This is a genomic window from Actinoallomurus soli (assembly GCF_024055715.1).
Classification (GTDB): Bacteria; Actinomycetota; Actinomycetes; order Streptosporangiales; family Streptosporangiaceae; genus Actinoallomurus; species Actinoallomurus soli.
Genome location: NZ_JAMXMV010000002.1, coordinates 165,933 through 616,806, shown reverse-complemented (window position 1 = coordinate 616,806; position 450,874 = coordinate 165,933). Strand labels below are relative to the sequence as shown.

Sequence of the window (450,874 nt, the reverse complement as noted above, 5' to 3'; positions counted from 1 at the left end):
GTAGAGGGCGGTGTGCCCGTCCCCGTCATAGGTCAGCAGCCGGCTCCCGTCGATCCGCCGGGCCAGCGACCGCGCCCAGGCGTACGGGGTCGCCGGGTCGTACGTGTTGCCGACCACGAGGATCGCCGGCGCTCCGCTGATCCGCTCGGGCCGGGGCGGGTTCGCCGCCGGGACCGGCCAGCCGCTGCATCCGGACGTCATGTCCCACATCTCGGAGTACCGCCACAGGTGCGGTGCCGCCTTCTTGACCTTCGCCAGCCGGGTCCGCAGGTCGGCGAAGCCCCGCAGCTCCGGCGGGAAGTCCTGGCATCCGACGGCGCGGTACGCCGTGTAGGCCGGGTCGACGCCGGGCACCGCCTGGCCCAGCGCGGTGGGGTCCGAGGGCGTCTTCTCCGCGTCGGCCAGGGCCTGGGCGAGCTGCGGCCACAGGAAGGTCAGGGTCAGGTACGTGTAGGCGCCGCCGGTCACCTCGGCGGCGGTGAGGGGACGTCCGAGGTCCCGGTCGACGATCTCGCCCTTGTCCGCCCGCGCCGTCAGCGCGTCGAAGTCGGCGGCGATGTCTCGGCCGCGCAGCGGGCAGTCGGCCTGGTCCTGGCACCACTGCGCGAACCGGTGGAACTCCCGCTCCATCGCCGCGGACTCGTCCACGGCGTCACGGGCGACCGACCGCGTGTGGTCGACGGCGCCGTCCAGCACCATCGCCCGTACGTGCCCGGGGAACAACCGGGCGTACGCCGCCCCGAGCTCCGTGCCGTACGAGACGCCGAGCCAGGAGATCCGCCGCTCGCCCAGCGCGGCCCGGATCGCGTCGACGTCGCGGGCGGCGCTCACCGTGTCGACGTGCCCGAGCAGCGGACCGGTCGCCCGGAGACAGTCCAGCCCGTGGCGGCGGTCGCTCTCCGCCAGCCGCCGGTACTCCGCCGGAGTGGCGGGAAGAGTGGGGGCCGCCGGGTCGTACACCGGCGTCGAGCAGCGTACGGGCGTGCTGTCCCCGACCCCGCGCGGGTCGAACCCGACCAGGTCGAACCGCTCGCGCAGCGGCTTGAGGTCCGGTGTGCCGAGCAGCATGCCGCCCTGCGCGACCACCGCGGTGCCCGAGCCGCCCGGTCCGCCGGGGTTGAGCAGCAGCGAGCCGATGCGGTGCTGCGGGTCGGTGGCGGGCAGCCGGTTCAGCGCCAGGGTGATCCGCCGCCCGTCCGGCCGGGACCAGTCCAGCGGAACGCTGATCGTCGCGCATTCGAGCTGCTGCGGGGTGCTCTCCGTATGGCAGTCGTGCCAGGCCGGCGCCGAGGCCGGCCCGCTCGTGGCCGCGGCCGCGGCGGAGCCGGAGGCCAGCAGGGCCGTCGCGGCCATGACCACCGTCGTGACGGACGAACGCTTCAACCGAGACTCCAGATTCGTGGGGGATGGCGGCGATGCGGGGGAGCATGCCGTCCCGATGATCTCCCGGAAAGGCGGCTTGACGACGGCTTTTCGGAATGTCAGTCGAGAGTGGAATAACCCGGTGAGCGGCATTGTTGAGAGAGCGCAGAGAGTTGAACGGCTTCCGCAGAGTTGCCAGGCGGTGACATCGTGATGTCTCGCCTCGTGAGGTGTTTGCGTATCCGCAAAACGGGCATGGTGCTCCATTAACGCGCCGCGCCGTGCCTGGTATCCGTCACCCTCTTGGAAACGATCAGTAATCGCGCGATGCTGTGATGGTCACGGGTGCCCCACGGTGTTCCGGACTGGAGGTCCCATGGACGTTGCCCTGGACATGTTCGCGATGGAGTGCGAGGACTACACCCTCGCCATGCCGCGTGGCGAGGTCGACGCCTTCACCGGGCGTACGTTCCGGGGGCGTCTGATGGAGCTCGTCGCGTCGGCCGACCGGCCACTGCTGGTGGACATGAGCGGGGTGCCGTTCTTCTCCGCGGCCGGCCTGAACGCTGTTGTCGCGGCCGAGAAGCTCTCCCGCGAGCGGGGTGTCCCGGTCGCGTACTTCGACCTCATGCCCTGCGTCGAGCGTCCGTTCCGCATCACCGGCGTGGACAAGGTCGCGCTGATCTGCCCGACCCTTCAGGACGCCATCTGGTGCGTCATCCCGCTCAGCGACGACGAGATCGAGAGCTGGGAGCTGTCCTAGTTCCACGTCGGACGGTGTCTCACCTCGGACGGCCCGGCCGCGCGGTCGGCCCGGTCCTCGTCGGTGGCGAGGTTCTCGTCTTCGTCCCGCAGGATCGGGGCGAACCGGTGGTCGTCCCGCTCGTCCGCCGCTCCCCGCTCGGGTGCCGGCATGCCGGGTCTCCTCTCGACGCGCGTCCGTACGATTCGTTCCCGGCTTGGTACCCGCTGTCGGCGGCGAAAACAGCCGAAACCCGAAATTCGGCCGCCACAGCGAATAACCGGCACGTCAGGGGGAGGAAGGGCGGGTACGGCTTTTCGCCGAAGCAGCCTCAGGAGGGAGATCGGCGATGTCGAAACCACAGGAGCCCGAACTGCGCCGCTCGGAGCGCACATCCCCGACGGACACGAATCCGGAGAAGGAACGCAACGTCTCCGGGCAGCCGCACGGCACCGACAAGGGCGGCAAGGGCGGAGGACGCGGGTCCGGTAAGGGCGATCCCCGTCCGCCCGAGCAGCGCCCCCCGCACCCGTCATGACCAGACCGTCCCGGACCCGGCGGACACGGCGCTGACGTCGTGCCCGCCGGAACCGGCCGATGCCCCGTGCCCGCCGTGGCGGGGCACGCCGGGGCGCGGCGGCCTACCGGCGGCTGTGCTCGGTGTGCGGTACGAGTAGTTCGGCGGGCTCGGAGGAGATCGGCTCGGCGGCGATCGCCTTGGCGTGACTCGCGCTGCGCCGCATCAGCTGGGCGTCCTCCTTGAGCGTCTCGACGGTCCGGTGCGGCGGCGACACCCGCCGCATCCGCTGGCGGCCCAGGGCGGCCATGATGGCGCCCAGGATCGCCCAGATGCCCGCGATGATCAGAGCGGCCCAGGCGATGTCCACCACGTGGGCGAGGCCGAACATCGCGGCCAGCGATCCGATCACCACCGTCATGTAACCCGCGAATCCGGCCCCGCCGAACAGCCCGGCGGCCTCCCCGGCCTTCTTCGCCTCCTGGCGGATCTCCGCCTTCGCCAGCGCGACCTCCTGACGCATCAACTTCTGCAGGTCGGCGGTCGTGTCGCTGACGAGCCGGCCCAACGAGGAGTTCCCGGTGGTCCGCCGGGTGCCGGGGCCGTGCAGAGTGGCCGACATGTCAGCTCACCTCCGTTCGGTTCGCTGGGGATCGACTCGGCGTCTCCTCGTCGAGGTTCGCCGTCTTCGTCCTGTGAAGCGATCCCATACCCGTTGTGGGCCGTCCGACCCCTCCCGGCCGGTCACTCGGCCACGACCCGGAGGCTCTTCAGCTCGCTGTCGGCGACGTCGGGCACGACCATGCCGGCGGCGACCCCCGTCCGCAGGTAGTCGATGACGGCCTCGTTCATGCGCTCGCCGGGCAGGATGGCCGGGATGCCCGGCGGGTACGGCGTCATCATCTCGGCGGCGATCCGGCCCGCGGCCCGGTCGATCGGGACCTGCTCGACGCGGCCGAAGAACGCGTCGCGGGGCAGGATCACCTGGTCGAGCTCGAGGTCCTCCGGGTCGGGGACCGCCACGGTCGCCGAGGTGAGCAGCGCCTCGTCCCCGCGTTCGAGGTGGGCGACGAGATCGCGGATCGCCGTGACGAGCGTCCGCGCGGTCTCCTGATCGTCGGAGTAGGTGAACTGGGCGCTGATCCGCCGGTGGTCGGACAGGTGCAGGTTGACGCGGTGGTGCTCCCGCAGCCAGTCGGCCGCGCGGTACCCGGTCGTGCCGAGCCCGGCGATGTCGATGATCACCTGCAGCGGGTCGCGCTCGGCGGCGCGGTTCGGGCCGAGGAACTCGTCGGCGTGCACGTGCAGGCCGTCGATCTCCTCGAGCTCCGCCCGGACGCCCGTGACCAGGTCGATGGCGCCCTGCAGCAGCTCGTGGCCCTGCTCGACCATCTGCCGCCGCCAGCCGTCGAGGGCGGCGTAGATGAGGACGTTGGGGCTGGTGGTGCCGAGCAGGTCCTCGCGGGCCGACAGGACGTTCGGGTCGACCAGGTCGCCCTGGTGATGGAACACCGAGCTCTGCTCCAGGCCGCTGCCCATCTTGTGCACGCTGACCACGCAGACGTCGGCGCCCGCGTTCATCGCCCAGGTCGGCAGGTCGGGATGGAAGGGCAGGTGCGCGCCCCACGCCTCGTCGACGACGAGCGGCCGGCCGTGCCGGTGGCACACCTCCGTGATGGCCCGCAGGTCGCTCGACGTGCCGTACGGGGTCGGGCTGGTCACGATGGCGCCGCGCGCGTCCGGATGCTCGGCGAAGCGCCGGTCGAAGCCCTCCGCCGACGGCGGATGGGCCAGGTGCAGCTCCGGGTCCCACTGCGGCCAGACCCAGATCGGCCGGATCCCGGCCAGGATCAGGCCGGAGACCACGGCCTTGTGCGCGTCCCGGCCGACGAGGAGCTTCTCGTGCGGCCCGGCCACCGACAGCATGGCGCTCTTGACCGACAGGGAGCTGCCGCAGGTGGAGAAGAACGCGTGCTCGGCCCCGACCGCGTCCGCCATGAGCTCCTGGGCCCGCTGGATCACGCCGTTGGAGGACATCCGGTCGTCGAGCCCGGCGGTCGCCAGCACGTCCGAGCGGAAGACCGCGTCGCCGACGACCGCGCTCACCCTCGGGTCGGTCCCCCTTCCCTGTTTGTGGCCGGGCGGGGTGAAGGGGACGTATCCGTTTCGGTGATAGGCGGCGAGGGCGTCGAGTACGGGGGCCTCAGCATGGTTCATGACGCCGGGCTTCCCGCTGCGGACGGCCGGAAACACGGGATCTCTCCAGGTGAGGGGCCCTTCCAGGGACAGGGCTTCAGCGGCGTTTCGGGATCGAGGCGGCGAGCATCGGCAGCGAGATGTAGTCGGCGAGGGCCTGCTGCCCGGCCATGTTCGCGTGGATGCCGTCACCGTTGTCGTACGCGAGGTTGATGCTGTTGGGCTTCAGCGGATCCTTGAGCACCTGGTCGAAGTCGACCACTCCGTCGCACGTGCCCGCGCAGTTCCCCCATTGCTTGACGAACGTGCCGACGGTGTAACGATCGCGGTTGTTCTGGTCGCCGTACCCCGGACGCGGGGTGATCGGAGTGACGTACACCTTGATCCCGGCGGCGCGCAGGCGCTCGAAGACCTTGCGGTAGCTGTCCAGGATCGGTGCGGATGCGCACCCGTCGGCGAGGTCGTTCGTCCCGTAGTAGTAGATGACGCCGGTCACCCCGTGCAGGGCGAGCACGTCGCGGTCCAGGCGGGCGAGTGCGTCCAGGCCGACGTCCGCTGCGGGGATGTTCGGGCACGCCGCCGAACTCGTGGTGCCGCTGATGCCCGCGTTCGCGACCGCGAGCTGCCGATTCGACGGAAGCTCGTGGGTGATGCGCCGCGCCAGGTCGTCCGTCCAACGGCGGTTGTTGCCCGGTTGGCTGCAGCCCGGCCCGCAGTTGTCGCTGCCGACGCCATCGACGACCGAACTCCCGAACGGCACGATCGTCCCCTTCACCGCCGGGTTACGGACGTCGACCGCGCTGACGAGGTACGTGGAGGTCACGGTCTGCGTGTACGCGTCGCCGGAAAGGTCGGCGGTATGGTCGGCCGCGCCCGCGGGGGTCAGGTAGTTCTCGCGCATCCCGGTGACATGCTCCCCGGGCACGGCCGTGCCGGCGACGAACATGCTGACGGCGACGTCGTCCTGCGGCCCGGTCCTCAGACCGGCGGCGTCGCTCCACACCTCCCCGCCCGCCGGGATGGTGACCCTTCGTCGCCCCTGGAAGGTGACCGGCACGGTGGCACCGGTGATCGCCGCCCCGTTCCCGCTCCGCCCCACGGTCGTGGCGTCGATCGTGAGAGGGTCCTTGCCGAAGGTGTTCTGTACGCGAATGCGCAGGGCGCCCCCGCCCTGACTCACGTGAGTGATCATCCGTACGGACTGGTCGGCCAGCGTCTTCGCGGCGAGGTCCTGCTGGGACTGAGCCCAGGACGTGAACCACGGTGATGCGGCCGGCCGCCCGGCGGCGGACGCGGAACCGGCGGCACCGGCCGCCGCGACGGTGAGGGTTGCCGCAGCGGCCACGTGACGCATCCTGATCCTGCGACCTCTCGTCATCGGCGGACTCCCTTCCAACGGAACCGTCAGGACGGACGATGTCGCCGGCGGAGGCAAGCGCGGCGATCAGAATGCGATGATCACCCGGCTGTGATCCCCTGACGCAAGAGGGAGGCCGTTTGTGGCCTCCGACGGGCCCCCTCCGGAGGACTCATCGGGGAGCCGGCGTGCCCGGCTTCGCGTTCGTCCACTCGGCGACCGCGTACACCTCGTACGAGGAGACCTCACCGGGCCGGTGGAAACGGTCGGGCATGTCCTGGACGCGCAGGGTGCGGGGCCTGCCGTCGTCGCCCGGCGGAAGTCTCCGGCTGCCGTGCGGCGGCGTCGCCACGAGATCGCGTACGGCCAGGAGGGTGCCGGTGCCGGGATCGATGATCCACTGACGCCGGTACGTGCCGAGCTGTTTGGGCGCGGTGTAGATGCCGAGGGGGACCGTCGTCTCCAGCGGCAGGGAGATCACCGTTCCCGTGCGGCCCAGGGGATCGGCCGCGGTGCCGCCGGCCCGTACACCGGGCAGCGTGGCGAGCATCCGGAACGCCGCCGCCCGTACCTTCGGCGGGGTGGGGGCGTCGGCCAGCAGGTCTCCGGCCACGTCGCTCAGCGCACGGACGCGCTCCTCGCCCCGCAGGGCGCCGAGCCGTTCCGTGACCGCGGTCGAGGAGTACGCGTGCCAGTTGTCGCGCAGGGCGAGCAGCCTCTTCTCCAGCGCCTTCGGCTCGGTGGGCAGCTCGGCGATCTGCGCGGACGTCATGCCGTAGAACCGCCGGACCTGGCCCTTCACGGGTCGCGGATGCGGCGCCCCCACGGGGGACTTCGGGTTCAGGAACAGCGTCCCCACCACTCCGGGATCGCCGCTCGGAACGTCGACCGTCATCGGGGAGCCCGCCTTCCGCCATTTCGCCGTGTCCTGGGCGGTCCACGGGCGGGCGGGCAGGTCGGTGTATTTCCTGGTCTCCCTGCCGTCGCGTCCGACCCAGCTGTCGTACTGCTGCCGCGACTCGACCATGTAGTGGTCCGCCCTGGTCTTGCCGACCCCGTAGATCGTTCCGTCGATGCGCCTGGTGTGCCAGTACGCGCCGGTCTGCGCCGTCTTCTCCGCGCTGGTCGCGGCGGCGAGCAGGACGTTCCCGTCGCCGCCCGTACGGAGCGGGACCGAACGGCCCGGAGGGCGCGGATCCGAGTGGCCGGACAGGACGGCCACGGATCCCGCGGCGACCGTCCCGGCCGCGACCACGCCCATCAGCGGCACCGCGAGCCGGCGGCGGGCGCGCGGGCGGGGCGCGGGCGCGGAGCGCCAGTTGGTGCGCAGGGCGAGCCGGTCGGGGTTCTCCTCCCGGGCCAGCGTCGTCCGCATCTGCCGCAGTGCGTCGAGTTCATCCATCGTTCTTCGCCTCCGGGAGGGCCTTGCGCAGCTTCTTCCGAGCTCGGTGGATCTTGGCCTTGACGGTGCCGAGGGGCAGGTCCAGCGTCGCCGCGATCTCGGCGTACGACAGCTCGCCCCAGGCGAGCAGCAGGAGGGCGTTACGGTCCTGGGCGCTCAGCGTGGCGAGCGCCTTGGCCAGGTGCGGACCGAGCGCCGCGGCCGCCATGCGGTCGTCGGCCGACTCGGCCACGCCGTCCTCGGCGGGGTCCACCCCGGTCCGGGCGAACGCCCGGTACATGCGGGTCTCCTGCCGATGGTGGCGGGCGATGAGCTTGCTGGCGATGCCCCACAGCCACGCGCCGACCTCCGCGCGCCCGTCGAATCTCTCCCGGCGCCGGAACGCGACGGCGAACGTCTCCGACACGACGTCGTCGGCCAGGGTGGGCCCGAGACGCCGTTTGACGTAGGCGTGGAGTCGTGGCGCGTGCCGGCGGAACAGCTCGCCGAACGACTCGGGGTCCTCCAGGGAGGCCGCGACGAGCGCCGGATCGCCGGCCGCCTCCTGCGGCCGGCTCACCGGTCTCGGCGTGGCCATGGGCCGCCGTGTCCCTTCATTCGTCACTTCCCGTCTTCGATTCCGCTGACGTCCCCTCTCTCCCGAAGGGCGGGCCCGGGTTGCGTCCGGAAGCGCCGGATCATGATCTCCGCCATCGCGACCGGATCGTCATCTCTTCGCCCCGCCGGTGCCGTACCGCTCGGGTACGGTGCGCGGCATGGTCGATGCGTTCGAGGTACGTACGGAGCTGGCCGGAGCCGTGGACCGGGCGGGCGCCTGGCGGTTCATCCGGGGGTTCGCGGCGGCGTGGGCGACCCCGCTCACGGACGCGGACGGCTGGGACGACGCCGCCCTGGACGCGGTCGAGACCCGGCTCGGGATCACGCTGCCGGTCGCGGTGCGCGAGGCGTACGCGCTGTTCGGCCGGCGCACGGACCTGACCGCCAACCAGGACGAACTGCTCGAGCCGAAGCAGCTGTACGCCCACGACGGCCTGCTGGTGTTCCGCGAGGAGGACCAGGGCGCGGCGCGCTGGGGCGTCCGGCTCGACGGCCCGGACCCCGCCGTGTGCATCCGGCCCGACCTGGAGGACGAGGACACCGAGCGCTGGGAGCCGTGGCTCGACTCGTTCTCGCTGGCCTGCGCCGAGATCGTGCTGTCGGAGTCGCTGCACGCCGCCGAGGAGCTCGCCGACTACCGCGAGGCCGACGAGGACGACCTCGAGGTGCTGGAGCGCTACACCCGCCTCCCGTTGCCGGAGTACCCGTCGGGACAGCTGCCCGGCACGCGCTGGTTCGCGGGCCCGGACGTGCTCCTGCGGGAGGACGCGCGATCCTGGATCACGATCCGCGCCCGTACGGAGGAGGCCCTGGTGAACGCCTGCGAGGACTTCGGCGACGGCTGGCTCGCCTGAGAGACCCGGTTCGTCTGAGACGTCGACTCGCCTGAGACGCCCGTGCCCCCGGCCGGTCGGCCGGGGGCACGGAACATCACGGGATCAGGCCGGGGCGGTCTCCGGGCGGGCCGTCCTCGGAAGCAGGAAGCCGAGCCCGAACGCCAGCACGATCAGCCCGATCGTGACGAGTGCCGTGGTCTTCGCGGCGTCGAGCGAGTCCCGCCGGTGGGTGTCCAGGCCGGCCGTCGTGACGGCCCTGACGACCGCGGCCGAGGCGGAGCCGGTGGCGCGGCAGCTGGCGGGCACGACGTCCGGGTCCTTCTCGCTCTCCCGGTCGTGCACGCACGTCCGGACACCGGCGAGGATCCCGGCCCGGGCCGGGGCGGGCACTCCGGCCCGGGTGAGCTCCGCGCGCAGCCGGGGCGCGGCCGTCGCGTCGAAGTTGTGGTGCGCCTGCGCGCCGAGGAGCCCGAAGAACACCGTGCCGATCACCGCGACGCCGAGCGACATGCCGAGCTGCTGGATCGCCTGGAGGGTGCTGGACGCCGAGCCGACCTCGTGGTCGGCGACCTCGCCGAGGATGATGTCGAACATCGGCACGAAGATCATGCCCATCCCGGTCCCGCCGATGAGCAGCGGGGCGACGAAGTCGAGGCTGGTGAGACCGGGCCCGGCGTACTCGAACACGGCGTAGAGGACGGCCAGGCCCGCGCCCATGCCGGCCAGCCCGAGGTGCAGGAGCCGGCGGCCGAGCTTGATCATGAGCATGCCGCTGACCGCCGACCCGATCATCGCGCCGAACGCCCAGGGCGCCGTCGTGAGCCCGGCGCGCAGCGGGCTGTACCCGAGGCCGACCTGCATGAAGACGCCCAGCGTGAGCAGCGTGCCGCCCATGGCGCAGGTGAAGGCGATCGCGAACAGGACGCCGGAGGCGTACGAGCGCCGGGCGAACACGCCGGTCTCGACCAGCGGCGTCGCCCCGGCCCGCTTGCGGCGGACCTGGGAGGCCGCGAACAGCGCGAGCACGGGAACGGAGGCGACCAGGAGCGCGATCGCCCAGGACGGCCAGCCCAGCTCACGCCCCTGGACCAGCGGGAAGATGAGCATGAAGATGCCGGACGCGGCGAGCGCGACACCGGGCAGGTCGAGGCGGGCCGAGCGCACGGCGGGCGGCGTCGCCGGGAGGAACCGCGCCGCGACGGTCAGCGCGAACGCGCCGATCGGCACGTTGACCAGGAAGATCATCCGCCAGCCGGTGCCGAACAGGTCGGCGTGGATGAGCGTGCCGCCGATGATCGGGCCGAGCACCGCCGACAGCCCCATCACCGGGCCGAACGCGGTCCACGCCTTCTTCATCTCCGCGGGCGGGAACAGGTCCCGGATCAGCCCGAACCCCTGCGGCAGCATCACCGCCCCGAACGCGCCCTGCAGCACCCGCGAGACGATCAGCATGGTCGGCGTGATCGCGGCGGCGCAGGCCACCGACGCGACCGTGAAGCCGGCGACGCCGACCAGCAGCATCCGCTTCCGACCGAACATGTCGCCGAGCCGCCCGCCGATGAGCAGGACCACCGCGAGCGCCATGGTGTACCCGGCCGCCATCCACTGCAGCGTCGCGTACGAGCCGCCGAGGCTCGCACGGATCGCCGGCGCGGCCGTGTTGATCACCGTGCTGTCCAGCAGGTCCATCACGCTCGAGGCCAGGACGGCGGAGAAGGCGAGCCACCGCAGGCGGTACGGCGCGGCGGTCCGCTCACCGGCCGCGATGGGGGATTCGAGGATTTCGGTCAACACCATCTCCCGTGGAACGAGGTCGTTGGAACCGACGTTAGGCTCCATAACGGCCACTTCCTGACCTCAATGACCGGGACCCTGGAGACATGGCGAACACCAGCTCACGCATCCTCCGGCTGCTGTCCCTCCTGCAGACCCACCGCTACTGGCCCGGCCGCGAGCTCTCCGATCGCCTCGGCGTCTCGCCCCGGACGCTCCGCCGCGACGTCGACCGGCTGAGGGAGCTGGGCTATCCGGTCGTCGCGCACCGCGGCGTGGACGGCGGCTACCAGCTGGCGCCCGGCGCCGCGCTGCCCCCGCTCGTGGTCGACGACGAGGAGGCCGTCGCCCTCGCCATCGGCCTGCGGATGGCCGCGCAGGGCGCCGTCGCCGGGATCGAGGAGTCGGCCGTACGGGCGCTGACCAAGGTGATCCAGGTGATGCCGCCCCGCCTGCGCCGCCGCATCGACGCGCTCCGCACGGTCACGGTCCCCGCCGCCTGGGGCGCCGGCCCGACGATCGACGCGGACGTGCTGACCGCCGTCGCCCAGGCCTGCCGCGACGAGGAGCGGCTGCGGTTCTCCTACCGGGCGCGGGACGGCGAGCTGACCGCCCGCCACGTCGAGCCGCACCGGCTCGTCTCCCTCGGCCGCCGCTGGTACCTCGTCGCGTACGACCTGACCCGCCACGACTGGCGCAGCTTCCGGCTCGACCGCCTGGCCGACCCGGGCAGCACGGGCGAGCGCTTCCGCCCCCGCGACCTGCCCGCCGAGGACGCCGCCGACTTCGTACGGGCGGGCATCAGCAGCATGCCCGCGGCGTACGACGTGGAGGTGCTCGTCCACGCCCCGGCGGCGAGCGTCCGCCCTGTCGTCTCGCGCTGGGGGACGGTCGAGGAGGTCGACGACGAGCGGTGCCGGCTGCTGATGACCGTCGACGGCCTGGAGTGGCCGACGATGCTGCTCGGCGCGATCGGCGCCGACTTCGAGATCGTCGGCCCGCCCGAGCTGACCGCGTTCGTCCGCGAGTGGGGCACGCGCTTCCTCCGCGTCGTCGACGACCGGCGATGAGCGCCGAGGATCTCGTACGACACCGAGGTCCTCGGCGCTGTTCAGGCGGGCAGCGCGGTGGCGACCAGGCGGCGGATGGCGGTCAGGTCGACGTCGTCGGCGAGGTTCGCCTCGTCGGGCATGTCCTTGATCACGTCGTCGACGTTGAGCAGGGTGCGGAACAGCCGCGGTAGCACGGTGCGGCCGATCAGCTCCTCCGCGAGTGCGGAGCCGTCCGCGTCCCCCATTCCGAACCGCTGGACCAGGTACGCGGTCAGCCGCTCGTGGGTGCTGGCGAAGATGGCGTCGAAGTAGGCGTTCGAAGTGCCCGGCAGCCGCTCGGCCTCGGTGATGCTCAGCCGGCAGGTCCGTACCTGCGCCTCCCAGACCATCAGCTGCAGGAACCGGCCGCAGAACAGCGCCACCGCCTCGGCGGGGTCCTCGGCGTACGCGTCCGGGGTCTTCACCCTGCCCAGGTACAGCTCACGGATCAGGTCCAGGACCGCGAGGAACAGCTTGTCCTTGCTCTCGAAGTGCGCGTACAGCGACCGCTTCGACGTGCCGGCGCGCGCCGCGACGGCGTCCATCGACGCCCGTTCGTAGCCGGTCTCGAGGAACACGTCCTTGGCCACCAGCAGGATGTGGCGGCGCAGGGCCTCGCCGCGCCGCTGCGGTTCATTTGCTCGGCTCATCCGCCCTCAAAAAGTAAACGGTACGGTACAGTTTATTTAGCTCGTCACTCACCCCAGTGTGCTGGAGAGAAGCAATGATCGTCATTACCGCCCCCACCGGGCAGATCGGCGGCCAGGTCCTCGCGAACGTCCTCGGCGGTGACCAGCCGGTCCGCGTCATCGTGCGGGACCCCGCCAAGCTGTCCGCCGACGTCCGTGACCGGGCCGAGGTCGTCCAGGGTTCGCACGGCGATCCGGAGGTCCTCGCCCGCGGGTTCGACGGCGCCGACGCGGTGTTCTGGCTGCTGCCGACCGACCCCCGTGCCGCGAGCCCCGAGGACGCCTACGTCGGCTTCACCCGCCCCGCGGCCGAGGCCATGCGCGACCGGGGCGTCAAGCGCGTCGTCGACGTCAGCTCCGTGGGCCGCGGCACCCCGTACGCCGGCCGGGCCGGGCACGTGACCGCGTCCCTGGCCATGGACGACCTGATCGCCGGCACCGGCGTGGCGTTCCGTGCCCTGGCCGCGGCTCCGTTCATGGACAACGTGCTCCGGCAGGTCCGGGTGATCAAGGGGCAGGGCATGCTCTTCGACGCCGTCTCGCCCGGCCGCAGGATGCCGACCGTCGCCACCCGCGACATCGCCGCCGTCGCCGCCCGGCTGCTGCTCGACACCTCGTGGACCGGCAGCGAGGAGGTCCCGCTGCTCGGTCCCGAGGACCTGTCGTACGACGACATGACCGCCGTCATCTCCGAGGTGCTCGGAACCTCGGTGAAGTACCAGCAGGTCCCCGCCCAGTCGTTCAAGGACCAGCTCATCGGCTTCGGCATGTCCGACGCGATGGCCCAGAGCGCCATGGACATGGCGATCGCCATGGACGACGGCCTGGCGAACGGGGTCACCCGCACGCCGCGGCACGCGATCGACACCCCGACGACGTTCCGGCAGTGGTGCGAGGACGTCCTCAAGCCCGCCGTGCAGGCCGCCTGACCCCGAGACGACGCGACGGGCCGGCGCGTCCGGCCCGTCACCGGAGGTGTTCCGCATGACCGAACGGCCCGAGACCGCGCACGCCGTCGCCGATCGTCCCGACGAACGGCTCGACGCGTTGTTCACCCGAATCGCCGCCGGCTTCAGCACGTCACAGCGGTCGCCCGTCCTGGGCAGCCCGGCCGAGCACGGGCTGCGGTTCGAGGACGTCACCTTCCCCTCCGAGGACGGCACGCCGCTGGAGGGATGGTTCGTCCCGGCCGAGGGCTCGGACACCGTCGTGATCGTCAACCATCCCCGGTGGTTCAGCCGCTCCGGGCTTCCGTCCCACCGCGAACCCTGGCGCTCGATGTTCGCCGACACCGGCAACGACATCGAGGTCGACCTTGTCCCGGACATCGCGCTCCTGCACGCCGCCGGCCACCACGTCCTCGCCTACGACCTGCGCAACTTCGGCCGCAGCGGCGCCGCCGACGGCGGACTGACGACGGGCGGCATCTTCGAGTCCCGTGACGTCATCGGCTCCCTGCGGTACGTGCGCTCCCGCCCGGAGCTGCGGGACGCGAGGATCGCGCTGTTCAGCCGGTGCCTCGGGGCCAACGCCACCCTGTTCGCGATGGAGCGGGCGCCACGGGAGTTCGAGGACGTGCGGTGCCTCGTCGCCTGCCAGCCGCTGTCCGCCCGCGCGGTCCTCGAACGCGGACTGGAGCGGCAGGGCGTCCCCGTCGAGTGGATCGACGAGCTCGACCGGCGGATCAGGCTGCGCACCGGCTTCGCCATCGACGCCATGTCCCCCGCGAACGCCGCGCGCAGCGTCCGGACGCCGACGCTCGTCTACCAGGTCCACGACGACCCGAGGACCCGGCCGGCCGACGTGCAAGCGATCTTCGACGCCCTCCCCGACCGGGACGACCTGCCGAAGGAGCTGTTCTGGATCCACGGGACCACCCGGCGATGGGACGGCTACCTGCACTTCCAGCGCGAACCGGACCGGATCCTGGACTGGATCGCGCGGCACACGCGATGAGACGGGCCCCATCGGGGGACGGCGCCGGTACCGCCCGTACGGGGGGGTACCGGCGCCGGGAGTCAGTTGACGGGGGTCGGGGTCCAGTTCGACGGGTCGGCGCCGAGAACCTTCAGCCGGTGGAACAGGCCGGTGACTCCGCCGGTCTTGTTGAGCTTCGCCAGGATCGACCCGGACGCGTGAATCTGGACGTTGAAGCCGTTGACGCCGTAGGCGTACAGGACCGTCGGTGCCACGTACGCGGGGTACCCGTCCAGCTTCGTGTTGGGACGAGGCAGTCCGCGCCCGGGCTTGCCGGGCCCGCCGGGGACGCCGGTACCGACCGTGCCGTCCGACTTGTGGACGCCGATCTCCAGATCCGATGACGGCCCGTCCACGATGAAGCCCAGGCTCGCGCCGACCTCATCGAACGCGCCGTTGTTCAGCACCGTGCGCTTCGGCGTCAGCCCGGCGGGCACGCCGCCGACGTGCAGGGGCATCGCGATCGGCCGGGTGCCGCCGAACTTCGCGGACGCGGCGATCCGGTGGGCCGTCCTGGCCAGCTCGGCGGCGTTCCCGGGCAGGGCGTCGCCCTCCAGCTGGGCCCAGCGGTTCGGGGCCGGCTGCCAGCGCAGCGAGAACTGCGACTGCCCGGACGGGTCCGGCTTGAAGATCCAGTAGGCGGAGTGGCCGTTGACGGACGGGGCGGGGATCCGTTTGGCCGGGATTCCTCCCGGGAGGTACCCCAGGAAGGGCTCCTTGCCGCCCGCGTACGCGGTGAGGGTCACGATGCCCCCGCTCCTCCCGGTCTTCTGCGCGACGACCTGGAAGAAGTCGTCCGTCTGATGGTCGGCGACGTAACCGTTGGCGCGCATGCCGGAGGGCAGCCAGCCGAAGGCCGCGCGTTCCACCAGCGGGTTGTCGTACCTGGCCGACACGGCGGCGGGGGAGCCGTGCACCGTCACGGGGGAGCCGCCCGTCTGCGAGACCACCGTCACCCCGGCGGCGACGGCGGCCACTCCACCGGCGGCGAGGACCATGGTCCGTACACCCCTGGAACGCCGGCCCGCCCGTACGGGACGCCGGGCTCCGGGCGAGCCGTCGATGGCCTGGAGGAGCCGCTCCCGGCCGGCGTCCAGTCGCTGCTGGGAGGGGATCGGAGCGTCGGTGCGCATCGTGCGCATCAGGTCGAGCTCGTTCACGGTCGGTACCTCAGCCTTCATCCGAGACGAACATGGGGTTCCCGTCGCCGAGAGCGGCGCGGATCTTCTTTCGAGCCCGATGCAGCCGCGACCGCACCGTCCCCACGGAGACGCCCAGCGCCTGGGCGGTCTCCTCGTAGGACAGGTCGGCCCAGGCGATCAGCAGCAGGACCTCCCGGTGGGCCCGGCTGAGACCGGCCAGGGCCGCCGCGAGCGACTGGTGCATCCCGGTCGCCATGACCCGGTCGTCGGCGCCGTCCAGTTGGCCGCCGTAGGTCTGCGCCACGGGATCCGCGCCGCTGCGCGCGAACGCCCGCAGCATCCGCGTCTCCTTGCGGTGGTACTGCGCCATCACGTTCGCGGCGATCCCGTACAGCCAGGGTCTGGCGTCCGGCCGTCCGAGGTCGTAATGTCGGCGTTTCTCGAACGCCCGGTAGAACGTCTCGGCGGTGACGTCGTCCGCCATGCCGTCCCCCAGCCTGCGGGCGACGTACCGGCTGATGTGAGGGGCGTGCCGCTCGTAGAGCGCGGCGAACACCCCGGGCTCTTGCCAGGACTGCTCGATCACAGCGGCGTCGTTCACGCCCTGTCGGGTCGTCACAGTCATACGGCTCCTGTCTCTTGTGGCCGGTGTTCCGGCCGTGCGCGGAGTGCGCTGTCACCCGCTTTTCCCCGAACCCGTGAACCGGGTTCCGCAGGGAATCGACAGGCGCGCCGCGCGGAGCCGCCGACCACCCGAAGGCCGCTCCGGGAGGGGCGGAGCGGGCGCGTACGGAACGCTCGACGACCGCAGGACCGATCCGCCGCACCCGGCGGATCGCGGTCCTTCACGGAGCCTTCCGTACGGCGTCGGCCCCCGGGGCCGAGCTCAGGAGGACGGGGCCGCCCCGATCTGCCGCTTCAGGCGGTTCACGTCGACCACGGCCCAGATCTCGCCGACCCGGTCACCCTCGAAGCCGAAGATCACGTTGCCGCTGATCTCGATCTCCCGGCCGGTCGGCGGGATGCCGAAGAAGTCGCCGTCGTGCGTGCCGGTCATCGTCCAGCGCACGGCCGCCTTGCTCCCTTCGCTGATCACCTCCTCGACCTGGTAGTGCAGGTCCGAGAACCCCGCGCGCATGAACTCATCCACCCGCCGTACGGCCGCAGGCCCGCGAGGCGCGTCCGGATCGTGAGTGGTCATGTCCGGCGTGATGAGCTCCTCGGCCAGTTCCGGCCGCTGCTGGTTGAGCATGTCCTCGTAGAATCGGTGAACGATCTCTGCCTTCGATGTCATCGCGCTCCCTCTGGTCGGTCCGCTGGGCCGTGGACGCCAGTGGAGACAAGACAGAGGGGCGTTCTGTGACAACGATCGGGGATTTCTTCGGCGGCGAGCGGGGCCGGCTGTTCGGGCTCGCGTACCGGCTCCTGGGATCGGCGGCCGACGCGGAGGACATCGTCCAGGAGACGTTCCTGCGCTGGCACGCCGCCGACCAGCAGGCGATCGAAACTCCCGGCACCTGGCTGACCAAGGTCGTCACCAACCTCTGCCTGAATCACCTGGCCTCGGCCCGCGTCCGGCACGAACGAACCGGAGCATGGCTGCCGGAACCCGTGCTCACCGGACACGGCGCCCTCGGCCCCCTGGAAACCGCCGAACAGCGCGAATCCGTATCCCTCGCGCTGCTCGTCCTCCTCGAACGCCTGACCGCGGTCGAACGCGCCGTCTTCGTCCTGCGCGAGGCGTTCGGTTACCCGTACGAGGACATCGCCGCCCTCGTTTCGACGTCCGCGGGCAACTGCCGCCAGGTCCACAGCCGTGCCCGCCGCCGGATCGGCGACGGGCGCCCCCGCTTCGCCGCCCCGGACGACCAGGCCCGCCGCCTCGCCGAGCGGTTCATCGCCGCGGCCCGGTCCGGTGACCTGGTGGCGCTGGAGGACCTCCTGACCGCCGACGTCACCGCGTGGGTGGACGCCGGCCCGTCCGTCCGGCGGCGGGTACGCGGCCGGGACGAGGTCGGCCGGCTGGCCGGAACGGCACTCGCCCGCTTCGCGCCACGGACACTCGTCACCGAGGCCAACGCCGCCCCCGCCCTGCTCTTCGTACGGGCCGACGCGCTGCTCGGCGTCACCGTCCTGGACATCGACCAGACCCGCGTCCGCACCCTCCACACGGTGACCGATCCCCGCAAGCTCACGGCAACGCGACGCCACCTCCTCGCCGCGGCCCGCTGACCGGGCGGCCGTCCACAACGGAGGCACGGTGCGATGATCCACTCATGGGAATCGCGACCAAGCAGGCGGTGGCCGCCGCGGTCACCGCCGCCGTCGGGACGGCGCTGGCCTTCGCCGCGTACGGTGAGGGCGCGTTCAACACGCTGCTCCTGGTCGGTGCGCCGAGCCTGCTGGTCACGCTGTTCGCCGTGCAGGTGCGGTCGACGGCCCGCGCCGGTGCGCTGCGCCGGGCCGGATGGTGGGGGGCCGCCGTACTGGGTGGCGGGCTGCTGCTCCTGGCCGTGACCGCGCCGAAGTTCGTGCTGCTACCGGCCCTCATCGCCGCGCTCTCCCTGGCCATCGGATGGCCTCTGGCCACCTCCGCCGCCTGCCTGATGGCGGTCGCGGCCGTCAGATCGGGCCTGTCATCGGGACCGAGGGCGGCGCTGACGTGGGGCCGGTCGTCGTGGGCCGTGCTCCTGGCCGTGGTGGCGACCTACGGGTACGGGCTGAGCCACTTGGACGACGGGATGGCCGACGTCAAGGACCGAGTGTGCCGCTTCGAGCCGTCAGGTGAGGCGATGAGACACGGCGGCGGACGGAGCCTGCTGCCCCTGCACGACACCTCCTGCGGCACCGACACGGTCCCCGCCTTCGTCAACCCGCTCCTGGCCACCCTCACCGCGCTCCTGGCGGCCTCCGTAACGGCCCACCTCACGGCACGCTTCAAGGCCAGGCGAACGCGCGGCCTCGCGGTCAGGCTCGGGAGGTGACGACGGCGACTTCGACGCAATCGCCGCCGTTGGCTCCGGAGAGGCTGGACTTCCGCCAGTTTGCGGCGTCGAGGTTCATGATTCCTCCCGAATCCGCCGGATGAGCTCCAAGGAAGCGGAGACAGGCAAAGCGACGACGCGGAGTGCTTCGTACGTCTGCGAGAGGGCTTTGACTAGCTCCGGTTTTTCGTGGAGATGTCCGGTTGCTGGATCTTCACTGTAAGCGATGTCGGGAGCTTCGTCGAAGCTCAGTATTTTGAAGCTAGAGGTCAGCCCCGCGTGCGCGCCTGCGGAGTGGGGGATGACCTGGACGTTGATTCCAGGTCGCTGCGCCAGCTCGATCAGTCTGTCGAACTGTGCGCCCTGCGTTTCCTTGTCTCCGATCTCGCGATGGAGAACGGACTCGTCGATGATCGCCCACACCACGGGCGGCTTGTCTCTGGTCAGGATTTCCTGGCGTTCCATCCGGGCGGTGACCAGCTCGTCGATGACCTCTGGTCGGGCGGCGGGGCGTCCGGCGGTGAGCAGTGCGCGGGCGTACTCAGGGGTCTGGAAGATGCCCGGGATCACGACGACGTCCCACATGTGGATCCCGGAGGCTTCGCGCTCGGCTTCGATGTAGCGGGCGAACGATTGGACCGGGTGGGTCTCGTGTTTGAGGAGGCCGTGGAGGACCAGGAGGGCGCCGCCGGTCTTGAGGGCCTTGTCGCAGCGCTCGACGAAGTCGCGGCGCGGGACCTTCTGGGCGGTCTCGACGTTGCTGATCATCCCTTCCGAGTAGTTGATCAGCTTGGCGAGGTGGCCCTGGGTCATGTTGTCGGCGGCGAGGCGGTAACGGCGTAGTTCGGAACCGAGTGCGATCAGCGTTGGACTGCGCATCTATGTCCCTTTCTGTGCTGCTTTCCGGGGGGTTCACGGGCCCTCACTTCAGTGCGGGGTGAATTCACGAAGTGAAAGGCATTCCGTGCTGGGTATCCACGCCTGTACCCAGCGTAGTTGTTCATGGCCAGGATGGTGGCGAATCGGCGGAATCAAATGACCGAGAGGGGCGGTGCCGGTCATGCATCGCATAGCAGAAGAACGTCGTATCGCTTGGGAACGCGGGGAGATTCACGGCGTGCTGCTCGGGGAGATGCGGCTTCCAATACGACCTGAGTCGGCGACGCCGGCGCGCCGTTTTCTGACGGCGGTCTCTCTCGCGTGGGGGATCCCGGACGCCGCCGAGACGGCCGAGCTGCTCGGCTGCGAACTCGTCACCAACGCGGTCCGCTACGCCACGGCGATGCCGGGCTCGACGCTGCGGCTCGTCCTGATCCGGGACGAAGAACGGCTGCGGGTCGAGGTCCACGACCCGTCCGGCGAGCCGCCGGCCACCAGGGATCCCGGGCTCGACGCCACCACCGGGCGCGGCCTCCTCATCGTCGGCGCGCTCTCCACCGACGCCGGCTGGCATCCCACCGCCCACGGAAAGGCGGTCTGGTTCGAACTCCTGCCAAGGTGGCCGTGACCGTCCTCAAGCCGGGCCGCTCCGCGCGAGCGGGTCCGTGTCGCATCCAGGCGTGGATGAGCGCCGAGGATTTCGTGGGTCAGAGAGCCATCGAAATCCTCGGCAGAAGTCGCAGGTCGGCCGCCCACTCGCAGCAGTCGTGCCCACGCAGCCTCACATCCGGGCTTTCAGCACATCGACTTCACAACGGGTCAAAGCCATGCTCGACCAGCCAGCGAACCCCCAGCAGGCTCCGCAATGACCACCACGCGCGGATCGCGTCGAGGTCGACGTCGGTGCCATAGCCGGCGACGACATCGCCGAGGTGCTCCTCGTGTCCGAGCGTCATGCTCCAGGTCGGCCTACCGTGCCGGGCGGAACGGCTGCAGGATGCGGATCCCGTCCTCGATGCTGCCGTCCATCAGTTCCAGCAGTTGGGGCACCAGGTCCTGCATGCGGGGTGCCTGCAGGTGGCCTTCGAGGGCCTCGCGGCTCTCCCAGCGCTCGAAGATGACGAACACGCCCGGTTCTCCCTCGACCTGGTGAGCCTCGTAGTCGATGTTGCCCGCGTCGTAGCGCGATGCGGTGACGGCGGCTGTCATGAACGCCTTCATCGCGGCTTCCTTCCCCGGCTTGGCCCGGGCTTCCCACAGCACGGTGACGTACTGGTTCGACGTGGTGGTCATGCTCGCTCCTCCTGACTCCGAACAGCATCGTTGTGCGCCGTTCACGACTCGACACTGAGCCCTGGGGAGCGTCGGCGGGAGCTACGGGACTTCGTGGTACGGCGCGTACCACCCAGCGGGGCGGGGTGTGCGGGAGGATGGTGTTCATGGATCAACTCGGTGCCGCGCTGCGGGCGTGGCGGGACCGGCTGGACCCCGCGACGGTGGGCTTCGCACACGGCTCACCCCGTCGGGTCCCCGGTCTGCGACGCGCGGAGCTGGCGACGCTGGCCGGCATCTCGGTCGAGTACGTGGTCCGGCTGGAGCAGGGACGGGTGGCGACACCCTCGGCGCAGGTCTGCTCGGCTCTGGCTCGCGCCCTGCAGCTGTCCGACGACGAGCACGCTCACCTCTTGCGCATGGCCGGTCACGCATCGGACCTGCGTCGGGTTCCACGAATGATCCCAGGGAGCCTGTACCGGATCGTGGACCAGCTCGACGGCAACCCGCTGGCGATCTACGACGCCACCTGGCAGCTGCTGCACTGGAATCCGCTGTTCGCGGCCACGTTCGGCGATCCCACACTCCAGGGTGTGGGAGACCGCAACGTCCTGGTCTGGCAGTTCCTGGGTGAACTGCCCCGGGTCCGGCAGACGGCGGCCGAGCGGGCGGCGTTCGAGGAGTCCCTCGTCGCCGACCTGCGCGCGACGACGAGCCGGTACCCCGACGATCCCGACCTCGCGGCGTTGGTATCGAGGCTGAACCTCAGCCCACGGTTCTGCGAGTTGTGGAGCCGCCGAGCGGTGGGCGGTCACCAGAGTGCGCACAAGATCGCCCAGCACCCGGATGTCGGAGACATCGCCCTGAACTCCGACATCCTCAACACCCAGGACACGAACCTCCGCCTTGTGGTGTACACGCCGCAGCCAGGCACCGACGCCCGCAGCAAACTCGACCTGCTTGCGGCCATTGGGGTCCAGAGGATGTCCCCGCAGGGATGAAGGCCCGCGTTATGCCCCGTCCGGTGGACCGGGCTGCTGGGTGGTACGCGCGATACCACGAAGTCCCGTAGCTCCCGCCGACCCTCCCGCAGGCCCAGCATGGAGTGCGTGAACAGCCACGACCGTGCTGTTCGGACCAGGAGGAGCCGGCATGACCACCACATTCATCACCGGGGCCAACAAGTCCCTCGGTTTTGAGACCGCTCGTCGCCTCGTCGCGGCGGGGCACACCGTCATCCTCGGTGCCCGCGACCGTGAGCGCGGTCGGGCCGCGGCCGAGTCGCTCGGCGCCCGGTTCGTTCAGATCGACGTGACCGACGACGCCTCGGTCCAGGCCGCGGCCGCGGATGTCGCCGCGCATGAGGGAACGATCGACGTCCTGATCAACAACGCCGGCGTCCTCGGCAAGGTCGGCCCCGTCGAGGAGTACACCGCGGCCGACATGAGTGCCGTGCTCGACGTGAACGTCGTCGGGATCGTGCGTGTCACGCACGCCTTCCTCCCGTTGCTGCGCACATCGCCGAACCCCGTCATCGTCAACGTGTCCAGCGGGATGGGCTCCTTCGGTATGACCCAGGACCCTGCGCGGGTCGAGTCGCAGTACGCCCTGCCCCTCTACAGCGCCTCGAAGGCCGCGGTCACGATGCTCACGACGCAGTACGCCAAGGAGCTGAAGGACGTGAAGGTCAACGCCGCAGATCCCGGGCAGACCGCGACCGACTTCACCGGCGGTCTCGGACACAGCGTCGCCGACGGCGCAGAGTCCATCGTGACCCTCGCGACGATCGGCCCGGACGGGCCGACGGGACAGTTCATCGACCGATCCGGGAACCTCCCGTGGTGAACCTGTCCTGAGCCCAGCGTCGGTCGACCCGCCGCCCTGCGCGCCGGCTCGATAGCCGACCCACCAGCCGCCGCCTCAAGTGATCCATTCGCCGGTCGGTCTCAGGCGTGGATGAGCGCCGAGGATTTCGTAGGTCAGCGCCCACGGAAATCCTCGGCATACGTCACACGCCGACCGTCGCCGACCAGCAGCCGCCAACCGGCCGCCGGGGGCGGCCGGACTTCACCGGCGGCTGGTGACGACGGCCGTCGTTTCACCGTTGGCGCCAGGAGTGACTCGCCCGCCGCCACCACGCGTACGGCGTAGGCGAGGTCGTCACGGCGTACGTCCTTGAGCAGGAAGCCGCTGGCGTCCGCGTACGATCCATCCGTCCCGTCTGCGCGAGGGGGCGACGTCCCGCCTCTCCTCAGCCGCACACGTCTGACGTGAAGCCGAGCGGCGTTCAGGCGAGAACCGTGCGTTGACGGACGGCTATCGGCGGGCGGCCTTGTCGGCCGGGAGGCGGAGGCCGTCGAGCATGGTCTGGATCATCGGTTCGAGGTAGTCCGGGGAGCCGGGGATCTTGGCGATGGCGACGATCAGGTCGAAGATCTGCTCGAGCGTGAGGTCGTCGCGGATCTCGTGGGCGTCCTGCGCCGCGGTCAGCAGCGGCCGCCCGGCATCGAGTGCCTGCCCGCGCCGGCTCGGGAGGCCGTCCTGGTCGGCGTGCTCCAGCAGTTCGGAGACGATGAGGCGCTTGTTGGGGATGAAGTCGAACTGCAGCCGCAGCCAGGCGGTGAGCGCCTCGCCCGGCGTCTGACCGTCCTCGATGACCGCGGCCTCGCAGATGGCGTCGACCTCGTCGGCGTAGAGGGCTTCGAGGAGCTCCCGGCGTCCGGGGAAGTTGCGGTAGAGGGTGGCCATGCCGACGCCGGCGCGCCGAGCGACCTCGGCCATCGAGATGCCGGTGTCGCCGTCCGCGAAGGCGGCTCGGGCGGCCGCCAGGATCTTCTCGCGGTTCCGTTCGGCGGCTGCCCGCCTGGTGGGGAACGACGTCTTGCCCGTGGTCATTCATCTCCTCCCATCCCGTATCGCCTCGAACACGGCCTCCCCGGCCGACCGGCGCTCGACCGTCCGTGAGGCGTCCCGGCCCACAAGTGGACAGCCTATCCGACATTGACCTATCGTTGCCGGACAGCCTCTCCGGCATCGGGCCGCGCACTTGTCGGACAGGCTATCCGGTAACTTGCAGAGGAGCTTCCCGATGCCTCACGAACGTCCCAGCGGGGCGACGGCCACGCTGTCCGCCGAACACACCGCGCAGGAGGTCGCCAAGCCGGGCGTGGGCTTGGCCGCCGTCGCCGTCATCGCCTGCCTCGCGCAGTTCATGGTGGTGCTCGACTCCAGCATCGTGAACGTCGCCCTGCCCTCGATGAAGACCGGGCTCGGCCTGTCGGCCACCGCACAGCAGTGGGTGGTCAACGGCTACCTGATCACTTTCGGCGGCCTGCTGCTGCTCGCCTCGCGTGCGAGCGACCTGTTCGGCCGCCGCCGCGTCTTCCAGATCGGGCTGGTCGTCTTCACTGCGGCCAGCCTCGTCGGCGGACTCGCCCAGGACGGCTGGATGCTGCTGGCGGCACGCCTCGCCCAAGGCGCCGGCGCGGCCGCGCTCGCCCCATCGAGCCTGAGCCTGATCACCGCGAGCCACACCGAGCCCCGCCGGCGCACACTCGCGATGACATGGTGGGGCGTCGCCGCCTCCAGCGCCGGTGCGGCCGGAATCGTGCTCGGCGGTCTGCTGACCGCCTCGCTGAGCTGGCGCTGGGTGATGCTCGTCAACGTGCCGATCGGCATCGGCCTGCTCGCCGCGAGCCTGATCTGCCTGCGGCCCTCCACGCCCTCCGACGGGCGTTCCCGCATGGATGTTCCCGGCGCCGTCACCATCACCCTGGCCGCCGCCGCGATCGTCTATGGCGTCTCGATCGCCCCCGACCACGGCTGGGGCTCGGGCGAGGTCCTCGCGGTGCTGATCGGCGGAGTCGTTCTGCTCACCGCGTTCGCGGCGATCGAGCGTCGTGCCGACGAGCCACTGATCCCGTCGGCGGTGTTCGCGGTCCACAACGTACGCGTCGGCAACCTCCTGACCCTGTGCATGGGCGGGGTGCTCACGGCACCGCTGTTCTTCCTCTCGCTGTACCTGCAGCAGGTGCTCGGTGAGAGCGCGCTGCGCACCGGGCTGTCACTGCTGCCGATGGTCTCGGTGATCAGCGTCGGCGTCCTCGTCTCCCAGCGGCTGATCCCCAGGTTCGGCCCGCGCCGGCTGGTGGTGAGCGGCGGCTTGATCACCGCCGTGGGGCTGGCGTGGCTGGCGCAGCTGCCCGCCCACGCCGCGTACGTCGGTCACGTCCTGCTTCCCACGCTGGTCGTGGGCGCGGGGACGAGCGTGATGATGATGCCGGCGATCGTCGCGGCCACCACCGGCGTGGCCCCGCGCAACGCGGGAGTCGCGTCCGGTCTGCTCAACATGTGCCGCCAGCTCGGCGCGGCGCTCGGGCTGGCCGCACTGGTCACGATCGCCTCCAGCGTCACCCATGGCAGCCGGGCGACGGGCTCCGCGGCCGTCGTCGACGGCTATCGCGTCGCCTTCTACGTCATCGCCGCGATCAGCGTCGTCAGCGCGTTCCTCTCGCTCCTGCTGAAGGGCGCCGCGACGGCCTCCCGCCCCCCGGCAGCACGATGAGGAAGCCGCCCACGCCGCCTGAAATCCAGCGACGGCGCTCGACGCCGCCCGGCTCGACGCGAAGGAAGCAGACCATGATGGTGCACGCACGGTGCGGTCGGATCGAAGGACGGGTCCGTGACGGATGCGCGGAGTTCCTCGGGATCCCGTATGCGGCCGCCCCCTACCCCGACCACGCGTTCGCTCCGCCACGCCCCCTCCAGCCGTTCGACGGTGTGTTCCAGGCCGTGGCCTCCGGAGCCACGGCGGCACACCCGCACGTTGCCCAGAACCTCTTCCCGGACCCTGTCGTCGAGGGCCCGAACCCGCTGAACCTCAACGTGTACGCGCCCGCGGACACCGGCGGTCACCACCCCGTCGTGGTGTGGCTGCACGGCGGCGGATTCTTCAGCGGAGGCAACGCCGGCCCCTGGTACACCGGCGAGTCCTTCGCACGGGACGGCATCGTGCTCGTCGTTCCCAACTACCGCCTCGCCGCGGAGGGCTTCATGATCCTCGACGATGGCGTCGCGAACCGTGCCCTGCTCGACATCACCATGGCGCTGCGGTGGGTCCGGGACGACATCGAAGCCTTCGGCGGTGACCCCTCCAACGTCACGGTGGCCGGGCAGTCCGCAGGAGCCACGGCCACCCTCGCCCTCTCCGGCTGTCCGGCCGCGCGGGGACTGTTCCGCCGTCTGGCCGTGATGAGCGCGGGAACGCCACTGCTCGCCTCCCTCACCCGTACGGAGACGCTCTCGGAGGATTTCGCCGCGTTGCTCGGCACCCCGCGCACGCGCGTCGCCCTCACCGGCGTGCCCGTGCGAAAGCGCCTGGAGCTGGAGACCGCCTGGCTGCCCAGGGAGGTGCTGCCGCCTGCGGCCGAGGTGGACGAGCGGGCCCGGCGCGTCAGGCACGATTCCCTGCGCTGGCAGCCCACCCTGGACGGCGATGTCGTCACCACTTCGCCCTATGACGCTCTCGCCGAGCCGGGGGCCATCGACTCGCTCATGATCGGCACCACCGTCGAGGAGTGGAACTTCATCCTCGGCGCGGTGGAACCCGCCCCGTCGGTGCAGGCGTCCAGGCAGGGATTCGCCAACCTCGGCCTCACCGGCGAGGACCTGAAGGACTATCTGCGCGCCCTGGAGACGGACAATCCCGGTCACGCGCTCGCGCAAGCCCTATCGGACCGCACCTTCCGCACGCCCGCACGCGGTATCGCCGACGGTGCCGCGGCGGCGGGCATCCCCACCTACGCCTACCAGTTCGCATGGCCGACGCCTCTCTTCGGCGCCGCTCACTGCACGGACCTCCCCTTCGTCTTCGATCACCTCGACGCCCCCGGCGCAGCCGACCTGCTGGGCCCCGACGCGCCACGGCATCTGGCGACCGCCCTGCACGGCGCACTCGTGCGCTTCGCGCGGGACGGCGATCCCGGCTGGACCGCCTACGGCACCGAGACCCGTCAGGTCATGGTGTTCGACGACGAGATGCGCGAGGTGCCCGACGCTCTGAGCCGTACGCCCGGGGAGCTGCGGCGGGCGTAGCCGCGCCACGGCCCGATGCCGTTGCGACACCACGTGCGCCGCCCGGGGACTCGGGACTCCCAAGGCCGTCGGGCCGGAACGGCGGGCTCGATCCCCTCGGCTCCGGGTCAGAGCCAGTGGTTGTCGTGGCGGAGGAAGAACTCGACGCGCTCCTCGTCGGTCAGCTTGTCCAGGCCCTCCGCGAGGCCCTCGAAGTAGCCCTCGCGCGGGGCGCCCGGGGAGAAGTGCAGCAGCATCGAGGCGGGCTCTCCGGACTCGTTGCGGAAGGCGTGGATGCCGCCGGCCGGGACGTGGACGAAGTCGCCGGGGACCGTGTCGATCCAGCGTTCGCCGTTGAAGATGCGGACCGTTCCACTGAGGATGTAGAACGACTCGGCGATCGACCGGTGGAAGTGTTTGTCCGGGCCGCTGGGCTTCGGGCCCATCACCCAGCGGTACAGGCCGAACAGCCCGCCCGTCGCCTCGCCGGTCGCCAGGTAGTGCACCGTGTTGCCGGAGGAGTAGGTCAGCTCCGGCTCGTGGCCGGCCGGGCGGTAGGTGGCGCTGATCTCGCCGTTCTCGCCCTCGTAACGCGCCGGTGGGTAGCTCACGTCGTCTCCCTCGTGTACGGAACCCCGATCGCGCGGTCGAGCCGGTGTGCGGCTCTTCCGGCGTCCGCCGGGAACGGCCGGCGGCAGAGTGGCATTATCGCGCCGCCCGCCGCCGGAGATCCGTTCCGGTGGTCGTCGGGGGGATCCCCACCGCCCGGCCGGGGAGGTCAGGGCTGGGCCCGCCGGACCTTGGGGCGGGCGGACGACGGCAGGTGCTTCGCGGCGGCCGCCTGCGGGTACAGGCCGACCACGTGGTAGCCGAAGTCCACCGACGCCGGGGCGGGCGCGGAGAGGCTCAGCGTGAAGCCGGAGGCCGAGGCGTTCTGCACCCAGTAGGCGCCGCCGGGGTTGCCCTGCGGGGTCACCACGACGACGGGCCTGGCCGCCGTGTCGACGAAGGGGATGGTGAACGCGCAGTCGGCGGACGTCGCGCCGGAGGCGACGGTGCAGATCCCGCTCAGGCCGCCGTCGTCGTAGAGGTTGCCGCCGGTGAGCAGGCCGTCCCCCGCGGAGACGACGCCGTACGCGGTCCCCTGGCCGACGACGCCGGCCACGCCCTGCCCGGCCACGCCGGTGTCCTGCGCCGACTGCCCGTACACGCCCGCGCCCTGGGAGGAGGTCACGCCCTGGACGCCGAAGTGCACGCCGTCCGTCGGGTACGCCTTGGCGTACAGCGCGTTGGAGTCCTCGCCGGTCGAGTACTGGCGGAGGAACATCGCGGACCCGTTGCCGGTGCCCTGGGACGTGGAGCGGATCGCGGTCGTCTTGGAGGACGTCGCGTCGAGCGCGTAACCGCCGCCGGTGTTCGTGGCCGTCACCGCGGACGTGGTCGTGCTGCTGGAGAAGGACCCGGTCGCGGCGTACGCGGCCACCGGCGTGAGCACCGCTCCCGCGGCGAACGCCGCGACCGGGACGACGAACCTGCGGGTGCGAGTGAGCCGGCGGACGGATGAGGGCAGCCCGAGACGACGCATGATGACTCCTGAAGACGCGGGGGGTTGACGGGGATCTTCGAAGATCGCGGAGGAATTCGAACACCGCGTGACCCGCGTCTCCAGAGGAGTGGCGGGGAGTTCCCCGAATCGTCCTGCTCGGCTCCCTGCGGGTTGCCGGGCAATTCATCCGCGTTCGGTGATCCTGACGCCCGCTCCGGACGTCCGGCACGGGCCGGTGCTCAGGACGGCTTGCGCGGGGCGGCCGTGCTGGCGCGGAGGACGACCTCACCGGGGATGCGCTCGACGCGGCTGCGGCGGGCAGGGTCGCGGAGCGCGAGGTTCATGACGCGCTCGCCCATCTCCTCCAGGGGGAGGGCGACCGTCGTCAGGGGCGGGACGAGGTCGCGGACGATCGGGATGTCGTCGAAGCCGGCCAGGGACACGCGGCCCGGAACGTCCACGCCGTGGTAGCGGAAGGCGGACAGCGCGCCGATCGCCATGACGTCGGTGAGGGCGAACACGCAGGTCGCGCGCAGGCCCCGGCGGATCAGCTCGGTCGCGGCGGCGTATCCGCCGTCGCGGGTGAACGACTCCTCGACGATCTGGTCGTCGGGCAGCGGCACGCCGGCCTCGGCGAGGGCGTCGCGGAAGCCGCCGAGCCGGTCGACGACCGTGGTGAGCGTGCGCGGCCCGGTGAGCACCGCGAAGTCGCGGTGGCCGAGGGCGAGGAGCGTACGGGCGAGCGCGGCCGCGCCCTCGCGGTTCTCCGGCTGCACGGTGTCGACGCGCAGGCTGCGGTGGCGGCTGAGGACGGCGACCCGGCCCCCGGCCCGTACGTAGGGGTCGAGTTCGGCGCCCATCGAGCGCTCCCACGCGCGGTCCTCGAACCCGGATCCGATCAGCAGGATGGCGCGGGCCCGCTGGGCGCGGAGCATCGCGACGTAGTCGACCTCCCGCGCCGGATCGCGGAACGTGCTGGCCAGCATGACGAGCAGCCCGTGCTCGGCGGCCGCGCGGGTCACGCCGCGGGCGATGGCCGCGAAGTACGGGTCGCTGACGTCGTGGCAGATCAGGCCGATGGACTGGCTGGAGGCGCGGGCGAGCGCCTGGGCGTGCGCGTTCGGCGCGTAGGCCAGCTCGGACGCGGCGGCCAGCACGCGCTCCTTCAGGTCGGCGCGGACCTGGGTGGTGCCGTTGAGGACACGGGAGGCGGTCGCGAGGGAGACCTCGGCCCGCCGGGCGACATCCTGCAGCGTGACGTGCCCGCCGGTCGTGCCGCTCCCGCCGGTCTGCTTTTCCCCCATTTTGCGCCCTCCTGGCTCCAGCATGCCGCGTCCATGCGATCCAGGTGGGTGGAAAACGCCTCTTGACCGCACCGTACGCCGTCCCTACGGTAGCAGAAAGCGCTTTCAGAGAACGCTTTCTGAGAGCCGTACGACCTCGGGGTCCGAGCACGGAGGAGCTCATGGTGAGTCAGAGCACCACGCCCAGTGTTCCGGTGGCCGGAGTCGCCGAGCGCGACAGACCCGGGGCGGGCGAGCGGGTGCGCGAGGCGGTCGTGCGATCCTGGCGGCCCGTCGCGCTACTCGTCGCCTGCCTCCTCGCCTGGTGGGCGATCACCGCGGCGAAGCTGATCAAGGCGTACCTGGTGCCGTCGCCGGCCAAGACCCTGCAGGTCATGGGCGACAAGACGGGTTACCTCTGGCACCACACCTGGGTCACGACGTACGAGACGCTGCTGGGCTTCGTCATCGCGACGGTCGTCGGCGTCCTCGCCGCCGTCGTCATGGTGTACTCCTCGGCGGTCGAGCGGACCCTCTACCCGGTGCTGCTGTTCGCCCAGGTCATCCCCAAGGTCGCGATCGCGCCGCTGCTCGTCGTCTGGCTCGGTTTCGGCCTCGCGCCCAAGGTCGTCGTGGCCGTGCTCATCGCGTTCTTCCCCGTCGTCATCTCGATGGTCACCGGCCTGAAGGCGGTGGACCCCGAGATGATCCAGCTGTCGGCGACGATGGGCGCCGGACCGCTGCAGACCTTCGCCAAGATCCGATTCCCGGCCTCGCTGCCGCACCTGTTCTCCGGCCTGAAGGTCGCCGTGACGCTCGCCGTCACGGGCGCCGTCGTCGGCGAGTTCGTCGGGGCCAACGAGGGCCTCGGATACGTCATCCAGCAGGCCAACGGGAACCTCGACACCCCGATGCTCTTCGCCGGTCTCCTCGTGATGTCCCTGATCGGCGTCGTCCTGTTCGTGCTCGTGGAGTTCGCCGAGAAGCTGCTGCTGCCCTGGCACGCGAGCCGTCGCGGCACCGCCGTGACCACCACCTACTGACGCACGGCCCCCGCTCTCCGGCCGTACGCCGCTCCCCGTCCCGCCGACCTGACGCCTCCCCCCTGACCTACCGACGGAGACGACATGAAACTGCGCAGCCTCGTCCTGGCCCTGGTCCCCATCGTGGTGGTCGCCGCCGCGTGCGGGGGAGGAGGCGACAAGACCACCGGCGCCTCGGGCAAGAAGCTGGACAAGGTCACGCTGACCCTCAACTGGTACCCCTACGGCGAGCATGCGCCGTTCTACTACGGCAAGAAGCAGGGCATCTTCGAAAAGCACGGCATCGACCTGCAGATCAAGGCGGGGCAGGGCTCACAGAAGACGGTCCAGGCGACCGGCGCGGGCCAGACCGACTTCGGCTGGGCGGACACACCGGCGCTGCTCGCCGGCGTGAGCCAGGGCCTGCCGGTCAAGAGCATCGGCGTCTACCTGCAGACGACGCCGGCGGCCGTGCAGTTCTTCTCCGACAAGGCGATCAAGACGCCGGCCGACCTGAAGGGCAAGCGCATCGCCGCCACCGCGGGCGACGCGCCGTCCCGTACGTTCCCGGCGTTCCTCAAGAAGAACGGCCTCAGCGAGTCCGACGTCCACCTGCAGAACACCGACCCGGCGGGCAAGATGGCCGCGGTCATCTCCGGCCGGACCGACGGCCTCATCGGCTACGCGAACGACCAGGGCCCGACGATGGCCGCCAAGGCCGGCAGGCAGGTCGCGTACCTGAAGTTCGCCGACTTCGGGCTGAACTTCTACTCCAACGGCCTGCTCGTCGGCGACCGCAGGCTGAAGAGCGACACGGACCTGGTCAAGCGCATGTCCGCGGCCACGAGCGAGGCGTGGGCGGCGGCCGAGAAGGACCCCGCGAACGCCGTCACCGCCATGCGCGGCGCATCCCAGCAGCTCCCGTCGGAGACGGTGCTGGCCGACCAGTTCAAGACCACGCTGAGTCTCCTGCACACCGCGGCCACACAGGGCAGGGCCCCCGGCGTCAACACGGACGCCGACTGGCGGCAGACCATCGCCGTCTTCACACAGAGCGGCCTGATCAGCAAGGCACAGGCACCATCGGCGTACTGGGACCCCTCCGCCGCGCCGCAGGGCTGACCGACCGAGAGGAGCGCCGACGATGCCCGGCAGCACACGGGAACGAGGACAGGTGACCGAGCGAAGCGAGGGAGCCGATGAGCACAGCGCAGTTGATCACGGGGCCGACGAAGGAGGTCCCGTGGCAGAACAGGACGCGAGCCACGGCGGGAGTGTTCGGCTGGAGGACGTGGCCGTACGGTTCCGTACGCGGAAGAAGGACGTCACGGCGCTGCGGGACGTGTCGCTCGACGTGGCGGAGGGGGAGTTCGTCGCGATCGTCGGCCCGTCGGGCTGCGGCAAGTCGACGCTGCTCAAGCTGGTCGCCGGGCTGCTCAAGCCGTCCTCCGGCACCGTACGGCTCCGCGGCGAGCCGGTCACGGGGCCGCGCCACGACATCGGGTACGTCTTCCAGCGGGCCGCGCTGCTGGAGTGGCGCAGCGCCCGGCGCAACATTCTGCTGCAGGCGGAGATGCGCCGGATGCCCGCCGACCGGGCCCGGGAGCGCACCGCGGAGCTGATCGCGATGACCGGGCTGACCGGGTTCGAGGACGCGTACCCGCACGAGCTGTCCGGCGGCATGCAGCAGCGGGTGGCGCTGTGCCGGGCGCTGCTGCACGAGCCGCCGGTCCTGCTGATGGACGAGCCGTTCGGCGCGCTCGACGCGCTCACCCGCGAGCAGCTGAACGTCGAGCTGAACCGCATCTGGCGGGAGACCCGCACGACCGTCCTGCTGGTCACGCACTCGATCGCGGAGGCGGCCTACCTCGCCAACCGGATCATCGTGATGACCGACCGGCCCGGCACGATCGCCGAGGTCATCGACGTGGGGCTGCCGGACGAGCGGGACTACGCCACGACCATGGCCCGCCCGGAGTTCGCCGACGCCACCGGCCGGATCCGCGACCTGCTCGGCGCGGCCTCGGCCGCCGACTGAACCCGGGCCGACCGAACACCGCCGACCGAACACCGCCGACCGAACTCCGCCGGCTGAACCCCACGACCGAACACCGCCGACCGAACTCCTTCCGAACAGCCGACGCCCACCCGTCGAGCCGCCGACCGGAATCCGCAGAGAGGAACACACAGGGATGGCACGCAGGTCCATCGGGATCGTCATGAACGGCGTGACCGGCCGGATGGGGTACCGCCAGCACCTCGTCCGCTCCATTCTGGCGATCCGCGACCAGGGTGGGCTCACCACCGCCGACGGCACCGTGCTGTGGCCGGAGCCGATCCTGCTCGGCCGCAGCGAGGCCAAGCTGCGCGCCATCGCCGAGCGGCACGGGCTCACGGAGTGGTCGACCGACCTCGGCGAGGCCCTCGCCCGGCCCGGCGTCGAGATCTACTTCGACACCCAGATCACCGGTGCCCGTGCGCCGGCGGTACGGACGGCGATCGAGGCGGGCCGGCACGTCTACACCGAGAAGCCGCTCGCCGAGGACGTCGAGGAGGCGCTCGAACTCGCCCGGCTCGCCGACGAGGCGGGCGTACGGCACGGCGTCGTGCAGGACAAGCTGTTCCTGCCGGGCCTGCTGAAGCTCAAGCGCCTCGTGGACGGCGGCTTCTTCGGGCGCATCCTGTCGGTGCGCGGGGAGTTCGGCTACTGGGTGTTCGAGGGCGACTGGCAGGAGGCACAGCGGCCGAGCTGGAACTACCGGGTGGAGGACGGCGGCGGGATCATCGCCGACATGTTCTGCCACTGGCGGTACGTCCTCGACAACGTCATCGCGCCGGTCCGTTCGGTGCAGGCGCTCGGCGCGACCCACATCCCCGAACGGGTCGACGAGGCCGGCAAGCCGTACGCCGCGACGGCGGACGACGCCGCGTACGGGATCTTCGAGCTCGAGGGCGGCGTGATCGCGCAGATCAACTCCTCCTGGGCGACGCGGGTGTTCCGTGACGAGCTGGTGGAGTTCCAGGTGGACGGCACGGAGGGCAGCGCGGTCGCCGGTCTGCGCCGCTGCCGGGTCCAGCACCGGTCGATGACGCCGAAGCCCGTCTGGAACCCCGACCTGCCCGCCACCGAGGACTTCCGCGCCCAGTGGCAGGAGGTGCCGGACAACGCCGAGTTCGACAACGGGTTCAAGACGCAGTGGGAGCTGTTCCTGCGGCACGTCGCCGACGAGGGCGAGTTCCCGTGGGACTTCTACGCGGGCGCGCGGGGCGTCCAGCTCGCCGAGCTGGGCCTGCGCTCCTGGAAGGAGGGCCGCCGCATCGAGGTCCCGGAGATCACCAAGTGAAGATCGGCCTGCCGAGGGCGGACGGCTCGATCGTCCCGTACACGCTCGGCGAGCCGCGCGCCTACCCGCCGCCGGCGGCACCCGCCACGTCACGCGTCGCGTACGCCGCCGCGCACGTCGTCGTCGACCCGTTCGCCGACCCGGAGGCCGTCGACTGGGAGACGACCCTGGCCTTCCGCCGTTACCTGTGGTCGTACGGGCTGGGCGTTGCGGAGGCGATGGACACCGCGCAGCGCGGCATGGGCCTGGACTGGCCGTTGACGCGCGAGCTCATCCGGCGCAGCGGCGCGGAGGCGCGGGCCTGCGGCGGTCGCATCGTCTGCGGCGCGGGCACCGACCAGCTCCCGCCCGGGCCCGCGCCCCTGAAGCGGATCGCCGCGGCGTACGAGGAGCAGCTCGCCGTGATCGAGCCGGCCGGGGGGACGCCCGTCATCATGGCGAGCCGCCAGCTCGCCGCCTCGGCGACCGGCCCCGGCGACTACGCCGAGGTGTACGGGCGGCTGCTCGGCCAGGTCGCGCGGCCCGCCGTGCTGCACTGGCTGGGCCCGATGTTCGACCCGGCCCTGGAGGGCTACTGGGGGTCGGCCGACCTGGACGCGGCCGCCGAGAGCGTCCTGGCGATCATCGCGGAGAACGCCGCGAACGTGGACGGGATCAAGGTGTCGCTGCTGGACGCCGGACGGGAGGTCGCGCTGCGCCGCCGCCTGCCCGCGGGCGTACGGCTCTACACGGGCGACGACTTCAACTACCCGGAGCTGATCCGCGGCGACGAGCACGGCCACAGCGACGCGCTGCTGGGCGTCTTCGACCCGATCGCGCCCGCCGCGGCGGCGGCCCTCGGCGCGCTCGACGCCGGGGACGCGGAGGCGTACGAGCGGATCCTCGCGCCGACCGTGCCGCTGGCGCGGCACATCTTCGCCTCCCCGACGTACTACTACAAGACGGGCGTGGTGTTCCTCGCCTGGCTGGCCGGGCACCAGGCGCACTTCCGCATGGTCGGCGGCCTGGAGAGCGCCCGGTCCGTCCCGCACCTGGTCCGGCTGTTCGAGCTGGCCGACCGGGCCGGGCTGCTGCCCGATCCGGAGCTCGCGGTGGCCCGCATGCGCGCCTGGCTCACGGTCCAGGGCGTGAGCGAGCGCACCGGGAGCGCGGCCTCCCCGGTGAAGGGGGGCTCCTGACCATGGAACGCTTCAGCCTGAACCAGTGGACGACGCGGTACTGGCCGCTCCCGGACCTGGTCGCGGGGTGCGTCGCGGCCGGGGTCGCCGGGGTCGGGCTCTGGCGCGAACCGGTCGCCGAGCACGGCCTGGCCCGTACGGCCAAGCTGGTCCGCGACGCCGGGCTGACCGTCACGTCGCTGTGCCGGGGCGGGTTCTTCCAGCTCCCCGACGCGATCGCGGAGAACCGGCGGGCCATCGAGGAGGCCGCCGAGCTGGGCGCGCCGGCCCTGGCGCTGGTCAGCGGCGGGCTGCCCGAGGGCTCCCGCGACCTCGACGGCGCGCGGCGGCGGGTCGCCGACGCGCTCGGCGAGCTGGCCCCGTACGCGGGGGAGTGCGGCGTGCGCCTCGCCCTCGAACCGCTGCACCCGATGTACTGCTCCGACCGCTGCGTGGTCTCGACGCTCGACCAGGCCCTCGACCTGGCCGCGCCGCATCCCGCCGAGCTGGTCGGCGTCATGGTCGACACCTACCACCTGTGGTGGGACCCGAACGCGTACGCCGCCATCGCGCGCGCCGGGGCGGAGGAGCGGATCGCGCTGTTCCAGGTGGCCGACTGGACGACTCCGCTGCCCGAGGGCGTCCTGACCGGGCGCGGCATGCTCGGCGACGGCTGCGTGGAGCTGCGCCGGTTCCGTACGGCCGTGGACGAGGCGGGCTACACGGGACCGATCGAAGTCGAAATCTTCAACGACGACCTGTGGGCGATGCCGGGCGCCGAGGCGCTGTCGTTGTGCCTGGCCCGGTTCGCCGAGCACGTCACCTGACCCGACCGCACCCGACCCGACCTGGCCGGATCAGGCCCGATCCGGCCCGACCCGGACCGACCCGACCTGGCCGGATCAGGCCCGATCCGGCCCGACCCGGACCGCCCCGACCTGCACCGATCCGACTCGACCTGGACCGACCGGGAGGCCGCCGAATCTCTCTCTTGACGCTGTGATCCCCCTCACCTACGTTCGGGAAAGCGTTTGCAGAAAGCGCTTTCCGCCTATCGACCCCATGGGTGGCAGAATGACGAAGCTCAGATGGTGTCTTCTGACAACCGTCGCTCTCCTGGCGGCCCTCTTGCCGCAGACGGCCGCGCTGGCCGACGACCAGCCCGTCAAGGACCCGATCCCCGAACGACCGATCACCTCCGACCTGGGGCTCGTCCTCCAGGAGTACGCGCAGTTCCCCCAGTCGGAGCCCACTCCCGCGCCCGTCGACCCCCGCCTCATGCGCTGGGCGCGCATCAACTTCATCGGTGAGGTGCCGGACGGCTCCGGCCGGATGTACGTGCCGGACCTGAACGGCAACATGTACATCGTCCGGAACGGGCAGCCGCACGTCTACCTGGACGTCAAGGCGCAGTTCGACCCGTACTTCTTCTCCGGGCGTGGCCTCGGCCAGGGCTTCGGCATCGTCGCCTTCGACCCCGACTTCCGGACGAACGGGAAGTTCTACACCGTCCACACCGAGCTGGCCTCCAGCACCACGAAGGTCCCGGACCTGACGCCGCAGGCCGGCACCATCTACCACGGCGTCATCGACGAGTGGACCGCCGACGATCCGAAGGCGGACACCTTCCACGGCACGCACCGTGAGATCCTCCGGCTCGGCTTCGGCGGGCAGATCCACGGCATCCAGGAGATCGGGTTCAACCCGAACGCCAAGCGGGGCGACAGGGACTACGACAAGCTCTACATCGCCGCCGGTGACGGCGGGCAGGGCCAGGCCGCCGGCAACACCGACCCGCAGAACCTCGGGGTCCCGCAGGGCAAGCTCCTGCGCATCGACCCGCACGGGAACAACAGCGCCAACGGCAAGTACGGCATCCCCGCCGACAACCCGTTCGTCGGCAGGCCCGGCGCCCTCGGCGAGATCTACGCCCTCGGCTTCCGCGACCCGCACCGCTTCAGCTGGGACACCGGCGGAAGCCACCGGCTGTTCCTCGGCCACATCGGCGAGCACGCCATCGAGGGCGTCTGGGACATCCGCGCGGGCGACAACGCCGGCTGGCCGAACCGCGAGGGCCCGTTCACCTTCGTCAAGAACGACCGCTGCGACCTGTACCCGCTGCCCGCGGACGACGCGAAGTACGGCTACGACTACCCGGTGGCCGCCTACGACCACGACCCGCCGGCCGGCTGGAACTGCACCAGCGACATCGGCAAGGCGATCTCCGGCGGCTACGTCTACCGCGGCCACAAGCTGCCCGAGCTGTACGGCAAGTACATCTTCGGCGACCTCGTCGACGGCTCCGTCTACTACACCGAGGAGAGCCAGATGCGCCGCGGCGGACCGCGGGCGCCGATCCACCAGCTGCAGACGTTCGACACGAACGGCAACCGGCTGACGATGCAGCAGTTCGCCGGGGACAAGCGCGTCGACCTGCGATTCGGCCGCGACAGCCACGGCGAGCTGTACATGCTGTCCAAGGCCAACGGCAAGATCTGGAAGGTCGTCGGCACCCGCCACTTCGCGGGCGGGCCGGTCGGGCACACCCACGTGGACGGCACGGCGGGCGCGAAGAACTGGGCGCCGGTCACCCCGTCGAAGTGGGAGTTCAAGGGCGACCAGGTGATCCTGGCCGAGGCCGGCACCGAGCGGCCCGGCCCGCGCCGCCCGTTCGAGTACGCGGTGCTCACCAAGGGCCCGAAGTTCGGCACCGAGCGGATCGACGCGGACGTACGGATCGACACCCCGACGGACGTCACCAACCGCGATGTGATCATCGTGTTCGGCTATCAGTCGGACACGCAGTTCTACTACGCGCATCTGTCGCAGGACAATTCGATCTACCCCCACAACGGGATCTTCCTGGTGAACAACGCCGACCGGCTGCGGATCGAGGACCAGTGGGACGCCCTGCGGTCGCGCGGCGCGCCACCGTCGATCACGGACATGAAGTGGCATCACGTCACGGTGATCCGGCACGCCGACACCGGTGAGATAGCGGTCTACCTCGACCACTCCAAGGACCCGCGCATGACGGCGGTCGACAAGACCTTCACGTCCGGCCGGGTCGGGTTCGGGTCGTTCGACAACACCGGCCGGGTCCGCAACTTCAAGGTCACCGGCACGGCGGTCGGCGACTGATCGTGGGCCCGGGCCGTGACCCGGCCGGTCCGGCGGCGGACGCGGCCCGTGCCCCTCGACCCCGGCGGTCACCGTCCTCGACGGTGACCGCCGGGATCCCAGACGCACGTGGAGGGAAGATGACGGAAACCAGCGCCAAGGGTGCGGGCCGCCGCCGGTCCGCACGATCCCGGCGCCTCGCGGCGGTCGCGGTGGCCGCCCTGATGTGCGGGCCGCTCGCGGGCGTGAGCGCGGCCCAGGCGGGCACCGGCGGGGCCCGGGGGCACGGCCACGCCCTGTCGGCGGTGCTGCCGAGCCTGCGGCCGAACCTCGTCTCGTACTACGACTTCGAGCACCCCGTCCCGGGCGACCCCGCGCGGGAACGCGACCGCGGGCTCTCCGGCACGACCATCAACCTGATCAACGGCGGGGCCGCCATGCGCGTACGGGACAGCGCGTTCCCGGGCGGCGGCCACGCGATCCAGACGCGGCAGGTGAACCCGGACACCAAGGGCAACGACGACTGGAAGGCCGGGGTCTACTCGACCACCGGCGTGCCGACCCTGCGCGCCTTCAGCGGTGCGAAGGAGGCCTCGATCATGGGCTGGTTCAAGATGACCGGCCCGAACCCGGCCCCCAACTCCGAGACGGCCGACCCGTCGGACGTCTACAACGCGGTCGGGCTGGCGGGCCTGCTCAGCGGCGACTCGAACGGCCACGACGTGCGCGCACTGCTCGAGGTGATCGACGTGTCGGGGACGCTGCGCGTCGTCGCCCTCGGCCGCCGTATCGACGGGGGAAAGTCGCAGACGTTCGCCGCGAACGAGGACTGGCAGAGCATCCTGCCGATCGGGAAATGGGTGTTCCTCGCCGCGTCGTTCGACTACGACCACGGCACGATGCGGCTGTACAAGGACGGCAGGCCGCTGGACGGCTTCTACACGACGGCCGGCGACCCGTGGCAGGTCGGGACGCCGGGGACGCACGTCACCTCGGCGACCGACCCGCGCGGCATCAAGATCGGTGGGAGTTTTCCCCAGAACACCGCAGAGAAGAACGCGTGTGACTGCCGGCTCGACGGCCTGATGTTCCTGAACCGCGCCGTGACCGACAAGGAGGTCTGGCAGCAGTACCACCGGGCCGTGTCCGGCCGGCACTGATCACTCCGAGATGCGGACCGCGCGGTGAGCCGCCCCCAGGGGCCCACCGCGCGGTGACATCTCAGGGAACGCCGTCAGGGACGGCCGAAGCCGACGATCTGCCCCTGCCAGTAGCCGGCGATCGGGCTGACCATCACGTTCTCACCGGTGCGGGGCGCGTGGATGAAGTGGCCGCTGTCGACCATCATCCCGACGTGGCCCAGGCCGCTGAAGAAGACCAGGTCGCCGGGCTGGACGTCGCTCTGCGCGACGCGGCGGGTCGCGTTGTACTGGTCGGGGACGACGCGCGGGAGGCTGACCCCGGCCGCCCGCCAGGACATCATCGTCAACCCGGAGCAGTCATAGCCGTTCGGGCCGGTGCCGCCGTAGACGTACGGCTTGCCGAGCTGGGCGTAGGCGTAGCTCAGCGCGGCGCGCGCCGAGCCGGAGGCCGGGCCGTTGTACGTGCCGCCGATCTTTCCGCCGCTCGAGGAGGTCTTCTCCCCGGCCTCGCGCTCCAGCTTCCGCTGCTCGGCGATCTGCTTCTCGAGCGACGCCTTCTGCGACTTGAGCGACGCGGCCTTCTGCGAGACGTCCTGCACCGTGCTCTGGACCGCGGCCAGGTCACGCTGGAGCCGCTGCGTCGAGGCGAGGAACGCGGTCAGCTCCTGACCACGGTTGCTCGCTAGGTGCATGAACGTGGACATCTGGTCGAGGGCCTGGTCGGGGTTGTGCGAGGCCAGCACGGCGGTGGCCGGGTCGGACTGGCCGGTCTTGTACTCGTTCGCGACGAGCTGCACGACTCGCGCGTGCAGCTGGTCGTACGTGGCCTGTTCGCTCTTCTTCTGCGCCTGCAGGACCTTGAGGCGCTTCTTGGCCGCGTCGAGCTCGGTCTTGGTCTTGTTGTACTGATCGACCTTTTTGTCGAGCTGGGGGCTGAGCGTGGCCAGCTTCTTCTTCGCGGCGGCCGCCGACGGCTTCGGAGCGGCGTCGGCGATGCCGGCCGTCGTCAGCGAGACGGTGACCGCGAGCGAGGCCGCGGCGCAGATCCGGAGCGAGCGCCGGAACCGCGAGCGGCCGGTGGCGCGCGTGGGAGTCATCGGGTTGGAGGGCGCCACAGAGTCCTACTCCTCTCCTCGCCGCCTACCGGGGGCAGGGGTCGGGCTCGGGCCGGAGTCGCCCGGTCGGAGCCTCAACGGCTCCGGACGCGCCTCGACAACTGATGATTCCCGGGTCCCAGGGGGATTCGGCGGACGGCTGTGCTTCCTGTGAAGGCGGGGGCAGCCGGGGCTTTCCGTAGTTTAGGGGTGTTCAGGCCTGGTCTGCCAATCAACGTTTCGTTAACCTTTTGCGGCGTCGGGTCTTACTTTCCGCGTTGCGCCGCCGTGCATCACAAAACGGACATATCAGCGCAGGAACTGCTCACCTTCGGCCCGCCGCAGGGCAGGTCTCCGACGCCCCCGACGCGGGGGGACCGGACCGGCGCCCGCTCCGTACGAACGTCAGACGGACCAGCACGGGCGCGAGGGAGACGACGGCGAACAGCCGCAGGCTCTGCACGCTCGAGATCAGCCCGACGTCGGCATTGGTCGCGACCGAGGTCGCGAGGACCGCGTTGATGCCGCCGGGCGTCGTCGCGAGATAGGCGTCGGCGAACGACAGCCGGGTCAGCGCGGCGAGCAGCCACGCGAGCAGCGCCGAGGCGACGCTGACCACGACCGTGCTCGCCACGATCCACGGCAGGGCCCGGCGCGCGTGCCGGAGAGAGTCTCGGGTGAACCGCAGCCCGATCTCCAGCCCGATGCAGGCGAACACCAGCGTCTGCAGCAGGCCGACCGGCCGGAACCCGTGGGCCGCCCCGGAGAACGTCGCCACCACCGTCACCAGCATCGGGCCGAGCACGACCGGCGCCGGCAGCCGCAGGCGCCGCCCCACCCGCACGCCGAGCACCGCGACGGCGCACAGGACCAGGAGACCGGCCGGCTGGGCGGCCCCGTCGACAAGGTGCAGCATCCGCGGGCTGAGCGGCGAGTGCGGCTCGCCGGCTCCGGCCCCGGCGGGCGCCGTGGGCCCGAGCAGCGGAACGACCAGCGGGGCGGTCACCGCAATGATGCCGACCCGGGAGTACTGCGCGAGGGCCACGAGACGGGTGTCCGCCCCCAACTCGTCCGAGGCCGCGAGCATCGCCGCGGCCCCACCCGGCACCGTGGTCAGCGTCGCCGTCGGCCGGTCGAAGAGGCGGGACCGCTCCAGCAGCCGGGCCACCCCGACGCTGAGCAGGACCGTCGCGACGGTCACGACGAACAGCGGGACCATCGACGGCGCGGCCGCCCGCAGCGCCGCCGGGTGGATGTAGCCGCCCATCAGCACCCCGGCCAGGGCCTGCGACACGCGGTACGCCGGGCGCGGGAGGGCGGTGGCGACCAGGCCCGACAGCGCGAGCGCGACGCCGACGACCAGCCCGGCGAGCAGGTACGGCGCCGGCACGCCGGTCGCGTGCGCCGCCGCCCCGGCGAGGAAGGCGGCGAGGACGACGGCGCCCCAGCCCCAGGGCGGGAGCGGGCGCCTCCCCGGCGCGTCCGGCGAACCGCCCGTGGCCCGGGTGTCTGTTCTCCTCGTCGACGTCACACGTGGAATCTGTCCGCCGATGCGGTCGTCGATGGTTATGCGGGCGAATGCAGTGGCCCATGAATGCCGTCCCCGATGCGCGGTCGGGCCAACCGCGGGTCGCTCAGCCCGTGTTCCCGGCAAAGTCCCGATCGGCTGGTCGGCATTCCCCCATAAAGGGCCTGATTCCGGAATTGGTGTGCCGGGGTAACGGCTTCAGGAGCGGGTGAAGGTCACGTGCGTCACCCCGCTCGGCGTGGTGACCGACTCGACCTGGAACCGCTCCTCCAGTCCTTCGAGTCCGTCCCACAGCCGCTCGCCCCGGCCCAGCACGATCGGGACGATCGCGACGTGCAGGTGGTCGATCAGGTCGGCGGCCAGGAAGTCCCGTACCGTGCGCGGCCCGCCGCCGATGCGCACGTCGAGCCCGCCGGCCGCCTTTCGCGCCTCCTGCAGCGCCTCCTCGGGGCTCGCGTCGATGAAGTGGAACGTCGTGCCGCCCTCCATCTCGATCGACGGACGAGGGTGATGGGTCAGGACGAACACCGGCGTGTGGAACGGCGGGTTCGGTCCCCACCAGCCGGTCCAGTCGTGGTCCTCCCACGGCCCGCGCTGCGGGCCGAACTTGTTCCGGCCCATGATCTCCGCGCCGATCTCCGGCTCCCACGTACGGGCGAGGGCGTCGTCGACGCCCGTGTCGCCGCCGGATTCGCCGTGCATCGCGCGGAACGACCTGGTCTGGACGAACCAGCCGTGGAGCCGCGTGCCGGCGTGGCCGAACGCCGCGTCCAGGCTCTGTCCCTCGCCCGTTCCGAAGCCGTCGAGAGAGATCGAGAAGTTGTGGACTCGGACCTTGGACATGAGGCGGGCTCCTGCGACTGGAAGGGTGATTGCAATCTGCAATCACTTGTCTGACCCTAGACTAGGCGGTTGTGATTTGCAATCGGTTGGAGGCGGCATGCGCGAAGGGCCACGGTCGGGGTGCCCGATCAACGCGGCGGTGGAGGCGCTCGGCGACCGCTGGAGCCTCATCGTCCTGCGAGACGTGATCTTCGGAGGACGCCGCCACTTCCGCGAGCTGCTCGCGGGCTCCGAGGAGGGCATCGCCTCGAACATCCTGAGCAGCCGCCTGAAGTCCCTGGTGACGGGAGGCCTGCTCACCCAGGAGGACGCCGGGCCGGGCCGCCGGGCGACCTACAGCCTCACCGAGGCGGGGATCCAGACGGTCCCGCTGCTGGCAGCGCTCGGTTCCTGGGGGCTGCGGCACCGCCCGACGACCCCCCGGCTCGCCGTCCGGGCCCGGCTGCTCGAGGAGGGCGGCCCGCCGCTCTGGGAGGACCTGATGGACGAGCTGCGGGAGGCGCACCTGGGCGTCCCCCGCCCGCACCCGGAACGCCCCCGCGCCACCGACCTGCTGCGCGCCGCGTACGAACGCGCCGTCGCCGAGTCGTCCTAGTGGTGGTGCTGGTGCGCGTCGTGACCGGCGTGGTCGGTGTGCTCGGTCTCGGGGGAGCCGCCCATCATCTTCAGCATCGGGATTCCGCCCGTACGGACGAACCGGACCAGCAGGACGGCGGCGAGGGCGAGGAAGCCGAGGTTCAGCCAGGTGGTGTAGTTCCAGGAGATCCCGCGCTCCATCACCACCGCCCGCCGCTCGCCGGGGATCAGGCCGGTGACCCCGAAGAGCAGTTCGACGAGGTAGCCCGCGAGGACCATCGCCGCGTAGAACGTCCCGGTGACGAACAGCGCCATCCGGGTGCCGTAGTACTTCCGGTAGATCAGGATGATCGGCAGGATGATCAGGTCGGCGAAGATGAAGGCGACGACCCCGCCGAAGCTGATCCCGCCCTTCCACAGCACCGCGGCAAGCGGGACATTACCGATCGAGCAGACGAAGCTGATCACCGCGACGAGCGGGCCGACCAGCGGCCCCCACAGCTTCGCCGCGAGCGGATGGCCGACGAGGAAGAAGTGCCGCCAGAAGGAGTCGGGCACCCACGCCGCGATCCCTCCGGCGATCAGCAGGCCGATGACCAGGTCCCGCAGGATCGCCGCCCACTCCATGACGAACACGTGCGCGACCGACGTGAAGCCCTCACCGGACAGCAGCCGGCGCCAGAACGACCCCTGCCGCCGGACGGACATGTCCATCGCCGCGTGGCCCTCCATCGAGCCCGCGACGCCGCGCTCGGCCTGCTCACGGGCGTCGCGCAGCAGCCGCTCCCGCAGGACCAGCCGGAACAGCACCGCCAGGATCACGATCATGATCGGCCCGCCGACGAACTCCGCGGCGGTGAACCGCCAGCCCATCAGCAGCGCCAGGATGATGCCCAGTTCGATCACCAGGTTGGTCGAGGCGATCTCGAACGTCATCGCCGCGATGAAGCTCGCGCCCTTGACGAACAGCGAGCGCGCCAGCGCGACCGCCGCGTATGAGCACGATGATGACGCGACGCCCAGGCCGGTCGCGGTCGCGAGTGTACGAGGCCGCCCGTCGCCGAGCAGCCGTACGATCGTCGATCGCCGGACCACCGCCTGGACGATCGCGGACAGCAGGAATCCCAGGATCAGCGCCCAGAGGATCTCCCAGGTCATCGACCCGGTGATCGCCAGCGCGTGACCGATCGCGCCCATCTCGTTCCCTTCATCTGAATCCTCCGGGGAGACCCCGTCCTTCAGGGCGGCGAGGAATCGGACTCCTGCGGAGCAGGGAGAGGATCAGCCGGATCGCCGTCACGGCGATCCGGCGTCCAGTCGCGAAAAACCCGCACACGGTCACACACTGTCGTTATAGTCCACTGATTGTGTCGACCTCTCGTGTGAAGCGTGCTTTCAAGTACCGCTTCTATCCCACCGATGCGCAGGCAGTGGAGCTGTTGCGCACGTTCGGGTGCGTGCGGAAGGTCTACAACCTCGCGCTGGCGGCCCGGACCGAGGCGTGGCGGTCGCGGGGCGAGCGTGTTGGTTACAACGCTACTTCGGCGATGTTGACGGCGTGGAAGAAGACCGATGAACTTGCCTACCTCAACGAGGTGTCCTCGGTTCCACTGCAGCAGGTGCTGCGGCACCTGCAGACGGCGTTCGCGAACTTCTTCGCCAAGCGGGCGGGGTATCCGCGGTTCAAGGCGAAGAAGAAGTCCCGCACGTCCGCCGAATACACCCGCAGCGGATTCCGGTACCGGGACGGGAAGCTGACGCTGGCCAAGATGACCGAACCGCTGAACATCGTCTGGTCGCGGCCACTGCCCGAGGGCGCCGAGCCCTCGACGGTGACGGTGTCTCAGGATGCGGCGGGGCGCTGGTTCGTGTCCCTGCTGTGCGAAGACCCCGGCATCCAGCCGCTGCCCGCGAACGGTAACGCGGTCGGGATCGATGCCGGGCTGAAGCACCTTTTGACTTTGTCCACCGGGGAGAAGATCACCAACCCCCGGCACGAGCGCCGGGACCGGGCCCGCCTGGCCCGCGCGCAACGACAGTTGGCGCGCAAGGCCAAGCCGGATGGGGCCAACCGGGCCAAGGCCCGGCGTCGGGTCGCCCGGATCCACGCGCGGATCAGCGACCGGCGCCGTGATGTGCTGCATAAGCTCACCACTCGACTCGTCCGCGATAACCAAGTGGTCGTGATCGAGGACCTGACCGTCGGGACATGCTGAAGAACCACGCGTTGGCCCGTGCGATCTCTGATGCCGCGTGGAGTGAGTTCCGGCGCATGCTGGAATACAAAGCCAAGTGGTACGGCCGCGAGGTGATCGTGGTCGACAGATGGTTCCCCTCCTCCAAACGGTGCTCGGCCTGCGGCGTCGTGGCCGAGGCGATGTCTCTTGACGTCCGTACGTGGACGTGTGGCTGCGGCGCGATCCATGATCGGGACGTGAACGCGGCGAAGAATATTTTGGCCGCCGGGCTGGCGGTGTCGGCCTGTGGAGCCGGTGTAAGACCCCGGCCGGGACTTGTCCCGGCCGGGGCTGTCGGTGTTGAAGCAGGAAACCCTGCGGCGTGAGCCGCAGGAATCCCCCTCGTTCACGAGGGGGAGGAAGTCAACACCGAACGGTGGTGCCCCGTGAGGACACCCGGAACCCGGAGCGGGTGGCCGACCGTCCGTCGGCCACCCCGGGCGGTCACATCCGCTTCAGCAGGTTCCGCATGGTGGCGATCTCGGCGCTCTGGGAGCGGATGATCGAGGCGGCGAGGGCCTTCGCGTCGGAGTTCGAGCCCTTGGCCTGCTCGGTCCGAGCCATGGCGACGGCGCCCTGGTGATGCTCGATCATCAGTTCCAGGAACGCCTTGTCGAAGGCGCTGCCGGACAGCGAGTCGAGCTTCTTCATGTCCTGGTCGGACATCATCCCCTCGCCCATGTGCATGCCGCCGGGCGCGGGCGTGGACGCCCCCCAGTCCTTCAGCCAGCCGGTCATCTCGTCGATCTCCGGCTGCTGGGCGTTCTGGATCTGGGCGGCGAGCTTCTTGACCTCGGGTGAGGACGCCTTCGTGGCGGCCTGCCTCGCCATGGTGATCGCCTGCCGGTGGTGCGGGATCATCATCTGGGCGAACATCACGTCCTGGGCGTTGTGACCGGCGGTCGCCGGGGCCGAGCCCATGCTCATGCCGGGGCTCATGGAGTGACCGTTCATCGGGTGAGCCGAGTGGTCCGTCCCACCGCCGCAGGCGGCGAGGGTCAGTGCGGCGACCGGGACGACGACCAGGGAGAGAGCACGCTTCATCGTTCTTCGACCTTCCGTGTTCGGGCGTGCGGGATCAGGCGCGGACGGGTCATCGGTGGACCCGGGGCCTGTCACCGTCGGAGCACGCAGAGCCGGAAGATGGACGGCCGGGGTGGCGCCCGGCCTAGGGAGTCCCGTCCTCGCCCGATCGGACGGATCGTTCCGTCGGCGACGTCACGGCGGCCGGCGAAGGCGGCGGCCAAGAGCAACAACGTTGCCATCACGAGCAGTCCGAGGCACATCTGGCCGCCCGGATGCCGGTGACCGGCCGGGACGTGCGACGGCGGCGAGACCCGGTGACGACCGGCCCCGGCGTCCGCGTGGTGCATTCCGGCGTCCGTGTCCGCCATCCCTGACATGGCCACGATGGCGGACGCGTGGGTGTCGGTCGGGCCGGTCGTGGCCTGCAGCCCGTGCATCGCGAACAGGCCGAGCAGCGTCAGAGCCAGGAGCAGCAGCCCACCCGGCGACGGCGCCGGAGCGCCCGCCCGGTGGTGCCCGCTGCCCAGACCGTTCGGCGACATCTCAGCGCGCCGCCTCGAAGCGGCGCAGCCGCAGGCTGTTGCTGACCACGAACACACTGGAGAACGCCATCGCGGCACCGGCCAGCATCGGGTTGAGCAGGCCGGCGGCGGCCAGCGGCAGGGCGGCCACGTTGTAGGCGAACGCCCAGAACAGGTTGCCCTTGATCGTGCCGAGCGTCCGGCGGGACAGCCGGATGGCGTCCGCCGCGGCGCGCAGGTCGCCGCGGACGAGCGTGAGGTCGGCGGCCTCGATGGCCACGTCCGTACCGGTGCCCATGGCCAGCCCCAGGTCCGCCTGGGCCAGGGCGGCGGCGTCGTTGACGCCGTCGCCGACCATCGCCACGACCTTGCCCTCGCCCTGCAGCCGCTTGACGACGTCGACCTTGTCGGCGGGCAGCACCTCCGCGATGACCTCGTCGATGCCGGCCTCGGCGGCGATCGCGCGGGCCGCCGCCTCGTTGTCGCCGGTCAGCAGCACCGGCGTCAGGCCGAGCCCGCGGAACCGCGTGACGGCCTCGGCACTGGTGTCCTTGATCGTGTCCGCGACGACCAGGATCGCGCGGGCCTCGCCGTCCCAGCCGACCGCGACGGCCGTCCTGCCCTGGGCCTCCGCCGCCTCCTTGGCGCGTTCGAGCCCGGCGGGCAGGTGCTGGGACCACTCCGCCAGCAGCCGCGTACGGCCGACCAGGACCGCGTGGCCGTCCACGATGCCCTGCACGCCGAGGCCCTCGACGTTCGCGAAGTCCTCGGTGCGGGGGAGCGCGCCGACCCGCTGTACGGCGCCCTTGGCGATCGCCTGGGCGATCGGGTGCTCGGAGGCGTCCTCCAGCGCGCCGGCCAGCCGCAGCACCTCGGCGGCGTCCTGCCCCTCGGCGGTCACCACGTCGACGAGCGTCATCCGGCCGGTCGTGACCGTGCCGGTCTTGTCCAGCACGATCGTGTCGATCCGCCGGGTCGACTCCAGGACCTCGGGACCCTTGATGAGGATGCCGAGCTGCGCGCCGCGGCCCGTACCCACGAGGAGGGCGGTCGGCGTCGCGAGGCCCAGGGCGCACGGGCAGGCGATGATGAGGACCGCGACCGCGGCGGTGAAGGCGGCCGCGACGCTGCCGCCGGTGCCGAGCCAGAACCCCAGGGTCGCCACGGCGAGAGTGATGACGATCGGCACGAAGATCCCGGCGATCCGGTCGGCGAGGCGCTGGACCTGCGCCTTGCCGTTCTGCGCCTCCTCGACCAGCCGGGCCATCTGCGCCAGCTGCGTGTCGGCGCCGACCTTGGTCGCCTCGACGACCAGGCGGCCGCCCGCGTTCACGGTGGCGCCGACGACGGTGTCGCCGACCCCGACCTCGACGGGCACGGACTCGCCGGTGAGCATGCTCATGTCCACCGCCGAACCGCCCTCGACGACGACACCGTCCGTGGCGATCTTCTCGCCGGGCCGTACGACGAACCGGTCACCGGCCGTCAGCCGCTCGATCGGGACCCGCTCCTCGCGGCCGTCCCGGAGCACGGCGACGTCCTTGGCGCCCATCTCCAGCAGGGCCCGCAGCGCGGCCCCGGCGCGTCGCTTGGACCGCGCCTCGAAGTAGCGCCCGGCCAGGATGAACACCGTCACCCCGGCGGCCACCTCCAGGTACAGCTCGCCGGTCCCGGAGACGCGCTCGATGGTGAGGGCGAACGGGTGCCGCATGCCCGGCTCCCCGGCGGTGCCGAAGAACAGCGCGTACAGCGACCAGCCGAACGCCGCGATCGTGCCCAGCGACACGAGCGTGTCCATCGTCGCCGCGCCGAGCCGCAGGTTCTTGTACGCCGCGCGGTGGAACGGCAGCGCGCCCCACACCACGACCGGCGCGGCGAGGGTCAGCGAGGCCCACTGCCAGTACCGGAACTGCAGCGCCGGGACCATCGCCAGCAGGATCACCGGAACGGCCAGCACGGCGCTGACGATCAGCCGGTCGCGCAGCGCACGTACGGGGGCGTCCTCCGCGGGCTCCTCGGCTTCGGCCGGCTCGGACGGGGCGGGGAGGCTCGCGGTGTAGCCGGCCTTCTCGACCTGGGCGATCAGATCGTCGGTGCTGATCCCGGGTTCGAAGCTGACGCTCGCCTTCTCGGTGGCGTAGTTGACCGTCGCGGTCACGCCGTCGAGCTTGTTCAGGCGCTTCTCGACGCGATTGGCGCACGAGGCACAGGTCATCCCGCCGATCGTCAGCTCGACGCGTTCGGGTGCCGCGCTCGTGGTGCTGGTCATCGTCCCTCCTTCGCCACGGCCGTGAACTCGGCGGTGTGCACCGCGCCGTGGTGCTGGAAATCGAGGTAGAGGCGGTAGGCGCCCGCGGACGGCGCCTCGGCGTGGAAGGTCACCGTCGGCCCCGGCCTGGTCGTCCCGTCGCCCGGCTCGCCGTCCGGGTGGACATGGAGGTAGGCCAGGTCGCCCTGCCGCAGCGCGACGAGGTGCCCGTACGCCCCGAGGTAGGGCTGCAGGTCGGTGACCGGCCTGCCGTCCCGGCTGATCGCCAGGTCGAGCCGGCTCGAACGGCCCGCGACCAGTGTCCCCGTGAGCGTGACGGTGTAACCGTCGACGGTCGCGGTGGTGGCCGGCGCGGGCAGGGCCCGCGGCTCGGCGTCGCCCGCGACGGCGGTGTCGATCCCGAGGGTGAGGGGCTCACCGCCCGCGGGCTTGAAGTCGGCGAACGCGCGGTAGGTGCCCGGCCCGCTCAGCGGCGAGGCGACCCGCCAGGTGCCGTCGGCGTCCATCGTCGGATGCACGTGCCGGAACCCCGACAGGTCCCGGCGCACGACGATCAAATGCATCCGCTTGTCGTGCTGCGTGTCGAACGCCGTCACCGGCCGCCCGTCCGGCCCGGTGATCCGGAACGCGAACGTGCCCGTCGCGGCGGGGACGGTGGTGAGGGTGTAACCCCGGTCGGACACCAGCAATCCGCCCGGCAGCATGCTCGCGTGGCCGCCGTGGCGCGCGCCCTGGTGCTCCATGCCGCCGTGTGCGGCGCTCGGCTTCGTCTCGGCCCCGACGGGGCCGGTCAGGTGACCGGCCCCCATCGCCGCGCCGAACACCACCGCCAGCCCGAGCCCGAAGACCCCGAGCCTGGCCGGTGCGTTCATGCTGGTCTCCTTCGTTGCTCGTCGTTCAGGGTCAGGACGTCACGAGTTCGTAGCCGGCCTCGTCGACCGCGTCCCGCACCGCCTGCTCCTCGACCGGGGCGGCGCTGGAGACGGTGACGACACCGGAGGCCAGATCCACCTTGACGTCGGTGACGCCCTCGATGGCGCTGACCTCCTCCGTCACGGCCGACACGCAGTGCCCGCAGGTCATGCCCTTGACCTTGTACTCGGTCGTCGTCATCTCGTTCTCCTCACACGCTGTACGTCGTTCGTGACCGGATTTCCGGCCGGTCCTCAACCTATACCCACCCCCGGTAGGGCATGCGAGCGACCATAACATACCCCAGGGGGGTAGCCTCAAGAGGAGATCGATCGCGGAACGCCGAGGGTTTCGGTGGCCGGGACGACGAAGACCCTCGGCACAACGACGCCGCCGCCTGTCGGCGCGGCGTGGGGCGGGGCGGGGGGGCGTCAGAATTCGGTCATGCCCAAGAGCGCTACGTCCGTGACGCCGCCGTCCGCGGCCTCTCCCGCCGGAGAGACCAACCGCCACCTCGCCAAGGTCAAGACGTCGCTGGCCCGGCGGTGGTCGCACACCCGGATGAAGGAGCTGTACGACGAGGCCGACCTGGCGAGGTATCTCTGGGCGCTGGAGCGGGAGGCCGAGGCGCTGGACATCTTGCGGTCGGTGACCTCGACGGTGCCGGTGCCGGGCGCGTCGCCGAACTACAACATCTGGTCCCCGGTCGTCACGATGAACGCGCTGGAGGCCCGGATCCACCGGCTGGCCGGCGACGATGCGGCGGCCGCGGCGCCGGCCGCGCGGCTCCTCGCCGACCCGGGCCTCGCGCCGAACCGCGCCGCCATCACGGAGCAGATCGCCGACGCCCCGGCCATGTTGGCGGCGGCGAACGCGGAGACGTCGGTGAAATGGGCGTGCCACCGGCTGTCCCGGAGCGTGGGCTCGCTCATCCACCTCCACGAACTGGCCGTCGCCGGGCACCCGTACGGCGCGTGGTACGACGCCGGGGAGGTCGACCGGCTGATCGTCGAAGGACGCGCCCTCCTGGCCGCCCGCCTGTCAGCGGCCGCCTGAGCCGCCTCGGGCCGGCTCCCGCCGCGCGCCGGGCGGCTCCCGCCGAGCCGGCAGATCCGGCCGGGTGGTGGCGGCTGCGGTCAGGCGGGCAGATCGGGCAGGGCGGCTCGCTGAGCGGGCAGATCCGGCCGGGCGGTGGCGGCTGCGGTCAGGCGGTGGCGGCGTCGGGCCGGGGGCGGTCGGTGACGCCGAGGCGGCGGTGCTCGATGTGGCTGACCGCCTCGTCGAGCAGCGTGGCGACGTGGTTGTCGTACAGCTGGTACACGATGCTGCGGCCGTGGCGGTCGCCGGTGACCAGGCCGAGGTGGCGCAGGTAGCGCAGCTGGTGGGAGACGGCCGAGCGCTCCATGGCGATCGAGTCGGCGAGCTCGCCGACGGAGCACGGGCCCTGCCGGAGCCGGCTGAGGATGCGCAGCCGGCTGGGGGTGGCGAGCGCCTGCATCGTCTCGGCGACGCTCTTGGCCAGGTCGGCGTCGATCGGCCCGGTCGGGGTCCTTCGTCCGTCAACGCCGTGTCCCATGCCGCCATGGTAACCACGGTGAACGCGTGAACACCTCTTCACGCGATCACGTATCATGAGGGCACGCCACCGACCACGCCCCGTGAGAAGGAGAGTGCGCCGCCGTGACATCCGCCGTCGCCGTCGAGCGTGACGAGACCGCCGACCGGAGGGCGGCGAACCGTGCCATGGCCGTGTCGGCCGCCGGCCTGTCGGTGACCGCCCTGATCGAGATCGCCCTGGCCCTGGTCACCGGCTCGGTCGCGCTGCTCGGCGACGGCCTGCACAACCTGTCGGACGTGTCGACGTCGGCGGTGGTGTTCCTCGGGTTCTGGATCTCGCGGCGGCCCGCGACGGCCCGCTATCCGTACGGCTACGAGCGGGCGGAGGACCTGGCCGGGCTCGGAGTGGCGCTGGTCATCTGGGCCAGCGCGCTGTTCGCCGGATACGAGAGCTACCACAAGCTCGTCGGCGGCGCGCGGACGACGGACGCCGCGGTGGGCATGGTCGGTGCGGCGCTCGGCATCGTCGGCAACCAGCTCGTCGCCCGTTACAAGCTGCGGGTCGGCCGCCGGATCCGGTCGGCGACGATGATCGCCGACGCCAAGCACTCGTGGCTCGACGCCATCTCCTCGCTGGGCGCGCTGATCGGCCTCGCGCTCGTGGCCGCCGGGTACCGCTGGGGCGACCCGGTGGCCGGGCTGGCCGTCACGCTGTTCATCTGTCACGTCGGCGTGGAGGTCACGCGCGACCTCGTGCACCGTCTGATGGACGGCGTCGACCCCGATCATGTGGAGGCCGCGCGGACGGCCGCCGCCGGGGTTCCGGGCGTCGGCGCGGCGGAGGTCCGGGCGCGCTGGATGGGCCGCACCCTCGCCGTCGAGGTCGAGACGCGCCTCGACGACGGCCTCAGCCTCCTGGACGCCGACGGGATCAACGCCGAGGTGGAGCGCGTCGTACGCGCCGCCGTGCCCGACGCCGGTGACGTGCACGCCCACGCCCACGCCGCCCGGACGGCCTGACCGTCACCCGGTGTTTCCACCCGGTTCTCGCGGGTACACGCAGCGCCGCGAAGGGCCGCAGGTAAAGACCCAAGGAGGCGAGTGACCATGAGCGACACCGGCAGGGACCATCCGCCGGAGCGCGACCGTGGCGTGGGCGCCCACTCCGGCCACGAGAGCCGGCCCCAGGAGCGCGTGGTGCCCGGCACGATGAGCGCGGGGGAGGGGTACGAGACCGAGGCGGAGGGCACCCGGCAGGGCGACCCGCTGTCCGGCGTCGAGACCCGCCCCGGAACGGCCTCCCGCGAGGCCGGACTCACCGACGAACACGCACCGGACACCAACCCCGACGGCACCCCGCGCCCGCGGGACTGAGAAGACCGGCCGCCCCGCCGGCGAAACGCGAGCCCCGGGGGATCGGCCTCCCGGTCCAGGTGCCGGAACGGAAGCGCCGGGAGAGCCGCCTTCCGCCCCCGGTGCCGGAACGGAAGCGCCGGGAGAGCCGCCTTCCGCCCCCGGCGCCGGAGAGAGAGCCCCTGGGGTTTCCGTTCCGGCCGAGGTGCGGACGGAAATCCCAGAGTGCCCTCCGGGCGAACTTCGGGACGCCGGCGGACGTCTCTTTCGCAGAGGCGTCGGCGAGAGGCGGGTCCGATGGTGTCCAGACGTGCCTTCCTGCTCGGCGGGGCGGGGGTCGGTGCGGTCGCCGTCGCGGGAGGGCTCGGCGCCGCCCTCGTCGAGGAGGACGTGCTGCCGGGGAAGGTGGGGTTCGACCGCGCCCTCGGACGCTGCGGCTCCCTGCCGGACGCGCCCCGCACACCGGGCGTCGTCCAGCCGCAGACCTTCACCTCGCGCCGGCGCGGGACCGACGTCACGGCCGTCGTCGTCCTCCCCGCCGGCGTCCGGTCGCTCTGGCACCTCCCCGTCGTGGTCGCGCTGCACGGCAACGGCGGCTCGGCGGTGTCGGCCGCGAACGGCCTCCGGTTCGACCGGTACCTCACCGACGTGGTGCGTACGCGCGGGGTCGCGCCGTTCGCGGTCGTCACGGTGGACGGCGGCCCCGACGCGTACTGGCACCGGCGGGCGAGCGGCGAGGACCCGCTCGGCATGATCACCGAGGAGTTGCTGCCCCGGCTGCGCCGTCAGGGCGCGGCGACGGACCGGTTCGGCGTGTTCGGCTGGTCGATGGGCGGGTACGGCGCGCTCCTGCTGGCCGAGACGGCCGGCGCTCCGCGCGTGGCCGCCGCCGTCGCCTCCTCTCCGGCGCTGTTCCCCTCCTATGACAACGCCCGCCGGACCAACCATCGGGCCTTCGACGACGCGGCCGACTTCGCGCGCAACGACGTGTTCGCCGGGCTGGACCGGCTGAAGGGCGTGCCGGTCCGGGTGGACTGCGGCACCAGCGACCCGTTCGCGCCGATGACGCGCCGGCTCCGGAAGCGGCTGCGGCCCGAGGGGGCGATGAGCGGCGGATGCCACGACGGGGCGTTCTGGCAGCGGCAGCTGCCGGACCAGCTCACCTTCCTCGGCCGCCACCTCCGCTGACCGGCCGGCCCTCAGGACTCCAGGGTTCGGGCGACGGCGTAGGCCACCACCTCGGACAGGTCACCGGTCCGCTGGTGGACCTCCCACTGCTGCTCGGCGCCGTTGCCCCGTTTGAACACGCCGAGCAGGAGCCCTTCCACCGTGATCAGGTCGCCGGTCTCCGCCAGGACCGGCGCGGTGTGCTCGACCAGCGCCCGTACGACGGTCTCGGCGGGCGCCGGGCGGCCGGTGAGCGGGTGCACCAGGTCGTGCCGGAGCCCGGACCGGGCCGCCCGCCAGGTGGCGAGCCTCAGCTGGGACGCCCGCACCGGCGACGCCGGCTCACCGGCCCGCCAGGCGCGCGCGGCGGTCTCCACCAGCGCGCCGACCAGGGCGGCCACCAGCAGGGCGTCGTCCATCAGCAGGCAGACGTCGGCGACCCGGATCTCGACCGTGGGGTACCGGCGGGACAGTCGCGCGTCGAAGTAGACCATCCCCGCGTCGATGATCGCGCCGGTGTCGAGCATCTCCTGGACGGCCGCGCGGTAGGACGCCGCCGTGCCGAACAGTTCGGTCGGGCCGGATGACGGCCAGCGGCCCATGACCTGGCGGCGGTAGCTGGCGTAGCCGCTGTCCGTCCCCTGCCAGAATGGGGAGTTCGCGCTGAGCGCCAGCAGAGGCGGCAGCCAGGGGCGGATGCGGTCGAGCACGGCGACGCCCTCCTCGGCGGACTCGACCGCGACGTGGACGTGGCACCCGCAGATCAGGTGCTCGGCGGCGGTGAGGGCGTACTCCCCGGCCATCCGGACGTAGCGCTCCTCGGGCGTGATCGTCGGCCGTACCGGCAGGGGCGAGGTGCCGAGCGCGGCGATCGCGACGCCCTGGTTCCGGGCCGCCGCCGCCGCGAGGTGGCGCTGGGTGCGGATCTGGTCGGCGAGTTCGGTCATGGACGAGCACGGGCGGGTGCCCGTCTCGAGTTGTTCGCTCTGCAGTTCGCTCTGCAGCAGCACGTCACTGCCGCGCCGCCCGAACCGGAGCACGGCGTCGGCGGCGGCGCGAGGCCGCCCGCTGGTCGGGTCGATGAGGATGAATTCCTCTTCCACTCCCACTGTTCGCGTATCCACTACGACCTACTGTGCCGTTTTGTGGCGGCAGAAAAGTAAAGCCATGACATCTCCGTTTCCCGTGGTGCCAAAAGACGGCCCCCGTGATCGTTGACCAGCGCCTCCCGCTCACGTCAGCGTAAATCGTGGAACGCTTTCATTTACCGGATACAGGCGGATTCGTGAGTTCGGTGTGTGGATCAGGCAATGTCCGGTGAGCTCCGGGTCGACCCGGTTCAGGATCACGGCGTACGCGGCACGCCCGGCGGACCGGGACGATCGGCGGCATGTGGTTCGGCATCCTGGGCCCCCTGGAAGTGCGGTCGGCCGACGGCGCGCCGATCGCCGTCGGCGGGCCCCGGCTCCGCGCGCTGCTGGTGATGCTCCTCCTGCACGCGGGACGGGCGGTCGGCGTGGACCGGCTGGTCGACGGCCAGTACGGCGACGAGCCGCCGGCCGGCGCCGTCAACGCGGTCCAGGCGCAGGTGTCCCGGCTGCGCCGGCACCTGCCGCCGGGGGCGCTGGAGTTCGACGGGACCGGCTACCGGCTGGCGGTGGACCCCGACGACGTGGACGCGCACCGTTTCGAGCGGCTGGCCCGCGAGGGACGCCGGCTCCTGAGCGCGGACGCGCACGCGGACGCCGCCGCGGTCCTCCGCCGCGCGCTCGACCTGTGGCGCGGCCCGGCACTGGCCGACCTGCCCCACGCGGACGCGGACCGGGCCCGCCTGGAGGACCTGCGGCTCGCCACGGCCGAGGACCTCATCGAGGCCCAGCTGGCGCTGCCCGAACGCGCGCCGGTCGCCGAGCTGCGGCGGCTCGTCGCCGAGCACCCGCTGCGGGAACGGCTCCGCGGGCAGCTCATGCGCGCCCTGCACGCGGCGGGCCGTCCCGCCGAGGCCCTGGCGGTGTTCGAGGCGACCCGGCACCTGTTCGCCGAGCAGCTCGGCGTCGACCCCTCCCCGGAACTGTCGGCGCTCCAGCTCGCCGTCCTGCGCGCGCAGCGGCCGGACCCGGTGCCGCGCCGGCGGCCGACGGCGCAGCTGACGAGCTTCGTCGGCCGCGACCCCGAGCTCGCGCGGCTGGAGGCGCTGCGCGGCGCGCGGCTGGTCACGATCGTCGGGCCCGGCGGCGCCGGCAAGACCCGGCTGGCGATCGAGGCGGCGGCCCGCGACGGGGCCGAGGCCGCGTTCGCCGACCTGTCCCCGCTGGACGACGACGACCAGGTGCCGCACGCGGTCCTCGGCGCGCTCGGCCTGCGCGAGACGGGACTGCAGTCCCTGGAGACGCCGGACCCGGTCGGACGCCTGGCCGCGGCCGTCGCGGACCGGGAGCTGCTGCTCGTGCTCGACAACTGCGAGCACACCGTCACCGGCGCCGCCGCGCTGGCCCGCCGGGCCCTCGGCGAGTGCCCGCGCCTGCGGATCCTGGCCACGAGCCGCGAGCCCCTCGGCATCACCGGTGAGACGCTCGTGCCGCTCGCGCCGCTGGATGGTGGCGTTCCGCCGGTACGAGGAGGAGTTCCGCGGTTACGCCAGGATCGCGCGGAAGGGGAACGCCGGGCCGTTCCTCGCCCCACCGACCCAGGGCCGGATCGCGATGCGGAACCAGATGTTCAAGCGCAGGTTCCTGCTCACGTCGATGCTGTGGATGACCGACCGGTTCGCCACGCGCATCGACCTCAAGGACTACCCGGCGCCCGCCGACCGGCCGTACGGCCCGGCGTGCGGAATGCTCGGCTGACGGCCATACCGATCGCTGTCCTGGGTCGTTCGTCCCGGTTCGCGGCTGCGGTCACCGAGCGTTCGGCATCGTCGCCCACGGCGTCGCGCGAGACGTCCGCCACGACGGTCATGCGCGGTCGGCCGATGGGGACAGGAGACGGTCGACGAGCGTGTCGACGTAGGCGGGGGAGAGCGGGCCGGCTCCGAACAGGACGCGGACGTACATCGGGGCCAGGATGTGGTCGACCAGGTCGAGGACGTCCGGCGGGTCCTCGCCGCGTTCCCGGGCGCGGTCGAGCATCTCCTGGAGTTGGCGGGCGCGTGTGTCCAGGAACCGGTCCCGGGCCTGCGTGCCCGCCTCGCCCGCACCCGACAGGGCGACGACCAGGCGCAGCACCGCGGGTCCCTCGTCCCCGGTGATGTCGCGGGCGACATTGGCGGCCCAAGAGCGCAGGTCGCCCTTCAGAGTGCCGGTGTCGGGGATCGGGGAGCCGGCGGTGAGCCGGGTGATCACCACGTCGATCAGCAGGGACTCGAGGGTGCCCCAGCGGCGGTAGACGCTCGTGTCGGCCACGCCCGCGCGGGCCGCGACGTCACCCACGGTGAAGGCGCCGTATCCACGTTCGGTGACCAGATCGGTGACCGCCCGGTGCACCGCCGCGCGGACCCGGGCGCTGCGCCCGCCGGGCCTGCGGGCCCGCTGCCGTTCCGTCATGGCCCTCAGCTTAACGCAGTCCGGACTTGCGTTTGCGGCGAGCCGAGTCCTATGGTCGCACTAACGCAGCCGATTCCTGCTTTAGGAGCCGTCGTGGAACCACTGTTCTTCCCTGGGAACCCGCAGTTCTGGTACGAGACCCTGCGGAGTCTCGGGCACATCGCCTACGGGGGCGCCGACTTCGGCGAGGTCGTGACGACCGTCCGGCGGATCAGCGCCGGCGACTACGACGGGTGGCACGACGAGTGGCTGGCCACCGCCGACCGCGTGGCCGCCGAGGGCGCGACGGCCCTGGCCGGTGGCCACCGGGTCAGCGCCCGCGACGCCTTCCTGCGCGCGTCGAACTACTACCGCAACGCCGAGTTCTTCCTGCACGGCGACCCCGAAGACCCGCGGATCCGGCACGCCTACGACGCGTCGGTCTCCTGCTTCCGGCAGGCCGCGGCGTTGTTCACCCCGGCCGTCGAGCCGGTGGCGATCCCCTACGAGGACACCGTCCTGCCCGGCTACCTCTACCGGGCCGACGACTCCGGAACCGCCCGGCCGACCGTGGTGATGCACAACGGGTTCGACGGCACGGTCGAGGAGATGCACTTCTTCGGGGCCGCCGCGGCCGTCGAGCGCGGATACACGGTGCTGGCCTTCGACGGGCCGGGCCAGCCGGGCACCCGCCACCACCAGGGCCTGACGTTCCGCCCCGACTGGGAGAACGTCGTCGGCCCCGTCATCGACCACGCCGTCACGATCCCGGAGGTCGATCCGGCCCGGATCGCGCTGCTCGGCGCCAGCATGGGCGGCCTGCTCGCACCACGCGCCGCGGCGTTCGAGCACCGCGTCGCCGCCGTCATCGCCCTCGACGGCGTCTACGACCTCGGCGTCATCACCACCTCCCCTATCCCGGGCGACCGCGCCGAGGCCGAACGGCGGCTGCGCGCCGCCCACGACCCCGACCTGGACGCGATGCTGGAGGCGGCCATGGCCGGGAATCCCATGGTGCGATGGGCCATCGAGCACGGCATGTACGTGATGGGCGCCGACACCCCGCGCGCGTTCGGGGCGGCCTACCTCGACCACCATCTGCGCGAGGGCATCGCCGAGAAGATCACCTGCCCGACCCTGGTCTGCGCGGGCGCCGACGACGGGTTCTTCAAGGGCCAGCCCGAGCTGCTGTACGAGCACCTGACCTGTCCGAAGACGCTGCTGGAGTTCGGTGCCGACCAGGGCGCGGACGCCCACTGCCAGTCCGGCGCCCAGCGCCTGGCCTTCGCCCGCGTCTACGACTGGCTCGACGACGTCTTCGCCGCCTGATCGACATCCCGAGGAGACCGATGGCCGCGCTCATCCACCTCAACGAGGTCCTCGTCCACGGCGCCGGTCTGGCGATCGCCGGTGGCCGGGAGGCGCTCATCGACGAGCCCGCGTGCGAGGAACCGCTCACGACCATGCGCCGCATGGACTTCGGTGCCTTCCGCCGCCCCGGCATGTTCGGGCCCGAGGTCCCCGCACCCGCCGGCGCCCCCGCCCACGGGCGACTCCTCGCCTTCCTCGGCCGGGACCTTCGACCGCGTTGACCCCGCGCCGTGCCGGCACGGGGTCAGGTGTGCCGGCGCACCGAGGTCGTATCGCTCGTCAGCGGCGATCCGTTCGCCGCCACCGGCCGGAGGTCGGGCACGGGGACGCCGTCACCGTCGACCAGGACCGAGTGCGTCTCACCCGCTTCGAAGGCGTGGCGTTCGCCCCACTGTCGCAGCGTGACGATCACGGGGAAGAGGTCCTTGCCCGTCTCGGTGAGGGCGTACAGCCTGCGTCTGCCCGACGGGGCGTCGACCTGGGCGAGCACGCCATGGTCGGTGAGCCTGCGGAGCCGTTCGGTGAGGATGTTGCGGGCGATGCCGGTGCGCTGCTGGAAGTCGGTGAACGAGCGGGCGCCGTCCATCGCGTCGCGGATGATGAGCAGGCTCCACCGGTCGCCGACCAGATCGACCGTGCGGGCGACCGGGCAGCTCGGGTCCGTCCACGCGGGGCTCCGCCCGTCGGCGTCGCGTGCCATCACCCCTCCAAAGAGTTGCGTATTGAAACCATTCTGGCCTAGCCTCCGAAAAGTTGCAAAATGAAACTGATTGGAGCGTGCCGTGAACCGGAGGACCAGGCTGCTGCTCGCGGTCGTGTGCGGGGTCGCGGTGGCGAGCGTCTACGCCGGGCAGCCGGTGCTTGCCCCGATGGGACGCGACCTGGGAGTTCCGGCCGACTCGGTCGGCGGGTTCGTGGCCACCGGCCAGCTCGGCTACCTGGCCGGACTGGTGCTGCTGGTGCCGTTGGGCGACGTGCTCGACCGCAGGCGCCTGATCGCCGCGCACCTCGCCCTGGTGGCCGCGGGAACGGCCATCACCGCGGCCGCCCCGGTGGCCTGGGCGGCGTTCTCCGGGCTGGCCGCGGCGGGCGTGTTCGCGGTGGTCGTGCAGACCACCGTCGCGTACACGGCGTCGATCTCGCCGCCCGCCGAGCGCGGACGCAACCTCGGCATCGTGACCTCGGGCGTGGTCATCGGCATCCTCGGCGCCCGCGTCATCGCGGGAGTCCTCGCCGACCTGTGGGGATGGCGGAGCATCTACCTCACCCTGGCGATCCTCGCCGCCGTCCTCGCGGTGCTCACCCTCACCCTGCTGCCCGCCGACGCCCGCCCGGACCGGGCACGGTACGGGCAGGTCCTCCGGTCCTTCGGCGGGCTGTTCACCCGGCCGGTGTTCCTCCGCCGCGGGCTGATCGCGTTCTTCCTGTTCGCCTCGTTCGGCACCCTGTGGAGCGGCATGGCCCTGCCGCTGGCCGGGGCGCCGTGGCACCTCAGTGAAGCGCGGATCGGGCTCTTCGGCATCGCCGGGCTCGCCGGAGCCCTCGGTGCCGCCCGCTCCGGACGCTGGAGCGATGCCGGGCACGCGCGCCGGGTCACCGGCATCGCCCTCGCGCTCCTGCTCGCCTCCTGGGCCGCGATCGGACAGCTTCCGTGGTCGCTGCCGCTGCTGACCCTCGGCGTGCTCCTGCTCGACTTCGCCGTGCAGGCCGTGCACGTGAGCAACCAGCACACTCTCACCGCCGCCTACCCCGACCGCACCAGCACCACCATCGGCGCCTACATGGTCTTCTACTCCCTAGGCTCCGCCCTGGGAGCGGCCGCGACCACGGCCCTGTTCGACGCCGCCGGCTGGACCGGCCCCACCGTCCTCGGCGCGGCGCTCGCGCTCTGCGCCCTCGCCGCCTGGGCGGTCCCGGACCGCGCCGGCGGTCTCGATCAGCCGGGCCGGGTGGTCGGGGCCTCGCCGACGACGCGGTAGCCCACGCCCGGGGTGGTGACGATGACGGGCGGGTCGCCGAGCTTGCGGCGCAGCCGGCCGATCGTCACCGCGACGGTGTTGGTGAAGGGATCTGCGTGCTCGTCCCACACCTGGTCGAGCAGGTCCTCGGCGCTGAGGAACGCGGGCGCCGCGCGCAGCAGCGCCTCCAGGACGCCGAACTCCTTGACCGACAGGTCGAGGTGGCGGCCGTCGCGGGTCACGGTGCGCCGTGCCGGGTCCAGTTCGATCCCCGCCGCGCGCAGCGTACGGGCCCGCGCCGAGGGCCGGCGGCGCGCCAGGGCGCGCACGCGCAGGACGAGCTCGGGGAAGTGGAACGGTTTGGCCAGGTAGTCGTCGGCCCCCAGGCTCAGCCCGCTGACACGGTCGCCGGGCGCCCCGGCCGCGGTCAGCATCAGCACCAGGGGACGGTCGTCGTCCTCGGTGATCATCTGGCAGAGCGTGTCGCCGTGGACGCCGGGCAGGTCGCGGTCGAGGACGACGACGTCGTAGGCGTTGCGGTCGAGCTTGGCGGCGGCCTCCAGCCCGTCGTGGGCGGCGTCCACGGCCATGCCCTGGTCGCGGAGTCCCTCGACCAGGACCTCGGCGAGGGACCGGGCGTCCTCGACCACCAGGACCCTCATGCCGGAACCGCGGCGGCCAGCGGCAGCGAGACGGCGACGCGCAGGCCGCCCTCCGGGAGGGCGCGCAGGTCCAACCGGCCACCGTGCGCGGTGGCCACGGCCGCGACGATCGACAGGCCGAGCCCCGTGCCGTCGCCCGTACCGGTCCGGTCGGCGCCGAGCCGGCGGAACGGCCGGGCCAGCTCCGCGACCTGCCGTGGGTCGAGGACCTCGCCGCCCGTCTCGACGACCAGCCGGCCCGTCCCGCCGTCGTCCGTGGTGGCGACGCGGATCCAGCCGCGATCGTGGTTGTGGCGGATCGCGTTGTCGATGACGTTGTCGACCATGCGGCCCAGCAGCGCCCTGCTGCCCCGTACGGGCAGGTCGCCGCCGAGGGCCTCGTGCACGGTCAGCCCCCTGGCGGCGATGTCGGGAGCACGGGCGGCCACCGATGGGGACACCAGACCGGCGAGCGACACCGTCGTACGGTCGGGAAGCTCGCCGTGCTGCGCCCGGGCGAGCGCGAGAAGACCCTCCAGCAGCCGGTCGATCTCGTCGAGTCCGGTCCGCAGCCGGCCGGCGAGGGCGACGGTCTGCGGCGGGGCGGGCTCCGGCTTGGCCATCGCCACGTCCAGGGACGCGCGCATCGTCGTCAGCGGGGTGCGCAGCTCGTGGGACGCGTCCGCGACGAAGCGCCGCTGGGCCGCGAAGGCGTCCTCCAGGCGCTCCAGCAGGTCGTCGATGGTGTCGGCGAGATCCTTGACCTCGTCGGCGGGGCCGGGGACGGCCAGCCGCTCGTGCAGGCTGTCGGCGGTGATCCGCCGGGTCGCCGCGGTGATGGCCCGCAGCGGGCGCAGCACGCGGCCCGCGATGACACGCCCCAGCACGATCGACGCGACCCCCATGACGGCCAGCGCGACGGCCGCCCCCGCCAGCAGTTGCCGGGTGTGGACCGCCTGCTGCTCGGCCAGCTGCCGCCGCAGCCAGGCGATCTGCGTCTGCGCCTGGGTCAGGGCACTTCCGGGAGGGGCCGGCTCCGGGCCCGGCGCCACGCTGGAGACCCGCGTCGGGCTCAGGGCCACGCCCCCGGCGATCGCCAGGAGCACCACGCCGGACAGGAAGAAGACGACGCCGTAGAGGGCGGTGAACCGCGCCCGTACGGTGCGGATCCGCAGCCTCATGGTCCCCTCCCGACGTCCGTTCCCGCGCCGGGAACAGCATGCCGGGCCGCGCCTAACAGCGGAATAACGGCATCCGTTCGGCCCCCGTTACGGCGTCCCGTCCAGGGTCTGTCCCGACCGAGGGAAAGGACGGGACGATGCGCGGAGAAGCGACCATCGAGGTGAACGGGCTGCGCAAACGGTTCGGGCCGACTCTGGCGCTGGACGGGATGTCGTTCACGGTACGGCCGGGACGGGTCACCGGCTTCGTCGGACCCAACGGCGCGGGGAAGTCGACCACCATGCGGGTGGTCCTGGGCCTGGACGCGGCGGACGAGGGCACGGCGCTGGTCGGCGGCCGGCCGTACCGGAGCCTGCGCGAGCCCCTGCGCCACGTCGGGGCGCTGCTGGACGCCGCCGCGCTGCAACCGAGCCGGTCCGCCCGCGGCCACCTGCTGTGGCTGGCCCACTCCCAGGGGCTGGGTGCCCGGCGCGTCGACGAGGTGATCGAGCAGGTGGGCCTGCGGTCCGCGGCCCGGCGGAAGGCGGGTGGCTTCTCGCTGGGCATGCGCCAGCGGCTGGGGATCGCGGCCGCGCTGCTCGGCGACCCGCCGGTGCTCATGCTCGACGAGCCGGTCAACGGCCTCGATCCCGAGGGCGTGATCTGGATCCGCGGCCTCCTGCGGTCGCTGGCCGCCCAGGGCCGTGCCGTCCTGGTGTCCAGCCACCTGATGGGCGAGTTGCAGGGCACCGCCGACCACCTGATCGTGGTGGGCCGGGGCCGGGTCATCGCCGACACCGGTGTCACGGAACTCATCGCCGCCGTCTCGCGCGGCCGCGTCGCCGTGCGCACCCCGGAGCCGGAGCGGGCGATGCGGACGCTGGCGCGCGCGGGCGCCACCGTGACCGTCTCCGGAAGCGACGCGCTCGCCGTCTCCCGGAGCGAAACGTTCGCCGCCTCCGGGAACGGCCCGCTCACCGTCTCCGGGGGCGAGGCCTTCGCCGTCTCCGGGGGCGAGGCGTTCGCCGTCTCCGGGGGCGACCTGCTCACCGTCTCCGGGCTGCCGGGCGAGCGGATCGTCGCGCTGCTCACCGCCGACTCGGTGCCGTTCTCCGAGGTCGTGGCCCAGCGCGCGACGCTCGAAGAGGCGTACCTGGAGCTCACCCGCGACGCGGTCGAGTTCCACGCCGGCACGGGCCGGGAGGCGGTCCGATGACCTTCGCGTACGGCTGGCGGAGCCTCGCGCGGCTGTCGCGCGCGGAGTGGACCAAGTTCCGTACGGTCCGGGGCTGGGTGCTCGGCATGGCGGTCGCGGTGCTGGTCACCGTGGGCCTCGGGCTCTTCTCGGCGTCCGGCAGCCACTCCTCGTGCGGCGGTCCGAGCGACGTCTGCCCCGCCGTGCCGCTCGGCCCGGGCGGCGAGGCCGTCGACGACAAGTTCTTCTTCGTGCACCGGACGCTGGACGGAGACGGCTCCATCACCGTCCGCGTGACCTCCCTGACCGGCCGGATCCGGCTGCCGGACGCCACCCCCGGCGTCCGGCGGGTCGTTCCCGGGGTGGAGCCGTGGGCGAAGGCCGGCGTGATGATCAAGGATGGCACTCGTCAGGGCGCGGCCTACGCGGCGCTGATGGTGACCGGCCGGCACGGGGTGCGGATGCAGCACGACTTCGTCCACGACACGGCCGGCGGCCGGAGCGGTGTCTCGCAGGCGGCCCCGCGCTGGCTCCGGCTCACCCGCGCGGGCGACGAACTGACCGGCTACGAGTCGGCCGACGGCACCCGGTGGGCGAAGGTCGGCACGGCCCGCCCGGCCGGGCTGCCGGCCGCCGTACAGGTCGGGCTGTTCGCCGCCTGCCCCGGCGACCTGACGGTGCGGCAGGCCGATCTCGGCGGAGCCGTCGCCGCGTTGCGCTTCGCCGAGGCCACAGCGGCCTTCGACCACGTCGCAGTCCGAGGCGGGACGTCCGGCGGTTCGTGGCGCGACGACGACATCGGGGCCGAGAGGGAACCCGGCGGGGCCATCCACCATCCGGGCGGAGCCACCCGGGCCGGCGGCGTCTTCACCGTGACGGGGAACGGCGACATCGCGCCCCGCACGGACGGCCAGATGGTCGAGAAGACCCTCTCCGGGCTGCTCGCGGGCCTGATCGTCGTGATCGTGGTCGCGGTGGTGTTCGTCACCGCGGAGTACCGGCGGGGGCTGATCCGCACGACCCTGCTCGCCGGTCCCCGGCGTGGCCGGACGCTGACGGCGAAGGCCGTGGTGATCGCCGCGGTGACGTTCGCGGCCGGAGTGGCCGCCGCCGGCGTCACGGTCCCGCTCGGCGCGCACATCCTGCGCGCCAACGGCGACTACCTCCTGCCGGTCGGCCCGCTCACCGACCTGCGCGTCGTGGCGGGCACCGCCGCACTGCTCGCGGTCACGGCCGTCCTCGCCCTCGCGCTCGGTACCGTGTTCCGGCGCAGCGCCGTGGCGATCACCGGCGCGATCGCGCTGGTCGTCCTGCCCCGCATCCTCGCGACCACCTCGGTCCTGCCCGTCGATGCGTCGCGGTGGCTGCTGCGGGTGACGCCCGCCGCCGGGTTCGCGCTCCAGCAGAGCGTCCCGGCGTATCCGCAGGTGACCGCGTTCTACTCGCCGCAGGCCGGCTACTACCCGCTGGCACCGTGGGCCGGCTTCGCCGTCTCCTGCGGATACGCCGTACTCGCCCTCGCTCTGGCCGCCCTCGTACTGCGCCGGAGGGACGCGTGAGGGAACTGCGCGCGGAGTGGACCAAACTACGGACCCTGCCGAGCACCTTCTGGCTGCTGCTCGCCGCCGTGGCGCTGACCGTCACCGTGAGCGCCGCCGCGGCCGCGATCGTGTCCTGCCCCTCGGCGGGGTGCCGGTACGACGCGCCGAAGATCGGCCTGTCCGGCGTGCAGGCGGGCCAGGCGATCGTCGTCATCCTGGCCGTGCTCTCGGCCGGCGGGGAGTACGGCACCGGCATGATCCGCACCACCCTGACCGCGATGCCGCGCCGCACCGCCGTCCTGGCGGCCAAGGCGACGTTGCTCACCGCGCTCACCTCGGCCGCGGGAACGGCCGCCGTGCTCGGGTCCGTCCTGGCGGCGCGGCTCATCCTGCCGGGGAACGGCTTCGTCCCCGCGCACGGGTACCCGACCCTGTCCCTGGCCGACGGGCCGACGCTCCGGGCGGCGGCCGGTTCCGTCGTGTACCTCGCGCTGATCGCCCTGCTGGGCCTCGGCGTCGCGACCGCGGTGCGCGACTCGGCGACGGCCATCGGTCTGGTGTTCGGCCTGCTGTACGTCCTGTCGGTGCTGCCGTACCTGGTCACCGACCCGTACTGGGGCAGGTTCCTGTGGCGGATCTCGCCGATGAACGCCGGGCTCGCCGTCCAGTCGACCGCCCACCTGTCGAGCCTTCCCGTCGGACCATGGGCGGGTCTGTGCGTGCTCGCCGCCTGGGCCGGAGCCGGGCTGCTCACCGGCGGCCTGCTGTTCCGGCTGCGGGACGCGTGAGGCGGTGACCGCGCCGGTGAGGACGCCGCCGGCTACGGCGTCGCGGAGCGGTCCTGGTCGTCGGGCGTCGGTCCGAAGGGATCCATCACCCGGTCGTCGAGGAACCGGGTGATGGCGTGGACGCGGCCGCCGGCGAGCGTCAGCACGATCAGCCCGGCGGGTCGTTCGACGGCGCCGTCGAGGCGGCAGACGAACGCCGGCTGCCCGTTGGCCCGGGTGGAGTGCAGCCTCAGACGCCGGCCCGCGCGCCAGGCGGCGCTCGCCCGCAGGAACGAGCCGATCGCCGCGATGCCCTGGTACTCGTGCGGGGCGGGCGGCATCGCCAGCCACGCGTCATCGGTGAGCAGGCCGATCACCGTATCGACGTCGTCGGTGCTGAAGGCGTCGGCGAAGCGGCGGACCAGCTCCCGCTCCTGCGCCGAACCCGGGTCGGGCGGTGCGGCGTGGGCGTCGCCGCGACACCGGCCGAGTGCGGCCCGGGCCCGCTGACGGAGCCCCTTGACGGCGGTCGGTGTCGTGCCGAGCAGCGAGGCGGCCTCATCGAGCGGATGACCGAGCACGTCGCAGAGCACCAGCGCGGCCGCCTGCCGCGGCGGAAGCCGTTGCAGCGCGGCGACGAAAGCCAGCTCGATCGCCTCTCGCGCCGTGTACCGCGTCTCGGGACCGGGTTCGGTGCCGGGAAGCTGTTCCAGCAGCGCGTCCGGGTAAGGCTGCAGCCAGGGAACGTCACCGCGGCGGCTGGGTCGCGGCGGCTCGAACGGCGGCTCGGGCGCGGGCGGGATCCGCCGACGACGGTCGCGCAGCGCGTTGAGGCAGCGGTTGGTGGCGATGCGGTACAGCCACGAGCGGGGCGACGCGCGGTGCTCGAAGGAGTCGAGGCCGCGCCAGGCCGCCAGGAACGTCTCCTGCAGGACGTCCTCGGCGTCGGTCAGCGAGCCGAGCAGCCGGTAGCAGTGCAGCAGCAGCTCGGGCCGGTGAGCCGTCATCAGAGATTCCAGAGTCACGTCCGCCATGACCGTTCCGTTCCGCGGCTCGCCGGTGTCGTAAGAGGTGACACCGGAAGAAGGAGACATCATGACCAGCCCAGCATTGCAGACCGCACTGGCGTATCACCGGGCGTGGACCGGCAAGGACCTCGACACGGCGGTGGCCTACCTTGCCGACGACGTCGTGTGCGACGCGCCGGCGGGACGGCTCGAAGGCGTCGCGGCGTATCGGGAGTTCCTCGCGCCCTTCGCCGAGCGGTTCCTCATCAGGGCCGAGATGATCGCCGCGTTCGGGGATGACACCACGGCCCTGCTCATGTACGACGCCGAGACGGTTCCGGCCGAGAGCGCGCCGGCGGCCGAGTGCGTCACGGTCCGCGACGGGAGGATCGTCTACAACCGCTTCGTGTTCGACCGCACGCCGTTCGACGAGTTCCGCCGCAGGCAGGCGCCGGTCCGTCCGTGATGTGACGGGCGGCGGAGGCGCCTCGTCATCGAGCGGGGTGTTCAGGTGGGAGTCCTCAGCCGCTCGTCGGGTCCGCGCGGAAGACGACGGCGGCGATCGGCATGGCCGGGTTCTGCAGGCCGAGCAGGGACAGGGAGAAGCCGTGCTCGGGCACGCGGCCGCCGAGGACCTCCTGCTCGACCCGGACGCCGCGCGCCGCCAGGTCCGCGGTCACCTCCGCGTAGCCGCGACCGAGGAGCTGCACGTCCTCGAACCAGGCGGTGCCCGACACGCCGACGTAACCGATCACGAGGGTGGTGAGCCGGGAGTCCTCGTCGAAGGTGAGGATCAGTCCGTGGTCGAAGTACCAGTCCTGCGCGGTGCCGCCGTAGGGCGGGACGCTCTGCAGGGCGGGGCCGAGCAGGGCGCGGAGCTCCTGACGCGACTGCCCGAGCCGTACCGTCTCGGTGCCCCGGCCGGAGACCAGCCGGTGCTCCGTGATGGGCGCGACCTCGGGTTCGTCGGACATGGCGGGCTCGTCCCCGGGATCGGCGGCGAACACGCCCACCGAGCCGACCTCGCCGTCGCCGTTCCGCGTCAGGGCGAAGCCGGCCTCGGGCACCCGGTGCCCGTCGTCGCCGCCCGGCACCTCGAGGCCGTGGGCGGTCAGCTCCGCGATGACGTCGTCGTACGGGCGGCCGGTGAGCGCGATCCCGTCGAAGCCGACCGGCGCGCGGGAGCCCGGCTCGAGGTAGTAGAGCCGGTCCTGGTCGTCGAAGAAGGCGATGAGGTCGCCCGCGACGTAGTGGTCGCAGATTCCGACGTCCCAGGCGGCCTTGCGGAAGGGCCGGACCTCACCGAGGTCGTCGCCGAACCGCTTCGCGAAGTCGGCGGCGACCTCGTCGCGCCGTGCGCCGAACCGCACGTCCACCCCGAACCCGCTGATGCCCGCGAAGGGCCTGATCTCCCATTCCAGAGCGTCCATCCGGCCAGTAGTACCAGCGCCGTACGACTCTCACCCGCGCTGAGGCCGATCCCCGCGTGGTGGGGATCGGCCTCAGTGGTCGCGTGCCGCCCTATCGCCTGGTGACCTTGTGGATCCAGGCGAGCTGCTGGGCGATCTCGCCGGCCCCGGCCATCTTCTCCCGGTCGGAACCGTAGAAGACGCCGAGCAGGGTCTCCTTGCCGTGGGCGCCGATGCTCATCACCGGGGCTCCGGAGTCGCCGCCGGCGGGAATCCCGGACACCTTCTCCAGGCAGAAGTCCGTGCCGCCCGGTACGGCGAAGCCCTCGCAGCGGCGGGCGTCCGAGCGCACGACCCGGAGCGTCGACTGCTTGAGCACGGGCGACTGGCAGCTGTTCTCATCCGTGGTGCAGGTGGCGCCCCACCCGTACTGCCGCACGATCTCGCCGGGGTGGACATGGGCCGTGGCCAGGCGCGCCGGGCGGACCTTCATCGGCGAGACCTTGATGAGCATCATGTCGGCGTGCGCGTTTCCCGCCCGCTTGCCCACCGGGCGGACCGTGGTGCCCTTGCGCATGTCGAGGTTGCCGACCCGGAACGAGATCCGCTTGTCGGCGATCTCCTCGCCCTGCTCGAAGAAGCAGTGCGAGGCGGTGATGATCCACTGCTTGGTGACCGCCGTGCCGGTGCACGCCGGTTTGCCGTCGATGAGCATGCGCACCGCCCAGGGGCCGTAAGTGCTCTTCGACCCGCCGATGACGGCCGAGGCCGGCCCGGCCGCCACCACCAAGCCCGTCATCAGCACCAACGCGGACACCAACAGCGAACGAACGCGACGCACCATCCGGAACAGCTCCTCTCCTGGGGGCGGGGCCTTACCGGTGGTGTAGATACGCCGTCAGGTCGGAAAGTTCTCGATCCCGCGTAATTGACCCTCCACCGGCCGCCGCCGCTGCACCGTTGACGGCACGTAGTCCCTCATGTCACCTTTGTGCGGGAAAAGGTTTTCCTGGCCGCGTGAGGTGACGATGACCGGTCCCGCGAGACGAGACGTGCTCAGGATGGGCGCGCTGATGGCAGGCGGACTGCCGCTGCTCGGGGGCGTACGCCCCGCGGCCGCCGCCACGGAGGGCGTGGCCGCGCGGGTGCGGCCGCCGCGATTCCGCGACGCCTGGTTCCCGATCACCGACTTCGGCGCCTCGGGCGACGGCACCACCGACTGCACGCGGGCGATCGACGCGGCGATCAAGGCCTGCCACGCGGCGGGCGGCGGGCACGTCCTCGTGCCGGCGGGCCGGTGGGCGACCGGCGCGATCCACCTGCTCAGCGGGGTGGACCTGCACGTGGACAAGGACGCGACGGTGCTGTTCAGCACCGATCCGGCCGCGTACCTCCCGGTCGTGCTGACGCGCTGGCAGGGCGTCGAGGCGTACAACTACTCGCCGCTCATCTACGCGTACGGGCAGCGGGACATCGCCGTGACCGGCGGCGGGGTGCTCGACGCGCAGGGTGACAACGCGCACTGGTGGTCCTGGGTCGGCTCCGGCCAGTACGGCTGGAGGTCCGGCATGCCGAACCAGCGGGCGGACTGGGCGGCCCTCGAGAAGATGGGCGAGAACGGGACCCCGGTCGACCAGCGCGTCTTCGGCGCGGGCCACTACCTCCGGCCCAGCTTCATCCAGCCGTACGCCTGCGAGAACGTGTTGATCGAGGGCGTCACCCTGCGCCACTCCCCGATGTGGAACATCCACCCGGTGCTCTGCCGGAACGTCACGGTGAGCGGCGTGACGATCGACAGTCTCGGGCCCAACGGCGACGGATGCGACCCCGACTCCTGCCAGGACGTGGTGATCCGGAACACGACGTTCGCCACCCACGACGACTGCATCGCCATCAAGTCGGGGCGGGACCAGGACGGCCGGCGGGTCGGCGTGCCCTCGAAGAACATCCTCATCGAGGACTGCGTCTTCCTCAGCGGCGGCGGCGCGGTCGCGATCGGCAGCGAGATGAGCGCCGGGGTGTCGGACGTCGTCGCGCGGCGGCTCAGCCTGCCGTTCGACGCGTCCATCGACGAGGCCAGCGTCTCGTGGATCCTGTCGGTCAAGTCGACCTCGACGCGCGGCGGGTACATGCGGGACATCACCGTCACGGACGTCTCGTGCCCCGCGTGGACGTACGTGCCGTTCGAGGTGACCTACACCTACATGGGCGGCGGCGCGAGCGACCTGTACCCGGACACGTCGCACATCACCGTATGGAACTGGTCGGTCGGCGGCCCCTGCGACTACCCCTACCGGGTCCGCGGCGTCCCGGCCGCCCCCGTACGCGACGTGCGCCTGACGAACCTCACCTTCGAGCAGCCGAAGAACCCGCCGGTCGTCGAGAACGCCGACGTCACGACCCGTCACGTCACGACCTGACCGAACGCGAGGCGGCCGTCGCCGGCGATCCGAGCGGATCCTCTCGACGGGCCCCGACGCGCGGGCCGCTGCGGCCCGCCCGTCCGGGCCCGGGTCGGCGGTACGGGCTGGACCGCGCCGCCCGCGCCCGCCTACCTTGCTGGCGTAAGCCGACGTGAAGCGAGGGATGTCGTGCACATTGTCCGTTTCGTGTCGACCGGTGGGAACCACCCGCTGGCGGGGGTCTCCGACGGGTCGACCGTCACCGAGCTGGGCGCAAGCCTCGGCGAACTGCTCCGGCTCCCCCTGACGGAGCTGCGGGACCGTTGCCTCGCGGCGGACGGCCCCCGGCACGACGCCGCCGTCGTACGGACGCTGCCGCCGGCGGACGGGCGGATGGAGGTCTGGGCGGCCGGCGTCACCTACCGGCGTTCCCGCGAGGCCCGGATGACCGAGAGCGAGCGGTCCGCCGACGTGTACGAGCAGGTGTACGACGCCGAGCGCCCGGAGCTGTTCTTCAAGTCCGCGGCCTGGCGGGTGACCGGCGACGGCGAGACCGTCGCGATCCGGGCCGACTCCGCGGTCGACGTGCCCGAACCCGAGCTCGGGCTGGTGCTCAACCGCCACGCCGAGATCGTCGGCTACACCGTCGTCAACGACATGAGCTCCCGCACCATCGAGGGCGAGAACCCGCTGTACCTGCCCCAGGCCAAGATCTACCTGGGCGGCTGCGCGGCCGGTCCCGCCGTACGGCCGGCCTGGGAGATCCCCGACCCGTACGCCCTGGGCATCGAGCTCACGATCCGGCGCGACGGCGGCGTGGCGTGGACGGGGACGGCGAGCACCGGGCAACTGAACCGCAGGCTCGACGACCTGGCCGGATACCTCTTCCGCGCGGACGCGTTCCCGGACGGCGCCGTCCTCGCCACCGGCACCTGCCTGGTCCCGGAACTGCCGTTCACCCTCGCGGACGGCGACGAGATCACGATCACGATCGCCGAGGTCGGCACGCTCACGAGCACGGTCGTCGTGGGCAGGGACCCGATGGCGTGGCTCGCCGAGGACGCCGGACCGCGCTGAACCGGCGGCCCCCACGTTCCGCGGAGGTGAGCCGCGCGCGCACCGCCGCGGCGGCGCTCAGCCCGTCGGCGCCGGGCATGTCGATGTCAGGGACGGCGGACCGGATGCGCCTGCGCGCCTCTGCCCCGGCCGTGCACCGGCGCCCGGGAGTGGGACGGTCACGTGACGTACGGCCGATCTCAGCCGGTGAAGTGCCCGGACCCGAAGCGGCCCCACGCGATGAAGACCGCGAGCGCGAGGTAGGCAAGATTCAGCATCACGAGCCTGTGCTGACCGAGACGGCCATGGGTGATCATCGCGCCGACCATCAGCAGGACCCAGCAGACGGCGGTCACGGGCACCATGACCGGTGCGATGCCGAGGATGGCGGGCAGGACCAGGCCGACCGCGGCGAGGAGTTCGAGGGCCCCGAGGGTCCTGACGAAGCCGGCGCTCGCATGCCGGGTCCACTCCCCGCCGTGCTGCGCGGCCAGTCTCTCCTTGGGCACGAACGACTTCGTGACGCCACCGAGCAGGGCGACCGCGGCGAGCAGTCCGGCGGCGATCCACAAAGCGAGATTCATGGGGGACTCTCCGTTCTCGTTGTTCCGGCCTCAAGACACCGCGTCATCGGCTCCTGTGACGGCCTGTGAGGCGGATCACCGGAGTCCTCGTCACGGCGCGGACCATGACGAGGTCATGGTCGGCCGGTGATCAGGCGGTACCTCGCCGGCAAAGGCGTACGCGTCGGCGACACGGCCCGCATGACGCTCGGCGACGGCACGCCGTACGCGCCCCGGGTCGTCGCGGTGTACGGCCGCGGCCCCGGCTTCGGCGACCTCACCGTCGCCCACGATCTGCTCGCCGCGCACGTCGACGACCCCCGCGCCGACACGGTGCTGGTCGCCGGACCGGTCGGCGCGGACGCCCTGCGGTCGGCCGTCCGGCACTACCCGGGCGTCACCGTCCTCGACCAGACCACGCTGTCGGAGGACAGGGCCGCCGCCGGCGCCGAGGTCAACTACGTCGCGATGGGCCTGATCATCGCCTTCACCGCCATCGCGGTCGTGAACACCCTCGCCATGGCCACCGCCGACCACGCCCGCGAACTTGCCCTGCTCCGTCTGGTCGGCACCACCCGCCGGCAGGTCATGCGGATGCTCCGCTGGGAGACCCTCGTGATCGTGGCGACGGCCGTCGTCCTCGGCACGGCCGTCACGCTCCTCACCCTGGCGGCCTTCGCCACCGGGATGATCGGATCCGCCGCGCCGTAGGTCCCGCCGGTCACGTACCTGGCCGTCATCGGGACGGCCGCGGTGCTCGCGCTGGTCGCGACGCGCCCGCCTCGCGCCGGCCACCCGCCCCCGCCGACCTCATCGGCTCCCGCCCGTAGCCGCGAGCGTGCTTCGCCGACGCGCCGGACGCGGACCACCGGTCCCGCCCGGCGCGCCGGCGCGGCAAGCTGAGAGAGGCTATTGCTTCGTCGCGACCACTTGGGCTACCTCGACGCAGTTGCTTTCGCCTTCAGAGCGCTTCGTCTTCCGGAAGTTCTCGATGACTTCGAGAATCTTCATTCTTCGCTCAGTCCTTTCAGGATGCTGAAGAGCTTCTCTCGGGTTTCGTTGACCGGGAGTGCGAGGGATCGAATCCCATCCCATCGTCTAAGGAGCTTCCGGACGTCTTGTTCGTCCTGTACGAGCCTTCCGCCGAGCGGAGCCTCTACGAAGCCGATGTCGCCTTCCTCTGTCGTCAGGACGTTAAAGCCACCGTCCAGGCCGGCGTGAGAACCGGATCTCGCGGGAACCATCTGTAAGGTGACTGAGGATCGCTCCGCGAGTGCCAGCAGGTGCTCTATCTGATCGCGCATGACCTCAGGGCCTCCTACACCTTGGAGGAGAGCCTTCTCATCGATCAGAATCCATAGACGGGGCGGGTCGTCTCGATCAAGAATGCGCTGCCTCTGCAGGCGGGTCTCTACCCTGGCGTCGATGTCGTCTGCGTGGCCGCTTTCGAATGTCGCCTTGGCGTATGCCGGGGTCTGTAGCAGGCCAGGCAGCCACAGTGGCTGCCACGTCTTGATGTCTGATGCCTCGACCTCCAGCGCTGCGTACTGTTCCAGCCAGTCTCTGTGCTGTCGCTGGGCGTGGTAGTGAAGGTTCTCGAACCAGCCGGGCAAGTCGAAGATCTTGTCGGCTTCCTCGGCCTGTGTGATCGTGATCCGCCTGCGGCCCCGTTCGAGGTTGCCGAGGTGGCTGTCCCCGACGTGCAGCCTCCCGGCCAGCTCCAGCTGGGTCAGGCCGGCCGCCTCGCGGTATTTCCGTAGGTAGTAGGCCATTAGATGGGCCAGAGACTCTTTTGGATCTAGGTCACTCCCTCTGTTCATGCTCTTTGCCTATCACGGCTTGTGACGGTGCAGTAACTGTTCACTCTGAAAGAAGAGTTGAATCGCTTCCGAGGGTAACTCCGGCGCGCCACGCTGTCACGTACACGCAAGGAGGCAGTGATGGATCGGAGTGAAATAGCCGGAAACGGGATGTCTCGGCAACTTCAGCATGTTCGGTGCCGCCACGAATGGCGTCTTCCTCCTGTCAAGGCCGCTGCGGGGACGGCCCGTGACTTCGTGGAGTCCCGGCTGAGAGCCTGGGGTCGCGCCGATCAGATCGAGGACGCCACGGTGATCATCGGAGAGCTGTTCAACAACGCTCTCCTGCACACCGACTCGAAAGAGTTGGTCGTGGCCATCGACTGGAACGGGGGGCGGATCCGGCTGGAGATGTGGGACGACTCTCCTTGCCGTCCTCGAATCGCCCCCGCCGACTTCGAGCAGGAGTCCGGGCGCGGGATGCACATCATCGCGGCCCTCTCCGAAGTGTGGGGCTCCCGCCTGGCGGCCTCCGGCAAGTGCGTCTGGGCGGTTCTGCCGGAGTAAGACATCTATCGGAAGGAGGAAGAAGCGATGACCGGTCGAATCATCACGGGCGTCTCGTGGGCATGAGGGCTCGCTCCGCGCCGGCCATCACCGCCCCGGCGGCGAGGCCGCCCATCGCCCAGATCAACCCGCCGCGCGAGCCTGAGCCGAGGTAGCGGCTTCCGCCGCCTCTTGGAAGTCGGCGATGGCCCCGCCGTAATCCCTCGCCCAGTTCGTCAGGACCTCGATGGGCTCGACGAGGGTCCGGCCGAGGGCGGTGAGGCTGTACTCGATCTGCCGTGGCGTTTCGGCACGGCGTTCGACCAGACCGTACTGCTGGAGCCGGCGCAGCGTGTGGGTGAGGACCTTGCGCGAGACGCCGCCGATGAGGTCGACGAGTTCACCGTGCCTGCGAGGCTGACGGCTGAGCGCGAAGATCACGAGCACGGTCCACTTGTCGGAGAGGATCTCGACCACCAGGCGCGTGGGGCAGTCGGCGAGGAAGGCCGGTCCAGCCGCGTTCCGCATGGAAATCGAAGGTACCAAAAGGTAACCGACGGCTTCGTAGCGTCCTCCACGAGCAATGAGACCAGCAATGCGGAGGAGTCGCCATGTCACGAGTCGTCGTGTTCGACGAGTTCGGCGGGCCGGAGGTCATGCACGTCGTCGAGGAGCCGGTCGCCGAGCCGGCGGCCGGCGAGGTACGGGTCAGGATCGAAGCGTTCGCCGTCAACCCGCTCGACCTGATGATGCGTTCCGGCACCTCGCCCGTGACCGTCCCCCTGCCACACGCTCGCCTCGGCGTCGAAGGAACCGGCGTCGTCGACGCGCTGGGCCCCGAGACCACCGGGCTGGAGATCGGTGATCCGGTCATCCTCACGGCCATTCCGGACGCGAGCGCCAGAGGCAGTTATGCCGAATACACCACGCTCCCCGCGAGCCGGGTCATCGCCAGGCCGGCGGGGCTCGGGATCACGGAGGCGGCGGCGGTCTGGGTCGCGTACTCCACCGCCTACGGCGCGCTCGTCGAGAAGGCGGGGATGCGGCCCGGCGACCACGTCCTCATCACCGCCGCGTCCGGTGGCGTCGGCCGGGCGGCGATGCAGATCGCCAATCAGATCGGCGCCGTGCCCATCGCCGTCACCCGGCACACCACGAAGAAGGCCGGCCTGCTCGCCGCCGGCGCCGCCGCGGTCATCGCCACCGACGACGTGGACGTCGTCGAAGCCGCCCGCCACCACACCGGCGGGACCGGCGTCGACATCGTCCTCGACCTTGTCACAGGCCCCGGCCAGCAGGATCTTCTGAAGGCCGCCCGCACCGGCGGAACACTGGTCGCCGCGGGCTTCCTGGATCCTCGGCCCACACCTTCCCCGGAAAGCACGTCGCTCACGATCGTCGGCTACCGGAGCTTCGAGCACACCCTCGACCCCGTCGTGGTGAAGCGCATGGCGGCCTTCCTGTACGCCGGTGTACGCCTCGGTGCACTGCGGCCGGCCATCGACAAGGTGTTCGCCCTCGACGACGTCGTCGAAGCGCACCGCCGCCTCGAGGAGGGGCTCCACGCCGGGAAGGTCGTCGTCAAGATCTAGGCCGAGGATGTCCAACGGCTTTCCCGATGGACCATGCCGCGCAGGAACGCGTTGACGCGGTAGCGGGTGACGGCGGTCCCTCCACCACCGCCGTCACCCGTCGGTGTTCCTGTCGCGGTCAGAGCTTCACGAGGGCGTCGCGGCGCATCCAGCCGATGCCGTCCGCCGCGCTGTCGGTGGCCACCGCGAGGTAGGTGTGGCCCTCGGTGGTGTTGTCGTACGTCCAGTCGCAGTACCCGCCGACGACGTCACCGGCGCGCTTGTCCTTCAGGAGCGCCGAGGCGTTGGTCGGCTGCTCGTACACGCCGGCGACCGGCCAGGTCACCTTGTACTGGCAGCCGGCCGCGACCGCGCGGGACGCGGGCAGGACCGGCCCGGAGGCCACGGGGGCCGCCGGGGCCGTCGCCGCGGCCACGGCGGCGGGCGCCGCGGCGGCGGTGGGGCACGGCTTCGTGGACAGGTACTTCGCGTACACGCGCCCGGCCTTGTCGACCCGCCCGTAGGCGTACCCGACCGCGATCCGTCCGTTGTCCTTCTTCATCTTCCGCGTCTTGCCGTACTGGACGAACCGGTCGCCGTGGTACAGCCGGCCGATGACCCGTTGCTGGTGGTCTCGCACGTACAGGGTCTGCTGACCGCACATGTAGCGGGTGTGCTTGGCGACGCGCGAGGACAGGTGCTCGGTGAGCCGCCCGCCGACCGCGTGCTCGGGCTTGCCGAGGCAGGAGCGGTTCATGAAGCCCCAGACCGCGGGGGAGCCCCAGGTGGAGACGACCGCGTAGTGGGAGTCCCAGTTGTACCGATCGTTGACGGTCCGGCCGTTACCCGCTTTCACCGGTACGGAGTGGCCCGGTGCCTTGTCCATCGCCCGATGCGGCGTGTAGTTGTACCACAGGGTGCAACTCTTCTTGAGCTTCGCCGGATTGGTCGGGGCCTGCGCCGCCTCCGCGCCGGTGCCGCCGATGAGCAGCGCCGCGCTTGCCAGCGATGCGGCCGCCGCCACAACGGCACCACGGCGGAGTGTGTTCTTCGAAACCATTCCCGGTGTTCCTCCAAGGGGATGCGCTGTCCGCAAGCGGACGGCGGGTCTTCGGGTTTCCGCCCGGCTGCTCCGGACGCCGCGGGCAAGATCGATCCTGTGGTCCGGATGGACAGGGCCGCCACAGATCGGCCGATGACGGGACAGGCGGGATATCCCGCGCCGCTGACCAGGCCGATCGCCGAGGACGGGATCGACAACGGGACGGGAGACGACGTGGCGGAGCGCCGCAAGCCTCTTCAGCCACTGCCCCCGGATCTGGCCGAACCGGTCCGGCGGTTCACCGAGGAGGTCCGCCTCCTGTACGAACGCGTCGGATCGACACTCGCCCGGCTCGGGAGGGACCTCAACGTCTCGGACTCCTCCCTCTCGCGGTACCTGAACGCCCAGACCCCGGTGCCGGCGGATGTGCTCGACCGGCTCTGTGAACTCGCCGACGTGCCCTCGGAAGAACGGCAGCGCCTGCGGGACCTGCGTGAGGCGGCACTGGCCGCACGAGCGGCGGGCCCCGGTGAACGGCGTACCGGGGACGGCGACCGAAGCCCCCGGGATACGGGCGCGGCGGAACATGAGTCCGCCCCGGGCGGACCCGTCTCGCGCGGGCGTGGCCGGTGGATCGCGGTGGCCGTCCTCGCGGTGGCGGCCGTCGGCGCGGCGGCCGTCACCGTCATCGTGGCCGTCGCCGGGGACCACCGTCCACCGGCCGCCCACTCGGCGGTCCGGCGGAGCGGCTGCCGGCAGCGTCCGCAGTACAAGGTCGAGCACCGGGGCAACGTCGTGGACGCGAACGGTGTCATCGTCGGGACGGTATGGCCGGGCGACCTGTTCACGCGGGATGAGACGCCGGCGAACCCGGCCCGGCCGTACCGCTACTACGGCGTCGTGGTGGAGAAGGGCCTGGCCGGATACGTCCTGCAGGAGCGGCTGAAGTACTACCGCGCGGTCTGCGGCTGAGTCAGCAGTACGGGCCGAGGGCCTTCTTGACCGTGGCCGGGGCCGGCCCCATGCCCGGGGCGCCGCAGAGGCCGTCGGTGCCGTAGGTGACCAGGTGCCAGCGACCATTGGTGTTCCGGAGCACGGTCCAGGCGGGGTCGGTGAGCCCGGCAGGCTGCTTCAAGTACGCGGCCGCCCAGCCGTGGTCGCAGGTGACGGGGCCGGAGACCTGGAATTCCATCGAGCCCTCGGCGGCCCGGGCCGTGAGGAAGTCCGACGCCGACGCGCAGGGTTCGGACGGCGTGGTCGCCGGTGCGGCGGACGACGTGCTCGGCGTGGCGGAGGCGGCCGGGGACGACGAGGCCGCGCTCTGCGGCTTCGACTCGGCCTGGGACTTGCAGGCCGCCAGACCGAGGGCGCAGGCGAGCACGACGAGGGGGAGCACCGGCCGGAGCATCGTGCCTCCTGTACGGGGGTGGGGCGGGTCAGCCGACCGCGGGCACCCGGCGGCTCGGGACCAGCAGGTCGAGGTCGGCGCGGGTGACTCCGGCCCGATCGGCCAGCTCGTCGCGGCCGGTGCCGGAGCCGGCGACCAGTTCGACCGCCCGGGTGAGCATCGTGGGGGTCTCGAGGGGCCTGACCGGGCCGGGCTCGCTGCGCCGCCAGCCGCGGGTGCTCATCACGCTCATCGCGCCGCGGTACGTGCTCTCCTTCATGATCCCGAGGCTGCGGGCGCGGTAGAGCAGCGCGGCCATGCTGACCCCCCACGTCGACTTCAGCTCGGCGAGGTGGGCCCAGTCGGCGGTGCGGGGCAGCCGGTCGGCGATGGCCGCCTCCGGCATCAGGAACTCGGCGGCGAAGCGGTGCGCCTGGTCCTCGATGATCTTGCTGCCCGGCTCGGCGTCGGCGTGCATGACGAGGTGGCCGAGCTCGTGCGCGCCGTCGAAGCGGTTACGCCAGTAGTCGCCCTTGGCCGGATTGAACAGCACCATCGGGCGCGGGTGAGCGCCGATGCTGAACGCGTCGACGCGCTCCGTTGACGGGGGGAGGATCAGCACGATGACGCCGTGCTTCTCCAGCAGCCGTACGAGGTGCGGGATCGGGCCGGTGCCGCCGACCATGACCTGACGCGCCAGCCGGGCCGCCTCGACGGGACCGGACCCGGCGATCTCCTCCGGGGACACCGGCCGCTCGGGCAGCTCCGCGCGCGGCAGCTCGACGAGCGCCTCCAGCGCGGTGACGATGTCCGCAGCGATCCGGCCGTGGGCGAGGGCCTGGTCGCGCTCGATCTGCGTCGTTGACCGCAGCGACCGGAAGTGCGCGGTGTCCAGGGACACGTGGCCGCGCCCGGCGCGGAAGAACTCCACCGGCACGCCCAGCGCGAACGCGAGCCGCGACAGGGTCTTCTCCGACGGCCGGTGCACGCCGGCCTCGTACTGGCCGATGGCGGTCGGCGTGGTGCCGACGGCCTGGGCCAGCTGGTTCTTGCGCATGCCGCGCAGGCGCCGCGCCAGCGTGAGCCGGTCGGCGTCGAACAGCAGCCGCGCCTCGGCGAGCCGCCGCGCGGCGTGCTCGTTGGTGTGGTCGTTCACTGGGCCGTTTCGATACTCGTCTCTCCGCCGCCCGCACGCCGACCGTGGAGCCGCAGCGGAACATCGGCCTCGTCGTCGGCCCACAGGGGCAGGGTGGAGGGCACGAGCCTACGCCGTCGGTCGGCGCCGAGGGTGTCGTCGTTCAGCTGACGGAGCCAGTGCCAGGCCGGACCGCCGTCGGCGTTCAGCCGGGGACGGCCGAGGAACAGCTCCATCTCCAGCGGCTCCTCCGTCGCGCTGTGCGCGAGGACGAGCGTCACGACGTCGTCCGTCTCGCGTACGGGACCGAGCCCGAAGTCGAGGCTGAGCTGCGGGTCGTCGGGGAACTCCTGCCGCGCGACCACCTGCTTGGTGAAGCTCTCCCGGTCCCAGCGGATCGCCCGGACCGCGCCGAACCGGTGCCGCTTGAGCAGGATCCGGTAGCGGCCGTACCGCCAGCCGGGCGAGCCGTTGAGGTCGTGGCGGGTCACCATCGCCGCGAGCGGATCGTCGTCGGCCTCGTCCGGGTCCGGGGCGAACTCCCCCAGGTGGAACACCCGGTCGAGCTGGGTCTCCAGCACGTCGAAGGCACCGGTGCCGAAGGACCGCTCCTTGAACCCGGCCGCCCGGCTCATCGCGCCGAACACGGCCAGCGTCGCCTCCGTGTGCGCCTCGCGCAGCGCGTGCAGGAATCCGGCTTCGAGCAGGGTGCCCCAGGCTTCCCGATCCTCCGACATGCGTTGGACTATAGATGTTCCCAGCGCCCCACGCGCGAAAATGAAGTCCCCGGCGCGTCGGCCCATCCGACGGGGTCGGTCCCTGGACATGATCCACATCGCGGTTGCATGCTGAGGCGGGCGCCGAGGGGGGACCGCGATGACCGCTTCCGAGCACGACGAGTCCGCACCGCCGTCCTTTCCGATGGCGCGGACCTGCCCGTTCGCCCCGCCGCCCGAGTACCGGCGGATGCGGGACGGCGCGCCGCTCGTCCGCGCGACCCTGCCGAACGGCGCGCCGGTCTGGGCGGTCACCCGCCACGCCGAGGCACGGCAGATCCTCAGTCACCCGCGGATCAGCTCGAACACCGGACGCCCCGAACGGCCGCGCGGACCCGACGACGACCGGCCTGACGACGGGTTCTTCATCGACATGGACCCGCCGGAGCACACCCGGTACCGGCGGATGCTCCTCTCGGAGCTGGGGGCGCGCCCGGTGGCCGCCATGCGGCCGCGCATCCAGCGGATCGTCGACACGGCGATCGATGAGATCCTCGCGGCCGGATCACCGGCCGACCTCGTCGACTCGTTCGCGCGCCCGGTGCCGGCACGCGTCGTCTGTGAACTCCTCGGCGTCCCGGCCGGCGACCACGCGTTCTTCGAGTCACGGTTGCGGATGCTCAGCGTGCTGACCTTCGACCCCCGGGCGCCCCAGGCGTCCCGCGAGCTCCGCGACCATCTGCGCGACCTCATCGGCCGCGCCGAGCGTGAGCCGCAGGACGGCCTCATCGGGCGGCTGGCCGCGCGGTACCTGCCCACCGGAGAGCTGACCACCGACGCGCTGATCAACATGGCGTTCCTGCTGCTGCTCGCGGGCTACGAGTCGCCGGCGAACATGATCTCGCTGGGCATCGTGACGCTGCTGGAGCACCCGGCGCAGCTCGCGGCGCTGCGCGCCGACGCCGGTCTGCTGCCGGGGGCGGTCGACGAGCTGCTGCGGTTCCACTCGGTGCAGGACTGGGTCAGCTTCGACCGGAGAGCGGAGGACGACCTCGAGGTCGGCGGCGTGCGGATCCGCGCCGGCGACCGGCTGACGGTGCTGGCCGCGTCCGCCAACCGGGACGAGCGGGCGTTCGAGGATCCCGACGCGTTCGACGTCCGCCGGCCCGCGCACCACCACCTCGCCTTCGGCCACGGCGTGCACCAGTGCGTCGGCCACAACCTCGCCCGCGCCGAGCTGGAGATCGCCTACGGCGCCCTGCCGGCCCGGATCCCGACCCTGCGCCTGGCGACCGGACTCGACGAACTGCCCTTCGCCTACGACGCCGGGCTCTTCGGGCTGCACGCCCTGCCCGTCACCTGGTGATCCGTCCCTGACGGTCTGCGGGTGCGCTCGGGGATCCGGGACGAGTCCCGTGCCGGCTCTGAAACGTTCTCGCCCATCCAGCGGCTTTTCTCCGAACTCGAACGCGTTCCCGGGCATCTGATGGGCAGCGAGGCCGGGCACCGTCGTGTCCGACGCCGACCGCCGACCTACCTGCCGGATTCCGTAGTCCCTCCTGGAGCCCCCTCGAATGAAGCTCATCTTTCTGGCCGCGGCGGCCGCCCTCGCCGCCGTGACGGGTTGTTCGGCGGGCACGGCCGACACCACCGGCCGCGACGGCACCGCCGCGCCGGACGCGACGGTACGCATTAGCGCCGCGGGCAACGACGTCCGCCCGGACCAGGGCGTCACGGTCACCGTGTCCGGCGGCACGCTGGAGACGGTCACCGGCGTCGCCGGCGCCTTCAACGCCGACCGCACCTCCTGGAAGACCGACTGGACGCTCAAGCCCGGCGTGTCCTACAAGGTCACCGTCACGGCGAAGAACTCCAAGGGCAAGGTCACCACGGCCACCAGCGCGTTCCGTACGGCCACGGCGAAGCAGACCATCGGGATCGCGGACGTGACGCCGATGCCCGGGGAGAAGGTCGGCGTCGGGATGCCCATCATCGTCGACTTCACCGGTCCGGTCGCCAACCGGGCGAACGTCGAGAAGGCGTTGGAGGTCAAGAGCGACAAGGGCGACGAGGGTGCCTGGAGCTGGGTCACGGACCGGCGGGTCGTGTACCGGACGAGGAAGTACTGGCAGGCCCACCAGAAGATCTCCTTCACCGCGCACCTGGCCGGTGTGCGGGCCGCTCGCGACACGTACGGGGTCCGTGACGTCTCCCGGTCCTTCCGCATCGGCGACTCCAACGTCACCGTGGCGAACGCGAAGACCCACTACATGACGGTCGACCACGACGGCACGGTGCACAAATTCAAGATCAGCGCCGGGAAGGGCGACCTGCGCTCCACCATCACGACCAGCGGGATCCATGTCACGAGGGAGAAGGCCCAGGTCGTGACCATGACGGCGACCTGCCACGGGCAACCCGGCTGTGACGACTACCAGGAGAAGGTCAACCTGGCGGTGCGGATCACCATGGGCGGGGAGTACGTGCACCAGAGCGTCGGCGAGTACCAGTACCTGGGCGTGTCGAACGAGAGCCACGGCTGCGTCCGCACGACTCCGGAAGGCGCCAGGTACTTCTACGACATCTCTCAGCGTGGCGACATCGTGGACGTGACCGGGACGACGCGCCCGTTCGCCGATGAGCCGTACGCCGACGACTGGAAGTACTGGACGGTCTCCTGGAACCGGTGGCTCGCCGGCAGCGCCCTGCACTGACTCCGCTCCCACGTCGGCGCGCCGGCGGTGAAGACCGGGTAAGGCTGCTCGGTGAGCCCGAAGGTCGTCAACGCTGAGGCGGTACTCGGTCAGCCGACCGGCGTGGAACCGGGGGAGTGTCCGGACGCCCCAGCTCCGCCACGGTTCCCGCCGCGTGCAGGAACGCGGTCAAGATCCAGCGGACCCGATGCCAGCGCAGCACGGGCCACAGCAGCAGCGCGGGGACCAGCGGAATGAAGAACGCCACCAGCGCGGACATGCCGAGCATGACCGTCAGTCCCCGTACCAGAACCTCGGCGACCCGAGCCGCGCGCCGGCCCGGCGATACCCACAGGAACGGCATCACACCTCACACCTCTCCTTCTCCCGATCGGTCGATCGGGAGAAGGTCTCTTCCGCCGGCGAGTTGACAAGACGGGGCCAAGGTCATTTAACTCAATAACTATGGATGTAGATAAAGGTGGCCAGAGCGCGGACCGCCCGCCGTCGCCGATCGAGTTCCGCCTCGACCCGGGCTCGGGGGTGCCGACCTATCTCCAGCTGGTTCACCAGGTGGAGCAGGCGCTGCGGCTGGGCCATCTCCAACAGGGCGATCAGCTGCCGAGGGTCAAGGACGTCGTCGCCGGGCTGGCCATCAATCCGAACACGGTGCTGAAGGCCTACCGGGAGCTGGAGCACCGGGGCCTGGTGGCCGGACGGCGGGGACTCGGCACGTTCGTCGAGAGCACCCTGGACCGGGTGGGCCTGCGCGAACAGGCGGCCCTGCAGAAGAGCATGCTCGCGTGGATGCGGACCGCGAGCGAGGCCGGGCTCGACGAGGCCGGGATGAGCGCCCTGTTCACGGCCGCGTTGCACGAGCTGCGGCGGAGCGGTGCAGGCCGGACGGACGAGGACGGCGGCGGCCGCGCGGGGGTGGTCGCGTGAGCACCGCGATCGAGGCGTCCGGGCTCGGTAAGCGCTACGGCCGTACATGGGCGCTGCGGGACTGCTCGCTGGCCATCCCGGCCGGACACGTGGTCGGCCTGGTCGGCCCGAACGGTGCGGGCAAGACGACGCTGCTGAGCCTGGCGGTCGGGCTGGCCACGCCGACGACGGGCGAGGTGCGGGTGGCGGGCGGCAGGCTCGCGGGGTCGGCCGCCGCGCTGGACGCCGTCGCCTTCGTGGCGCAGGAGGCGGCGCTCTACCGCACCCTGCCGGTGGCCGACATGCTGCGGATCGGCCGCAGCCTGAACCGGCGCTGGGACGATGAGCGCGCTCGTGCCCGCCTGGCGGAGCTGGGCATTCCGCCGGAGAAGAAGGTCGGCGCGCTGTCGGGCGGTCAGCGGTCTCAGGTGGCGCTCACCCTCGCCCTCGCCAAACGCCCGGAGCTGCTGATCCTGGACGAGCCGCTGGCCGCGCTGGACCCGATGGCGCGGCATGACTTCATGGCGGCCTTGATGGCGGCGGTGGCGGAGGACGGCGTCTCGGTGGTGTTCTCCTCCCACGTGGTCGCGGAGCTGGAACGGGTCTGCGACTACGTGGTCGTCATGCACGGCGGCCGGATTCAGGTCTGTGGTGACGCCGAGGACCTGGTGGCGGGACATCACGTCCTGACCGGACCGGCCGATCGGGCCGATGCCGTCGCGGAACGCTTCCCGGTCGTCCGGGACCGGCGTGCCTTCGCGCAGGCGCACCTGCTGATCCGCAGCACCGATCCGGTCGCCGTGCCGCCGGGCTGGCAGCGGCAGCCGGTGGGGCTGGAGGAACTGGTGCTGGCCTACCTGCGCGAGCCCTCGGCCTCGGTGCTCGACGGCCCGCGACCCGTCCATGGCGAACAGGCGGCCTGCCGATGACGACCGCCTCCCCGCTTCCGGCCGGCCGTAAGCCACTGCCACGCCTCGGCGTCGCGTGGGTGACCTGGCGCCAGCACCGGTCCGCCTTCTACGGTCTGCTGGGCATGCTGGCCGGCTTCGCCGCGCTGATGGTGGCCGGTGGCCTGCGGGCCCGCTCGACCTACCACCGGCTCGGACTGGGCCGGTGCGCCTCCTTCACCGGCGACCACTGCCAGGCCCTCCGCATCCAACTGTTCGACTGGTATCCGCAGCAGCTCCCCTTCCTGTTCCTGCTGCTGCTTCCTGCGGCGTTCGGTGCGTTCTTCGGAGGGCCGCTGGTCGCACGGGAGCTGGAGACGGGCACCTACCGGTTCGCCTGGACCCAGGGAGTCGGGCGCACCCGCTGGATCCTGACGAAGCTGCTGCTGATCGCCGCCGTGCTGGCCGCGGTGGCGGAGGCCTACGGCGCCCTGTACACCTGGTACAACGCGCCCCTAGACCACGTCATGCGGTTCGGTTTCAACGACTACCTCGGCTTCGAGCTCGGTGGAGTCGTCTTTCCGGTCCAGACGCTGCTGGCGTTCTCGGCCGGGGTGTTCGCCGGCGTGCTGACCCGCCGCACCCTGGTGGCGGTCGGCACGGTCTTCCTCGCCTCCTCCGGCCTCATCCTGGCGCTCGTCTTCAAGCTCCGCCGGTACTACATGACACCCCTCGTCACGGCCGGCCGGACCGGCCCGCGTGACTGGGTGGTCGCCCAGGCGTACGTGGATCCGAACGGGCACCTGCTCGGCACCTCCGACGGCCACCTCCTGTACACGAAGTACCTGGCGCAGCTCCCGATGTCCGGCGACCCTGGTCCCTCGGTCTCGTACCGGGACTGGCTCCAGGCCCGGCACTACACCATCGTGACCAGCTACCACCCCGCCGGCCGGTTCTGGACCTTCCAGTTCATCGAGGCCGGCTGGATGAGCCTGCTCATCCTCCTGCTGGGCCTCGCCACCGTCTGGCTGGTCCACCGCCGGATCGGCTGATCCCCGCGCTCGTCGAGTGGTACCGGACTCCCGGTCCCACCGGTGACGCACGCCCTCGCTCCCTCCCGAGAGGAATCCCGATGAAGCCACGAACCACCGACTCGGCCCGGACGCCCCGCCGGACCCGCGTGCCCGGCCTGATCGCCGCCCTGCTGGGCCTCACGACGGCGACGGCGGCCTGCGCCGTTTCACCGGCCCGGCAGGTCGCGGTCGCGCGCGCCGCTCGCTCCGCGGCCCCGCCCGCGTCCGACGTGCCGGCACTGCCCCGCCCGACCGGCCCGTACGCGGTCGGCCGCGACATCCTGCACCTCGTCGACCGCCACCGCACCGACCCCTGGGTACCGACCGCAGGACCGCGGCAGCTGATGGTGTCGATGTACTACCCCGCCCGGTCCGGCACCGGGGGACCGGCCCCGTACATGACCGTCGACGAGGCACGGCTGTTCCTGCGGGAGAAGGCTCCCGGCGTCGACGTCCCACCCGCCCTGCTCAGCGGCACCCGCACCTGGGCGCACACCGGCGCGCGCCCGGCACACGGCCGGTTTCCCCTGGTGGTGCTGTCTCCCGGCCTCGGGTTCCCGCGCGCGACCCTCACCGGTCTCGCCGAGGACCTGGCCGGTCGCGGCTACGTCGTCGCCCTGGTCGACCACACCTATGAGAACTCCGGCACGACCTTCCCCGACGGACGCACCCTCGCCTGCGTCATCTGCGACGAGCCTCCGGCGGGCGGCCCTCCGGCCATCGCCCGGAGCCGGGCCGAGGACGTCTCCTTCGTGCTCGACCGGCTGACCGGCCACCACCCGGCATGGCGACACGCCGGCCTGATCGACCCCGGTCGCGTCGGCATGGCCGGGCACTCGATCGGCGGCGACGCCACCGCCACGACCATGGCCACCGACCACCGGGTGGACGCCGGGGTGAACATGGACGGCACCTTCTACGCGCGGATCCCGGCCGGCGGCCTGTCCCACCGCCCGTTCCTGATGTTCGGCGCCGAGCACGAGGCCCCGGGCATCGACGACACCTGGGAACAGGCGTGGCGCAACCTGGACGGCTGGAAACGCTGGCTGACCGTCACCGGCTCCGACCACGGCACCTTCACCGACCTGCCCATCCTCGCCGCGTGGGTGGGCAGGCCCGGGACCGGGATCTCTCCGCAGCGCGCGGAGGAGATCACCCGCGCGTACGTCGGCGCCTTCTTCGACCTGCACCTCAAAGGCGTCCGGCAGCCCCTGCTCGACGGCCCCTCACCGGCGAACCCGGAGGTCACCTTCCAGCATCCGTGATCGCGCCGGCGCGGGCGGCTCAGCGCAGGGGCGCGATGGGACCGCCGGGGGAGTCGTGGCGGGCGGCGACGACCGCCTCGGCGACCGAGCGGATCTCGTCCTCCGGCAGGCTCCGGTACCCGTCCTCGGTGACGACCGAGACGGTCGGGAAGATACGGCGGGTGAGGTCCGGGCCGCCGGTGGCCGAGTCGTCGTCCGCCGCGTCGTACAGCGCCTGGACGGCCGCGACGACGGCGTCCTCCTGGGACATTCCGCGCCGGTACAGCTTCTTCAGCGCGCCCCGCGCGTACGGCGAGCCGGACCCGTCGGCGTGGAAGTCCTTCATCTCGTACGGGCCGCCGGTGACGTCGAACGAGTAGATCCGGCCGGCCCCCTGGTCGAGGTCGTAGCCCGCGAACAACGGGACGACCACGAGCCCCTGCATGGCCGCGCCGAGGTTGCCCTGGACGAGCGCGGCCAGCCGGCGGGCCTTGCCGTCGAGTGACAGCCGCCGGCCCTCGATCTTCTCGTAGTGCGCCAGCTCGAACTGGAAGAGACGGACCATCTCGATCGCGATGCCCACGGTCCCGGCGAACGCGACAGCGGAGTACTCGTCGGCGTAGTTCACCTTCTCCAGGTCGCGCTGCGCGATGAGGTTGCCCATCGTGGCCCGGCGGTCGCCGGCCATCAGCACGCCGCCCTCGAAGGTGAGCGCCAGGATCGTGGTCCCGTGCGGGAGGTCGAGCCCGGCGGCCGACACACGGACGCGTTCCGCGGGCAGTGCCTCGGGCGCGACCTCGGCGAGCAACTGCCGGAACGACGTGTTGGTGGTGCTCAGGAACGCCGGAGGGAGACCCTGCGAGAAATCGACCATCTGCGCCCGCTTCCGATCAAGGACAAGTGCCTCGCTTATCGTACGATCTTCGCTTTCGCCCGCCATCTAGACTTGGGTCATGACGTGGCGTGGCCGGTACTACGAGGACTTCACGCTCGGGGACGTCTACTACCACCCGCTCGGCAGGACGGTCACGACGACCGACAACATGTGGTTCACCCTGCTCACGCAGAACACCGCGATGGTGCACGTGGACCACCACTACGCGGCGCGGACCGAGTTCGGGCGCCCGCTGGTCGACTCCACGTTCACCCTCGCCCTCATCACCGGCCAGTCCGTCACCGACGTCTCGCAGAACGTCATGGCGAACCTCGGCTGGGACGACGTACGGCTGCCGGCGCCCGTCTTCGAGGGTGACACGCTGTACTCGCGGTCGAAGGTCATCGCGCTCCGCGAGTCCCGCTCCCGGCCGAACGTCGGCGTCGTCACCGTGGCCACCGAGGGCTTCAACCAGAACGGCGTCATCGTCTGCTCGTTCAAGCGGACGCTGCTGGTCTACAAGCGCGACCACGCCCCGCACCCGCCGGTGCCGCGCCCGCCCGAGGACTCCCTCCCGCCGGTGCAGGAGTGAGCGAAGCGAGTGAACCGTGAGCGCAGCGCCTCTGGTCACCTCCCCGACGGAGGAGGGCGCATGACGGACGCGCTGCCGCTGGACGGCGTCACCGTCGTCGCGCTCGAACAGGCCGTCGCCGCGCCCTTCGCCACCCGGCAGCTCGCCGACCTCGGCGCGCGCGTCATCAAGATCGAACGCCCTGGCGGCGGGGACTTCGCCCGCGGGTACGACGAGACCGTACGCGGGATGTCCAGCCACTTCGTCTGGCTGAACCGCGGCAAGGAGTCGGTGGTCCTCGACGTCAAGGACCCGGCGGGGCGGGCGCTCCTGCACCGGATGGTCGACCGCGCGGACGTGCTCGTGCAGAACCTCGCCCCCGGCGCCGCCGAGCGCCTCGGCCTGGTCCCCGCCGACCTGCGCCGCCGCAACCCCCGGCTGATCACCTGCGGCATCTCCGGGTACGGCGACAGCGGCCCGTACCGCGACAAGAAGGCCTACGACCTGCTCGTCCAGTGCGAGGCGGGCGTCCTGTCCGTGACGGGGACCCCCGGCGAGCCGGTGAAGGCCGGCATCTCCGTCGCCGACATCGCCGCCGGAATGTACGCCTACAGCGGCATCCTCACCGCCCTGTACGAGCGGGAGCGCACCGGAGAGGGCACGGACCTGTCGGTCGCCATGCTGGAGGCGCTGGGCGAGTGGATGGGCTACCCCTACTACTACGCCGCGTACGGCGGCGCGGCCCCGGCCCGTACGGGCGCGGAGCACTCGACGATCGCGCCGTACGGACCGCACCGGACGGGGGACGGCGGGCAGGTCTTCGTCGGGGTGCAGAACGAACGCGAGTGGGCCGCGCTGTGCGAGCACGTCCTGCGCCGGCCCGGGCTCGCGACGGACGAGCGCTTCGCCCGCAACTCGCTGCGAGTCGAGCACCGCGAGGAGCTGACCGCCCTCATCGAGGAGGCGTTCGCCGACGCGACCGCCGAAGAGGCGGTCCGCCGGCTCGACGAGGCCGGCATCGCGAACGCCCGGCTGCGCACGATGGAGGAGTTCGCCGCGCATCCGCAGCTCGCCGCGCGGGACCGGTGGCGGCGGGTCGGGTCCCCGGTGGGACCGCTCGACGCCCTCCTCCCGCCGGTGACGGTGGCCGGCCGCGAGCCGCGCATGGGGGCCGTCCCGGCCCTCGGCGAGCACACCGCCGCCGTCCTCGCCGAGTTCGGCGAGCCCTGACGAACGCCCGCGGGGCGGCGAACGCCCTCCGTCAGAGCGCGTGGATGGTCGCGCCGATGGCGCTGAACGGCGTCTTCGTCCCCTTCTTGGCGGTCATCGTGATGAAGCAGACCTTCCCGCTGTCGCCGGTGATCTGGTACTGCACGCCGACCGTCATGATGGTGCCCACCTTGCGGTAGTAGGTCGTCTTGTGCCCGGACTGGCCGCCGACGGTGACGTTCTGGGAGACGATGTGCTGACCGCCGATCTGCTGCAGCTGCGCCTTCGACTGCGCCGCGGAGGGGGCGGTGCCCACCTGGCAGAACCCGTTGAGGTTGGCGGCGAACCGCACGGTCTGCGCCGACTTCGGGTCGATCGCGAGGACGGCGTTGTTCGCCTTCAGGGTCGTGATCGCCTGCTTGGCGGCGGCCGGCGAGGTGCCGCTCTTCTCGAGGGCCGCGCGGGCCTTGGACAGCTCGTTGAGGTTCAACGCCTTCCAGCTCTTCGGCACGCCGGCCGTGAAGCCGTTCTTCGTACCGCCGATCCTCCGGAAGCCGGCCGGCAGTTCCGGCGCCGCGGCGGCCTTGGTCTTGCGGGCCGTCGCCGACTTGGACCCCTTGTCGCCGGAGTTTCCGGAGCCTCCCGAACATCCGGCCAGCACGAGCCCGGAACACAGCACTCCGACCGTGAACGTACGCGTCCTCATATTTTCACCTGTCCAGTCCAATTTGCGCGGATTTGAGCGCATCGGGCGAGAGAACCTATCAGGACGGCCATTGCCGAGACACGGCGGTCGTTGGACAGTGAAAGGCCCGCCTGCCAGAAAGGGCCGCGCGCCATGCCCCGGGTGTCCTTCGCGTCGGTTCGTGCCGGAAAAACGCTCACCGTGGCGGCGGCCGTCGCCCTTCCCGCGGCGCAGGCCGGGGCGGCGGGGAGCCCCGCCGCTGGCTGACCGTCCCGTCCTCGCCGCCGACCATCGCCGCCCTCGTCAAGGACCGCCAGTACGGCGTGCTCGTCTGGCGCGGGACGTCGGGCGGCGCCGCCACCGAGCTGCACCTGCCCCGGTCGTTCGCCCCGGCGGGCACCACGGTCGTCAGCGACCTCGGCACCGTCACCGGCGTCCCTCCTCCGGGGCCGTCACGGCTGCCGACGAGACCGGCTCGACCACGGCCCACCGGCTCGTCCTCACCGCGCCCGCCGGCATCCACGTCGCCCTGGTCGTGAACACGGCGAGCGGCACCCCGGTCACCGCGGACCAGCGCGCCGCCGCCGTCACCGAACTGGCGTCCTGGCGCACCCGCCTGTTCCCCACCACCTGACCCACCCGCGAATCCCGTGACCATCGGTAGCTGGCCGATAGCGGTCGGCGACATTCGCGTACGGCGGCGGTAAGGGAAGGCTGTCGCGCTCGGGGGGTGTCCGGCCGAGAGAGACCGACCATACGATCCGTATCGGATCGATCACCTAAAGTGGTCGTCCGCGCGAGGTCAATTCTCCGTCTCAGCGCACTGTCGCGCGCGGAAAAGGGAGGTCTCGGTTTGACGTCATCCTCGTGGCAGGAGCCGGTGTCCACCGACGAGACTGCGGAAGAGCAGTACCAGCGGAGCCTCAGTACGGCGGCGGCGCGGAACCTTACGACGACGACCAAGACCCCGCCGCAGATGCAGGCGATCAGCTCGCGCTGGCTGCTGCGGGTCCTGCCGTGGGTCGAGGTGTCCGGCGGGCACTACCGGGTCAACCGGCGGCTGACCTACAAGGTGGGCGGCGGCCGGGTCGCCGTCACCGGCAGCGAGAACCGCGCCCAGATCCTTCCCCCCAGCCTGCGGGAGATCCCGTTGCTGGCCGGGTTCACCGACGAAGAGGTGCTGGCCGAGCTGGCCGGCCGGTTCATGCTGCGGGAGGCGGCGGCCGGAGAGACGCTCGTCGAGCGCGGCCAGCCCGGTGATCGGCTGTTCGTGGTCGCGCACGGGAAGGTGGACCGGCTGAGCGCGGGGCCGTTCGACACGCCGGCGGCGCACGCTCCGGTGGGCGACGGCGGCTACCTCTTCCCCGGAGCGCTGACGGATCCGGACTTCACCTGGGACCACACGGTCGTCGCCATGACGACCTGCTCGCTGCTGGTGCTCTCCCGCCAGGACTTCCAGGCCATGCTCGAGCGGTCCGAGGCGCTCGCCGCACACGTCGCGCGGTACCAGGCGGCGCTGCGGGCGCCGCAGAACCACAAGGGTGAGGCGGAGATCGCCCTGCTCTCCGGCCACGCGGGCGAGCTGGACCTGCCGACGACGTACGCCGACTACGAGCTCGCCCCGCGCGAGTACGAACTGGGCGTCGCGCAGACCGTGCTGAAGGTGCACACCCGGGTCACCGACCTGTTCAACGAGCCGATGAACCAGCTGGAGCAGCAGATCCGGCTGACCATCGAGGCCCTGCGCGAGCGGCAGGAGCACGAGATGGTGAACAACCCCGACTTCGGGCTGCTGCACAACGTCGACTACTCCCAGCGGATGCAGACCCGATCGGGTCCGCCGACCCCCGACGACCTGGACGAGCTGCTGTCCCGCCGTCGCAGCACCCGGCTGTTCCTCGCCCATCCGAAGGCGATCGCGGCGTTCCTGCGGGAGTGCAACCGGCGCGGTCTCTATCCGGACCCCATCGAGCGGGAGGGCGGCCGGATCCCCGCCTGGCGCGGCATTCCGATCTACCCGTGCAACAAGATCCCGGTCACCGACGGGCACACCTCCTCCATCCTCGCCATGCGCACGGGAGAGGACGACCAGGGCGTGGTCGGCCTGCGTCAGACGGGCATCCCGGACGAGTACGAGCCGGGGCTGAACGTCCGCTTCATGGGCATCGACGAGAAGGCCATCACGTCGTATCTGGTCAGCACCTACTTCTCGGCCGCCGTCCTGGTCCCGGACGCCCTCGGTGCGCTGGAGAACGTCGAGGTCGCGGCTCCGGGCTCGTGATCCCGACGGTCACCATCGCCGGCCCGTACGTCCGAGATCTCCCAGGAGCGCACGTGTCACACGACCTGCCGATCCGCCCGACCGGGCTGGGCACGTCCGCGGCCCACCTGATGGGCGCGCTCCGGCCGGCCGTCCGCGCGGAGCCACCCCTCCTCGCGGATGACCCGCCGAGTACCGCGGAGACGGGCGTGGCTCCGCCCGCCGATCCGCCGGCGCCGGAGCGGCCCACGCTCCCCTGCCCGGGCGAGGACGTCCGGGACGCCGTGCCGGGGTACGCCGAACGGCAGTGGGGCGACGGGTCGTACCCGCCGCTGTACTGCCCGGAGACGGTCCGCGACGACGAGGGGCTCGGGCACCTGGTCAACGAGGCCCTCGTCGCCTGGGCCGAGGAGACCGGCATCTACGCCGGTCGCCTGGAGGCGTTCCGCAGCACCGGGTTCGGCCGGCTCGCCATGCTCGCCCATCCCGACACCGACGACCCCGACCGGCTGCTCCTCGCCGCCCAGATGAACGCCGCGTGGTGGGCGAGTGACGACTACTACGCCGACGAGAGCGCCCTGGGGGCCACTCCGATCGAGCTTCCCCCGCGGCTGGCGCTGGTCATGTCGGCCATGGACCCGCCGCCGCCCGCGGCCGAGTTCACCGGGCCGCTGGAGGAGGCGGTCCAGGCCGATCCGGTGCTGGTGGCGCTGGCCTCGGCCACCGGCCACCTCCGGCGCCACGCCACTCCGGAGCAGGTCATGCGGGTCTGCAACACCACGTTCCAGATGTACGTGAGCTGGGCGGCGTACGCGGCCTGGCGCTTCAGCGGGGGGCTGCCTCCCGCCTGGCGCTATCTCGCCGCCCGGCAGCACGACAGTTTCTACACGTCGATGACGTTGATCGACGTGGTCGGCGGTTACCGCCTTCCGGGCGAGCTGTTCTACGCGCCGGAGGTGCACCGTGCCGTGATGCAGGCGGGCACCGCCGCCGTCATCGTCAACGACCTGCACTCGGCCGCCCGGGAGGCGGCGGACGGCCAGTCGGACAACCTCGTCCTGCTGGTCGCCGCCGAGCGTGACTGCTCACTGCGCGAGGCGATCGAGACCTGCGTCCGCCTGCACAACGGGTTGGTCCGGGACTTCCAGTCCGCGCAGGAGCGGCTCGCCGTCGTGCCGTCGGCCGAGCTGCAACGGTTCCTGCGCGGCGCGCAGGCCTGGATGGGCGGCGGCTTCCACTGGCACAGCACGAGTAGCCGCTACCGCTGATCCGTCCGCGTGACCCGGCGACCGCTGGTCCGGATCACGCGGTCACCACGGGCCGGCGTGCCCTCGGCGCGCCGGCCCGGTACCCCCCGAAGATGACGTACGAAGGAGGCCGGCATGACGTCCGTCCACGACTCCGCCCTCGACGACTCCGCAGTCGTCGCCAGCCCGTACCAGCGGGCGGTCGCCGACTACTGGAACACCGAACGCAACCCGGTCAACCTCCGCCTGGGTGAGGTGGACGGCATCTACCACCACCACTACGGGATCGGCGACGTCGACTGGTCGGTGCTGCAGAGCCCGCCCGAGGCTCGTGAGACACGGATCGTCGAGGAGCTGCACCGCCTGGAGTCCGCGCAGGCCGACTTCCTCCTCGACCACCTCGGCGCCGTCGAGCCGGAGGACCGGCTGCTGGACGCCGGCTGCGGGCGCGGCGGGTCCAGCCTCGTGGCCGCGGCCCGGTTCGGCTGCCGGGTCGACGGCGTCTCGATCTCCCAGTCGCAGGTCGACTTCGCGAACGAGCAGGCCAAGCGGCGCGGTGTCGACGGCTCGGTGCGCTTCCACCTGCGCAACATGCTCGACACCGGCTTCCCGACCGGCGCGTTCCGGGCGATCTGGAACAACGAGTCCACCATGTACGTCGAGCTCGGCCCCCTGTTCGCCGAGCACTCGCGGCTGCTCCGGCGCGGCGGCCGGTACGTCACCATCACCGGCTGCTACAACGACGCGTACGGGCTGCCGTCCCGCGCCGTCAGCCAGATCAACGCGCACTACATCTGCGACATCCACCCGCGCAGCACCTACTTCAAGGAGATGGCCGCGAACCGCCTCGTCCCGGTCAGCGTGGTCGACCTCACCGCCGCGACCATCCCGTACTGGCGGCTGCGTTCCCGGTCCGGCCTGGCCACCGGCATCGAGAGCGCCTTCCTCGACGCCTACACCGGCGGCAGCTTCCAGTACCTGCTGATCGCCGCCGACCGGGTCTGACCGGACGCGTCGCTCACCGGGCGACGAGGTCGCGGAGGGCCTTGGCGATGTCCGCCGGGGCCTCCTCGGCCATGAAGTGACCGCAGGTCACCGTGGCGTGGTGCAGGTCGGGCGCCCAGGCGCGCCAGACCGCGGCGGCGTCGTAGCCGAGGGCGGCGCCCCAGTCCTGCTGGAGCACGGCCACCGGCATCGTCAGGCGCCGCCCGGCGGCGCGGTCGGCCTCGTCGTGCTCGACGTCGACCCCGGCGGAGGCGCGGTAGTCGGCCACGATGGAGGGCACCGCACTGCGGCAGGCCGCCAGGTACTCCGCGCGGACCTCGGCGGGGATCGCCTCCGGGTCGTTGGCCCAGAGGTCCAGGAAGTGGCCGAAGAACGCGTCCGGGCTGCCCGCGATCAGCTTCTCGGGCAGCCTGGGCGGCTGGGCCATCAGGTACAGGTGGAAGCCGACGGCGGCCGTGACGCCGTGCATCACGTCCCACATGTCCAGGGTCGGCAGCACGTCCAGGCAGGCCAGGTGGGTCACCGTGTCCGGATGGTCCAGGCCGGCGCGGAAGGCGACCAGGGCCCCGCGGTCGTGCCCGGCCAGCGCGAACCGTTCGTGCCCCAGTGCGCGGGCCAGGGCGACGACGTCGGCGGCCATCGTCCGCTTGGAATACGCGTCGGCGTCGGTCTCGGCCGGCTTGTCGCTCGCGCCGTAGCCCCGCAGGTCGGGACAGATGACGGTGTGGTCGGCGGCGAGATCGGCGGCGACGTGCCGCCACATCAGGTGGGTCTCGGGGAACCCGTGCAGCAGCACGATCGCGGGGCCCGAGCCGGCGACGGCCGTGTGCAGGGACACGCCGTCCGCGACGGGCACGCGCTCGTAGTCGAATCCGGGAATGACGGACGTCATGGTCTTCTCCTTGGAGGTCGGGAACACGGTCAGCCTGCCGGGCCCGAATGAGCATCCGATGAGCGCGCTACCGTGACCGAAAGGGGGAAGGAGGCCGATCGGTGCGTGTCGTCTTCGGGGTGCTGGGACCCGTCACGGCGTGGGGTCCGGCCGGGGACGCGATCGATCTGAAGGGACCGCGGCATCGGGCGGTGCTGGCCCGGCTGATCATGGCCCGCGGCCGGGTCGTCCCCGTCACCCGCCTGGTCGACGACCTGTGGGCGGACGACCCGCCCTCGGACGCCGTCGGCGCGGTCCGTACGTTCGTGGCCGCCCTCCGCCGGGGCCTGGAGCCGGACCGGCCGCCGCGCGCCCCGGCCCGGTTGCTCGTCACCGAGGGCCCCGGCTACGCGCTGCGCGCCGAGCCGGACGCGGTGGACGCCCGGCGGTTCGAGCGGGCGGTCACCGCCGCCGCCACGCTCCCGCCCGAAGAGGCGCTCGCCCGGCTGGACGAGGCGCTGGGGTGGTGGCGCGGACCCGCGTACGCGGAGTTCGCCGACGAACCGTGGGCCCGCGCGGAGCGTTCCCGCCTCGCGGAGCTGCGGCTGCACGCGCTCGAACGCCGAGCCGAGGTCCGCCTGGAGCTGGGACGGGCCGCCGAGACGGTGCCGGACCTCGACGCGCACGTGGCCGAGCATCCCTGGCGGGAGCACGCCTGGCGACTGCTGGCCCTGGCGCTGTACCGCACCGGCCGGCAGGGCGACGCGCTCACCGTGCTGCGCCGGGCCCGCACCCTGCTCGTCGAGGAGCTGGGGCTGGATCCGGGCCCGGCCCTGCGCGGCCTGGAGGCGGACATCCTCGGCCACGCCGCCCATCTCGACCCGGCGCCGGGCGGCACGGCGGGGCGGGTCTGGGCGGAGACGGCCGCCGCGTACGACCGGGCGGTGCCGTCCGGAGCGCGGGCCCGGCTGGAGTCGACGGTGGGCCTGCTGCGCAACCTGGCGATGACCGGGGGCGGCGGCCTGGCGGAGTCCCGCCGGCACCGGGTCGCGGCCATCGAGGCGGCTGAGGAGCTCGGCGACGCGGAGCTGACCGCGCGGGTGATCGGCGCGTACGACGTCCCGGCCATCTGGACGCGCGTCGACGATCCGGAGCAGGCCGCCCGGGTGGTCGCGGCGGCCGAGCGCACCCTGGCCGCCCTGCCGTCGACCGGGCAGGACGCCGCCCGCGCCCGGCTGCTGGCCACGATCGCCATCGAGTCGCGCGGCACCCGCGAGGAACGCGGTCCGCGCGCCGCCCGGAAGGCTGAGGAGATCGCCCGGCGGCTGGACGATCCGACACTGCTGGCGTTCGCCCTGAACGCCGTGTTCATGCAGAGCTTCGAGCGCACCGGCCTGGCGCCGCGCCGTGACGCGATCGGCGCCGAGCTGGTGGCCCTGTCCGTCCGGCACGGCCTGTCGGCGTTCGAGATCCTCGGCCACCTCATCCGTCTTCAGGCCCGGAGCGCCCTGGCGGACTTCGCGGGCGCGGACGAGCACGCGGCGGCCGCCGACCGCCTGGCCGAACGCCACGAGCGCCCGCTGGTCGACGTGTTCACCCGGTGGTACACCGCACTGCGGATGGCCGAGACCGGTGCGGGGGCCGAATCCGGCACCGTGTCCGCAGCCGAGGCCGGAACCGTGTCCGCGACCGACGTTGCGACCGGGTCCGCGGCCGAGGCCGAGTCGGCGTATCGGGAGGCCGCGGCCCTCCTGCCCGACTCGGGCATGCCGGGACTGGAGCGCGGCCTGCTGCCGCTCGCGCTCTTGTGCCTGAGCGTGCGGCACGGCTTGCCCGTCCGGCCCGGCGACCCGGCCGGCTTCGGGCCGTACGAGCCATGGGTCCGTCCCTTGCTGCTCCTGGCCGGGGACCGCTGCGCGGAGGCCGCCGCCGCGCTGCGCGAGGTCCCGGACCCACCACGCGACCTGCTGCTGGAGGCCCTGTGGTGCCTGATCGCCCGCGCGGCCGTCGCCCTGGACGACCGGCCGGCGATGGAACGGGCGTACGCGGCGCTGCGCCCCGCCGCGGCGGAGCTGGCCGGGGCGGGTAGCGGCCTGCTCACGATCGGCCCGGTCGCCCGCCACCTGGACGACCTCGCCCGCGCCCTGCACCGGTGACGAGCCTGCGGCCCGTTTGCCGCCTGAAGATCAGCCGAAGACCTCGTCGGCGGAGCGCGCCACCACGGCGCGCTTGAGCCAGGCCTTGAGTTCTTCGACGTCCGTGCAGGTGGTGATGCGGGCTCGGGCGGTCTGGGGTACCTCGATGCCTCGGGTCTCCAGGACCGTCAGGAGGGCGTCGGCTTCCCCTTCCGCCTTGCCGCGGCCGAAGTGTTCGCGGGCGAAGGGGCTGTAGACGGGCCAGGTCTCGGACACGACTTCCTCCATGATCCGTTTGATCGCCGGCGCGGCCATCGCGTATGTGTATTCATAGTAATGCGGAGCGTAGCCAGGGGTGCCGGGTGTGGCGACCGCCGTGACGAACGTCTTCACCACCGCCTTGTGCATGCCGTGCATCATCACCGCCAGCGCGGCCAGCTCGGGATGGGCCGCCGCCTCCTGCTGGTCGGTGATGGCCGGGACCTGGTCCGGCCCCAGCACCAGGGCCTGGAAGGTATAGCCGGGCAGCGCGGTGGAGATCGGCTCGGCGTAGTAGGCGGCCGCCCCCGCGTCAGGGCAGACGCACAGGACCGTCACCGGGCACTCCAGGAAGAGCCACAGCGCCGCCGCGTAGCGCGCCAGTTGCCGGCGCTTGTTGGAGCTCTTTCCCTGCTGAACCTCCACGATGACGGCGTGCACCGGCTTGTGGGGTGGGCCGACGGTGATCACCGTGTCCGGCTGCAGATCCTTCGAGGGCCGGTCGTTGAAGTCGTTGCGTTCCACCTGTGCCGGCAGTGTGCCGGGGATGTCGAGATGCATCAGGTCACGCAGCACCTCCACCGCGAACGCCGGGCGTTCACGGAACAGGATGTTGATGGTGTCATGCAGGGCGGAGGGCATGTCGCGAGAAGTTACCGAACGATTTCTCTGAGTGACAAATCAATGACCGATCCGGTACGCCTTCGCCGTCGCTCTTGTCGTCCTATAACGGGGTGTTCCGGGCGGTCAGGGATTTGCGGCGACGGAGAGCGGCGGGCTTCTGGTCAGGGCGGGGTCGGTCGTGACGCGCGGCGGTAGCGGCCCGGGGTGATGCCGTACCAGCGGACGAACCAGCGGGTCAGGTGGCTCTGGTCGGCGAAGCCGGTGTGCGCCGCGACGTCGGCGAGGGGCCGGCCGAGGGCGATCAGCCGTCGTGCCTCCCGGAGCCGCAGCTGCCGCTGGTAGTCGCTGGGCGCCATCCCGTACGTCGCCCGGAACGCCCGGTAGACCCCGAACCGCGTGTGCCCGGCCGCGGCGGCCAGCTCCTCGGCGGTGAGGTCCTCCAGGTAGGCGTCGTGGATCAGCTCACGGGTGCGTGCGGCGACGAGCCTCGCCCCGGTCGGCGCGGGGGCGGGCCGGCCGCCGGACGCGGCCGCCCGCCGTACGACCGAGGCGACCGTCGCGACCAGCAGCTCGTCGCGCCGCAGGGTGCTCGCGCCGCCGAGCAGCGCGGAGTGCAGGGCCCGCAGGTTCCGCGCCAGGACGGCGTCGTCGACAACCGGCTCGCGGAACAGCGGCAGACCGGCCCGTCGCCCGGTGAGGTCGGCGAGCACGCCGGTGACCAGGTCGGGGCCGATGTGCAGCATCCGGTAGGTGAAGCCCAGCTCGTCGGCGGCCCGGCCGTCGTGCGGGTCCTCCGGGTTGAACGCCATCACCATTCCGGCCGCGCTGGTGTGCGCCCCTCCCCGGCAGGAGAACGCCTGGGCGCCCTCGTCGGTGACCCCGAAGGAGTATCCCTCGTGGCTGTGCCGGTGGTAGACGTGCCGCACGAAGTGGGCGTGCATCGCCTCCAGCGGCGCCTCGGCGGACTGCCAGTAACGGGACCAGTCGCGCGTCATGCCTCGATTCTCGCCTTCCGCACGAGCGTTCAAGACGGTGTGCGGGTCCGTACCCGAATCTGAACGCCATGCGTTTCGACACCAAGATCGGCATTGTCGTGCGGGACGACCTCGCGGCCTGGCAGCGGCTCAACGTGACCGCGTTCCTGGCGGGCGGGGTGGCCGCCGGCTTTCCCGAGTTGATCGGCGAGCCGTACGAGAACGGCTCCGGCAACACCTATCTGCCGACCTTCCGCCAGCCGGTGCTCGTCTACGTCGCGGACGCCGAGGGTCTGGCCCGTGTCCACGAGCGTGCGCTCGGCCGCGACCTCCGCGTCGGCGTGTACACCGAGGAGATGTTCAAGACGGGCCACGACGAGGACAACCGCGCCGTCGTACGGGCGAGGGCCGCCGACGACCTGCCTCTCGTGGGCCTGGCCCTGCACGGCCCGAAGAACGCCGTCGACAAGATCCTCAAGGGGCTCTCACTTCATCCCTGACCTGGGCTCACAATGCGACCGCGCGGTAGGACAGGGCCGCGTCGACGATGGCCTCCGCGGAGCCGCCGTCGAGGTGCGCCGGCGGGTTGAAGATCAGGTCGCTCGCCCCGGGGTGCGGTGTGTTGCATTCGAACAGCCGGAGGTAGAAGTCCGTTTCCGGGTCCGCGGCGAGGATCCTGTGGACGATCTCGACGAGCTCCGGCCGGGTGATGTCGGGGATCCGCGGCCGCGCCGGGCGGGCGGCCTCCCGCGCGAACTCCTCCAGGCTTCGCGAACCGTGGTACGCGACGAAGTCGTGGAGCACGTAGTCGTGCCCCGTCCTGGCGTTGAAGGCGGCGATCGCCTCGTCGGCCGCAGGCCGCCTGCCTCGACCCGCCAGGTCCGCGATCCGCTCGATCTCCTCGCCGATCTCCGCCAGGCGCTCCTGGTCGGTCGCCGGCGGAAGCAGTTCCGGGCGCAGGTTCATCCCCTGAGTATCGCGGGACCTGGCGGTCACGGTCGTGCGTCTCAGCGGCGGTCAGCCGCGGGCGAGCAGTTCGAGCGTGTCGACGACGCGGTTCGAGAAGCCCCACTCGTTGTCGTACCAGGCCACCACCTTGACGTGCCGGCCGTCGACGCGGGTGAGGGCGGCGTCGAAGACGGACGACGCCGGCCGGCCGACGATGTCGCTGGAGACCACCGGATCGTCCTCGTACTCCAGGATGCCCTTCAGCGCGCCGTCGGCGGCGGCGCGGTAGGCGGCGAGGACCTCGTCGCGGGTGACCTCGCGGGACACCGTGGTGTTCAGTTCCACGATGGACCCGACCGGGACCGGTACGCGGATCGAGTCGCCGGACAGCTTGCCGTCGAGGTTCGGCAGCACCTTGCCGATGGCCTTGGCGGCCCCGGTGGTGGTGGGCGCGATGTTCATGCCGGCGGCGCGGGCGCGGCGCAGGTCCCGGTGCGGGCCGTCCTGCAGGTTCTGCTCCTGGGTGTAGGCGTGCACCGTGGTCATGAAGCCGTGCTCGATGCCGGCCAGGTCGTCCAGCACGGAGGCCAGCGGGGCCAGCGCGTTCGTGGTGCACGAGGCGTTCGAGACGATCACGTGCTCGCCGGGGATGTAGGTGTCGGTGTTCACGCCGTAGGCGAGCGTGACGTCGGCGCCGTCGGCGGGGGCGCTCACCAGGACACGCCTGGCGCCGGCGTCGAGGTGCGCGCGGGCGGCACCTCCCTTGGTGAAGCGGCCGGTGGACTCGAGCACGATGTCGACGCCGAGCTCGGCCCACGGCAGCTTGGCGGGCTCGCGTTCGGCGAGGACCGTGATGCGGCGGCCGTCGACCACGAGGTCGGTCCCGTCGACCTCGACCGAGCGGTCGAGGCGGCCGAACGCGCTGTCGTACTTGAGCAGGTGCGCGAGGGTCTCGGGGGCGGTGAGGTCGTTGACGGCGACCACGTCCAGGTCGCTTCCCCGCTCCAGCAGGGCGCGGAGGGTGTTGCGTCCGATGCGGCCGAATCCGTTGACGGCGATGCGAGTCATGGAGGCTCCTCTCGTCTCGCCCTCCATGGTCGGCAGGCGAGTACGAGACCGACAGTGGCCTGCAGGACAACGTGAGCAAGGATCCCGCCACGCCTTTCGCCACCGGCCGCAAGGATCTCGCCAACTCCTGCCGGACCAGGGACGCCGGTACGGCTCACGTCGTCGCCACCGGCCACCTCGGCCGCTGTGCGTCCTATTCGGGGATGACCGCTACGGCGTCGATCTCCACGAGCGCGCCGGGGCGAGCGTGTCCCGCGGTGGAGACGACCGTGACGGCCGTGCGGTGATCGCCCCAGACCGAGCGCGACGCCGCGTAGCCCAGCTGGGCGTCGACCCCGTCGACGAGGTAGATGGTGAGCTTGACGACATGATCGGGTCCGGTGCCCGCGGCGGCGAGCACGGTCAGCACGTTCCGCATCGCCTGGGCGGTCTGCGCCTCGATGCCGTCGAGCAGTCGCCCGGCGCCGTCGGTGCCGAGTTGTCCACCGACATAGAGGGTCCGGCCGGCGGGCGCGATCACGCCCTGCGCGAAGGCGGGGCTGCGGTGGAGTTCTTCGGGGTCGAGGTGGGTCGTCTTCGTCGTCATGAGTCTCCCCTGGGAGGTTCGGGGTCCGTGTGAGGACCGAGGCCGCTCCGCGGGCCTCGGCATCACCCTGGGGTCCCAAGCGGACAGGATCGGTCCGCCATCTGGGAGGGTGGGCGCCGTGGACGGGTCGAGCGGCGGTGAGCGGGGGACGACGGAGCGGGTGCTCACCCTGCTCGGGCTGCTGCAGCAGCGCCAGGTGTGGACCGGCCCCGAGCTCGCCTCCCGGCTCGGGGTCACGCCGCGCACGGTACGGCGCGACGTCGAGCGGCTCCGCGCGCTCGGCTATCCGGTGCACGCCGGTCAGGGCGTCGGCGGCGGCTACCGGCTCGGCCCGGGGCGGGACCTGCCGCCGTTGCTCCTCGATGACGAGGAGGCGATCGCCACCGCGGTGTCCCTGCTCGCCGGGGCCGGTGGCGCGGTCGCCGGTGCCGGCGACGCCGCACTGCGGGCGCTGACCAAGCTCGACCGGGTGCTGCCCACCCGGCTGCGCCATGAGGTGCGAGCGCTCGCCGGATCCGTCGAGTCGTTCGGCGGCGGCCGCGCGCCCGTCGACTCCGAGGTGCTCATGACGCTGGCCAGGGCCTGCCGCGACGAGGTCGAGGCCGGCTTCCACTACCCGTCCGGGGGCGAGGTGCGCCGGCGTCGGGTCGAGCCCTACCGGCTGGTCGCGTCCGACCGGCGCTGGTACCTCCTCGCCTACGACCTCGACCGCGACGACTGGCGCAGCTTCCGCGTCGACCGCATGACCGACGTGTCGGCACGGACCTGGCGCTTCCGCCCGCGTACGGTGCCCGACGCCGCGACGTACGTGCAGGAGAGCGTGGCGAGCCGGGTCTACCCGCATCGGGCGCGGTTCCTCGTGCACGCGTCGGCCGACACGGTGCGCGCGCAGATTCCGGCGTCGGCGGCCGTCGTACGGCGGCGCGGGAGCGAGCGCTGCGAGGTGCTCAGCGGTGCCGGCAGCCTCGACTTCGTGCTCATGCACATGGTCCTGCTGGGGCACGACTTCGAGGTGCTCGACCCTCCGGAGCTCCGGCGGCGCTGTCGCGTACTGGCGGAGAGACTGCTGTCGGCCGGGGCGGCGCCGGATCCGGAGGAGCCGTGAGCGCCGGCCGGGCGAGCGTACGGGCCCGGGCTCAGGCCGAGAAGGTGTGGCGGTACTCCGTCGGTGAGGTGCCGAGGATGCGCTGGAAGTGCAGCCGCAGGTTCGCGCCGGTGCCGAGCCCGACGCGGTCGGCGATCTCCTCCACGCCCAGGTCGGTGCGTTCGAGCAGTTCGCGCGCCAGGTCCACCCGGGCCCGGAGCACCCACTGCATCGGCGTGTAGCCGGTGTCCTCCACGAACCGCCGCGAGAAGGTGCGCGTCGACACGCGCGCGTTCCGGGCCAGCGCTTCGAGGGTCAGCGGCTCGGCGATGTGGGCCAGGGCCCACTCGCGCGTGCTCGCGAACAGGTCGCCGAGCGGCTCGGGGACGCTCCGCGGCACGTACTGCGCCTGCCCGCCGCTGCGGTACGGCGCCGCCACCAGCCGCCTCGCCACCTGGTTGGAGAGCCCGACGCCGTGGTCGCGCCGTACGAGGTGCAGGCACAGGTCGATGCCGGACGCGGCGCCCGCCGAGGTGAGAACGTCGCCCTCGTCGACGAACAGGACGTTCTCGTCCACCCGTACGAGCGGATGCCTCTCGGCGAGGGCCCGCGTGTAGTGCCAGTGGGTCGTCGCCCGCTTGCCGTTGAGCAGCCCCGTCGCCGCGAGCGCGAACGCCCCGGTCGAGATGGCGGCGAGCCGGGTCCCGCGTTCGTGGGCGGACAGCAGCGCGCCGACGATCGCCGCCGGCGGTTCCGTGGTCGCCGGCTCCCGGTAGCCGGGGATGAAGACGGTGTCGGCGTGCTCCAGGGCGTCGAGGCCCTCGGCCACGTGGTAGGAGAGGCCGTCGCCGCCGGTCACCAGGCCGGGCGCGGCCCCGCAGACCCGCACCTCGTACGGCATGGTCGGCCGGCTGGCGAACACCTGCGCCGGAATGCCGACGTCGAGCGGCTTCGCGCCTTCGAGCACGAGCACGGCGACGTGGTGGTTCCTCCGGCTCATCGGGCCCTCCTCCGACCGCTCGGCCAGTGGCCTGGATGACGACTGTCGCAAGCATCCTGCCACTGGCCGAGCGGGGACCCGTCACCTCCCGGAGGCGTGTGCCGCGACGCGTTCCTTCAGGAGGCCGACGAGGATGTGGTTGACCGACAGCATCAGGTCCTCGAAGTGGAAGTTGTTGTCGTTCTTGCCGACCTGGCCGGGGAACCGGGACGTGCCGGGCACGACCAGGCACACCTCGGCCAGGTCCTTGCACCGGCCGCCGTCGCCCTTGGTCATGGCGAACGTCCCGGCCCCCGCGGCGGCGGCCACCTCCAGGGCCTTCGTCACGTTCGCGGAGTTGCCGCTGCCGGAATAGGCCATGACCAGATCCTTCGAGGTGACGACGGGGGCCAGGGCCGCCGCGAACATGTCCTCGAAGCCGATGTCGTTGACGAGCCCGGTCAGCTCGGCCGCCGACCCGCACAGGTTGACGAAGCTCAACCGAGGAACGTCCGCCGGGAGCGGCCGGGTCTTGTCCTCCGTCACGAACGGGTGGTGCTTGAAATCGCAGTAGAAGTGGTCGAGGGTGCCGGCGTTCCCGCCGTTGGCCATGGCGTAGACGGTGCCGCCCCGGTCGTAGGTCGCGAACAGCATCGCGGCGGCGCGCTCCAGCACCGCGACGGGGAAGTCGTCCAGGATCCGGCGCTTCTCGGCGAGGTACAGCCCGATCGTCTCGGCGAGGCTCACGACCGGCCGCCCACGTGCTCGGAGTCGATCCGGCCGTGTCCGCGCCCGGCGTCGTCCTGCCACCGGATGACGTCGTCGAGTTCGGGTGTGGAGATCTCGATGGAGGTGTAGTCCGTTCGCGCGATCACCCGGTGCAACTCGCCCGGCGGGTTGGTCCAGCCGGAGCGGGGCCGGTGGACGGTGGTGGTCAGGCTCCCCACGTCGATCACCGCGGTCAGGTCGTCCGGGGCCATGGCCCCGCTCAGCACCGTGGCCTCACCCTCGATGACGTAGTTGGTCTCCAGCTTCTGCCGGTGGGACTGCAGCGAGGACTGGTGCCCCTCGGTCATCCGGATGCGCTTCAGCGCGTACGGGACGTCGGGGAGGTTCTGGGTGTACCAGACCTCGCTGCCCCAGGGCTTGTGCACCGTGTAGTCCGAGACGTCCGGGCAGCGGCAGGCCACCGCGTCCGGGATGTCCGGCCCGGTCGCCTCCCTGGTCTCGCCGAGCACCGATCCGGCCTCGATGACGACCGCCGGTCCGGCGCCCGCGCCCACGATCCGGTAGACGCAGCCGGGGAGGGCGTGCCAGCCGCTCAGGTGGTCGTACACCGCCGACTCGGTCGCGCCGTCGTCGCGGGCGGTGTCCAGCCTGACCCGGCCCTGGATGACGACGAAGGTCCGGTGGTCGCGGGCATGGGTCCGGAAGGGGGTGGCCTGTCCGGGATCGATCGTGTGCTCGGCGAACAGATAGGCCCCGGCGGCGGCCTGGTCGGCCAGCCGGCTGATGCGTCCGTACCGCGTGGTGACCTCGGTCGTCCTCAACGTTCCGCCTCCATCATTCGGTTCAGCCAGTCGGTCGCGTCCTGGCCGCGCAGCAGGCGGCGTGCCGCCGCCCGCTCCGCCGGGGCCGTACCGCGGGTCATCGCGTCCCGCAGCGCCGAGGCGGTGGCCTCGACGTCGAACGGATGCACCGGCGTCACGTGCCCGGCGAGTCCTTCGTAGGCGCCCGCGTTGACGGACAGCAGCAGCGGTCCGCGTTCGCCGAGGTACAGGGCCTCCTTGGCGACCAGGTTCATCCCGTCGAAGGTCGGGTTCACCAGCGTGAGGTCGGCCCTCGACAGGGCGGCCACCACGCAGTTGCGCGTGGTCGCCAGGTCCGGATAGATCAGCGAGACGGCCGGCCGGCCCGGCGCGCCGAACCGCTCGTTCAGGTCGGCGACCGTCTCCTCGCACTCGCGCCGCAGGTCACGGGTGCGCTCGGTGGGACGGCCCGGCGGAGTGGCCACCGCGCAGAACCACCACTCCCCGGCCAGACCCGGGTCGCGGTCGAGCAGGCTCCGGTACGCGGCGAAGCCGCGCGGCAGGTTCTTCCACAGGTCGATGCGGTCGGCGCGGACGAGCATCCGCCGTCCGCCGGCGTCCCGGTCGAGCCGCGCCCGCCACTCCGCGGTGGCCGGCTCACCGCGCAGCCGTTCCACCATCGCGACGTCCAGCGGGAACGGCGCCACGGTCACGCGGGTCCGGTGCCCGTCGAACGTCGCGCCGTCCTCGTCGACCGCGCAGCCGGGCAGGTAGCGCGCGCAGCAGCCCAGGAAGGCCCGCGCCCACCGGGTGCAGTGGAAGCCGACCACGTCCGCGCACAGCAGGCTGGTCAGGACGCGGTCGCGGATGGAGGCGGGCAGCACCCCGAAGTACTCCGGCTCGCACCACGGCAGCCCCTGGAAGAACGCGACCCGGCCCCGGCGGTCCGCGCGCCGCCCCAGCATCTCCGGGACGAGGAACAGGTGATGGTCGTTGACCAGCACGAACTCGTCCGCCGACCCCGTCATCAGCGACGTCACCCGGTCGGCGTACGCCCGGTTGACCGCCTCGTACGCCGGCCACGCCTCCGCGAGGCCCTCGCCCGGCTGCCGTGCGGTGTCGAGCAGGTAGTGGAACAGCCACAGCAGCACCCGTACGCCGACCTGCTCGTAGTGCTGTTCCACGGTCGCCGGGGGCAGGCGCAGCCGGTGCAGGGTCACGTCACCGGGCAGCCGTGTCACCTCCACGGGCTCCGCGCCCCGCGGGCCGTCGGCGGGCATCGTGCACACCCAGTCGCCGCCGTGCTCGCCCAGGAGGGTGGCCAGCAGCGGGACCAGTCCGCCGGGGGAGCGGGGCAGCAGGCCGGCGCCGTCCTGCCACCGCGGCGCGCTGTTGCTGCAGACGATCAATCTCACTCCGGTCGCCGTCCTCGTCTCGAGTGCCGTCACCGGGGGGCGTCCTGGAGGAGCGCGGTGACGTGCGCCGCGATCCCCTCCGCGTCCAGCCGGTACCGGCGGTAGAGGTCCTCCGGTGGACCCGCCTGCCCGTAGTCGGGCACGGCCAGGACGTCGAACCGGGGCCGGTCGGGGAGGCCGAGCACGATCCGGCCCAGTTCGTCGGCGAGGCCGCCCACGGCGTAGTGGTCCTCGACCACCAGCACCCGCTGGTGCCCGGCGACGATGCGCTCGACCGTCTCGCGGTCCACCGGCAGCGAGGACACGTTCACGACGGTGGGCGCGATCCCACGCGCAGCCGGCCCGCCCGCGGCGACTCCGGCCGCTGAGACCCCACCCGCGGCGAGCCCGCCTGCGACCGGCCCGCCTGCGACGGACCCGTTCGCGGGGGCTCCGTGGGCGAGGGCTCCGTGAGCGGCGAGCCGGTCGGCGGCCTCGACCGCGACCGGCACCGTGCCGCCCATCGCGAACACCACCACGTCGGCGCCCGCGCGCAGCACGTGCGGGATCCCGGGCCGGAAGTGGTACCCGTCGGTGTGCACCTCCGGCAGCGGCTGCCGGCAGAGGCGCAGGTAGGCGGGGCGCCGGTCGGTCGCCAGGTGGGCCATCATCTGCCAGGTCTCGGTGCCGTCGGCGGGCTGGAACACCCCGACGTTCGGCAGGGTCCGCATCAGCGCCAGGTCCCGCAGCCCCATCTGGGTCGGCCCGTCCCGCCCGATCGCCAGCCCGGCGTGGGTCCCGACCAGGACCACCCCCGCGTCGTTGAGCCCGACCGTCTGGAAGATCTCCAGGAACTTCCCGGTCAGGAAGTGACCGAAGCTCGCGACGAACGGCCGGAATCCCTCCTGCGCCAGCCCGGCGGCCACGCCGATGGCGTTGGCCTCCGCGATGCCGCACTCGAAGAACCGGTCGGGGAACTCCTCCTTGAACGGCAGCGTCCGGGTGGCCTTGGCGAGGTCGCAGTTCACCACCACGATGTGGTCGTACTCGCGGGCGATCTCGACCAGCGCGGTGCCGAACCAGTCCCGCGTGGAAGTCATTCGTGCGCCTCCAGGAGGGTCTCCAGGTAGTCGACCGCGGCGGCGTACTCCGCCGCCGAGGGGAGGTCGCTGTGACTGCCGTTCAGCAGGACGCGGTCGGGGCCGAGATGTCCCTTGCGGGTGTGCGCGATGATCACCGAGGGCCCGTCGCGGTCGCGTCGCCGCAGCGCGTCGCGTACTTCGCCGTGGTCGTGGCCGTCCACCTCCGCGACGTGCCAGCCGAACGCGCGCAGCTTCTCCGGCAGCGGGCACAGCGGCAGGATGTCGGCGACCGCGCCGTCGCTCTGGCTGCCGTTGTGGTCGATGATCGCCACCAGGCCGGGCACCCGGTGCGCGCCGGCGTACAGGAACGCCTCCCACACCTGCCCCTCCTGGCATTCGCCGTCGCCGAGCAGGCAGTAGACCGTGGAGTTCCGGCCGTGCAGCCGCCGGGCGAGGGCCCGCCCGACGGCCACCGACAGGCCCTGCCCGAGCGCGCCGGTGCTGACGTCGACCAGCCCCAGCCGCGTACGGTCCGGGTGCCCCTGCAGGCGGCTGTCCAGGGCCCGCAGCGTGCCGACCTCCTCGGCGGGCAGGTCGCCGCCGACGATCAGTGCGGCGTACCAGGCCGGCGCCGCGTGGCCCTTGGACAGGACGAACACGTCGCCGGTGGACCGGTCCGGGCCCGGGTCCAGCTGGTCGAACTTCAGCACGCTGACGATGTCCGCGCAGGACAGCGACGAGCCGGCGTGCCCGGACCCCGCCCGGTGGATCATCTCCAGCAGGACGAGCCGGCATCGGGTCGCGAGCCGCGCGATCCGCGCGACGTCGGCCCGCTGAGCGGCGACCGTCGGCTCACCCCGCATCGGCGCTCCCGTTCGGCGCGGACACCAGCCCGGCGATGTAGTCGGAGACCGCGACGATGGTCGGCTGCCGCCACAGGAGCGTGGTCGGCAGCGAGCACCGGAACCGTTTCTCCAGCCGGCGGCGCACGACCACGGTCAGCACCGAGTCCAGGCCCTGCTCGACCAGCGGGCGGTGCGGCGACAGGTCGGCGGGATCGAGCCGCATCTCCCGGGCGATCTGCGCGCCGACCTCCCGGAGCAGGAAGGCGCGCAGCTCCTCCGGCCCGAGCTCGGCGAACGACTCGGTGGCGCCTGCGCCGGCGGTGCCGTTCTCCCGCGCGGCCGGCGCGTCGATCACCGGGTACCGCAGCCCGTCGAGCCGGCCGACGACCGTCTCGGCGGGATCGGTCATCCGGACCTGGACGGTGTCGGCACGGTCGGGGTCGAGCCACACCTCGATGTCCACCGTGTCCGGTGGCTCCCCGGCCACGACGAGCCGGTCGATGTTCGTGACCATCCGCAGCAGCGGGTCCCCGGGGAACGCGCTCGGCGCCACCGACATCGCCGCGTCGAGGATCGGCGCCCAGGTGCCCGACGGCCCGCACCGTACGCGGGCGCGCAGCAGTCCGTGGCCGGACAGGAGCTCCTCGACGGTCCAGTCGAAGCCGGTCCCGGGCACGCCGACGGCGGCGAGCCGCCGCGTGACCGAGCCCGGATCCGCCGGCGCGAGCGGCAGCACGGGCGGAACCGGCCCGTTCCCCGGATCTGTCACGGCGGCGGCGGCCTCGGCGGCGATGGCGGCCATGGCCATGGCCTCGGCGGCGGTGGCCGTGGCGGCCTGAACGGCCTGAACGGCCTGAACGGCCTGGGGGGTCTGGGTGGCCTGGGCGGTCGTGGCCGTCGTGGCGGCGACCACCGTGGCGTCGGCGGCCGTGGCGGTGGCCGGCTCGGCGAGGGCGGTCGCGGTGGCGATCATCTGCCAGGCGGCGTCCGGGTCGCCGGCCGTGCGGGCGGCCAGCCGCAGCTCGGCTCCCTGCCGTACGACCTGGACCTCGCGGCGGTCGGCGGTCAGCAGCGGCGCCGACATCGTCACCGCGCCGAGCGCCCGGCCGCCCGAGGCGGCGAGGAACGTCACCGCCAGCACTGCGGCCGGCACGATCTCCACTCCTTCGATGGCGTGGCTGCCGGGGTAGGGCCGGGTCTGGTCGTCCAGCGCGGTGCGCCAGAGCCGTACGTCGGTTCCCGCGAGCTCGACGCCGTCGCCGAGCAGCGTGTGCGCGTCCGGGTCGTGGCCGCGCCCGCCGGCGTCCGGGGCGGAGGGCGCGCGCCAGTGCCTGCGGCGCTGCCACGGGTAGGTGGGCAGCGCGACCGGCCCGCCGGCCGGCTGCAGCCGCCGCCAGTCGACGTCCAGTCCGGCGCAGTGCGCGGCGGCCACGCTCGCCAGGAGGGTGTCCCGCGCGGGACGGTTCCGGCGCAGCGACGGACCGACGAAGACGTCCTCGTGGCCGTGCACGCTCAGGGTCTCCAGCACCGAGTGGGTGACGACCGGGTGCGGGGAGACCTCGACGAAGGCGCGGTACCCGTCGGCCGCCGCCGCGGTCACCGCGTCGGCCAGGCGCACCGGCCGGCGCAGGTTGGCCGCCCAGTACGCGCCGTCGAAGCCGGGCGCCGCCCGCGGGTCGTCCAGCGCCGTCGAGTAGACCCGCAGGTGCGGGGCGCCGGGCGTCAGGCCGGCCGCGGCGGCGGTCAGCTCGGCCAGCAGCGGGTCCATCTGCGGCCCGTGGAACGCCACGTCCGAGGCGACCCGGCGCGCCGGGACGCCCTCCTCCAGCCAGCCGGACAGGACCTCGGCGACGGCGTCCGGTTCGCCGGAGACGACCGTCGAGCCGGGCGAGGAGGCGATCGCGGCGACCACGTCGGTACGGCCCGCCAGCCGCGCGGCCGCGTCGGCGAACGGCAGCTGCACCATGGCCATCGCGCCGCGCCCGGCGACGCGCCGCAGCAGCCGGGACCGCCGGCAGATCAGCCGGGCGCCGTCCAGGCGGCTGAGCGCCCCGGCCGTCACGGCGGCGGCGATCTCACCGACCGAGTGGCCGATCACCGCGTGCGGGCGGACGCCGTACGCGCGCCACAGCTCGACCAGGCCGAGCTGCATCGCGAAGATCATGGTCTGGACCCGGTCGACCTCGGTCAGTTCACCGCCGCCGAGCGCCTCCCGGGGCGAGAAACCGATCTCGGCGGCGAACACCGGCTCCAGCTCGTCGATCACGGCGGCGAACGCGGGTTCGGCCGCCAGCAGGTCCCGGCCCATCCCGGCCCACTGCGAGCCGTGGCCGGAGAACACGAACACCGGCCCGGGGCCGGGGTCGCCCAGCACCCGCCCGGTGGTCACCGACGCGTGCGGGGTGCCGGCGGCCAGGGCGCGCAGCCCGGCGGTCAGCGCGGCCGGGTCGTCCGCCGCGACGACGGCGCGTTCGGCCAGGTGCGCCCGGCGCAGCGCGAGCGTGTGCCCGACGCCGGCGGCCGGCAGGTCGCCGGCGACGCCGGCCAGGTTCCCCGCGGCCTGTCGCAGGGCGGCCCGTGACGCGGCGGACACCGGGAACAGCCGTCCCGCCGTCCCCTCACCGGCACGCCGCGCGGGCGGCGCCTCTTCGAGGACCACGTGGGCGACGGTCCCGCCGTAGCCGAAGGCGGAGACGGCGGCCCGGCGCGGGTGCCCGGCGTCCGGCCACGGCGTCGGCGCGTCCACCACGCGCAGCCCCGCGCCCGCCCAGTCGACGGCCGGGGTGGGTGTGTCGAGCCGGCTCGGCGGGAGCTCGCCGTGGTGCAGCGCCAGGACGGCCTTGACCAGCCCGGCGATGCCCGCGGCGCCCTCCAGGTGGCCGATGTTCGACTTGGCCGAGCCGATCAGGCACGGCCGGTCCGCCGGGCGGCCGGCCCCGTACACGTCGCCGAGCGCGGCGGCCTCGAGCGGGTCGCCCACGGCGGTGCCGGTGCCGTGCGCCTCGACGTACCCGACCGTGCCCGGCTCGATGCCCGCCTGCCGCAGCGCGCGGCGCATGACGTGCTCCTGCGCCTGGCCGCACGGCGCCATGATGCCCACGGTGCGGCCGTCCTGGTTGACGGCGCTGCCGCGGACGACGGCGAGGACCGGGTCCCCGTCCCGTACGGCGTCGGAGAGCCGCTTGAGCACGACCACGGCCGCGCCTTCGCCGCGCCCGTAGCCGTCGGCGGCGGCGTCGAACGACTTGCTGCGCCCGTCCGGCGCCAGCGTGCCCGCGGCGTCCAGGGTCAGCGTCTCGCCGGGGGACAGGATGAGGTTCACGCCGCCGGCCAGCGCCACGTCCGTCTCCCCGGCCCGCAGCGCCTGCACGGCCAGGTGAACCGCGACCAGCGACGCCGAGCACGCGGTGTCCACCGCCAGGCTCGGGCCGCGCAGGTCCAGGGAGTACGACACGCGGTTGGCGACCGCGCAGGTCGCCGCGCCGATCCCGGTCCACGCCTCGATGCCGGGCAGGTCCTCCAGCAGCCGGTGGCCGTAGTCGCCGGTGCAGACGCCGACGTACACGCCCGCGTCCGTGCCGGCCAGCGCGTCCGGGGACACGCCCGCGCGTTCGAGGGCCTCCCACGCGGTCTCCATCACGAGCCGCTGCTGCGGGTCCATCAGCTCCGCCTCGCGCGGCGTCAGCCCGAAGAACTCCGCGTCGAAGCCCGCGACGTCGTCCAGGAAACTCCCGCGCGGGACGGTGCGGCGCACCGCCGCGGCGTACGAGGGGCCGCGGTCGGCGTAGTCCCGCCAGCGGTCCGCGGGCGCGGGCCCACTGGCGTCCCGCCCCTCGCGCAGCAGGTCCCAGTACGCGTCCGGCGAGCCGGCGCCACCCGGCAGGCGGCAGCCGATCCCCGTCACCGCGATGGCCTCGGCCGGTCGGTCCATCACGCATCCCCTCCCCGTGCCCGCGCCCAGACGGGCGTCTCGAGTACCTCCACGACCGCGGCGGAGATCGTCACGCCGGGTCCGAAGCCGAACATCAGCAGGTGGTCGCCGGGGCCCAGGCCGCCGGTGCGGACCAGGTGCTCCAGCGCGAGGATCTGGTCGCTCGCCCCGCAGTGGCCGATCGTCCGGCCGAACTCCCAGGCCGACCGGGACGCCGGAACACCCAGCCGCATCTCGCAGATCTGGTCGGCGATCTCCCGTGAGGTGTTCATGCACGCCACCCGCGTCACGTCCCCCGGCTTGATCCCCGCCTCCGACAGCGCCTGGTCGATCGCCTCGGCCATCCGCTCGTCGAGCGTGACGAGCACCTTCGTGCCGTCGCCCTCGACGACGGCGCGCCGGCGGAACTCGTCGTTGTGCGCGGCGAAGTCGACCGCGCGGCCCTCGAGGATGCCGGGCGGGAACAGCGGCTCGGCGCAGCGGTGCATCTCCTCGGCCTGCGACACCGACAGCGTGCACACCGACGCCAGCCGCGCGAACCCCGGCTCGGTGTCGAGCACGACCGCGCTGCCCGCGTCCCCGGCGACCGCCCCCGGCAGCATCCGCCACCGGTCGACGAGCGGAGTCCCGTAGTTGTCGGCGGTGACGAGCAGCGCGGCCCGGCGGCCGGGCACGGCCCGCAGGTGGCAGGCGGCCAGTTCGAGGGCGGTGAGCATGCCGTTGCAGCCCTGCTTGAGCTGGGTGGACAGGACCCCGTCGCCGACGAGACGGCGTTGCACGTACGACTGCGGCGGCCAGCCCTCCGGGCCCTGGTGCCACGTCGAGGTGTACAGGAGCAGGTCGAGCTCGGCGGGGGACCGCCCGCTGCGGGCCACCGCGCCGCGCGCCGCGCGCAGCGCCATCTCCGGAGCCGGGACGTCACCGGCCACCGCGACCGAGGCGAGCCCGTGCAGCTCGACCTCCTCGGCGGTGTACCGGCCCGCCGCCACGGCGTCGCCGACGCTCACCCGGGCGGGGACGTACGACCCGACCCCGCTGATGTACATGTCCGCCGTCTCCATGCCGCCTCCCCGTCGCCGCCCTGCCGTCGTCGCTCACCGGTACTCCGGCGGGATGCCGAGGATCCGCAGCACGGCGCAGGCCATGGTGGTGCCGGCGCCGAGCCCGACGAGCAGCACGTGGTCGCCGGCGGCCAGCGCGCCGGTGGCCAGGAGGTGGTCGAGGGCCACGAACTGGTCGCCGACCCCGAGGTGCCCGATCCGCGCCCCGTAGTCCCAGGTGGTGTCGGCCATCGTCAGGCCGAGCCAGTTGACGCCCCGGTGCTCCAGGTCGTCCCAGCGCCCGTGCGGGAACGCCACGCGCGCCACGTCGTCGAGGGTGACGTCCGCCTCGCCGAGGGTCCGGTCGACCAGCTCCAGCAGCGTCTTCTGGATCGCGAGCATGACGTCCGCGCCGTTGCCGTTGATCAGCCGCTTGCGGAACTCCCGGTTGCGCGCGGCGAAGTCCAGCGGGCGCCCGACGGTCGCGTCCGGCGGGAACATGGGGACGCCCCCGTCGTTGACCGCCTCGGCCTCCGGCAGCACGACCACGTTGACCGAGCGCAGCTCGGCGAACCCGCCCTCCGTCGTGACCAGCAGCGCGCACCCGCCGTCGCCCATCACGGCGCCCTCGATCATCCGCCATCGGTCGACCAGCGGGGTGCCGTGGTTGTCGGCGCCGACGAGCAGCGCGGTGCCGCCGTCGGGCCGCAGGTACCCGGCGGTCAGCTGCAGCGCGCTGAACATCCCGCAGCAGCCGTGCCGCATCTCGACGGCGAGGACGTCGCCGCCGACCAGGTGCTGCTGCAGGTAGTACTGCGGCTCCCAGCCCTCCGGCCCCTGGTGCCAGACGTCGGAGTACAGCATGAGGTCCAGGTCGCGCGGGGACAGCCCGCCGGAACGCTCGAACGCCTGCCGGGCGGCGCGCAGCGCCAGCTCCGGGGCGGGCACGTCGCCGGCCACCGCCGCGCCGCCGAGCCGGAAGTACTCCACCTCGTCGGCCGGGTAGCGGCCCTCCGCGACGGCCGTCTCGATGGTGACCACCGGGGGCAGATGGACGCCGATGCTGCGCAGGTACATGTGGGGGGTGCGCATCCGTCCCTCCTCTCAGCGTCGGAGCAGGAGCATCGGGTCGCTCAGCTCGTGGAGCCCGCACATCGGCGGGCACGCCTCGTAGCCGAGGAGCCGCTGGATGTCCTCGGGATAGCCGCGGACCACGTCCAGCGGCACGGACAGGTACTGGTTCTCCTCCTGGCGGAGGTTGCCGAGGTCGTAGGCGTACGACAGGCCGGTGCGGGGCCCGTCGGAGGAGTTGACGCCGGCGCCGTGGTACGTGCTGCCGAGCCACAGCAGCGCGGAGCCGGTCCGCATCGCGGCGGGCACCGCCTCCTCGTCGCGGGGCGCCCGCTCGTCGTCCCACCGGTGGCTGCCGGGGATCACGCGGGTCGCGCCCGTCCGCGCGCTGAAGTCGCTCGCGGCGACCATGACCTGGACCCGGCTCTCCGGGCCCGGGTGCGTACGCAGGTGGGCGGTGTCGTCCCGGTGCAGGGCCTGGATCGGGACGCCCGGCCAGGTCTGGATCGCCCGGGAGATGCCGAGCTGGATCGTCGGGACGAACTCCACGCGCTGCTCGCCGAGCCACGCCTTGACCGGGCGCTGCAGGAAGTGCCGCGCGAGGCCGAGGAAGTGCGGCTGCCGCATGATCGTCATCGAGTGCGCGGACCGGCGGACCAGGCCGGGGAGGATCCGGGTCTTCTCGCCGACCAGGCGTCCGTCGCCGTCCGCCTGGCGTTGGAGGTCCGGGCCGAGGTCGGCCCACAGCCCGCGGAGCGTCTCGGCGTCGAGGAAGTCCTCGACGATCACTGCTCCGTCGCGGTCGACCACCTCGACCACGGCGTCGACCGGGGTCGACGCGGGCAGCGTGGTCAGCCTGGATTCACTCACTACGGCCTCCGATGGCGCGGTGGCGGTCGTCGTTCTCAGGGGATTCCGGCTCAGGCGGTCGCGGGGGGCGGGCCGAACCACCGGGCGAGGGCGCCGGCCAGCGAGACCGGGTCGGCGGGCGTGCTCCAGGCGACGAAGCCGTCCGGCCGGATCAGCAGGGCGTCCGCCGGGGCGTCGTCGCACTCGGCGGTCACCACATCCACCTGGTCGGACCAGGGGGCGGCGAGGGCGCGCAGTTCCGGGTCGGCGCGCAGGTCGAGCAGCAGGGCGCGGCCGTTCCGCTGCAGCTCCGCGACCCGTACGGTGCCGTCGGCGCGCCGCAGGTGCAGGTCCGGGCTGTACCGGCCGACCAGGGGGCTCCTCAGGGCCGGGTCGCCCATGTCGTAGGAGATGTGCAGGTCGTCGACGAGGGCGGTGAGCTGGCGGTTCGCCTCGTCGCGGAGCAGGAGCTCCCGGAGCAGCCGGCGCAGCGCGTCGACGTGCGGGCCGGGCCGCATCAGCGCGATCGAGGCACGCTGGATCTCCAGGGTCTGCTCGCCGATCGGGTGCCGCTCGGAGGTGTAGGTGTCGAGCAGGCTCTCGTCGCACCGGCCGCGGGCGACGGCGGCGAGCTTCCAGCCGACGTTGACGGCGTCGCCCAGCCCGAGCCGCAGCCCTGGACCGCTCCAATGCGAATGGACGTGCGCGGCGTCGCCCACGAGCAGGACCCGGCCGCTGCGGTAGGTCTCCGCCTGCCGCGCGTTGTCGGTGAACCGGGTGATCTTCGAGATCCCGGTGACCGTCACCTTGGTGCCGCTGAGCCGGCGCAGCGAGCCCTGGAACTCCTCCAGCGTGATCGGCGCGTCCCGGTTCACCGGCGGCCCGTCGAACTCCAGCGTGATGAACCGGGGCGGCCCCTCTTCGTACACCAGCAGCCCGGCGTCCTTGCGGAACCATCCGGGCAGGTGGAAGTCGGGGTCGTCGATGTCGGCGAAGGCGCGGTACCCGGTCGTGACGCCGTCCGTGCCCGGGAACGCGATGCCGGACAGCTTCCGGATCGTGCTGCGGCCGCCGTCGCAGCCGGCCAGCCACTCCGCCTCCAGCGCGTACGGCCCGTCGGGCCCCTCGACGTCGAGGCGTACGCCGTCGTCGTCCTGGGCGAACCCGGTGACCGTGTGGCCGCGGCGCACCTCGACGCCCAGCTCCGCCGCGCGCCGGGCCAGGTCCTCCTCCAGCAGCTGCTGGGGCACCAGCAGGTCCGGCGACTCGGGGCGGAGCAGGAACATGCTGGCGAAGTGCCGCGCGCCGGGGAACTCCTTGGGCAGCAGGCTGTCCGGCCGCCGCTCACCGGCCGCGACGCGGGCGCGTTGCTCGGGCGTCGGCGGCGTGATGGGGGTCTCGGTCACCCCGAGCATCAGGCCGCGACGGTCCATGATGTCGACGGCCCGGCCGGTGATCCCCTCGGCCTTCGGGCGCCATTCGATCGCGGGCAGCCGTTCGAGGACGACCACCGGTACGTCGTGCAGGGCCACCTCGCAGGCGAGCATGAGCCCCACCGGTCCACCGCCGACAACCGCCACCTGAGCATGCCGAACCGCCATTAACACCTCTATACGGGATAGCAGTGAGCCTGATGGAGGAGACGCGGGGTCGCCGATCACGGACCGGCGACATTCGCGACGGTCCGTTCGCCCAGCGTGTTTGACAGATGTGTCCGTTCGGTCAGCGCCGATGCTAATCGGACGGTCCAGAAATGACTAGTGGTGTGTTTTTTGGGACTTGTCATGCATAATCGGCGGCGCATGATGATCATGCACCGGGCCGGTCGCGGTCCGGGACCGGGCGGGAGGTGATCGGATGACCGACGGCCGGGCGGCTCGTCCGCTGGAGACCGATCGGCCCACCCCCTTCGACCCGCCCGTCGAGCTGCGGCGGCGTCCCCCGCTCAGCCGGCTGGCCTACCCGGACGGGCACCTCGGCTGGGTCGCCACCGGGTACGCCGTGACCCGGACCATCCTCGCCGATCCGCGCTTCAGCACCCGGCGTGAGCTGCTGCACCAGCCGGTCGGCCGCGAACGAGCGCACGAGCGGCCGACCCCGGCGGAACCGGGCATCTTCCCGCACATGGACCCGCCCGAGCACACCCGCTACCGCCGCCTGCTGAGCGCCCACTTCGGGCCCCGGCGCGTCGCGGAGCTGACGCCGGCGATCCGGGCGCACACCGACCAGGCCCTCGACGCGATGGCGGACGGCGGGTCGCCCGCCGACCTCGTCACCGCGTTCGCCGTGCCGATCCCGGCCCTGGTCATCTGCGAACTCCTGGGCGTCCCCCCGGAGGACCGGCACGCGATCCAAGCGGCCACCGCGGTGATGAACGACCTGGACTCCGCCCCGGAGCGGGCGGTCGAGGCGGTCATGTCGATCACCGGGACGGTGCGCGGCCTCATCGCGCGACTGCGCGCCGGCGCGGGCCCGGCGGCCGGCGACGGCCTGCTGGCGCACGCCGTGGTCACCGGCGACCTGACCGACGATGAGCTCACCAACCTCGGCATGGTGCTGCTGGCCACCGGCCACCTGCCGACGTCGAGCATGCTCTCCCTGGGCGCGTTCCTGCTGCTCACGGACGCGACCGAGCGGGCGCGCCCGCTCGCGGACGCCGTCACCGCCGAGCGCGCGGTCGAGGAGTTGCTGCGGTACCTGTCGATCCTGCAGTTCGACGTACGGCGGACCGCGCTCGCCGACGTCGAGATCGACGGCCAGGTCATCGCGGCCGGTGAGACGGTCGTGCTCGCGCTGCCGGTCGCCAACCGCGACCCCGCGCGGTTCGCCGACCCGGACGCCCTCGACCTGGGCCGCTCCGCCACCGGGCACCTCGCCTTCGGCCACGGGGCCCACCAGTGTCTCGGGCAGCACCTCGCGCGGGCCGAGCTGCGCATCGCGCTGACCGCGCTGTTCGGCCGCTTCCCGGACCTGCGCCTGGCCGTCCCGGCGGCCGAGGTGCCGACCCGCGAGCGCTCGGCGGTGTACGGCGTCGACCGCCTGCCCGTCGCCTGGAACTCTTCTTCGGCCGGACAATCGGACGGTACGGGAAATAGATGAGCCATCAACCACTCATGTGAGTAATGCAACACACGCCAATTACCAAGCGTGTGAATAGCGCCACTCTTGGCTCCTTTACCGGGCGCGGATAACCGAATGACGGACACTCCTTCAGGCCGTCCGGCGGTCACCGGTGACGTGCGGGGTACTTCTCGTCAGGGGAGGTACGCCATGAGGGGACACCGGCGCCGGGACGCCGTCGCGGTGGCGGCCGCGCTGGCCGGTCCGCTGCTGGTCGCGCTCGTCCTGCTGCCGTTCCGGAGCAGCCTGTCGAGCACGAACCTGGCGCTGATCCTCGTCGTGGTCGTCGTGGCGGTCGCGGCTCTCGGCAACCGGCCCGCCGGCGCGCTCGCGGCCCTGTCGGCCGCCGCGTGGTTCGACTTCTTCCTCACCCGGCCGTATCAGAGCCTCCTCATCCACCGGGCCGCCGACGTCCAGACCGCCGTGCTGCTGCTCGCGGTCGGCCTCGCGGTCTCCCAGCTGGCCGCCCGCGCCCGGCGGCTCAAGGTGATCGCCGTCACCGACGCCGCGTACCTCGCCCGCATCCACGACACCGCCCGGCTGGCGCAGGGCGCGACCTCCGCCGACGCGGTCGTCGACCACGTGCGGGAGGAGCTCGGCGACCTGCTGCACCTGCGGGCCTGCCGGTTCGAGTACGGCTCGCTGCTCGGCCATCCGCCGCGGATGGAGCAGGACGGCAGCCTGACCGTCGGCCGCCGCCGATGGGAGGTGGAGCGGCGCGGCTGGCCGGAGGAGGACGTCGAGCTGCGGGCCTTCGGCAACGGCCGGTTCCAGGGCCGGTTCATGCTCAGCCCCGTGCCGGGGGAGCGGCCGTCACTTCAGGCGCGTCTGGTCGCCGTCACCCTCGCCGACCAGGCCGGCGCCGCCCTGGACACGGCGGCGCCGGAGGAACGGGAGCAGTAGGCCCGATCACCGCGGATCCGGGCCGTCCAGCCGGGGGAACATGACCGTGTACTCCGCGTCCGGCGTCCCGTACGGCGGGCCGTCGAGGCCGTCGACGCCGCCCCCGCCGTCGAACGGCGGGCGGGCGGCGGGCACGGGCTGCTGGCGCATCCCCGCGAACGGATTGCGCCAGACGTATGCGCGCGGCGTGTGCCAGCCGAAGTACATGGAGATCAGCCGCAGCCCGATGGCGCAGACGGCGGCGGCCATGGCGGTCCCTCCGTTCAGGATGCCGGCGAACCGGAAGAGGGCCACCAGCACCGCGCCCGTCAGAGCGGGCAGGAGGTAGAGGTCGCGCGTCCACTGGAACAGCGCCGGGACCTCGATCGCCAGCACGCTGCTGAGCACGCCACCGCCCACGGCGCTGGCGAGGCCGAGCGTGACGGCCGGGACGGTGCCGAAGCCGTGGCTGAGGGACTTGACCGTGCCGGTGACGCCGAACAGAGCGAGGGCCGCCATGTCACACCTGTCGAAGACTTCCGACAGCCGCGCGTGCCGGTGGATCCGGGAGCTGAAGAAGACGATCAGCGCCGCGACGACGGGAGCCGAGTAGTAGCCGGGGTCGGTGAAGGCGACGGGCTTGACCCCCAGGACGAGGTCGCGGAACAGTCCGCCGCCCAGGCCAGCCACCTCGGCGAGGATGATCGTCCCGAAGACGTCGAAGTCCTTGCGCACCGCGAGGAAGGCACCGGACAGGGCGAAGGCGAAGATGCCGATCAGGTCCATCGCGTACTGGACCGCACCGGTGAACGTCATGAGCGACATGCCCTTCTTCTGAAAAATCCCGCGGCGCGGCCGTGGCCGGCCGGGGCCCTTCACCGAGACCGCGCGTCAAGCCGCTTGTCAGAAGCGGCCGTACATCAAGGATCGTCCTTGGGGAGGGGCGTGTCGCGCCGGTCGCCGCAAGATAGGCAACGTTGCCTACACGGCTGCGGTGAACGCCCCTCCGCGACGGGCGTGGGGGAGCGGTCAGCGGCAGAGGGCGGTGTCGAGGGCCGAGGTGACGTGGCCGAGCTGGGTCTCGTTGGAGAGCAGTTCGGTGACCGCGATGGTCGCGGCGCGGCCGTCGTCGGTGGCGCCGTTGGTCGTCGAGAATCCGTCGATGTCGCCGCCGTGGCCCCAGACGAGGCCGCCGCAGCTCAGTGGGGTGCTCGTCAGGCCGAGGCCGTACCGCACCCCCGTGCCGAGGCTGGGTGCGGGGACGGTCGTGCGCATCTCCTTCAGCTGCGCCGGGGCGAGCAGCCGTCCGGCGAGGAGCGCGGTGAAGAAACGGTCGACGTCGCTCGGTGTGGAGATCAGCTCACCGGCCGCCCAGCCGAAGGACGGGTCCATCACGGTGACGTCGGTCAGTGGCGCCTTCGGGTCGTCGTGGTGGTAGCCGTGGGGATGCGGTTCGCGGATCGTCTGGTCGCCGACGCCGGGGAAGTAGGTGTGCCGCAGCCCGATGCGGTCGATCACCCGACGGGTGATCTCCTCGCTGATCGGGCGGCCGGTGACCTTCTCGACGAGTAGCCCGGCGACGGCGTAGTTGGTGTTGCTGTACTCCCACTTCGTGCCGGGCGCGAAGTCGGCCTTCTGGGCGAGGGCGAGGTCGAGCAGTTCACGCGGCTCGAAGTACCGGTGCAGGTACGGCAGGAGGCCGTTCGCCAGCATGCTCGTGTAGTTGGGCAGGCCGCTGGTGTGCTGGAGCAACTGCCGCACGGTGATGTGGCGGCCGTCGATGCCGTCGCCGCGGATGAGGTTCGGCAGGTAGGTCTCGATCGGCGCGTCGAGGCGGATCTTGCCCTCGCCGACCAGCTGCAGGACGACGACGGCGGTGAAGGTCTTGGTGTTGCTGCCGATGCGGACGTACCCGTCGGCCGGCACCCTGGTCCCGGTCTTCAGGTCGCCGACGCCCGCGGTGTAGTCGTGGAAGCGCCCGTCCCGGTCCCGTACGGTGGCCAGGGCGGCGGGGAATTCGTCGTCGCGCACGAGCTGGTTCAGGTGCTGCTGGACGGCGTCGCCGGTCCGGGTGGTGCGGGCCGCGAGCGCGCTGCTCGGTGCGAGGAGGGCGCCGAGGCAGCCCAGCGCGACGATGGCGGTGAGACGCCGGCCCTTGCGGAAACGTTGATCGCTCATGGCGATGACGTTACGTACGGGCGGGGTGACGGATCGATACCGCAGGCGGTAGTCCCGGAGTAGTGCTGGCTGTACCTCCGCTCGGGGGCCGTCCGCCGGAGACCCGCCCCGGAGGTCCGGGGCGGGTCGTCAGGACGAGACCGGTGGGTTCGGCGGTCCGCCGCTCAGGACGTCAGAACCAGCCGCATCCGCCGCAGCCGCCGTACCAGTAGTACCAGCTCGTGTCCGAGGTCCGCTTGTAGTAGGAGTAGGAGAAATTCCCGGTCCGCAGGTGCTTGCGTACGAGCGAACGCCGGTGCGCGTAACCGCCACCACCGCCGTACGTGGCGATGGACTGCGGTGCCGCGATCGTGGCCGTCTGCGCGCTCGCCGATCCGGCCGTGCCGAGCGTGGCCATGGTCGCTCCTGCGAAGGCCAGGCCTGCGACCGTTACTCCCATCCGGCGCGAAATACCCATGGAAGATACCTCCTTCGGTTCGGCTCGCGCGCGACGATGCCGGAGTCGCACGCGTCATTTGGGACGTTCATGGCGCTATGTCCCATTTAAGGGCACATCACGGCACTCGCGAAGTCAACCGATATCTGTCGAGATGAGCGATATTTGAATGACGCTTAGCTTTTCCTTGCCGAGATCGGATCGCGGCCCCCGGTCCGCCATCGGGCAGGGCGCCGACCAGGCGTAGCCCGGAAGGCGCGGGGAAGGCTCTCGGTGCCCGGGGTCGGCAACGGCATGGTCGTTGACAAGCGCGGGTAATCTTCCGGTCGCATCGGCACCGGAGGACAGGATCAAGCCGGAAGCGGGGTATGCACGCGGACGTCCCGAAAAGTTCGCGGAGCCGCGGGCGAAGAAACGCCGCAATAAGGGGTTCGGATATGCCGCCAACGATGCGCCGCCGGAATGGCGGTTCGGGTGAGGACGCGGTCGGCAAGGGGCGAGCGCTCGTTTTCGCCGCCCTGATGAGTGGGGTTCTGGTGGTCGTCGCGTCCCCGAGCGCTCTCGCCGTGAAGGCCCCGGCCATCGGGCGCGGCGGCCCGTTCGGCGGCGGAGGCGGCGACGGCAAGATCAAGCGTTTCGCCATCCGCGCCGGGAACGGAAGGTTCAACCGGACCTCCGTCGTGCTCAGCCCTTCGGTCAACCGCGGCTTCCAGCAGATCGGCAACACCACCGTGGGTGGCCGGGCCAACACCCAGTCGGCCATCTGCGTCAAGAGGTGGAGAGCCTGCGTCGTCCGCCAGTCCATGGGCGGCTGGTGACGGCGACGACCGTGACGTCCGGAATCACCAGGCCCCGGCCCTCGGTCGCTGCCGCTCAGGTACCACGCGATCGTTGCCCGATCGGCGCGAGGTGGTCGAGGAACCACTCCCGTGCCAGCTGAGCGACCGTCTCCAGGGTCCCCGGTTCCTCGAACAGGTGCGTGGCGCCGGGGACGATGGTGAGCCGGCTCTCGCAGCGCATGAGGGCCTGGGCCTGGCGGTTCAGCTCGATGACGACCTCGTCCCGGCTCCCGACGATCAGCAGCGTGGGCGCGGTCACGTGGCGGAGGCGGGACGCGGCGAGGTCCGGCCGGCCGCCACGGGAGACGACCGCGGCGACGTCCGCCTCGGGCTCGGCGGCGGCGCACAGTGCGGCGGCGGCCCCGGTGCTGGCACCGAAGTAGCCGACGCGCAGTCCGCTCGCCTCGGGGCGCTCGCGCAGCCAGGCGGTGGTGTCGACCAGGCGCCGGGCCAGCAGCTCGATGTCGAAGACGTTGGCGCGGTCGGCCTCCTCCGCCGGGGTGAGCAGGTCGAACAGCAGAGTTCCGAGCCCCACCTGGTTGAGCGCGGTGGCCACGAACCGGTTGCGCGGGCTCGCGCGGCTGCTGCCGCTGCCGTGGGCGAACATGACGAGCCCGAGACCCTCGTCGGGGACGGCCAGGTCGCCGGCCAGCCGGACCGGTCCGGCCTGGATCTCGACCTTCTCCTCCCGTGGACAGTCGTCGGTCCGATGGTCGAAGCCCATGACTCCACCCCCCCTCGCTCCCACGCTCCCTCCGAATGCGGAACCGGGCCAGAGGCGATGGTCCTCACATGGCGGCGATCGGCCGTCGTCACATCAGTAACTGCAGTAACAAAAGACTCATAATTGCTCGGTAGTCGACTCCTGTAATGGCGATCCCTTGCCTCGCATGCGCCGAGTGACCCACATCACGTAAACTCGCTGTTTAAGCGGGCGTTTTGTCCTGCTAAGTTCCAATCACTCTTTCGGCGCCCCCCACGCGTCACCCCATACCCGTCGGCCATGGCCGGCCCGCCCGACCCAGGCGATAGCGCGTTCACAAGACGCCTGCCCGAGCCCGAGCCCGCGTCCGACCAGCCGGTTCACCAGCGAGCTGCGTCGCTTTCGCCGAGCATCCACCGGGTGCGCACGCGAGAACGGCAAGGGAGTGGAACCATGATCATGCCCTTCCGCTGATCCACCGTCGCCGCGGCGACTGCGACCAATCGGAAGTCTCTCAAAAATCGCCCATATACGGGCGACCGCTTAATCCGCATCACGCGGAGCCGGGGACCCAACGCATTCCCGGGGTGAATCGGCATCCCCCATGCCGTAGGGCAGCTTCCACGCCCGAACCCGTCAGCTAACCCGGTAAGCGGCATGGAAGCAAGGAGTACCCCGTGTCCGCTGTTCCTCGACCCCAACGTTCCGGAGCACGCTTCGCCGCGGTCCTGTCGGGCCTCACGGCGGCCGGCGCGGCCGCGGTCCTCGTGGCCGCCGCCGGGCCCGCCGAGGCGTCCTCCCTGCCCGCGCGCGCCGCCAGGCCGGCCGCGCAGGCGCACCAGGTGACGCAGGTGCCCATCCCCGGCAGGGGACTGGACGCCAAGCCCAAGCCCAAGGGCGATCCCAAGCCCAAGGCCGATCCCAAGCCCAAGGCCGATCCCAAGTCGAAGGTCATGGCCGAGCGCCGGCTGCCGGTCACCGCCACCGACGCGCTGAAGATCGCCCTCGCCCAGGTCGGCACCAGCGAGGACGACGACGGCAGCACGAAGTACAGCCGGTGGTTCGCCGCCTCCCCGTGGGCCCAGCGGGGCGTGCAGCGCGACGGCGGATCGGTCGGCGACTACGCCGATGCGAACTGGTGCGACATGTTCGTCACCTGGGTCGGTGTCCAGGCCGGCGTCCAGGGCATCGGCGGCGACGCCTTCGCCCCCGCGCATGCCGCGTGGTTCCAGGCGCAGGGCCGCTGGGGCACGACCCCCAAGCCGGGCGCGGTGGTGTTCTTCTCCTGGAGCGGCGGCAAGGACATCGACAGCATCGATCACGTCGGTCTGGTCATCAAGGACAACGGCGACGGCACGATCCAGACCGTGGAGGGCAACACCGACGACGCCGTGAAGGTCCGGACCCGGGACACCAGCGAGGTCGTCGGCTACGGCTACCCCGACTACGGCCAGTAGGCGCGCCTCACTCCGGCCGGGCTTCGCCGTGCGGCGAGGACCCGGCCGGAACCCTGTTCGGTGGGCCGAGGCGAATGGTTTACTGACGCGATCATCCCGGTTCCTGGGTCAGGAGGGTCGATGGTCCGGTTCGCGCCGTTGGCCCGGCTGCCGCGAACGGCCCGCTGGGCGGTGCGCGTCCTGGCCGTTCTGGTGGCGCTGACGCTCGTGCTCGGGCTGTACGGGTGGTGGACCGTACGGCGCTCGTACCCGCAGGTCGACGGGCGGATCACGGTCCCCGGGCTCGGCGCGGACGTCACCGTGCTCCGCGACCGGTGGGGCGTCCCGCAGATCTACGCCGACAGCGCCGAGGACCTGATGCGGGCGCAGGGCTACGTTCACGCGCAGGACCGGTTCTGGGAGATGGACTTCCGGCGGCACATCACGGCCGGGCGGCTGTCGGAGCTGTTCGGCACGACCACCCTCGACACCGACAAGGTCGTCCGCACGCTCGGCTGGCGGCGCGTCGCCGAGCAGGAGCTGCCGCTGCTGCGCCCCGAGACCCGCCGCTACCTCGACGCGTACGCCCAGGGCGTGAACGCCTGGCTGGCCCGGCACCGGAACACCGCCACGCAGAGCCTGGAGTACTCCGTGCTGGGCCTGCAGCGGACCGGCTACCGGCCCGAGCCGTGGACGGCCGTGGACTCGCTGTCCTGGCTGAAGGCGATGGCGTGGGACCTGCGCAGCAACATGGACGAGGAACTGGGCCGCGCGATCGCCGCCACCAAGGTCTCCCCGGCCCGCGTCGACCAGCTCTACCCCGGCTACCCGTACGACCGGAACCCGGTGATCGTCCCCGGCGACGGGCATTCCGGCGGCCGTACGGGCACGGCGCCGCGCGCCCGCGCGCTGTCGCCCGCGCTGACCCGCGTGGCCGCCGCCGTCCACGCGATGCCGACGATGATGGGCAACGGCGCCCCGGGCCTGGGCTCCAACTCCTGGGTCGTGTCCGGCGCGCGGACGAACACCGGCAAGCCGCTGCTCGCCAACGACCCGCACCTCGCGCCGCAGATGCCGTCGCTGTGGTATCAGGCCGGCCTGCACTGCCGGAGCGTGTCCGCGGCCTGCCCGTTCGACGTCACCGGGTTCACCTTCTCCGGCGTCCCCGGCGTGATCATCGGGCACAACGCCCGGATCGCCTGGGGGTTCACGAACCTCGGCCCGGACGTCACCGACCTGTACCTGGAGCGGGTCACCGGCTCGACGTACGAGTACAAAGGCCGCCGGGAGCCGCTCCAGGTCCGCACCGAGCAGATCAAGGTGGCCGGCGGCAGAGCCGTGACCCTGACCGTACGGGCGACGCGGCACGGTCCGCTGCTGTCCGACGTGATGGACACGGTCCGCACGGCGGGGAACGGCACCGCGGTCGCGCTGCGCTGGACCGCGCTGGACCCGGGCCGGACCGCCGACGCGATCGTGTCGCTGGACACCGCCGGGAACTGGGCGCAGTTCCGTGCCGCCGCCCGGTCCTTCGAGGTCCCCGCGCAGAACCTCGTCTACGCCGACGTCGACGGGCACATCGGCTACCAGGCGCCCGGCCGCATCCCGATCCGGTCGAGCGGCGACGGGCGCTGGCCCGCCCAGGGCTGGACCGGCAGGGAGGAGTGGACGGGCTACATCCCGTTCGACGAGCTGCCCAGCGCGTACGACCCGCCGCAGGGCTACCTCGTCACGGCCAACAACGCCGCCGTCGGGCCCGGCTATCCGCGGATGCTGACCCGCGACTGGACCTACGGCTACCGCGCCGCGCGCATCGCCGAACTGGTCGCGCGGACGCCGAGGATGGACGCGGCGACGATGGCGCGCATCCAGATGGACGACCGCAACGGGTTCGCGCCGACGCTCGTGCCGCACCTGCTGCGCGTCGGCTCCGGTCCCGCCGTCGCACTGCTGCGCGGCTGGGACTTCACCCAGCCCGCAGGCTCGGCGCCGGCGGCCTTCTACAACGCCGTCTACCGGCACCTGCTGCTGCGGACGTTCGACGACGAACTGCCCGACGGGGCGCGCCCCGACGGCGGCGACCGCTGGTTCGAGGTCCTGCGGAACCTCCTGAACCGCCCGGACGACCCCTGGTGGGACGACGTCCGCACGCCCGCGAAGGAGACCCGCGACGACATCCTCCGGCTCGCGGTCAAGGACGCCGAGCGGGAACTGCGCAAGCGGCTCGGCGGCGACCCGAAGAAGTGGCGCTGGGGCGACCTGCACACCCTCACGATCACCAACCAGACGTTCGGCACGTCCGGGATCGGCCCGGTCGAGTGGCTGTTCAACCGCGGGCCGCTGAATCTGTCCGGCGGTGACTCGCTCGTCGACGCGACCGGCTGGAACCCGCAGGAGGGGTACCAGGTGGACTGGGTGCCGTCGATGCGGATGATCGCCGACCTCGCCGACCTGGACCGCTCCCGCTGGATCAACCTCACCGGCGCCTCGGGCCACGCGTTCGCGGGCCACTACTGGGACCAGGCGCCGCTGTGGGCGCGCGGCGACACGATCCCGATGCGGTCCGACCCGGCGGTGATCCGCCGCGAGGCCGCTCACACCCTGACCCTGGCGCCTCAGCGCAGGTAGCGGCCGGCGACCGCGGCGCACGCGACGGCCGGCGCTCCGCGGGGGCGCACGGACATGGGACCTCCTCGTGGCGGCGGTCGTCACCCGTCATTTGCCTGCTTCACGGGCGAAAAACCACCTTGGCCTGATTCGGCCGAATTTGGCCGTTTCGAGGGCGCCGCTTCCGGGGGCGCCGACATTCTCCTGGTCAGCGGTCGCGGCGGGCGGCTCCCGGCATGGCCCCGCGGAGAGCGGGTATCGCGGACCGCGGTTACCAATCTGACTTTCCCCCTCATTCCAGTCACGTAGGAGGTAGCCATGTCCGATACGTCGCTTCCGCCGCCTGCCGGCGAGCCGATTCCCCAACCGGGTCCGAGCGACGCCGCCGCCCCTCGCCTTCCCGACCCGCCGGACGACGGCAGGATCTACGTCGATCCGGTGACGCCCCCGTCGGCCGAACCCACGCACCACGCCGCCACCGCGCCCACGGGTGAGCAACTGGTCGCGTACGCGATGACCCTGCGGGGCACCGCACGGGGCCGCGTCCGGGAGAACGTCAACGACTTCACGCAGTGGTACTACGGCGACAACACCGCCGCGTCCTGGTGCCTGATCTTCGTCTGCTGGTGCCTGAACCACTTCGGCGCGCTCGGCCTGATCGGCGGAAAGATCGCCTATGTGCCCGACCTGAAGAAGCGCGTCGGATCGAAATGGCACACCGACCGAAAGCTGATCTCCCGAGGCGACCCGGTCACCTTCGACTTCAACCACAGCGGCGAGCCCGAGCACGTCGGCTTCTTCGTCAAGTGGCTCAACTCGGGCCACACCACGTTCGAGTCGATCGAGGGCAACACCGGGAACGACCAGGTCGCCACGCGCACGAGGTACTGGAGCGACGTGTACGGCTTCGTGAAGCCGGGCCTGGCCGCCTCCGACCCGAGCCGGTACCCCGGCGTGGTCTACCGGTACGTCGCGGGCGCGCTGATGCACGACGCGCACGTCACCTGGATCCAGCAGCGGCTCGGCGCGCACCGGCACCCGGTGAACGTCGACTCCTACTACGGCCCGGTGACGGCCGCCGCGGTCACCGCGTTCCAGAAGGACGCGCACCTGCCCGCCGACGGAGAGGTGGGCCCCAAGACCTGGGCCGCACTCGCGAACTGACCCCGCGCGCCCGCCGATCCCCCGCGCGACCCCCCTCAGGCCGCCGTGCCCCGGCTCCACCGATGCCGGGGCGTGGCGGCCGTTTCACGGCGTTCGCCCAGGAGCTGATTCCCAGCCTGCTGACCCTGTCGGACGTCATGGGCACCGGCTGGTACGCCGCCGTCGCCGAGGCGTACCGCGCCATGGACGAACGCCGCGCCATCAAGGCCCTCCTGCGCCCCTGAGCGGCCCCGCGCGCCGGCTCGTGGAGTATCCGGCGACGAGGATCGCCTGCGCCACCGTCACGTCGAGGTGCTCCAGGAGTGCGAGGAGCAGCGGGGCGGAACCCGGGCGGGTCAGGTCGGGGGAACGGGGCGTACGGCGAGGAGGGCGATGTCGTCGGCGCTGTGGGCGCCGAGTCCGATGAGCAGTTCGTCGCAGAAGACGTCGAGGGGCGCGCGCGCCAGGGTTGCGGTGTGCCGGCGGAGCCGGTTCAGGGAGTCGTCGAGGGATTCGCCGCGGCGTTCGATCAGGCCGTCGGTGAACAGCAGCAGGGTCGAGTGGGCCGGCAGCCGATCGCACGCGGTCGGGCGCGGTACGTCGGAGTCCATGCCGATCAGGAGACCGGCGCCCTCTTCGAGATAGCGGGTGTCTCCTCCGGTGGTGGTCAGGAGGGGCGGCAGGTGCCCGGCGGAGGCGTGGTGCAGCTGCCACGGGCCGTGCTCGGGCCCCTTGAGCAGGGCGTAGAGGCAGGTGGCGGTGGCGTGCCGGTACAGGGTCTGGCACGCCACGTCCAGACGGCGCAGGACGTCTCCGGGCGGTTGCTGGCGGTCGAGGGCGATGCCGCGGAGCATGTTCCGCAGCGCGCTCATGGCGACGGCCGCCTGGAGGTCGTGGCCGGTGACGTCACCGATCACCAGTACGGTGTCACCGCTCGGGAGGACGAACGCGTCGTACCAGTCTCCGCCGACCTGAGCGGTGGTGCTCGAGGGGGCGTAGCGGGCGGCCAGCTGAAGGTGCTCGATCTGCGGCAGGTGGGGCAGCAGGGAGCGCTGCAGGCGTTCGGCGGTATGCCGGGTCTTCTGGTACAGGCGGGCGCTGTCCACACCCAGGGCGATGCCGCGGACCAGGTCGGACATCAGGGGCAGGTCCTGTTCGGTGAACGGTGGTCCCGCGCCGGTGCGGACCACGGTCAGGGCGCCGAGGACCTCCCGGCGGGCCCGCAACGGGGCGATCATGGCGCTGCTCGCGCCCAGTTGGGCGAACAGCTCCAGTTGGCGGGCGTCCAGGGGACTCGGCGCCCGGCCCGGCGGGGAGATGTTGGTGAGCAACAGGGGGCCGGCGCCGCGCAGTACCCGGGCCAGCGACCCGTGCGCGGACTCCGACACCGGCGGGAGGCGGCCCAGGTAGACCCCAGCGGTCAGGGCCTTGGGATCGTGGTGGACGACGCTGGTCCGCTCAACGTGGCCGTGCTCGCCCAGCAGGTCCACCACGCACCAGTCGGCCAACCGCTGGGTCAGGACCTTGCAGGCCCGGTTCAGCCCTTCTTCGAGGTCCAGGGTGCTGCTCAGCGCGCTCCCGGTGTCGGCCAGCAGGGACAGCCGCTGCAACGCGCCCTTGTACGTCTCCTCGCCGATCGTCCTGTCCGGAGCGGCCGGCGCCTGTCCGCCGCCGGACCTCGGGCGCGCCGCGTACCGGCCCTCCCTGGGAACGCGTGGCGTGGCGGACCCGGCCGCCATGGGGGTGAGCTGGGCGACGAACACGGTACGGCCGTCGGCCGACTCCTGGATCTGGATGTTGAGGCGGACGCGGACCAGCCGGCCGTCGCGGCACAGTGCCGGAAGCGGTATGGAGTGGCCGAGGATGCGGGGCTGGCCCGTGAGCAGCAGGGAGGTGAACGCGACCGTGTGGCGCTCCCGGAGGTGCTCGGGGATCAGCATGCTGACCCGCTGCCCGACGAGATCGTCCGGGTGCCAGCCCAGCAGGTCGGCCACGGGCTCGTTCACGGCGATGATCCGGTCTTCTTCGTCGGCCGCGATCGTCGGCACCGGACTGGCCTGCAGATCATCGGCGTCCCACGCCGCCAGTTCCACGGGCCTGGTACTGGGCGTGCCGGGGGCCAGGGTCCACGAGGCGGGGTGCTCGCCGGCGATCTGGCGGGCGATCTCATCGCAGATCCACTGCCAGAAGGCGCGGATCTGCGGAAGGGCGGGGAGTGTGAGCAGGCTCTCCTGCTGGGCCGCCGTGTCGGCGTCCTCGAGCACGTCGCAGAACGTGCCGAGATCCTCGGCGGAGTCCGCCGGGATCGCCACGGAGACGGAGATCGTGTCCGCCTCGGCGATCTCCTTCACCGCGGAGGCCATGGACCCGCCGAACACGTTGCTCAGGTCCTGCGCGATGATGACATCCTCCGCCCGCACCGGCACACCGCTCCGGTCCGGGCCGTACAGGACGAAGAACAGTTCGCGCAGGAGCGCCTCCCAGTGCTGCCGCGCCGCCGAGTACAGCGCGTACGGCAGGTCGACCAGCGTCACGGTCACCGCCGGGCCGGGGTGCGGCGTGACCCCCCACGCGGATGCCCGCGGTGGCGGGACGCCGGGCACCAGCTCGAACCAGACCGCCTTGCGGTCCCCCTCGATCCGCACGCCGTAGCCGGCGGCCAGGGCCTCGACCAGGACCAGGCCCCAGCCCGTGGTCGCGTACGGGTGGAGCTGGCGCTGTACGAGCCCGCGGCATGGCCGCTCGTCACTGATGCTCACATGGACCCGGCCGTCAGCGGCCCAGGCCCGCACCTCGATCTCGGTCCGCGCGTGTATCACCGCGTTGGTCACCAGCTCGCTGGTCAGCAGCTGCGCGGTTTCCACGAGATCGGGTGGGACGCCTTCGAGGGCCGACCGCACGAATTCTCGGGCCGGCGCGGCACTCTCCGGCCGAGGGGGGAGCCGCCGCGACGGCACCCCCGGCGGACTGGGGCTGCCCATACCGACACCATTCCCACAAACGAGGCGCGTAGGCGAGGCGGCGGTCGATGTACTACGGCTTGTAGTTATTGTGAAGTCGTGCGCCCTCCAGCATGGTTCCGCCTGATGCGCGCCGGGGTCTTCGCCGCGGTGTGCGTCGTGCTGTCCGTGACGGCGCACGGCCTGATGCACCCGCGGCCGGTGCCCGCGTACGCCGCTCCGAGCGCGTTCGCCGCGCTGACCGGCGTCGGGTTCTGCCTGGCCGACCGGCGGCGATCGGTGTGGTGGCTCCTGCTCGCGGTCGAGGTCGTCCAGGGCGGCCTGCACCTGTGGTTCAGCGCGGTCTCGGCCGGCCCGGCGCCGGGGTTGGCCACTTCGCGGACGTCCATGCCGGGCATGCACCACCTCGTCCCCGGCGTCGGGCATCCGGACCACCTCGTCCCCGGCCTCGAACATCCGGGCCCGCCCCACGCCGGCACGTCCGGCTGGGGAATGCTGATCGCGCATCTCCTCGCCGGCGTGCTGGTCGCCGTCTGGCTGTCGGCCGGTGAACGGGCCGCGTGGCGCGCGCTCACCGCGATGACCCGGCTGCTGCTCGCCCGCGCCCTGCGGGTGCTCGCGCTGCTCAGAGGCGTCTCGATCGCCACCACGCCCCGGGGAGCGAAGACCGGCCGCGGCCGCCGGAAGCGTCCCCGGCCGCAGATCGGCGCGCTGCGCCACACCGTGGTCCGCCGGGGCCCGCCCGCGTACGAGCGTCGTGCATCCATCCGTCTCGCCGTGACCGCGGCGGGTTGACGCCGGCCCGGAGATCGCTCCGGCGCGGAACGCGCGGCCGACATCGGCCGAGGCCGGGGATCGACCCCGCCCGTCCGGCCCGCCCGAGCGGCGGACCGGATCCGTCGTGGTCACGAGTCGATCCCACCTGCCGTCCGAGGACCTGCCATGCCCTTCTTCCCCTTCGCGCGCCGCCGCGCGCGGTCGCGCCGCCCAGCCCGCGCCCGTACCCGTCCCGTCACCGTGATCCGGGCATCCCGCCTGATCGCCGCGTCCCTCGTCCTGGCCGCGGCGGCCACCGGGTGCGCCGGGGCGTCGAACGCCCATTCGTCGCCTCCCGTCCGGATCTCCACACCCCCCTCCGACCTGCACGCCGCGACCCTGGGCACCGCGCTGCACGAGCCCGACCTGACCCTCACCGGCGTCTCCGGCAAGCCCGTGAACCTGCGGCGGGCCACCGCGGGCAAGCTGACCCTGGTGTACTTCGGCTACACGCACTGCCCGGACGTGTGCCCGACCACGATGGCCGACCTCGCCGGCGCGCTCCGGCTGATGACCCCGGCGCAGCGCGCCCGCATCGCCGTCGTGTTCATCACCACCGATCCCTGGCGCGACACCCCGAAGGTCATCCGCTCCTGGCTGGCCTCCTTCAACCCGTCCTTCATCGGCCTGACCGGCGACTACTCCACGATCGAGGCGGCGGCGAAGTCGGTGGGCGTCCCCCTGGAGCAGCCCAAGCGGACCGGTGCGGACTACGAGGTCGACCACGGCGCGGAGGTGATGCCGTTCGGGACCGACCATCTCGCCCACGTCCTCTGGACGGCGGGCGTGTCCTCCCGCGACTACGCCTCCGACCTGACCAAGCTGCTGGCCCGCATGCCGGCCGCGACCGCCAAGGGAGGCGGCGCGTGACCGCCGGTTCCCCGGCCACGCCGGTCTCGCGGGCCCCAAGGAGCCTTCGGGCCGCGGCGGGACTGCTGGCGCTGACGGCCGTCACGGCGGCCGCCTGCTCGTCCGGCTCCACCGGCCCCCGGCTGAAGGTCACCGGCGCGTACGTGCCCCGGCCGGCCTCCCCGGACGTCGCGGCCGCGTACTTCACCATCAGCGACTCCGGGGACAAGGGTGACGAGCTCACCGGGGTCACCGCGGACGTCTCCGCCCAGGCGATGATGCACCAGAGCACCGGACGGACGATGCGGATGGTCGACCGGGTCCCCGTCCCCGCCCACGGACGGCTGACGTTCGCGCCCGGCGGGTACCACGTGATGCTCGAACATCCGACGCGGTCGCTGCGGGAGGGTGACCACGTCCGGCTCACGCTGCGCTTCCGCCGGTCCGCCTCGATCACCGTCGACGCGCCGGTCGAGCCGGTGGGCTACCGGCCGGGGGCCTCGCCGTGACGGGTTCCGCCGAGCGGCAGGGGAACGGCGGCGCGGACCGTACGGTGAGCCGTCGCGGGCTGCTCGCGATGTCCTCGCTCGTCGGCGCCGCCGCCGCGGCCACCGTGGGCGCGGGCGCCGCCACGGCCGCGGCGGGGGAGTCCGCACGGGACCGCGGCGAGCGCAGGATCCCGTTCGACGGCGCACGCCAGGCCGGGATCCTGGCCCCGTACGCCGCGCACGGCTGGTTCGCCGCCTTCGACGTCGAGCCGGGGCTGCGCGCGGCCGGCCTGACCTCCCTGCTGCGGGCGTGGACGGACGCGGCGAGGCGGCTGACCGCCGGCCGCCCCGCGCCCGGCGACGACGCGATGGCGACCGGCTACGGACCCGCGTCGCTGACCGTCACCGTCGGGTTCGGGGCGTCCCTGCTGCGCCACCTCGGCGCGCCGGTCCCCGCCGCGCTCGCCCCGCTGCCGTCCTTCCCCCGCGACGAGATCGACCAGGCGCGCAGCGGCGGTGACCTCGGCGTGCTGTTCACCGCCGACGACGCGATCGTCGTCGCGCACGCCCTGCGGACCTTCACCCGGCTGGCCCGGGGCGCCGCGCGCGTCCGCTGGCAGATGAGCGGGTTCAGTACCAGTGACGGCGTGGTGACCGGCCGCGACGCCACGCCCCGCAACCTCATGGGCCAGCTCGACGGCAGTGGGAACCCGCGTCCGGGCGACACCGGGTTCGACCAGAAGATCTTCGTGGGGCCGTCCGGTGATCCGGCGTGGATGCGCGGCGGCAGCTACCTGGTCTTCCGCCGCATCCGCATGCTGCTCGACGAGTGGGACACCCTCACCCGGAGCCGTCAGGAGCAGATCGTCGGGCGGCGCAAGGACACCGGGGCGCCCCTGTCGGGCGGAACGGAGTTCACCCCGCTCGACCTGGGGAGACAGAACGCCGACGGCAGCCTCGCCATCGGCGCGAGCGCGCACGTACGGCAGGCGGCCCCGGAGACGAACGACGGGGCCGTCATCCTGCGCAAGGGGTTCTCCTACTTCGACGGCGTGCTGCCCGACGGGAGCCCGGACGCGGGCCTGCTGTTCCTGGCCTTCCAGGCCGACCCGGCGGCCGGCTTCACCCGGATCCAGCAGCGCCTCGCGCTCGCCGACGACCTCAGCCGGTTCATCCGGCACACCTCCAGCGCGCTGTTCGCGGTCCCGCGCGGCTGCCGGCCGGGGCGCCACCTCGGCCAGGACCTCTTGGAGTCACTGTGAAGCACGACATGCCCGGTATGCACGACATGCTGGCGCCGCTCACCTGGGCGCGCGCGCTGACCACCTGGCGGTTCGCGCCGATCACCGCGGTCCTGGTGGCCCTGGCCCTGGGGCTCTACCTCGCCGGGGTGCTCGCGGCACGGCGGAACGGCCGGGCGTGGCCCGTCGCCCGCACCGCGGCGTTCGTCGCCGGCCTGGCCGTGATCGTCGCGGCCGTCATGGGCTCTCCCGCCGTGTACGGCGACGGCGGGCTGTTCTGGGTGCACATGATCCAGCACCTGATGCTGATCATGGTCGTGCCGTGGCTGCTGTGCCTGGGGCACCCGCTCAGCCTGCTCCGGGCGGCCACCCGCGGCCGCGCCCGCGACCGCGTCGAGCGGATCCGCCTGTCGAAGGCCGCCGCGTTCGCGACCTCACCGATCACCGGGCTGGTCGTCTACGCCGGGGTGCTGTTCGGCGTGCACCTGTCGGGCTTCATGAACGCGATGATGGGCTCGCCCGCCCTCATGGCGCTGGAGCACGTGCTGTACGTCGGCGGCGGCTACCTGTACTTCTCGCAGCTGCTGACCCGCGACTCGCCGCCCCGGGAGCTGTCCTATCCGCTGCGGCTGTTCGCCCTGTTCATGGGGATGTCCGCCGACACCATCGTCGGCGTCGTCCTGCTCCAGGCGACCGAACCGCCCTTCCCCGCTTACGCCCGGATGCACCCCTCCTGGGGGCCGGGCCCGCTCGCCGACATCCACGGCGGCGGCGCCGCCATGTGGATCGGCGGCGACGGCCTGATGTTCGTCATGACGATCATCGTCATGCTCCGCTGGCTGTCCGACCGGTCCCCGGAGGCGGCCAAGGCGGGCCGGTTCTTCGAGTCCGTCCGGCAGGCCACCCTCGCCGCCACCGGAGACGAGGCCGCGCCCGGCACGGGCGAGGCGGACCGGGCCCGGCTGCGGGCGAGCGCGGACGTCGACGACGACGACGCGGCCCTCCAGGCGTACAACGCGCTGCTGGCCCGGCTCAACGGCCCCGGCGCGAACGGGCCGGCCGACCGCCCGCGTACGGGGTGAGGCGGACGGCCGGCCGTACGGTCACCGGCGGCGGAGGCGGGCGACCAGCAGGTTCGGGTCGGTGGCGGTGGTGTAGGAGGCGCTGAGCACGTCGACCCTGCCGCCGCGGACCGCCACCGAGGTCGGGTTCTGCAGCCCGTCATCGGCGTCCAGGACGGTGGAGACGGCGCCGCCGGGCTCGATGCGCACGACCTCGTTCGGGCCGTTGACGGCGGCCAGGAGCTCGTCGCCGCGTCCGGTGAAGGCGAAGTCGTCCAGGCCGGTCAGTCCCGTCGCCTCGACCCGCGGGACGCCCGCACCGCCGTCCGCGCGGACCGGGATCCGCAGCAGGGTGCCCTGGTCGAGGTTGGTGACCCACAGCGCGCCGCCGCGCATCTTGGCGCCGTTCACCCCGAGGAAGCCGGTGGAGGCGAGGTCGCCGGACGCGGACCAGACCGTGGGAGTTCCGCCGGTCAGCGGCACGGTCCAGACCCTGCCGAGCACCGAGTCGGTGATGAAGAACCGCCGGCGGTGCTCGTCGAGGGTCAGCCCGTTGGGCAGGCCGTCGGCGGGCAGGGCGGCGACGCGCCGGGCCGTCCCGCCCGGGCTCAGCCGCCACAGCCCCGTCAGGTCGGCGCCACCGGTGGCGTACAGGACGTACAGCGTGCCGTCGTGAGTCCGTACGATGCCGGTGGTCAGGGGGAAGCCGAGGACGGGCGTCCTGACGCCGCCGTCGGCCGGGGCCGGCAGGGTGGCCAGAATCCGGGTCCGGCCGGTGGAGTCGACGCGTGCGACCTGCCGGGCGGCGGCGAAGGTCACGTCGAGGGCACCGTTGGGCTCCAGGGCCACGTTCTCCGGCATCTGCCCCTTGGACAGGTCGAAGTGGACGGCGATTTTCGCCTCGGAGATGGGCGCGGTGGCCGCCGAGGCCGGGGCCGCGGTGACGGCCGACAGAGCGGCGGTTCCGGCCGCCAGAGCGGTCAGAACGGCACGCGAAAGCCTTGTTGTCATGGTTCCTTCCAGGTTTTCGGGCGCGCTGGAGACGGGCGCCCGCGCGAGGGGTGCCGCGGTCGCTTCGGAGAGGCTCAGCGGCGGGTCAGACGGTCGTCTTCGGCGTCGGGGGAGTCGTCGACGGCCGTGACGGCCCGGGACAGGAGGACAAGGGCGTGCCGGGAGGCCGAGCCGGGCTCCGCGGTGGCCACGACGACCCGCTGCCCCTGTTCGGTGTGCAGGGTCTGCTGGGTCACGGTCATCGCGCCGACGAGCGGATGCCGCATGTCGTAGACGCCGACGTCACAGACGCCGACCTTGTGGTCGGACCACATCCCGGCGAACTCCGGGCTCCGCATCGTCAGCTCACCGATCAGCGACGCCAGTGCGGGATCGTCGGGGTGCCGGCCGGCCGCGAGACGCAGGTGGCCCACGACGTCCCTGGCCTTGTGGGGCCAGTCCGCGTACAGCTCACGGGTGTGGGCGTCGCAGAACACCAGGCGCGGCATGTTGGGGCGCTCGGCCGGCCGCTCCGGAGCTCCGCAGTCCAGGTGACCGGCGTACAACGCGTGTCCCGTACGGTTCCAGGCCAGCACGTCACCGCGCCGGCCGAGGACGATGACCGGGACGTCCGCCAGGGCGGAGACCATCTGGCGTATCGCCGTCGTCACCCGTTCCGGCGGGGGCCGGCGATCGGCCGCCGGGCGGCGCGGAGCGGCGGCGAGGTCGTGCAGGTGACGGCGTTCGGCCGCGTTCAGGTCCAGCGCGCGGGCGATCGCGTCGAGCACCTCCAGGGAGGCGTTCAGCGAGTGCCCGCGCTCCAGCCTGGAGTAGTACGACGCACTGACCCCGGCCAGCAGCGCCAGCTCCTCGCGCCGCAACCCCGGCACCCGACGCCGGTCGCCGTACGACACCAGCCCTACGTCCTCCGGCCGCAGCCGGGCGCGGCGTGTCCGCAGGAACTCTCCGAGCTGCCGTTTCCCGTCCATGCGGCACAGTCTTCAACCCGCGCGGGAGTCCAGCCACACCCTGCCGTGGACAGGCACCGGGGAATGCGCCTCCGGTGGAGATGTGCGACAGGGCCGGAGATCCTCAGATGACGACCCGGCGCGAGATGACGCCGTGGCCCACCTCGTGGTGCTCCCACAGCTCGAAGTGCTCGCCGGGCATCAAGAACTCCGTGGCCTCTTCGTCGGTCACCGTCAGCGTGACCATGTGGTAGGTGTCGCCCGGTCGCAGCGGCTCCTGATCCTCCGTGGAGACCATCGCGTTGAAGGACCGGATCCGTTCCGGCTCGTGCCGGTGGGCGCGTACGACGATCCGCCGGGTGGAACTCTGCAGGTCCCATTCCTCCTCGGCGGTCGGATCGATGGTGACGAGCGCCCGGAACTTCAGCTGCCTCATGACCTCACCTCCTCAGGCCCTGCCTTCCCGGAATCGCCGGTCCCTACCGGGGCCGGGACGGCGCTGCGGGCCTCAGCAGTCACAAATGGCACAGCAGACCCGCTGGGCTCGCGGAAATGCTCCCGGAGCGCTGAGTAACTCGCGTTATTCAATCATATGATTCGGGTCACGTGCGTACGGTTTCACGCTGCGTGCTTGCTATCGTGCAGTCAGCATTTCGGCCTGTGCGCTTCGGACGTGTTCTCCGAGGTGGAAGCCGCGAGGAGTGTCCCCGTGTCGTCCCCAGTCCTTCGTTATCCGCGATTCTCATTTCGCGGACGTCTCATCAATCCCGTCGTGGGTATCGCGTCGGCGGGAATGGCCGTGATCCTTCTGGTCGCGGCGATCCTGATCGGAATTCGCCTGCAGCGGTCGCCCACCGCGGATGACGCGTTGAAGGTCGCTCTTTCCCAAGTCGGCACCACCGAGGACGCCGCCGGCGGCAGCAAGTTCAACCAGTGGTTCATGTCCTCGCCGTTCGCGAAGGCCGACGTCGCGCGCGACGGCGGATCGATCGGCGACTACGCCAACGCGAGCTGGTGCGACATGTTCGTCACCTGGGTCGGGGCCCAGGCCGGGGTCAAGGGGATCGGCGGCGACGCCTTCACCCCCGCGCACGCCAGGTGGTTCGAACGGCAGGGCCGCTGGGGCACGACCCCCAAGCCCGGAGCCGTCGTGTTCTTCTCCTGGAACGGCGGCAAGGACATCGGCAGCATCGAGCACGTCGGCCTCGTCATCAAGGACAACCATGACGGCACGATCCAGACCGTCGAGGGCAACACCGACAACGCCGTGAAGGTCCGGACCCGCAGCAAGGACTACGTCGTCGGCTACGGCTACCCCGAGTACTCCGCGTAGCCGCGTCATCTCCGCGTAGCCGCGTCATCTCCTCCACGAGCCCACGGGAAAAGTAAACCCTTCGTTAACGCGAAGCGTCACTTATCTGCCGCCGGTTTCTCCACCGCGCGGCGGTTCCTAGGAGGCTTGTTGAAAACTGGCGTCACACGGGCACTCGCGGTGTCCGCCATCACCGCCATGGGGGCCGGGCTGGCCGGCGTCGCCCATGCGTCCCCCCTCCCGAAGGCGGCTGCGCCCCTCAAGGCGGTCCAGCCCTACGACTTCAACGGCGACGGCCATCCCGACCTGGCGCTCGGCAACCCGTACGGCACGGTCAGCGGCCACGCCAACGCCGGCTTCGTCACGATCGTCTACGGCTCCTCGTCCGGCCTGAACACGAGCAAGAAGCAGGTCTTCAGCCAGGACAGCAGCGGGGTGCCCGGCGCCGCCGAGGCCGGCGACCACTTCGGCTACTCGATCACGTCCATGGACTACGACCGCGACGGCTACGCGGACCTGCTCATCGGCGCGCCCGACGAGGACACCACCGCGGGCACGGACGCCGGCTCCGAGACGATCCTGTGGGGTTCGCCGTCCGGGCTGACGGGGTCGGGCTCGGGCGCCATCGCCGAGCCCTCGTCGTACGCCGGCGCGGGTCACCGGTTCGGCTACGCGCTGACGGCGGGCGACCTCGACGGCGACGGCTACACCGACTGGGTCGACACGTCGCCGGGCGACGGCTATTTCTGGACCTTCAGTTCGGCCCCGAGCACCGCGCAGGCCAAGGCGCAGGTCAGGGCGCAGGGCGAGACGGCACGCTTCAGCCCGCCCGCGAGGCCGCACCGGCTCCGGGCGAAGAAGAGCGGCATCACCGCGGCGGCGGCGAGCAACTTCAGCGCCCTCACCCCGGCGATCGGCGACGTCAACGGCGACAACAAACTCGACCTGGTCGTGGGCTGGGTCTCCAGCGCCGACCCGAAGTCCGGCTTCGACGTGTGGGACTTCACGTCCCCGGAGGGCTCGGTCGTCGGTGAGGCGATCACCCGCGTGGACAGCCTCGCCGTGGCCGACTTCGACGGTGACGGCTACGCCGACATCGCCGCCGGCGGCGCCGACGAGAGCGCCGGCAAGGGCGGTCACGTCACGGTCTTCAAGGGCGACGCGAACGTCAGCCTGGCGAGCTCGAATACGATCACCCAGGACAGCTCGGGTGTGCCGGGCGCCGCGGTGACCGGTGACAAGTTCGGCTACGCGCTGTCCGCGGGCGACGTGAACAAGGACGGCAAGTACGACCTCGCGGTCGGCGTGCCGTACCGCACCGTCAGCTCCCAGTCGCACGCCGGCGAGGCGGTCGTCCTGTACGGCTCGGCCTCCGGGCTCACCGGCACGGGCGCCCAGGCGGTCTCGCAGAGCTACCCCGATGTGCCCGGCGCCGCGGAGCAGAACGACCAGTTCGGCTGGGCGGTCACCATGCTGAACGTCAACGCCGACGCCTACGGCGACCTGATCGCCGGCGCGCCCAACGAGAACGGCACGGACGGCGCGGTGAGCCTGCTCAAGGGCACCGCCACGGGCGTGACCGGGTCGGGTTCGGCGACCATCGGCGCCTCGACGCTCGGCGTCAGCGGCAAGCACGCCCTGGTGGGCCTGCGCCTCGGCCGTAACGGCTGACCCGCACGCCGACCGGACCGGCCGCCGGACGCCGCGCGGCCGGTCCACCGCCTCGGGGACGGGGTCCCGTCTCGGGAGAGGGTCTCCGCCTTTGGCTCCGCCCCCGGCTCGGTCTCAGGGGCGGGGCCAGGGGCGGCCGGTGAGGCGTTCGATGCCGCTGTTGAAGCGGCGGAGGTAGCCCACGAAGGCGGCGATGTCCTCGTCCGACCAGTCGGCCATGATCTTGTCGAGGCTGCCGACGAGGGTCTCACGCTCCTCGTTCAGCATCTGCTCGCCCTTGTCCGTGATGCGGAACTTGCGGGCCATGCCGCCGGCGGGGTCGGGGATGCGCTCGACCAGGCCGGAGCGCATCGCCGCGGTCGTCTGCCGTTGCAGGGTGGAGAAGTCCAGCCCGAAGGCGTCGCTCAGCTCGCTGATCGACATGGGCCCCTGGATGCGGATGCGGCTGAGGAGAACGTACGCGCTGCGGTCCAGCGCACCGGCGGCCCTGCGTCTGAGGAACTCGTGCCGGCTGAGCAACATCTGCTCGTACTCGACCTCGTACGTGGGCCTGCTCAACTGCCTTCGCCTCCTGGTGGTGCCCAGGCCGCTCGGCGCGCCAGGTCCGGAGAGCGGCCTCCCCCTCATGCTCCCACAGTGATTTGCGTCTTACACAAGGTGTGCATTGTGCAAACAGTATGCATAATGCATGCTTGGTGTTCCGCGATCTATGAGGAGTCCTCCTTGGAAGCCCCCCAGCCCACCGCCCGCGCGGGCGGCGTGGTTCTCACGCTGGCCCTGGCCGGCATCACGGCAGCGATCATGCAGACGCTCGTCACGCCGCTGATCCAGGAGCTGCCGAAGATCCTGCACACCGGCTCCTCGAACGCCGCCTGGGTGATCACCGTCACCCTCCTGGCGGGAGCCGTCTGCGTTCCGGTCTTCGGCCGCCTGGGCGACCTGGTGGGCAAGCGCCCGATGCTCCTGGTGTGCTCGGTTCCGCTGGTCGCGGGCTCGGTGGTGTGCGCGCTGTCCTCCTCGGTCGTCCCGATGATCGTCGGACGCGGCCTGCAGGGCATGGGGATGGGCATGGTGCCGCTCGGCATCGCCCTGCTCCGCGACGTGGTCCCGAGGGAGCGGCTCAGCTCCTCCATCGCGCTGGTCAGCGCCTCCATGGGGATCGGCGGCGGTCTGGGCCTGCCGATCGCGGCGGCCGTCGCCGAGTACGCGAGCTGGCGCGTGCTGTTCTGGGGATCGGCCGTCCTGGCCGCGGTGGTCGCGATCCTGATCTGGTTCCTGATCCCGAGTGTGCCGGCCGGCGCCAAGGGCCAGCACTTCGACGCGCCCGGCGCGATCGGGCTCGGCATCGGCCTGGTCTGCCTGCTGCTGGCGGTCTCCAAGGGCGCCGACTGGGGCTGGGCGTCGGGGACCACGCTCGGCCTGTTCGCCGCCGCCGTCGTCGTCCTGCTCGCGTGGGGGGCGTGGGAGGTGCGCAGCCGCGAGCCGCTCGTCGACCTGCGCACCACGGCCCGCCCCCGCGTCCTGCTCACCAACGTCGCCTCGATCTTCGTCGGGTTCGGCATGTACGCCTCGATGCTGGTCGTGCCGCAGCTCCTGCAGTTCCCCAAGGCCACCGGGTACGGCCTGGGCCAGTCGATGCTCGCGGCGGGCCTGTGGCTGGCGCCCGGCGGCGTCATGATGATGATCGTGTCCCCGCTGGGCGGGAAGCTCACCAACGCCCGCGGCCCGAAGTTCACCCTGATCAGCGGCGTCCTCGTGCTGGCCATCGGCTATGGCCTGTCGCTGGTGCTCATGGGCTCGGCCTGGAGCCTCATGCTCGCCATGATGATCATCAACAGCGGTGTCGGTCTCGCCTACGGCGCGATGCCCGCCCTGATCATGAGCTCCGTCCCGCTGAACGAGACCGCCGCCGCCAACGGCTTCAACACCCTCATGCGATCCCTGGGCACCTCGACCGGCGCCGCCGTGATGGGCGTGGTCCTGGCGCAGCTGACCGTGACCCGGGCCGGCTACACCTTCACCTCCGAGAACGGGTTCCGCGCCGGCCTGGGCATCGGCTGCGGCGTCGCCCTCCTGGCCGCGCTCATCGCCGCCGCCATCCCCGCCGCCCGTACCGCCACCGCCCGGCACGCCGCCCCGGAGACGGTGGCCGACCCGCAGCCCGCCGAGATCGACACCTGACGGGCCCTCGGCCCGGCCACCCTCCCCCCGGCGGAGCCCGGCACGCTCTTCGTCATGGGGCGGCCTCCGGCTGATCGACTGAACCGTGCCCGCCTCAGCCGGCGGTGCGGAAGTGCTCGGTGGCGACGTCACGGAGACTGCGCGCCGCGGCGGAGAGGTAGCCGTCGTCGCGGTGGACGAGACGCAGGACGCGGTGGCAGTCCGGGGCGTCGATCCGCAGCCAGGCGACGGACGGGCCCGCCGCCGCCTCGTACGCGGCGGCGGGAAGGAGCCCGATGCCGAGCCCGGCGCTGATCAGGCTGCGGATGGCGGCGGGCTCGTCGCCCTCGCAGGCGATGGCGGGTTCCAGCCCGGCGTCGGCGAACAGGCGGTCCAACAGGCTGCGCTGCCAGTAGCCGGGCCGCGTCGTGACGAACGGCTCGTCGGCCAGCGCGGGGACACCGACCTCGGACCGGCCTGCCAGCGGGTGGTGCGGGGGGACGGCGAGGAGCACCTCCTCCCGCCGGATCTCCACCGAGCGCAGGTACGACCCGGGGAGCGGCTGCGATGCGAGGCAGAGGTCAACCTCCCCCGCGGCCAGTTGCCGGAGCATCACCGGCGCGGACGACTGGCTGAGCCTGACGTTCACTCCCGGATGGTCACGGAGAAACGCGGCGAGCAGGTCGCTCAGCGCCTGCAGGTTCTCCGCGGCGATCGATACGGTACCGAGGTCCAGCCCCGCCGCGTCGGCGAGTTCGCGCCGGGCGTCGTCGAGTTCGCCGAGCGCCCGGTCGACCCGCGCGAGGAACAGAGCGCCGAAGTGGTTCAGCCGGATCCTGCGGCCGTGCCGGTCGAAGAGCGGAACGCCCAGTTCGGCCTCGAGACGGGCGATCGTGCGGCTGAGCGATGGCTGAGCCACCCGGAGTTCCTCGGCGGCCCGGCTGATGTGCTCGCGGCGGGCGACGGTCTGGAAGTAGTACAGCTGCAGTAGCTCCACTCATGCCTCCTCAGGCATGAAGTTATGGCATAACTGGACTTGGACGCTATGAGCGGACCCTCTCTAACGTCGTCGGTATGACGTCCCAGGCCGCTGTTCCAGCACACGAACGGGTTCCCGCTGCAGGCTCGGCGGGTCCCTGGCTGACGCTCCTCGCCACGGCCGGCGGGTTGTTCCTCGCCGTCATGTCGACGACGGTCATCAGCGTGGCGCTGCCGTCCATCGGGGCCGATCTCGGAGCCGGCGCGACGGAACAGCAGTGGATCGTCGACGCCTATGTCCTCGTCTATGCGAGTCTGCTGGTGACCGGGGGAACGCTCGGCGACCGGTGGGGCCGCAAGGGCGCCTTCATCGGCGGGGTCGCCGCGTTCGGCCTGGGCTCGTTGCTCGCCGGGCTCGCCCCCACGGTGCCGGTGCTGCTCGCCGGCCGGGTGATCCAGGGGCTGGGACCGGCGTTCCTCGTCCCAGGCAGCCTGACGCTCATCCGGCTGGCGTTTCCCGACGAACGCCGGCGGGCCACTGCCATCGGGCTGTGGTCCACGAGCTCCGGACTGGCGCTGGCCATCGGACCGGTGCTCGGCGGCGTCATCGTCACCGGTCTCGGCTGGCGTTGGGTGCTGTTGATGAACGGCCCTCTATCGGCCGCGCTGGTCGTCCTGGCGGCCCGTGTCATTCCGCGACCGGCCCGTGCGACGGCCCGACACCGCTTCGACCTGCTCGGTGCGCTGTTGACGACGGCCGGCCTCGCGGCCGTCGCGTTCGGCCTCATCGAGGGCCAGCGCCTCGGATGGGCCTCACCGGTCATCATCGGCTCGTTCGCCACGGGTATCACGATCCTGATCGTCTTCGTCGTCTGGGAGCGTCACCGGGCCGAACCGCTGATCGACGTGTCGCTCTTCCTGCGACCCGCGTTCACCGCCGCGAACGTCGCGGGCCTGGTCGTCTTCTTCGCCTTCATCGGCCTGATCGTCTACCTGAGCGCGTACTTCCAGCAGGTGCACGGAGATCCTGCCGACACGGCGGGGATCGACGTCGCGGCGATCGGGGTCGCCTTCGCGCTCGCCGCTCCGGTGTCCGGCCGCCTGGTCGGCAGGTACGGCGCGCTCCCGCCGATGCTGAGCGGACTGGCCCTCGGCGGCGTCGCCGTCCTCGGGCTCCTGAGACTCGGCACCGGCACCGGGATCGGTGCCATCTGGTGGGACCTCGCGCTCGGCGGCTTCGGGATCGGCATGTGCCTGACCCCGATGACCGTTACGGCGCTGTCAGCGGCGGGCACGACCCGGGCGGGCATGGCCTCCGCCGTGCACAACGCGATGCGCCAGCTCGGACAGGTCCTCGGCGTCGCCGTGCTGGGCGCGCTCGTGTACGCACGGCTGCCGCGGCACGGTTCCGGCGGGCGGCTCTCCGCCGCGGACCGGGCGCTGTTCGTCGACGGCCTGCGCCATGCCGTCTGGACGGCGGGCCTGGCTCTCCTCGCCACCGGGGTCCTGGTCTGTCTCCTCCTGCTTCCCTCACCTCGGCGTACGGCGAGCGGACGGCGATGAGTACGAGCGATTCGGATTCAGGTTCGGGGGAGCGCAGCGGCCGCGGACCCGGCGAGGCCGGTCCCGATCGAGCACAGTCGTGTGGTGGACGGCCTGCCCTCGATGGTGAGGTACAGCATCTCGATCATCCGCTGCTGGTCGCTGCCGTTGTAGTCCCGGTAGACGACCCGTACCAGGCAGGTGTCGTTCCCGTCTCCCTGCGGCGTGATGACGGTGCGGTAGCCATTGAGCCACGTCACGCGGCCGTCCGCTCCGGTGAGGGGCTGACCACGGTCGAACCGCAGCTTGACCTGAATGTCCTCGGTGGTGCTCCGCCACGTGCAGTCCCACGGGCTTTCGGACACCCGGTCACCGGCGTCGATGCCGGGGACGATGTCCAACGCCTTCTCGCCGAGCAGCGCGCACGCTTTCTGCCGCCCCAGCGAGCGCGCCGGCAGGGACCGCCGTCTGATCGGCCCTTTCCTGATGACGCCGACCGCGCTCGTGGTGGCGGTGTCCGCGATCTTGCATAGCGGCGCGGGCTTGTTGCTGTCCGCGCTGACGATGACGGTGAAGCCGTCGTCGGGAGGCGGCAGCAGGAGCGTACGGTCGCACTCACCGCCCGACGCCCGTTCCGCGACGACGCGAACGGGACCCATGGTCCTGACCGAGGATGCCTCTTCCGGGCCGGACCCGGCAACGAACTGCACCTCGACGTCCACGACACCGTGCGTACGCGAGTGGACGATCACGTCACAGCGGTTGAAGTTCCCCGCGGCGTCGTCCACCTCGGTCTCGCCGTACTTCCCGAGAGGGCCCGGGGCGATCAGGGCACAGGGATCGGCGTCCTCGATGCCGGGCCGCTCCGACGGCTTCGGCTGCGCGTGCGGAGGCTTCTTCGGGGATTCCCGGCTCAGGTGCCGCAGCGTGAACCAGCCCCCGGCCGCCGCCAACGCCACGACGACCGCGCTCACCGCGATGAGACGCGAGCGACGCCGGACGGGCCCCGGTGGGGGACCTGGGTCCCCCACCGATCCGCCCGGCTGCCCAGGTCTCGGCACAGGCACAGACGTGAATTTCTTCGGCGGCGGCACGGGGACGACGCCGATCGGAGCCGGCGCTTCCACCGATTCCGCGAGCGCGGCCAGCCGCCGGTGCGCCTCGGCCGCGTCGGGCCGGTCCGCCGGGTCGGGCCGGAGCATCGCCGCCAGGACGTCGCGCAGCGGCTCGACGTCCTTAAACGGGTCATCGGATTCGCTGGGGGCAGGAACCGTACGGACCGGCCGGCCGAGGATGAGCGCGAGGATCGTGACGGCGAGGGAGAAGACGTCCGACGCCGGCTCAGGCCGTCCTTTCACTACCTCGGGAGCGGCATAGGCCGGGGTGTGACCGAGCTCGCCGTTCGGCGTGATCGTCTCCCTGTGCTCCATCCGGTACGCCGCGCCGAAGTCGGTCAGCTTGGCGGTCTCGTCGGCGATGAGGATGTTGCCGGGCTTGACGTCGCAGTGGACGATGCCCTTGGCGTGCAGGGCCGTCAGGGCGTCCGCGATCTGCGCGCCGATGCCCGCCGCCCACCGAGCCGGTTTCTTCTCCCGCCCGTCCAGGCTCCCGTGCGGGACGTGCTCCAGCACGAGCCACCAGGTGACGCCCGTGTCCGTCTCATCCCGTTCGACGTTGTACAGGGTCACGACGTGGGGATGGCTGAAGGCCGCCTGGGCGCGTGCCTCCGCCTTCAGCCGTGCCAGCGCGGCCGCACCGTCGTCGGCCAGGCGTTTGAGGACGACCTTGCGTCTGAGATCGAGGCCCTCGTCCACGGCCTCCCAGAGCTCGTTCGTTCCCCCGTCCAGCGGCCCCTTGGTGACGCGGTACCGCCCCGCGACGAGATCTCCTGGTTCCACCGCCACGCCTCCCCGTCAGGAACGCCCGTACGCGACGCCCGATCGACGCTAGTGCGTGACATACCGGGTACGCGCCGTTTCCGGGGAACCCAGGCGCCCTAAGCGGGGACGCCCTGAGCGGAGGCCGTACGCACGACTCACAGTCCGGCCAGGTCGAGGCTCACGGGACCGGCACCGCGAGTTCGGCCGCGCGGCAGCGGAACACTAAATGCCGTGGGTCACGGTCGTAGATGATCGTCGAGTCGGGGCCGAACCTGGCGATGGCGGCGTATTCGCGCCGGTACCAGCACCACATCACGAGCCATTGGGAGCACAGGCTCTGGACTTCGGCGAGTTGGGCCGGAGAGGGATCGGGCGGCTCGGGCCGGCGCGGCGAAGGCGGCCACGGGGACCGATCGGGCTCGGTGATGAGGATGCCGAGGGCGCCGAGGAGTCGCCGGATCATGACGTCCCCCGGATCTCGGCGAGTTCGGCGGCGGTCAGGATGACGCCGGGTGCGGCGATGAGGGCGTGCACGGTCTTGCCGTGGTCGCCGTAGGTGACCCAGCGGGCGGCGGCGTGCTGGTCGACGATGGTCAGGCCGCGTCCGCGTTCGGCGAGCAGGCCGCCGTGCTGCTGGGCGGGCAGGGGGTCGGGGTCGGGGTCGCCGACGGCCAGGTGCGCGTACCGATCGGTGACGGTCAGCCGGACGCCGATCGGCCGGATGTCGTCCGGCCAGGTGGGGTGCATCGCCTCGGCGGCGCGTACGGCGTTGGTCGTCAGCTCCGACGCCAGCAGCGCGATCTCGTAAGAGTCGTACGGGCGCCCGGCCACGGCGTCGGCGGCGAAGCGCCGGGCGTCGCGTACGGCATCGCGTCGGACCTGGAGCGAAAGGACCGCGGACGCCGGTTCGGGGGGATATGGCGAGCGGTCGGCGATGACCGCCGGATCTGGTGTCACGGGAGATCAACTCTCTGTAGTTGCGCCAGGTCGTGTTGACCGAACGGGTGGGGGTTCGGTACGGCCTAGCATGCATCTCCGACGAGAAACTTTCAATGAGAAACCTTCGGGCAGTAGAAAATGAGTCGTATGTCGGATTCCCAGTCGTCGCTGCCACTGTGGCCTACGATCGGGCGCATGCCAGAACGGCGCAGCCCAACAGCACGGCGACGGGAACTCTCCAATGCCCTCCGGCGGCTACGCGAGGAGGGTGGCTTTACCGTGGATGACGCCGCCGAGGCGCTCGACTGCTCCACCGACAAGATCTTGTGGATGGAACGAGCCGAGTGGGTGAAGCCGAAGCTCCGCGACGTCCGTGATTTGCTCGACAGATACGGCGTCACTGATGCGAAGCACCGCGAAAAGCTGTTCGCGATGGCCCGCGAGGGCAGCCAACGCGACTGGTGGCAGCCATATCGCAAGATGCTGTCCGACCGGTACACCACCTATATCGGCCTGGAGAGCGAAGCCGATGACGTGCTGACCTTCGAGCTGGCGGTCTTCCCTGGCCTGATGCAGACCGCCGATTACGCCCGCGGCCTCATCCAGTCCGGCCCCGCCGAGATCTCCGACGAGGAGGTCGAGCAACGCGTGAAGGTTCGAACGGAGCGACAGCGGATCCTGTTCGGCGATGCTCCAGCGCGGCTGTGGGCGATCATTGACGAGGCCGCCCTTCACCGACCGGTCGGCGGCCCCGAGGTGATGCGCGCCCAGATCCAGCGGCTGATCGAGTTGGCTGAGCTGCCGAAAATCACGTTCCAGGTGATCCCGTTCTCCGCAGGTCCGCATCCGAGCACGGCGGGTTCTTTCACGATCCTGTCGTTCCCGCGCGACCCGGACGCGGCCTACGTGGAGACGGTCGCCGGCGAACTCCTGGTCGAAGAGGCCGCCGACGTGCGCCGATACGAGGCGGTGTTCCGCCAATTGATCGCGAAGGCGCTGAGCCCTGAGGATACGATCGCGATGCTGTCGAAGGAGGCAGCGCGTAACTAACCCACGACCCGAGAGACGTGTACCGATGACCCAACAGGACCTCCCGCGCGCTCTTGCATGGCGTAAGTCCCAGCGCTCCCAGCAGCAGGGAGCCTGCGTCGAGGTTGCCGTCGTCGACAGCTGACCGCGTGAAAGAAAGCCCCGGTTGCCGTAGTAGCCGGGGCTTTCACGGGTTACGTAATGGTCGATCTGGGACTGTGCCGCGCGGGGGAAGGGCGCGGACGGCATCGGCCGGGTAGAGCGGTCCGCTCGCCGGGCGAGGCGTCGTTTCTCGAGGTGTCTACTGACGCGAGCACAATTCTCCTCTCAGTAGACGGTGCTGGAAGACGACAGGCGATCCGGTGGGCGCACTGCGGAGGATTGCTCGGCATATCCCCGGGGCGGCCGCGTGCGGTCGTACGGGATGCTCGGCCAAGGCTTCGCCTGGGGGCTCGTCGCGTTGGAGGCTGTCCCCTCAGGAGGGACAAAGTGGCCGCCGGCGGGACACGCGCCGAAGACGACCACCCACCCGGGTGCCCGATTCGGCGCGATTGCCCCCGTTGTCGGTGGCGTGGTGCCGTTGCCGGGCCTTCGGTACGTCGTGGGCCGGGGAAGGGCGCGGCGACGGCGAACCGTGTCAGAGGTGGCCGGACAGGTCGGCCAGGAGGCGGCGCTTGGACCTCGCGCCCATGATCTGCTGGACGACCTGGCCGTCGCGGTAGAGGTTCAGCGTGGGGAAGCCCATGACGCCGTAGCGCTCGACGATCTCCGGGTTCTCGTCACCGTTGATCTTGGCGATCCGGATGCGGTCGCCGTACTCCGCCTCGATCTGCTCCAAGATCGGGGCGATCATCCTGCACGGCGGGCACCACTCCGCCCAGAAGTCGACCAGTATGGGCGTCTCGCCGTGGAGGACGTGCTCGTCGAAGTTCTCGGTCGTCAGCGTGATCATTTGTATCCTCCGGGAAGAAGACGCAGCCCGGGCAGGACCGCGACAGTTGGTCGGCCACCTCGGTCCGCCGCTTGATCAGGTCGCGGATCTCGGCGTCGATCTCGGCGAGCCTGCGCCGGTAGACGGCCACCGACTCGGGACAGGAGGCCCCCGTCTCCCGGCCCGAGCGCAGGCAGTCCACGAACGGCCGGGCGTCCTCCAGCGTGAAGCCCGCTCCCAGGAGCGAGCGGATCTCCGACACCAGGCGCAGGTCCGACTCGTCGTACTCGCGATAGCCATTGGCCGCACGGCGCGCCGGAAGCAGCCCCTGCTTCTCGTAGTAGCGCAGCGCCCGCGTGCTCACCCCGGCGCGCTCGGCCAGCTCGCCGATCCGCATCGACACCTCCCGATCGACCGCCGACAGCGACGGTAGCCCTTGACACCGGCGTCAAGGTCAAGCCGGGAACCGCGGCTCGGCGGCGACCCCGGGCCGATCCCCTGCCCAGACGGGCTTCTATGGGTCTCATATAGAAGTCTTCGGTCCCCTGGACGGCATGAGTGAGAATTCGGCAGTCGGAACCGAGTCGGACTTCCGTGTGGTGCTCTCGGACGCCGAGCGAAACGAGTTGGCGGCCATCGCCCGCGAACTGACGCAGACCCCACCGGCACTGGTGGACGACGAGAAGTGGCTGGCCGTCGCCTACCGGCTCGCGGCGGCCGTCCCGATCCGGGTCCGGCAGGAGCTGCGCCGGTTCCAGCACGACCCCGGGCTGGACGGCGTGCTGTTGCTGTCGAACCTGGGGCTGGACGACGAGACCCTGCCCCAGACCCCCACCCGGCGCGGTTCGGTCGAACGCGACGCGACGCTGCCGGCGGCGACGCAGGCGCTGATCGCGCTCTGCCTGGGCGAGATGATCGCGTACCAGAAGGAGAAGGACGGCGCGCTGGTCCAGAACGTGGTGCCGGTCCAGGGGCAGGAGCGGACGCAGAGCAACGCCGGCTCCGCCGACCTGGAGATGCACGTGGAGAACGCCTTCCACGCGCATCGCCCCGACTACGTGATGCTGATGTGCCTGCGCAGCGACCACGAGAACCGGGCCGGGCTGCTCACCGGCCCGCTCCGCCGGGCGTTCCCCCACATCCCCGTCAAGGTACGGGAGGTGCTGTGGCAGGAGCGCTTCGAGACCGAGGCGCCGCCGTCGTTCGTCGCCTCCGGGGCGAAGAATCTGCGGCATGCGGTGTTCTCCGGCGCGTCCGGTGACCCGAACATCCTGGTCGACTTCAACGCCACCAGGCCGCTCGACGACGAGGCGCGGGACGCCATGGACGTGCTCAAGGAGCACCTCGCCGCCGCGGCCCAGACCTTCGTCCTCGGCTCCGGTGACCTGGCCGTGGTCGACAACCGGATCACGGTCCACGGGCGCAGCGAGTTCGTCCCGCGCTACGACGGCCGGGACCGCTGGCTGCACCGCAGCTTCATCCACCTGGACGGCCGGCGGTCGCTGGGCTCCCGGGTCGGTGACAGCCAGGTCATCGCCTAAGCCACAGCGCAGCACGATGCGAACGGAGACGGGAATGCGGACGAAGCCGGTCAGCGGAGTCCTGGACACCATCGGGAACACGCCCCTGGCCGAGCTCAGCGCGCTGATGCCGGGGTTCAGGGGCCGGGTGTTCGGCAAGCTCGAGTTCTTCAACCCGGGCGGCAGCATCAAGGACCGCTCCGCGGCGGGAATGATCCTCGAAAAGATCAAGTCCGGCGAGCTGGAGGCGGGCCGCTCGGTCATCGTGGAGTCCAGCTCGGGGAACCTGGCGATCGGCCTGGCCCAGATCTGCCGGTACTTCGGCCTGCGGCTGATCTGCGTGGTGGACGCCAAGACCACCGAGCAGAACCTGGCGATACTGCGCGCCTACCAGGTCGGCCTGGACGTCGTCACCGACCCCGACCCGGTGACCGGGGAGTTCCTGTCCGTGCGCAAGAAGCGGGTGTGGGAGATCGTCGAGGCCACGCCGCACGCGTACTCCCCGGACCAGTACTCGAACGCGCTGAACCCCAAGGCGCACGAGCGCACCATGGCCGAGATCGCCACCGCGCTCGACGGCCGGGTCGACTACCTGTTCTCCGCGACGAGCACCACGGGCACGCTGAACGGCTGCGCCGCCTACGTACGGGAGCACGGCCTGAACACGACGCTCATCGCGGTGGACGCGGTGGGCAGCCTCCTGTACGGCGACGAGGCGGCTCCGCGGCTCATCCCGGGGCACGGTGCCTCCGTCGCGCCGGCGCTCCTGGACCGCTCGATCCCGGACCAGGTCGTCCACGTCAGCGATCTGGACTGCGTCGTCGGCTGCCGCAAGCTCGTGGGCCGGGAGGCGATCCTCGCGGGCGGGTCCTCCGGGGCGACCGTCGCGGCGCTGGCGCGGGTCCGCCGGCAGGTCCCCGACGGGGCCACCTGCGTGCTCATCTTCCCGGACCGGGGGGATCGCTACCTCGACACCATCTACTCGGACTCCTGGTCACGACGCAGTTCGGCGAGGTCGCCCACCTGTGGAAGGAGGACGAGGTCGAGGTATAGGCCGGGCATAGCGGGCACTCGGAGACTGAATCCCGTGACGACACGGCTGCTGGTCCTTGCCCAGAAGGAGATCGAAGACATCCTCGCCGGCTCCCCGGCGGCGGTGGTGGACGCGGTGCGGACGGCGTACCGGCTGCACCACCGGGAACAGACGGCGGTGCCGCACTCGACGTTCCTGCGGTTCCCCGGCGACACGGTCAACCGGATCATCGGCCTGCCGGCCTACGTCGGCAGGCCCGTCCACGCGGCCGGGATGAAGTGGATCGCGTCCTTCCCCGGCAACATCGCGGACGGACTGCCACGGGCGAGCGCCGCGATCATCCTCAACTCCCTGGACACCGGCCGCCCCACCGCGTTGCTCGAAGGGTCGCTGATCTCGGCGCACCGGACCGCGGCGAGCGCGGCCCTCGCGGCCCGGCTGCTCGGCGAGGCGGAGCCGACCGGCATCAGCCTGATCGGGTGCGGCGTGATCAACCAGGCGGTCCTGCGCTACGTACGGCACCTGCTGCCCTCGGTGACGCAGGTCCTGCTGCACGACGTCGATCCGGCACGCGCGGAGGCGCTCGCGTCCGGGCTCCCCGGCGGGCTGACGGTCCGCCGGACCACCGACCTCGACGCCGCGCTGGCCGCCCACCGCCTGGTCTCCTTCGCCACCAACGCCTCGACCCCGCACACCGGCCTCGACGCCTGCCGGCCGGGGACGGTCGTCCTGCACGTGTCGCTGCGGGACCTGCGTCCGGAGGCGCTGCTGGCGGCGCGGAACGTCGTCGACGACCCCGACCACGTCGACCGCGAGCGCACCTCGGTGCACCTCGCCTCGCAGCAGGCGGGGAACCGCGACTTCATTCACGCCACCATCGGCGCGCTCCTCGACGGTGAGCCCCTCCCGGCCGGGACCGGGCAGGTCACGGTGTTCTCGCCGTTCGGCCTCGGAGCGCTCGACATCGCGGTGGCCGAGATGGTCCGGCGGACCGCGGAGAACAGCGGCGCCGGCCAGTCCGTGCCCTGGTGATCCAACAGGAGATATCTCATGTCGCAGAAGCAGGTGACGTACCTGGTCGTCGTCAACGACGAGGGCCAGTACTCGATCTGGTGGGACGGGCGCGAGCTGCCGGCCGGGTGGCACGCCGAGGGCACGCGGGGCGGCAAGGAGGAGTGCCTCGCGCACATCGACGAGGTGTGGACCGACATGCGCCCGCTGAGCCTGCGCCGGCGGATGGAGAGTGTCTGACCGATGTCCGATGAGGAGATCCGCCCGCTGCCCGGGCTCATCGCCGCGCAGGTCCGCCGGACGCCCGACGCCTTGGCCGTGCTCGGTCCGGGTGGGCGGCGCTCCTACACGTATCGCGAGCTGGAACGCCGGGCCGGGCAGGTGGCGGCGTTCCTGCGCGGCCGGGGGATCCGGCCGGGAGCGCACGTGGCGGTGCGCATGGAGCGGAGCCCCGAGCTGATCGCGGCGCTGCTGGGCGTCTGGAAGGCGGGCGCGGCGTACGTGCCGATCGACCCGGCCGGTCCCGCCGAACGGTCGGCGCGGATCCTCGCCGACGGCGCCGCCGCCGTCGAGCTGACCCCCGAGCTCTTCGCCGAGATCCCGGACGACCCGGCCGAACCCGCCTTCCCCGCGCTCGACGGGGGCGACGAGGCGTACGTGATGTACACGTCGGGCTCGACCGGGACGCCCAAGGGCGTGGTGATCACCCACGCCGGGATCGCCAACCGCGTCCTGTGGACCGTACGGCGGCACGGGCTCGGCCCGGCGGACCGGGTGCTGCAGAAGACGACGATCGGCTTCGACGCCGCGGGCTGGGAGATCTGGGCGCCGCTGGTGAGCGGCGGCGTGGTCGTCCTCGCGCCGCCCGGAGCCGAGCGCGACCCCGCGGTCATGCTGCGCGCGGTCGCCGAGCACGGCGTGACGGTGCTCCAGGTGGTGCCGTCCGTGCTCCGGCTCCTGGTGGAGGAGGACTGGACCGGCTGCGACGCGCTACGGCTGCTGTTCTCGGCCGGGGAGGCGCTGCACGCCGAGCTGTGCCACAAGGTGCTCGCCAAGGTGGACGTGGAGCTGTGGAACACCTACGGCCCCACGGAGTGCTCGATCGACGTAACGGCGCACCGGTTCGACCCGGCGCAGACCACGGGCCCGGTCCCGATCGGCCGTCCGCTGCCGGGCCTGCGGGTCGTCGTGCTGGACGAACGCGGCCGGCCGGTGCCGATCGGCGTGCCCGGCGAGCTGTACGCGGGCGGGGTCGGCGTCGCGCTCGGCTACCAGGGGCGGCCCGCGCTGACCGCCGAGCGGTTCGTCCCCGACCCGTTCGGGCCGGCGGGCTCGCTGCTCTACCGGACCGGCGACCAGGTCCGCTGGCGCGGTGACCGGACCCTGGAGTACCTCGGCCGCCTCGACTCCCAGCTCAAGGTGAACGGGGTGCGCGTCGAGCCCGGCGAGGTGGAGGCGGCCCTGAGCGCGCACCCCTCGGTACGGGCGGCGGCCGTGGTCGCCGTCGACGGGCGGCTGGTCGCCTACGTCGCCGGAGCGGCGCCGTCGCGCGAGTTCCTGTTCGAGCGGCTGCCCGCGGCGCTGGTGCCCGCGGTGTTCGTCGAGCTGGCGGAGCTGCCGCTCACCGCGAACGGCAAGGTCGACCGCGCCGCCCTGCCGACACCGGATCTCAGCCGGCCGGCCTACACCGCGCCGCGCACGATCGCGGAGAAGGAGGTGGCCGGGGCCTGGGCCGAGCTGCTCGACCTGCCCCAGGTCGGCGTCCACGACGACTTCTTCCACCTCGGCGGCTCCTCGCTGCTGCTGACGCGGCTCGCCGGACGGCTGGGCGACGTGCCGCTGCCGGCCCTGTTCACCGCGACCACGGTCGAGGCGCAGGCCCGGCTGCTGGAGGACGCGGCGGACGTCCCGCCGGTGACGCGGGTGAGCCGGAGCGCGCCGCTGCCGCTGTCGGTGGCGCAGCACCAGTTCTGGCTGCTGGACCGGATGAACCCGGGCGGTTCGGAGTGGAACGCGCCGCTGTTCGTCCGGCTGCCCGCGGCCCTGACGCCGCAGGACGTGGACGCGGTGCTGACCGCCCTGGTGGAACGGCACGAGATCCTGCGCACCCGGTACGTCGCCGACGACGGCGAACCGCGTCAGGTCATCGACCCGCCCGCGCCGGTCGGCGCGCGGGTCGTGGACGGCCCGGTGGACCTGGATGACGAGCTGGGGCGCGGTTTCGACCTGGCCGAGGGGCCGGTGTGGCGGGCGGTGCTGTTCCGCAACCCCGGCGAGGACCACCTGCTGGCGCTCGTCATCCACCACATCGCCTGCGACGGCTGGTCCTCGGCCGTGCTGGCGCGCGACATCCGCGACCTGGCCGAGGGCCGGCGGCCGGCTCCGCCGCCGATCCAGTACGCCGACTACGGGGCCTGGCACCGCACGCACGGCGTCGATGAGAGCCAGCTCGCCTACTGGCGTGAGCGGCTGGCCGGCCTGAAGCCCCTGGAGCTGCCCACCGACCGCCCGCGTCCCGCCCGCCGGGACGCCCTCGGCTCCGCGGTGACGTTCGCGGTGCCCGCCGAGCTCATGGCCGCGCTGGAGGCGGTGGGGCGCCGGCGTCAGGCGACCCCGTACACCGTGCTGCTGACCGCGCTGGCCTCCCTGCTGGGGCGGTACGGCGCGGGCTGGGACGTGCCGATCGGAACGTCGGTCACCGGCCGGACCCGCCCGGAGTTTCACGACGTCGTGGGCGTGTTCCTCAACACCGTGGTGATGCGCTGCGCGCTGGAGGCGGACCTGACCTTCGCCGAGGCGGTGAGCCGGATGCGCGACGTGACGCAGGGGGCGTTCGCCCACCAGGCGCTGCCGTTCGACTGGCTCATCGACGAGCTCCAGCCGGAGCGCGATCCGTCGCGGACGCCGCTCTACCAGGTGATGTTCAACTTCCACGAGGCGGGCCTGACCGGGGTGGCCAACGCCGCCGCCGACCTGGAGGCCGCGAGCAGGGCCTGGCGGGTCGCCCGTACCGACCTCACCCTGGTGCTGGAGCGGCAGGACGACGGCTCGGCCTTCGGGTTCCTGGAGTACGCGACGGCCCTGTTCGACCGGGGGACCGTCGAACGGATGGGACGGCATCTCCTCGGCCTGCTCCGGGCGGTCGCGGCGGACCCGGCCGTACGCCTGGCCGAGCTGGACGTGCTGACCGACGAGGAGCGGGCGCGGCTGGCCCGGCCCGCCGAGCGGCGGCCGGTCACCTGCGTGCACGGCGACATCGCCGGGTGGGCCGAGCGCGACCCCGACCGGATCGCGCTCGTCGGCGGGGGTACGTCGCTGACCTACGGCGAGCTCGACCGCCGCGCCGTACGGCTGGCCCACCGGCTGCGCGGCCTGGGCGTCGGGCCGGAGACCGTGGTCGGCGTGTCCCTGCCGCGCGGCGCCGGCTTCGTGGTCGCGGTGCTCGGCGTGTGGAAGGCCGGCGGCGCGTACGTTCCGGTGAGCCCGGCCGACGCGCCGGAGCGCCGGTCGCACATCCTCGAGGTCACGGCGGCACGCGTGGTCATCGACGAGGACTTCCTCGCCGAGGCCGAGTCCGGCACGACGCCGCCGGAGACCGGACCCGGGGCGGGGGTGCCGCTGTCGGTGCCCAACCCCGGCGCGCCGGCCTACGTCATGTTCACCTCCGGGTCGACCGGCCGCCCCAAGGGCGTCCAGGTGGAGCACCGCTCGCTCGCGACCATGCTGGCCGCGGCGCGCGACAACCTGGACTTCGGTGAGCACTCGGCGTGGCTGGCGATGGCCGAGTTCACCTTCGACATCTCCTGCGTCGAGCTGTTCCTGCCGCTGTCGTCCGGCGGCCGTACGGTGATCGCGGACGCCGAGCAGGTCCTGGACCACGCGGCCCAGCTCCGGCTCATGGACGAGCACGCGGTGACCCACCTGCAGGTCTCGCCGCCGCACTGGCAGATGCTGATCGACGCCGGGTTCGGTGTGCGGGACGTCACCGCGATCACCGGCGGCGAGGCGACGACCCCCGCGCACCTCAGCGAGATCGCGTCCCGGGTCCGGGTGTTCTTCAACGAGTACGGGCTGACCGAGACGACCGTCGCGGCCACCCGCTGGCGGGTCCCCGCGAACGCCGAGACGGCGTGCATCGGGCACCCGTACCCGCACGTGTCGGTGTACCTGCTCGACGAGGAGATGCGGCCGGTGCCGCCGGGCGCGATCGGCGAGCTGTACATCGGCGGCGCGGGCGTCGCGCGCGGCTACATGGGCCGGCCGGGCCTCACCGCGTCCCGCTTCCTGCCGGACCCCTTCACCGGAGGCGGGAACCGGCTGTACCGCACCGGCGACCTGTGCCGCGAGCTGCCCGACGGCGCGCTCGTCTTCGCCGGCCGGGCCGACCGGCAGGTGAAGGTACGCGGGCGCCGGGTCGAGCTCGGTGAGATCGAGGCCGTGCTCACCGAGTACCCCGGCGTACGGGCCGCGGTGGTCGCCCTGCGCGACGACCAGGTGGTGGCGTACTGCGTGGGTGAGGTGCCGGCCCCGGCCGAGCTGATCGCGCACGCCGGCCGCTTCCTGCCGGACTACATGGTGCCCGGCCGGGTCGTCCCCATCGACCGGATCCCGCTCAACCGCAACTCGAAGATCGACTACGAAGCGCTGTTCCGGCTGGAGCAGCCCCCACAGGAGAAACCAGATATGACCGGTGCGCCCAGGAACAGGGTTGAATACCGCATCGCCGGCCTGTGGGCCGACGTCCTCGACCGCTTCGTCGGCGTCGAGGACGACTTCTTCCAGGCCGGCGGCACGTCGATGCTCGCCACCCGGCTCGTCTCGGACGTCCGGCGGGAGTTCGGCGCGAAGATCTCGATGCGCGCGTTCTTCGACAACCCGACCATCGCCGGGATGGCCGTCCTCGTCGAGGAGGCCGTACGGGCCTCGGTCGAGGAGGAGCTGGCCGCGCAGGAGGGCAGCCCGGCATGAGCACCGTGGACCAGGTGGTCCGCGAGCGGCTGGAGGGGACGCGCCGTCCCGATCCGGGCGTCGGCCGGGCCGACCGCGGCGCGGAGGCGCCGCTGTCCTGGGGGCAGCGGCAGTTCCTCGCGTTGCACGCCGCCGCTCCGGAGAGCCCGGAGTACCTCGTTCCCATGATGTTCCGGCTGCGCGGCGCGCTGCGCGTCCCGGCCCTGGCCGAGGCGTGGACGCGCCTGGTGGCCCGGCACGAGATCCTGCGCACCACGTACGCGTGGGACGGCGACGGGCCGCGGCAGCTGGTCCACGAGCCGGGCACGGTGGACTTCGCGGTCGTCGAGGAGGGCGGCGCCGCCGACCGGGACGCGCGCACCCGGGAGATCTTCGAGCGCGAGACGGCGATCCCGATCGACCTGGAGCGGCGGGCGCCGCTGCGGGTGCGGCTGATCCGGTACGCGGAGGACGACCACGTCCTCCTCGCGCTCTTCCACCACATCGCCTGCGACGCCATGACGCACGGGATCGTCGCGGGGGAGCTGTCGGAGCTCTACGCCGCCGCCGTCGGGAACCGGCCGGACCGGCTGCCGCCGGTGTCCGTGCAGTACGCCGACTACGCGGCGTGGGAACGGTCGCAGACCTTCGACCTCGGCTACTGGCGCGAGCAGCTCGCCGACCCGGTCCCGCTGGAACTGCCCACGGACCGCCCGCGCCCGGCGGAGCGCGACTGGACCGGGGCCACGGTGCCGGTCACCGTGCCCGGCGACGTGGCCCGGCGGATCCGCGACCTGGCCACGCGCCACGGCGCCACGCCGTACGTCGTGCTGCTCACGGCGTTCCAGGCGCTGCTCGCGCGCTACACCGGCACGCCGGACGTGGCGGTCGGCACGGCCGTCTCCGCCCGGAACCGCCCGGAGCTGGAGCGCCTCGTCGGCTACGCCTTCAACACGCTCGTGCTGCGCGCCCGGTGGGACGGCGGAAGCTTCGGCGAGCTGCTGGCGGCGGGCCGCGACCGGGTCCTGGACGCCCTGGACAACGCCGACACGCCGTTCCTGGCGGTCGCCGACGAGGTGCGCCCGTCCGGGGACCAGGGACTGTTCCAGGTGATGCTGGACCTGCGCGCCGGACCGGACCCGAGCCTGACGCTGCCCGGCGTCACCGCCGAACCCCTGCCGACGGGCAAGGGCGTCGCGCGGTTCGACCTGACGCTGCACCTGCGCGACGCGGAGGGGACGATCTCCGGCGAGCTGGAGTACGCCACGGCGCTCTTCGACGAGGCGACGGCGGTCCGGATCGCCGAGCACTACGCCCTCTTCCTGGACCGGGCCACGGCGGACCCCGACGCCCCGGTCGCGCTCATCGACTTCCTGCCCGCACGGGAGCGGCGGTCCCTGCTCCGCGCGCCCGAACCCGCCGCCGGCCTGCGGTTCCGCCTCGCCGGCGCACCGGACGCGGTCGCGGTGGTGGCCGGCGACGCCGAGGTGACCTACGCGGAGCTCGACGCGCGCGCGAACCAGTACGCCCACCACCTCCTGCGCGAGGGCGCCGGGCCGGACTCGATCGTGGGCGTGCGGATGCGCCGCACGCCCGACATGGTCGCCTGCCTGCTCGGCGTGTGGAGGACGGGCGCCGCGTACGTGCCGATCGACGTCTCCTATCCCGAGGACCGCGTCGCCTACATGCTGGCCAACTCCGGCGCGACCGTCGTCGTGGACGAGGACGTGAACGTCGGCGCGCTGCCCACGACGCCCGTCGCGTACGACGCCGACCCCGACGGGCTCGCCTACGTCATGTACACGTCGGGGTCCACGGGACGGCCCAAGGGCGTGGCCGTGACCCACCGCGGGCTGGCCAACTACCTGGCCTGGGCGGTCAGCCGCTACGCGGGGCCCCGCGGCGGAGCGCCGTTCTTCTCCTCCATCGCCTTCGACCTGGGCGTGCCGAACCTGTTCGCGCCCCTGCTGGTCGGCCAGAGCGTCCGCCTGATCCCGGACGACTTCGACCCCGCCGAGCTCGGCGAGCTGCTCGCGGCCGGCGCGCCGTACGGATTCGTCAAGCTGACCCCCGGCCACCTGGACCTGCTCAGCCGGCAGCTGACGCCGGAGCAGGCACGGTCGTTCGCCGGGCTGGTCATCGCCGCCGGGGACGAGTTCCCGCACCGCCTCGTACGGCGCTGGGCCGAGCTCGGCGGGCCGCCGCTGGCCGCGGAGTACGGCCCCACCGAGATCACGGTCGGCAACTCCGCGCAGTTCGACGTCGGCGAGTCGGCCACCGAGCTGGTGCCGATCGGCTCGCCGATCCCCGGCACGACCATGTACGTGCTGGACGAGGCCATGCTCCCCGCGCCGGTCGGCGTGGTCGGCGAGGTCTACATCGGCGGCGTCGGCCTGGCCCGCGGCTACATCGGCCGCCCCGGCCTGACCGCCGAGAGGTTCCTCCCGGACCCGTACGGCGAGCCGGGCTCGCGCCTCTACCGCACCGGCGACCTGGCCCGTGTCCTGCCGGACGGCTCGGTCGACTTCGCGGGCCGCGTCGACCACCAGGTCAAGCTGCGCGGCTACCGGATCGAACTCGACGAGATCGAGGCCGTGCTCACCGCCGACAGCGGCGTACGGGACGCGGTCGTCGCCCTGCGCGAGGACCGGCTCGTCGCGTACGTCGTCGGCGACGCCGAGCACGAGGGCCTGCGCCGGCGGGCCGCGCGTACGCTGCCGTCGTACATGGTGCCGTCGGCGTTCGTCACGCTCGACGCGATCCCCCTGACGGCCAACGGGAAGGTCGACCGCCGGGCCCTGCCCGCGCCGGGGCGCGAGGCGCTGACCGACACCGGGTACGCGGCGCCGAGCGGCCCGACCCAGGAGCTGATCGCGCGGATCTGGTCCCAGGTGCTCAAGGTCGACCGGCCCGGCGCCCAGGATGGCTTCTTCGACCTCGGCGGCGACTCGATCAGCGCGGTCGGGCTGGCCGGCGCGCTGCGCGACGCGGGCTTCGACCTCGGCGTGAAGGACGTGTTCGCCGCGCGCACCATCGCCGCGCTCGCGGAGCTGGCCGACGGCGTCGGCGCCGCGGAGCCGCCGGACACCACGGTCGCGCCGTTCGCGCTGCTGGACCCCGCCGACCGCGCCGCCCTCCCCCCGGACCTGGTCGACGCCTATCCGATCTCGCTGACCCAGCGCGGCATGCTGCTGGAGATGCTCGCCGGCGGCGAGGAGAACCACTACCACAACATCACCGCGTTCCGGATCCTGGACGCGGTGCCGTTCTCGCTGGACGCATTCCTCGCGGCCGCGGACCTGATCGTCGCGCGCCACGAGGTGATGCGCACGGCGTACGACCTCACGTCCTACTCGGTGCCGTTGCAGCTGGTGCGGCCGCACGCGGAGATGCCCGTCGGGTTCACCGACCTGCGGCACCTGGACCCGGACACCCGCCATGCGGAGCTGCTGGCGCACTGCGCGGCCGAGCGCGCGGTGCTGTTCGACCTGGCGAACCCGCCGCTCATGCGGATGCACGTCCATCTGTGCGACGACGAGAGCTGGTGGCTGTCCATCACCGAGTGCCATCCGATCCTGGAAGGCTGGAGCTACCACTCCCAGCTCATGGAGATGCTGCGCGCCTACCAGCGGATCCGCGACGGCCTGCCGCCCGAGGACGCCGAACCCGTCGCCGCGCGGTACGCCGACTTCATCGCCACCGAGCTGAAGGCGCTGGACTCGGCCGAGGACCGGGAGTACTGGACGGGCGTCCTGACGGAGCACGGCAGGTTCACCGTCCCGGCCGCGTGGGCCGACCCTGCGGGCGGCACGGAGCGCTACCAGCTCACGATCCCGCTCCACGACCTCGAGGAGCCGCTGCGCGCGCTGGCGACGGCCGCCGACGCGCCGTACAAGAGCGTCCTGCACGCCGCGCACCTGTACGTGCTGAGCCGCCTGACGCCGGAGGAGTCGTTCCACAGCGGCGTCGTCTGCGACGGGCGGCCCGAGCTGCCGGGGTTCGACCGGGTCTCGGGGATGTACCTCAACTCCGTGCCGTTCCCGCACTCCCGGGGCGCGCGGAGCTGGCGGGAGCTGGTCCGGGAGACCTTCGACTCGGAGATCGCGATGTGGCCGCACCGGCACTTCCCGATGCCGGCCATGCCCGCGCTGGCCGGCGGCGGACGGCCCGTGGACGTCCTGTTCCACTACCTCGACTTCCACCAGGTGGACCGGACGCTGGTGGACGTGGAGGCCTGCATCGACGACAGCCCCAACGAGTTCGGCCTCGTCGTCGGCACGCCGAACCGGGGCAACCTGAGCATCGCGAGCACGCCCGCCGTGCTGAGCCAGGACAACGCGGCGCGGCTCGCGGGCCTCTACCGCGCGGTCCTGGAGGCGATGGCGGCCGACCCGGACGGCGACCCCCGGAGACTCACGCTGCCCGGATCGCCCCGCCTGCACGGCGCCGAGCGGGCGACCGGCGACCTCGGCGACCTCCTGGCGAACGGGGACCCGGACGCCGTCGCGGTGATCGCGGACGGCCGCACCCACACCTTCGGCGAGCTGACCGACCGCGCGAACCGGGTCGCGTCCCACCTGCGCGAGCGCGGCCTGGGAACCGAGTCCACCGTGGGCGTCCTGCTCGACCGGGGCTTCGACCTGGTCGCCTCGGTCGCCGGGGTGCTGAAGGCCGGGGCGGCGTACGTCCCCGTCGATCCGGCGCACCTCACGGACGGGCCGGTCGAGGCCCTCCAGGGCACCGCGCTCGTGCTCACCTCGGCGAAGCACGCCGGCCGGGTACGGGAGGCCGAGCCCGTCCTTGTGGCGGAGCTGCCGGAGGCGCCGCCGGTCGCCCCCGCGACGGATCCCGACGCGGCGGCGTACGTCATCCACACCTCCGGCTCCACCGGCCGGCCGAACGCCGTGACGGTCACGCGGCGGGCCCTGGCGAACTACCTCGACTGGGCCGTCACCACCTACGCCGCGAGTCCCGGTGGCGCGCCGGTCCTCTCCTCGATCGCCTTCGACATCACCGTGCCGAACCTGCTCGCCCCGCTGCTCGCCGGGCAGCCGGTGCACCTGCTCCCGCAGGACCTGGACCCGGCCGATCTCGGGCCGGAGCTGCTCCGGCACGCACCGTACGGCTTCATGATGCTGACCGCGAGCCACCTCGGCCTCCTGCTGGACCGGCTCGGAACCGAGGCGACCCGTGGACTCGCCGGCGTCCTGGTCTCGGCCGGCGAGGCGCTCGGCCCGTCCATCGCCCGGCGGCTGCCCGGACTGCGCGTCGAGTACGGGCCGACGGAGGCGACCGTCGGCGTCTGCGGCGAGCGCGTCGACGGCAGGCTCACGGCGCCGCTGGGCGCTCCGATCCCGGGCACGGTCGTCCAGATCCTCGACGCCGAGCTGCTCCCGGTGCAGACCGGGGTGGTCGGCGAGCTGTACGTCGGCGGGGCCGGGCTCGCGCGCGGGTACGCCGGCGCGCCGGGCCGGACCGCCGAGCGCTTCGTGCCCGACCCGTACGGCCCGCCGGGCGCGCGGCTGTACCGGACCGGCGACCTCGCCCGGATGACGCCGGACGGCCGCCTGGAGTTCGTCGGCCGGACCGACGACCAGGTGAAGGTGCGCGGCCACCGGGTCGAGCCCGCGCAGGTCGAGGCCGCGCTGCTGGCCGATCCGCGGGTCGAGCGCGCCGCGGTCGTGCTCCGCGACGGGGCGCTCGTCGCGTACGTGGTCACCTCGGCGGACGCGGAGGACGTCCGCGGCGCGCTGACCCGCGTCCTGCCGGGGTACCTCGTCCCGGCGGCCGTCGTCGTCCTGCCCGACCTGCCGCTCACCCACAACGGCAAGCTGGACCGCAACGCCCTGCCCGCGCCTCCGCGACCCGGCGCCGGCCGGGGCGGGCCGCCGGCGAGCGACGCGGAACGGACCCTCGCCGGGATCTGGTCCCGCCTGACCGGCGCGCCGGTCGTCGGCGCCGAGGACCGCCTGTTCGACCTCGGCGCGGACTCCCTGCTGATCCTGCAGGTGCTCGCCGAGGCGGAACGACGGGGCCTGGACCTGCCCCGCGGCCTCCTGCGGGCCAACGCCACGCTCGGACAGATCGCCGCCGAAGCCCAGGAGATCCAGTGACGAACACCTCGCCGGCCGCCGTGAAGCCGGCCGCCGCCGACGTCGAGGCGCTCGACCTCGACGCCGTGGACCTCTCCGACGTCACGACGTTCCGCGACATCGACCTGGTCGCCCTGTGGCGCCGCTTCCGCGACGAGCGGCCGGTCCGGTTCCAGCCGCCGCGCGGCGACCGGCCGGGGTTCTGGGCCGTGTCCCGCTACGCGGACGTGATCGCGGTCTACCGCGACCACCGGAGCTTCACCACCGAACGGGGCAACCTGCTCACCACGCTGCTCACCGGCGGCGACTCGGCGTCGGGGAAGATGCTCGCGGTCACCGACGGGCAGCGGCACCGTGAGGTCCGGCAGCTGATGCTCAAGGCCTTCTCCCCGCGCGTCCTGGGCCACGTCGCCGAGCGGATCAAGGTGCGCATCCGGCGTCTCGTCGCCGAGGCCATGGAACGCGGCGAGTTCGACTACGCCGCCGACGTCGCCGAGCAGATCCCCATCGGCACCATCTGCGACCTGCTCGACATCCCCGAAGGGGACCGGCAGGAGCTGCTCGGCCTGAGCAAGTCGGTCCTCAGCTCCGACACGGCCGCGCCCGACCAGACCGAGATGGTCCTCGCCCGCAACGAGATGCTGCTGTACTTCACGGACCTGGCCACCGAGCGCCGCGAACACCCCGGCGAGGACGTCGTCAGCACCCTGGCGACCAGCTTCCTCACCCACGAGGAGGTGGTCTACAACTGCTACAGCCTCATCATCGGCGGCGACGAGTCCAGCCGGCTGAGCTCGACCGGCGCGATCCACGCCTTCGCCGGGCACCCGGAGCAGTGGGCGGCGCTGAAGAACGGTGACGTCTCGGCGGAGTCCGCGGTGGAGGAGATCCTGCGCTGGACGACCCCGGCCATGCACTTCGGCCGCACCGCCCGCGTCGACGTGGAGGTCGGCGGCACGCTCATCCCGGCCGGCGACGCCGTGACCGTCTGGAACACCTCGGCCAACTACGACGAGCGGGTGTTCCCCGAGCCGGAGCGCTTCGATCTGGCGCGCACCCCGAACAAGCACCTCACCTTCGGTCACGGCACGCACTTCTGCATGGGCGCGTTCCTGGGCCGGGAGCAGCTGCGGGCGATGGTGGAGACGGTGCGCGAGACGGTCGGGGCGATCGAGCTGCTCGGGGAGCCGCAGCAGGTCTACTCCAACTTCATGTACGGGTACTGTCGTCTGCCGGTGGCGTTCCGGTAGAAGAGGAGCGGAGCCACTCGTCCATCTCGGCCTCGCGCAGGCGTTCCTCGGCGCTGTCCCCCTTCGCCACCGACCGGCGCAGCAGCGGGGGAGCGAGCAGGGACGTGGCGATTCCGATGAGGACGATGACCGTGGCCCCCGCCGGGCTGACCACACCGAGCCGGAGCCCGGTCGCGGCGATGACGATCCCCACCACGCCGCGCGAGTTCAGGCCGGCGCCGAGCGCGACGCGCTCCCAGCGGGGCAGGCGGCAGGCCGCGCCGCCGAGGTGCGCGCCGGCGAACTTGGTGGCGACCGCGACCGCCAGGACCGCCAGGAACGCGAGGAGGATCGGGAGCCGGCCGAGCACCGTCAGGTCCATCTTGAGGCCGGCCGTGGCGAGGAAGATCGGTGCGAGGACGGACATGACCACGGTCTCCAGGCCGGCCAGCCGCTCCCGCGCCTCCGGCCCGGCGGCGCTGATCAGCACCCCGCCGATGAAGGCGCCGAACACCGGATCGAGCCCGAACGCCGCAGTGGCCGACGCGCTCAGGAGCATCACGCCCACGGCGACCGCGGTGGCGGGGCCGGGACCGGAGGCGAGACGGAAGGCGTACCGGACGACGCGCCGCCCGACGAACGCCATGGCGAGGGTGAACCCGACGAGGTAGCAGAGCGTCATGGACACCCGGCCCGCGATCGCGCCGTCCCCCGCCATGGCCGCGACGACGGACAGCAGGAACCACCCGAACGCGTCGTCGACCACCGCCGCCGCGATGATCAGCTGACCGATGTCCCGGTGCAGCAGCTTCATGTCGGCCAGCGTCTTGCTGATCACGGGGATGGCGCTGGCGCACAGCGCGGTCCCGATGAACGCGGCGAATGCCGTGGTCGAACCGTGGACGCCGTGCAGGGCGGACGGCAGCAGGAACCCGGTCGCGAGGCCGGCGCCGAGCGGCACCACGAGCGAGGCCCCGCCGACCCAGGCCGCCGCCCGGGCCCGGCGCCGCAGGAGGGACAGGTCGAGGTGGGCGCCGGTCAGGCCGACCAGCAGGACCGACCCGAGCAGGCTGACCGCGTCCAGCAGGCCGCTCTGGCCGGCCCGCGGCGGGAACAGCCAGCCGGAGACGTGGGGCAGGGCCTGACCGAGCACCGTGGGGCCGAGGAGCACGCCGGTGACGAGCTCTCCGGCCACGGCGGGCAGCCCGACGCGCTCGGCCAGCCGGCCCATGCCCAGCGCCGCCAGGGCGAGTAATGCCAGTTGAAGCAGGAAGACGAGGCTCTGATGGGAGGACAGGGACGGCGGAGTGGTCGTCAGGGCGAGAGGCATTGACACCTCGAATCGTCAGATCCCTCGGGACAGGAGCACGGAGGCGGGCCACTGCGCAAACTCCCGCAAACCGTACATCAGGGGTCGGACATCGCCACGTTCGTTGATTCGGGTGACCTGCCCGTAGACGACGGTGTGGTCACCGATGGTGGTCTGGTGCAGCAGGCGGCAGTCCGCGGTGCTGTGGGCGACGTCCTCCAGGTGCGGGCCCTCGGCGCCCGGGTTCATCGTCCAGCGGACGCGCTGGAAGCGGTCCGGGGCGCCGGAGGCGAACAGCTCGGCGGCCGCCTGGGCGTCGGCCCGGAGCAGGTTGAGCGCGAAGCCGCCGTTCTCCAGGATCGCCGTCAGCGTCGGGCTGCCCCGGCGCAGGCACACCAGGAGACACGGCGGGTCCAAGGCCACGCTCGCGATCGAGGTGCAGGTCATGCCCCACGGCCGGTCGTCGGCTCCGACCGCGGCCACGATGCCCACCCCGGTCGGGAACGCCGCCATCATCGTGCGCAGATCACCCATCACGGTCCCTTCCACGGCCGGCGGGGACGTACGCCCCCGCCGGGCCCGTGCGCATGGAACGGCGGCCGCCCTCAGGCGTTGTGGAGCTGCCGCAGGTAGTCGTAGTTGCTGGGCAGGGTGGTGACGAGCTCCTGCTGCTCCTGCTTGACCTTCTCGAACAGCGGCGCCGCGCCCTCCACCGCCGACGGCCGGTGCGCCAGTGACGGCAGGACCTGGTCGGGGAGCAGGCCGAGACCGGTGAAGATGCAGTAGTAGCTGCCGTTCGTCCAGAAGTTACGGAACTCGGCCTCGAAGTTGCCGTAGTAGCCGTCCTCGCTGGTCGTCGGGGCGTTCACCGGCAGGCCGGCCCGGTACATCGCGACCTTCTCCTGGATCGCCTCCGGGAGGTGCAGTTCCTTGTTCGCCTGCCAGAACGGCGTGTCCGCGCGCGGGGCGAAGTAGAAGTGCGCCTGGATGAAGTCCCGGGTGTCGTCGAACATCGTCTCGATCTCGGTGTTGAACCGGTCGATCAGGATCGGGTCGAAGTTATTGTTCGGGAAGTGCTTGGCCAGCTGATAGATGGCGGCGGTGATGAAGTAGATCCCGGTCGACTCCAGCGGCTCCAGGAAGCAGGACGACAGGCCGATGCTGACGCAGTTGCGCACCCAGGCGCGGCGGTTGCGCCCGACGCGGAAGCGGACCTGGTTGAACTGCGTGTTCTCCGGGTCGATCCCCCACATCTTCGCGAACTCCAGCGTGGCCTCGTCCTGGGTCGCGAAGCGGCTGGAGTAGACGTAGCCGGTGCCGTGCCGGCCGAGCATCGGGATCTTCCACGACCAGCCGGACTTCATCGCGATCGCCGAGGTGTACGGCTCGACGCCGGTCTTCTCGTCGTCGTTGGGGAGCGAGGTGGCCACGGCGCGGTCGTTGATCAGATGGTCGCTCATGTCCATGAACGGCTCGCGCAGCGCCTGGTTGATGAGGAGGCCGCGGAAGCCGGAGCAGTCGACGAACAGGTCGCCTTCGAGGACCTGGCCCGACTTGGTGTGCAGGGCGGTGATGAAGCCGCGCGAGTCCTGGTCGAGGTGCGTCATCTCGTCCTGGACGTGGATGACGCCCTGCTTCTCGGTGGCGAAGCGGCGCAGGAAGTCGGCCACGAGGTGCGCGTCGAAGTGCCAGGCGTAGTTGGTCGCCCGCCGGCCGTCGAGCCAGCGCGGCGCCCGGTTGGCCTGCATCATCGGCGGCTCGCGGAAGCAGGCGTAGTCGAACGGCTCGTCGGTGCGGCCGGCCTGGAAGTCGTTGAACCAGTAGTGCGAGAGGGGGACGCCGTCCTGGGAGGGCAGCAGCCCGAAGGGGTGGAAGAAGTGATCGGTGCGCGAGCCCAGCGGCCGGGCCTGCGTACTGCTCTCGCCCGGCGTGCGCCAGTTGATGAATTTGACGGCGGTCTTGAATGCCGCGTTGCATTCGGGCATCCAGTCCTCTTCCCGCAGGCCGAGGAAGTCGAAGAATGCCCGCTGGAGATTGGGGACCGTGGCCTCTCCCACGCCGATGCGGGGGATCGCCGGGGCCTCCAGCACGGTGATCTTGACGTTCTCCTCGAGCGCCTTGCCCAGGTACGCGGCCGTCATCCAGCCCGCCGTACCGCCGCCGAGGATCACCACGTTGCTAATTCGATTGTCCACCGATGACCGTACCTTCCATATTTAGGCGGCAATAGGTGTTTATCGTGTATTGGATCGCTATATCTGCCCTATAGGTGGTCGATATAGGCCACGTATAGGTGGTCGGCCGAAAATTGACGCCGATTATCGAAAGGGGAGGCGCGCATGGTCGAGCGAGCTGTCGCTCTCGACGAGCCGCTTCGCGCGGAGATCAAGGACATCGTCTGCGACATCCTGAAGACGAGCCCGGACAACGTCACACTGAACAGCCGCTTCATCGAGGACCACGGCGCCGACTCGCTGCAGTACGTCGACGTCCTCGCGTCCATCGAACGGGTCTGCGGCGTGCTGATCGATCCGGAGGAGATGGTCCGGATGACCACGCTGGCCGGCATCTACGCCGTCATCGAAGAGGCGCTGTAGGGCATGCCGGTCGTTTCCAAGCCGCTGTCCGTCATTCAGCAGACCATGTGGCTGGAGCATCGGCTGGCCCCGGCGAGCGCGGCGTACAACCTGGTGCTCGCGATCCGCATCCGTTCCCCGTACGACGTCGGGGCCCTGGAGCGGGCCGTCGAGGCGGTGGGCGCGCGGCACGAGCTGCTGCGGACCCGGTTCGTCGAGCTCGACGGTGAGCCGCGCCGGGTGCCGGCCGGCGAGCCGCTCGCCCGGCTGGAGGTCCAGGACGTGACGGCGGCCGGCCTGCGCGCCGCCGCCCGCGCCTACGTCGACCGTCCCTTCGACCTGGCCGAGGGCGCGTTCCGGGTCGGGCTGCTGCGCCTGGCCCCCGACGACGCCGTGCTCCTCCCGGTCGCGCACCACATCGCCGGTGACTTCGCCTCCCACTGGCTGATCGTGCGCGACCTGCTGGCGGCCTACGGGCAGGGCCGCCTGCCGGAGCCGTCCGGCGACTACGACCTGTTCGTCGACGAGGAGGCCCGGGTGGTCGCCTCGGCGGTCGGGGCGCGCTCCCGCGCGTACTGGGCCGAGCGGATCGAGGGTGCGTCGGCGGCGGAGCTGCCGGCCGACCGGCCGCGCCCGGCGCTGTCCCGGCACGTGGGCGCCACCCGCAAGGTCCGGCTGGCCGCGGACGTCGCCGAGCGGCTGCCCGGCGCCGCCGAGGCCGCGGGCGTCACGCCGTTCGCCTACCTGCTGGGGACCTTCGCCGCCCTGGTCCGGCGGTACTCCGGGCGGGACGACTTCCTCATCGGCTGCCCGGCCACCAACCGGATGGGCCGCGAGCTCCGGGAGGTCGTCGGCGCCTTCGTCAACCCGGTGCCCATCCGGGCGCGGTTCACCCCGGCCACGACGTTCCGGGACGCGATCGTCTCGGCCGGTGCGCAGATCCGCACCGGAATGCTGCACGTGCGCTACCCCTGCGGGCTGCTCGGCGGCGGCGCGCCGCTGTTCCGCCTCGCGGTCCTGCTGGTGGCGATGGACCGGCGCGAGCCGAACATCCCGAACGCGGCCGCCGGCGAGGACACCGGCCCGACGGTCGAGTACGGCGGCCTGACCGTCGCGCTCATGGACGTCCCGTCGCAGGAGGGGCAGCTGGACCTGGTCGTCCGGCTCGAACAGAGCGACGCGGGCATCGACATGGTCTGCGCGTACGACTCGGACCTCTTCGACGCCGCCACCATCGACCGCTTCGCCGAGCACTACCAGCGCTTCGTCCGCGCCGCGGTCACCGACCCGGACGCCGTCGTCGCGGACGCGGACCTGACCGGGGACGACGAGCTCGCCGCGCTGCTGGCCCTGGGCGGAGTATGGAACGCGTAGATGCCGCCCCATTACCAAGGACGCATGAGCCATCTGATCTCGGTATCGGACCTGCCCGACGACGATCTCCATGACGTGGTGGCGCGTGCCGTGCGGTTCGCCGCCGGACACCGCGAACGCAGCCTGGCCGGGCGGATCGTCGGCACCTACTTCCGCAAGACCTCGACCCGCACCCGGACCGCGTTCACCGCGGGCGCGCTGCGCCTCGGCGCGCAGGTGATCGCCTACGGCCCGGAGGACATGCAGCTGGTCACGGGGGAGACCGCCGAGGACACCGGCCGCGTGCTGTCCGGGATGATCGACGCCCTCGTCGCGCGCACCACGGGCAGCACCGAGGAGCTGCTCGCGTTCGCGGCGCAGCACACGATGGCGGTGATCAACGCCATGAGCGCCGCCGAGCACCCGACCCAGGCACTCGCCGACCTGACCACCCTGCAGGAGCACTTCGGCCGCATCGAGGACCTGCGCGTGCTCTACGTGGGGGAGGGCAACAACAGCGCCACCGCCCTCGCGCTCGCGCTCAGCCGGTACCCCGGCGTCCACCTGGAGCTGCGCACGCCGCCGGGGTACGGCCTGCCCGCCGAGTACACCGAGCGGGCGCGGGCGAACGCCGAGCACAGCGGCGCCGTCGTCACCGAGCGGCACGACATGCGCGACCTGCCCGGCGACTTCGACGCCATCTACACCACGCGCTGGCAGACCACCGGAACGAGCAAGCCGGACCCGGACTGGCGGCGGGTGTTCGCGCCGTTCCAGGTCACCGCGGACCTGTGGGAGACCAGCCCGAAGGCCGTCTTCATGCACGACCTTCCCGCGCATCGGGGCGACGAAGTGACCGCCGACGTGCTCGACGGCCCGGCCAGTGTCGCCTTCCGGCAGGCCGAGCACAAGATGCACAGCGCCATGGCGGCACTGGAGTGGTGCCTCGCGTGACCGCGATCGCCGACAAGACGCCGATGACCCTGCGGCGCAACCGCGACTTCGGTCTGCTGTGGGTAGGCGCGGGTTTCTCGTTCCTGGGCTCGCGGGTGACCGCACTGGTCTACCCGATGCTCGTGCTGTGGAGCAGCGGGTCCAAGACCACGGCCGGCCTGATCGGCTTCACCGCCCTCCTGCCGCAGCTGCTGATGCAGCTCCCCGCCGGCGCGTACGTCGACCGTTTCGACCGGCGCCGGCTCATGCTCGTCTGCGAGCTCGGCTGCGTGCTGGCCCTCGGCAGCCTCGCCATCCCGGTCGCCACCGGACGGCTCTGGATGCCGCACCTGTTCGCGGTGGCCTTCATCGAAGGCAGCCTGCTGGTCTTCTACCAGCTCGCGGAGCGCTCCGCCGTCCCGCATCTGGTGGTCGCCGAGCAACTCGGCGCGGCCTACAGCCGCAACGAGGCGCGGACGCGCGGCGCCGCGATGATCGGCCAGCCCACGGGCAGCGGCCTGTTCGCGGTCGGCAACGCGATCCCCCTGGTCTTCAGCGTGGGGGCCCACCTGGTGTCGCTGGTGTCGCTGCTCGGCATCCGGACGCGGTTCCAGGTCGAGCGCGGTACGCCACCGGCCGACGTGCGCTCCGAGATCGCCGACGGGCTGTCGTGGCTGTGGCGGCAGCGCTTCCTGCGGACCGTCATGCTCGTCCTCGCGGGCACGAACATGCTCTACCAGATGCTGGTGTTCGCGCTGCTGCCGTTGTTCCGCGACGAGGGGCGGCCGAAGGGGCTGGTCGGGGTGGTCCTCGCCTGCTCCGCCGTCGGCGGCCTGCTGGGCGCGCTCACCGCGACCAAGTGGATGCGCGTCTGGAGCCTACGCCGCATCCTGCTCGTCGGAACAATGGTGTGGGCCATAGTGACTCCCCTCCTCGCCGCCGCACACAATGTCTTTGCAATGGGCGCGGTTTTCGCTGCTAGTGGCTATGTCGGGGGAGTGTTCAACGTGCCGGCGATCGTGTACGTCATGCGGATAACCCCACCGACGATGCAGGGGCGGGTCTCCAGCGTCGCGAACCTGGTGAGTTCCGGTGCGATGGCACTGGGCTGGGTGGCGGCGGGCCTTCTCCTCACGACTCTCACGCCGCGACAGGGCATTGCCGCGATCGGCGCGGCAATGGCGCTCATGGCGGTGTTCGCGATGTTGAGCCCGGCCATCCGCGGTGCCGACGGCGCCGCAGAGACCGAGCCACTCGCCTGACGAGAATCGAAAGGGAACAAGGCCAATGGCGCGCAGAGGTCCGGCTCTTCCGAGGGCGGCCGTTCGATTGGAATCGGTGACGAAGACTTACGGCAAAGGCGCCGGGGCGGTCACCGCGATCAACAACGTCTCCGTCACCATTCCCCCCCAGACGTTCACCGCGGTGATGGGGCCGTCCGGATCGGGGAAGAGCACCTTCCTGCACTGCGCCGCCGGGCTCGACCGGCCCTCGTCGGGGTCGGTCTACCTCGGTGACCTCGACGCCGACCTGTCCAGGCTGTCCGAGACGGAGCTGACCGAGCTCCGCCGCGAGCGCATCGGGTTCGTCTTCCAGGCGTTCAACCTGCTCGCCGCGCTCGACGTACGGCAGAACGTCACCCTCCCGCTGCGGCTGGCCGGCCGCCGCGCCGACCGGGCGTACCTCGCCGAGGTCCTGTCCCGGGTCGGGCTCGCCGAGCGGGCCCGGCACCTGCCCTCACAGCTGTCCGGCGGCCAGCAGCAGCGGGTGGCCATCGCCCGGGCGCTGATCACCCGGCCCGAGGTGGTGTTCGCCGACGAACCCACCGGCGCGCTGGACACCGTCACCGCACGGGAGATCCTCAAGCTGCTGCGGCAGGCCGTGGACACCATGGGCCAGACGATGGTGATGGTCACGCACGACCCGGTGGCGGCCTCGTACGCCGACTCGGTGCTCTTCCTGGCGGACGGCGGCATCGTGGAGGCCGCGTCGAACCTGTCCGCCGACCAGATCGCGGACCGGATGACCCGGCTGGGGGCGTGGGCCTGATGTTCCGACTCGCGTTGGCCACGCTCCGGCAGCGCAAGGGGTCCGCCGTCGGCGGTTTCCTCGCGCTGTTCTGCGCGGCCATGATCGTCTGCGCGTGCGGCGTGCTGCTGGAGACCGGAATCCACGGGTCCATCCCCGCCGAGCGGTACGCCGGGTCGCCGGTCGTCGTCTCCGCCGACCAGCAGATCCACTGGACCAAGGTGAAGGAGAAGAACAAGAAGGGCAAGCACAAGGTCAAGCGGAAGACCAAGTTCAAGGCGCTGAGCGAGCGCGCCTGGCTGTCCACCTCCGTCGGCGACCGGATCGCCGCCCTGCCGGGCGCCAAGGTGGTCGCCGACCTGACCTTCCCGGCGAACGTCGTCGAGCACGACGGCTCGGTGCTGTCCAGCGTGGACGGCAGGCCGTCGTGGGGCCACGGCTGGTCGTCGGCGGCGCTGACCCCGTACCGCCTGCGGTCCGGCTCGGCGCCGCAGCAGGACGGCGACGTGGTGCTCGACGAGAAGCTGGCCGACCGGGCCGGGCTCAAGGTCGGCGACCAGACGGTCGTCCAGTCGACGTCGTCGCCGAAGACCTACCGCGTCGTCGGCATCGCGCGACCCGACGTCGACGTCAAGCAGCAGTCCGCGATGTTCTTCGACGAGGCCGAGGCACGGCGGCTCGCCGGCCACCCCGGCCTGGTCGCGGGCTACGGGGTGTTCGGCGTGAGCGGCGCGAAGGTCAAGGCCGCGGTCGCCGGGACCGGCGCCGTCGTCGCGACCGGGGACGGCCGCGGCCAGGTCGAGTTCATCGACGCCGCCAAGGCCCGGGTCAAGCTGACCAGCATGGGCGGCGCCATCGGCGGCACCTCGCTGATCGTGGCGGTGCTCGTGGTCGTCGGCACCTTCGCCCTGTCGATCCAGCAGCGCTACCGCGAACTCGCGCTCCTGCGCGCCGTCGGTGCCACTCCGCGCCAGGTGCGCCGGATGATCAGCCGTGAGGCGCTGGTGCTCGGTCTGACCGCCGGGGTCCCCGGCGCGCTGCTCGGCATCCCGCTGGCGAGCACGATCCGCGCCAAGTTCGTCTCGCTGGGCGCCATCCCCGACGCGCTGCGGCTGTACCGCGGCCCCCTGCCGGTCCTCGCCGCGCTGGTGGCGACGGTGGGCGCCGCGTGGGTGGCCGCGCGGGTGACCGGGCGCCGTACCGCGCGGATCAAGCCGGCGGAGGCGCTGGCCGAGGCGGCCGTCGAACGCCGGACCGTGGGCTTCGGGCGGGTGGTGGCCGCGCTGGTCTTCACCGCGGTCGCGGTGATCATCACGGTGGTGCTGAGCTTCCTGCACACCGAGCCGGCCGCCATGCCCGTGACGTACCTCAGCATCCTGCTGTGGATGATCGCGGTGGCGCTGTGGGGCCCGTTCATCACCCGCGGCGCCGTGGTGGTCCTGGGCGGGCTGCTGCGGGCCTTCCCGGTCGGCGGTTTCCTCGCGGCGCGGAACTCCCAGGCCAACAGCCGCCGGGTGGCCTCGGTGATCACACCGCTGGCCCTGCTCATCGGCATGCTGACGACCATCCTGTTCGTCCCCGTCACGATGAACCACGGGGCCCGCGCCCAGACCAAGGTCGGCGTGAAGGCCGACTACCTGGTCGGGTCGAGCGGTCCCGGCGTTCCCGCCGCCGCGGCCCAGGAGTTGCGGGCGGTGCCGGGGGTGAAGGCGGTCACCGAGGTCCTCCAGACGATCATCTGGGTCGGCAAGGACAAGCGCTCGGCCCAGGGGCTGACCTCCGCCGGCGTGACGCAGATGGTGGATCCGGACGTGACGTCCGGATCGCTGGACCGGCTCGCCCCCGGCTCGATCGCGATGAGCGAGCTCGCGGCCCAGGGGCGGCACATCGGCGACGCTGTCCAGGTCACCCTCGGCGACGGGGTCAAGACGCAGCTCCACCTGGTGGCGATCTACAGCCGCGGCCTCGGCTTCGGCGACACGCTGCTGGCCCACGACGACATCGTCGGCCACGTGGACGATCCGCTGGCCAAGACGGTGATGATCAACGGGTCGGTGAGCGTGCGCGACCTGCGTTCGCACCTGAAGGGCTTCCCGGGCCTCCAGGTGCTGGACCGGTCCGGCTACGACAAGGTGCAGGCCGCGCGGGAGCAGACGAACGCCGAGGTCAACCTGGTCTTCATGGGGCTGATCATCGCCTTCGCCGCGATCGCCGTCGTCAACACCCTCGCCATGGCGACGGGCGACCGGACCCGCGAGTTCGCGCTGATGCGCCTGGTCGGGACCACACGCCCGCAGGTGTTCGGCGTCCTGCGGTGGGAGCTGGCGCTGATCATCGTGGTCGCCGCGGTCCTCGGCACCGGCGCCGCCTGGCTCACGCTGACCGGATTCAACGCCGGAATGGTCGGCTCCGGAACACCGAGCGTCGCCCTGGGGACGTACGCCGAGATCCTGGCCGGCGCGATCGTCCTCGGCCTGGTGGCCTCGTTGGTCCCGGCCCGGATGATGCTGCGCCGGAACCCGGCCGAGGACATCAACGCAAGACGGTAGGCGAGACGGTAGGCGGCGGACGCGGTCGACCGGCGAGGCCCTGCCGGTGGCAGGGGATCGAGGAGGGAAACGGCGTGATCTGGAACGACCTCTCCATCGCGGCGACCGCGTCCTGGCTTCCGCCGGCCGTCGACGTCGAGGAGCCGCTGGCGTCGGGGGCCTACGACCCCGAGGACGCCGAGCGGCAGGACTACGCGTCGGTGACCGTCGCGGGCCCGGGCGAGAACGTCGCGGACATGTGGTCCCGTGCCGCGCGGCTCGCCCTGTCCCGGTCGGACTTCGACGTGGACGGCGTCGACCTGCTGCTGTGCGCGGGCACCTTCGGCGCGGGGGTGGACGGCTGGAACGCCGCCGCGTACGTCCAGCGCGAGCTGGGGATGACCGGTGGGCTCGCCGTCGAGGTGCGCGGCGGCTCCAACGGCGGCCTGGCGGCCCTCGAACTCGCCGCGTCGTTCCTGACGCGGCCCGGGGCGAACGCCGCGGTCATCACGGCCGGCGACCTGTTCCCCGCTCCGTACTTCGACCGGTGGCGGGCCGAGCGGTTCCTGTTCGGGGACGGCTGCGCCGCCGCGGTGCTGTCGACCGGGGAGGGGTACGCGCGCCTGGTCGCCACGGCGAGCACCAGCGACCCGTCCCTGGAGGCGATGCACCGGGGCGACACGCCGATCGGCCCGTTCGACCCGGACAAGAAGTTCCCGATCGACCTGCGTGAGCGGGCGAAGGAGTTCCAGGCCGGCGGAATGGCGAAGGAGGAGATCTTCAAGCGGCTGGCCGCCGGCCCGCGCGTCGTGGTCCGCCAGGTCCTGGCCGAGTCCGGGATCGCCCTCGACGAGATCGAGCACGTGATCGTCCCGCATTTCGGTCGTACGATCACGATGCTGCAATGCCTGTTTCCGCTCGGCCTCCGGGATATCGAGCGTACGACATGGGATTTCGCCCGATCCACCGGTCATCTGGGACCGGCCGATCAACTCGCCGCGCTGAACCACCTCCATGAGAACGGACAGCTCAAGCCCGGACAGTACGTCCTGATGCTCGGCGTCGGCGCCGGATTCAGCTGGAGCAGCGCACTTCTCCGGATAGCGGACATATAGTGAGATATAGCTGTTTTATAGAATGAGTTTGAAGATAGCGGACATATAGAACGAACAACGATCCTGCTGGTGTGAATCAGCCCTGGATCAATCCCGCGGCAGCGATCCATCGATGGGCGCGGATATCCGGATCGGATCCCGCGATCATCCATGACGACGGCACGCTCACGTTCGCGGAGCTGAGCCGCCGCGTCCGGCGGACGGCCGCGGTCCTGGCCGCGGGCGGGGCGCGGCGCGGCTCCCGTGTCGCCTACCTCGGCATGAACAGCCCGCTGTTCCTGGAGACGCTGCTGGCCGCCGCCCATCTCGGCGCGGTCTTCGTGCCGGTGAACTTCCGGCTGGCGCCCGACGAGGTCGCCTACGTACTCGGCAACGCCGGCTGCCACAGCGTGGTCGCCGAGGACGGCCACCGCGGCCTCGCCGACGGCATCGCGGACTCGGTACCCGTACACCGCTTCTACCTGGACGGCGAGGACGGCGACGGCCGCTGGCAGCCGATCGGCGGGGGCGCGGCCGATCCGGCGGACCCGGCCGACCCGGTAGCCCCGGCGGACCCGGTGCCGGCCGGCGCCGACGACGTCGCCCTCCTGATGTACACGTCCGGCACCACCGGCCGGCCCAAGGGCGTGATCCTCACCTACGGCAACCTGTGGTGGAACCAGGTCAACGTGCAGGCCGCGATCGACATCCGCCCGCGCGCGGCCACCCTCGCCGTGGCGCCGCTCTTCCACATCGGCGGCCTGAACGCCTTCACGCTCGGCACCCTCACCCGCGGCGGCCCGGTCGTCCTCCGCCGTGCCTTCGATCCGCAGCGGTGCCTCCAGGACGTGGCGCGGTACCGGATCGCGAGCACGTTCATGGTGCCGGTCATGTTCGCGGCGATGCTGCGGTCGGAGGACTTCGCCCGTACGGACCTGTCCTCGCTGCGCGCGGCGGTCGTGGCGGGCGCGCCGGTGCCGCCGGCGCTCGTCGCCGAGTACGCCGAGCACGGCGTGGCGTTGCAACAGGCCTGGGGCCTCACCGAGACCGCCCCGTTCGCCACCTACCTGCCGCCCCACCTGGTCCGGACCCACCCGGCCTCGGCCGGCTTCGCCATGCCGTACTCCGAGGTCCGCGTGCTGTCGCCGCGGACCGGGCTGCCGGTCACCGACCCGGGCATGCCCGGTGAGCTGTGCGTCCGCGGCCCGAACGTCATGCGCGGGTACTGGAACGACCCGGAGGCCACCTCCGCGGCCATCGACGCCGACGGCTGGTTCTCCACCGGCGACCTGGGCTTCCTCGACGAGCAGGGGCTCTGCTACATCGTCGACCGGCTCAAGGACCTGATCATCAGCGGCGGTGAGAACGTCTCGCCGGCCGAGATCGAGCGGGTGCTCGCCGAGTTCCCCGGCGTACGGGACGTCGCCGTGGTCGGCGTCCCCGATCCGCGGTGGGGCCAGACGCCGGTGGCGGTGCTGTGCCACGGGGGCGAGCCGCCCACTCTCGACGCCGTCCGGGCCTTCACCTCCGAGCGCCTGGCGCGCTTCAAGCTGCCGACCGGGGTCGTCCATCTCGAAGCCCTGCCCCGCAACGCCAGCGGAAAGATCGACAGGGCTGCGCTCCGGGCGCTGGTGACCGGGAGATCCGGGAACGGCACGCGAAATCTCATGGAGAAAGGTAGGAGCTAGTGACAAGTCTGCTGATCGACGGCCATAGCCTGACCCTCGCGGACATCGTCGCGGTGGCGCGGCACCCCGGCACGGTTCACCTGGAGCTGGCCGATGAGGCCGCTCGCCGGATGCAGCTGTCGGACGAGCTGAAGACCAAGCTCATCGAGACGGACATCCCCATCTACGGCGTGACGTCCGGGTTCGGGGACAGCAACACCCGGCAGATCGGCACGGCCAAGGTCGAGGAACTGCAACGGAACCTGATCCGCTTCCTCGGGTGCGGCGTGGGCACGTACGCCGCGCCGGACGTCGCCCGCGCGACCATGCTCGTACGGGCGAACTGCCTGGCGCGCGGCCACTCCGGCGTCCGTCCCCAGTGCGCCGCGAACCTGCTGGAATGCCTCAATCACGACATCCTGCCGCTCATCCCCGAGCAGGGCTCGGTCGGCGCCAGCGGTGACCTGGTGCCGCTCAGCTACATCGCCGCGCTGCTCACCGGCGAGGGTACGGTCCTGCACCACGGCGTCGAGCGCCCGGCCGCCGAGGCGCTGGCCGAGGTGGGGATCGAGGCCCTCACCCTCGGCGCGAAGGAGGGCCTGGGCCTGGTCAACGGCACCTCGTTCATGTCCGGCTTCGCCGCCCTCGCGCTGCACGGCGCGGCCGAGCTGGCCTACGCCGCCGACCTGTGCACGGCCATGGCGTCGTCGGTCCTGCGCGGCAATCCCGGTCACTTCGCCGCGTTCCTGTTCGAGCAGAAGCCGCACGACGGCGTGATCGCCAGCGCCCGTACGATCCGGCGGTTGCTCGGCGGCGCCAACGCCCAGGGCCCCGAGGCCGCGCACATGTCCGAGGACGGCTTCCGCGAGCTCGACGACCCCATTCAGGACCGCTACTCGATCCGGTGCGCCCCTCACGTCATCGGGGTGCTCCGCGACACCGTCGAGTGGGCCGCGCGCTGGGTGACCGTGGAGGTCAACTCCTCGAACGACAACCCGCTGTTCGACGTCGCCGAGGGCGCGGTCCGCAACGGCGGCAACTTCTACGGCGGGCACGTGGGCCAGGCCATGGACGCGCTCAAGACCGCGGTCGCCAGCGTCGCCGACCTGCTGGACCGGCAGCTGGAACTGGTGGTCGACGAGAAGTTCAACAACGGCCTGACCCCGAACCTCATCCCCGCCGTCGCGCCCGACAGCCACGAGGCGGGTCTGCACCACGGCTTCAAGGGAATGCAGATCGCGGCCTCGTCGCTGGCCGCCGAGGCGCTGAAGAACACGATGCCGGCCACCTCCTTCTCGCGCTCCACCGAGGCGCACAACCAGGACAAGGTGAGCATGGGCACCATCGCCGCCCGTGACGCCCGTACCGTGCTCGCGCTGGCCCAGCAGGTCGCCGCCATCCACCTGCTGGCGCTGTCGCAGGCCGCGGACCTGCGCGGTGACGAGATCGTCAACCCGGCGGTGCACGCCGCACGCGGGCTCGTACGCGAGGTGTCTCCGCACATCGACGGCGACCGGCCGCTGCGGGGCGACGTGGCACGGGTCGCGGAGCTGGTGACGTCGGGCACCCTACGGCAGGTGCTGGCCGAGCCGGCCCCCTTCGCGGAGGCCCTCTCCGGGCGGTGACGGCGGGTGCCCACGGGCACGCGCCGAGTCCCCTCCCGGCCGGCCCTCAGCGGACCGGCCGGGAGGGGACGGGCGGGCGGCCCCGCCGGGGATTCTCAGGACGAGAGCTCCCCGACGGGGTCGCCCAGGCCGTTGGCCCAGAGGTACATCAGCGCGTGCATCCGGTACCGGGGCCCGGCGGCGTTCAGCAGGCCGCGTTCGGTCAGTTCGTCGAGGATCTGCGCGACGTCCACCGCGATGTACTCGTCGCGGACGGTGGTCCCGCTCTGTCCGAGTCGGCGCATGACGGCCTGGTGCGCGACGTCCAGACGTGAGTAGCCGCGCTGAAGACGCTGGCGGAGGTCCAGGTCCCCGGCGTGCAGTTCGTCCATGCGGCGGTCCGCCGGATGGAGGCGGTCGGCAAGGTCGGCCACCCGCCAACCCGGATTGGCGACCAGCCGCGCTCCGGCTATTCGCAGCGCCATGGGCATGCCGCCGCAGTAGCGGAGGACCTGGCCGGTGGCCTGCTGTTCGGCCTGGAGCCGCCGTTCGCCCACGATGGCGCCGAGCAGCTCGCGCGCCTGATGGGGCGCCAGCGGGTCCAGGTTGAGCACGCGGGACCCGGGCGGCGCCGCCGCGGGCGTCTGCGTGGTGATGATCGCGGCGCTGGGACCGCTGGTCGGCAGGAACGGCTGGACCTGCTCCAGCGTCTCCGCGTCGTCGAGGACGATCAGCATCCGCTTGGTGGCCAGCAGGCTGCGATAGAGCTGGATCCGCCAGTCGAGCCCGGTGGGCAGCATCTGCGGCGGGGTGCCCAGGGCGACGAGGAATCCGCCGAGCACCTCCTCGAGACGGCGGGGCTGATCGGCCGGCGAGTGCAGCTCGGCGAACAGGTGGCCGTCGGGGAAGCTCGTCGCGTCCGCGTGGGCGGCGTGGACGGCCAGCATCGTCTTGCCGATGCCGGGCATGCCGGTGATCACGATCGGTTCCGGGGACTTCGCGCGGAGCCAGGCGGCGATCGAGGCCCGCTCCGGCTCGCGTCCGGTGAAGTCCCCGAGGTCGCGGGGGAGCATCGCGGGGGTGACGCCCGACCAGGCCCCGGCCCTCGGCAGGGCCAGCGCGCCGGTCAGCAACTGCTGGTAGGTCTCCGTCAGCTCCCGGCCGGGGTCGACGCCGAGCTCCTCGACCAGCAATGTGCGGCCCTCGTGGTACGCCGCGACCGCCTCCGCCTGCCGGTCACAGCGGTACAGGGCCGTCATCAGCTGGGCCCTGAGGCGTTCGCGCAACGGGTTCGAGGCGACCAGCCCGGTCAGCTCCGCGGTGAGCTGCCGGTGCCGACCCAGGGCCAGGTCGGCCTCGATCCGCGCCTCCAGGGCGGTCATCCGGGCCTCCTGGAGCCGGGGGCCCTCCATCTCGATGAGGCGGGCGGTGGCGTCTTCGAGGGCACGGCCCCGCCACAACCCCAGTGCCCGCCGCAGGACGGCGGCGGCCTCGGTGTACCGGCCGTCCCGGAGGGCCTCCGCGCCCGCCTGCGAGAGCTCCTCGAACCGGACGTGGTCGCAGTCCAGGTCGTCGATGTTCATCTGGTAGCCCGTGGTGAGCCGGTTGATGACCAGCTCACCTCTTAAAAGCTTGCGGAGGCGCGAGACGTAGGTGTAGATCTGCGCGCTCGCGGTGGCGGGCCGGTGCCAGTCCCAGAGCCGCTCGGTGAGCTGCTCGTCCGACACGACCCGGCCGCCGGCCAGCAGGAGCGTGGCGAGCACGGTCCGCTGCTTCGCGCCGCGCAACGCCTCCTCGTGGTCGCCGTCGGTCACTCGGATGGGCCCGAGGATGCGGAACTCCATGTCAGTTTCCCTTCCAAGGGAACTACGGGCGGCCGAGCGCATGTCAAAGAGACTCGGCGGCCACGTCATGGCGGGGGTGTGAGGAGAACGCCGCCTTTTGGCGCGTTCCTATGACACGGCGGACATGAAGCGTCACCTCGTGCTCGCCCGATGCGCGTCGTTCGGGCGGTCAACGGGACGGCGGCCCGCGGTCGTGGTGTCGTGCGAAGGGTCGAACCGGCGGACGGGCGTGCTTTATGGCGGGCCGAACTCGGCCACCGGCGGACGGTCGCCGCCCGCGGCCGCGGGTCGTTCCGCCGGCGCGAGGGCCGGTGGGCGCCCCTCCCCGGTGCTCTCGCCGGTCCTCACGCCCCCGAGCGTGCCCGGCGACCGGAGTGCGGGTGTGTCACCGCCCGCGCAGGCCAGCGCCGTAGGACACGGGACTTGACGGAGTTCTTGCAGACTTCGGCCGCTAGCCATCGCCGCCCCTTGTTGCTTCGCGTCGCTCCGTCACCCATAGTCGTTGATTAAGAGCAACGCCCCCAGTTGCTGTGAGAGTAGAAAGCGGATCAAGCTGTGTCAACAGTTTTCGGTTGGCCGAGATGGCCCGTAGATTTATCCGCACATATCGGCTTGTCGTGGTCGCTCAGCGTATGGATCCCGGAAGGAGGGGACTGTGACCCGTAACGGCGGATCCGCCGGGGATGGTGCGACGGAGCGGGGCTCCGTCGACCTCGCCGCCAAAATCGATCACCTGTTCAACACCCTGTATCCGGCTGGACGCGGCCCGTACTCCTATAAAGAGGTCGCCGACGGGATCGCCGCGCGCACGGGTGAGCGTGTCAATCCGACGACTCTGTGGAAGCTGCGCACGGGTAAGGCCGATAACCCCACCAAACGGGTCATCGAGGGACTCGCGGCGTTTTTCGGTGTCGATCCGGGTTACTTCTTCGACGACGAGGTCTCCCAGGCCGTCGGCGACGAACTGGAGACGCTCGCGCTCCTGCGTGACTCGGGGATCCGCCGTGCCCACCTGCGGGCCCTGGCCGGCCTGTCCCCGGAGGCCGTGCAGGTGGTGGCCCAGGTCATCCAGAGCACCGCGGCCCTGGAGGCCAGCCACGGCCGGCCTCGCCCGGCGCGCGATGCCACCGGCCCGCGGCCCGCCGCCCCCGACGGCGACCGGCGTGACGGCCAGGGGGAAGGGGAGTCGTAGCGTCCTCGGCGCGGACGTATCCACGCGGTGCGACTTGGCGGGTGCTAAGTGTAGCTAGCGGGCTGTTCGTGGCTTATTTCGACTGCTTGGTGGTTTCTAGAGAACCGTAGCTACATGCCGTTTCTCTTCGGATCCGCTCTGTAGAACACCGGACCCCGTGGCGACGTTCTGAATAGTTGTTCCTTCAACGTTCATAAAAAGCGTCCTTACTCGGAACCTGAGTCAAGGCTATGATGATCCTGACTCGGTCAGTCAGCGGACAAGCGCTGGCAAAAGGCCGATGATCAGTGGCTTGAGAGGTCCGGTGGTGGGAAGACGTCAGCGGTCAAGGGCCGGCCGTGACATCCGTCAACGATGCAGTGAGCTGATCAGGGAACTGGAAGCCGCGGGCGTGATACCGACTCCTTTCAGTATCGCCGCCCTCACGGAGCAATTGGGGCGGCATCGCGGACGCCCTATCCAGCTGATTCCTCTTCCCTCGACCCCCCAGGTCCTGTGCGGTCTGTCGATAAGCGCGGGACCGACCGACTACGTGTTATACACACGCTCCACCTCGCCCCTGCACCAGTGCCACATCGTGCTGCACGAGCTGGGCCACCTCGCGTTCGACCACCAGGAGGGCGGGTTGGAAGCGAGCGACCTCGCCCGCCTCCTCGCGCCGAACCTGGACCCGAGCGTGGTCGACCGGGTGTTCGGCCGGATCGCGCACGCCACACGTGCGGAGAACGAGGCGGAGACGTTCGCCGATCTCGTGCTGGCGCCCCGGGTCTTCACCTCCGAGGTCGACGCGCTGCCGCAGGCCCCGGAGCCACCCGGTGAGATCGCCGCGGTCCTCCGCAACATCGAGCGTGTCTGGGGGACCCCGGGGGATGCCTAGTGCCGTGTCAAGCAACGTCGGTCGGGTTATGACCGTGTTGGTTGATCCTCGCTGTAGGCGAGCGACTCCCCACCGGTGGTGGGGCGGGCCTCGGCCGGCCAGGGGACCCTTTGGCGGTGCCGTGATGGGGGCGTCGTCGGGGGTCACGTCGTGCCGGTCCGGCACCGGGCAGGTGCCGTCCGGCTCGACGGTGCGTGATCACCACCGGGAACGAGCTCTTCTTCGGGCTGGTGGTGATGGGTCCGCCCATCGCGTGATGGGCGATGTTGGCGCCGCCGACCAGGTCGCGGTGCCCGCTGAAACCACAGTGCATGCAACGGAACCGGCGGCCGGCGGGTTTGGGACCCGCCGCCCACAGACCGGGCAGGTCGAAGACGACCCACGTTCGTCGACCAGCTCGACACCGATCCCGGCCTGCTCGGCCTTGTCCTTCAAGCAGCGGAACCCGAAGCACCGCCGCCGCTGCGCGGACGTGACGCGAAGGCCGACTCGGGCGGTGCGCACCACCACCCGAGGGGCTCCAGGATCGACACGTCGAGACATGAGGTGATTACAGCAGGTGCCTACGACAGAACCTGGCCCCGGAAAACACCAGCCCAGCCGGGTCACCGGACCATCCCGAACCACGACGATGACACGAACCAGGTCATCTGACATCGCACTCACCCGGAGGAATGAGCACGCCATCGACCGAACGCCTCCACACCGCCGCCACCAATGCGAACCTTGCTGGATGCGGTACTAGGTGAGCGAACTCCCCTACTGGGTGGCCGTCGCCGTCATCTGGGGCATGGCCCTGTGCGCGTTCCACAACCTCGTCCGGAACCGCCGGTCGCCCCAGCGCCTCGTCAACGGCATCTACCTCGCGGCTCTCAGCCTGGGGGTCGTGGCGATGTCGCAGCGGGTCCGGCCCGTCATCGACCGGGCCGCCGACGTGCCCGGCCTGGGCCGCTGGCTCGCCTTCAGCCTCCTCACCGTCGCCACGTGCGCCTACTGGATCCTGGTCACCTACGTGACCGGGCGCCCCGGCGCTCCGGCGCCCAGGATCCGGGCGCGCGTCACGACGGCGGGCGTCGTCATCATCGTCATGGGGGTCTCACTGCTCGGGGACGGCTCCCTGGACGACAGCCATTTCCATTTCATCGCGATGTACGGGAACAGGCCCGGCGTCGCCGGATTCTTCCTGGCCTATCTCGCGTACGACGCCGCCATGCTGATCGACATGCTCCGCCTGGGCCGGCGGTGCGTCGGCCACACCCGGCAGCCGTACCTCCGGCTGGGCATGCGTCTCCTGGTGCTCGGCAACTTCTGCGGGCTGGCGTACGTCGCGTACGCGGTCGTCACCGTCCTCATACGCTTCTGGTCCATGCCGATGCCGCCGGGCGGCGGGAGCGCGGCGCCGTCGCTGCTGGGAGTCGTCGCGGTGGCGCTGATCCTGGCCGGGTCGACCATCAGCGGATGGGGGCCCTGGGCGACCAGGCCCTGGCGCACCGCCGCGCAACTGTGGGCGCTGGCGCGTCTGCGGCCGCTCTGGCGCGCGCTGACCGCGCAGATGCCCGAGCTCAAGCGGCAACAGCCCGCGCTGCACAACGTCGAGCACCGGCTCTACCGGCGCATCATCGAGATCCGGGACGGTCTGGTCTTCCTGGAACGCTACGCGGATCCGCGGCTCAGGCAGCAGAGCGCCGATGCGAGCGAGGCCGGAGGACGGACGGCCGAGGCGGCCGAAGCGGCGATCCAGGCGCGCCTCATCGCGACCGCCCTGCGCAGCCGGGCGACGGCGGCGGGCGCCGACGGCGTGCTCCCGGAGCGCGACGGTGTGCTCCCGGAGCACGCCGGCGAGGACCTCCCCGCCACGACGACGGGGGCGGTCCTCACGGAGGACCTCGCGACGGTGCCGACCGCGCCCCTGCTGCGGAACGAGGTGACCTACCTGACGACGCTGTCCCGCGCCTTCGCCCGCCTGGGACGGGCGTCCGCCGCCGAGCGGCGCGAGCGCCCTGGACCGTCACCTCGGTGACCTGAGCGGACGCCCGCGGATGTCAGGGCTGCAGCAGAACCTTGATGGCCCGGCGCTCGTCCATCGCGGCGTACGCCTCGGCCACCTTCTCCAGCGGCAGGGTGAGGTCGAAGACCCTTCCCGGTTCGATGCGGCGCTCCCAGACCCGCTCGAGCAGGTCCGGCAGGTAGGCCCGCACCGGGGCGGGACCGCCGCGCAGGCCGACGTTCTTCCAGAACATGTGCTCCTGCGGGAGGTCGGTGACATGGGGGACGCCGACCCAGCCGACCATGCCGCCGGGGCGGGCCGAGCGGAGCGCCTGCACCACGGAGTCCTGGGTGCCGACGCACTCGAGGACGGAGTCGGCGCCGATGCCGCCGGTGAGCTCCATGACCGCTTCGACACCGGCGTCACCGCGCTCGGCGACGACGTCCGTGGCTCCGAATTCGCGGGCGACCGCCTGCCGGTCCGGGTGGCGGCTCATCACGATGACCCGCTCGGCGTCGAGCTCGGACGCCGCGAGGACACCGCAGAGGCCGACCGCGCCGTCGCCGACCACCACCACGGTGCCGCCGGGCCGCACGTCCGCGCAGACCGCGGCGTGCCAGCCCGTGCACATGACGTCGGAGAGGGTCAGCAGCCCGGGCACGAGATCGTCGGCCGGCTGCTCCGGGGTGGCGAGCAGGGTGCCGTCGGCGTTCTGGACGCGGATGAGCTCGGCCTGGCAGCCGTCGTAGCCGGTGCGGCGCTCACAGTTGGCGTGCGCCCCGGCCCGGCAGATCGGGCAGGTGCCGTCGCTGGTGAGGAACCCGCCGACGACGAACTGCCCGGGCCGTACCGACGTCACCGCGGAGCCGACCTCCTCCACGACGCCGACGTACTCATGGCCGATGGGCGTGGGCTGTGGCACCTCCTGGACGCCGCGGTAGCGCCACAGGTCCGAGCCGCACACACAGGTCGCGACGGTACGGACGATGGCGTCGGTCGGGTCGACGATCACCGGGTCGGCGCGCTCCTCGAAGCGGATGTCGCGAGGGCCGTGAATGATCGTGCCGCGCATGGGCAGCTCCTGTCTGTCGTGATCGGGGGAAGTGGGGGCGAGACGACGCGGGGACGGACCGTCAGGTCCTCAGCGTTCGATCATGCGCATCTGGGCCTCGTTGTGGTGGTCGCCGGCGGCGGGTGTCAGGTCGTCCAGGAGGGCGATCTGCTCGGCGGTGAGCTCGACCGTGTCGGCGGCGACATTCTCCTCCAGGCGGGAGACGCGCTTGGTGCCGGGGATCGGGACGATGTCGTCGCCCCGGGTCAGCAACCAGGCGAGGGCGACCTGCGCGGGCGTCGCGCCGACCTGGGCGGCGATCGCCCTGACCTCCTCGGCGCTGCGCAGATTGCGCTGGAAGTTCTCGCCCGTGAACCGCGGGTTGTCCCGGCGGGAGTCGCCGACCTCGAACTCGTCGGTGGAGCGGATCGTCCCGGTGAGGAAACCGCGGCCCAGCGGGGAGTAGGCCACCAATCCGATGCCGAGTTCGCGCAGCAGCGGCAGCACCTCGGGCTCCTGATCGCGGGTCCACAGGGAGTACTCGGACTGCAGCGCGGTGATCGGGTGGACGGCGTGCGCGCGGCGGATGGTCGCCGGTCCGGCCTCCGACAGGCCGATGTAACGGATCTTGCCCTCGGCGGCGAGGGCGGCGAGGGCGCCGATGGTGTCCTCGATCGGAGTGTCGGGGTCGACACGGTGCTGGTAGTACAGGTCGATGTGGTCGGTGCCGAGCCGCGTGAGGGATCCTTCGACCGCGGTGCGGATGTTGGCCGGGCTGCTGTCCAGGCCGCTACGGCCGGTGTGGGAGATCATGCCGAACTTCGTGGCGAGCACGACCTGGTCGCGGCGTCCCTTCAGGGCGCGCCCGACGAGCTCCTCATTGGTATAGGGGCCATAGACCTCGGCGGTGTCGATGAGCGTGACCCCCAGGTCGAGGGCCCGGTGAACGGTCCGGATCGACTCGGCGTCGTCGCTGCCGGCTCCGGTGTAGGCGAAGCTCATGCCCATCGTGCCCAGCCCGATCCGGGCGACGTCCAGATCACCCAGCTTCACATGCTTCAAGGTTCTTCTCCGTTCATCCTCAGGGATGCCGTCGCGGTGCCGCGGAGCGGTCGGGGCGGCCCGGGTCGCCGACACGACCCTTCCCCAGGAAACGGCCCTCTGACCTGCGGCGGCAGTGTCTGTCGTTCCAGGTAATCCCAGTACCTGCTTCACCGCGCCGCCCCCGCATACCGTGGTGTCCATGGACGACCGCGCCGAGATCCAGGACTTCCTCGCCTCCCGCCGGGCCCGCATCACCCCCGAGCAGGCGGGCCTGCCGGCCTACGGAGGCAACCGCCGGGTCAAGGGCCTGCGCCGCGAGGAGGTCGCGATGCTGGCCGGCGTCTCGGTCGACTACTACGTACGGCTGGAGCGCGGCAACCTGTCCGGCGCCTCCGACGGCGTCCTGGAAGGCGTCGCCCGCGCCCTGCAACTCGACGACTCCGAACGCGAGCACCTGTTCGACCTGGCCCGGCGCGCCTCCGCGCCCTCCGCGCCCTCCGCCGCCCGCCGCAAGGCGCCCGCGCGGCGGCTGCGGCCCGCCCTCCAGCACATGCTGGACGCCATCGACGCTCCCGCCTGGATCCGCGACGACCGACACGACCTGGTGGCCACCAACCGCCTGGCCCGCGCCCTGTACGCACCGGTCCTGGCCGACCCCCGGCGCCCGGCCAACACCGCCCGCTTCATCTACCTCGACCCGGCCGCCCGCGAGTTCTTCACCGACTGGGACAAGGCCGCCGACGACATCGCCGCGATCCTCCGCGCCGCAGCCGGACGCAACCCCTACGACAAGGCCCTCACCGACCTCATCGGGGAGTTGTCCACCCGCAGCGAGGTCTTCCGCCGACGTTGGGCCGACCACAACGTCCGCCACCACCGCACCGGCGTCAAGAGGATCCACCACCCCGCCGTCGGCGACCTCGAACTCCACTTCGAGGCCATGACCCTGACCTCCGACCCGGGCCTCACCCTGATCATTTACACCGCCGCGCCCGACACCCCGAGCGCCGACAACCTCCGCCTCCTGGCCACCTGGGCCGCCACCCAGGACCAGCCCGCCCCCACCCCCGACCTCCACAACGACCCCCACCCCTGACGGGCCCAGGGGTATCCGGGACTGCTGAAATAACGGCGAATTGTCGTACCCGGCGCATACGGTTCGGGATGTCGACGCGGAAGGCGACGTCTATATCCGCCTTCTCGCATTTTCGTGTCCCGAGTCCTCTTTGGAAGGCCCGATGTCCGTGGAAACGACCCCAGAGACCACCTACCTCGAACTCTCCGAAGAGGGCGGGGGAGCGCACAAGTTCTATGAGGTCACGGTCGACGGCGCGACGATGACCATCCGGTACGGCCGGATCGGTGACACCGGGCAGCGCAAGACCAGCACGTTCCCGGACGGGACACGGGCGAAGGAGATGGCCGCGAAGAAGATCGGGGAAAAGGTCCGTAAGGGCTACGCCCCCGCCGTACGCGGTGCCCGGAAGAAGCGGGGCTTCTCCCGCGGCCATGTGATGAGCGCCCATGTCGATGGCGCATCGGCCCCCGTCGGCCGCGCGGTGACACGGCGGGCGCCGGTCCTGTGGCGTTACGACTCGGGCTCCGCCGCGTTCGGGATCTTCATCGACGACCGGGTCTGCATGGTGGGCAACGAGGCCGGTCTGATCACCTCGCTGACGCATGACGCCCAGGTGGTGCAGCAGGTACGGCTGCCGGACGGCGTGAAGTGCATGGTGGCCGACGACGCCTGGCTGTACGCGGGCTGCGACGACGGCAACGTCTATGACCTGTCCGGAAAGGTGCCCAGGCTGGCGTACCAGATCTCCCCGAGCATCGACATCTACTGGCTCGACATTCACGACGGCGTCCTCGGCGTGTCCGACTCCGGCGGTGGCGTCGTCGCGATCGACCACGAGGACGAATTCCTCTGGCGGAGGCAGGGCCGCGGGACGGCGGGCTGGATGGTGCGCTGTGACGACGCCGCCGTCCACCACGGTCACAGTGGGGGCGTCACCAGCTATGACTGGCGCACCGGCGAGGAGCTGTGGCACCAGTCCACCGGGTCGGTGCTCTTCGGCTGGCAGGAGCGGTCGACGGTCTATGCGGGGACCGCGACGCGTACGGTGGTGCGGCTGCGCAAGGACGGCGGCCGGGAGCGGACCTACCACTGCGACGCGCCGGTCTTCTCCTGCGCGACCGCGGAGGACGGCCGGTACGTCTTCGCGGGGGACAACCAGGCATCGATCTACTGCTTCGACGAGGCGGGCACCCGCCTGTGGAAGCTCGGCACCGGCTGCGGCGCCGCCTACTCCATGCAGTACCACGATCAGCGCCTGTACATCGTGACCACGAACGGCTCACTGGCCTGCGTCGACGCGAGCGAGGAGGCCATCAGGTCGGCGGAGCAGGGCTCGGTCCCCGACGTCGTCGACGTCAAGGCGCCGGCCGCCGTCGAGACGGTCACCCCGTCGACCACCGTCGACGTCGTCGCCGACAGCAACGGGGGCGTCATCGTGGAGTGCTTCGAGGAGCACGGCCACCTTCGGGTCCGCGTGGTCTCTCCCGGATACGACCGGAGCTGGCGGGTCCAGTTCCCGAAGGGGATCCGCGAGCACGGTGCCCGTTACGTCGTCAGCGAGGTGCGCGAGGCGGGTCGCGGCGGTTTCTACCGCGCGTACGGCGACATCCACCGTCTCGCCTGAAACGCGAGTGACCGGCGGGAGAGAGTCATCGTCCTCCCGCCGGCTCCGCGTGTCGCCGGCGGTGGCTATGACCCGGGATTCTCGGCGCCGGCCATGCGCCGGAGGTGGTCGAGGAGGGCGAGGGTCGCCGGATGCGTGGGAGGACGCGGCCACGCCAGGCGGACCACCACCGGAGGCGCGTCGGAGAGAGGCAGATAGCGGACGCCGGGGTGTGGATGGCTGTGGGCGGTGGCTTCGGCGGTGACGCCGATCGCGTCCCCCGTGGCGATGACGGTCAGCCATTCGTCGACGTTGGCCACCTCGAACGTGCGGGGGCGCCGCACGTCGGACCAGAGGCCGGTCGTGGTCGCGGCGGTGGCGCAGAGCACCACCGCCCGGTCGGTGAGATCGGTCAGGCGTACGGACGGGTGCCGGGCGAGCGGGTCGTCTTCGGGTACGGCGGCCAGGCGCCGCTCCCGGTAGAGCGACCGCACCTCCAGTCCGGCGTCCGGGGCGGGCGCGGTGCGCAGGAGCGCCGCGTCGATCTCCCCGCGGCGCAGCGCGGCCTCCGGGTCGTCACAGCGGTGGACCTCCAGCGGAGTGTCGGGGTGTTCCTCACGCCAACCGCGCAGCAGCGGCACGGTACGCGCGCCGAGCGCGGCCCAGGGGAAACCGATCCGCAGCGGCCGCGCCCCCGCCGCGGCCTCCGTCAGCGCGTCCTCCAGCTGATGGAGGATCCGGTGGGCTCGCTCGTGCAGCCGCCGACCGGCCTCGGTGAGGGCCAGGCTGCGGGTGGTGCGGTCCACCAGACGTACGCCGAGACGGCTCTCCAGTTGCTCCAGGGTGCGCGAGAGCGCGGGCTGGCTGATGTGCAGCACGGCGGCGGCACCGGTGATGGTGCCCTCGTCGCCGATCGCGGCCAGCGCCCGCAGGTGCCGCAGCTCCACATTCATGACCGCAGAGCATAAATGCTCCCGAGAAGGCATTTCCCTCCGGCCACCGACCGGACATAGCGTCCCGACCATGAAGATCCTCCTCATCGGCGCCACCGGCACGCTCGGCACGGCCGTGCACAAGGCCCTGGCCGGTCGCGGCCACGAGGTCCTGACCGTGGGACGCGGCGGCGGCGACCTGCGCTACGACATCACCGACCCCGCGCAGGTCACCGAACTGTACGATCGGGCCGGCCGGGTGGACGCGGTGGTCAGCGCCGCCGGCGACGTGCCGTACAAGCCGGTGGTCGCGATGGAGCCCGACGACTACGTGGCCGCTTTCCGTGGCAAGGTGCTCGGCCAGATCGACCTGGTACGTCAAGGCGTCCCGCGCATCGCGTCGCGCGGCTCCTTCACCTTGATCACGGGCGTGCTGGCCCGCGAGCCGATCCCCACCGGAAGCGCGGCCTCCATGGCCAACGGCGCGGTGGAGGCGTTCGTGCGCGCCGCCGCGATCGAGATCGCCCCGCAGCGCGTCAACGCGGTCAGTCCCACGGTCTTCACCGAGAGCCTCGCCGACTACGGCGACCACTTCCCGGGCATGGCGTCGGTGGATCTCGCCGATGTGGCTCAGGCGTACATCCGTTCCGTCGAGGGCGCCCAGACCGGGCAGGTCTACGCCCTGTAGGGAGGCGGACCCGCACCTCCCATCGGGGGGAAGCGGAGAACGTGCGACGTAAGCGGCCCGGCGATGCGTGTCCTCGTCGAGTCACGGGCTCAGCGCAGGACGGCGGAGAACAGGTCGGTGCCCAGGGCCGCCAGCACGGAGCGGTCCAGGGCGTAGTGGACGTAGCGGCCGCGACGGTGGGCGGTGAGGAGCCCGGCGCGTCGCAGGATGGCGAGGTGGCGCGAGACCTCCGGCGGCGTCAGCGCCCAGGCGTGGGCCAGCTCGCCGGTGGTCCGGGGGCTGCGGGCCAGGGTCCTGACCAGCCGTAGGCGCACGGGGTGCGCGAGTGCCTCCAGCCGCGCTTCCAGTGTCTCCAGGGGGACCGGCTCACCCGCGCCGGGCTCGGCGATGGGGTACTGCACCACGGGCTGCCAGCCCGGCGCGTGGACGGTGACGAGATGCGGGCGGCCGAAGGCGCTGGGGATGAAGGTGACCCCGGAATCGCGGCCGCTGGTGGCGTTGTCCTGCAGTTTGTCGAGCAGGATGCGGTTGCCGTCCGGAGCGAGCGTGAGGGCGGTGGACACCGACGAGAGCGCCGTGCCGAGTCCCGCGTGCCGGACGAGATCCATCTTCACCCGTGCGTCGGCCGCCAGCCGTGGCCGGACGCCCGGCCAGGCCGCGTCGAAGAATGCCTCGGCGCACTGCTCGAGTGTCTCGCGCACACGTGTCCGTACCGTGGACGGGTCGGCGAGCAGCCGCTCCGCGAAGGCCTCCTGCTGCGGGCCGCGGGCCTGAGCCTGGTTCAGGGCGCGGTCGCGCGTGGTCGTGTCGGCCAGCGGGGACGGTCCGGTGAAGGAGACGCGGTTGCTGCCGCAGGTGGTGACGAGCGCCGAGGTCACGTACGTCTCGTCGTCGATCCGGTCGACGTCGTCCAGTTCCTCGGCGAGGGACGTACGGGGCCGGGCGGGGAGCAGGAAGTCGGCGCGGGAGGAGGCCCAGAGGAAGTCGGACTCGTGCAGGCGCTCCGCGAGTTCGGGCCGCAGCCCGGCCCGCACGCCCGCGGCCCAGTCCGCGAGGCGCGGATGGTGCTCCGGAGCGGCCAGTACGTGCAGCATCGCCGTCAGCTCGGCCAGCGGGGAGACGGTGAAGAGCAGCCGTTCGGGCGGCAGGCCGGTGATGTCGATGCGAAGCGTCACCGGTCCATCATCACCGGCCGGCCCACGGGCCGGCGCGCCGGTTGACGCGATCCGTCAACCGGCGTGACGCGGCCGAGGCGGCGAACGCACGGTGGGCGCCATGACGATCTCCGACCGAGTCCGGCGGCCCCGGCAGATCCGTGCGCTGGACCTCGTGCGCGCCTTCGGCGGTGCGCGCTACGCCGTCGCGGTGGCCGTGGACGCGCTCGGCACCGGCCTGCTGCGGCCTTTCCTGGTGCTCTACGGGGTCGCCGTGCTGAGGCTGCCCGTGCCGCTCGCCGGGGCGGCGCTGACGGCAGGGGTGGTCGCGGGCCTGGCCTGCACGCCCGCCGTCGGCCGGTGGCTGGACCGGGGCGCGCGCAGTACGGCCGTGGCGGCCTCGATGCTGGTGCGGGTCATCGGTTCGGTGCTGCTGCTGGCCGCACCGACGGGCGATGTCGGGCTGTTCACCGCCGCGGCGCTCTTCCTCGGCATCGGCAACCAGGCGTTCTCCACGACCCACCCCGCTCTCGTCACCACGGTGGCGCACGGCCGGGAACGGGACGCGGCCCTCGCGGCCGGCCGCTCGGTGCGCAACGCGGGCCTGGGAGTGGGCGCGCTGGTGGCCACCGCGGGTCTGGCGGGCGGGACCACGGCCCTACGCGCGCTGGCGGGCGGCACCGCGCTGACCTACCTCGGCGCGGCGGTCCTGGCATGGTCGGTGCGCGTCCGTGCGAATCCGGCGGTCCGGCCCGCCGGCAATGGGGAGGACGAGCCCGCGCCGCGGCTGCGCGCGCTGCTGGCGGCCAACGTCGTGTACGCCTTCTGCCTCAACGTGCCCGAGATCGCGCTCCCGCTGGTCCTGGTGACACGGCTGCACGCCTCCCCCATGTGGGCCGCGGGCGTCTTCATCGCCAACACGGTGCTGGTCGTCACACTCCAGGTGCCGGTGACCGTGCGGATGGCGGTGCTCTCGCGGCGGACCGCCCTGGTCGTCGCGGGTCTCGTCCTAGCCGCGTCGTACGTCGGATTCCTCGGCGCCGCCACGTTGGGCGGCGGCTGGGCCGCCCCGGCCGTCGCCGCGGTGTCGGTGCCGTGCACTCTCGGCGAGATCATCTACACCGGGGCGGCGACCCCGCTGGTGGCGGCCATCGCCCCGCCGCGCTTCGCGGGGCGGGCCCTCGCCCGCTTCCAGCTCTCCACGGGCCTCGGCCTCGCCGTGTCCCCGGCGGTCATCACGGTCCTCGCCGCGCACGGCTCCCCGGCCCTGTGGGGAACCCTCGCCGTGGCGACGCTGCTCGCCGCCGCACTGATCCGCCGGCACGACTCGCTCGGGAGGGAGCGCGTCAATCCATGGAGCGGAAGTCGCCGAGCCGGGTCTCACCGCGGCGCAGAGGACGTCCGTCCGGCCGTACGTAGGTGACGCGGGCCAGCGGTTCGCCCGTCGTCTCGTCGATCAGCGTCCGGTACTCCTCGCCGGATTCGAACGCGTTGCGCTCTCCCCACTGCCGGAGGGTGACGATCAGATCGAAGAGCTCCAGCCCCTTCTCGGTCAGCACGTACGCGTGGTAGCTCGTCCCGTCCGAGGCCGGTTCGGTGCGCATGATCCCGGACGCCACGAGGGCGGCGAGGCGATCGCTGAGGATGTTCTTCGCGATGCCCAGGCTGCGCTGGAACTGGCTGAACCGCCGCAGCCCGTCGAAGGCGTCGCGCAGGATCAGCAGCGTCCACTTGTCGCCGACGAGGTCCACCGTCCGCATCACGGGACACGGCGCCGTCCGCATACGGGCCACTCGAAACCCTCCTCCGCGCAGTTGCCGGTTTCAAATCAAGACTAGTAGGTTTTGATTCGAAACCAGTTCGCCCTGCCCTCAGAGAACCACGACCCGAGGAGCCACTGTCCCGATGATCGGCGCCCACGAGACCTTCGACGGCACCTTCCCGTTCCCGCCGCACTTCAGCACCGCTCCCGGCTTCCGCATGCACTACGTGGACGAGGGCGCCGGGCCGGTGCTCCTGTGCCTGCACGGCGAGCCCACCTGGGGCTACCTCTTCCGACACCTGATCACGGAGTTCTCGGGCGCACACCGGGTCGTGGTGCCCGACCACATGGGCTTCGGCAAGAGCGAGACCCCGGCCGACCGCACCTACTGGCTGCAGGATCACATCGACAACCTCGAGGCGCTCGTCCTCGATCTGAGGCTGCGTGACATCACCCTGGTCATGCACGATTTCGGCGGCCCGGTCGGGATGGGGCTGCTCTCGCGGCACCCCGAGCTGATCTCCCGGGTGGTCGGCGTCAACGGGCCGACCCCCTTCGGCCAGCCGGAGCTGGGAGCGGTTCTCGCCGCCAACGCGTCCCAGGCCCCGTGGTTCCAGTGGATCATGCGGGCCCAGGAGGACGGGACCCTCGACGACGTGCTCGGCGCACTGGGGTACAACATCCTCAGCACGTTGAAGCTCAACGGCTTCCAGGACGGCACGATCATCACTCCCACGTGGATCCGTGCCTACGCGGCCGCCTTCCCGACGCGGGCCGAGACCCTCGGGGCCCTCGGCTGGGCCAAGGGCTTCGCCCTGGGCGCGCACGTCTTCGAACCCCCGACGGCCGGCGCGCGGGAACTCCTGGCGACGATCCCGGCGCTGGCCATCTGGGGGGCGGAGGACCGGACGCTCGACGGCGCGCGATTCCTTCCCCTGTTCCGTGCCGCCTTCCCTCACGGCCTCGTCAGCGAACTCCCGGGCGTGGGGCACTACAGCCTGGAGGACGCCCCCCGTACGATCTCCGCGCTGCTGAGACTGTTCCTCGACGCGACGGACAGGAGTGCGTCCATCGCCGCGTGATGCTCCGGGGTGGCGATTAGTCGACCGGTCGTACAGTTGACGATGTGGGGCGGAACAGTGATGCGAGGCAGAAGATCTTGACGGTCGCGCAGTCCCTCGTCGAGCTGCGGGGCTACTCGGCGCTGGGCGTGGCGGAGATCTGCAAGGCCGCAGGCGTGCCCAAGGGCAGCTTCTACTACTTCTTCGAGTCCAAAGAGGCGCTCGCCCTGGCCGTGATCGACGAGCGCTGGACCGCCCAGCTGCGGGACTGGACCCGCATTCTGAACGGCGAGGGCGAGCCGCTGCGGCGGCTGCAGCGGTTGTTCGAGCACACCGAGGAGTTGCAGCGCGCCGGTCAGCGGAGCTGCGGCATCGTCGCCGGCTGCCTGTTCGGCAACCTCACCCTGGAGATGAGCGCCCACACCCAGGCCGTCCGCGACCGCCTGCAGCAGATCTTCGAGGCCCAGGTGGACCTGGTCGCCGCCGTCATCGCCGAGGCCCTCGACCGCGGCGACGTGACCGTCGCCGACACCCACCAGGCCGCCCGATCGATCGTCGCCCAGCTCGAAGGCCAAGTGCTCTTCGCCAAGCTCTACAACGACACCGCGCCGCTGAGCGCCCTGTGGACCAACTGCCTGGCCCTCCTCGGCGCCCACGCCGGCGAGGACACGCCGGCCGGCGCCTGACACCAGGCTCCCACCCTCGCCACCTGTTCTACGACTACCGGACCAACGTCGCCGCGTACCCCTCTGGCGGTTGGGCGACCGACGGCGGTCGCCGCGCTGACCTGCACTGGGAGGAAACGCCTATCAGTTGGGAGGAAGCCGGTCCCGGCCCGCGTGCCCCTGGCGGTTGTCTTCTGTCCGCCGAGTGACTAGATAAATAGTCGACCGGTCGGCTAGTACCTCCGGTCGCGGAATCCTCACTCATCTCGGAGCAGGTCATCATGAGTTCTCAGAAGGTCGCGGTCGTCACCGGTGCGTCCCAGGGCCTCGGCGCCGCCATCGTCGACGCCTACCGCAAACTCGGCTACGCCGTCGTCGCCACCTCCCGTACGATCGCCCCCTCCGGCGACCCGGACGTCGTGACCGTTCAGGGCGACATCGCCGACCCGGCGACCGCCGAGCGCGTCATCGCCGCCGCCAAGGAGCGCTTCGGCCGCGTCGACACGCTGGTCAACAACGCAGGGATCTTCGTCGCCAAGCCGTTCACCGACTACACGCGGGACGACTACGCCGCCGTGAAGAGCGTGAACCTCGACGGCTTCTTCCACATCACCCAACTGGCCGTCGAGCAGATGCTCGCTCAGGGGAGCGGTCACGTCGTCACCATCACCACCAGCCTGGTCGACAACGCGGACTCCCGGGTGCCCTCCGTACTGGCCTCGCTGAGCAAGGGCGGGCTGCAGTCCGCCACCAAGTCGCTCGCCGTCGAGTACGCCACCCGCGGCATCCGCGTCAACGCCGTCTCGCCGGGCACCATCAAGACGCCCATGCACCCGGAGGAGACCCACGAGTTCCTCGCCGCCCTGCACCCCGTCGGCCGGATGGGCGAGGAGAGCGACGTCGCGGACGCGGTGATCTACTTGGAGAACGCCCCGTTCGTCACCGGGGAGATCCTCCACGTCGACGGCGGCATGAGCGCGGGTCACTGAAGACCCCGTCCCGGCGCCGGCGGCCGCGATCCCGCTTTCCCTCCACTGGACAGGAGAACCGTGATGCATGACACGACGGACACCGAAGAGATCCTGCGCAGCGTCCTCGATCAGTGGAAGGCGGCCGTCGACGGCCATCAGCCGGATCGGGTCGCCTCCTCCTTCACCGAGGACGCGATCTTCCAGGGGCTGCATCCCTACAGCGTCGGACGACAGGGCGTCGCCGACTACTACGACTCCCAGCCGCTGGGACTGTCGCCCGCGTACCGCATCCTGGAGAGCCGGCGCCTTGCCGACGACATCGTGCTCGGCTACGCGGCCGTCGACTTCTCCTTCACCGACCGGCCGACGCTGAGCGTCAAGCTCGCCGTGGTGCTGAAGCGCTCGGGAGACGACTGGCTCATCGCCCACTATCAGGTCTCCCGCCTCGACTAGGCGGCACCGGTCCCGGTCCTGATCTCCTCATCGGCCGGGCGGCCTCTCCCGCCGTCCGGCCGCGTCACCGCTGTGCTTGGAAGGAACGACGACAGAAATGAATGAAACGGTGGGAACCGCCCTGATCACCGGTGCCTCCTCCGGCATCGGCGCGGCGTACGCCGACCGGCTGGCCCGGCGCGGTCACGACCTGATCCTGGTGGCTCGCAATCGCGAGCGGCTGGAGGCCGTGGCCGAGCGGATCACGCGTGAGACCGGCCGCTCGGTGGAGGTGCTGACCGCGGACCTCGCGCGCGCCGAGGACCTGCTCCGCGTCGAGCAGGTCCTGCGGTCGAACGAGGACATCTCGGTGCTGGTGAACAACGCCGGCTTCGGCGCGGTGGCACCGCTGGTCGACTCGGACGTCGACGCCATGGAATCCATGATCACTCTCAACGTGACCGCGCTGACCCGGCTCACCTACGCGTTCGCGCCGGGTGCGGTGTCCCGGGGCGGCGGCACCGTGATCAACATCGGCTCGATCGTCGCCATCGTCCCCGAACTGCTCAACGGCGTCTATGGCGCTTCCAAGGCGTTCGTGCTCGCGCTGAGCCAGTCGCTGCGCCACGAACTGGGCGAGAAGGGCCTGCGGGTGCAGGTCGTGCTGCCCGGTGCCATCGCGACGGACTTCTGGCAGATCGCCGGCAACCCGGTGGAGAACCTGCCGCAGGAGTGGGTGATGACGGTCGACGACCTGGTCGACGCCGCGCTCGCCGGGCTGGACGACGGCGAGTTCGTGACCATCCCGGCGCTGCCCGACGTCGAACTGTGGGACGCGTACCAGGGCGCGCGCCAGGCGCTGAGCGGCAACCTGTCGGCCTCCCGCCCCGCCGAGCGGTACCGGCGAACCACCCCGGCGCGCTGAAACGAGAGCGCCGGGTGATCGCGGGCGGTCCCACCGCGGGTGCCGCGACACCGTCGCGACCGCGTGGCCGTCCCCGGTCGGCGCCGGCGGTGGGCCGGTCAGTACCGGGCGCCGACGGGGGCCGGGATGGCGTCGAGCTCGGCGAGGTCGGCCGGAGACAGCCGGACGTCCGCCGCGCCCGCGTTGTCGGCGAGGTACGCCGGGGTCTTGGTGCCGGGAATGGGGACGACGTGCGGGCCCTGGGCGACGAGCCAGGCGAGGGCGACCTGCGCGGGGGTGACGCCGATCCGGTCGGCGACCTCGCGGACCTTGGCCGCGATGTCGAGGTTGGCGCGCAGGTTGTCCTGCTGGAAGCGCGGCAGACGCCGGCGCTGGTCCTTCTGCGGCAGTTCGTCGAAGGAGGCGAAGCGGCCGGCGAGGAAGCCGCGGCCCAGGGGCGAGTACGGCAGGAGGCCGATGCCCTGCTGTGCGCAGTAGGGCAGGACCTCGGCCTGGACGTCACGGCTCCACAGGGAGAACTCGGACTGCACGGTGGTGACCGGGTGCACGGCCTGGGCCCGCCGGATCTGCTCGACGCCGACCTCGGACAGGCCCAGGTGGCGGACCTTGCCGGCCGTGACGGCCTCGGCCATGGCACCCCAGGTCTCCTCGATCGGGACTTCGGGGTCGACGCGGTGGAGCTGGTAGAGGTCGACATGGTCGGTGCCCAGGCGGCGCAGGCTGCCGTCGATGGCGGCACGGACATGCCCGGGCCGGCCATTGGGCCTGACCAGCGGGGAGCCGCCGGGCCCGCCGGTGGGGTCGATGGCCTCCATGCCGACCTTGGTGGCGATCACCGCACGGTCACGTCGGCCGGCCAGGGCCCGGCCGAGGAGTTCCTCGTTGGTGTAGGGGCCGTAGACGTCGGCGGTGTCGATCAAGGTCATGCCCAGGTCGAGGGCCTGGTGGATGACGGAGACGGAGGTCGCCTCGTCGCGCGGGGCGGCCATGTCGTAGGCGAAGCTCATTCCCATGGCGCCCAGGCCGATGACGCCGACCTGCGGCCCGTCGGCGCCCAGGGTGGTGTTGCGCATGCCGTGTTCTTCCTTCGTGTCGGACCGGTGGGCTGTCGGGTCACAGCCCGTGTACGGAAGCCGCTGGAGCGACGCTCCCCCGCGGCTGTTCCACTGTCGCGCCCCGGGCGGTACGGCGGCAGGCCGCGCGGTGCGGGGGAGCGGCGTACCGGGGGCGGCGTGCCGGGGAGCGACACGGCCCCTCACGGCAACCTTGACCCGGTTAACGGAAAGGCGGACTGTTCCCATGAGCCCTGATCAGCACGGCAACGACCTGGCGGGGTTCCTGCGCGCCCGCCGGACCCAGATCACTCCCCGGCAGGTCGGCCTTCCGCCCGGCCCGGGGCTTCGCCGCACCCCGGGACTGCGCCGCGAAGAACTCGCCACCCTCGCCGGGGTCAGCATCGACTACTACACCCGCCTGGAGCGCGGCAAGGAGACGCGTCCCAGCCCCGCCGTCATCGACTCCCTCGCCCGCGCGCTGCGCCTTGAGGAGGACGAACACGAGCACCTGCGCCGGCTGGCCGCCCGGGCCGCCCGAAACGCCCCCGCGCCGCCCACCGCGCCCAGCCGCGCGGTACGCCCGGGTGTCGAACTCCTGCTGGAGAACCTACGGCCGAGCCCGGCCTACGTCCTGAGCCGCACCCTGGACGTGCTCGCCGCCAACCCCGGCGGCCTGCACCTTTACGCGGGCATCGACGACTGGCCGGTCAAGCAGCGCAACCTGGCCCGCTACTACTTCCTCCACCCCGCCGCCCGCGACCTGTTCACCGACTGGGACACCCAGATCCGCGGCTGCGTCGCACGCCTACGCGCCCTGGCCGGCACCGACTCCGATGCCCCCGACCTGGCCCACCTCGTCGGCGAGCTCCTCCTGAAGAGCCCGGACTTCGCCCGCCTGTGGGAGCGCTACGACGTCCGCGCCCATCGCCCCGGCACCAAGCACTTCCAGCACCCACGGGTCGGTGACCTGACCCTCGGCTACCAGTCCATGCACCTCGAGGGCACCCCCGGTCACCGCCTCGTCGTCTACTACGCCGACGTCGCGAGCCCCGACCACGACGCCATGGTCCTCCTCGACATGCTCGGCGGCCGGCACGCCCTCGAACCCGCCGACCAGGACACCGGCACAGACGCGCGAGACAAGGCGCATTAGGCCGGTCTCCTCTCCCCGGACAGCAGGAGAGGAGACCGGCCGTGGCGTCATCGCCGGGTCAGGGCCACCACCACAGTGGCGCCGCGGCCGGGGCTGACGCGTACCGAGAACAGGTGCGTGGCGCTGTCGTAGCCGACCTGACCGGCGCTGCCGCCGGACGCGGAGACCGACACGGGGGTCGGGGAGTACCCGTGCAGCGTGACCGGGCCGTCTCCGGGGGCGAACGCGACCGTGGCGTGGACCGCGCCGTCGTCGGACAGCGACCGGATCCGCTGCTTGCCCAGGGAGACGAACTTGCCCGCGTCGCCGAGGAAGGCGATGCCCGACCTGCCCATCGGGACCACCTGGAAGTAGGACCCGTCGCGGGTCACATGGGCGGTGTAGGGAGCGTCGCCGTCGACCGGCGTGCCGGTGCCGGTGAAGTAGTCGTACACGTACGCCTTGCCGGTGACGCCGAGGTCGGCGGGCCGGAAGGGGGCGTCCTCCGTCGTCGGAAGGGTGACTCTGCCGGCGCTGACGCCGAGGTTGTCGATGTTCGGGCCGTTCGCTCCCGTCGCGGTCGCCCGTACGGTGTGCCGGCCGGCGGACAGATCGACCACGACCGGCTGGACCGACCACGTGTCCCAGCCGCCGGTCGTGGTGAACGGCTGAGCGGAGGCCGCGCCGCCGTCCACCGCGACCGCGAGCGGCCGGTCGCCGGTGCCGCCGTTGGCGTACCGGAACAGCAGCGTGTACGTGCCGTCGGCCGGCACGTCGACGTCCCACTGCACGTAGTCGCCGGAGTCGTGCTGGTAGTCGGCGAATCCGCTGCCGGTGTAGCCGGCGTGATCGGTGGCCACCGTGGGCCCGGACAGGGTGGCGCCCTCGGCCTCGTAGGTCGCGTCCGGCTTCGGCGCCGGAATGGCGCGGGCGTAGGAGAAGACATAGCCGGCGGTCAGCGAGCCGTGCCGGCTGCCGGTCGTCGCGACCATGGCGCCGCTCGGGTCGGCGGCGTCGCGGACGTACATGGCGTCGTCGGGGACGATCGGAGTGTCCGGCTTGACGATCGTGCCGTCCGCCTCGGCCACCTTGTTCAGGTTGTCGGTGCTCTCCTTCCCGATCGGGTCGCCCACGCCGACCGGTCCGGCGGACAGGTTCTGCAGCAGTAGGTTCTGGGTCTCCGTGCTCATCGCCACGTCGGCCCAGGGCCACACGCCGAGCGCGCCGGCCAGGCGTGAGGTGTAGAGGAACTCGTCCCACTTGGACCGCTCGAACCGGTCGTTCGAGACCCGGGCGTTGGTCACGTCGTCGTACAGCGTGCTCTGCAGGTAGTCCTGTGGCAGCGGCATGCAGTACTGGATGTCGAGGCCGTTGGCCGCCGCGGCCTTGGCCATGTTGTCGAGGAACGCGGCGCGGTCGGTGAGGTTGAAGTCGGGCTGGGCGTTCGAGCACAGCCAGTCCTGCTCGAAGGTGTCGACTCCGGACGATTTGAGGTACTTCATCCGGTCGTTCCAGAATGCCGGGTCGGTGATCACGCTCCCGGACATCGTGTACTCCTGGTGGTACGGGCTGGACGGATCGATCCACCGGGCATGGGTGATCAGTGGCACGCCGACGCTCTTCTGGAACGCCCCGAGACCGTCCGGGAACAGCGTGGAATCCGCCTCGTAGCGGTACTCACCCCGGGAGTCGTTCCAGACCGCGTCCGGGCCCTTGGGGTAGAACCAGCTGTCCAGTTGCAGGTTCCCCATCGGCAGGCCCTTGGCCTTCCAGTCGTCGCGGACCGCCCGCAGCGTGCCCGCGTAACCGAGGCTCGTGTCGTACTTGTAGTAGTAGGTCGCGCCGTTGTCGGTCCAGTAGCCCAGCTTGGCGAGTGTGTTCGTCGCGTCCTGCGACGGCCGGTGCTTGCCGGACAGGCCGGTCAGGGCACGGCCCCAGGTGTCGTAGACCTGGTTGACGCCGTTCCCGTACACGAGTGCGGTCTTCTGGGTGAACCCGGACGGCAGACTGGCGATACCCGCAGAGACGCCGCTGGTCAGCGCGCCGCTCGCGTCGTACTTCGTGACGGCGGTCGTGAAGTTCGACGCGGGAGAGAGCAGGTATCCGCTGCCGGAGGCGTCGAACGCCAGGTACGGGCTGAAGCCCGGGTCGCCCGAGGCGTCGAACCGGCGTCCCGCGAAGCAGCCGGAGAAGGTCTCGTGGTGCGGCAGTGCGGGCCGGGCCGACAGTGCGGGGAACGGATAGGCGTTGGCCGCCGCCTGCCGGTACGTGGTGCTGAAGAGCACCACCGGAGCGCTGTCGTAGGTCCGGATGCCGCTGGTCCGCGCCACTCCGCCGATCGAGTAGCCGAAATCGACCTCGTGGTAGGCGCCGACGCCGTCCCGGCCCGTGGTGTTCCTGATGTCGCTCACCGGGGCGCCGACCGAACCGCCGAAGTGGTAGCGCGGCCCGCCGGTGTCGATGGTGTAACCGCCGTCGGTGTGCACCGCGACCGTGGTGCCCGTCGCGGCGCCGGCCGGTTCGATGGTGAGCGCCAGGCTCATCGGAAGGATGGCGGCGAGCGCGCCTGCGACCGCGATACGCCGAAACGATCTCCGCGCCGGCTTCCTCATGGACCCTCCTCATCGGGTCAGAGTTCTGCGGCCCTCGGCTGCGCGCATATGAGGGATTTCCGCGAAGTTAAAACACCAGTTTTGCGGTGTCAATAGCATTGAAAGTGCCGAAATCGGCCTTATTATGTGGAGAAGACGGCAGAATTCGCGAAGCCGCATGCCGGGAGGACACTGATGAGTCCGGCGAGGCCGCGGTCCAGGCCCAGGTCGCACCGCGCGTACAACCTCGACCGTGTGGTCGCGGCGGTGCGTGAGCACGGGGCGGTCACCCGGGCGGACGTCGAGCGGATCACCGAGCTGTCGCGCGCGACGGTGGCCGCCCTGGTCGCGCGGCTCATCGACGACGGCACCCTGCGAGAACTCCCTGCGGCCGGAGAGACGCGGACGAGGACGGGGCCGGGTCGCCCGCCGGCCCGGCTGGCGCTGACCGAGTCGGCGGGCCTGGTCGTCGGCATGGCCTTCGGCCACGGCGACCTCCGTGTGGCCGCGGCGACGTTGTCCGGCGACGTCATCGCCGAGCGGCACGTGCGGCTCGCGGTGGACAACTCCGTGGGCACGGCCCTCGACACCGCCGCCGGCGAATTCAGCGCGATACTGCGCGAAATCGGTCACCCGAGAGAGGACGTGCGCAACGTCGTCGTCGGCCTGCCCGCCCCGCTCGACCGGCACACCGGACGGGTGATGGTCAACAACATCCTGCCCGGATGGGTCGACCTGGACCCGGCCGACGGCCTCGAAGAGCGCGTCCGCCGGCCGGTGCTCCCGGAGAACGCCGTCAACCTCGGCGCCCTCGGCGAGATGACCTATGGGGCGGGCGTCGGCGTACTCGACCTGGTGTTCGTCAAGGTCTCGACGGGTGTCGGCGCCGGGCTGATCTTCGACGGGCGTCTGTACCGGGGTGCCAGCGGCTACGCGGGCGAACTGGGCCACGTGCAGGTCGAGGCGAACGGGCTGCTGTGCCGATGCGGCAGCCGCGGGTGCCTGGAGACCCTGGTCTCGACCCCGCACATCATCGCCGCCCTGCAGCCGATGCACGCCGATCCGCTCACGACCGCCGACGTGGCCCGGCTGCTTGAGGCGGGCGACTCCGGAGCCGCCCGCGTCGTCGGCGACGCCGGACGTACCATCGGCCGGTCGCTGGCCGACCTGTGCAACCTGCTCAACCCCGAGGTGGTCATCGTGGGCGGCGAGCTCAGCCGGCCGGACGGCGCGCTCGCCGACGGCATCCGCGAGGCGATCGCACGCTACGCCCAGCCGGGAGTGGCGCGGGCCGTGACCGTGACGACCGGGACCCTGGAGAACCGGGCCGAGCTCATGGGCGCGATCGCCCTCGCCATCCGGCGCACCGCCGGCCCGACCACCCATGCTCCGGAGTGACGCGTCCCCGTCGGGCCGGCGTGCCGATGGTCGTCGAGTACGGCGCGGTGCCCGAGTGCCGTCGGGCGCTCAGAGCGTACACAGCGTCTCGGTGGGGGATAGGCGGGCGGCTCGGAGGGCCGGCAGCAGGCCGGCGATCGCGCCGATCACGATAGCGGCGCCGATCCCGCCGGCCCACGCCTGGACCGGGACGACCACCGCCCAGCCCTTGGTCACGTACACCGTCGTCGCAGGTCCGGCCACCGCCCTGCCTTCGTCGACGGTCACGTAGCCGAGATAGCGCTCCGCGGCCGGGTAGCCGATCAGGGCACTGGCGTCGATGTCGGTCGACAGCGTCGCGGGCTGCAGGATGCCGGCGACGTAGAACCACTGGTTCTTCAGCCAGATCCGTTCGCCCGGAAGGACGCGATCGATCCCGAGACGCTGCGCGGCGAGCGCGCCGAGCACCGTGACCGGCTCGCGTTCGGTCGCCGGGTTCAGCCAGCGGCCCTGCGCCATGCCGGTTCCGATCACTTCGGGGAGGTTGAGGCCGGCGGCCCGTACCTTCAGGGCGTTGGTGTCGACCACCGGGATCAGCGGGCTGCGGTACACGTTCGTGTTCTCGATGGCGGCGGCGTGCGCCACGTGCTCGACATCGGGCAGGTGAGAGATCCGTTGCGGTGCGGCGACCGGGAGCCGTGCCGCCCCGCCGCTGAACGACTGGCCGGTGTTCGCGGTCAGCAGGTTCGCGCCGAGCCGGTCGATCTCAGCCAGGAGCCCGGCCTGCGAGGACGCGGACAGGCCGAGCACCGCCACGATCGCCGCCGTGCCGATCGCTATCCCGAGCGCGGACAGGGCGGCCCGCGGTCGGCGCGCCCGGATCCCGGTACCGGCCACGCGCAGCTGGTCGGACGGCCTCATACGCCCTCCCTCGCAGGTGCCGCGCTGTCGGCGACGATCCGCCCGTCGAGGACGTGCAACCGGCGGGTGGAGTTCGCGGTGGAACGGGACGTGCTCGATTTCGAGGCGCCGGAGCCGCCGCATCCCGCGGCGATCAGGGCGAGGGCCGCGGCGGCCAGCAACGCAGAGGCCTTGGTCATCTGGTCCATGCCTCTGCTGAAGACGGGAGACCGTTGCGGCGGCGTATGCGATTTTCGATACGCCCGCGATACGCCGGTCAGTCGTTGCTCGGGCTCATTCCGGGAAGCCGGATCGTGACGAGGAGACCGCCGGTGGGGCGGGGCGTGAGGTCGAGGGTCCCGTCGTGTGCGCGGACGATGCTGTGCACGATGGCCAGCCCGAGGCCGACGCCGGCATGCTCGTCGCTGCGGACGCGTTCGGTTCCGCGTTGGAAGGGCTCGGTGAGGGTCGGTACCACGTCCGCCGGCACCCGATGGCCGGTGTTCTCGACCCGCAGCACGCTCGCGTCGTGCCGCGCTTCGGTGTGGACGGTCACGGTGCCGCCGGTGGGCAGATTGTGGACGATGGCGTTCTGAACGAGGTTCGTCACCATCCGCAGGAGCAGTGCCGCGGAGCCGACGGTTCGGGCCTGCTCACCGGTGACGTCGAGGGTGATCTGCCGCTTCTCGGCGAGGGGCAGCAGCGTTTCGGCGACTTCTTCGGCGATCAGGGACAGGTCGACGGGCTCGCGGGTGAAGCTCCTGCGGTCGGCACGGCTGAGCAGCAGGAGGGCCTCGGTGAGGTCGATCGCCCGGGTGTTGACGGTGTGGAGGCGTTCGAGGAGTTCGCCCTGGTCCCGCGTGGTGTCGTTGCGGGCGGCGTCGAGGAGTGTCCGGGAGATCGCCAGCGGGGTGCGCAGTTCGTGGGAGGCGTTCGCGGCGAATCGTTGCTGCTCGGCGACATGGGATTCGAGTTCTTCGAGCATGGTGTCGAACACGTCGGCGAGTTCGCGGAATTCGTCTTCGGGGCCTTCCAGCCGGATCCGGTGGGACAGTGATCCGTTCGAGGCCATCCGGGCCGCGTCCGCGATCCGGGTGAGTGGTGCGAGCATCCGGCCGGCGAGGATCCATCCTCCCAGGAGGCCGAACACCAGGAGGAAGGCCAGTGTGGTGGCCGCGGCGGGGGCGAAGCCGCGCAGGAGTTCGGTGCGGCTGGTGCTCACAATGATCACGCCGCCGAACTTCTTCCGGATGGATTCGGGGTCGGTGTCGGGCACGTGGCGCAGCACGAACACCCAGAGCACCGCCAGCAGGAGAGCGCCGGCGAGGAGGAGGAATCCGGCGTAGCTGATGGTGAGTTTCAGGCGGGCGCTGAATCCTGGGCGTCTATGCATGGGTGCCGCCAGGGCGGGTGGTGTCCACCCCGCGGTCGACTCCGGTGTCGATCCGGTAGCCGACGCCGGGCACCGTGGCGATGAGCCAGGGTTCGCCGAGTCGTTTGCGCAGGGCGGAGACGGTGATGCGGACCGCGTTGGTGAAGGGGTCGGCGTTGGCGTCCCAGGCCCGCTCCAACAACTCTTCGGCGCTGACGACACCGCCTTCGGCGGCGACCAGGACTTCGAGCACGGCGAACTGCTTGCGGGTGAGCGCGACGTAGCGTCCGTCGCGGAAGACCTCCCGACGGAAGGGGTCCAGCCGCAGGCCCGCGATCTCGCTGACCGGGGGCCGGGCGTGCGCGCGCCTGCGGTCGAGCGCCCGCAGCCGCATGACGAGCTCCCGGAGCTCGAACGGTTTCGTGAGGTAGTCGTCGGCGCCGAGGGCGAACCCGGAGGCCTTGTCGTCGATCCGGTCGGCGGCGGTGAGCATGAGGATCGGGATGCCCCTGCCGGAGGCGACGATTCGCCGGGCGACCTCGTCGCCGGAGGGACCGGGGATGTCACGGTCGAGGACCGCCAGGTCGTAGGAGTTGACGCCGAGCAGCTCCAGGGCGGTGTCGCCGTCGCCGGCGATGTCGGCGGCGATCGCCTCCAGCCGGAGACCGTCACGGACGGCTTCGGCCAGGTAGGGCTCGTCCTCCACGATCAGCACGCGCATGCCCTGAAGCCTAGGCAGGACGACATATCGCCGGCATATGCGAACCGGATCCCCGGCACCGCAGACGTTCCCGGCACCTCCCGCCGGACCGCGGACGCGGGGCACCGGACCCTGGCCACCGGATCCCGGGCACCGGATCCCGGGCGCCGGATCCCGGGCGCCGGGCGCTGGGCGCCGGGCGCTGGGCGCCGGGCGCCGGGCGGTGCGGCGTTCACACGTCGTCGGGCGTTCGCCGGTCGAGGTGGTACCGGTCGGCGATCGGGTTCCAGAGTCCGATGAACGCCGTCTTGTCGTCCCCGGCCGCGGAGGAGGCGCTTTCTCCCCGGCGATAGTCGCTCGTCACGTCGGCATTGCCGTCGCAGCCGTTCGTCTGCGTGTCCTCGGCCCAGGACAGGAACGCCTCGTCCGCGGCCAGGGAGTCCTTGAGCGCCTGCACGAGCTTGTCCTTCATCTCGGTACCGCCGTCGATCCCATCGACCGACAGACCACGGGCGTCGGCGAGCTCGGACCGTCGATCGTCCGTGATACTCCGGAGCGTCGAGACCCCGCCGTCCACGTCGGAGCAGTCGAGGATGCCGTCGATGGCGGTGCGCAGATTCGAACGGGTCGTGGAACTGCGGGACAGCAGTGCGTCGACCGTACTCGCCTGCTCCTCCCCGGTGCCGGAGTCGCCGACCGGGGAGGCGTCGTTGCCGCCGGTACTCGGGCTGCCGCTGGTCTCCGTGGGGGTGCCCGTCGGGCCGCCGCTCGGGCCACCGGATCCGCGGGCCGAGAGGGCGGCGATCAGGACCACCACGACGATCACGGCGGCGGTCACCATGCCCACCAGCGTCTTGGACGACTTCCGGCCGCCCGGCGGCCGCGTGATGGGATAGGGGGTACCGGACCCGGGGAAGTAGGGCTTGACCGGGGGGAACTCATGCGGCAGGCCGGCATCCGCGTCGGCGCCCGGTGACCGGGTCCAGCCGGTGGCGGCCCCGGTCCCGGGCGGCTCGGCCGGAACCGGCGGAACCGGCGGCGTGGAAACGGCCGATGGATCAACGAGGTTCCATGAGGGACCGCGAACCCGTCCCCGGGCATTGGGGCCCGGCGCCGGCCTGCCGGGCAGCGGCTCGGTGGCGAGGGTCCGTTTCGTGTCACAGCCCTGGCAGGAGTTCCGGTCCGCCTCGTTCCACACGTCGCACTGCCGGCACCGCCAGGTCGGCCCCGAATCGCCGTCCGCCGGCGACCGGCCGCGCTGCGTGTCGCAGACCATGCACACGCCGGCGTTCGCGTCGTTGTAGGTCTCGCAGGACGAGCAGCGCCAGGTCACATCAGCCATGCCGCGACCTCCTCTCCTCACCCGGTGCGTCGTCCGCCGCGCCGGGCCTCTCCCGCTGCGGCAGCCGGGCGATCAGGCGCTCGGTGTCCGGCCCGGGGCGGAAGCCGACCCACTGATCGTTCTCCGGTGCGGTCGTCACCGTGCGGACGCCGGACGGGTCCGCCGAGGGCCGGTCAGCGGACGATGCCGGGAACAGCGGTGGCGCCTCGGACGCCGTCCGGCCGGAGAACATCGCCTGCCCCGGCGTCCCCTCCAGCGGCGAAGGCCGGTCGGCTCGACCGGGATCGAACAACGGATGGGTTCCTCCCCGCTCCCGTGTCCGCACCGACTCGACCGGGCGTACCGACTCGGCGGGCCGTACCGACTCGATCAGCGAGGCCGGCGGGGCGGGTTGGACCGGTTCGGCCGGCCCCCAGGGCTCGTCCGCCGGCGGGGACGTATCGATGCCGTGCCAGAGCCCGGGTGCGCCCGCATCCGCCGAAGGCGCGTCACGGGGCGGGTGCATCCCACCACGTCCCTCGAGTCCGCCGGTCGGAGCCACCGGCCCGGCCGTGCCCAGCCGGTCGGACGCCGCCTCCCGCGGATGCCCGTACACGTCCTCGGGCGTGCCGGGGGAGATCGGCGATCCGCCCGGCGCCCCGCCGAAGGATCCCGGTGCTCCGTACGCCCGGCCTTCCGGTGCTCCGTACGCCCGGCCTTCCGGTGCTCCGTACGCCCGGCCTTCCGGCGCCCCGTACGCCCGGCCTTCCGGCGCCCCGTACGCCCGGCCTTCCGGTGCTCCGTACGCCTGGCCTTGCGGCGCCGGGGCGGTGGGCGACTGGACCGGGAGGTCGGCCGGATCGGCCGGCCTGCTCTCCTCAGGCTCCCATCGGCCGTCGGCATGGCGTTGAGGCTCCCGTACGTGCGACGGCTCTCGGGTGGATCCGGGCGCGTGGCCGGCCCAGGATGGACCGTCCGCCGGCGGCACGCCGTCGGACGCCGCAGGCGGAGACGCCTCCCACCGGTCCGGCGGATCCGAGGCCGCGGAGCCGGCTTCGCGTAGCGCCTGGGCGATCTGGAAGGCGGTCCCCCCGTGTTCGGCCGGCACGGACAGCCGGAACGTGACGAGGTCCGGCGATCCCGAGATACTCGTCGGTGCGGTGAAGCGGCAGCTGAACTGCAGTTCCCCCGCCGCGAAGAGCACCTGCGCGTCCCCGCACCAGGCCGCCGGGAGGCTCAGCATTCCGAACCGTCCCCAGTCGATGGTCAGGTGGCCGTCGGACAGCACAAGAAGGGCGTTCCCGCAGTCGATCCGCATTCCGGGCGGTGGCGGCATCCCACCCCCGCGGCGGTGCTCCGGTGCGGTGGACCCGGGACGGACGCTCTCGTGGCGGCCCCGATTGATCCAGCGCGGTGTCACAGGCTGTACGCAATCGTGTTGATGATCTCGTCCATCTCGAACTCCTCGAGGCCGTGCCCCGCCTTGGAAGGGAAGTGCATGGCGAGGCTCCACTCCTCGGAGATCTCCGTCCACGGGGAGATGTCCGGCGCGAAGAGGACGAGACGTTTGGCGGCGTTGTCCATGACCGCCGTCTGGCTGCGTCCGTATCCCCACTGGGCGGAGAGCTCGTCCATGCTGCGCGGGATGTTCGGCGGGTAGGTGTGGGCGGCGGTCGAGGCCGGGCTGCCCAGCGGGTGCGCCGGCGCGTCGGTGAACATGACGATGACATGCCGTCGGCGGTCCAGCCCTCGCTCCCAGTCGGCGTTGATGGCCAGGGCGAGGGCCTCCAGGCCGGACTCCGGAGCGTCGCCGCCGCCATCGGCCTCCAGCCGCCCGACGAAGTCGTCGAACACCGCAGCCTGCTCGGGGAAGACGAGGAAGTCCGTCTGCTCGATGGCGTCGTCGGCGTAGTCCGCGAAGTCGCGGAAGGCGATGACCTTGAGGCGAAGCCGGCTGATCTCCTTCCCCTTCTCGTGCATGACGGACTCGAGCCGGTCGCGGAAGAGCAGGGCGCTCTTCTTCACGTTGCCCAGCACCGGGTGCATGCTCCCGGTGACGTCGATGCACATCACGATGTCGACCGCGTACTGCAGGCTCCCCTGATATTGGCCATTGGACGTCATCGCCGTTCTCCTCTCGTTCTGGGGGATCGGCCGCCGGGGTCCACCGGCGGCGGCAGGTTGATGCGCACCCGGGAGACGGTGGGCCTGTCCGGGTCCGCCGGTTCGGTTCTCCCGGTCGTCTCCGCGCTGTCGGTGCCCTCGGTGCCCTCGGGGCTGTCGGGGCCGTCGGTGCCGCCTGGGCCGCCCGGCGTGCCGCGAATCCTGCCGAACAGGTTCTTCTTCACCCGGCTGCCCGCCGGCCGGGCGCTCCCCGCCGAGGGACGGGCCGCCGGGGCCTCGGCGGTGGGCGCCGGACTCCGGAGGTCGCAGACGTCGGTGTCCTTCAGGGCGGCCAGCAGCGCGGCGACGTCCGGGCGGGCTCCGGGGGCGCGCGCCGTCATCGCGCGCACCATGTCGGTCATCACCGGGCCGATCCGCGGATCGATGCGCAGCGCCTCACCGGCCGTGACCGCGTCGGCGGGGAACTGGAAACGGTCGTCGTGGCCGGGCAGGGCGCCGGTGAGGTAATAGTGGATCATCAGGCCCAGCGCGAAGACGTCGGTGGCCGTGGTCAGGTGCTCCGGCTGCACGCTCTCGTCCCCCTGGACGTAACGCCGCCATTCCGGTGCGCCGAAGAACTGATCCCCGCCGATGACCTCGCGGGCCGGTGGCCGGCCGGAGATGAAGGAGTCGTCGAAGTCGATGAGCTTGGCGACGTGGAACGGACTGCCGGGCTTCTTCTGGACGAGGACGTTGTCGGGTTTGAGGTCACCGTGGACGACGTCGATGCCGTGCAGCAGCTGCACGCTCAGCGCGAGAGTGCGCAGAAGGATGGCCTTCTCCCGGGAGCCGAGCCGCTCGGGGTGTTCGAGGCTGGACGTCTCGATCCGCTCGGTGACCTTGTAATAGGTGCACCCCTCGTGGAAGAGGTCCACGGCCAGGACGAGGTTGCCGCCACCGCTCATGTCGTGCGACAGGCGTTCCATGATCGAGCGGTGCCGCTCCTCGAACTCCTCGCACTCCTCGAGCATCAGCTTCCGGGCGGTGGCGTTCGCCGGCGAACCATCCTTGGGGCGTTTCGGCTCCAGGAAGCGCTTGATGAAGTACTGCCGGCCGTCCTTCTCGGCGAACGCCCACATGCAGTTCGCCCCGCCCTCGTTGGTGGGGTCGGTCAGCAGGCGGTAGCCCCCGACCTCGTCGCCGCGTCTCTTCACGCGCGCACCTCCGTGTACGCGGGCATCCGCTTCTCGTACAGCTCCCGGTAGGCGTGCCAGGTCTGCGTCTGCCAGGCCCGTACGGCCGCCGGGTCGTGGTCGGGCGGTGGTCCGGCCGCGACGTACTTGATGTGGACGTCGTTCGCGCGGACGCTGAAGCTCTCGCGCAGGTGCGCGAAGTCGTGGAAGCCCAGGGCGACGACGCTGAGCGAGGCGTCGTCGGCGGTGTACCCCATCACCCGGCGGGCCAGAAGCAGGCCCCAGTTCCCCTCGTCATGGGCCTGGCCGAGCGTGTCGAGCAGGTGCCATTCGAAGTACGCGGGCGCGGGAACGTATCCGAAGAATCCGTCGGTCGCGGTGACGAGCACGCACGGCAGGCCGACGGTCAGGGTGTTGACGTCCACCTCGAACGGCCGTCCCGCGCTGAGCAGGTTGGTCATCGGCGGATCCTGGCGCAGTTGTTCCAGCGCGTCGGTCTCCGCCGTGTGATCGCGGGTCAGCGCCTGGAGCCCGGCGCGGGGCGTCAGCGCGTACACCCGTGAGTCGCCCGCCCAGAGCGCGCGGCAGTGCGCCTGGCCCTGACGGAGCTCGTACTGGGCCACCGCCATGGTCGTCGGCAGGTCCTTCCGTACGGTTCCGATGATCTTGCTCCGGCTGGACGGCCGCATCGAGGTGAGGAACTCGTCCGCCCGGCGGCGCAGGGACTCGGCGTCGGGGGCGGTGCCGTGTTCGACGTGGCCACGGAACCAGGACTCCACGGCGGCCCGCGCGGTCCGCGACCCCACCCAGGCACCGTTGCGGACGGTGCCGTCACCCGGTTCGTACGCCGCCGACGCCCCGGCCCCGGCCGCTCCGTCGAACACTCCGGTGACGCCCTGGGCGGTCGGCAGGTGATGGGCGAACAACGGCTCGGCGTCCTCGCCGTATCCCGGGCGTCTCTCCGTCCACACCGCGACGGCCAGCACCGCATCGCTCCGGTGGGTCCAGACGGCCCCTCCATGCCAGCTGGTCGCGTCGACGTTCATGGGCGACGTCCCTCACCGGGGTGGCGCGCCGGACGCGCCCCCCGTATCCGGCTCGTCTGCCGCGGGCCGCCGGTCGCGCCGCCGCCCGGTTTCGGCGGCGGCTCTCCCGGCGCGGCGCCGTGCGGGACACGCCGGTCGGCGCCACCGTCCGGCTCGTCCTCCGGTGGTCCCTCCGACGGCCCCGGCCGGCCGCTCGCCCGTTCGCCGTGCAGCGTGCCGCCACGGCCCGTCGCGCCGCCGTGCTCGGCCGCCCGACGACCGTCCCGGCCCGCGACGCCGTCCCGGCCTGGAACGCCGTCCCGGTCGTCGTCGGGCCGCGCTCCGGACTCCAGCTCGGGAGGCGCGGAGGCGGCGGGGATCGTGCCGCGCAGGCGGCCCGACCGGGTGCCTCCGAACGGCGCGCTGGGCCCCTCCATCCAGCGCCGCAGTACGGTGCGCTGGGCCTCCACCATGTCGAACGGCTCGACGTCGGAGTTGTTCAGGACCGTCTGCCAGGCCCGCATGAGCTCCTCGCGTTCGGCGTCCTCCGCGGCCGCGATCCGGTCCAGGACGGCCTGGGGTCCCTCCCTCTCGAAGATCTCGGCCAGGAGCGCCTCCACACCGTCGCGGCGCAGTATCGCCAGGTGCCGGTCCCGGCGCCGGTCGCTCAACCGGGCGTCCCGTTCGGCGTCGCGGTACGCCCGCCCGCTCGCGACGACCTCATCGTCGTCCACCTGCAGCTCGACCGTGACGTCGCGCAGCCGGATCGCGGAGTCGCCGGTGAAGCCGCGCACCGCGACGTTCAGCGCGCGTTCGGCGTCGTGGAACTGCGCGATGTCGTAGTCGCGCGACACCTGCCGGAGCAGCCACCTGGTGTGGTCCTCCAGCGCACGGCCGACGTCGCGGATCCCGCGTGCGACCACCTCGATCGGGTCGTTGACGCCGGCGAGCAGCCCGACGGAGCCCCGGAACGCGAAGCTGGGGTCCTTGCTGAGCAGCGAGAGCTCGATCTTGAGCCAGTGCTCGGTCATGTCGACCAGGTAGGACGACTGGTATTTCCCGCCCCAGGCGGAGGGCACCGATCCACCGTGGTGGATCGCCTGCGGCTCGCCCGAGCGCGGCACCAGGACGAGCGCGCGGCCCGGCTCGGGCGGCCGCAACGGGCTGAGCAGCCGGAGGGACCGCAGAGCGCGTATCTCGACTATCGGGTCGTATGTCGTCATCGATCTGCCTCTCGTCGAGGTTTCGTGGGGGTGCTCAGCGCGTCCGCGCGAGGGCGTCGCGGAGGTGGGCGGCGGACGACGAAGGACGGTCGTCGTCGCGGGCCCATTCGCCGAGGTGCCAGGCCAGCCGCTCCCGATGCCGCCCGGGGCGGGTGGCGACCTCGGCCAGCACGGCCGTCAGATTCCGCCGGATCGCGGGATCGTGGTCGGCGTACGCCTCCAGGCAGTCCCGCAGTTTCTCGAGGGCGTAGGTCTGGGCGGGCTTGCGGGCCAGCGCGCGCGCCCACAGTTCGGCGAGCTGTGGCAGGTGGTCGCGGGCCTGCGCGAGCAGGAGCGGCGGTGGTCCGTCGCCGGGCGACCTCCACCGCACCAGACCGGCGTCCTCATCCGCCACCGTCGTCGGCGGCTCGCAGGTCACGGTGGCGAAGATGCCCAGGGCCTTGGCCACCAGCGGAGAGGAGTCCTGCGGCTCCGACCACTCCAGCAGCGCGTTCAGGACCTCGGTCGTACGGCCGAGTTCGACCAGCCGGGCGAGGCTGAGGGCCGCCGGGAGGAGCGTGTCGAAGCCCTCCCCGTCGAGGGCCTGGCGGATCAGCCGCAGCGCCCGCTCCGGCTGTGCGCCGCCCAGATGGCCGCCGACCGCGGTGACCGCGGTCGCGGCCAGACGCCGCCCGGCCTCCGTCTCGTCCTCGTGCGCCCACGACTCCAGAAGACGCCACGTCGCCGCGGTCAGGCCGGGGTCGGCCCCCATGACCGCCAGCGCGGTGGCCGCTCCCTGACGCAACGCCCAGGAACGGTCGAGCGCCCAGGAGCGCAGGTACCGGCGGACGGCATGGCCGTGGTCGCACCAGGCGATCACTCCCGCCGCGACGGCCGCGCGGGCGCGTACGCCGATGTTCCGGTCGGTGACGAGATCGCGCAGCCAGTCCAGCAGCGCGGGCCGCCGGCCGTCGAGGTTCGTCCACACGTAGGCGAGGACCGCCTGCTGCACGAGCGGGTTGCGGAACCGTACCCGCGGCGGTGCGGGGCCGTCGCCCGTCACCACTTCGATCCAGGGGTGGCCCGCGCTGAGCTGTTCCCAGAACCGCAGGTCGGGCGGGGCTCCGGTCGTCGGGGTCAGCGCCTCGTACAACCGCACCGCCGCGTCGGAGAACGCGAGATAGTGGCCGTCCTCCAGGACCGCCGCGGCGATCGCCATGCAGATGCTCTCCACGTCGCGGTGCTGACCGAACCAGGCGTGCACCTGACCCGTCGGATCGCGCAGCGCCGTGACCGTCCGCGCCAGGTCCTCGTCGTCGCGGACGGCCGTCGCCACCTGGATGGCGACCTGCGGCTCCGGACGCTCCTCGGTCAGCAGGGTGAGGGCGTTCGACTCGGCCAGCCGCCGGCGCAGCGCCGCCTTCGCACCGGCGTCCGGAGCCGGGCCGAGCGCGTGGCGTTCGACGACGGCGAGCAGGTCGACGTCGCCGAGCGACGTGACGACGTGGAGGCTGCGCGCGGACGCCTCGACCAGCGCGCCACGGGGTGGACCCGTCACCACGACCATGAAGCTGCGGGCCTCCCGCAGCCGGTCGGCCTTGGCCGCGAGCCAGTGTTCGTCGATCGCCTCGGCGGTCCACATCGTGGAGGCGCTCATGACGCCGTCGAGCAGGACGACGTAACCGCAGCCCTCCGTCGGCGGCTTCCAGTCCGTGTCGGCGACCGCCTCGATGTCGGTCACGTGGAAGCAGGATCCGTCTTCTGCTCCTCCGTCACCGCTCATCGCCAGGACCTCGGCGAGGAGGTTCAGCGCCGCGGTCTGCCGGCCCGTCCCCTGCCGCGCCGCGAGGACGAGCAGACGGTGCTGCCACAGACGGTCCAGGGCGTCATCGAAGCGCGGCGGACGCAGATACCTCTCGACCTGCGCGGCGAGACGTGCGGCGTCGACGCGGCGTACCCCGCGGGCCCCGGCGGCGGGCGACCCGTCCGGCGCGCTGAAGTGGAAGCCGCTGCCGACGGTCACGCTGCCGTTGAACAGCGCGAGGTTGCCGATCCGCATGCCCGACGGGTCGCGTTGCAGGCGCGACGCCACCCGCTCGGCGATCAGCTTGGCCTGGATCGCGTCCTGCAGGTCGGTGTCGTCGGCGCCGTGCTCTCCGAGCGCCCGCAGCTGGTCGTCGACGGACGGCTCGGGCTCCTCCTCCGGAGCGGCCGGCGCAGCGGCGTCCGCGGGCGGGTCCTCGTCGGCGTGGGGAGTGTCGGCGCGGGGCGGGTCGGACGCCGGGCGGCGCCCGGGAGGAATCGCGGGGCCGCCGGCGCCTTTCCCGCCCGCCGGGTGGTCCCGGCCGGCGGGGCGGCCGCCGGCGCCGCGCGGAGGTACGGGGCGTCCGGGCGGATCCGCGGGATCGCCGTCGGAGGGTCTGGTCATGAGGGTTCCGTTCGTGCTCGCGGTTCGGGAGAGGAGACGGGCCGCGGAGGGCGCGGCGTCAGGAGGCGGTGAAGTTGAAGCCCTCACGGACCGTGACCGGCGCTTCGAAGACGGCGACGTTCCCGACCTCCTGGGCCGTGACCGAGGTGCCGCGCCGCGGCTCCTCCTGCTCCGTACGGGCGGTGTCCTTCGGCTCCCGGGCGTCGTCGGCGCCGGCCCCGCCGGTCCCCTCCGCGCCGGTCCCCTCCGCGCCGGTCCCCTCCGCGCCGGTCCCCTCCGCGCCGGTCCCCTCCGCGCCGGTCCCCTCCGCGCCGGTCCCCTCCGCGCCGGTCCCCTCCGGGCCGGCTCCGCCGGCGTCGGTCCCGCCGGCGGCCGGGCCGTCGCCGGCGGGCAGGGCCCTGGGCGCTCCGGACCGGCCGAAGGGGATCGCGACCGCATCGGCGGTCATCAGGCCGGGATCGCTCGCCAGCATGCGCTGGTGCAGGTCGGCCAGTGCCGCGAGGCTCGGTACGGCGAGTGTCCGGTCCAGGTGCTCGGTGATCTCCCGGTAGACGGCGAGCGCGTCACCCTGCCGGCCCGAGCGGTAGAGGGCGTGCATGGTCAGCCAGGCGACCGACTCGTCGTCCGGCCGCTCGTGCAGGAGGTTGGTGAGTGCGGGCACGACGTCCCGCGACTTGCCGAGCCGGATGGCCAGCTCGTACAGGGCGATCTCCGCCATGTGGTACTCCTCGGTGATGGTGTGCCGGTAGGCGTCGATCCAGGTGCCCTTCAGGCCGGCCAGCGGGACGCCCCGGTGCAGTCCGAGCGCCTCCTCCAGCAGCTCCCCGGCGCGGTGGTCGTCATGACCGAGCAGCCGGCGCGCCTGCGCGGACATCGCGCGGAAGCGGTGCAGGTCCACCTGCTCGGGCGGCACCTCCAGCCGGTACGTCGCGCCGGTGCGCTTGAGGACGTCGGTGAGACCGGCGTCCTGCAGGCGGCGGCGCAACCGGGAGACGAGACGCCAGATGGCGTCGGTGGGGTCCTCCGGCGGCGTGTCGTCCCACACGGCCTTGATCAGGCGATCCCGGGGCACCGACTTGCCACCGGCCGCCAGCAGGACGACCAGGAGGCACTGCTCGTGGTCGGGGCCGAGATCGATCGGGTCGCCGGTGCCCGGCGCGTACGCCGCGATGGGCCCGAGGAGCCGGAACGGCGCCGCTTCGGACGGGACTGAAAGCCGGTCGGTCATGCCGTGTGCTCCGATTCGTCGTCGTTGTCGCCTGGCGCCGAGGAGGGCCGCGACCAGGTGGGCGGCCGGTCGGCCGACCAGGCGGCGACCCAGCGGGACGCCCAGTGGGGGATCGGACCGTGTGATCCGGCGGCGGTGATCCGACACCGCCGACGGAGCGGGAGGAGAACCCGATGAACGAGAACCCCCGGATGGCGTTCCGTAAGAGCACCTACTCCGGTGCCGCGAACAACCAGTGCGTCGAGGTCGCCGCCTTCACCGGCGCCGCGCCGGCGCGTGGGGCCGGGTCCGGCGCCGCGGGGCCGGCGCGTGCTCCGCGCACGTCCCGCGCCCTCGTGGCCGGTGCGGCGGACGGCACCAAGGGCGCCTGACCCCTCGAAGACGGGGCGAGGGTGCCCGGACGGTCCGATACGGTGCCCTCGCCCGTATCGAATGATCCGCGGATCGCACCCTCGCCCGTCTCCGGCCGCCCCGCCGCGGCCTCCCCGCGCACGACGACGCGGCCGATCCTGAGAACGCCCCGTCGGCCGGCCCACGTCAGCCTCTTCCGGCCAGCGCGCGCAGGAAGTCCAGGGAGCGCTCCCGGTCCAGCGCTCGCCGCGACGCCGCCTCGTACGCCTCCGCGTAGCGGGCGACCTCGTCGGCGTCCTCGGTGAAACGCTCGTGGTCGAGGAACTCCAGCTGCATGATCCGAGCGCCGTCCCCGTCGAGCTCGAAGATGTGGAAGGCGAATCCCATCGCCCGATGCGGCCCGGCGTTCAGCGGCAGCACCTGCAAAGTGGTCGTCGGCATGGTGGCCACCTCGATGAGGCGCTCGTACTGCAGCCGCATCACGTCCGGCCCGCCGACCGGCCGGCGCAGAGCCGCCTCGTCCAGCACGACGGCCAGCCTGGGCGGATGGTCACGCAGCAACACCCGTTGCCGGGCGGCCCGCAACCGCATGCGTCGCTCCACCTCTCCGAGCGGCAGGTCGCTCAGGGTGCTCATCAGCTCCCAGCCGTACCGGTAGGTCTGCAGCAGGCCCGGCACGAGGTTCGGCTGGTGGGTGCGGACGCAGTGCGCCTCGTCCTCCAGGATCAGAAGGGTCTCGAAGGCGTCATCGACGAGATCGGCGTACGGATACCACCAGTTCCGTCCTGCCGTCTCCTGTGCCGCCTGGAGGAGACCGTCCCGCTCCGCGGCGGGCACCCGATAGAGGTCGAGCAGGTCGCGGGCCTCCGCCACGCGCAGGGCCGCCAGCCCGTCCTCGATCCGCGTCACCCGGGCGGGCGAGCAGTCGAGGTGCTCGGCGGCCGAGCGGATCTCGACCTCTGCGGCGAGACGGTGTTCGCGCAGGACCGCGCCCATCTCCCGCCTCCGGGCGTACGAGTTCACCACGTGGACCCCCGTCCATCGGCCCTCCGGCCCTCTTCCGGCGGGACGGTCGAGCATCTTACGCTCAGCATGTCGAAGTATGCACTTCTCTTTGCGAAAGTTGCAACATGTAGGAACGGATCGGGAGCCTCCGGTCGTTTCGCCGGGAGAGGCTCCGGAGCGTCACCCCCGGGCGACGGATGGGAAGCGGTAGCGGAATCGATGGGCGCGGGCGATCGGCCGGTGATGACAGGGGGAAAGCGTTGCTCTCGCCGCTGTCGCCGGTCAATCCCCGGGTTCGGGGGTGGGCCGGCCTGGGGCGGGGACTGGGGACGGGCGCTTATCCCCGCCAGGGGCTGGTGCTGTCCCGATCCCTCGTCCGACCAGAGGCGATGCAAACTGCAAATTGCAGGAAGGAAGGTGCACGGATATGCTCACCGCATCAGACGTACTCGGCGGTAGTCATAATTGATCTTCGGCCGGTCCGGTAATGACGACGGATGGATGGTCCGATGACCGCAGGTGGCAGGAGCCCCGTGATGCGACGCCGCAGGCTGGCCGCTGAGCTGCAACGGCTGCGAGCCGCCTCCCGCCGTACGCTGGACGAGGTCGCCGAATACCTCGAATGCTCCCCGGCGAAGGTGAGCCGCATCGAGAACGCCCAGGTCGCCGTGCGGATTCAGGACGCCAGAGACCTCCTCGACCTCTACCAGGTCACCGACGAGCGCCGGGAAGTGCTCTTGCAGATGGTGCGCCAGGCGCGCAGCAAGGGCTGGTGGGTCCACTATTCCGACGTGGTGGAAGAGGGTATGGAGACCCTCCTCAGCCTGGAGGACGAGGCCGTCGCCATCTCGATCTACGAGACGAATCTCGTGGCCGGCCTGCTGCAGACCCGCGACTACGCCCACGCCCTGATGGACTCGTGGAACGACGTCCCGCTCGACCAGATGCGCCGCCGGCTGGACCTGCGCATGGAGCGGCAGGAGATCCTGGTACGGCCGGAGCCGCCGCGCGTGGACCTCGTGCTCGACGAGTCCTGCCTGCGACGGATCATCGGCAGTCGGGCGCTCATGGTCGAGCAGTACAACCGCCTGCTGAGAGCGGCGGTCCAGGAACACGTGACGGTCCGCATCCTCGCGTTCGACGCGGGACCGCACCAGGCGATGGGCTTCCCCTTCCAGATCTTCGAGTTCTCCGGCGAGGACCCCTCGATCGTCGCCGTCGAGCTGCTCAACCGGAACGAGTTCATCGAGACGGCCGAGGAGATCGGCCGGTACCGCGCGGCCTTCACCCAGGCCCGCGAGCGCGCCCTGTCCCCGGAGGACTCCATCACCCTCCTCAAGCGGCTCGCGGAGAACGACTGAGAGGACGTTCCCGCGCCCTCGCGGACGCGGAAACGCCGCATTCTCACTTCAAGAGCTCATTGATGCCCTTGCGCACCAGCGCCAGGAACGCCTCCCAGGCGGCGGCGGCGATCAGCAGCCGCGGCCCGGAACGATCCCGCGACCTCCGCACCTCGCCCGCGCCGCGGGCGTTCGCCGTGTTCGACCCGGGGTCGCCGGCGCCGTCCGGTCCCGTGGTGGTCGGCTCGTCACACATGGCCCACTCCCTTCACCGGCGGCCTGCTGCCGTCCGGTGAGTCCGATGGTGGGAGGAGCCCCTGGTCGTCGTACTGGTCGCCGCACCGACCGCCGCAGCGGGCGCGGCGCCGCCGAGGGGCCGAGCCCCTCAGAGCGGGATGTCAGGCTAGGAGATCATCGCCTGGTCAGCGCGCCGACGAGCGCGACCGCTCATCGGCCGGCGCGCCGGCCGGCCGCGCCCGGCGTTCGGCACGGCGTTCGGTGAATCGGGTCGCCGTCGTCTCCAGCCGTTCCAGGAAGTCCGACAGTTCCTGGCGGGCCTTGTCCCCGTCGGCGCCCAGACCTTCGAGCTCGAAGACCCGCCACTGCCGCAGGACCGGGGACAGGACGTCGTCGAGGTGGACGCGCAGGTCGTAGATTCCCGCGTTGGCGATGGCGACGGATTTACGGAGGAAGCCGTCGATGGTGTGGCCGGGCATCTGGAAGTTCGTCACGACGTCGGTGACGGCGCGCATCGTCTCGTCGGGGGACAGTTCGAAGGCCGCGGCGAGCAGGTTGCGGTAGAAGAGCATGTGGAGGTTCTCATCGGCGGCCACTCGCGCCAGGAGCCGCTCGCATACCGGGTCGCCCGAGGCCCTGCCGGTGTTGCGGTGAGAGACGCGCGTCGCCAGTTCCTGAAACGAGACGTAGGCGAGGCCGTGGAGCATCTTGTCGCCGTGGTCGGCCTGGTAACCGCTCTGCATGTGCGTCATGCGGGCCCGTTCGAGCGCGACCGGATCCACGGCCCGGGTGACGGTGAGGTAGTCACGGATGACGATGCCGTGGCGGTTCTCCTCGGCCGTCCAGCGGTCCACCCAGGTGCCCCACGCGCCGTCCCGGCCGAAGATCGTGGAGATCTCGCGGTGGTAGCCCGGCAGATTGTCCTCGGTGAGGAGGTTGACGATCAGCGCCTCCCGCGCCGCGGGCGAGACCGTGGAGTCCTCGGGCGACCATGGTTCGCCGTCCAGCGGACCGTCGAAGTCACGGCCCCGGCTCCACGGCACGTACTGATGCGGGAACCATTCCTTCGCCGTGGCCAGATGACGGTCGAGCTCGGCGGCGACGACCGGTTCGAGCTCGGTGAGCAGCTCGGACGTCGTTTTGGGCCCGGATGTGAACGGCACTCGATCCCCCCGAAGAGAATGACGTGAACGCTGCCGACCGATCGGCAGCGATGATCTTCATACCTGAGACGGCCTCCGCCATGCGCCATCGGCGCGAACGAAGAGGCCTCGCCCGTCCCCATACCCCTGTCCGCGGCTCGCTGCCCGCGAGTGGCGGCTTCTCGCCCCTGGAACGGTCAGGCGTGAGCCAGGGTCACGCCGCGACGCACTGACCTGTACGCGCGTGGCCGAACCGGGCGTCGGCGAGAGTCGGACGGACGTCGAAGGCGTGGTCGAGGCCGGTGATGCGCAGCAACTTGGTCACGTTCGGACGGGGCGCGGCGAGGGTCACGGCGAGCCCGTGCAACCGCGCACGGCGCTGGGTGCCGACGAGCAGGGCCAGGCCGGAGGCGTCGCAGAAGGATACGGCGGACAGGTCGATGATGACCGGCGTGGTGGTGTCCGCGAGGATGGTGAGGATCCGGGTGCGGAGCGCCGGGGTGGTCGCGATGTCGAGTTCTCCGCGGATCGCTATGACGGTACGGCCGGGTAGGCGCCGGCTGAAGAGCCTGGCGCGGACGGTGCTGTGATGCATCGGTGAGTCTCCGGTTCGAGATGACGCGGCCGAGTGCGGCCGCGGTGAGCATGGATGTCGAGGCGCGTTCCGTCTCCGCTGGAGAACGGGTTCCTCAGCAGGTAACGCGCCGACCGCGCTGGGAATGCCTAGATCACGGCGAAGGGACGAGCCCGCTCGGCGGCCGGCTCGGTCGATGGAGCGCGGCGCCGCCGCACCGTCGTCATGGAACGACATGCGGGGGTACGAGGCGTAGTGATCGCCGACCTGCCTTGGCCTGTGACTGAAGGCCGCGCTAGTGAGTCGTCGATGAGGCGTCGGCCCGACTGGCGACGCGGAAGCTCATCGGTCACGATCGAGCATACTCCTCCGGTCACAGGCCGGCACGGCCCCGTGCCGAGCACGGTGCGGTCAGGATGGCCTACTGTTGCGTGATGAGACGCGCCCGCGCCGCCACCCGGCGTCACCTGCCCACCAGTCCCTTCAAGGCCCCGCCCGTCACGCCGGTCGAGGAGTTCGCCGTGCGGGACAAGGTGAGCCATGACCGGTACGGACTCGGTGTGGTCACCGCCGTCGAGGACGGCGTCGCCGTGAGCGTGGACTTCGGTTCGCAGACGGAACGGATCCCGGCGCCGTACGCCAAGCTCTTCAAGCTGTGAGAGGGCCGGCGCTGCGGGCCGTGGCTCTGCGGCGATAGGCCGTCATCGTGCTGTAGGTGTGCCGCCAGGTGACGTGGTGGACGCTCGAACCGATCGGCGTCCACTCCCTGGCGAGGAGCCGGAAGAATTCGTCATCGGCGCAGCGGCCGCCCGGACCCTGCCCGATGTAGATCAGCAGGTCGCCGGCGTAGGCGTGGAGTGCCTCGCCCGCCCACGGGTCGCCGTGAGACGGCCAGCACAGCAGCAGGGCCCGGTCGGGGTGGTGCCGGGCGGCGGTGGGGCCACCTCTCCGGACGGCGGAGTACTCGGTGCCGTCGGTGTAGGCGTTGGCGGAGGAACTGACGGGCTCGTAGGCGATGGCGTCGATGCCGGCCTGCTCCGCCTGCCACGCCCAGTAGCCCGAGCCCGCACCGATCTCGATCAGGCCCCGGCCGCCCAGGACCTGGGCGAGCCAGGCGATGTCGCCGGGTGAGGGGATCGCCCATGCGTAGCGCTTGGTCAGCAGGTGATGCCCGACGGGAAGCCCGCGGGCGAAACCGTCGGGACAGATGCCCTGCCCGGCTTCGCGCACCGATGGCAGTTGCCGGACGAGCTCCCAGTACGGGTTGTCGATACCGGCGGGGCCGACCTGGTCATAGACGCTGCCGGCGATCCGGAAGGCCGTCGCCGGCCCCGCGAGGCCGGATCGTTGCACCCACCACTGGTGGATCTCGGCGAGTTCCGCTGACACGGTCACCCTGGCCTCCTCGGCAGACTCTTCGGACGATATACACCCGACTGGGGGCGAAGGAACGACGAGTCGCGGCGGATAGCGTTGGCGTTCTATGACAGCAACCCTTGTCGCGAAGGATCTCGCCGCCGGGCACGGTGACCGTGTCCTGTTCTCCGGGCTCGACCTGGTCGTCTCCACGGGAGAGGTCGTCGGGCTGGTCGGGGTCAACGGCGCGGGGAAGTCCACCCTGCTGCGGACCCTTGGCGGGCTGCTCACCCCCGAGGCCGGTTCCGTGATGCTCAGCCCGACGTCGGCGGCCGTCGGCTACCTGCCGCAGGAGCCGGAGCGGCGCGACGGCGAGACGGTGATCGACTTCCTCGCCCGGCGTACCGGGGTGGCGCGGGCTCAGCGGGAGCTGGACGCCGCGACCGAGGGCCTCGTCGGCGGGCGCGAGGGGGCCGAGGACGACTACGCCTCCGCCTTGGAACGGTGGCTGGCCCTCGGCGGCGCCGATCTCGAAGACCGGGCCGGGGAGGTGGCCGCCGAGCTCGGACTGGCGGCCGGCCTCGATCAGGCGATGACCTCGCTGTCCGGCGGGCAGGCGGCCCGCGCGGGAATGGCGTCGCTGCTGCTCAGCCGCTATGACATCTTCCTGCTCGACGAGCCCACCAACGATCTGGATCTGGACGGGCTGGAGCGGCTGGAGCGGTTCGTCACGAGCCTGCGGGCCGGCACCGTGCTGGTCAGCCACGACCGCGAGTTCCTGGACCGTACGGTCACCCGGGTGGTGGAGCTGGACCTGGCCCAGCAGCAGGTGAACGTCTACGGCGGTGGTTACGCCGCGTACCTGGCCGAGCGTGAGGTCGCCCGCAGGCACGCCCGCGCCGACTACGAGGAGTACGCGAGCAAGGTCGCCGCGCTGGAGCAGCGGGGCCGGACGCAACGCGACTGGGCCGCGAAGGGTGTCAGGAACGCCAGGAAGAAGGCCCGGGGCGCCAACGGAGGAGACAACGACAAGGTCGGCCGGAACTTCCGCGCCGACGCGAGTGAGAAGCAGGCCGCCAAGGTCCGCCAGACCGAGCGTGCGCTCGAACGCCTCGACGCGGTCGAGGAGCCCCGCAAGGAGTGGGAGCTGCGAATGGAGATCGCCGCCGCGCCACGCGCCGGTGCCGTGGTGGCGACCCTGCGCGCCGCGGTGGTGCGGCGCGGGGACTTCACCCTGGGCCCCGTCGATCTGCAGATCGGCTGGGCGGAACGGGTCGCGATCATCGGACCCAACGGGGCGGGCAAGTCGACGCTCCTCGCGGCGCTGCTGGGCCGGGCCGCCCTCACCGAGGGCCACGCCGCGCTCGGCCCGGGCGTGGTCATCGGCGAGGTCGACCAGGCGCGAGCGCTGTTCCTCGGCGAGGGAGCCCTGCTGGACGCCTTCGGCGCGGAGGTCCCCGCGTTGCCGCCGGCGGAGATCCGCACGCTGCTGGCGAAGTTCGGCCTGCGCGCCGCGCACGTGACCCGCCCGGCGGCGACGTTGTCCCCGGGGGAACGCACCCGGGCGGCCCTGGCGTTGCTGCAGGCACGGGGCGTGAACCTGCTCGTTCTGGATGAGCCGACCAACCATCTCGACCTGCCGGCGATCGAACAGCTGGAGTCCGCGCTCGACTCCTATCCCGGCACCCTGCTGCTGGTGACGCACGACCGTCGGATGATCGACGCCGTGCACACCACGCGCCGTCTGCACGTCGGCGACGGCCGGGTCACCGAGCTGAACCCGGGCTGAGACCAGAGCGGACGGCACGGAGCCGAGCAGCCGGCTCGTGGACCGGAGTCGGACGATTCATCCGTGTCCCGGCCGGGTTGGCCGTACATTGACGATCGTGGCCAGGGCTGTCGCGATCTTCGGGATTCTGTTCGGGCTCGTCCTTGTGGTCGTCTTTCCGATCGTCGGACTGTCGGACGCGGATTCGCTCTCCTCGATCATTGGCATGTTCATGGCGCTCTTCTCGGGGGTCGTGGGGTTCGTCGACCGCGTCCATGACCGCCGGGGCAAGGGCAGAGTACGAGAGATCGGCGAGGCCCGGACCATGCTCGCCGACCGGGTCCGCGGTCAGTGGCTCAAGGAGAAGGCGCTGCGGGGGCTGGCCGATCCCGCGCCGCTGCCGGTGGCGTGGTCCTCGACCGGCAGGCCCGTCCAGTCGTCCCCCCAAGCGATCACCGGGAACCGGCACGTGATCCGGCTGCGGCTCGAAGGAGACCTGACCCAGGTCGCCCAGCGGTTCCGGGAACTGCCGCTGAACCGGCATCTGGTGGTCATCGGTGCCCCGGGGGCGGGCAAGACCGCGCTTTCGATCTTCCTGGTGCTCGGCCTGCTGGCGGACTTGCGGGAGGGCGAGCCCGTGCCCGTACTGGTGTCGCTCTCCTCCTGGAACCCGCAGGATGATCTGGACGAATGGATGGCCGAGAGGATCGCCACCGACCATCCCCAGCTTGACGATCTCGCGATTGAGACCCTGGTCCAGGGCCGTCGGATCATGCCGGTGCTCGACGGCCTGGACGAGATCGCGTCCGAGGCCCGTGAGGAGGCCCTGGAGAAGATCGACGCCTTCGCCGTAGGCGGCCCACTGTGGCTGACCTGCCGTGCGGATGAGTACCAGCAGACGATCGAGCGGTCCGGCAGAGCGCTGTCCCGGGCCGCAGTCGTGGAGATCAGAGAGATCGAGGTAGAGGAGGCCATCGCCTTCCTCGCAGCACAGGGCCTGCCGGGCGCCGACCGCTGGAAGGCCGTCGCCGCCGCCATGCGCGCCGCTCCCCGCGGCCCCCTCGCCTCGGCATTCAAGACGCCCTTGATGTGCGGACTCGCCCGCACCGTCTACCGGGATCGCGACCCGGAGGCGCTGCTCGCCTTCGACGCCCGCAAAGAGGTCGAAGACCATCTCCTCGACGAACTGATCCCCACCGTCTACAAGGGCCGCGGCCCCGCCAAGGCGCGCCGCCACCTCGGCAACCTGGCGACGATCATGAACAGCCGGCGCACTCGCGACCTGTCGTGGTGGAACGTCAGTTCTCCGGTCTGGCGGTGGTTCCTTCCTCTGGTCTACGCCGTCCCGGCCGCGATCTACTCCTTCCTCTGGACGGGCGACCTCCTCACGGAGGTGTTCTCGACGCTGGCGATCGTGGCGGGCGTCTGCCTGCTGCCGATCCCGGACCCGTCGCGGACCGAAGCGGCGTCCGCCGCGCCCGATCCGCGCGGCGCACTGCGGCGGCGCCGCCGGTCGACCGCCTGGGCGGTCGCGCTCGGCGGGCTCGCCGCGGGCCTGCCGACGGCCGTGTTCCTGCTCCCCTCGGGAGACATCAGCCCGGGGTACAAGCTGACCTTGTCGCTGGCCCTCACCCTCTCCATCGCTCTCGCGTGCGCGCTCCGTACTCCGTGGGGGACGTTCGCCGTATCCCGGCGGCTGCTGGCCGTGACCGGGCACCTACCGTTCGACCTCCCCGGCTTCCTCGAGGACGCCCACGAGCGCGGGGTCCTCCGGCAAGCGGGCGCGGTCTACCAGTTCCGCCACGCACGGCTCCAGGACCGGCTCGCGGCCCGTCCCGCGGACGACGACACCGAAGCGGAGGTCTCCGCGGCCGAGGGCCAGGATGATGACCTGGCCCTCCCCCTCGGATTGATCCGTGTAGGACTCGGCCTGCTACTGATCATCGGACCGACGCTCTGGTTCGAGAACGCCGGGAGTCCCACGCTCGTGTACGAGTCGGGCGCAAAGCCCAAGGCGGTCACCCTCAGCGGCGGCTGCATCGACACCGGCGGGGGCGGGGGCGGGGTGGCCGCCTGCGTTCCGGACAGGCGTCACCAGGACTGGACGGTCCGACCGGGAGCGACGTTGAACACCGTGTTCCGGATCGACTTTCCCGACGTCCGGGGCCGTCTGACCGGCCTTGGAGGCTCTTTCGTCGTCAAGGACGGCTGCCCCGCCTCCTTCGCGGTCGCCTCACCTTCGAGCGGCCGCCTGAACGTCGCGCCCAAGCACGGCGTCCCCATCGATGCGCTCTACCCTCCGGGCAAGCCGCCGAAACGCATCGCGCTGACCCTGACCCGTACCGACGATGAGACCTGCACGGCCGGCCTGCGCTGGGAGGACATCGTGCTCGATTACACGGTGCCGCACACCCAACCGGGCCTGTCCTGACCATCAGGCGGAGTCGCGTACGACCAATCGGCAGGGGACCGAGTGCACGCCCGGGAAGGGCTTGTCGTCGATGGCGTCGAGCAGCCGGAGGGCCGCGATGCGGCCGATCTCGCTCAGGTCGACGTCGATGGTGGTCAGCGGGGGACGTGCGGCGAGCGCCATGGTGTCCCAGTTGTCGTAGCCGACGACCGCGATGTCGTCGGGGACCGCGATGCCGCTCTCGCGCAGGGTGTCGGTGACGCCGCGGGCGATCTGGTCGTTGCCGCAAAAGAAGGCGTCGGTGTCCGGCGCGGCGCGCAGGACCGCCTGGGCGGAGCGCCGGCCCCACGCCTCGCTCCAGTCGCCGAAGTGCGGTTTGCCCAGGACGAGTTCGAGGCCGGCTTCGGCCAGGAACTCTTGGGTGAAGCGGGCCCGGTCGGATGCCGCCGCGTGGTGGGCGGGGCCGGTGACGTGCGCGATCCGGGTGCGGCCGGTGGAGATCAGGTGGTCGATGGCCAGCCCGCAGCCCTGGTGGTCGTCGGAGACGACGGAGATGTCGGCGGGGTCGGTCGACGGAGAGAGCGCGTAGACCACGGGGACGTCATCGTGGACGCCGGTGAGCGGTGGCCGGGGGTCGGTACGGCGGCCGGTGACGATGATGCCGTCGACCCGGCGGTCCATCAGGTTGCGCAGGTGGTGCTGTTCGCGGATCAGGTCGCCGCGCGTGTCGCAGAGCAGGACTGAGATCTTTCCCGCTCCGAGCGCGTCCTCGGCGCCGAGGAGCACCGGGGTGCTGAACCGGCCGATGCCGTCGGTGGTCATCAGCCCGACGGTCCAGCTGCGCCCGGTATGCAGGCTCTGCGCCTGCTGGTTGGGGCGGAAGCCGAGGGTCTGTGCCGCGTCGAGGACCCGCTGCCGGGTCTCAGGGCGCATGCGGCCCGAGCCGCTGAGCGCCCTCGACGCCGTGCCCACACTCACGTCCGCCAGCGCGGCGACATCGGTGAGTGTGGCCCTGGTTCTCGTGGTCGCTCGACCCGACTCCGCCACGCGCAATCCTTTGCTTCCGCTATTCCGTGAGGTCATAGTGCCATCGTTTCCGCTCATTGGCCAGTCGTGCGCAAACAAGAAAGCATCGTGCAAACACCCTTGACGCATCCCATGGGTAACCTTATGTTTCCGGCAAGAAAAACGTTTGCGCATTTGCTCACCTGCGGGAGAGCCGCGTCGTCGTCATCGCCGTGAGGCACAGATCCGGGGAGTTCCATGTCCCGCACGTCTTCCACCCCCTCCGCGGCCGGCCCCATCCGGCTCGGTCCGCGGTCGCGGACCGTCCTGCGTCCCGCGGCCGCGCCGACGGTGACGGCGGGGTTCTGGCACGACCGCCGTACGGTCAACGCGGAGGCGTGCATCCCGCAGGGGATCGAGCTGCTGGAGTCCGCGGGCAACCTCCACAACCTGCGCCTGGTCGCGGGCACCCGTTCCGGCGCGTTCGAAGGTGACTATCCCTTCCAGGACACCGACGTCTACAAGTGGCTGGAGGCCGCCTCCTGGCAGCTGGGCCAGGACGCCGCGGCGGGCCGGGACACCACGGTCCTCACCGCCGAGGTCGACCGGATCATCGCTCTGGTGGCGGCCGCCCAGGCGGAGGACGGCTACCTCAACACCTGGTTCCAGTCGGGCAAGGGCGAGGGCCGCTGGAGCGACCTCCGGTGGGGGCATGAGCTGTACTGCGCGGGCCACCTGATCCAGGCCGCCGTCGCCCATCACCGCTCCACCGGACGTACCGAGCTGCTGGCCGTGGCGGTGAAGTTCGCCGACCACATCGACGCCGTCTTCGGCCCCGAGGGCAGCGGCCGGCCGATCGACGGCTTCGACGCCCATCCCGAGGTGGAGACGGCCTTGGTCGAGCTCTACCGGGAGACGGGCGAGACCCGCTACCTGGACCTCGCCGGTTATTTCGTGGACCGTCACGGCCACGGTGTCCACGGCCACGAGGCGTACTGCCAGGACCGGGTACCCGTCCGCGAGGCCCAGAACGTCGAAGGTCACGCGGTGCGCCAGCTCTACCTCCTGGCCGCCGTCGCCGACCTGGCCGCCGAGACCGGGGAACCGGCCCTCGCCGAAGCAGGGGCCCGGCTCTGGCACGCGATGGCCGCCACCAAGACCCACCTGACCGGCGGCGTCGGCGCCCATCACGACGAGGAGGACTTCGGCGACCCCTACGAGCTGCCCAACGAGCGCGCCTACTGCGAGACCTGCGCCGCCATCGCCTCGATCCAGTTCAGCTGGCGGATGGCGCTGCTCACCGGCGAGGCCCGGTACAGCGACCTCGTCGAGCGCACGCTGTTCAACGGCTTCCTGGCCGGCATGTCCCTGGACGGCGAGAGCTGGCTCTACGTCAACCCGCTCGCCGTACGCGACGGTTACGTCGGGGGCGGCGGGGACCACTCCTCGCGGCGCACCCGGTGGTTCCGCTGCGCCTGCTGCCCGCCCAACGTGATGCGCCTGCTCGCCAGCCTGGAGCACTATCTCGCCTCCACCGACGGCAGCGGCATCCAGCTCCACCAATATGCCACGGGGCGTTTCCAGGGCGAAGCGGACGGTTCTCCGGTCGTCGTGAGCGTCGACACCGAGTACCCGCGGACCGGCCGCATCGCGGTCACCGTCGAGGAGAGCCCCGGCACTCCCTGGACCCTCTCCCTGCGCCTGCCGCAATGGTGCACCGAGTACACCCTGGTGCATGCCGACGGCACCACGGTGGCCGACGTCGTCGGCGACGACGGCTGGCTGCGCGTCGCGCGGGAGTGGGCCGTCGGGGACACGATCGTCTTCACCCTGGAGCAGGCCCTGCGGCTGGTGCGGGCCGATCCGCGGGTGGACGCGGTCCGCGGCTGCGTCGCGATCGAGCGCGGCCCTCTCGTGTACTGCCTGGAGCAGGTCGACCACCCCGGCGGCGGCCTGGACGACGTGGTGCTCGACACGGGCGTCCCGCTCGTGGCCAAGGACCGTCCCGACCTGCTGGGCGGCGTCGTCACCGTGGTCGGCGCCGGCTACCGGCGAAGCATCCCCGACGTGGGCTGGTGGCCGTACCGGCCGGAGGCCATCCCCGACTCCCCGGCGACGGGCAGCGCGCTCGAGCTGACCGCCGTGCCCTACCACGCCTGGGCCAACCGCGCCACCGGCAGCATGCGCGTCTGGCTGCCCGTCACCTAGCCCGCAACGTCCCTTCGCTCGAACACGACCACCGACTACGAGGTCACCATGAGACACCTGCGCCGCACCCTCATCGCCGCCGTGCTCGCCACCGGCACGCTCACGTCCGCCGTGGCGTGCTCCTCCGCCGGCGGCAGTGACGACTCCGGCGGCTCCGCCAAGGGCACCTACACCTTCTGGGACCCCTACCCGCAGTTCGACGCCTCCTCCGAGTGGGGCAAGCGGGTCGCCGGCTGCGGCACCCAGGCCGGCGTCACCGTCAAGCGCACCGCCATGGACACCACCGACCTGGGCAACAAGGCGCTGCTCGCCGCCCAGCAGGGCAACGCCCCCGACATCATGCTGGTCGACAACCCCGTCGTCTCGACCCTGGTCCAGGCGGGGATCCTCAACAAGACCGGCGACCTGGGCCTGAACACCTCCTCCATCCAGCAGAACATCCTCGGCGCGGGTGTCATGGACGGCTCCGCCTACGGCGTCCCGATCGGCGCCAACACCCTGGCCCTGTACTACAACAAGGACATCCTCAAGACCGCCGGCGTCGACCCGGCCGGCATCAAGGACTGGGCCACCCTCACCGCGGCGCTGCAGAAGGTCAAGACCGCTGGGAAGAAGGGCATCACCTTCTCCGCGATCGGCACCGAGGAGGGCAGCTTCCAGTTCCTGCCCTGGTTCTGGGGGGCGGGCGGTGACCTGACCAGGCTGAACGACCCGAACGGTGTCGCCGCGCTGTCCCTGTGGAAGGACTGGGTCTCCCAGGGCCTGGCCCCCAACGACGTGCTGCAGAACACCCAGACCACCAGCTGGCAGGAGTTCGCCACCGGCAGGTACGCCTTCGGCGAGAACGGCACCTGGCAGCTCGCCAACGCCGCCAAGGCCGGCTTCCCGTACGGCGTCATCAACATTCCGGCCCGGAACGGCGGCTCCGCCCCCGCGCCGACCGGCGGTGAGTTCGTCACCGTGCCGGTGCAGAAGGCCACCGGCCGGTACGACGTGACGAAGAAGATCGTCAACTGCCTGATCAGCCCCACCAACCTGCTCGCCACCGACACCACCCTGTCCTACGTCGCGCCCACGAGCGCGGTGCAGCAGCAACAGGTCCAGCAGAACGCGGCCCTCAAGCCGTGGGTCTCGGCGGTCGCCGCAGCCCGCGGCCGCACCAGCAACGGGCTGGGCACGAAATACCCGGTCATCTCCCAGCAGATGTGGACCGCCGTGCAGTCCGCGCTGTCCGGTGGCAAGAGCCCGCAGGCCGCCCTCGACGCCGCCCAGGCCGCCGCCGGCCGCAAGGGCTGACCCGTACGGCTGCCGGACGCCGCGCCGGCCCCCGACGCTCCCGAACGGGGCCGGTCCTGGCAGCGAAGAATCCAGCGACTCCGAGATGTGGCCGGTGTGACGCCGCGCGGACCACGTCTCCGCATCCTCAGCACAGCGTCCTGGACGCCGTTCCCCGCAGCTAGGAGCCCCGCATGACCCTCGTCCGAGCCGACCGCCCGCAGCGGTCCCCGGCCGCGTCCAGGGCGACCGTGAGCACTCCGGCCGACGCCGGCAAGGGCCGGCGGCGCCGGCGTGGCAAGCACCAGTGGACCGCCTGGGCCTTCACGCTGCCGCTGGTGGTCTATCTGGCCGGGTTCTACCTCTATCCCCTCTACCGCAACCTGGATCTGAGCCTGCACCACTACACGGTGCGCTCCTTCGTGGCCGGCGGGGCCCCGTTCTCCGGATGGGACAACTTCGGTCAGGTCCTGCACGACCCCACGTTCTGGCCCGCGATACGGAACACCTTCGTCTTCACGCTGGTCTCCATCGCCGTCCAGTACTGCGCGGGGCTGGCCCTGGCCGTCTTCTTCAACCGGAACTTCCGCCTGTCCGGGCTGCTGCGGGCGCTCTTCCTCATCCCCTGGCTGCTGCCGCTCATCGTCTCCTCCTCGACCTGGGCGTGGATGATGAACAGCGAATCCGGCGTGCTGAACTACGCCCTCCACTTCATCGGCGTCTCTCCGGTCGACTGGCTCACCTCGCCCCACTGGGCACTGACCTCGGTCGTCATCGCGAACATCTGGATCGGCATCCCGTTCAACCTGGTCATCCTCTACAGCGGGCTGCAGAACATCCCCGCCGACCTGTACGAGGCGGCCGCGCTGGACGGCGCCGGATCCTGGCAGGTGTTCCGCCGGATCACCTTCCCGCTGCTGCGGCCCGTCTCCGCGGTCGTGCTGCTCCTCGGCTTCGTCTACACGCTCAAGGTCTTCGACCTCATCTGGATCATGACCAAGGGCGGTCCGGGGGACTCCTCCTCCACCCTCGCCACCTGGTCGTACCGGCTCGGATTCGGCTCCCTCCTGCCCCAGTTCGGGCCCGGCGCCGCCGTCGGCAACATCCTCATCCTGATCGCCCTGGTCTTCGGGCTGCTCTACATCCGCGTCCAGAGGAGCCAGGAATCATGACCGTCCCCACCCGGCACCGCCGCAGCGTCCGCACCACCGTCATCGGCGTCGTCCTGACGGCGATCATGCTCTTCCCCGTCTATTGGATGCTCAACGTCTCGCTGACGCCCCAGCAGGACATGCGCAAGGACCCCCCGGACCTCATCCCGCTCCACCCCACCTTCGAGGGGTACAAGGCCGTCCTCAACGACCAGATGCCCTACCTGCTCACCAGCCTCCTCATCGGCCTGGGCACCGTGATCCTCACCCTCCTGCCGGCGGCACCGGCCGGCTACGCGCTCGCCAAGCTGCGCCCCCGCGGCGGCGGAACCCTGAGCATCGTGCTCCTGATCGCCCAGATGATCCCCGGCATCGTCATGGCCATGGGCTTCTACGGCATCTTCCTCAACCTCGGCCTGATGAACACCTGGTGGGGCCTGATCGTCGCCGACTCCACCATCGCCGTGCCGTTCGGGGTGATGATCTTCACGGCGTTCATGTCCGGCATCCCCGACGAGCTCCTGGCCGCCGCCGGCATCGACGGCGCCGGAACCCTCCGCACCTTCTGGTCCGTCGTCCTGCCGGTCAGCCGCAACGCCCTCGTCACCGTCTCCCTCTTCAGCTTCCTGTGGGCCTGGTCCGACTTCGTCTTCGCCAACACCCTCGACACCGGCGGCCGGCTGCGCCCGATCACCCTCGGCATCTATCGCTACATCGGAAACAACAACCAGGAGTGGAACGCCATCATGGCCACCGCGGTGGTCGCCTCGATTCCCGCGGCACTGCTCCTCGTCCTCGCCCAGCGCTACGTCGCGGCCGGTGTCACCGCCGGCGCCGTCAAGGACTGAGGTCCCATGTCCCTCCGGCCCACGGCAGGCCGTGCGCGCGGCCCCCCGGACCCGCGGTCCACTCACGCACCGCCTGAACCCGCACCTTCGCAGGCCTTCGCCGCTCCCACCCACGAGTCCCCTCACTCAACAAGAGAGCCCGAAGTGAAAACAACCAGAACCAGAGGCGGAAGAGCCGCCGCCCTCCTCACCTCGCTGACCCTCACCGCGGCCGGTGCCGTCCTCGCCGCCACCCCCGCGCACGCCGCCACGACCCTGGTGGTCAACGCGAACCAGGTCCTGCGTCCGGTGACGCATGTGGCGACGGGTTCGCTGTACGGTCTGGCGAACGCCTCGACGCCGGCGGACAGCCTGGTCGAGCCGATCAAGCCGAACACGTTCGTGCAGAAGCCGCAGGGCGGCAAGCAGCAGCCGACGGGTGACATCCTGACGGTGGCGCCGGAGGCGGCGCGTGCGGGCGCGAAGGTCGTGGACCGGCTCTCGGACCTCTACGCCGGCTGGCCGTACCAGTTCAGCTGGAGCAACTGGTTCAGCCTCGTCGACCAGCAGATCGCCCAGGTCAAGGCGTCCGGGATCACGAACCTGGCCGCGTACGCGCTGTGGAACGAGGCGGACGGCACCTGGTCGTCCTCCAACGGCACCTTCGAGGACTTCTGGACCAAGACCTACCGCGAGGTGCGGTCCAAGGACGCGACGACCCCGATCCAGGGCCCGAGCTTCTCGGACAACATCAGCGACATGCAGAACTTCCTCAAGAACGCGGTCGCGACCAACACCGTGCCGGACATCCTGGCCTGGCACGAGCTGTCGAACTCCGCCAAGATCGCCGGTGACGTCGCCAACGTCACCGCGATCGAGAAGAGCCTCGGCATCAGCCCCCGCCCGATCGCCATTGAGGAGTACGCCGCACCGTCCGAGGTCGGCATCCCCGGTCCCCTCGTCGGCTACATCGCCAAGTTCGAGCGGCTGGGGATCCACGACGCCGAGCTGGCGTTCTGGAACCAGTCCGGCGCGCTCGGGGATCTGCTCACCGGTCAGGGCGGTTCGCCCAACGGCGCGTACTGGCTCTACAAGTGGTACGCCGACATGAGCGGCCAGATGGTCGTCACCACCCCGCCCGCACAGACCGGGATCGACGGCGCCGCGGCACTGGGCAGCGCCGGCAACCAGCTCAGCGTCATCGTCGGTCACGGCTCCGGGGACAGCGCCGTGACCATCAACGGACTCGGCAACTTCGGAAGCACCGTCCACGTGAAGGTGGAGTACACCCCCTCGCCCGGGCGCACGGTGGCGGTCTCGGGACCCAGCACGCTGGCCGAGTCGAACTACACCGTGACCAACGGCTCCATCACCGTCCCCATCGCGAACATGAACGCCAATTACGGGTACCACCTGGTGGTCACGCCGGGCAGCGGCGGAGGGTCGACCTCACTGGCCGGCACCTACCAGATCAAGAACGTGAACAGCGGCCTGGCGCTGGACACCCAGAACTCCGGCACCGCCCAGGGGACCCTGGTCGACCAGGCCACTCCCTCGTCCAGCGGCACCCAGACCTGGACCCTCGTCGATGCCGGCTCCGGCCTCTACAAGATCATCAACAAGGCCAGTGGGCTGGCCCTCGGTATCACGAACATGAGCACGAGCGACGGCGGGACCGCCCTGATCTGGGGAGACAACGGCACCGCCGACCACCTGTGGCAGTTCGCCTCCGACGGGAACGGCCACTACAAGATCATCAACCACAACAGCGGCCTCCTGCTCGGTGTGACGAACATGAGCACCGCCTCCGGCGCCCAGGTCCTCCAATGGGAGGACAACGGCACCGCGGACCACCTGTGGACCCTCACCGCCCGCTAGATCCCACCCCACCCGACCGACGTGTGGTGCCGGGCCGCGCCCCGGCACCACACTCAACGCCATTCGAACCGGGCCACCTGCACGCTGCACACCGAACTGATCCGCTGGGGCCTGGCCGCCTGGAAGCCCCGCCCGGCGGCCCCGCCGCCGGGCGTCCTCATGGGCTACGCGTCGTCCCCCGCGCCCACGCCCTCGGACACCACGGCCAGCTCAACGCCGATGAGCTGCCCTGTATCGGGGCCCTCGACGTAAGCGACATCGGGGCGGTCATCGAACGACATGACCGTGAACAGGCTCACGAGTCCGGCGTACGCCGCCGTCGTCGATGGCACGACCTGGACGATGACGTTCGGACGCTGCGCGATTTCTTCGAGCCGCCTGAGCTGCTCCGTGAACGCCTTCGTTCCGCCGATCGGCCTTCGGACGGCCGCCTCATCGCAAACGAGCAGAATTCGGGGAGGGTCCTTCCGCTCCAGGGTCTGCTGCCTCTGCAGCCGCTGTACGACCATTTCGTCGACGTGTTCGGCGTAGGGGCCGGTCTCGGCTCCGCCTGGGTCCAGCCGCGCCGGCTTCTTGACGCCCGGACCTTCCGTCCATAGAGGTGTCGATCTGGACGTCGGCCGACTCGATCCTCGGCTCGGCGGCCGACGCGCCGCCCGCCGCCTCTCCTGACGCCCCTCAACCCCGTGAAAGGAAACGCTCATGGCCGTGCCCAAACGGCGTACATCCCGGGCGAACACCCGATCCCGGCGTTCCCAGTGGAAGGCCCGGCGGCCCGACCTGGTCCCCATCGTCATCGACGGGCGACGTCATCTCGTCCCCCGCCGGCTCATACGCGTCTACGCCACCGGCGTCCTCACGCCCGAGGACGACGCGCGCCGGTGATCGATCTCTGAGGACGTGTCATGGGACGGGCCGCCCGCCGTTCGGCGGGCGGCCCGTCGTGGTCTCAGCAGTCGACGAGTTCGGGCTTCTGGTTGAGGATCTGGGCGCGAGGAGTGATGAACTGCCGGTAGGCGCGGTCGGCGCCGGGGCGGAAGACGGCGACGCGGTGGCAGTTCTGGAACGCCAGCCGCACGCCGAAGTGGTTCTCCAGGGCGCCGCGCATGGCGTCGCTGGCCATCATCCGCAGGAGCTGGCCGCGGGCGGTCTCGTCGGGCGGCGGCGTCTGGTTGTCGGCGAACTCGCCCCCGTTGTCCCGCAGCTGGTCGACGAGGCCGGTGACGACCTGCCAGCCGTAGGGCAGGGACGTGCGGATGCAGTCGACGAACGCGGCGTCGTCGACGTCGCCGCGCTGGGCGTCCTGGAGGAGTTCGGGGGACACGGTCAGCGACATGGGTTCTCCTGTCGGATCGATGGGTCGCCTGGACGGTAGATCGGGTGGATGGTCGGGTCAGGTAGCGGTGGCGTCACAGACCTGTGGCCGGTCTGTGAAGTCGGGTCTGTCGTGCGCGGCCGGCGAGGGTGGTGGTGGCCGCGACGATGAACAGGGCACCGCAGATGACGGCGGTGCCGGCGGCGGTCGCGACGCGGTAGTGCAGGGACAGGGCCAGCCCGGCAGCGCCGGCGGCCGCGCCGAGCAGGCCGCCGATGAGCGTGGCGGGGATGATGCGGCGGGTCCACAGCAGGGCCGAGGCGGCGGGGCCGACCAGCAGCGCCAGGGGGAGCGTCGCGCCGACGGCCGGTACGGCGGTCACCACGGTCACCGCGAGAAGGGCCAGCAGGCCGCCGTCGATGAGCCGGGTGGGGTACCCGAGCGCCCGCGTCACGGCGGGGTCGAATGCGGCGAGCACCAGTTCCTTGTGCGCGAGCGTGAGCGTGCCGGTGACGAGGACGGCGGTGATCGCCGCCACGGTGATGTCGCCGGTTCCGGCGGTGAGGGGAGATCCGACGAGGGCGGCGCTCAGGTCCTTGCCGAAGCCCGGCCGGGTCGAGATCAGCACGACGCCGAGCGCGAGCGCGCCGCTGATCATGACACCGGAGCGCTGGTGATGCGGTCGGGATGCGACGCCGCCGCGGCCCATCACCGCCACCGCGCCCATCGCCGCGATCCCGGCACCGATCGTGATGTCGGTTCCCGTGACGGCGGCCGTGACGACGCCGAGGAAGGTGACGTGGCCGAGGGTCTCGGTGAAGAACGCCAGGCGCCGCAGCACGACCTGGACGCCGAGGACGCCGCAGATCCCTCCGGTCAGGAGGAGTTCGGCCAGCGCCCGCTCGGTGAGTGCGCTCATCCGACCTCCTCGAGGTGCGACGGCCCGGTGACGGCCGAAGCGGGCCGATCCGCCGCCTGCCGGCGGCCTCGTCGTGAGCCGGTGATGGCGGTCCAGGTCGTGGTCGCCGCCAAGGACAGCGCGAAGAGGGTTCCGGTGACGACGGTGATGGTGCCTCCGGTGGCGACGTCGTACCGGGTGGAGATCAGGACACCGGCCAGCCCGCTGCCGATGCCCGCGGCCACGGCGATGGCGGTCATCGCGGTGACGTTGTGAGTCCACAGGCGGGCGATGGCGGCCGGGGCGACGAGTACGGCGACGGCGAGGATCGCGCCGACGGCGGGGACGGCGACGATGATGACGGCCTCGACGGTGAGCAGGAGTGCCATGTCGATGACGGTCGGCCGGTATCCGGCGGCGGCGTAGCCGCCGGGGTCGAACGCCCGGAACGTGAGCTGCCGGCCCGCGACGGACAGGAGCGCCAGGACGATGACGCCGACCACCGCGACGGCGGTCAGGTCGCCGGGGCCGACGGTGAGGATCTGCCCGACCGTGTAGGCGGTCAGGTCCTTGGAGAACCCGTCGCGCGCCGACAGCAGGACGACGCCGAGCGCGAACCCGGCCGACAGCACGATCCCGATCGCCGTGGTCGTGCCCTGCTCCGGGCGGCGGGACAGGGCCAGGACGCCCAGCACGACGAGCACGCCGAACAGCCCGCCGCCGGCGTACAGGTCGGCTCCGGCGATGGCGGCCAGCACGACGCCCGGAAAGGTCGCGTGTGTCATGGCGAGGGTGAAGAACGGCAGCCGCCGCAGCAGGATCTGCACGCTGATCAGGCCGCCGACCGTGCCGAGGAGCACGGCTTCGAGGAACGCGCGGTCGACGGCGGTCATGCCGCTCTCCGTACCGGGCGCGGTCGTCGCCGGATCACCGCGGCCGCCGCGAGCGCGACCAGGTGGCCGGCGATGAGGACGAGGACGACGGTGCCGCCGGAGGCCAGCCGCAGCCCGTGGTGGATGGAGGCGTCGTAGCTGACGGCGAGTCCGGCCCAGCCGGCGAAAGCGCCGAGGACGGCGGCGATCGGAACGATGAGCGCGAGCCGGTCCGACACCACGCGGGCCGCGGCGGCGGGCACGATGAGCAGCGCGATGACCAGGACGGTTCCGACGGCGCGTACGGAGGCGACGACGACCAGGGCGACGACCGTGTTGGTGGCGAGGTCGAGCAGACCGATCCGGTATCCGCTCGCCCGGGCGCCCTCCGGGTCGAACGACCGGGCGAGCAACGGCCGTCGCAGGATCACCATCATGGCGATGACCAGGGCGGTCACGGCGAGGGTCTGGGTCAGCTGGGCGGGGGTGACCGTGAGGATCCGGCCGAACAGGAACGCCGTCAGGTCCGCCGTGTAGCCGGATTCCCGTGAGACGAGGACGACGCCGACGGCGAAGAAGGTGGTCAGCAGGACCGCGAGCGCGGCGTCTTCGGTGACGGCGCGGTGGCGGGTGAGCAGGGTCAGCAGGACCGCGGTCGCGGCGCCGGCGATGAGTGCGCCCCAGAAGATGCCCCCTTCACCGCTCAGCAGGTAGCCGATGACGACGCCGGGGAAGACGGTGTGGGTGAGGGCGTCGGTCATGAAGGCCAGGCGGCGCAGGAGGATCAGCACCCCGACGGTCCCGGCCAGCGCCCCGAGGATCATCAGCTCGGCGAGCGCCCGGGCCATGAAGGGGAACCGGAACGGTTCGATGAAGATCTGGTACATGGCTAGGAGTGGGCGACGATGACGCGGTCGCCGCGCAGTTCGAGGGCGTGTCCGCCGTAGGTGGCGCGGAGCCGGTCGGGGGTGAGCGTGGCCTGGGTGGGGCCGAAGCCGTACTGCCGGCGGTTGAGCAGGCAGACCTCCTCACAGGCCAGGTGGGCCAGCGCCAGGTCGTGGGTGGAGACCACCACCGCGGCGCCGTCCTGCTTCAACAGCGCGATGGCGTCCAGCAGGGCCTGCTCGCTGACGGCGTCGACGCCGTTGAACGGCTCGTCGAGCAGCAGCAGTCGGGGTTCGGCGGCGATGGCGCGGGCCAGCAACACGCGCTGGCGCTGCCCGCCCGACAGAGTGCCGAACCGGTGGCGGGCGCGGTCGGCCAGGCCGACCTGCTCCAGGGCCCGGCGGGCGGCCTCCTTGTCGGCGGCCTTCGCCCGGCGCAGCCACCCGATCCGCCGATAGCGGCCCATCAGCACGACCTGCCCGACCGAGATCGGGAACTCCGGATCGAGGGTGTCGGCCTGGGGCACGTACGCGACGTCGCGCCGCGCCGCGGCCGGGGACCGGCCGAGGACGCTGATCCGTCCTCCGGCGAGCGGGACCAGGCCGAGGATCGCCTTGATCAGGGTGGACTTGCCGGCGCCGTTCGGGCCGATCAGGGCGACGGCCTCGCCGGGGGCGACCATGCCGTCGATGTTCTCCAGGGCGAGGGCCGGGCCGTACGCGACGGTGACCTCGTCAAGGTCCAGCGCCGGGGGCGGGACCTGCGGTTCAGGGGTCGTCTCCATGCTCAGCCCTTCAGTGCGGTGACGATGGTGGTGGTGTTGTGCCGCTCCATGTCGAGGTAGGTGGCGCCGGCCGAGCCGGCGGGTCCGAGCGTGTCGCCGTACAGGGAGTCCTCGCCGGCCTCGACCTTCACGCCGGCCTGCTTCCCGATCGCCTCGGCGGTCTTGGGCGGCAGTGAGGACTCGGAGAAGATCGCCTTGACCCCGGTCGACTTCATCTTGGAGATCAGGGAGTTGAGCTGCTTGCCGGACAGCTCGGCGGAGGTGTCGAAGCTCGGGATGATCGAGCCGACGAACGTCAGGTGGTAGCGGTCGATGTAGTAGCCGAACGCGTCGTGGTTGGTGACGAGCTTGCGCTGGTCCGCCGGCAGGGTGTCGATCTGCTGGGTGATCCAGGAGTCCAGCTGGTCGAGCTTGGTGGTGTAGGAGGTGAGGTTCGCCTCGTAGGCCGCCTTGTCGGCGGAGTCCTTGGCCTCGAACGCCGTCGCGATGTTGCGGCTCATGATCTCGGCGTTCTTCGGGTTGTGCCAGATGTGGGGGTCGCCGGCGGCCTCCTCGTCGGACCCGTTGCCCTTGCGGACGGCCACGCCCTTGCTCGTGTCGACCAACGTGCCGTGGAAGCCGGCGGACTTGATCGTCTGGTCCAGCCACCTCTCCAGGCCGACGCCGTTCTCCACGACCACGTCGGCCTGCGCGATGGCCTGGATGTCGGCGGGGGAGGGCTCGTAGTCGTGCGGGTCGACGTTCGGCTTGAGGATCTGGGACACCTTGACCTTGTCGCCGCCGACGTTGCGGGCGAAGTCGGCGACCTGCGTGGTCGTGGCGACCACGTTCAGCTTCTTGCCGCCGCTCGCCGAGGCTCCGGCGTCTTTCGCGGAACTCGAGCCGCAGGCCGCGGCGGCGAGCAGGCAGCCCGCGACGACCGGGAGGGCCGGCCGGGGGGATCGGGTGCGCAACGTGTCTCCTCGGAGGGTGTCATGCGAATGAAAACCGGTCCCATGTTCGTTCTTAACGGTAATGGTTGTCAATATCGGCGGATATCCGTACGCTCGGCGCATGCGCTCCCACCCCGCCACCGCCGGCCGTTCCGGCGGTGGAGGCGTCGATGAGCCGTCCGCACGGCTCCGCGCCGCAGGACTGTCGCCGACCCGGCGCAGACGTCAGGTGCTGGAAGCGCTCGACGGCCGGCGGCGCCCGATCGGCGCGCACGAGCTGTACGTCGAACTCGCCGGCCAGGGGCATCGGGTCGGGATGTCGACGGTCTACCGGACGCTGGCGGCTCTCGCCGACGCCGGGCTCCTGCACGTCTTCATCCGCGACGGTGAGACCCGGTACCGGCCGTGCGCTCCCGGCCGTCACTACCACTTGGTGTGCCGCCGCTGCGGCGACGTCCAGGAGCACCCGGCCGCCGACGACGGCGCCTGGCTGGACGCCATCGCGGCCGAGGCCGACTTCGAACCCGACCCGCGCCAGGCGGAGGTGTACGGCGTCTGCGGCTCGTGCCTGCGAACCGGGCCTGACGGCCTCGGAGGTTGATACGGTCGAAAGGCGACCGATGACCAGACCTCGACCGGCCGGAGCACCGACCATGACCTCGCACTCGACCGCCCGACCCGCGCAGCGGACCGCCGCCACCGGCCGGGGGACACGCGTGCGGGGCACGCGGCAGGCCGAGGCGTTGAGCCACGTCCTGGCGGACCTGCCGGGATTCAGCAGCGCTCAGGACATCCACGCCGAGTTGCGCCGCCGGGGCGAGCGCGTCGGACTGACCACGGTCTACCGTCATCTCCAGGTTCTCAGCGAGGACGGCGCCGTCGACACCCTGCGCGATGAGACCGGCGAGACGCTCTACCGCCGCTGCGAGACCAGCGCCCACCATCATCACGTCACCTGCCGATCGTGCGGGCGCAGCGTCGAGGTCGAAGGACGTGCGGTCGAGCGCTGGGCCGAACGCGTCGCGACCGAGGCGGGCTTCACCGACGTCGACCACACCGTGGAGATCTTCGGCCTGTGCCCCGACTGTGCGCGCGAGCGCAGCTGACTTACCGGGAAGCCACTGAAAACCGTTTTCGATACCGATAAGCTCTCCGTGCGCGCCAGGGCGCTGCGTCAGTGATATCGATATAACATTCGGTGCGCATCTGTTCACTCTGTGTCACTATCGCTGGCACGAGTACGAGAGGGATCCATGAAGATCGCGTTCGTCGGTAAGGGCGGAAGCGGCAAGACGACGCTGTCATCGCTGTTCGTCCGGTATCTGGCGGCTTCCGGTGCTCCGGTGGTGGCCGTCGACGCCGATATCAACCAGCATCTGGGGGTGGCGCTCGGGCTGGAAGAGTTCGAGGCCGCCGCGATCCCGGCGATGGGGGAGCGCCTGCCCGAGATCAAGGAGTACCTGCGTGGCGCCAATCCGCGGATCTCCTCCGCCGCGGCGATGGTCAAGACCACCCCACCCGGCCACGGCTCCCGGCTCCTGCGCATCGGTGGTGACGATCCGATCCACGAAGGTCTGACGGTGGAGGCGTCCGGGGCCCGGCTCATGGTCACCGGCCCGTTCACCGACGACGACCTCGGCGTGGCGTGCTACCACTCCAAGACCGGCGCGGTCGAGCTCTACCTGAACCATCTGGTGGACGGGCCCGGGGAGTACGTCGTCGTCGACTGCACGGCCGGGGCCGAATCATTCGCGTCCGGCATGTTCACCCGGTTCGACCTGACGTTCCTGGTCGCCGAGCCCACCCGTAAGGGGGTGAGCGTCTACCGGCAGTGGACCGACTACGCCGCCGACTACGACGTGGCCCTCAAGGTCATCGGCAACAAGGTCCACGGCCCCGAGGACGTCGCCTTCCTGCGCGAGCAGGTCGGTGACGCGTTGCTCGGCTGCGTGGGGGACTCCAGCGCCGTCCGCGCGATGGAACAGGGCCGGCCCTTCACCCTGACCGACCTCGCCGACCCCGACCGGCGGATGCTCGCCGCGATGCGAGAGGCGGTCGACGCCCGCCCGAAGGACTGGCCGAAGTTCACCCGCCAGGCGATCGAGTTCCATCTCAAGAACGCCGACGCCTGGGCGAACGCGGCGACCGGTGAGGATCTGAAGGCTCAGATCGACCCGGGATTCGTCCTCGGCCACGAGGCCATGACGGCGGCGCTGCCGGCCGTCCGCTGACGGCGGGCACAGGGCCGGAGGTCCGGCACGATGCCGAGCGCGCCCAGGTGGCGCGCCACTGAGGCGGCATGGGAGGAGGAGGCGGAGCTCCCGCCCGCCGAGTGGGGCCGGCGACCGCCGATGGCCGCAGGGCCCCGCGCGGTGCTCGGGGCCGTCGCGGTGGCCGGTGTGCTGGTGGCGGGCCGAGTGCTGGCCGCCCCGCACCTGCGCGAGGCCAGGGTGCAGGGGTGGGCGACGGTCTTCGTGGCGATCTGCGTGCAGGCGTTGCCGTTCCTGGCCCGCAAGCCGGACCTGCTCTGGCGGCGTTGTCCGCAGACGGCCCTGCGCGGATCTCGCTGACCGAGTTCACCGCCCGTGCGCCGGTGTGGGCGAGCATCGACGACATCGCCTTCCCCTGAGCTCACCGCCACCGGCCTGGAGCACATCGCCCGACCCGCCGACCCCTACGAATGACGCGGTGATCCCCGCGTGCCGTACGGGCGTCCGCGCAGTCGGAACTCTTGACCGGGGTCGCCAACGGGAAAGGAGGGGACCGAGGGGGTAACTACTGATGACAGCGATGACAGAACACCGACAGCACACCGGCCACGCCCATGCGCACGGGCAGGGATGCGGGCATGTCGCCGTGCCGCACGGCGACCATGTCGACTATGCCCACGACGGGCATCTGCACCGGCCGCACGGCGACCATGTCGACGAATGCGAACCCACCGGCCATGTCCAGCATGGCGACCATCCACATCGGCACGGTGAGGACTGTGGCCACGTGAGCGTGCCGCACGGCGATCACGTCGACTATGTCCATGATGGATGCCGGCATGCCGCCCACGGAGATCATTGGGACGAGCACTGACCCTCGCACATCCCCGCTGAGGGGCCTTGAGCCTGCCGATTTCCGGCAGAGTATGGGCATGCGGGTGGGGGTGTTCTTGCTGGCGGCGCGGTTCCCCGGTCAGAGCGACGGCGAGGTGCTGACCGCCACGGTCGAGGCGGCGGTCGCCGCGGAGCGGGCAGGGTTCGACGACGTGTGGTTCGCCGAGCACCACTTCATGTCGTACGGGATCTGCCCATCTGCGGTCACGCTCGCGTCCTACGTCCTGGGCCGTACGGAACGGATCGCGGTGGGGACGGCGGTGAGCGTGCTGTCCACCGCACACCCGGTCGCGCTGGCCGAGCAGACCTCGCTGTTGGACCAGGTGTCCGGAGGGCGATTCCGGCTCGGTGTCGGGCGAGGCGGCCCGTGGGTGGACCTGGAGGTGTTCGGGACCGGGCTCGCGCGGTACGAGTCCGGTTTCGCCGAGAGTCTCGATCTGCTGCTCGCCGGACTGACCCGTCCCCGGCTTTCGGCGGCCGGGCCGACCTTCGCGTTCCGAGAGGTCCCGATGGTGCCGCGCCCGCGCACCCGCCCGTCTCCGCCGGTCGTGGTCGCCTGCACCTCGGCCGCCACCGCCGCGCTGGCCGCCGAGCGGGGCCTGCCGATGCTCCTCGGGATGCACGTCGACGACGAGGGCAGGCGGCGGATGGTCGACGCGTACACCGCCGCGTCCGGGAGCGCACACGCGGAGCATGTGGCCGCCGTCATGGCCTACGTCGCCGACACCCGGGCCGAGGCCCAGGGAATGCTGCGTGCGGAGCTGCCACGCTGGCTGCGGCCGGGGCTGTCCGGGTACGTGCCGGTCGACGACCGGCCCTACACCCCGCGCGACGCGGACGCGTACGCCGATCTGCTGTGCCGCATCCACCCGGTCGGCACCGCCGAGGACTGCGTGCAGACCATGGCGGCGACGGTCGAGCGCACCGGCGTCCGCCACCTGATGCTCATGGTGGAGGGCGCCGGATCCCCGCGCCGGACCCAGGAGAACATCGCCCGGCTCGGCGCCGAGGTCCTCCCTCACCTCCGCGCCCGTTTCAGAGGCCGAGACCGCGGACCAGGATCCGAACTTCTCGAAGATCCCCAGAGTCCTAGCTGATGGATCGACGGTCATATCGGCGGATGGGATCACTATGAGGAAGCTGGACCGGCGTCAGGCGCTGTGGACGTTCGGTGCCGCCGGCGCCGGCCTCGTGGCGGGCGCGGTGCCGGAATTCCTCCGTGGCACCGGTGCGCCGAAGGCGGCACGCCACGTACGCAGGCCGGCCCCCACCTCCCGGCCCGATCCCGGCTATGCCCACGGGCGGCCGTTGCAGGCGCTGCGCCGGCCGATCCACAGCCTGCACGATCTCCAACCGGCGGCGCCGCCCAACGCGGTGGCGCTGACCATCGACGACGGCCCGCATCCGGAGTGGACACCGATGATGCTGGACCTGCTGGCCGAACTGGAGGTTCCGGCGACGTTCTCGCTCATCGGCGTGCAGGTCACCGAATACCCGCGGCTGGTCCGGCGGATCGTCGCGGCCGGGCATCAGGTGTCCGACCACACGGTGACGCACCCGCTGAACCTCCCCGAGCTCGCGGACACCCGGGTCCGTGCGGAGATCGGCGGTGGCCATGATCGGATCGCCCAGATCTCCGGAGTCGCGCCGAAGTTCTTCCGTTCTCCGGGCGGCGCCTGGTCACAGCGGATCATCGACGTCGCCGCCGAGCAGTCCATGATCTGCATCGACTGGCAGGTCGACCCGCGTGACTGGGCCCGCCCCGGCACCACGACGATCACAGACCGGCTGCTGCGCGCCCAGGCGGGCGACATCCTGCTCTGCCACGACGGCGGCGGCGACCGTTCGGAGACGATCCGAGCGCTGCGGACGGTCATCCCCGCCCTGAAACAACGCGGCCTCACCTTCGTCGCCCTCTGACGGTGACGATGTGGATGAGCGCCTCCCGCCCGGGCTCGGGTCACGGTGCGTCGTGAACTCGCGGTGTCGCCGCACGCTCAGGGCCAGGGCGTCGGGCCGCAGTCGCGGGAGCGCCCGACCGCGCTGGACGGGGGCCTGCTCGCCGCCACCCCACGACAGTCAGCATGCCGGTTGGCGTGGTCGTGAGCACATTCGGCCAGGACACCGCTGATCGCGATGACTGCTGAGGGTCCCGTCCGACGTGTAACGGATCCAGAGGCAACGCAAGCGGGGGGGTACGAGGGGCGGAGCCCCCTGCCCCGGGGGTCCGGGGGTCGCCCCCCGGGGGAAATGACGAAGGGCCAGCGGGGAGGAAGCGAAGCTTCCGACCACACTGGCCCCAGGACCGAAGTGTCCGAGGGGGGACTTGAACCCCCATGCCCCGTGAAGGGCACTAGCACCTCAAGCTAGCGCGTCTGCCTATTCCGCCACCCGGACTGGTGCGCCTACGCGGCTGTCCGCGTCGGCTGCCACAGATTAGCAAATCCCTGGTGATGGCGCGAAGTCGGTTTCGGCGGGGTGGGTCCGGAGGCCATCGGGCCAGGGCTGGGGGAGGATGGGGGTGCCGGAACAACCCGGGTGTAACGAGCCGAGACGCCGGTCAGGGGCGACCCGCAGGGGCGGGATGGCCCGCCGGCTCGGCGCCGTGTCTGCGAGGAGGCAACGTGAGCAATCCTTCGGCGGAGGACGAGGTCGTCCAGCTGTGCAGTGACCTCATCCGCATCGACACCTCGAATCCGGGTGATCACAGCGGACCGGGGGAGCGGGTGGCGGCGGAGTACGTCGCGGAGAAGCTCGCCGAGGTCGGCCTCGAGCCGAAGATCTACGAGTCGCACGCGAAGCGGTCGAGCGTGGTCGTACGGATCGAGGGGACCGATCCGCAGCGGGACGCGCTGTTGATCCACGGGCACCTCGACGTCGTTCCGGCGCGCAAGGAGGACTGGACGCGCGACCCGTTCGGCGGGGAGGTCGCCGACGACTGCGTGTGGGGGCGCGGCGCGGTCGACATGAAGGACATGGACGCGATGGTCCTCGCGACGATCCGGGAGCGGCTGCGCCAGGGCCGGCGGCCGGAGCGCGACGTCGTCCTGGCCTTCCTCGCGGACGAGGAGGCGGGCGGCAAGTGGGGCGCGCACTGGCTGGTCGACAACCATCCGGAGCTGTTCGAGGGGTGCACGGAGGCGATCGGGGAGGTCGGCGGGTTCAGTCTGACCCTGCCGAACGACGACCGTCTGTACCTGATCGAGACGGCGGAGAAGGGCCTGGCCTGGATGCGGCTGATCGCCGAGGGCACGGCGGGGCACGGGTCGATGGTGCACCCGGACAACGCGGTGACGGCGCTGGCGGCGGCGGTGGGCCGGCTGGGGGAGCACCGGTTCCCGGTGCGGCTGACGAAGACGGTGCGGGCGTTCCTCGAGGAGGTCTGCGACGCGACGGGTGTGGAGTTCGATCCGGACGACATCGAGAAGACCGTGGAAGAGCTCGGTCCCCTGTCCCGGATGATCGGCGCAACCCTCAGGAACACCCTTAATCCGACTGTTCTGGACGCAGGCTACAAAGCCAACGTAATTCCACAAACCGCCACCGCTCAGGTCGATGGACGATTCCTTCCGGGGTACGAGGAGGAGTTCTTCGCGACCGTCGACGAACTGCTCGGCGAGCACGTACGGCGGGAGTTCGTCCACCACGACATCGCGGTCGAGACGGAGTTCGACGGGCCGCTGGTCGAGGCGATGGCCTCGGCGCTGAAGGCGCACGATCCGCACGCGCGGCCGGTGCCGTACTGCCTGTCGGGCGGCACCGACGCGAAGTCGTTCGCCACTCTGGGCATTCGCTGCTTCGGTTTCGCGCCGCTCAAACTGCCGAAGAATCTGGACTTTTCCGGAATGTTCCACGGCATCGACGAGCGCGTTCCCGTCGAGGGACTTCGCTTCGGCGTGCGGGTTCTCGACCATTTTCTTGATCACGCCTGAGAATTCTCGGCGATTGTCGATTCAATGCGCTCCGTGGTGATAGCGTGACTCACCGTACGGAACGCCTTTGCGTTCCGCGCGGTGGGTCGATGCCGAGGAGGGCGCGTGGTTCCCAGGTGGTCGCGGTCACGGAGGTGCACCTCCGCCGCCCCGCGTCGCCCTGGTCTCCGCGCACTCGCCCGGCGCCTGCACGGTCTCCTCGCACGGCCGGCCACCCGGCGCCTGCTGACCATGGCGGGCATCGCGGTCGCCGGCTGGATGTTCGGAGCCACCGGGCAGGCACACGCCGACACCGTTCCGGGCGCACGCCTTCCCAGCGTCGTCGCGCACGCGGGCTCGCAGGTCACCAGGCTTCCCGGTGACCTGCCGCCGCTGCGCGCCGCCGTACCGGCCGTGCACGTTCCCCGGACGGCCCTTCGGCACTCTCACCCGCCGTTGATCCCCGTCTCGCCGGCACCTGCGGCGGGCGGATCGGCCGGAGCCGTACGGCCCGGCACGTCGGAGGTCACGGCGGATCCTTCTCGGGCACCGCGGCACTCCGGTCACGGCCATCGCGTCGCGGCCGGTCGCGGGCCGGTGACGAGCACCGGTCCGGTCGCCGCAACGGGGGCGTCCGAGAAGGTCTCCGTCGATCACGCGACCCGTTCCCGGGTCCCCGCGCCGGTCATGCCACGCATGCCGCAGCAGTTGCCGCATCGGGCACAGGCGCTCCTTCCGTCCATCGGCGACGGCGTCACTCAGACGGGGCTATGGCGTGCCCCCGGGTTCGGGGCGGCCTCGGGCCGCTCGCGCGCGTCCGCTCTGATCGTGCGGACGGTCCCCCCGGCCGTCCGCACCGCGGCGGACGAGCCCTCCTTCTCACCTGACTAGGCCCCCACCGCGGCCCGGCCCCCGCCGGGCCGTCGAGGCGTGCCCGCATGCCCGCGGCCACGCCGTGCATCCCCCCAGGGACGTTCTCCGACTCCTGCGAGACGTACCCCCCAACCCCCCTGTATCAAAGGAGTTCCTCTATGCCTACGTGGGCGAAGAGCACCGCGCGTGCCACGCTGCTCACCGCGAGCTTCGTCGCGCTCGGTGCCGGTCCGGCCCTCGCGGACGTCACCGACGGCTCGGGCAGCGTGCTCGGCGGCAACCAGGTCAAGGCGCCCGTCTCGGCCCCCGTCAACGTCAGCGGCAACGCCGTGGCGGTCATCGGCCACGCGCTCGCCGGCTCCACCGGCGGCGCGTCCGTGCACCGCGGCGGCGGCGCCGGTGGCGGCCGGCAGTCGACCTCCGGCCGGCACAGCATCGGCGGCGGCAACCAGGTCGACGCCCCCATCACCGCGCCGGTGAACGTCTGCGGCAACGCCGTCGCCGTCATCGGCCGTTCCGCGGCCGGGTGCGAGGGCGGCGCCTCCGTCTCCGGCGGCCACCACGGCGGTCACGGGAGCGGCCACCGCGGGCGCACGACCGGAGCGGGCTCGGTGCTCGGCGGCAACCAGGTCAACATCCCGATCAGCGCGCCGATCAACATCTGCGGCAACTCGGTGGCCGTGATCGGCGACGCCCTCGCCGGGTGCAAGGGCGGCGCCGCGGTCAAGTCCGGTGGCCACGGTCACGGCCGCGGCGGCGCGGGGTCGACCTCCGGCCGGCACAGCATCGGCGGCGGCAACCAGGTCACCGCCCCGATCACCGCCCCGATCAACGTCTGCGGGAACGCCGTCGGCAACGCCCTCGCCGGGTGCGCGGGCGGCGCGTCGGTGACCGGCCACGGGACCACCACCGGCGGGGGCCGCACCAACGGCCGGCACAGCATCCTCGGCGGCAACCAGGTCACCGCTCCCATCACCGCGCCGGTCGACATCTGCGGCAACGCGGTCGCCGTCATCGGCGGCGCGGCCGCCGGATGCGCGGGCGTGATCCCCCCGGTGCACGGTGGCTCCGCCTCCGGCGGCCGTACGAACGGCCGGCACAGCATCGGCGGCGGCAACCAGGTCACCGCCCCCATCACTGCGCCGATCAACGCCTGCGGCAACGCGGTCGCCGTCATCGGCCACGCACTGGCCGGCTGCGTCGGCGGCTCCTCCGTCTCCGGCGGCCACGGGGGCCACGGCGGCCACGGCGGGCACGGCGGGCACCACTGCGTCTCCCCGCAGCACGCCATGGCGGCCCGGACCATGAGCGCGCCCGCGTCCGCGGCGATCCCCGGCGCGCCGCGGCCGCCGGCGCCCGTCCCGGTCCCGCCGCTCCCGCCCGTCCCGCCGGTCTCGGTGCCGCCGCTCCCGCAGAACGCCGCCCTCGCCGCGTACGACGGTCCGGCCGCCCCCGCCGACGCGATCCCGGCGCTGCCGGGCACGACGCTGCCCGGCACCACCGGGCTCGGCGACGTGGTGAACGTCCCGCAGTCCGGCTCGGGCACCTCCGAGACGGCCGCCGGAACGAAGCGGACGGACGCTCCCGTCGGTTCGGGAGTCGCCGACACGGTCCCGGGCGCGCGGGCGCTGCCCAACCTGCCGAACACCCCGATCACCCGGTCGGTCCCGGCCGCGGCCGCGGTGCTGCCTCTCCCCGCGCGGCAGGGTCTGCCGCCGGTGGGCGAGCCGGTGAAGGGGATCCCCGCGATGCGTACGGTCGCGGTCCAGGAGCCGGCCCAGGCGCAGCGCGGAGCGGTGGCCGCACTGGCCCTCGCGGCGCTGCTCGCGGCCTCCTCCGGCGTCGTCGCGATGGTCCGCCGGTTCCGCGACCGCTGACGCGGGACTCGCAGGCTCTCTTCGGCGCCCGCACGGCCGCCGAAGAGACCCTGCGACCCGCGCGGACCGAGGGGTCGGCGCGGACCGGGTGGGCCGACGCGATCTCGCGGAGGTCCTGACGGCTCGCGTGGCCTGACGGCTCGCGTGGCCTGACGGCTCGCGTGGCCTGACGGCTCGCGTGGCCTGACGGCTCGCGTGGCCCCAGGGAACGCGTCCGTGACCGCTGACGCGACCGTGTGACCGCTGACGTGGTCGGCGGTCACGGACGTCCGGGTTCGTCTGCCCGGGGTTGACTTCGAGCCGACGGCAAAGCCCGGTAAATGGAAAAGTTTGGACCAAGGTGTGCCCTGCGTTCACGCGTGGGGCACATTGCTGTAGCGTCGAGGAGGTCGAGTAGTGGCCGCCTCTACAAGGTTCGCGTAGCGCGGATGACCTTGCGGCGGAGCTGGATTCGGCGGCGCCCGTCGGGGTACACCCGCACGCGGACGAGTTCCCACCCGCCATGTTCGGCGTGCTCGACCATCACCTGCCTCGCGGCGTCCCGTGTCGTGCCGCGTGGTAGATGCAGTACTAGGTAGGAGTACTCCAACATTGGCCTTATTCTGCTCCGTCTAGGGTCCTCACGGGGAGCGGGTGATCCTCTTCCGCGGATCCGGTCTGCCGACGTCCCAGGTCGACCGGCTTCGGGGTGGCACTTGACGACTCCCGCCGCAGTCGAGATTTGTGAGGTTCAAGCACCGTGCCCGACAGCAACGGCACAACGAGGTCCAGCCGCAACCGCCTGGTGATCGTCGAGTCGCCCGCCAAGGCCAAGACGATCGCGGGTTATCTCGGCCGTGGCTACGTCGTGGAGTCCAGTATCGGCCACATCCGTGATTTGCCGGAGAAAGCCGCTGATATTCCCTCGAAGTACAAGGGTGAAATCTGGGCTCGCCTTGGCGTGAACGTCGACCACGGCTTCGAACCGCTGTACGTCGTCAACGCCGACAAGAAGCAGCAGGTCGCCAAGCTCAAGAAGCTGCTGCAGGAGGCCGACGAGCTCTACCTCGCGACGGATGAGGACCGCGAGGGCGAGGCCATCGCCTGGCACCTGCGCGAGGTTTTGAAGCCGAAGGTGCCCGTGCGCCGGATGGTGTTCCACGAGATCACCAAGGACGCCATCCGTGCCGCCGCGGAGAGCCCCCGCGAGCTGAACCTCAAGCTCGTCGACGCACAGGAGACCCGGCGCATCCTCGACCGGTTGTACGGCTACGAGGTCAGCCCGGTCCTGTGGAAGAAGGTCATGCCGAAGCTGTCGGCGGGCCGGGTGCAGAGCGTCGCGACCCGCCTCGTCGTCGAGCGCGAGCGTGAGCGCATCGCGTTCGTCCCGGCGCACTACTGGGACCTGTCGGCCACCTTCGACACCGGTAAGCCGGAAGAACCCTCTGCCTTCGCGGCCACCCTCGTCTCCCTCGACGGCAAGCGCGTCGCGCAGGGCCGTGACTTCACCGCGCAGGGCACGCTGAAGAGCAAGGACGTCCTGCACCTCGACGAGGCCGCCGCACGGGGTCTCGCCGAGCGCCTGCGCGACCGGCCGTACGCCGTCACGTCCGTGGAGCGCAAGCCGTACCGCCGCAGCCCGTACGCCCCGTTCCGTACGACGACGCTGCAGCAGGAGGCCAGCCGCAAGCTGGGCTTCTCGGCGAAGTACACGATGCAGATCGCGCAGCGGCTGTACGAGAACGGTTTCATCACCTACATGCGTACCGACAGCATCACGCTGTCGGAGATCGCCATCAACGCCGCGCGGCAGCAGGCGAAGGCGCTGTACGGCGCCGACTACATCCCCGACAAGCCGCGCGTGTACCAGAGCAAGGTGAAGAACGCCCAGGAGGCGCACGAGGCGATCCGCCCGGCCGGCGAGACCTTCCGCACGCCCGGTGAGACGGGCCTGTCCGGCGACCAGTTCAAGCTGTACGAGCTGATCTGGAAGCGCACGGTCGCCAGCCAGATGAAGGACGCCACCGGGCAGTCGGTGTCGGTGCGCGTCGGCGGCGAGTCCACGACCGGCGAGCGGGCCGAGTTCGGCGCCTCCGGAAAGATCATCACCTTCTACGGCTTCCTCAAGGCGTACGTCGAGGGCGCGGACGACCCGTCGTCGGACCGCGACGACCAGGAGCGCCGCCTGCCGCAGCTGGAGGAGGACGACCCGCTGACCGCGACCGAGCTCGGCGCCGAGGGTCACTCGACCCGGCCGCCGGCCCGGTACACCGAGGCGAGCCTGGTCAAGGAGCTGGAAGATCGAGAGATCGGCCGGCCGTCCACGTACGCCAGCATCATCGGGACGATCCTGGATCGCGGGTACGTCTTCAAGAAGGGCACCGCGCTGGTGCCGTCCTTCCTGGCGTTCGCCGTCGTGAACCTGATGGAGAAGCACTTCGGCGAGCTCGTCGACTACGACTTCACCGCGCGCATGGAGGACGGGCTGGACGCCATCTCGCGTGGCGAGGCCGAGCGGGTCCGGTGGCTGCAGCGGTTCTACTTCGGCGAGGACCGGACCGGTCTCAAGGAGCTCGTCAGCCACCTCGACGAGATCGACGCCAAGGAGGTCAGCTCCTTCCCGCTTCCCGACAGCGACATCGTGGTCCGGGTCGGGCGCTACGGACCGTACCTCGACCGCGACGGCCAGCGGGTGAACATCCCCGAGGACATCGCGCCCGACGAGCTGACGAAGGAGAAGGCCGAGGAGCTGTTCGCGCAGCCGAGCGGCGAGCGCGAGCTGGGCGTCGACCCGGAGAGCGGCCACCCGATCGTGGTGAAGACCGGCCGGTTCGGCCCGTTCGTCACCGAGATCCTCCCGGATGACGCTCCAAAGAGCGCCAAGCCGCGTACGGCGTCGCTGTTCAAGACCATGTCGCCGGAGACCGTGACGTTCGAGGACGCGCTCAAGCTCCTGTCGCTGCCCCGCGTCGTCGGCGAGCTGGACGGCGAGCCGGTCACCGCGCAGAACGGCCGGTTCGGCCCGTACCTGAAGAAGGGCACCGACAGCCGGTCGCTGCAGAGCGAGGACCAGCTCTTCACGGTCACCATCGAGGAGGCCAAGGAGATCTTCGCGCAGCCGAAGCAGCGCGGGCGCGGCCGGGCCGCCGCCGCGCCGCCGCTGCGCGAGCTGGGCGACGACCCGGGGACCGGCAGCAAGATCGTCATCAAGGAAGGGCGCTTCGGCCCGTACGTGACGGACGGCGAGACCAACGCCAGCCTGCGCAAGGGCGACGAGATCGAGTCGATCACCATGCAGCGGGCGCTCGAACTGCTCGCCGAGCGCCGCGAGAAGGTCGCCGCGGGCGGCGGGAAGAAGCCCGCCAAGCGGCGTACCGCGAAGTCTCGGTCCTGACGCTCTCAGGTGGATACGCTGACACAATGACCAGAACGGGCAGCTCTTCCGGCGTGCTGTCGATCAAGCCGTTCCGTCGGCTCTGGATCGCCCTGTCGTTGTCGAGTTTCGGCGATTGGCTCAGCATTCTGGCGCTGACCGCGCTGGCCGGCTCGCTGACCAAGGGGTCGGCGGAGAACTACGCGATCGGCGGCGTCCTCGTCGTCAAACTGCTGCCGGCGCTGGTCTTCGGGCCGCTGGCCGGGGCGGTGGCCGACCGCTTCGACCGCCGCACCACGATGGTGATCGCGGACATCCTGCGGTTCAGCCTGTTCCTGTCGATCCCGATCGTCGGCCGGCTCGACTGGCTGTACGTCGCGACCTTCCTGGTCGAGGTCGTGACGTTGTTCTGGATCCCGGCCAAGGAGGCCACGGTCCCGAACCTGGTGCCCAAGGACCGGCTGGAGCGGGCCAACCAGATCAGCCTCATCTCGACGTACGGCTCGGCGCCGGTGGCGGCGGCGACGTTCTCGGTGCTGGCGCTGATCTCCGGGGTGGTCTTCTCGACGCACCGGCAGCAGGCGAACCTCGCGCTGTACATCAACGCGGTGACGTTCCTGGTCTCCGCGGTCACGATCTTCTCGCTGCGCGAGATCCCCCGGCAGGACGGCAAGGTCTCGGTCCCGTCGGTCCTCAAGCAGATCGTCGCCGGCTGGCGGTTCGTCGGCTCGACGCCGATGGTGCGCGGCCTGACGGTCGGGATCGTCGGCGCGTTCGCCGCGGGCGGCGCCGTGATCGGCATCGCCAAGGTCTACGTCAAGGCCCTGGGCGGAGGCGACGCCGCGTACGGTGTCGTCTTCGGCATGGTGTTCGTGGGCATGGCGGTCGGGATGTTCCTGGCCCCCCGCATCCTGAAGGACTTCAGCCGCCGCCGGCTGTTCGGCCTGGCGATCATCGGGGCCGGTGTCGCCCTCGTGCTGATCGCCGTCATCGAGAACCTCGTCATCGTGGCGCTGCTGACCGCGCTGCTCGGGGCGGGCGCCGGCATCGCCTGGGTGGTCGGCTACACGCTGGTCGGCCTGGAGGTCGAGGACAGCCTGCGCGGCCGTACGTGGGCGTTCCTGCAGTCGCTGGTACGGGTCGTGCTGCTGCTCACGGTCGCCGCGGTGCCGTTCATCGCGGGCGCGGTCGGCGAGCACCGGATCAAGGTCGCGGACGCCGTCTACCACTTCGACGGCCCGAACGCCGTGCTGCTGCTCGGCGCCGTGGTCGCCGTCATCGTGGGCCTCCTCGCCTACCGGCAGATGGACGACCGCAAGGGCATCCCGCTGTCGCGGGACCTGATGGCGGCGCTGCGCGGCGAGGAGTACGTCCCCGAGGAGCCGGGGCACGGGGAGCGCGGTGTGTTCCTCGCGTTCGAGGGCGGGGAGGGCGCCGGGAAGACCACGCAGGCCCGGCTCCTGGCGATCTGGCTCCGCGACCAGGGCTTCGACGTCGTCACGACCCGCGAGCCCGGCTCCACGAAGATCGGCATGCGGCTGCGCGCGCTGCTGCTCGACAAGGAGACCTCCGGCCTGTCCGCCCGCGCCGAGACGATGCTGTACGCCGCGGACCGCGCGCAGCACGTCGCCGAGGTCATCCGGCCGGCGCTGGAACGCGGCGCGATCGTCGTCACCGACCGGTACGTCGACTCCTCCCTCGCCTACCAGGGCGCCGGACGCGAGCTGAAGGTCAAGGACATCGCCGAGGTGAACCGCTGGGCCACCGGCGGGCTCACCCCCGACCTGACCATCGTCCTGGACGTGCCGTCCGAGGTCGGACTGAACCGCTTCGCCTCCCCGGCCGACCGGATCGAGTCCGAGCCCCGGGAGTTCCACGAGCGCGTACGCCGCGGCTTCCGCGCCCTCGCCGAGGCCGAACCGCACCGCTACCTCGTGATCGACGCCGCGCAGCCGCAGGAGGACATCACCCGGCAGATCCGCGACCGGGTCCGCGCCATCCTGCCGGACCCCGTCCCGGCCACCGCCGAGGCCGTCACGAGCACGATGCCGGTCATCACCGACTGACCCCTCCGTCCTGCGTCGCCCCGCGCGGTACCCGAGCCCGCAGCAGCGGACCGGCCGCAGGACGGTGCCCGGCCGCGTCGCGGCGGGGCCCCGGCGGGAGGCGGCCGGGCCGGAGGGACCGGCCACCGTGACGTCGATGGTGACGCCGCGGTCCGGGCGAACCGGTCATCCGTCGGTCAACGCGGCGGCAAGGTGACCACGGCGGCGGTCAGGTGACCACGGTGGCGGCACGGCGGAGGAACGGTCCTCCTCACGTCACCGAGTCGCCGGCTCGGGCGGCGGATGCTCGCGTCAGGCCATAGCATCGAAGGCGCCATGGGGCTGGAGGAGATCGACGCGTGACGGTGTACGACGACCTGGTCGGGCAGGAGCCCGTCATCGAGCAGCTGCGCTCCGCCGCGGCCGCCGGAGCCCGGGCCCTGGCCGGTACGGGCGGTGGCGGCATGACGCACGCGTGGCTGTTCACGGGACCGCCCGGATCGGGCCGTTCGACGGCCGCCCGGGCGTTCGCCGCCGCGCTGCTGTGCCCCGACCAGGGGTGCGGGCACTGCGCGTCCTGCCACCAGGTGCTGTCCGGCAGCCACGCCGACGTCGAGGTCGTCCGTCCCGCCGGCCTCTCGTACGGCGTCCGGGAGACCCGCGCGCTGGTGCTGCGGGCCGCCTCCTCGCCGACCGGCGGGCGGTGGCGGATCGTGCTGTTCGAGGACGCCGACCGGTCCACCGAGCAGGCCGCGAACGCCCTGCTCAAGGCCATCGAGGAGCCCCCGGCCCGTACGGTCTGGCTGCTGTGCGCGCCGTCGCCGGACGACCTGGTCGTGACGATCCGGTCCCGCTGCCGGCTCGTGACACTGCGGACGCCGCCCGCGCGGGCGGTCGCCGACGTCCTCGTGCTCCGGGACGGGATCGACCCGGACGTCGCCGCCGTGGCGGCCCGGGCCGCGCAGGGCCATGTCGGGCGGGCGAAGCGCCTGGCCACCGACGAGCAGGCGCGCCGTCGCCGGGCCGAGGTGCTGGCGATTCCGGGCCGGCTGAACGGGGTCGGGCCCGCCGTCGAGGCCGCCGAGGCGCTCGTGAAGGCCGCGGAGGCCGAGGCCAAGGAGCTCGGCGCGAGCCTCGACGCGGAGGAGACCGCGGCGCTGCGCCAGGCGCTCGGCGAGAGCGCCAAGGGCCGCATGCCGCGCGGCACGGCGGGAGCCCTGAAGGAGCTGGAGGACCGGCAGAAGTCACGAACGACCCGGATGAAGCGCGACGCGCTCGATCGCGCGCTCCTCGACCTGGCCTCGTACTACCGTGACCTGCTCGTCGTCCAGCTCGGCGCCGGAGTCGAGCTGGTCAACGCCGACCGGGCCCGGGAGCTGCGGTCGGTGTCCGGGCCGCCGGAGGCCACGCTCCGCCGCCTCGAGGCCATCATGGTCTGCCGGGAGCGCCTGGAGGCGAACGTCAATCCCCAGCTTGCGGTCGAGGCCATGGCGATGGCCCTGCGCACCGGCTGACCCCGCCGCCCTCGGCGCGAGCCGATCGCCGCCGTCCGGTTCACGTCGCCGTCCGTTCTACGACGCCGTCCCGATCCACGTCGCCGTCCGTTCTACGACGCCGTCCGGTCGGTCCACACCGCCGTCTCGGTCCACGTCGCCGTCGGCGTGGTGGCCTCGCCCGCGCCGTGGCTACGCGTCCTGTGGGGCGGGGGCGGGCCGGTCGGGTGCCTGGGCGAGGTTCTGCAGCCAGGTGAGGTGATCGGTGAAGGCGGTACGGCCCTTGGGCGTGAGCCGGAACCACGTGCGTGGGCGGCGCCCGACCGCGCCCTTGCGCACCTCCAGGTAGCCGGCGTCCTCAAGCACGCGGGAGTGTTTCGACAAGACCGAATCACTGATCCCCACGGTGTCGCGAACGACCGCGAACTCCACCCACTCCGCGCCGGCCGCGAGCACTCCGCAGATCGACAACCGGGTCATGGGATGAATGAGCTCGTCCGGCCGTCCGCGACCCTCGGGGCGGTTCATCGTGAGGTCGCCCGCCCTTCGGTGATGTCCTTCCGGACCGCGGCGGTCCGGCGTACGAGGAGGCCCACGGTTACGGCCGCCATGATGACGACCACGACGACCGCGAGCGCCGTCTGACCATGAGCGAGGAGCAGGCGCTCCGTGACGTACCCGACGATCGCCACGGCGAGCGTAACCCATCGGATCGGCCGGACCGACGGGTAGCTCCGTGTCATCCGGCGGGGGAGTTTCACGCCGGTCGTGCGAGACCAGAGCCGATCAAGGCCGATCATCACCAGCAGGGGTACGAGCGCCGCCCACTCACTCACCACCGGCGAGAAGTACTCCGAGAGGAACGGGGCGGTCATCACCGTCGCCATCATCACCGCGGCCACTGTCAGGTACCACCAGGGCAGCCGGATCCGCTCGGCCAGCGTGGCGCGCTGTCGACGAAGCTGCTCCAGATCCTGCGGCGTAGCGTTCACGACGACTCTCCTTCCGTCTGGAATCCTCTTTCCATTTTGGAAAGTACATTCCCGGCGTTCCTTCCGCAAAACCGCGCCCCGCCCGGTGGTCGAGCACGAGCGGCGGATGAGCACGGCCGGCGGATGAGCACGGCCCACCCGCGGCGTGGGGGGCCGTGATCGTCCAAGGCCGCGTCAGCGGGCGCGGAAGACGGCGACCGGGGCGTCGCCCGGATTGGTCGCCCGCTCGGCGAGGACGACGTAGCGGTTCCCGGTGGAGTAGAAGAGCGGGTCGTCGTCGGGGTCCGCGATGCGGGGGAGGCCGACGTAGCTCAGCTTCCCGTCACGCAGGGACAGCGCCCACAGACCGGGGTGCCAGGTGGCGTCGCCGAGGAGGTGGACGCGACCGGGCTCGGCCTGCATCGCGGCGAAGTCGCCGACCTTGGTCGACCAGCGCGGCCGGCCGTCGGCCAGGCCGTAGCCGACCACGCGGTACCTGCCGCCGGGCAGCTGCGCCTTGGCGACGAGAAGGCCGTCCCGCAGGACGATGTTGCGGGCGGGCGTCGCGCGGAACGTGTGGTCGCCGAGGTCCAGCCGCCGCTGTCCGTCGTCGACCGGGATCGTCGCCTGCGCCCGGCCGGTCTCGTCGAAGGAGGCCACGACGTTGACGCCGCGCTGCCCGCCCTCCTGGATCCAGAGGACCGCGGGGTCCGCCGACAGCGGCCGGATGTTGGCGGCGTCGCTCTGGATCGGGGCCTTGGTCGTCCACCGGACGTGCCCGGTCGCGGCGTCCAGGGCCCGGATCCGGGGCACCTGCTGGAAGCACGACACCGTGGTCAGGACCTGGTCGTGCCCGGCGGCGACGGTCGCCAGGCGGCACCGGTCGGCCGCCCTGTCCTGCCAGAGGGGCGTGCCCTCGCGCAGCCGTACGGCCATGAGCACCTGCGGGGTCTGGATCACCGCCATGCCGTCCGTGACCGCGATGACGTCCGCGCTGACCGACGACGCGATGCCGGCGGCGGGCACGGCGTGCTCCCACAGGACGCGGCCGGTGGTCAGGTCGACGGCCGTGACCCGGTCACACGGCTGTGTCTCGGCGCCGTGCGCGATCAGGCCGATGCCGTCGGCGGCCGTACGGCTCATCGCGCACAGGACGTCGCGTCCGGGCACCGTGTACGTCCAGCGGACGGCGCCGGTGGCGACGTCGTAGCCGACGAGGCGGTCGAAGCGGGCGCGGACCACCGTCGTTCCGGAGAGCCAGCCGCCGAGGCCCTCGACCGTGGCCGGCCGGTCGGGCGGCGCCTGCCACACCGCGGCGAGCGTCCTGCCGTGCGACCAGCGGAAGACGGCCAGCCCCGGAAAGATCCCCACCAGGGCGAGGACGACGGCGCCGAGACAGCCGACCCGGCGGGACCCGATCTTCGCCAGCCCGAGCAGCGCGGCCGGCACCACGACGAACAGCGAAATGATCGAGACCGGCAGCATCCAGGCCGTGCCGCGGGGGCACGGCCCGTGTGAGATCCCCTCGCTGCTCGTTCCGCACGACCCGCCGGCCTCGACCGCCAGGGTCCAGAAGCTCGACACGAGGAGGGTGAGCACCATCCCCACCAGGACGGCGCCGATGACGCCGATGACGATCGGGGTGATGCTCCTGCGGGGCTTCTTCGCCGGCTCCGGCGGCGGCACGATCTGGAATCCCATGTCCACGGACATCCCAGCGTTTCCCTTCTCCGCTCGCGGCTGGGATGGAACGGCCGGTCCGACAGCAGCCGAAGCGCTGAACCTGAGACTCCCGAAGCGCGTTTTCGGTTGCCGCGATCGGAGGGCTCGTCCACAAGCTGTGGATGCCGAATCGGCGGGCGCTGAATAGTCTTTCCGCATGCCGTACCGCGTCACGTTCGTCTGCACGGGCAACATCTGCCGCTCCCCGATGGCCGAGCACATCTTCCGCCGCCACGTCGAAGAGGAGGGCCTCGACGTCGAGGTCGACAGCTCCGGCACGGGGCACTGGCACGTCGGCGACCCCGCCGACGAGCGCGCGGTCGCCACGCTGCGCCGCGCCGGGTACACCTCCGCCCACCGGGCACGGCAGTTCGAGGCCGCCTGGTTCGACCGGTACGACCTGATCATCGCGCTGGACCAGGGGCACCAGAGCGACCTGCGGTACCTCGCGCCGGACGAGGAGGCCACAGGCAAGATCCGGCTGCTGCGCGAGTTCGATCCGGACGCGCGGCACCTGGACGTCGCCGACCCGTACTACAGCCGCAACTCCGCCTTCGAGGAGGTCCGCGAGCAGATCGAGGCGGCCGTCCCGGGCCTGCTCGACCACGTACGCGGGCGGCTCAAGGACGCCGGCTGACATGGACCGGCTCCTCGGCACCCCCGTCGCCGAGGTCACCGACCTCGGGACGAGCCACGAGTGGTCGCTGCGGCGGGCCACCCTCACCGACGGACGCCGGGTCTTCGTGAAGGAGGCCCGGCGGCGCATCGACGGGCTGTTCGCGGCCGAGGCGGCGGGGCTGCGCTGGCTGGGGGAGGGCTGGCGGCGGGTCGCCGGCGACGACGCGCCGGGCCCCGTCCCCGAGGTCCTCGACGCCGACGAGACGACCCTCGTCCTGCCCTGGATCGACACGGCCGCGCCGACGCCGGAGGCGGCCGAGCGGTTCGGGCGGGAGCTGGCCGCCCTCCACGGCGCGGGCGCCGAGTCGTACGGCGCGCCGTGGCGCGGCTACATCGCCGAGCTGCCGCTGGACAACGCCACCGGCCCCTCCTGGCCGGAGTGGTACGCCGAACGCCGCGTCCTGCCGTACGTCCGGATGGCGGTGGACCGCGGCGCGCTGTCGGCCGGTGACGCGGCCGAGATCGAGCGCGCCGCCGCCCGGATACCGGACGCCGTCGGCCCCGCCGAGCCGCCCGCGCGGATCCACGGCGACCTGTGGTCCGGCAACGTCCTGTGGGGCCGCGACCGGGCCTGGCTCGTCGACCCGGCCGCGCACGCCGGGCACCGCGAGACCGACCTGGCGATGCTGGCGCTGTTCGGCGCGCCGGGGCTCGAGCGGATCCTCGCCGCGTACGACGAGGCGGCCCCGCTCACGGACGGCTGGCGGGCGCGCGTGCCGCTGCACCAGCTGCATCCGCTGCTCGTCCACGTCGTCCTGTTCGGCCGCTCGTACCGGGGCCAGGCCCTCGCGGCGGCGCGCTCCGTACTGTCCGCCTGAACGATTGTGATCTCCCTCACGACGGAGCGATACCGGTTGCGCGTAGGCTGACGGGCAGGTCGACCCCCCGGCGGACGGAGCGAGTCATGGGCATGATGATGGCCGTCAGCTTCACGCGGTACGGACGTCTCTACTACCTCGACCCCGGTCCGTACTCCCCGAAGGTCGGCGACAAGGTGCTCGTCCCCACCGACGCCGGCGCCGAGGTCGCCGAGTGCATCTGGGCCCCGCAGTACGTCTCCGAAGACGTCGACCTGCCGGTCTGCGCCGGCATCGCCGACGAGGAGCACCTCGCCCGCGACGAGGCGAACCGGCGACGGCGCGCGGAGTCGCGGTCCATCGCCAAGCGGCTCATCCGCAAGCACGAGCTCCCGATGAAGGTCATCGGCGTCGACTACCTCGACCAGGACAACGTCTACAAGATCTACTTCACCGCGCCGCACCGCGTCGACTTCCGCGCGCTCGTCCGCGACCTCGCCCGCGCGATGAAGGCCCGCGTCGAGCTGCGCCAGGTCGGCCCGCGCGACGAGGCGCGCCTGCAGGGCGGCATCGGCCCCTGCGGCCGCGACCTGTGCTGCGCCACCTTCCTCAAGGACTTCGAGCCCGTCTCGGTGCGGATGGCCAAGGAGCAGGACCTCCCGGTCAACCCGCTGCGCATCGCCGGCGCCTGCGGGCGGCTCATGTGCTGCCTGAAGTACGAGCACCCGCTGTACGTCGAGGCGCACCAGCGCATGCCCCGCCTCGGCGCGCGCGTGCAGACCGAGTCCGGCCCCGGCCAGGTCGTCGGCCGCAACGTCCCCTCCGACACGGTCGCCGTACGGCTCGACGGCGGCGGCCGCTGCGCCTGCCCGTCCGCGTCCGTCTGCTCACCCCGCAAACAGCACGACCAGCGCTATGGCGACACTCTGGGATGACTCACCCGTACGCTGAGTAGCGAAAACAAGGCCCGATCCGCGTACGCTGCCAGGGACACTGAACAGCGACGAGAACGGTGACGGCGTGAACAAGTTCCGTACGGTCTCCGTGCTGGCGGCGGCCGCGATCGTGGTGACGGCCTGCACGGACGCCCCGAAGTCCACGGCGTCGGCCCCCACGCCGAGCGGCAGCACGCCCGTCTACGGCCAGCGGATCTCCTGGCGGGACTGCGGCGGCGGATTCCAGTGCGGCAGCATCCGGGTCCCCCTCGACTACGCCCACCCGACCGGCCGCTCCCTCGGTCTCGCGGTGATCCGCCTGCCCGCCGAGGGCGGCCAGCGCAAGGGATCGCTCGTCCTCAACCCCGGCGGCCCCGGCGGCTCCGGCGTCGAGTTCGCTCGCGGCTCCGCCCGCTCGTTCGGCGCCGACCTGCGACGCAACTTCGACATCGTCGGCTTCGACCCGCGCGGCGTCGGCCAGAGCCGTCCCGCGGTCCGCTGCCTGACCGGCAAGCAACTCGACCGGTTCTTCGAAGCCGACACCTCGCCCACCGACCAGGCCGAGCTGAACAACCTCGTCGACGTCAGCAAGATGTGGGCCGACGAGTGCAAGACCCGCATCCCCACGCTGCTCCCGTACGTCGGCACCGCCAACGCCGCCCGCGACATCGACGTCCTGCGCGCCGCCCTCGGCGACAAGGGCCTCACCTACTACGGCGCCTCGTACGGCACCTACCTCGGCGCGTACTACGCCCAGGAGTTCCCCAAGCACGTCCGCGCCCTCGTCCTCGACGGCGCCATCGACCCCAAGCTCAGCGCCGACGAGATCAACATCGAGCAGGCCAAGGGCTTCGACACCGCCACCAGGGCGTTCGCCGACGACTGCGTCAAGACCAAGGACTGCCCCCTCGGCAGCGGCAGCACCGACGAGGCCCTCGACCGGCTCGGCCGGCTGTTCGACGAGGCGAGGAAGAAGCCGCTCTACAACGGCCTCAAGGACGGCCGCGTCGTCGACGGCTCCATGGTCGAACTCGGCGTCGCCGCCGCGCTCTACAACAAGCAGACCTGGCCGGTGTTGAAACTGGCCCTGAGGAGCGCCATCGACCAGAACGACGGCACCACCCTCCTCCGCCTCGGCGACCTCCTCATCGAGCGCAACAAGGACGGGTCCTACTCGAACCAGACCGAGGCCAACATGGCCATCAACTGCATCGACAAGCCGTACGACCGCGACCTCAATGCCTGGAAGGACCAGGCAGCCCGCGCCAAGAAGGAAGCCCCGCTCTTCGGCCAGTTCGTGGTCTGGGGCACCCTGCCGTGCGCCTACTGGCCCGTCCAGGACAACACCAAGCCCCGGGCCTTCGCCGCCAACGGCGCGAAGCCCATCGTCGTCGTCGGCACCACCCGCGACCCCGCCACGCCGTACAAGTGGGCCCAGGGCCTGGCCGCACAGCTGAAGTCCGGCGTCCTGCTCAGCCTCGACGGCGACGGCCACACCGCCTACCTCCAGGGCAACCCCTGCATCACCACGGCCGTCGACCGCTACCTGCTCACCGGGACTCCACCGAGGAAGAACACCATGTGCCACTGATATGGGTGTACGAGGAGCCCGGAGAACCCGGTAGACTCATCGCGTCACACGGTGTGTGGCAGGCCGCCTTAGCTCAGTCGGCAGAGCGATTCACTCGTAATGAATAGGTCGTCGGTTCGATTCCGACAGGCGGCTCGTCTGTGACGTGGGCGTCTCTCCCTCGGAGAGGCGCCCTTCGTCGTTCCTGGTCTCATTCTCGGTCTCATTCGCCGTGAAGAGCGCGCGTCCGATGCGCTGCGCGGCGTCGTGGACCAGGGGTGAGGCGACGTGGGTATAGCCGCGGGTGACGCGAATGTCGGAGTGGCCCAGGATCTCTTGAACCACGGCGAGGGCTACGCCCTGTTCGAGGAGGAGTGTCGCGGCCGTGTGGCGGGCGGCGTGGACGCGGTAGTGCGGGAGGCCGGCGGCGCGGAGGAGATCCGCCCAGGCGTCCCAGTCGCGGCGCGGGTCGATCGGGCGGCCGTTCGGCTGGCAGAACACGAGATCGTGTCCCTCCCAGACGCTGCCGGCTCGCTGGCGCTGCCGCTCCTGCCAGGCGAAGTGATGGCGGAGGACCTCTACCAACTCGTCGGCGAGAGCGATCGTCTTCTTCCGGCGTTCCTTGATCGACCGGAAGACCAACCCTCCGCCTGTGCGCTTCGGGCACGTGGACGCGTGCTTGACGCAGTTCTTCGGACAGAGGTCCTTGGCGTCCTCGGGGACGCACTTGTGGCGGCGGCCGGACGTCCGCTTGGCCTTCGGGCAGTCGTCGGGGCAGGGGTGGCGGTGCTTGTCCTTCGTGCATTCGGCGGGATCGTCGCAGCCGTGCTGCCATGTGGTCCGCTGGAGCTGAAACCACACTCGCGCCTCGGCGCGGTAGCGGTCGTCACCGCACCTCGGGCACTTCGGCGAGTCGGTGACCCACCAGCCGATCACCGACCCACTGTGATCGCAGCCGAGGCAGGTCGCGACGAGGTACTGCCAGCGCAGCCCCAGGACCTCGCCCTGACGGAGGCCACAGGACAGCCCGACCGACCAGCGCGCCCCGTTGGGACGCTGCTGAGCCTCGGCGAGGACCTTTCGCGCCTCGTCGCGGGTGAGGGACTTCAGCTCGGGATTGTCGAGCCGGGGCGGCTGGACGAGTTCGGCGGGATTCCGGCCGACGCGTTGCCGTCGTACCGCGACGCTGTAGGCGCTGGAGATGATCGCGTGGACCTTGCGGACGTGGCTCGGCTTCTTGCCGGCGGCGAACATTTTCGAGTAGAGCGCTTCGAGATGTTCGGGCTGGCATCGATCGATCCGGTGACGGCCGATGTTGGGGAAGATCCAGTTTCGGCAGTCCGACCAGTACGCGCTGATCGTGTTCGGCGCCGTCTGCTTGAGCGGCAGTACGGTCGTGAGCCAGTACGTCATCCACTTTTCCACAGTCGGTGGACGACCAGGCTTGTCGACCTTTCCGGCGTCGCGCTTGGCTTCCAGTTCGCGGACTTTCTTCGTCACCTCCCTTTCGGTCTTGGCGGTGACGTGGCGCCGGTCGGGGCTGCCGTCGTTCTTCACGCCCATCGTGACGCGGCCGTGCCAGCGGCCATCGCTGCCCTCGTAGATGGTCGAGCGGCCATCGGGCGCCCGTGTGGGCTTCGTTCTGCCCTTCGGCTTACTCGATTTGTCGGCCAAGCTGATCACTCCTTTCCTGTGGTGCGGAGACGGTTGACGTAGGCGTTGAGCGCTGTGGCGGGGATCTTGCGGCTTCGGCCGATGTAGACGGATTCGATCTCGTTCGCGGTGAGGAGTTCATAGAGCTTCGTCCTGCTGATTCGAAGGAGTGCGGCGGCTTCGGGGAGCGTGTAGAGGAGCGGCGTGTCAGGTGCGGTCGTCGTGGCGATCACCTCCTTTCGTGGGTCGTTCGTCCGCGCGGACGTCCGGACGTTGTGCGGCTCTACGCGCGCAGGCGCGCACGAGGACGCGGACGAACGAGTGGTCACGGACGTTGGGCGGCGCGCCAGCGGCCTCGGGAGACCTGCTGGACGCGTCCTGCGTGGGCGTGCTCTTGGAGTCGGCTGTAGACCCAGGTGCGGCCCATGCCGGTGATCTTCATGAGCTGGGAGACAGACAGCCCTTCATCGGGCGCTTCGAGCAGTGCCGTCCAGAAAGCCTGTTCGGGGTCGTCGGTGATGATCTCGGCGTCGATCACCTCTACCTCGGTGGTCGTGTGGGCGATGGCGTCCGCGGACAGGGCGTCGAGACGGGGGCGGCGGTTGCGGTGGGCGCGGGTGGTGGCGCGTACGCGCTCGTCGGTGAGCAGGTAGGCACGGGCTCGGCGAGGGACGTCGAAGCCCGGTGCGGAGATAAGGAACTTGCCGGGCGCGTCGAGGGTGTGAGCGTGCCAGCCCGCGGTGTGGGCGCCCTGGCCGAGGATGAGATCGGTGTCGCGGCGTTCGCGGACGCGGAGACAGATGCGGATGTCCATCTGGGAACGGACGGCGCCCTTGCCCATGGCGGCCTGTGTCGGGCGTTGCGTGGCGGCGAGGAGCGTTACGGCGACGGCACGGCCTCGGCGGGCGATCGAGTCCGCATGAGCCATCGCGTCGGGCGACTCGTCGGCGAGTTCGGCGTACTCGTCGGCCACGATGATCAGCGCTGGCTCTTCCGGAGTCGGTATCCACAGGCGAGCGCCCTGGCGGGTCAGGGTGACCGCGCGGGCGTCGAGGACGGTGACGGCGTCGGCGAGGAGTTCGGCGGTCTGACGCGGGTCTGTGGCGATCCGGTCAAGGCAGGACGCCCAGGGCTGGAGTTCCATCCCGCCCTTGAGGTCGATGCCCCAGATCACCACGTCCGGGTAGGCGGTGAGGGCGGCGAGGATGACGTTGAGGATTCCGCTCTTGCCGGATCCGGCGATGCCAGCGACGAGGGCATGCCGATGCAGGAGCCTGACCCGCACGGGTGTGGCGTCCTCGAAGACGCCGAGTTCCACGGCGTCGGCGACGCTCGTGCCGGTCGGCGCGGGCCAGGGGATCGGACGGGCGTGCGGGTCCTTTTCGAGGACATGCAAGACGCAGTGATCCGCGCGAGTGGGGTCAGGTTCGACACGGACGGATCCGGGGCGCGTACCGAGACCGGATTCGATCGCCGGGAGTCTGCTGATGACGTCGGTGACGGTCTGACCGCGCTTGAGGGCCAGACGGGCGCGCCAGCCCCACAGGTCGACGACGGCGGACAGGACGCGTGATCCGGCAAGACCGATCGTCTCGGCGAGGTCGGGCCAGGCGTTCACGGTGCGTTCGATGCGGACGCGGGAACGGCGTCGGCGGTGCGACCACCACGGCGCGCCGCAGATGAGAGTGGCGGCGACGAGCAGGCCGGGGAGCGGCGGTGAGGTCGGTCCGTGCGCGGTCGCCGTGGCGAGCCATCCCCCAGCAGCGATTGCGACGACGGCGGCGTAGGCGCGCTCGATGCCTGGATCGAGCCAGCGCTTACCGCTCGCCACGATGACGGCTACGGCAACGACGGTGAGCGCGAGGACGTCTGGCCAGAGTCCGCGGTGGCCGTGGTGGAGGAACGCTGCGGTTCCGGCGAGGAACAGCGCCGTGGTGAGGGGCGCCAGTTCGGAGCGGTAGCGGAACAGCCATCGGGTGAGTACTGCGATGGCCTCGCCCGCCTGGCGGTCGTCCGTGACGACGTACAGCGGCATGGGCTCGGAGCGGCCCCACCGGCGTCGGCGAGTCGGGTAGCGCTGCCTCATCGGCCGCCCTCCCGAAGGTCGACGAGGGCGAGGAGTTCGGCGGCGTGCAGGTCCTCGTCCGGAAGCTGGCCGTGCTCGTCCAGTTCGTCCCGGAGATAGAGCAGCGGGTCACCCTCGCCGTCTCGTTCGGCGGCGACGGTGGCGCGGGCAGCGGCGAGCAGAGCGGCGTACTGGGCGCGGGCGAGTGCGAGCAGGGACCGGAGACGTTCGACCTCGGCGATGAGCATCGGGAGGTCGGCGACGGCGACCCACAGCGCGACGGGTACGCGCGCGGATCGTGCTTCGTGCAGGTGAGTACGGACAGCGTTGAGGTCGAGGGTCGGGCGTGGAGCCCGTTGAGGGCGTGTCATGGGCAGTCCGGCACCTCCTTTCGGTCGGGGACGTCCTTGGGGAGCGGCGCGGCGGGCCTCACACCGAGCGCGGACAGCAGCGCCTCGGCGGCCGGCACGGCGTCGCCGAGCTGGACGAGCGTGTAGCGGGTCTTGACGCCCTGGCGGGCCAGCTCCTTCATGAGGAGGTCAACCAGGGCGTATGGGTCATAGGTCGGCTTGCTCATCGGCGGTGCCTTTCTCGATCAGTTGGCGTCGGAGTTCGGTGGCGCGGGCGTTGCTGACGCGCAGCGTCGTTCGGAGCGCGTCACGGGTGATGGGGCGGCCGTCGTTGACTTCCCGGTGCCGCGCGTCGGCCGCGCGGGCGGCGTGGATCAGTTCGTCCTCGGTCCGGTACCGGCGGTGGCGCTTGCGGCGAGTACGGCGGGAGTGCCGGTCGCGGTCGCCGGTCCGGTCCTCGGCGGCGGCTTCGATCCGTCCCTGCAGAGCGTGAAGGTGAGCGGTGAGCCCGAGGACGGCGGCGGGGACGGCGCCCACGAGGACGACGATGGGCCAGGACACCGACAGGAGTCCGGTACGGGCTGCGTGGTACGTCGCGTTGCCCGCGATGCTGGCCGCGATGGCGCCCAAGGCGTTGAAGCGGGCGAAGCGCCGAGCGGCGGCCGACCGCGTCGAGATGGCCAGCCATACACGCGCCGAGGTCATCGCGTAGGCGTCCAGGGTGACGGGCAGCAGCCACGACAGCCGTGAAGGCCAGCCGGCGATGTGCGCCAGCCCTTGCAGCCCGGAGAAGCTGGCGATGGCTGCGGAGGCGGCGGCGACGCTCATCCCTGCCATGACCCACCAGTCACGGTCGGCGTTCGTTGGGGGCGTGGTCACGGGGGTCCTCTCAGATCTTGATGCCGGACAGGAAATGAGCGAAGGACCGGACGCCTTGGCGGATCTGCGGCGCGAGAGAGGTCGAGGCGAGGTAGAAGCCGAAGAGCGTGCAGACGATGGCGTGCCAGGCGCGGAGGCCGGCGTAGCGGTACAGGCCGTAGACCAGCGCGCCGAGCACGATGACGAGCGAGACGGACAGCGCCAAGCGGAGATCACCTTCCTTCCGATCGGGCCAGGGGAACGGGCTCGCGACGGTCGGAGCCGACCGCCTGGAGGTCGTTGCCGCGGGTGTGGTCGGTGTCGGGCTTGCGGACGTGTACGCCGAGGACGGAGCGAGCGAAGGCGGCGAGCGGCGTGGGGGCGGCGGAGTCCAGTCCGGCCCAGGGCGCCTCGCGATGAGTACCGACGATGACGAGGCCGATGAGTACGAGCGCCGTGGCGGCGAGGACGAGGGCGAGTCCGGCGATCACGATGGCCATCACCGGCTCACCGCCTCGGCGTCGCGGCGGAAGATGCGACGGACGCGGGTATCGCGCCGAGCGCGGGCGGTACGGCGGAACCAAGCGGCGCGGGCACGGCACTTGCGGCACAGGCCGAACCGGTACTCCGAGCGCGCCCCGCACGGGCACTGGCGCTGCCAGTCGTCCAGGGGGAGGGGGCGAAGATGCATCGAGGGCTCCTCTCCGAGCCCACGTCCCGGCACCACCTAAGAAGTGAACAGGACTAGTCATGTGCACGATTACAGTGCGACGTCTTAGCACCTGTCAAGGTCTGGGTTGTTCGCCGGAACGGTGGCTCTGGCTTATCGGGATTTCCTTACGCCATCGAGGATGCGCCGATCAGCCGTGACGAGCACCTACATGACTGGACGTGTTCATGACGTCCTGACTAGGGTGTTGGCGTCCCAAGACGTCCTGCGATCCGGTCGGGTAGATGGCGAACGAACGGCTACGAGCGGTCCTGCTAGAGCAGGGAATCACCGTTGCCGCACTCGCCGAGGCGATCGACGTCGATGAGAAGACCGTTGAGCGCTGGATCAGTAAGGGACGCACGCCGTACCGTCGACACCGCTATGCAGTGGCAACGCGCCTCGGCGTGGACGAGACCTACCTGTGGCCCGAAGCGCTCTCGAATGAGCAGGTCACCGCGGCATCTCAGAGCGAGCTCATCACCGTCTATCCGCAGCGTACGGCCGTGCCGCGGGACGGATGGGGACGTCTGTTCTCACGGGCCGAGCGCGAGATCGGGATCCTTGTCTACGCCGGCCTCTTCCTCTCCGAAGATGGCGGCATACAGAAGATCCTTATGGAGAAGGCACGGGCAGGCGTACGAGTGCGCATCCTGCTCGGCGACCCGGACAGCCCTGAAGTGGCACAACGTGGCGCCGACGAGGGCGTGGACGACGCCATGGCGGCCAAGATCCGCAACGCCCTCGTCATGTACCGGCCGCTGCGCACCGTCGAGGGCATCGAATTTCGCTTCCACAAGACGATCTTGTACAACTCGATTTACCGGGCCGACGACGAGTTGCTGGTCAACACGCACGTCTATGGCGTGACCGCGCCGCGCGCGCCGGTTCTCTACCTTCGTAAGGTTGCTGGCGGCGACATCGTGAACACCTACCTCGAAAGCTTCGAGCGCGTCTGGGACGGCGCGACACCGATACCGGAGGCGTGACGTTGGGGCGACGGATCGACTACTACGACGACCCCGACGCGCCGGCCGCAAACAGCATCGTCCCGTCGGTCAACGTCGTCGTCGCCAACGCCCAGGGCGAGATCCTGCTCATCCGCCGCACCGACAACGACAACTGGGCGGTCCCTGGGGGTGCCATCGATCTCGGCGAATCGCTCGCACAGGCAGCCGTCCGGGAGACGAAGGAAGAGACCGGGATCGACTGCGAGATAACCGGCCTCGTCGGCATCTACACCGACCCGAAGCACGTCATGCACTACACGAGTAACGACGAGGTCCGACAGGAGTTCTCAATCGTCCTGACGGCTCGGCCGGTCGGTGGCACACCGACACCGAGCAGCGAGTCGAGCGAAGTGCGCTGGGTCGCGCCAGATGACGTCCGCGGCTACACGATGGACCGCTCGATGCGGCTGCGCGTCGAGCGTTACCTCTCCGGGCAGACCGCTCCGGAGATCAGCTGATCGGCGCCTCGGCCTGAGCTCTTTCGATCGCCCGAACGGATCCGACGATGTGCGGTGACGAGCGCCTTATCGAGCGCGCCACGAGATGGTCGGCGCCATATCGTGACTGGATCTCGGCAAGACGGTCCTCTACCTCGATGGGTTCCCCGTCCGGCGTCGTGGTCATGTCGCAGTAGGTCAGGGCGTCGGAGAAGAACGGATCAGCAGGCTTGAATTCGCTGGTCAACTCGGCGATCAGACCACGTTCGCTGGCTTCGTTGATGGCGCAAGAGTGGTAGGCGACGAGGCTGCACAACGCGTCGTCGGCGTGCTCGACGTCCCGAAGGTGACGGGCGCCGTCGAGAGAGTGCAGGCCGGTGTCCACAAGGTCAGGGGAGTAGCCGACGTCGTGCAGCCACGCGGCGGCTTCGAGGAGATCGGCGTCATCGCCGAGGATTGGCGCGAGGCTCCGGGCCTGCCGGGCAACGCCTTGACTGTGTGCCCAACGACGGGGAAGCGGCACTTCGAGGAGCTTGCGAGCGATCTCTTCGGCCCAGTCGGCTTGTCTCATGTCTCCGACGCTACGTGGTGACTCAGGGACGTCCACGGACGCGGGCGAGGCGTCTACGGACGTCTACGAACGAAGCGCCCCTTGCCATGCCGCGCCTCGATCAGGCCATCTTGCTCAAGGGCGGCGAGCGCCTGGCGCGCGGTGCCTCGTGCGACCCCGTACGTCTCGACGATCGCGGCCTCACTCGGCAGGGCGTCGCCGACTGCCAGGTCACCGCCCTCGATCCGCTCCCGTAGTTCCGCAGCGATGCGGCGGTACTCATACTGCGTCGGTGCCTCGCCACGCACGACACGCCCCTTGCCCGGAAGTGTCTCGATCAGTCCCTCATCCTCCAAAGCGGCGAGAGCACGACGGACGGTGTTACGAACAACGGCGAACTCATCGCACAAGGCCGCTTCGGAAGGCATCGGAGAACCGGGCACGAGCTCTCCGCCGCTGATGCGCTGCCGCAGGACCTCGGCAATCTGCGCGTACGCGCCCCATGCGGTCTCTCGTGGGCTCACCGGGCTCCTCTCACTACGCGTCTCTCGCACTGCGCGGCCATGGCAGTCGTATCACTCTGGGCGTCGCCGCTCGTCCTGATCGGCGAGGAAGCGCCGTGCTTGCTCCGGATACTTGCCGACCAGGACCTTGAGCTGCTGAACCTCGACGACCTGAGAGGCGCCAGTGAACCGCATGTTGTCGAGCATGGCGTAGAACTCCGCCAGCGAGCGCTGTAGCCGCTCCTCGCGCGGATTCACGAGGACTCCTCGCGCCAGTCCTCAGCTGGCCGCGCGTAGCTGCCCTTGTGCGGCAGCGTCCAGACGTACCCGCGCTTCCGGAGATGGGCGATGGCGTCGGAAACCGTGCTGCTCGATACGCCGAACTCCTCGGCCATCTTCGCTTGAGAAGGAAGCTGGCTCCGAGGCCGCCAATCGCCACGTGCGATCCGATCACGGATGACGTCCGCGACCTCTTCGTAGCTCTTCCGCCGTGTCCTCATGCCGACCCCTCGATCAGGCACTCGCACCAGACGATCTTTCCGCCCGTCGGTAGGAGGACGCAGCCCCACTCCTTCGACAGCGCTTGCACGAGCACCAGCCCGCGGCCGTTCTCTTCGTCGTCCGCTGCCGCACGCTGTAGCGGCAGCGTGCTGCTGGAATCCCAGACCTCGATCAGCACGGCCTCAGGCCGTACCGAGATGCAGACGTAGATGGGCTGCGCCTTGCCGACGAGCCGGTTGATGTCTTCCGGTACCTCGGTAACGCCGGTCGCGTTGATGGCATTCGCCACCAGCTCGCTGACCAGCAGCTCGACGGTCTCCACCATCGAAGGCAGCTTCCATGCATTGAGCAGCCATCGCACGTACTGCCGCGCCTTCCCGGCCGTGTGTGGCAGGGCCGGCATCAGCATGCAGCTCGATCGAGAGCATTCAGTCATCTTGCGCCTCGCAGCCTGCGGTCCGTCCGCGAGCGGCGGACCGGATCGATCCGCCACATGTCCACACAGGCTCGCGTGAGAGCGAGGACCTCTCATGGGCAGCTAGGGGACGTCTAGGGACGTCTTGTGTTAGCGTCGGCCCAGACAGCGCGGTTTGGAGGATCGCGGTGAACGAGGTGTTGAGGCGTGCATTCGCTGAGGCCGGCCTGACTGAGCAGGACGTAGCCGTCCGCTTGGGCGTGGATGTGAAGACCGTGCGACGCTGGTTGGACGGGCGACGTCCATACCCGCGTCACCGCTCTCAACTCGCCACTCTCCTTGGTATCGAGCAGGCGAAGATCTGGCGTGCTGAGGTTCCTGCGTCACCATCGCCACAAAACGGCGGCGCTGAGATCGAAGCATCCTACGCGCACCGATGGGCCGTTCCCCGAAACGTATGGCAATGGCTATTCAGCCAAGCTGAACGAGAGATCGGCATCCTCGTCTACTCAGGTCTCTTCCTCGCTGAGGATATCGGAATCCTCCGTATCCTTGCCGCAAAGGCGAACGCGGGCGTCGCTGTACGGATCTTGCTCGGTGACCCCAATAGCCCGCATGTCGCCGAGCGCGGTGCCGACGAGGGCGTGGACGAGGCGATGGCAGCCAAGATCAGAAATAGTATGGTTTTGTACCAGGCGCTTCGAGATGTTGACGGTGTCGAAATGCGGCTACACAAAACCATCCTGTACGCCTCGATATATCGCGCCGATGACGATCTCCTTATCAACCCGCACGCCTATGGCATCACAGCCTCAAACGCGCCGGTGCTCCATGTGCGACACCTTGAGCAAGATGACATGGCCAGCATATACGCCGATAGCTTTGAGCGTGTCTGGTGGAGAGCTCACCCCCTGTAGCCCTCCAATCCAAGCCTTTCGCGATACTTCGTTTGAACTCGAAGCGGTTGCTCGCCGACCCTTATCGCCATGGAATCGAGCGGATGATGCCAACAGTCAAGTGACGACAGCGAATTCGCTCGTCTAGCCACATCGCCACCTCGTCAGATGCAAGAATCTCTAGGAGGCGGAAGCATTCGTCAACGTTTCCGCTTTTCGGGCTTAGAGTGATCAAATGATTGTCGACAGCAATCGGCTCATCGCCGGTCAGCAATACTCCGCGTACGCGTGAGCTGCCATCAGAATTCGGACGTGAAGTTCTCCTGACGGCGACGAAAGGCGGCGTAATAAGTCTGCCAGAGTATTTCCGTCGGCGCTCAGGCACCTCCATCTGGCCAGAAGGTGGCATGCAGCGTGCTGTGAGGAACGGCGCTTCTCGACCCTCGTGAGGATCGCGGTTGTCAACGACCGAGCCGACACGGACGTTGAACAGGTCTTCTAGGTAGGCAGACGCGTTCAGAGACCTCCACCACTGAGTCTCGGCGCTCGGCGTTTCGCTTGCGAAAAGCCGTCTCCCTTGTAGTAGAAAAACGTCAACGTTAGTGTATCGATCGAACCTTCCGAAAGGTGAAATCTTTTTGATCTCCAGCAGCTTGCTAACTCGTTCACGCCAATAGCGGTAACGACTACCACTGCGAAGGACGTCTGGCAGGATTGCGGTGATCGTGCCGCCGAAAGCAAGCGTCATGGCTGCCTCAAGGAAAAAAATGCCCGCCTGAGAAGTCATTCCGCTAGACCAATCGCATCCAGCATCGGCCTGAACAGGGCCGAATGGAGGGTTAAGAACTATATGTCCCTTAAACCGCTTATGGGTGCGCAAAGCCGCGAGGCCATCGCTAACATGTACGTTATTGAACGCGCGGCTTCCAGCTTCAGGATTCGTTCTTACCTTGTCGCCCCGTGCTCTGTGGCGGGCTGCAGCGGCGATGAACAGCCGTAGGCGAGCGACCTCTGCAAAAGCTGGCTGCAGCTCATGCCCATGCAGCGATCTGTTCCAAGCCCGTAGCGTCGCGCTCAGCGTGTTACGGATCGGGAAGGTATCGGCCGCGGCGAGTAGCAGGTCCCCGGCGCCGCATGTCGGATCCCAGAACACGGCGGTCTGCTCTGCGTCATCCGCGGGGGCTAGGAGGTCGGCAAACCGGTCCCGGGCAGGCCCGCTCGTGAAGAAGGCGCCCGTCTGGCGCCGGAACTCAAGAGGCACCAACGTGCGCAGCATCCTCGCCGCATGGCCGTTAAGAGCAGCGTGAACGTCTTGCTCTACTCGGTCCCAGGGGTCGCGTCTGATGCTGGCGGCCAGGAGCGAGAGGTCCCTTGCATACTGCTCGTAGGCAGTTGATCCCACTGTTGCTCCTCACCTGCGGTTCTTTAGGACAGCCCGGTCGCCGAGTGTCATTCTGCAGGACAAGACGGCCCTACGCGACAACTTCAGTGGATAGATCGTTACGGGTTGTCAGGCAGGGTCTCTGGTCCAGACCGCTCGTATCCACCGCTAGCTCTGCCGGCTACTCGATTTATCCGGCTAGCATGCTCTAGGCAGGCGTGTCACGGAGGTAACTCCGGGTTGCTGCCTCGTCTGGAAGGACAGTGCCATGGCGCATCGACTCCGCTTCGCTCCTGAGGTCCTCGTACGGCTAGGCGAAGAGCTGGTCCCTCATGCGGACCTTGGGATCATGGAGCTCGTTCGCAACGCCTACGACGCCGACGCCGCAACCTGCCACATCGAGCTAAGTAGCGCTGTCGAACCTGGAGGAACTCTGGTCGTCAGCGACGACGGCGACGGTATGACCTCAGCACAGCTGGCCTCGGGTTTTTTGCTCATCGGCAAGTCGGGGAAAATCTCGACGAGCCATACTCCCCATGGTCGGCGCAAAGTGGGCGAAAAGGGGCTCGGTCGTCTGGCGGCACTTCGCTTGGGCACTCAGGTGACGGTCTGTAGTCGATCAGTGGAAGATCCTGGGGTCGAACACGTCCTGGCGATTGACTGGAACAAGGTCGATGAGTCCGAAGCCGTGGAGGACGTTCCGCTTGTAATCGATAGTACGCCCAGTCATAAAGGGCCGGGGACTGACGTCACTATCACTGGACTACGTCAAGGGCTGCAAGAGAAAGACGCCGAACGTCTAGCTCGATCGTTGCTCTTGCTGACGGGCCCTTTCCCGGACGAATCTGCCTTCAGAGTAACGTGCGACGCTCCGGAGTTTACAAGTCTTCAGCAGCTGATAAATCGACCATTGCTCGAGTGGTTCGAATATCGACTCGTTGCTCGGCTCGATGATACGGGTAAAGTTACGGCATCGCTGTTCAATTGGCGCAACGAAGAGCAATTCAGAGGAGAGCACGATCAGGTTGCGCGCAAGCGCTCTGGGCGAGGCAAGAAAGCGGATCCCGTGCTCGCATTTGAGGCGCCTTCAGCGACGTTCGAGATGTGGATGTTCAATCTAAACCCCGGTGCATCCAAAGAGGTCCGCCATAGTAGTCAGGACACAAAATCCCTCAGGGGATGGCTTAGGCAAGTCGGCGGCATTCACCTCTATCATCGAGGTCTCCGTGTTCAGCCCTACGGAGATGTTGGCAATGATTGGTTGGGTATAAACCTTAGGCGAGCGGCCTCACCTGAGGTTCGGCCATCTACCAACAATTCTCTCGGACGTATCCAGGTGGACGATCCGGAGAACCTTCTTAAGCCCAAGACCGACCGTAGTGGGTTCCTGGATAACGTCGCGTTCCTGGAGCTGCAGGAGTTCGCCAAGTGTGCACTCGATTGGGCCGCCGAGCAGCGGATGGACGAAAGAGAGCAGCGACGAGTTGGTGCTTCGGCGAAGGCTAGAGATCGCGTTCAGGAGGCTGAGACCAAGTTCCAGAACCTGTTGAATGCGATTTCGCCGAAAGACGCAGATATGCTACCCCTGGACCAGGGTGACCCTGCAGTGCTCGCACACCTTACCGAAAGTGCGACCGAAGTATTCTCGACTCTGCATGATGAGAACAGGGCTCTGCGTGAAGACCTATTGCTTTACCGATCTCTGGCCACGGTCGGTACGAGCACGGCTGTATTCGCACATGAGGCGCTGAAGCCGGCGAAACGGATCATCAATGAGATAAAAACGGTTAGCAGGCGCCTTACTGGTCGTATCGCACCCGAAGACTACACCCGTTACTTTCGAGACTCTGTCGACACGTCGCTGGACAGTGCGAAGACGCTAGAAACCTTCGCCAAACTACCTCTCAGCTTGCTTGAGAAAAGTAAGCGCTCAGTGGCTGATATCGAAGTAGACGTGGCCTGCCAGGCGGTTGTTCAGCTGTTCTCGCGCTATCTTCAGGAGCGTGCAATTGAGGTAGACTTTGATCTCGATGCACCCGGCGTGGTGGTTCGGACGACTATCGCTGATATTGAATCTATTCTATCGAATCTAATCGCAAATTCTGCTCACGCGTTTACTCGGCAGGATGCTCTCCCGGGCAGACGCGTCATCCGAATCAAGACTAAGCAGGATAGTCGAAATGGTAAGTCTGGGATCGTGATAGATGTCGATGATTCCGGGCCGGGCATTCGAGGGCTTTCACTGAGTGCCATATGGCTGCCTGGAAAGACAACTCGAGATAACGGGACTGGTCTTGGGCTAACGATCGTGCGTGACATCGTCGCGGATCTGAAAGGCATTCAGGAAGCAAAGAGTAATGGGGACCTCGGGGGGGCTCATATCACTATCTGGCTTCCGGCTAGGCAGGGAGTCGAAAGTTGAGTGCACTGATCCTAGAGGAAGGCGCATCGGTCGTCGTTGTGGACGATGATCCACTGGACGCGAGGACTTGGACCCATCCCTTGGTGGACGCTGGTTTTCACGCGGAGACGATAACTGAGTTTGATCCAACACTGGATGCCGATGCCTTCCTGGCTCAACTATCAGGCCGGTACGATGCACTTGTCTGCGACCATATTCTTAGTGGTCGCGGGGCCGTGCGGTTCACTGGTGCCGAGTTGGTAAGTAAAGCCAATCGCCTGACTCGGTCTCCACTACCCGCAGTGCTCATCAGCAGCCACGTGCAGACTGACCAGACGGGCTCGATCCGAAGGTGGAGAGAGGGTATCCCGGCCGTTGTCGATAAGAGTGAGCTATCCGACAGCGTTATTGATGCCCTTAGTTATACCATCGATGAGCTCAGTGGGAAGGTTTCTCGCGAGAGGCGCGCGTTTACTACTCCCATTGAGGTGCTTGATGTAGTAACAGAAAGCGAAGTGCCGGCCGCAAAAGTGATTGTGGTTGGTTGGCGTATCGCAACCTCCGTGTGGATGCCTCTGCAGCCGATAGTTGCTGCGACGGGGTTGTCGGCGGAGAATCTTCCGGGTCGTTGGCTGGAGGCCGACGTTAACTGCCACGCAAAGGAAGCGTCTGAGCTATTCTATAGGAACATAGTTCTTGCTCCCGATCTCCCTGAAGGATGGCTAGAGGAGTGACTAAACCCGCGGCCCCCGACGCGGCTACCGTAATCGAACACGCTGAAGATGCTGACCTCGAGGTGACGATCTTCGATGTGGGGCACGGTAATTGTGCTCTTGTGAGAGACGGTAGGAATTGCGCTATCGTCGATGCTGCCCCTGGTGATGCTGTGCTTGATGAGCTCGAACGAGTTAACTGTGAGCATATTGAGCATTTGATAATCTCTCACTCGGATAAGGATCACGCCGGTGGCGGCCCTACGCTGCTACTCGACGATGCCCGAACCATCGGTACCGTATGGTTCAACGCTGACGGCGAGAAGGGTAGTGAGATCTGGAATCGACTTCTTCGGGCGGTCTGGACTCGGAAGCGCAAGGGCGGTTTAGAAGGTCATCAGTCGATACATACGGAGATTAGTCAGACGCTGACGTGTGGGCGTGCCGTCCTGGAAGTTGCCCATCCCAGTATCCTGCTTGCGGGTACCGGTCCTACCGGGCGGTCTTCAGCGTATGGCCGGCTAACCACCAACGCTGTTTCCGTGGTCATTAGGGTGCATCTCGCCGAGCGGCCTGCTGTGCTGCTCGCTGCAGACATGGACAGAACCGCCCTTGATCACATTCGGGAGAACGGGAAAGTCCTAAACGCGCCTGTCTTGGTATTCCCGCATCACGGTGGACTCCCCGGAAACGCGGATCCCTATGAGTTTGCCGTCGAGCTATCCGAGCTGATTCAGCCGGAACTTGTGATCTTCTCTATAAAGAGTAGTCGGCGTCCCGCAAACCCAGATCCTCGGATAGTCGCAGGTGTGCGACAAGGGGCCCCGGATGCTCATATCGCGTGTACGCAGTTGTCTGTTCATTGTCATGGGAATACTTCTCCGGGTTCGGGTAGTCATCTAGCAGCGCGAGTAGCTTCTGGTAAACCGTTGGGGCGCTGCTGCGCCGGAACAATCACCGTCGGGTGGGAACCAGATAAGCTCGTTTTTGACCCGCCACTAGCCCAACATAGGCTTTTCGTGGAAACGCGCGTTGGCAAGCCACTCTGTCGGGCTCAGCCGTTGCTACCTGAGCCGCGGCGACCACGCACCTAGCAGTGTGGATGGTCATGCTGGGGCGCGAATGCTACCCGGGAGAGAATGACCAGGCGTCTCAAACATGGTCTCATTTGGTTCTGCGTAGGCTGTGATACGCCTACGTCCGCCGAGGTGCGCCTTTCGCCATATAGGCCGGTCAGGTGCACCTCGGCGGACGGTGCCGAACTACTGGTACCGGAACTCGTAATGAATAGGTCGTCGGTTCGATTCCGACAGGCGGCTCCCATGTTGACCTGGGCGTCTCTCCCTCGGAGAGGCGCCCAGGGTCGTTCTGGTTCATTTTTGGTCTCATTCGCCGCTGATGAGTCCACGGCCCACTCGGCGGTCGGCATGCGCCGGCCCTTCTAGCGCGGGTGCCAGGGTTGCGCTAAGAGTGTCGCCGGGTCTCCGCTCCGGTGCGCTCTGCGTCCATGTGGTCGCCGGCGCGGCGGCGGTGTTGGCGACGGCGGTGGTCCTGCGGAGCGGCTTGCCACCTGGGGCAGGCTCGCTCGCCTGATTCCTTCGCGCGGCGTAGTGATCCGCCCGTCGCGCCCTCATGCTCGCTGAGCATCCGCTCATGCCGATGAGCGGATAGCGGACGAGCGACGAGGCTGTCACGTGTCCGTCGGGAACAGTCGACATGACGGCATGCGCGCGGCTCGCCTCTGGCCAGGTGCTGCGGCGACGATGTCCTCGACCTATTCTTGGAGATACATCTCTAGAGATGTATTCTTTCGGATATGGATGGTCTGGCGGCGTACCGGCTCGGGCGCGTGTTGATGCGAGTGGGTGAGGCTTCGCTCAAAGGGGGCGATCAGGGACGGGCGCCGGCCGGGGTGGCCGTGATCTTGATGGACGTGGTCGAGCATCCGGACAGCCCGATCGGGGACATCGCGAGCCGGACCGGGTTCCCGCAGGGGCATGTGTCCACCACGGTGGCGCGCCTGCGGGAGCGCGGTCTCGTCGAGACGACACCCGATGCGGCCGACCGGCGCCGCACGCTGGTCCGGGTCGCCGCGGACTTTCGGAAACGGGTCGCGAGGCGCAAGGGCGCGCCGATCGAGGCGGCGCTGACCGAGATCGCGGGTGTGACGGATCCGGAACAGGTCGCCGAGGTGGTCGCCGCGCTGGAGGTGCTGGCCGATCGGCTGCTCCGTAAGCACGCCCCGCGACCGCGACAACCTGCTGCACGGAGGAGCTGACATGATGCGTCTCGGTGCCCGGCTACCTGGGCTGACCATCGCGCTTGGCGTGCTCTTGCTCGCTGTCGGCGTCGCCAGCGGTACCGCGATCCTCGATGCGCTGGGCGCGGTCGGGCTGATCGCGGGTGTCATCGGGGCGCTGAGCCGGGCACGGCGATGAAAACCGTTCCGGGCCCGGCACCGGCCCGGGCAGTGTTGCTGCGCAGGCTTCTGCCGAGCCTGCTGGTCAACGCGGTCGGCGCGTCCGCGGTCTACTTTGGACTCGCCCGCTGGCGGAAAGACGACGTACTGGCGCTGGCTGTCGCGACGGGCATCCCGATCGCCTGGACGCTGGGCCGGTTCGCCGTGCGGCGGACCGTCGATCCAGTCGGGGTACTCGTCGCGGCGGGCTACGGGCTGGCCGTGCTCGTTTCGATCCTGACCAACGGCAGTCCGATCGCGCTCGAACTGCACGAGCCCGCGCTGACCGGTCTACTCGGGCTGGCGTGCCTGCTCTCCGTCGTCGTACGGCGGCCGCTGCACGGCGTACTGCTGCACATATTGACGCGCCGCAATCCCGGCCTGCCGACCACGGCTGACGATCCGGCCCGGCGGCGACTGTCCACTGTGGTCACCGCACTGGTCGGCGGAACCCTGCTCGTGCACGCCGCCACGCTCGTCGTCCTCGCGCTGACCGTATCCCTTGACAACTACATGCTGCTGCGCCATCCGGTCGGGTTGCCCATTCTCGGGCTCGGCGCGGCCGCACTGGCGTGGCACCGGCACGTCCGGCACCAGCCAGGGCAGGCCGAATGACCGCCGGCATGCTGCCTGTGCCCGGGGCACATCTCTACTACGAGACCCGCGGATCGGGACCGCTGCTGCTCCTGATCTCCCCAGGCGGCGGCGACGTCGACAGTTTCCACAGGATCGCCGCGTCGCTGGCCGAGCGGTTCACCGTCGTGACCTACGACCGCCGCGGCTACGCGCGCAGCCCGCTCGACGCCCCGGCGGAGACGCCCCGGATCGAAACCCACGTCGACGACGCCAGTCGGTTACTAGCGGCGCTGACCATGACGCCGGCGCACGTATTCGGTAGCAGCGGCGGCGCGGTGATCGGTCTCGATCTCGCCCTGCGCTACCCCAGGCAGGTGCGGACCCTGGTGGCCCACGAGCCGCCGCTGCGGCAGTTGCTGCCGGAGGGCGAGCGCGGGACGGGGGACATCCGTGAGATCTACCGGCGCGAGGGCACGGCCAGCGCATGGCGGATGTTCGCCGCGCGCATCGGCGTCCCCGAGGCTGCCGGGCCCTTCTCCGGGGACGGTAGCCGGTTCGCGGCGAACGTCGAGTACTTCCTCAAACAGGAGATCGGATCGAGGATGTGGGCACGCCACGACCTCGACATCGCGGCCTTGCGGAACTCGCCGGTCCGTGTCGTCCCGGCCGGTGGCCGGACCGGACGCGAGTACGTCGGCCACCGCTGCGCAGTGGCGCTGGCGCGGCACCTGGACACCGACCTCATCGAGTTTCCCGGTCACCACGCCGGATTCCACACCCACCCGGCCGAGTTCGCCCACACCCTCAGCCAGGTACTCACCTGACCGGCGGCCTCCTCACCGGCCGCTGACACGACGACATCCCCGCGTTCAACGAGAAACTCGCCCGTCTGACCGCCTCGCTCGCTGTACCGCAGCGTCAGCCGGCGGAGGATCACAACGCGCGTTCATGCCGCGTGTGGTCGTTCTGGTCTTGCGCCTGATGCGGGCGCGGCGTCGCAGGTATGACTTCGTTCGATGAGCTTCCGCGAGCGACGCCTGGTGCCGGGACCGCCGGTGGGAACGTGCGGCGGTTGGCGACGCTCGCCTACCTGGCGCGGTACAAGGGTGACTCCCGCATGCACGCCGAGTCGGACCTGCGGATCTACCTGGCCTGGTGCGCCGAACGGCACCTGGAACCCTTGGCGGTGCGGCGCGCGCATGTGGAGATGTACGTGCGGTGGCTGCGGGAGATCCACCGGTTCAGCGATGTGCACGCCAACCCTGTCTGCTGCTAGGAGCTGTCCATTTCGGTCACCTTTGGCGAAGAGGTCCCGGTAAAGCTTCGTTGATGGTCGCGCCCGGCGGATTCGAGAGGTACAGGATGTCTGAACTATTCGATCTTGTCAGCCTACGGTCAACGTGGGCTGCCACTCCGACCATCGTGGTGAGAGTGAACCCCACCAACCTCGAAGGCGAGATTGTCGTCGACACGGAATTCGTGAAGGGCAGCCAGAAGATCTGGCTCCACCCGGACGACATCGAAGAGTGGGGGGAGGTTCTCGAAGCTCTCGACGGCGAGGAGATCGGCTGCTGGATGGAGGCTGCCAGCAGGACTGTGCTCACCATTGAGTGGGACGAAGAGCACGACGACGGTTACATCTGGGTCACGATCAAGGACAGAGTGGGCGGTTGCTTGCCAACGTTGCGGGTGCGAGTGGAACCGGACCAGTACTGGCTAGACGACCAGTTCGATCGGCTAGCGAGGTTTCGTGAGGTCAGTCCCAAGCTCAGCGGCGCTCAATGAACTGCCGTCGACGAAACGATCGCAAGCTGCCTACCGAACCAGCGTGGCAATCGGCTGTTCAACCCCTTGCAACACGAGGCAGCCGCACCGGTTGAGCGAGCCCGAAGCGGGGGTCTCGCGACCCCCAGCCCCCGCGAGCCGGAGCACTCGCCCGCGCGAAACCGTCTGTCACACCGTCTCGCCGTTCGCGCGGGCGAGCACTCCGGACCGGTGCTTCTGCTGCGGTAGAGCAGGGGCTGTCGGCGTACGGGTTTTCGTGCAGAGCCAGGCACGGACGAACGTGCAGAGGTGACCAAGGAGTTCGGCGGTCTGGAGTTAGGACGCTGTTCACGGCTGTCCTTGATGAAACGCCCTTCGAGCGATGCCTACAATCGTCCACCTGCCGATCATTCGGGACGTGATGTCGCAAGAGGGACGGGACCGAACCGGTACACGCGTCATCCCGATATCCAGGGGTGGAACGCCGTGGCCGATGCTGCTCACGCTGTCGCCTCGCGGCCGGTTGTTGCTGGTGGCGAGTCTGCGTGACGACACGATCGCCTGCTGGGAGGTTGAGTCGGGCGCAGAACTGTGGCGGGTCCCCGACGATTCCTACAGCTTCAGCCTCACGGCGGTGTGTCTGCCGGAGGGCCGGATGCTGGTGGCTTCGGGCGGAGAGGACGGGGTCTGCCGGTGGGACGCGCTGACCGGTGAAGCGCTACCAGGCCACCTGTGCCCGGGCACCAACGTCTGGTCGGTGGCGTCCGGGACCGTACCCGATGGAAGATCGATATTGGTCGCCGCCGGCCAGGACCAGGTCGACCGCTGGGACGTCGTGACCGGTGAACCGGTGGGGGCGCCGCTGCGCGGTCACGGCATCTCCGTCAAGTCCATCGACGTCATCGCCCTCCCCGATGGGTCGACCATGATCGCTTCTGGTGGAGAGGACGCCGCGATCCGCCGTTGGGACGCGGTCAGTGGAGCGCCGCTCGGGACGCCGCTGGACGATCATGAGGGGCAGGTCTCCGAACTGGCCTCGGCAGCACTGCCGGACGGGCGAATCCTGCTCGCCGGCGCCGACTCTGACGGTGTCATCCGCGGCTGGGATGCGATCACCGGGGAACCGATCGGTCACCCTACCCCCACCGGCTCCTCGGTCCATGATTTGATCGCGATCACCGCAGCGGAAGGACGCCCCTGTCTCCTCGCCGCTGGCGAAGACAAGGTCATCCGCCGGATCGACCCGCTGACCGGCGGCTTGATCGGTGACCCGATCCCCGGGTTGGCCGTCGCAGCCGCCTACGACCTCGACGGCACCGCGATGATCGCCATTAGCACGTACAGCGGGGACGTCACCGTGCGGCCCTTGCGCTGACCGCCCCCAGGCGGCGAGTCAAAGCCGGGTCCCATCTCGCTTGTGCACTGGACAGTGGTGGACGTGCTGAGTAACGAATAGGTCGTCGGTTCGATCCGACAGGCGGCTCCCACGTTGACCTGGGCGTCTCTCCCCTTGGAGAGGCACCCAGGGTCGTTTTGTTTCATTCTGCGTAGTGATCCGCCGACCGCTCTCATGCTCGCCCTGAGTACGCTCTCGCCGGCGAGCGGATGGCGGGCTGCTGGGGCGGGTGGGGTCAGTGCGGCCGTCTCCCGTTCAGGGACTCCAGGCGTTGTCGGCCACGTCGACGAAGCTGCGGACCAACGAGCTCCGCCCTGTCTTCGGCCATGCCACGACGAGATCGCTCGGCGGGCGATCGGCGAACGGGATTGCGATGAGGCCGGCGGGCAGTGGTTGGTCGATCGGGGCGAGCGCCGAGGTGCCGTTCCACAGGACCATTTGCAGGCACTCCTGGATCGTTCGCATGACCGGCGATGGGCCGTCGTGCGTGCCGCCGGCCCAGTAGGCGGTCCATATCGGATCGGTGCCGTCCGGGAGCCGGACCCACCGACGGCCGGCCAGGTCAGCCGAAGACACCGAAGCACGACCCGCCAATCGGTCATCGTCACGCATCACCACGCCGACGGGAACCGAACGCAGGACGCGCACGCTGATCCCGGTCTCGTCGAAGGGGGTTCGGGTCAGCGCCACGTCGACCAGCCCGGCGCGGAGCCCGGCCGTCGGCTCGCCGAGGTCCGCTTCGTGGATGGTGACATTCACGTGCGGATGACGTGCCCGGAAGAGCGGGACCAACCGGCCGCCGACCTGTTCGGCCGTATCCGCCAGCGTCCCGACGGTGAGGGTCGCTGCCCCCGCCGCGATGGTCACACGGCCGCGGATCCGGTCGGCTTGCCGCAGCAGTGCACTCGCTTCGTCGTACAACGCGGTTCCGGCGGGCGTGAGAGTGACTCCCTTCGCGGTGCGCTCGAACAGGGCGGCGCCGAGTTCGTCTTCGAGGTGGCGGATCGCCCGGCTCAGCGGCGGCTGGGTCATGTGCAGGCGGCTCGCCGCCCGGCCGACGTGGCGCTCTTCGGCTACGGCGATGAAGTACCGCAGCGCGCGAAGGTCCACCCCGGCACGATACCCGTGCGGTATCGGATGTGCCGAGATGGTCTTGGACAGCCGGTCCGCGACGGCCCAACGATGGGAAACGATGAGGACCAGAGCGGACGAGGAGTGAGACCCATGACCGACCCCGCAGTGACGATCGGGTGCTTCCGATACGACACGACGCGGCGGCTGTTCGACGGGAGCATCACCGTCGGCGGAATGGACGTCGCGATGGAGACCGGGGCCACCCTGCCGGAGATCTTCGACCGGCTGATCCGCGGAAACGAGTTCGACGTCGGCGAACTCGGGCTCACGTTCTATCTGCGGCTACTGGAGACCGGTCTGCCGTTCGTCGCGTTGCCGATCTTCCCGAACCGGGTATTCCGGCACTCGTGCATCTTCGTGAACACCCATAGCGGAATCGTCGAACCGGGTGATCTCGCGGGCAAGACCATCGGTGAGTTCGGCACCTACGGCCAGGACTCCGGCGTGTGGGCCAAAGGGATCCTGATGGACGAGTACGGGTTCAAACCCGAAGACAGCCGTTGGGTGATCGGTGGCCTGGAGCACCCCGCGGCCCCCTTCGACTTCATCCCCCATCCGCACCCCGCCGACGTCGACGTGACCGTCGCGCCGGAGGGAAAGACACTGAACGCGATGCTCGACACTGGCGAGATCGACGCCCTGTTCTCGGCGAACGTCCCGCAGTGCGTGCTCGACGGGTCCCCGAACGTCGCCCGGTTGTTCCCCGACTTCGAGCCGCTGGAGCGTGACTACCACCGACGAACCGGGATCTTCCCGATCATGCACACCATCGTCGCCCGGCGAGATCTCCTCCGAGATCGTCCTGACCTCGCACACGACCTCTACCGCGCCTTCTCCGGCGCGAAGGACGCCGCTGCCGACCGCTACCGCCGCAACCGCAGGCTCTACCAGGTACCGAGCATGGTGCCGTGGATGAACGCCCTGGTCGAACGCAACAACGAACAGTTCCCTGAGGACTGGTGGCCTTATGGCATCGCGGCCAACCGCGCCACCCTCGACACCTACCTGCGCTACCACCACGAGCAGGGCCTCTCCTCTCGGCAGTGGAAGATCGAGGACGTCTTCACCCCGGAGCTGCTCAACACCTGATATCGAGTTGGGCATCCAGACCCCAGACGCTCTGATCGCGGACACCGTTGAGGTCCAGCGCGCGGTTCGTAGCCAGGCGGTAGCGCCGACAGTCAGCCCTGGCGAGTCGGTCGAATGGTCAGGTCCCCGATTTCGACGTCGTCGGGTTGGTCGATGGCGAATGCGATCGCCCGAGCCACCGCCGTGGGGTCGATACCGAGATCGGCCATGTTCCGCCTGGCCTGCTCGAGCACGGCGGGATCGTCGACGGCGTTGTCGATGAGCTCGGTGCGGACGTACCCCGGGGAGATCGACGTCGTCCGCAGAACCCCGTCGGTGCTCTCCTGCCGCAGGCCCTCCAGGAGGGTGCGTACCGCGTTCTTCGTCCCGGCGTACACCGCCTGAGTGGGGACGATCTTCAGGCCGGAGGTCGAGACGACGGTGACGAGGTGACCACTGCCCTGACGGCGGAACACCGGCAGGGCTGCGGCGATCCCGTGCAGGATCCCCTTGACGTTCACGTCGACCATCGCGGACCAGCCCTCGACGTCCAGGTCGGCGATGGAGCTGATCCTGCTGATCCCGGCGTTGCCCACCAAGACGTCCAGACGGCCGAAGCGCTCGACGGCGAGGGTGACGAGCGACTGGAGGTCGTCGGGATCGGTGACGTCCACGCGCGTGGCGGCCGCCTCGCCGCCGGCGGCTTCGATCTCGGCGACCAGCCGGTCCAGCCGGTCGGTGCGGCGGGCGCCGAGGACGACGGTCGCACCGAGTGAGGCGAGGTGGCGAGCCGTTGCTTCACCGATTCCGCTGCTTGCGCCGGTGATGGCGACGACCTTGCTGTGGATGGTCATGAGGATCCTCCGCCTAGAATGGACACATGTCCGGTTACATCGATGACCATAGCGGACATGTGTCCGCTTCTGTCAAGAGCGGCGGAACGCGACGTGCCGACGCACAGCGCAACCGCGAACGGATCCTTCAAGCGGCGCGCGATCTCGTGCACGAGCCGGGAGAGCTGAAGCTCAACGCGGTCGCGAAGGCCTGCGGCATCGGGCAGGGCACGTTGTATCGGCACTTCCCCACACGTGAGGACCTCCTTGTCGAGGTGTACCGGCATGAGGTGGAGGATCTGGTCGCCGCGGCTCCGCGTCTGCTGGAGACTCACCAGCCGCTGGATGCGTTGGCGGCGTGGTTCGACCGGGTGGCCGCCTACGCGCGGGTCAAGCGCGACGTCTTCGCCGCCGTCGAGGCGGCGACGTGGCGTGACCTCGCTGCCCACAGCCTCGGCCCGATCGGTGAGGCGGTGGAACTGCTGCTGGCTGCCGGTCGCTCGGTCGGCAGCGTCCGCGCCGATGCCGAAGCCCGCGACGTCATCGTGCTCATCAGCTGGTTGTCACGGCTGGACGATGCCGAACTCGACGCACGAGGGGCGCGGCTCCTGTCGATCCTCGTCGACGGTCTCCGCGCACACCGCCCTTGAGGCGAAGGTGCCGTGGGCGCGCTCATGATGCCGTACGCGCGGGGCGCGGTTCGATCCGTCATCGGAGGGCGGCTGATCGAACACCTCAGGCGCCAAGCCGTTGTGGCGGTCTGAGAGTCGGCGGACCCTGAGATCGGGAGCGACGCGTCCCCTTGGGCGCGAGGAGTACGCCACCTACGTGTCCGACCTCGAGGAGCCCGAAGGACGGTGCCATGCCGAGACGGTGGAAGTCATCGCCGCCGATTTCGCTGAGCTGCACCGCCATGGCCTGTCCGATACTGACATCTTCCAGGTGGTGCTGACGGCCGCCGTCCGGTGCTCTTCAGCACTGGCTCGATGACGAGATGACCGATGCCGATCGGCGGTGGGTCGCGACTCACCATGCGGGCAGAGCGTTACTGCACCGAATCGACCCGCATGCCGGCCTTACCGAGTCGGACTTCTCACTGATCCGCCAGTGGCTCGCCGCATGATGGCACGGCACCGGACCAGTTCACTCACATGCCGCGATGAGTTGCGCGAAGAAAAATTTCATGGCCTTTTCAAAAGGTCGTTACGGTCGAATTCATGGAGTGGAACTTTCAGACGGCAGAAGAGCTCACGGCTGCCTTGCGCGCCGGTGAAGTGACCTCGGCGGAGCTGACCGACGAGGCGATCGCCCGTATCGAGAGGGAGGACGAGGCGATCAACGCGATCTGTGTGCCGGACTTCGACCGGGCGCGGGCCGCCGCGCGCGATGCCGACCAGGCGCGCGCCCGCGGTGAGGCCCGGCCGCTGCTCGGTATCCCGGTGACGGTCAAGGAGTCCTACGACATGGCCGGGCTGCCCACGACCTGGGGCATGCCGCAGCACCGGGACTATGTGCCGGCCGAGGACGCGGTCCAGGTGTCACGGCTCAAGGCCGCCGGGGCGGTGGTGCTCGGTAAGACCAATGTGCCCCTGGGGCTGCAGGATCTGCAGAGCTTCAACGCGATCTATGGCACCACCAACAACCCGTGGGATCGCGATCGTACGTCGGGTGGGTCCTCCGGCGGATCGGCGGCGGCCCTGGCGTCCGGGTTCGGCGCGTTGTCCATCGGCTCCGATATCGGCGGCTCGTTGCGCACCCCCGCGCATTTCTGCGGTGTCTACGCGCACAAGCCGACGCTCGGGCTGGTGGCGAATCGCGGTATGGTCCCGCCGACCGGGCGGGCATTGCCGGTCGACCTCGATCTCGCCGTCGTCGGTCCGATGGCGCGCAGCGCCCGCGACCTCACGGTCCTGCTCGACGTCATGGCCGGACCGGACCCGCTGACGCTCGGCGTGGCGTACGAGCTGACGCTGCCGCCCGCGCGCCACGAGCGGCTCAGCGATTTTCGGGTCCTGCTCCTCGACGAGCATCCGTGCATTCCGACCGGGTCGGCTGTGCGGGCGGGCGTGAACCGGGTGGCCGACGCGCTTGCCGACGGCGGTGCCCGCGTCGAACGGCGCAGTCCGCTGCTGCCCGATCTGGCCGAAGCCGCGGTGCTCTACACGCACTTGCTGTTCTCGGGCTCGGTTGCGCGCTTTCCCGTCGAAGCGTACGAGCAGCTGCGGGCCCGCGCCGCCGGACTGAGCGCGGACGACCAGAGCCTCGACGCGGCGCGGCTGCGCGGGATGGTGTTCAGCCACCGCGACTGGATGGAGGCGGACAACCGTCGCGAGCTCCACCGTCACGGCTGGCGGCGGCTCTTCGCCGAGTTCGATGCCGTGGTGTGTCCGATCACGCCCACTCCCGCGTTCCCGCACGACCACGATCCCGATCTGTTGGGACGCCGGATCGACATCGACGGCGTCGAGTACCCCTTCTTCGACCAGCTCGTCTGGGCCGGCCTGGCCACCATGCCCGGCCTGCCCGCCACCGCCATACCAGCGGGCCGGTCCCCTGAGGGCCTGCCGGTGGGAGTGCAGCTCATCGGTCCGATGTTCGAGGACCGCACCCCGCTGCGGCTGGCCGAACTGCTCGAGCAGAAGATCGGCGGCTTTCAGCGACCGAACTAGGGGGCACTATCCGGTGTCCGTCGAGGACGACGTGCGGATCACGACCAGAGTCGCCGAATGCGCGCAGTCGATGCCCCCGAACGCCTGAGCCAGAAGGGATCAGCCCGAGTTGAGCAGACGGTGCCCCGCCCCACCGGTCACTCCACGACGCCGTCAGCGCATCAAGCCGCTCCTGATCCGAAGCTCGCTCCAGGCATCCACGGACGCTCGCAGCCTATCTGCCAGGGCGTACCGCACCCCGCCCGATCATCGTCTGTAGCCGTCTACGTCTTCAAGGGCGCCCCGCCGTGCGGGCCGCCGGGCGACCACTCGGCCCTCGGGCCGGGCGCGCGGCTGGTTGTGGCAGGGCCTTCGTCATGTCGAGGCCAGTGAACTGGATCGCAGGACCGCGTAGAGCGGCGGAGGCCCGAGAAGATCTGCGGCGATTTGGTGGACTTGCCGGTTCCTGCGGGATCTGGACGGGGGAGGCCAATGGTGCCCCGGCGACTCTTTCCTAGCGATCACCACCACACAGAGCCGATACGGCTGTAGGAGTTCGGAGGTCGGAGCATGCCGTTCTCGAAGCCGACGAATGGTTTCCGCCTGCACTACCTGCGATCTGGAGAAGGCCGGCCGGTAGTCCTCGTACACGGCAATCCGGGCGACAACAAGGAGTACTCCAAGCTGCTGCCCCTGCTGACCCCCTCCGCTGACGTGGTCGTCCCCGATCTGAGAGGCTACGGCAAGTCGGACAAACACCTGGAGGACGTGGGCAACGCCTACGCCTTGTCCGGGCAGGTGGACGGCGTCATCGCTCTGATCGACGAACTCGGCATCAGCAACGCGGTCTTGTGCGGATACGACGTGGGCAGCTTCACCGTCCAGACGATCGCGGTGAAGCGACCCGATCTCGCTAGATCTCTGGTGATCGCGCCACCGACGATGGGGGTCGGCCGGCGGATTCTGGAGGAGGAGGCGGTCAACGCCTTCCTCCACGCGATCCTCTACAAGACGACGCTGGTGGAGGATCTCATCGACGGCAAGCCGGATGCCGTCCGCGCCGCGTTGAAGGAGAACCTGCAGAACTGGTCGGCTCCAGGCTCCCACGTCGTGGACGAACTGCTGGACCATCTGACCGAGAACCACTCTGCCCCGGGTGCTTTCGTGGCCGGCGTCATGTGGTTCCGCTTCCCGGAGGGGAACCCCATCACCTATTACGCCAACGAGAAAAAGCCGGATCCCGCTGACAGGTTCTCTAAGCCCATCACCATCCTCTGGCCCGACAAGGATCCGCTCTTTCCGCCGGAATGGAGCGATACGCTGTCCGACTTCTACAGTGACTACACACTCCATTTCATGAAGAACGTCGGGCATTTCAGCCCGCTGGAAGCACCTGATGTCTGGGCCGATCACATCCTGGAGCGTGTGCGCGAGGCGTAGCCGGCATCTGGGCGGCCGGTTCTTGGTAGGAGGTGCGGCAATGCAGGAACTCCATCACGACATGTTCGAGGGGGAGGGTGTCCGAATCCACTACGTGACCGCGGGCACACCGCCGGGCAATGGTGGGGATGGTCGAACGATCATGTTGTTGCATGGTTGGCCCCAAACCTGGTGGGAATGGCGTCTCATCATGGAGCCCCTTCGTTCCGATGGCTGGTTCGTCGTGGCTCCTGATTATCGAGGGGCCGGCGGGTCGTCGAAGCCCGAGGGCGGCTACGACAAGCAGACGATGGCAGGCGATCTCAGGGCGTTGCTCGATCATCTCGGGGTGGAGAACCCGATCACCCTTGTCGGTCACGACCTCGGGATGCTGGTCGCCTATGCGTTCGCTTCCCTCTACCCGGAAGACGTCGAGCGTCTCGTGCTCATGGAGGCGCCGATTCCGGGCACAGAAGCATTCCAGAGTGTGGCGACGACCAGGTTCAGTAAGGCCAGGCTTTGGCATTTTCACTTCCACGGCGCACCGGACAACGTCGCCGAGACGCTCATCGCCGGCAGCGAGTTTCCGTATCTGCGATCTTTCTATGTCAAGTTGAGTGCGAACCCCGATGCGATTTCGCTGTCGGACGCGGAGCGATATGTGGCCGACTACACGGCTCCCGGAGCCATGCGAGCGGGCCTCGAGCTCTTTCGGGCTTTCGAGAAGGACGCAGATGACAATCGGCGCATCCTGTCAGAGAAGGGCAAGCTCAAGATGCCCGTGCTCGGGCTCGGCGGGACCGCGAGCTTCTATCTGCCGATGGCCGAGGAGATGCTCTCGGAGGTCGCAGAAACCGTTACTGTCCGACCGATCGAGAATTCGGGCCATTGGATCGCTGAGGAACAGCCGGAAACGCTCCTACGGCGCCTGCGTGATTTCGTTCAGGCGACCGGCGGGGAGTGATCCGACAGATTCCGTAGTCCGCGTGTGAAGTATTCCACTCGCTGTACTGGGGTCGGTTCGCTCCTCGCGCCACCAGGCGTAGTGATCCGCCGGCCGCTCTCACGCTCGTCCTGAACGTGCGCTCGTGCCGACGAGCGGGTGTCGGGTGCTCACCTGTCCGCCCGGCTTCAGGCTACGAGTCGCTCGCCGACCCTTTTTGTCTCCGCACGTTCCCGCGCTGACCTGCCGCGCGGGCGACTGTGATGCACGTCACATTCTGGGTTCGTTACGTTCGGGGCCCGCTCGGACTCTTTGATGTGACAGCACGACGAGCGGAGAAAGCATGATCTCATTCAAGCGCGCGAGTGTTGGTTCCTTGACGCGCAAACTCGCAGCAGCGCTTTGCGCCATCGGCGCCATCGCCGGCCTGAGCGTGCAAGGTGCGGGAACGGCCAACGCGTCCGTCACTTATATGCGCAATCTGAACTACTGCGCGACTCCCCAGGGCGATGGCACCGCCAACGGCACCGTCATCACGGTGTGGTCGTGTACCGGGGCGCCCAGCCAGGTCTGGACCGACCTCGGCGACGGACGGATCTACAACCCTCATAGTGGCAAGTGCCTTACGGCAAAGGGCGACGCGTACGCCACCCCCGGCACCGTCCTGACCCTGTGGACGTGTGCCACTTCTGCCGCCTCTCAGACGTACTCCATCTACGTCAACAACATCACCTCGGTCGGCGGCCTGATGATCACCAACCGTGGTGACAGCTTCGCCCTCGGAACGTATCTGACGCTGTGGAACGCGAACTACCCTCCGGCGCCGTCGCAGGAGTGGAGCATCTACTGACGACCATCCGGCCCCTTCCGATCTTCGGAAGGGGCCTTGTGCCGGCGCTGGCGATATCCGCTCACCGAGGCCGGTCGTCAATCACGGAGCGGTCCTTCTGGCCGCACCACTCGTCACCGGTGGGGAGCTCGTGACGAGGCGGGCCGCATCACTTGAGGAGGGCGGAGGCGGCGACGGCCGCGCTGGTGAAGGCGTCCTCGATGGCGTGCATGCCGGCGGTCACGACGGCTCCTTCGTGGAGCAGCATGATGTGCTCGCCGGCCTGTCGAGGATCGGCGACGCCGGCTGCGGTGGCCAGATCGGTGAACAGGGCCAGCATCCTGCGCTTCTGTCCCACGATCACGGAGTACGCCGGATGCGCGGGGTCGCTGATCTCGGCGTGTGCGTTGATCATGCTGCATCCTTTCCGCCCTCGTTCCTGCGCCCATGCTGCCGAGGCGCTGAAGACGGCGGCGATCTGGCCGCGCGGCGACGGGTCGGCCTGGGCCAGGTGGGCGTCGAGGAAGCCGCGCCATTGGTTGTCGCGCTCCGTCAGGTACTCCACGACCAGGCGGTCCTTGGAACCGAACCGGTCGTACAGCGTCTTCTTGGTGACTCCGGCGCGTTTGGCGATGACATCGACTCCGACGGCGTGGATGCCGTGCTCGTAGAAGAGCTCGGAGGCGGCCTTGAGTACCGCGTGCGCCTTGGGAGTCCAGTCGATGGCCTCGCTCATGGGATCCAGGATACGGCCCTCGGTATACCGACCTGTATAGTCACAGGGCATGGGTATACAGATCGGTATACCGAGCGGACCGCGGGCCTGGTCGACGGGCGTCCTCGCGGCCTTGTTCGTCCTGTGCTGGTCCTCGGGGTTCGTCGGCGCGAAGCTCGGCGCGGCCGAAGCTCCGGTCACCACGATCCTGATGTGGCGGTTCGTGCCACTGGCGGTGGTTCTTCTCCTCGCGACCGTGCTGACACGACTCAGAGGAGGGTCTCCACTGCCCTCGGGCCGCGACACGGCACGCCATGTGCTCATCGGCCTTCTCTCACAGTCCGGTTACCTGCTCACCGTCTACTGGGCCATCGCTCTCGGAGTGAGTACGGGCACCACGGCTCTCATCGACGGAGTGCAGCCACTCGTCGCAGCCGCGTTCGTAGGTCCGCTGCTCGGCGTGGCCGTGGCGGGCCGTCAGTGGGCGGGGCTGGTGCTCGGGCTCGTCGGGGCGGTGCTGGTCACCTGGGCCGACGCCGCCCTGCCCGCTGCTCAGGCTCCCCGGTGGGCCTATCTGATCCCCTTCGCCGGGATGCTCAGCCTCATCGCGTCCACGATCCTCGAACGCCGCGCCGACGTACTCACTCCACCCTTGCAGGCGTTGGCGATCCACTGCACCACCTCGGCCATCGTGTTCACCGTCCTCGCCGTCGCCACGGGGACCGCCACCCCGCCTTCCTCGCCCCTGTTCTGGACCGCCATGGTGTGGCTGATCCTGCTTGCGACCTTCGGCGGCTACGGCCTCTACTGGCTCCTGGTCCGGCGCATCGGTGTCACTCCGGTCAACGGCCTGATGTTCTTCATCGCCCCCGTCACCTCCGTCTGGGGCGCCGTGATGTTCGGGGAGCCCCTCACCCTCGTCACCGCGGCCGGGCTCGTGCTCGCGCTCGTCGCGGCACTGATCGCCGGCAGCGCACCACGCCTCGCGTCGGACCGGAACGCACCGGAGGCTCCGCCGGACGCACCGAAGCCGTGTCCACGACGGCGCCCGGCCGTCCGGCGACGAGGTCCAGGCTGAGAGGCCGTGGACGCACTCTCCCGCCGCGATGGGCGTTCTCGTGATCCGGCCCGGCGTGTTCTCGGCGGCTCAGGTACGCCCTGTGGATCGTCTCTTCCGGTGAGGGGCGGACGGCCGTTAGTGTTCTTTCGATTCGGGGTGACAGGTTGTCAGAGGAGCGGTGCCCGTGGCGGAGCCGTTGCTCGCGGGGGATCCGCCTCAGCTCGGGGACTACTGGCTGGCCCGGCGGATAGCCGCCGGAGCGCAGGGTGTGGTCTACGAGGGATATGACGACGCCGGTCACCGGGTGGCGGTCAAGGCGTTGCGGGTGGACGTCCTGTCGGATGCGGCGCGTCACCAGATGCGTCGCGAGGTGGCGGTGCTGCGGCGGCTGGAGCCGTTCTGCACGGCACGGATCATCGGCGCCGACCTCGACCACACCCCGCCGTTCGTGGTCAGCGAGTACATCCCGGGGCCGACCCTGCGCAGCCAGGTCGACGGAAACGGGGCCTACGATCCGCAGGCTCTGATCCGCCTGGCCATCGGGATCGCCACCGCCCTGGCCTCGATCCACCAGGCCGGTGTCATCCACCGCGACCTGAAACCGGAGAACGTGATCATCGGCCCGGACGGGCCACGCGTCATCGACTTCGGGATCGCCCGAGCCGCGGACATGTCGCTGAGCGCACTCAACGTCAAGGGCACGCCTCGCTGGATGGCGCCCGAGTCCTTCGATCACAGGCCGGTCACCGCGGCCGTCGACGTGTGGGCATGGGCCGCGATCGTGCTGTACGCCGCGACCGGGACTCCACCGTTCGGCGGCAGGGAGCTCGACGAGATCGAACACCAGGTCCGCACGCACCGCCCCTTACTGGACGACCTGCCGGACCGGCTGCGGCCACTGGTCGGCGCCGCCCTCTCCCACGACCCGGCCGCCCGGCCCGCCGCCGCCACGCTGCTCGCCGGCCTGGTGGGCCCGCCCGCCTCGGAAGGCGACCAGCCGCTGGAGCAGGTGCTGGCCGTCGGCCTGCGGCGGGCCGACGACCCGGACCGTACGGTGACCGATGCCGACCGGCCGGCCCTCGGCGAGCGCGCCGAGCAGCTCTACCAGGACCTTTCCGACGAGTATCGCGTGCTGGTGCCTCGGGTCCTGCTACGGATGATCTCAGTGGCACCCGACGCGCGGCACACGCTCCGCAAGGTCCCCGACACGGATTTCCTGGACGGCGAGATCGACGAGGAGGTCCTGGGAGCGCTGCTGGAGGCGCTGCGGCGCGGCGGCCTGGTGGTCCGCGGCGAGAACCACTCCGCGCTGGCCACTCCGGCGCTGGTGCGCGCCTGGCCGAGATTGCGCGCGTGGACCGCCGATGACGGCGCCGCGCTGAACTCCCACCACGACCTGGCCGACGCGGCGCGCTCGTGGTCCGACAACGGCAGGAAGGCGGGTGACCTGCTTCAGGGCACCCGGCTCGACCGGGCGATCGCCTGGGTGGTGTCCGGGCCGCGGCACGCGACGCCCAACGCCGTGGAGCGGGCCTATCTCGACGCCTCAGTGGCCGCGGACAAGCGCCGTCGCCGCAACCGTACGCTGCTCAGCATCGCCCTGGCGGTCCTGCTCGTGGCCGTGACCGGCGCCGGCGCCGTCGTCTTCGTTCAACGGCAGACCCTGGCCGCGCGAAACCGGACGGTCACCCGGCAACGCGACCACGCCGTCGCCACCCAGGTCACCGCGCTCGCCATGACCATGCGCCGCAGCGATCCGGTCACCGCCCGCCGCCTCGCCGTGGCCGCCGCCGGCCTTGATCCCGGTGCCTTCGACACCCGCAACGCCCTGGAGACGGTGTACCAGCAGTGGGAAGAGAGCCGGTACCGCCCCGACGGCGTCACCGGCATCTACCGCCGGGACACCAGCGGCGACTGGCACTATTCGGTCGACGCCACCGGCCGCACGATCATCTTCGCCAAAGACCACCGGCTCCTGGTGACCGACACCGACACCCGGACGATACGGCGCGCCATCACCGTTCCCGGCCCGGCCGTTCAGCAGGTGAGTCTGTCCGCGGACGGCAGGACGGCGGCGCTGGCCCAATGGGACGGGGTCTCCTCCAGCCGCGGAGGGACCGTACGGACCTGGGACGTCACCTCCGGACAGCCGACCGGCGCCGCCATCCCGCTGTCGGACAGTCCGTACATCAGCATCAGCCGCACCGGCCGCTACCTCTACACCCCGTCCCAGACCGGGTCGGCGGCCTGGGACACCCGAACCGGCGCAGCCGTCCTGCGGATCCCGGCCGCCGACACCTCCCCGGCCGACATCGCAGCGCTCACGTTCACACCCGACGAACGGCACCTGCTCATCGTCACCGGCCGCCGTATGGACCTGTGGGACCTGCACACCGGGCGGAAGGCGAGGTCGACCCGCCTCGACCGCGCCTACCAGGGCGCCGCCTACAGCCCCGACGGCCGACGCCTGGCACTCTCCGACGGGAACCGGCTGAGACTCCTGCGCGACGGCAGGACCGAGTTGAACCTCACGGTGCCGCAGGACCAGCAGCGCGGCGGCGAGCCCGCCTTCAGCGGCGACGGCCGCTACCTCCTGCTCGACAGCATGATCTGGGACACCGCCGACAGGCGCGGTGTCCCGGTGTTCCGTTACACCGACCCCGCCTGCCTGGACCAGCGCATCGACCTCGCCGGCAAGTCGATGCGCTGCGTGGACCCCCAAGGGTTCGTCAACGTCATCTCCCTGCGCACGATCCTGGACCCGATCCCGCTCGGCACCACCCAGGCCTACGCCCTCAAGCTCAACTTCAGCGGCGACGGCTCGACACTCGCGGTGCGAAACGGCGACCACGTGGACATCTGGGACACCGCCTCCAGGACCCGGCGCACCACCCTGACCGTGCCCCGAGGCCACGACCAAGAACTCCCGTACACACTCTCCCGAGACGGCACACTGCTGGCCGACATGCGCTCCAGCGGCCAGATCGAGGTCTGGAACACCCGCACCGGCGCCAGGCAGGCCTCGATCAAGGTCGCGTCGTCCTTCGCCCCCGCCGACAAACCCCCCGCCTTCACGCCGGACGGGAAGATCCTCGTCACCCTCGACTTCTCGTACCCGTCGGTGCTCCGGTTCTGGGACGCGCGGTCCGGGCGGCTCCTGGCCACATCTCCCGGCGTCAAAGGCGGCCTGGGGTTCTTCGGCCAGGACCGGATACTGATCAGCCCGGACGGCGGATACGTCCTGTCCGGCCCCGACCAGGGCCGGATCCAGATTCCCACCGGCCGCCGCCTGATCCGGCCGGGCGACGCGACCATCAGAATCGACGACCTCGGGGCCGGCGGCGTCGGCGCCTCGGTGGACTATCCCGACAAGCTCGGGATGTGGGACACCACCACGGGGCGGCACCTGTTCGACATCACCGTCGGCACGGCCTTCCAGCTGGGCTCACCACGGTTCTCACCCGACGGCCGCCTGATCGCCGACGCCGACGACGCCGGCGACGTCCAGATCTGGGACCTGGAGAGCAGGCAGCCCCTCGGGGCACCGCTCACCGGCTTCTACGTCCCCCCGGCCAGCCCCGACCCGCGCGTCCCACCTCCCGCCGGATTCGTCGCGGCCATGGGCTATTCCGCCGACGGCTCCACCCTCTACAGCGTCGACAGCCTCGGCCGGCTCCACACCTACCTGATCGGCTCCCAGGGACTGCGACAGCGGCTCTGCACCGAGACCGGACCACTGTCACCGGCCGAATGGCACAAGTACATCCCCGACGTTCCCTACCGCCGGACCTGCTGACACCCGCCCGAAGGCAGCTCATCCGTGCGAGGACCGGAGATGTAGCGTGCACTCCGTGAACGAGCTGCGTTTCCGGGGGAGAGATCGGTATCACCCGTCCTGGCCGCATTTTGCGGCGCTGGGTCTTTGGTTGGCCGTCGAAGGGGCTTTCGCCTTCTATCGACTCGGCGTCGTGGGCTCCTGCTGGCTGCTGGGCGGGACGGCCGCGCTCGTCGGTCTCGGCGTCTCCATGGCACGCCGGAGCGGAACCACGGTCGGGGCGGCCGGAATAACCATCTCCTGGGGCCTCGGGCGCGGTCGTCTCTACTCTTGGCAGGAGATCCGGTGGATCGACGTACGCGAGACCAAGAGCCAACAGGGGACGGCGCTCTCGGCTCGTATCACCCTCGCGGACGGGCGGCGTCGCTCACTGCCCGCGCTCCAGCACAGCACCCAGTACCCCGACCCCGATTTCCAGGTGGATTTTCAGCGGGTCGTCACCTGGTGGGAGTCGAGCACGGAGCCGGCCGCGCGGTTCCGGCCGCCGGAGCGGATGCGGTACAAGCTGACGCCCCAAGCGGTCGGACTCATCCTGGGACTGCTCATAACGATCATCGTCGTGCTCGGCGTCGTCATGGTGGACTAGGTTCTAGCGGACGCTCAGGCTGAGCGTCTTCGACCTGGCGATGACGGTGTCCTCGTCACGGAACAGGGTGTAGGAGATCTCCACACCGCCCCGATACGCGGCGGCGTAGGCGTCCTGGACGTCGAAGGTGAACTCCATCGGGGTCTCCGGCTGTGAGATCGGATCCCATCGGACGGTGGTGGAACGGTCGACGACCCACTCCACCTGGACCACGCAGCCGACCGTCATGGCGTGATGCGCCGGAATCCGTACGGTGACGCCGTCGATGAGCTCCGTGTCGAGAAGCCCGTCGACGGCCTCGGGGACGACGGGCGCGGGCAGAACGCCGGACTCGTCGGAGCCCTGGACGGGCACGGGGACGTCGTCGGGGTCTTCCCCGGAAGCATCACCGTGGGAGGGGGAGGCGCAGACCTGCCGGACCTCCCGGAGGAACGCCGGGTAGTCCTCGCCGTACGTGTGCGCGGCGGCCGACACGGCTCCGATCGCCGCCTCGAGCGCGTTGGGCCGACCCGCGTGGAAGACCGCGGGCAGCGCCATGTGCGGTTGCGAGATCCGCCGCCTCTTCGGAGGGCTCTTCACCGAGGACACGACGGCGGTCTCGACGCCGAGCCCGCGCTGACGGCCCGGAGCCGGTTTGGCCTCGCCGACCATGCGGTTCGGGACGTTCGGGTCGGCGCTCAGGGACCGGAACATGCGATCCCAGTCGTCGAAGGGGGAGGGGAGCGCACGTCCCCCTTCGAGCGCGGCGAGGGCCGGGGCGACCCAGTCGAGGTCGGCGAGACCGGCCGCCGTGGCGGCGCTCCGGGCGGCGAACGCGGCCACCCTGCGCTGGACGCCCGGTCCCGCGGCATCGAGCGCGTGCACGAGGTCGGCGTCATAACGCATCAGGCCCAACGCGCTCGGGACGGCGCGCAGGGCGTCGGTCGGCAACCGGCCGCCCCAGGCGTACCGCTCGGCCTCGCGTCGCCGTTCGTGGTCGGCGCGCTTGCGCTCGGCGCGGGCCTGCCGTTCGGCCCCGGCGCGTTCGGCCGCCGTGGGCGGCGGCGGAAGCGCACGGGCGAATCGGTGCCAGTAGGCGGCGATCTCGGACGTCTGCCGCACGATCCGATCGGGTCCGGGTGGGGCCGCCCAGAACTGGAGCAGATAGCGGTCCGCCTGCGGCCCTTTCACCCGTGTGTCCAGGGCGTTTCCCTCGTCCATTCCCCGTGCGCAGTAGCGCACCCGGTAGTCGATCGGCGCGAGGTCCAGGTCCCACGCGTCTTGGCCGCCCCACAGCTCGAGGAACGTGCGGGAGGCCTGCGGGCGAAAGGACACCTCCACGACGTCCGTCCATGCCGGGTCCAGCTCCGGCGCGTGCTCGTGGATCTCCACGGTGAAGCCCACCTCGCCGGTGTGCAGCCCGGTGATCAGCCACAGGAAGCCCGGCACGGCGGCGCCGCAGAGCCCTGACGTCTGCCCGGCGAAGGCGTCGTCCAGCTCCGGCTGCTCAGCGCCGCTCACGACGTAGAGCTGCCCGTAGTGGACGTACACCTCGCCATCGACCGGCCTGCGCATCGGCACCCCCCATGGGAACTGCACGGAAGGCTAGAGGACGCGACCGACAGAGCGCTTATGGGGGACACACCGCGCTGCGGCTCGACGTCCTTCGTGGTGCCGTTTCCGGCGAAGACCAGGATGACGTCGCATATCTGCCGGTCTCGGCGGCGAGGGACGCGCACACTTGTGTCGTATGGGTGGCGCTTTCGACATGGTGATGGATCGGTTTCTCCTCGCCGGCGCGGGATTCGAGGCGAGGCTCCGCGAGGTGCGGCCCGAGCAATGGGCCTGGCCGACGCCCTGTACGGAGTGGAACGTACGCCAGTTGGTCAATCACATGACCGCCGGGAACCTCAACTACGTCCGTCTCCTCCAGGGCGCCACCCGTGCGGAGTTCCTCCGCCTCCGGGACGCCGACGCGCTGGGCACGGATCCGGTCGGCGCCTACCTCCGGTCCGTCGAGGAGTGCGCCGGAGCGTTCGCCGCGCCGGGTGCGTTCGATCGTGTTCTCGACTACCCGTTGGGGAAGGTGACCGGCCGTCAGGCGCTCGCGGTGCGGACCACGGACAGCGCCATCCATACGTGGGATCTGGCGCGGGCCGTCGGCGCCGATGACCGGCTGGACGCCGGCCTGGTGGCCTGGATCGATGAGTCACTCGAAGAGATCTACGCCGGGCTGTCGGAGACACCCGTCGCGGCCGAGACGACGCATCGATTCTTCGCCGCCCCCGGTGGAACGCTCGCTCACGACGCGTCGCGGCAGGAACGGCTGCTGCACCGTATGGGCCGGAGGCCCCGGCCCGGCGCGTGAGAGTGGGCCGAGCCGGACAGGACCGGTACGAGCCTCGCCGCATCTCCCAGGAGCCCAGATCTCCGCGCTCGTACGTGAAGAGTACGATCGCGGATCGAACAGCATCAACCTGCGCTTCACCGCCACACCTGACACTGGGAACACGGGCGACGGTTCTCCAGGCGCTGCCCCCGCACAAGATTGCGAGCCCGACATGAGCAGAAGCACAGAGCAGGCGACGACTCGGACCGATTCCCAGGTCGTCTCCTCCGCCCGCAACACCGCGTTCAGCGTCCTGATGGGCATATCCGCGCTCGCGGTCCTCCTCCAGGGCCTGTGGGCCGGGATCTTCCTCGAACACGACGGGCGGCGCGACGCCGCCGGAAGCTGGATCGATGTTCATGCCCGGGGCGCGGATGTGGCTCTTGCCTTCGCGGTTCTGGGTACCGCCTATGCGCTCTGGAAGCGACGCGCGCGAAAGGACCTGTGGATCGGCGGCCTGATCTTCATCGTCCTCATCGTCGTGGAGTCCTACCTCGGCGGGCAGATCCGCGACGCGAGCAAGGACACCCTGACCGCGATCCACGTCCCTCTCGCGATGGCCATCATGGCTCTCGCCGTCTGGCTCCCGATGCGTGCGGCACGCCGCACCTCCTGAGGCGTCGCGGCGGCGTATCCGCATGGCCGCCATAGGCGGCCGCTTCACCATCCGGCAGGAGGCCCACCGGCTTACGACCCGCACCGCCTGCGGTCGTGGCACGTACCTTTGACGCACTTTCCGCGAGCGTCAACGGCCGTCATCGAATCCGTGGACTGCGCCGCGCATTGAATTTACTCTCAGGACGTCTCATCTCCGCCTGAGAGGCGCTTCGGATGCCCCACCTCCCCGCCATCCCCTCCCGTACGACCAGGTCACGTCCGCTCGGCGCGATCACCGCGCTCGTCGTCGCCGCCCTCACCTTCGCCGCCGTGACGCTCGTGGCCGTCGCGAACTCTCATCCGGCGGCGGCGGTGACGAAGCACCGTGTGCTGTTCGACGACAGCAAGGCCGAGACTGCGGGAAACGCCGACTGGATCATCAGCACGAGCATTCCCGACCCGACGGCGCAGAAGGCCTCGCCGACGGTCGAGACGGACTGGACCGGCGCCATCTCGGCCTGGGGGGTGGCCCTGCAGAAGACCGGGAACTACACCCTCGACACCCTCGGCCCCGGCAAGACGATCACCTATGGCGACTCCTCCAACCCCCAGGACCTGTCGAACTTCGACGAGTTCGTGCTGCCCGAGCCCAACGTCCTGCTCAGCACGGCCGAGAAGACGGCGGTGATGACGTTCGTCAAGAACGGCGGCGGGCTGTTCCTGATCTCCGACCACACCGGCAGCGACCGCAACAACGACGGCGCCGACTCACCGAAGATCATCAATGATCTGATGACCAACAACACGGTCGACAGCACGGACCCGTTCGGATTCAGCGTCGATCTTCTCAACATCGCCAGCGGCTACCCGACCGCCATCGCCGACAGCACCGACCCGGTCCTGCACGGCCCGTACGGAACCGTGACGGCGGGCGCGCTGTACAACGGCACCACCGCGACCCTGCACCCGGCCGACAACGCAGGCGTCAAAGGCCTGCTCTACGTGACCACCGCGACGCCGGGCGGGACCACGGGGGCCTTCTTCGCCACCAGCACCTTCGGCAAGGGCCGGGTCGCTTTCTGGGGTGACAGCTCCGACATCGACGATGGCACCGGTCAGTCCGGCAACACCCTGTACAACGGCTGGAACGACGCCAAAGCGACCGACGCGCAACTCGGCCTGAACGCGACCGAGTGGCTCGCCGGCGCCGGCAGCACCACCACGCCGACCCCGACCCCGACGCCGACCTCCTCGTGTACCCCGGCGCAACTGCTCACCAACCCCGGTTTCGAGTCCGGCGCCGGCGCCGGCTGGACGGCCACCTCGGGCGTCATCGGCACCTCCTCCGGCGAGCCGCCCCGTACGGGCGCCTACGACGCCTGGCTCAACGGCTACGGGACGGCCAACACCGACACACTCTCCCAAACCGTGACCGTGCCGGCGACCTGCTCGACCGCCTCGCTCAGCTTCTGGCTGCACATCGACACGGCCGAGACGTCCACCTCGACCGCCTACGACACCCTGAAGGTCCAAGTGCTCAACGGTTCGGGCACCGTGCTGTCCACCCTGGCGACCTTCTCCAACCTCAACGCCGCCACCGGCTACCAGCAGCACAGTTACAGTCTCGCCGCCTACGCGGGCCAGACCGTCACCGTGAAGTTCACCGGCACCGAGGGATCCCAGCTGCAGACCTCGTTCGTTCTCGACGACACCGCGCTGAGCGTCTCCTGACCCGCCTCCGGCCGTCCGCATCCGCGTCCCGGTGGCAGGCACCGGCCGGGACGCGGTCGGCCGGGGCAGGCCGTTCTCACCGGCCCGCCCCGCGATGACCCGTCGGAACGATCGCCTCGCACCGTCGGTCGCGGCTGCGACGCGTCTCCGCGGGCCGGGGGCGGATCCGGAGGTCAGCGCACCCGGAGGACGGTCTTGCCGCGCATGCCCGTGGGGCGGATGCCGCCGGTGAGGGCGCGCGGCGCCTCCTCCAAGGAGAGCCTCGCGCCGATGACGGGCCGGATGGTGCCCGCGGTGACGAGCCTCGTCAGCTCGGCGAGCCGCTCGGGTTTGCGATCGAGCCGGTAGTCGGCGGCACGGATGCGTTCGTCGGCGAGGAGCTTCTCCTCCACGCCGAGGGCGATCGACAGCAGCGCTCCGCCGTCCCGTACGGCACCGGCCACGCCGCTCGTGAGGGAGCGGTCGCCGACGGTGTCGAGGATCGCGTCGACGCCCTCCGGCGCGAGCCTCCGCAGCGCCCGGTCGAGGGGCTCCGCGCCGCGTACGACGACCTCGGCGGCGCCCAGCTTCCGTACCTCCTCCGCGACCTGGGCGGAGGCCGTGGCGATGACGCGGATTCCACGGGCGGCGGCGGCCTGGACCGCGAAGGTGCCGACGCCTCCCGTCGCGCCGAGGACGACCAGGGTGCCGCCCTCGGGTACCCGCATGACGTCGAGCGTGCCGAGCGCGGTCATGCCGGCGGTCGGCAGTGCGGCGGCCACGTCGCTCGGCAACTCGTCCGGGATGCGCGCCAGCGCGCCGAGCGCGGGCACCGCCTGCACCACGGCGACCTCCGCGAAGGTGCCGGACCGCAGCGGACTGCTCCAGAACTGGCCGAAGACGCGATCCCCCACGTCGAACTCCGTGACGCCGTCGCCGATCGCGGTCACGGTCCCCGCGCCGTCCATGCCGAGCGTCAGCGGGAACCGGTACTCCCCGAGCGCCGCCAGCGCCCCGGAGGCGATGGCCAGGTCCAGCGGGTTGGTCGACGCCGCCTCGACGGCGACCTGCACCTCGCCGCCGCCGGGCTCGGGGACGGGCACCTCCCTGAGGGCCGGCGTCTCACCGAATCGCTCGATGAGGATTGCTCGCATGCTGTTTCTCCGTTCCGCGGTATGAACGCCGTCGCATCAGCCTGCAGGGGAGGCGATGCCCCGGAGAAGGACCGATCCGGCACCGACCATGAACGAGAAGGCAGCAATCACGGTGCCGATCGGGCAATAGTGTGAGAGGCATGCCGGCGGAGTCCCGAGCCCTGCGGTACTTCGTCGCGGTCGCGGAGGAACGCAACTTCACGCGCGCCGCGGCGCGGCTCGGCATCGCCGGGCCCGCGCTGTCGCGGGCGATCCGCAACCTCGAGACCGAGCTCGGCGTGCGGCTGTTCGAGCGCTCCACGCGCGTGGTCGAGCTGACCGAGCCCGGCGCCGTACTGCTGGCTCACGCGCGGCCGGCCCTGGAGGCGCTCGACGCGGCGGTCCGCCGTGCCGTACGGGCCTCGGCGCCGCATCGGAGCGTGCTGCTCGCGGTCAAGGCGGATGCCGACGGCGGCCTGCTCGAGGACATCCTCGCCGCGACGGCGGACGAGCCCGACGCCGGGCCCGTCGCCGTACGGCTGTGCGGGTGGCGGGAGCACTCGCGGCTGCTGCGGACGGGTGAGGCCGACGCCGCGCTGATGTTCGCGCCGTACGATCCGGGCGGCATCGACGCGGACGTGGTCGCGGTCGAGCCCCGCGTGGCGGCGCTGCCCGCGGACCACGCCCTCGCCGGGGCCTCCCGCGTACGGCTCGCCGACCTCGGGATCGGCCCCGAGGAGGTCGACGAACGAGCGGAGCGCGACATCGGCGCGCACGGCGTGCAGGACCTCGCGCAGTTGCTCGCGCTCGTCGGCCTCGGCGCGGCGACGACCCTGCTGCCGAGTTCGGTCGCCGCGCGGTATCCCCGGAGGGCGGTGGCGTACGTCCCCGTCGAGGACTGTCCTCCCGCCTCGCTGGTGATCGCCTGGCCGGAGCGGTCCCGCAGCCGTGCCGTGGCCGCGCTGGTGCGCGCGGCGGTGGCCGTCGCCGAGTCGCGGGGGATGGGCGCGGCCGTCGAGGCGCCGGGGTGAGAATGGTCCGCCCGGCGCCACACCGTAAGGATCCGCAGGCGAACGCCGCGCCCCCGAGCTCGGTGCCGAACACCCGCGGAGGTCACGAACGCGGTGCCGGATGGCCGAGCGCGGGCATGTGATGCGGGAAGCCGACCCGGAGGACGGCGGCGGCGGTCGCGGCGGCCAGGACGACGACGGCCGCCAGGAGCAGGGCCTGGTGGTAGCCGTGGTGCAGCAGCGGCGTGACGGCCAGCGGGCCGAGGATCTGCCCGACGGAGTATCCCGCGGTCAGCAGCGCGACCGAGCGGGGGAACCGCAGGTGGGCGCCTGCGGCCAGCGTGATCGTGCTGACGCCGAGGAACGTCGCGCCGAAGAGGAGCGCCGACAGCAGCGCCGCCGCGACCCCGCCGATCAGAGCGGGCAGGGCGATGCCGACGGCCTGCACGGCCAGCGCCGCGATCAGGAGATCGGGCCGGGACCAGCGCCGGCCCGACCACGCCCAGAACGCGGATGAGGGAACGGCCGCCAGGCCGACCAGCACCCACGCGCAGCCGCCGATCCAGCCGGGGGAGCCCTGCTCGACCGCGGCGACCAGGAACGTCCCGGCGATGATGTAGCCGATGCCCTCCAGCGTGTACGACGCGAAGAGCGCGGTGAACCAGCGGTGGGTGCGCGGGCCGCTCACCTGCTCTCCTGCGGAGGCGCCCGGCCGGGGCGCCGGGTCCGGCCGGGATGCCGGGTCCGGCCGGGGTGCCGGGTCCGGCCGGGGTGCCGGGTCCGGCCGCGGCGCGGATTCGGACCGGGTCGCCGGTTCGAGCTGCGACGCCGGGTCGGTCGGGGCTGCCGGGCCGGCCTGCGGCGCCGGTTCGGGCCGGAGGGTCCAGGAGGCGGCGGTCAACAGCGCGGCCAGGCCGGCCGAGGCCCACCAGGCGGCCCGCCAGTCGGCGAGCGAGCGGAGGATCAGTACCAGGAGGCCGGACAGGGCGATGCCGGCGCCGACACCGCCGAACGCCCAGCCGACCAGGTGCGCGGAGTGGCCGCGCAGCCGGCCGAGCAGCGAACTCACGGTGATGACGAAGATCAGCGCGCTGGCCGCGCCGGCGAACAGCCGCAGGGCCAGCCATACCGCGGTGCTGTGCGTCGATGGCATCGCGGCGAGCGCGGCCGTCATCACCAGCAGGGAGCCGCGCAGGACGGCCGGGGAGCGCGTCAGCCGGGGAAGGACGATGCCGAGGAGGGCACCGGCCAGGTATCCGACGTAGTTCGCGGTGGCCAGGTCCGCGCCGTTCCCCGCCGACAGGCCGGCCTGGGCGTGCATCAGGGGAAGGATCGGGGTGTAGACGAAGCGGCCGACGCCCATCCCCGCCGCCAGCGCGGCGGCCGCCTGGAACACGTGGATCCAGGTCGAGCGGTGCACGGCACCGGACGGGACGGTTCGACGGCGCGGAAAAGCCGTGGACACGGGCACGTTCCTCGGTGAGGGGAGTGGAGGACACCGGCTCCCCGCCGCCGGGGAGGAGACGGGGAGCCGAAGAGCGGCCCTTCGCCGTGCGGGGGCGACGGCGCGGGCCACAGGGGGAAGGGGCGTCTCGTGGTCAGCCGGCGGTGCCGTGGCCGCCCGGGTCGTTGGGGTGCGGCGTCAGGGGGGTGACCGTGAAGGTCATCCATTCCCACAGGGGCAGGGTCCCCAGGACCTTCTCGTGCAGTTCGGTCTCGTCGGTGGCGCGCCAGATGCCGACGCTGCGCAGTTCGCCGACCGGACGCCAGAGCCGGACCAGGTGGCCGGTGGCGGCGAGCTCCCCGGCCCGTACGGCTTCGGCGGCGCGGCGGCGCTCGACCTCGGCCGGGTCGGTGCCCTCGGGGACACTCGTAGTGATCTGTACGAGGAACTCCTTCATGGCCGTTTCCATGGCTCCAGGGTGCACACGTGACCGGGGCCGGCGCCACGACCGGCATCCTCGCTGCTGGTAGGCGGAACCTCCCAGAGCCCTACCATGGCGAGGGTGGAGTTGCGCCAGTTGCGGTACTTCGTCGCGGTCGCCGAGGAGCTGCACTTCGGCCGGGCCGCCGAGCGGTTGCTGATCGCCGGGCCTTCCCTGTCGCAGCAGATCAAAGCGCTGGAGCGGGACCTCGGCGTACGCCTGTTCGACCGCGACCGCCGCTCGGTGGCCCTCACGCCGGCCGGCGCGGCCCTGCTGCCGCACATCCGCGACCTGCTCGAACGGGCCGACGACCTGCGACGGCGCGCGGGCCGGATCTCCGGCTCCGAGACGGTGCGGCTCGGCTACGTCAACTGGGTGCCCGCCGACCTGACCGCCCGCGCCTCCGCGGTGGCCGAACTGCGCGTCGACACGTGGATCGTTCCGTCCCACGCCCAGGCCGGCCGGGTCGCCGACGGCGGCCTGGACCTCGCGGTGTGCTGGGTACGGACGACGGACCTCGCCGACCATGGCCTGCGAGCCCGGTTGCTCGGCGCCGACCGGCTCTACGCGGTCTCCACGGGAGGAGACACCGGCGAGGTCCGGGCCGAGGACACCGTCGTCCTCCTCGACGACGACACCACGTCCTGGGAGTCGTGGAACTCCTTCGCCGAAGAACTCGCCCGCGACACCGGGGCCCGCGCAGTGCGCATCTCCGACGGTGGGATCACCGGCCCCGCCTTCTTCGAGCACGTCCGCCGCAGCCGGCGTCCGATCCTGAACTCGCCCAAGGGCCAGACGGCCCCGCTGCCACCGGACCTCGTCCAGCGCCCGGTGATCGCCCCGAAGGTCTACTGGACCTGGTCGCTCGTCTGGCGGCGCGACGAGGTCCGCGCGGCCGTGCTCGCGACCGTGGACGCCCTCACCGAGGGCGTCGGCGACCTCGGCATCCACGAGCCGGACGCCTGGTTGCCCGACGGTGATCCCTACCGGCGGTAGGAGATCCCCGCGGTCGATCCGGAACCGCGAGCGCGGCGCCGTCGTCCAATCCACGGTCATGACCGCGCGCCCGATTCGGTGAGGCGCGCGGCCGCGGTGAAGTGAGGATTGCTTGTTCTCGATCTCCCAGTTCGGCTGGTCGCTGATCGCGGCCGCGGCGACGGTCCTCTTCGCCGTCGGTCTGCGGTCGTTGCTCGTCGGCATGGAGCTCGTCGGCGGGCGAGGGAGCGCGTCGGGACGGCAGAGGCGGCAGGCGAGACGGGTGGTCTCCATGACGACTCCGGTGTTCATGGGCGGCGTCATGGCGACCAACCTGCTCGATGCCGGACCGACGGCACCGGTCCTGTTCCTCTACAGCGTCGTGTGCGTCTCCATCCCGATCGCCCTGCTCCCCGTGCGCAAGCGGATGATCAAGGCCTACGTCGCCTGGACGGAGAATCCCGACGCCGAGATCAAAACCGACCGGTTCACGATCGTCTGGATCGTCGGTTTCCTGTCCGTCGTGCTCCTGGTGGCCGTGATCGCGTTGATGATGACGCCGTACGGCATGCGAAGCCGGGGCTGATCGGCGATCACGGTGCGGGCGGGGCCGGTCACGTCGGCGGCCGTGGGCCCGACGTCCGGGATACGGCGGCCCCGGAGGGGTAGCTCAGCCGCCCGGCCGGGGGCCGGCCCGCCGGTATCCGCGCCGGTCACCCGGTCGGACGGGAGGTCTCGTCCGGAAGGGCGTCGGCGCGGGCGGCGAGCCGGCGGGACAGGGCGCGCACGTCGTCGCGGAGAGCGTCCGGGGACTCGATCACGAACGGGTGGTCCAGCCAGGCGAGCATCGCGGCGACCCACTCGAGCCGCTCCGCCCGCAGCCGGACCCGTACCCAGGGCTCCGGCAGGTCACGGTCCGCCGCGAGATCCTCCACCGTCGCGATCCCGGCCGGGATCCGGGCGCGTACCTCCGCGGCGGTGCCCTGGATGCGCAGCGACACCTCGTGCAGGTACGGCACCTCGGCGAGCCCGGACAGCACACGGGCGGCCGGGTCGAACCCCTCGGGCACCTCGAACGACCCCGTCAACGCCGTCGCGGTCTCGATCCGGTCCAGCCGGAACGTGCGCACCTCGCCGCTGGCCGAGTCCGCCCCGGTGACGTACCAGCGCCCTGAATGGAGGACGATCCCGTACGGCTGCAGGGTGCGTTCGCTGCGCCGTCCGCCCCAGGAGTTGTAGCCGAGGGCGACCGGCCTGCGGTGCCGCGCGGCCTCCGCGAGCACCAGGAGCACGCCCGCCTCCGGGGTCGTCACGGGACGCGACGGAGCGGTGAACTCCACGGTCGCCAGCAGGGCCTCCAGCCGGCGGCCGAGCGCCTCGGGCAGCACCCGGCGCACCTTCGCGGCGGCGCTCTCCGCCGCGGCGACGGACGTGGTCACCAGCCCGGCCCGGCGGCCGGCGACCAGGCCGAGCAGTACGGCCAGCGCCTCCTCGTCGGTGAGCATCAGCGGGGGCATCCGGTAGCCGGGGGCGAGGCGGTAACCGCCGTACCGGCCGCGTATCGACCGGACCGGGACGTCCAGGTCGATCAGGTGGTCGACGTAACGCCGGACGGTGCGCTCGTCCACGCCGAGCCGGTCGGCGAGATCGGCGACGGTACGGGTGCCGCCGGCCTGCAGGATCTCCAGCAGGGCGAGCACCCGGGCGGTCGGTCGGGCCATGCTCTGAAGTCTGCCGCACATACCGGGCGGATTCCGTCCTGTATCCCGCCTAGCGTGCCGGTCATGGCGACTTACGTACTTCTCCCCGGGTTCTGGCTGGGCGCCTGGGCCTGGCGTTCGGTGACGGCCGAACTGCGCGGCCGCGGGCACGAGGTCCACCCGCTCAGCCTGACCGGGATGGGCGAGCGGGCGCACCTGGCCCGGCCCGACACGGACCTGGAGACGCACGTCACCGACGTGCTCAACCTGATCCGGTACGAGGATCTGCACGACGTGGTCCTGGTCGGGCACAGCTACGCCGGCGCGGTGGTGGTCCCGAGCGTCGCGGACCGGATGCCGGACCGGATCTCCCGTCTGGTGTTCGTCGACACCGGCCCGCTGCCGGACGGAATGTCCCAGGCGGACTTCGCTCCGCCGGAGGAACAGGCCCGCACCGCCGAGCTGGTGCGCACGGCGGGCCACGGCCGGGAGCTGCCGCCCCCGCCGTGGGCGCGACTGGCCGCCGAAGCGGCGGTCGACCTGCCCGGCGACGTGCTCGACCGGCTGGAGCGGCTGTCGGTGCCGCAGCCGTGGCCCACCGCCACGACCCCGGTCCGGTTGACCGGCGCGTGGGAGAAGCTCCCGCGCCGGTACGTGCTGTGCGGCTTCCGGGTGGAACAGGTCCGGGCGATGATCGGCACGGTCCCCGCCTTCCGGCACATGGCGGCCGAGGACGGGGCCTACCGGGAGCTGCCCGGCTGGCACTGGCCGATGTTCGACCGGCCGGGCGCGCTCGCGGAGATCCTGCACGAGGCGGCCGTTATGGAATAGGACACGGGTTGCGCGAACCGCGGGGCGCGGGCCATCATCAAGGCATGATCACCAACCGAAAGGGCGGCGACGCCCCGGCGCTTTGATCGCGCCCCCGCGGCGCCATGACGCCGCCGAACCGAAGGCCGACCTCAGCGCGTACGGCCTGTGGCAGGAAGCCGCCGAGATCAGGCGAGAGTGGCTCGCGTACGGCCTGTCGACACGACCGGCCGACCGGCGGACCGCCGAACACCATCTGACCAGGATCTACGCGAGGATCCTCCGTCCCCGCCCGCGGTTCCTCTGGGTGGACTCTCCGGAACAGGCGATGCCGCTCGTCACCGGACTGCCCACCCTCGATGCGCTGTACGCGCGGATCCGGGATCCCCGGCAGCGGGGAACACCACCGCTCGCCAGTGACCTGGCCATGGTCACCGCGAAGCTGCGCGGCACGCTCAGTTCCGGTGTCGCCCACACCGACCCGGAGCTGTCGCCGGTGCGGCGAGGCAAGAACAAGGAGCCCTGGCCCGAACTGCCGCCGCTCAAGGCGCTCGACGCAGGAGTTCCTCTGGGCGTCGTGCTGCACCAGGGCGTCCGCGTCGGGCTGCACCGGAGCCTCGCCCACGGGTTCCGCATCCCCGTCCGGACCACGCTCGCCGGAAGGGGGCCCGTACCGGCGTGCTGGTACGGGCAGCAGGACGCGGCGTGGATCGCCTACTACGACACGCTGCACCGCCTCGGACTGGCCTCCTACGGGCCGGACGAGCTCGACCAGCTCGGCGACTGGGCCGCGCTGGCGCGCTCGTGCGGCTGGTGGTGGCCCGGCGAGGACGTGTGCGTCGTCGTGGACCGTCCCGAACTGGTCCTCACCGAGCCGGTCCCCGGGGCCTGGCACGACGAGGTCCGGCTCCGCCGCGGCGGCGTCCGCTACCGCGACGGCTGGCACCCGCTCCTGGCATGACCGGCCGGGGGGGCGGGGCGGGGGGGCGGGGCGGGAGGGGTCCGCGGGGCGTGCCGAGGCAGGCGGGGGGGGGGCGTGCGCTGGGCGGGCCGGGTCGGCGTGGCGCGAAGGCTCGACGGCGGGGACGAGGGGAGCGCCCTCGTCCCGGCCCGCCCCGGGCGGACGACGGCGCGGTGAGCGGGGCTCCGCGGCACCGGGAACGCGGCACCGCCGTGGATGCTCCGGGCCGGTGGCCGCCGCGCGTCAAGACCGCCCCAAGGATCGGCGATCGCGCGACTCCTGCCGTTTAGGGCCGGTGGAAGGCTGGGGATGACGGCTCTCGAACAAGTCTGTCGACAGAGGACTGCCATGTCGGGTGCTGTCGGAGATCGAACGTCCCGCGGACCGGTCACATCGAGCTGGTTGTCATTCACCGGCCTGATGGTCTGCGTAGCGGGCATCTTCAACGTTCTCGATGGCCTCGCCGCCCTCCTGAAGAGGGACTATTACCAGGTCACAGCGAGCAGGCTCCTCTTCTTCGACTACACCGCCTGGGGTGTGATCTGGCTGATCCTGGGAATCGCGCAGTTCGTCGTCGGCGGTGCGATACTCGCCAGACAGCCGTGGGCGAAGGCGCCGGGAATCGCGCTCGCCGCCCTCGTCATCATCGCTCAATTCGCCTTCCTGAACGCCTCCCCGGTGTGGTCGATCATCGTCATCGCCTTCTGCGTTCTCATCATCTACGGGCTGGTGGTCTCGCCGGCGGGCTCGGTCGCGCTCTGACGCCGAACGCCGGCGGAATCCCGTAAGGCCGCACCCGGCCACGGCCCGGTCGACCACCGCGTCGACCGGGCGGTCCGCTCCTCAGGCGGGAGCGGACCGGCGCCCGGTCGGCGGCCGGGTCAGGACTGGGGCAGGGCGTCGAACTCGACGACCTGCCGCACCTCGACCTCGATCTCCTCGAACAGGTCGGCGTACTCCTGGGCGTACCTCACGGCCTGCGCCCGGTCCTCGGCGTTGATCAGCGCGAATCCGCCGATGACCTCCTTGGCCTCGGTGAACGGCCCGTCGGTCACCTTGGTCGCCGCGCCCCGGTCCTTGCGGACCAGCGCGCCCTTCTCGGAGGGGTGGACGCCCTCGGCCGTGATCAGGATGCCCCGCTCGGACCAGTCCTGGATCATCGCGCCCATCTTCGCGATGAACTCCTGGCTGGGGTTCCAGGCCTCCGGGGCGCGCTCGTCGAGGCGGTGCATCATCAGGAATCGCATGGCTGTCTCCCTTGTCGTCTCGGGCCGGGTCCGGTGGGTTCCGGACGCGTTGGCCGGCCGTCACCTACGCGTCGAACGACGACGCGACGAATCGACACCCCGGCCAGAATTTTCTTCGCCGCGTTCTACGGTCGCGAACCGGACCCGAACAGGGGCGTGGACGCGAGGGGGCCGACGTAGAGCCAGGCGCCGTCCTGGAGGACGAAGCGGCTGTGCTCCTCCATGTGCCCGGGGCGGTTCCGCAGGAGGTAGTGGGCGCGGAAGCGGACGGTGCCGTCGGTGTCGAGATAGCTCCCGCCGGAGGTGCCGAGGACCTCGAGGCGCTGCCACCGGAGCGTCTCGTCGAAGTCGATGTGCGGCGGCCGCGTCGACGGGTGCCAGGTGTGCAGGAGATAGGCCTCGTCCTGGACGCAGAAGGCGGCGTACCGCGAGCGCATCAGCCGCTCCGCGGTCGGCGCCTTCGCGTTCCCGCGGTGGAACCGCCCGCAGCAGTCGTCGTACGTCGCGGGCAGCCCGCAGGGGCAACTCGCCGCGTCGGGGCCGTCCTGGGTCATGCGTCTCATTGTGGCCGGAACGAGGTCATGACCGCGACTGGGTCAGGACCGCGTCGAGCACGGCTCGAAGGGCGTCGGGCCGCAGTACGCGGAGCGCGGAGAACGCCGCACGCCAGTGTTCGCCGCCGAGGAGATCGGCGGTGATCCGCTCCGCCTGGTTTCGATCCTGGTCGGCGAGGAGTTCCGCGAGGTAGGCGAGCGCCCTCGCCCGTTCCTCGGGGTCGATGACGACCCGGGCGACCGCTTCGGCCTCGCCCGGAAGCCCCGTCCGAGCGAGGGCGACGGCACAGAAGACGTGAGCGGTGTCGTGGATGACGTCCGGCAGGGCGCCGACGGACGTATGACCGGGAAAGTCTCCCTCCAGCGCGGACCGGCTCTTCCACGCCAACGCCTGTGCGCCCTCAGGGGCGATCGGGGCCAGTCCGAGCGCGAGCATCGCCAGCGATTCCGTTCTATGTCGGTTGGACTCGGCCGGTATCCGACTGCGCCCGATCTCCACGAGACGGCGGGCGGACGCGGGATCGCGGGCGGCGACCGCGCGCGCGAGCGCGCCCAGGTCCGGCACGATGGCCCACCACGGCCGCTCATGCCCGGGATCGACCCAGCGGAAGTCCAGGACCGGATCCGCAGCGGGCTCCTCGGGCGGGAACGGCTTGAGCAGTCGCAGAGGGCGGCGGAGCAGCCCGGCGTCGGCGAGCGCCGCGAGCACGGCCGCCCGGATGCGCAGTCTTTCGAGGCCCTCGTACCGCGCGCAGACGAAGAGGGCCGCCTGGACGGCCTTCGTCGCCGGCCGCGGCCGGCGACGGCTGACCAGCGCCTCGCCCAGGCGGCGCACGGCGCCGGCGAGGTCGTCGGACGACGCGCCGGCCAGCGTCGTCGCGTCCGTGATCCGGCCCCCGAGGAGGGCGGCCGACATGGCGTTCTCGGCCACGGCGTCACGCTGGTCACAACGGTCCAGCACGGCGAGTGTCCGCTCCAGGTCACCGGCGGCGGCGAAGGTCCGGGCGGCGACCGACTCCGACCATGAGTCCTTCGTGTCCATCGCCGCAACGGCCTGCGCCGCCCGGGACGGGTCGTCGGTGGCCAGCGATTCGGCGAGCGCCGCGAGCGTTTCGTCGCGGTGCTGGACGTGCGGAGTCGAATGGGCCGCGCGGAGGGCCTGATCGGCGAGGCGGAGGGCTTCGGCCGGAGCGGCGGTGACGAGCGCCCCGGCCACCGTGGTGAGCGCGGCGGCGCCGAAGTAGCCGTCCGCTGCCCGGCGGACCGCCTCCTCCGAGTGCCCCGACACGGCGAGTCTCTCGACGAATTCAAAGAGCCAGTGATTCTTGATCACGGGATTCGGCTCCTCGTCGATGAGCGTCCCGGCCTCCTCCATCCGGCCCGCCCGCAGCAGTCCGCCGAGCAGTTCCTCACCCGTCACCGCCCTGACGAAGCCCGTGAGTTCGGCGAAGGCGCGTTGCGCCTCGTCGAGCCGGCCCGCCCCGATCAACGTCCGGATCGCGGCGGGCCGGCCGATCTCCCGAGACTCGAGCGCGTCCGACGCCCGGCGCACGAGCGAGGGAAGACGATCGGGGTCCAGGCGCGTGGCGGCCTTCGCTATCAGGTCGTACGCATCGGGGGAATCGCCGCCCTCCGCGGGGGACCGGGCCAGCCGGTCCGCCTCGTCGAGCAGCCGGCGAGCCCGGGTGAGGTCGACGTCTTCCAGACCCATCGCCACGGCCGTGAGAGCCCGGATCCTCCAGAAGGTATCGGGGGCGTCGATCCCGCGGGCGATCGGCTCGGCCGCTGCGACGTTCCCGCTTTCCACCAGCGCCTCAACGAGCTTGTAGCGTGCGTTTCCGTCGTCCGGGTCGATGAGTGACTCGCACTCGCGGACCAGGTGCGGGACCTCGCCCGGGCGGAGAAGGGAACACGGCACGATCAGGTCGATGAGGCGGTGAGCACGACGCCCCCTGTTCGCGGAGGTGGCGGCGGGTACGGCCGAGAGGGCGGCGCTGAGGGCATGCCCTGCCCGCTCCGGGGCCGACTCGGCCAGCGTGACGGCGAGCCGCGCGTACGTCGTGGAGCCGCCGTTGACCGTGGCCAGGGTCTGGGCCCGTGCCACCTGACCGAGGCGGGCGTACAACGCGGGCAGGTCCGGGGGAACGGTCCCGCGCTCGCTGATCCGGCTCCGGTCCTCGGCCAGCAGTGCCGCCGTCAACAGGTCCGGACGGCTCTGGCGTACCAGGAGGTTCAGCGCGGTGTTCAGCTCGGTCAGGGAGACGTAGTGCGAGCCGGTACGCCTCAGCAGCAGGTCCTGCCGAGCGCGGTCGGTGGCGAGCGCGCAGAGCCGGGGCAGGTCCGCCAGGAAGATCAGCTGTCGCCCGTACGGCTGGAGCAGGTAGTTCGGGGTGTCCTCCGGCCAGCCACGGTCGCGGTAGCCCTCCGCCCAGCGGTGCAGCCGCTCCCGGTGCGCTCGCAGAGCGGCTTCGCCCAGGGCCGCCTCGGCTTCGGCGCGCAACGTCTCATGAGCGAAGAGGTAGACCCTGTCGGACGCCTCACGGGACTGCAGGCGCAGGCTCCGCCCGAACGCGCTGCCGAGCCGACCGCTCAGCTTGAACCGCGGCATACCGGTGAGCTCGATCAGATCGGAGAGGGTGAGCCCGCCACCGCAGGCGGCGATGAGCCCGAGGACGCCGGCCATCTCGGGCCGGCGCAGCAGCTCGCCGAGCTCATGCCTGGCCTCGGCCTCGGTGTGCCGGGCGTACGGCGTCGGGTCGAGCTGCCAGCGGGGGCAGTGGTGCAGCGGGTGCCCGCCGGACACGTCACTGGGCACACCGGGATGCGGCCGGCTGCTGACCAGGACGCGGACGCCGTCCGGTGGTCGCTTCGGCAGCAGGTAGGCGATGCTCGGATTACGGCCCTGGTCCTCGTCCAGCCCGTCGACGACCAGCAGGAGCCGCTCACCGCGCTCGCGGCACCGGAGGGCCGCCGCGTCGAGCAGGTCGAGGAACAGGCCGCGCCGGGCGACCTGCGTGCCGGCGACGGCCTCGGTACGGCCCGCGATGACGGCGAGCTGCTCGATCATCGCCTGGAGGAACGCCTCCGCGTCGGCATAGCCCGACATGCGGGAGGTGACGAAGAACGATGCGGCTCGCACCCCGGCCGGTGGGTGGAGCACGAACCACGACGTGAGCGCGGTCTTCCCGGCCCATGGGCGGCCGCGCAGCCAGAGGTAGGGCTCCGGGCCCGCGCAGAACTCGACCAGCCGGGCCAGATGGTCCTCGCGCTGGACGAGCCGTTCCGGAGCGATGTCCTTGACCTGAGCGACGTAGGTGGCCTCGGTGAGCGCGCCGAGGTCGTGGGGCAGCACGTCCGGAAGGGCGTCCGGAATGTCCAGGAACGCGCGCAGGTCGGGTGGGAAGCCGTCCACGCGGAGCGCGGTCAGCCGGCCGGTGCCCTCCTTGGGATGGTGCTGGTGCACGAGGCCGATCAGGTGTTCCCCGGCGAAGACCGGGGCGCCCGACATGCCCTCCCAGGGGGAGTGCCCGGGCTCGGCCGAGGGCGGTGCGGGCACGGTGAGCTCTAAGGCGCCCGACCTGGCGTTGGCCAGGACGGCGACGGAGCCGACGACGTGCGCGGTGTCCCGGTAGACCCCGCCGGTGTCCTGGCGCAGCTTGAAGCGGGGGAAACCGAGGCTGGAGCACTGCAGGACGGCGTCCCGGTGACCGATCCGGCCGTACCGTACGGGCTCCGTGGGCGCGCCGTCGACGGTGAGTACGGCGACGTCCGCGCCGGGGAGGGCGCTGCGCACCTCGGCGATGGTGGCCGTCCACTCGCCGGGCCGGTCCGCCTCGAACCGCACCCGGATCTTCGCCGCGCCCGCCACCACGTGCGCGGCGGTGAGGACCCGGTCCGTGGCGACCAGGTATCCGGAGCCCCGCCGTCCGGCCGTGTCACCCGGCAGGTCGACGATCACCTCCGCGGCGCGCTCGGGGATCACGGTCAGCGCTCGCGCGGCTCGGTCCTGCCACCGACCCAGGGCGTGGCGTCACCGAGCCTGGGCTGAAGGGTGAGCTTGACGCGCTGCGTCGAGGCCGTCGTGTCCTTGAGGTCGGTGCCGAGCTCCAGCACCCAGAACTTCACCTTGCCGCCCAGATCGTCCTCCTGGGTGACCGCCACGCTTATCTCGAGCTCGATCGCGCCGAGTTCGAGCCGGAGCGACTCGTCCCTGGCCGCGTCGATCGCCGTCGTCAGCTCCTCGCGGAGCTCTCTGATGACCGTGGACAGCTCGATCATTCGACCCCCAAGGCGTTGCGTTGGCCATACGATAACCGGCACGTCGGATCCGGTCCGGCCCTCGGCATTCCTCCCGCGCGTTCATCGACGGACGCCACGTGCGAGGGAGACGGGTGTCGCGGGGGTGGGCGTCGCCGTGACCGGAGCGCGCGGACGCCCCTGGCTCTCGTACTTTCGGCTGATCAGGAGCGGCGTCCTCCCCCGTACGATGGGGCGGTGCTCGGCCTTCTACGCTCCGTTTGGGAGGAACCCCGGCCTCCCGGCGCCCCGGTGCGGGTACGGCGGGACTGGGTGCTCGTCGGAGTGCTCCTGCCGGCCGCGGTGCTCGAAGGAGTGCTTCGGCCGGACGTTCCGTGGCGGATGCTCTCGGTCGTCCTCGCCGCCGGGCTCGTGCCCCCGTTGCTGTGGCGCCGGACCAGGCCGTTGGCGACGATCGCGGTCACCATCGGGGCCTCCGCCCTCGCCACGCTGCTCACGACCGGGCAGCCACCGGGGCTCTACACGATGGCGTACCTCATCCTCCTGCCGTACGCGCTGTTCCGGTGGGGGTCCGGGCGACAGACCGTCATCGGAGCGGCGATCATCTTCGCCAAGGTCGTCCTCTCGCTGGCCACCGGCGACACGAGCCTCACCGACTCGGTCGCCCTCACCGCCGTCCTGTTCGCGGCGATGGCTCTGGGCGGAGCCTTCCGGTACCGGGCCGGCGCACGGATGCGCGAACTCGACCAGGTCAAGCTGCTCGAACGGGAACGATTGGCCCGCGACCTGCACGACACCGTCGCCCACCACGTGTCGGCGATCGCGATCCGCGCCCAGGCGGGCCTGGCGACCGCGCCGTCGAACCCGGACGCCGCGACCGACGCGCTCCGGGTGATCGAGACGGAGGCGTCCCGTACGCTCGCCGAGATGCGCACGATCGTCCGCGCCCTCCGCCGGGACGAACCGGCGGAACTCGCGCCCGGCCCGCGCGTGACCGACCTCGAAGAACTCGCGAGCGGCGCCCGCGGCGGTCCGTCCGTGGACGTACGGATCGCCGGCGACCTCGGCGACCTCGCTCCGCCGGTCGCGGCCGCGCTGTACCGCCTCGCCCAGGAGTCGGTCACCAACGCCCGGCGGCACGCCAGGCACGCCACTCGCATCGAGGTTCGCGTCGCGGCCGACGACACGTCCGTGCGCCTGCGCGTGAGCGACGACGGTGACACCACCCTCGTACGCCCGAACGCGTCGCCGGGATACGGGCTCATCGGAATGATCGAACGCGCCGGCCTGCTCGGCGGCACCTGCGAGGCCGGGCCGGATCCCGAGCGAGGGTGGACCGTGACCGCCGTCCTGCCGCGTACGGGTGGGTGAGATGAGCGTCCGCGTGATCGTCGCCGACGACCAGGAGATCGTCCGTACCGGGCTCAGGATGATCCTCGACGCCCAGCCGGGCATCGACGTGGTGGGCGAGGCCGCCGACGGCCGGCGAGCCGTCGAACTCGCCCGGCGAGAACGCCCTGACGTGTGCCTCTTCGACATCCGGATGCCCGGACTCGACGGCATCGAGGCCACCCGTCTCCTCGCCGGTCCGGGCGTCGAGGCCCCGATGGCGGTCGTCGTCATCACCACGTTCGACCTCGACGAGTACGTCTACGCCGCGCTCAAGGCCGGGGCCCGGGGGTTTCTGCTCAAGGACGCCGGCCCGGCCCTGCTCGCCCAGGCCGTCCACGCCGCCGCCGACGGCGACGCGCTCATCGCCCCGAGCGTCACCGCGCGCCTGCTGCAGACGTTCGCCGACACCGCGCCCGCGCCTGCGCCCGTGCACCCCATCGACCCGCTCACGGAGCGGGAGGAGCAGATCCTCGCCGCCGTGGCACGGGGCCGGACGAACGGCGAGATCGCCGATGAGCTGCACATCACTCTCAGCACGGTGAAGACGCACGTCACGAGCCTGATGACCAAACTCGGCGTCCGGAACCGCGTCGACATCGCCATCTGGGCGTACGAGACGAAGCGCGTCGGCAACCGGTTCGGGCGAGGTGGCGCGCCGAACCGGTGACGAACCACGGCGCGCCGAACCGGTGACGCGCCGAAAGTACGACCTCTCCCTCGGACGATCGGCTGTTCGGCGCAGGACCTTCTCCCGATGAACCGCACCGCGTCAACCGTCACGATCGGGTCATCACCGATCGAAGCGCGGCGAAGGACGCCCCTGCGGCCGTCCCGGCGCGCTGCCGCCGGTCGGCCGGGACCGAGAAGGGATTTCGCCGTGACCTCCTCCACCGAGAAGAAGCGGACCACGCGCGCCAGGGGAGACAGGCTCATCCCCGCCGGGCTGCTCGCGCTCAGCGCCGTCCCGGTCGCCGCGGGCATGGCCCGCGTGACCGAACTGGCCGGTGGCGCGCAGATCACGCCGGAGAACGCCCGGTTCTTCGCATCACCCGTGCCCGTGGTCGTGCACATCGTCAGCGTCACCCTGTTCAGCGTGCTGGGCGCGTTTCAGTTCGCGCCGGGCCTCCGCCGCCGGCGGCTCGCCTGGCATCGCGCCGCCGGGCGGGTACTGGTGCCGGCCGGAGTCGCCGCCGCGCTGTCGGGCCTGTGGATGACCGTGTTCTACCCCTGGCCCGCCGACACCGGTGCGGTCCTCACCGGGGTCCGGCTCGTGTTCGGCTCGGCCATGGTCGCGTCCATGGTCCTCGGCTTCGCCGCGATCCGGCGGCGGCGTATCGCCGCGCACCGCGCCTGGATGATCCGCGGATACGCGATCGGGCTGGGCGCGGGCACTCAGGTGCTGACCCAACTGCCCTGGATGCTGATCGTCGGGCCGCTCGCCAAGCCCAGCAAGGCGGTGCTCATGACCGTCGGCTGGCTGATCAACCTCGCCGTCGCCGAATGGATCATCCGCCGCCGGCCGACCGGCCGCGGAGCCGGTCCGACCGCTCGCGCGGTGGCCCCGCCCGTCGCGGGAGCGGTTCGCCGACCTCGGCAAGGGTCAGGACGTCGCTGGTGCCGGGTCACCCGTCCTGACGGGCCGCGGCGCGGTGGCGCTGGGCGGCGTCGGCGGTCAGGACGGCGTCCAGCAGGCCGGGGAACAGCGCGTTGAGGTCGGCCCGGCGCAGGGCGGTCATCTTGGCGGTGCCCCGGTAGACCTGGCTGATCAGGCCCGCCTCGCGGAGGACGCGGAAGTGGTGCGTGGTGGTCGACTTGGTGACGGCCAGGTCGATGGCGGAGCAGGCGACCTCCTCGCCCGGCGGGAGTTCGGCGAGGCAGCGGACCACGTGGAGGCGCGCCGGGTCGGACAGCGCGTGGAGCACCGACTCGAGCCGGATGTCCGTGCGCGCGGGGTGGTCGAGGACCCGGCCGGTGGTCGGCACGGCGCTCCTCCCTTCGTCGTCGAGTACGACGCCCTTCGTAGTTTGGCATTTCTCGTACTACGGCGTATACCGTACTAAAGTATCCGGCCGAAGGAGAATGATCCGTGAGTGCGTTGTTCGAGCCTCTCACCCTGCGAGAGCTGACGTTCCCCAATCGCGCGTGGATGTCGCCGATGTGCCAGTACTCCGCCCCGGACGAGGGACCAGACACGGGCGTCGCGGGCGACTGGCACCTGGCGCACCTGGGCACGCGCGCGGTGGGCGGCGCGGGGCTGGTCATCACCGAGGCCACGGCGGTCAACCCCGAGGGCCGGATCAGCCCCGCCGACCTCGGCCTGTGGAACGACCGGCAGCGGGACGGGCTCGCCCGCATCGTCGCGTTCCTGCGCGCGCACGGCAGCGTGCCCGGCATCCAGCTCGCGCACGCGGGCCGCAAGGCCTCCACCGAGCGCACCTGGCGGGGCGGCGGCCCCATCGCCCCCGACGAGCCGTACGGCTGGCGGCCGGTGGCCCCGAGCCCGCTGCCGTTCAGGGCGGACGGCCCGGTGCCGGCCGAGCTCACGCGCGAGCAGATCGGCCGCGTCGTGGAGGACTTCGCGGCGGCCGCCCGGCGTGCCCTCGACGCGGGGTTCCAGGTGGCGGAGATCCACGGCGCGCACGGGTACCTGATCCACCAGTTCGCCTCGCCGCACACCAACCACCGCACCGATGAGTACGGCGGCTCGTTCGAGAACCGGATCCGGCTCGCGCTGGAGGTCGTGGACGCCGTACGCGCGGTCTGGCCCGACGAGCTCCCGCTGTTCTACCGGGTCTCGGCGACGGACTGGCTGACCGAGAACCCCGAGGACGACCGCGAGGGCTGGACGGCGCCCGACAGCGTACGGCTGGCCAAGGAGCTGCTCGCCCACGGCATCGACCTCATCGACGTCTCAACCGGCGGCATCGCCTCCGGCGCGCGGATCACCACCGGGCCGGGCTACCAGGTGCCGTTCGCCGCGCAGATCAAGGCCGAGACGGACGTGCCGGTCGCCGCGGTCGGTGAGATCACCGAGCCCCGCCAGGCCGAGGAGATCGTCGCCTCCGGGCGCGCCGACGCGGTGCTCCTGGGGCGCGAGCTGCTGCGCGACCCGTACTGGCCGAACCGCGCGGCCCGCGAACTCGGCGCCGAGCCGACCTGGCCCGACCCGTACCACCGCGCCGTCTGACCCCCTTGCCCCGGCTCAGCCGATCGGCATGGTCACGGCGAGCGGCCAGCCGAGCAGCACGCCGCCGACCACGGCGGTCAGCCAGGCCGGGGCCCGGACCGCCCGCAGCGCCGCCGCCTGAACGCCCTGCCAGACGAGCAGCGCGGCGAGCAGCGGCGCCACGAGGAGGACGAACGGCGGGGCGGCGCCGAGGAGCACGGCCAGGCACAGGCCCGCCAGCGCCCCGGCGATGGTCCAGGCGTGGATCATCGTCGCGGCGCGCCGGCCGTACCCGGCGCACAGCGCCTCGACTCCGCCGAAGAACAGCGCCGCGCACGCCGTGACCGGGACGAGGGCCCACACCCGCGGGCCGACGGGCACGGCGTGCGCCCAGCCGAGCTGCGCCGGCACGGCGAAGGACAGCACCGTCCAGGCCGCCAGGACCACGGCGGCCGCGGCGGTCGCCGGCCGTGTCCCGTCGCTCCGGCCGCCGGTTCGCCCGGCGAGCCGTAGGCCGAGCAGGATGGCGACGCCGATCACGCCGAAGAACCCCGCGAGCGGCCCCGCGACGGCCAGCGGCAGCAGGTTCCGGGGGAGCACCGCCATCGCCGGCAGGGCCACCGCGACGGCGAGCGCGGGCACGCCGAGCGCGACCGGAAGAGGAGCCGGGCGACGTTCGCGGCCGGGCGGCGGCATCCGCCCGAGCAGGGCCGAGGCGATCGCGCCGAAGCTCAGCACGGCCGCGAGATGCAGGAGCATCGCCGATGCCGCGCGCCGTACCGGGCGCAGGCCGACGCCGCCGCGCGCCGCCGGGCGGCCGAAGCCCGCGTCGAACCAGGAGGCGACCTCCCGGTGGGTCTGCGGGGCGAACAGGATGGAGACGTGCTCGACGCCGCCGACGAGCACGGCGCGGCGGGCGGTCCCGGCCTGCGGATCCCCGTACGTCACGCCGGCGCGTCCCTGCGAGTAGGCGGCGCGCAGCGCGGCCACGGCGCCGTCGCGGTAGCCGGGGAACTCCAGGCCGCCGGCGAGCAGGAGCAGGTCACGGGGGCGGGACGCGGATCCGGGCACCGCCATCGCGCCCTGGGAGATCGCCACTGTGGCGCGGATGCCGGCGTGCGCGGCGGCGTACCGCAGGACCGCGGCGGCGCCCATCGAGTGACCGAGGAGCCCGATCCGCCCGCCGTCCACCCACGGCAGGGCGCGCAGGTGGCCGACGGCGGCGTCCAGGTCGTGGTCGAGCCGGGCGTCGGCGGCCGGTCCCTCGCCCGTGCCCGGCAGCCGTTCGGTGTTCGCGCCGTGACCGGCGAGGTCGACCAGCTCGACCGCGTACCCGCGGCGCGCCAGCGTGTCCGCGAAGCCGCGCATGAGCTGCCTGCTCGCGCCCAGGCCGTGGGCGATGACGACGCCGGGCAGCCTGCCGGTCGTCCGCGCGGGGCGGGCGATCTCGACGGGCACGCCGGCCACGACGGCGGACCGGCGTTCGAGGCCGTCGTCCGCCGTGGCCAGGCCCAGGACCCCGGCCGCCGCGGCGATCAGGGCGAGGACCAGCGCGATCGGGCGCAGGGGAACGCGGGCCGGCCGGCCCGGCCCGGTCGTTCCCGGCGGTGGCCCCGTCTGGTGGTCGAGTTCCACGGTGCGTCCCCTGCCGCTCGGCTTCCCCGGAGATCCCGGTCGGCGAGATCTGACGCGTGCGGCGAGCACGGAGTTCGGAGCCTTCGCGCTTGCATAGTGATGCATGGCCGTGCATACTTGTGCTCATGTCCAAGGTGCTGACCTCCCTGCCAGTCGGCGAGCGCGTCGGGATCGCCTTCTCCGGCGGCCTCGACACTTCGGTAGCGGTCGCGTGGATGCGCGAGAAGGGTGCGGTCCCGTGCACCTACACCGCTGACATCGGCCAGTACGACGAGCCCGACATCGCCTCGGTGCCCGGGCGTGCCACCGCGTACGGCGCGGAGGTCGCCCGGCTGATCGACTGCCGGGCCGCCCTCGTGGAGGAGGGCCTGGCGGCGCTGGCCTGCGGGGCGTTCCACATCCGGTCCGGCGGCCGCACGTACTTCAACACCACCCCGCTCGGCCGGGCCGTCGCGGGCACGCTGCTGGTGCGGGCCATGCTCGAGGACGACGTCCAGATCTGGGGCGACGGCTCCACCTTCAAGGGCAACGACATCGAGCGGTTCTACCGGTACGGCCTGCTCGCCAACCCCTCCCTGCGGATCTACAAGCCGTGGCTCGACGCGAAGTTCGTCAACGAGCTCGGCGGCCGCAAGGAGATGTCCGAGTGGCTGCTCGCCCACGGCCTGCCCTACCGGGACAGCACGGAGAAGGCCTACTCCACGGACGCGAACATCTGGGGCGCGACCCACGAGGCCAAGTCGCTGGAGCACCTGGACGCGGGCATCGAGATCGTCGAGCCGATCATGGGCGTACGGTTCTGGGACCCCGAGGTGGAGATCCCGGCCGAGGACGTCACGATCGGCTTCGAGGCCGGGCGGCCGACCACGATCAACGGCAAGGAGTTCGGCTCCGCCGTCGACCTGGTGCTGGAGGCCAACGCCATCGGCGGCCGGCACGGCCTGGGCATGTCCGATCAGATCGAGAACCGCATCATCGAGGCCAAGAGCCGGGGCGTCTACGAGGCGCCGGGCATGGCGCTGCTGCACGCGGCGTACGAGCGGCTGGTCAACGCCATCCACAACGAGGACACCCTCGCGAGCTACCACAACGAGGGTCGCAAGCTGGGCCGGCTGATGTACGAGGGCCGCTGGCTGGACCCGCAGGCGCTCATGCTGCGCGAGTCGCTGCAGCGCTGGGTCGGCACGGCCGTCACCGGCGAGGTCACCCTGCGGCTGCGGCGCGGTGAGGACTACTCCATCCTGGACACCTCCGGGCCGGCGTTCAGCTACCACCCGGACAAGCTGTCCATGGAGCGGACCGAGGACGCCGCGTTCGGCCCGGTCGACCGGATCGGCCAGCTGACCATGCGGAACCTCGACATCGCCGACTCCCGTGCCAAGCTGGAGCAGTACGCCGCGGTGGGCATGGTCGGCAGCAACCGCCCGCACCCGACCCTCATCGGCGCCGACCAGGCCGCCTCGACCGGGCTGATCGGCGCGATGGCCGAAGGCGGCGCCGAGGCGATCGCCTCCCGCGGCCCGGGCGGCCGGGGAGAGGTCGTTCCCGCCGACGAGGAGCTGCTCGACCACGCCGCGATGGAGTCCGGCACCGACTGAACCACGATGAGGTCCGTACCGGCCGAGCCGCCCTGAGGCTCGGCCCCGGCGGACCGGCCGGGGTGCCCCCTCGGGTTCCCCGGCTTTCCGGCGTGCCGGCCGTCAGGACTCCGCGACGACGATGTAGAAGGTCACGGCGGCGAGGAACGGGCCGCTCGTGAGGTGGTCCAGCCAGCGTCGCGCCTCCTCGCCGGTGAGATATCCGGCGTCGACGGCGCGCCCGGTGGTGCGCTCCAGCCCGAGCACCCGGTCGGCCGCCCGGACGTCCCGGAAGACCGGCGTGACGGGCAGGACCGCCGGCACGGAGAAGCCGGCGCCGGCGGCCAGCCGGGCGAGCTGCCTGCCGATGCTCGCGTTGCGGATCACCTTGTCGGCGACGTGGCGGGTGTAGGCGCGGGAGAGGCCGCCGTCCGGATGGTCGATGGCGAGGGTCTCCCAGTCGGGCTCGCCCATGACCAGCCGCCCGCCGGGCCGCAGCACCCGGCGGATCTCGCCGAGCGCCCGGACGGGGTCGGCGACGTGCTGCAGGACGCGATCCGTACGGGCCCGGTCGGCGACGCCGTCCGCCAGGGGCAGGTCGTGGACGTCACCGAGGCGGACCTCGACGACGGGTCGGTCGGCGGTGCGCTCCCGCGCGGTGTCGACCATGGCCTCATCGAGGTCGACGCCGATCACCGCGCCGCCGGAGCCCACCGCGTCGGCGAGCGAACCCAGGTCGGTGCCCGGGCCGCACCCGAGGTCCAGCACCGTCTGGCCCGCCCGAACGCCGAGCTCCTCCAGCATGAGCCGCTTGTACGACCGGCCCAGATCGGTCCCGGCGAGCCGGTCGAGGTAGGCGATGGGGTCCGGCCTGGTCGTCTCGAACGCCGATGAGGTCATGATCCCCATTCAACCTGACCCGGCCGACTCGTTCTCCAGGCTGATGGCATCGCTCCGGTCGGGGGCGACACTGGGGACATCGGTCCACGCGGCGGGGAGGAGCACGAGTGCGAGGACGTCGGAGGCGATGGCTGGTCGTGCCGGTCATGGTCGCCGTGGCGGCACTGGCGTCGGCGTGCGGCGGAGGGGACTCCGGCGGCGCGCTCCCGCAGCGGTCCGCGACACCCCACGCCGGCTCGGCGACCCGGCACGACGCCACGGCCCGGCCCGGCCCGACGCCGACCGGGCCGTACGACCCCGTGCGGTTCGCCGCGCAGGTCCGCAAGCACGCGCGTGAGGCCGGGATCGCCCCGCAACTGCTGATGGCGATCCTGTACAACGAGTCGGACAAGCCACACGACCCGGCGTTCGAGCGGGCCTGGCAGAGGATCAAGCCGGACGCCGCGTTCGGCATCGCCGACATGCACAGGGCCGCGTTCGACGAGGTCAAGCGCGGTCGCTCCTTCGCCGGTCGCCGGTGGGACGAGCTACCGGACGACCCGGACCTCGCGATCACCGCGGCGGCCTGGTATCTCCACGACCTGGCCGCCCGCCTGCCCGCCCGATGGTCGAGCCGGTACACCCGGAACGACCTGCTCGCCCTCGGCTACAACGCCGGCCCCGGGAACATGCTGGCGTTCGCCCGGGGAGCCCGGCCGGGATCGATCGCCCAGTCCTACCTGGACCGGCTGCACCAGACCTGGAAGACGGCCGGGCGCGCCGTCCACGGCCGGTAGCAGGCGGCCGCACGACCCCTGACCCGACCTCCACGGCCGGTAGCAGGCGGCCGCACGCACCTGACCCGACCCTCGGGTCTCGCTCACCCGGCCTCCGCGGCGGTCCGTACGAATCGGGCGACCGTCAACAGGTCGCGGAAGCGGAAGTACGCCGCCTGCCCACCGCACCACCGGTCGGGTTCCTCCCGCCGCCGCCGGAGTTCGGCGACGCACGCGTCGAGCATCCGCCGCTGTTCGCCCGCCAACGGGCCGCCGGAACGCAGAGCGGCGTTGACGCAGGAGTTCAGGTCCTCGGTGACCTGGTCCGGTGGTCCCAGGAGGGCGGGGAGGCGGTCGCGGCGCCAGAATTCCAGGGCGTGGAGCGCCGCGCGTCCGGGCGCGCCGTACCAGTGGCCGGGGAAGCGGCCGGGGTTCGGATCCGTCGGCCGAGGGCTGCGCAGGCCGTGGCGTTTCGCCAGTGCACGCATGGCCGCGTACGCGCGGACGTCCGCCTTCCACGCCTCACGGCTCTCGATCAGCGCGTCGAGGGCCCGCAGCAGGGCCGCCTCATCGCGGCCGAACGGCCCCGCCAGCTCCTCCAGGAAGCTCAGGGTCGCGTGAAATCCGATCGGCCGGTAGAGCTGAACGCAGGAGCGAAGCGCGGACACCCGCCGGCCGTACGGCAGGGCGGTGTCCCGCACCTTCCGCGCGTAGACCCCGAAGCTCATCGGATCAGCCCGCGAGGAAGCGCTCGGCCGTCGCGGCGAACTCCCTCGGAGCGGTGACCCAGGGGAAATGCGCCCCCGGCACCGAGGCGCTCCGCCCCTCGGGGAAGACCGCGGCGTACGCGGCGGCCTGCTCGGGGGTGGGGGACGGATCGTCCTCTCCGGAGATCACCAGGACGGGTGCCGTGAGCCGCTCGACGGCCGTACGGGTGGCGTCCGGGTCGAACGCGACCTCGCCGTAGAAGCCCTCGGCCGCCGCGCGTACGGGTGGGCAGGACCGCGCGTGCGCCTCGGCCGTCCGGTCCCAGGGACTGTAGAAGAACGGCCGGGCGGCGAGGTAGGTCTCCTCGCGCTCGTCACCGGACTCCCACGCTTCCAGCGCGGCGAGCGCCTTCTCGTACCACGGCTCGGCCGACCGGCGGCGGATCACGGCCGACCACTCCTCGTCGGTCGGCTCCAGCCCGACCGCGCGCGGGCTCGGCGTCGTCAGGACGAGCCGGCGGATGCGGTACGGGTGCCGTGCGGCGTAGAGGACGGCGACATCGGCGGCGGCCGAATGGGCGAGCAGATCGATCATCTCCAGCCCCAGATGTTCGCGCAGGGCCTCGACGTCGGCGACGAGCCGGTCGGCCCGGTAACCGCTCGGATCCGCAGGCGCGGCCGAGCCGCCGGTCCCCCGGTTGTCGAGCAGGATCAGCCGGCGCGACGCCGTCAGGCCGCCCAGATCGCCGAGGTAGCCCGAAGGCCGTCCCGGCCCGCCCGGGAGGCAGATGAGCGGATCCCCCTGGCCGGCGAGGTGATACGCCAGAACGGTCCCGTCGTGGGAGGAGTAAGTCGGCACGGGGTCAAGGCGATCACAGGCGGAGTGGGCGGGCAAACCGGGCGTCCGCCGGAGGGGGGGCCTCGCGGGAATGGCGGGAAGCGGTCAGAGACACCGTGCGGGAACCCGGGGACGTCGGCGTACGATCCGGAGCGTGGTCGCCCATGACGCCTTCCTCGCCGACTGCCCGGCCCGGACCACCCTGGCGCTGGTCTCCGACACCTGGTCGGTGGTCGTCGTGATCGCGCTCGGCCGTGGTCCGGCCCGCTACTCCGAACTCCGCGAGAAGGTCGGCGGCATCAGCAAGAAGATGCTGACCCAGACGCTGCGCAGGCTGGGCGAGAACGGCCTGGTCGAGCGGCGCGCCCTCCCCACCGCGCCGCCGGGGACGGAGTACCGCCTCACCGACCTCGGCCGCAGCCTCCTCGAACCCCTCTGCGCGCTGTCCCGCTGGGCCGAGGACCACACCGACGCGCTCATCGACGCCCGCGCCGCCGTGGCCGCCCGCCCGGCGTAGGGAACCCCTCGGTTCCCCACGGCCTCCTACCGTTCCACGCAGTGCTTCGACGTGACAGGAGGGACTGCGATGAAGATCGGTGTGCTCGGAGCCGGGCGGATGGCCGAGGCGCTCGTGCCCGGCTGGGTACGCGCGGGCCACGAGGTCCTGATCGGCGGCCGTACCCCGGCCAAGGCCGAGGACCTCGCCCAGCGGGTCGGCGCGAAGGCGGGGAGCCTGCGAGAGGCGGCCGGGTTCGGGGACGCGGTGCTCCTCGCCGTGCTCCTCGCCGGGCTGGAGGAGACGCTCGTCGCGGCGGGCGGCCCCGAGGGGACGCTGGCCGGTAAGACGATCATCGATTGCGGGAACGCCGTCGACCTCTCGGACTACTCGCAGATCACGTTCGGCGGCGGTACGTCGATGGCCGAGGAGGTGGCCCGACTCGCGCCCGGCGCCCACGTCGTGAAGGCGTTCAACCAGGCGCACGGCGACGTCTGGAAGATGCGGCCGCTCTCCTTCGACGGCCGTCCGTTCGCGGTGCCGATCGCCGGTGACGAGGAGGGCAAGGCGGTGGCGCGCACTCTGATCACCGACCTCGGCGCGGAGCCCCTGGACGCCGGCGACCTGACGCAGGCCCGTCACCTGGAGGCCATGGCGATCATCGTGATCCGCCTGCTGAGGTCCGGGTACGGCCCGCTGTCGGTGTTCGCCTTCACCGGTCCCGGCCGTACGGAACAGGTGAGCCCCTCCCGCTGAGCCTCTCCCGCCTAAGGCCCTCCCGCTGAGCCGCGGGCCGCCCGGCCGATCCGCCGGGCGGCAGGGTCCGCCGGCCCGTACTCTCCGTGGCGTACGGGCCGGCCCGCGAGCTGCGCCCGCGACCGTACGGGATCAGGCCGCTCCCGAGGGACGACGTGCCGCGTACCCGCTCGGGAGGCTGGGGGAACTCGGAGGGCGCCGCCCGAACGGCGGCCCGGCAAGGGAGATCCCCATGGAGCGCGAACCTGCGGCAGGACGGGCCTGGCGGCCGGCGGGAGTCGGATTCGTCGTGGCCTTCGTGGCCGGCCTCGTGGCGAGCGGCGTACTGGCCAAGACGTCCCTGTACCTGCCGGACGCGTCCGCGGCCCAGCTGCGGGAGTACTACACCGGCAGCGTCGCCGCCGTGGTGACCGCCGCGACGCTGCAGGCGGTCGCGGCGGTGTGCCTCGCCTGGTTCACCGCCGGCCTGGCCCGGACCCTCGATCCGGACGGACCGCCCGCCAGGCGCGTACGGTGGGCGGGCTGGGCCTCGGCGGCCGCCTTCGGCGCCTCGGTGGCGCTGTCCCTGCTGCTCGTGGCCATCGCCGACGACGCCGGGGACGGCACGCTGAAGCTCCTCGGCCGGGTGACCCTGGTCTGCGGAGGCGCGCTCCATCTGACGAGTCTGGGGGTCCTGGTCTGGCTCGTCTCCCGTATCGGTCTGGCCACGGGCGTGCGGCCGAGGTGGGCGCTGAGGTTCGGCCTCGTGGTGGCGCCGCTTCTCGCGGTCTCGATGGTGTCGATCATCGTCACGCCCGTCACCCGGCTCGAGCCGCTGTGGCGGCTGCTGTCGGCCGTCTGGCTGATCGCCATGGCCACCGCCGGTAAGACCCAGCGGCAGCAGGGGTGAGCCGCCGCGCACGGCAGGAACTTCGCCGCCGGTGTTGCCGGATGAAAGGTACGACCAGGACGAATCGCGGTTCAGCGCGGCGGCAAGGAGACCACGGTGGTGGCAAGGAGGCCGCTGCGGCGGCGGAGCCGTCGGCGTGGGTCGCGGCTGCGGCGCCTACCGGTCGCTCGACGTGTCCTCCGTGACCAGGCGGTCGGCGACGGGCCAGACGTACGGCAGGTCATCCGGAACGTCCGGGAAGAACTGCGCGTAGTGGCCGGGGTCCTTGCGGAGCAGTGAGGACTGGTGGCTGCGGTGGAAGTCCGGATCCCCCAGCCAGGGCGGCAGGGCTCCGGCCTCGGCCAGCGCGGCCTGGTCGCGGGCGGCGGGGATGAGCCTGGCCTCACGCAGCTCGGTGCTCAGGCTGACGGCGCAGGTGTCCCGGCGGCCGGTGCTGCACCACTCGCGGCAGATCACCAGGCCGTAGCAGGTCAGCGCCTCCTCGTATCCGGCCCACATCCGGACCGCGGGGTGGTGCCGCCAGCCGTAACCGGGGACGGTCAGCCCGCGCAGCACCTGCAGCGCCTCGACGCGCTGCTTCCCGAGGCGGCGCTGATCGAGGACACGCGCCGTCGCGGCGAAGTCCGCGTAGGGAAGAAAGGTCTGCATCGCGTCCCCCGGATCCGCCGGCAGTGGGGCACCGGCTCGTCCCATCCCCCTACCCGAACAAGGGCCGACCGCTCATCGCCGCACGAAGCGCTCGGCGAAAGGCTCGCTGACCAGCCGAATCCCGACGCTACGCCCCATTCTCCGGCGAGGTCGCCCGAGCTCTTCGTACGGCCCGGGGCCAGGTCAGCAGCCGGTCGACGTACCGCCGAGTGAGGCCCTGGCGAGGGTCGACCGGAACGAGCAGGATTCCGCGACACGGCCACGCTCCGATGCCGAAAGCCACGCGATCAGGGTCCCCGATGAGGCGGTCGCGAGGCCAGGCCTCCCTTTCAGCGCGCGGACGGCTCCGCTGCGGGGGCGGACGGGGCGGGGACCCTGCGGCCGACTCCGTGCCAGTAGTCCGCTTGGTCGCTGGTCTGCTTCACCACCGCGTCGGGACGGGGCGTGTCCGGCCAGAACTGGAGGAGGTACCGGTCGGGGCCGAGGTCGTCGTCGTCCGGCGTGTCCAGCTCGGCGCCCGCGTCCATCCCGGTCGCGGAGTAGCGGACCCGGTAGGGGACCTGCGCGAGCTCCAGCGGCCAGGACTCACCGTCCCACTCGTCCAGGGAGACCTTCGGGCCGGCCGGCGTGAACGAGACCTCGACGATGTCCTCCCAGGAGTCGTCGACGGGAGGTGCGCTCTCGTGCAGTTCGACCGTGAAGGTCACGTCCCCGGTGTGCAGGCCGGTGACGAGGAACAGCAAGCCCGGCACCGCGCCGCCGCACAACCCGTTGGACTGGCCGGCGAACGTGGCGTACATGTCCCCGCCGAAGTCGCTGCCGCTGTCGACGTAAATCTGACGGTAGCTCACGAAAACCTTGCCATCGAACAACGTGCGCATCGCCGTCTCCTCTCACCATCGCGTACGGAAGGGCAGTCTGCCGATGGGGACCGACAGAAAGCGGTGCTCTGTCAGTCCGCGAGGAGCTTGCGGTAGACGGAGGCCGACTTGACGTAGTCCTCGTCGCCATAGGCGCCCTTGTCGGTCCACTGCCAGATCGTGTACGAGCTCCACGCCGAGGGGACGGGGACCCTGCTCGCGGTGGCCTTGTGGTCGTTCACCCAGAGCCGGGCCCTGGCGGAGAACGCCTTCGAGTTCCCGGTGCAGTCGATCCACCAGTTCTTGAACGTGTTGATCACCGCGCGCCGGCCCGTACGGGCGTGGTACTCCGTCAGGAAGGCACTGATCCAGGCGACCATCTTGGCGTGGCCGAGGCCGTAGCACTTGTTCTTGCCGTACGGGTCGTCCTCGATGTCGAGCACGCCGGGCAGGGTGTGGCCGTCGGCCTTGCCGCCGCCGCCGTGCGCGAGGAAGTAGTCGGCCTGGCGCTTCCCGCCGGCGGTGTTCGGCGTGGCGTAGTGATAGGCCCCATGGTCCAGCCCGGCCTTGCGGGAGCCGGCGTACTGCGCCGTGAAGGTCGAGCTGACGTACCGTACGCCCTCGGTCGCCTTGACGTAGGCGAACCGGTTGCCTCTGGCCTTGACCGACGCCCAGTTGATCTTGGTCTGGTAGGCGCTGACGTCGACGCCGGGGATGAGGCCCTTCGGCCGGGACGCCGGGCGTACGCTGCCGGTCTGCGGCTGAACGACGGCGGCGTCCTGGCGAGCGCCGGTCGGCCGCGGGGCCTTCGAGGAGCACCCGGTCAGCGCGCCGCCGGCCACGCTGACGGCCACGGCGAGGCCGAGGGGGGCGAGGGGGGTCTTCCGCATGGACCGGACTCCTTCAGGACGATCTTGGCCTGTCGGACCCTATCGCCCGCTTCCGCCCGGGCCGTCCCCTTTGTGGGAACTCGACCCGGTCACCGCGGCCGGCCACTCCTCGGCCCGCATGCGGAACAGGACGTGCGGCCGGAGCGGGTGGCCCTCGGGGATGAACGGGTGGTCGAAGTCGCCGTCGGCGTCGTGCGTCATGCCGATGCGCCGCATCACCGCCTGGGAGCGGAGGTTCTGCCGGGTGGTGAACGAGACGACCTCGGGGAGCCGGAGGTCCTCGAAGGCGAACGCGAGGACGCGCCGCGCCGCCTCACTGGCGTAGCCGTGGCCCCACGCGGGCCGCGCCAGCCGCCAGGCGATCTCCACGGTGGGCGTGAAGTGCGCGTCGAAGCGCGGCACCCACAGCCCGGTGAAGCCGATGAACCGGCCCGTGGCGGCCACCTCCACGGCCCAGTGCCCGAAGCCGCGCTCCTCGAAGACCTCTTCGATCCGGTCGACGAACGCGTCGCTGCGCGCCCGGTCCAGGGTCTCCGGGAAGTGCTCCATGACCTCCGGGTCGGCGTTCAGGGCGGCGAACGGCTCGCGGTCGGAGTCCCGCCACCGCCGGAGGACGAGGCGCTCGGTCGTCAGTACGGGGGAGTCGGGCATTCACCGGACCCTACCGGTCGAGGGCACGAAAAAGGGGCCCTCGGATCGAGGGCCCCTTCTGCGCGGAGGGTGTTACTTGACGACCTCGCTGTGGGCCGACGCCGCGGTCTTCGCGGTCGACGCGGGCGGGGTCGGGTCACCGAGCTGCGGGACGTGCACGGTGTCCTGCTTGGGCAGCGTTCCGTTCAGGAAGTAGGCGTCGAAGTAGGAGTCGACGTCCTTGTCGCCGCGGTGCACGATGCAGTGCGTACGGTCGCCGTCCTGCACGACCAGGTGCGAGCCCTTGAGGACCTTGTGCAGCTCCAGCGCGCCGGCGTACGGCGTGGCGGCGTCATCGGTGGCCTGGAACATCAGGATGTTCTTCGGCAGGTCCCGGGTCTGGCCGACCTTGACCTGCTTGCCGGCCTTGGCGCCCCAGAAGAGGCAGGGGGCGTTGAACCAGACGTTGCCCCAGGTCTCGAACGGCGCCGTCCTGTTGACGCGCACCGCGTCGGCGTGCCACTTGTTCCAGCTCAGCGGCCACTGGGTGTCGGTGCACTGGACGGCGTTGTACACGGCGAACTCGTTGTCGTCGCTGCCGCCCGTCGTCTGGACGCCGTAGGTGCCGACGAAGGTCGCGACGTCACCCGTCTTGTAGGCGGACAGCGCGGCCGCGTACGTGTGCCAGACGGCCTGGCTGCGCCGGTACGCCGCGGTCTGGATGCCGTCGACGAGCTCGTCCGGGCCGACCGCCGCGCCCTGGTCGCTCACGGCCTTCTTGGCCAGCGAGTTCTCCAGACCGTAGAAGAAGTCGTGGACCTTCTGCTGGGTGTTGCCCAGGTGGTACACGTTGTCGTACTTGGCGATCCAGCCGAAGTAGTACTCGATGTTCTTGTCGAACGCGCGGTCCTGGTCGAGCTGGGCGTCGTACCAGACGTGCTTGGGGTTGACGTTCCCGTCGAGGACCATCCGGCCGACGCGCGTCGGGAACACCGTCGCGTACACCTGGCCGAGGTACGTGCCGTACGAGGCGCCGTAGTAGTCCAGCTTGTCGTTGCCCAGCGCCTTGCGGATCGTGTCCATGTCACGAACCGAGTCGATGGTCTTGATGTGGTCCATCAGGTCCAGCTTGGAACCCGGGCCCCACTTCGCGGCGCACGCCTTGGCGTAGGCCTTGGTCTTGGCCAGCCAGGCCGCGTCGGTCGCCGCGCCGCCCGTGCCGTACGCCGGCCGGGGGGCGTTGCTGTAGTCCTCGTCGCAGGTCATCTTCGGCGTGCTGAACCCGATGCCGCGCGGGTCGAAGCCGATGACGTTGTAGGCCTGCTGCATGGCGGCGGAGTTCTGCGCGTACACGCGCGGGCCGAACAGCGCGCCCTCACCGCCCGGACCGCCGGGGTTGACCAGGATGTCGCCCTTGGCCGGGCCCGAGCCCTGGTGGGGCGTACGGGTCAGCTCGAGGGTGACCTTCTGGCCGTTCGGGTGGGCGTAGTCCAGCGGGACCTGCAGCTCGGCGCACTGGATGATCGTGGACACCTTGACCGGGCCGAGGGCGTCGTACGCCTTCGCTCCGTTCACGATGTCGGCCTGGCAGGCGTGCCAGCTCAGGCTCGCCGGGCGGAAGGCAGCGGACGTGTCCGTGGCCGCGGACGCGCTTGTGGCGCCAATAAGGCCGAGCCCGGTCATGCCGAGCCCGGCCGTCGCGGCGACGACGACAAGCTTCTTCACGAGACCCCTTTCGGGCCGGGCATGAGGGAGGGGAGCCCGGCCTGTGGTGAACAAGGGCAGATTGTGGTTACGGACAATCAGGGACATAAGGGCAAAAGTAAGAAAGTTGCCAAAACGTAACACATCGCAGTGGATGCTCACGCCAAGGATCGAGAGGCGATCGGCTGGTCAGGGCGGGTGGCGTGCAGGAGCACGACCGCACTCGGCCGGTGGTCGGGTCGAGTGAGATCGTCACCGTCGGCGATCTTCGGAGGCGTGGCTACGGGCGGCGCGGAATCGTGCGAGGTGATCGTGCGGAGGGTGCGCGTCGCGGTGCCGGATCGTACGGCCGGGAATGCCGGGCCAAGGGGGAAAGGGAGGAGTGGAGGGGGCGTTTCAGGCGGTTTCGTGGAGCCGTTCGCCGGCGGTGGTCACCGGGACGGGATGGATTCGAGCCTGGGGGCGGAGGCGTTCGACTCGGTCTTCCTCCCCGCGTCGAGGAGGAAGACCGTGAATGGCGGTGTTCCGGGCCGGGGAACGGCGCCCGGCCCCGGGCGTCACCAGGTGATCAGCGGGAGCCGCTCGGTGGCCATGAAGAGCCACGTCACCACGACCACCAGAGTGACCAGGCGGAACGTGTGGCCCCACGTGCGCAGCGCGAGCCGCACCGTCCTCCCTACTTCCTGGGCGGTTGTTGACTTCATCGGGTCCCCCCTGAAAAGTAGAAAAGACGCCCATCCGGGCGTCCCATGACCAGCCTGAAAATGGTGCTCGGCGGTGATCGTGGCGGCTATTGCCCTACTGTCCTCCCGGCGACAGATCTGGTCTCTGTACTGTCGGTGATCTTGGCGTACCGTGTCAAGTTTCCTGCGGTAAAGACTCGGCGTTGCTCGACACGACCGCGAAAACCGCATTAACGGAAATGGCGCTTGATATCCGCTGATTCACGGATGAGGGCGACGTTAGATCGCGTCCCAGGGAACGGACTCGTACGCCTCGAAGAGAATCCCGACCAGCTTCGGATCGATCGGGAGCGTCACGTCGTCGACCCGGCCGACCGGCGCCACGCCTCCCGAATTGCTCACGAACACCGTGTCGAACGACGGCAGGTCGGCCACCCGGACCGTGCGCCGCCGCGAGGGCAGGCCACGAGCCGCCAGCGCGGGTTCGAGCAACTGCATCGTGATCCCCGCCAGCAGCGGAGCGTCGGGCCAGACCACCGAGCCGCCGTCGAAGAACCCGATGTTGGCGATCGACGTCTCCGAGATGACGCCGCCGGGCGCGGTCAGCAGCGCGTCGTCGAAGCCCGCCCGCTCGGCCGCCGCCCCGTGGTAGATCTGCCCGAACGACCCGACGTGCTTGATGTGCGCGACCGGCCGCTGGTACTCCACCGTCTGGAGGCTCTGCGGAGCGGGCGGCATCCCGCCCGGCGGGCGGACGATCACCATGATCGAGACGTCGTCGGCGTCGTCCGGCCGGAAGACGACGAGCCGGACCGTCGCGTCCGGGATGTCGTCGCCGAGCGCGTGTCGGATGTGGTGGCGGATCCGGTCACCGTCCAGGCCCGTGCCGAACAGCTCGCGGTTCGCCGCGTCGAGCCGGGCGAGGTGCAGGGCCAGGCCGCGGGTGCGCCCGCCGCGGACCTGCATCACGGTCAGGTGGCCGTAGTTCACCAGCGCGAGGTGCCGCAGGCGGTCCCCGGTCGCCGGACCGGCGTCCACCTCGACGCGGATGGGGGCCACAGGAGCCATGATCACAATCTAGCGACCCGAGCCGTCCGGCGCGGCGCGGGTGGCGCTGCAGGCGGCGCGGGCGGGCGCTGGAAGAATCGCTCCCGATGTATCGACTCGTGTTCTCGCTGCTCCTGCGCCGCCTGCCGGCCGAGACCGCCCACCGGATCAGCTTCGCGCTGCTGCGCCTGCTCGGCGCGGTCCCCGGCGCGCTGCCACTGCTGCGCCGCGCCTTCGCCCCGCGTGACCCGGCGCTGCGCGTCCGCGCCCTCGGCCTGGAGTTCCCCGGGCCCGTGGGGCTCGCCGCCGGGTTCGACAAGGACGCCGAGGCGTACGAGGCGCTGGGCGCGTTCGGCTTCGGGTTCGTCGAGATCGGCACGGTCACCGCCCGCCCGCAGCCCGGCAACCCCCGGCCCCGGCTGTTCCGCCTCGTACGGGACCGGGCGATCGTCAACCGGATGGGCTTCAACAACCACGGCGCACGGGCCGCGGCCGCCCGCCTCCGGGGACGCCGGAACGTCATCGTCGGCGTGAACATCGGCAAGACCAAGGTCGTGCCGGAGGCCGAGGCGGTCGCGGACTACGTCGCGAGCACCGAGGCGCTCGCCGCGCTCGCCGACTACCTCGTCGTCAACGTCAGCTCCCCGAACACCCCCGGTCTGCGCGACCTCCAGGCCGTCGAGCACCTCCGGCCGCTGCTCACCGCCGTACGGGAGGCCGCCGACCGGGCCACCGACCGGCGGGTGCCGCTGCTCGTGAAGATCGCCCCGGACCTCGCCGACGCGGACGTGGACGCGATCGCCGACCTCGCGCTCGAACTCGGCCTCGACGGCGTCATCGCCACCAACACCACGATCTCCCGCGAGGGGCTGGCCACCGACCCGGCCGAGGTCGAGGCGGCGGGCGCGGGCGGCCTGTCCGGGGCACCGCTGAAACGGCGGTCCGTGGAGGTGCTGCGGCGGCTGCGCGACCGCGCCGGCGACCGTCTCGTGCTCATCTCCGTCGGCGGCGTCGAGACCGCGGACGACGCCTGGGAGCGTCTGCGCGCCGGGGCGACGCTCGTCCAGGCGTACACCGGCCTGATCTACGGCGGTCCCCTCTGGGCCCACACCATCAACCGCGGCCTCGCCCGCCGCCTCCGCGCCGCCGAGGGGGCGGCCGACCGGTGAGCACGGCCCGCTGATCCCGGGCCGAGCGTCCTCGGCCTGATCGCGGCGCTCATCCCGCTGTTCTGAGGACTTCCGCCGAGGATCTCCGCCGCTCCCGCGACGGAAGGTCTCGGCGGTCCGGGCGGCCGGATCGGTCGGCACTTCGTCAAGCCACTTGAACAGGCCGTTCAAGTGCCTTGAAGGCGACGGCGTCCGCGCAGCACCCTCTTCGATGAGGAGGACTGCCGTGTCCGGACGAGCTGCGTCCATGGCCGGCGCGTCGGCGCAGGCGAGGTACCGCGCGCTGCGCGCGGAACGGCGCCAGGAGCGGGCCGTCGCGCGGCTCGTGATCTCCGGGGTCGCCGGTTCCATGACCGCCGGGCTGTTCGGCTGGGCGCCCGGGCTGGCGGTCGGCGTGGGGCTGCTGGTCGCGCAGCTCCTCTTCTTCCGCGTCCGGCCGGGCGCGCTGACCGACTGGCGAAGGGGCGCGGCCGCCGAGCGGCGGACGGGCCGGCGGCTGTCCCGGCTCGACCCCGCGTACTTCCACGTGCTGCACGACCGGGCGCTCCCCGGCGGCTTCCGCGAGAACCTCGACCACCTGGTCGTCGGCCACACCGGCGTGTACGCGATCTCCTCACGGCGGTGGCCGCCGCTCACCCGGCTGCGGGCGGACGGCCGGCTGTGGGCCGGGCCCCGGCCGCTGACGCGCCTGCACGCCCGGACCCGCCGAGCCGCCGCGGCGGTCGCGGACCGCCTCGCCGCCGAGACCGGCCACGAGGTCGAGATCTCAGCGGTGATCGCCGTACACGGCGGCCGGCTGCCGCGTGGCGGGATCGTCCACGAAGGAGTGCTGCTGCACCGGGCCGACCGCGTGAACCGCCTCATCGAGCGCCAGCCCGTGCTGTTCACCACCGCCGAGGTCGCGGCGATCGCTGCCGCTGCGGAACGCATTCTTCCCCCGATGATCGACATATGACGAAAAACCAGCACCCTTGGTGACGGATTAGTACGCTCAGCGCGACAGCCGAACATCTTTTCGCAGCCGGGGAGGTCGCATGGAGGGGCGCATCGTGATCTTCGGCGCGACCGGCTACACCGGCGCCCTGACCGCCCGGGCCCTCGTCGACCAGGGAGTACGCCCCGTCCTCGCCGGGCGGAACGCCAACGCCCTGGCGGCGCTGGCCGCCGAGCTGGGCGGCCTGGAGACGGCGTACGCGGACGCCGACTACCCGTGGACGGTCCGCTCCCTCGTCGAACGCGACGACGTGCTCGTCTCCACGGTCGGACCGTTCCTGCGGCACGGCCACGCGGCCCTCGCCGCGGCGGTCGACGCGGGGGCGTACTACCTCGACACCGCGGGGGAGCCGCGATTCGTCCGTGAGGTGTTCGACGAGTACGGCGCCAAGGCGAGCTCCGCCCTGCTCCCCGCGTTCGGTTACCACCACGTGCCCGGCAACCTCGCCTGCGCGCTGGCCCTCGACCGGGTCGGCGAGGACGCCGCGCGGGTCGACGTCGGCTACTTCCTCGGCGGCGGATCACTCGTGCGCGGCCTGTCCGCCGGCACCCTCGCGTCGGCGCCGGGCCTGCTCGCCACGCGGATGTACACCTACCAGGACGGCGTCGTGGACGAGCCGCGGTGCCGGGTGCGGGACTTCGAGATGGCCGGCCGCTCGCGTGCCGGCATGTCCATCGGAGGGTCCGAGCACTTCACGCTGCCGGCCTCCCATCCCGGGCTGCGCGAGGTCAACGTCTACCTCGGCTGGTTCGGCGCGGCCTCGCGGATCGCCGCCCGGCTGCCGCGCGGCCGTGCCGCCGCCGCAACGATCGGCTTCTGCGGGCGCGGGCTGGCCCGCCTGGCCCGCCGCCGGGCCGGCAAGGGCACGCTGACGTCGCGGATCGTCGCCGCCGCCTATGACGCGCAGGGCGGCCTGCTGACGGAGGTCCATCTCTCGGGCGGCGACCCGTACGATTTCACGGCCGGAATCGTCGCCTGGGGCGCCCGTCAGGCCGCCAGCGGAATGACGGAAACGGGCGCTCTTGGGCCGGTTGCGGCTTTTGGGCTGTCCGAGCTGGAGGCCGGTTGTGCCATGGCCGGGATTTCGCGCGTCACCGGCTGAGGCCTCGGCCGGACGGGCGTGGTCTGAGGTCGTTCGCGCTGTTCAAGTCGTATGGGACTGTGGTGAAGCACCTGCGGTGGCTTCTCCCAGCGAATCGCTTAAATCCGAAATTCCCGCCTAGAATTCCGCCGAACGGAGATCGTTTATCTCGCGCGGACGAATTATCTACGCAAGGGCCGCGGGAAACAGTTGAATGCGAGGCGGAAAAGGCTTTACCTTCGCGGCATGGAAGACCGCCTCCTGGTCGATGGTCTGCGGTCGGGCGATCCCGGCGCGGTCGGCGCGGTGTACGACGCCTACGCCGATCGCCTCTACGACTACTGCTGGTTCCAGCTGCGCACCCGCGAGACGGCGCAGCTGGCCCTCCGCGACGCGCTGCTCGCCGCCGAGGCCCACATCGGCGAGCTGCGCGCCCCCGAGCGGTTCGGGCCGTGGCTGTACGCCCTCGCGCGGATCGAGTGCCGCCGGCGGCGGCCGCCCGGGGCGCTGCACCCGGACCTCCCCGTCGCCCGCCACGACCAGGACGACGTCGACCTGCGCGTGATCGCCTGGCGGGCGGTCACCGGCCTGCCGGCGCTCAGCCAGGAGCTCCTCGACCTGCACCACCGCCACTCCCTCGGACCGTCCGACCTCGCCGGCATCGTCGGCCTGCCGGCCCGCGAGGTGGCGGACCTCCTCGCGCAGGCGCGTGAGCTGCTGGAGGCGGCCGTCATCGCAGAGATCCTCGCCCACGAGGACGCGTTCGAGTGCGACGGCCGGGCGGCGATCCAGCGCCACCGCCGCGGGGAGCTCGGCGACGACGTGCGCGAGGCCCTCGTGAGCCACGGGATCGCGTGTGACGTCTGCGCCGCCCACCTGCCGCGCACGATCTCCGCCGCCAAGGTCTGCGCCCTGCTGCCGCACGCCGTCCCGCCCGACTTCCTGCGCCGGCAGATCACGGGCTGCTTCACCGACCCGCGGCTGGCCGGCTACCGGCTGTTCGCCGCCGCACGCCTGCGCGGCTTCGGGGCCCGGGGCTTCCCCCGGCAGCACGGGCCGGGGCGCGTACACCGGCCCGTCCGTGACGCACGATGGCCGCGGGGCCTGGCCGCGGCGGCCGGCGCCGTCGTCACCGCGGTCGGGATCGCGGCCGTCTTCCCGTGGATCGGCCGGGACACCCGCCACACTCCCGCCGTCGCCGGTGGAGCCTCCCCGCCACGCGCGCGCGTGCCCAGCCCGGGCCTGGTCGCGCCGCCGGCGGTCGGACGGCCCCTCGCGGCGACGTTCGCGCTGGATCCCCGGGCCCCGGCCATGGCACCGGCGGAGCAGCCGGCGCCTCTCGCGCCCGCCCCCGGCGACGGGTGGATCTACGTCGTGCCCGCCCGGCTGAGCCTGGCCCCCGGCGGCACGGGCGTCCTCAGGATTCAGGCGGTCGGCGGAGGAGCCGCCGGCTGGCACGCCGCGGTGACGGGAGCGGCGACCGTCGAGCCCGCGGAAGGGCCCGCCGACCTCGTGCCCGCCATCGTCCACGTTCAGGCCCCCGCCGACGGACCGGGCGAAGCGGTGATCACCTTCTGGCCCGGTGGGGCGCGGGTCGTGGTCGACTGGAGCGGCCCGTCCGCCCCGCCTCCGTCCTCCCCGCCGACGCGACCGGCTCCGCCACCGTCATCGCCCCCCTCCACACCGTCGCCGCCGTCCACCCCGACGGAGCCCACGTCACCGCCGCCGTCGACCCCGGCTCCACCGTCCTCGCCGCCGCCGTCCGGCCGACCGTCGGACCCGCCGCCGAGCACCCCGCCCTCCTCGCAGTCCGGCCCGCCGGAACGACGTCCCGCGCCCGAACCACAGTCCGAGGACCGGCGGTCCGGGGAGCGTCACACCGGCGACCGTCGACCCGACCCGGCCGGGAACCCCGCACCGTCCGCGCCGGGGAGCCCCTGATGGCGGCGTACACCGTCCGCGCCGGCGACCTGCGGGGTGACCTGGTCGCGCCGCTCGCCGTCCCGCCCCGGCTGGCGGACGTCGTCGAGCGGATCCAGCGGGCGCCGTGGCCGCAGTGGCTGCAGCCGGGCGCCCGGATGCGCCGCGAGGTCGCCGAGCTGTGCCGCCTGCAGTCGGCGCGCGGCCTGACCGTGCTGGCCTGGCTCGCCGAGGGCGACGCCCCCGCCGACATCGACTGGCTGCTCGACACCCACCGGCTCACGGGCCGCCGCCAGGAGCGGATGTACGGCGCGGCCGAGCGGCTCGCCGATCCGGTCCGTGAGCTGGTCGTCGCCAACTGGACGTGGGCGCTGTCCACCGCGCACGGCGGCAGGGTGACCGCCCCGTTCTTCGCCAGCCGCGCCTATCCCGACGACGGGTACGCCGCCGCGCACGCGACCGTGACGCTGCTGCAGCTGTGGGACCGCGTCCCCGAGGTGCGCCAGGCGCTCGCGCTGGCCTGGGCCGCGACCCGCACCCCGGCCGACTGGTGCAAGGCGGCCGAGCTGCGGGCCGGCCACGGGGACGAGGTACCGATCTTCACGTACCCCCGGGGTCCGCTGCCGCCCAAGTCGGCCGTCCGGCCATGGATCGGCCGCCTCCTGAGATGCGCCTGACGGGCTGATACGCGCCGGCCTCCGGGTCGGCTCACCGGCCGGCGCCTCCCGCCTCCTGAGGAAATCACGACTGTGACCGGTGTTTCCCTTGTGACTCATGGGGCTAACTGAGTGACAGATCGCTCACGAGGAAACGGGGTCCGAGGGGGCACTGTGTCAGCTGTTGTCCGGCGCCGGCTCGGCGCCGTGGTGGTCGCGACGTGCGCGATCGCCGGTCAGGCCGCCGGCCCGGCCGGCGCCGAGGTCCTCGCGGGGGCCGCTCCGGGGGCTCGGCCCGCGCCGGGCGCGGACACCGGACCCACCGCGCGGGACGTCGCGCGGGGCAGGGAGCGGGTGCGCGCGCAGGCCGTCCGCGTCGGACGTATCAACGCCGAACTCGCCCAGGCCGACGGGCTGCTGGGCGACCTCGGCGACCAGGCGGAGAGCGCCGTCGAGCGCTACAACGCCGAGCGCGTCAAGCTCGACCAGGCGAAGGCGGCGTACAAGGCGGCGGCGCGGCGGTCGGCGCAGGCGCGGCGCCGGCTCGCGCAGGTACGGGACGACGTGGCGAGGATGGCGGTCGGCGCCCACCACGGCCAGGGCGGCCCGCCGCCCGTGGCAATCGCTTCGGGCGGTGCGGGAGGACGTGCCGCTTCGGGCGGTGCGGGAGGATCCACCGCTTCCGGCGGTGCCGGAGGACGTGCCGCTTCGGGCGGTGCGGGAGGACCCGCCGGGTCCGGCACGCGGGCGACGGCGCAGGGACCGGCCGATCGCAGACGCGCCCTGCTCCAGCGGGAGGCCGCGGCCCAGACCGCCGCGGACGTCTCCGAACTCCAGGCGCGCGAAGCGCTCGCGGCCCAGGAGGAGGCCGTACGCAGCGCCGCCGACGCCCGGCAGGCGGCCGTCGAGGCGGTGACGCGCCAGCAGGAGGCGGTACAACGGATCCAGCAGCGGAAGGCCGCGCTGATCGCCGAGCTGGAGGCCGCCCGGACGAGCGTCGCGGCCCTCGAAGAGGCCCGGACCGCGGCCCTGGACCAGGCCCGCGTCGCGGGCGTCGGACCCGAGCGGACCGTCTCGTCCCACCAGGTCGTGCCCACCGGAACCTCGCCGCAGCAGGGCGTGCCCGCCGGAACGTCGCTCCACGCCGGGGTGCCCGGCGAAGCCTCGTCGCATCAGGTGGTGCCGACCGGGACCTCGCCTCGTCAGGCCGCGCTCGCCGGGAGCTCGCTTCCTCAGGAGGTGCCCGGCGGGACCTCGCCGCGTCAGATCATGCCGGCCGGGGCCTCGTCGCATCAGGTCGCGCTCGCCGGGACGCGGCTCGGCGCCGGTGACCGGGCGCTCGTCCGTGGGCTCGCGCGCGGCTCCGACCTCGGCTCTGTCGCCGCGACCGCCGCGTTGAAGTGGCTCGGCACGCCGTACTCCTGGGGCGGAGGGAACGAGACCGGGCCGACCCGGGGGATCGCGCAGGGGGCGGGCACGGTGGGGTTCGACTGCTCGGGCCTGGTGACCTACGCCTGGGGGAAGGCCGGGGTGCGGCTGGTCCACTACGCGACCGCGCAGTACAACGCCGGCCCGCACCCGTCACGCGGTGAACTGCGCCCAGGGGACCTGGTCTTCTTCGCGCACAATCCCGCCGACCCGAGCACGATCCATCACGTCGGGATCTACATCGGAAACGGGCAGATGGTGGAGGCGCCGTTCACCGGCGCGCGGGTGCGGATCTCTCCGGCGTTCCGTCCGGATTACGCCGGAGCCACCCGTCCTGTCGCCGCGCCGCTGCTCAGTGACCGTGCTGCGCCGCGCGCTTGACCGACAGCTCGATCTCGGCCTCGGCCTCGGCTCGGCCGGTCCAGCTCGCACCCTCGACGGATTTGCCGGGCTCGAGGTCCTTGTACACCTCGAAGAAGTGCTGGATCTCCAGCCGGTCGAACTCGGAGACGTGGTGGATGTCGCGCAGGTGCTCCATGCGCGGGTCCGTGGCGGGTACGCACAGTACCTTGTCGTCACCGCCCGCCTCGTCGGTCATCCGGAACATCCCGACGGCGCGGCAGCGGATCAGGCAGCCGGGGAACGTCGGCTCCTGCAGCAGGACCAGGGCGTCGAGCGGGTCACCGTCCTCGCCCAGTGTGTTCTCGATGAATCCGTAGTCGGCCGGGTACTGGGTCGAGGTGAACAGCATACGGTCCAGCCGAATTCGGCCGGTCTCGTGGTCCATCTCGTACTTGTTGCGCTGGCCTTTCGGGATCTCGATGGTGACGTCGAATTCCACAATGTCCTCCGCTCCCCGGGGCGGGCCGAGGTTGTTCTGGTTGGATGTTGGCTCGTACAAGGATCTCGCACCGTGGTGAGTGCACGACGATGGGGGAGGGGCGCACGTGCCGAGGCCTGAGCGCGTCGTGGCCATGCTCACACTGGCGCTCTTGAACGTCTTCCTTGTCGCCGCCGCGCTCGCAGTGGTCAAGCTCACACCGGACCGTTCCCTGGCGGTACGGCCCCCAACCGTCGCAGAGCGGACGATCCTGACGGCGGCGGCACCGGCGCTGAGCCCGACGACCGCGACCGCGCCGGAGCCGAGCTCGGGCAGCCTCACGTCCCGGCTGGACGGCCTCATGGGGCAGTCCGGCATGGGGGCGAACCTGTCCGGCACCGTGATCGACGTGAGCACCGGGCGCGCGTTGTACGCCAGCAACGCCGACCGGCCGGCCGTTCCCGCGTCGACGACCAAGCTGGTCACGTCGACGGCGGTCCTCGCCGCCGTGGGGCCGGAGCACCGGCTGACCACGAAGGTGGTCAAGGGCGGTGGCGGCGTCATCCTCGTCGGTGGCGGCGATTCGTCCCTGACCCGTTCGCCGGGCAAGAACGCGTATCCGCGCCCGGCCTCGCTGACCGACCTGGCGAAGCAGACGGCCACGTCGCTGAAGGCGGCCGGCACCCGGAGCGTGCGCGTCGACTGGGACGTGTCGCTGTTCCAGGGCAAGCAGATGGGGCCGAGCTGGAAGGCCAACTACATCGGCGAAGGCGACGTGTCCACGGTGTGGGCGCTGGAGGTGGACGAGGGCAGGGTCGCCCCGACCTCGCACGTACGCGTGCAGAACCCGCCCCGCATCGCCGCCGACGCGTTCGTGAAGCTGCTGCGCAAACAGGGGATCTCCGCGACCCTCGGGTCCCAGACCACCGCGCCGCAGGGCGCGCAGCAGCTCGGCGCCGTCCAGTCCCCGCCCGTCTCGGCGCTGGTCGAACAGCTGCTGACCAACAGCGACAACGACATGGCCGAGGCGATGGCCCGTCAGGTGGCCCTCGCCCGCCACCGGCCGGCGTCCTTCGCCGGGGGCGCGGCGGCCGTCCACGAGGTGCTGGCCGGGCTCGGCCTCGCGAACGGCATCGCCACCGTCGACGGCAGCGGCCTGTCGCCCGACAACCGCATCACTCCGAACGGCCTGGCCCGGATTCTCGTGGCCGCGGCCTCGCCCAGCCACCCGGAGCTGGCCTCGATCATGTCCGGGATGCCGATCGGCGGCTTCTCCGGCACCCTCGCCGGCCGCTACCGCACCGGTTCCTCCGCCGCCGGGTTGGGCGTCGTCCGCGGTAAGACCGGCACGCTGAACGGCGTGAACACCCTCGCCGGCGTGGTGTACGACTCCGACGGCCGGCTGCTGTCGTTCGCCTTCATGGCCAACCACGTCGCGAACCCCAGCGCCGCGCTGGCCGCGCTGGACGGCCTGGCCGGCAGCCTCGCGACCTGCGGCTGCCGCTGACGGCTCCCCGGCGCCCGCTCCGCGCGGCGACCTCGGCCCCGGCCCGTGCGGCGGCCGCGCTCGCGGTCCGTGTGGCGGCCGTGCTCGCGGTCCGTGTGGCGGCCGTGCTCGCGGTCCGTGTGGCGGCCGTGCTCGCGGTCCGTGTGGCGGCCGTGCTCGCGGTCCGTGTGGCGGCCGTGCTCGCGGTCCGTGTGGCGGCGGCGGTCCCGGCCCGCGCGGCGGACGCGCACACGATCCGCGTGGCGGCCCGGGTTCCGGCCGACCGGGTGGCCTTGCCCCGGGTCCGCGTGGCGGCCCGGGGCCGTGCCGCCGGTCGGGCCGTGGGAGTCGATCCGGCCCGCTCGCGCGTTGGACGAGATATGGGCATGCCCCCGACAACAGCGGGGACGTACCGTTAGAGGTGCCCGGCCGGAGAGGTTACGTGATGCCAGCATCCATGATCGACTGGAACGTCGCCGTACAGACGGGGACCCGCCTCGTCCGCTCGGGACCCCAGGTGAGCCCCACGGAGGCCCGCCAGGTCGTCGCCGAGCTCAGAGACCTGTCGCGGATCGCGCAGGGCCACGTCCGTGAGTTCACCGGGATGGACGGCGGGCTGGACCCGTCCCCGGCCAAGGTCGTCGACCGGCCGGGGTGGATCAAGGCGAACGTCGACGGCTTCCGCGTCGTCCTCGAGCCCCTGATGGAGCAGCTCCAGGAGCGCCGGGGCGGCGGGATGCTCGGCGGGATCGGCGGCGGCGCCGGCGGCGCGGTCATCCAGGCCGTCGGCTCACGGGTCACGGGGGCCCAGGTCGGTGCGATCCTCGCGTACATGGCCAGCCGCGTGCTCGGCCAGTACGAGCTGTTCCTGCCGCCGGACCCGGCGGGCCGCGCCCCGACGGGGCGGCTGACGCTGGTCGCGCCCAACATCGTGCACGCCGAGCAGGAGCTGGACGTCGACACCCACGACTTCCGGCTGTGGGTCTGCCTGCACGAGGAGACGCACCGCGCTCAGTTCGCGTCGGTGTCGTGGCTGCGCGCCTACGTCCAGGACCAGATGACGGCGTTCCTGCTCGCCGCCGACCTCGATCCCGGCGCGCTGCTCAACCGGCTGCGCGACGTGGGCGAGGCCGTCGCGGACGCGGTGCGCGGCGGCGAGGGCAACCTCATCGACGCGATCCAGACACCGGAGCAGCGGGAGATCCTCGACCGTCTCACCGCCGTGATGACGCTGGCCGAGGGGCATGGCGACTACGTGATGGACGCCGTCGGCCCCGAGGTCGTGCCGAGCGTGGCCGACATCCGTGCCAAGTTCCAGCACCGCCGCGAGGGCGGTTCCGGGGTGGACCGGGTCATGCGCCGCCTGCTGGGCCTCGATCTGAAGATGAAGCAGTACGCCGAGGGCTCACGGTTCGTCAGGACGGTGATCGAGCAGGTCGGGATGGTGCAGTTCAACCGCGTCTGGACCTCGCCGAACACGCTGCCCACGCACGCCGAGATCCAGGATCCCGCCCTGTGGGTCGGCCGGGTGATCGGCAAGCCGGAGCTGCCGCCCACAGCGGACTGACCCCCGAGGCGCTCCTCGGGCGAGCTGATCGCAAGGCGCTCCTCGGGCCGGTGCCGGGCCGGGAAAACACCCCAAGGCGCTCGTCGGGTCGGCGGGGGGCTGGAGAATGGGGCCGTGGGACCTGATCCGGCGGTGGCGGCGGTACGCCTCGCGGTCCGTGGCGTCCTCCGCGAGATCGACGCGGGCGACCTCGTGCTCGTCGCGTGCAGCGGTGGCGCGGACTCCCTCGCCCTGGCGGGGGCGCTGGCGTTCGAGGCGGCCAGATCCGGTCATCGGGCGGGTGGCGTCACCGTCGACCACGGCCTGCAGGACGGCTCGGCCGAACGCGCCGCCGAGGTCGTACGGACGATGGCGGGGCTCGGTCTGGAGCCGGCCGAGGCCGTGCACGTCACCGTGGGAACGTCCGGCGGTCCTGAGGCCGCCGCCCGCGACGCGCGGTACGCCGCGCTCGCCGACGCCGCCGCGCGCCACCGCGCCACCGCGGTCCTGCTGGGACACACGCGGGACGACCAGGCCGAGACCGTGCTGCTCGGTCTCGCGCGGGGTTCGGGCGCCCGCTCCCTGGCCGGGATGGCGAAGGCGGCGGGCCCCTACCGCCGGCCGCTGCTGGACCTCGATCGCGATCTGGTCCGCCGCGCCTGCCTGGCGATGGGCCTGGACCCGTGGGAGGACCCGCACAACGGCGATCCGGCGTTCGCCCGGTCGCGGATCCGCCGGAACCTCCTGCCGCTGCTGGAGAAGGAGCTCGGGCCCGGGATGGCGGCCGCGCTGGCCCGTACGGCGCGGATGCTGCGCGACGACGCCGACGCCCTCGACGCCTGGGCCGAGCGCGCGCTCCAGGAGGCCGGGAAGCCGGGAGAGGCCGAGGGAGCCCCGGACGTCAGGGAGGCCGAGGGAGCCCCGGACGTCGGGAAGGCCGAGGGAACCACGGCTCTCCGGGAGGCCGAGGGCGGCGGAGACGGACCGGGGCGCGCGGCGCTCGGGACCTCGGCGGAGGGGCGGGAGACCGTGCTGGCCGTTGAGGTGCTGGCCGGGCTGCCACGGGCGGTGCGCACGCGGGTGCTGCGCCGGGCGGCGATCGCGGCGGGCAGCCCGCCGGGGACCCTGGCGGCCGTCCACGTCGACGCGGTGGACGCCCTCGTCACGGCCTGGCGGGGCCAGTCCCACGTGGACCTACCCGGCCGCGTTCAGGCCCGGCGCCGGTATGAAAGGCTGCTCTTCGGGCCGTCCGAATCCTCCGATAAGTAGGCAACCAGGAGTTTTCAGGCGGGCGTGAACTGGACGTCATGATCGCGAAAGGCTCTGCGGTGGACGAAACGGACATGCGGGCAGATCTCGAAAAGGTGCTCATCCCGGAGGAGGAGCTCCAGAGCAAGATCCGGGAGCTCGCCGCCCAGATCGACGCCGACTACGCGGGCCGGGAGATCCTGCTCGTCGGGGTGCTGAAGGGCGCGGTCATGGTCATGGCGGACCTCGCCCGCGCGCTGCACTCGCCGGTCTCGATGGACTGGATGGCCGTCTCCTCCTACGGCTCCGGGACCCAGTCCTCCGGCGTCGTGCGGATCCTCAAGGACCTCGACGCGGACATCATGGACCGCCACGTCCTGATCGTCGAGGACATCATCGACTCGGGGCTCACCCTGCACTGGCTGATGAGCAACCTGGCGTCCCGCGGCCCGGCCTCGCTGGAGGTCTGCACGCTGCTGCGCAAGCCGGACGCGGCCAAGATCGAGGTCGACGTGAAGTACCTCGGGTTCGACATCCCGAACGAGTTCGTGATCGGCTACGGCCTGGACTACGCCGAGCGCTACCGCAACCTTCCGTTCGTGGGAACACTTGCCCCACACGTCTACGGTGGAAGTGGGGAACAAGAGGGTTAGCTTAGTACGTTGCTAGTTGCGAAGTAGGGCACCGGTCGTCGTGCTGCGGTCTTCCGTGAGACCGGTGTACCTTCGGTATCCCGGCTGCAATGCGGGGAGCCACACTCGGGAAGGCCGCCTCGGCGCATTCGCGGCGGGGTCTTGGAGACGCTGGTCAGGAGGGACGGGCCCCATCGTGGGGCACCGCATAAATGGATCTGAAGCGCTACTTTCGCGGGCCGTTGCTGTGGATTCTGGCCTTCGGGGCGCTGGTGCTCCTCGTCATGTACGGGATCAATCCCGGCGGCTCGTACGAGAAGGCCGATACCTCGAAGGTCGTCCAGGCCATCCAGAACAACCAGGTCAAGTCCGCCCAGATCATCGACAAGGATCAGCGGATCGAGGTCAAGCTCAAGAACGGCAAGCAGATGCAGGCCTCCTGGGTCAGCGGCCAGGGCAACGACCTGGCCAAGCTGCTCCAGCAGAAGGCCGATCAGGGCCAGCTGACGAGCTACAACACCTCGGTGCCGAAGCAGAACGTCTTCTTGAGCCTGCTGTTCAGCTTCCTGCCGATCGTCGTCGTCGTGCTGATCTTCCTGTTCATCATGAACCAGATGCAGGGCGGCGGCTCGCGGGTGATGAACTTCGGCAAGTCGCGGGCCAAGCTGGTCACGAAGGACACCCCGAAGACGACCTTCGCGGACGTCGCCGGCGCGGACGAGGCGATCGAGGAGCTGCAGGAGATCAAGGAGTTCCTGCAGAACCCCGCCAAGTTCCAGGCGATCGGGGCGAAGATTCCCAAGGGCGTGCTGCTGTACGGCTCGCCCGGTACCGGTAAGACGCTGCTGGCCCGCGCGGTCGCCGGCGAGGCGGGCGTGCCGTTCTACTCGATCTCCGGTTCGGACTTCGTGGAGATGTTCGTCGGTGTCGGCGCCTCCCGCGTCCGTGACCTGTTCGAGCAGGCCAAGGCGAACGCCCCCTCGATCATCTTCGTCGACGAGATCGACGCGGTCGGCCGGCACCGTGGCGCCGGTCTCGGCGGCGGCCACGACGAGCGCGAGCAGACCCTGAACCAGCTGCTCGTCGAGATGGACGGCTTCGACGTCAAGGGCGGCGTCATCCTGATCGCCGCGACGAACCGGCCGGACATCCTCGACCCGGCGCTGCTGCGCCCGGGCCGCTTCGACCGGCAGATCGTCATCGACCGGCCGGACCTGGAGGGCCGCAAGGGCATCCTGCGGGTGCACGGCCGCGGCAAGCCGTTCGCGCCCGACGTCGACCTGGACACCATCGCCCGCCGTACGCCCGGGTTCACCGGCGCCGACCTCGCCAACGTGATCAACGAGGCGGCCCTGCTGACGGCCCGTATGGACCGCAAGCAGATCGACATGAACACCCTCGAAGAGGCGATCGACCGGGTCATGGCCGGGCCGGAGCGCAAGAGCCGGGTCATGTCCGACAAGGAGAAGAAGACGATCGCCTACCACGAGGGCGGTCACGCGCTCGTGGCGCACGCGCTGCCGAACGCCGACCCCGTGCACAAGATCACGATCCTGTCGCGTGGGCAGGCGCTGGGCTACACGATGACGCTGCCGATGGAGGACAAGTTCCTCGCCAGCCGGTCGGAGATGCTCGACCAGCTCGCGATGCTGCTCGGCGGCCGTACCGCCGAGGAGCTGGTCTTCCACGAGCCGACCACCGGCGCGGCCAACGACATCGAGAAGGCGACCTCGATCGCCCGCAAGATGGTCACCGAGTACGGCATGTCCGAGCGCCTCGGCGCCCGCAAGTTCGGCGAGGGCAACGGCGAGCCGTTCCTCGGCCGGGAGATGTCGCACACCCGTGACTACTCCGAGGAGATCGCCTCGGCGATCGACGACGAGGTCCGCCGCCTGATCGAGTCGGCGCACGACATCGCGTGGGAGATCCTCGTCGAGTACCGCGACGTGCTCGACAACCTGGTGCTGCAGCTGATGGAGAAGGAGACCCTCTCCAAGCAGCAGGTGCTGGAGATCTTCGAGCCCGTGACGAAGCGCCCGGCCGCCCCGTCGTACAGCGGCTACGGCAAGCGGCTCCCGTCGGACCGCCCGCCGGTGCTGACGCCGAAGGAGCTGGCGCTGCTCGGCCCGAAGGACGTCCAGGACCTCACCCAGGGCAACGGCAGCGGCTCGTCCCGCCCGGCGCTCGGTGAGCACCACCAGGACAGCGATACCGAAGGCAAGGCGTGACCGAGAGACTCGTCCCACACGGACCGCCGGTCGACCAGGCTCGAATCGAGAAGGCGGTCCGGGAGATCCTGCTCGCGGTCGGGGAGGACCCCGACCGCGACGGGCTGCTCGACACCCCGGCGCGGGTCGCCCGGGCGTACGCCGAGCAGTTCGCCGGGCTGCGGCAGGGCCCCGAGGACGTCCTCACCACCGTGTTCGACGCCGACCACGACGAGATGGTGCTCGTCAAGGACATCGAGGTCTACAGCACCTGCGAGCACCACCTCGTGCCGTTCCACGGCGTCGCGCACGTCGGCTACACGCCGAACGCCCGCGGGCAGATCACCGGGCTGTCCAAGCTGGCCCGGCTCGTCGACGTGTACGCACGGCGGCCCCAGGTGCAGGAACGCATGACCTCCCAGATCGCCGACGCGCTGATGGAGTTCCTCAAGCCGCGCGGCGTGATCGTCGTCATCGAGGCCGAGCACCTGTGCATGACCATGCGCGGGGTCCGCAAGCCCGGCGCGAGGACGGTGACCTCGGCGGTGCGGGGCGACTTCCGCGAGTCGCCGAGCACCCGCGCGGAGGCGATGAGCCTGATCCTCGGCCGCTGACTCCCGTCAGAGCGCCGGCACCGGCGCTCTGCTCGGCCCCCGCTCCCTCCCCGGCTCCGGCGCTCTCCTCGGCTCCGGAGCCTTTCCCCGGGGCCGAGGATGCCGATACCTGCCCTCAGGGTGACGGCCTTCTCACCGAACGGACTCGCGGCGAACTCCATGCCTTGACCAATCGTCGAACGAGTAGCCCCGTATCGCGGGAGACTGCGGCCGGACTCCGAGGAATCGAGGTCGGTGTAGATGGCAGACCGGGCACGCCCGGATGACGACGCTGTGGGGCAGTGATGGGGACGAAGCAGGACGCGCCGGTACGCCCGGAGCCGGGCGGAGCCTCGCTGGAGCGCCGCCTCCAGCGGCGCTGGGTGCCGGCCGTCACCGGATGGCTGTCCTTCCTTATCGGCCTGCACGACGTCGTCGGCGCACTGCTGCCCGAGTGGCATCGCCGGATGGTGCGGCTCGACGAGTACGTCCCGGGCTCCGTGAACAACGCGGCCCGTACGGCCACGCTCGTCGCCGGGCTGCTGCTGCTCCTGCTGTCCCACGCCCTGCGCCGCCGCAAGCGGCGTGCGTGGCGCGCGGTGGTCGGCCTGCTCGCCTTCACGATCGTCTCGCACGTCGTCAAGGATTTCGCGCTGTCGGCCATCGTCGCGGCGGCGATGCTGGGCGCGCTGCTGTACTTCCGCGACGAGTTCTACGCCACCGGCGACCCACGGACCCGGTGGCGGGCGCTATGGGTGGGGTCGTTCCTCGCGGCGGCCAGTGTGGGGGTCGGCCTGCTGTTCATCACGGTGAACCGGCACGGCCTCGTCCGTGACTACTCCTTCTCCGAGCGCCTGTGGCACGTGGTCGGCGGCCTGTTCGGCGTCACCGGTCCGGTGACGTTCGTCTCCGAGCGCCGCAACGATCTGTTCGGCCTGATCCTGGGCTCGCTCGGCCTGTTCACCGGGGGCATGACGGCCTTCCTCTTCCTCCGCCCGGCCGAGCCCGCCCCCTCCCTGTCCGCCGAGGACGAGGAGCGGATCCGGGCCCTCCTCGCCCGGCAGGGCCACCGGGACTCGCTCGGCTACTTCTCGCTGCGCCGGGACAAGAGCGTGATCTGGTCGCCGACCGGCAAGGCGTGCGTGACGTACCGCGTGGTGTCCGGGGTGATGCTGGCCGGCGGTGACCCGATCGGCGACCCGGAGGCGTGGCCCGGCGCGATCCAGGCGTTCCTGGAGGAGGCGGCCCGGCACGCCTGGGCGCCCGCCGTGATGGGCTGCAGCGAGCTGGGCGCGGAGGTCTGGTGCCGCGACACGGGCCTGTCGGCGCTCGAACTCGGCGACGAGGCGATCGTGGACGCCGCCGAGTTCTCCCTGGAGGGCCGGACGATGCGCAACGTCCGGCAGATGGTGAACCGCGTGGCCCGGCAGGGCTACACCGCCGAGGTGCGCCGCGAGAAGGACTTCGCACCCGAGGAGCTGAGAGCGCTGTGGGCCCAGGCGGACGCCTGGCGTGGCACCGACACCGAGCGCGGCTTCTCGATGGCACTGGGCCGGGTGGGCGAGTCCGGCGACGAGGAGTGCGTGGTCGCCACCGCGAAGAAGGACGGCGAACTGCACGCCATCCTGCACTTCGTGCCCTGGGGTACGGACGGCCTGTCCCTCGACCTCATGCGGCGCGACCGGTCCGCCCAGCCCGGCCTCAACGACTTCCTGATCGTCGAGGCGCTCAAGGCCGCCCCGGACCTGGGCGTCAAGCGGATCTCGCTGAACTTCGCGGTGTTCCGCGCGGCGCTGGCGCGGGGTGAGCGGATCGGCGCCGGTCCGGTCCTCAAGGCCTGGCGCGGCCTGCTGATCTTCCTGTCCCGCTGGTTCCAGATCGAGTCGCTGTACAAGTTCAACGCCAAGTTCCAGCCGGTGTGGCAGCCGAGGTTCTTCGTCTACCCGAGCCTGAACGACGCGCCCCGGATCGCCCTGGCCGCGCTGGAGGCCGAGGCGTTCATCGTCTGGCCGCGCGTCCGCATCCCCGGTCTGAAACGTCCGTGATGGCGGGGCCCCACTAGGCTGACGATATGACCATGAGCGTCGCCGGCCTGCCCGATCCCGGGCGCTGCCTCGTCATGGGCGTCGTCAACGTCACGCCCGACTCGTTCTCCGACGGCGGTGCCTGGTTCGACCATGACGCCGCGATCCGCCGGGGCCTCGCCCTCGTCGCCGAGGGCGCCGACATCGTGGACGTCGGCGGGGAGTCGACGCGGCCCGGCGCGCAGCGGGTCTCGCTGCGCGAGGAGCTGCGCCGGGTCATCCCGGTGATCGACGCGCTGGCCGCCGAGGGCGTGCCGGTCAGCGTCGACACGATGCGGGCCGAGGTCGCCGAGGCCGCCGTCGCCGTCGGCGCCCGCCTGGTCAATGACGTGAGCGGCGGGCTGGCCGACCCCGCCATGCCGCGCGCGGTGGCCAAGGCCGGCGTCCCGTACGTCGTCATGCACTGGCGCGGGCACAGCCACGACATGGACAAGCGCGCGGTCTACGCCGACGTCGTCCGCGAGGTGCGCGACGAGCTGCGCGCCCGCATCGACGCGGTCCTGGAGGAGGGCGTCGATCCGTCCCTGCTCGTCGTCGACCCGGGGCTCGGGTTCGCCAAGCGGCCGGAGGACAACCACAACTGGACCCTCCTCGCCCACCTGGACGCCCTGCGGGCCCTGGGCCACCCGGTTCTGGTGGCCGCCTCCCGCAAACGGTTCCTCGGCCGGCTGCTCGCGGCCCCCGACGGGACGCCCCGCCCGTTCGCCGAGTCCGACGACGCCACGGTCGCGATCACCGCGCTGGCCGCCGCCGCCGGAGCCTGGTGCGTCCGCGTCCACGAGGTACGGCCCAACGCCGACGCCGTACGCGTCGCCGCCGCCTGGGGAGCCGCCCGGTGACCGAGCTGGACGTCCAGGCCGTCGAGGGAGTGCACGCGGAGTTCTACGCCGCGTTCGAGTCCGCGGACCTCGACCGGATGGGCGCGGTCTGGGCGGACGGCCCGTACGCCGACGACGTGGTCTGCGTCCACCCGGGCTGGCCGCTGATCCGGGGCCGGAGCGCGGTCCTGCGCTCCTGGGCGCTGATCATGGCCAACACCCCGTACATCCAGTTCGTGCTGACCGACACCCAGATCAGGATCTCCGGCGATCAGGCCGTCGTCAGCTGTGCGGAGAACATCATCACCGCCGCCGAGGAGAACGAGATCGGGCTCACCTCCGGGGGAAGCGTGGTGACCACCAACGTGTTCGTACGTACGGAGGCCGGGTGGCGGCTGTGGCTCCACCACGGCTCACCCGTCCTGGGCAGGGAGGAAGAGGTCGAGTGACAGTCAGTGGCGACCGGATCGTGCTCCGGGGCCTGCGCGCGTGGGGCCGGCACGGCGCCCTGCCCGCCGAACGCGAGCTCGGCCAGGAGTTCATCATCGACGTCACGTTGGGCCTTGACATCCGCCCGGCCGCGGCCGGAGATGATCTATTGCGTACCGTCGACTATGGGGCATTGGCCGACCGGCTCGTGTCCGTGGTCGAAGGCGAACCCGTCAATCTGATCGAGACGCTGGCCGAGCGACTGGCGGCCCGCTGCCTCGACGTGGCACAGGTCGAGAGCGTGGAGATCACCGTGCACAAGCCCAACGCCCCTGTGCCCCATCCCTTCACCGACGTGGCCGTGACCATTACCCGGAGCCGCTCATGACGACTTCTGAGCAGAAAAGCCGGACCGTGCTGTCGCTGGGCAGCAATCTCGGCGACCGCCTCGACAACCTGCAGGAGGGGATCGACGCGCTGTTCGACGCGCCGGGCCTCGACTTCGTCGCGATCTCACCGGTCTACGAGACCAAGCCGATCGGCGGCCCCGAGCAGGACGACTTCCTCAACGTGGTGATCGTCGCGGACAGCAGCGTGGCGCCGCAGTCGCTCCTCGAACGCGTCCTGAACATCGAGGAGTCGATGGACCGCGTCCGTGACGTCCATTGGGGGCCGCGCACGCTCGACATCGACATCGTCACCGTGAACGACGTCACCTCCGACGCCCCGGAGCTGACCCTGCCGCACCCGCGCGCCCACGAGCGGGCGTTCGTGCTGGTGCCCTGGGCGGACGTCGACCCGGACGCCTCGCTGCCGGGCCGCGGCCGGGTCGCGGACCTGCTGCCCGCGGTCGCCGGCCAGGAGCTCCGGCGCCGGGACGACCTCTCCCTGCAGCCGCCCGCGTGAAGCCGACCCGGATCGCGGTCCTGGCCGCCGTACTGATCGGCGTCGCCGTCGTCGTGTGGGCGGTGGTGCGCTTCTTCTACACGTCGCTGCCGATCCTGCCCTGGACGATGGTGCCGTCGCTGCTGCTGCTCGCCCTCGGCGAGCTGTACACCGCGTTCTTCACGCGGGCCCGGATCCAGCACAGGCCCGGTTCCAAGCCGATCGAGCCCCTGGTCGCCGCCCGGCTGGCGGCCCTGGCCAAGGCGAGCTCGCACGCCGCCGCGGTGCTGGCCGGCGGCTTCGCCGGCATGGCGGTCTACCTGATCTCGTCGCTGGACAAGCCGACGCCCCGGCGTGACTTCTTCGTCAGCGGCGGCACCGCGCTGGCCGGGATCGCGCTGATCGGCGCGGCGCTGTTCCTGGAGTACGCCTGCCGCGTGCCGAAGGGCCCCGAGGACGAGAACGACCACCGGCACGCCTCGCGCATCTGAGTGTCGGTGGCGGCTGCCATGCTTCGCGTGGCGGCCGACCGGGACAGGAGGGGCACATGGCGTCCGTGGAGGAGCTGCGGGAGATCGCGCTGGCGCTGCCCGAGGCCGAGGAGCGCGAGACATGGGGCAGGCCGACGTTCCGGGTCCGCGACCGGATCTTCGCGATGCTGTCGGACGACGGCGCGTCGGCCAGCGTGAAGGCCACGAAGGACGAGCAGGCGGCGCTGCTCGCCGAGGAGCCGGAGATCTTCTCCTTCCCGGCGTACGTCGGGCGGCACGGCTGGGTCGGCGTGGACGTCACGCGGGTCGACCCCGGCCACCTCCGTGAGCTCCTCACCGACGCCTGGCGCCTCACCGCCCCCAAGCGCCTCGTACGGGCCTACGAGGGCCAGGCGTACTGACCCGTGAGGTCGGGCACGCGGCTGGAGTTCCTCGACGCGAGCTCCTGAGGACGAGATCACTGGCGTTCACCGCGCCCTGTGGGCGGCGACCGCCAGTGATCAGCGCAGCAGTGGCCGGTTCACGCGGTCAGCAGGCCCAGGCCGAGGCTGAGGACGCCCGCGGCGAGGGACAGGGCGCCGATCCACAGTATCCAGACGAAACGGTTGGGCGCGGTGGCGCCTCGACCGGCGGAGGCGGCGAAGAACCCGCCGGACATCAGGATCGCGGCCACCGGCACGCCCAGCCGTGCCGTCCACAGCAGGACGCCGGTCAGGCCGGTGGCGTCGGCGTACAGCAGGCCGATCAGGCCGAGCAGCACGAGGACGCCGGCGTGTCCGTGCCCGGCGCGCGCGAAGGAGCGCTGGAAGTCGGTCATCGGCACACCGCCGCGGGCGATCCGGGTCATGAACCAGCCGCCGAACTCGATGGTGACGATCGTGATGAGCACGGCCCCGGCGATCATCCGGGACTCGGTGCTGAGGGCGAGGGTCTTCATGGTGTCGTCCTTCGTGATCAGGGGGTCATCGGGAAGCGGAGGCGGACTGGGCGGGTCTGACCCGGAACCGGCGCGAACGGCGGCACCATGCGGACGAGGTCGCCGTGGTCCGGCATGACGGTCACGCTCGCCGGGACGAACTGGGCGCTCGCCAGGTAGACCACGATCCCTCCGATCAAAGTGGATAGTCTCGCTATCCGTTCTGTGGATAGTGATACTATCCATAAGTTCGGAGAGGATGGCAAGGATGCGTATCGGGGAGTTGAGCCGGCGATCGGGCGTCTCAGTGCCGACGATCAAGTTCTACCTGCGCGAGGGGCTGCTGCCGCCCGGCGAGCTGACCAGCCCCAACCAGGCGGACTACGCCGACGCGCACCTGCGCAGACTCCGGCTGATCCGGGCGCTCATCGATCTGGCGGGTCTGCCCGTGGTACGCGTCAAGGAGGTGCTGGAGTCGCTCGATTCGGACGATCAGGCCCTGCACCACCGCATCGGGGCCGTGCACCGCGCCCTCGCCCCGCCGCGGCAGCCGGCCGAGGACGACGGAGCCCGCGCCGAGGCCCAGGTCCGTGAACTGATCGAGAAGCGCGGTTGGACGATCGAGCCGGACGCGCCCGCCATCGGGACGCTGGCCGAGACCATCGCCGCCCTGTACGCGCTCGGCCAGGGCGACCTGGCCGCGGACCTGGACTCCTACGCGGACGCCGTCGAGCGCCTCGCCGAGCGCGAGGTCGCGGCGGTCGCCTCCCGCCCGGACACCGATCGCATCGCCGAGAGCGTCGTCGTCGGGACCATCGTCGGCGAACGACTCATCACCGCCCTCCGCCTCCTGGCCCAGGAACACGTCTCGGCCCGGCTCCTGGGCTCCGCCCCGGGTGACTCGCAATCGGAATGAACCGTTCGATACGGGGGATCTCCTGGCGGCACGAGCGCAGCCGAAGGAGTGACTGTGATGGGACTGTTCACCCGCTCGAAGATGAAGGCCGGGACGAGTCGTAAGCCGACCCGGCGGGAGCGCCGCGCCGCCGAGCGGACCGCCCAGGCCGAGGCGAGACTGCGGGAGACCGAGAAGAAGATCCACGAGATCGCGAGCGAGGTCCGGTCCGACCTCCACCGATCCGCCTGAGCCGGCGGGAGGCTCGTCAGGGGAACTTGTGGAACCCTGCGGCAGAAGCCTCCTCGCAGGAACAGAAGAAATGATCGTTGAAGGGCGACACCATGTACTCCGGGCTGGCGGGGACCGTGTACGAGTAGGCGGCGGCGAAGGTCGTCCCCACCACCGGCAGGCGGCCGCAACGGATGACGTGCAGGGGATACCGCGCCATCCCGGAGGCGAGCGGCACCACCAGCGCGACCAGGTAGGCGATCGCGGCGGCGACGGCGGCGCGCGCAAGCGGCGGCATCACCCAGAGCGGCGCCATCACCGGGAGCGCGGCCAGGAACCACGCCACGACGAAGAACACGCACGGAGCGGCGAAGATCGCCGGCGGCCGGGGGCGCGCTAAGAGCATCACCAGGAGGTACCCGAGCGCGGGGAGCGCGAAGACGAGCAGCGCCAACCAGCCCGTGGCCTGCACGAAGTGTGTCACGGCCGGAATACGCCAGAAGTGCATCACGATCTGAACGTACCTCCGGCGTCGGCTTCGACAGGCGGACGAATCATTCAGATCGCCATCGAACGCGGGCGGGGCGGGGGTTCGCTGGCCTGGTTCGGCCAAGCGGGGTGTGGGCGGTGCCCGGAATGTAGGGTTTGTGATCTTCATTCTGGGTGTGGTGGAGGGTGGCCATGGGGTTGGGGAGACGCGCGCTCGTCACCGGGATCGCCGGGGCTCTCGTTCTCGGCTCGCTGCCCGCGGCCGCCTCGGCGACGACCACGCGGTACCTCACGATCAAGGGGCTGAGCCGGGCCGGGAAGGTGCCCTGGATCACCGCGCAGATCTACGACCCGGCGAGCGGGAGGTCGTGGCCGGTGATGGGCCGTGACACCGCCGTGGCGAAGCTCCCGGACAAGCGGACGTACGAGATCTACGCGACGCTCGCGCGGAACGAGCCGGGCGAGTCGCCCGAGAACACCGTCGTCCTCAGCACGTACAAGGTGTCCAAGGGCCACGACCACGTCACGTTGAGCGCCAAGAGCGGGAAGCCGATCGACCTGTCGGTCGGCGATCCGTCCGTGCAGGGCCGGATCCGGGTCCACGTACGGCACGGGTCGATGGACTTCACCACCGACGACGTTCCCGGGCGGCTGTACGCGGTGCCGGTGAAGCGCTCCGGGGTGACGTTCACCCAGGGCAGCACCTGGACCGGGTCGGGCGTGCTGTACCGCCTCGGCACCTCCTACTCCGGGGGCATCCCGGCCGGGGTGACCCAGCACGTCACCAAGGCCGACCTCGCGCAGGTCAAGGTCACCTACCGGTCGTTCGGCGACGGGATGAAGGTGAACCCGCGCTGCCGGGGCGCCGTCTGGGGCGGTGACGACGAGATGTGGCTCGACGCGCCCGCGACCCTCACCGAGTACGTCCAGCCGGGCGCGGCCTGCAAGCGGGAGCTGTGGTACGAGTCGTCGTCCCACCCGCTGTTCGGCAACGTCACCCTGGCCACCCGGACGTACGCGAAGGGCACGGCGCCCGACGAGACCTGGAACGCCGCGGTGTTCGCGCCTGCCGCGCCCGGCGGTTACCGTACGGGCGACCAGCTGCACTACTCGCCGGTCAACCTGCTGTCCGACGCCGCCGGGAACTGGGGATTCGACCAGTTCACGATCGCGAACGTGAAGCTACGGGCCGGCGCGAAGACGCTCGCCCTCGACGCGTACGAGCCGGACGTCACCCTGGGGAAGTCGGCGGCGACCTACCACCTCGACGTGACGGCCACCCGCGACGCCGCCGAGTCGACGCTGTCCGACCGCGTCCAGGTGGGCTGGGTGTTCACGTCCGCGCGGACGAAGAAGAAGACGGCGCTGCCGCTGACCACGGTGCGGTTCGCGCCGCGCGGGCTCGACGACCGGAACGCCGCCGCGCCCGGCTCCACCACCGAGATCCCGGTCCGGGTCGTGACCAACTCCGGTGCGACCGCGCACGCGGTCAGGACGCTGAAGGTCGAGGCGTCCACCGACGGGTCCAAGACCTGGCAGAGTCTTCCCGTCGCGAACGGCGTCGCCTCCGTGACCAACCCGGCCGACCCGGGGTTCGTGGCGCTGCGCGCGACCGTCGTGGACAGCGCGGGGAACCAGGTCACCGAGACCGTCTCGCGCGCCTACCGGGTGGCGGGCTGAGCACCGGGCGCCCCGGCGTCGCTCACCAGTAGTTCGTGCAGGCGTCGCGCGGATGGTCCGCCGCCGGGCGCGGAGTGTCGGCACAGGCTCGGAAGTGCCATCCCGGTGCGATCTCGTGGGCGCGGCTCGAGAAGGTCGCGCCGGTCGTCGTGAAGGGACCGCACTGGATCCAGGTCCTGCCGTCGTTCCGGCTCCAGTCCATCCAGACCCGGTCGCCGTACCGGGCGTGGCTGATCTGTCCCCACGCCATCTGCCGCCCGTTGACGCTTCCGCTCCGCAGCTCGACCGTCGCGGTGTGGTCGTGGCCGTACGCGGCGGCGGGCGGGACCACCACCTGACCCTCTGCTCCGTTCGGCCAGGGCCAGTCCCCGCACGCGGTGGACTGCTGGACGACGGGAGGGCGGGTCCGGTCAGGCGCCAGCCACAGTCCTACGAGGACTCCGGCCCCGAAGAGGGCGAGCGCGGCCACCGTCGTCAGGCCGCCGACGAGGAGTCTCCTGGGGGCGGTGAACCGCCGCCCGGAGGACGCCGGGACCGTCTCCTCGACCGGCGGCCGGGACGGTTGCTCTCTCGCGGGAGGTACCAGGGGAAGCGCCGAGCACGTCCCTTTCCGGTGGCGGTCGTCGTTGAGATGCTCCCAGAGGGGACGCAGCCGTGCGGGGTCGTCTCCGGCCAGCCGCGACAGCCGTTCGATCACCTGCCATGGCGGCACGATCCGTCCTGACAAATAGCGGGATATCGACGAGTCGCTGGCATGGATCAGTTGTTCGAGTTCTTTGAGGCTCTTCCCGGTGCGCGTCCGTAGGGCGCGCAACTCGGTCGCCAGGCGCGTGCCGACCGTGCAGTCCTCCGGAGTCGGCCGTTGAGGGTCGCTCGGCACTGCCTCGGTCTCCCGCTCCATCCCAATCCGTCCCATCCCCAGGTGGGGCCGGGATCGGGGCCCTGAGGCGACCTGCGCCGTCGCGGTCGCCCGGTCCGACGAACATCCCAGCCCATCCCATTCTGAGCTCCGATCGGCATCTTGAAGGTATCGACGACTTAGCGTCAGGAACAGCGACATGGACGTCTTCCATCCCATCTGATCCGAAAGGAGAAACCTCGCCTTGCGCGATATGGACGCGGAGTTCGCTGCGGCCAATCTTTTGCGGCCCGAGGACCTGCAGGCGGTGGCGTCGTCGATTCAGCGCATCGACGATCTGCCCGACGGGTTCGGCCTCCACCTCGCCGACGCGCTGGCCTCGCTGCTCGTCGCCTCGTTAACCGACGCCGGCCCGCAGCGGGTCGAGACGGCCGCCGGCCTCACCGACCGGATCATCGCCTACGCCCTCGCGAATCTGAACGACCCGGCCCTGTCCGTCGACTCCGTCGCCCGCCGTCACGGCATCTCCTCCCGCTACCTGCACCGGCTCTTCCAGCGGCGGGGCACCACCTTCGCCGCCTGGGTCCGGCGCGAGCGGCTCATCCGGATCCGCCGGGATCTCCAGGACCCCGCTCTCGCGACCCGTACCGCCGCCGCGATCGCCGCGCGGTGGGGGATCCGTGATGCCGGCCACCTCAGCCGGGCCCTCAAGAGGGAGTTCGGCCGCACCGCGGCCGACATCCGCCGCGAGGCGGCGCCGGGTCGCGGCAGCCCTGGACGGGCGGGTCACGAGGGTCTCAGCCGGACGTGACCACCCGCTCGCCCTTGGCCAGGCCCGAGGTGATCTCGACGTAGGCGTCACCGCGGACGCCGACCTCAACGGTACGGGTGACGGTGCGGCCGCCCTGGCGTACCCGGACGGTCGAGGTCCCGTTCGCCGCGGTCCGTACGGCCGGCGAGGGCACGTAGAGGACGTCCGTCGCGGACGCGGTGGTGACCGACACGGTTCCGGACTGGCCGATCAGCACCGTGGACGGCACGTCGTCGAAGGCGATCATCACGCCGTACTTGACGAGCTGGTCGCTGGTCGTCGCGTTCGTGTCGACGTGTGTGACCGAGCCGGCGTAGGTCTTCGTGCTGTCGGTGCTGAGGGTGATCTCGGCCTCCTGGCCGATGCGGATGCGCGCCACGTCGTTCTGGGAGAAGGTCGCCTGCAACTGCAGTTCGTCCAGGTCACCGATGGTGATGAACGTACTGGAGGCCGAGGCCGTGTCGCCGGCCCGGCCGTTCACGGCGAGGACGGTGCCGTCGATCGGCGCCGTGATGACCGTTCCGGCCAGGGTGCGCTCCGCCTGGGTCAGGGTGTTCTTCGCCTGGACGACCCGGGCCTCGAGCTGCGCCGCCGAGGTCGTGCCCCCGGAGGTCCCGCCGCCCGAGGACCTGCTGGACGCCGGCGCCCTCGACGTCGGCGTCTGCCGCGGAGTGCTCGGCGGCGTCGACGGGCGTCTCGTCGTGCTCGGCCGCGCCGACGGTGTGGGGCTCGGCGACGTCGTCGTCCGGTAGGCGGCCGGGGAGATGGTCGCGCGGCCGGTCGCCGCCGCCGCGTTCGAGCCGGTCGCGCCGGTCGCGCCGGTCACGGTGGTCCCGGCGGACTCGGCCGCCTCGGCGGCGGCGAGCGCCGCGCGGGCCGCCGCCACGTCCTCCAGGGCCCGGGTCTGGTCGACGCGGGCCAGGCGGGCGCCCGCGCGCACCTTCGCGCCGACCTTGACGTACACCTTCGTCACCGTTCCGGAGGTGCTGAAGGCCAGATCGCGGCTGTCGGTGCTCCTGACGTTCCCCGCCGCCCCGGCCGTGGCGGTCACCGCGCCCTCGGCGACCGTCGCGTACGCCGGCGCCGCCCCGCTCCCGCCGCCGGTGCCGACGGCGACGGCCGTCACCGCGCCGATCACCGCGACGCCGATTGCGCCGGTGGCCATCTGGGTACGTTTCAGCCGGAAATTCGGCGCGGACACCCGAAATCTCATGGCGCGCCATGATGACGTGCTTGGATGAGACTAATCTGGGCCTTATGTGAGAGTTTCCTGGGGACCGTCTCTCATCATCTTTTCATTTTTGAATTAGGGTAATCCCACCTTCCTCCGCCAGCTTGTGCCGGGTGAAACGTCTACTCGGGCGCAGATCCCTCGTGGTCAACGGCGCGCTGGGCGTGCTGTTGGTCACCGGCGTCGGCGTCGGATATCTCTCGCTCACCGGCGGGGACGATTCGGCGGGGGCCTCCGCCCTCAGCCGTACGACGCGGGTCATGCGCGGCACCGTCGTCTCGTCGGTGTCGGCCTCGGGATCGGTGGAGAGCGCCAGGAGCCGTTCGCTGTCGTTCACGACCTCCGGCACGGTCGCCAAGATCTACGTGCAGGCGGGCGACAAGGTCTCGAAGGGCGAACTGCTCGCCCGGCTCGACACGACCTCCGCCGAGGAGAACGTGAACTCGGCCAAGGCGAACCTCACCGCCGCCGAGGACGGCGACACCTCCACGGCCTCCGGCTACTCCTCGTACGTCTCGGCGAAGAACGCCTACAACCAGGCCGTACGCGCGCTCGCGGGGACAGAGCTGCGGGCGCCCTTCGCCGGCACGGTCGTGACCGTCAACGGCACCGTCGGGGGCTCGTCCTCCGGTTCGGGCTCCTCCGGCTCGACCTCCCAGGGCTCTTCGTCCGGGGGATCGGGCGGTCCGTCCGGGAGCGGCGGTTCCGGGGGCTCGTCCGGGTCGTCGAGCACGAGCAGCTCGTCCAGTTCGTCCAGTTCGTCCGGGAGCGGGTTCATCGAGCTGGCCGACCCGAAGAAGCTCATGGTCACCGGGGAGTTCACCGAGGCCGACGCGATCAAGCTGAAGACCGGCCAGCGCGCCACGGTCTCCTTCGACGCGCTCAGCGGCGTCACCGCCACCGGCAAGGTCACCCAGATCGACATGTCGCCGACGACGAGCAACAACGTCGTGCAGTACGGCGCGACCATCACCCTCACCTCGATCCCCGGCTCGGTGCGGATCGGCCAGACCGCGACCGTCCAGGTGACCACGGCCACGGCGCAGAACGTCCTGTACGTTCCGGCGGCCGCCGTCCGTACCGCCGGCGGGCAGAGCACGGTCACCGTCCTGCAGAACGGCAAGCAGGTGATCAAGACCGTGACGACCGGAGTCAAAGGCACCCAGGGCACCGAGATCAAGTCGGGGCTGAACGAGGGCGACCAGGTGCTCATCACCACGACGACGACCGGCACCAGCGGCACCAGCGGCTTCGGCCGGGCCGGCGGCGGGTTCGGCGGCGGCTTCGGCGGAGGCGGGGCGCCCGGCGGAGTTCCCGGGGGAGGCCGGCCGTGACGCCCGAACCCGCGGTCCTCGACGTCCGCGCGCTGACCAAGGTGTACGGCCAGGGCGGCACCGCCGTGCACGCCCTGCGCGGCGTGTCCCTCCGCGTCGAGCGCGGCGACTACGTGGCGATCATGGGGGCGTCCGGCTCCGGCAAGTCGACGCTCATGAACATCCTCGGCTGTCTCGACGTGCCGTCCGGCGGCCGGTACCTGCTCGACGGGACGGACGTCGGCGTGCTCGACGAACGCCGCCTGTCGATCCTGCGCAACCGCAGGATCGGCTTCATCTTCCAGTCGTTCAACCTGATCCCGCGGATGTCCGCGCTCGCCAACGTGGAGCTGCCGCTGGCGTACGGCGGCGTGAAGCCGGCGGAGCGCCGGAGGCGGGCCCGCGCCGCCCTCCGGCAGGTCGGCCTCGCCGACCGCATGGATCACGAGCCGAACGAACTATCGGGCGGCCAGCAGCAGCGCGTCGCCGTGGCCCGCGCCCTCGTCACGGCGCCCGCGCTGCTGCTGGCGGACGAGCCGACCGGCAACCTCGACACCCGCTCCACCGCCGACGTCCTCGGCATCCTCGACCGGCTCGGCCTTTCCGGCCGCACCATCGTGCTGATCACCCATGAGGACGAGGTCGCCGCCCGCGCCAAACGGGTGATCCGGCTGGTCGACGGCGAGATCATCGAGGACCGCCGGCAGGCCCCGGTGGACGGCCCGCCGCCCGCGACCGTCGTGGAGGGCGTGCGGTGAGTCCCTGGGAGATCCTGCGGTTCGCCCTGCGCGGCCTGACCGCCAACAAGCTGCGCAGCGCGCTGACCATGCTCGGCATCCTCATCGGCGTCGGCGCCGTGATCATGCTGGTCGCGGTCGGGAACGGCTCCTCCGAGCAGATCAAGAACAACATCTCCCGGCTCGGCGCCAACTCCCTCACCGTGACGAAGTCGACGTCCGGCGGCGGGGGAGGCGGGTTCGGCGGGTTCGGCGGCACGCGGAACCGCCAGCAGTCCAGCGGCCCCCGTACGCAGGCGCACGACCTCACCGTCGACGACGCCAAGGCGCTCGTCGACCCGGTCAACGCCCCCTCGGTCAAGAGCGCGTCCCCGGTCGTGACCTCCTCGTCGGTGACGACGACGTACGAGGGGACGAGCCACTCGATCAGCCAGTTCGTCGGGACGTACCCCGCCTACCTCGGCGCCGCGAACAAGGAGCTCGCGCGCGGCGCGGCGTTCACCGACGACGACGTGACGGGCGGCCGGAAGGTCGTCGTGATCGGCCGGACCGTCGCCGACGACCTCTTCGGCACCGTCGACCCGCTGAACAAGCAGATCAACGTCGGCGGCACGCCGTTCACCGTCGTCGGGGTGCTCAAGGAGTCCGGCTCGTCCGGCATGCAGGACGCCGACGACGTCGCGATCGGCCCGCTCACCGCGGTCCAGCAGAACCTCACCGGGTTCGGCGGCCTGAACTCCATCGTCGTGGAGGCCAAGAGCGCGAAGGCCACCGACCGGGCCCAGAGCGAGGTCACCGACATCCTGGACCAGCGGCACGACATCTCCGGGTCCAACACCGCCGACTTCCAGATCATGAACCAGGCGAGCCTGCAGTCGGCGGTCAGCGCCTCCGGCAAGACCTTCACCGTGCTGCTCGGCGCAGTGGCGGCCATCAGCCTGCTGGTCGGCGGCATCGGCATCACCAACATCATGCTCGTCACCGTCACCGAACGGACCCGCGAGATCGGCATCCGCAAGGCCATCGGCGCGCCCAAGGGGGCGATCCTCGGCCAGTTCATCGCGGAGGCGACCGTGCTCAGCCTCGTCGGCGGCGTACTCGGCGTGCTGGTCGGCGTCCTCGGCAGCCTCTTCAAGGTCGTCGGCGTGAAGCCGGTGATCGTGCCTTCCTCGATCGCGCTGGCGCTGGGCGTGTCCGTCGCGATCGGGCTCTTCTTCGGCAGCTACCCGGCCAACCGCGCGGCCAAGCTGCGCCCGATCGAGGCCCTGCGCCATGAGTGACATCGAGGAGAACGACGTGACCGGCCGCAGAACGTGGACGCCGTACGAGGAGCCCGAGGCCACGGTGACCCGGGATGACGTGCTGTCCGCCTCGCCGTTCGACGGCGACCTGGAGACCGAACTCGCCGCGGCGCCCAGGGCCCGCAGGCGACTCGGCCTGACCGCCTACCTCGGCGCCGGCGCGCTGCTGGCCGCCGGTTTCGGGGCGGGAGCCCAGGTCGACCGCCACTTCGGTGACCACACGACCACCGCGGTCCAGGGCTCACGCGGGTCGACGGGCGGTCAACTGCCCGGCGGCCGTGGGACGTACGGCGGCGGCATGCCCGGCGGCGGCCGCCCGTCGGACTCCGGCGATGGCGTGAGTTCGGGGACCACCGGCACGGTCCAGAAGGTCACGGGCACGACGATCTACGTCAAGACCGCGAACGGCGTCGTCCAGGTCAAGGTGACCGGCAAGACCAAGGTCCGCGTGCTGCGGAGCGGCAAGGCCTCCGCCCTCAAGACCGGCACGACCGTCACCGTCCAGGGCTCCCAGGCCTCGGACGGCACCCTCACCGCCACATCCGTCCAGGGCACCTCGTCCGGCCGCTGACGGTAACTCTCCTAGAACAGGAACCAGAATGCTGACCAAGCGACTGACCATCCGACTGCTCGGCGGCACGGCCGTCGCGGGCACCCTGCTCCTCAGCGCCGCGTGCGGAGGCGGCGGCAAGAGCTCGGCCCAGAGCGGCGGTCCGGCCGGCGAGGGCGGCGGCCCGAACGCCGGCGCCACGTCCGCCTACCGGCAGTGCATGGAGAAACAGGGCGTGACGATGCCCGGCCGGGGACCGGGCATGGGCGCCCCCGGCGGCCGGCCCTCCGGTAAGCCGTCCGGCAGGCCATCGGGCATGCCGACCGCCAGGCCATCGGGCCGCCCGAGCGGCATGCCGAGCATGTCCGCCGCCCAGAAGAAGGCCGCCCAGGCCTGCGCCTCCCTCCGCCCCACCGCCCCCGGCAACCAGAACGCCCCCGCCCAGCCCACCGGCTGACGGGTCGTCGTAGGACCGGCTACTTGTCGATGTCGCCGACGACGAAGAACATCGAGCCGAGGATGGCGATCATGTCGGCGACGAGGTGGCCCGGCAGCATCTCGCGGAGGACCTGGATGTTGTTGAAGGACGCCGACCGGAGCTTCAGCCGCCACGGGGTCTTCTCGCCGTGGGAGACGAGGTAGTAGCCGTTGATGCCGAGAGGGTTCTCCGTCCACGCGTACGTGTGACCCTCCGGCACCTTCAGCACCTTCGGCAGCCGTACGTTGATCGGGCCGGGCGGCAGCTCCTTCAGCCGGGCGACGCAGGCGTCGGCCAGGTCGAGTGAGGCGTGCACCTGGTCGAGGAGGCACTCGAACCGCGCCAGGCAGTCGCCCTCGGTCCGGGTGACCACGCGGAGCACGTCCTGCAGCTCGCCGTACGCGAGGTACGGCTCGTCGCGCCGCAGGTCGAAGTCGACGCCGGAGGCGCGGGCGATCGGTCCCGACACGCCGTACTGCTCGATCTGGTCGCGGGTCAGCACGCCGACGCCGCGGGTGCGGGCCCGGAAGATCTCGTTGCCCCGGATGAGCTTGTCGATGTCGCCGACGCCGTGGCGCACCGCGGTGACGGCGTCGGTGACGCGGCCGAGCCAGCCGGCGGGCAGCTCGTCCTTCAGGCCGCCGACCCGGTTGAACATGTAGTGCAGCCGGCCGCCGGAGATCTCCTCCATGACGCGCTGCAGCTGCTCGCGCTCGCGGAAGGAGTAGAAGATCGGCGTGATCGCCCCGACCTCCAGAGGGTACGAGCCGAGGAACATCAGGTGGTTGAGCACGCGGTTCAGCTCGGCGAGGAGGGTGCGCGCCCACACCGCGCGGACCGGCACCTCCATGCCCAGCATGCGCTCGACCGCCAGGACGACGCCCAGCTCGCTGGCGAACGCCGACAGCCAGTCGTGGCGGTTGGCCAGCACGATGATCTGCCGGTAGTCGCGGACCTCGAAGAGCTTCTCCGCGCCCCGGTGCATGTACCCGATGATCGGCTCGGCGGCGGCGATCCGCTCGCCGTCCAGGGTGATCCGCAGGCGCAACACGCCGTGCGTGGAGGGGTGCTGCGGCCCGATGTTGAGCGTCATGTCCTCGGTGGCGAGGTCCTTGGTCCCCGCGCCCACGCCCACGATCCGCTCGGTGCTCACTGCCGCGCTCGCCTTCTCACTCGCTGCGCGGCCGGCTCGTTCCTCGCCGACCACTCCGCTCGCTCGGCGGCTCGCCGCTGGATGCTCACTGCCGCGCTCGCCTTCTCACTCGCTGCGCGGCCGGCTCGTTCCTCGCCGACCACTCCGCTCGCTCGGCGGCTCGCCGCTGGATGCTCACTGCCGCGCTCGCCTTCTCACTCGCCTCGATCACCCATCCTGCCATGACGGGTCTCGCGGGAGGCGGCCCGGTTGGGGTTGACTAAGGCGCGACATGAACGCTGGCGATCAGTATCCGAATCCGCGCGCGGCGCAGGACATGCCGCCGGGCAGTCCGAGCATGCTGCCGCCCGGCGCGTCGCTCGGCCCGCAGCACGGCCCGATGCCTCCGCCGCCCGCCCCGAACGGGCCGTCGATGCCCTCCGTAGTGCCCATCGGCGCGCGGGCGGAGCAGGCGTTCGACCCGCCGAGCGGCATGGCGTGGGTGCGGGTCTCGCCCAAGCTCACCTGGCAGCGGCGCATCACCGTGCTGCTGTGGGCGCTTCCGGTGACGGTCGTCGGCGCGTTCGTGCTGTCGCGGACGCGCGGCCTCGCCGGCGGCCTGATCTGGCTCGCCGTGGTCCTGGTCGCCTGTGCCGTGGGCTGGATCGTCGCCGAGCTGAGCTACCGGTCATGGGGCTTCGCGGAGCGGGCCGACGACCTGCTGGTCACGCACGGCTTCTTCGTCCGGCACCTCGTCGTCGTGCCGTACGGGCGCATGCAGTACGTCGACGTGACGGCCGGGCTGCTCGAACAGTGGCTGGGGGTGGCGACGGTGCGGCTGCACACCGCGGCGGCGGCCACCGACGCGCGGATCCCCGGCCTGCCCGCCCGCGACGCCGCGATCCTGCGCGACCGGCTCGCGCAGAAGGGCGAAGCGAGGTCGATCGGACTATGAACGGTCCCTACGGGCCGGGGCGGCCGCCGTACGGGCCTCCGCCGCGCCCGCGGTTCACCCCGCCGATGTACGGGCCCGCGCCGTACGGGTACGGGCCGCCGCCGTACGGTCCGCCGCCCAAGCCGCCCGTGCACTTCTCCCATGGCGTGCACCGGCTGCACATGGCCACCGCGGTGATCAACGCGGTCGGGGTCGTCGTCATCGCCTTCGTGCTCGGCGGCTACTCGCTGTTGCTGACCCAGACCCCCGACGGCGTCGCCCTGGTCCTCACCCCGCGAATCATCGCCCGCTTCCTCGCCGTGATGCTGCCGGCGACCGTCGTGGCCGCGGCCATCGGGTTCTGGAGCTGGTGGTCGCTGAAGTTCTGGATCTCCGGGGACGACCTGGTCGTCGAGACCGGCATCCTGCGGCGCCGCAACCGCCGGATCCCGCTGGCGCACATGCAGGCCGTGGACGTCGTACGGCCGCTGGTGTCACGGCTGTTCGGGCTCGCCGAGGTGCGGGTGGAGCTGGCCGGCGGCGATCAGGCCGAGACGAAGTTCCGCTTCCTGGGGCGGCCGCCGGCCGAGCAGCTGCGGGCCGAGCTGCTGGCCCGGGCCGCCGGGCTGCCCGGCCACACGCCCGAGGCGCCCGAACGCCCGTACTGGCGGGTCGGGTTCGGGACGCTGCTCGGTTCGCAGCTGATGAAGCTGCCGGTCATCGGAGCGCTGATGCTGCTGGTGGCCCTGCTGGCGTTCGGGGTCGTGTTCGGCGAGCCCGGCGTGCTGGCGGCGGCGCTGCCGGTGCTGCTGGGCCTGGCCCGCGGTGTGGTCGCGCCGCTGGTCATGCACACCAACTTCACCGCGGCCCTGTCCCCGGACGGCCTGCGGCTGCGGTACGGCCTGATGGAGACCCGGATGCAGACCGTGCCGCCGGGCCGGGTGCAGGCCGTCCGGGTCGTCGAGCCGGTGCTGTGGCGCGGGAACGGCTGGGCGCGCATCGACGTCACCGTCGCCGGTTACGTCGGGGACCGGCAGGCGCTGTCGTCGGTGCTGCTGCCGGTCGCGCCCCGTGAGGTCGCGCTGCGGATGGTCGGCCTGGTCTTCCCCGGCACGAACGCCGAGGCGGTGCCGCTGCTGCCCGCACCCCGTTCGTGGCTCGCGCCGTTCCGCAAGGGGGAGGCCGGCACGGACGACCGGCTGTTCGTCACCCGCCGGGGCCGGGTGTGCCGCCGGCTCGACGTGGTCGCCCACGCGCGGGCGCAGAGCGTCCGCCTCACCGCCGGCCCGTTCCAGCGTTTGCTGGGGCTCGGTACCGTTCACATCGACGCGCCACCTGGACCGGTCCAGGTCGCCGCGGAGGATCGCGAGCTCGGGGAGGCCCGCGCGATCGTCGAGTCGGCGGCCGGGCGGGCGCACCGGGCGCGTGCGACCGACATCCGTACCGAACGGTGGGCCCGTTGAACGAATACAACCCCGGATCGCCGGCCTTCGTCGCCGACCCGTACCCCGTCTTCGAACGCCTGCGCCGCGAGTCGCCGGTCTTCTTCCACGAGCCGACGAACCAGTGGGTCATCTCGCGCTACGCCGACGTCAACGCGCTGCTGCGGGACCGGCGGCTCGGCCGGACGTACCATCACGTCGCCACCGACGAGGAGTTCGGCCGCGAGCCGCAGCCGGAGTCCCTGAAGCCGTTCTGGGACCTCAACGACGCGGGCATGCTCGACATGGAGCCGCCGGACCACACCCGCCTGCGGCGGCTGGTGTCGAAGGCGTTCACCCCGCGGATGGTCGAGGACCTGCGGCCCCGGATCCGGGCGCTCGCCGAGGGGCTGGTCGGCGGCCTGGTCGAGCGGGGCGGCGGGAACCTGATCGCCGAGGTCGCCGAGCCGCTGCCGGTGACCGTGATCGCCGAGATGCTCGGCGTTCCCGAGGCCGACCGGCACCTGCTGCGCCCGTGGTCGGCGGACATGTGCGGGATGTACCAGCTGAACCCGTCCCAGGAGATCCAGGACGCGGCGGTGCGCTCCTCGATCGAGTTCTCCGGCTACCTGCGCGACCTGTCCCGTGCCCGCCGGAAGGACCCGCGCGACGACCTCATCAGCGCGCTGTGCCAGGTCGAGGGCCTCACCGAGGGCGAGCTGATCGGCACCTGCGCCCTGCTGCTCAACGCGGGGCACGAGGCGACCGTGAACGCCACCGGCAACTCCTGGTGGGCGCTGTTCCGTAACCCCGGCGAGCTGGAGCGGCTGCGCGCCGACCACGACCTGATCCCCACCGCGGTGGAGGAGCTGCTGCGGTACGACACGCCGCTGCCGCTGTTCGAGCGCTGGGTGCTGGAGGACATCGAGGTCGGCGGGGTGCCGATCCCGCGCGGCGCCGAGGTCGCCCTGCAGTTCGCCTCGTCGTGCCGGGATCCGGAGGTCTTCGCCGACCCGGACGTGCTGGACCTGTCACGGACGCCCAATCCGCACCTGGCGTTCAGCGCCGGAATTCACTTCTGCCTCGGTGCCCCGCTGGCGCGGGTGGAGCTCGCCGAGTCGTTCCGCGCGTTCCTCCGGCTCGCGCCCGGGCTCACCGTCAAGGCGGACCCCGAGTGGAAACCGGGCTACGTCCTGCGCGGCCTGCGGGCGCTCCAGGTCGAGGTCTGAGCCCTCACACCGAGGTCTGAGCCTTCACGCCGAAGCCGAGGCTTCACGTCAGGGGCCGAGCCTTCACACCGAGGGCCGAGCCCTCACGCCGAGGGTTGGGCCTCGCGCAGGACGGCGGGCACGTCGACCCCGACGGTCTGGACCAGCCATCCGAAACTGCCCAGGCCGGACGGGTCGATCAGCTCGGCGTCCTCGCCGGCGGCGCGCAGCGCCCGGAGGTAGCCGCGCGGGTCCGACCGGGCCAGGTCCAGCGCGGGCCGCTCGCCGCGCAGCCCGAGCGCGCGCAGCGCCGTGCGCTGGGTCGTGAGCAGAGTGCCGGTCGCCCCGCCCCGGAGGCCCGCCTCGGCACAGGCGTCGAGGGCGACGTGCGCGGTGATGTCACAGGAACCGTCGGGCACCGGCGCGACGCAGCGGCCGTCCCGGTAGCCGGTCAGGGTGCCGTACGGCGGGCGGTGGTCCCGCTCGTGCGCGTAGTCGACGGCCAGGGCCAGACCGCCCCGCAGCCGCCGCAGGACCGATTCCCACGCCGCGCAGCGATGGCGGCCGATCTCGGCGCGGTCACCGGGCTCGCGCAGCGGCCACCAGCGTTCGAACCACTCGGTGTCCTCCGGGGAGGGCGCGGGGCCCGGGATCTCCGCTCCGGTGAGCGGGTCCACGACGACCAGGCGTGGCCCCTCGTCGGTCAGCTCGACGACGTCGACGGGCACGTTGTCCAGCCACTCGTTGGCGACGACCAGCCCGGTGATCTCCTCGGGCGGCGTGGAACGCCACTCGATCGCCCCGCTCAGCCCCTCGGGCCGCGGGGCCACCTCGACGGCGATCGGCCGCAGCCGCCCGGCCAGGCTCGTCACGGGCAGGATCTCGGCGAGCAGCTCCCCGCAGCCGGCCCCCACGTCCACCAGGTCGAACGGGTCCGGGTGACCCAGGGCCGTGTCGACCTCGACGATCAGCCGGGCCAGGGCCAGGGCGAACCGGTGTGAGGCGTGCACCGAGGTCCGGAAGTGCGCGGCGGGCCGCTCACCCCGCGTGTAGAAGCCCTCGGGCCCGTACAGCGCCCCCTGCATCGCCGCCCGCCACCCGACCTGACCCACCTCTCGACCGTACCGCGTGCGCCTCCCGGTGGACTCCGCCTCAGACTCGCGGTTGACGCGCCACCGGCGCCCCCGAACGTACGCTGATGCGGTGTTCGCCCGTCTCTTCGCCTGGCTCCGCCGCCATCCCCGGCTCGTCGACCTCCTGTGGGCGCTGCCGCTCACCGGCATGTCGCTGGCCTTGACCAGCACGTACACGAGCCCGGGCATTCCCGGTCGCCGTGTGATCCCGTGGTACGCCTATCTGGTCTTCGTGGCCGCCATGTGCGTTCCGATGATCTGGCGCCGACGATGGCCGCGTGCGACGTTCGCGGTCGTCGCGGTCGTCGCGTTGGTGCAGTGGGCCCTCGACTTCCAGATCGTCCCGGCGGACTTCAACCTCTTCGTCGCGCTGTACACGGTCGCGGCCGCGTGCGCGTTCCGCTGGTCGCTCGCGGCGGTCCTCATCGTCGAGCTCGGCGGCGTGATGGCCACATGGCGTTGGCAGAAGGGGCCGAACAGTTTCGGGAGCTGGAGCACGCTGCTCCCTCAAGCGGTCTTCACCGGTGCGATGTGGATGTGGGGGCTCTACATGAGCACCCGGCGGAAGTACACGGCCGAGCTGGAGGAGCGCGCCAAGCGTCTCGAACGCGAGCGGGACGCCCACGCCCAGGTCGCCGCGGCCGCCGAACGCGCCCGGATCGCGCGGGAGATGCACGACGTCATCGCGCACAGCGTCAGCGTGATGGTGGTCCAGGCCGACGGCGCGTCGTACATGGTGGACATCGACCCGGCACGGGCGCGGCGGGCGATGGAGGCGATCGGGACGACCGGGCGGCAGGCGCTCACCGAGATGCGGCGCATGCTGGGCGTCCTGCGCGAACGAGGGGACGCCGGCCCGTACGCGCCGCAGCCCGGCGTCGAGCAGCTCGCCGAGCTGGTCGACCAGATCCGCTCGGCGGGGCTCCCGGTCGGCCTCACGATCGAGGGGGTGCCGTCGGAGCTGCCGACCGCGCTGCAGCTGACGGTGTACCGCATCGTCCAGGAGGCGCTGACGAACACCCGCAAGCACGCCGGACCCGCGGCCACGGCGGAGGTGAACCTCCACTACGGTGATGACGCGGTGGAGATCCGCATCCGCGACGACGGCCGGGGCGCTTCCACGTTGAGCGACGGGCAGGGCCACGGCCTGGTCGGCATGAACGAACGCGCCGCCCTCTACGGCGGGTCGGTGCGCACCGGGCCACGGCCCGGCGGCGGATGGGAGGTCTTCGCCCACCTCCCGGTGACCGAGTCCCAACGACGAGAAGAGACGAGCGCGGCATGACGGACGAGGAACGACCGATTCGGGTCCTGCTCGTCGACGACCAGGAGCTCGTACGCGCGGGGTTCCGCATGGTGCTCGACGCGCAGCCGGGCCTGGAGGTCGCCGGTGAGGCCGGCGACGGCGAGCAGGCCGTGCGGGTCGCCCGGCAGACCCCGGCCCACGTCGTCCTCATGGACGTGCGGATGCCGCGCATGGACGGCATCGAGGCCACCCGCCGGATCTGCGCGCTGCCGGACGCTCCCAAGGTCATCATCCTGACCACGTTCGACCTGGACGAGTACGCCTTCGCCGCGCTGAAGGCCGGGGCGGCCGGGTTCCTGCTGAAGGACGCCGGCCCGACGCAGCTCATCGAGGCCATCCACGCGGTCTGCTCCGGTGACGCGGTCGTCGCGCCCAGCACCACGCGGCGGCTGATCGACAAGTTCGTGCCGCACCTCCCCGCCGAGGAGCCCGCGCCGGACGGCCGGCTGGACACCCTCACGGCCCGCGAGCGCGAGGTCCTCAACCTCGTGGCCAAGGGCCTGTCGAACGGCGAGATCGCGGGCCGTCTGTACGTCTCCGAGGCGACCGTCAAGACCCACGTCGGCCGGATCCTCATGAAGCTGGAGCTCCGCGACCGCGTCCAGGCGGTGGTCTTCGCCTACGAGACCGGCCTCGTCCGCAGCGGCGCCGACTGACCGGCGGCAGCCGGTAGGACCGCGCTCGCGACGACCTCGAAGAGGTGATCGGCGCGTGGCGCGAGCGAGGGCTGATCGCCGGCCCAGGCGAGCATGGCGATCAGCGCGAACAGATCGTCGCCGTCGATGTCGCCGCGCGCCACGCCGGCGGCCTGGGCGCGGGTGAGGAGCCGCGCGCCGGCCGCGCGCAGGGTGACGCACGAGGCGTGGAGCGCGGATTCGGTGTCCTCGATGGCGGCCGCCATCAGCACGGTCACGCCCCGGTACTCGGTCGTCCACGCGACGCAGTCGTGTAGCCACGAGACGAGAGCGTCCTCGGGCGAGCGCGATGCCTCGAGCTCGCCCGCCTTCGCCGTCAGCGCGTCGAAGCTCGTGTGGAGCAGGGCGTCGAGCAGTGCCTCGCGCGTCGGGAAGTGCCGCAGCAGCGTCGCGAGCCCGACCTCGGCCCTGCGCGCGATGTCGCGCAGGGCCACGTCGACGCCTTGCTCGGTGATGGCGGCGCCCGCCACTGCGAGCAGCTGGTCACGGTTCTTCCTGGCGTCCGCGCGCATCTGTCCGCATGACCACGATGCCCGGGGAGCCCGAAGCGACCGTCAGGCTGCCTGGTGATCCCGGGGACGGACGTGTCGGGTGTCGTCGAGGCCGTCGCCGCGGGCGTGGACGCGTTCGCCGTCGGCGATGAGGTCTTCGGTCTGCTGCGTTTCCCCGGCTTCGACGGCAGCGCCTACGCCGAATACGTGGCCGCGCCGGCGTCGGACCTCGCACGCAAGCCGGCCGCCGTCGACCACGTGCATGCCGCCGGGGCGCCCATGGCCGGGCTCACCGTGTGGCAGTTCCTGATCGACGTCGGACACGATCACCCCTCGCCCTTCCAGGAGGCGCGGCACCGCCCGACGGCTCTCGACGCCGGCACGAGGGTGCTCGTCAACGGCGCCGCGGGCGGCGTGGGCCACCTCGCGCTCCAACTGGCGAAGTGGAAGGGCGCACGTGTCATCGCGGTGGCATCGGGCGGGCATGAGTCGTTCCTGCGCGAACTCGGCGCTGACGAGTTCATCGACTACACCAGGAGCCGCCCCGAAGAACTCGTGCACGACATCGACCTCGTCCTCGACGCCGTCGGCGGCCCCGACAGCAGGCGCTTCCTGCGCACGCTCAAGCGCGGAGCTCCCAGTTCCCCGTGCTTCCCGGGGACTTCGACGAAGAAGAGATCGAGAAGCTGGGCGTCACGGTCTCGAGTGGCCAGGTCCGCTCGAACGGCGCGCAGCTCGCCGAACTGGGACGGCTGCTCGACACGGGCACGGTCCGCGTCGCCATCGACAGCACGTTCGCGCTGGCGGACGCCCGGGCAGCGCACGAACGTGCCGCCCGAGGGCACATCCAGGGCAAGATCGTCCTCACGGCCGCCTAGCAGCATGAGCGGGTTCGGCATGACGACGACTGCGGCTTTCGGCTGGGGAGGCAGCCGGCTCGGCACAACGTGACCAACACGTTCTTCCGCCGAGCGGACGCCGACACGGCAGTGGTGGGGGCCTACCTGATCCTGACGTCGCACGCGGGCGTCACGTCGCCGTCCTCGTGGCCTGGTCGCCGTCGATGGTGCCGAACGATGACCGGTTCGCCGGGCGTGTGAGGTCACTACCGACGCCATAGCGGCTGGCCGATCGGGCGGATGTCGTCCGGCCAGGCGGGATGCACGGCCTCGGCGGTGCGTGAAGCGGTTCGTCGTAGGGACTGATCAACCCCTCGCCAGGAGCAAAGACTCACTCAGCTGGAGCAACGGCGTGGCGCCCGGCGTGTGGCCGCGCGCGAGGGTGTTCGGTGCGACCACACGCAGGACGCTGATCAGCGCGGGCCGTAGGCGCGGACGACGGTCCGGTCGACGGCGTTGTCCGCGCCGTCGCCCGCGCGGAGACGGATCGAGCGAGATCCGTTACCGGTCCCGTGTCCGGGCCGCTTGCCAGGTGAGCATCTCGAGCTCTTCGATGTAGGGGTCTCTGGCGAGAGTGATCCACCGCCAGGCGAGGCCTCCAGCGATGACGCCCAGGAACAAGGTGAGACCGACCGGGCCTTCCAGCGACCGTTTGCCGAGCGTCGCGGGATCATCGGGGTCGTAACGAATATCCGTATCTCCGCCCGGCAGCTCCCCGGAGTACGTCCTGCCGGCCACGACCCAGGTCCCCCTACAGGTGGAGGTGGTCACCCGGCCGGTGCGGGAGTCGTGGCTGACGGCGCAACTCCGCACCTCAGCGGTGCCTCGGGCGGTCGCCCGGATGTCCGCGGTCATGGACTGCACGAACAGGCCGAAGGTCGTCAGGGCGACCAGGGCCGCCACGTACGCCAGCGAGCCGGTCCCGCTGAGGCGCGGGTTCCCCGCGAGTTCGTGCGGGCGGGCCAGCTCCGGTCGCCATTCCGCCAGCGTGTCGCCGGCCCAGCCGTTACGGATACCGACCAGCAGGAGTAGCGCGACACCGCCAGCGGTCATGAGCCCCGAGGCCTTGACGAGGTCGAAGAACCGGTGGTCCCAGCCGGCGAAGAGGGGGAACGCCGGCGCCATGGCAACCAGGTAACCGGTCAGCAGGCGGCCCCCGCTCCGCCATCGCCGGAGCACCGAGGCCACGGCGGCCCTCTCGGCCTCGGACATCACCACGGGTCGGGTCGAGTACGCAGGAGACCACGATCGGATCCGGCCGGGTACTGCGCACCCGCGGCCGACGGTCTCGGCGACCTCTTCGATGCGGCGTGCCCGGTGGCGAACATGCCCCTCAGACGGCCGCCACGTCGTCGGCGTTCCGTACGGTCCCGGGTCATCCTGGCCCGTACGACCTGAGGCTGATGGGGCGGATTCCTGTCACCGAGGAGGCTGACTCGACGCTGTCCGCAGGGGCGATGGCGGCGGGGCTGCGGAGATCTACCGTCGATCACGACGTTCCGACCCAGACCAAGGAGTAGTCGTGACAAGCACCGCCGTGGGCGCTCCGCCCGCCGTCCTGGCGCACAACGTGATCAAGGACTACGGCACCGGTGAGGCCACCGTCCGGGCGCTGCACGGGGTGAGCGTGGGGTTCGCCCGCGGCGCGTTCACCGCCATCATGGGCCCGTCGGGCTCCGGCAAGTCCACGCTGATGCACTGCCTGGCGGGCCTGGACACGGTGAACGAGGGCGCGATCCGCATCGGCGACGTGGAGATCACCCGCCTGTCGGACAAGCAGCTCACCCACCTGCGCCGGGACCGGATCGGCTTCATCTTCCAGGCGTTCAACCTCTTGCCGACGCTCACCGCCGAGCAGAACATCCTCCTGCCCCTGGAGTTGTCGGGCCGCACGCTGGACCGAAGGTGGTTCGACCACGTCGTCGACACGGTGGGGCTGCGGCCGCGCCTGTCGCACCGCCCGAGTGAACTGTCCGGCGGCCAGCAGCAGCGGGTGGCCTGCGCCCGCGCCCTCGTCAGCCGGCCCGAGGTCATCTTCGCGGACGAGCCGACGGGCAACCTCGATTCCAAGTCCGGTGCCGAGGTCCTGTCGTTCCTGCGCTCCTCGGTACGGGAGATGGGCCAGACGATCGTGATGGTCACGCACGACCCGGTGGCGGCCTCGTACGCCGACCGGGTGGTGTTCCTGCGCGACGGGCGGATCATCACCGAGCTGTACGGCCCGACCCCGGACGGCGTTCTGGACACGCTGAAGAGCCTGGAGTCCTGACGATGCTGAAGACGACACTCGCCGGGCTTCGCGCGCACCTGCTGCGCCTCATGCTCACCGCCCTCGCCATCACCCTCGGCGTGGGCTTCGTCGCCGGCACGTTCGTGCTGACCGACACGATGAAGGCCGGGTTCGACCGTCAGTTCACCGCCTCCGCCCAGAAGGTCTCGGTCGCCGTCCTGACAGACGACAAGAAGATCCCGGACGCGACGCTGCGCGCCGTACGCGCCGTGCAGGGGGTCCAGGACGCCCAGGGTCTCGTACGCGGCGACGCCGCGCTGCTCGGCAAGGACGGCCGGGCCTACGGCGAGACGCCCACCCTGGGGATGTCCATCGTCACCGGGCCGCTGGCCCGCTACACGATCACCAAGGGCCGCGCCCCGGGCGGTCCGGGCGAGGCCGTCCTGGAGAAGGGCGTGGCCGGGCACACGGGATACAGGGTCGGGGACACGATCCGGGTCCTGGACAAGAAGGGCACCGCGCACTCCTTCACGGTCACGGGGCTGGTCGACGTCGGCGTCGACCAGGAGATCGGCTTCCGCGGCGCCGTCGGCTTCACCGAGCCGGTGGCGCGGCAGATGACCGGGGAACCCGGCTACGTCGAGGTCGACGTCAAGGGCGCCGCCGGCGTTTCGAACGACCGGCTGCGCGCCGCCGTCGCCGCGGCGGCCGGGCCGTCGTACACGACCGTGACCAGCCACGGCCTCGCCAAGAGGCTCGCCGCCACGTCGGGCCTGAACGTGGACGACATCGCGACGTTCTTCCTCGCGTTCGCGTTGGTGGCGCTGTTCGTGGCCGCGCTCGTCATCTACAACACGTTCAACATCCTGATCGCCCAGCGGACGCGGGAGATGGCGCTGCTGCGCTGCGTCGGGGCGACCCGCGGCCAGGTGTTCCGTGGGGTCCTCGTCGAGTCGGTGGTGGTCGGCCTGCTGGCCTCGGTGCTCGGCGTGCTCATCGGGATCGGGCTCGGGTACGGCGCCGCGCTCATCTTCGACTCCGGGAGCGGCGTGCCGGGCGGTTCGCTGGTCGTCTCGCCCACCCCGTTTTTCGTCGGCATTCCCGTGGGACTCGCGGTGACCGTGCTGTCGGCGCTGATGCCGGCCCGCGCGGCGACGCGGGTGCCGCCGGTCGCGGCGCTGCGGACGCAGTCGGAGGGCCGGGTGCGGGGACGCGCCGGGATCGCCCGGATCGTCGTCGGGGCGCTCCTCGGCGTCGCCGGGGTGGGCGTCGCGGCCCTCGCGCTGACCGCCACGCCCGGTAAGGGACCGTTCCTCGAGATCGTGGCGGCGGGCGCGCTCGTCTTCCTGGGCGTCATCGCGCTCAGCCCGCTGATCGTCGGGGCCCTGAGCGGGGTCGTCGGCGGGCTGCCGGCACGGGTCTTCGGCGTCCCCGGCCGGCTGGCCCTGGCCAACTCGCGGCGCAATCCCAAGCGCGCCGCGGTCACCACGGTCGCGCTGACGGTCGGCGTCACGCTGATGACGATGTTCTCGGTGGCGCTGGCGTCCGTACGGACCACGGCGGACAACAACATCCGCGACCACTTCCCGGTCGACTACCGGCTGACCGCGCAGTCGGGCCCGGACGACCGGCCGATCCCCGGCGCCGCGGTGGCGCACCTGCGCGCCGATCCGCAGTTCTCGGCCGTCATCGAGGTACGGACGGCGTCCGCCACGGTCGGCGGCCGGAAGCAGGACGTCAGCTCGGTCACGCAGGGGGCCCTCGGGCACGAGCTGAAGCCCAAGATCTCCGCCGGCTCCCTCGCGGACCTGCGGCCGGGCGCCCTCGTGCTGCACGATGACGACGCCAAGATGTTCGGCGTACGGGTCGGCGGGACGGTGCCCGTACGGACCGCGCACGGCACCATGACCCTGCGCGTCGCCGCGATCACCTCCGGCGAGGAGTCGGTCCTTCCGGACATCCTGCTCGACCAGTCGGACTTCACCCGGTCGTTCGGGCCGAAGGATCCTGAGCAGGTCTACCTGATCGCCGGGAAGGGGGTCTCGGCGGACGCCTCCCGGGCGGCCGTCAACAAAGCGCTCCGGGACTACCCGGCGGTGCGGGTGAGCTCGGCCGCGGACATCAAGGACCAGCTGTCGAAGGCCCTCGACCAGGCCTTCCTGCTCGTCGCCGCCCTGCTCGCCCTGGCGATCGTCATCTCGCTGATCGGCATCGCGAACACGCTGACCCTGTCGGTGGTGGAACGGACCAGGGAGTCGGCCCTGCTGCGGGCCCTCGGCCTGACCCGGCGCGGCCTGCGCCGGATGCTCTCCCTGGAGGCTCTGATCATCTCGCTGATCGGCGCGCTCGTCGGCGTGGTGATGGGGACGGCGCTCGGCTGGGCGGCGATCTCCGCCGCCGTCGACGACGCGGCGCTCGGGCTGCCGGTCGGCCGGATCGTCCTGTTCATCCTCCTGGCGGCCGTCGCCGGCGTCGTCGCGGCGATCATGCCCGGCCGGCGGGCCGCGCGGACCTCGATCGTCGAGTCCCTCGCCGCCGACTAGACGGGACGTTATCGACGCTCGGCGACATAACAGTCACCTGATGTAACGATTCGATTTCGCCAAGGTAGATCCGCTTACCGTTACCTGGGAGTAGCTGAGTAACTACCGTACGTACCGGCCGCCCTCCGGGGCGGCTGCGAACCGAAGTACGGGAGGAGCTCAGGTGCTCAAGAAACTCACCGCGGCCGGGGTGGCGGCGGCCGCCGTCACGGGTGCGCTGCTGCTGGCCGCCCCGGCCAACGCGGCCGACATCGGCACGAGCGGCGAGGGAGGCGTCCTGTCCGGCAACCAGGTCCTCGTGCCGATCACGGCCCCGATCAACGTCTGCGGCAACAGCGTCGCCGTCATCGGTGGCGCACTCGCCGGCTGCCGCGGCGGCGCCTCGGTCGGCGGCGGGCATGGGTACCGCCCGCCGTGCCACCACCACCACCGCCCGCCCTGCCACCACCGTCCGTGGTCGTCGTCCTGACCCGGTCGCACAGGTAACAGCGTTCACCGGCCCGCCCGCAGTGCCACCGGGCGGGCCGGTGTGCTGCCCGGCCCAGGCGCAGGCCTCGGCCGCGAGGCGCGGAACGGTGCGCTGCCCGGCCCGATATAAGCTGTGGCGGCACCGTCCGGTACCCGCGAAGGACTGGAACGATCAATGACCGCCTCCCATGACCGGCCGGGACGACTGGCCGTCGGCGTGGTCGGCGTCGGCCGCGTCGGCTCGGCCCTCGGCCACGCGCTCACGCTCGCCGGCCACTCGGTCGTGGCCGCCGCGGGCGTCTCCGAGGCCTCCCGCGAACGCGCGAGCCAGCGGCTGCCCGGCGTGCCCCTTCTTCCCGTCCAGGACGTCGTCTCCGCCGCCGACCTGGTCCTGCTCACCGTCCCCGACGACGCGCTCGCGCCGCTCGTCGCCGGGCTCGTCGCGACCGACGTCAAGGTCGAGGGCAAGCTGCTGGCGCACACGAGCGGCCGGTACGGCGTCCGCGTCCTCGACCCGGCCACGCGCGCCGGAGCCCTGCCGCTCGCCCTGCACCCGGTGATGACCTTCACCGGGCGGCCCGACGACGTCCACCGGCTCGCCGGGATCAGCTTCGGCGTGACCTCGCCCGAGCCGCTGCGGCCCGTCGCCGAGGCCCTCGTCGTGGAGATGGGCGGCGAGCCCGTCTGGATCCCCGAGGAGCGCCGCGCCCTCTACCACGCGGCCCTCGCGGGCGGCGCGAACCACCTCGTCACGCTCGTCGCCGAGTCGATGGACCTGCTGACGCGGGCCGGCGTCGAGGCGCCGGGCCGGATGCTCGGGCCGCTGCTCGGCGCGGCGCTCGACAACGCGCTGCGGCTCGGCGTCCGGGGCCTGACCGGCCCGGTCGTGCGCGGCGACGCCGGGACGGTCGCCGAGCACGTCACCGAACTCGCCCGCATCTCACCCGAGGCGCACGACGCGTACATCGCGCTGGCCCGGCTCACCGCCGACCGCGCGCTGGCGGCCGGGCTGCTCCGCGCGGAGGACGCCGAACGCCTGCTCGACGCCCTCGCGGGCGGCCGTGGAGACGACATCGAGGGGACCGAGGATTGACACCCATCATCGCCCGCACACGTGAGGAGCTCACCGCCGCCCGCGCCTCCCAGGGCACGCTGGCGCTGGTCCCGACGATGGGCGCGCTGCACGAGGGCCACCGGTCGCTGCTGCGCCGGGCCCGCGAGCTGGCCGACACCGTCGCGGTGAGCATCTTCGTCAACCCGCTGCAGTTCGGGCCGGACGAGGACCTCGACCGGTACCCCCGTACCCTCCCCGACGACATCGAGATCTGCGCGGCGGAGGGCGTCGACCTGGTGTTCGCGCCGACCGTCGACGTCATGTACCCGCCGACCGCGCTCGGCGCACGGGTCACCGTCGACTCCGGGCCGATGGGGACGGTCGTGGAAGGGGCCTGCCGCCCCGGCCACTTCGACGGCGTGCTGACCGTCGTCCTCAAGCTGTTCAACCTGGTCCGCCCGGACGTCGCCGTCTTCGGTGAGAAGGACGCCCAGCAGCTCGCGGTGATCCGCCGGATGGTCGCCGACCTGAACGTCCCCGTCCGCATCGTCGGCTCCCCGACCGTGCGCGAGGCGGACGGCCTGGCGCTGTCCAGCCGTAACCGCTACCTGTCGGCGGCCGAGCGCCTCACCGCCGTGTCGCTGTCGATGGCCCTGCGCGCGGGTGCCGAGGCGGTCGGCGACGGCCCCGCCAAGGTCGTACGGGCGGCGCGGACCGTGCTCGACGGCGCGATCGCCGCCGACCCGCCGCTCGAGCTCGACTACCTGGTGCTCGTCGACCCGGAGACGTTCCAGGAGGTCGACGACGCCCACACGGGTCCGGCCGTGCTCGCCGTCGCGGGCCGGGTCGGCACCACCCACCTCATCGACAACGTCCCCCTGCTCTTCGGTCCCGCCTCGGAGTGACCCCCATGTTCCGCACGATGTTCAAGTCCAAGATCCACCGGGCCACGGTCACTCAGGCCGACCTGCACTACGTCGGCTCCGTCACGATCGACGAGGACCTCATGGAGGCCGCCGACCTGCTGCCGGGCGAGCAGGTCCAGATCGTCGACATCACCAACGGCGCCCGCCTGGAGACGTACGTCATCACCGGCCCGCGCGGCAGCGGGGTCATCGGCATCAATGGCGCCGCCGCCCACCTCGTCCATCCCGGCGACCTGGTGATCATCATCAGCTACGCCGCGATGACCGACGCGGAGGCCCGGGCGTTCCAGCCCAGCGTCGTCCATGTCGACCGCGACAACCGGATCGTCGACCTGGGCACCGACCCGGCCGAACCGGTCCCCGGCACGGCCGACGTCCGCGGCGACGCCCTGACGCCGCGCTGAGACCCGCGCGTGGCCGATGAGTTCCGTCGGCGCGGCCGGTCCGTACCTGCATGACCGAACTCGAGACGTACACGCTGGCCGTGCCGGGCGCCGTGCTCCACTACGACGTCCGGCGCAATGACGCGAGCACCGAGCCGGTGCTGCTGCTCATCGGGTCGCCGATGGGCGCCGCCGGCTTCGTCACCCTCGCCGGGCACTTCGCCGACCGTACGGTCGTGACCTACGATCCGCGCGGCGCGGAGCGCAGCAAGGTCCCCGGCGAGGTCGCGGAGTCCACACCCGACGACCACGCGGACGACCTGCACCGGCTGATCTCCACGCTGGACGCGGGGCCGGTGGACGTCTTCGCCAGCAGCGGCGGCGCGGTGAACGCCCTGGCCCTGGTGGCCCGGCACCCGGAGCAGGTGCGGACGCTGGTGGCGCACGAGCCACCGGCCTCCCGGGAACTACCGGACCGGGAGGTGGTCCTCGCCGCGTGCGTCGACATCAACGAGACCTACCGGCGCAGCGGCTCCGGCCCGGCGATGGCGAAGTTCATCAGGCTCGTCTCCCATGACGGCCCGCTCCCGGCGGGGTACGCCGACGAGCCCGCTCCGGACCCCGCCGCCTTCGGGCTGCCGACCGAGGACGACGGCTCTCGCGACGACGCGCTGCTCGGCCGGAACATGGTCTTCTGCAACCACTACCGGCACGACTTCGACGCGCTCCGGGCGGCGTCGACCCGCATCGTGATCGGCGTGGGCGCCGCGTCGGGGGAGACCCTCCCCAAGCGCACGGCCGTGGCCGTCGCCGAGCGGCTCGGGATCACGCCGGTCACCTTCCCCGGGAACCACATCGGCTTCGCCGGCGGTGAGTACGGCCAGACGGGCGAGCCGGACGCCTTCGCCGCCACCCTCCGCTCCGTCCTCACCGGCTGACGGCTCACCGGCCGGCCGCGGCGGCGGCCGCCAGCACGTCCAGGTAGTCGCGTTGGTGGGCGATGCGGCCGTCGCGGACGGTGAGGACGATGAGGTTCGCGATCGAGCAGGGCAGCCCGCTCGCCGTCGCGGTGCCCACGATGGCGTGCTCGGCGACGATGACCTCCGGGTCCGTCGTCTCGTGGACGACGACGCCGCGGAACTCCTCGATCTTCAGGGCCCGGCCCATCGCCGCCCGCAGGTGGGCCCGGATCTCCTCCCGGCCGTGCAGGGAGCGCGGGAGGCCGGGCGCGGCGAAGGGGAACTCCAGGATCGCGTCCGTCGCGTACAGGTCGGCGTAGTCGTCGGGCGATCCATCGAGCGCGGCCCGCAGGATCCGCTCGTACACCCCGCGCGGCCCGGGCACCGGCGTCCCCGACTCCGACATCGAGGTCTCCGAAGCGGACGCCGGGGTCTCCGGGGCGGACGCCGGGCCGGCCGGGCCGGACGGCGACCAGGGGGAGAGCGCCGGGTCCGGAGCAAGGGCCGGGAGGCCGCGGACGCCGGCGCGCAGCGCGTCGGGAGAGCCGAGGGCCTCGGCGATGGCCAGGACCGGCTGGTACTCGCGCCACAGCCGGACGCGGCCGTCGCGGACCCGCAGGACGAGGACGAACGGCGCGGAGGCGGAACGGCCGGTGGTCGTCACCGTGCCGGCCATCGCGTACTCCACGACGATGACCTCGGGGTCGGTGGTCTCGTGCACGCGGACGTCGCGGAACTCCTCGAACCGTACGGGCAGGGCCGCCCGGCTCGTCTCGGTGTGCGCGTGGAACTCCGCGCCGTTCTCCTCGAAGCGCCGGGGCGCTCCGGGCGGCGCGCAGGGCAGCTCGATCGTCACGTCCCCGGAGCGCAGCGCCTCCGGCGCCCCCCACTCGCCGCGCAGCACCCTGGTGCGAAAGCTCTCGAACACCTGCCGTGGACCGGTCGCCGCCATGCTGAGACCTCCATTCGCTCAACGTCCGTTGAGTCTCAACGAGCGTAGAGCGAAATCGGATCTTCGGTCAACGCCGGTAGATTCAGGCCGTGCGCGACGCCAACCAGCCGATGAGCCGGGCGGAGCGGAGACGCCGGACGGAGGGGCGGATCCTCGCCGCCGCCCGCGCGCGCTTCGCCGAGGTCGGGTACGACCGGACGACGATCCGCGCGGTCGCGGCGGCGGCCGAGGTGGATCCCGCGCTCGTCATGCAGTACTTCGGGGACAAGAAGGAGCTGTTCCGCCGGGCGGTCGAGGTCCCGCCCGACGAGGAGCTGCCCGGCGACCCCGCGGGGCTCATCGACCTGCTCCTTTCCATCGTCGGGGTCAAGCTCGGCGAACTCCCGCAGACGTCTCTGCCGCTGCTGCGCTCGACGTTCACTCATCCGGAGGCGACCGAGCGGATGCGGGCCGCGATGACCCGGCAGGTCGAGCAGGCGAGCGCCGCCATCCCGGGCGAGGAGGCCGAGCTGCGCGCCGCGCTGATCCTGGCGATCCTGTTCGGCGTGTCCACCGGACGGAACCTGATCGAGCTCGGCCCGCTCCGCGGCGCGACGCCGGAGCAGATCACGCGGCTGCTCCGGCCGTGCTTCGAGGCGCTGACCGGTCAGGCTTCGCCCGAGACGTGATTCGCGGACGCGAAGACGCTGGACGCGGCGGTCGTGAGCGCTGCCGCGCTGGTGACCACGGAGGGGCGGGCGGCTGACAAGGACGACCCTGGCGGAATCAGGCGGACCCGGCGGAGTGGTGCGGTACGGGCGACGGGTTATAGTCAATCTGACGAGAATGCCTCCGAGGAGGGTCCATGATCCCCCGACGCCTCACCGCGCCCGATCCGGGCTGGACGATCGACACCGACATCATCGTGATCGGCTCCGGCGTCGCCGGGCTCGTGACGGCCCTGCGCGCACGTACGGCCGGACGGGTGCTGCTGGTCACCAAGGCGCTGCTCGACGACGGGTCCACTCGGTGGGCCCAGGGCGGCATCGCGGCGGCCCTGCACCCGGACGACTCCCCGGAGGAGCACCTCCGGGACACGCTCACCGCCGGCGTCGGCCTCTGCGACGACGAGGCCGTACGCGTGCTCGTGACCGAGGGCCCCGACGCCGTTCGCGAACTGATCGAGCTCGGCGCCGAGTTCGACCGGGGCGAGGACGGGCGAGTGGCCCTGACCCGCGAGGGCGGCCACCTCAAGCGCCGCATCGCGCACGCGGGCGGTGACGCCACCGGCGCCGAGGTCAGCCGGGCCTTGCTCGCGAAGATCAAGGACTCCGGCATCGAGGTCATCGAGCACGCCCTGGTGCTCGACCTGCTGATGGAGCAGGGCCGGGCCGCCGGGGTGACGCTGCACGTCATGGGGGAGGGGCGCCGCGACGGCGTCGGAGCCGCCCGCGCCCGTGCGGTGATCCTCGCGACCGGCGGTCTGGGCCAGGTCTTCCAGGCCACCACGAACCCGGAGGTGTCGACCGGCGACGGCGTCGCGCTCGCGCTGCGCGCCGGAGCGGCCGTGACCGACCTGGAGTTCGTGCAGTTCCACCCCACGGTCATGTGGCTCGGCCCGGACGCGAAGGGCCGACAGCCGCTGATCTCCGAGGCCGTACGCGGCGAGGGGGCGTACCTCATCGACGAGCGGGGTGACCGGTTCATGGCCGGGCGGCACCCGCTGGCCGACCTCGCCCCGCGCGACGTCGTCGCCAAGGCGATCATGGCGATGATGCGGGAGACCGGCGCCCCCTGCGCGTACCTCGACGGCCGGAACCTCGGGCCGCGCACCTGGGCGAACCGGTTCCCGACCATCCTCGCGGCCTGTGAGGAGCACGGCATCGACCCGGTGCACGAGCCGATCCCGGTGATCCCGGCCGCGCACTACGCCAGCGGCGGCGTCCGTACGGATCTGTGGGGCCGCACGTCCGTCCCCGGCCTGTACGCCTGCGGTGAGGTCGCCTGCACCGGCGTGCACGGCGCGAACCGGCTCGCCTCGAACTCCCTCCTCGAAGGTCTCGTCTTCGGCCGCCGGATCGCCGAGGCGCTGCCCGCCGACCTCGCCGCGGACGCCCCCGCCGGTACCGCTTCGGGTGGGGCCGTCGCGGGGCCGGCGTTGCTGGACCCGAGCGTGCACGCCGACGTTCAGCAGGTCATGACCTCCTGCGCCGGCGTCCTGCGGAACGGTCCAGGACTGGAGCGCGCCGCACGCGACCTCGCCGCGCTCGCGGACCGTACGACCGGTGAGCCGTGCACCGAGGCGTGGGAGGCGACCAACCTGCACACCGTGGCGTCGCTGATCGTGGCGGCGGCCCGGCGCCGGGAGGAGACCCGGGGCAGCCACTGGCGGGAGGACTTCCCCGACGCCGACGAGAACTGGCTCGGTCACCTGGTCTCGACCCTCGCCGACGACGGAACCATCACCACCGACTACGAGCCCCGGGAGCTTTCGTGAACGCCGAACTCGAGACGAGGCTGCGCACCGCCGGACTCGATCCCCAGGCTGTGGACGGCCTCGTCCGTACGGCGCTGGCCGAGGACGGCGAGACGGACGTCACCAGCGAGCCGATCTTCCCGCCCACCGCCACCGGCCGCGCCGACATGGTGGCCCGGCAGTCCGGCGTCGTCGCCGGCCTCCCCGTCGCCGAACTGGTCTTCGCGATCCTCTCTCCGGAGACCGGCGACGGCCTGAAGGTCGTGACCCGGGTCGAGGACGGGGCCCGGATCGCGCCCGGCGACGTCCTGCTCACCGTCGAGGGCCCGCTGGTGCCGCTGCTGCGCGCGGAGCGCACCGCGCTGAACTTCCTCACCCACCTGTCCGGCGTCGCGAGCCTCACCCGCCGCTGGGCGGACGAGATCGCGCACACGAAGGCGCACGTCCGGGACACCCGCAAGACGCTGCCGGGCCTGCGCGCGCTGCAGAAGTACGCCGTCCGCCTCGGCGGCGGCGTGAACCACCGCATGTCCCTCGCCGACGCGGCACTGATCAAGGACAACCACGTCGCCGCCGCCGGGTCGGTGACCGCCGCGTTCACCGCCGTCACCGCCCCCGGCCTGCACGTTCAGGTGGAGTGCGACACCCTCGCCCAGGTGCGCGAGGCGCTGGCCGCCGGGGCGCGCTCGATCCTCCTGGACAACATGAGCATCGCCGAGATGACCGAGGCCGTGCGCCTGACCGACGGCCGGGCCGAACTGGAGGCCAGCGGCGGGCTCACGATCGACGGGGCCCGCGCCGTGGCCGAGACCGGAGTCGACTACCTTGCCGTGGGGGCGCTGACCCACTCGGCAGGCGCGCTCGACATCGGCCTTGACCTCTCGGGAGCGGCGAGCTGACGAGTGAGCGGAGTGGACGGCGAGGAACGAGCCGTCCGCGAAGCGAGCGAGGAGGCGAGCGCGACCATCAACACAGCGGGGACCTGATGCTGCTCACGATCGACGTCGGTAACACCCACACGGTGCTCGGCCTCTTCCAGGGGGAGGAGGTCATCGAGCACTGGCGCATCAACACCGACTCCCGGCGTACCGCGGACGAGATCGCGGTCGTCCTGCAGGGCCTCGTGCAGCAGAGCCCGCTGCTGGCCGACACCGACATCAGCGGCATCGCGCTGTGCTCCACCGTTCCCTCGGTCCTGCACGAGATGCGGGAGATGTGCCGCCGCTACTACGGGGACGTCACCGCCGTCATCGTCGAGCCCGGCGTCAAGACCGGCGTGCCGATCCGGATGGACAACCCGAAGGAGGTCGGCTCCGACCGGATCATCAACTCCCTCGCCGCCGGCCACATCTACGGCGGCCCCGCGATCGTGGTCGACTTCGGCACCGCGACGACGTTCGACGCCGTCTCGGGCAAGGGGGAGTACGTCGGCGGCGCCATCGCCCCCGGCATCGAGATCTCCGTCGACGCGCTGTCCGCGCGCGGCGCCCAGCTGCACAAGGTGGAGCTCGTACGGCCCCGCAGCGTCATCGGCAAGAACACCGTGGAGGCGCTGCAGTCCGGCATCATCTACGGCTTCGCCGGCCAGGTGGACGGCGTCGTACGGCGCATGTCGGAGGAGCTGGCCGACGACCCGGAGGAGGTCACCGTCGTCGCGACCGGCGGCCTCGCCCCGCTCGTCCTGGAAGAGGCCCGCAGCATCGACGTGTACGAGCCGTGGCTGACGCTGATCGGCCTGCGCCTCGTCTACGAGCGCAACGTCGGCGTCTCGGGCTGATCGCCCAGGCGACAGGGGGCTCGGCGGCCGGTGGAGGTCCACCGGCCCGGTAGCCTTTTCACCCGTGAGCGAGTCCTACGACGATCTTCCGGAGCAGATGCGGGTCCGCCGCGAGAAGGTGGACCGGTTGCGCGAGCAGGGGGTGGATCCCTACCCCCTCGGGTTCCCGCGCACCGCGACGATCGCGGAGGTCCGCGCGAAGTATCCCGACCTCGAGCCGGGCGCGTCGACCGGGGAGAAGGTCGGCGTCACCGGCCGCGTCATCCTGGCCCGCAACACCGGCAAGCTCTGCTTCGCCACGATCCGGGACGGCAGCGGCGACATCCAGGTCATGCTCTCGCTCGCCAACGTGGGCCCGGAGGCGCTGGAGTCCTGGAAGCGCGACATCGACCTCGGCGACCATGTCGGCGTTGAGGGCGAGGTGATCACTTCCAAGCGCGGTGAGCTGTCGATCATGGCGGACCGGTTCGCGCTGACCTCCAAGTCGCTGCGCCCGCTCCCGGAGAAGCACGCCGGCCTCACCGACCCGGAGCAGCGGGTCCGCATGCGCTACGTCGACCTGATCGTCAACGACGAGGCGCGGCGCATGGCCCGCCTGCGCAGCGACACCGTACGGGCGATCCGCGAGTACCTCACCGGCCGTGAGTTCCTCGAGGTCGAGACGCCGATGCTGCAGCCGATCCACGGCGGTGCGGCCGCGCGCCCCTTCGCCACGCACATCAACGCGTACGACATGGACCTCTACCTGCGGATCGCGATCGAGCTGTACCTCAAGCGGCTCGTCGTCGGCGGCATCGAGAAGGTCTTCGAGATCAACCGCAACTTCCGCAACGAGGGCGCGGACTCCACGCACAACCCCGAGTTCACGATGCTCGAGGCGTACGAGGCGTACGGCGACTACGACACGATCGCCACCCTCACCCGCGAGCTGTACCAGGCCGCGGTGGTCGCCGCGCTCGGCACGACGGTCGTCGTGCACAAGGGCCAGGAGATCGACCTCGCCGGCGACGAGTGGCCGCAGGTCACCCTGTACGGCGCGGTCTCCGACGCGGTCGGCGAGGAGATCACCACCGAGACGCCGATCGACGACGTCCGGAAGATCTTCGAGCGGCGCGAGCTGGAGTTCGACCCCAAGTGGGGCCAGGGCAAGCTGGTCCAGGAGCTGTTCGAGGCGCTGGTCGAGCACACCCTCGTGCAGCCGACGTTCGTGCGGGACTACCCCCTGGAGACCTCGCCGCTCGCCCGCACCCACCGCGACGACCCGCTGCTGACGGAGAAGTGGGACCTCATCGGCTTCGGAACCGAGCTGGGCACCGGTTACTCCGAGCTCATCGACCCGATCGAGCAGCGCCGCCGGCTGACCGAGCAGTCGCTGCTGGCCGCCGGGGGGGACCCCGAGGCCATGCAGCTCGACGAGGACTTCCTCCGCGCTCTGGAGTACGCCATGCCCCCCACGGGCGGCGTCGGCATCGGCATCGACCGCATGATCATGGCTTTCACCGGCAAGAACATCCGCGAGACGATCCTGTTCCCGCTCGTCAAGCCGGAGTGACCGCACGCGGGCTCCGGCGGGACGTTCCGCCGGAGCCCGGTTGCGAATCGCTGGTTCTTTCACTGTGGATCCGTCGCATCATCGGCGAGTTTCCAGGTCAGCGGCGTCCGGGAGTTAACTGAAAAGTTGGCTGATTGACAGGTACGGTTGTCAGATCGATCCTTGATCCAGCCTGATCAGCTGCTGAACTCCCCGCCCCGCCCGGCGACCGATCGGGAGTACGGCGACCTTCATCACCGCGCGGTCGATGGCCCCTGCTCTACCCGAGAGGCTCTGATGAACCTGAATCGACTCGACGGCCCGGTGCTGTCCCTCTTCCGCATCGTCGTCGGCCTGCTCTTCACCTTCCACGGCCTGGCCTCGCTGTTCGGCGTCTTCGGCGGCAACCGGGGCACCGGTCACGCCATCGCCGCCGGCACCTGGCCCGGCTGGTACGCCGCACTGATCCAGCTGATCTGCGGCGCGCTCGTCCTGATCGGCCTGCTCACCCGCCCCGCCGCGACGCTCGCCTCCGGCTCCATGGCGTACGCCTACTTCACCGTCCACATCAAGAGCGGGATCATCCCGCTGCAGAACGGCGGCGAGCCGGCCGCGATGTTCAGCTGGGCGTTCCTGCTGATCGCCGTCCTCGGCCCCGGCACGTGGGCCCTGGACTCGGTGATACGGCACCGCCCGCACCGTACGGTCGCCGCCCGTCCCGCCGACGCCCGTCCCGACCCCGCCGCCACGGCGTGACGAGTCACCTGACCCGGCCACCACGGCGTGACAGGTCACCCGACCCGGCTCGATGACGTGAACGGTCTCTCGATCAGCGGCCGGCCCGACCCGGCCCGCTGATCACCCGCCGGGAGACCGCGTCCGACGAACCGTCCGGCGTCGCGGCGACGGTCCGGATCCCCGCATCCGAACCGCCTGCGACGCCGGACGATCCTTCTCGGCTGCATGGTCGATCACGCTGAGGGCCCGTGCGATCGGACCGGTGCCGGACCACCGCGCGGGACATGGCGGGCGTATCTGGCGGATCGCGCGCCGGGGTGGTGCCGCATTCGCCAGGGCCGCGATGGGTCACCCGGCGCGGGAGTGCGCCGGTCCCTAAGGCTTGCGGCCGACGCCCGCATAGAACCAGGTCTGTACGGCCTCCTCCATGGAGACCGGCCGCTCGGGACGCCACAGCGGCGCCCACACCAGACCGGGGTCCACCAGCGCGAACTCGCCGAACAGGTCCGTCACCTGCTCCCGGGTACGGGGCGTTCCAGGGGCGGAGGTCCGCCGATACACCTCGACCACCTTGGCGACCACGTCGGGCACGCCGTCGGCCGACGCGTGGGTCAGGGCCAGGTGGCTGCCCGGCGCCAGTGCCTCGCGCAGCTTCGTCATGATCCCCTGCGGGTCGTCCTCGTCCGGGATGAAGTGCAGGGTCGCGATGGTGAGCAGCCCGACCGGCCTGTCGAGGTCGAGGAGCCGCTTCCCTCTGACGTGGTCGAGGATTTCCCCGGGTCGGCGCAGGTCGGCGCGGATCATCTCGGTCTGGTCCGAGTCGGCGAGCAGGGCCCGCCCGTGCGCGACCACCTGTTCGTCGTAGTCGACGTAGACCACCCGGGCGCCGGGGTTCACCGCGTGGGCGATCTGGTGCACGTTCTGCTGGGTGGGCAGGCCGGTGCCGATGTCGAGGAACTGGTCGATGCCCTGCTCGGCCATGTACCGCACCGCGCGCCCGATGAAGGCGCGGTTCTCCTTGATCAGGTTGACCAGCGTGGGGTCGGCCGCGACGGCCTCCTCCGCCCGTACGCGGTCGGCCTCGTAGTGGTCCTTCCCGCCAAGGTAGTAGTCGTACATTCGGGCAATATTCGGCACATTCGCATCGAATCCGCCCAATCGAGATACCTCGCCCGTCACCGCTTCTCCGCCCTTGACGCCCAGCCGGTCTCGGCCGACAGGGGAAGCTCGCCCACTTCCGGCACTTTACCGACTTTCCGCTTGGAGTCACCGAATCTCCCCATCGGACCGGATGTGACGGACGTCTCTCCCGCGGACTCCTCCAGGGAGAACGACGGCAGCTTCAATGCGGACAATCGTTATGTGATTTTCGGATGCGAGATAACGAACATTTCGCCGCGATTGGCGTATCGGGCGTACGCAATGCTCGGTGAAAGCGGGATGTGAGCGTTACCCCTCCCAACGCCGGCCCGAGGAGACGTCCGGCAGACCAGAAGCGGCAGCCAGTACCGCCGGCCGTACGGGCGGGGGACGACTGGGTGACCGGCCGTGTCCTTCGCGGGCGGGGGTGGGTTCGTCATCGGCGCCGTCATGTGAGCAGGGATATGTTCCTGCTGGGGTTATAGCGTCGGATCGCTTGGGGCGGGCCCGGAGGCTCGGTCCGAGTGCACGAGGACTCGCCCGGCCGCTGGTGCGCCGGCTCTGCCTTCCCCTCAGGAGCGGCCGGCGTCGCCGGACCACTCGGTGACCTCGACGGAGTTGGATTCCCCGGTGCCGCTGTAGCTGCTTATTCGCCATCAGGCATGCGGAGAATGGAAGAACCTGGACGGTGACGTTCCGGGGAGACCCAACAGTTGCGCCCGCGTGGCCGCCGAATCGCCGAATCGCCGAATCGGCGGCAAAGGACCGCTTCGTCGATGATCGAGAGTGAGGACGAACTGCTCGTCGTCGAACTCGACGACGGCGTGATCCACAGCCTCATCGAGGCCATCCAAGGCGCCCATCAACGTCAGGCCGACACGGCTTGATCGAGAACCGGGGCGGCCCGGCGGGTCGGCCTACGGCGGCTCGGGGACCGGCTGGGGCGATGGGGTAATGAACGCCGGGGCCGGCACGGTGGGGATACCCACCCCGGCGCTCACTGAGGGGATCCGGGGGGTCAGTGGGGGTGCCTGACGAGGGGACGGCCGGTCCGGACCCTCAGGTCCGTCGACGGCCTCTTACTGTGATCCGCAGGCAGATGGTCTAGGCGGCTGGTACGAGGTGCCCGCGGTGGGTGGGGACGCTACGGCCGTCGGGCAGCAGCTCTCCGGTGTCCTCGAAGACGATGACGCCGTTGCAGAGGAGTCCCCATCCCTGTTCGGGGTGGTAGGCGACGAGGCGTGCCGCGTCGTGATCGGGGGCACCCGCCGGTGGGCACGGCGGACGGTGCTGACACATCGCGGAGTTCATCCCCTTTCAACTGGTTCCAGCAGTTGTTCTCATTCACGAGCATGCCGTGCCGCTGGCGCTACCGGATTGGGAAAAATACCCGGTTAACTACCTGGAACCACGTAGGTAGGGGTACGCGGGCCGGGGGTGCGGCGGGCGTGGTCAGGGGTGGATCAGGTGGTACGCCGCGTACTCGATGCGCTCGCGGGCCTGGAGCAGGAGCGCCGAGATCTCGCGTTCGCGGGTCTCGTTGAGGCGGATCGCCGGGATCGACACGCTGATCGCGTCGCGCGCGGGCCGCTGGAGGCGCAGGACGACGCCGAAGCAGCAGACGCCCACGGTGTTCTCCTCGCGGTCGGCGGCGTGGCCGCGTTCGCGGATGCGGCGAAGCTCGGCGCGGAGCGCGTCACGGTCGGTGATCGTGCGCTCGGTCTGGCGCTCCAGGGTCTCGGGGAGGGCCGGGTCGGGGTGGTCGGCGAGCAGCGCCTTGCCGAGTGAGGTGCTGTGCGTCGGCACGCGCCGGCCGACCCGGATGACGGGCCGCAGGTTGTGCCGGGACGGGCGGGAGGAGAGGTACACGACGTCATGGTCGTCGAGGCGGCCGAAGTGAACGGTCTCGCCGGTGACCTCCGCGAGCCAGTCGAGCGTCTCGTGGGCCATGCCGACGACGGGGTCGCCGTCGATGTAGGAGGCGCCGACGAGCAGGGCCCGCATGCCGATGCGGTAGAGCGTCCCCGTCGGGTCGGTCTCGACCCAGCCGAGCTGCACGAGGGTTCGGAGGAGGGCGTACAGGCTGCTCTTGGGGTAGCCGAGCTCCTGCTGGATCTCGGTCAGGCTGTACATGCCGCCCTGGCGGGCGAAGAAGTCGAGCAGCTCGACGGTCCGCGTCGCGGACTTGACGCCCGGCGCGGTCCTTTCAGATGCGTCCATGAAGCCTCCCGAGGCACCTGGCCTGCGCTTACGCGCGGCCCGGCGACCACGCCGGAGCCAGGGAACAGCTTAGTCCCGGGTAGGCCTTGTTCATATATGCGAACACTGGCTATGGTTGTGGACACTTTTAACCGGCGATGCATCCTCGGAGGATTCCCCTATGGCGAAGATCGTCCTTAGCCATGTGGACAAGGCCTACTCGAACGAAGTCAAGGCGGTGAACGACCTCAACCTGGAGATCCAGGACGGGGAGTTCATGGTGCTCGTCGGCCCGTCCGGGTGCGGCAAGTCGACCGCCCTCCGGATGATCGCCGGTCTTGAGGACATCACCGGCGGGGAGATCTCGATCGGTGACCGGGTGGTCAACAACCTGGCGCCGAAGGACCGCGACATCGCGATGGTCTTCCAGAACTACGCGCTCTACCCGCACATGACGGTCGAGCAGAACCTCGCGTTCGGCCTGCAGCTGCGCGGCACCCCGAAGCCGGAGATCAAGAAGCGGGTCAACGAGGCCGCCAAGATGCTCGGCCTCGACCAGTTCCTCAAGCGCAAGCCGGCCGCCCTGTCCGGCGGTCAGCGGCAGCGTGTCGCGATGGGCCGCGCGATCGTCCGCGAGCCGCAGGCGTTCCTGATGGACGAGCCGCTGTCGAACCTCGACGCCAAGCTCCGCGTGTCCATGCGCGCCTCCCTCAACCAGCTGCACGACCGGCTCGGCGTCACGACGGTGTACGTCACGCACGACCAGATCGAGGCCATGACCCTCGGCGACCGCGTCTGCGTGCTCCGCGAGGGCAAGCTGCAGCAGGTCGACACCCCGCAGAACCTCTTCGACAACCCGGTCAACCTGTTCGTCGCCGGGTTCATCGGCTCGCCGGCGATGAACTTCGTCACCGCGGAGCTCGTCCGCGACGACGGCCCGGCCGTGGCCTTCGCCGGATACAAGCTGCCCGTGCCGGAGTCGGTCCTGACGGGCCGCCCCGGCCTGGACGACTACTTCGGCCGGGAGGTCATCCTCGGCGTCCGGCCGTCCGACTTCGAGGACGCCGGGCACAACCCGAACGAGTGGCCGACGATCCGGGTGCACGCGGACGTCACCGAGGAGCTCGGCAGCGAGATCAACGTGATCTTCGCGATCGACGCGCCGCCGGTCGAGCACAAGGACACCGCCGACCTCGCCCACGACGCCGACGAGGACGACGCGGCGATCCCGCTCGCCGACAACAAGGCGCTGTGGACCGCGCGCGTCAACGCCCGCTCGCACGTGCGGCCCGGCCAGGACATCGACCTGTCGATCGACACCAGCCGCCTGCACTTCTTCGACGCCGACAGCGGCCTGGCCATCGGCCACCAGGAGGTCGCGCCGGCCGCCGCCACGGCCTGACCGAGCGAACGCGGGGCCTCCCCCCTTCGGGGGCGGAGGCCCTCGCCGTAGGTTCGGGCGGACGCGCCGACGACGCCGTCACGGGCGGACGGCCCGTGGCGACGCCGCTCAGGCGGACTCGCGGACGATGAGCTCGGGAGAAAGAACGACCTGCCGGTGATCGTGGTGCTCCGGGTCGCCGGTCTCCGCGAGCGCGAGTTCGGTGGCGGTACGGCCGAGCTCCGCGCGCGGCTGGCGTACGGTCGTCAGCGGCACGACGGCGGTCGCGGCCAGGTCGATGTCGTCGTAGCCGACCACGCTGATCTCCGCGGGCACCTTCACCCCGGCCCGTACGAGTTCGTTGACCAGACCCAGCGCGAGCAGGTCGTTGGCGCAGAAGACGCCGGTCGGCAGAGGGTCGAGCGTGAGCAGCCGGACCGCCGCCGCCTGGCCGGCCGCCGCGGTCATCTCCGCCTGCTCGAACGTCGTCAGGTCGCGCTCGGTCAGCCCGGCGTTCAGCGCCGCGCGTACGGCGCCGTGATGGCGCTCGCGTACCGGCCTGGCGGACAGCGGGCCGGTCACGAACAACAGCCGGCGGTGCCGCCGGGTCAGCAGGTGGCGGGCGGCCAGCGCCCCGCCCGCCCGGTGATCGGCCCCCACGGAGCAGACGCGGACGCCGACCCGGTCGAGCAGCACGACGGCGAGGCCGTGACCGTGGAGCTCGGCGACGCGGTCCTCGTCGAGGTCGAGCGGGCTGATGAGCACGCCCGAGACGTTCTGTTCCTCGAGGAAGTCGAGGCAGCGCTGCTCCTTCGCGCGGGAGCCGTCGCTCGTGCACCACAGCGCGTCGAACCCGTCGGCGTTCATCGCCTCCTCGGCGGCCCGGCCGACCTCCGTGAAATGCGGGTTGGACATGGTCGGCAGGACCACGCCGAGGATGTGCCCTCGCCCCTGCCGGAGCTGCCGCGCGGTCTCGTTGCGCACGAAACCGAGCTCGCCGATGGAGGCCTGTACGCGCTCGCGGGTGGCTTCGGCCACGAGGTTTGGCCGATTAAGGACATTCGAAACCGTGCCCACCGAGACCCCCGCATGGATCGCAACATCTCGGATGCTGATGCGCGCCAACGCTTCCACCTTCCCGGTGAGACCGATTTCCGCAGGTCGACGAGGGTGAACAACTGTGGCCGATGTGTTATGTAGCGGAACGGATACGACGGCGTACGCGGCGTAACATGCCAACCCTTGACGCTCGGAAGACGGCCGCTTAGCGTTCCGGAGCGGAGCGTACCTTGAAACGATTCACGATCTTGCCGGATCGCTGCGCGAAAGGATGGGGGCGAGGGCGCACACATGACCCCACCCGGACACGCCGAAATCGGTCCCGGCAACGCCGCCGGGACGTTCCCTCGTGCACCCGAGGCGACGTTCCCGCTCAACTCTCCAACGTATGAATCGTTACCCGGAGTTCCCGCGTCGCGCATCCTCATGCGGGCGGGCGGCCAACTCCGGTCAAGTGCGCCTTCGCCTACCCGTGCCCATGCGGCGGTCGCCGCACCCCCGCAGCCATCACCCGGGATGAGGGAGGACGGAGTGGAACAGGCCACACTCGCACGCCGTGGCACCGACGATCCGCGTCTGAGCGAGGACGAGCTCCGCTTGCTCGCGCAGATCGCCACAGGCGTCACCGCAGATGTGGCGGCGCGGAAGCTCGAGCTCAGCGCGCGCACCCTGCGGAGGAGGCTGCGATCGATCTGTGACCGGCTCGACGTGAACACCCCCATCGAGGCCGTTGTCTGGGCGGCGCGGCGGCAGCTGATCTGACCAGTGGGCCCTAACGACTAGGGTTCCCTGTTCGTGGATATAGCGACCCGCCGTGCCCGCGTCAGCGACGTCCGGGCGATCCGGCGGCTCATCGACCTGTACTCCGGGCCGGGCCGCCTGCTGGAGAAGACGACCGTCACCCTGTTCGAGGACGTTCAGGAGTTCTGGGTGGCGGAGGACCGGGCGAGCGGTGAGATCGTGGGATGCGGCGCCCTCCACGTCATGTGGGAGGATCTCGCCGAGGTCCGTTCGGTGGCCGTCGATCCGTCCCGGCGTGGGCATGGCGTGGGGCACCGGATCGTCGCGCGGCTGCTCGACACCGCGCGCGAGCTGGGGGTACGCCGGGTGTTCTGCCTGACGTTCGAGGTGGAGTTCTTCGCCCGGCACGGGTTCGAGCGCCTCAAGGGCACGCCGGTCTCTCCTGAGGTGTACGAGGAGTTGCTGCGCAGCTACGACGACGGCGTGGCGGAGTTCCTCGACCTGGAGCGGGTCAAGCCGAACACCCTGGGCAACACGCGGATGCTGCTGCACCTGGAAGGTGATCGATGAGCGAGGCCTACCCGTCGTACGGCGACCAGAGCGGCTACGGCGGTCAGAGCGCGTACGGCCGCCAGGACGGCTACGGCGGCCGGGACGAGTACGGCGGCCAGGGCGCGTACGACGACGGCGGCGCGTACGGCGGGCAGGAGCCGCCCGCGGAGCTGCTGCTGGCCCCGATCGCGCGGCGGGCCGCCGCGCGGCTGATCGACGCGGGGCTGCTCGGGGTGGTCGGGTTCGCGCTCATCCTCCCCTTCATGATCGCGGCGGTGGGGCTCAACGAGCCGGGCAGCCACGTCAAGAACGGCGGCGGCATCTGGTCCGGCACCGCCATCGTCGGCTGGATCCTCGTCCTGGGGATCCTCCCGTTCGGGTACGAGGCGGTGCAGCTCGCGCTCTGGGGGCAGACGCTCGGCAAGCGGGTGCTGCGGCTCCGCGTGGTCGGTGAGACCGGCGAGCCCCTGACCCCGGCCCGCGCGTCGGCCCGCGCGGCGGTCAACAACGTCGTCTATCTCTTCGGCTGCGGAGTGGGCACCGTGATGGCGTACCTCTGGGCGATCTGGGACCAGCCCCTGCATCAGGGGCTGCACGACCGGCTGGCGGCCACCGTCGTGGTCGACGACCGAGAGTTCGCGGACGAATGACCGAGGAGGGCGTCGGCGCGGTCGCCGAGCCGTCCCAGCGGCTGGTCGCCCGGATCATCGACATCCTCATCGTCGGCGTGCCCATCGGTCTGGGCGCGACCGAGTTGTTCCCTCGCGAGACCGCGCAGCGCGTCGTCGCCCCCCTCGCCTTCGCGGTGGCCTTCTTCCTGTACGAGGCGGTGCAGGTGGCGATCTGGGGCCGTACGGTCGGCAAGCGTCTCACCGGGCTGCGGGTGATCTCGGTGACGGGGGAGCGGCCGACGGTGGTGCAGGCGCTCGTCCGGACGGCGATCTACACCCTGCCGCCCGCCGCGCGCCCCGTACCGGTCCTGAACATCCTCGCCGGGATCTTCTGGCTGGCCGAGAACGGCCTGCTGTTCGAGGGCTCCTACCGCCAGGCCCTGCACGACCGCGCGGCCGGCACGCTGGTGCTCGACGTACGATCGCCCGCGCCGGGGCCCGAGGAAGAGCCGTCCTCGCCGGGCCCCGTGGAAGCGGAGCCCGGCGAGATGGAAGCGGAGCCCGGCGACCCCTACCTCGTGGACGAGCCCGGCTCAGAGCAGCCGTAGCTGCCGGTCGCGGGGACGGCGGCGGGCCGCCTCCGGGCGGGTCACCAGCTCGGCCGGGATCGCGCGCAGGAACGGCGAGGGCTCCCGGCGGCGCGTGGACGACAGGAACAGGTGCGTCTGCGCCCGCGTCATGCCGACGAAGAACAGCCGGCGCTCCTCCGCCTCGTCGCTGTCCGGCAGCCGCAGCGGCAGCAGCCCGTCCTCACAGCCGATGACGAACACGACCGGGAACTCCAGCCCCTTGGCCGCGTGCAGCGTCAGCAGCGCGATCCGGTCCGCACGCGGGTCGTACGCGTCGACCTCGGCGCCTAGGGCCAGCTCGCCCAGGAACGCCTCCAGATCCTCGCCGTGGCGGCCGGCGAGCGGCGTCATCAGCTCGGCCGCCGACCGCAGCACCGCCTCGTCGTGTACCTCGGCGAGCACGCCCGTCGCGGCCCGGAGCCGGTCGCGCAGCGGACCGCCGTGGTGCCGCAGCTCGTGCGCGAGCTCCCGGACACAGGGCCGGCCCAGCAGCCGGTCGTGCGAGCGCTTCTGGTACGGCATGCCGGCCCGCGTCAGCGCCTCCATCACCGCCTCGGACTGCGCGTCGGTGCGGTACAGCACGGCGATGTCGGAGAAGTCCAGGTGGTCGGTGTGGTGGCCGTCGGAGCGCCCGGAGTCCATCGAGTGGAAGGACGCCCCGCCCAGCAGCCGGTCGATCGTGCCGGCGACGTGGTCGGCCTCCGCCTGCGCGTCGGCGGTCTCGTGCACCTGGATGAGCCGGTCGCCGGACCGCTGCGGGACGAGCGTACGGCCGGGCACCAGGCTGGTGGCGGCGATCGCGCGCACGGCTCCGTCGACGATCGCCGGCGCCGACCGGTAGTTGCGGGTCAGCTGGACCGTCGTCGCGCCCGCGAAGTCCTCCTGGAAGCGCAGGAAGAATCCGACGTCCGCGCCGCGGAAGGAGTAGATCGCCTGGTCCGGGTCACCGATCGCGGTCAGCCCGCCGTCCGCCGTGCTCTCCCCGGTCGGCCCGCCGTCCCCCGTGCTCTCTCCGGCCGGCCTCTCATCCCCCGGGCTCTCCCCGGTCGGCGGCCCGCCGTCCCCTCGGCTCTGGCCGGTCAGCAGGCGCAGGAGGGCGTACTGCGTCTCGTCGACGTCCTGGTACTCGTCGACGCTGATCCACGGCCAGCGGTCGCGGTAGATCCCGGCCAGCTCGGGGTCCTCGCCCAGGAGACGTACGGGGAGGCGGAGCAGGTCGGTGAAGTCGGCCAGGCCGCGCTCGCGCAGCAGCTTCTCGAACACGCTGCGGGACTCGGACTCGTCCCGCCCGCCGTCGCCCTCCGGCCGGTCGAACTCGGCCAGCAGCCGCCGCGCCTCCTTGTCCGAGCCGGTCATCTCCCGCGCGATTTCGAGCCGGTCGGTCTCGTCCGCGATCCGGAAGCCGTCGGGCAGCCCGGCGCGGGTGTGCTGCTCCCGCAGGATCAACGCGCCCAGGCCGTGGAAGGTCGTCACGGTGAGCCGGCGGGCGCGGCCGGGCAGGAGGGCGTCGAGGCGCTCGCGCATCTCCTCGGCGGCGCGGCGGGTGAACGTGATCGCCAGGCACCGCTCGGGCGGGACGCCGCGCTCGCCGACGAGGTGGGCGATGCGGTGCGTCAGCGTACGGGTCTTGCCGGTTCCGGGCCCCGCGATGATCAGCAGTGGCCCGCCGGGATGAGCGGCCGCGGCGCGCTGGTCCGGGTCGAGCCCGTCCAGGACCGACGTCTCCTCCCCGGCCGGGAGCGGCCGCTCGACGGCCTCGTCGGCCCTGTCGGCCTCGTCGGCCCTGTCGGCCTCGACGGCCTCGACGGCCTCCAGGATGTCCTGTTGGCCCTCGATCGGTGTTTCATCGTCGGGGACGGCCTCCTCGACCTCCTCACGGGGCTCTGAGGGCGCGGGGGCGGTGCTCTCGAGCGGAGACGGACGATCCTCGGCGCCCGGAACGTCGAACAGGCCGGGTTCGCGGACCACCGGCGCCGCGCCCCGTACGGCGGGCGCGGCGGACGGCTCGGGCAGGTCGAACAGGCCCGAGTCGTCGGGCGCGCCCATGAGGCCGACGGCGCGCTTGCCCTCCCGGCGGAGTTCGCCCGCCTCGAAGAGACGGATCACGCCGTACTCGCCGTCGAACCCGGCCTCGCGGATCACCTCGCCCCGCCGCAGCCGGGCGATCGCCTCGCCCAGCAGCTCGCCGCCCGCGCGGCGCACGTCGTCGAGCGGCACCTCGTCGAGGATCGCCAGCTCCGGCCCGAGGGCCGCCACGAGTTCGGCGATGTTGCCCAGGACGGACTTCGAGCGCGGCCCGACCCCGTGGATCTCACTGACGATCTCCGGCAGGGGGATGAGGTTGCGGAAGTCCGCCGCGCCCTCGGGCCGGCGTCCCTCCGGGTGGTCGGCGAGTTCGTCGACGCGGTAGAGCACGCCTACGGTGAGCGGGCGGCCGCAGGTCGGGCAGCGGCCGTCCTGCGCCTTGGTCTCCTCCGGTTCCAGCCGTACGCCGCACTTGCGGTGCCCGTCGAGGTGGTACTTGCCCTCCTCGGGGAAGAACTCGACGCTGCCGGCGTACCCCTCACCGGTCTCCAGCGCCGCGCGCAGCGCGTAGTAGTCCAGGTCCGTCGAGAAGGCCGACGCCTCACGGGCCAGCGCGGGCGGGGAATGCGCGTCGGAGTTGCTGACGAGGCGGTACCGGTCGAGCGATCCGACCCGCCAGTTCATCAGGGGGTCGGAGGACAGACCGGTCTCCACGGCGAAGATGTGGTCCGCGAGGTCGTCGTAGCAGTCGGCGACGGCGTCGAAACCGGACTTCGACCCCAGCACCGAGAACCACGGGGTCCACACGTGCGCCGGAATGAGGTAGGACCCGGGGTCGCTCTGCAGCGTGATCTCCAGCAGATGCCGGGAGTCGAGGCCGAGGATGGGCCGCCCGTCCGAGGTCAGGTTCCCGATGCGGGACAGGGCGGCGGTGATGCGCTCGGCCGCCTCGAACGTCGGAGCATAAAGAAGGTGATGCACCTTCCGTGTGCGTTCACCCTTTTTGTAGATGGTCGAGATCTCCACGGAGAGCAGAAAGCGCACCGGAGCCCGGCAGGCGGGCGGTAGTGTACGGGCCACCCGCCGCTCCAGCTCGGGCCGCAGCCGGAACAGCCCCGGTTCGGCGGGAACGAGGTTCTGCCGCAGCTCCTCCATCCACGCCGGATGCGTGAAATCCCCGGTGCCCACGACCGATACGCCTTTGCGCCCGGCCCACCAGGCCAAGTGTTCAAGGTCACAGTCCTTGCTGCAGGCGCGGGAGTACTTCGAATGGATATGAAGGTCCGCGTAGAACATCACGTCGTCGCCGCCGTCTCTCGATCGTCCGACCCAACCCCAATGGATCCTGCCATGTCCCGGGACTTATGATCGCCCGATCGCCGGGGCGGCCGGATTCCCCGGAACCCCTTGCCCCACAGGGGATCTGGGACTGCGGGGGCATGGCCCGCAGGGCGCATTCTCGAGCAGGCTGGGGGTTAAGGGCAGCTTCGAGGCTGTTATTCGCGATGCCGGAGGTGTCGCCAAATCGGAGAGACGCCCGTTTAGCGGGCATGCCTGTGACGGCCGTCGCCGACATGCCCACCAACCCCGGACGCTGCGGGAACGCCGAGGGCGGGCCCGTACGTTGATCAGTGGGCTCGCGGCCGGCCTCGTTCAATCCCGGAGCTCCCACGAGGCTCCGCATGGTCGCCGAGGCCGGGCCCGAAAGGGGTCGGTGCGCGCCCCGGCTCGGCGCTGGGAGACAATTTCACGGTGAGGATGCAGGTCCAGAACCGCAGCGTTCGGGCCAGGCGTCCCTTAAACCCGGCCAACGGAAGGCGTGGACAGGATGTGGAAGGACCTGGCGGCCCTCGCGCCGCCTCTCACCGTGGCCGCCGCGTTCTTGGCGGGCGTGTTCTGGGTGGTGCGGCGAGAGATGGGCGGTAAGCGACGGCGCGAACGCACCTCCGAGAAGCGCCGGAGCGGCCAGTAACCCGGGGGATCCAGAGCGATTGCCGGGGATAACGCTGCGTAACGGGCGTGCTAAACTCGGATCTGTGGTTCGAATTGTCATCGGCCACCGTCGCGGTATATCTTTGGCAACCGAATGCAGTTTGCTCCGGTGAAAGGTCAGTCTCCATGGCAGAGCAGATCATTAAGCGCCTCATCGACGACCTCGATGGTGGCGAGGCGGAGGAGACGGTTCCGTTCTCTATCGACGGTGTCTCCTATGAGATCGATCTCAGCAGCGACAACGCGAAGAAGCTGCGCGATTCTCTGTCCCCGTTCGTGGAGCACGCGCGGAGGGCCGGCGTGGGACGCCGCCGCCGCAGCCGTGCCGCCTCGAGCCGCGAGCGTAGCGCGGACATCCGTGCGTGGGCGAAGGCGCGTGGGATCAAGGTCAACGAGCGCGGACGCATCCCCGCGACGGTCGTCGAGGAGTACGAGCGCGCGCACTGACCCGCGGCAGAGAGAAGTCAGACCGGCCCGTTGCCTGAGTTTGTCGGCGGCGGGCCGTTCGCTTGCGGCGTACGGGGAACATCCGGGCCCCGCGCGGTAGTTGGATGAGGATGAACAGCCCTAGCCCGGGGAATCTTCTCTGGTACGGCGCCGAGGTAGGGACCGCGGGGCGGGCTAGCATGCGGGAGGACAGGGTCGGACATCCCGGCCTCTGCCCGACCGCTCTGTGAGGAGCGACGAGATGTTCGAGAGGTTTACGGACCGCGCGCGGCGGGTTGTCGTCCTGGCTCAGGAAGAGGCCAGGATGCTCAACCACAACTACATCGGCACCGAGCACATCCTCTTGGGCCTCATCCACGAGGGCGAGGGTGTTGCCGCCAAGGCTCTGGAGAGTCTGGGCATCAGCCTCGAGGCCGTCCGCCAGCAGGTCGAAGAGATAATCGGCCAGGGGCAGCAGGCACCTTCGGGACACATCCCGTTCACTCCGCGGGCGAAGAAGGTCCTTGAGCTGTCGCTGAGGGAGGCGCTGCAGCTCGGCCACAACTACATCGGGACCGAGCACATTCTGCTGGGCCTGATCCGCGAGGGTGAGGGTGTGGCGGCCCAGGTCCTGGTGAAGCTCGGGGCCGACCTGAACCGCGTCCGCCAGCAGGTGATCCAGCTGCTGCACGGCTACCAGGGCAAGGAGCCGGCGTCGTCCGGCGGCCCGTCGGAGGCTGCGCCTTCGACCTCGCTCGTGCTGGACCAGTTCGGCCGCAACCTGACCCAGGCCGCGCGCGAGGGCAAGCTCGACCCCGTCATCGGGCGAGAGAAAGAGATCGAGCGGGTCATGCAGGTGCTGTCCCGCCGTACCAAGAACAACCCGGTGCTGATCGGGGAGCCCGGCGTCGGCAAGACCGCCGTCGTGGAGGGCCTGTCCCAGAAGATCGTCAAGGGCGAGGTCCCCGAGACGCTGAAGGACAAGCAGCTCTACACGCTGGACCTCGGCGCGCTGGTCGCCGGTTCCCGCTACCGCGGTGACTTCGAGGAGCGCCTGAAGAAGGTGCTCAAGGAGATCCGCACGCGCGGCGACATCATCCTGTTCATCGACGAGCTGCACACGCTCGTCGGCGCGGGCGCCGCCGAGGGCGCGATCGACGCCGCCAGCATCCTCAAGCCGATGCTGGCCCGCGGTGAGCTCCAGACCATCGGCGCCACGACGCTGGACGAGTACCGCAAGTACCTGGAGAAGGACGCGGCGCTGGAGCGCCGCTTCCAGCCGATCCAGGTGGCCGAGCCCTCGCTCAGCCACACGATCGAGATCCTCAAGGGCCTGCGGGACCGCTATGAGGCGCACCACCGCGTGTCGATCACCGACAGCGCGCTGGTGGCCGCCGCCCAGCTCGCCGACCGCTACATCAGCGACCGGTTCCTGCCGGACAAGGCGATCGACCTCATCGACGAGGCCGGTTCGCGGATGCGCATCCGCCGCATGACCGCGCCGCCGGACCTGCGCGAGTACGACGAGAAGATCGCCGACGTGCGCCGGGACAAGGAGTCCGCGATCGACGCGCAGGACTTCGAGAAGGCCGCCGCGCTGCGCGACAAGGAGAAGCAGCTTCTCCAGGCCAAGGCGCAGCGGGAGAAGGAGTGGAAGGCCGGCGACATGGACGTCGTCGCCGAGGTCACCGAGGAGCTCATCGCCGAGGTCCTCGCGACGGCCACCGGCATCCCGGTCTTCAAGCTCACCGAGGAGGAGTCCGCGCGGCTGCTCCGCATGGAGGACGAGCTCCACAAGCGGGTCATCGGCCAGAACGACGCCATCAAGGCGCTGTCCCAGTCGATCCGGCGTACCCGCGCCGGCCTGAAGGACCCGAAGCGTCCCGGCGGTTCGTTCATCTTCGCCGGCCCGTCCGGCGTCGGTAAGACCGAGCTGTCCAAGACCCTCGCGGAGTTCCTGTTCGGCGACGAGGACGCGCTGATCCAGCTCGACATGTCCGAGTTCATGGAGAAGCACACGGTCTCGCGGCTGTTCGGCTCCCCGCCCGGCTACGTCGGGTACGAAGAGGGCGGCCAGCTGACCGAGAAGGTCCGCCGCAAGCCGTTCTCCGTGGTCCTGTTCGACGAGATCGAGAAGGCCCACCCGGACATCTTCAACTCGCTGCTGCAGATCCTGGAGGACGGTCGCCTGACCGACGCCCAGGGCCGGGTCGTGGACTTCAAGAACACCGTCGTCATCATGACGACGAACCTCGGCACCCGGGACATCTCCAAGGGCGTCTCCGTCGGCTTCGCCCGGGAGAACGACCAGCAGGGGTCGTACGACCGGATGAAGGCGAAGGTCCAGGAGGAGCTCAAGCAGCACTTCCGGCCGGAGTTCCTGAACCGTGTCGACGACATCGTCGTCTTCCACCAGCTCACCCCGGTGGAGATCATCGAGATCGTCGACCTCATGATCGCCAAGGTGGACGAGCGGCTCAAGGACCGCGACATGGGCATCGAGCTGCGGCCCGAGGCCAAGGACCTGCTGGCCGAGCGCGGGTACGACCCGGTGCTGGGCGCCCGTCCGCTGCGCCGCACGATCCAGCGGGAGATCGAGGACAACCTGTCCGAGAAGATCCTGTACAACGAGCTGCGCGCCGGCGAGATCGTGATCGTCGGTGTCGAGGGCAGCGGCGAGACCGCCAAGTTCACCTTCACCGGTGAGCCCAAGCCGGCCTCGGTGCCCGACTCCCCGCCGCCCGCGGCCGAGTCGGTCAACCGCCAGTAGCCCGGCCTGATCGTCCCTGAGGCCCCGCGCTCCACGCGAGCGCGGGGCCTTCGGCATTGCGATATTCGAGGAGATGGAGACAGATGGAGTACGTGAAACTCGGTGCGACCGGCCTGGACGTGTCCCGGATCTGCGTGGGGTGCATGAGCTTCGGCATCCCCGACCGGGGCAATCACGCCTGGACCCTGGACGAGGAGCAGAGCCGTCCGCTGATCCGCCGGGCCGTCGAGGCCGGGATCAACTTCTTCGACACGGCCAATGTGTACTCCGACGGCACGAGCGAGGAGATCGTCGGCCGGGCGCTGGCCGACTACGCGCGGCGCGACGAGATCGTTCTGGCGACCAAGGTGCACGGTCGGATGCGGCCGGGCCCGAACGGCGGCGGCCTGTCCCGTAAGGCGATCATGACGGAGATCGACAACAGCCTGCGGCGCCTCGGCACCGACTATGTCGACCTCTACCAGATCCACCGCTGGGACCCCTCGACGCCCATCGAGGAGACCATGGAGGCGCTGCACGACGTGGTGAAGGCCGGCAAGGCCCGCTACATCGGAGCCTCGTCCATGTGGGCGTGGCAGTTCGCCAAGGCGCAGTTCACCGCCGAGCGGCACGGGTGGACACGCTTCGTGACGATGCAGAACCACTACAACCTCCTCTACCGCGAGGAAGAGCGCGAGATGATGCCGCTCTGCGTGGACCAGGGCGTCGGCGTCATCCCGTGGAGCCCGCTGGCCCGCGGCCGCCTCGCCCGCGCCTGGGACGAGACGACCCATCGCGCCGCCACCGACGAGTTCGGCAAGACCCTCTACCAGGAGGGCGACCGGGAGATCGTCGAGGCCGTCGGCGCGATCGCCGAGGCCCGGGGCGTGCCGCGTGCCCAGGTGGCGCTCGCCTGGGTGCTGAGCCGGCCGTTCGTGACCGCGCCGATCGTCGGCATGGGGAAGGACCGGCACCTCGACGACGCCCTGGCCGCGCTCGAACTGCGGCTCACCGACGACGAGATCGCCCGACTGGAGAAGCCCTACACCCCGCACGCGGTCGCGGGTTTCTGAGCCCGGCCCTTAAGATCACTTGCTCCAGGCACCTTACGGGAAGGTCGCGCGTGGAGACGAACGGGATCGGCGACGGGTCGGCGGGCGCCGTGCAGGCACCGGATCTGCGCACGGATGTCGCGCATTCGGCGCGGATCTACGACTACATGCTCGGCGGTAAGGACAACTTCGCGGCGGATCGCGCCGCGGCCGACGCGATCGCCAGGCACCTGCCGACCCTGCCGATCTCCATGCGGGCCAATCGCGACTTCATGCTCCGCATGACGCGGTATCTGGTCGGGGACCTGGGCATCCGGCAGTTCCTCGACATCGGCACCGGCCTGCCGACCTCGCCGAACCTCCACGAGGTCGCTCAGGAGCTCGCGCCGGAGACACGAGTCGTCTACGTCGACAACGATCCGATCGTCCTGGCGCACGCACGGGCGCTGCTGACGAGCTCCGCCGAGGGGTGCACGGCCTACATCGACGCCGACCTGCGGGACACCGGGGCCATCCTCGGCTCCACCGTCCTCCGCGAGACCCTCGACCTCGGCCGGCCGGTGGCGCTGACCCTGATCGCGATCCTGCAGTTCTTCGTCGACGAGGACGAGGCGCTCACGGTCGTACGGTCTCTGATCGAGCCGCTGGCGCCGGGCAGCGTGCTCGCGCTGTCGGTGGTGCCCACGGCCGACGAGGCGAGCCCGCTCGCCGATGGGGTGAACGCCTACCGCTCGCAGGGGATCCCGATGAAGATGCGCACCAGGGCCGAGATCGAGCGCTTCTTCGAGGGCCTGGAGCTGGTCGATCCGGGCGTCGTCAAGGTCACCGAGTGGCACCCCGACGAGCCGGCCGACCCGGACGATCCCGCGCCCCACATGTGCGGCGGCGTGGCCGTGAAGCGCTGAGCGGTTCTGAAAGATTCACGGGATTCGTTGACGTGACGCGGTGAGCTGTGTGCTATGGGAGCGCTCCCACGACGAAAGGACGCTCCGTGCGCACTGCCCCCGCACTGCTCTCGGTCGCGCTCGCCGCCGCCCTCGGCGGCAGCGTGATCGCGGCACGGCCGGCCCGGGCCGCCACCGGCCCGGCACTGGCCGTCGACCTCACGGCCGCCCGGCACGCCATCAGCCCCGACATCTACGGAATGAACTTCGCCGACGAGGACCTCGCCCGCGACCTGCGCCTGCCCGTACGGCGCTGGGGCGGCAACGCGACCTCCCGCTACAACTTCCGTAACGACACGACCAACCGCGCCGCCGACTGGTACTTCGAGAACATCCCCAACGACAACCCCGACCCGTCCACGCTCCCGGACGGCTCGGAGACCGACCGCTTCGTCGAGCAGGACCAGGCCACCGGCACGAAGACCATCCTCACCCTGCCGATGATCGGCTGGGTGGCGAAGGACCGGGCGAAGGCGTGCGGTTTCAGCGTCGCCAAGTACGGCCCGCAGCAGCAGACCGACCAGTGGGCGCCGGACTGCGGGAACGGCGTCACACCGGACGGCACGCAGATCACCGGGAACGACCCGACCGACACCAGCGTCCAGGTCGGCCCGCAGTACGCGAAGGACTGGATCGCCCACCTCAAGAGCCGGTACGGCGGCGCCGCCGACGGCGGAGTGCAGTACTACGACCTGGACAACGAGCCGGACATCTGGCACAGCACCCAGCGCGACGTACGCCCCACCGGCCTGGGCTACGACGAGCTGCGCGACCGCACGTACCAGTGGGCCGCGGCGGTGAAGGAGGCCGATCCGGACGCCAAGACGCTCGGGCCGGTCGGCTGGGGCCTGAACTCGATCTTCTACTCCGGCCTCGACCAGGACCAGTGCAACCGCACCGGCTGCTGGTCGAACCCGCCGGACAAGGCGGCGCACGGCGGTGAGGACCTCGGGCCGTGGTACCTCGACCAGATGCGCGCGTACGAGCAGGCGCACGGCACCCGCATTCTGGACTACTTCGACATCCACCTGTACCCGCAGCAGTCCGGGGTCTCCGGCAGCGATCCGGGCGACGCGGCCACCAAGGAGCTGCGCCTGCGTTCCACCCGTCAGCTCTGGGACCCGACGTACGTGGACGAGAGCTGGATCAACCAGCCGGTGCAGATGATCCCGAGGATGCGGGCGCTGGTCGACCAGCACTACCCCGGCACGAAGACCGCCATGACCGAGTACAGCTGGGGCGCCTTCGGCGACATCAACGGGGCGCTCGCCGAGGCGGACGTCCTCGGCATCTTCGGCCGCGAGGGGCTCGACATGGCCGACCTGTGGACCGCCCCGACCAGCGACCAGCCGGTTGCCGACGCCTTCCGGATCTACCGCAACTACGACGGCAAGGGCGGGGCGTTCGGCGAGACCTCGGTCAAGGCGACCAGCGAGGACCAGGGCAAGCTCGCGATCTACGCCGCCCAGCGGTCGAGCGACAAGGCGCTCACGATGGTCGTCGTGAACAAGACCGGCGACGACCTGACCAGCCCCGTCGCGCTCACCGGCGCCTCCGCCGGAACCGCGCAGGTCTACCGCTACAGCTCCGCCGACCTGACCGGCGTCGTACGGCAGGCCGACCAGCCCGTCACCGCGACCGGCTTCAACGCCACCTTCCCGGCCAACTCGATCACCATGGTCGTGCTGCCGAGCGGCGGGCAGGGCGACACGCAGCCGCCGACTGCGCCGGGCAAGCCGGTCGCCGGGACGGTCACGAGCGACAGCGTCGCCCTCAGCTGGGCGGCGTCGACCGACGACACCGGCGTGGCCGGCTACGACGTCCTGCGGGTCGACGGCGACTCGATGACCAAGGTGGGCGACGCCACCGGCACCGCGTACACGGTGACCGGTCTTACCCCGGACACCTCCTACACGTTCGCGGTCCGGGCCCGGGACAAGGCCGGCAACGTCTCACCGGTCTCCCCGTCGCTGACCGTACGGACGGCGGCCACCTCGGCGGGAACCTGCAAGGTCGCGTACACGATCGGCAGCAGCTGGCCGGGCGGCTTCACCGCGAGCGTCTCCGTCACCAACACCGGTACGACGGCGGTCGACGGGTGGAAGCTGGCGTTCGACTTCCCGGACGCCGGCCAGCGGGTCACGCAGGGCTGGTCCGCCACCTGGCAGCAGACCGGTAAGAGCGTGACCGCGGCCAGCCTGAGCTGGAACGGCCACCTGAACCCCGGCGCGGCCACGTCGATCGGGTTCAACGGCGCGTGGACCGGCCAGAACCCGGTGCCGACGGCGTTCACCCTGAACGGGCAGAAGTGCGGTAGCTGACCCCGACACCGGAGGCCCGCCGCGGTGCGGGCCTCCGGCTCAGTCCTCGCCGTCCCCGGCCGGTACGGCCGGGGGGACGGTCTGCGCCCACTCGGCCCAGTCGGCGAGCGCCTGGTAGATCCGGTTCGCCGCCTCGATGGCGACGCGCATGGAGCGGGTCTGCTCGCTCGTCCCGAAGTCGCCGCGATCCTTGGCCGCCGCGTAGCCGCGCGCCACCGCGGCGGTCTCGGCGAAGAACTCCTGCTCGCGCCGGAGGTGCGCCTGGAGGTCGTCGGTCTCCATGAGCCAGAAGAAGAACGACCGGAGGACGGACTCGATGCGGAGGGTGTGGTCGACCTTCTCCTCGGTGAGCCAGCGGCGGATCTCGGCCAGCCCGGCGTCGGTGATCCGGTAGGCCTTCCGGCCGCGTGGGCCGTGGCTGTCGACCTCGATCATCCCGGCGTCGGAGAGCCGGGACAGCTCCGCGTAGATCTTCGGGTGCTGGGCCGGCCACACCGGCCCCAGGTGCTCCTCGAAGCGCCGGGCCAGGTCGTAGCCGCTGGCCGGTCCTTCGGCGAGCAGCCCGAGCAGACCATGCCGCAGCGACACTGCCTCACCGTCCTCACTCGTGATCCGGACGTCCATCTTGACATGTCCTCCCGGGACGGCTGATGATCATCCTGTCCCAAGGTACATGTCCCTAAGTACATGTGAGGTCGATCATGAGTCAGGCAGCGCAGCGGAACGAACGCGCCGTCTTCGTCACGGGGGCCGGCGGAGGCATCGGCACCGCGACCGTCCAGGCCCTGGCCGAGCGGGGGTACCGCGTCTACGCCGGAGTGCGCCGCGACACCCCTCACCTGCGAGGACAGGAGCGGATCGAGCAGGTACGGATCGACGTCACCGATCCGGAGAGCGTCGCCGAGGCCGCCGCCGAGGTCGCCCGGCTGCAGGACGGCGAGGGCCTGCACGCCGTCGTCAACAACGCGGGGATCATCATCCAGGGCCCCCTGGAACTCGTGCCCGCCGACGAGCTGCGCCGCCAGTTCGCGATCAACGTCTTCGGGCCCGCGGAGGTGGTACGGGCGTTCGCGCCGCTGCTCCGGAAGGGCGGCGGCCGCCTGATCAACATCAGCGCCCCGACGGCCAGGCTCGCGGCACCGTTCGCCGCTCCGATCTCGGCGAGCAAGGCCGCGCTCGACGCGCTGTCCGACGCCCTCCGCATCGAGCTCGGAGCGCAGGGCATCGCCGTCGTCACCGTCGTCCCCGGCGCCGTCGACACGCAGATCTTCGCCAAGGCGGACGAGGCGGCCGAGGCCGCCCTCGCGGACGCCGACCCCGCGCGCCTCGCGCTCTACCGGCCGCGGCTGGCGGCCATGGGAGCCGCCATGGCCAAGATGCGGGCGTCCAAGCCCGAGACGGTCGCCCGCACGATCGTCAAGGCGATGGAGGCGGCTAGGCCGAAGCCGCGGTACCTCGCGAACTCCGACGTCCGGCCGATGCTGCTCGTGGCACGGCTGCCCGTCCGGCTCCGGGATCGGATGGTCATGCGGGTCCTCGGCCTGGCCAAAGCGGCCTGAGCCGACCGGGAACAGGAGAGAGACGATGACGAACACCGGGATCGCCCTGGTCACCGGCGCCACCGCGGGCCTCGGCCGGGCCGTCGCCACGGCCCTGGCGGAGCACGGGATGCACGTCCTGGTCCACGGCAGGGACGCCGACCGGGCCGCCGACGTGGTCGGCCGGATCGAGAAGGCCGGCGGCACCGCCGAGGCGTACCTCGCCGACCTCGCGTCGCTCGCGCAGGCACGGGAACTGGCCGACCGGGTGAGCGCCGACCACGGCGGGCTCCGGCTGCTGGTCAACAACGCGGGGATCGGCGCCGGCCGTCCGCCCTACCGCAGGCGGCGGCTGAGCGGGGACGGCCACGAGCTGCGGTTCGCCGTGAACTACCTGGCTCCGGCGCTGCTGGCCCGGCGGCTGACGCCGGCCCTGCGGGAGGGGGCGCCCGCCCGGATCGTGAACGTCGGCTCGGTCGGACAGGCGCCGGTCGACTTCGCCGATCTGAGGATGGACACCGGCTACACCGGCGCCCAGGCCTACTACCGCAGCAAGTTCGCGCTCGCCGCGTTCACCTTCGACCTGGCGGACGAGCTCGCCGGCGAGGGCGTCACCGTCAACTGCCTGCACCCCGCGACGTTCATGAACACCCACATGGTCCGGGAGGCGATGATGCCGCCCATGTCGACCGTGGGCACGGGCGCCAGGGCGGTGCTGAACCTCGCGGCCGGACCGGCCGGCGGTGCGGTCACGGGCCGGTACTTCGACGGCGAGAGTGAGGCGAGGGCGCACGAGGGCACGTACGACCCGGCGATCCGCGCCCGCCTGCGCGCCGTCACCGCCGAGCTGCTGGAGCCCTTCTTGGGCGGCTGACCCGGGGAACGCCGGTCCGCCGCCTCCCGCATGTCGCCGGTCACAGCGCGATCGGGCCGACGTCGGCGGCGGTCTGGGCCAGCGCGCGGATCGCGGGACCGTCGGCGGTGGAGCGCCAGACCAGCGCCCATTGAAGGTCGGGCGCCTCGTCGATGGGCACGAAGACGATGCCCGGGTGGCTGTTGTAGCGGGCGGCGTGCGCGCTCAGCGGGTGAACGCAGTCCCCGGCGGCCACCAGGGAGAGGATCTCCTGGAAGGTGCGCGCGGCCGGTCCGCGCGGGACCCGGCGGCCGAGCGGCGTACGCGTCGGGACCATCGATGCGAGCCAGTACTCGGAGGCGCCGGGGCCGAGGTCGACGACGTGACCGTCGGCGAGGTCCTCCAGGGAGGCCGTGCCGCGATCGGCCAGCGGATGATCCACGGGCACGGCCAGCACGCGTCCTCCGGTGGCAACGGTGGGGCCGATGGTGAGATCGGGTTCGGCGACGGGCAGCCACAGGACGTTCACGTCCGTCTCTCCGGTACGCAGGGTCGTGAACGGGGCGCCGCCCACGACCTCGACGAACTGCACGTCGCTGCCGGGATAGCGGCTGCGGAAGGCGTCGAGGTGGGGGCGCAGCTCGTGCCCGAACTGGCCGATCACACCCATCCGCAGGGTCTGGCCCGCGCCGAGACCGGCCGCCTCCGCGCGGGCGAGTCCCGCCTGCAGGAGGTCGTATGCCTGCCGCAGGTCCTCGCGGAGGCGCCGGCCGATCGGGGTCAGGGCCACGCGCCGGCTGGTCCGGTCGAACAGCGCCGCGCCGATGCGCCGTTCCTGCTTGGCGATGGCCTGGCTGACGCGGGCCTGGGACACGTGCAGCCGTTCGGCGGTACGCCCGAAGTGCAGCTCCTCGGCCAACGTCAGGAAGATCTCGATGTCCCGCAGCTCCATCGATAACCCCACTGTTATTGATTGCCGCACGAAGCCTACCTTGTTCCGGCGCTGACCTGCCTCGATGCTGAACTCACGAGATCCCTAGGAGTGATCAGCATGACGACCACGACGCTCGGCGCGTTGTCCGGCGACTACGTCCTCGACACCGCCCACACCAGGATCGGCTTCGTCGCCCGGCACACGATGGGCTCCAAGGTGCGCGGGCGGTTCGAGCGGTTCGAGGGGCGCGCGCACCTGGACGGCGGCGATCCGTCGAGGTCGAGCGTCGAACTCACGATCCAGGCCGGCAGCCTCGAAACCGACAACGCGCAACGCGACGGTCAGCTGCGCGACCGGTTCCTGGGCCTGAAGGACCACCCGACCATCACCTTCACCTCGACCGAGACGCGGCTCGTCGACGAGACCGAGTTCAGGCTCACCGGTGACCTCATCATCCGCGGCGTGACCAGGCCGGTCACCGTGGCCTTCCAGCGGACCGGTGCCGAGCGCGACCTGGAGGGCGACCTCCGAGTCCGCTTCACGGGCGGCGCCACCATCGACCGTACGGACTGGGGCGTGAACTGGAACGCCGCGACCAGGCTCCTGATCGGCAGGAAGGTGGAGCTGGAGTTCGACGTCACCGCGATCCGGCGGCCCTGACGAGGCGATCGAGTCCGCCGGCCTACCCGCGGGGGCGTGCGGCCGGCTCAGTGCCCCGTGGCGCCGTCGATGCGCTCGCGGAGCAGGTCGGCGTGGCCGTTGTGCCGGGCGTACTCCTGGATCATCGTCGTGTACACCCAGCGCAGGCTCATCTCCACGCCGACGCGCGGGTCGAGGAAGGTCTCGTCGAGCGATCGCCCCGCCGTGGTCTTCCGCACGAGTTCGATCTCACCGGCGTACGCGGCCAGATCCGCCTCCGCGTCGGCGCCCGCCACGTCGAACTCGGCGTCCAGATCGTCGTCGGAGCAGTACAGATAGCCGGGCCGCTCCCCGGCGAACCGGTAGCGGAACCAGTCGCGCTCGACCTCGGCCATGTGGCGGACGAGACCGAGCAGCGACAGACCGGACGGCTCGACGCACCGCCGCTTAAGCTGCTCAGCGGTCAGCCCCCCGCACTTCCACAGCAGCGTCCGCCGATGATGGTCCAGCCACGCATCGAGTGTCGCGCGCTCATCCGCGGTGACCGCCTTGAAATGGGCGGAATCGCGCGGCGCCTCCGGTGCCGTCCAGGTCATGAGCTTCCGCTAGGCCATGCGGCGACCTCGACGCAGTTGGACTCGCCCTGGGTGCTGTAGGTGGCCTTGCGCCACCGAAGCTGTACCTCGACACACTGGGACTCACCTTGGGTGCTGTAACTGCTCGTGCGCCATGTTCCCGACTTCATCAGGACTGATCGACTTCGTTGAGCCATGTGGTGACCTCAACACAGTGCGACTCGCCTTGCGCGCTGTACGTACTTTTCCGCCACTGCGACATTCTTCATATCTCCTCTGCGTATGCCTGGATCATCTCCGCCGACATGTCTGGAGGCAATGCCAGGGCGGCGAGTTGCTCGAAAGAGCGTCGCGCGCGGAGAATCTCGGCCGGGGTGTCGATGAGCTGCCCACGAGCCCAGCCATCGGCGTAGGCGACCTCCGGCTCGTCGGGGATGCTCAGCAGCAAGAGCGGGCCGCCAACGGCATCATGGGCTCCGGCGGAGAACGGAAGAACTTGAAGGGTCAAGTTGGGGCGCGGGACGGTCAACGCAGTGAGTTGTTCGCGCATGACGGTTGTGTCGCCGATCCGGCGGCACAGAACCGCTTCATCGATGATCGCATGGAACGTTGGCGCTGGTCGACAGCTGAGAATCTCCTGGCGCTTCATGCGCTTGTCGACTAGATGATCGATCTCTTGAGGTGAGAGACCGTTTCCTGGTACCTGATTGACTGCACGGGCGTACGACCTCGTCTGTAGTAAGCCGGACACCAAGCGCATGTCGTACTCACAGATTCCGCTGACGCGTTGCTCCAACTCGACTAGGTCGCTGAACGACGTGTTGTCGTCTTGGGCCTTTTTGGAGAGTTCGGTCATGACGCCGGGGAGGTTGAAGAGGGCGTCGGCGTGTTCGCCGAGGCCGGGTGGGGGTTTGCGGCGGCCCTGCTCGACGGAGGCGACCGTCCAGACGGACCAGGGGACGCGCTCGGCGAGTTGTTCGCGAGGCCAGCCCAGGCGTTCGCGGTGGCGGCGTAGTTCGGTGCCGAAGTAGGCGACGAAGCCGGAGGAGTTCGTCATGGGTACGGGCTCCTTGTACGCGTTGGGGGAGAGCGCAGGGGTACGAGCTGGAACCATTCCGCAGCGTAATCATTCGATGACACCATCGTCAGGCAGATGGCGAAGTCCGATCACAGGAGGTCACCGTGCTGATGAAGGTCGAGGGCGTGTACGTCTCCACGTGCGCCCACATCCCCGAGAACACGGCACTGCGGGTCGTCCGGCACGCGGACGAGGAGATCACGTCCGTGCGGTTCGGCGAGGACGAGCTGCTCGTCGTCGAACTCGACGACGCCATGGTCCCCACCCTCATCGAGGCGATCCAAGGCGCCCGGCAGCCCAAGGCCGACACGGTCTGATCGGGGGCCTCAGGCCGGGGCGTACGCGCCCCGGCTGCCGGGTCAGGGGGACTGCCTCGAAAGCTCAGCGGGGGAGGGCGAAGCGGCCGTCGTCCAGGGGGTCGATGAGGCCGTCCTCGATGAGGGACGACAGGGCGCGCTCCCGCTGGCGTACGTCGTCCCACGCGTCGTCCAGCGCCGCGCGCTCCACCGGACCGCTGGCGTGCCGCAGGACGGCGAGGAGGCGGCCCCGGCACTGGCGGTCGGTCCCGGCGTACGTCTGGCCCTTCCGGGCCGGGCCGTCGTACGCGGGCTTGCCCGCCAGCCGCCAGGCGCAGGACGCGGTCACCGGGCAGTCGGCGCAGCGCGGAGCCCGGGCCGTGCAGACGAGCGCGCCAAGCTCCATCACGGCCACGCCCCAGGTGGCGGCCGTCTCGGCGTCCGGCGGCAGCAGCGACTCGGCGAGGCGGACCTCGGCGGCCGTCTGCGTCTTCGGCGGGTACTCCACGCCGGTGACCATCCGGGCCAGCACGCGGCGCACGTTGGTGTCCAGGACGGCGTGCCGCTGCCGGTAGGCGAAGCTCGCCACCGCCGCGGCGGTGTACGCGCCGACGCCCGGCAGCGCGCGCAGGTCGTCGTACGCGGACGGCACCCGTCCGCCGTGGCGCTCGACGATCGCGCGGGCGCTCGCGTGGAGGTTCAGCGCGCGCCGGGGGTAGCCGAGCCGTCCCCAGGCGCGGACGGCCTCACCGGGCGGCTCGGCGGCCAGCGCGGCGGGGGTGGGCCAGCGGGTCAGCCACGCCTCGTACGCGGGCAGGACGCGGGAGACCGGTGTCTGCTGCAGCATGATCTCGCTGACCAGGACCGCCCAGGGGGAGGCGTCCGGCCGGCGCCACGGGAGATCCCGTGCGTTCTGCGCGTACCAGCTGAGAATGGGCTCGGCGTAGGTAGGTCGGTGCATGGTGAGTTCGATCCTGGCACGGCGGGTCGCGATGGCACGCACTGATCGAAAAAGGATACTCAGCGTATGGACTCCGACACACACGGGGACCTGGGGGAGGCGGACGCCTACTGGCGCCGCCGGGTCTACGTTCTCGCCGGGGGGATCACCGCCATCGGCCTGATGGCGTGGGCCTGCTCGGGTCCCGATCACAAGAAGCCGACGGCCCAGGTGCGAAACGCCGCAGCCACCACGATGACGCCGCTGCAGGTCACCCCGACTCCCGCGGTGACACCGGCCGCCCCATCGGCCGCCGCGACGCCCACGGTGACGGTCACGGTGACCGCCGGCGTGCCCGCCGCGGCGCCGCGCAAGGGTGACCCCTGCGACGACGCGGACGTGGTCGTCGGGCTCACACCGACCAAGGACATCTATCAGGACAAGGAACACCCGCGCTTCCGGATCAGCGTGGTGAACACCGGCCGCCGGGCCTGCACGTTCGACGTGGGGGCGAAGGCGCTGCGGCTGCGGATCACCTCTGGCTCGGACCCGGTCTGGTCGTCCGATCGGTGCGCCGACCGCCCCGCGTCCGAGCCCCGGCTCCTGCGGCGCGGCGTCCCGTACATCGCGGACGTCGACTGGGACCGTACGCGCTGCGGCGGCGACTCGCGCGCCCGGCCGGGGACGTACGTCGTCTCGGCCAAGAGCGCCGGCGTCCGGACGCAGAGCCAGGTCTTCCGCCTGCGCTAAGGCCTGTCCGGCGAATCATTGAGGGGTGGCCACGCACCGACCGGCGGTCAGGCCATACCGGCCGGGGACCGGGCGACCCGCCCGTCTCCTGCTCCGCGTACGCCCTTGGCTCCAGCGACACACCGGACAATCATCCTCACAACGGACTCCCAGGTGGCGTGCCGTCTTCCAGGAGCGTCTACTCAGAGAAGAATTTTTCTCCCCTGTGTAGACAGGCATGAAAACGATGCCCTATCCCGGCGGGCGGCCCACCTACCAGGCAGGACCGGGCCGCCCGGTCGGCGGTGCCCGTACCTCTCACCGGTCCGCTCCCGCAGGTGGCCCACTGTCTCTCGGCGCGGTCCCCTCAGGAGGAAGAAATCCCGCCTGAGGGGACAGCGCCGGAAACGATGCCCCCACTCCAGCGGGGCGAGCCCCCCGGGCACATCTGCATTCCTGCCGCCAGGGCGGGTAGGCCCCGGCCGAGCGATGCACGGCGAAAAGGAGTCGATATGAGCGCGCAGGACAAGGCCGCGAACACGGGCGACAAGATCAAGGGCAAGGCGAAGGAAGCGGTCGGCAAGGTCACCGGAAACGAAGAGATGGAAGCCGAGGGCAAGGCCGACCAGGCCAAGAGCGACGCGAAGCAGGCCGGCGAGAAGATCAAGGACGTCTTCAAGGACTGATCCCGTTCGGGGACTGATCTCGCCGATCCCGTCTCGACGCAAGGCCGCAGCCAGAGGGCTGCGGCCTTGCGTGTGGCCCAGCGGCGGCGCTGCATGCGATGCGGCCGGCCGGTTTCGCTTCTAGCGGACGCGGGCGGTGGGCACCGCTCAGGCTCGGGCGCGGGGCGGCGGACGCCGGGTGGCTCGGGTCGGGCGTGTCAGACGTAGCGTTCGAGGATCGAGGACTCGGCCAGGCGGGACAGGCCCTCGCGGACGCTGCGGGCGCGGGACTCGCCGACCCCGCCGACCGACTGCAGGTCGTCGATGCTGGCGGCGAGGAGCTTCTGCAGGCCGCCGAAGTGCTCGACGAGGCGCTCCATCAGCAGGCCGGGCAGGCGGGGGACCTTGGCGAGCAGGCGGTAGCCCTTCGGGCTGACCGGGGTGTCCAGCGGGTCGTTGCCGCCGAAGTCGAGCACGTCGGCCACGGTGGCCAGGTCGAGGAGCTCGGAGGCCGACAGCTGGTTGAGCGCGGCGAGGACCTCCTCGACCGAGCGGGAGTGGTCCTCCGGCTGGTAGTCGCGGACGATCAGCTCGCGGTCGACGTCGACGCCGGACACCAGCTCGTCGAGCTGCAGGGACAGCAGCCGTCCGTCCGTGCCGAGCTCGACGACGTAGCCCTTGATCTCGTCGGCGATGCGGCGCACCATCTCCAGGCGCTGCACGACCGCGCTGACGTCGCGGGCGGTGACGAGATCCTCGATCTCCAGCGCCGACAGCGTGCCGGAGACCTCGTCGAGGCGCAGCTTGTAGCGCTCCAGCGTGGCCAGGGCCTGGTTGGCGCGGGACAGGATGGCGGCCGAGTCCTCCAGGACGTAGCGCTGGCCGTTGAGGTACAGCGCGATGATCCGCATCGACTGGCTCACCGACAGCACCGGGTAGCCGGTCTGGCGGGCGACCCGCTCGGCCGTGCGGTGCCGGGTGCCGGACTCCTCGGTCGGGATCGTCGGATCCGGCATGAGGTGCACGCCGGCGCGCACGATGCGGGTGCAGCCGGCGTCCAGGACGATCGCGCCGTCCATCTTGGCCAGCTCGCGGAGCCGGGTGGAGGAGAACTCGACGTCAAGCTCGAAACCACCCGTGCACAGGCCGGCGACGACACGGTCGTAGCCCATCACGATCAACGCGCCGGTGTGACCCCGAAGGATGCGTTCCAACCCGTCGCGGAGCTGCGTCCCCGGAGCGACGGCGGCAAGGGTTGCGCGGCGTCGCTCGTCTCTGCCTCTGTCTTGTGCTGGCACGTGACCCCCGGAGGTCTCTGAACGGCGGTCAGTTTATCGGTGAACGCGAGACGCCCACCCGCTCCCCTCGCCGGTTGGCGACCGGCGCGCGGTCACGCGTCCGCGGCCGCCGTCGCGAACGCGAGGGCGAGCGCCGTCCAAACGTCGTCCACTTCTGTCACTTGCATACCCTCATCCGTCACGATCGTGCCACTGGTGCGGCCGGAAGTCGGATCGATCGACCCGCCGGGCACGATGGCGCGCCGGTAGCCGAGCCGGGACGCCTCGGCGAGCCGCCGCTTGGCCGCCTGCACGCCGCGCACCTCGCCGGCCAGGCCGACCTCGCCGAAGGCGACCAGGTCGGAGGGGAGGGCGGCGTCGTTGGCCGCGCCGGTGACGGCGAGCGCCACGGCCAGGTCGACGGACGGCTCGCTGAGCCGCACGCCGCCGACCGTCGCGGCGTACACGTCGCGGTCGTGCAGCTTGATGCGGCAGCGGCGCTGCAGCACCGCGAGCATCATCGCGATCCGGGCGGAGTCGAGCCCGGACGTCATACGGCGCGGGTTGGCCAGCGGCGACGGTGCGACGAGCGCCTGCACCTCCGCCACCAGCGGCCGCCGGCCCTCCAGCGTCACGGTCACGCAGGTGCCCGGCGCGGGCTTCTCCTGCCGGGTCAGGAACAGGCCGCTGGGATCGGCCAGCCCGATGATCCCCATCTCCGACAGGTCGAAGCAGCCCAGCTCGTCGGTGGGGCCGTAGCGGTTCTTCACCGCGCGGATCATCCGGAGCCGGCTGTGCCGGTCGCCCTCGAAGTAGAGCACGACGTCGACGAGGTGCTCCAGGACGCGCGGACCGGCGATCGAGCCGTCCTTGGTCACGTGGCCGACGACGACCGTCGTGATGCCGCGCTCCTTGGCGACCCGGATCAGGTTGGCCGCGACCTCCCGCACCTGGCTCACCCCGCCGGCGGCGCCGTCGATCTCCGCCGAGCCGATCGTCTGGATCGAGTCGACCACGACCAGCTCGGGGGCGACCGAGTCGATCTGCCCGAGGACGGCCGCCAGGTCGGTCTCGGCGGCGAGGTAGAGCCGGTCGGCGATCGCGCCGATCCGGTCGGCCCGCAGCCGCACCTGCTCCGCCGACTCCTCACCCGTGACGTAGAGCGCGGTGCCGCGGTCGGCGTGCAGCGCCGCGACCTCGAGCAGCAGGGTGGACTTGCCGATGCCGGGCTCGCCGGCCAGCAGCAGGACCGCGCCCGGCACCAGGCCGCCGCCGAGCACGCGGTCGAGCTCGTCCAGCCCCGTGGCGGCGGTCTGCGCGGCCTGCACGTCGACCTGGCCGATCGGCCGGGCCGGCGCGCTCACCGGGCCGGGCGTCACGACCCGCGCCGGCTTGGCCGCGCCCGCCACATCGACGGTGCCCCACGCCTGGCATTCGCCGCACCGCCCGACCCACTTCGAGGTCTGCCACCCGCACTCGGTGCAGCGGTACGCCTGCTTCACGCTCTTCGCCATGCCCGCGACTGTACGGCCCGCCGCCGACAAATGAGAGTGACCTCGGTGACTCGGGGTGACATAGTAGTCACTGGCCGATCTCGGACAAGAGAGTTGACGAAACCTGTCCGCCGATCCTTACTGGCGGACAGGAGGGCAGGGGGAGGGCGCGATGCGCAGGTGGCTTGCAGTCGTGTCATTGGTTCCGGCGCTCGTCGCCGGCGGCTCGGCGCGGGCGGTCACCGTGACCGGCGGCTCGGCACGGGCGGTTCCCGTGACCGGCGGCCCTGCACGGGCGGTCACCACGACAGGCGGCTCGGAGCCGGCGGTCACCGGCGGCTCGGCACGGGCGGTTCCCGTGACCGGCGGCCCTGCACGGGCGGTCACCACGACAGGCGGCTGGGAGCCGGCGGTCACCGGCGGCCGCTACGTCGCGCTCGGCGACTCGTTCACGGCGGGGCCGTTCATCCCGCACCGGCACGGCAGCCCGATCGCATGCCTGCGCTCCGACCACAACTATCCCTCGCTCGTGGCGCGGATGCTGCAGCCCGCCTCGTTCACCGACGTGAGCTGCAGCGCGGCCACGACCGAGGACCTGAGCCGGTCCCAGTCCGTCCTGTTCGGCCACAACATCCCGCAACTCGACGCCGTCACCCGCGACACGACCCTGGTGACGATCGGCATCGGCGGCAACGACATCGGCTACAGCCGCATCGTGCTGACCTGCGCGGCGTTCAGCCTCGTCGATCACCACGGCGCGCCCTGCGCGCGCTACTACGGCACGACCCTGGACGAGCGGATCGCCGCGACCGCGCCGAAGGTCGCCGCGATCCTGCGGGCCGTTCACGCCCGTGCGCCGCGCGCCCGCGTCCTGCTCGTCGGCTATCCCCGCATGCTGCCCTCCCGCACGGGATGCTGGCCGAACGTCCCCACGGCCTCCGGCGACATCCCGTTCCTCGACCGGTTCGAGCGGCGGCTCAACGAGATGCTGGCCGCGGAGGCCCGGCTCGGCGACGCGCGGTTCGTCGACGCGTACACCACCGGGCGGCGTCACGACATGTGCTCCGCCGACCGGTGGGTCGAGGGCATCCTGGTGAAGAACCCGGCCGCCCCCGTCCACCCGAACGCCAAGGGCATGCAGGCCGTCGCGGACCGGGTGCTGGCCGTGCTCGGCGCGTCCCGCGTGTCCGCCGGCTGAACGGGTACCGCGTCAGTAGCGCCGCCACCACAGGTTGACGGCGTAGTCGACCTCGCAGCCCTCGACCTCGCCCAGGAACTCCTCGGCGAGCTCGGCCGGGAACTCGATCTTCAGTACGGCCTCGAGATCCGCGCGGTCGTCGAAGCGCCAGCGCATCTCCAGCGGCGTACGGGAGAACCCATGCCGAGACCAGAACCGCTCGACGGCGACGGGGTCGTACGACGGCAGCCAGCGCCGGAACCACGCGCCGAACGTCGACCGCGTGGCGTCGTTGTCGATGACGAACGCCGCGCCCCCGCGCCGTACGACCCGGCCCAGCTCCGCCAGGCCCGGTTCGCAGCCGGGCCCGAAGAAGTACGCCCAGCGGGCGTGGACCACGTCCACCGACGCGTCGGGTACCGGGAGCGCCTGGGCCGCGCCGACGCGTACGGCAACGTTGGGCACGTCGGCGACGCGCCGGCGGGCGAGGCCGGCCAGCCCGGCGTGCGGTTCGACGCCGACGACCTTCGCCGCCGTCCGCGCGAACGCGGGCAGGTGGAAGCCCGTGCCACAGCCCACGTCGAGCACCACCGCGCCGTCCCAGGACCGGATCTCGCGCATGGCCCGCTCGATCCGCCCGTCCGGGTCGACCGCGCGGTTCTCCAGCTCGTAGACCTGCGGGCTGTTCCAGATGTTGGGGCTGGCGATGGCTCCAGGGGCGATCACGCCTCCACGGTAGACGGCCCCGGACGTGAACACGCCTTCGCGACGGACGCGGGCACGGCTGGCCGGACCAGACGATGGAACGCATAGGCTTGCCGATTGTGGAAGAAGTCCTCCAGGTCCCCGACGCGCCCATCGTTCTGTCCTCGGCGTCGGTCTACCCGGAGAAGACGCCGGCCGCGTTCGACCTCGCCGCGCGCCTCGGGTACGACGGCATCGAGATCATGGTCACCGCCGATCCGGCGAGCCAGGACATCGACGTGCTGCGCAGACTGTCCGACTATCACCAGATTCCGATCACGTCGATCCACGCGCCCTGTCTCCTGCTGACCCAGCGGGTCTGGGGTCGTGAGCCCTGGGGCAAGCTGCTCCGCTCCAAGGACACCGCCGAGAAGCTCGGCGCCGAGGTCGTCGTGGTCCATCCCCCCTTCCGCTGGCAGCGGGAGTACGCCCGGGAGTTCGAGCAGGGGCTCGCCCGTATGCAGGAGGAGACCGACGTCGTCTTCGCGGTGGAGAACATGTTCCCCGTACGGGCGCGCGCGGCGGAGGTCGGGATGTACTCCCCGCACTGGAACCCCGTCGACATGGACTACCCCAACGTGACGATCGACCTGTCGCACGCCGCGGTGTCCGGCTCGGACCCGCTCACCATGGCGGACTCCCTCGGCGACCGGCTGGCGCACATCCATCTCGCCGACGGCATCGGCATCGTCAACCGCGACGAGCACCTGGTCCCCGGCCGGGGCAACCAGCCGTGCGCGGAGATGCTGGAGCGGCTGGCCGCGCAGGGCTACGGCGGCCAGATCGTCGTCGAGATCAACACCCGCCGCGCCACCGACCGTGAGCAGCGGGAGAGCGATCTCGCCGAGTCCCTCGCGTTCGCGCGCCTGCACCTCGCCGCGGCCGCTCCCGCTCCCGCCGGTCCCTGGCAGGTGGACTCCGAGGGCGAGGTCACGCCCTCGTGACCGCGCCGGCGGCCCCTCGGACCGGTGACGAGGGGCGCCGCGGATGACGACGCCGACGCGCCGGCCGGGACGCCGTCCCGGGCCGTCCTCGTCGCGGGACGACATCCTGGCGGCCGCGCGCGTGCTGTTCGGCGAGCGCGGCTACGACAAGGCCTCGATCCGGGCCATCGCCCGTGAGGCCGGGGTGGACCCGGCGCTGGTCCACCACTTCTTCGGCTCCAAGGAGGAGCTCTTCGCAGCGGCGATGGAGTTGCCGGTGGATCCCGCGGTGTTCCTCGGGCAGGTGATGGCCGGCCCGCGGTCGCAGATCGGTGAGCGGATGGCGCGGACGTTCCTGCGGATCTGGTCGGATCCGCGGCTGCGGCCGCAGTTCGTCGGCATCCTCCGGTCGGCGGCCACGACGGAGCAGGGCGCGGCGCTCCTGCGGGAGTTCGTCACGCGGGCGATTCTGGCCCGTGTCGCCGACGCCCTGGCCCTGCCGCCGCTGAACCTCGCGGCGGCCGCGGCCCAGATGATGGGCGTCGTGATGCTGAAGTACATCGTGCAGATCGAGCCGGTGGCGTCGGCGACCGAGGACGAGCTCGTCGCGCTGCTCGCACCGACCCTCCAGCGCTACCTCGAGGGCTGACCCGCCCCACCGCGTGAGACCGATCACGAGCCCGCGAGCGCGGCGCTGATCTGGGTGCGTACCGTCGTCAACAGCCGGCCGCCGTGGTCGTAGGCCCGGATGACCAGTGTTCTGTAGGGAGACAGGTCCCGTACTGGAACCGGCGTGTCGGTCCTCTTCCGCCACAGGAAGAACCCATGGGCGACGGCGGCGTCGGAGGTCCGCCCGTCGGGCAGGGTGAAGGTCACCCGGGTCACGTCGGGCCGGACCCGGCCCGCGAATTCCGCCTGGACGCCGTGCGGGGTCTTGTCGTCGCCCGTCATGTCGGAGCGGTGGAGGATGTCCTCCCTGCCGTCGTCCAGAGAGATCACCCTGGTGGCCGAGGACAGCGACGGCTGCCAGGCGTTCGCGGTCTGATGCGTCATCCGATCGGTGGCGGTCGGCCGGCCGCGGGTGTCGAGATCGCAGGTTCGGTGCGCGACGGTGCTGCCGAGGAGCACGGCCTGCCCGAGTGGGTCCCGGTAGGTGACCAGGACCCGGAAGTCGGCGATGCGGGTCCCGGGCCCTGTCATCTCTCCCGGATCGTCGGCGGCCGTGATGTCTGGGACGTCCGGATCAGTGGTCATGCAGGCGCGGACCACGGCGCGTTCCGCCGCGGTGTTCGACGGGAGTCGAAGGTGGTGGGTCGGAGAACCGGACGTCACCGGGCGCACCGCTTCCGGCTCGGCGCGGTCCCGGCCTCCGCCGGCGACGGCGATTGACGCGAGCGTGATCGCGGCGACACCGGCGGTGGTTCCCGCGGCGATCCGCCTGGTCCGCCGCCGTTCCGCGCCGCGTAGAGCGTGTCCGGCCAGCCGCTCGCCGGCCGGGTCGGCGTCGGTGACGCGGCCCGCCATCCGGTGCAGGGTCTCCTTGAGGACCTCGTCCTGTCTCGTGGTCATGTCAGCTCCTCGTCGATTCGGGGGCGGGGTCCTCGGCCAGCGCGGCGAAGTCGGGCACCAGTTCCCGCAGCCGGGCCAGCGCGCGGTGCGTCTGACTGCGCACGGTGCCGACCGAGCAGCCCATCACCTGCGCGACCTCCGCCTCCGGCAGGTCCTCGAAATACCGCAGGACGATCGCGGCCCTTCGCCGCGGCGGCAGGGCCAGCAGCGCATGCTCGAGGGCGAGCCGCAGGTCGACCTGCCCGCTCAGATCGGCGATGGAGCGGTCGGGCACGGCGTCGGTGACGGACTCCCGGCGCCATCGCGGGCTGCGCCAGCGGCCCACCTGCTCGTGGTACATCGCCTTGCGCACGTAAGCCTCGGGGCTGTCCCGCACGCTTCCCCACCGGGCCGCCGTCTTGGTCAGTGCGCTCTGCAGCAGGTCCTCGGCCGCGTGCCGGTCGCCGGTGAGCACGTACGCGAGCCGCAGCAGGCTCGGTGTTCGTGCCGTGACGAACTCGGTGAACTGCCGACGCGCCTCATGGTTCACGGGTCTCCTCTCGTCCTGTCATGTCGGTAGACGCGACGGGAGAGCGCCACTATGCCTCGCCGGGACATCCCGTCAGCGCGTGACGATCGTTCGGAGCACGCACGCAGAGTCCCGCGCTCCGTCGAAGCCCGTCATGGGGCCGGGATGCCTTGACACACCGAGGGCGCGGGCCTAATTTCAACGCATGATGAATTCTGTCGTGGAGGCCCGGGACCTCCGGGTCGCGCGCGGCGGGCGTACGGTCCTGCACGACCTGACCTTCGCGGTGCCGCGCGGTTCCGTCGTCGGCCTGCTCGGGCCGAGCGGCTGCGGCAAGACGACGCTCATGCGGGCCGTCGTCGGAGTCCAGATCGTCCAGAGCGGCACCGTCACCGTGCTCGGCCGCCCGGCCGGCCACCGCGCGCTGCGCCACCGCATCGGCTACGCCACCCAGAAACCGGCCGTCTACGCCGACCTGACCGTCCGGGAGAACCTCCGCTACTTCGCCTCCGTGCTCGGCGCCGCGAAGGGCGACGTCGACCGGGTCGTCGACGAGGTCGGCCTCGGCGGCGCCCGCGACCAGCTCGTCGCCTCCCTTTCCGGCGGCCAGCTGAACCGGGCGAGCCTCGCCGTCGCGCTGCTCGGCCGGCCGGAGCTGCTCGTCCTGGACGAGCCGACCGTCGGGCTGGACCCGGTGCTGCGCGGCGAGCTGTGGGAGCTGTTCCACGAGCTGGCGGCCCGGGGGACGACCCTGCTGGTCTCCAGCCACGTCATGGACGAGGCCGCCCGGTGCGAGCGGCTGCTCCTCATGCGGGACGGCCGGATCATCGCCGACGACACGCCCGGCGCGCTGCGCGAGCAGACGGGCACCGGCGACCTGGAGCAGGCGTTCCTGAAGATCATCGAGCGGAGAGAGGCGGTGGGGCGGCGATGAGCGTCGCCATCACGCTCGCGACGGCCCGGCGGATCCTGAGCCAGCTCCGGCACGACCACCGCACGCTCGCGCTGATCGTGGGCGTCCCCAGCCTGTTGATGATCCTGCTGCGGTACGTCATGGACCGGCCGGAGGCGTTCGACCGGTTCGGGCCGATGCTGCTCGGCGTGTTCCCGCTCGTCGTGATGTTCATCGTGACCAGCGTCGCCACGCTGCGGGAGCGGACGAGCGGCACCCTGGAGCGGCTCATGACGATGCCGCTCGGCAAGCTGGACCTGCTGCTGGGCTACGCGCTGGCGTTCGGCGTCACCGCGCTGGTCCAGGTGGCCGTGGTCGCCACGATCTCCCTGACGTGGCTCGGCCTGGACCTGCGGGGATCGGTGTGGACGCTCGTGGTCCTGACCCTGCTCGCCGCGCTGCTCGGCGTCGCACTGGGGCTGTTCACGAGCGCCTTCGCGCGTACGGAGTTCCAGGCGGTGCAGTTCATGCCGGCGTTCGTCCTGCCGCAGGTGCTGCTGGCCGGGCTGTTCGTGCCGCGCGACCAGATGTCCGCGGTGCTGCGGTGGATCGCCGACGTCCTGCCGCTGTCGTACCTCGTCGAGGCGATGCGGCAGCTGACCGATCACCCCGCCCTGACCGGCACCCTCTGGCGCGACATCGCCGTCATCGCCGGCTGCACCGTCCTCGCCCTGCTGCTGGGCGCCGCCACCCTCCGCCGCCGTACGCCCTGACCACCCGGGCCGGATCCCCCTGTCCTCGGTCAATCCGCGGGAGATCCACCGTGACCAGGGCCGTCACGGCTGGCATAGCCTGATGGGCGATCGGGACAGTGTGGTCCCTTGGGGAGAGGGGGAAGCTTGCTCCGTCAGGCTCTCTTGGCCGCCTCACACAGCAGCGGCGTACGCCGGGTCGTCGAGACCGCGCCGTACAGCAGAAGCGTCGTTCGCAGGTTCGTCGCGGGGGAGGCCGCCGCCGACGTCCTGGCCACCACCGACCGGCTCATCTCCGATGGCCTGCTGGTCACCATCGACCATCTCGGCGAGGACACCGTCGAGGCCGTCCAGGCCAAGGCGATCACCACCGAGTACGAACGGCTCCTGGAGCGACTCGCCGAGGCCGGGTACGGCCCCCGCGCCGAGGTGTCGGTCAAGCTGACCGCGCTCGGCCAGCTGCTCGACGACGGTGAGCGCACGGCGCTGGAGAACGCCCGGCGCGTCTGCGCCGCCGCCCGCCAGGCGAACACCACCGTGACCCTCGACATGGAGGACCACACCAGGGTCGACTCGACCCTGCGCATCCTGAAGGAGCTGCGGCAGGACTTCCCCGAGACCGGGGCGGTCATCCAGGCGTACCTCCGCCGCGCCGAGGAGTACTGCGCCGATCTCGCCTACGAGGGATCGCGGGTACGCCTGTGCAAGGGCGCCTACAACGCCCCGGACTCGGTAGCGTTCACCGGCAAGGACGCCGTGGACAAGTCGTACGTGCGGTGCATGCGGGTGCTGATGGCCGGACGCGGCTACCCGATGCTGGCCACGCACGACCCGCGGCTGATCGAGATCGCCGGTGCGCTCGCGATCCTCAACGAGCGTTCCCCGGACGGCTTCGAGTACCAGATGCTGTACGGCATCCGCCCGAACGAGCAGCGGCGCCTGACCGAGCTCGGCGGGCAGGTGCGCGTCTACGTCCCCTACGGCCGGGAGTGGTACGGCTACCTCATGCGGCGGCTGGCCGAGCGCCCGGCCAACGTCGGCTTCTTCCTGAGGTCCCTGGCCTCCAGGTCCTGAGACGGGTAAGGACGAACCGCCCCGGCCAGGGTGGGATAACGCGCACACGGGAGGTGCGGGCCGGGGCGGTTCGCCGTACCCGGGGCCCGAAAGCCCCGGGGCCCCCTTAGTACTTGTCCGATAGACCGGTTTCGGTTCCCGGTCGGCCGCTCACGGCGGCCGACCGGGGACGGCCGGGGGATGGGCGGGCGCTCACGGCGGCCGCCCGAGGGGACGGTCAGCCGCCGGTGTAGGCGCGGATGATCGTCTGGTCGATCCTGCCGCCGGCGTCGTCGGTGGCCTGGACGCGCAGGGACACGGCCTGGTCCTTCGCCGCCGTGGGCAGCTTGGCGGTGTACCTCCCGCCGCTTCCGCTCACGGTGGCGGCCTGCCAGGTCGTGCCGTCGTCGAGGGAGGTCCACAGCTTCAGGCCGGTGACCTTCGCGGCGGCCGCTCCCCTGACGCGGGCGACGGTGAAGGTCGCGGTGTCGCCGCTCGGGTGGTTCAGCACGTCCAGCGGCAGCGCGTAGTCCACCGTCAGCAGCGGCACCCGCTCCTCACCCGGCTTCGAGCGGAACGTCCACGTCGTCGAGGTCTTCGTCGACACCGGGATCCACTTCGACACGTCCAGGTCGTAGACGAGCCGGTAGGTGCCCGCCCTGGCGGGCACGCTGAAGTCGCCGTAGGGACGTGTGGTGGTCCCGGCGAGCCTCCCGTCCGCGTACAGCCGCATCGTGCGCGACGTGGAGTTCTCCCAGACGGGGTCGCCGAGCAGGCAGTCGAAGCCGTCCGGCAGATCCTGCAGGTCGACCATCTGGACGTGGATGTTCCCCCGGGCCCGGGTCGTCGGCGCCGGTTGGCAGCCGCTCGCCGACGGATCCGTCGCCGAGTACGGGCCCGGCCGGAGCGGCTGGCGGAACCAGTCGTTCGTGTAGGTCCGCCCGGCCTCGTAGCGCCGGATCGGCACCTCCGTAACCCAGCCGTATTCGCCGAGGTCATTGCGGAACGCCTCGTCACTCCACTGGACGCCGGTCTCGCCGGACACGTAGTCGGTCCGCGTCGAACCCGCGGGAACGTCGCTGGACGCCTCGTTGACCAGGAAGCCGCCCGGAGAGACGCCGTACCGCTTCTCGGTGTCCGGGTGGGAGGTGTCGCCGGCCAGGGCGTCGAAGCGCTCGTCGATCCGCGCGAGGTCCTGGGGGACGGCCGTGTAGGCCACCGTTGCGGGAACCCCGGAGCCGAGGTCGTGCAGGATGTCGTAGACCGTCTTCCCGCCGTCGGTCAGCCGGCCGAAGGCGTACGCGTGGAACGTGCCGGTCCGCGCGGGATCGATCGGCGTGCTGTACACGGCGGGGGAGCCTTCGAACGCCAGCACGCCGGTGCCCCAGACCGCGTTCCCGACGCCGCGTTCGGCCATGAGGCCCTGGACGGCCTCCGGGTCGGCCGTCGCGCCGGGCGCCGACAGCCGTACGGGCCGGGCGCGGGAGCCGTCGAGCGTCACGGTGGTGTCGGTTTCCACGGTGACGTCGGGGTCTCCGACGAACGCGGATCGCGCCGCGCCCTCGGTGGTGTCGTCCACGCTGCCGAACAGGGAGTAGTGGCCGGCCGGTACGGTGACGCGCGCGACGCCGTCGGCGGAGATCTCCGCCGAGTCGTCGTACAGGTTCGGGTCGTCGTTGTTCACGATCCCGATGTAGCCGCCGAGCGCACCATCGGGAGTGCCCGGGATCGCGGTGGCCTTCAGCGTCAGGGTGTGGGTCTCCGGCTCGGCGGTCGCGCCGACCGGGACGCGGAGGGCGACGCCGTCCGCCGTCGCGGTGACCGCGCCGCTGTAGTGACCCGCCGCCGTCAGCCGGCCGGGGTCGAGCGTCAGCGTGACGGACGCCGATCCACCGGCCGGGACGCTGACCGTCGCGGGCAGGCTCAGCGCGCCGACGCTCTCACCCCGCGGGGTGGCGAGGTGGCCGGCGAGTTTCAGCGTGACGGCGGCCGGTCCGGTGTTCGTCCAGCTCAGCTGCTGGGTGAGGGCTCCGGTCGACCCGTGCGGGATCGATCCGAAGGAGACGCCCGGGCGGTCGCCGACGACGGTCGCCCCGACCGCCGCGCCGACGTCCAGCCGGCCCGCGCCCGTCTCGTACACCGTTCCCGAGGCCTCGTGCGCCGTGGTCACCAGCGCGGCCTTCAGCTGCGCCGGCGTCCAGGACGGGTGCGTCTGCAGCAGGTCGGCCGCCGCCCCGGCGACGTGCGGGGTGGCCATGGAGGTGCCGCTCGCCGAGGTGTACCGCGCGTCGACGACGTTCCCCATCGCCGTGCCCGCGGCGCGGGCCGCGACGATGTCCACACCCGGAGCGGAGATCTCCGGCTTCATCAGCGCGCCCCCGCGGCTGGAGAAGTCGGCGACCTTGTCGTTCCCGTCGACGGCGCCGACGGTGAGCGCCGACGGGGCGACGCCGGGCGACTCGATGCTGTCGGGGAGCCCGTCGTTCCCGGCCGCGACGACGAACAGGGTCTCGTCCTGGGCCGTGAGCTCCTCGACGGCCTTGGCGGTCGGGTCGTTCGCCGGGTCGTCGGTCCAGCCGCCCAGGCTCATGCTGACGATCCTGGCCTTGGGGGCGGCCCACTCCATGCCGGCGATGACGTCGGAGTCCCGGCCGCCGCCGTCGTCACCGAGCACCTTGCCGATGAGGAGGTCGGCCTCGGGGGCGACACCCTTGCGTTCGCCGTGGGCCGCGGCGCCGGTCCCGGCGATCGTCGCCGCGACGTGGGTGCCGTGCCCGAACCGGTCGACGGTGTCGGCGCTGTCGCTGAAGTTCTGCTGCTCGGCGATCCGCCCCTGAAGGTCCGGGTGAGTGGCGTCGACGCCGGTGTCGAGAACGGCGACCTTGACGCCCTTCCCGGTCGCGCCGGCCTTCCAGGCGGCAGGGGCGCCGATCTGGTCGAGGTTGTGGTCGAGCGCCTGCGCGTGGACCTTGCGGTCGAGCCAGATGTGCTGGACGTCCCCGGCCAGCGCGCTGCGGGCCAGCGCGGGTCCCTTCGCCCTCGGCTGGCGGACCGCGGTGGCGCCGATGCTGCGGAGGCTCCGGCCGCCGGCCGCGAGCGCCTTCACCCCGCCGCCGCTCTTGACGATGAGCGGCAGGCCGGTGCTCGCGGCGTCGTCGTCACCGTCGTTGATCAGCGTGGTGACGTCGAAGAGCGCCGGATCGTAGACTTTCCCGATCTTGGAGACGACGTCCTGGGGGACCACCCGGACGGTCCCGTCCGGCCGGATGTCCTTGACGAAGGGGATGTTCCTCCGGCCCGCTCCAGGTTGCACCGAGACGAGGGGCGGGCGGTTCGCGACGGTCTGCACCCGGACGACGTCCCCGGTGAGCAGGGTCACCGTCCAGAACCTGCCGGAGGAGAGCTCGGCCGTCGCGGGCTTCCCCGTCGCGGGCCGGGCCGTCTTCCGTGGCCGAGGGGCGGTCGCGGCGTGCGCGGTGGCGGGAATCCCGGCGGCCACGACTCCGGCGAGTGTGATCACCACACTCGCTCTGGGTCTTCTCATGCGGACTCTCGATCCTCATGGACAACAGCGGTCACAAGGAATTCACCGAAGAGGCCGAGATCTTTCCCGTCCGGGAGGATCTCTCCGGCGGCCGCAGGTCAGGGAGCGGCCCGGGCGGGCGGCTCGGTACGCTTCGGGGAGACGGGAGGCTGGAGACGATGATCGCGATTCTCGGTGCCGGCAAGATGGGCGAGGCGCTGCTGTCCGGAGTGCTGCGGGCCGGGCGCAAGCCGGCCGAGCTGCTGGTCACGACGCGGCGCGAGGAGCGCGGGGCCCTGCTGCGGGAGCGGTACGGCGTCCAGGTCGTCACCAACGCCGAGGCCGCCGCGACGGCGGACACCCTCGTCCTCGCCGTCAAGCCCCAGGACATGGGCACGCTGCTGGGAGAGCTGCGGGATCACGTCCCGGCGGGTCGCCTGGTCATCTCGATGGCCGCCGGCATCCCCACCGCGTTCGTCGAGGAGCGCCTGCCCGAGGGCGTCGCGGTCGTCCGCGTCATGTCGAACACCCCCGTCCACGTCGACGAGGCGATGAGCGTCATCTCCGCCGGCACGCACGCCGGAGAGGAGCACCTGAAGCTGACCGAGGAGCTGTTGAGCCCGGTCGGCAAGGTGCTGCGCATCCCCGAGTCGCTGCAGGACGCCGCGACCGCCCTGTCCGGCAGCGGCCCCGCGTACTTCTACTACCTCGTTGAGGCGATGGTCGACGCGGGCATCCTGCTCGGCATGCCGCGCGCGGCCGCGCTCGAGATGGTGATCCAGTCGGCGGTGGGGGCGGCGATCATGCTGCGTGACTCCGGCGACCACCCGGTCATGCTGCGCGAGGCGGTGACCTCGCCCGCCGGGACGACGATCTCGGCCATCCGCGAGCTGGAGCGCCACGGCGTACGCGCCGCCGTGATCGAGGCCATCGAGGCCGCCCGCGACCGCGGCCGCGAACTCGGCGCCGGCTGACCGCCGCACCGGCCGGCCGATCCCGCCGTGACATCGCGCGCGACCGCCGTAGGCAGCACGACGGGATCGATGCGCCGGCCTCAGGCGGTGACGACCGAGGGGCGCTCGACCAGCGGTGGGTGATAGCCGCCCAGAATCGAGCCCAGCGCGTAGTCGCCGGTCAGCAACGCGGCGCCTTCGAGGGTCGCGTCGTCGCCGAGCTCGGTGACGGTGACCGCGGTCTCCTGGCCGAGGTCGCGCAGCGCCGCGCCCACACCCGGCAGTAGCTGCGGATTCTTCCCGACCCCGCCCCCGAGCACGACGAGACCGGGATCGAGGATCGCGGCGACGGCGGCGACGAGACGCCCGACCTCACCGGCGTGGTCGGCGACCTGGGCCTGAGCGGCGGCGTCACCGGCGGCGGCCGCCTCGAACAGCTGCTGGGCGGTCTCGGGCGGGGGAACGACACCCGCCCGCCGGGCCCGGTCGAGCAGGGCGTCCGAGCCGAGGTGGCGTTCCAGCGCCTCGCGTTTCGGATGAACGCCGGGAGCCCAGGGGAACGGCAGGAAGGACACTTCTCCTCCCGCGCCGGTCGCGCCGCGCAGGAGCCGGCCGCCCATCACGATGCCCAGGCCGATCCGCACGCCGATCTGCAGGTACGCGAAGTCACCGGTGTCGCGGGCGGCGCCCTGGTGGGATTCCGCGAGCGCGGCGCAGTTGACGTTGTTCTCGAAGATGACCGGGACGCCGTCCGGCAGGCGCATGGCGGTGACGAGGTCGCGGGCCAGCCGTTCGATCGGTCGCGCGGTCCGGTCGGCGGGGGACAGGTCGAGGCCGGGCGGGATGATCCTGCCGACGGCGACCGCGACGGCGCGCAACGGGCCGTACGCGGCCAGGCCCTCCGTGATCGCGCGGACGATGTCCCCGGCGTGCGCGGCGACGTCCTGGGCCCGGCCTCGGCGCACGGCGTGCCGCTCGCGTTTGAGGTCGTCACCCGCCAGGGACCGTGCCAGGACGTCGACGTGGGTGGTGCCGAGATCCACGCCCAGCACCCAGCCGAGTCCCGGGCCGGGGCCGTAGACGGTCGCGGCGCGGCCGAGCGCACCCTGCGTGGTGCCGACCCGGGCGACGAACTCGCGGCGTTCGAGCTCGGCGAGGGCGGTGCCGACGGTCGGATGCGAGAGGCCGACGTCCGCCGTGAGCTGCGGCCGGGTGACCTGTCCGCGATCGACCACCTTGGCCAGCACCGCTTTGGCGGTATCGGGTAGCGGGGCCTCCGCACGCGTCGGCATCACCGAACATTCTCCCCTCTCGGTCCTCATCCCGGAACACTCTTGACCGTACTTATTTAAGTAGATTACTTTTACAAACCCTCGCAGGTCACAGCTATGAGCAAGGAGTTTGACGTGGTCGATCGGCAGCACGCCACCCAAGAGCGCATCCCGTACCTCGAGGCCTTCGCCGCCCAGCCCCGCCAGCTCGACAAGGCGGCCGTGTTCGTCGCCGACCGGCTCGCCGCCGGGTCGTTCGACGTGTGGCGGGCACCGCAGAGCGTGCTGCTCGCCGGGATCGGCGCCAGCCACGCGGCCCTCGCCGCCCCGGTCCACGCGCTGCGCGCCCGAGGCGTCGTCGCTCAGCGGACGTCGTGCGGGGAGCTCCCGGCACACCGGAAGACGCAGCCCGCCCGTCTGGCCGACCTCTACGTCGGCGTCTCCCAGAGCGGCCGGAGCCGGGAGACGGTCCAGACCCTGCTCGACGTCGAACGGGAGGCGCGCGCCGGGGTCGCCAACTACGCGGACTCGCCGCTCGGCGACGTCTGCGACGCCCTCCTGTCATTCGGCGACCTACCCGACAGCGGGGTCTCCACCATCGGCTTCACCGGCACCCTCCTGGCGCTCGGCATGGCCGTGGAGCGCTGGACCGAAGGGGCCGTCGGAGCCGGCTGGTCCGGCCTCGGCGACCAGGTCGAGGCCGTCATGGAGGAGGCGGAGCCGGTCGTCGACGCGTTCGCCGAACAGGTCGTGGGCGTCCGCGCGGTCGACGTCGTGGGCGGAGGGCCTTCGGCGACCGCCGCGGAGGAGGGCGCCCTGCTGCTGCGGGAAGGAGTGCGCTATCCCGCCATGGGCATGGAGACCCGCTCCTACCTGCACGGGCCGATGGACAGCGCCGGTGACACCGCGCACGTCGTGCTCGGCCGGGAACGCGAGAGACTGCTGATCGACCAGCTCGCCGAGCGGACGGACAACCTCCTGTTCATCACCGACCGGGACGTTTCCACGTCTGCCGGCCGGGTGATCCGGCTGCCCGAGGTGAGCGCGTGCCGGCGGGCCATTCTGGAAATCGTCGTCCTCCAGCTGCTGCTGCGGTCGACGGCCCGGCTCCTGTCGGCCGACATCGACGCGTCGGTGTTCCGGCGGCTCGACACGAAGATCGACGCAGTGCGCGAGCTGTCCGCATGACCGACGTGGTGGCGGGCTTCGACGTCGGAGCCACCAAGACGCGGCTGCGCGCCGAGACGCCGGCCGGGGAGGCGGTCGTCGACCTGACCTGGCCGAGCGGGGACTGGCGCCGGTACTCCTATCCGGTCCGGGCCAAGCGGCTGGCGGACCTGCTCGAGGAGGCGCTCGGCGCCGGATCCACCCTCGTCGCGCTGGCCGTCGGCGCTCACGGGTGCGACAGCGCCGAGCAGTGCGCCCGCTTCCAGGAGGTGCTCGCCCCGCTCGTCGACGTCCCGTGCACGGTGGTCAACGACGCCGAGCTGATCGTCCCGGCGAGCGGCCGGCCGACCGGAATCGGCCTCATCGCCGGCACCGGGTCCATCGCGGTCGGCCGGACCTCCGACGGTGAGACCCTCTACGCGGGCGGCTGGGGCTGGTTCCTCGGCGACGACGGCGGCGGCGCCGGCCTCGTACGCGAGGCGGCCCGCGCGGTGCTGCGGGCCCGCGACCGCGGGCAGGATGACGACCCGCTCATCGGCCACCTGCTGCAGGCGCTGCAACTGCCCGACACCGCGGGCATCTCGACGCGCCTCACCACCGGGACGCCGGAATGGTGGGCCGGATGCGCGCCCGTCGTGTTCGCCGCCCACCGCGACGGGTCCGCCGCGGCCCGCCACGTCATCGAGTCGGCGGGACGGGAACTCGCCGAACTGGTCCGCACCCTCGCCGATCGAGGGGCGTCCGCCAACCGCGTCGTGGCGGCCGGCGGCGTGATCGTCCACCAGCCGCCGCTCCTGGCGGCGTTCACCGCGGCGCTCGGCGACCTCGTTCCCGGGTGCCGCGTCGAGGTCCTGACCGAACCCCCCGTCAATGGAGCGGTCCGGCTGGCCCGCTCCCTGGCGACCGCCTGACACGACAGCAGGGAGACAGTGAGATGAAGACCACGGCCAGATGGCAGCGCGCCGTCCTGCCCCCGGCGGCCCTGATGGTGCTGCTGGGGGCATGCGGGAACGGACCCGCGGCGGACGGCGGATCGGCGAAGGCGGCCGCGCTCGGGCCGATGCAGGGCATCCCCACACCCGCCAAGGACGCGAAGCTGGCCGCGCTCGTGCCCCCGGCGATCCGGAACAAGGGCGAGATCACCGTCGGTACCGACGCGACCCTCGCCCCGAAGGAGTTCGTCGCCGAGGACGGCAAGACCATCCAGGGCCTCGACATCGACATGGTCTACGCGGTCGCCGGGGTGCTCGGCCTGAAGGTACGGCTGCAGAACCTCAACTTCCAGAGCCTCATCCCCGCCGTGACCAACGGCAAGTTCGACATGGGGCACTCCTCCGCCGCACCGACCCCCGAACGGGAGAAGGTCCTCGACTTCGTCACGACGGACTACTCCGGCGAGTCACTGCTCGTGCGGAAGGAGGACGCCAAGACCATCACCGGCCTCGACGACCTGTGCGGCAAGACCGTCGCCGTCGTCCAGGGGTCGCTCGAACTGACCGACGCGCAGGACCAGAGCAAGAAGTGCACCCAGGCCGGCAAGCCCGCCGTGACGACCCAGGCCTTCCCGGACCAGTCGTCGGCCAACCAGTCGCTGGCCAGCAGCCGTACGCAGGTGCTGTTCGCCGACTACCCCGTCACCGCCTACCAGGCCCAGCAGTCCCACGGCACGCTCGTCACCGTCGGGCCGATCATCCGCGCCGGCCTCGAGGCGATGTTCATGAAGAAGGGCTCCGGCCTCGACAAGTCCCTCGTGGGCGCGATGAACAAGCTCATCGCCGACGGGACCTACTCCAAGATCCTCGCCAAGTGGGGTCAGCAGAAGTCCGCCCTCACCAAGTCCGTCGTCAACCCGCCGACCGAGAAGGGGTGACCCGATGAGCCTCACCGAGCAGGCGCGGGAGGTCGACGCCCCCGCCCCCGGCGACGAGATCCACGCCCGGCGCCGGCGGCAGCCCGCGAGCTGGGTCGGGGCCGCGGTCGTGGCCGTCCTCGCCGCGATGCTGGTCCACACCCTGATCCGCAACCCGCGCTACCAGTGGTCCGTGGTCGGCGACTACTTCACCTCCCGGCAGATCCTCTCCGGCCTGCTCCAGACCCTGGAACTGACGGTCCTCGCGATGCTCATCGGCGTGGTGCTCGGCACCGTGCTGGCGATCATGCGGCAGTCGCGCAACCCCATCCTCTCCGGAACCGCGTGGGGCTACATCTGGTTCTTTCGTGGCACTCCCCTGCTCGTACAGGTCATCTTCTGGTACAACCTCGCGTCGCTGTACCCGCGGCTCTCCGTCGGCATCCCGTTCGGGCCCGCGTTCGCCACCGCCGACGCCAACCACCTCGTCTCGCGGCTCACCGCGGCGCTCCTCGGGCTCGGCCTCAACCAGGCCGCCTACACCGCCGAGATCGTGCGCGCCGGCATCCTGTCGGTGCCGCGCGGCCAGATCGAGGCCGCCGCGTCGCTCGGCATGACCCCGATGACCCGGATGCGGCGCATCGTCCTGCCCCAGGCGATGCGGATCATCATCCCGCCGATCGGCAACGAGACGATCGGCATGCTCAAGACCACCTCGCTCGTCAGCGTCCTGGCCATGCCCGAGCTCCTCTACAGCGCCCAGCTCATCTACTCCCGGACGTACCAGACGATGCCCCTGCTCATCGTCGCCAGCATCTGGTACCTCATCGTCACCACCGTCCTCACGCTGATCCAGACCCGGATCGAGAAGCACTTCGGCCGCGGCACCGGACGGCGTCCGGACCAGGGCGCCGTACGCCGCTTCGGGAGGCGTGCGTTCACGTTCCACGGCGCGCCGCGCGTCACCGAGGGAGGTCCGACCCGATGACGACCGAGCCACTGGTCCGCGCCGAGCGGGTGTGGAAGCGCTTCGGCGACCACCACGTCCTGCGCGGCATCGACCTGGACGTACGGCCGGGGGAGGTCGTCTGTCTCCTCGGGCCGTCCGGGTCCGGCAAGACGACGTTCCTGCGCTGCATCAACCACCTGGAGAAGATCGACGCGGGCCGGCTGTACGTCTCCGGTGAGCTGATGGGATACCGCCGCCGCAACGGCCGCGTCGAGGAGCTGCCGGAGCGGGACGTGGCCCGCCAGCGCGCCGGCGTCGGCATGGTGTTCCAGCAGTTCAACCTCTTCTCCCACATGACGGCCTTGCAGAACGTCACCGAGGCCCCGGTCCGGGTCCAGCGGCGGGCCCGCCCGGACGCGGAGAAACAGGCGCGCGAGCTGCTGGCCCGCGTCGGGCTGGCGGACAAGGCCGGGCACTATCCCGCCGAACTGTCCGGAGGCCAGCAGCAGCGGGTCGCGATCGCACGGGCCATGGCGATGCGTCCCCGCCTGCTCCTGTTCGACGAGCCGACCAGCGCGCTGGACCCGGAACTCGTCGGCGAGGTCCTCGACGTGATGCGCGACCTCGCGCGAGACGGCATGACGATGGTCGTCGTCACGCACGAGATGGGCTTCGCGCGCGAGGTGGCCGACCGGGTCGTGTTCATGGACCAGGGCGTCATCGTGGAGAGCGGAGCGCCGGCGGAGGTCTTCGACGAGCCCCGGAGCCCTCGTACCCGCGCCTTCCTGGCGAACGTTCGCTGACCCGCGCCGTTTTCTCGGCCTGACGTTTGAACCGGAACGGCCCCGCGAACGGTGATGCGGGTATGGGCCTGATACTTCGCCTGCTCGTCGTCGCGGGGCTCGCGGTCGACGCGTACGTTCACTTCCACCTGGCCGGGGACACGGGATCGTCGGGCGGCGGCCTCACCGAGGGGACGCTGTTCTGGATCCAGGGGGTGCTGGCCGCGCTCGTCGCCGTGCTGGTGCTCATCCGCGCGACCCGGCTCACGTACGGGATCGCGTTCCTGGTCGCGGCCGGCGCGCTCGGCGCCGTCCTGCTCTACCGGTACGTCGACGTCGGGTCGCTCGGCCCGCT

Annotated in this window: 437 protein-coding genes, 2 tRNA genes, 4 pseudogenes and 1 riboswitch (2 of these 444 only partly in view); of the genes and pseudogenes, 250 read left to right on the top strand and 193 right to left on the bottom strand. The window is 71.3% G+C overall.

The genetic code is table 11. The features are described from left to right. A protein-coding gene (locus tag NDW01_RS08900; protein WP_252818653.1) for an alpha/beta hydrolase crosses the window boundary here: on the bottom strand, positions 1-1,383 show its 5' portion. 84 nt of this gene lie to the left of the window's left edge; only the first 1,383 of its 1,467 coding nucleotides appear in the window; its start codon is at positions 1,381-1,383; the stop codon falls past the left edge of the window. Positions 1,384-1,738: 355 nt separating this feature from the next. Between NDW01_RS08900 and NDW01_RS08895 the strand changes: the two genes are divergently transcribed. Next, positions 1,739-2,125 carry an STAS domain-containing protein gene (locus tag NDW01_RS08895; RefSeq protein ID WP_252818651.1) on the top strand — a complete coding sequence of 129 codons (387 nt, stop codon included), beginning with the start codon at positions 1,739-1,741 and terminating at the stop codon, positions 2,123-2,125. On the opposite strand, the gene NDW01_RS08890 is transcribed toward NDW01_RS08895, so the two are convergent. Next, positions 2,122-2,277: a hypothetical protein gene (locus NDW01_RS08890; RefSeq protein ID WP_252818649.1), complete on the bottom strand. Its 156-nt coding sequence runs from the start codon at positions 2,275-2,277 to the stop codon at positions 2,122-2,124. The genes NDW01_RS08895 and NDW01_RS08890 overlap by 4 nt on opposite strands. Positions 2,278-2,453: 176 nt before the next feature. Between NDW01_RS08890 and NDW01_RS08885 the strand changes: the two genes are divergently transcribed. Beyond that, positions 2,454-2,642 carry a hypothetical protein gene (locus tag NDW01_RS08885; RefSeq protein ID WP_252818647.1) on the top strand — a complete coding sequence of 63 codons (189 nt, stop codon included), beginning with the start codon at positions 2,454-2,456 and terminating at the stop codon, positions 2,640-2,642. Between the two features lie 103 nt (positions 2,643-2,745). Here NDW01_RS08885 and NDW01_RS08880 read toward each other — a convergent pair whose 3' ends face one another. The 5 genes from NDW01_RS08880 to NDW01_RS08860 form a co-directional block, all read right to left on the bottom strand. Next, positions 2,746-3,243: a phage holin family protein gene (locus NDW01_RS08880; RefSeq protein ID WP_252818645.1), complete on the bottom strand. Its 498-nt coding sequence runs from the start codon at positions 3,241-3,243 to the stop codon at positions 2,746-2,748. Between the two features lie 122 nt (positions 3,244-3,365). Beyond that, entirely contained in the window at positions 3,366-4,838 is a 1,473-nt protein-coding gene (locus NDW01_RS08875) for an aminotransferase class I/II-fold pyridoxal phosphate-dependent enzyme (protein WP_252818642.1), read from the bottom strand. A 76-nt stretch (positions 4,839-4,914) separates the two neighbouring features. Then, a complete protein-coding gene (locus NDW01_RS08870) occupies positions 4,915-6,162 on the bottom strand; it encodes a GDSL-type esterase/lipase family protein (protein WP_252818640.1) in 1,248 nt (415 codons plus the stop codon). A 184-nt stretch (positions 6,163-6,346) separates the two neighbouring features. Then, on the bottom strand, positions 6,347-7,576 hold the full coding sequence (locus tag NDW01_RS08865) for a CU044_5270 family protein (RefSeq protein WP_252818638.1): 1,230 nt from the start codon (positions 7,574-7,576) through the stop codon (positions 6,347-6,349). Beyond that, a complete protein-coding gene (locus NDW01_RS08860) occupies positions 7,569-8,153 on the bottom strand; it encodes an RNA polymerase sigma factor (protein WP_252818636.1) in 585 nt (194 codons plus the stop codon). The genes NDW01_RS08865 and NDW01_RS08860 overlap by 8 nt, the downstream gene beginning before the upstream one ends. Positions 8,154-8,331: 178 nt before the next feature. On the opposite strand from NDW01_RS08860, the gene NDW01_RS08855 reads away from it, so the two are divergent. Then, the gene (locus NDW01_RS08855; RefSeq protein ID WP_252818634.1) at positions 8,332-9,027 is read left to right on the top strand and encodes a hypothetical protein; all 696 of its coding nucleotides are present in this window, start codon (positions 8,332-8,334) and stop codon (positions 9,025-9,027) included. 84 nt (positions 9,028-9,111) lie between these two features. Here the strand turns inward: NDW01_RS08855 and NDW01_RS08850 are convergent, their stop codons facing one another. Then, a complete protein-coding gene (locus NDW01_RS08850; protein WP_252818632.1) occupies positions 9,112-10,800 on the bottom strand; it encodes an MFS transporter in 1,689 nt (562 codons plus the stop codon). An 89-nt stretch (positions 10,801-10,889) separates the two neighbouring features. Here NDW01_RS08850 and NDW01_RS08845 point away from each other — a divergent pair, with 89 nt between their 5' ends. Then, positions 10,890-11,852, top strand: a complete 963-nt coding sequence (locus tag NDW01_RS08845; RefSeq protein ID WP_252818631.1) for a helix-turn-helix transcriptional regulator — start codon at positions 10,890-10,892, stop codon at positions 11,850-11,852. A 41-nt stretch (positions 11,853-11,893) separates the two neighbouring features. Here NDW01_RS08845 and NDW01_RS08840 read toward each other — a convergent pair whose 3' ends face one another. After that, positions 11,894-12,523: a TetR/AcrR family transcriptional regulator gene (locus tag NDW01_RS08840; protein ID WP_252818629.1), complete on the bottom strand. Its 630-nt coding sequence runs from the start codon at positions 12,521-12,523 to the stop codon at positions 11,894-11,896. A 74-nt stretch (positions 12,524-12,597) separates the two neighbouring features. Here NDW01_RS08840 and NDW01_RS08835 point away from each other — a divergent pair, with 74 nt between their 5' ends. Both NDW01_RS08835 and NDW01_RS08830 read left to right on the top strand, forming a co-directional pair. Continuing rightward, the gene (locus NDW01_RS08835; RefSeq protein WP_252818627.1) at positions 12,598-13,491 is read left to right on the top strand and encodes an NAD(P)H-binding protein; all 894 of its coding nucleotides are present in this window, start codon (positions 12,598-12,600) and stop codon (positions 13,489-13,491) included. A gap of 55 nt (positions 13,492-13,546) precedes the next feature. Further along, a complete protein-coding gene (locus NDW01_RS08830) occupies positions 13,547-14,518 on the top strand; it encodes an alpha/beta hydrolase family protein (RefSeq protein WP_252818625.1) in 972 nt (323 codons plus the stop codon). A gap of 62 nt (positions 14,519-14,580) precedes the next feature. Here the strand turns inward: NDW01_RS08830 and NDW01_RS08825 are convergent, their stop codons facing one another. The 3 genes from NDW01_RS08825 to NDW01_RS08815 form a co-directional block, all read right to left on the bottom strand. Further along, complete coding sequence (locus NDW01_RS08825) at positions 14,581-15,720, bottom strand: hypothetical protein (RefSeq protein WP_252818623.1); 1,140 nt, start codon at positions 15,718-15,720, stop codon at positions 14,581-14,583. Further along, entirely contained in the window at positions 15,710-16,306 is a 597-nt protein-coding gene (locus NDW01_RS08820) for an RNA polymerase sigma factor (RefSeq protein ID WP_252782332.1), read from the bottom strand. Before NDW01_RS08820 ends, NDW01_RS08825 begins: the two co-directional genes overlap by 11 nt. Positions 16,307-16,567: 261 nt before the next feature. Continuing rightward, positions 16,568-16,975: an ester cyclase gene (locus NDW01_RS08815; RefSeq protein ID WP_252818621.1), complete on the bottom strand. Its 408-nt coding sequence runs from the start codon at positions 16,973-16,975 to the stop codon at positions 16,568-16,570. Between the two features lie 65 nt (positions 16,976-17,040). On the opposite strand from NDW01_RS08815, the gene NDW01_RS08810 reads away from it, so the two are divergent. Together NDW01_RS08810 and NDW01_RS08805 are read left to right on the top strand one after the other, a co-directional pair. Continuing rightward, a complete protein-coding gene (locus NDW01_RS08810) occupies positions 17,041-17,913 on the top strand; it encodes a sigma-70 family RNA polymerase sigma factor (protein ID WP_252818619.1) in 873 nt (290 codons plus the stop codon). A 44-nt stretch (positions 17,914-17,957) separates the two neighbouring features. After that, a complete protein-coding gene (locus NDW01_RS08805) occupies positions 17,958-18,665 on the top strand; it encodes a hypothetical protein (protein ID WP_252818617.1) in 708 nt (235 codons plus the stop codon). On the opposite strand, the gene NDW01_RS44290 is transcribed toward NDW01_RS08805, so the two are convergent. Continuing rightward, positions 18,649-18,744, bottom strand: a complete 96-nt coding sequence (locus NDW01_RS44290) for a DUF397 domain-containing protein (RefSeq protein WP_406567703.1) — start codon at positions 18,742-18,744, stop codon at positions 18,649-18,651. The genes NDW01_RS08805 and NDW01_RS44290 overlap by 17 nt on opposite strands. Beyond that, on the bottom strand, positions 18,741-19,544 hold the full coding sequence (locus NDW01_RS08800; RefSeq protein WP_252818615.1) for a helix-turn-helix domain-containing protein: 804 nt from the start codon (positions 19,542-19,544) through the stop codon (positions 18,741-18,743). The genes NDW01_RS44290 and NDW01_RS08800 overlap by 4 nt, the downstream gene beginning before the upstream one ends. A 238-nt stretch (positions 19,545-19,782) precedes the next feature. On the opposite strand from NDW01_RS08800, the gene NDW01_RS08795 reads away from it, so the two are divergent. Continuing rightward, the gene (locus tag NDW01_RS08795) at positions 19,783-20,172 is read left to right on the top strand and encodes an ATP-binding protein (protein ID WP_252818613.1); all 390 of its coding nucleotides are present in this window, start codon (positions 19,783-19,785) and stop codon (positions 20,170-20,172) included. A gap of 181 nt (positions 20,173-20,353) precedes the next feature. On the opposite strand, the gene NDW01_RS08790 is transcribed toward NDW01_RS08795, so the two are convergent. Next, entirely contained in the window at positions 20,354-20,500 is a 147-nt protein-coding gene (locus NDW01_RS08790; protein WP_252818611.1) for a hypothetical protein, read from the bottom strand. Positions 20,501-20,513: 13 nt separating this feature from the next. Then, positions 20,514-20,837, bottom strand: coding sequence for a putative quinol monooxygenase (locus NDW01_RS08785; RefSeq protein WP_252818609.1), 324 nt, complete (start codon positions 20,835-20,837; stop codon positions 20,514-20,516). Positions 20,838-20,983: 146 nt separating this feature from the next. On the opposite strand from NDW01_RS08785, the gene NDW01_RS08780 reads away from it, so the two are divergent. Further along, complete coding sequence (locus NDW01_RS08780) at positions 20,984-21,817, top strand: helix-turn-helix transcriptional regulator (RefSeq protein ID WP_252818607.1); 834 nt, start codon at positions 20,984-20,986, stop codon at positions 21,815-21,817. A 151-nt stretch (positions 21,818-21,968) separates the two neighbouring features. Continuing rightward, entirely contained in the window at positions 21,969-22,661 is a 693-nt protein-coding gene (locus tag NDW01_RS08775; RefSeq protein ID WP_252818605.1) for an SDR family NAD(P)-dependent oxidoreductase, read from the top strand. Between the two features lie 471 nt (positions 22,662-23,132). Here the strand turns inward: NDW01_RS08775 and NDW01_RS08765 are convergent, their stop codons facing one another. Beyond that, complete coding sequence (locus NDW01_RS08765; RefSeq protein ID WP_252818603.1) at positions 23,133-23,711, bottom strand: TetR/AcrR family transcriptional regulator; 579 nt, start codon at positions 23,709-23,711, stop codon at positions 23,133-23,135. Positions 23,712-23,904: 193 nt separating this feature from the next. Between NDW01_RS08765 and NDW01_RS08760 the strand changes: the two genes are divergently transcribed. Both NDW01_RS08760 and NDW01_RS08755 read left to right on the top strand, forming a co-directional pair. Beyond that, on the top strand, positions 23,905-25,380 hold the full coding sequence (locus NDW01_RS08760) for an MFS transporter (RefSeq protein ID WP_252818601.1): 1,476 nt from the start codon (positions 23,905-23,907) through the stop codon (positions 25,378-25,380). Between the two features lie 74 nt (positions 25,381-25,454). Then, on the top strand, positions 25,455-26,909 hold the full coding sequence (locus NDW01_RS08755) for a carboxylesterase/lipase family protein (RefSeq protein ID WP_252818599.1): 1,455 nt from the start codon (positions 25,455-25,457) through the stop codon (positions 26,907-26,909). 107 nt (positions 26,910-27,016) lie between these two features. Here the strand turns inward: NDW01_RS08755 and NDW01_RS08750 are convergent, their stop codons facing one another. The 3 genes from NDW01_RS08750 to NDW01_RS08740 all read right to left on the bottom strand — a co-directional run bounded on the left by NDW01_RS08750 (position 27,017) and on the right by NDW01_RS08740 (position 29,738). Continuing rightward, the gene (locus NDW01_RS08750) at positions 27,017-27,499 is read right to left on the bottom strand and encodes a cupin domain-containing protein (RefSeq protein ID WP_252818597.1); all 483 of its coding nucleotides are present in this window, start codon (positions 27,497-27,499) and stop codon (positions 27,017-27,019) included. 167 nt (positions 27,500-27,666) lie between these two features. Beyond that, a complete protein-coding gene (locus NDW01_RS08745) occupies positions 27,667-28,473 on the bottom strand; it encodes a hypothetical protein (protein ID WP_252818595.1) in 807 nt (268 codons plus the stop codon). Between the two features lie 200 nt (positions 28,474-28,673). Then, positions 28,674-29,738 carry a LacI family DNA-binding transcriptional regulator gene (locus NDW01_RS08740; protein ID WP_252818593.1) on the bottom strand — a complete coding sequence of 355 codons (1,065 nt, stop codon included), beginning with the start codon at positions 29,736-29,738 and terminating at the stop codon, positions 28,674-28,676. 164 nt (positions 29,739-29,902) lie between these two features. Here NDW01_RS08740 and NDW01_RS08735 point away from each other — a divergent pair, with 164 nt between their 5' ends. The 8 genes from NDW01_RS08735 (at position 29,903) to NDW01_RS08700 (ending at position 39,520) form a co-directional block, all read left to right on the top strand. Next, a complete protein-coding gene (locus NDW01_RS08735) occupies positions 29,903-30,760 on the top strand; it encodes an ABC transporter permease (RefSeq protein WP_406567702.1) in 858 nt (285 codons plus the stop codon). Between the two features lie 84 nt (positions 30,761-30,844). Continuing rightward, a complete protein-coding gene (locus NDW01_RS08730) occupies positions 30,845-31,861 on the top strand; it encodes an ABC transporter substrate-binding protein (protein WP_252818587.1) in 1,017 nt (338 codons plus the stop codon). Between the two features lie 121 nt (positions 31,862-31,982). Next, positions 31,983-32,777, top strand: coding sequence for an ABC transporter ATP-binding protein (locus tag NDW01_RS08725; RefSeq protein ID WP_252818585.1), 795 nt, complete (start codon positions 31,983-31,985; stop codon positions 32,775-32,777). Between the two features lie 154 nt (positions 32,778-32,931). Next, positions 32,932-34,083, top strand: coding sequence for a Gfo/Idh/MocA family protein (locus NDW01_RS08720; protein ID WP_252818582.1), 1,152 nt, complete (start codon positions 32,932-32,934; stop codon positions 34,081-34,083). Next, positions 34,080-35,261 (top strand): dihydrodipicolinate synthase family protein, encoded by a 1,182-nt coding sequence (locus NDW01_RS08715; protein WP_252818581.1) that lies wholly within the window; start codon positions 34,080-34,082, stop codon positions 35,259-35,261. The genes NDW01_RS08720 and NDW01_RS08715 overlap by 4 nt, the downstream gene beginning before the upstream one ends. 2 nt (positions 35,262-35,263) lie before the next feature. Further along, positions 35,264-36,067 carry a sugar phosphate isomerase/epimerase family protein gene (locus tag NDW01_RS08710; protein ID WP_252818579.1) on the top strand — a complete coding sequence of 268 codons (804 nt, stop codon included), beginning with the start codon at positions 35,264-35,266 and terminating at the stop codon, positions 36,065-36,067. Positions 36,068-36,314: 247 nt separating this feature from the next. Next, positions 36,315-38,381, top strand: a complete 2,067-nt coding sequence (locus NDW01_RS08705; protein WP_252818577.1) for a PQQ-dependent sugar dehydrogenase — start codon at positions 36,315-36,317, stop codon at positions 38,379-38,381. Between the two features lie 119 nt (positions 38,382-38,500). Beyond that, positions 38,501-39,520, top strand: a complete 1,020-nt coding sequence (locus NDW01_RS08700) for a LamG domain-containing protein (protein ID WP_252818575.1) — start codon at positions 38,501-38,503, stop codon at positions 39,518-39,520. A gap of 74 nt (positions 39,521-39,594) precedes the next feature. Here NDW01_RS08700 and NDW01_RS08695 read toward each other — a convergent pair whose 3' ends face one another. The 3 genes from NDW01_RS08695 to NDW01_RS08685 form a co-directional block, all read right to left on the bottom strand. Continuing rightward, positions 39,595-40,617: a C40 family peptidase gene (locus tag NDW01_RS08695; protein WP_252818572.1), complete on the bottom strand. Its 1,023-nt coding sequence runs from the start codon at positions 40,615-40,617 to the stop codon at positions 39,595-39,597. Between the two features lie 304 nt (positions 40,618-40,921). Then, positions 40,922-42,127 carry an AbrB family transcriptional regulator gene (locus NDW01_RS08690; RefSeq protein ID WP_252818570.1) on the bottom strand — a complete coding sequence of 402 codons (1,206 nt, stop codon included), beginning with the start codon at positions 42,125-42,127 and terminating at the stop codon, positions 40,922-40,924. A gap of 195 nt (positions 42,128-42,322) precedes the next feature. After that, positions 42,323-42,967 carry a dihydrofolate reductase family protein gene (locus NDW01_RS08685; protein WP_252818568.1) on the bottom strand — a complete coding sequence of 215 codons (645 nt, stop codon included), beginning with the start codon at positions 42,965-42,967 and terminating at the stop codon, positions 42,323-42,325. A 97-nt stretch (positions 42,968-43,064) separates the two neighbouring features. Between NDW01_RS08685 and NDW01_RS08680 the strand changes: the two genes are divergently transcribed. After that, positions 43,065-43,562, top strand: a complete 498-nt coding sequence (locus tag NDW01_RS08680) for a winged helix-turn-helix transcriptional regulator (RefSeq protein WP_252818566.1) — start codon at positions 43,065-43,067, stop codon at positions 43,560-43,562. On the opposite strand, the gene NDW01_RS08675 is transcribed toward NDW01_RS08680, so the two are convergent. Next, entirely contained in the window at positions 43,559-44,740 is a 1,182-nt protein-coding gene (locus NDW01_RS08675) for a permease (protein ID WP_252818564.1), read from the bottom strand. The two genes, NDW01_RS08680 and NDW01_RS08675, sit on opposite strands and share 4 nt — an antisense overlap. A 170-nt stretch (positions 44,741-44,910) precedes the next feature. On the opposite strand from NDW01_RS08675, the pseudogene NDW01_RS08670 reads away from it, so the two are divergent. After that, positions 44,911-46,170: pseudogene (locus NDW01_RS08670) on the top strand (RNA-guided endonuclease InsQ/TnpB family protein). Positions 46,171-46,224: 54 nt separating this feature from the next. On the opposite strand, the gene NDW01_RS08665 reads toward NDW01_RS08670, so the two are convergent. From NDW01_RS08665 to NDW01_RS08645, 5 genes are all read right to left on the bottom strand, one after another. Next, positions 46,225-46,824, bottom strand: a complete 600-nt coding sequence (locus NDW01_RS08665) for a DUF305 domain-containing protein (RefSeq protein ID WP_252818562.1) — start codon at positions 46,822-46,824, stop codon at positions 46,225-46,227. Between the two features lie 71 nt (positions 46,825-46,895). Next, a complete protein-coding gene (locus tag NDW01_RS08660) occupies positions 46,896-47,348 on the bottom strand; it encodes a DUF6153 family protein (protein WP_252818560.1) in 453 nt (150 codons plus the stop codon). 1 nt (position 47,349) lies between these two features. Then, positions 47,350-49,596 (bottom strand): heavy metal translocating P-type ATPase, encoded by a 2,247-nt coding sequence (locus tag NDW01_RS08655; protein ID WP_252818558.1) that lies wholly within the window; start codon positions 49,594-49,596, stop codon positions 47,350-47,352. Further along, positions 49,593-50,468, bottom strand: a complete 876-nt coding sequence (locus NDW01_RS08650; protein ID WP_252818556.1) for a hypothetical protein — start codon at positions 50,466-50,468, stop codon at positions 49,593-49,595. Before NDW01_RS08650 ends, NDW01_RS08655 begins: the two co-directional genes overlap by 4 nt. 31 nt (positions 50,469-50,499) lie before the next feature. Next, entirely contained in the window at positions 50,500-50,709 is a 210-nt protein-coding gene (locus tag NDW01_RS08645) for a heavy-metal-associated domain-containing protein (RefSeq protein WP_252818554.1), read from the bottom strand. Positions 50,710-50,952: 243 nt separating this feature from the next. Between NDW01_RS08645 and NDW01_RS08640 the strand changes: the two genes are divergently transcribed. Further along, entirely contained in the window at positions 50,953-51,564 is a 612-nt protein-coding gene (locus NDW01_RS08640; protein WP_252818552.1) for a hypothetical protein, read from the top strand. Between the two features lie 148 nt (positions 51,565-51,712). On the opposite strand, the gene NDW01_RS08635 is transcribed toward NDW01_RS08640, so the two are convergent. After that, positions 51,713-52,084, bottom strand: coding sequence for an ArsR/SmtB family transcription factor (locus tag NDW01_RS08635; RefSeq protein WP_252818549.1), 372 nt, complete (start codon positions 52,082-52,084; stop codon positions 51,713-51,715). A gap of 104 nt (positions 52,085-52,188) precedes the next feature. Here NDW01_RS08635 and NDW01_RS08630 point away from each other — a divergent pair, with 104 nt between their 5' ends. The 3 genes from NDW01_RS08630 (at position 52,189) to NDW01_RS08620 (ending at position 54,606) form a co-directional block, all read left to right on the top strand. Further along, positions 52,189-53,085, top strand: a complete 897-nt coding sequence (locus tag NDW01_RS08630; protein ID WP_252818546.1) for a cation diffusion facilitator family transporter — start codon at positions 52,189-52,191, stop codon at positions 53,083-53,085. Between the two features lie 87 nt (positions 53,086-53,172). Then, the gene (locus NDW01_RS08625; RefSeq protein WP_252818544.1) at positions 53,173-53,439 is read left to right on the top strand and encodes a hypothetical protein; all 267 of its coding nucleotides are present in this window, start codon (positions 53,173-53,175) and stop codon (positions 53,437-53,439) included. 276 nt (positions 53,440-53,715) lie between these two features. Further along, complete coding sequence (locus tag NDW01_RS08620; RefSeq protein ID WP_252818541.1) at positions 53,716-54,606, top strand: alpha/beta hydrolase; 891 nt, start codon at positions 53,716-53,718, stop codon at positions 54,604-54,606. 11 nt (positions 54,607-54,617) lie between these two features. Here the strand turns inward: NDW01_RS08620 and NDW01_RS08615 are convergent, their stop codons facing one another. Further along, positions 54,618-55,709, bottom strand: a complete 1,092-nt coding sequence (locus NDW01_RS08615) for a carboxylate-amine ligase (protein ID WP_252818538.1) — start codon at positions 55,707-55,709, stop codon at positions 54,618-54,620. Between the two features lie 266 nt (positions 55,710-55,975). Here NDW01_RS08615 and NDW01_RS08610 point away from each other — a divergent pair. Beyond that, a pseudogene (locus NDW01_RS08610) lies at positions 55,976-56,623 on the top strand (AfsR/SARP family transcriptional regulator); the annotation flags it as partial. 526 nt (positions 56,624-57,149) lie between these two features. Continuing rightward, complete coding sequence (locus NDW01_RS08605; RefSeq protein WP_252818773.1) at positions 57,150-57,431, top strand: hypothetical protein; 282 nt, start codon at positions 57,150-57,152, stop codon at positions 57,429-57,431. Between the two features lie 108 nt (positions 57,432-57,539). Here NDW01_RS08605 and NDW01_RS08600 read toward each other — a convergent pair whose 3' ends face one another. After that, the gene (locus tag NDW01_RS08600; RefSeq protein WP_252818536.1) at positions 57,540-58,127 is read right to left on the bottom strand and encodes a TetR/AcrR family transcriptional regulator; all 588 of its coding nucleotides are present in this window, start codon (positions 58,125-58,127) and stop codon (positions 57,540-57,542) included. A gap of 93 nt (positions 58,128-58,220) precedes the next feature. Between NDW01_RS08600 and NDW01_RS08595 the strand changes: the two genes are divergently transcribed. Both NDW01_RS08595 and NDW01_RS08590 read left to right on the top strand, forming a co-directional pair. Continuing rightward, entirely contained in the window at positions 58,221-59,435 is a 1,215-nt protein-coding gene (locus tag NDW01_RS08595) for an alpha/beta hydrolase family protein (RefSeq protein WP_252818534.1), read from the top strand. A gap of 20 nt (positions 59,436-59,455) precedes the next feature. Then, positions 59,456-59,698 (top strand): DinB family protein, encoded by a 243-nt coding sequence (locus tag NDW01_RS08590; protein WP_252818532.1) that lies wholly within the window; start codon positions 59,456-59,458, stop codon positions 59,696-59,698. 23 nt (positions 59,699-59,721) lie between these two features. Here NDW01_RS08590 and NDW01_RS08585 read toward each other — a convergent pair whose 3' ends face one another. Next, entirely contained in the window at positions 59,722-60,177 is a 456-nt protein-coding gene (locus NDW01_RS08585) for a winged helix-turn-helix transcriptional regulator (RefSeq protein ID WP_252818530.1), read from the bottom strand. Positions 60,178-60,259: 82 nt separating this feature from the next. Between NDW01_RS08585 and NDW01_RS08580 the strand changes: the two genes are divergently transcribed. Beyond that, on the top strand, positions 60,260-61,456 hold the full coding sequence (locus NDW01_RS08580; protein WP_252818528.1) for an MFS transporter: 1,197 nt from the start codon (positions 60,260-60,262) through the stop codon (positions 61,454-61,456). Here NDW01_RS08580 and NDW01_RS08575 read toward each other — a convergent pair. Together NDW01_RS08575 and NDW01_RS08570 are read right to left on the bottom strand one after the other, a co-directional pair. Next, positions 61,414-62,097: a response regulator transcription factor gene (locus NDW01_RS08575; protein ID WP_252818525.1), complete on the bottom strand. Its 684-nt coding sequence runs from the start codon at positions 62,095-62,097 to the stop codon at positions 61,414-61,416. The genes NDW01_RS08580 and NDW01_RS08575 overlap by 43 nt on opposite strands. After that, positions 62,094-63,257: a sensor histidine kinase gene (locus NDW01_RS08570; RefSeq protein ID WP_252818523.1), complete on the bottom strand. Its 1,164-nt coding sequence runs from the start codon at positions 63,255-63,257 to the stop codon at positions 62,094-62,096. The genes NDW01_RS08575 and NDW01_RS08570 overlap by 4 nt, the downstream gene beginning before the upstream one ends. Positions 63,258-63,394: 137 nt before the next feature. Here NDW01_RS08570 and NDW01_RS08565 point away from each other — a divergent pair, with 137 nt between their 5' ends. The 3 genes from NDW01_RS08565 to NDW01_RS08555 are packed head-to-tail and all read left to right on the top strand — an operon-like array spanning position 63,395 to position 66,761. Continuing rightward, entirely contained in the window at positions 63,395-64,453 is a 1,059-nt protein-coding gene (locus NDW01_RS08565) for an ATP-binding cassette domain-containing protein (protein WP_252818521.1), read from the top strand. Further along, positions 64,450-65,991: an ABC transporter permease subunit gene (locus tag NDW01_RS08560; protein WP_252818518.1), complete on the top strand. Its 1,542-nt coding sequence runs from the start codon at positions 64,450-64,452 to the stop codon at positions 65,989-65,991. Before NDW01_RS08565 ends, NDW01_RS08560 begins: the two co-directional genes overlap by 4 nt. After that, a complete protein-coding gene (locus tag NDW01_RS08555) occupies positions 65,988-66,761 on the top strand; it encodes an ABC transporter permease (protein ID WP_252818516.1) in 774 nt (257 codons plus the stop codon). Before NDW01_RS08560 ends, NDW01_RS08555 begins: the two co-directional genes overlap by 4 nt. Positions 66,762-66,793: 32 nt before the next feature. Here the strand turns inward: NDW01_RS08555 and NDW01_RS08550 are convergent, their stop codons facing one another. After that, positions 66,794-67,774, bottom strand: a complete 981-nt coding sequence (locus tag NDW01_RS08550) for an RNA polymerase subunit sigma-70 (RefSeq protein ID WP_252818513.1) — start codon at positions 67,772-67,774, stop codon at positions 66,794-66,796. A gap of 61 nt (positions 67,775-67,835) precedes the next feature. Between NDW01_RS08550 and NDW01_RS08545 the strand changes: the two genes are divergently transcribed. Then, positions 67,836-68,213: a nuclear transport factor 2 family protein gene (locus tag NDW01_RS08545; protein WP_252818509.1), complete on the top strand. Its 378-nt coding sequence runs from the start codon at positions 67,836-67,838 to the stop codon at positions 68,211-68,213. Positions 68,214-68,268: 55 nt separating this feature from the next. Here NDW01_RS08545 and NDW01_RS08540 read toward each other — a convergent pair whose 3' ends face one another. Further along, positions 68,269-69,177, bottom strand: a complete 909-nt coding sequence (locus NDW01_RS08540; protein WP_252818507.1) for a Rossmann-fold NAD(P)-binding domain-containing protein — start codon at positions 69,175-69,177, stop codon at positions 68,269-68,271. A 91-nt stretch (positions 69,178-69,268) separates the two neighbouring features. Continuing rightward, on the bottom strand, positions 69,269-70,000 hold the full coding sequence (locus NDW01_RS08535; protein WP_252818505.1) for a S1 family peptidase: 732 nt from the start codon (positions 69,998-70,000) through the stop codon (positions 69,269-69,271). Between the two features lie 184 nt (positions 70,001-70,184). Here NDW01_RS08535 and NDW01_RS08530 point away from each other — a divergent pair, with 184 nt between their 5' ends. Next, positions 70,185-71,576, top strand: coding sequence for a glycoside hydrolase family 28 protein (locus tag NDW01_RS08530; protein ID WP_252818503.1), 1,392 nt, complete (start codon positions 70,185-70,187; stop codon positions 71,574-71,576). A gap of 189 nt (positions 71,577-71,765) precedes the next feature. Next, on the top strand, positions 71,766-72,635 hold the full coding sequence (locus tag NDW01_RS08525; RefSeq protein WP_252818501.1) for a fumarylacetoacetate hydrolase family protein: 870 nt from the start codon (positions 71,766-71,768) through the stop codon (positions 72,633-72,635). A 179-nt stretch (positions 72,636-72,814) separates the two neighbouring features. On the opposite strand, the gene NDW01_RS08520 is transcribed toward NDW01_RS08525, so the two are convergent. Continuing rightward, positions 72,815-73,198 (bottom strand): DoxX family protein, encoded by a 384-nt coding sequence (locus tag NDW01_RS08520; protein ID WP_252818498.1) that lies wholly within the window; start codon positions 73,196-73,198, stop codon positions 72,815-72,817. A gap of 126 nt (positions 73,199-73,324) precedes the next feature. On the opposite strand from NDW01_RS08520, the gene NDW01_RS08515 reads away from it, so the two are divergent. After that, the gene (locus tag NDW01_RS08515) at positions 73,325-73,888 is read left to right on the top strand and encodes an ABC transporter permease (protein WP_252818496.1); all 564 of its coding nucleotides are present in this window, start codon (positions 73,325-73,327) and stop codon (positions 73,886-73,888) included. 296 nt (positions 73,889-74,184) lie between these two features. On the opposite strand, the gene NDW01_RS08510 is transcribed toward NDW01_RS08515, so the two are convergent. After that, entirely contained in the window at positions 74,185-74,997 is an 813-nt protein-coding gene (locus NDW01_RS08510; RefSeq protein ID WP_252818495.1) for a helix-turn-helix domain-containing protein, read from the bottom strand. A 120-nt stretch (positions 74,998-75,117) separates the two neighbouring features. Here NDW01_RS08510 and NDW01_RS08505 point away from each other — a divergent pair, with 120 nt between their 5' ends. Further along, positions 75,118-75,543, top strand: coding sequence for an ATP-binding protein (locus tag NDW01_RS08505; protein WP_406567701.1), 426 nt, complete (start codon positions 75,118-75,120; stop codon positions 75,541-75,543). A 123-nt stretch (positions 75,544-75,666) separates the two neighbouring features. On the opposite strand, the gene NDW01_RS08500 is transcribed toward NDW01_RS08505, so the two are convergent. Further along, on the bottom strand, positions 75,667-76,050 hold the full coding sequence (locus NDW01_RS08500; RefSeq protein WP_252818493.1) for a winged helix-turn-helix transcriptional regulator: 384 nt from the start codon (positions 76,048-76,050) through the stop codon (positions 75,667-75,669). A gap of 83 nt (positions 76,051-76,133) precedes the next feature. Between NDW01_RS08500 and NDW01_RS08495 the strand changes: the two genes are divergently transcribed. After that, the gene (locus tag NDW01_RS08495; RefSeq protein WP_252818492.1) at positions 76,134-77,114 is read left to right on the top strand and encodes a zinc-dependent alcohol dehydrogenase family protein; all 981 of its coding nucleotides are present in this window, start codon (positions 76,134-76,136) and stop codon (positions 77,112-77,114) included. A gap of 118 nt (positions 77,115-77,232) precedes the next feature. Here the strand turns inward: NDW01_RS08495 and NDW01_RS08490 are convergent, their stop codons facing one another. Further along, positions 77,233-78,153 carry a hypothetical protein gene (locus NDW01_RS08490; protein ID WP_252818490.1) on the bottom strand — a complete coding sequence of 307 codons (921 nt, stop codon included), beginning with the start codon at positions 78,151-78,153 and terminating at the stop codon, positions 77,233-77,235. Positions 78,154-78,288: 135 nt separating this feature from the next. Here NDW01_RS08490 and NDW01_RS08485 point away from each other — a divergent pair, with 135 nt between their 5' ends. Next, entirely contained in the window at positions 78,289-79,107 is an 819-nt protein-coding gene (locus NDW01_RS08485) for a helix-turn-helix domain-containing protein (RefSeq protein ID WP_252818489.1), read from the top strand. Position 79,108: 1 nt separating this feature from the next. Here NDW01_RS08485 and NDW01_RS08480 read toward each other — a convergent pair whose 3' ends face one another. From NDW01_RS08480 to NDW01_RS08470, 3 genes are read right to left on the bottom strand one after another with little or no spacing between them, the layout of a single operon-like run. After that, on the bottom strand, positions 79,109-79,543 hold the full coding sequence (locus NDW01_RS08480; protein WP_252818486.1) for a hypothetical protein: 435 nt from the start codon (positions 79,541-79,543) through the stop codon (positions 79,109-79,111). 28 nt (positions 79,544-79,571) lie between these two features. Then, positions 79,572-80,678, bottom strand: coding sequence for an XRE family transcriptional regulator (locus NDW01_RS08475; RefSeq protein WP_252818485.1), 1,107 nt, complete (start codon positions 80,676-80,678; stop codon positions 79,572-79,574). Next, complete coding sequence (locus NDW01_RS08470) at positions 80,675-81,394, bottom strand: hypothetical protein (RefSeq protein WP_252782268.1); 720 nt, start codon at positions 81,392-81,394, stop codon at positions 80,675-80,677. Before NDW01_RS08470 ends, NDW01_RS08475 begins: the two co-directional genes overlap by 4 nt. Before the next feature lie 139 nt (positions 81,395-81,533). Here NDW01_RS08470 and NDW01_RS08465 point away from each other — a divergent pair, with 139 nt between their 5' ends. Both NDW01_RS08465 and NDW01_RS08460 read left to right on the top strand, forming a co-directional pair. Then, positions 81,534-82,739: a cytochrome P450 gene (locus NDW01_RS08465; RefSeq protein WP_252818484.1), complete on the top strand. Its 1,206-nt coding sequence runs from the start codon at positions 81,534-81,536 to the stop codon at positions 82,737-82,739. Positions 82,740-82,947: 208 nt separating this feature from the next. Next, positions 82,948-84,087 carry a L,D-transpeptidase gene (locus tag NDW01_RS08460; RefSeq protein ID WP_252818483.1) on the top strand — a complete coding sequence of 380 codons (1,140 nt, stop codon included), beginning with the start codon at positions 82,948-82,950 and terminating at the stop codon, positions 84,085-84,087. Positions 84,088-84,154: 67 nt separating this feature from the next. Here NDW01_RS08460 and NDW01_RS08455 read toward each other — a convergent pair whose 3' ends face one another. After that, positions 84,155-84,430 (bottom strand): hypothetical protein, encoded by a 276-nt coding sequence (locus tag NDW01_RS08455; RefSeq protein WP_252818482.1) that lies wholly within the window; start codon positions 84,428-84,430, stop codon positions 84,155-84,157. Between the two features lie 101 nt (positions 84,431-84,531). On the opposite strand from NDW01_RS08455, the gene NDW01_RS08450 reads away from it, so the two are divergent. The 4 genes from NDW01_RS08450 to NDW01_RS08435 all read left to right on the top strand — a co-directional run bounded on the left by NDW01_RS08450 (position 84,532) and on the right by NDW01_RS08435 (position 88,215). Continuing rightward, positions 84,532-85,011: a GntR family transcriptional regulator gene (locus NDW01_RS08450; protein ID WP_252818481.1), complete on the top strand. Its 480-nt coding sequence runs from the start codon at positions 84,532-84,534 to the stop codon at positions 85,009-85,011. After that, the gene (locus tag NDW01_RS08445) at positions 85,008-85,919 is read left to right on the top strand and encodes an ABC transporter ATP-binding protein (RefSeq protein WP_252818478.1); all 912 of its coding nucleotides are present in this window, start codon (positions 85,008-85,010) and stop codon (positions 85,917-85,919) included. The genes NDW01_RS08450 and NDW01_RS08445 overlap by 4 nt, the downstream gene beginning before the upstream one ends. After that, a complete protein-coding gene (locus NDW01_RS08440; RefSeq protein ID WP_252818476.1) occupies positions 85,916-86,929 on the top strand; it encodes a hypothetical protein in 1,014 nt (337 codons plus the stop codon). Before NDW01_RS08445 ends, NDW01_RS08440 begins: the two co-directional genes overlap by 4 nt. An 80-nt stretch (positions 86,930-87,009) precedes the next feature. Beyond that, a complete protein-coding gene (locus tag NDW01_RS08435; protein ID WP_252818472.1) occupies positions 87,010-88,215 on the top strand; it encodes an alpha/beta hydrolase family protein in 1,206 nt (401 codons plus the stop codon). 19 nt (positions 88,216-88,234) lie between these two features. On the opposite strand, the gene prcB is transcribed toward NDW01_RS08435, so the two are convergent. Further along, positions 88,235-89,068 (bottom strand): proteasome subunit beta, encoded by an 834-nt coding sequence (gene prcB / locus NDW01_RS08430; protein WP_252818469.1) that lies wholly within the window; start codon positions 89,066-89,068, stop codon positions 88,235-88,237. Positions 89,069-89,147: 79 nt separating this feature from the next. Between prcB and NDW01_RS08425 the strand changes: the two genes are divergently transcribed. Together NDW01_RS08425 and NDW01_RS08420 are read left to right on the top strand one after the other, a co-directional pair. Continuing rightward, positions 89,148-89,660 carry a MaoC family dehydratase gene (locus NDW01_RS08425; RefSeq protein ID WP_252818466.1) on the top strand — a complete coding sequence of 171 codons (513 nt, stop codon included), beginning with the start codon at positions 89,148-89,150 and terminating at the stop codon, positions 89,658-89,660. Positions 89,661-89,720: 60 nt separating this feature from the next. Beyond that, on the top strand, positions 89,721-90,869 hold the full coding sequence (locus NDW01_RS08420; protein ID WP_252818464.1) for a CaiB/BaiF CoA transferase family protein: 1,149 nt from the start codon (positions 89,721-89,723) through the stop codon (positions 90,867-90,869). Between the two features lie 31 nt (positions 90,870-90,900). On the opposite strand, the gene NDW01_RS08415 is transcribed toward NDW01_RS08420, so the two are convergent. Beyond that, positions 90,901-91,554, bottom strand: a complete 654-nt coding sequence (locus NDW01_RS08415; protein ID WP_252818462.1) for a hypothetical protein — start codon at positions 91,552-91,554, stop codon at positions 90,901-90,903. A 175-nt stretch (positions 91,555-91,729) separates the two neighbouring features. Further along, positions 91,730-91,963 (bottom strand): hypothetical protein, encoded by a 234-nt coding sequence (locus NDW01_RS08410; protein WP_252818459.1) that lies wholly within the window; start codon positions 91,961-91,963, stop codon positions 91,730-91,732. A gap of 450 nt (positions 91,964-92,413) precedes the next feature. Between NDW01_RS08410 and NDW01_RS08405 the strand changes: the two genes are divergently transcribed. The 3 genes from NDW01_RS08405 (at position 92,414) to NDW01_RS08395 (ending at position 96,045) form a co-directional block, all read left to right on the top strand. Next, entirely contained in the window at positions 92,414-93,814 is a 1,401-nt protein-coding gene (locus tag NDW01_RS08405; protein ID WP_252818457.1) for a family 2B encapsulin nanocompartment shell protein, read from the top strand. A gap of 53 nt (positions 93,815-93,867) precedes the next feature. After that, positions 93,868-95,061 (top strand): family 2 encapsulin nanocompartment cargo protein terpene cyclase, encoded by a 1,194-nt coding sequence (locus NDW01_RS43505; protein WP_252818455.1) that lies wholly within the window; start codon positions 93,868-93,870, stop codon positions 95,059-95,061. A gap of 114 nt (positions 95,062-95,175) precedes the next feature. Continuing rightward, positions 95,176-96,045, top strand: a complete 870-nt coding sequence (locus NDW01_RS08395) for a geranyl diphosphate 2-C-methyltransferase (protein WP_252782253.1) — start codon at positions 95,176-95,178, stop codon at positions 96,043-96,045. 13 nt (positions 96,046-96,058) lie between these two features. Here NDW01_RS08395 and NDW01_RS08390 read toward each other — a convergent pair whose 3' ends face one another. Next, on the bottom strand, positions 96,059-96,937 hold the full coding sequence (locus NDW01_RS08390) for an alpha/beta fold hydrolase (RefSeq protein ID WP_252818453.1): 879 nt from the start codon (positions 96,935-96,937) through the stop codon (positions 96,059-96,061). Positions 96,938-97,038: 101 nt separating this feature from the next. Here NDW01_RS08390 and NDW01_RS08385 point away from each other — a divergent pair, with 101 nt between their 5' ends. Beyond that, positions 97,039-99,072: an AfsR/SARP family transcriptional regulator gene (locus NDW01_RS08385; protein ID WP_252818451.1), complete on the top strand. Its 2,034-nt coding sequence runs from the start codon at positions 97,039-97,041 to the stop codon at positions 99,070-99,072. Between the two features lie 30 nt (positions 99,073-99,102). On the opposite strand, the gene NDW01_RS08380 is transcribed toward NDW01_RS08385, so the two are convergent. Together NDW01_RS08380 and NDW01_RS08375 are read right to left on the bottom strand one after the other, a co-directional pair. Further along, on the bottom strand, positions 99,103-99,951 hold the full coding sequence (locus NDW01_RS08380) for a hypothetical protein (RefSeq protein WP_252818449.1): 849 nt from the start codon (positions 99,949-99,951) through the stop codon (positions 99,103-99,105). Between the two features lie 143 nt (positions 99,952-100,094). Then, complete coding sequence (locus NDW01_RS08375; protein WP_252818446.1) at positions 100,095-100,928, bottom strand: AraC family transcriptional regulator; 834 nt, start codon at positions 100,926-100,928, stop codon at positions 100,095-100,097. 68 nt (positions 100,929-100,996) lie between these two features. Here NDW01_RS08375 and NDW01_RS08370 point away from each other — a divergent pair, with 68 nt between their 5' ends. Next, entirely contained in the window at positions 100,997-101,407 is a 411-nt protein-coding gene (locus NDW01_RS08370; protein WP_252818444.1) for a DUF2000 family protein, read from the top strand. 7 nt (positions 101,408-101,414) lie between these two features. On the opposite strand, the gene NDW01_RS08365 is transcribed toward NDW01_RS08370, so the two are convergent. The 3 genes from NDW01_RS08365 to NDW01_RS08355 form a co-directional block, all read right to left on the bottom strand. Then, entirely contained in the window at positions 101,415-101,873 is a 459-nt protein-coding gene (locus tag NDW01_RS08365; protein ID WP_252818441.1) for a hypothetical protein, read from the bottom strand. A gap of 51 nt (positions 101,874-101,924) precedes the next feature. Then, a complete protein-coding gene (gene gap / locus NDW01_RS08360; protein WP_252818438.1) occupies positions 101,925-102,923 on the bottom strand; it encodes a type I glyceraldehyde-3-phosphate dehydrogenase in 999 nt (332 codons plus the stop codon). A 193-nt stretch (positions 102,924-103,116) separates the two neighbouring features. Next, positions 103,117-103,509: a RidA family protein gene (locus NDW01_RS08355; RefSeq protein ID WP_252818436.1), complete on the bottom strand. Its 393-nt coding sequence runs from the start codon at positions 103,507-103,509 to the stop codon at positions 103,117-103,119. A 118-nt stretch (positions 103,510-103,627) separates the two neighbouring features. Between NDW01_RS08355 and NDW01_RS08350 the strand changes: the two genes are divergently transcribed. Beyond that, entirely contained in the window at positions 103,628-104,614 is a 987-nt protein-coding gene (locus NDW01_RS08350) for a helix-turn-helix transcriptional regulator (RefSeq protein WP_252818433.1), read from the top strand. Between the two features lie 31 nt (positions 104,615-104,645). Here the strand turns inward: NDW01_RS08350 and NDW01_RS08345 are convergent, their stop codons facing one another. The 11 genes from NDW01_RS08345 to NDW01_RS08295 form a co-directional block, all read right to left on the bottom strand. Beyond that, positions 104,646-105,593 (bottom strand): GlxA family transcriptional regulator, encoded by a 948-nt coding sequence (locus tag NDW01_RS08345; RefSeq protein WP_252818430.1) that lies wholly within the window; start codon positions 105,591-105,593, stop codon positions 104,646-104,648. An 81-nt stretch (positions 105,594-105,674) separates the two neighbouring features. Next, positions 105,675-106,319 (bottom strand): SIS domain-containing protein, encoded by a 645-nt coding sequence (locus NDW01_RS08340; RefSeq protein ID WP_252818427.1) that lies wholly within the window; start codon positions 106,317-106,319, stop codon positions 105,675-105,677. Beyond that, entirely contained in the window at positions 106,316-107,122 is an 807-nt protein-coding gene (locus NDW01_RS08335) for a cupin domain-containing protein (RefSeq protein WP_252818425.1), read from the bottom strand. Before NDW01_RS08335 ends, NDW01_RS08340 begins: the two co-directional genes overlap by 4 nt. Further along, positions 107,119-108,516 carry a trehalose-6-phosphate synthase gene (locus NDW01_RS08330; RefSeq protein WP_252818422.1) on the bottom strand — a complete coding sequence of 466 codons (1,398 nt, stop codon included), beginning with the start codon at positions 108,514-108,516 and terminating at the stop codon, positions 107,119-107,121. The genes NDW01_RS08335 and NDW01_RS08330 overlap by 4 nt, the downstream gene beginning before the upstream one ends. A gap of 29 nt (positions 108,517-108,545) precedes the next feature. Then, positions 108,546-109,595 carry a transketolase family protein gene (locus NDW01_RS08325; RefSeq protein WP_252818419.1) on the bottom strand — a complete coding sequence of 350 codons (1,050 nt, stop codon included), beginning with the start codon at positions 109,593-109,595 and terminating at the stop codon, positions 108,546-108,548. Beyond that, entirely contained in the window at positions 109,592-110,440 is an 849-nt protein-coding gene (locus tag NDW01_RS08320) for a transketolase (protein WP_252818417.1), read from the bottom strand. Before NDW01_RS08320 ends, NDW01_RS08325 begins: the two co-directional genes overlap by 4 nt. Further along, positions 110,430-114,353, bottom strand: coding sequence for a type I polyketide synthase (locus tag NDW01_RS08315; protein ID WP_252818767.1), 3,924 nt, complete (start codon positions 114,351-114,353; stop codon positions 110,430-110,432). The genes NDW01_RS08320 and NDW01_RS08315 overlap by 11 nt, the downstream gene beginning before the upstream one ends. After that, entirely contained in the window at positions 114,353-115,414 is a 1,062-nt protein-coding gene (locus NDW01_RS08310; protein WP_252818416.1) for a ketoacyl-ACP synthase III family protein, read from the bottom strand. Before NDW01_RS08310 ends, NDW01_RS08315 begins: the two co-directional genes overlap by 1 nt. 33 nt (positions 115,415-115,447) lie before the next feature. Beyond that, positions 115,448-116,485: a ketoacyl-ACP synthase III family protein gene (locus tag NDW01_RS08305; RefSeq protein ID WP_252818415.1), complete on the bottom strand. Its 1,038-nt coding sequence runs from the start codon at positions 116,483-116,485 to the stop codon at positions 115,448-115,450. 12 nt (positions 116,486-116,497) lie between these two features. Beyond that, on the bottom strand, positions 116,498-117,334 hold the full coding sequence (locus NDW01_RS08300) for a phytanoyl-CoA dioxygenase family protein (RefSeq protein WP_252818413.1): 837 nt from the start codon (positions 117,332-117,334) through the stop codon (positions 116,498-116,500). A 50-nt stretch (positions 117,335-117,384) separates the two neighbouring features. Continuing rightward, entirely contained in the window at positions 117,385-118,914 is a 1,530-nt protein-coding gene (locus NDW01_RS08295; RefSeq protein ID WP_256511087.1) for an FAD-dependent monooxygenase, read from the bottom strand. 256 nt (positions 118,915-119,170) lie between these two features. Between NDW01_RS08295 and NDW01_RS08290 the strand changes: the two genes are divergently transcribed. Then, the gene (locus NDW01_RS08290; RefSeq protein WP_252818411.1) at positions 119,171-120,412 is read left to right on the top strand and encodes a cytochrome P450; all 1,242 of its coding nucleotides are present in this window, start codon (positions 119,171-119,173) and stop codon (positions 120,410-120,412) included. A gap of 171 nt (positions 120,413-120,583) precedes the next feature. After that, positions 120,584-121,336, top strand: coding sequence for a DUF4118 domain-containing protein (locus NDW01_RS08285; RefSeq protein ID WP_252818408.1), 753 nt, complete (start codon positions 120,584-120,586; stop codon positions 121,334-121,336). A 6-nt stretch (positions 121,337-121,342) separates the two neighbouring features. On the opposite strand, the gene NDW01_RS08280 is transcribed toward NDW01_RS08285, so the two are convergent. The 3 genes from NDW01_RS08280 to NDW01_RS08270 form a co-directional block, all read right to left on the bottom strand. Further along, positions 121,343-122,140 carry a trimeric intracellular cation channel family protein gene (locus NDW01_RS08280; RefSeq protein WP_252818406.1) on the bottom strand — a complete coding sequence of 266 codons (798 nt, stop codon included), beginning with the start codon at positions 122,138-122,140 and terminating at the stop codon, positions 121,343-121,345. A 204-nt stretch (positions 122,141-122,344) separates the two neighbouring features. Then, a complete protein-coding gene (locus NDW01_RS08275; protein WP_252818404.1) occupies positions 122,345-123,493 on the bottom strand; it encodes a serine hydrolase domain-containing protein in 1,149 nt (382 codons plus the stop codon). Positions 123,494-123,665: 172 nt separating this feature from the next. Beyond that, positions 123,666-123,950 carry a hypothetical protein gene (locus tag NDW01_RS08270; RefSeq protein ID WP_252818401.1) on the bottom strand — a complete coding sequence of 95 codons (285 nt, stop codon included), beginning with the start codon at positions 123,948-123,950 and terminating at the stop codon, positions 123,666-123,668. Between the two features lie 428 nt (positions 123,951-124,378). Between NDW01_RS08270 and NDW01_RS08265 the strand changes: the two genes are divergently transcribed. Continuing rightward, entirely contained in the window at positions 124,379-124,747 is a 369-nt protein-coding gene (locus NDW01_RS08265; RefSeq protein ID WP_252818399.1) for a hypothetical protein, read from the top strand. 55 nt (positions 124,748-124,802) lie between these two features. Here NDW01_RS08265 and NDW01_RS08260 read toward each other — a convergent pair whose 3' ends face one another. After that, on the bottom strand, positions 124,803-125,492 hold the full coding sequence (locus tag NDW01_RS08260) for a dienelactone hydrolase family protein (RefSeq protein WP_252818397.1): 690 nt from the start codon (positions 125,490-125,492) through the stop codon (positions 124,803-124,805). 509 nt (positions 125,493-126,001) lie between these two features. Next, positions 126,002-126,141: riboswitch (cyclic di-AMP (ydaO/yuaA leader) on the top strand. A gap of 7 nt (positions 126,142-126,148) precedes the next feature. Between NDW01_RS08260 and NDW01_RS08255 the strand changes: the two genes are divergently transcribed. The 4 genes from NDW01_RS08255 (at position 126,149) to NDW01_RS08240 (ending at position 130,902) form a co-directional block, all read left to right on the top strand. Beyond that, entirely contained in the window at positions 126,149-126,928 is a 780-nt protein-coding gene (locus NDW01_RS08255; protein ID WP_252818395.1) for a CHAP domain-containing protein, read from the top strand. A gap of 120 nt (positions 126,929-127,048) precedes the next feature. After that, the gene (locus NDW01_RS08250; protein WP_252818393.1) at positions 127,049-129,535 is read left to right on the top strand and encodes a penicillin acylase family protein; all 2,487 of its coding nucleotides are present in this window, start codon (positions 127,049-127,051) and stop codon (positions 129,533-129,535) included. 297 nt (positions 129,536-129,832) lie between these two features. Beyond that, positions 129,833-130,678: a peptidoglycan-binding domain-containing protein gene (locus NDW01_RS08245; RefSeq protein WP_252818392.1), complete on the top strand. Its 846-nt coding sequence runs from the start codon at positions 129,833-129,835 to the stop codon at positions 130,676-130,678. A gap of 62 nt (positions 130,679-130,740) precedes the next feature. Next, positions 130,741-130,902 carry a hypothetical protein gene (locus NDW01_RS08240; protein WP_252818389.1) on the top strand — a complete coding sequence of 54 codons (162 nt, stop codon included), beginning with the start codon at positions 130,741-130,743 and terminating at the stop codon, positions 130,900-130,902. A gap of 111 nt (positions 130,903-131,013) precedes the next feature. Here NDW01_RS08240 and NDW01_RS08235 read toward each other — a convergent pair whose 3' ends face one another. Continuing rightward, on the bottom strand, positions 131,014-133,638 hold the full coding sequence (locus tag NDW01_RS08235; RefSeq protein WP_252818386.1) for a SpoIIE family protein phosphatase: 2,625 nt from the start codon (positions 133,636-133,638) through the stop codon (positions 131,014-131,016). Positions 133,639-133,716: 78 nt separating this feature from the next. On the opposite strand from NDW01_RS08235, the gene NDW01_RS08230 reads away from it, so the two are divergent. The 5 genes from NDW01_RS08230 (at position 133,717) to NDW01_RS08210 (ending at position 138,093) form a co-directional block, all read left to right on the top strand. Beyond that, the gene (locus NDW01_RS08230) at positions 133,717-134,412 is read left to right on the top strand and encodes a hypothetical protein (RefSeq protein ID WP_252818384.1); all 696 of its coding nucleotides are present in this window, start codon (positions 133,717-133,719) and stop codon (positions 134,410-134,412) included. A 147-nt stretch (positions 134,413-134,559) separates the two neighbouring features. Then, entirely contained in the window at positions 134,560-135,303 is a 744-nt protein-coding gene (locus NDW01_RS08225) for an SCO family protein (RefSeq protein ID WP_252818382.1), read from the top strand. Continuing rightward, positions 135,300-135,791, top strand: a complete 492-nt coding sequence (locus tag NDW01_RS08220; RefSeq protein ID WP_252818379.1) for a copper chaperone PCu(A)C — start codon at positions 135,300-135,302, stop codon at positions 135,789-135,791. Before NDW01_RS08225 ends, NDW01_RS08220 begins: the two co-directional genes overlap by 4 nt. Then, positions 135,788-137,032: a Dyp-type peroxidase gene (locus NDW01_RS08215; protein ID WP_252818377.1), complete on the top strand. Its 1,245-nt coding sequence runs from the start codon at positions 135,788-135,790 to the stop codon at positions 137,030-137,032. The genes NDW01_RS08220 and NDW01_RS08215 overlap by 4 nt, the downstream gene beginning before the upstream one ends. Then, positions 137,029-138,093, top strand: coding sequence for a cytochrome c oxidase assembly protein (locus tag NDW01_RS08210; protein ID WP_252818375.1), 1,065 nt, complete (start codon positions 137,029-137,031; stop codon positions 138,091-138,093). Before NDW01_RS08215 ends, NDW01_RS08210 begins: the two co-directional genes overlap by 4 nt. Before the next feature lie 21 nt (positions 138,094-138,114). Here NDW01_RS08210 and NDW01_RS08205 read toward each other — a convergent pair whose 3' ends face one another. From NDW01_RS08205 to NDW01_RS08195, 3 genes are all read right to left on the bottom strand, one after another. Further along, positions 138,115-139,083, bottom strand: coding sequence for an SMP-30/gluconolactonase/LRE family protein (locus NDW01_RS08205; protein ID WP_252818372.1), 969 nt, complete (start codon positions 139,081-139,083; stop codon positions 138,115-138,117). Between the two features lie 74 nt (positions 139,084-139,157). Further along, positions 139,158-140,051, bottom strand: coding sequence for a helix-turn-helix domain-containing protein (locus tag NDW01_RS08200; protein WP_252818370.1), 894 nt, complete (start codon positions 140,049-140,051; stop codon positions 139,158-139,160). Positions 140,052-140,154: 103 nt separating this feature from the next. Further along, entirely contained in the window at positions 140,155-140,466 is a 312-nt protein-coding gene (locus NDW01_RS08195) for a hypothetical protein (protein WP_252818367.1), read from the bottom strand. A gap of 336 nt (positions 140,467-140,802) precedes the next feature. Between NDW01_RS08195 and NDW01_RS08190 the strand changes: the two genes are divergently transcribed. Next, a complete protein-coding gene (locus tag NDW01_RS08190) occupies positions 140,803-141,363 on the top strand; it encodes a CHAP domain-containing protein (protein ID WP_252818364.1) in 561 nt (186 codons plus the stop codon). A 129-nt stretch (positions 141,364-141,492) separates the two neighbouring features. After that, positions 141,493-143,013, top strand: a complete 1,521-nt coding sequence (locus NDW01_RS08185) for an FG-GAP-like repeat-containing protein (RefSeq protein ID WP_252818361.1) — start codon at positions 141,493-141,495, stop codon at positions 143,011-143,013. A gap of 114 nt (positions 143,014-143,127) precedes the next feature. Here NDW01_RS08185 and NDW01_RS08180 read toward each other — a convergent pair whose 3' ends face one another. Then, positions 143,128-143,571: a MarR family winged helix-turn-helix transcriptional regulator gene (locus NDW01_RS08180; protein WP_252818359.1), complete on the bottom strand. Its 444-nt coding sequence runs from the start codon at positions 143,569-143,571 to the stop codon at positions 143,128-143,130. A 165-nt stretch (positions 143,572-143,736) separates the two neighbouring features. Here NDW01_RS08180 and NDW01_RS08175 point away from each other — a divergent pair, with 165 nt between their 5' ends. Continuing rightward, positions 143,737-145,194, top strand: coding sequence for an MFS transporter (locus tag NDW01_RS08175; RefSeq protein ID WP_252818356.1), 1,458 nt, complete (start codon positions 143,737-143,739; stop codon positions 145,192-145,194). A gap of 94 nt (positions 145,195-145,288) precedes the next feature. Here the strand turns inward: NDW01_RS08175 and NDW01_RS08170 are convergent, their stop codons facing one another. Beyond that, complete coding sequence (locus NDW01_RS08170) at positions 145,289-146,170, bottom strand: LysR family transcriptional regulator (RefSeq protein WP_252818353.1); 882 nt, start codon at positions 146,168-146,170, stop codon at positions 145,289-145,291. A gap of 77 nt (positions 146,171-146,247) precedes the next feature. Between NDW01_RS08170 and NDW01_RS08165 the strand changes: the two genes are divergently transcribed. Further along, a complete protein-coding gene (locus tag NDW01_RS08165; protein WP_252818351.1) occupies positions 146,248-147,714 on the top strand; it encodes an MFS transporter in 1,467 nt (488 codons plus the stop codon). Positions 147,715-147,731: 17 nt separating this feature from the next. Here NDW01_RS08165 and NDW01_RS08160 read toward each other — a convergent pair whose 3' ends face one another. The 3 genes from NDW01_RS08160 to NDW01_RS08150 form a co-directional block, all read right to left on the bottom strand. Continuing rightward, entirely contained in the window at positions 147,732-149,591 is a 1,860-nt protein-coding gene (locus tag NDW01_RS08160) for a serine/threonine-protein kinase (protein WP_252818349.1), read from the bottom strand. A 160-nt stretch (positions 149,592-149,751) separates the two neighbouring features. Then, entirely contained in the window at positions 149,752-150,036 is a 285-nt protein-coding gene (locus tag NDW01_RS08155) for a hypothetical protein (RefSeq protein WP_252818346.1), read from the bottom strand. Next, on the bottom strand, positions 150,033-150,530 hold the full coding sequence (locus NDW01_RS08150) for an ATP-binding protein (RefSeq protein ID WP_252818344.1): 498 nt from the start codon (positions 150,528-150,530) through the stop codon (positions 150,033-150,035). The genes NDW01_RS08155 and NDW01_RS08150 overlap by 4 nt, the downstream gene beginning before the upstream one ends. A 177-nt stretch (positions 150,531-150,707) precedes the next feature. On the opposite strand from NDW01_RS08150, the gene NDW01_RS08145 reads away from it, so the two are divergent. Together NDW01_RS08145 and NDW01_RS44285 are read left to right on the top strand one after the other, a co-directional pair. Further along, complete coding sequence (locus NDW01_RS08145) at positions 150,708-151,562, top strand: helix-turn-helix domain-containing protein (protein WP_252818341.1); 855 nt, start codon at positions 150,708-150,710, stop codon at positions 151,560-151,562. 25 nt (positions 151,563-151,587) lie between these two features. Continuing rightward, the gene (locus tag NDW01_RS44285) at positions 151,588-151,686 is read left to right on the top strand and encodes a DUF397 domain-containing protein (protein WP_406567700.1); all 99 of its coding nucleotides are present in this window, start codon (positions 151,588-151,590) and stop codon (positions 151,684-151,686) included. A 492-nt stretch (positions 151,687-152,178) separates the two neighbouring features. Here NDW01_RS44285 and trxA read toward each other — a convergent pair whose 3' ends face one another. Together trxA and NDW01_RS44280 are read right to left on the bottom strand one after the other, a co-directional pair. Then, positions 152,179-152,493: a thioredoxin gene (gene trxA, locus NDW01_RS08140; protein ID WP_252782208.1), complete on the bottom strand. Its 315-nt coding sequence runs from the start codon at positions 152,491-152,493 to the stop codon at positions 152,179-152,181. 199 nt (positions 152,494-152,692) lie between these two features. Next, positions 152,693-152,869, bottom strand: a pseudogene (locus NDW01_RS44280) (MerR family transcriptional regulator); the annotation flags it as partial. Positions 152,870-153,026: 157 nt separating this feature from the next. Between NDW01_RS44280 and NDW01_RS08130 the strand changes: the two are divergent. The 6 genes from NDW01_RS08130 to NDW01_RS43725 are packed head-to-tail and all read left to right on the top strand — an operon-like array spanning position 153,027 to position 168,325. After that, positions 153,027-154,013 carry a TauD/TfdA family dioxygenase gene (locus NDW01_RS08130; RefSeq protein ID WP_252818338.1) on the top strand — a complete coding sequence of 329 codons (987 nt, stop codon included), beginning with the start codon at positions 153,027-153,029 and terminating at the stop codon, positions 154,011-154,013. Between the two features lie 34 nt (positions 154,014-154,047). Further along, the gene (gene sbnA, locus NDW01_RS08125; RefSeq protein ID WP_252818336.1) at positions 154,048-156,057 is read left to right on the top strand and encodes a 2,3-diaminopropionate biosynthesis protein SbnA; all 2,010 of its coding nucleotides are present in this window, start codon (positions 154,048-154,050) and stop codon (positions 156,055-156,057) included. Positions 156,058-156,075: 18 nt separating this feature from the next. Beyond that, the gene (locus NDW01_RS08120) at positions 156,076-156,276 is read left to right on the top strand and encodes an MbtH family protein (RefSeq protein WP_252782204.1); all 201 of its coding nucleotides are present in this window, start codon (positions 156,076-156,078) and stop codon (positions 156,274-156,276) included. 3 nt (positions 156,277-156,279) lie between these two features. Further along, positions 156,280-161,004, top strand: a complete 4,725-nt coding sequence (locus NDW01_RS08115) for a non-ribosomal peptide synthetase (protein WP_252818333.1) — start codon at positions 156,280-156,282, stop codon at positions 161,002-161,004. After that, positions 161,001-167,096 carry a non-ribosomal peptide synthetase gene (locus NDW01_RS08110; RefSeq protein WP_252818330.1) on the top strand — a complete coding sequence of 2,032 codons (6,096 nt, stop codon included), beginning with the start codon at positions 161,001-161,003 and terminating at the stop codon, positions 167,094-167,096. Before NDW01_RS08115 ends, NDW01_RS08110 begins: the two co-directional genes overlap by 4 nt. Further along, complete coding sequence (locus NDW01_RS43725) at positions 167,093-168,325, top strand: cytochrome P450 (RefSeq protein WP_252818327.1); 1,233 nt, start codon at positions 167,093-167,095, stop codon at positions 168,323-168,325. The genes NDW01_RS08110 and NDW01_RS43725 overlap by 4 nt, the downstream gene beginning before the upstream one ends. On the opposite strand, the gene NDW01_RS08100 is transcribed toward NDW01_RS43725, so the two are convergent. The 3 genes from NDW01_RS08100 to NDW01_RS08090 all read right to left on the bottom strand — a co-directional run bounded on the left by NDW01_RS08100 (position 168,285) and on the right by NDW01_RS08090 (position 171,808). After that, positions 168,285-169,634 carry a cation:proton antiporter gene (locus tag NDW01_RS08100; RefSeq protein ID WP_252818324.1) on the bottom strand — a complete coding sequence of 450 codons (1,350 nt, stop codon included), beginning with the start codon at positions 169,632-169,634 and terminating at the stop codon, positions 168,285-168,287. The genes NDW01_RS43725 and NDW01_RS08100 overlap by 41 nt on opposite strands. 15 nt (positions 169,635-169,649) lie before the next feature. Beyond that, a complete protein-coding gene (locus tag NDW01_RS08095; protein ID WP_252818321.1) occupies positions 169,650-170,147 on the bottom strand; it encodes a flavin reductase family protein in 498 nt (165 codons plus the stop codon). A gap of 71 nt (positions 170,148-170,218) precedes the next feature. Continuing rightward, complete coding sequence (locus tag NDW01_RS08090) at positions 170,219-171,808, bottom strand: tryptophan halogenase family protein (protein WP_252818319.1); 1,590 nt, start codon at positions 171,806-171,808, stop codon at positions 170,219-170,221. Between the two features lie 144 nt (positions 171,809-171,952). On the opposite strand from NDW01_RS08090, the gene NDW01_RS08085 reads away from it, so the two are divergent. From NDW01_RS08085 to NDW01_RS08045, 9 genes are all read left to right on the top strand, one after another. Further along, positions 171,953-172,210, top strand: a complete 258-nt coding sequence (locus NDW01_RS08085; RefSeq protein WP_252782197.1) for an acyl carrier protein — start codon at positions 171,953-171,955, stop codon at positions 172,208-172,210. 3 nt (positions 172,211-172,213) lie between these two features. After that, entirely contained in the window at positions 172,214-173,563 is a 1,350-nt protein-coding gene (locus NDW01_RS08080) for a condensation domain-containing protein (protein WP_252818316.1), read from the top strand. Between the two features lie 24 nt (positions 173,564-173,587). Then, complete coding sequence (locus NDW01_RS08075; protein ID WP_252818314.1) at positions 173,588-174,496, top strand: ornithine carbamoyltransferase; 909 nt, start codon at positions 173,588-173,590, stop codon at positions 174,494-174,496. Continuing rightward, complete coding sequence (locus NDW01_RS08070; protein WP_252818313.1) at positions 174,493-175,737, top strand: MFS transporter; 1,245 nt, start codon at positions 174,493-174,495, stop codon at positions 175,735-175,737. Before NDW01_RS08075 ends, NDW01_RS08070 begins: the two co-directional genes overlap by 4 nt. A 25-nt stretch (positions 175,738-175,762) precedes the next feature. After that, on the top strand, positions 175,763-176,524 hold the full coding sequence (locus NDW01_RS08065) for an ABC transporter ATP-binding protein (protein ID WP_252818311.1): 762 nt from the start codon (positions 175,763-175,765) through the stop codon (positions 176,522-176,524). Next, on the top strand, positions 176,524-179,052 hold the full coding sequence (locus tag NDW01_RS08060; protein ID WP_252818308.1) for an FtsX-like permease family protein: 2,529 nt from the start codon (positions 176,524-176,526) through the stop codon (positions 179,050-179,052). Before NDW01_RS08065 ends, NDW01_RS08060 begins: the two co-directional genes overlap by 1 nt. 74 nt (positions 179,053-179,126) lie before the next feature. Next, on the top strand, positions 179,127-180,146 hold the full coding sequence (locus tag NDW01_RS08055) for a ketoacyl-ACP synthase III family protein (RefSeq protein WP_252818306.1): 1,020 nt from the start codon (positions 179,127-179,129) through the stop codon (positions 180,144-180,146). A 71-nt stretch (positions 180,147-180,217) separates the two neighbouring features. Continuing rightward, on the top strand, positions 180,218-181,813 hold the full coding sequence (locus tag NDW01_RS08050) for an acyl-CoA synthetase (protein ID WP_252818302.1): 1,596 nt from the start codon (positions 180,218-180,220) through the stop codon (positions 181,811-181,813). Beyond that, positions 181,813-183,417 carry an HAL/PAL/TAL family ammonia-lyase gene (locus NDW01_RS08045; RefSeq protein WP_252818300.1) on the top strand — a complete coding sequence of 535 codons (1,605 nt, stop codon included), beginning with the start codon at positions 181,813-181,815 and terminating at the stop codon, positions 183,415-183,417. The genes NDW01_RS08050 and NDW01_RS08045 overlap by 1 nt, the downstream gene beginning before the upstream one ends. 95 nt (positions 183,418-183,512) lie before the next feature. On the opposite strand, the gene NDW01_RS08040 is transcribed toward NDW01_RS08045, so the two are convergent. Continuing rightward, a complete protein-coding gene (locus tag NDW01_RS08040) occupies positions 183,513-185,240 on the bottom strand; it encodes an AfsR/SARP family transcriptional regulator (protein ID WP_252818297.1) in 1,728 nt (575 codons plus the stop codon). A gap of 655 nt (positions 185,241-185,895) precedes the next feature. Between NDW01_RS08040 and NDW01_RS08035 the strand changes: the two genes are divergently transcribed. Continuing rightward, positions 185,896-186,432, top strand: a complete 537-nt coding sequence (locus NDW01_RS08035; RefSeq protein WP_252818294.1) for a helix-turn-helix domain-containing protein — start codon at positions 185,896-185,898, stop codon at positions 186,430-186,432. Between the two features lie 532 nt (positions 186,433-186,964). Continuing rightward, a complete protein-coding gene (locus tag NDW01_RS08030; protein ID WP_252818292.1) occupies positions 186,965-187,309 on the top strand; it encodes a hypothetical protein in 345 nt (114 codons plus the stop codon). A 198-nt stretch (positions 187,310-187,507) separates the two neighbouring features. On the opposite strand, the gene NDW01_RS44275 is transcribed toward NDW01_RS08030, so the two are convergent. Further along, complete coding sequence (locus tag NDW01_RS44275) at positions 187,508-187,852, bottom strand: zinc ribbon domain-containing protein (RefSeq protein WP_406567705.1); 345 nt, start codon at positions 187,850-187,852, stop codon at positions 187,508-187,510. 202 nt (positions 187,853-188,054) lie between these two features. Between NDW01_RS44275 and NDW01_RS08025 the strand changes: the two genes are divergently transcribed. Beyond that, positions 188,055-189,329, top strand: a complete 1,275-nt coding sequence (locus tag NDW01_RS08025) for an MAB_1171c family putative transporter (protein ID WP_252818290.1) — start codon at positions 188,055-188,057, stop codon at positions 189,327-189,329. Between the two features lie 22 nt (positions 189,330-189,351). Here the strand turns inward: NDW01_RS08025 and NDW01_RS08020 are convergent, their stop codons facing one another. Together NDW01_RS08020 and NDW01_RS08015 are read right to left on the bottom strand one after the other, a co-directional pair. After that, complete coding sequence (locus NDW01_RS08020) at positions 189,352-190,368, bottom strand: zinc-dependent alcohol dehydrogenase family protein (protein WP_252818289.1); 1,017 nt, start codon at positions 190,366-190,368, stop codon at positions 189,352-189,354. A gap of 69 nt (positions 190,369-190,437) precedes the next feature. Continuing rightward, complete coding sequence (locus tag NDW01_RS08015) at positions 190,438-191,409, bottom strand: aldo/keto reductase (RefSeq protein ID WP_252818287.1); 972 nt, start codon at positions 191,407-191,409, stop codon at positions 190,438-190,440. A gap of 181 nt (positions 191,410-191,590) precedes the next feature. On the opposite strand from NDW01_RS08015, the gene NDW01_RS08010 reads away from it, so the two are divergent. Both NDW01_RS08010 and NDW01_RS08005 read left to right on the top strand, forming a co-directional pair. Then, positions 191,591-192,487 carry a helix-turn-helix transcriptional regulator gene (locus NDW01_RS08010; RefSeq protein ID WP_252818284.1) on the top strand — a complete coding sequence of 299 codons (897 nt, stop codon included), beginning with the start codon at positions 191,591-191,593 and terminating at the stop codon, positions 192,485-192,487. Positions 192,488-192,629: 142 nt separating this feature from the next. Beyond that, positions 192,630-194,093, top strand: a complete 1,464-nt coding sequence (locus NDW01_RS08005) for a WGR domain-containing protein (RefSeq protein WP_406567699.1) — start codon at positions 192,630-192,632, stop codon at positions 194,091-194,093. 65 nt (positions 194,094-194,158) lie between these two features. Here the strand turns inward: NDW01_RS08005 and NDW01_RS08000 are convergent, their stop codons facing one another. After that, positions 194,159-195,025 (bottom strand): LysR family transcriptional regulator, encoded by an 867-nt coding sequence (locus tag NDW01_RS08000; RefSeq protein ID WP_252818279.1) that lies wholly within the window; start codon positions 195,023-195,025, stop codon positions 194,159-194,161. A 70-nt stretch (positions 195,026-195,095) separates the two neighbouring features. On the opposite strand from NDW01_RS08000, the gene NDW01_RS07995 reads away from it, so the two are divergent. Further along, the gene (locus NDW01_RS07995) at positions 195,096-195,692 is read left to right on the top strand and encodes a short chain dehydrogenase (protein ID WP_252818277.1); all 597 of its coding nucleotides are present in this window, start codon (positions 195,096-195,098) and stop codon (positions 195,690-195,692) included. Positions 195,693-195,781: 89 nt separating this feature from the next. Here NDW01_RS07995 and NDW01_RS07990 read toward each other — a convergent pair whose 3' ends face one another. Continuing rightward, positions 195,782-196,867, bottom strand: a complete 1,086-nt coding sequence (locus NDW01_RS07990) for a DUF5937 family protein (protein ID WP_252818274.1) — start codon at positions 196,865-196,867, stop codon at positions 195,782-195,784. Between the two features lie 100 nt (positions 196,868-196,967). Between NDW01_RS07990 and NDW01_RS07985 the strand changes: the two genes are divergently transcribed. Then, on the top strand, positions 196,968-198,269 hold the full coding sequence (locus NDW01_RS07985; RefSeq protein ID WP_252818273.1) for an MFS transporter: 1,302 nt from the start codon (positions 196,968-196,970) through the stop codon (positions 198,267-198,269). On the opposite strand, the gene NDW01_RS07980 is transcribed toward NDW01_RS07985, so the two are convergent. Next, on the bottom strand, positions 198,193-198,606 hold the full coding sequence (locus tag NDW01_RS07980) for a winged helix-turn-helix transcriptional regulator (protein WP_252818272.1): 414 nt from the start codon (positions 198,604-198,606) through the stop codon (positions 198,193-198,195). The genes NDW01_RS07985 and NDW01_RS07980 overlap by 77 nt on opposite strands. 145 nt (positions 198,607-198,751) lie before the next feature. On the opposite strand from NDW01_RS07980, the gene NDW01_RS07975 reads away from it, so the two are divergent. From NDW01_RS07975 to NDW01_RS07955, 5 genes are all read left to right on the top strand, one after another. Next, complete coding sequence (locus tag NDW01_RS07975) at positions 198,752-199,690, top strand: alpha/beta fold hydrolase (protein ID WP_252818270.1); 939 nt, start codon at positions 198,752-198,754, stop codon at positions 199,688-199,690. Positions 199,691-199,734: 44 nt separating this feature from the next. Continuing rightward, entirely contained in the window at positions 199,735-200,355 is a 621-nt protein-coding gene (locus NDW01_RS07970; RefSeq protein WP_252818268.1) for a TetR/AcrR family transcriptional regulator, read from the top strand. 260 nt (positions 200,356-200,615) lie between these two features. Beyond that, positions 200,616-201,323 (top strand): SDR family NAD(P)-dependent oxidoreductase, encoded by a 708-nt coding sequence (locus NDW01_RS07965; protein WP_252818265.1) that lies wholly within the window; start codon positions 200,616-200,618, stop codon positions 201,321-201,323. A 63-nt stretch (positions 201,324-201,386) separates the two neighbouring features. Further along, positions 201,387-201,758, top strand: a complete 372-nt coding sequence (locus NDW01_RS07960; RefSeq protein WP_252818263.1) for a nuclear transport factor 2 family protein — start codon at positions 201,387-201,389, stop codon at positions 201,756-201,758. A 97-nt stretch (positions 201,759-201,855) separates the two neighbouring features. After that, complete coding sequence (locus NDW01_RS07955) at positions 201,856-202,662, top strand: SDR family NAD(P)-dependent oxidoreductase (RefSeq protein WP_252818260.1); 807 nt, start codon at positions 201,856-201,858, stop codon at positions 202,660-202,662. Positions 202,663-202,760: 98 nt separating this feature from the next. On the opposite strand, the gene NDW01_RS07950 is transcribed toward NDW01_RS07955, so the two are convergent. Continuing rightward, on the bottom strand, positions 202,761-203,735 hold the full coding sequence (locus tag NDW01_RS07950) for an aldo/keto reductase (protein ID WP_252818258.1): 975 nt from the start codon (positions 203,733-203,735) through the stop codon (positions 202,761-202,763). A gap of 226 nt (positions 203,736-203,961) precedes the next feature. Between NDW01_RS07950 and NDW01_RS07945 the strand changes: the two genes are divergently transcribed. After that, on the top strand, positions 203,962-204,870 hold the full coding sequence (locus tag NDW01_RS07945; protein WP_252818256.1) for a helix-turn-helix transcriptional regulator: 909 nt from the start codon (positions 203,962-203,964) through the stop codon (positions 204,868-204,870). 47 nt (positions 204,871-204,917) lie between these two features. Here the strand turns inward: NDW01_RS07945 and NDW01_RS07940 are convergent, their stop codons facing one another. After that, complete coding sequence (locus NDW01_RS07940; RefSeq protein ID WP_252818254.1) at positions 204,918-207,461, bottom strand: carbohydrate-binding protein; 2,544 nt, start codon at positions 207,459-207,461, stop codon at positions 204,918-204,920. A gap of 174 nt (positions 207,462-207,635) precedes the next feature. Here NDW01_RS07940 and NDW01_RS07935 point away from each other — a divergent pair, with 174 nt between their 5' ends. Next, on the top strand, positions 207,636-208,838 hold the full coding sequence (locus NDW01_RS07935; RefSeq protein WP_252818253.1) for an ROK family transcriptional regulator: 1,203 nt from the start codon (positions 207,636-207,638) through the stop codon (positions 208,836-208,838). Positions 208,839-208,907: 69 nt separating this feature from the next. Here NDW01_RS07935 and NDW01_RS07930 read toward each other — a convergent pair whose 3' ends face one another. The 12 genes from NDW01_RS07930 to NDW01_RS07875 form a co-directional block, all read right to left on the bottom strand. After that, complete coding sequence (locus NDW01_RS07930; RefSeq protein ID WP_252818251.1) at positions 208,908-209,738, bottom strand: ABC transporter permease; 831 nt, start codon at positions 209,736-209,738, stop codon at positions 208,908-208,910. Beyond that, a complete protein-coding gene (locus NDW01_RS07925; protein WP_252818249.1) occupies positions 209,735-209,917 on the bottom strand; it encodes a hypothetical protein in 183 nt (60 codons plus the stop codon). The genes NDW01_RS07930 and NDW01_RS07925 overlap by 4 nt, the downstream gene beginning before the upstream one ends. 77 nt (positions 209,918-209,994) lie before the next feature. After that, positions 209,995-211,110, bottom strand: coding sequence for a sensor histidine kinase (locus NDW01_RS07920; protein WP_252818246.1), 1,116 nt, complete (start codon positions 211,108-211,110; stop codon positions 209,995-209,997). Further along, entirely contained in the window at positions 211,103-211,810 is a 708-nt protein-coding gene (locus tag NDW01_RS07915; RefSeq protein ID WP_252818243.1) for a response regulator transcription factor, read from the bottom strand. Before NDW01_RS07915 ends, NDW01_RS07920 begins: the two co-directional genes overlap by 8 nt. A gap of 211 nt (positions 211,811-212,021) precedes the next feature. Beyond that, entirely contained in the window at positions 212,022-213,131 is a 1,110-nt protein-coding gene (locus tag NDW01_RS07910) for a hypothetical protein (protein WP_252818241.1), read from the bottom strand. After that, positions 213,124-214,446 (bottom strand): hypothetical protein, encoded by a 1,323-nt coding sequence (locus NDW01_RS07905; RefSeq protein ID WP_252818771.1) that lies wholly within the window; start codon positions 214,444-214,446, stop codon positions 213,124-213,126. The genes NDW01_RS07910 and NDW01_RS07905 overlap by 8 nt, the downstream gene beginning before the upstream one ends. Before the next feature lie 80 nt (positions 214,447-214,526). Beyond that, positions 214,527-215,234, bottom strand: coding sequence for a vWA domain-containing protein (locus NDW01_RS07900; RefSeq protein ID WP_252818238.1), 708 nt, complete (start codon positions 215,232-215,234; stop codon positions 214,527-214,529). Further along, positions 215,231-216,427, bottom strand: coding sequence for a protein kinase domain-containing protein (locus tag NDW01_RS07895; protein WP_252818235.1), 1,197 nt, complete (start codon positions 216,425-216,427; stop codon positions 215,231-215,233). Before NDW01_RS07895 ends, NDW01_RS07900 begins: the two co-directional genes overlap by 4 nt. Next, a complete protein-coding gene (locus NDW01_RS07890; protein WP_252818233.1) occupies positions 216,424-217,452 on the bottom strand; it encodes a hypothetical protein in 1,029 nt (342 codons plus the stop codon). The genes NDW01_RS07895 and NDW01_RS07890 overlap by 4 nt, the downstream gene beginning before the upstream one ends. Next, positions 217,449-218,654, bottom strand: a complete 1,206-nt coding sequence (locus tag NDW01_RS07885; protein ID WP_252818231.1) for a hypothetical protein — start codon at positions 218,652-218,654, stop codon at positions 217,449-217,451. Before NDW01_RS07885 ends, NDW01_RS07890 begins: the two co-directional genes overlap by 4 nt. Before the next feature lie 34 nt (positions 218,655-218,688). Next, positions 218,689-221,061 carry a hypothetical protein gene (locus NDW01_RS07880; protein ID WP_252818229.1) on the bottom strand — a complete coding sequence of 791 codons (2,373 nt, stop codon included), beginning with the start codon at positions 221,059-221,061 and terminating at the stop codon, positions 218,689-218,691. A gap of 58 nt (positions 221,062-221,119) precedes the next feature. Beyond that, entirely contained in the window at positions 221,120-222,289 is a 1,170-nt protein-coding gene (locus NDW01_RS07875; RefSeq protein WP_252818226.1) for an AfsR/SARP family transcriptional regulator, read from the bottom strand. Between the two features lie 173 nt (positions 222,290-222,462). Between NDW01_RS07875 and NDW01_RS07870 the strand changes: the two genes are divergently transcribed. After that, entirely contained in the window at positions 222,463-222,660 is a 198-nt protein-coding gene (locus NDW01_RS07870; protein ID WP_252818225.1) for a DUF397 domain-containing protein, read from the top strand. Between the two features lie 166 nt (positions 222,661-222,826). Here the strand turns inward: NDW01_RS07870 and NDW01_RS07865 are convergent, their stop codons facing one another. Then, positions 222,827-223,720, bottom strand: coding sequence for a helix-turn-helix domain-containing protein (locus NDW01_RS07865; RefSeq protein ID WP_252818222.1), 894 nt, complete (start codon positions 223,718-223,720; stop codon positions 222,827-222,829). Positions 223,721-224,181: 461 nt separating this feature from the next. Here NDW01_RS07865 and NDW01_RS07860 point away from each other — a divergent pair, with 461 nt between their 5' ends. Then, positions 224,182-225,006, top strand: coding sequence for a helix-turn-helix domain-containing protein (locus NDW01_RS07860; protein ID WP_252818220.1), 825 nt, complete (start codon positions 224,182-224,184; stop codon positions 225,004-225,006). A 43-nt stretch (positions 225,007-225,049) separates the two neighbouring features. On the opposite strand, the gene NDW01_RS07855 is transcribed toward NDW01_RS07860, so the two are convergent. The 3 genes from NDW01_RS07855 to NDW01_RS07845 all read right to left on the bottom strand — a co-directional run bounded on the left by NDW01_RS07855 (position 225,050) and on the right by NDW01_RS07845 (position 226,959). Further along, positions 225,050-225,241, bottom strand: a complete 192-nt coding sequence (locus tag NDW01_RS07855; RefSeq protein ID WP_252818217.1) for a DUF397 domain-containing protein — start codon at positions 225,239-225,241, stop codon at positions 225,050-225,052. Positions 225,242-225,407: 166 nt separating this feature from the next. After that, positions 225,408-226,385 (bottom strand): acyl-ACP desaturase, encoded by a 978-nt coding sequence (locus tag NDW01_RS07850; RefSeq protein WP_252818214.1) that lies wholly within the window; start codon positions 226,383-226,385, stop codon positions 225,408-225,410. A gap of 193 nt (positions 226,386-226,578) precedes the next feature. Further along, positions 226,579-226,959 (bottom strand): STAS domain-containing protein, encoded by a 381-nt coding sequence (locus NDW01_RS07845; RefSeq protein WP_252818206.1) that lies wholly within the window; start codon positions 226,957-226,959, stop codon positions 226,579-226,581. A gap of 413 nt (positions 226,960-227,372) precedes the next feature. Between NDW01_RS07845 and NDW01_RS07840 the strand changes: the two genes are divergently transcribed. Further along, complete coding sequence (locus NDW01_RS07840) at positions 227,373-227,597, top strand: hypothetical protein (protein ID WP_252818203.1); 225 nt, start codon at positions 227,373-227,375, stop codon at positions 227,595-227,597. On the opposite strand, the gene NDW01_RS07835 is transcribed toward NDW01_RS07840, so the two are convergent. Continuing rightward, positions 227,587-228,333, bottom strand: coding sequence for a hypothetical protein (locus NDW01_RS07835; RefSeq protein ID WP_252818201.1), 747 nt, complete (start codon positions 228,331-228,333; stop codon positions 227,587-227,589). The two genes, NDW01_RS07840 and NDW01_RS07835, sit on opposite strands and share 11 nt — an antisense overlap. A gap of 88 nt (positions 228,334-228,421) precedes the next feature. Here NDW01_RS07835 and NDW01_RS07830 point away from each other — a divergent pair, with 88 nt between their 5' ends. Both NDW01_RS07830 and NDW01_RS07825 read left to right on the top strand, forming a co-directional pair. Then, a complete protein-coding gene (locus tag NDW01_RS07830; protein WP_252818200.1) occupies positions 228,422-230,083 on the top strand; it encodes an ABC-F family ATP-binding cassette domain-containing protein in 1,662 nt (553 codons plus the stop codon). A gap of 97 nt (positions 230,084-230,180) precedes the next feature. Continuing rightward, positions 230,181-232,493: an NACHT domain-containing protein gene (locus tag NDW01_RS07825; protein ID WP_252818199.1), complete on the top strand. Its 2,313-nt coding sequence runs from the start codon at positions 230,181-230,183 to the stop codon at positions 232,491-232,493. Between the two features lie 3 nt (positions 232,494-232,496). Here NDW01_RS07825 and NDW01_RS07820 read toward each other — a convergent pair whose 3' ends face one another. Then, entirely contained in the window at positions 232,497-233,519 is a 1,023-nt protein-coding gene (locus NDW01_RS07820) for a LacI family DNA-binding transcriptional regulator (RefSeq protein ID WP_252818198.1), read from the bottom strand. A gap of 216 nt (positions 233,520-233,735) precedes the next feature. On the opposite strand from NDW01_RS07820, the gene NDW01_RS07815 reads away from it, so the two are divergent. From NDW01_RS07815 to NDW01_RS43720, 5 genes are all read left to right on the top strand, one after another. After that, complete coding sequence (locus NDW01_RS07815; RefSeq protein WP_252818196.1) at positions 233,736-235,685, top strand: glycoside hydrolase family 127 protein; 1,950 nt, start codon at positions 233,736-233,738, stop codon at positions 235,683-235,685. Between the two features lie 48 nt (positions 235,686-235,733). Then, the gene (locus tag NDW01_RS07810) at positions 235,734-236,981 is read left to right on the top strand and encodes a sugar ABC transporter substrate-binding protein (protein WP_252818194.1); all 1,248 of its coding nucleotides are present in this window, start codon (positions 235,734-235,736) and stop codon (positions 236,979-236,981) included. Between the two features lie 173 nt (positions 236,982-237,154). Then, entirely contained in the window at positions 237,155-238,132 is a 978-nt protein-coding gene (locus tag NDW01_RS07805) for a carbohydrate ABC transporter permease (RefSeq protein WP_252818191.1), read from the top strand. Further along, complete coding sequence (locus NDW01_RS07800) at positions 238,129-238,959, top strand: carbohydrate ABC transporter permease (RefSeq protein ID WP_252818189.1); 831 nt, start codon at positions 238,129-238,131, stop codon at positions 238,957-238,959. Before NDW01_RS07805 ends, NDW01_RS07800 begins: the two co-directional genes overlap by 4 nt. Before the next feature lie 144 nt (positions 238,960-239,103). Beyond that, on the top strand, positions 239,104-240,816 hold the full coding sequence (locus NDW01_RS43720; RefSeq protein ID WP_308211662.1) for an RICIN domain-containing protein: 1,713 nt from the start codon (positions 239,104-239,106) through the stop codon (positions 240,814-240,816). Positions 240,817-240,980: 164 nt separating this feature from the next. Here NDW01_RS43720 and NDW01_RS42740 read toward each other — a convergent pair whose 3' ends face one another. Then, positions 240,981-241,520, bottom strand: a complete 540-nt coding sequence (locus NDW01_RS42740; protein ID WP_256511162.1) for a DUF5753 domain-containing protein — start codon at positions 241,518-241,520, stop codon at positions 240,981-240,983. Here NDW01_RS42740 and rpmF point away from each other — a divergent pair. Beyond that, complete coding sequence (gene rpmF / locus NDW01_RS07785) at positions 241,519-241,701, top strand: 50S ribosomal protein L32 (protein WP_252818184.1); 183 nt, start codon at positions 241,519-241,521, stop codon at positions 241,699-241,701. The genes NDW01_RS42740 and rpmF overlap by 2 nt on opposite strands. Before the next feature lie 64 nt (positions 241,702-241,765). Here the strand turns inward: rpmF and NDW01_RS07780 are convergent, their stop codons facing one another. The 6 genes from NDW01_RS07780 to NDW01_RS07755 all read right to left on the bottom strand — a co-directional run bounded on the left by NDW01_RS07780 (position 241,766) and on the right by NDW01_RS07755 (position 246,523). Continuing rightward, positions 241,766-242,152 carry an SCO5389 family protein gene (locus NDW01_RS07780; RefSeq protein WP_252818182.1) on the bottom strand — a complete coding sequence of 129 codons (387 nt, stop codon included), beginning with the start codon at positions 242,150-242,152 and terminating at the stop codon, positions 241,766-241,768. 73 nt (positions 242,153-242,225) lie between these two features. Further along, a complete protein-coding gene (locus NDW01_RS07775; RefSeq protein ID WP_252818180.1) occupies positions 242,226-243,050 on the bottom strand; it encodes a metal ABC transporter permease in 825 nt (274 codons plus the stop codon). After that, positions 243,047-243,922 carry a metal ABC transporter permease gene (locus NDW01_RS07770; RefSeq protein WP_252818177.1) on the bottom strand — a complete coding sequence of 292 codons (876 nt, stop codon included), beginning with the start codon at positions 243,920-243,922 and terminating at the stop codon, positions 243,047-243,049. Before NDW01_RS07770 ends, NDW01_RS07775 begins: the two co-directional genes overlap by 4 nt. Then, positions 243,919-244,788 carry a metal ABC transporter permease gene (locus NDW01_RS07765; RefSeq protein WP_252818175.1) on the bottom strand — a complete coding sequence of 290 codons (870 nt, stop codon included), beginning with the start codon at positions 244,786-244,788 and terminating at the stop codon, positions 243,919-243,921. The genes NDW01_RS07770 and NDW01_RS07765 overlap by 4 nt, the downstream gene beginning before the upstream one ends. Positions 244,789-244,790: 2 nt before the next feature. Next, the gene (locus tag NDW01_RS07760) at positions 244,791-245,570 is read right to left on the bottom strand and encodes a metal ABC transporter ATP-binding protein (RefSeq protein ID WP_252818172.1); all 780 of its coding nucleotides are present in this window, start codon (positions 245,568-245,570) and stop codon (positions 244,791-244,793) included. Positions 245,571-245,572: 2 nt separating this feature from the next. Beyond that, a complete protein-coding gene (locus NDW01_RS07755) occupies positions 245,573-246,523 on the bottom strand; it encodes a metal ABC transporter substrate-binding protein (RefSeq protein WP_252818170.1) in 951 nt (316 codons plus the stop codon). Positions 246,524-246,623: 100 nt separating this feature from the next. Here NDW01_RS07755 and NDW01_RS07750 point away from each other — a divergent pair, with 100 nt between their 5' ends. The 4 genes from NDW01_RS07750 (at position 246,624) to NDW01_RS07735 (ending at position 249,072) form a co-directional block, all read left to right on the top strand. Next, a complete protein-coding gene (locus NDW01_RS07750; protein WP_252818167.1) occupies positions 246,624-247,103 on the top strand; it encodes a Fur family transcriptional regulator in 480 nt (159 codons plus the stop codon). 52 nt (positions 247,104-247,155) lie between these two features. After that, on the top strand, positions 247,156-247,608 hold the full coding sequence (locus tag NDW01_RS07745; RefSeq protein ID WP_252818165.1) for a Fur family transcriptional regulator: 453 nt from the start codon (positions 247,156-247,158) through the stop codon (positions 247,606-247,608). A 147-nt stretch (positions 247,609-247,755) separates the two neighbouring features. After that, positions 247,756-248,733 (top strand): ATP-binding protein, encoded by a 978-nt coding sequence (locus NDW01_RS07740; RefSeq protein WP_252818162.1) that lies wholly within the window; start codon positions 247,756-247,758, stop codon positions 248,731-248,733. A gap of 30 nt (positions 248,734-248,763) precedes the next feature. Further along, positions 248,764-249,072: a hypothetical protein gene (locus tag NDW01_RS07735; protein WP_252818159.1), complete on the top strand. Its 309-nt coding sequence runs from the start codon at positions 248,764-248,766 to the stop codon at positions 249,070-249,072. Between the two features lie 205 nt (positions 249,073-249,277). Here the strand turns inward: NDW01_RS07735 and NDW01_RS07730 are convergent, their stop codons facing one another. Further along, the gene (locus tag NDW01_RS07730; RefSeq protein ID WP_252818157.1) at positions 249,278-249,562 is read right to left on the bottom strand and encodes a hypothetical protein; all 285 of its coding nucleotides are present in this window, start codon (positions 249,560-249,562) and stop codon (positions 249,278-249,280) included. A gap of 82 nt (positions 249,563-249,644) precedes the next feature. Here NDW01_RS07730 and NDW01_RS07725 point away from each other — a divergent pair, with 82 nt between their 5' ends. Then, positions 249,645-250,703 carry an LLM class flavin-dependent oxidoreductase gene (locus tag NDW01_RS07725; RefSeq protein ID WP_252818154.1) on the top strand — a complete coding sequence of 353 codons (1,059 nt, stop codon included), beginning with the start codon at positions 249,645-249,647 and terminating at the stop codon, positions 250,701-250,703. 34 nt (positions 250,704-250,737) lie between these two features. Continuing rightward, entirely contained in the window at positions 250,738-251,526 is a 789-nt protein-coding gene (locus NDW01_RS07720) for a polysaccharide deacetylase family protein (RefSeq protein WP_252818151.1), read from the top strand. Positions 251,527-251,917: 391 nt separating this feature from the next. On the opposite strand, the gene NDW01_RS07715 is transcribed toward NDW01_RS07720, so the two are convergent. Then, positions 251,918-252,003: transfer RNA gene (locus NDW01_RS07715), tRNA-Leu, on the bottom strand. Between the two features lie 227 nt (positions 252,004-252,230). On the opposite strand from NDW01_RS07715, the gene NDW01_RS07710 reads away from it, so the two are divergent. From NDW01_RS07710 to NDW01_RS07700, 3 genes are all read left to right on the top strand, one after another. Further along, positions 252,231-253,538, top strand: coding sequence for a M20/M25/M40 family metallo-hydrolase (locus NDW01_RS07710; RefSeq protein WP_252818148.1), 1,308 nt, complete (start codon positions 252,231-252,233; stop codon positions 253,536-253,538). A gap of 105 nt (positions 253,539-253,643) precedes the next feature. Continuing rightward, the gene (locus NDW01_RS07705) at positions 253,644-254,408 is read left to right on the top strand and encodes a hypothetical protein (RefSeq protein ID WP_252818146.1); all 765 of its coding nucleotides are present in this window, start codon (positions 253,644-253,646) and stop codon (positions 254,406-254,408) included. Between the two features lie 140 nt (positions 254,409-254,548). Next, on the top strand, positions 254,549-256,267 hold the full coding sequence (locus NDW01_RS07700) for a chaplin family protein (protein WP_252818144.1): 1,719 nt from the start codon (positions 254,549-254,551) through the stop codon (positions 256,265-256,267). A gap of 406 nt (positions 256,268-256,673) precedes the next feature. Here the strand turns inward: NDW01_RS07700 and NDW01_RS07695 are convergent, their stop codons facing one another. After that, entirely contained in the window at positions 256,674-256,859 is a 186-nt protein-coding gene (locus tag NDW01_RS07695) for a DUF5703 family protein (RefSeq protein ID WP_252782122.1), read from the bottom strand. A gap of 147 nt (positions 256,860-257,006) precedes the next feature. Between NDW01_RS07695 and topA the strand changes: the two genes are divergently transcribed. The 3 genes from topA to NDW01_RS07680 all read left to right on the top strand — a co-directional run bounded on the left by topA (position 257,007) and on the right by NDW01_RS07680 (position 263,178). Further along, a complete protein-coding gene (gene topA / locus NDW01_RS07690) occupies positions 257,007-259,640 on the top strand; it encodes a type I DNA topoisomerase (protein WP_252818142.1) in 2,634 nt (877 codons plus the stop codon). A gap of 26 nt (positions 259,641-259,666) precedes the next feature. Continuing rightward, a complete protein-coding gene (gene tmk / locus NDW01_RS07685) occupies positions 259,667-261,685 on the top strand; it encodes a dTMP kinase (RefSeq protein WP_252818139.1) in 2,019 nt (672 codons plus the stop codon). 338 nt (positions 261,686-262,023) lie between these two features. Further along, positions 262,024-263,178: a DNA polymerase III subunit delta' gene (locus NDW01_RS07680; RefSeq protein ID WP_252818137.1), complete on the top strand. Its 1,155-nt coding sequence runs from the start codon at positions 262,024-262,026 to the stop codon at positions 263,176-263,178. Positions 263,179-263,349: 171 nt separating this feature from the next. Here the strand turns inward: NDW01_RS07680 and NDW01_RS07675 are convergent, their stop codons facing one another. From NDW01_RS07675 to NDW01_RS07665, 3 genes are all read right to left on the bottom strand, one after another. After that, positions 263,350-263,637, bottom strand: a complete 288-nt coding sequence (locus NDW01_RS07675; RefSeq protein ID WP_252818134.1) for a winged helix-turn-helix domain-containing protein — start codon at positions 263,635-263,637, stop codon at positions 263,350-263,352. Between the two features lie 44 nt (positions 263,638-263,681). Further along, a complete protein-coding gene (locus NDW01_RS07670; RefSeq protein WP_252818132.1) occupies positions 263,682-264,149 on the bottom strand; it encodes a hypothetical protein in 468 nt (155 codons plus the stop codon). 174 nt (positions 264,150-264,323) lie between these two features. After that, positions 264,324-265,841: an outer membrane protein assembly factor BamB family protein gene (locus tag NDW01_RS07665; RefSeq protein WP_252818127.1), complete on the bottom strand. Its 1,518-nt coding sequence runs from the start codon at positions 265,839-265,841 to the stop codon at positions 264,324-264,326. A 166-nt stretch (positions 265,842-266,007) separates the two neighbouring features. Between NDW01_RS07665 and NDW01_RS07660 the strand changes: the two genes are divergently transcribed. The 5 genes from NDW01_RS07660 to NDW01_RS07640 all read left to right on the top strand — a co-directional run bounded on the left by NDW01_RS07660 (position 266,008) and on the right by NDW01_RS07640 (position 269,986). Then, the gene (locus NDW01_RS07660; protein ID WP_252818124.1) at positions 266,008-266,487 is read left to right on the top strand and encodes a low molecular weight protein-tyrosine-phosphatase; all 480 of its coding nucleotides are present in this window, start codon (positions 266,008-266,010) and stop codon (positions 266,485-266,487) included. A gap of 1 nt (position 266,488) precedes the next feature. Further along, complete coding sequence (locus NDW01_RS07655) at positions 266,489-267,346, top strand: fructosamine kinase family protein (RefSeq protein WP_252818121.1); 858 nt, start codon at positions 266,489-266,491, stop codon at positions 267,344-267,346. 86 nt (positions 267,347-267,432) lie between these two features. Further along, the gene (locus NDW01_RS07650) at positions 267,433-268,260 is read left to right on the top strand and encodes a PSP1 domain-containing protein (protein ID WP_252818119.1); all 828 of its coding nucleotides are present in this window, start codon (positions 267,433-267,435) and stop codon (positions 268,258-268,260) included. Between the two features lie 85 nt (positions 268,261-268,345). Further along, positions 268,346-269,851 (top strand): alpha/beta hydrolase, encoded by a 1,506-nt coding sequence (locus tag NDW01_RS07645; protein ID WP_252818117.1) that lies wholly within the window; start codon positions 268,346-268,348, stop codon positions 269,849-269,851. 62 nt (positions 269,852-269,913) lie between these two features. Next, positions 269,914-269,986 (top strand) — tRNA-Thr (locus tag NDW01_RS07640). On the opposite strand, the gene NDW01_RS44270 is transcribed toward NDW01_RS07640, so the two are convergent. The 9 genes from NDW01_RS44270 to NDW01_RS07595 form a co-directional block, all read right to left on the bottom strand. Next, the gene (locus NDW01_RS44270; protein ID WP_406567704.1) at positions 269,942-271,084 is read right to left on the bottom strand and encodes a tyrosine-type recombinase/integrase; all 1,143 of its coding nucleotides are present in this window, start codon (positions 271,082-271,084) and stop codon (positions 269,942-269,944) included. The two genes, NDW01_RS07640 and NDW01_RS44270, sit on opposite strands and share 45 nt — an antisense overlap. Positions 271,085-271,509: 425 nt before the next feature. Then, a complete protein-coding gene (locus NDW01_RS43715; RefSeq protein WP_252818112.1) occupies positions 271,510-271,716 on the bottom strand; it encodes a helix-turn-helix domain-containing protein in 207 nt (68 codons plus the stop codon). A gap of 92 nt (positions 271,717-271,808) precedes the next feature. Then, positions 271,809-273,569, bottom strand: coding sequence for an FtsK/SpoIIIE domain-containing protein (locus NDW01_RS07625; RefSeq protein WP_252818109.1), 1,761 nt, complete (start codon positions 273,567-273,569; stop codon positions 271,809-271,811). Further along, positions 273,566-273,919 carry a hypothetical protein gene (locus tag NDW01_RS07620; RefSeq protein ID WP_252782108.1) on the bottom strand — a complete coding sequence of 118 codons (354 nt, stop codon included), beginning with the start codon at positions 273,917-273,919 and terminating at the stop codon, positions 273,566-273,568. Before NDW01_RS07620 ends, NDW01_RS07625 begins: the two co-directional genes overlap by 4 nt. Continuing rightward, positions 273,916-274,125, bottom strand: coding sequence for a hypothetical protein (locus NDW01_RS07615; RefSeq protein WP_252818106.1), 210 nt, complete (start codon positions 274,123-274,125; stop codon positions 273,916-273,918). The genes NDW01_RS07620 and NDW01_RS07615 overlap by 4 nt, the downstream gene beginning before the upstream one ends. Further along, entirely contained in the window at positions 274,106-274,777 is a 672-nt protein-coding gene (locus tag NDW01_RS07610) for a DUF2637 domain-containing protein (RefSeq protein ID WP_252818103.1), read from the bottom strand. Before NDW01_RS07610 ends, NDW01_RS07615 begins: the two co-directional genes overlap by 20 nt. Positions 274,778-274,787: 10 nt before the next feature. Beyond that, positions 274,788-274,982, bottom strand: a complete 195-nt coding sequence (locus NDW01_RS07605) for a hypothetical protein (protein ID WP_252818101.1) — start codon at positions 274,980-274,982, stop codon at positions 274,788-274,790. Between the two features lie 7 nt (positions 274,983-274,989). Next, entirely contained in the window at positions 274,990-275,256 is a 267-nt protein-coding gene (locus NDW01_RS07600; protein WP_252818098.1) for a hypothetical protein, read from the bottom strand. After that, a complete protein-coding gene (locus tag NDW01_RS07595; protein ID WP_252818094.1) occupies positions 275,256-275,447 on the bottom strand; it encodes a hypothetical protein in 192 nt (63 codons plus the stop codon). Before NDW01_RS07595 ends, NDW01_RS07600 begins: the two co-directional genes overlap by 1 nt. A 263-nt stretch (positions 275,448-275,710) precedes the next feature. On the opposite strand from NDW01_RS07595, the gene NDW01_RS07590 reads away from it, so the two are divergent. Both NDW01_RS07590 and NDW01_RS07585 read left to right on the top strand, forming a co-directional pair. Beyond that, positions 275,711-276,454: an XRE family transcriptional regulator gene (locus NDW01_RS07590; RefSeq protein ID WP_252818092.1), complete on the top strand. Its 744-nt coding sequence runs from the start codon at positions 275,711-275,713 to the stop codon at positions 276,452-276,454. 2 nt (positions 276,455-276,456) lie between these two features. Beyond that, positions 276,457-276,933: an NUDIX domain-containing protein gene (locus tag NDW01_RS07585; RefSeq protein WP_252818759.1), complete on the top strand. Its 477-nt coding sequence runs from the start codon at positions 276,457-276,459 to the stop codon at positions 276,931-276,933. On the opposite strand, the gene NDW01_RS07580 is transcribed toward NDW01_RS07585, so the two are convergent. Genes NDW01_RS07580 through NDW01_RS07560 form a run of 5 tightly spaced genes read right to left on the bottom strand, consistent with a single transcriptional unit; the run spans position 276,926 to position 278,875 of the window. Further along, positions 276,926-277,483 (bottom strand): HD domain-containing protein, encoded by a 558-nt coding sequence (locus NDW01_RS07580; RefSeq protein WP_256511085.1) that lies wholly within the window; start codon positions 277,481-277,483, stop codon positions 276,926-276,928. The two genes, NDW01_RS07585 and NDW01_RS07580, sit on opposite strands and share 8 nt — an antisense overlap. 53 nt (positions 277,484-277,536) lie before the next feature. Then, positions 277,537-277,986, bottom strand: coding sequence for a GntR family transcriptional regulator (locus NDW01_RS07575; RefSeq protein WP_252818089.1), 450 nt, complete (start codon positions 277,984-277,986; stop codon positions 277,537-277,539). A gap of 51 nt (positions 277,987-278,037) precedes the next feature. Further along, entirely contained in the window at positions 278,038-278,223 is a 186-nt protein-coding gene (locus tag NDW01_RS07570; RefSeq protein WP_252818086.1) for a hypothetical protein, read from the bottom strand. Next, positions 278,220-278,465, bottom strand: coding sequence for a winged helix-turn-helix domain-containing protein (locus tag NDW01_RS07565; RefSeq protein WP_252818083.1), 246 nt, complete (start codon positions 278,463-278,465; stop codon positions 278,220-278,222). The genes NDW01_RS07570 and NDW01_RS07565 overlap by 4 nt, the downstream gene beginning before the upstream one ends. After that, complete coding sequence (locus NDW01_RS07560) at positions 278,462-278,875, bottom strand: ATP-binding protein (protein WP_252818081.1); 414 nt, start codon at positions 278,873-278,875, stop codon at positions 278,462-278,464. The genes NDW01_RS07565 and NDW01_RS07560 overlap by 4 nt, the downstream gene beginning before the upstream one ends. 194 nt (positions 278,876-279,069) lie before the next feature. Here NDW01_RS07560 and NDW01_RS07555 point away from each other — a divergent pair, with 194 nt between their 5' ends. Next, the gene (locus NDW01_RS07555; protein ID WP_252818078.1) at positions 279,070-279,798 is read left to right on the top strand and encodes an XRE family transcriptional regulator; all 729 of its coding nucleotides are present in this window, start codon (positions 279,070-279,072) and stop codon (positions 279,796-279,798) included. 61 nt (positions 279,799-279,859) lie between these two features. On the opposite strand, the gene NDW01_RS07550 is transcribed toward NDW01_RS07555, so the two are convergent. Then, entirely contained in the window at positions 279,860-281,179 is a 1,320-nt protein-coding gene (locus tag NDW01_RS07550) for a DNA methyltransferase family protein (RefSeq protein WP_252818074.1), read from the bottom strand. 328 nt (positions 281,180-281,507) lie between these two features. Here NDW01_RS07550 and NDW01_RS07545 point away from each other — a divergent pair, with 328 nt between their 5' ends. The 10 genes from NDW01_RS07545 to NDW01_RS07505 all read left to right on the top strand — a co-directional run bounded on the left by NDW01_RS07545 (position 281,508) and on the right by NDW01_RS07505 (position 290,445). After that, positions 281,508-283,580, top strand: coding sequence for a sensor histidine kinase (locus NDW01_RS07545; protein ID WP_252818071.1), 2,073 nt, complete (start codon positions 281,508-281,510; stop codon positions 283,578-283,580). Continuing rightward, complete coding sequence (locus tag NDW01_RS07540; RefSeq protein ID WP_252818069.1) at positions 283,577-284,293, top strand: hypothetical protein; 717 nt, start codon at positions 283,577-283,579, stop codon at positions 284,291-284,293. Before NDW01_RS07545 ends, NDW01_RS07540 begins: the two co-directional genes overlap by 4 nt. Continuing rightward, entirely contained in the window at positions 284,278-285,366 is a 1,089-nt protein-coding gene (locus NDW01_RS44265) for a ComEC/Rec2 family competence protein (RefSeq protein ID WP_406567698.1), read from the top strand. Before NDW01_RS07540 ends, NDW01_RS44265 begins: the two co-directional genes overlap by 16 nt. Before the next feature lie 722 nt (positions 285,367-286,088). Continuing rightward, positions 286,089-286,550 (top strand): MarR family winged helix-turn-helix transcriptional regulator, encoded by a 462-nt coding sequence (locus NDW01_RS07535; protein ID WP_252818066.1) that lies wholly within the window; start codon positions 286,089-286,091, stop codon positions 286,548-286,550. A 1-nt stretch (position 286,551) separates the two neighbouring features. Continuing rightward, on the top strand, positions 286,552-286,710 hold the full coding sequence (locus NDW01_RS07530) for a hypothetical protein (protein WP_252818064.1): 159 nt from the start codon (positions 286,552-286,554) through the stop codon (positions 286,708-286,710). Positions 286,711-286,745: 35 nt separating this feature from the next. Continuing rightward, a complete protein-coding gene (locus NDW01_RS07525) occupies positions 286,746-287,345 on the top strand; it encodes a VC0807 family protein (protein ID WP_252818062.1) in 600 nt (199 codons plus the stop codon). A gap of 8 nt (positions 287,346-287,353) precedes the next feature. Beyond that, complete coding sequence (locus tag NDW01_RS07520; RefSeq protein WP_252818059.1) at positions 287,354-288,130, top strand: alpha/beta fold hydrolase; 777 nt, start codon at positions 287,354-287,356, stop codon at positions 288,128-288,130. Positions 288,131-288,369: 239 nt separating this feature from the next. Beyond that, complete coding sequence (locus tag NDW01_RS07515) at positions 288,370-288,582, top strand: hypothetical protein (RefSeq protein ID WP_252818056.1); 213 nt, start codon at positions 288,370-288,372, stop codon at positions 288,580-288,582. A 155-nt stretch (positions 288,583-288,737) separates the two neighbouring features. Then, the gene (locus NDW01_RS07510) at positions 288,738-289,091 is read left to right on the top strand and encodes a DUF5959 family protein (RefSeq protein ID WP_252818054.1); all 354 of its coding nucleotides are present in this window, start codon (positions 288,738-288,740) and stop codon (positions 289,089-289,091) included. Between the two features lie 472 nt (positions 289,092-289,563). Next, a complete protein-coding gene (locus tag NDW01_RS07505; protein WP_252818052.1) occupies positions 289,564-290,445 on the top strand; it encodes a WD40 repeat domain-containing protein in 882 nt (293 codons plus the stop codon). Between the two features lie 276 nt (positions 290,446-290,721). Here the strand turns inward: NDW01_RS07505 and NDW01_RS07500 are convergent, their stop codons facing one another. Beyond that, positions 290,722-291,576, bottom strand: a complete 855-nt coding sequence (locus tag NDW01_RS07500; protein WP_252818050.1) for a LysR family transcriptional regulator — start codon at positions 291,574-291,576, stop codon at positions 290,722-290,724. A gap of 114 nt (positions 291,577-291,690) precedes the next feature. Between NDW01_RS07500 and NDW01_RS07495 the strand changes: the two genes are divergently transcribed. Continuing rightward, the gene (locus NDW01_RS07495; protein ID WP_252818047.1) at positions 291,691-292,689 is read left to right on the top strand and encodes a phosphate/phosphite/phosphonate ABC transporter substrate-binding protein; all 999 of its coding nucleotides are present in this window, start codon (positions 291,691-291,693) and stop codon (positions 292,687-292,689) included. Positions 292,690-292,781: 92 nt separating this feature from the next. Here the strand turns inward: NDW01_RS07495 and NDW01_RS07490 are convergent, their stop codons facing one another. Continuing rightward, on the bottom strand, positions 292,782-293,522 hold the full coding sequence (locus NDW01_RS07490) for an SDR family oxidoreductase (protein WP_252818045.1): 741 nt from the start codon (positions 293,520-293,522) through the stop codon (positions 292,782-292,784). A 26-nt stretch (positions 293,523-293,548) separates the two neighbouring features. Here NDW01_RS07490 and NDW01_RS07485 point away from each other — a divergent pair, with 26 nt between their 5' ends. The 6 genes from NDW01_RS07485 (at position 293,549) to NDW01_RS07460 (ending at position 299,361) form a co-directional block, all read left to right on the top strand. Next, a complete protein-coding gene (locus tag NDW01_RS07485; RefSeq protein ID WP_252818043.1) occupies positions 293,549-294,151 on the top strand; it encodes a TetR/AcrR family transcriptional regulator in 603 nt (200 codons plus the stop codon). A gap of 178 nt (positions 294,152-294,329) precedes the next feature. Beyond that, positions 294,330-294,491 carry a hypothetical protein gene (locus NDW01_RS07480; RefSeq protein WP_252818040.1) on the top strand — a complete coding sequence of 54 codons (162 nt, stop codon included), beginning with the start codon at positions 294,330-294,332 and terminating at the stop codon, positions 294,489-294,491. A 227-nt stretch (positions 294,492-294,718) separates the two neighbouring features. Continuing rightward, on the top strand, positions 294,719-296,170 hold the full coding sequence (locus tag NDW01_RS07475; RefSeq protein WP_252818038.1) for an amidase: 1,452 nt from the start codon (positions 294,719-294,721) through the stop codon (positions 296,168-296,170). A gap of 549 nt (positions 296,171-296,719) precedes the next feature. Next, positions 296,720-297,589: an alpha/beta fold hydrolase gene (locus NDW01_RS07470; RefSeq protein WP_252818036.1), complete on the top strand. Its 870-nt coding sequence runs from the start codon at positions 296,720-296,722 to the stop codon at positions 297,587-297,589. 40 nt (positions 297,590-297,629) lie between these two features. After that, on the top strand, positions 297,630-298,532 hold the full coding sequence (locus NDW01_RS07465) for an alpha/beta fold hydrolase (RefSeq protein ID WP_252818033.1): 903 nt from the start codon (positions 297,630-297,632) through the stop codon (positions 298,530-298,532). A gap of 322 nt (positions 298,533-298,854) precedes the next feature. Next, positions 298,855-299,361: a ricin-type beta-trefoil lectin domain protein gene (locus tag NDW01_RS07460; protein WP_252818030.1), complete on the top strand. Its 507-nt coding sequence runs from the start codon at positions 298,855-298,857 to the stop codon at positions 299,359-299,361. A 148-nt stretch (positions 299,362-299,509) separates the two neighbouring features. Here the strand turns inward: NDW01_RS07460 and NDW01_RS07455 are convergent, their stop codons facing one another. Then, positions 299,510-300,076 (bottom strand): TetR/AcrR family transcriptional regulator, encoded by a 567-nt coding sequence (locus tag NDW01_RS07455; protein ID WP_252818028.1) that lies wholly within the window; start codon positions 300,074-300,076, stop codon positions 299,510-299,512. A gap of 49 nt (positions 300,077-300,125) precedes the next feature. Between NDW01_RS07455 and NDW01_RS07450 the strand changes: the two genes are divergently transcribed. The 3 genes from NDW01_RS07450 (at position 300,126) to NDW01_RS07440 (ending at position 305,536) form a co-directional block, all read left to right on the top strand. Continuing rightward, positions 300,126-301,133, top strand: coding sequence for a DMT family transporter (locus NDW01_RS07450; RefSeq protein ID WP_252818025.1), 1,008 nt, complete (start codon positions 300,126-300,128; stop codon positions 301,131-301,133). Between the two features lie 166 nt (positions 301,134-301,299). Continuing rightward, on the top strand, positions 301,300-304,911 hold the full coding sequence (locus tag NDW01_RS07445) for a WD40 repeat domain-containing serine/threonine-protein kinase (protein ID WP_252818022.1): 3,612 nt from the start codon (positions 301,300-301,302) through the stop codon (positions 304,909-304,911). Between the two features lie 130 nt (positions 304,912-305,041). Further along, positions 305,042-305,536, top strand: a complete 495-nt coding sequence (locus NDW01_RS07440) for a PH domain-containing protein (RefSeq protein ID WP_252818019.1) — start codon at positions 305,042-305,044, stop codon at positions 305,534-305,536. A 3-nt stretch (positions 305,537-305,539) separates the two neighbouring features. On the opposite strand, the gene NDW01_RS07435 is transcribed toward NDW01_RS07440, so the two are convergent. Next, entirely contained in the window at positions 305,540-307,114 is a 1,575-nt protein-coding gene (locus NDW01_RS07435; RefSeq protein ID WP_252818016.1) for a hypothetical protein, read from the bottom strand. A gap of 151 nt (positions 307,115-307,265) precedes the next feature. On the opposite strand from NDW01_RS07435, the gene NDW01_RS07430 reads away from it, so the two are divergent. From NDW01_RS07430 to NDW01_RS43500, 3 genes are all read left to right on the top strand, one after another. Continuing rightward, a complete protein-coding gene (locus NDW01_RS07430) occupies positions 307,266-307,883 on the top strand; it encodes a TIGR03086 family metal-binding protein (RefSeq protein WP_252818014.1) in 618 nt (205 codons plus the stop codon). 193 nt (positions 307,884-308,076) lie between these two features. Next, on the top strand, positions 308,077-308,520 hold the full coding sequence (locus NDW01_RS07425; protein WP_252818013.1) for a hypothetical protein: 444 nt from the start codon (positions 308,077-308,079) through the stop codon (positions 308,518-308,520). Positions 308,521-308,735: 215 nt separating this feature from the next. Further along, on the top strand, positions 308,736-310,232 hold the full coding sequence (locus tag NDW01_RS43500) for a hypothetical protein (protein ID WP_305883758.1): 1,497 nt from the start codon (positions 308,736-308,738) through the stop codon (positions 310,230-310,232). Between the two features lie 173 nt (positions 310,233-310,405). Here the strand turns inward: NDW01_RS43500 and NDW01_RS07415 are convergent, their stop codons facing one another. Continuing rightward, the gene (locus NDW01_RS07415) at positions 310,406-311,365 is read right to left on the bottom strand and encodes an NADP-dependent oxidoreductase (RefSeq protein ID WP_252818010.1); all 960 of its coding nucleotides are present in this window, start codon (positions 311,363-311,365) and stop codon (positions 310,406-310,408) included. Between the two features lie 140 nt (positions 311,366-311,505). Between NDW01_RS07415 and NDW01_RS07405 the strand changes: the two genes are divergently transcribed. Beyond that, positions 311,506-312,375 (top strand): LysR family transcriptional regulator, encoded by an 870-nt coding sequence (locus tag NDW01_RS07405; protein WP_305883757.1) that lies wholly within the window; start codon positions 311,506-311,508, stop codon positions 312,373-312,375. Between the two features lie 82 nt (positions 312,376-312,457). Here the strand turns inward: NDW01_RS07405 and NDW01_RS07400 are convergent, their stop codons facing one another. After that, positions 312,458-313,819: a YbfB/YjiJ family MFS transporter gene (locus NDW01_RS07400; protein ID WP_252818007.1), complete on the bottom strand. Its 1,362-nt coding sequence runs from the start codon at positions 313,817-313,819 to the stop codon at positions 312,458-312,460. A 133-nt stretch (positions 313,820-313,952) separates the two neighbouring features. Then, positions 313,953-314,267 (bottom strand): muconolactone Delta-isomerase family protein, encoded by a 315-nt coding sequence (locus NDW01_RS07395; RefSeq protein ID WP_252818005.1) that lies wholly within the window; start codon positions 314,265-314,267, stop codon positions 313,953-313,955. 93 nt (positions 314,268-314,360) lie between these two features. Here NDW01_RS07395 and NDW01_RS43495 point away from each other — a divergent pair, with 93 nt between their 5' ends. Both NDW01_RS43495 and NDW01_RS07385 read left to right on the top strand, forming a co-directional pair. Continuing rightward, positions 314,361-315,275: a LysR family transcriptional regulator gene (locus NDW01_RS43495; protein WP_406567697.1), complete on the top strand. Its 915-nt coding sequence runs from the start codon at positions 314,361-314,363 to the stop codon at positions 315,273-315,275. 112 nt (positions 315,276-315,387) lie between these two features. Beyond that, on the top strand, positions 315,388-315,840 hold the full coding sequence (locus tag NDW01_RS07385) for a hypothetical protein (protein WP_252818002.1): 453 nt from the start codon (positions 315,388-315,390) through the stop codon (positions 315,838-315,840). 127 nt (positions 315,841-315,967) lie between these two features. Here NDW01_RS07385 and NDW01_RS07380 read toward each other — a convergent pair whose 3' ends face one another. Further along, positions 315,968-316,975 (bottom strand): helix-turn-helix transcriptional regulator, encoded by a 1,008-nt coding sequence (locus tag NDW01_RS07380; protein WP_252818000.1) that lies wholly within the window; start codon positions 316,973-316,975, stop codon positions 315,968-315,970. Between the two features lie 63 nt (positions 316,976-317,038). Here NDW01_RS07380 and NDW01_RS07375 point away from each other — a divergent pair, with 63 nt between their 5' ends. The 3 genes from NDW01_RS07375 to NDW01_RS07365 all read left to right on the top strand — a co-directional run bounded on the left by NDW01_RS07375 (position 317,039) and on the right by NDW01_RS07365 (position 319,487). After that, a complete protein-coding gene (locus NDW01_RS07375; RefSeq protein ID WP_252817997.1) occupies positions 317,039-317,785 on the top strand; it encodes an alpha/beta fold hydrolase in 747 nt (248 codons plus the stop codon). A gap of 82 nt (positions 317,786-317,867) precedes the next feature. Then, the gene (locus NDW01_RS07370; protein ID WP_252817994.1) at positions 317,868-318,725 is read left to right on the top strand and encodes a DUF6745 domain-containing protein; all 858 of its coding nucleotides are present in this window, start codon (positions 317,868-317,870) and stop codon (positions 318,723-318,725) included. A 402-nt stretch (positions 318,726-319,127) separates the two neighbouring features. Beyond that, complete coding sequence (locus NDW01_RS07365; RefSeq protein ID WP_252817991.1) at positions 319,128-319,487, top strand: DUF7144 family membrane protein; 360 nt, start codon at positions 319,128-319,130, stop codon at positions 319,485-319,487. A 119-nt stretch (positions 319,488-319,606) separates the two neighbouring features. On the opposite strand, the gene NDW01_RS07360 is transcribed toward NDW01_RS07365, so the two are convergent. The 4 genes from NDW01_RS07360 to NDW01_RS07345 all read right to left on the bottom strand — a co-directional run bounded on the left by NDW01_RS07360 (position 319,607) and on the right by NDW01_RS07345 (position 324,804). Beyond that, on the bottom strand, positions 319,607-319,972 hold the full coding sequence (locus tag NDW01_RS07360; protein ID WP_252817989.1) for a YciI family protein: 366 nt from the start codon (positions 319,970-319,972) through the stop codon (positions 319,607-319,609). 125 nt (positions 319,973-320,097) lie between these two features. Beyond that, positions 320,098-320,526, bottom strand: a complete 429-nt coding sequence (locus NDW01_RS07355; protein ID WP_252817988.1) for a YchJ family protein — start codon at positions 320,524-320,526, stop codon at positions 320,098-320,100. A 25-nt stretch (positions 320,527-320,551) separates the two neighbouring features. Continuing rightward, a complete protein-coding gene (locus NDW01_RS07350) occupies positions 320,552-324,508 on the bottom strand; it encodes a S1 family peptidase (RefSeq protein ID WP_252817984.1) in 3,957 nt (1,318 codons plus the stop codon). A 2-nt stretch (positions 324,509-324,510) separates the two neighbouring features. Then, positions 324,511-324,804, bottom strand: a complete 294-nt coding sequence (locus tag NDW01_RS07345; protein WP_252817981.1) for a trypco2 family protein — start codon at positions 324,802-324,804, stop codon at positions 324,511-324,513. Between the two features lie 216 nt (positions 324,805-325,020). Between NDW01_RS07345 and NDW01_RS07340 the strand changes: the two genes are divergently transcribed. From NDW01_RS07340 to NDW01_RS07330, 3 genes are all read left to right on the top strand, one after another. Beyond that, positions 325,021-326,154 (top strand): sensor histidine kinase, encoded by a 1,134-nt coding sequence (locus tag NDW01_RS07340; RefSeq protein WP_252817978.1) that lies wholly within the window; start codon positions 325,021-325,023, stop codon positions 326,152-326,154. Position 326,155: 1 nt separating this feature from the next. Then, complete coding sequence (locus NDW01_RS07335) at positions 326,156-326,842, top strand: response regulator (protein WP_252817975.1); 687 nt, start codon at positions 326,156-326,158, stop codon at positions 326,840-326,842. A 210-nt stretch (positions 326,843-327,052) separates the two neighbouring features. Next, positions 327,053-327,886: a DUF2306 domain-containing protein gene (locus tag NDW01_RS07330; protein WP_252817973.1), complete on the top strand. Its 834-nt coding sequence runs from the start codon at positions 327,053-327,055 to the stop codon at positions 327,884-327,886. Here NDW01_RS07330 and NDW01_RS07325 read toward each other — a convergent pair. Next, positions 327,798-328,157 carry an ArsR/SmtB family transcription factor gene (locus NDW01_RS07325; RefSeq protein WP_252817970.1) on the bottom strand — a complete coding sequence of 120 codons (360 nt, stop codon included), beginning with the start codon at positions 328,155-328,157 and terminating at the stop codon, positions 327,798-327,800. The genes NDW01_RS07330 and NDW01_RS07325 overlap by 89 nt on opposite strands. Before the next feature lie 104 nt (positions 328,158-328,261). Between NDW01_RS07325 and NDW01_RS07320 the strand changes: the two genes are divergently transcribed. Continuing rightward, positions 328,262-329,362 carry an NADH:flavin oxidoreductase/NADH oxidase gene (locus NDW01_RS07320; RefSeq protein WP_252817967.1) on the top strand — a complete coding sequence of 367 codons (1,101 nt, stop codon included), beginning with the start codon at positions 328,262-328,264 and terminating at the stop codon, positions 329,360-329,362. A gap of 15 nt (positions 329,363-329,377) precedes the next feature. On the opposite strand, the gene NDW01_RS07315 is transcribed toward NDW01_RS07320, so the two are convergent. Continuing rightward, positions 329,378-330,976 carry a dienelactone hydrolase family protein gene (locus NDW01_RS07315; RefSeq protein WP_252817965.1) on the bottom strand — a complete coding sequence of 533 codons (1,599 nt, stop codon included), beginning with the start codon at positions 330,974-330,976 and terminating at the stop codon, positions 329,378-329,380. 125 nt (positions 330,977-331,101) lie between these two features. Here NDW01_RS07315 and argG point away from each other — a divergent pair, with 125 nt between their 5' ends. Then, positions 331,102-332,574 carry an argininosuccinate synthase gene (argG, locus tag NDW01_RS07310; protein WP_252817962.1) on the top strand — a complete coding sequence of 491 codons (1,473 nt, stop codon included), beginning with the start codon at positions 331,102-331,104 and terminating at the stop codon, positions 332,572-332,574. Between the two features lie 102 nt (positions 332,575-332,676). Here the strand turns inward: argG and NDW01_RS07305 are convergent, their stop codons facing one another. Continuing rightward, positions 332,677-333,453, bottom strand: coding sequence for a methyltransferase domain-containing protein (locus NDW01_RS07305; RefSeq protein ID WP_252817959.1), 777 nt, complete (start codon positions 333,451-333,453; stop codon positions 332,677-332,679). A 107-nt stretch (positions 333,454-333,560) separates the two neighbouring features. Here NDW01_RS07305 and NDW01_RS07300 point away from each other — a divergent pair, with 107 nt between their 5' ends. Next, a complete protein-coding gene (locus NDW01_RS07300; protein WP_252817957.1) occupies positions 333,561-334,229 on the top strand; it encodes a transglycosylase SLT domain-containing protein in 669 nt (222 codons plus the stop codon). 83 nt (positions 334,230-334,312) lie between these two features. On the opposite strand, the gene NDW01_RS07295 is transcribed toward NDW01_RS07300, so the two are convergent. Both NDW01_RS07295 and NDW01_RS07290 read right to left on the bottom strand, forming a co-directional pair. Next, on the bottom strand, positions 334,313-334,936 hold the full coding sequence (locus tag NDW01_RS07295) for a hypothetical protein (RefSeq protein WP_252817955.1): 624 nt from the start codon (positions 334,934-334,936) through the stop codon (positions 334,313-334,315). 4 nt (positions 334,937-334,940) lie between these two features. After that, the gene (locus tag NDW01_RS07290; protein ID WP_252817954.1) at positions 334,941-335,774 is read right to left on the bottom strand and encodes an alpha/beta fold hydrolase; all 834 of its coding nucleotides are present in this window, start codon (positions 335,772-335,774) and stop codon (positions 334,941-334,943) included. 133 nt (positions 335,775-335,907) lie between these two features. Here NDW01_RS07290 and NDW01_RS07285 point away from each other — a divergent pair, with 133 nt between their 5' ends. From NDW01_RS07285 to NDW01_RS07275, 3 genes are all read left to right on the top strand, one after another. Further along, positions 335,908-336,270: a winged helix-turn-helix transcriptional regulator gene (locus tag NDW01_RS07285; RefSeq protein ID WP_252817953.1), complete on the top strand. Its 363-nt coding sequence runs from the start codon at positions 335,908-335,910 to the stop codon at positions 336,268-336,270. A gap of 69 nt (positions 336,271-336,339) precedes the next feature. Beyond that, entirely contained in the window at positions 336,340-337,005 is a 666-nt protein-coding gene (locus NDW01_RS07280; RefSeq protein WP_252817951.1) for an NADPH-dependent F420 reductase, read from the top strand. A 232-nt stretch (positions 337,006-337,237) separates the two neighbouring features. Next, positions 337,238-337,894: a hypothetical protein gene (locus NDW01_RS07275; RefSeq protein WP_252817949.1), complete on the top strand. Its 657-nt coding sequence runs from the start codon at positions 337,238-337,240 to the stop codon at positions 337,892-337,894. A 156-nt stretch (positions 337,895-338,050) separates the two neighbouring features. On the opposite strand, the gene NDW01_RS07270 is transcribed toward NDW01_RS07275, so the two are convergent. From NDW01_RS07270 to NDW01_RS07240, 7 genes are all read right to left on the bottom strand, one after another. Further along, positions 338,051-338,542: an MSMEG_6728 family protein gene (locus NDW01_RS07270; protein WP_252817947.1), complete on the bottom strand. Its 492-nt coding sequence runs from the start codon at positions 338,540-338,542 to the stop codon at positions 338,051-338,053. Positions 338,543-338,871: 329 nt separating this feature from the next. Beyond that, positions 338,872-339,423, bottom strand: a complete 552-nt coding sequence (locus tag NDW01_RS07265) for a hypothetical protein (RefSeq protein WP_252817944.1) — start codon at positions 339,421-339,423, stop codon at positions 338,872-338,874. A gap of 71 nt (positions 339,424-339,494) precedes the next feature. Then, complete coding sequence (locus NDW01_RS07260; RefSeq protein WP_252817941.1) at positions 339,495-340,292, bottom strand: GH25 family lysozyme; 798 nt, start codon at positions 340,290-340,292, stop codon at positions 339,495-339,497. 39 nt (positions 340,293-340,331) lie between these two features. After that, positions 340,332-340,943, bottom strand: coding sequence for a GNAT family N-acetyltransferase (locus NDW01_RS07255; RefSeq protein WP_252817939.1), 612 nt, complete (start codon positions 340,941-340,943; stop codon positions 340,332-340,334). A gap of 72 nt (positions 340,944-341,015) precedes the next feature. Beyond that, positions 341,016-342,647 carry an alpha/beta hydrolase gene (locus NDW01_RS07250; RefSeq protein WP_252817937.1) on the bottom strand — a complete coding sequence of 544 codons (1,632 nt, stop codon included), beginning with the start codon at positions 342,645-342,647 and terminating at the stop codon, positions 341,016-341,018. A 536-nt stretch (positions 342,648-343,183) separates the two neighbouring features. After that, entirely contained in the window at positions 343,184-343,330 is a 147-nt protein-coding gene (locus NDW01_RS07245) for a hypothetical protein (protein WP_252786828.1), read from the bottom strand. Between the two features lie 258 nt (positions 343,331-343,588). Further along, complete coding sequence (locus NDW01_RS07240) at positions 343,589-344,377, bottom strand: aminotransferase class IV family protein (protein ID WP_252817935.1); 789 nt, start codon at positions 344,375-344,377, stop codon at positions 343,589-343,591. An 86-nt stretch (positions 344,378-344,463) separates the two neighbouring features. Here NDW01_RS07240 and NDW01_RS07235 point away from each other — a divergent pair, with 86 nt between their 5' ends. The 6 genes from NDW01_RS07235 (at position 344,464) to NDW01_RS07210 (ending at position 351,985) form a co-directional block, all read left to right on the top strand. Next, positions 344,464-345,525: a quinone-dependent dihydroorotate dehydrogenase gene (locus tag NDW01_RS07235; protein WP_252817932.1), complete on the top strand. Its 1,062-nt coding sequence runs from the start codon at positions 344,464-344,466 to the stop codon at positions 345,523-345,525. Positions 345,526-345,751: 226 nt separating this feature from the next. Continuing rightward, complete coding sequence (locus NDW01_RS07230) at positions 345,752-346,480, top strand: nuclease-related domain-containing protein (RefSeq protein ID WP_252817929.1); 729 nt, start codon at positions 345,752-345,754, stop codon at positions 346,478-346,480. 79 nt (positions 346,481-346,559) lie between these two features. Then, complete coding sequence (locus tag NDW01_RS07225) at positions 346,560-347,621, top strand: saccharopine dehydrogenase NADP-binding domain-containing protein (RefSeq protein ID WP_252817927.1); 1,062 nt, start codon at positions 346,560-346,562, stop codon at positions 347,619-347,621. Between the two features lie 225 nt (positions 347,622-347,846). Continuing rightward, complete coding sequence (locus tag NDW01_RS07220; RefSeq protein WP_252817923.1) at positions 347,847-349,541, top strand: hypothetical protein; 1,695 nt, start codon at positions 347,847-347,849, stop codon at positions 349,539-349,541. Further along, the gene (locus tag NDW01_RS07215) at positions 349,541-350,197 is read left to right on the top strand and encodes a hypothetical protein (RefSeq protein ID WP_252817921.1); all 657 of its coding nucleotides are present in this window, start codon (positions 349,541-349,543) and stop codon (positions 350,195-350,197) included. The genes NDW01_RS07220 and NDW01_RS07215 overlap by 1 nt, the downstream gene beginning before the upstream one ends. Before the next feature lie 153 nt (positions 350,198-350,350). Continuing rightward, positions 350,351-351,985: an NlpC/P60 family protein gene (locus NDW01_RS07210; protein ID WP_252817919.1), complete on the top strand. Its 1,635-nt coding sequence runs from the start codon at positions 350,351-350,353 to the stop codon at positions 351,983-351,985. Here NDW01_RS07210 and NDW01_RS07205 read toward each other — a convergent pair. After that, complete coding sequence (locus tag NDW01_RS07205; protein ID WP_252786836.1) at positions 351,957-352,445, bottom strand: inorganic diphosphatase; 489 nt, start codon at positions 352,443-352,445, stop codon at positions 351,957-351,959. The two genes, NDW01_RS07210 and NDW01_RS07205, sit on opposite strands and share 29 nt — an antisense overlap. A gap of 106 nt (positions 352,446-352,551) precedes the next feature. Between NDW01_RS07205 and dacB the strand changes: the two genes are divergently transcribed. From dacB to NDW01_RS07140, 13 genes are all read left to right on the top strand, one after another. After that, a complete protein-coding gene (gene dacB, locus NDW01_RS07200) occupies positions 352,552-353,931 on the top strand; it encodes a D-alanyl-D-alanine carboxypeptidase/D-alanyl-D-alanine endopeptidase (protein WP_252817915.1) in 1,380 nt (459 codons plus the stop codon). Between the two features lie 436 nt (positions 353,932-354,367). Next, positions 354,368-355,477, top strand: a complete 1,110-nt coding sequence (locus NDW01_RS07195) for a zinc-dependent metalloprotease (protein WP_252818753.1) — start codon at positions 354,368-354,370, stop codon at positions 355,475-355,477. Positions 355,478-355,591: 114 nt separating this feature from the next. Continuing rightward, positions 355,592-356,725: a tRNA lysidine(34) synthetase TilS gene (tilS, locus tag NDW01_RS07190; RefSeq protein ID WP_252817912.1), complete on the top strand. Its 1,134-nt coding sequence runs from the start codon at positions 355,592-355,594 to the stop codon at positions 356,723-356,725. Positions 356,726-356,784: 59 nt separating this feature from the next. Further along, on the top strand, positions 356,785-357,357 hold the full coding sequence (hpt, locus tag NDW01_RS07185; RefSeq protein WP_252817910.1) for a hypoxanthine phosphoribosyltransferase: 573 nt from the start codon (positions 356,785-356,787) through the stop codon (positions 357,355-357,357). A 191-nt stretch (positions 357,358-357,548) separates the two neighbouring features. Continuing rightward, positions 357,549-359,564, top strand: coding sequence for an ATP-dependent zinc metalloprotease FtsH (gene ftsH / locus NDW01_RS07180; protein WP_252786839.1), 2,016 nt, complete (start codon positions 357,549-357,551; stop codon positions 359,562-359,564). Beyond that, positions 359,561-360,157, top strand: coding sequence for a GTP cyclohydrolase I FolE (gene folE / locus NDW01_RS07175; RefSeq protein ID WP_252817907.1), 597 nt, complete (start codon positions 359,561-359,563; stop codon positions 360,155-360,157). Before ftsH ends, folE begins: the two co-directional genes overlap by 4 nt. A gap of 284 nt (positions 360,158-360,441) precedes the next feature. Continuing rightward, positions 360,442-362,181 carry a phosphatidylglycerol lysyltransferase domain-containing protein gene (locus tag NDW01_RS07170; protein ID WP_252817904.1) on the top strand — a complete coding sequence of 580 codons (1,740 nt, stop codon included), beginning with the start codon at positions 360,442-360,444 and terminating at the stop codon, positions 362,179-362,181. Between the two features lie 26 nt (positions 362,182-362,207). Further along, positions 362,208-363,059 carry a dihydropteroate synthase gene (gene folP, locus NDW01_RS07165; RefSeq protein WP_454923409.1) on the top strand — a complete coding sequence of 284 codons (852 nt, stop codon included), beginning with the start codon at positions 362,208-362,210 and terminating at the stop codon, positions 363,057-363,059. Continuing rightward, on the top strand, positions 363,056-363,487 hold the full coding sequence (locus tag NDW01_RS07160) for a nuclear transport factor 2 family protein (protein WP_252786842.1): 432 nt from the start codon (positions 363,056-363,058) through the stop codon (positions 363,485-363,487). Before folP ends, NDW01_RS07160 begins: the two co-directional genes overlap by 4 nt. Further along, positions 363,484-363,855: a dihydroneopterin aldolase gene (folB, locus tag NDW01_RS07155; protein WP_252817901.1), complete on the top strand. Its 372-nt coding sequence runs from the start codon at positions 363,484-363,486 to the stop codon at positions 363,853-363,855. The genes NDW01_RS07160 and folB overlap by 4 nt, the downstream gene beginning before the upstream one ends. Then, positions 363,852-364,373 (top strand): 2-amino-4-hydroxy-6-hydroxymethyldihydropteridine diphosphokinase, encoded by a 522-nt coding sequence (gene folK / locus NDW01_RS07150; protein WP_252817898.1) that lies wholly within the window; start codon positions 363,852-363,854, stop codon positions 364,371-364,373. The genes folB and folK overlap by 4 nt, the downstream gene beginning before the upstream one ends. Then, the gene (locus NDW01_RS07145) at positions 364,370-364,843 is read left to right on the top strand and encodes a DUF3180 domain-containing protein (protein WP_252817895.1); all 474 of its coding nucleotides are present in this window, start codon (positions 364,370-364,372) and stop codon (positions 364,841-364,843) included. The genes folK and NDW01_RS07145 overlap by 4 nt, the downstream gene beginning before the upstream one ends. Before the next feature lie 56 nt (positions 364,844-364,899). Beyond that, positions 364,900-365,244: an MmcQ/YjbR family DNA-binding protein gene (locus NDW01_RS07140; RefSeq protein ID WP_252817893.1), complete on the top strand. Its 345-nt coding sequence runs from the start codon at positions 364,900-364,902 to the stop codon at positions 365,242-365,244. 119 nt (positions 365,245-365,363) lie between these two features. On the opposite strand, the gene NDW01_RS07135 is transcribed toward NDW01_RS07140, so the two are convergent. After that, the gene (locus NDW01_RS07135; RefSeq protein ID WP_252817890.1) at positions 365,364-365,780 is read right to left on the bottom strand and encodes a hypothetical protein; all 417 of its coding nucleotides are present in this window, start codon (positions 365,778-365,780) and stop codon (positions 365,364-365,366) included. Between the two features lie 17 nt (positions 365,781-365,797). Beyond that, complete coding sequence (locus NDW01_RS07130) at positions 365,798-365,959, bottom strand: hypothetical protein (RefSeq protein WP_252817888.1); 162 nt, start codon at positions 365,957-365,959, stop codon at positions 365,798-365,800. Between the two features lie 68 nt (positions 365,960-366,027). Here NDW01_RS07130 and NDW01_RS07125 point away from each other — a divergent pair, with 68 nt between their 5' ends. Together NDW01_RS07125 and NDW01_RS07120 are read left to right on the top strand one after the other, a co-directional pair. After that, a complete protein-coding gene (locus NDW01_RS07125; RefSeq protein WP_252817885.1) occupies positions 366,028-366,675 on the top strand; it encodes a MerR family transcriptional regulator in 648 nt (215 codons plus the stop codon). A gap of 57 nt (positions 366,676-366,732) precedes the next feature. Then, positions 366,733-366,906, top strand: coding sequence for a hypothetical protein (locus NDW01_RS07120; RefSeq protein WP_252817882.1), 174 nt, complete (start codon positions 366,733-366,735; stop codon positions 366,904-366,906). A gap of 16 nt (positions 366,907-366,922) precedes the next feature. On the opposite strand, the gene NDW01_RS07115 is transcribed toward NDW01_RS07120, so the two are convergent. Continuing rightward, on the bottom strand, positions 366,923-367,396 hold the full coding sequence (locus tag NDW01_RS07115; protein WP_252817879.1) for a hypothetical protein: 474 nt from the start codon (positions 367,394-367,396) through the stop codon (positions 366,923-366,925). A 170-nt stretch (positions 367,397-367,566) separates the two neighbouring features. Between NDW01_RS07115 and NDW01_RS07110 the strand changes: the two genes are divergently transcribed. After that, a complete protein-coding gene (locus NDW01_RS07110) occupies positions 367,567-369,054 on the top strand; it encodes a hypothetical protein (protein ID WP_252817876.1) in 1,488 nt (495 codons plus the stop codon). 22 nt (positions 369,055-369,076) lie between these two features. On the opposite strand, the gene NDW01_RS07105 is transcribed toward NDW01_RS07110, so the two are convergent. Beyond that, complete coding sequence (locus NDW01_RS07105) at positions 369,077-369,955, bottom strand: helix-turn-helix domain-containing protein (RefSeq protein WP_252817874.1); 879 nt, start codon at positions 369,953-369,955, stop codon at positions 369,077-369,079. A 211-nt stretch (positions 369,956-370,166) separates the two neighbouring features. Between NDW01_RS07105 and NDW01_RS07100 the strand changes: the two genes are divergently transcribed. Next, positions 370,167-370,724, top strand: coding sequence for a helix-turn-helix domain-containing protein (locus NDW01_RS07100; protein WP_252818752.1), 558 nt, complete (start codon positions 370,167-370,169; stop codon positions 370,722-370,724). Here NDW01_RS07100 and NDW01_RS07095 read toward each other — a convergent pair. Further along, positions 370,711-371,889: an efflux RND transporter periplasmic adaptor subunit gene (locus NDW01_RS07095; protein WP_252817870.1), complete on the bottom strand. Its 1,179-nt coding sequence runs from the start codon at positions 371,887-371,889 to the stop codon at positions 370,711-370,713. The two genes, NDW01_RS07100 and NDW01_RS07095, sit on opposite strands and share 14 nt — an antisense overlap. A gap of 179 nt (positions 371,890-372,068) precedes the next feature. On the opposite strand from NDW01_RS07095, the gene NDW01_RS07090 reads away from it, so the two are divergent. The 5 genes from NDW01_RS07090 to NDW01_RS07070 are packed head-to-tail and all read left to right on the top strand — an operon-like array spanning position 372,069 to position 376,313. Continuing rightward, positions 372,069-373,289 carry an efflux RND transporter periplasmic adaptor subunit gene (locus tag NDW01_RS07090; RefSeq protein ID WP_252817868.1) on the top strand — a complete coding sequence of 407 codons (1,221 nt, stop codon included), beginning with the start codon at positions 372,069-372,071 and terminating at the stop codon, positions 373,287-373,289. Next, a complete protein-coding gene (locus NDW01_RS07085; RefSeq protein WP_252817865.1) occupies positions 373,286-374,026 on the top strand; it encodes an ABC transporter ATP-binding protein in 741 nt (246 codons plus the stop codon). Before NDW01_RS07090 ends, NDW01_RS07085 begins: the two co-directional genes overlap by 4 nt. Further along, a complete protein-coding gene (locus tag NDW01_RS07080; RefSeq protein WP_252817863.1) occupies positions 374,023-375,285 on the top strand; it encodes an ABC transporter permease in 1,263 nt (420 codons plus the stop codon). Before NDW01_RS07085 ends, NDW01_RS07080 begins: the two co-directional genes overlap by 4 nt. Further along, positions 375,278-375,877, top strand: coding sequence for a DUF5666 domain-containing protein (locus NDW01_RS07075; protein ID WP_252817861.1), 600 nt, complete (start codon positions 375,278-375,280; stop codon positions 375,875-375,877). Before NDW01_RS07080 ends, NDW01_RS07075 begins: the two co-directional genes overlap by 8 nt. Before the next feature lie 28 nt (positions 375,878-375,905). Beyond that, positions 375,906-376,313 (top strand): hypothetical protein, encoded by a 408-nt coding sequence (locus tag NDW01_RS07070; RefSeq protein WP_252817858.1) that lies wholly within the window; start codon positions 375,906-375,908, stop codon positions 376,311-376,313. 19 nt (positions 376,314-376,332) lie between these two features. Here the strand turns inward: NDW01_RS07070 and NDW01_RS07065 are convergent, their stop codons facing one another. After that, a complete protein-coding gene (locus NDW01_RS07065) occupies positions 376,333-377,487 on the bottom strand; it encodes an NADH-quinone oxidoreductase subunit D (protein WP_252817855.1) in 1,155 nt (384 codons plus the stop codon). A gap of 271 nt (positions 377,488-377,758) precedes the next feature. On the opposite strand from NDW01_RS07065, the gene NDW01_RS07060 reads away from it, so the two are divergent. Genes NDW01_RS07060 through NDW01_RS07050 form a run of 3 tightly spaced genes read left to right on the top strand, consistent with a single transcriptional unit; the run spans position 377,759 to position 381,050 of the window. Continuing rightward, positions 377,759-378,421: a PH domain-containing protein gene (locus NDW01_RS07060; RefSeq protein ID WP_252817852.1), complete on the top strand. Its 663-nt coding sequence runs from the start codon at positions 377,759-377,761 to the stop codon at positions 378,419-378,421. Next, positions 378,418-379,863: a PH domain-containing protein gene (locus NDW01_RS07055; RefSeq protein WP_252817850.1), complete on the top strand. Its 1,446-nt coding sequence runs from the start codon at positions 378,418-378,420 to the stop codon at positions 379,861-379,863. Before NDW01_RS07060 ends, NDW01_RS07055 begins: the two co-directional genes overlap by 4 nt. Then, positions 379,860-381,050 carry a cytochrome P450 gene (locus tag NDW01_RS07050; RefSeq protein WP_252817847.1) on the top strand — a complete coding sequence of 397 codons (1,191 nt, stop codon included), beginning with the start codon at positions 379,860-379,862 and terminating at the stop codon, positions 381,048-381,050. The genes NDW01_RS07055 and NDW01_RS07050 overlap by 4 nt, the downstream gene beginning before the upstream one ends. Before the next feature lie 83 nt (positions 381,051-381,133). Here the strand turns inward: NDW01_RS07050 and NDW01_RS07045 are convergent, their stop codons facing one another. After that, the gene (locus NDW01_RS07045; protein ID WP_308211660.1) at positions 381,134-382,141 is read right to left on the bottom strand and encodes an SAM-dependent methyltransferase; all 1,008 of its coding nucleotides are present in this window, start codon (positions 382,139-382,141) and stop codon (positions 381,134-381,136) included. A gap of 91 nt (positions 382,142-382,232) precedes the next feature. Between NDW01_RS07045 and NDW01_RS07040 the strand changes: the two genes are divergently transcribed. Next, positions 382,233-383,447: a sensor histidine kinase gene (locus tag NDW01_RS07040; protein ID WP_252817846.1), complete on the top strand. Its 1,215-nt coding sequence runs from the start codon at positions 382,233-382,235 to the stop codon at positions 383,445-383,447. Beyond that, a complete protein-coding gene (locus NDW01_RS07035) occupies positions 383,444-384,124 on the top strand; it encodes a response regulator transcription factor (protein WP_252817844.1) in 681 nt (226 codons plus the stop codon). The genes NDW01_RS07040 and NDW01_RS07035 overlap by 4 nt, the downstream gene beginning before the upstream one ends. Here the strand turns inward: NDW01_RS07035 and NDW01_RS07030 are convergent. Beyond that, the gene (locus NDW01_RS07030) at positions 384,088-384,675 is read right to left on the bottom strand and encodes a TetR/AcrR family transcriptional regulator (protein ID WP_252817843.1); all 588 of its coding nucleotides are present in this window, start codon (positions 384,673-384,675) and stop codon (positions 384,088-384,090) included. The genes NDW01_RS07035 and NDW01_RS07030 overlap by 37 nt on opposite strands. A 54-nt stretch (positions 384,676-384,729) precedes the next feature. Between NDW01_RS07030 and NDW01_RS44260 the strand changes: the two are divergent. Next, positions 384,730-385,227, top strand: a pseudogene (locus NDW01_RS44260) (NADP-dependent oxidoreductase); the annotation flags it as partial. Between the two features lie 74 nt (positions 385,228-385,301). Continuing rightward, positions 385,302-385,532 (top strand): zinc-binding dehydrogenase, encoded by a 231-nt coding sequence (locus tag NDW01_RS07020; RefSeq protein ID WP_252817838.1) that lies wholly within the window; start codon positions 385,302-385,304, stop codon positions 385,530-385,532. A gap of 522 nt (positions 385,533-386,054) precedes the next feature. On the opposite strand, the gene NDW01_RS07015 is transcribed toward NDW01_RS07020, so the two are convergent. Further along, positions 386,055-386,765 carry a hypothetical protein gene (locus tag NDW01_RS07015; RefSeq protein WP_252817835.1) on the bottom strand — a complete coding sequence of 237 codons (711 nt, stop codon included), beginning with the start codon at positions 386,763-386,765 and terminating at the stop codon, positions 386,055-386,057. A 310-nt stretch (positions 386,766-387,075) separates the two neighbouring features. Here NDW01_RS07015 and NDW01_RS07010 point away from each other — a divergent pair, with 310 nt between their 5' ends. The 7 genes from NDW01_RS07010 to NDW01_RS06980 all read left to right on the top strand — a co-directional run bounded on the left by NDW01_RS07010 (position 387,076) and on the right by NDW01_RS06980 (position 394,095). Next, the gene (locus NDW01_RS07010; RefSeq protein WP_252817832.1) at positions 387,076-387,822 is read left to right on the top strand and encodes an ABC transporter ATP-binding protein; all 747 of its coding nucleotides are present in this window, start codon (positions 387,076-387,078) and stop codon (positions 387,820-387,822) included. Between the two features lie 2 nt (positions 387,823-387,824). Beyond that, positions 387,825-390,326 (top strand): ABC transporter permease, encoded by a 2,502-nt coding sequence (locus tag NDW01_RS07005; RefSeq protein ID WP_252817828.1) that lies wholly within the window; start codon positions 387,825-387,827, stop codon positions 390,324-390,326. A gap of 163 nt (positions 390,327-390,489) precedes the next feature. Beyond that, positions 390,490-390,795 (top strand): chaplin, encoded by a 306-nt coding sequence (locus tag NDW01_RS43490; RefSeq protein ID WP_252779334.1) that lies wholly within the window; start codon positions 390,490-390,492, stop codon positions 390,793-390,795. A gap of 174 nt (positions 390,796-390,969) precedes the next feature. Further along, a complete protein-coding gene (locus tag NDW01_RS06995; protein WP_252817826.1) occupies positions 390,970-391,887 on the top strand; it encodes a Rossmann-like and DUF2520 domain-containing protein in 918 nt (305 codons plus the stop codon). Next, positions 391,884-392,753: a pantoate--beta-alanine ligase gene (gene panC, locus NDW01_RS06990; protein WP_252817824.1), complete on the top strand. Its 870-nt coding sequence runs from the start codon at positions 391,884-391,886 to the stop codon at positions 392,751-392,753. The genes NDW01_RS06995 and panC overlap by 4 nt, the downstream gene beginning before the upstream one ends. 5 nt (positions 392,754-392,758) lie before the next feature. Then, entirely contained in the window at positions 392,759-393,178 is a 420-nt protein-coding gene (gene panD / locus NDW01_RS06985) for an aspartate 1-decarboxylase (RefSeq protein WP_252817821.1), read from the top strand. Positions 393,179-393,228: 50 nt separating this feature from the next. Continuing rightward, a complete protein-coding gene (locus NDW01_RS06980; RefSeq protein ID WP_252817818.1) occupies positions 393,229-394,095 on the top strand; it encodes an alpha/beta fold hydrolase in 867 nt (288 codons plus the stop codon). A 4-nt stretch (positions 394,096-394,099) separates the two neighbouring features. On the opposite strand, the gene NDW01_RS06975 is transcribed toward NDW01_RS06980, so the two are convergent. Then, complete coding sequence (locus NDW01_RS06975; RefSeq protein ID WP_252817815.1) at positions 394,100-395,068, bottom strand: nuclear transport factor 2 family protein; 969 nt, start codon at positions 395,066-395,068, stop codon at positions 394,100-394,102. 89 nt (positions 395,069-395,157) lie between these two features. Between NDW01_RS06975 and NDW01_RS06970 the strand changes: the two genes are divergently transcribed. The 6 genes from NDW01_RS06970 to NDW01_RS06945 all read left to right on the top strand — a co-directional run bounded on the left by NDW01_RS06970 (position 395,158) and on the right by NDW01_RS06945 (position 401,587). Next, positions 395,158-395,736 carry a TetR/AcrR family transcriptional regulator gene (locus NDW01_RS06970; RefSeq protein WP_252817812.1) on the top strand — a complete coding sequence of 193 codons (579 nt, stop codon included), beginning with the start codon at positions 395,158-395,160 and terminating at the stop codon, positions 395,734-395,736. Positions 395,737-395,912: 176 nt separating this feature from the next. Further along, a complete protein-coding gene (locus NDW01_RS06965; RefSeq protein WP_252817811.1) occupies positions 395,913-397,544 on the top strand; it encodes an L-aspartate oxidase in 1,632 nt (543 codons plus the stop codon). Then, positions 397,541-398,422 carry a carboxylating nicotinate-nucleotide diphosphorylase gene (gene nadC, locus NDW01_RS06960; RefSeq protein WP_252817810.1) on the top strand — a complete coding sequence of 294 codons (882 nt, stop codon included), beginning with the start codon at positions 397,541-397,543 and terminating at the stop codon, positions 398,420-398,422. Before NDW01_RS06965 ends, nadC begins: the two co-directional genes overlap by 4 nt. 86 nt (positions 398,423-398,508) lie before the next feature. Next, positions 398,509-399,300 (top strand): type III pantothenate kinase, encoded by a 792-nt coding sequence (locus tag NDW01_RS06955; RefSeq protein ID WP_252817808.1) that lies wholly within the window; start codon positions 398,509-398,511, stop codon positions 399,298-399,300. 64 nt (positions 399,301-399,364) lie between these two features. Further along, on the top strand, positions 399,365-400,852 hold the full coding sequence (gene lysX, locus NDW01_RS06950) for a bifunctional lysylphosphatidylglycerol synthetase/lysine--tRNA ligase LysX (RefSeq protein ID WP_308211659.1): 1,488 nt from the start codon (positions 399,365-399,367) through the stop codon (positions 400,850-400,852). A gap of 276 nt (positions 400,853-401,128) precedes the next feature. Continuing rightward, positions 401,129-401,587, top strand: a complete 459-nt coding sequence (locus tag NDW01_RS06945; RefSeq protein WP_252817806.1) for a DoxX family protein — start codon at positions 401,129-401,131, stop codon at positions 401,585-401,587. Positions 401,588-401,944: 357 nt separating this feature from the next. On the opposite strand, the gene NDW01_RS06940 is transcribed toward NDW01_RS06945, so the two are convergent. The 3 genes from NDW01_RS06940 to NDW01_RS06930 all read right to left on the bottom strand — a co-directional run bounded on the left by NDW01_RS06940 (position 401,945) and on the right by NDW01_RS06930 (position 404,929). Further along, positions 401,945-402,706 (bottom strand): SAM-dependent methyltransferase, encoded by a 762-nt coding sequence (locus NDW01_RS06940; protein ID WP_308211658.1) that lies wholly within the window; start codon positions 402,704-402,706, stop codon positions 401,945-401,947. Between the two features lie 1,107 nt (positions 402,707-403,813). Further along, complete coding sequence (locus tag NDW01_RS06935; RefSeq protein ID WP_252817800.1) at positions 403,814-404,008, bottom strand: DUF5999 family protein; 195 nt, start codon at positions 404,006-404,008, stop codon at positions 403,814-403,816. Positions 404,009-404,161: 153 nt separating this feature from the next. After that, positions 404,162-404,929 carry an IclR family transcriptional regulator gene (locus NDW01_RS06930; RefSeq protein WP_252817799.1) on the bottom strand — a complete coding sequence of 256 codons (768 nt, stop codon included), beginning with the start codon at positions 404,927-404,929 and terminating at the stop codon, positions 404,162-404,164. A 160-nt stretch (positions 404,930-405,089) separates the two neighbouring features. Between NDW01_RS06930 and NDW01_RS06925 the strand changes: the two genes are divergently transcribed. Next, positions 405,090-406,310 carry an ABC transporter ATP-binding protein gene (locus NDW01_RS06925; protein WP_252817796.1) on the top strand — a complete coding sequence of 407 codons (1,221 nt, stop codon included), beginning with the start codon at positions 405,090-405,092 and terminating at the stop codon, positions 406,308-406,310. A gap of 108 nt (positions 406,311-406,418) precedes the next feature. Here the strand turns inward: NDW01_RS06925 and NDW01_RS06920 are convergent, their stop codons facing one another. Next, positions 406,419-407,423 (bottom strand): LacI family DNA-binding transcriptional regulator, encoded by a 1,005-nt coding sequence (locus NDW01_RS06920; RefSeq protein WP_308211657.1) that lies wholly within the window; start codon positions 407,421-407,423, stop codon positions 406,419-406,421. Between the two features lie 456 nt (positions 407,424-407,879). On the opposite strand from NDW01_RS06920, the gene NDW01_RS06915 reads away from it, so the two are divergent. From NDW01_RS06915 to NDW01_RS06900, 4 genes are read left to right on the top strand one after another with little or no spacing between them, the layout of a single operon-like run. Then, positions 407,880-408,110, top strand: a complete 231-nt coding sequence (locus NDW01_RS06915) for a transcriptional regulator (RefSeq protein ID WP_252840607.1) — start codon at positions 407,880-407,882, stop codon at positions 408,108-408,110. Positions 408,111-408,143: 33 nt separating this feature from the next. After that, positions 408,144-408,659, top strand: a complete 516-nt coding sequence (locus NDW01_RS06910) for an amino-acid N-acetyltransferase (protein WP_252779356.1) — start codon at positions 408,144-408,146, stop codon at positions 408,657-408,659. Then, complete coding sequence (locus NDW01_RS06905; protein ID WP_252817791.1) at positions 408,656-409,291, top strand: RDD family protein; 636 nt, start codon at positions 408,656-408,658, stop codon at positions 409,289-409,291. The genes NDW01_RS06910 and NDW01_RS06905 overlap by 4 nt, the downstream gene beginning before the upstream one ends. Then, positions 409,288-409,860, top strand: a complete 573-nt coding sequence (locus tag NDW01_RS06900; protein ID WP_252817788.1) for an RDD family protein — start codon at positions 409,288-409,290, stop codon at positions 409,858-409,860. Before NDW01_RS06905 ends, NDW01_RS06900 begins: the two co-directional genes overlap by 4 nt. Here the strand turns inward: NDW01_RS06900 and NDW01_RS06895 are convergent. Then, the gene (locus NDW01_RS06895; RefSeq protein ID WP_252817786.1) at positions 409,846-413,205 is read right to left on the bottom strand and encodes a UvrD-helicase domain-containing protein; all 3,360 of its coding nucleotides are present in this window, start codon (positions 413,203-413,205) and stop codon (positions 409,846-409,848) included. The two genes, NDW01_RS06900 and NDW01_RS06895, sit on opposite strands and share 15 nt — an antisense overlap. 520 nt (positions 413,206-413,725) lie before the next feature. Between NDW01_RS06895 and NDW01_RS06890 the strand changes: the two genes are divergently transcribed. The 6 genes from NDW01_RS06890 to NDW01_RS06865 all read left to right on the top strand — a co-directional run bounded on the left by NDW01_RS06890 (position 413,726) and on the right by NDW01_RS06865 (position 421,390). Then, on the top strand, positions 413,726-413,878 hold the full coding sequence (locus NDW01_RS06890) for a hypothetical protein (RefSeq protein WP_252779360.1): 153 nt from the start codon (positions 413,726-413,728) through the stop codon (positions 413,876-413,878). A 146-nt stretch (positions 413,879-414,024) separates the two neighbouring features. Continuing rightward, on the top strand, positions 414,025-414,345 hold the full coding sequence (locus NDW01_RS06885; protein ID WP_252779361.1) for a histone-like nucleoid-structuring protein Lsr2: 321 nt from the start codon (positions 414,025-414,027) through the stop codon (positions 414,343-414,345). Positions 414,346-414,586: 241 nt separating this feature from the next. Continuing rightward, positions 414,587-417,094, top strand: a complete 2,508-nt coding sequence (locus NDW01_RS06880) for an ATP-dependent Clp protease ATP-binding subunit (protein ID WP_252817783.1) — start codon at positions 414,587-414,589, stop codon at positions 417,092-417,094. An 83-nt stretch (positions 417,095-417,177) separates the two neighbouring features. Then, complete coding sequence (locus NDW01_RS06875) at positions 417,178-418,146, top strand: aldo/keto reductase (RefSeq protein ID WP_252817781.1); 969 nt, start codon at positions 417,178-417,180, stop codon at positions 418,144-418,146. A gap of 50 nt (positions 418,147-418,196) precedes the next feature. After that, positions 418,197-419,030, top strand: a complete 834-nt coding sequence (locus NDW01_RS06870) for an SAM-dependent methyltransferase (protein WP_252817779.1) — start codon at positions 418,197-418,199, stop codon at positions 419,028-419,030. 86 nt (positions 419,031-419,116) lie between these two features. Then, positions 419,117-421,390 (top strand): glycoside hydrolase family 44 protein, encoded by a 2,274-nt coding sequence (locus tag NDW01_RS06865; protein WP_252817776.1) that lies wholly within the window; start codon positions 419,117-419,119, stop codon positions 421,388-421,390. A gap of 39 nt (positions 421,391-421,429) precedes the next feature. Here NDW01_RS06865 and NDW01_RS06860 read toward each other — a convergent pair whose 3' ends face one another. After that, a complete protein-coding gene (locus NDW01_RS06860; protein WP_252817774.1) occupies positions 421,430-422,014 on the bottom strand; it encodes a PadR family transcriptional regulator in 585 nt (194 codons plus the stop codon). 77 nt (positions 422,015-422,091) lie between these two features. On the opposite strand from NDW01_RS06860, the gene NDW01_RS06855 reads away from it, so the two are divergent. Together NDW01_RS06855 and NDW01_RS06850 are read left to right on the top strand one after the other, a co-directional pair. Beyond that, positions 422,092-422,949, top strand: coding sequence for an SDR family NAD(P)-dependent oxidoreductase (locus tag NDW01_RS06855; protein ID WP_252817772.1), 858 nt, complete (start codon positions 422,092-422,094; stop codon positions 422,947-422,949). 25 nt (positions 422,950-422,974) lie between these two features. Then, positions 422,975-423,802 (top strand): SDR family NAD(P)-dependent oxidoreductase, encoded by an 828-nt coding sequence (locus tag NDW01_RS06850; RefSeq protein ID WP_252817769.1) that lies wholly within the window; start codon positions 422,975-422,977, stop codon positions 423,800-423,802. Positions 423,803-423,842: 40 nt separating this feature from the next. Here the strand turns inward: NDW01_RS06850 and NDW01_RS06845 are convergent, their stop codons facing one another. Next, entirely contained in the window at positions 423,843-424,733 is an 891-nt protein-coding gene (locus NDW01_RS06845) for a LysR family transcriptional regulator (protein ID WP_252817767.1), read from the bottom strand. Between the two features lie 99 nt (positions 424,734-424,832). On the opposite strand from NDW01_RS06845, the gene NDW01_RS06840 reads away from it, so the two are divergent. Then, a complete protein-coding gene (locus NDW01_RS06840; RefSeq protein WP_252817765.1) occupies positions 424,833-425,375 on the top strand; it encodes a YceI family protein in 543 nt (180 codons plus the stop codon). A 47-nt stretch (positions 425,376-425,422) separates the two neighbouring features. On the opposite strand, the gene NDW01_RS06835 is transcribed toward NDW01_RS06840, so the two are convergent. The 4 genes from NDW01_RS06835 to NDW01_RS06830 are packed head-to-tail and all read right to left on the bottom strand — an operon-like array spanning position 425,423 to position 426,986. Then, on the bottom strand, positions 425,423-425,950 hold the full coding sequence (locus tag NDW01_RS06835) for a DinB family protein (protein WP_252817763.1): 528 nt from the start codon (positions 425,948-425,950) through the stop codon (positions 425,423-425,425). Further along, entirely contained in the window at positions 425,947-426,099 is a 153-nt protein-coding gene (locus NDW01_RS44255; RefSeq protein WP_406567696.1) for a DUF397 domain-containing protein, read from the bottom strand. Before NDW01_RS44255 ends, NDW01_RS06835 begins: the two co-directional genes overlap by 4 nt. Then, positions 426,099-426,191 (bottom strand): DUF397 domain-containing protein, encoded by a 93-nt coding sequence (locus tag NDW01_RS44250; protein ID WP_406567695.1) that lies wholly within the window; start codon positions 426,189-426,191, stop codon positions 426,099-426,101. Before NDW01_RS44250 ends, NDW01_RS44255 begins: the two co-directional genes overlap by 1 nt. A gap of 3 nt (positions 426,192-426,194) precedes the next feature. Continuing rightward, a complete protein-coding gene (locus NDW01_RS06830) occupies positions 426,195-426,986 on the bottom strand; it encodes a helix-turn-helix domain-containing protein (RefSeq protein WP_252817762.1) in 792 nt (263 codons plus the stop codon). Positions 426,987-427,111: 125 nt separating this feature from the next. Here NDW01_RS06830 and NDW01_RS06825 point away from each other — a divergent pair, with 125 nt between their 5' ends. Next, entirely contained in the window at positions 427,112-427,324 is a 213-nt protein-coding gene (locus NDW01_RS06825; RefSeq protein ID WP_252817760.1) for a hypothetical protein, read from the top strand. Positions 427,325-427,388: 64 nt separating this feature from the next. Here NDW01_RS06825 and NDW01_RS06820 read toward each other — a convergent pair whose 3' ends face one another. Next, on the bottom strand, positions 427,389-428,264 hold the full coding sequence (locus NDW01_RS06820; RefSeq protein WP_252817758.1) for an HhH-GPD family protein: 876 nt from the start codon (positions 428,262-428,264) through the stop codon (positions 427,389-427,391). Positions 428,265-428,330: 66 nt separating this feature from the next. Between NDW01_RS06820 and NDW01_RS06815 the strand changes: the two genes are divergently transcribed. Further along, on the top strand, positions 428,331-428,993 hold the full coding sequence (locus NDW01_RS06815) for a hypothetical protein (protein ID WP_252817756.1): 663 nt from the start codon (positions 428,331-428,333) through the stop codon (positions 428,991-428,993). 491 nt (positions 428,994-429,484) lie between these two features. Then, a complete protein-coding gene (locus NDW01_RS06810; RefSeq protein WP_252817754.1) occupies positions 429,485-429,658 on the top strand; it encodes a CsbD family protein in 174 nt (57 codons plus the stop codon). A 197-nt stretch (positions 429,659-429,855) separates the two neighbouring features. On the opposite strand, the gene disA is transcribed toward NDW01_RS06810, so the two are convergent. Continuing rightward, the gene (disA, locus tag NDW01_RS06805) at positions 429,856-430,935 is read right to left on the bottom strand and encodes a DNA integrity scanning diadenylate cyclase DisA (protein WP_252817752.1); all 1,080 of its coding nucleotides are present in this window, start codon (positions 430,933-430,935) and stop codon (positions 429,856-429,858) included. A gap of 92 nt (positions 430,936-431,027) precedes the next feature. Beyond that, positions 431,028-432,428: a DNA repair protein RadA gene (gene radA / locus NDW01_RS06800; protein WP_252817750.1), complete on the bottom strand. Its 1,401-nt coding sequence runs from the start codon at positions 432,426-432,428 to the stop codon at positions 431,028-431,030. Between the two features lie 151 nt (positions 432,429-432,579). On the opposite strand from radA, the gene NDW01_RS06795 reads away from it, so the two are divergent. Beyond that, entirely contained in the window at positions 432,580-433,605 is a 1,026-nt protein-coding gene (locus NDW01_RS06795; protein WP_252817748.1) for an SGNH/GDSL hydrolase family protein, read from the top strand. A 12-nt stretch (positions 433,606-433,617) separates the two neighbouring features. On the opposite strand, the gene NDW01_RS06790 is transcribed toward NDW01_RS06795, so the two are convergent. Further along, complete coding sequence (locus NDW01_RS06790) at positions 433,618-434,205, bottom strand: class I SAM-dependent methyltransferase (protein WP_252818745.1); 588 nt, start codon at positions 434,203-434,205, stop codon at positions 433,618-433,620. Positions 434,206-434,384: 179 nt separating this feature from the next. Here NDW01_RS06790 and NDW01_RS06785 point away from each other — a divergent pair, with 179 nt between their 5' ends. Next, positions 434,385-435,272, top strand: a complete 888-nt coding sequence (locus NDW01_RS06785) for a sugar phosphate isomerase/epimerase family protein (protein ID WP_406567694.1) — start codon at positions 434,385-434,387, stop codon at positions 435,270-435,272. Positions 435,273-435,315: 43 nt separating this feature from the next. Beyond that, a complete protein-coding gene (locus NDW01_RS06780) occupies positions 435,316-435,900 on the top strand; it encodes a TetR/AcrR family transcriptional regulator (RefSeq protein ID WP_252817744.1) in 585 nt (194 codons plus the stop codon). Positions 435,901-435,923: 23 nt separating this feature from the next. Here NDW01_RS06780 and NDW01_RS06775 read toward each other — a convergent pair whose 3' ends face one another. Both NDW01_RS06775 and NDW01_RS06770 read right to left on the bottom strand, forming a co-directional pair. After that, positions 435,924-436,820, bottom strand: a complete 897-nt coding sequence (locus NDW01_RS06775) for a hypothetical protein (protein ID WP_252817743.1) — start codon at positions 436,818-436,820, stop codon at positions 435,924-435,926. A gap of 1 nt (position 436,821) precedes the next feature. Next, positions 436,822-437,349 (bottom strand): SigE family RNA polymerase sigma factor, encoded by a 528-nt coding sequence (locus tag NDW01_RS06770; RefSeq protein ID WP_252817741.1) that lies wholly within the window; start codon positions 437,347-437,349, stop codon positions 436,822-436,824. 184 nt (positions 437,350-437,533) lie between these two features. Here NDW01_RS06770 and NDW01_RS06765 point away from each other — a divergent pair, with 184 nt between their 5' ends. The 3 genes from NDW01_RS06765 (at position 437,534) to NDW01_RS06755 (ending at position 440,046) form a co-directional block, all read left to right on the top strand. Continuing rightward, positions 437,534-438,262 (top strand): ABC transporter ATP-binding protein, encoded by a 729-nt coding sequence (locus tag NDW01_RS06765; RefSeq protein ID WP_252817739.1) that lies wholly within the window; start codon positions 437,534-437,536, stop codon positions 438,260-438,262. Beyond that, the gene (locus tag NDW01_RS06760; protein WP_252817737.1) at positions 438,259-438,993 is read left to right on the top strand and encodes an ABC transporter permease; all 735 of its coding nucleotides are present in this window, start codon (positions 438,259-438,261) and stop codon (positions 438,991-438,993) included. Before NDW01_RS06765 ends, NDW01_RS06760 begins: the two co-directional genes overlap by 4 nt. Before the next feature lie 126 nt (positions 438,994-439,119). Continuing rightward, positions 439,120-440,046, top strand: a complete 927-nt coding sequence (locus NDW01_RS06755) for a proline dehydrogenase family protein (RefSeq protein ID WP_252817735.1) — start codon at positions 439,120-439,122, stop codon at positions 440,044-440,046. A gap of 217 nt (positions 440,047-440,263) precedes the next feature. Here the strand turns inward: NDW01_RS06755 and NDW01_RS06750 are convergent, their stop codons facing one another. After that, a complete protein-coding gene (locus tag NDW01_RS06750; RefSeq protein WP_252817732.1) occupies positions 440,264-443,569 on the bottom strand; it encodes a S8 family peptidase in 3,306 nt (1,101 codons plus the stop codon). 158 nt (positions 443,570-443,727) lie between these two features. Between NDW01_RS06750 and proC the strand changes: the two genes are divergently transcribed. Next, positions 443,728-444,522: a pyrroline-5-carboxylate reductase gene (proC, locus tag NDW01_RS06745; RefSeq protein WP_252780971.1), complete on the top strand. Its 795-nt coding sequence runs from the start codon at positions 443,728-443,730 to the stop codon at positions 444,520-444,522. Between the two features lie 80 nt (positions 444,523-444,602). Here the strand turns inward: proC and NDW01_RS06740 are convergent, their stop codons facing one another. After that, positions 444,603-445,793 carry an ROK family protein gene (locus tag NDW01_RS06740; RefSeq protein ID WP_252817729.1) on the bottom strand — a complete coding sequence of 397 codons (1,191 nt, stop codon included), beginning with the start codon at positions 445,791-445,793 and terminating at the stop codon, positions 444,603-444,605. Between the two features lie 114 nt (positions 445,794-445,907). Between NDW01_RS06740 and NDW01_RS06735 the strand changes: the two genes are divergently transcribed. From NDW01_RS06735 to NDW01_RS06710, 6 genes are all read left to right on the top strand, one after another. After that, the gene (locus NDW01_RS06735; protein WP_252817727.1) at positions 445,908-446,960 is read left to right on the top strand and encodes an SIS domain-containing protein; all 1,053 of its coding nucleotides are present in this window, start codon (positions 445,908-445,910) and stop codon (positions 446,958-446,960) included. Then, positions 446,957-447,850, top strand: coding sequence for an N-acetylglucosamine kinase (locus NDW01_RS06730; protein WP_252817725.1), 894 nt, complete (start codon positions 446,957-446,959; stop codon positions 447,848-447,850). Before NDW01_RS06735 ends, NDW01_RS06730 begins: the two co-directional genes overlap by 4 nt. 23 nt (positions 447,851-447,873) lie before the next feature. After that, positions 447,874-448,809, top strand: coding sequence for an ABC transporter substrate-binding protein (locus NDW01_RS06725; RefSeq protein ID WP_252817723.1), 936 nt, complete (start codon positions 447,874-447,876; stop codon positions 448,807-448,809). Positions 448,810-448,813: 4 nt separating this feature from the next. Then, complete coding sequence (locus NDW01_RS06720) at positions 448,814-449,776, top strand: amino acid ABC transporter permease (protein ID WP_252779393.1); 963 nt, start codon at positions 448,814-448,816, stop codon at positions 449,774-449,776. Further along, positions 449,773-450,540 (top strand): amino acid ABC transporter ATP-binding protein, encoded by a 768-nt coding sequence (locus NDW01_RS06715; RefSeq protein WP_252817719.1) that lies wholly within the window; start codon positions 449,773-449,775, stop codon positions 450,538-450,540. Before NDW01_RS06720 ends, NDW01_RS06715 begins: the two co-directional genes overlap by 4 nt. Before the next feature lie 62 nt (positions 450,541-450,602). Then, on the top strand, positions 450,603-450,874 hold the 5' portion of the coding sequence (locus tag NDW01_RS06710; protein ID WP_252817717.1) for a hypothetical protein. It continues 166 nt past the right edge of the window; 272 of the gene's 438 nt are visible here — the first part of the coding sequence; it begins with the start codon at positions 450,603-450,605; its stop codon lies off the right edge, out of view.

Bases quoted from the DNA above. Each gene is read 5' to 3' on its own strand.
- NDW01_RS06980 (WP_252817818.1), top strand. From the start codon at position 393,229: ATGACCGAACTCGAGACGTACACGCTGGCCGTGCCGGGCGCCGTGCTC.
- NDW01_RS07360 (WP_252817989.1), bottom strand. From the start codon at position 319,972: ATGCGATTCCTGATGATGCACCGCCTCGACGAGCGCGCCCCGGAGGCC.
- NDW01_RS07625 (WP_252818109.1), bottom strand. From the start codon at position 273,569: ATGAGGCAGCGCTACCCGACTCGCCGACGCCGGTGGGGCCGCTCCGAG.
- NDW01_RS08665 (WP_252818562.1), bottom strand. From the start codon at position 46,824: ATGAAGCGTGCTCTCTCCCTGGTCGTCGTCCCGGTCGCCGCACTGACC.
- NDW01_RS08700 (WP_252818575.1), top strand. From the start codon at position 38,501: ATGACGGAAACCAGCGCCAAGGGTGCGGGCCGCCGCCGGTCCGCACGA.
- NDW01_RS08765 (WP_252818603.1), bottom strand. From the start codon at position 23,711: ATGACCACGGGCAAGACGTCGTTCCCCACCAGGCGGGCAGCCGCCGAA.
- NDW01_RS07195 (WP_252818753.1), top strand. From the start codon at position 354,368: ATGATCGACTGGAACGTCGCCGTACAGACGGGGACCCGCCTCGTCCGC.
- NDW01_RS08895 (WP_252818651.1), top strand. From the start codon at position 1,739: ATGGACGTTGCCCTGGACATGTTCGCGATGGAGTGCGAGGACTACACC.
- NDW01_RS07535 (WP_252818066.1), top strand. From the start codon at position 286,089: ATGGATGGTCTGGCGGCGTACCGGCTCGGGCGCGTGTTGATGCGAGTG.
- NDW01_RS08860 (WP_252818636.1), bottom strand. From the start codon at position 8,153: ATGGCCACGCCGAGACCGGTGAGCCGGCCGCAGGAGGCGGCCGGCGAT.
- NDW01_RS08835 (WP_252818627.1), top strand. From the start codon at position 12,598: ATGATCGTCATTACCGCCCCCACCGGGCAGATCGGCGGCCAGGTCCTC.
- NDW01_RS08480 (WP_252818486.1), bottom strand. From the start codon at position 79,543: ATGCTCCGGCCGGTGCTCCCCCTCGTCGTGCTCGCCTGCGCCCTCGGT.
- NDW01_RS08885 (WP_252818647.1), top strand. From the start codon at position 2,454: ATGTCGAAACCACAGGAGCCCGAACTGCGCCGCTCGGAGCGCACATCC.
- NDW01_RS07890 (WP_252818233.1), bottom strand. From the start codon at position 217,452: ATGAACGTCGACGCGACCAGCTGGCATGGAGGGGCCGTCTGGACCCAC.
- NDW01_RS08730 (WP_252818587.1), top strand. From the start codon at position 30,845: ATGAAACTGCGCAGCCTCGTCCTGGCCCTGGTCCCCATCGTGGTGGTC.
- folK (WP_252817898.1), top strand. From the start codon at position 363,852: ATGACGACTTCTGAGCAGAAAAGCCGGACCGTGCTGTCGCTGGGCAGC.
- NDW01_RS07950 (WP_252818258.1), bottom strand. From the start codon at position 203,735: ATGCGCAACACCACCCTGGGCGCCGACGGGCCGCAGGTCGGCGTCATC.
- NDW01_RS06855 (WP_252817772.1), top strand. From the start codon at position 422,092: ATGAGTCAGGCAGCGCAGCGGAACGAACGCGCCGTCTTCGTCACGGGG.
- NDW01_RS08570 (WP_252818523.1), bottom strand. From the start codon at position 63,257: ATGAGGCTGCGGATCCGCACCGTACGGGCGCGGTTCACCGCCCTCTAC.
- NDW01_RS07075 (WP_252817861.1), top strand. From the start codon at position 375,278: ATGAGTGACATCGAGGAGAACGACGTGACCGGCCGCAGAACGTGGACG.
- NDW01_RS06775 (WP_252817743.1), bottom strand. From the start codon at position 436,820: ATGACCACGAGACAGGACGAGGTCCTCAAGGAGACCCTGCACCGGATG.
- NDW01_RS08270 (WP_252818401.1), bottom strand. From the start codon at position 123,950: ATGGGTATTTCGCGCCGGATGGGAGTAACGGTCGCAGGCCTGGCCTTC.
- NDW01_RS07425 (WP_252818013.1), top strand. From the start codon at position 308,077: ATGAGCAGAAGCACAGAGCAGGCGACGACTCGGACCGATTCCCAGGTC.
- NDW01_RS07925 (WP_252818249.1), bottom strand. From the start codon at position 209,917: ATGACCAAGGCCTCTGCGTTGCTGGCCGCCGCGGCCCTCGCCCTGATC.
- NDW01_RS06790 (WP_252818745.1), bottom strand. From the start codon at position 434,205: ATGCGCGAGATCCGGTCCTGGGACGGCGCGGTGGTGCTCGACGTGGGC.
- NDW01_RS08235 (WP_252818386.1), bottom strand. From the start codon at position 133,638: ATGGGCAGCCCCAGTCCGCCGGGGGTGCCGTCGCGGCGGCTCCCCCCT.
- NDW01_RS06880 (WP_252817783.1), top strand. From the start codon at position 414,587: ATGTTCGAGAGGTTTACGGACCGCGCGCGGCGGGTTGTCGTCCTGGCT.
- NDW01_RS08540 (WP_252818507.1), bottom strand. From the start codon at position 69,177: ATGGACGCTCTGGAATGGGAGATCAGGCCCTTCGCGGGCATCAGCGGG.
- NDW01_RS07030 (WP_252817843.1), bottom strand. From the start codon at position 384,675: ATGCGCGCGGACGCCAGGAAGAACCGTGACCAGCTGCTCGCAGTGGCG.
- NDW01_RS06935 (WP_252817800.1), bottom strand. From the start codon at position 404,008: ATGTGTCAGCACCGTCCGCCGTGCCCACCGGCGGGTGCCCCCGATCAC.
- NDW01_RS08155 (WP_252818346.1), bottom strand. From the start codon at position 150,036: ATGATCCGGCGACTCCTCGGCGCCCTCGGCATCCTCATCACCGAGCCC.
- NDW01_RS07375 (WP_252817997.1), top strand. From the start codon at position 317,039: ATGGCGACTTACGTACTTCTCCCCGGGTTCTGGCTGGGCGCCTGGGCC.
- NDW01_RS06930 (WP_252817799.1), bottom strand. From the start codon at position 404,929: ATGGACGCATCTGAAAGGACCGCGCCGGGCGTCAAGTCCGCGACGCGG.
- NDW01_RS08560 (WP_252818518.1), top strand. From the start codon at position 64,450: ATGACCTTCGCGTACGGCTGGCGGAGCCTCGCGCGGCTGTCGCGCGCG.
- NDW01_RS07280 (WP_252817951.1), top strand. From the start codon at position 336,340: ATGAAGATCGGTGTGCTCGGAGCCGGGCGGATGGCCGAGGCGCTCGTG.
- NDW01_RS07450 (WP_252818025.1), top strand. From the start codon at position 300,126: ATGGGTATACAGATCGGTATACCGAGCGGACCGCGGGCCTGGTCGACG.
- NDW01_RS07655 (WP_252818121.1), top strand. From the start codon at position 266,489: ATGGACCGGCTCCTCGGCACCCCCGTCGCCGAGGTCACCGACCTCGGG.
- NDW01_RS08315 (WP_252818767.1), bottom strand. From the start codon at position 114,353: ATGGACCGACCGGCCGAGGCCATCGCGGTGACGGGGATCGGCTGCCGC.
- NDW01_RS08370 (WP_252818444.1), top strand. From the start codon at position 100,997: ATGCGTTTCGACACCAAGATCGGCATTGTCGTGCGGGACGACCTCGCG.
- prcB (WP_252818469.1), bottom strand. From the start codon at position 89,068: ATGGTCGATTTCTCGCAGGGTCTCCCTCCGGCGTTCCTGAGCACCACC.
- NDW01_RS08790 (WP_252818611.1), bottom strand. From the start codon at position 20,500: ATGACGCTCGGACACGAGGAGCACCTCGGCGATGTCGTCGCCGGCTAT.
- NDW01_RS07695 (WP_252782122.1), bottom strand. From the start codon at position 256,859: ATGTTGGAGTACTCCTACCTAGTACTGCATCTACCACGCGGCACGACA.
- NDW01_RS07675 (WP_252818134.1), bottom strand. From the start codon at position 263,637: ATGACCCGGTTGTCGATCTGCGGAGTGCTCGCGGCCGGCGCGGAGTGG.
- NDW01_RS06955 (WP_252817808.1), top strand. From the start codon at position 398,509: ATGCTGCTCACGATCGACGTCGGTAACACCCACACGGTGCTCGGCCTC.
- NDW01_RS08825 (WP_252818623.1), bottom strand. From the start codon at position 15,720: ATGAAGGCTGAGGTACCGACCGTGAACGAGCTCGACCTGATGCGCACG.
- NDW01_RS08645 (WP_252818554.1), bottom strand. From the start codon at position 50,709: ATGACGACGACCGAGTACAAGGTCAAGGGCATGACCTGCGGGCACTGC.
- NDW01_RS07975 (WP_252818270.1), top strand. From the start codon at position 198,752: ATGATCGGCGCCCACGAGACCTTCGACGGCACCTTCCCGTTCCCGCCG.
- NDW01_RS08685 (WP_252818568.1), bottom strand. From the start codon at position 42,967: ATGTCCAAGGTCCGAGTCCACAACTTCTCGATCTCTCTCGACGGCTTC.
- NDW01_RS08640 (WP_252818552.1), top strand. From the start codon at position 50,953: ATGCCCAAGAGCGCTACGTCCGTGACGCCGCCGTCCGCGGCCTCTCCC.
- NDW01_RS07505 (WP_252818052.1), top strand. From the start codon at position 289,564: ATGCTGCTCACGCTGTCGCCTCGCGGCCGGTTGTTGCTGGTGGCGAGT.
- NDW01_RS07275 (WP_252817949.1), top strand. From the start codon at position 337,238: ATGGAGCGCGAACCTGCGGCAGGACGGGCCTGGCGGCCGGCGGGAGTC.
- NDW01_RS07355 (WP_252817988.1), bottom strand. From the start codon at position 320,526: ATGACCCAGGACGGCCCCGACGCGGCGAGTTGCCCCTGCGGGCTGCCC.
- NDW01_RS07110 (WP_252817876.1), top strand. From the start codon at position 367,567: ATGGGGTTGGGGAGACGCGCGCTCGTCACCGGGATCGCCGGGGCTCTC.
- NDW01_RS08020 (WP_252818289.1), bottom strand. From the start codon at position 190,368: ATGCGCGGCACGATCATTCACGGCCCTCGCGACATCCGCTTCGAGGAG.
- NDW01_RS07620 (WP_252782108.1), bottom strand. From the start codon at position 273,919: ATGACACGCCCTCAACGGGCTCCACGCCCGACCCTCGACCTCAACGCT.
- NDW01_RS08710 (WP_252818579.1), top strand. From the start codon at position 35,264: ATGGAACGCTTCAGCCTGAACCAGTGGACGACGCGGTACTGGCCGCTC.
- NDW01_RS06780 (WP_252817744.1), top strand. From the start codon at position 435,316: ATGACGACGCCGACGCGCCGGCCGGGACGCCGTCCCGGGCCGTCCTCG.
- NDW01_RS08435 (WP_252818472.1), top strand. From the start codon at position 87,010: ATGAAGCCACGAACCACCGACTCGGCCCGGACGCCCCGCCGGACCCGC.
- NDW01_RS07875 (WP_252818226.1), bottom strand. From the start codon at position 222,289: ATGACCGACCGGCTTTCAGTCCCGTCCGAAGCGGCGCCGTTCCGGCTC.
- NDW01_RS08365 (WP_252818441.1), bottom strand. From the start codon at position 101,873: ATGAACCTGCGCCCGGAACTGCTTCCGCCGGCGACCGACCAGGAGCGC.
- NDW01_RS07240 (WP_252817935.1), bottom strand. From the start codon at position 344,377: ATGGCTCCTGTGGCCCCCATCCGCGTCGAGGTGGACGCCGGTCCGGCG.
- NDW01_RS08680 (WP_252818566.1), top strand. From the start codon at position 43,065: ATGCGCGAAGGGCCACGGTCGGGGTGCCCGATCAACGCGGCGGTGGAG.
- tmk (WP_252818139.1), top strand. From the start codon at position 259,667: ATGACCAGAACGGGCAGCTCTTCCGGCGTGCTGTCGATCAAGCCGTTC.
- NDW01_RS08470 (WP_252782268.1), bottom strand. From the start codon at position 81,394: ATGTCGGAGGATCGGGAAGCCTGGGGCACCCTGCTCGAAGCCGGATTC.
- NDW01_RS07455 (WP_252818028.1), bottom strand. From the start codon at position 300,076: ATGAGCGAGGCCATCGACTGGACTCCCAAGGCGCACGCGGTACTCAAG.
- NDW01_RS06835 (WP_252817763.1), bottom strand. From the start codon at position 425,950: ATGACCTGGACGGCACCGGAGGCGCCGCGCGATTCCGCCCATTTCAAG.
- NDW01_RS08805 (WP_252818617.1), top strand. From the start codon at position 17,958: ATGGGAATCGCGACCAAGCAGGCGGTGGCCGCCGCGGTCACCGCCGCC.
- NDW01_RS08565 (WP_252818521.1), top strand. From the start codon at position 63,395: ATGCGCGGAGAAGCGACCATCGAGGTGAACGGGCTGCGCAAACGGTTC.
- NDW01_RS08655 (WP_252818558.1), bottom strand. From the start codon at position 49,596: ATGACCAGCACCACGAGCGCGGCACCCGAACGCGTCGAGCTGACGATC.
- NDW01_RS08200 (WP_252818370.1), bottom strand. From the start codon at position 140,051: ATGGACGGGAAACGGCAGCTCGGAGAGTTCCTGCGGACACGCCGCGCC.
- NDW01_RS07700 (WP_252818144.1), top strand. From the start codon at position 254,549: ATGCCTACGTGGGCGAAGAGCACCGCGCGTGCCACGCTGCTCACCGCG.
- NDW01_RS08880 (WP_252818645.1), bottom strand. From the start codon at position 3,243: ATGTCGGCCACTCTGCACGGCCCCGGCACCCGGCGGACCACCGGGAAC.
- NDW01_RS07060 (WP_252817852.1), top strand. From the start codon at position 377,759: ATGAACGCTGGCGATCAGTATCCGAATCCGCGCGCGGCGCAGGACATG.
- NDW01_RS07380 (WP_252818000.1), bottom strand. From the start codon at position 316,975: ATGGCCCGACCGACCGCCCGGGTGCTCGCCCTGCTGGAGATCCTGCAG.
- NDW01_RS07560 (WP_252818081.1), bottom strand. From the start codon at position 278,875: ATGCTGATGCCGGCCCTGCCACACACGGCCGGGAAGGCGCGGCAGTAC.
- NDW01_RS07070 (WP_252817858.1), top strand. From the start codon at position 375,906: ATGCTGACCAAGCGACTGACCATCCGACTGCTCGGCGGCACGGCCGTC.
- NDW01_RS07930 (WP_252818251.1), bottom strand. From the start codon at position 209,738: ATGAGGCCGTCCGACCAGCTGCGCGTGGCCGGTACCGGGATCCGGGCG.
- NDW01_RS08380 (WP_252818449.1), bottom strand. From the start codon at position 99,951: ATGCCCTCCGCCCTGCATGACACCATCAACATCCTGTTCCGTGAACGC.
- NDW01_RS08275 (WP_252818404.1), bottom strand. From the start codon at position 123,493: ATGAGCGATCAACGTTTCCGCAAGGGCCGGCGTCTCACCGCCATCGTC.
- NDW01_RS07910 (WP_252818241.1), bottom strand. From the start codon at position 213,131: ATGGCTGATGTGACCTGGCGCTGCTCGTCCTGCGAGACCTACAACGAC.
- NDW01_RS07815 (WP_252818196.1), top strand. From the start codon at position 233,736: ATGTCCCGCACGTCTTCCACCCCCTCCGCGGCCGGCCCCATCCGGCTC.
- NDW01_RS08325 (WP_252818419.1), bottom strand. From the start codon at position 109,595: ATGACTTCCACGCGGGACTGGTTCGGCACCGCGCTGGTCGAGATCGCC.
- NDW01_RS07770 (WP_252818177.1), bottom strand. From the start codon at position 243,922: ATGACCGCCGTCGACCGCGCGTTCCTCGAAGCCGTGCTCCTCGGCACG.
- NDW01_RS06975 (WP_252817815.1), bottom strand. From the start codon at position 395,068: ATGGCGGCGACCGGTCCACGGCAGGTGTTCGAGAGCTTTCGCACCAGG.
- NDW01_RS07220 (WP_252817923.1), top strand. From the start codon at position 347,847: ATGGAAGACCGCCTCCTGGTCGATGGTCTGCGGTCGGGCGATCCCGGC.
- NDW01_RS06830 (WP_252817762.1), bottom strand. From the start codon at position 426,986: ATGACGAACTCCTCCGGCTTCGTCGCCTACTTCGGCACCGAACTACGC.
- NDW01_RS07840 (WP_252818203.1), top strand. From the start codon at position 227,373: ATGAGACGCGCCCGCGCCGCCACCCGGCGTCACCTGCCCACCAGTCCC.
- NDW01_RS08500 (WP_252818493.1), bottom strand. From the start codon at position 76,050: ATGCGGAACGCGGCTGGACCGGCCTTCCTCGCCGACTGCCCCACGCGC.
- NDW01_RS07005 (WP_252817828.1), top strand. From the start codon at position 387,825: ATGCTGAAGACGACACTCGCCGGGCTTCGCGCGCACCTGCTGCGCCTC.
- NDW01_RS08740 (WP_252818593.1), bottom strand. From the start codon at position 29,738: ATGGGGGAAAAGCAGACCGGCGGGAGCGGCACGACCGGCGGGCACGTC.
- NDW01_RS06850 (WP_252817769.1), top strand. From the start codon at position 422,975: ATGACGAACACCGGGATCGCCCTGGTCACCGGCGCCACCGCGGGCCTC.
- NDW01_RS07750 (WP_252818167.1), top strand. From the start codon at position 246,624: ATGCGCTCCCACCCCGCCACCGCCGGCCGTTCCGGCGGTGGAGGCGTC.
- NDW01_RS07100 (WP_252818752.1), top strand. From the start codon at position 370,167: ATGGACGCGGAGTTCGCTGCGGCCAATCTTTTGCGGCCCGAGGACCTG.
- NDW01_RS08010 (WP_252818284.1), top strand. From the start codon at position 191,591: ATGGACGACCGCGCCGAGATCCAGGACTTCCTCGCCTCCCGCCGGGCC.
- NDW01_RS08355 (WP_252818436.1), bottom strand. From the start codon at position 103,509: ATGACGACGAAGACGACCCACCTCGACCCCGAAGAACTCCACCGCAGC.
- NDW01_RS07470 (WP_252818036.1), top strand. From the start codon at position 296,720: ATGCCGTTCTCGAAGCCGACGAATGGTTTCCGCCTGCACTACCTGCGA.
- NDW01_RS08425 (WP_252818466.1), top strand. From the start codon at position 89,148: ATGACGTGGCGTGGCCGGTACTACGAGGACTTCACGCTCGGGGACGTC.
- NDW01_RS06900 (WP_252817788.1), top strand. From the start codon at position 409,288: ATGACCGAGGAGGGCGTCGGCGCGGTCGCCGAGCCGTCCCAGCGGCTG.
- NDW01_RS07015 (WP_252817835.1), bottom strand. From the start codon at position 386,765: ATGTCCGAGGCCGAGAGGGCCGCCGTGGCCTCGGTGCTCCGGCGATGG.
- NDW01_RS07865 (WP_252818222.1), bottom strand. From the start codon at position 223,720: ATGCTCGACCGTCCCGCCGGAAGAGGGCCGGAGGGCCGATGGACGGGG.
- NDW01_RS08815 (WP_252818621.1), bottom strand. From the start codon at position 16,975: ATGACATCGAAGGCAGAGATCGTTCACCGATTCTACGAGGACATGCTC.
- NDW01_RS08755 (WP_252818599.1), top strand. From the start codon at position 25,455: ATGATGGTGCACGCACGGTGCGGTCGGATCGAAGGACGGGTCCGTGAC.
- NDW01_RS06815 (WP_252817756.1), top strand. From the start codon at position 428,331: ATGGACTCCGACACACACGGGGACCTGGGGGAGGCGGACGCCTACTGG.
- NDW01_RS07615 (WP_252818106.1), bottom strand. From the start codon at position 274,125: ATGAGCAAGCCGACCTATGACCCATACGCCCTGGTTGACCTCCTCATG.
- ftsH (WP_252786839.1), top strand. From the start codon at position 357,549: ATGGATCTGAAGCGCTACTTTCGCGGGCCGTTGCTGTGGATTCTGGCC.
- NDW01_RS07995 (WP_252818277.1), top strand. From the start codon at position 195,096: ATGAAGATCCTCCTCATCGGCGCCACCGGCACGCTCGGCACGGCCGTG.
- NDW01_RS07940 (WP_252818254.1), bottom strand. From the start codon at position 207,461: ATGAGGAAGCCGGCGCGGAGATCGTTTCGGCGTATCGCGGTCGCAGGC.
- panD (WP_252817821.1), top strand. From the start codon at position 392,759: ATGTTCCGCACGATGTTCAAGTCCAAGATCCACCGGGCCACGGTCACT.
- NDW01_RS08375 (WP_252818446.1), bottom strand. From the start codon at position 100,928: ATGACGCGCGACTGGTCCCGTTACTGGCAGTCCGCCGAGGCGCCGCTG.
- NDW01_RS08310 (WP_252818416.1), bottom strand. From the start codon at position 115,414: ATGGAGACGGCGGACATGTACATCAGCGGGGTCGGGTCGTACGTCCCC.
- NDW01_RS07880 (WP_252818229.1), bottom strand. From the start codon at position 221,061: ATGACCAGACCCTCCGACGGCGATCCCGCGGATCCGCCCGGACGCCCC.
- rpmF (WP_252818184.1), top strand. From the start codon at position 241,519: ATGGCCGTGCCCAAACGGCGTACATCCCGGGCGAACACCCGATCCCGG.
- NDW01_RS07955 (WP_252818260.1), top strand. From the start codon at position 201,856: ATGAATGAAACGGTGGGAACCGCCCTGATCACCGGTGCCTCCTCCGGC.
- NDW01_RS07170 (WP_252817904.1), top strand. From the start codon at position 360,442: ATGGGGACGAAGCAGGACGCGCCGGTACGCCCGGAGCCGGGCGGAGCC.
- NDW01_RS07235 (WP_252817932.1), top strand. From the start codon at position 344,464: ATGTATCGACTCGTGTTCTCGCTGCTCCTGCGCCGCCTGCCGGCCGAG.
- NDW01_RS07760 (WP_252818172.1), bottom strand. From the start codon at position 245,570: ATGGAGACGACCCCTGAACCGCAGGTCCCGCCCCCGGCGCTGGACCTT.
- NDW01_RS08775 (WP_252818605.1), top strand. From the start codon at position 21,969: ATGACCACCACATTCATCACCGGGGCCAACAAGTCCCTCGGTTTTGAG.
- NDW01_RS07885 (WP_252818231.1), bottom strand. From the start codon at position 218,654: ATGACGACATACGACCCGATAGTCGAGATACGCGCTCTGCGGTCCCTC.
- NDW01_RS08800 (WP_252818615.1), bottom strand. From the start codon at position 19,544: ATGCGCAGTCCAACGCTGATCGCACTCGGTTCCGAACTACGCCGTTAC.
- NDW01_RS06845 (WP_252817767.1), bottom strand. From the start codon at position 424,733: ATGGAGCTGCGGGACATCGAGATCTTCCTGACGTTGGCCGAGGAGCTG.
- NDW01_RS07855 (WP_252818217.1), bottom strand. From the start codon at position 225,241: ATGTGTGACGAGCCGACCACCACGGGACCGGACGGCGCCGGCGACCCC.
- NDW01_RS06740 (WP_252817729.1), bottom strand. From the start codon at position 445,793: ATGCCGACGCGTGCGGAGGCCCCGCTACCCGATACCGCCAAAGCGGTG.
- NDW01_RS08875 (WP_252818642.1), bottom strand. From the start codon at position 4,838: ATGAACCATGCTGAGGCCCCCGTACTCGACGCCCTCGCCGCCTATCAC.
- NDW01_RS08195 (WP_252818367.1), bottom strand. From the start codon at position 140,466: ATGAGGCAGCTGAAGTTCCGGGCGCTCGTCACCATCGATCCGACCGCC.
- NDW01_RS06995 (WP_252817826.1), top strand. From the start codon at position 390,970: ATGACCGCCTCCCATGACCGGCCGGGACGACTGGCCGTCGGCGTGGTC.
- NDW01_RS07125 (WP_252817885.1), top strand. From the start codon at position 366,028: ATGCGTATCGGGGAGTTGAGCCGGCGATCGGGCGTCTCAGTGCCGACG.
- NDW01_RS07665 (WP_252818127.1), bottom strand. From the start codon at position 265,841: ATGTCCGTGGACATGGGATTCCAGATCGTGCCGCCGCCGGAGCCGGCG.
- NDW01_RS08485 (WP_252818489.1), top strand. From the start codon at position 78,289: ATGACGGGACAGGCGGGATATCCCGCGCCGCTGACCAGGCCGATCGCC.
- NDW01_RS08065 (WP_252818311.1), top strand. From the start codon at position 175,763: ATGGCGCGCAGAGGTCCGGCTCTTCCGAGGGCGGCCGTTCGATTGGAA.
- NDW01_RS07810 (WP_252818194.1), top strand. From the start codon at position 235,734: ATGAGACACCTGCGCCGCACCCTCATCGCCGCCGTGCTCGCCACCGGC.
- NDW01_RS08240 (WP_252818389.1), top strand. From the start codon at position 130,741: ATGCCGGGGCGTGGCGGCCGTTTCACGGCGTTCGCCCAGGAGCTGATT.
- NDW01_RS08460 (WP_252818483.1), top strand. From the start codon at position 82,948: ATGAAGCTCATCTTTCTGGCCGCGGCGGCCGCCCTCGCCGCCGTGACG.
- NDW01_RS07780 (WP_252818182.1), bottom strand. From the start codon at position 242,152: ATGTCGCTGACCGTGTCCCCCGAACTCCTCCAGGACGCCCAGCGCGGC.
- NDW01_RS08280 (WP_252818406.1), bottom strand. From the start codon at position 122,140: ATGTCGCTCATGACGTTCACCGGTGCGGTCCAGTACGCGATGGACCTG.
- NDW01_RS08745 (WP_252818595.1), bottom strand. From the start codon at position 28,473: ATGCGTCGTCTCGGGCTGCCCTCATCCGTCCGCCGGCTCACTCGCACC.
- NDW01_RS07935 (WP_252818253.1), top strand. From the start codon at position 207,636: ATGAGTCCGGCGAGGCCGCGGTCCAGGCCCAGGTCGCACCGCGCGTAC.
- sbnA (WP_252818336.1), top strand. From the start codon at position 154,048: ATGCGGACGAAGCCGGTCAGCGGAGTCCTGGACACCATCGGGAACACG.
- NDW01_RS07945 (WP_252818256.1), top strand. From the start codon at position 203,962: ATGAGCCCTGATCAGCACGGCAACGACCTGGCGGGGTTCCTGCGCGCC.
- NDW01_RS08510 (WP_252818495.1), bottom strand. From the start codon at position 74,997: ATGAACAGAGGGAGTGACCTAGATCCAAAAGAGTCTCTGGCCCATCTA.
- NDW01_RS07520 (WP_252818059.1), top strand. From the start codon at position 287,354: ATGCTGCCTGTGCCCGGGGCACATCTCTACTACGAGACCCGCGGATCG.
- NDW01_RS07460 (WP_252818030.1), top strand. From the start codon at position 298,855: ATGATCTCATTCAAGCGCGCGAGTGTTGGTTCCTTGACGCGCAAACTC.
- NDW01_RS06860 (WP_252817774.1), bottom strand. From the start codon at position 422,014: ATGGACGTCCGGATCACGAGTGAGGACGGTGAGGCAGTGTCGCTGCGG.
- NDW01_RS07775 (WP_252818180.1), bottom strand. From the start codon at position 243,050: ATGAGCGCACTCACCGAGCGGGCGCTGGCCGAACTCCTCCTGACCGGA.
- NDW01_RS08080 (WP_252818316.1), top strand. From the start codon at position 172,214: ATGCCGGTCGTTTCCAAGCCGCTGTCCGTCATTCAGCAGACCATGTGG.
- proC (WP_252780971.1), top strand. From the start codon at position 443,728: ATGATCGCGATTCTCGGTGCCGGCAAGATGGGCGAGGCGCTGCTGTCC.
- NDW01_RS08225 (WP_252818382.1), top strand. From the start codon at position 134,560: ATGCCCTTCTTCCCCTTCGCGCGCCGCCGCGCGCGGTCGCGCCGCCCA.
- NDW01_RS08320 (WP_252818417.1), bottom strand. From the start codon at position 110,440: ATGCGGGGTGAGCCGACGGTCGCCGCTCAGCGGGCCGACGTCGCGCGG.
- NDW01_RS08675 (WP_252818564.1), bottom strand. From the start codon at position 44,740: ATGGGCGCGATCGGTCACGCGCTGGCGATCACCGGGTCGATGACCTGG.
- NDW01_RS07900 (WP_252818238.1), bottom strand. From the start codon at position 215,234: ATGACGTCCAATGGCCAATATCAGGGGAGCCTGCAGTACGCGGTCGAC.
- NDW01_RS07660 (WP_252818124.1), top strand. From the start codon at position 266,008: ATGCCGTACCGCGTCACGTTCGTCTGCACGGGCAACATCTGCCGCTCC.
- NDW01_RS08085 (WP_252782197.1), top strand. From the start codon at position 171,953: ATGGTCGAGCGAGCTGTCGCTCTCGACGAGCCGCTTCGCGCGGAGATC.
- NDW01_RS08845 (WP_252818631.1), top strand. From the start codon at position 10,890: ATGGCGAACACCAGCTCACGCATCCTCCGGCTGCTGTCCCTCCTGCAG.
- NDW01_RS06810 (WP_252817754.1), top strand. From the start codon at position 429,485: ATGAGCGCGCAGGACAAGGCCGCGAACACGGGCGACAAGATCAAGGGC.
- NDW01_RS07430 (WP_252818014.1), top strand. From the start codon at position 307,266: ATGGGTGGCGCTTTCGACATGGTGATGGATCGGTTTCTCCTCGCCGGC.
- NDW01_RS08660 (WP_252818560.1), bottom strand. From the start codon at position 47,348: ATGTCGCCGAACGGTCTGGGCAGCGGGCACCACCGGGCGGGCGCTCCG.
- NDW01_RS07255 (WP_252817939.1), bottom strand. From the start codon at position 340,943: ATGCCCGACTCCCCCGTACTGACGACCGAGCGCCTCGTCCTCCGGCGG.
- NDW01_RS08545 (WP_252818509.1), top strand. From the start codon at position 67,836: ATGACCAGCCCAGCATTGCAGACCGCACTGGCGTATCACCGGGCGTGG.
- NDW01_RS07405 (WP_305883757.1), top strand. From the start codon at position 311,506: ATGCCGGCGGAGTCCCGAGCCCTGCGGTACTTCGTCGCGGTCGCGGAG.
- NDW01_RS07960 (WP_252818263.1), top strand. From the start codon at position 201,387: ATGCATGACACGACGGACACCGAAGAGATCCTGCGCAGCGTCCTCGAT.
- NDW01_RS08890 (WP_252818649.1), bottom strand. From the start codon at position 2,277: ATGCCGGCACCCGAGCGGGGAGCGGCGGACGAGCGGGACGACCACCGG.
- NDW01_RS08820 (WP_252782332.1), bottom strand. From the start codon at position 16,306: ATGACTGTGACGACCCGACAGGGCGTGAACGACGCCGCTGTGATCGAG.
- NDW01_RS07905 (WP_252818771.1), bottom strand. From the start codon at position 214,446: ATGCCGCCACCGCCCGGAATGCGGATCGACTGCGGGAACGCCCTTCTT.
- NDW01_RS08760 (WP_252818601.1), top strand. From the start codon at position 23,905: ATGCCTCACGAACGTCCCAGCGGGGCGACGGCCACGCTGTCCGCCGAA.
- NDW01_RS08305 (WP_252818415.1), bottom strand. From the start codon at position 116,485: ATGCGCACCCCCCACATGTACCTGCGCAGCATCGGCGTCCATCTGCCC.
- NDW01_RS08420 (WP_252818464.1), top strand. From the start codon at position 89,721: ATGACGGACGCGCTGCCGCTGGACGGCGTCACCGTCGTCGCGCTCGAA.
- NDW01_RS08575 (WP_252818525.1), bottom strand. From the start codon at position 62,097: ATGAGGGTCCTGGTGGTCGAGGACGCCCGGTCCCTCGCCGAGGTCCTG.
- NDW01_RS07345 (WP_252817981.1), bottom strand. From the start codon at position 324,804: ATGATCGAGCTGTCCACGGTCATCAGAGAGCTCCGCGAGGAGCTGACG.
- NDW01_RS07140 (WP_252817893.1), top strand. From the start codon at position 364,900: ATGGCGTCCGTGGAGGAGCTGCGGGAGATCGCGCTGGCGCTGCCCGAG.
- argG (WP_252817962.1), top strand. From the start codon at position 331,102: ATGTCCAAGGTGCTGACCTCCCTGCCAGTCGGCGAGCGCGTCGGGATC.
- NDW01_RS08505 (WP_406567701.1), top strand. From the start codon at position 75,118: ATGGATCGGAGTGAAATAGCCGGAAACGGGATGTCTCGGCAACTTCAG.
- NDW01_RS07830 (WP_252818200.1), top strand. From the start codon at position 228,422: ATGACAGCAACCCTTGTCGCGAAGGATCTCGCCGCCGGGCACGGTGAC.
- NDW01_RS07225 (WP_252817927.1), top strand. From the start codon at position 346,560: ATGGAGGGGCGCATCGTGATCTTCGGCGCGACCGGCTACACCGGCGCC.
- NDW01_RS06875 (WP_252817781.1), top strand. From the start codon at position 417,178: ATGGAGTACGTGAAACTCGGTGCGACCGGCCTGGACGTGTCCCGGATC.
- NDW01_RS08590 (WP_252818532.1), top strand. From the start codon at position 59,456: ATGGCCGCGCTCATCCACCTCAACGAGGTCCTCGTCCACGGCGCCGGT.
- NDW01_RS08165 (WP_252818351.1), top strand. From the start codon at position 146,248: ATGACGTCCCAGGCCGCTGTTCCAGCACACGAACGGGTTCCCGCTGCA.
- NDW01_RS08260 (WP_252818397.1), bottom strand. From the start codon at position 125,492: ATGGGCTTCGACCATCGGACCGACGACTGTCCACGGGAGGAGAAGGTC.
- NDW01_RS07980 (WP_252818272.1), bottom strand. From the start codon at position 198,606: ATGCGGACGGTGGACCTCGTCGGCGACAAGTGGACGCTGCTGATCCTG.
- NDW01_RS08130 (WP_252818338.1), top strand. From the start codon at position 153,027: ATGAGTGAGAATTCGGCAGTCGGAACCGAGTCGGACTTCCGTGTGGTG.
- NDW01_RS07120 (WP_252817882.1), top strand. From the start codon at position 366,733: ATGGGACTGTTCACCCGCTCGAAGATGAAGGCCGGGACGAGTCGTAAG.
- NDW01_RS08520 (WP_252818498.1), bottom strand. From the start codon at position 73,198: ATGAATCTCGCTTTGTGGATCGCCGCCGGACTGCTCGCCGCGGTCGCC.
- NDW01_RS08205 (WP_252818372.1), bottom strand. From the start codon at position 139,083: ATGACAACAAGGCTTTCGCGTGCCGTTCTGACCGCTCTGGCGGCCGGA.
- NDW01_RS08490 (WP_252818490.1), bottom strand. From the start codon at position 78,153: ATGGTTTCGAAGAACACACTCCGCCGTGGTGCCGTTGTGGCGGCGGCC.
- NDW01_RS07490 (WP_252818045.1), bottom strand. From the start codon at position 293,522: ATGACCATCCACAGCAAGGTCGTCGCCATCACCGGCGCAAGCAGCGGA.
- NDW01_RS06795 (WP_252817748.1), top strand. From the start codon at position 432,580: ATGCGCAGGTGGCTTGCAGTCGTGTCATTGGTTCCGGCGCTCGTCGCC.
- NDW01_RS08530 (WP_252818503.1), top strand. From the start codon at position 70,185: ATGACCGGTCCCGCGAGACGAGACGTGCTCAGGATGGGCGCGCTGATG.
- NDW01_RS08100 (WP_252818324.1), bottom strand. From the start codon at position 169,634: ATGCCTCTCGCCCTGACGACCACTCCGCCGTCCCTGTCCTCCCATCAG.
- NDW01_RS08345 (WP_252818430.1), bottom strand. From the start codon at position 105,593: ATGAGCCGGAGGAACCACCACGTCGCCGTGCTCGTGCTCGAAGGCGCG.
- NDW01_RS08450 (WP_252818481.1), top strand. From the start codon at position 84,532: ATGGATGTAGATAAAGGTGGCCAGAGCGCGGACCGCCCGCCGTCGCCG.
- NDW01_RS08095 (WP_252818321.1), bottom strand. From the start codon at position 170,147: ATGGGTGATCTGCGCACGATGATGGCGGCGTTCCCGACCGGGGTGGGC.
- NDW01_RS44285 (WP_406567700.1), top strand. From the start codon at position 151,588: ATGACCCAACAGGACCTCCCGCGCGCTCTTGCATGGCGTAAGTCCCAG.
- NDW01_RS08040 (WP_252818297.1), bottom strand. From the start codon at position 185,240: ATGGAGTTCCGCATCCTCGGGCCCATCCGAGTGACCGACGGCGACCAC.
- NDW01_RS06760 (WP_252817737.1), top strand. From the start codon at position 438,259: ATGAGCGTCGCCATCACGCTCGCGACGGCCCGGCGGATCCTGAGCCAG.
- NDW01_RS06885 (WP_252779361.1), top strand. From the start codon at position 414,025: ATGGCAGAGCAGATCATTAAGCGCCTCATCGACGACCTCGATGGTGGC.
- NDW01_RS07860 (WP_252818220.1), top strand. From the start codon at position 224,182: ATGCGACGCCGCAGGCTGGCCGCTGAGCTGCAACGGCTGCGAGCCGCC.
- NDW01_RS08395 (WP_252782253.1), top strand. From the start codon at position 95,176: ATGACGTCCGTCCACGACTCCGCCCTCGACGACTCCGCAGTCGTCGCC.
- NDW01_RS08285 (WP_252818408.1), top strand. From the start codon at position 120,584: ATGAGGGGACACCGGCGCCGGGACGCCGTCGCGGTGGCGGCCGCGCTG.
- NDW01_RS06750 (WP_252817732.1), bottom strand. From the start codon at position 443,569: ATGAGAAGACCCAGAGCGAGTGTGGTGATCACACTCGCCGGAGTCGTG.
- NDW01_RS06905 (WP_252817791.1), top strand. From the start codon at position 408,656: ATGAGCGAGGCCTACCCGTCGTACGGCGACCAGAGCGGCTACGGCGGT.
- gap (WP_252818438.1), bottom strand. From the start codon at position 102,923: ATGACTCGCATCGCCGTCAACGGATTCGGCCGCATCGGACGCAACACC.
- NDW01_RS07805 (WP_252818191.1), top strand. From the start codon at position 237,155: ATGACCCTCGTCCGAGCCGACCGCCCGCAGCGGTCCCCGGCCGCGTCC.
- NDW01_RS08830 (WP_252818625.1), top strand. From the start codon at position 13,547: ATGACCGAACGGCCCGAGACCGCGCACGCCGTCGCCGATCGTCCCGAC.
- NDW01_RS07135 (WP_252817890.1), bottom strand. From the start codon at position 365,780: ATGAAGACCCTCGCCCTCAGCACCGAGTCCCGGATGATCGCCGGGGCC.
- NDW01_RS08115 (WP_252818333.1), top strand. From the start codon at position 156,280: ATGTCCGATGAGGAGATCCGCCCGCTGCCCGGGCTCATCGCCGCGCAG.
- NDW01_RS08295 (WP_256511087.1), bottom strand. From the start codon at position 118,914: ATGGCGGTTCGGCATGCTCAGGTGGCGGTTGTCGGCGGTGGACCGGTG.
- NDW01_RS08495 (WP_252818492.1), top strand. From the start codon at position 76,134: ATGTCACGAGTCGTCGTGTTCGACGAGTTCGGCGGGCCGGAGGTCATG.
- NDW01_RS08000 (WP_252818279.1), bottom strand. From the start codon at position 195,025: ATGAATGTGGAGCTGCGGCACCTGCGGGCGCTGGCCGCGATCGGCGAC.
- NDW01_RS44275 (WP_406567705.1), bottom strand. From the start codon at position 187,852: ATGTCTCGACGTGTCGATCCTGGAGCCCCTCGGGTGGTGGTGCGCACC.
- NDW01_RS07920 (WP_252818246.1), bottom strand. From the start codon at position 211,110: ATGCATAGACGCCCAGGATTCAGCGCCCGCCTGAAACTCACCATCAGC.
- NDW01_RS08110 (WP_252818330.1), top strand. From the start codon at position 161,001: ATGAGCACCGTGGACCAGGTGGTCCGCGAGCGGCTGGAGGGGACGCGC.
- NDW01_RS07965 (WP_252818265.1), top strand. From the start codon at position 200,616: ATGAGTTCTCAGAAGGTCGCGGTCGTCACCGGTGCGTCCCAGGGCCTC.
- NDW01_RS07720 (WP_252818151.1), top strand. From the start codon at position 250,738: ATGAGGAAGCTGGACCGGCGTCAGGCGCTGTGGACGTTCGGTGCCGCC.
- NDW01_RS08535 (WP_252818505.1), bottom strand. From the start codon at position 70,000: ATGGTGCGTCGCGTTCGTTCGCTGTTGGTGTCCGCGTTGGTGCTGATG.
- NDW01_RS07595 (WP_252818094.1), bottom strand. From the start codon at position 275,447: ATGCATCTTCGCCCCCTCCCCCTGGACGACTGGCAGCGCCAGTGCCCG.
- NDW01_RS44255 (WP_406567696.1), bottom strand. From the start codon at position 426,099: ATGAAGTCGGGAACATGGCGCACGAGCAGTTACAGCACCCAAGGTGAG.
- trxA (WP_252782208.1), bottom strand. From the start codon at position 152,493: ATGATCACGCTGACGACCGAGAACTTCGACGAGCACGTCCTCCACGGC.
- NDW01_RS07985 (WP_252818273.1), top strand. From the start codon at position 196,968: ATGACGATCTCCGACCGAGTCCGGCGGCCCCGGCAGATCCGTGCGCTG.
- NDW01_RS08650 (WP_252818556.1), bottom strand. From the start codon at position 50,468: ATGAACGCACCGGCCAGGCTCGGGGTCTTCGGGCTCGGGCTGGCGGTG.
- NDW01_RS07305 (WP_252817959.1), bottom strand. From the start codon at position 333,453: ATGACCTCATCGGCGTTCGAGACGACCAGGCCGGACCCCATCGCCTAC.
- NDW01_RS08720 (WP_252818582.1), top strand. From the start codon at position 32,932: ATGGCACGCAGGTCCATCGGGATCGTCATGAACGGCGTGACCGGCCGG.
- NDW01_RS07530 (WP_252818064.1), top strand. From the start codon at position 286,552: ATGATGCGTCTCGGTGCCCGGCTACCTGGGCTGACCATCGCGCTTGGC.
- NDW01_RS06925 (WP_252817796.1), top strand. From the start codon at position 405,090: ATGGCGAAGATCGTCCTTAGCCATGTGGACAAGGCCTACTCGAACGAA.
- NDW01_RS08585 (WP_252818530.1), bottom strand. From the start codon at position 60,177: ATGGCACGCGACGCCGACGGGCGGAGCCCCGCGTGGACGGACCCGAGC.
- NDW01_RS08620 (WP_252818541.1), top strand. From the start codon at position 53,716: ATGGTGTCCAGACGTGCCTTCCTGCTCGGCGGGGCGGGGGTCGGTGCG.
- NDW01_RS08060 (WP_252818308.1), top strand. From the start codon at position 176,524: ATGTTCCGACTCGCGTTGGCCACGCTCCGGCAGCGCAAGGGGTCCGCC.
- NDW01_RS07260 (WP_252817941.1), bottom strand. From the start codon at position 340,292: ATGCGGAAGACCCCCCTCGCCCCCCTCGGCCTCGCCGTGGCCGTCAGC.
- NDW01_RS07725 (WP_252818154.1), top strand. From the start codon at position 249,645: ATGCGGGTGGGGGTGTTCTTGCTGGCGGCGCGGTTCCCCGGTCAGAGC.
- NDW01_RS08550 (WP_252818513.1), bottom strand. From the start codon at position 67,774: ATGGCGGACGTGACTCTGGAATCTCTGATGACGGCTCACCGGCCCGAG.
- NDW01_RS07245 (WP_252786828.1), bottom strand. From the start codon at position 343,330: ATGAAGTCAACAACCGCCCAGGAAGTAGGGAGGACGGTGCGGCTCGCG.
- NDW01_RS06765 (WP_252817739.1), top strand. From the start codon at position 437,534: ATGATGAATTCTGTCGTGGAGGCCCGGGACCTCCGGGTCGCGCGCGGC.
- NDW01_RS07415 (WP_252818010.1), bottom strand. From the start codon at position 311,365: ATGCGAGCAATCCTCATCGAGCGATTCGGTGAGACGCCGGCCCTCAGG.
- NDW01_RS07035 (WP_252817844.1), top strand. From the start codon at position 383,444: ATGACGGACGAGGAACGACCGATTCGGGTCCTGCTCGTCGACGACCAG.
- NDW01_RS44250 (WP_406567695.1), bottom strand. From the start codon at position 426,191: ATGTCGCAGTGGCGGAAAAGTACGTACAGCGCGCAAGGCGAGTCGCAC.
- NDW01_RS06965 (WP_252817811.1), top strand. From the start codon at position 395,913: ATGATCCCCCGACGCCTCACCGCGCCCGATCCGGGCTGGACGATCGAC.
- NDW01_RS07055 (WP_252817850.1), top strand. From the start codon at position 378,418: ATGAACGGTCCCTACGGGCCGGGGCGGCCGCCGTACGGGCCTCCGCCG.
- NDW01_RS08840 (WP_252818629.1), bottom strand. From the start codon at position 12,523: ATGAGCCGAGCAAATGAACCGCAGCGGCGCGGCGAGGCCCTGCGCCGC.
- NDW01_RS08600 (WP_252818536.1), bottom strand. From the start codon at position 58,127: ATGACGGAACGGCAGCGGGCCCGCAGGCCCGGCGGGCGCAGCGCCCGG.
- NDW01_RS06785 (WP_406567694.1), top strand. From the start codon at position 434,385: ATGGAACGCATAGGCTTGCCGATTGTGGAAGAAGTCCTCCAGGTCCCC.
- NDW01_RS08390 (WP_252818453.1), bottom strand. From the start codon at position 96,937: ATGACGTCCGTCATTCCCGGATTCGACTACGAGCGCGTGCCCGTCGCG.
- NDW01_RS07735 (WP_252818159.1), top strand. From the start codon at position 248,764: ATGCCGAGCGCGCCCAGGTGGCGCGCCACTGAGGCGGCATGGGAGGAG.
- NDW01_RS08075 (WP_252818314.1), top strand. From the start codon at position 173,588: ATGAGCCATCTGATCTCGGTATCGGACCTGCCCGACGACGATCTCCAT.
- NDW01_RS08635 (WP_252818549.1), bottom strand. From the start codon at position 52,084: ATGGGACACGGCGTTGACGGACGAAGGACCCCGACCGGGCCGATCGAC.
- NDW01_RS07845 (WP_252818206.1), bottom strand. From the start codon at position 226,959: ATGCATCACAGCACCGTCCGCGCCAGGCTCTTCAGCCGGCGCCTACCC.
- NDW01_RS07475 (WP_252818038.1), top strand. From the start codon at position 294,719: ATGGAGTGGAACTTTCAGACGGCAGAAGAGCTCACGGCTGCCTTGCGC.
- NDW01_RS07915 (WP_252818243.1), bottom strand. From the start codon at position 211,810: ATGCGCGTGCTGATCGTGGAGGACGAGCCCTACCTGGCCGAAGCCGTC.
- NDW01_RS07495 (WP_252818047.1), top strand. From the start codon at position 291,691: ATGACCGACCCCGCAGTGACGATCGGGTGCTTCCGATACGACACGACG.
- NDW01_RS08245 (WP_252818392.1), top strand. From the start codon at position 129,833: ATGTCCGATACGTCGCTTCCGCCGCCTGCCGGCGAGCCGATTCCCCAA.
- NDW01_RS07565 (WP_252818083.1), bottom strand. From the start codon at position 278,465: ATGAGGACACGGCGGAAGAGCTACGAAGAGGTCGCGGACGTCATCCGT.
- NDW01_RS07650 (WP_252818119.1), top strand. From the start codon at position 267,433: ATGGGCATGATGATGGCCGTCAGCTTCACGCGGTACGGACGTCTCTAC.
- NDW01_RS08855 (WP_252818634.1), top strand. From the start codon at position 8,332: ATGGTCGATGCGTTCGAGGTACGTACGGAGCTGGCCGGAGCCGTGGAC.
- NDW01_RS06725 (WP_252817723.1), top strand. From the start codon at position 447,874: ATGAAGACCACGGCCAGATGGCAGCGCGCCGTCCTGCCCCCGGCGGCC.
- NDW01_RS07270 (WP_252817947.1), bottom strand. From the start codon at position 338,542: ATGCAGACCTTTCTTCCCTACGCGGACTTCGCCGCGACGGCGCGTGTC.
- NDW01_RS07295 (WP_252817955.1), bottom strand. From the start codon at position 334,936: ATGAGCTTCGGGGTCTACGCGCGGAAGGTGCGGGACACCGCCCTGCCG.
- NDW01_RS07265 (WP_252817944.1), bottom strand. From the start codon at position 339,423: ATGCGCACGTTGTTCGATGGCAAGGTTTTCGTGAGCTACCGTCAGATT.
- NDW01_RS44270 (WP_406567704.1), bottom strand. From the start codon at position 271,084: ATGTTCGCCGCCGGCAAGAAGCCGAGCCACGTCCGCAAGGTCCACGCG.
- NDW01_RS06730 (WP_252817725.1), top strand. From the start codon at position 446,957: ATGACCGACGTGGTGGCGGGCTTCGACGTCGGAGCCACCAAGACGCGG.
- NDW01_RS07870 (WP_252818225.1), top strand. From the start codon at position 222,463: ATGAACGAGAACCCCCGGATGGCGTTCCGTAAGAGCACCTACTCCGGT.
- NDW01_RS08290 (WP_252818411.1), top strand. From the start codon at position 119,171: ATGACCGACGGCCGGGCGGCTCGTCCGCTGGAGACCGATCGGCCCACC.
- NDW01_RS44265 (WP_406567698.1), top strand. From the start codon at position 284,278: ATGGCTAGAGGAGTGACTAAACCCGCGGCCCCCGACGCGGCTACCGTA.
- NDW01_RS06820 (WP_252817758.1), bottom strand. From the start codon at position 428,264: ATGCACCGACCTACCTACGCCGAGCCCATTCTCAGCTGGTACGCGCAG.
- NDW01_RS07335 (WP_252817975.1), top strand. From the start codon at position 326,156: ATGAGCGTCCGCGTGATCGTCGCCGACGACCAGGAGATCGTCCGTACC.
- NDW01_RS08440 (WP_252818476.1), top strand. From the start codon at position 85,916: ATGACGACCGCCTCCCCGCTTCCGGCCGGCCGTAAGCCACTGCCACGC.
- NDW01_RS08415 (WP_252818462.1), bottom strand. From the start codon at position 91,554: ATGAGGACGCGTACGTTCACGGTCGGAGTGCTGTGTTCCGGGCTCGTG.
- NDW01_RS07580 (WP_256511085.1), bottom strand. From the start codon at position 277,483: ATGAGACAAGCCGACTGGGCCGAAGAGATCGCTCGCAAGCTCCTCGAA.
- NDW01_RS07800 (WP_252818189.1), top strand. From the start codon at position 238,129: ATGACCGTCCCCACCCGGCACCGCCGCAGCGTCCGCACCACCGTCATC.
- NDW01_RS08005 (WP_406567699.1), top strand. From the start codon at position 192,630: ATGTCCGTGGAAACGACCCCAGAGACCACCTACCTCGAACTCTCCGAA.
- NDW01_RS08145 (WP_252818341.1), top strand. From the start codon at position 150,708: ATGCCAGAACGGCGCAGCCCAACAGCACGGCGACGGGAACTCTCCAAT.
- NDW01_RS07545 (WP_252818071.1), top strand. From the start codon at position 281,508: ATGGAGCTCGTTCGCAACGCCTACGACGCCGACGCCGCAACCTGCCAC.
- NDW01_RS43500 (WP_305883758.1), top strand. From the start codon at position 308,736: ATGCCCCACCTCCCCGCCATCCCCTCCCGTACGACCAGGTCACGTCCG.
- NDW01_RS08250 (WP_252818393.1), top strand. From the start codon at position 127,049: ATGGTCCGGTTCGCGCCGTTGGCCCGGCTGCCGCGAACGGCCCGCTGG.
- NDW01_RS08625 (WP_252818544.1), top strand. From the start codon at position 53,173: ATGAGCGACACCGGCAGGGACCATCCGCCGGAGCGCGACCGTGGCGTG.
- NDW01_RS06720 (WP_252779393.1), top strand. From the start codon at position 448,814: ATGAGCCTCACCGAGCAGGCGCGGGAGGTCGACGCCCCCGCCCCCGGC.
- NDW01_RS07215 (WP_252817921.1), top strand. From the start codon at position 349,541: ATGGCGGCGTACACCGTCCGCGCCGGCGACCTGCGGGGTGACCTGGTC.
- NDW01_RS07395 (WP_252818005.1), bottom strand. From the start codon at position 314,267: ATGGAAACGGCCATGAAGGAGTTCCTCGTACAGATCACTACGAGTGTC.
- NDW01_RS07740 (WP_252818162.1), top strand. From the start codon at position 247,756: ATGAAGATCGCGTTCGTCGGTAAGGGCGGAAGCGGCAAGACGACGCTG.
- NDW01_RS06715 (WP_252817719.1), top strand. From the start codon at position 449,773: ATGACGACCGAGCCACTGGTCCGCGCCGAGCGGGTGTGGAAGCGCTTC.
- radA (WP_252817750.1), bottom strand. From the start codon at position 432,428: ATGGCGAAGAGCGTGAAGCAGGCGTACCGCTGCACCGAGTGCGGGTGG.
- NDW01_RS07105 (WP_252817874.1), bottom strand. From the start codon at position 369,955: ATGGAGCGGGAGACCGAGGCAGTGCCGAGCGACCCTCAACGGCCGACT.
- NDW01_RS07465 (WP_252818033.1), top strand. From the start codon at position 297,630: ATGCAGGAACTCCATCACGACATGTTCGAGGGGGAGGGTGTCCGAATC.
- NDW01_RS07485 (WP_252818043.1), top strand. From the start codon at position 293,549: ATGTCCGGTTACATCGATGACCATAGCGGACATGTGTCCGCTTCTGTC.
- NDW01_RS08705 (WP_252818577.1), top strand. From the start codon at position 36,315: ATGACGAAGCTCAGATGGTGTCTTCTGACAACCGTCGCTCTCCTGGCG.
- NDW01_RS08865 (WP_252818638.1), bottom strand. From the start codon at position 7,576: ATGGATGAACTCGACGCACTGCGGCAGATGCGGACGACGCTGGCCCGG.
- NDW01_RS07745 (WP_252818165.1), top strand. From the start codon at position 247,156: ATGACCTCGCACTCGACCGCCCGACCCGCGCAGCGGACCGCCGCCACC.
- NDW01_RS08120 (WP_252782204.1), top strand. From the start codon at position 156,076: ATGTCGCAGAAGCAGGTGACGTACCTGGTCGTCGTCAACGACGAGGGC.
- NDW01_RS08455 (WP_252818482.1), bottom strand. From the start codon at position 84,430: ATGCCGTTCCTGTGGGTATCGCCGGGCCGGCGCGCGGCTCGGGTCGCC.
- NDW01_RS06945 (WP_252817806.1), top strand. From the start codon at position 401,129: ATGAACCTGAATCGACTCGACGGCCCGGTGCTGTCCCTCTTCCGCATC.
- NDW01_RS08780 (WP_252818607.1), top strand. From the start codon at position 20,984: ATGGATCAACTCGGTGCCGCGCTGCGGGCGTGGCGGGACCGGCTGGAC.
- NDW01_RS07765 (WP_252818175.1), bottom strand. From the start codon at position 244,788: ATGTACCAGATCTTCATCGAACCGTTCCGGTTCCCCTTCATGGCCCGG.
- NDW01_RS08785 (WP_252818609.1), bottom strand. From the start codon at position 20,837: ATGACCACCACGTCGAACCAGTACGTCACCGTGCTGTGGGAAGCCCGG.
- NDW01_RS42740 (WP_256511162.1), bottom strand. From the start codon at position 241,520: ATGAGCGTTTCCTTTCACGGGGTTGAGGGGCGTCAGGAGAGGCGGCGG.
- NDW01_RS07600 (WP_252818098.1), bottom strand. From the start codon at position 275,256: ATGGCCATCGTGATCGCCGGACTCGCCCTCGTCCTCGCCGCCACGGCG.
- NDW01_RS44290 (WP_406567703.1), bottom strand. From the start codon at position 18,744: ATGAACCTCGACGCCGCAAACTGGCGGAAGTCCAGCCTCTCCGGAGCC.
- NDW01_RS07095 (WP_252817870.1), bottom strand. From the start codon at position 371,889: ATGGCCACCGGCGCAATCGGCGTCGCGGTGATCGGCGCGGTGACGGCC.
- NDW01_RS07590 (WP_252818092.1), top strand. From the start codon at position 275,711: ATGGCGAACGAACGGCTACGAGCGGTCCTGCTAGAGCAGGGAATCACC.
- NDW01_RS08465 (WP_252818484.1), top strand. From the start codon at position 81,534: ATGACCGCTTCCGAGCACGACGAGTCCGCACCGCCGTCCTTTCCGATG.
- NDW01_RS08265 (WP_252818399.1), top strand. From the start codon at position 124,379: ATGCGCCGCCGGAATGGCGGTTCGGGTGAGGACGCGGTCGGCAAGGGG.
- folP (WP_454923409.1), top strand. From the start codon at position 362,208: ATGACCATGAGCGTCGCCGGCCTGCCCGATCCCGGGCGCTGCCTCGTC.
- NDW01_RS06840 (WP_252817765.1), top strand. From the start codon at position 424,833: ATGACGACCACGACGCTCGGCGCGTTGTCCGGCGACTACGTCCTCGAC.